The following is a 459,387-nucleotide window of genomic DNA, read 5'->3' on the forward strand; positions in this document are numbered from 1 at the left end:
GGCTTCCAGATGGGAGGCCTGCCGTGTATCGGTTTGAGTCGCGTCGCAATCGATCGCGATGGAAACCGGAGGTCACTCGCACGCGGCCAGCACAAAGCCATGCAGAGTGAACATATTGCCTGGGTGCCAGGGCCTCAACACGAGGTCGACTTGGTCAATCGCATCTTTCGCTTGTACGCCGACACAAACACGACGATCGTTGGCCTGGCTCGCCAACTGCGCGCTGATGGGGTCACAACGGCGATCGGACGAGCGTTTACCCCTTCCACCGTGGATCGACTGCTGCGAACGGAAGCGTTCGCGGGAAATTTTGTGTGGGGGAAAGATCGATTCTTCAAGGAGGCCAAAAACAAAAAGGCACCCCCGTCCCGGGCCACGGGCGTCATCGAGCCCATTGTTTCCGCTGAGCTTTGGGAGCGGGTGCAGAAGAAGCTCTGGGAGCGCAGAAAGATCACGTGGGAAAAGGAGGGGTTGTTGCAGCAGCTGCGAGAGATGCTCGCTGACAACCCAGGGCTCTGCCCCATGGATCTGGAGGCAATGGGGTATCCAAGAGCCGCATTGGCAAAAGCTTTTGGCTCGGTAGCACGAGCGTTTGCGCTCGCCGGGCGCGACCGGGCGCTGGTTCTGGCGCAGCATCATGAGAGACGTAGGGACGCGATGAGGGTTGGCAAGCGCATGACCTGGGATATCTGCTCGCTGCTCGAGAGCCACGGTATTGGCTGCAAGATCTATCCGAAGAGCCGACTCTTGCTGTTGAGTGCCGGCCCGACGATCCGGTTGCAGCTGATGTGGCCGCGTATCAACCGGGGGGCGCTGCGGTGGAAGGTGCACAAAGCACGCGTACCCTTGTCTGACTGGGTGCTCTTGGCGCAAATGGATGAGACGGAATGCGCAATCCGATTCGTGCTGCTCAGCGCTGTCGAATACAGAAACACGAACGCCTGGCTCGCGGCAGAAGCTCCCCGCAATCTCAATTGCATCACTACAAACGAAGGATTGCTACAGGAGACGCAGAGGAGGCTGTCAATTCACTAGAAAGTCTTTGCCACCTTGACCTTACCTCACCCTCGAACTGAAGTCTGCTTGCTTGCGGGAGCGATCGAAAAGATCATCAAGATGACTGTGGCCTGCTTTTCTCGTTCTCGACCATGGCCAAGGCAACTCGAATCGCAATCTCGTGAGCTGCCTGCTTCCACGACCAATTCGCTGGCATGGCGGAAAAGTCCGTTTCGGTCAGTGCGAGCAGCACCCTTTGCTCCAGCGTGTCACGATTGGTGGTGATCTTGCCGACGTCGTACGTGCCATCGTGGGCTATGCGGTGAGCGGTGATGAAGTCGAGAGCGAGCCGCAGGCAAACGCGCAGCTCTGATGTGTCGATTTCATCTTGGTGCATGTCGGACATGCTACGCTGGAAATATCTCAAGCGCGCAATGGCGCCCAGCGCCGTTCAGATTGCCTTTGCCTGCGCCTTGGCCGAGGTCTTGACCAGCTCCAAAGCCAAGCGCTGGTACTCTGGCGTGAGCATCCTGAAGTGCTTGCGCATCTGCGTGGCCTCGCGTCCCATATCGGGTTCGAGCGCTTGCGTGCCGCAATATGGCCGCGACAACGCGGAGGCGATCGCCGTGACGGGCAAGGCAGGGGATGGCGGGGATCCCGGCTGCGATCCGGGAGTTCCGCGGTGCTATGACCAGGAGTTTCAGCACAGGGTGTTCTTCACCACATCGACTTTCACAGTCATGTCCGCAAGCGCCAAGCCCAAGATGCGCCCATGTATACGTCCGCTGCTCATGGCACCCCTGCCCGGCTTGGTCACAGCTTGGGCGTGGCTCCCTGCCCCTGCCGCTTGCGAGCAGCATCAGCCTCGAGCTGCTTGACCCACTGCATGGACTGGCGGTTCTTCGCGACCATGCCACCTTGGTCGACGAGCCAAACGTAGAACTCGGGAATTGGGAACGTCGGGTTGTTCTCCGGGCCGCCCCATACATAGCGCAGCACAACCCCACAGCGCGCCACATCGACAGAGGCCCCCATCGTTTTGCGGAGGTTTGGATGCTGAGCGCGACCCAGGCCTTCCAGTACCTCCACGGCTCTCGGGGGCAACAGGGTATCAGGACTGCTATCCACAACAACGCGTGCATTGGTGCTGACTGCGCACTCGGGCTTGCCTTGTTCACTCCACTGCATGACGTTGCTGCCTGTATTCGCCAGATAGTGACTTTGACCAGGCCCGTACTTGGAGGTGAGTGCCGCCGAAAACTGTTCGCGCGTGGGCGGCGTCTTGTTGCCCGTCGAGTAGCGATGGATGGCATAGGAGCGCGGCTCCGCTGGCGGTGCCGCAAACCAGACGCGGAACTTGGAATCCCCCGCGCGGTACTCCACCTCGTCGAGAAACGCGGGCGTTTGAAACCCATTGACGCCATCGGAGTACGGAAAGTGCGCCATGCGCCTGCTCACCTGCTTGGCGCCCGCATCGAACGCCTTGATGGCGGATGTCACTTCAGCTTCGGTCATGCCGAGCTTGACGCCCACAATGTCCAACTTGTTGGCTGAAATCGTCTGCGCACTTGCGGTAGCGACGCTTCCCATCAGTGCGGCAAAGACCAATACTCCGAATGCTTTCATGGTTTCTCCTTTCCAGTGAACTTGACTTGGCCCGGCCATGCGTGAGCATACAGGGCCGGCAAAATGGCTATTGCCGGTCAGCGGCATCTGGCTTGCGCGCGGGCGCGGCATAGCGACGAAGTCGGGCGTGGGCGGGGCACCGCCGCCTGTCTTACAACTTTGGCCCGTCACCCTTGGAAAGGCGAGCTTTGACGGCGTCCTGCCTCTGCTGTTCCACCCAATCCTTCGCTTTTTGCTGAGTTGCCGCCCAGGCGCCGTAGTCGGTGATACGCACAACTAGTTGTCGAACTGGCTCTCCGACCAGATTGGCAGCGAGGGCCACCCCGCATTGCGAGAAATCAGCAGGAACCCTCCCTTTGGCCTGCTCTTTTCTCAAGTAGTCTGTAATATCACCTTGACCGTCGCCGATAACCGTTGCTTTGGGGTTTGAGCGCCAGCACATGGGTTTGCCTGATTCTCCCCAAGTCATATTGAGATCAGCGTAGTTCTTCCCGGTCACCGTGGGCGCGCCGTACTTTTGTGTCAATTGCGAACTCAGCTGAGCCTGGGTTGGCGGCGCTTTCAAGGTCACGTTCCGGTAAACGCTCACCACCCGCGAAGCACTCGGCAGGGGAGAGAAATACAGCCTGAACTCCTCTCGGCCCTGCGCGTCGTCGTAGATCACCCAAACCTCGTGCAGAAATGACTCCGTATTGATTTGTTGCACGCCGTCTCTGAAGTTGTAGTTCATGCTGCGTTTTTGAACTCGCATGCCCGGCCGGTGCGCGGTGAGGGCCGACATCGCCTCAGCTTCTGTCATGCCGGGGCGCACGCCAACAACATCGAACGCAGATTGGGCAGTAGCTGGAAGAATACTGGCGCCAGCCGCAGCGACGGCTGTCAAACACAAGGTGCGCCAGCTGCCAATGCGTTGAGCGCACGTGCGAATGGCATTTTTCATGTGATAGCTCCTATTCGGACAAGCTGATGATGGGCTGTGGCGGATCGTCCGCCTACCGTCGACCCCTCACCGCGAACACCAGAGCCGCCGCTGCCAGCGGCATGAGTCCTTTGGGCACCAACGCCCCGCTCATGATCCAGAGCCACGGAGACAGCCACCACGCGGCCAGCGCTGCGAAGGCGGCAAAGAGCAGGCTGCGCCAGCCGCTCGCAGAGCCAAGGCCCCTGATGCAGCTCACGGCAAGACCGCCGCTGCCGATGAGTAGAACGAAGCCACTGACGAAGGCAACCAGCAACCCTGTTATCGCCGCCCCTTCGCGGAAATTGTCCGCGAGGTACGTGCCCACGACAAACAGTGCGATACCGACCAAGATGATGATGGCGGAAATACGCACGCCAAAGTCGATGCTGCCGCCGCCCGCCGACGTGCTTGGCGACTGCGCGTCGATATGAGATTGCGCTGCAGATTCCGCCGCGTTCGTCGGCGGCCCCTGCATCCACGATGAACTTCCGGCCGTCATGCGTCGGTTGAAGTCGTCCAGATCGCTCATCGTTTGTTATCTTCCTCCGTACGGCACAGACGGAAGCGGCCAGTCTGGGCGACGCTGGCGAGCGGGCCGTCGAGTGCGACCGGGCGCTCCTTGCCTGGGTTCTCCCGCTCGGCAGTCAACGCGCCGCGCTTTTCGTCCGCGTTGAACGTCAGGATGACAGGCGTGTTGTCGTCGCCCCACCGGTTCTTGCCGCCATGCTTGACCAACGCCCAAATCTGGATGCCGCTGTAGCGTGCACCACCTACGAAGGTGTAGCTGACCATGATCGGCAACGGGCCGCGCTTGCCCGCCGCCGTGTCAAGATGAACTCCGACCTTGTTCACGATGATGCGCGGCTGCTTCGCGCAGTCGCCACCTGGGGCATAGTTGCCGTATACGTCAGGCGGCAGTTCCAAGTCGGCCGCCAGCGCGACCGAGGAAACCACCCATCCGAATATCGCGGCTGCGAGTTGCATAAGCCTGATAGGAGTATCGTGGCCTGAATGAGTGATTCTCATCTTCGCATCTTCAAAATAGAAGTCCTTGGTAATTACGCTATCACCTTACGAATCGCAAATCGTCTCCCAAATAGGATAGAAATCGGTCATGGAGTCCTTGCCTGCCCAAGAAGCAGCTGACCTGCCGACGCTCATCGCGCATCTCTACGACGCGGCGATGGACGCAGCCTTGTGGCCCGGCACCGCATCGCGGATCGCGCAAACGCTGAACTCGACCAGCACCGTGGTCAAGCTGCACGGGGACAGCGGCCAGGTGAGCCTGCTGGAGTGCACCAGCAATCTGCTGGTGTCCACGCGCGATCAGGCTTGGGCCGACGAATGGCACCGCCGTGACCTATGGGTGGAGCGGTCGCTGGCCTATGGCATGTCCCGCATCATTACGGACGAGGACCTGGTGAAACCTGAGGAACAAACGCACAGCGGCTTCTATCAGGAGTGGCTTCCGCATCTGGGCATCCACCACATGATCGGTGCTGTATTCCCCACCACGCGAGACGCGGTCGGTGTGCTGGGCATCCACCGCCCGCGTGACGCCGGGGCCTACACCGACCAGGAGCGCCGTCAGGCCGCGCTGATATTTCCACACCTGCAGCGCGCGCTGCGACTTGGGCAACGCTTTGCAGGACTCTCATGCCAGCACGAGTTGACCCTGCAGGCGCTCGACCGGTTCGATACCGGCGCTCTGATCGTGGATGGTGTTTGTCGCATTCTCCATGCGAGTGCCATGGCAGAGACCATGATGCGTGATTGTCCGGAACTGGCCGTGATTCGTGGGCGCTTGTCACTTCGACGTCCCATGTTGCACGACAAGCTGTTGACTCTGGTGCATGCCGCACTGGAGACGGCGCATGGCAGGACTGGCAAGCCCGGCTCGGCCCTCCTGATTCCTCGACATCAACGGATGCCGTTGACGCTAGAGGTGGCGCCACTGCGACCAACCATTGACGCCTTCGGTGAGGCGCGTCCTTCCGTACTGGTCTTCATCCGCGATCCAGAAGCTCCACTTGCGGTGGTGCGGCTACGGGAGCTGTTTGGGTTCACGCGCACGGAAGCAGCCGTCGCTGCCGCCCTGGGACGGGGGCGGTCGCTGGAAGACATCGGGACGGACATGGGCATCGGCCTGGGGACAGTGCGTACACACCTCAAGCGCATCCTGGCTAAGACCGGAACGCACCGGCAAGCGCAAGTAGTGGCTCTGCTAGCACGAAGCATTGGTACTTCGACTGCCCTCTGAACACCGACCGTGGCGGCAAGAAGCTCGCCAACGTTGATAGACAGCTTCACCTGGAAGCTGGTGGTCGAGATGCAGCTGAAATCGCTGGCTAGCCCCAAACGCTACAAGGCCTATGAAGGCGCTGCTTCCGAGACGGCCCCGGACCGCTTGGAGTTGCAATTTTGAGCTCGAGTGAGCGTACCACCAAGATATCCGGCCTCGCGAGATGCAACGCTGCAATTTCCGAGTGAGGCGCGAGCATCACGCACTGACTCTCCCAACCCATGGCTGATGGCGTTCCGCCAACACGCTCGGCCAAGTAGTAGCGCGTGTAGGTCTGGGTGCGTTTGACATCGATCAGATGCCGCAGCAACCGGACCCGACGTCCGGATTCTTCAATAGCTTCGGTCAGCGCCGCGGCTTGCAAGCTTTTTCCGTCGGTACGGCCTTTGGGAAACGTTACCGCATAGCCTGCGAACTGATTGGTCGGACATACCATCCAGATCCGGCCATCGCTCTCCTGGATCACGACCCCGGCCGCAGCCGTCAGTCCCTTGGGAGCGGCAAAGGCCGGCTCGGCCACGAGGGATCTTTGGGCCAATGCTTCCCAACCGTTCGCATCGGTCGGTGGATCCGACCAGGCCTGAAACGCGATGCCGTTCAATGCGGGAGGCATGCTGCCTCCAGGAACCACTGCAGCGATGCAACTCAGGTCCATCCAGGCAGAAAGCGCAGAGGGCGTGCTCGGCCGACGGATGTTGACGGGTTTGCCGTGCTCATCGGGCTGAGGATGCGTCTGGAGGTGCGGCGCTTGGCCGACCAGCTCGGCATGGCCTGGGATTGACGATGCGCGCGTCATGGCTGCTTCTTCTGGAGTCGGCACAGCACAGACCAGACGTCGTGGTACAGGTCCGAGCGAGACCGCCCCTGGCGCCTGGCCACCTCATCCTTGAAATTCGAATAGTCCAAGTCCTGTACCAGGCGAGCCACGGCCTGCGCCACCGCAGCCTGGGGCGCCACCGCCCTAAACCGGTAGTCGTTCGCGGTGCTCTCCTGAATCTCTCCCAGCTCGGGAAGGTACTGGGTCTTGAGCGCGTCCAGATCCGAGCGCACCCGCGCGCGTACGGTTAGCGTCTGGTTCTTGGTGTCGGTGGGCTTGCGCACCACGCTGAAAAATCCCACGGGCGTGATCAACCACATTGCTTCTTCTTCCTTCTGTCTCGCTTGTCCTCGTCTTCCCCTCTTGCCGCTTCTTCTTCAGCTCTTCCTCCCTGGGGAGACCACGATGTCACAGATCCGCGACCACGTGTTGAGGGATATCCCACTCCTTGAGGCTCGTGCTCTTGGTGTCGTAGAAATGGGCGGTGAGCTGGATGAACTTCAGGAAATCTTTGTTCTCGGTCGCAATCCGGTTGCAGGTGCCCCAATCCACCTCCAGCCGCTCCCGAGCCGGGATCTCGATGGCGCTGTCGTCCGCCGGGTTGTCCGGATCGAGCCGGATCACCCCAATACCGTGCAGCTCATTGAGCAGCCGCAGCTCGGTCATCGCGTCGTCCTTGATGTTCACCGCGACCAGGTATCCGTAGTTCGCCCAGCTGGAGTTGGAGACAGCCTGGAAGTAGTACTCCCGGACCTTGCCGCGGGGAACGTCCACCTTGACCTCAAAAGACCACAGCTTGGCCTGGCGAGCCCCGGACTTGGCACTGAGGCTTTTCATCTCGTAGCTCCAGCCAGCGGCCAGCTCCTCCAGGCCGACCATGTCCGGGTGCAGCCACCGGTTGCCTTCCTTGCCCTGGGTGTTGGACGATTTCTTCTCGTCGATGCGCTTGGGAAAGATCTTGCGGTGCCGGGAGATCAGGAAGGTCGCCAGAAGGGGGTAGAGCGCGTGTTCGCTCTGAACCGAGGGCTCAACAGGCGATAGCACAGCACCGGACTCCTGCAGCGGGGCCTCAGGTGCCCACCAATACCGCCGAGGTGCTTCCTCGGATCGGTGCAGGGAAGGGCACTTCAGCAGCCATTGAGGGCCACCGGCACCGATCTCGGCAGCCAGCTGGGCGGGCTCCTTGCCAGCGAAGCGATCGGGGAAGGCGAGCTTCAGCCCATCGGCCAGCTCGCGAGACTTGAACTCCTGGCCTGGGTGGGACTGAAGAAACTGCAGGGCAGCGTCTCGAAGGGATAGGGGCTTGAGGGTGATCACGCGCGGAAGGAGTAAAAGCGGAAGGAGGCTAAGGTGATGGAAGCGATGTAGATCACCTTATTCTACGAATATCGTAGAGAAAGAAATCAGGCGTTCTACGAATATCGATGGATGCCTCGGTTGTCCGATCCTTCCACGCTCTTTGGGCGGCGCTTGCGAGAAGCGCGCAGCCGGGCGGGGATCCCTCAGGACAAGCTGGGCGTGGCGATCGGTTTGGATGAGAGTTCGAGCAGCGCCCGGATGAGCCGGTACGAGACTGGGGTGCATGAGCCGCCGTTTGCGACGGCGCAAGCCTTGGCCAAGGTGCTCAAGGTGCCTGTGGCGTATTTCTATTGTGATGAAGATCGGCTGGCTGAATTCTTGATCCAGTACGGCGGATTCGACGTGCGTGGGCGAAGGAAGGTGTTGGCCTTCGCTGCCGAGCTGAGCGCAGGCACTGCATAAGCTTAAGGATCGCAGTCGAACAGAATCGCCCCGAGGACTCGAAAGGCAGCTGACTGGGTGCAGTCGGTAAATGTCTCTCTTTCGTGTGACTGCTGGTGCCAGAAGCAGACTTGGACGGCCGTCAGTACAAGACTAATTTGGCACAGCCGCAATCGGAACGAAGGGCCGGGCAACGTCTTCCGCAGAGAGGTCGTCGCGCTCAAGGGGACTACGTCGCCGCGATCTTCAAGACGGGGTACGCACGAGGCGCGCCGCCACCAGCATAAGGAGAGAACAAGACGCGATCACCGACAACAAGCTTAGGAGGAGTGCCGAAGACGCTGTCCATGTGAAAGAAGACGCGGCCAATATCCGACGTGATGAAGCCGTATGACTGGTAGTCAACGCGGGCAACCACCCCCTCAACACGGGGAGCGACGGTATAGCAAAGAGCACCGCAGCGGGCGACTAGATCGTCTGCGCTGGGGCGAGCCTTCGGATCCTTCTGCATACAGGCGTAGGTCATGTCTAGTAGCTCGGCTGCCAGCGGCGAGAACTGCGGGTTGCGCAGCACGAACGCAGGAGCGACGGGCCTCTCTGCCGCCATGATCTTCTGCACAGCGCGGAGACCGGCTCCGAAAGGTTGCTGTCCGGTGAGGAGGTGGAAGATCATCGCACCGAGTGACCAAATGTCCGCCGCCTGCGTAACCTGCTTAGGCGTGTCGATCGCCTCGGGGGCCATGTAGGGCAGCGCGCCGACGGCGGTCTGCGAGGTGGTCAAAGTCTGCTCACCACCTTCGGCGGCTTCGGCGAGCTCCTCCTCCGCCATCTTCGCGATGCCGAAGTCCGTGATCTTCAACTCAGATAGCGAATAGCCGCCGACCACCATCAGGTTGGTAGGCTTCAAGTCCCTGTGGATCACGCCGGCGTGGTGGGCCGCCGCGAGCCCTTTAGCCATGTGATGGGATACCTTGGCCACGAGGTAAGGATCGAGGAACATAGTCTTGCGCAGCAGCGCCTTGCTCAGATCCTGACCGACGATTAATTCCTCGATCAGATAGCGGTTGTCGCTTTCCTTGATGTAGTCGAGGGTCTTCGCCACATTTGGGTGGTTCACCTTTGCTGCGACGATGGCGCTGCGGCGGAACCGCTTGGTTGCCGACTTATTCTTCGGAGTCTTCAACGCAACGAAGCGGTCGGCGAGCCGGTCTTTAGCTGCGTACACGAACTGCATGCCGCCTTCGTCAATGTAACGTTCGATTTCGTAGCGGCCGCCGACGACGTCGCCGGCCTTAAGAGGCCCGCTCACAAAACGATCTCCGGGTGCGAAATGTCGAAGGTGATGAATCGCCGCTCGTTGGCGCGTCGTTGCGCGGCTCCCAGGGCGACAACGCACGCACCGGGCAAGACGGATCCCGCAGCGACGGTCTGATTGTTGATGGCTACTTCGCCGCTGGCACTGTCGACCAGGAATGTCAGTCCGTCATAGCGAATCGACAGTGCGCCGATAGCGCCGAAGGCTAGATTCACGGATCTGTTGGCGGCGCTCAGCACGGAGGCACGTGATTGGTAGACGACCAGCGCCCGGTGCTTGGAGTTGACCCGGTTCGGTGGACGGTTTCCAGTTTGATTCTCAAACCGTCTGGGATGCTTTGTCTGCATGTTGTTGGTCATGCTCGCGGGCATTGAATCGGGACTGCTGGCTCCTTTCAAAGTTCAGGGGTGAGAGGTAGCCTAGGCCGCTGTGGCGGCGCCTGGGGTTGTACCAACCTTCAATCCAGGTGAAGACAGCCATGCGGGCCTGGGCCTTGGACTCGAAGCTGTGGCGCTCGATGAGTTCGACCTCAAGGCTGGCGAAGAAGCTCTCGGCCATCGCGTTGTCGTAGGCATCGCCCACCGTTCCCATGGAGGGGCGAACGCCCATCTGCCTGCATCGCTCGCCGAAGGCCAGGCTGGTGTACTGGCTGCCCTGGTCGCTGTGGTGGATGACGTCTTGCGGCTTGCGCTGGGTCAACGCCATGTTGAGTGCCGAGAGCACCAGGTCGGCCGTCATGCGCTCGCCCATGGACCAACCCACCACACGACGACTCCACACATCGATGACCACCGCCAGGTACAGGAACCCTGTCCAGGTGGGCACGTAGGTCATGTCGGCCACCCAGAGCTGATTGGGGCCGCTGGCCCTGAACTGACGCTTGACCAGGTCGTTGGCTGGCGAGTTGCGTTTGTCACGGCGCGTGGTCACCGTGAAGCCACGGCGGCGGCTGATGCCCCGGATGTGGGCCAAACGCATGAGACGCGCCACGCGCTGGCGGCTGATGCACACACCTTGCTCGATGAGCTCGGCCCTCACGCGCGGCATACCGTAGGACTCGTAGGAGTCCTTGTGAATCTGGCGTATCCGTTCGGTCATCACCGCGTTGGTGATGCTGCGCTGGGAGGGCGCGCGCTCCCGCCAGGCATAGAAGCCGCTGGCGGACACACCCAGGACGCGGCACATGGTGCGCACAGGGAAGTCGGCCTGGTTCGCCATCACGAGTCCGAAGACTTCGTTGAAGTCGCATCGCTGCGACCGGCAAACCAGGCCGTAGCCTTTGCCAGGATGTCGCGCTCCTGCTGAACCTGACGCAGTTGACGACGCAGCCGTACCAACTCCTCGCGCTCGGCGCTGGTCAAGCCCTCCTTGCCGGGCAACGGCTTGCCGCTGTCAATGGCGGCTTGGCCGACCCAGTTGGTGATGGACTGCGCGGTGACATTGAACTCGCGCGAGAGCTCCGTTGGTGAGCGACCCGCTCGAACGAGCTCGACCATTTGCTGACGGAACTCCGCCGGGTACGGCGGTCTGACTTTGGACATTTGCGACTCCTTGAACACAAAGAATGATGTGTCCACGGACTCGGGTCAACTCCACATTGACGCCCTCCAGAGCCACTCCCGAGGCTCGCACATGTGTTGCGCCTCGCCCACCATTGCTTCGAGAAAGGTGCCGAGGGTCAAGGAAGCGCATTCCGCCCCGTTCTTCATGCCGCCTATGCCGTCTGCAAGCGCGGCGACGACAAAGATGCTGCCGGCACCATCACAGCCGCGCACGATTGCCACCCGATCCTGATTCTCATCGCGCACCACGCCGACGTCGCTCGCCACAGCAGCCTTGAGCGGCGCCACGCGGCGCACGCCGCTCGGGGCGGTGCGTCGCATGAACCAAGCGGCGAGCCGCGCGTCCGTCGATGGCGAGCCGTATGTCATCAAGGCAAAGGGTTCTCAATTGAGCGCATGTCGCAATGGTAGCGTCTTGCCGAGGACAACGCGGTCGTTGCAGCCGCGATCCCTTCCAAGGCGGGCTGATGATCGGCTCGAGGGTCAGTATCTCAAAGACAAGGAGTGCCGTAGTCCCTGTGATCGAGTCGTGGCCGGGCCTGCGAGTTGGTCTTGTGCGTCCGAGCGTCTGCAGCCACGCGGGGAAGTTCGTCAGCCTACACGCGTGCGAAGCGGTCCGACTGGTGCGTGTGTACTGAAAGATGGTGAGCCGTTTAGCTGCCTTGTCGGAGGCGTCGCCCATATTCGACCCTTCCTCAACTTCTGGCGTGCAGTCGTGTCGCCAGCTCGCCGCTGGACTCCGACTGACCAGTCGGACTCAATGGCCGAAACTCGCTTCTGCCCACACAAGCTTGTAAATTCCAGTCGGCCTGCGCCGAAGAATGACTTCAATGAGGCCGACATCGTGAGCTCACCAATTGGCACCGAGCTACCGCTCCCGCTGCTTCTCGGCCCTTCGAAAGAGCCTGAGCCGAGTTAGACGCTAGAAGCTTCAGCCGCCCCGTTTGGATTGATGAATTTCTCACGCAACTTCGGGCCCAGTTGGCTCCCAACGCCTGTTCTGCAACGACCCGACCGTAGGCTGATGTTATCTTTGGTTACAAACTTGGCCCGCGCTGGTCGCCGAGTGACGGAATACACAGTAACCCCCGGGGGACGAACGCCTTGCCAACTGATTCGCCGCGACTGCGCTCTGAACTTCGCGACTGTCTTCCGAGCCTCGTTATAGATCGCCCTCTGGCCCCGTCGGGGCAACGCGTGGTGTACCTGGCGCGGTTTGACGATTCCCTGATTCCTGGCGACGTGGAGAAGCCTACTGGCGACGATCCAGACGAAAAGCCTTTCCTCTATGGCTGGGAGGGCTGGGGCAATGTCGTGGTCAAGGTCGTGTCCGGTGCTGACCCCGACACCATCGCTCGGCTGCAAGCCGAGGTAGACATCCTTGCTGCTGTGCGTCCAGCCAACTTCCCAAGGCTGCTTTACGCAAACCTGTTCATTGACAACCCAGTTACCGATGAGCGGCTCGCTGAGCGGCTCTATGTGACTGTGGAGGAGTTCATTGACGGCCCTCCTTTAGCCGACATCTGCGACCAATACCTAGGCCAGGAGAAATACATCGCAAAACTGGGACTGGGAATTGCCAACGCGTTGATGCCATTGTGGGTGCATGCCCAGCGCTATGTTCACCGCGACATTAAACCGGCCAATGTGCTCATCCGCAGCACCGGTGAGGTGGTTGTTATCGACCTTGGGATTGTGCGAGAGACCGGCGCGGCCGGGCTAACACAGACCGGCTACATCGCCCCGCACACCCCTGGCTACGCCGCACCGGAGCAGCTTGGCACGGATAAGGCGTTGATCTGCTTCAAGGCTGACTTCTTCGCCATTGGCGTTGTGATGTATCAGCTGATGTCGGGCATTCGGCCCTTCCATGCGGACCCCGACATGGACGTGTTCGATGTGCACTTGGCTACTCACAAACACCATCCACAATCGTTGGCGCATGCGTCATCGGCTTCGCAGGCGTTCTCTGATTTTGTGGAGAAATCGATGCAGAAGGAACAGTTCAAGCGTCAACGCACGCCCGACATCTTCGTAGCGGAATTGCAGGCTTTGTGCGAAGAAGCGAACGACAAAAATTAGTAGGAGGACGACCATGCCATTAGGACTTCATCATCAAGTTGGACACAACGCCGTCTGGAACATGGAGTCATTTCAGCGGGAGCACTGCGGGGACGGGCTCATTCTTAGTCCGTTGCATCAGGCGCTGCCGACCGTCAAGAACATGGACTTGGCAACTCGAGCCGCTTCACTTTTTGACCCGCAGTTCTACCTGCCCACTTCTAGGAAGCGCAAGCTCCTCTCGTACCCCTTCTTTCCCGAGCAAGTAGAAGGAGGCTTCCAGACGGGGACATTTCCTGTGCATGCCCCGGAGGTCGCGCGCTCTTGCGTCGATTTCCAAATCGAACAAGGCTTCAGGAAAGTCGTGGTTCCAACCCGTTTCTTGAATGAGATGTACCCTGAATACTTCGAGATGCAGGGCGAGTTTTCAGTGAATGCGTTTATCGAAGCTGCAGGGAGCCGGCCGCTCTGCTTGTCGCTCGCCGTCAAGGCATCCATGATGACTACCGCCAGTTGGCGCAGAATGCTCCTTGACTGGATTACTTCGTTTCACCAAGTGGATGAGCTGTACCTCATGTATGAGCACGTTCGTGACACGAAGCAGATTCAAGATTCCGAATTTCTCCGAGAGGCTTTGCGGTTTTTTCGCGAGGTCATGGCTACCGGCTTAAAGCTGACCATCGGCTACACCAACACAGAAGGGTTGCTGTTTTCGACGATTGGAGATCCCAACATCACTATGGGAACTTTCGAGAACACTCGCATTTTCTCAGTGGACAAGTTCGTCGAGTCCGACAGTGAGCGTCGCGGTCCCAGGGCCCGCATCTACCTCGCAGGCTTGATGAACTGGGTTCAGTTTGAAGATGCGAAGCGGATTCGTGATCTCGCACCGGAAGTGTGGAGGCAGGTGTATTTCCCGACGGATTGGGCAGAACAAGCACTTGCTCAACCTATTGACCCCACGTTCAATCAGCCGGCGCTCTACAAGCATTACTTCTTGAACATGCAGGAGCATGTCAACGAGTTGCGCAGCATGACACCTAGTGAGCGACGCCACCTGCTGCAGGAACGTGTGGCTGGTGCGTTGCGAATGTATCGGGCGCTGGAGCCCCGAGTTCAGCTAGAGCGGCATGGCCAGGCTGGTCACTTGGCCGCTTGGCAGCAGGCGTTACAGACTTTCTGAGAGTGGGCGCCTAGCAACGGCCCGTGCAGCAAGCACCGCCTGGGCTTGCCAACGCTTCGTCGTGCTCATGGGACCGACTGAAGCCGCAGGTAGGTGAATGAAAAGCCCGAGATTTCGGTCCATCGATGCAAGCCCAACTCCGGCAGCCTGGAATCGTTCGGACTGTGCGAGAGCTGGACGGACGCACGCGTGGTCAAGGACAACCCAAGACTCGTCGGCGAATTGCAGGTTCCTGTACGCCTGCACCAGGACACGCCGCCACTCGCTGAGTTTGGCTTCGACGGCAATGACCTTCTCGAAGGGAAGTGTGGAGATGGCCGTCAAAGAAATAGCTTTGCGGGTGCCGAGTGCTAGCCCGGCGGCGGCAAGTTGCGCGAGCACTCGCTGGGCTCCGAGTTCGGATGTTCCGAGGGAATTTGCCAAGCTTGCTCGGGAAGTGACTGTAGCTGCAACGTCGTGGCTCAGTAGAGCAGCCAGGCGGGGCGTGATGCTCGCCAGTGCCCGGAGCGCTTTGGTGCTGCGCGGTGCTCTCTTTGCAAGGACCAGGTCGGCAATGCCGACGCCGGCGTCCACTTCCAGTTCGGTCCGGTATTCCCGCCTGCGCGCCCGCTTGGTGCAAGCTGCAATGGCCTCAACCAGTTGTAATTCGGATTCGAAACCAACGCTCTTCAAGATGCCAGTTCTTTCTGCTTCTAGCGAATGGCGGCGAGGCATAGCGTATCGCCGTGGCTCGGTCTTAAAGAGAAAATAGAGAGAAATGGCGGCCTGTAGCCGAGAGAAAGCCGCCAGAGACTCTCCACAGAGAGAAGCCGATCGCCCCGGAGCCCGCATGAAACGGGGCTTTGCGCCAGAAAAAAAGCCTCAGTGAGACTGAGGCTCCAGACATGCTGGCGGAGAGGGTGGGATTCGAACCCACGGTACGTTGAAAACGTACACGGGATTTCGAGTCCCGCGCATTCGACCACTCTGCCACCTCTCCGTGTTCGAAGCCTGCGATTCTAGCAGGAGGCGGGTGGCGCTTTGCTGCCCGTGCATCCAAGTCGGTGAGTGAGACAATGCGTCACCGCTTGTTACCGGCCTTCTCATGCTCGTCGACACCCAGCCTGCTACCTATCAGCATGTGCCCGCTTCGCCCGAAGTGCGAGGCCAATGGATCAGCTCGCAACTTATCGGTGTCTTGATGGACAACATGGGGCCGTCGTTGCTGGCGGGAGCGATTTCACTGCCCGTGTTGGTCTATCTCATGGCGGGGCAGGCGAATACGATCGCATTGACTGTCTGGGCGGTTTTGACGCTCTCCACATTGGTGCTGCGCTATCGGTTGATCGGCATCTACCGACTGCGGCACGACAGCCTGGAAGGCCCTCAGCGCTTGAACTTCATTCAGCGCTACAAGTGGTCCTGGACCATCATGGCGCTGCTTTGGGGTGCGCCGGTGTTCCTGACGTATCAGACGACTTCTCAGGTCACGCAGTTCATCTGCGGGGTCGTGGTATTGGGCCACGGGTTGTTGGCACTGACGACGCTCAGCGCATACCTCCCCGTCTTTCGCCGGTACACCAATGCCTTGGTCCTTGCCATGCTGGCCGGCCTGGTCTGGGGAACGGCGCGCTCTTTGACTGAAAAACCCGATGCCTTGCAAAGTGGCGCCATGCTGCTGGTGCTCCTGCTGGTGTTCTGGGGGTTGCTCATTTTTGCCGGAAAACGTCTGCACGAGGTGTATCGCGCAAGCTTCGAACTGCAGTTTTCCAACCAGGAGCTGATCGACTCATTGACCTTGCAAACCCGCGCGTCCTTGCGCGCCGTCGCGACCAAGAACCGCTTTCTGGCGTCGGCCGCCCACGATTTGCGCCAGCCCGTGCATGCGCTGAGTTTGTACGCGGATTGGTTGGCAACCGAGCCGGAAATGGCGCGCGACATTTCTCCTCGCATCCTGCAGTCCACCCGCGCGATCAACGAGCTGTTCGACTCGCTCTTCGATTTGACGCGCATCGATGCGGGCAATTACAAGGTCCGGTTGCAGCACGTCGATGTGCGCAGGCTGCTGGACGATCTGTCGCTCCAGTTCGAACCGGTGGCCGTGGGCAAATCGCTGCGCCTGCGAACCCACACCCGTCCGACCTTGATCTGGTCCGATCCTGTTGTGCTGCGCCGCATTCTGGGCAATCTGATTTCGAACGCGTTGCGCCATACACACCAGGGCGGTGTCCTGGTGGGGCTCAGGCACCGCGACGACGTGTTGATGTTCGAGGTGTGGGACACCGGCGTTGGCATCGCCCGCGAACACCAGCAGGCCATCTTTCAGGAGTTCTTTCGCGTGTCACAGCACCAGGGCACGGAGGACAGCCTGGGCTTGGGTCTGACCATCGTGTCCAAGCTCACTTCGCTGATGGGATACCAACTGTCCTTGAACTCGGTGGCCCAGCAGGGCAGCGTATTCCGCGTGTTGATGCCCGCGTTCACGCAACGCGAGCCAGCGCCGGAAATTCAACGCGGTGTTGAAGACAACTCGGTTTTTTGAGCGAGAGGTGTGACGCAAAGGCGCGTGGCGCGCCCTGGTTCTTCGCTCAGAGGTCCAGCAGGCCCGCCGTGCGCGCGAGGTGGCTCGCTTGCGAGCGGCTCTTCACATTGAGGCGGCGGAACAGGCGCCAAAGGTGCACCTTGACGGTGTGCTCGCTGATTTGCAATTGCTCGGCAATATCGCGGTTGCTCAAGCCACGGTCCAGCATCACCAGCAACTGTTTTTGGCGCTTGGAGAGCTTTTCGGGGATGGTGGGCGCGTTTTCGTCTTCGGGTTCTTCTGCCAGAAATTCGCGCAAGACTTTGGCGATCTGGGCCGCGCCGGCCGATTTCTCGACATAGGCGTCGGCACCGGCTTCGCGCGCCAAGTCTTCGTAATCGGAAGCGGGCGAGGCGGAGAGCACGATCAACGAGGTGTCGGGCAGCATCTGCCGCACTTCGCGCACACCCGAAACACCATTGGTGTCGGGCAACTTCAGGTCCAGGCAGACCAATTCGGGGTCACCGTGCTCGGTGATCGCTTTGCTCACTGCCGCCAGACGTTCGAGTTCAACCACTTGGGTGGAGGCGCGCAGGCGCCGAAGCAGCATCACGACTGCTTCGCGCATCAGCGGGTGATCGTCGATTACAAAAATGCTCATGTCTGGCGTGCTATTTATTAAGGGTTTCAATGCGACAGCATATCGAGATTGTTCGTCTTTGGCGATAGCCGATCGAACCGGAATGCAATCGTTCTTTTTACTTTTTAATCCAAATGCCCGGGAGTGTTCATACGGATGGTTTTAGGTCGGGCGCCCAAGGAGGTCAAAGGGTATTTGGCTCGTGGGCTATGGATAGGCTTCATTGTGTATCAAAGGGCGCATGGACGTAAATTTCGAGTTCGATCCGGCTTCAGATCTCGTTTTGGCGGAAATACAGAAGCGCCTCCTCCAGGCTATTCGCGTCGGCTGGGGCGGTTGGTTGTACTTTCAGCGTGGCCAGCGCGGCAAGGCCTTCCCGTTGCAAGCGCGCGATGGCTTGCGCGGCGTCCTTGCCCGAAGGGAAGCCGGCGCTTTGCAGCAGGAGTTGGCCTGCAGCGTCGATCAGCTTGAAATAGAACTGCCCGTCTTTTTCACGGTATTGTTTGAAAACAGGTGCGGCCACCTTGCTCACCTTGCCCGGCGTTGAGGCCGTGGTGCGGTCCAGGCGGCGCAGTCCCACGGCTTCGCGCAGCCGTGCGGTGAAAGGCGTGGCGATGGCACGGGCCTTGTCGGCGCCCGCTTTGAGGATGTGCTCGATTTGGGCGGGGTCCTGCATCAGCCGGTCATAGACCTCGCGCAAGGGCGCGATCTCCTGGTCCACGCGTTCGAACAGCATCTGTTTGGCGTCGCCCCAGGCGATGCCCTCGGCATAGGCTTGGGCCAGCGCGGCGGTTTCGTCGAAGGTGGCGAAGGCCTGGTAGAGCTGGAACAGGGCCGAACCTTCGGTGTCCTTGGGCTCGCCGGGTGCGCGCGAGTCGGTCAGGATGCCCATGATGAGCTTGCGCAACTGCTCACGCGGCACGAACAGGGGAATGGTGTTGTCGTAGCTCTTGCTCATCTTGCGGCCGTCCAGACCGGGCAAGGTCGCCACGTGCTCTTCGATGGCGGCTTCGGGCAGCGTGAAATGCTCGCCGTACAGGTGGTTGAAGCTGGAGGCGATGTCGCGCGCCATTTCGATGTGCTGGATCTGGTCGCGACCCACGGGCACTTTGTGCGCGTTGAACATCAGGATGTCGGCCGCCATCAGCACTGGGTACATGAAGAGGCCCGCGGTCACGCCGGCGTCGGGGTCAACGCCTGCGGCGTTGTTCTTGTCGACCGAGGCCTTGTAGGCGTGCGCGCGGTTGAGCACGCCTTTGCCGGTGACGCAGGTGAGCAACCAGGTGAGCTCGGGAATTTCGGGGATGTCGGACTGGCGGTAGAAGGTCACGCGCGCCGGGTCGAGCCCGCAGGCGAGCCAGGTGGCGGCGATCTCCAGGGTGGAGCGCTGCACGCGCGCCGGATCGCCGCTGGTCTTGATGAGAGCGTGGTAGTCGGCCAGGAAGTAGAAGCTCTGCACTTCGGCCAGCCGGCTGGCGCGCACGGTCGGGCGGATGGCGCCGACGTAGTTGCCCAGATGGGGGGTGCCGGAGGTGGTGATGCCCGTGAGGACGCGTTGGGTTTTCATGGGTCAGTCAGAACAGCAGCATGCGAAGAGGGGAGAGCAGCAGCTCGATGGCATTGCCGGAGAGCATCATGAGCGGGCGCAGCCAGAGTGTGCCGACCACGCCGGTGATGACCAGGGCCATGACGATGAAAAAGCCCCAGGGTTCCACGCGAGAGACCAGCTCGGCCTGTTTCCAGGGCAGCAGGCCAACCAGAATGCGGCCACCGTCCAGCGGGGGCAGAGGGAACAGGTTGAAGGCGAACATGACGAGGTTGACCAGCATGCCGGCGCGGCACATGCGCAGGAAGAACTCTTCTTCCACGCCGAGCGCCACCAGCACGTACAGCAACACGGTCCAGGCGATGGCCTGCAGGAAGTTGGAACCCGGGCCGGCCAATGCGACCCAGACCATGTCGCGCTTGGGGTTGCGCAGGCGCCCGAAGTTCACCGGGACGGGTTTGGCGTAGCCGAACAGGAAGGCGCCCGACGTGGCGAAGTAGAGCAGCAGCGGCATCGCGATCGTGCCCAGGGGGTCGATGTGCTTGAGCGGGTTGAGCGTGATGCGCCCCAGCATCTCGGCGGTGTTGTCGCCAAACCGCTTCGCGGCATAGCCGTGCGCCGCCTCGTGCAGCGTGATGGCGAACAGCACCGGAATGGCGTAGATGGCGACGGTTTGAACGATGAGGGCGAAATCCATGTCGGGCGAACGCAGAGGCAAACCGCTATTGTCCCAGACTGGGTCGGGCGCGCAGCCAGGGCTCAGAGGCCCAGGCGTGCAAGGTCGCCGCGCCCGGCGCGCAGCACCTCTGGTTCCCCACCGGTCCCCATGGGGGTAAGGTCGATCACGGTGGTGGGTTCCAGCGCGCAGGCGCCGGCACCGATGACGCCGGCCAGTTCGTGCTCCAGGCGCTCGCGGATGTCGTGCGCGTCGTTCAGTGGATCGGTTTCACCCGGCAGGATCAGCGTGGTGGCCAGCAGCGGCGCGTTGTGGACCTCCAGCAGCGCTTGCAGCGTCTTGTGCTCGGGCACACGCAGGCCGATGGTTTTGCGCGAGGGGTGGCTCAAGCGGCGCGGCACTTCCTTGCTGGCTTCGAGGATGAAGGCGTACGGGCCTGGCGTGGCGAGCTTGAGCAGGCGGTACTGCCGGTTGTCCACCTTGGCGTAGCTGGCGAGTTCGCTCAGGTCGCGGCACAGCAGGGACAGGTGTTGCTTGTCGTCGAGCTGGCGGATGCGGCGCAGTTGGTCGGCAGCGGCCTTGTCGTCGAGATGGCAGACCAGGGCGTAGCTGGAGTCGGTGGGCACGGCCAACACGCCGCCGCGCTCCAGCAACTGCACGGCTTGCTTGAGCAGGCGGGGCTGCGGGTTCTCGGGGTGAACGTCAAAGAACTGGGACATCGTGCGATTGTGATCGTCTCAACACACCTTCTCAGGCCTCGGGCTGTTCCACCGGCAGGCGTTGGTCGCGCGCGGTGATCCAACTGGCGCTGGCACCGCACAACACGATCAGCGCGATGCCGAGCAGTTCGAGCTGCCCGGGCACATGGCCAAACACCAGCCAGCCGCAGAACATGGCGAATCCGATCTGGCCATAGAGATAGGGGGTCAGGGTGGACGCTGGCGTACGCGCGAACGCCAGGATCAGCAGGAAGTGACCTACCGTGCCCATGCACCCGACCAGGCACAGCAGCGCGAAGGTGGTGGCGTCGGGACTGGACTGCCACACCAGCGGCAGCACCAGGCTGGCCGCCAGCGCGCCCACCCAGCCGGTGTAGAAGTGCATGGTCATCGGGTCTTCGGTGCGGGCCATCTTGCTGGTGAGAATCTGAAACCAGGCGTAGGTGAACACCATCACCAGCGGCAGCAGGCTGGCCCAGCCGATCAGGTCGCCACCCGGGCGCACGACCATCAAGGCGCCCGTGAACCCCCCGGCCACCAGCACCCAGCGCAGCGCCGTCACGCGCTCGCGCAGGAAAAGGGCGGCCAGCAAGGTAACGACCAAGGGCGTGATCATCACGATGGCGGTGAATTCGCCCACCGGCATGTACTGCAGCGCCACGAACGACAGCGCGCTGACCGTCAGCAACAGCAGGCCGCGCAACAGCTGGAAGCGGGGGTGCGCCGTGCGCACCAGGCTGCGCCCGCGCAAGGGCAGCATGATGGCGGTGACCACCACGGCGTGGAAGGCGTAGCGGAACCACACGGCCAACAGCACCGGCACGAACGCGCCGACGTATTTCACCGTGGTGTCGAGCACTGCAAAGCAGGCGGTGGCGACCACCAGGAAGCCAATGCCCAGCGCGGCTTGCGCGGGCTTGTAGTGTGCCGGGCCGGCCATCACTGCAGGATGCGCGAGCGCAACAGGTCCCACACGGGTGTGACGGTGCCGGGCAGATCGGGCAACTGGCCCAGATCGGTGTGGCTTTCTTCGGGGCTGTGGAAGTCGCTGCCGCGCGAGGCCACGAGGTCGAATTCCTTGCAATAGCCCGCGTACTTGACGTAGTCGGCCTGACCATGGGCCCCGGTCATCACTTCCACGCCCTGGCCGCCGTGGGCCTTGAACTCGGTGAACAGCGCAAACTCTTCATTGGGTGTGAGCTTGTAGCGGCCGGGGTGGGCGACCACCGCCACGCCGCCGGATTGCGTGATCCAGCTCACCGCATGGCCCAGCGTGGCCCAGCGGTGTGGCACGAAGCCGGGCTTGCCTTCGGTGATGTACTTGCGAAACACCTCGCTGATTTCCTTGCACACACCGATCTCGACCAAGTAGCGCGCGAAGTGCGAGCGCGAGATGAGTTCGGGGTTGCCCACGTACTTCAGCGCGCCTTCGTACACGCCCGGGATGCCCACGCGCGCCAGGTCGTCGCTCATTTCGCGGGCGCGTTGTTCGCGGCCGTTGCGCGTGTTGTGCAGGCCGCTCAACAGCGCCGGGTTTTTGTGGTCCATGCCCAGGCCGACGATGTGCACCGTGATGCCGGCAAAGGTGACGGAGATTTCGGTACCGGTGAGGTAGGGCAGCTCGAGCGCGCGCGCGGCGGCGATCGCCCGGTCCTGGCCACCGAGTTCGTCGTGATCGGTGAGGGCCCAGAGTTCGACGCCGTTGGCCTTGGCGCGTTGGGCAAGCACCTCGGGCGTGAGCGTGCCGTCCGAGATGACGGAATGGCAGTGCAGGTCGGCGTTGGTCAGGCTGTTCACCGGTGCATTTTAGGATCTACCGGATTGCCGTGCTTGCGCGAGGTCCATGCCCCACAGGGCCGGCGCGGGGGTTACCCCGTATTTCTCAGACCAGCGGCGATGCCGTTGATGGAGATGTGGATGCCTCGGCGCACGCGTTCGTCGCGGTCGGCCTTGTTCTCGCCCGCCCGGTAGCGACGGACCAGCTCGACTTGCAGATGATGCAAGGGGTCGATATACGGGAAGCGGTGGCGCATGGAGCGCTGCAGCGCGGCGTTGTTTACCAGCCGCTGTTTTTCGCCGGTGATGAGCGCAAGCGCTGCGGCCGTGCGCTGCCATTCGGCCTCAATGGCCTTGAACACCTGGCCGCGCAAGCGCTTGTCGGGCACCAGCTCGGCATAACGCGAGGCCAGTGCCAGATCGCTCTTGGCCAGCACCATGTCCATGTTGGACAGCAGGGTGCTGAAGAACGGCCACTGCTTGACCATCTTCTGCAGGAGGGCCTTTTGCGCAGCAACACCCTTGGGACCGTCGCGGTGCAGGAAGGTGTGGACCGCCGAGCCAAAGCCGTACCAACCCGGCAGCGTGAGCCGGCACTGGCCCCAGCTGAAGCCCCAGGGAATGGCACGCAGGTCTTCGATTTTTTGCGAAGCTTTGCGCGAGGCCGGGCGCGAGCCGATGTTGAGTTCGGCGATTTCGCGGATGGGCGTGGCGGCGAAGAAGTACTCGGTGAAGCGGGGGGTGTCGTAGACCAGCGCGCGGTAGGCCGCCATGCTCTCGCGTGAGAGCTCGTCCGCCGCCGCGAGGAAGCTCTTCGGCGCGTTGCGCGTGGGTTGCAGCAGCGTGGCCTCGAGCGTGGCGGCGACCAGGGTTTCCAGGTTGCGCCGACCGATCTCGGGGTTGGCGTACTTCGAGCCGATCACCTCGCCCTGTTCGGTCAGGCGGATCTGGCCACGCACGGTGCCCGGGGGTTGCGCCAGGATGGCCTGGTAGCTCGGACCGCCGCCGCGGCCCACCGTGCCGCCGCGGCCGTGGAACATGCGCATCTGGATCGGGCTTTCCATGCCCTGGTTCAGGCTGTCGAACAGCTCCACCAGGGCGGTCTCCGCGCGGTACAGCTCCCAGTTGCTGGTGAAGATGCCGCCGTCCTTGTTGCTGTCGGAGTAGCCGAGCATGATGTCCTGCTCGCAGTAGCCGTCGGCCGCGCCCCGCTGCACCATGGCCCGCAGGCCGGGCAGGGCGTAGTAGTCGCGCATGATGGGCGCGGCATTGCGCAGGTCTTCGATGGTCTCGAACAGCGGCACCACGATCAGGTCGCACACCGCGCCATCGTCCAGTGTGCCGTGCACCAGGCCGGCTTCCTTTTGCAGCAGCAGCACTTCGAGCAGGTCGCTTACCGTTTCGGTGTGGCTGATGATGGCGTGGCGGATGGCCTGGGCGCCAAAGCGTTGGCGCCCCAGGCGAGCGGTCTCGAAGATGGCCAGCTCGCCCTGCGTGTGAGGGGAGTAGGCGACGCCGGGTACGCGCAGGGGCCGCGCGTCGTTCAACTGCCGCAGCAGCACGGCCTGCTTGCCGGCCTCGTCGAGTTGGCTGTACCGCGGCTCGATGCGTGCCTCGGCCAGCAGCTCGGCCACCACCTCTTCGTGCTTGTCCGAGCTTTGCCGCAGATCGACCGTGGCCAGGTGAAAGCCGAACACCTGAACCGCGCGCATCAGCGGCAGCAGGCGCGCGCGCGCCAGGGCTTCGCCATGGTGGGCCTTGAGGGAGGACTCGATGGTGCGCAAGTCGTTGAGCAATTCGCTGGCGCTGAGGTAGGGGTCTTGCGGTGCCACAGCGTGGCGCGCCGCTTCGCCGCCGGTGAGGTGTTTGAGCGTGGCCGCGAGGCGGGCGTACATGCCGGTGAGGGCGCGGCGGTAGGGCTCGTCCTGCCGGTGCGCGTTGGTGTCGGGCGAACGTTCGGCCAGGGCCTGCATCTCGGGGCTGACGCTGTTGAGCATGGCCGAGACCGACAACTCCGCGCCCAGGTGGTGCAATTGCGTGAGGTGGTGGCGCAGCACCATCTCGGCCTGGCTGTGCAGCGCGAGTTCGAGGGTCTGCGCCGTCACGTTGGGGTTGCCGTCGCGGTCACCGCCGATCCATTGGCCCATGCGCAGGAAGGGCGCGATCGCCGCGCCGTCGCCGCTGTGGCCCAGTCCATCCTCGAGTTCGCGGTAGAGGCGCGGAATCTGCGTGAGGAAGGTCGCTTCGTAGTAGCTCAGCGCGTTCTCGATTTCATCGGCCACGGTGAGTTTGGTAAAGCGCAGCAGGCGCGTCTGCCAGAGCTGCGTGACGCGGGCGCGGATCTGGGCCTCGATGTCGGCGCGCTCGCGCGGCAGGCGTTGTGGATCGTCGCGTTCTCCCAGCAGGCGCGCGATCGCGCGCTCGGCATCCAGAATGCTTTTGCGCTGCACTTCGGTGGGGTGCGCGGTGAGCACCGGCGAGATGTGGCTGCGCGCCAGCGTGCGCACCACCTCGGCGGGCGCCACACCGGCCTCGCGCAGGTGCTGCAGCGTGCGCGCCAGGCTACCGTCCTGCAGGTTGCCCGCGCGCTCGTGCACGGCGCGGCGGCGGATGTGGTGGCGGTCTTCGGCCAGATTGGCCAGGTGGCTGAAATAGGTGAAGGCGCGGATCACGCTCACCGCCTGGTCGCCGCTCAGGCCCTTGAGCAGCTTCTTCAAGGCCTTGTCGGCGGACTCGTCGGCATGGCGGCGAAAGGCCACCGAGAGCCGGCGGATCTGTTCGATCAATTCAAACGCGGCCTGGCCCTCTTGCTCACGGATCACGTCGCCCAGAATGCGGCCGAGCAGCCGGATGTCGTCGATGAGGGGCTGGTCTTTGTCGGCCCGCTCGGCGGGTCGGGTTTTGCTCGAAGTGGTGGCGGAGCGGGCGGACGTTCGCGGCATGTGGGATGTGGTGTGAAGAGGGAGTTCGGGGCGCGGGCAAACGGGCCATGCTAGCATCCCGATCCCCTCTCCAGTTACCAGCCGGGTACCAAAAAAAGCGTGTGCTTTCAGGCTTGGCGGACCGCTCCTCACCCCGATCTCGAATGTCCCCTTCTCCCCTCGCCCTGAACATCACCATCGCCACGCGCGAGAGCCGCTTGGCGCTGTGGCAGGCCAACCATGTCAAGGCCTTGCTCGAAGGCCGGGGGCACCGTGTCACGCTGCTGGGCATGACGACGCTGGGCGATCAGATCCTGGACCGCAGTCTCTCCAAGGTGGGTGGCAAGGGGCTGTTCGTCAAAGAGTTGGAACTGGCGCTGGAAGACGGTCGCGCCGACATCGCCGTGCATTCGCTCAAGGACGTGCCGATGGACCTGCCTGCGGGCTTTGCCCTGGCGTGCGTGATGGAGCGCGAAGACCCGCGCGATGCCTGGGTGTCGCCGCACTGCACCGGTCTGGCCGACCTGCCGCCCAACGCCGTCGTGGGCACCTCCAGCCTGCGCCGCCAGGTGCTGCTGCGCGCCGCCCTGCAAGCATTGCACCGCGACGACGTGCGCATCGAACCCTTGCGCGGCAACCTCGACACCCGATTGCGCAAGCTCGACGAAGGCCAGTACCACGCCATCGTGCTGGCCGCCGCGGGCCTCAAGCGCCTGGGCCTGGAGCCGCGCATCCGCCACATCTTCGAAGCGGCGGAATCGCTGCCGGCCGCGGGGCAGGGCGCGTTGGGCATCGAGGTCCGTGCCGACCGCACCGATCTGCTGGAGGCCCTCGCGCCACTGGCGCACCAGCCCACCTGGCTGCGCGTGGCGGCCGAGCGCACGGTGTCGCGCGCCATGGGGGGCAGTTGCTCGATGCCCTTGGCCGCGTTCGCCGATTGGACGCCGGATGGCGACCTCACGCTCGACACCGCCTGGGGCGACACGGATGGGGTGCACGCCCTGGTGCGTGCCAACGGCCGGGCCGCGGTTCGCACATTGGCCGAGGCCGAAGCCCTCGGCCAGCGCGTGAGCGCAGCGCTGCGCGCCGCAGGTGCGGTGCCGCATGCACCACTGGCGGAGGGCTGAGCTGGTGGGGCTTGGCACGCTACAGGCCAGCATGACCCCTCTGACGCAACTCGTGGTCACGCGGCCCGAACCCGAGGCGCAGGCGTGGGTACAGGCCTTGCGCGCCGAGGGATGGCCGGCCTGTGCGCGACCTCTCATCGAGATCGCCGCGCCGCAGTCGGCCGAGGACCTGGCCACGCTGCAGCACTGGCGCCGCCATTGGATGCAAGCCGACGCCATGCTGTTCGTCAGCTCGGCGGCAGTACAGCACTTCTTCGCGCATGGCGTGGCACCCGCATTGGCCTCCACCCGCACACGGTTCTGGGCGCCTGGTCCTGGCACGGCGCGTCGCCTGGCGCAGGCCCTGGCGCTGTTGGACATGCCCGAGAGCCGGATCGACGCGCCCGCCGCCCATGCGGCGCAATACGATTCCGAACACCTGTGGCCCCTGGTGTCGTCCCAGGTGGTGCCGGGCAGCCTGGTGCTGATCGTGCGCGGCACGTCTTCGCACGGCGCACCACCCGACGCCATCACCCATGACCCTGCCCCGGTGGCGGGTCGCGGCCGCCAGTGGCTCATCGAACAATGCGTCGCTGCGGGCGCGACCGTGAGAGGCTGCGTGGCCTATGCACGCGGCGCTCCGCCGTTCTCGGCCGAGGACCAAGCCTGGATACAGGCTGCCACGGGCGAAGGCCATGTGTGGTTGTTCAGCAGTTCGGAAGCCCTGCACGCCTTGGAGGCGCTGCGTCCACCCCTGGAATGGTCGAAGGCGGGTGCGCTCGCCACGCATCCCCGCATCGCCGCTGCGGCACAGCGGGTGGGGTTTGGCCGCGTGGTGCAAACCCGTCCCACCGTGGCCGACGTGGTGCGCGCTCTAGAATCGGGTTGGACCCGACCATGAGCACCGACACCTCCGATCTCACTCCCCCTGCCGTGCCGGCAGCAGCGCCCGCCACACCGCCCGCGCCGCCCGTGCGCCGTGCGGGCATGGGCTTTACCTGGTTGGCGCTGCTCATCGCGGCGATCGCGCTGCTGATCACCGGCCTGCTGTGGCAGCGGCTCAGCTTCACACAGCAGGAGTTGGCGCGCCGCAGCCAGGACACCATGGCACAGACGGTGGAAGCGCGCACGCTGGCGGCGCAGGCCGAAGCCCTCACGCAGGAGTTGCAGGCGCGCCTCGCGGTGGCCGAGCTGCGCCTGTCCGAAGTCAGCCTGCAGCGCAGCCAGCTCGAAGAGCTCATGCTCTCGCTCTCGCGGTCGCGCGACGACAACCTGGTGCAGGACCTGGAATCCGCCTTGCGGCTGGCGCAGCAGCAGGCGCAGCTTACCGGCAGCGCGCAGCCGCTGGTGTCTGCCTTGCAGGCGGCCGACCGGCGCATCGCGCGCGCCGCGCAGCCGCGCCTGAACCCGGTCCAGCGGGCCATCGGGCGCGACATCCAACGCATCCAGGGCCTGGCGTTGACCGACATTCCCGCGCTGGTGCTGCAACTCGATGAATTGGCCCGCCAGGTCGACGATTGGCCCTTGCTCAACCAGGTGGGTCAGCCGGTGCCTGCAGCCTCCGCCAAGGCAGCGGCGGCCAAGGCACGCAAGGGTGTCGTGGCCGCGAAACCTGTGCCCGAAGCGGATTCCGTCGAACCGGCGTCCGAAGGCCCAACGCCCATGGGCGGTTGGGACCAGAGTTGGAACAACGTGGCGAACTGGTGGTCGTCGGCGTGGGAGCGCATCTGGAGCGACCTCACGCGCAGTGGCCGCGAACTGGTGCGCGTGAGCCGCATCGACCGGCCCGAAGCGATCCTGATCGCGCCCGATCAGGCCCTGTTCATGCGCGAGAACCTCAAACTCAAACTGCTCAACGCGCGCCTGGGCCTGCTGGCGCGCCACATGCAGGCCAGCCAGGCCGATCTGCTGGCCGTGGAGACCGCCCTGGCCCGCTACTTCGACACCGGCGCACCGCGGGTCACGGCCGCCCAGGCCGCGGTGGCGCGCCTGCGCAAAGACCTTGTCGACAGCGATCTGCCCAGGCCGGAGGAGACCCTCACGGCACTGGCCGCAGCCGCTGGAGGGCGCTGATGTCCGCCCGATTTGGTGGCGCCATGCGCAGCGTGTTCTGGTTGCTCGCGTTGGCCGCGCTGGCCGTGGCGCTGGCCTTGCTAGTGGGGCACAACGAGTCCACGCTCACTTTGTTCTGGCCACCTTACCGGTTCGACGTTTCCTTCAATTTCGTGGTCTTCTGCCTGATCGTGGGCTTCGTGGTCCTGCACGCCGCGTTGCGCGCGCTGTCGCTCCTGCGCGACCTGCCCGCGCAAGCCCAGCGCTGGCGCAACCTGCAGATCGAACGCTCGGTGGTGGCCATGGTCATGGACGCGTTGTCGCTCCAATTGGCGGGCCGCTTCGTGCGCGCGCAGGCGTCGGCCCAGCAGGCCCTGGACCAGCTCAAGAGCGTGCCCTCGGGCCAATGGCCACGGCGCGACCAGCTCCAGCTGCTGGCCCATCTGCTGCTCGCCGAAAGCGCCCAGTCTCTGCAGAACCGCGAGCGGCGCGACGAGAACCTGCAGGCCGCCTTGAATCCCAGGCTCTCGAAATACGCTCCAGAAGCCCATGAAGGCGCTTTGCTGCGCGCGGTGCGCTGGTCGGTGGAAGACCGGGACGCGGACGCCGCGCGCGCGCGCCTGGCCGATTTGCCGCAGGGCGCGAGCCGGCGCATCCAGGCGCTGCGCTTGAAGTTGCGCATTGCCCGGATGGGGGGCGCCACGACCGAGGCCTTGGAAACCGCGCGTCTGTTGGCCAAGCACCGGGCCTTTTCGCCCGAAGCCTCGCGCAGCATCGTGCGCGGCCTCGCGCTCGATGCCTTGCGCGAAGCGCACGACCTGGCGCAGTTGGTGGGGGTCTGGAACGGCCTGGACGAGGCCGAACGCGCCATGCCCGATCTGTCGCTGGCCGCCGCACGCCGAGCCAACCAGTTGGCCGTGAACGAGTCCGAGCACGCACAAGCACACGCGCATGTGCGAGCCTGGCTGGAACCCCTGTGGGACGGGCTCACCCAGCTGGAGCCGGCGCAGCAGCGTTGGTTGGTGCTGGCGGCGGAGCCGGGTCTGGTCGAGATCGATGCCGCGGGACTCGCACGCCTGGAGCATCTGCAGCGCCAGGCACCGCAGAACGGATTTCTGCAATACCTCACCGGACAGGCCTGCATGCAGCGCCAGCTGTGGGGCAAGGCCTCGCAGATGTTGACCATGGCCAGCCACAGCCTGTCCGATCCCGCGCTGTTGCGCCGCACCTGGCGCGGGCTGGCGCTGCTGGCCGAGGAGCGCGAAGACCCGGCAGCGGCGCAGGCGGCCTGGAAGCGCGCCGCGCTGCTGGACTGAACGCGTTAGCGCAATAGCGCGAACGCACCTCATCGCGGCATCGCATTGCATTGCCGAAAAAAAACCGGTCGGGCTCTCAGGCCCGGCCGGTTTTTTTGAGGGTTGCCGATCGGCGCCGCTGGCGGCGCAACGATCACCGGCCCAGCGGACCGGTGCAGGTGTGCATCAGGCGTTCTCGAACGGCAGCTTGATGTCGCGCAGATCCTTGCGCGTTTCCACCAGCACCAGCGGACCTTCGTCCAGCATCACCGCCGGCTTGGGTTCGCGCGGCACATGGATCGGCTTGGGTTCGGCGGCGATGGCGGCTTGCGCCTGGGCCACCTTCTCGGCATTGGAGTTCACCCACTCGAGACCGCTGGACTGGGCGATCTGGTTCATCTCCTCGATCGACAAGGCATACGCTGGCACTTTGGGCAGGCCACGAACGGGGACTGGGGCCGCGACCGGTGCCGCGACCGGTGCCGCCACTGGGGCCGGCGCGCGCGGCGCGGTCGGTGCGGGTGCGGGTGCGGGAGCCGGGGTTGGCTCGGCCATTGCTGCTGGCGCTGCGGGCTCGCTGGCTACGCTGGCCGGTGCTTCGTTCACCAGGGGTGACGTGGGCACGCTGAAGTAGCTGCGCACAGGGGCCTCGTAGGCGGTCGTGTCGGCAGCGGGCTCGACCACTGCTGCGGCGGGCGCATCGGCCTGCGGCGCGCCAGCGCTTTCTTCGCTCTCGGCCACATCTTCGCGTGGGCCGCGCTCGCGGCGGTCGCGGCCATAGCGATCGCGGCTGCGGCGCTCGCGGTTGCCGCGCGGTGCGCCGTTTTCCGTGGCCTCACCCTCGCGCGGTGCATCGGTGGCGACACCGGCGTTGCCGTCGTTGTCGTTGTCCTGCGCTGCGGCTGGTACAGCGGCGACTTCGCCTTCTTCCGGGCGGCGGCGGTTCTCGCCCCGCTCGCCACGGGGGCGGCGTTCGCGCTCACGGCGCGGCTGGCCTTCCGCGGCCTCGGGCGCGTGCTCGCCCTGAGCCGTTGCGGCCAAGGGCAGGGCGTTGGCGACGTTGTCCGTGGCGGCGGCTTCGCGGCGGCCGCCGTCGCGGCGGTTGTCGTTGCGCTGGCGGCCTTCACCGCGTGGCTCGTTGCGGTTCTCGCTTCGCTCGCCGCGCTCACCGCGTGCTTCGCTGCGGTTGTCACCACGGCCTTCACCGCCCCGGCGGCCTTCACCGCGTTGTTCGTTGCGGCCTTCCACCCGGCCACCGTCGGCGCGGGCCTCGCCACCACGGCCACCGTTGCGGCCGGCGCCTTCACGGCCTTCTCGCGAACCACGGCCGTCGCGGTCACGGCTACCGCGGTTGCGGCTGCCTTCGCGTCGGCCACCTTCGGTGCGTTCCTCGCGCGCAGGCTTGCTCGGTGCGGGTGCTTCTGTCGCGGCGGACTTGACCGGCGCGGGTTCCGCACTGAACAGGCTCTTGAGCCAGCCGAAGAAGCCTTTCTCGGCAGGGGCTGGCGCGGGGGCCACGGGCGCGCGCTGGGCCGCCGGCACGGCTGCGGGTGCGGCCGCAGGCGTTTCCGGTCGCGGCGCGGCCACGGGTGCGGGGCCATCGGGCAGCACGCCCTTGATCACGGGTTCCTGCTTGTTGGTGCGCTCCTGGCTGCGGCGCGTGAAGCTGGCCACATCCTCTTCCTCCTCGGCCAGCTTGTAGCTGGCTTCGAGGTTGTCCAGGCGCGGGTCGTCGTGCTTCAGCCGCTCCAGCTTGTAGTTGGGTGTATCGAGCGACTTGTTGGGCACCAGCATCACATTGACGCGCTGCTTGAGTTCGATCTTGGTGATCTCGGTGCGCTTCTCATTGAGCAGGAAACTGGCCACTTCGACCGGCACCTGCACCAGAACGGCGGCCGTGCTGTCCTTGAGCGACTCTTCCTGGATCACGCGCAGGATCTGCAGCGCCGAGCTTTCGGTGTCGCGGATGTGGCCCGAGCCACCGCAACGCGGGCAAGGAATGGAGGCGCCTTCGTTGAGCGCGGGCTTGAGCCGCTGGCGGCTCATTTCGAGCAGGCCGAACTTGCTGATGGAGCCGAACTGCACACGCGCGCGGTCCTGGCGCAGCGCGTCGCGCAGGCGGTTTTCGACCTCGCGGCGGTTCTTCGACTCTTCCATGTCGATGAAGTCGATCACCACCAGGCCGCCCAGGTCGCGCAGGCGCGCCTGGCGTGCCACTTCGTCGGCAGCTTCGAGGTTGGTGCGGGTCGCGGTTTCCTCGATGTCACCGCCCTTGATGGCGCGCGCCGAGTTCACGTCCACCGCCACCAGCGCTTCGGTCTGGTCGATCACGATGGCGCCGCCGCTGGGCAACTGCACGATGCGGCTGTAGGCGGTCTCGATCTGGTGCTCGATCTGGAAGCGCGAGAACAGCGGCGCGTCGTCGCGGTAGCGCTTCACGCGGTGCCCGTGCTCGGGCATCACGTGGCTCATGAACTGGTGCGCCTGTTCGAAGATGTCGTCGGTGTCGATCAGGATCTCGCCGATGTCGCTGTTGAAATAGTCGCGGATCGCGCGGATGACCAGGCTCGATTCCTGGTAGATCAGGTACGCGCCCTTGCCGCCCTTGGCCGCGCCGTCGATGGCGTTCCACAGCTTGAGCAGGTAGTTCAGGTCCCACTGCAGCTCGGGCGCATCGCGGCCGATGCCGGCGGTGCGGGCGATGATGCTCATGCCATTGGGGTACTCCAGCTGGTCTAGCGCCTGCTTGAGTTCCTGGCGGTCTTCGCCTTCGATACGCCGGCTCACGCCGCCGCCGCGCGGGTTGTTGGGCATCAGCACCACGTAGCGGCCGGCCAGGCTCACGAAGGTGGTGAGGGCCGCACCCTTGTTGCCGCGTTCTTCCTTTTCAACCTGGACCAGCAGTTCCTGGCCTTCCTTGATCACGTCGTTGATGCGCGCCTGGTTCACCGGCACGCCCGCGGCGAAATACTGGCGCGAGATTTCCTTGAAAGGCAGGAAGCCGTGGCGGTCTTCGCCGTAGTCGACGAAGCAAGCCTCCAGGGACGGTTCGACGCGGGTGACGACCGCCTTGTAGATATTGCCTTTGCGCTGTTCGCGCCCTTCGATTTCGATTTCGTAGTCGAGCAGCTTTTGCCCATCGACGATGGCCAGGCGGCGCTCTTCGGCCTGCGTGGCATTGATCAGCATGCGTTTCATGATGCATTTCCTTCGTTCAAACACAAGGGCGTCCGGGCCAAAGGCACAGACGCCGACCTGCCGTGAACCAGCGGAAAGCGCGAACGAGGGGAGGAATTGCCGGAGAGCCGATGACCCGCGGTGCGGGAAAAGCGTTCAACACAGAAGCGGGCACCGAAGTGCCGCGTCGAACCGCCAAGTCAGGGCGTAGGCGCGTGGAGTTGGGTGATCAGGATGGGCCAGACGGCTGTCGTCGACATGGATCTGGGGTGTCTCACTCTGGTGTCACTTTGTCCTCGTCCAGCCGGTCTGGTGGGCTAGACGATTGGGGTATTCCGTATTCGGGTTCGCGGGCTTTTAGCGGATTCGCCTGCAGTGTCAACCGGTCTGTCGCCATGCCCGAATTCAAAATGGAAACCTTCGGGACGTCGGCGCCGGACCCAGGACCTGCGGGTTGGCAACCTACCCGCTGTGGACGCCTTGCCGTGCAAGCTGCGGTCCCTGCCTTGGGTGACTGCCTTAAACTCAAGGCAAATCAATCACTTACGGCACACCACGGGTGTGGCGCATTATAGTCAGCTCCCCGCCACCCGTGGCGGTGCCATTCGCAGCCATGTCCAGCCATCCGAATTCTGGGGAAGTCCGACACATCACGGTTGACGAAGAGTCGGCGGGTCAACGGTTGGACAACTTCCTCATCCGCACCCTCAAGGGAGTGCCCAAATCGCACATCTACCGCATCATTCGATCGGGTGAAGTGCGTCGCAACAAGGGGCGGGTTGGAGCAGATGACCGCGTGGCCATGGGCGACCTGTTGCGCATTCCCCCCATTCGACTGTCCGAACGGATTGAAGAAAAAGCGGCCCAGCCGGCACCGGCGCGTGAATTTCCGGTTGTTTTCGAGGACGACGCCTTTCTGGCGATCGATAAACCCGCCGGCGTGGCCGTCCATGGCGGCAGCGGCGTGAGTTTTGGTGTGATTGAGCAAATGCGACAAGCCCGTCCGCAAGCCAAACTCCTCGAATTGGTGCACCGTCTCGATCGTGAAACCAGCGGCCTGTTGCTGATTGCCAAAAAGAAGAGTGCGCTAAAGGCTTTGCAGGATCAATTCCGGGAGCGCGAAACCGGGAAAACCTATCTCGCGTTGGTCAAAGGCGTGTGGCCTGCGCGCTTGAAAGTGTTGGACCAGCCGCTGCACAAATACCTATTGCCCGATGGCGAGCGGCGGGTGAAGGTGACCCATGCCGACGATCCGGATGGCATGCGTTCGATCACGCTGGTCAAGGTCGCACGGCATCTGCCGGCCACGCACGGGCTGCAATCGAGCGCTCCCGACGGTTTCAGCCTGCTGGAGGTGACGATCAAGACGGGCCGTACGCACCAGATTCGTGTGCATCTGGCCAGTGCCGGGCATCCGATCGCTGGAGACGATAAATATGGGGATTTTGAACTCAATCGCCAATTGGGCAGGGCCGGGTTGAGGCGCATGTTTCTGCATGCCTGGCGCCTGAGATTGACACATCCTGTCACCAAAATGCCACTCGAATTTCAAGCCGAATTGCCAGCGGAGCTTCTGCGGTGGACAACGCTTGAATAGAATGCACGCCTGGGTCCTATTTCCGATGGACCTGTAGGATCCCATACTTAAAAGGACATTTTGATGGCAAGTTATTCCGAGCTGATGGAACAGGCCCAGAAGCTGATGGCGCAGGCCGAGCAGGCGCGCAAAGACGAACTCTCCGCCGTGATTGCCGACATCAAAGCCAAGATGAAGCAATTCGGCATTACTGCCGCCGATCTCGGCAGCAGCACGGGTGGCAAGAAGGTCGGCAAATCGAAATCCAATGCCGCCGCCAAGTACCGCGGCCCCAATGGCGAACTCTGGGCCGGTGGCCCTGGCCGCAAACCCGAATGGGTGCGCTCCGTGCTGGCCTCGGGCAAGAGTCTGGACGACTACCTGATCTGAGCTTCACCACGCGTTGCGCACAAAGCCCGCCGATCGGCGGGCTTTGTTTTTGTTAGGCTCTCACGATGTTTCGCATTCTTCTTGTCTGCATGGGCAATATCTGCCGCTCGCCCATGGCCTGTGCTGTCGTGCAGGAGCACATCGCGCGCCGCCAATGGGCCCACGGGATCGAGGTGGATTCGGCCGGGACGTATGCCGGCCACAAGGGCGAGAAGGCCGATCGCCGTGCCGTGGCGCTGGCCTTGCAGCGCGGATATCCGCACATCGAGCGCCTGCGTGCGCGGCGTGTGCAGGACCAGGACTTCGAGCGCTTCGACCTCGTCCTGGCCATGGACCGCGATAACTTGGCGCAACTTCAGCGCCAATGTCCTCCCGAGCAGCAATACAAACTGCACCTGTTCTTGGGCTATGCCGGCCTGGGAGACGACGCCGAGGTGCCCGATCCGTACTACGGCAATGCCCAGGGCTTCGAGGTGGTGCTGCGCCTGTGCGAGCAAGGCAGCGAAGGCGTGCTGGACCGGGTGGTCGCCACGATAGCTTGAGCGCTCAGACCCGGTGGTAGTCGCGGTACCAGCGCACGAAGCGCTCGATGCCGTCCTTCAGCGGGGTCGAGGGCGCGAAGCCGACCCATTGGTGCAAGGCGTCGGTGCTGGCATAGGTGGCGGGCACGTCACCGTCCTGCATGGGCAGGAATTCCTTGACCGCTTCCTGGCCCAGCGCGTTTTCGATGCAGCCGATGAAGTCCATCAGAGGCACCGGATCGTTGTTGCCGATGTTGAAGATGCGGTAGGGCGCTCCACCGGGCACTTCGGGTGTGGCGGGTTTGTCGAGCACGCGCAGCACGCCTTCGACGATGTCGTCGATGTAGGTGAAGTCGCGCTTCATCTTGCCGTGGTTGAACACCTGGATCGGCCGGCCTTCGAGCACGGCTTTGGTGAAGCTGAAGTAGGCCATGTCGGGCCTGCCCCAGGGACCGTACACCGTGAAGAAGCGCAGGCCGGTGGTGGGCAGGTTGTAGAGGTGGCTGTAGGTGTGGGCCATCAGCTCGTTGGCCTTCTTGGTGGCGGCATACAGGCTCACCGGATGGTCCACCGCATCGGTCTCCTCGAACGGCATCTTGGTGTTGCCGCCGTACACGCTGGAGCTGGAGGCGTAGACCAGGTGCCGGGGCTTGTGTGCGCGGCAACCTTCGAGGATGTGGCCGAAGCCCGCGAGGTTGCTGTCGATGTAGGCCATGGGGTTGGTGATCGAGTAGCGCACACCGGCCTGTGCCGCCAGGTGCACGACCGCGTCGAAGCGGTGGCGCGCGAAGAGCTTTGCCATGGCCTCGCGGTCTGCCACGTCGACCTGCTCAAACGCAAAACCGGGCTGGCTCTGCAGGGGTTTCAGCCGGGCCTGCTTGAGCGCAACGTCGTAGTAGCCGTTGAGGTTGTCGATGCCAAGCACCGTGTCGCCGCGTGCGAGCAGGCGCTGGGCGGTGTGTGCGCCGATGAAGCCGGCCGCGCCGGTGAGGAGGATGTGCATGGCCGCTATGTTAGCGGTCTGATTGAGAGACCCAGGTGTGCCTGAGAAGTCGCCGCAGCGCGTGGTACACGCTCCAGGGCACGCGAGGATCCGGCTTTGCCGGTCCCAGCGTGCGCCCCCTTGAGGGGGACGCGCGAAGCGCGGCGGGGGTGGGTCTCAATCCGTCCAGATGATTTTTCTGCCGGATGCTTCCCAGCTCTCGTAGTGCCTCGCGTACAGGTCTTCGATGCGGTTGCGCTTGACCTTGAAGGTGGGTGTGATGATGTCGTTGTCCACCGTCCAGGCGCTGGTGACGATCACGATGCTCTGCAGTTGTTCGTGCGGGTCGAGCGTGGCGTTGATGGACTTGAGGTGCACGGCCAGCGATGCTTCGAGTTCGCCGCGCGCGCTGGAACCGCTGGAGACGCGCGCCACCGCATCGGCGTTGAGCATGACGATGCCCAGGGGCTGGCCAAGGTTGGCGCCGGTCACCACGCAGGCCTCGACCGCCTCGTGCATCACGAGCTTGTCTTCGATCGGGGCGGGTGAGACGTACTTGCCCTTGCCGGTCTTGAAGAGGTCTTTCACGCGGCCGGTGATGCGCAGCAGGCCGTCCTTGTCGATCGTGCCCTTGTCGCCCGTTTTGAGCCAACCATCTTCGGTGAAGGCTTCGCGGCTTTTCTCCGGCTCCTTGTAGTAACCGAGCATCAGCGCGTGGCTGCGCATCTGCACTTCGCCGGTTTCGGGATCCAGGCGTTGCTGCACGCCGGCGTACACCGGTCCGACGGTGCCTTGCTGGTTCTTGCCGGGCTCGGTGATGTGCGAGAGCGCGAGGTTCTCGGTCATGCCGTAGCCTTCGTTGATGTGCAGCCCGAGCTTGCTGTACCACTCGAGCAGCGCCAGCGGCATGGGCGCGGCGCCGCCGGCGGCGAATTGGCACTGGTCCAGGCCGAGCGCTTTCTTCACCTTCCTGCGCACGATGCCGCCCAGGATGGGGATGCCCAACAAGCGGTTCAGCTTGGCCGGTGGCATCTTGTGGTGGATGCCCTGCTGGAACTTGACCCACAGGCGCGGCACGGAGAAGAAGATGGTGGGGCGAGCACGCTGCAGGTCGGCGGTGAAGGTGTCGAGCGAATCGGCGAAGTACACGTGCATGCCGGTGCGCAGCCAGCCATGCTCGACCAGCATGCGCTCGACCACGTGGGCCAGTGGCAGGTAGGACAGCATGCGGTCGTCGCTCGACATGGGGATGCGCTTGAGGCCCGAGTCCAGCGCCCAGGCGAAGTTGGCAAAGCTGTGCATCACGCCCTTGGGCATGCCGGTGGTGCCCGAGGTGTAGATGAGGGTGGCGAGCTCGTCGCCCGCGCGCAACGGTTCGCCTTGCAGGGGTTCGTGTCGGCTGCAAAGGGTGTCCCACTCTTCGTAGGCGTGCAGCGCGTCCAGCGGCGAGAGCGCGTAGCTGATGCAGGGCAGGCCGACGGGCACGCCGGGCTTCATGCCTTCCCAGCCGTCGAGCTTGCCGATGAAGCAGGCCTTGGCTTCGCTGTGGGTGAGGATCTGCCGCACGGTCTCGGCTGCCAGCGTGGGGTACAGCGGTACGGAGACGTGGCCTGCCATCCAGATTGCCAGGTCGCTCATCATCCACCACGCGCAGTTCTTCGAGAGGATCGCCACCTTGGAGCCAGGCTCCCAACCCTTTGCCTGCAGGTACGTCGCCATGCGCCGCACCTGATCGCCGATCTGGCCCCAGGTGTAGTCCTTCACCGCTCCCGCGCCCATGGGCTGGGTGAGGGCGACGCGGTTGGGCGCGGTCTTCTCCCAGTGGTACAGGCGTTGCAAGGCCAGCAGTTCGGGTGCGACTTGGGTCATGGGCGGTGTCTCCGTGTGGTGCGTCTACGAAGCGCGAATCTACCAAGCCACGTGGGCCCAGGTTAGAGGGTTTCACCTGTTCGGCGCCTGCGGCCCGTCATGCACCGAAGGTCACGGTCAGTGAAGGCAGGGGCGAGGAGAAGCGCGCGGACCAGCGCTCGCCGGGCGACACGGCCCAGGCATCGGTCCAGGTGCCGGTGGTGACCACATCGTCTTCGTGCAGTTCGGGTGCGCCCGGGCAGGCGCGCAGGGTCTGGACGAAGTGGCGCAGGGCGCGCAGCGGGCTGTCGAGCACGTTGCGGCCCTGGCCCTGTTCCACGTCCTGGCCGTGTTTGCAGAGCGTCACGCGCGCATCGGCCAGCAGTGCGTCCAGCGCTGCGCCATCGCGCGCGAGATCGCGCACGGGCACGCGCCGTCCTACCAGCAGGCGGGCGTGCAACGAGCCGTCGGCCACGGTGTCGGGCGGCAGGAACTTCCAGTCGGGCAGGTGCGACTGCACGATCTCGAACCCGGGCGCGATCCATTCAATGGCCTGGAACAGTTCTTCCAGAGTGGGATCGGGCGCCGGCGTGGCCCGCATGCCGAAGACCACCTCGGGCTCCAGCCGTGGTTGGCAGGTGCGCGCCAGCGAGAGCGTGCCCTCGTCGCCCTCGCACCGCGTGAGCGTGGTGTCCCACACACTGCCCCAGATCGGCGCGAACACGCTGTAGCGCGGCCAGATCGTGCGGTTGGTAAAGCCGACCTTGAAGCCGCGTGGTTGCTCACCTCGGGCGATGCGCAGTTGGCGCACGGCCAGGGCTTGCGCGTAGGCGGCGTCCATGTCGAAGCCGGCCTGGGCGCTGAGGGGCGCTGGCCAAAGCTGGCCGCCATCGGTGTGTTCGAGCAGTTGCAGCGGGGTCATGCGCGAGATCATAGTGAAGGCGGTCGGGCACGCGCTATGCTGCCCGTCCATGAACCAACCCTTTCTTGAAGTCCAGGAACTCATCAGCGATGGCAACGCCGCCGCCACGCCCGTCGCCTCCATCATCGTGCTGCATGGCCTCGGTGCCGATGGGAGCGACTTCGTGCCGATCGCGCACGAGCTCGACCTGAGCGCCATCGGTCCGGTGCGCTTCGTGTTCCCGAGCGCACCGGTGCGCCCGGTCACGCTCAACAACGGCTACCCCATGCGCGCCTGGTACGACATCCACCCGCCCAGCACCAACCCCGCCGTGCCCAGGCGGGAAGACGCGGCCGGCCTGCGCGCCTCGCAAGACCTGGTGCAGGGCCTGATCGACCGCGAGATCACCCGTGGCGTGCCGGCGCACCGCATGGTGCTCATGGGCTTTTCGCAGGGCTGCGCCATGACGCTCATGACCGGCCTGCGCGCGCCGCAGCGCCTGGCCGGGCTGGTGGGCCTGTCGGGCTACCTGCCGATGGCCGAGACCACCGCGGCCGAGCGCGGCGAGGCCAACCGCGCCACCCCCATTTTCCTGGCGCATGGCGAACACGATCCCATGGTCACCATCGACCGCGCCACCGCTTCGCGGGATGCCCTTCTGACCATGGGCTATTCCGTGGAATGGCACGCGTACCCGATGGAGCACTCCGTGTGCGGCGAAGAGGTGGACGACCTCAATGCCTGGCTGCTGAGGGTGCTGGGCGCTCGCCCGGCCTGAGGCCGGCGCGACCGTGCGGCTGCGGCGGTCCGCTTGCCGCTCGGCACTCGGCACTCGGAAATGGCCGCCAAACGAAGGGACTTGCCGGGTATCAGTTTCGGGTATTGGCGGATGCGAACATCTGATTTGACGGTGCTGCGAGCGCGTCGATAAGCTGTCGGAACGGTTGGCGATGGCATTGCCGACCGATTCCAGATACACGTCAGCAAGAGGCCGTCCATGCATTTCAGATTCGTCCGTCAACTGGTCCTCGCGGCCATCGGTGCCTTCCAGTTTTCCGCCGCGGTGCACGCCGCCGAATTCCCCGAAAGAGCGATCACCATCATCGTGCCGTATGCCAACGGTGGCCAGGGCGACATCATCGCGCGCGCCATCGCCGACAACCTCCCGGCGCGCATCGGGCAACCGGTGATCGTGGTGAACCGGCCTGGTGCCAACGGTGTGATCGGCACCACGGCGGTTGCACAGGCCAGGCCCGATGGGTACACCCTCGGTGTGGTCGTGGCGTCGCACGCGGTGTCGCCTGCCTTCAACGCCCATCTGCCCTTTGATTCGGTCCAGGATTTCGCACCGATCACGACCGCCGCCCTGACGGAGATGGTCGTGGTGGGCGCGCCGACCATGGCGCCCGAGAACCTGAAGGAGTTCATTGCCCTGGCGAAAAGCAAACCCGGCGAGCTGGTCTACAAGTCGGCCGGCCCGGGCAGCAATTCGCATCTGTTCAGCGAGTGGCTGCAGGATGCAGCCGGCATCCGGCTGATCCACGCGCCCTACAAGGGCAGCGGCGACTCTTCACGCGATCTGGTGGCAGGGGTGATCCACATGGGCTTTGACACCCTGCCGGGCGTCAAGGGCTACATCGCCAACAAGCAGATGAAGCTCCTGGCGGTCGGCGGACCCAAGCGGTCCACCACCTTCCCCAACGTGCCCACCGTGGCCGAGTACGCCGCAATCCCCGACTTCCAGGCGAATACCTGGAGCATGGTGCTGGCACCCAAGGGCACGCCGAGCGATGTGGTGAACGAGCTCAACCGTGAAATCATCGCCGTCTTCCAGATCCCCGCGGTGCGCCAGAGGCTGGAGAACACCGGCGCACAGATCGTTGGCAACACGCCCGCGCAGGCTCGGGATATGCTGGCCCAGCAAGTGAAGTTCTACGGCGAGCTGGTGAAGCGCCTGGACCTCAAGGTCACCAACTGAACGCCTCCTGCGGCCGTTCCGAACTCGGCATGATCAAAACGACGCGCCCGCTCAATGCCAAGCAACTCGAGGCATTCCGTGCCGTCATGCTCACCGGGAGCATGACGGGCGCGGGGCGGTTCCTGTCGGTGTCGCAGCCGGCGATCACGCGGCTGATCCGTGACCTCGAGGAGGATCTGAAGCTCCAGCTCTTCAACCGCGATACGGGGCACATCGCGCCGACGCAGGAAGCGCGCGCACTGTACATGGAAGTCGAGCGCCACTACGCCGGTACCGAGCGGATCCGCGAGGCGGCGTTTGCGATCCGCGAGTTCAAGAGCGCCCGGCTGAAGATCGCGGCCAACCTATCGCTTACGCTGGCGTGTTTGCCCAAGGCCATCGAGCGGTTCGAGAAGCGTTTCCCCACCTCGATGCTGAGCGTGCAAAGCGGCGTTTCCGCGGAAATCATCGACCTGGTGTCCAGCGGCAGCGTGGACATCGGTTTCGCGGCCATCCACCCGGGCCGCCGCGATGTCGGCTCGGCGCCGCTGGCTGCGTCGCAATGGCTGTGCATGCTGCCCAAGGGCCATCCGCTGGAAGCACGCACCGAGATCACACCCGCAGATCTCGATGGTGTGGACTTCATCGCGGTGGGGCCCAGCTCCATGTCCCGCTACGAGCTGACGGGCCTGAAGAGCTCGCCCAACATTTCTCCACGCATCCGCCTGGAGACGCGCTACTCGGTGTCGGCAGCCACCTTCGTCCGGCAAGGGCTTGGGGTGGCGATGGTGGACCCGTTGGCGGCGTCGATGAGCGTGGGCGATGGTGTCTCGCTCAGGCGCTTTGCTCCCACGGTGCCTTACGTGCTGTCGGTGGTGTATCCCGCACTGGCCAAGCCCAACAAGTTGCTGGATGAACTCATCAACGCGGTGCGCACCGTGTACGAGGAAACCATCCAGTCGCTTCCCATTTGAACCAAGAAAGTTTTGAAATTGAGCTATTTGGATCTGCTGGCAGACCTCCAGGCCGAGACTGCTGGAATCGCCCGTCAAGAGCCCGAGGGCTATCGAAAACTCCGAACCGGGACGCTGGAGAATCGGCCGGGGAGTGAAGGCGCCTACTTTGGCGCGCTGGATATCGCGCACGGCATGCTCCGTGACTTCGCGATGTACACCGTCTACCCGACATTGGCCTTGCACCGCGAGCAGCACGACGTCGGGGTGTCGCGCGCTGTGGTGCGTCAGATGTTTCCCACGGTCCTGAACTACCTGGGCTACAGCGGGTTTCCCGAGATGAAACGCCTGGGCCACCAGTTGCTCGAGGTGTCCGGCCATTGCGACTGGGCGCAGTTCGAGCAATTGCTCGTGGCATTCCTGCGCTACGTCAACACCCTCTACGCCTGGTGCTACCACTGGTTTCCGTGGAATCTGGGCGATGCGATGCGCTACCCAGACGGCGACGCACACAAGGCACCACTGGCCGGCGGCGACATCGTCGACACCCTGGTTCCCACCGATACGCTGATCCGTCTGCGCTGGGCGCCCTTGGGCATCGAGGTGCGCGCATTCCTGTGTGTCGATCGCAACCCCGAGCTCTGCCAGGAGCTGCTGGATGCTCTGCCTTTCACCTGTCTTCAGTCGCACCCCATGGTGTCGGGGGAATCCATCTTCGCCTGGACGCCGTTGACGAGCACGGCGCCCACGCCTTTCAAGGAAGAAATCCGCACGGCCCCGATCGGCCGACTGCGGTTCAGCCAGCGCACCGGCCAGAAACTGACCCTTCAGTACGGCGTGACGAGCGAGGACATCCTGTCCCCGGTGCTGGGTTCGGTGCTGCCAGAAGATCGGCATCTGCTGCGCGCCGTGGGGACCGCGGTCTGGGCGTCGACTTACGAAAGCAAGGTCGAAATCTGGCTGACGGTGGAGCGTTGTCCGGCGTGAACGCCGGCTGAATGGCCGGTTCTCCGTGGCGCGGGTATGGGCATACTGACCTGCCCGCAGGGCTATGGCGCCGCGCGTGGCGCAGCACTGCGGGCGCCCAGGTCCGACAACCCACTGGAGAACCCCCGATGTTCCAGCTTCCGCCCTCTCCCCGCGCGATCGCCGCCGCCCTCGCGGCACTGTTGCTGTGTGCCGCCACGCTGGCGCACGCCGACGACCGACCGCGCGAAGCCGTCGCACTCGGCCGCTATCTGGTGCAGACCGCCGGCTGCAACGACTGCCACTCGCCGGGCTACACACAGAACGCGGGCAAGACGCCGGAGAACACCTGGCTCACCGGCGACAGCCTGGGCTGGCAGGGGCCCTGGGGCACCACTTACGCCAGCAACCTGCGCCTGGTCTTCGCCGGCTTGACCGAGAAACAATGGCTGGCGCACGCGCGCAAGATGGAGTCGCGCCCGCCGATGCCGTGGTTCAGCCTGCGCGCCATGACCGATGGCGATCTGAAGGCGATCTACCGCTACATCAAGGCCGCGGGCCCGGCGGGTCAACCCGCACCGGCCTACGTGCCGCCCGGCCAGGCCGTGAGCGGGCCGGTCGTGCGCATGCCTTAACGGGCGGTGGAGCGGGACTGCGGCCGCACTGCGCGCGCCATCGCCAGGGCCTCACGGCCATACAGAATCAGGGCCAGCGCGAGCAGGATCAGCGGCATGGCCACGAACACCCAGCCGGTGAGTGTCTCGCCGCCCAGCCACACGCCCACGCACAGCGCCACCAGGGGGTTCACGAACGAGTAGCTGCCCGCCAGTGCGGCCGAGGTGTTCTTGAGCAGCCAGAGGTAGGTGTTGAGCGTGACCATGGTGCCCAGCACCACCAAGTAGAGCCAGGCCAGCCACGAGGCGGTGGTCACCGCATGCCAGTCCACCGTGCGCGCGCTCGGCTCCCAGCCCCAGGCCACCACCAGTCCCAGAAGGCCACCCAACAGCCACTGCGCGCCCGAGGCCATGGCCGGCGGCGGCAGGGCCAGGCGGCGCGAGGCGTACGAGCCCAGGCTCCAGGCCAGGGGCGCGCCGAAGGCGCACAGCGTGCCCAGCAGCGTGGTGGAGAAATCGCCCTCCAGTGCCAGCACCAGCGCACCGGCAGCGCCCAGCACCAGGCCGATCCAGCTCGTTGCCGGCACGCGTTCGCCGCCCCAGCGCGTCCAGAGCGCGAGCCACATCGGCATGGTGGTCACCACCGTGGCCATGAGCCCGGAGCCGATGCCCGCCTTCTGCGCCAGCACCACCAGCACCATAGCGCCGAAGGCCATGAGCCCGCCGATGAGCGCACTGGCGCGCCACTGCGCGGCGCTCGGCCAGGCCTGTCCTTGCCAGCGCGCGATGCCTAGCATGAGCCCGCCCGCAAACGCGAAACGCGCGCCGTTCATGAGCACTGGCGGCAACGATTGCATGGCCACGTCGAGCGCGAAGTACGTCGTACCCCACACCAGGTACACGATCAGCAACGCACCGGCCAAGCGCAGACGGTGGCGGTCGACCGGCTTCGGGTTGAAAATGGACGGCATAGAACGGCCTTGTATGGAAAATTTCCAGAACTGAGCGCTGAATCAAGATTTTTATCAAAATTGGGGCCCTATGCAAGCAAATATTCAGTTGGATGAGGTGGACGCCGGAATTCTTACGGCCCTCAGCGCAGACAGCCGCCGTTCGTATGCCGATGTCGCCGCCGAGGTGGGGCTTTCCACGGCGGCCGTGCACGAACGCGTGAAGAAGATGGTCGAGCGTGGCGTGATCGAGCGTTTCTCCTTGCGCGTGGAGCCCGACCGCGTGGGCCTGCGCTTCACCGCCTTCGTGGCGATCCGCAACGACGGCGGCGCGCATTGCCGCGACGTCGCGCCGCGCCTGCGCGAACTGCCCGAAATGTTGGAGTTGCACAGCGTGGCCGGCGAATACGACTTTCTGGCCAAGGTGCGCACCACCCATGCGCGCGCGCTGGAAGAGGTTCTTTACAAGATCAAGGCCATTCCCGGCGTGGCGCGCACCACGAGCACGGTGGTGCTGAACACAGAGTTCGAGGACAGGCCCTTGCAACTCCCCAAGGACTGAGCGGGTTTCCACCGCTTCGCAGGACCCAAGCGCCATCGTTTTCCGGCCGCGCTTCCGTTTCCCTGATGAGATATCCCCCGGTGGCCGAGGGGAAAAGGGAAATGCTCGCCATTTTTCCCTTGTCTGGATAAGATTTGTTCTGTATTCATAAACGTGTTTCGAATACGGAACAATTTGGGACCTTGGGTCCTTAGCGGATGTTGGAAAAGGAAGTCGCCATGACCAAGCTCTTTTCGTTGTGCAGACCCCATGTGGGTGTCCGATGGTGCGGGCGCATGCTCGCCGTGCTGGGGATTGTTTTCGGTCTCCAGCCGGTTCTGGCCCAGCCCTCGACCGACTTGTGCAGCAAGGTCGACCTCCAAAAAACGCCGGTGCAACCGGTGACCATCCGCTACGGTCTCACAGGCGGCGGTGAAGAGCCCTTGGCGCTCTTGTGGGCCGACAAGGAGAAGTACCCGCACCAGGGGAAGTTCTATGTGCTCGACCACAAGCTGTTCGCACCCAACGACCGCATGACTGCAGTGCAAGCGGGGCAGCTCGACGCCGGATCGATCAGCCTGACAGCGCTGATCACCGCAGTGCGGGTGGGCATCGACGTGCGCGCGGTGGCCCCAGTGGTCGAAACGAACGCCACCGACAACCAGGGCGCCTTCGTGGTGCTCAAAGACAGCGGGTTGACCGACATCAAGCAGCTCAAAGGCAAGCGCATCGGCTTCTACGGCCCGAACACGGTCAGCGAGTACTGGATCAAGAGCGCGCTGCGGCGCGCCGGTTTGAAACCCAACGATGTGTCCTATGTGTCGATGCCTCCGCCCGCTCAGGAGCAGGCGCTGCGCAACAAGCAGATCGATGTGGCCTGGCTGGCGCGCCAGTTTCTGGCCAAGGCCGGTGCCACGGGCGGGGTAGATGTGCTCATGCGTCCTATGCAGGCCACGGCCCAGGCGCATCCCAGCACGTTGGCGTTCTTCACGCAGAAGTTCGTCAAGGAGCAGCCGCAGGCCTATTGCGCCTGGCGCGCTGACTATCAACGGGCGCTGGCGAACTGGGCGAAGGAGCGCGAGGCCTCCTATCCCAAGCTGATCGCTGCGGGCTATCTCACGCCGGCCGCCGCGAACGCAGGGGCCGACGGAGGGCGTGCCGAGGGCGGAAAGATCGCTCTCAAGGACATCGACGACACCATGGAGGACATGGTGGAGGCCGACTTCCTGCCGCGCGGGCGCAATCCCAAGGCGGTCGACATGGTCCTGAGCGGATACGCGCTGGTCCGCTGAGCCGCTGCCGTCCACCGATTCCGCAACTCCCACCCGCAGAGCACCTCCGGATGATCCACATCGAGTCCGTCACGAAGAAGTTCAAGCGCGGCGACCACGTCGTGCACGCCCTGGGTCCCGTGGACCTCCAGATCGAAAAAGGCGAGTTCATTACCATCCTCGGCCCCAGCGGCTGTGGCAAGACCACGCTGCTGCACATGTTGGGGGGCTTCGAGTCCGCTTCATCCGGTCGCGTTCTGCTCGACGGTCAGCCCATCGGCAAGCCCAGCCGCAAGCTGGGTATGGTTTTCCAGGAGGCCACCCTGTTTCCCTGGAAGACAGTGCTGCAGAACATCGCCTGGCCGATCGAGCAGAGGGGCGTCTCGCGAGCCCAGGCGCTGGACAGGGCTACGGCCTATCTCGACAAGGTCGGCCTGCACAAGTTCGGCAAGGCCTATCCCAATGAACTCTCCGGCGGTATGCGCCAGCGCGCTGCGCTGGCCCGCACCTTGGCCATGGAGCCGGAAGTGCTGTTGATGGACGAGCCGTTCGGCGCGCTGGATGCGCAGACGCGCGAGGAAATGCAGGAAGAACTCACCCGCATGTGGCAGACCTCGGGATTGACGGTGGTATTCATCACGCACGACATCACCGAATCCATCTTCCTGGGCGACCGTGTGGTCGTGCTCGGTGGCAAGCCGGGCCAGGTGATGGAGGTCTGCCGCATCGATCTGCCTCGCCCGAGATCGGCTGCGACCAAGTCCGACCCGCGCGTGCTGGAGTACCGGACCCATCTGTGGGAACTCGTGCGTCGTGGCGCCATGGCCTGAGCGGAGGACGCATGAAACCTTCCATGCAAAAGCCGGTCAACGACCTGCTCCACGTGACCTTGGGATTCCAGTTGGTGGTGCTGCTCGTCTGGGAAGCCGGTGCCCGCAGCGGGCGTTATCCGGACTACCTCGTGGGTCCGCTGGAGATCGTGGTCGAGGCTGGGCGCTACCTCGCCAACGGCGAGGTGTTCGCGCATATGGGACACAGCCTGTTCCGCGTCTATGTGGGCTTTCTTGTGGGCTCTGGCCTGGGCGTGGTGCTGGGGCTGCTGTCGGGCGTGTTGCGGCCGGTGCGCGACCTGCTCGATACGCTGCAGGCTTTCGTGCACGCGGTTCCCAAGATCTCGCTGTTTCCCGCGGTTGCGGTCTGGCTCGGATTTTCGGATGCCTCGCGCATCCTGATCATCGCCCTGAGCTGCTTTTTCCCCGCCTACCTCAATGCCATGAGCGGCGCGCTGGGCATCAATCCCAAGTACCTCTGGCTCAGCCGCAACAACGAGATGGGGCGCGTGCGCACCTTCTTCGAAGTGATCTTGCCGGCAAGCCTGCCCAGGACGCTGGTGGGCCTGCGCATCAGCCTGATGGTGGCCTTCATTCTGATGGTCGCCACCGAGGTGGTGGGCCACTCCGATGGTCTGGGCTCATTGGTGATGCTCGCTTACCAGAACGGGGCGTATCCGCAGATGTACGCCTACATCCTGTTCATCGCGATCGCGGGCTACCTTTCCAATCTGTTGCTGCAGCGCTTGGCGCTGTGGCTGTGCAAAGGGCAGGCGGCGGAAATGGGAGGCAGGGCATGAGCTGGGACCGTTCGTACCTGACCCGGCTTGTCGGTGTGCTGCTGTTCCTCGCCGCATGGCAGGGTGCGGCGACGCTGGGCAACACCCGCATGCTGCCCGGCGTCTCGGACGTGGCGCGCCAGTTGGTCGACATCGTCGCCACGGGCGAGTTGATGGAGCACGCGCTGTCCACCCTCTCCAAGGGCTTCGCCGGCCTGGCACTTGCCATGCTCGGGGGGGCTGCCGTGGGCATCCTCTGTGCGCGCAACCGCTACGCCGACGCGGCCCTGCATCCGCTCATCTCGGTGCTGTATCCGGTACCCAAGCTGGCGCTGTATCCGGTGGTGGTGCTGATCTTCGGCTTCGGCGGTGCGTCCAAGATCGTGCAGGTCGGCCTGGAATGCTTCTTCCCGATCTTCGTGCAGATGTACGCAGGTGCCCGTGCCGTGCCGCGCAATCTCCTGTGGCTGGCCGAAAACAACGAGGTGCGGCCCTTGCGCCTGGTGTACGAGGTGTTGTGGCCTTCGTTGCTGCCCTATCTGCTGACCGGCCTGCGGGTGGCCACGCCCATCATGCTGATCGTCATGTGCGTGACCGAGTTCATTGGCGAGTCCAAGGGGCTGGGCTATCTCGTTTCACGCTACGCCTCCTATTTCGATACCGCATCTGCCTTCGCGGTGATCGTGGTCCTGGGGCTGTTCGGCCTGCTTGCCGATCGGCTCATCGTCTTCCTGCGTGCCCGGCTCGTGTTCTGGGAACGTGGGGTGAGCCTGTAACGGCAATTTTCTTGTCTGGAGCATCTATGAAAACGGAAACACACGATGTGGTCATCGTGGGGGCGGGCCTGGCGGGCCTGTCTACCGCGGTTTTTCTCGCGCTCAATGGCGTGCGCGCGGTCGTCATCGAACGCAACGCCTCCACTTCCACCCTGCCCAAGGCGCGTGGCCAGAACCCGGTGAGCATGGAGATGCTGCGCGTTGCCGGCATCACGGAGGCGATACGGGCCGCCCGACCGCCCGGCAAGCCGGGCATCACCTCCGTGGTGTCCGAAAGCCTCACCGGCAAGGTGATCTACGACCACATCGCCCACCGCCCCGACTTCTCGAAGTTCTCGCCCGAGATCCCAGGCATGGCAAGCCAGGCGCGCGCCGAAGAGGCCCTGCTGCAACGCGCCCGGGCGCTCGGCGTCGAAGTCCGTTTCCAGTGGGCCTGCGACCGCATCCAGGAGCGCGAGGATGACGTCGGGCTCGATCTGCGCGACCTGCGCTCGGGCGAGTCTTCCTCGGCCTCGGCGAAGTATCTGGTCGCCTGCGATGGCATCCGCGGTGCGATCGCCGAGCAGGTCGGCATAGGGCATCACGGTGTGGGACATCTCAAGGCGGTCACCGCGGTGCGCTTCAACGCCGATCTCTCGCGCTGGGCCGGCGGCAATTCGATGACGATTCACTACGTGAAGAATCCAGCGCTGCCGGACGGATCGGGCATTCTCGTGAGCACCGACTATGCGAACCAGTGGGTCGGCAATTTTTCCGCAGACCCGGACCGCACGGCGCAGGAAACACGGCGGCTGATCCAGATTCTGCTGGGGGTTGACGACATTGCATTCGAGGTCACCGGCGAGACCACCTACAACTATTCGCACCGCATTGCCGATCGGCTCAGCACTCGCCGGGTCTACCTGGCAGGGGATGCCGCGCACGTCATGCCACCCACGGGGGGGCAGGGCGGCAACACAGCCATGCAGGATGGCTTCTACCTCGGCTGGAAGCTGGCCTATGTGTTGCGGGGGATCGCGGGACCGGAGTTGCTCGCGTCGTACGACACCGAGCGCCGACCCTACGCCGAGATCGTGTGCACCTGGCAGGCGGCCAACCTCGCCGAGCGGCGGGACATGAAGAACCTGGGTACCTTGTTGGGCGAGCCGATCGACCACGCGAAGATGATGTTCGGCTACCTGTGTGCAGACGGGGCATTCGTCAAGTTGCCGAACCAGACTGCGCCGTCGATCACCGATCCTTTCGAAGACCCTGCGGATCCCACGGGGTTTCCGGGGGCCCGTGTGCCCTACGCCGTGCTGTCCGCAGGATCGGCCTCCATCAACACGCGCCACCAGCTGACGCCTCAGTTTCAGCTGTACACGGCGGACAGCGCCATGGCCCAAGCAGCGCAGACCGTGGCCGATCGCAAGGCGATCCCGCAGCGGGTCACCGTGGTCGATTCGGTGGCGCCGATCCGCCTCGCACCGGATGAGGCCATGCTCGTGCGGCCCGATGGCGTGGTGGCCTGGCGCGGTCGCTCGGCAGACGCATTGGCCCTGGCTTACGACCAGGTGCTCGCGCGGGAGTGAGCGTGGATGCCTGCCTCGTGACCGGCGCCACCGGCGGCATTGGCCGCGGCGTGGCTCTGCGCCTGGCGGGGCAGGTGCCTCGGCTGCGCCTGTTGGTGCGCGGTTCGTCGTCGAGTCCGCCGGTGGACGCAGAAGTCGTTCAGGGGGATTTCGACGACCTGCCAAGCATGGCACGGGCCTTTGCGGGCATGCGGACCGTCTTCCTCTACACGCCCGTTCGCCCCGACGCTCGGCTGCTGCAGACAGCGGCCGAGCAGGGTGTGCGCCACGTGGTGCTGCTGTCGTCTGCATCGGTGGCCAAGGTGGCGCCCGGTGAGCGCAACCCGGTGGCAGAACGACACCGCGCCATGGAGCGGTACGTACGGGATGCCGGTCTTGGCAGTACTTGTTTGCGACCCGACACACTCGCGTCCAACTGCCTGTCCTGGGCCGAGGAGATCCGCACGCACCGGCGCGTCTCGGTGCCTTACCCATCGTCGTTGCGCAATCCAATCCACGAAGACGATGTGGCGCTGATCGCTGCTCTGGCGATGCTCGATGGGGATAGCTTGCGCAGCCGTTCGCTCTTGCTCACCGGACCGGCGCCACTGTCCATCCGCGATCAGGTTGCCGCGATCGGACGGGCTAGCGGGCAGGCTATCGAGTGCCGCGAGATCGCCGCGCAGGACGCGATCGACCGCATGGCCCAGGGGCCGGGTGCGCTTGCTCTCGATGTCGCCCGCCGCCTGGTGGCCTACATGGAGAAAACCACGCGCGAGGTACCCGCTGTCGCGAGCGACTTCTTCGAGGCGGCCGGACAGGCCCCCAAGGCGTTCTCCGAATGGGCGGCCGAGCATGCCGAGGCGTTCCGGCCCCCGAAGGTCCCTACACTTGCAGTTGGACCGGCACCGGCTCCTGGCACCTTCCATAGCGAGATATGACACAAGAATCCACCGGCACCCCCAGCACCACCGAGCCCGCCGACAAGAGTTCCGCCTGGGTCGAGGCGCTTTTCCAGGGTATGGCGGTTTTGCGGGTGTTCGAAGGGGAGACCAACGGACTCACTCTGACCGAGATCGCGCAGAAGCTGGGCTGGAGCCGCACGAAGCCTTACCGTTATGTCTACACGCTCGAGCAGATGGGCTATCTGACCCGGCAGGAGGGCACGAAGCGCTACCGGCCCACGTCGCTGACCATGACCCTCGGCTATTCGTATCTGAGCGGGCTCTCACTGCTGGAACTGGCGCAACCGGTCCTCGATCGTTTGAAGAACGCGCTCGGCGCCTCCGTGCACATGGGCATTCTTGAACAGGGCGAGGTGGTGTACATCGCCAGTGCGCGGGTTTCCGTCGTTCCCGCGGTCAACATCCATGTGGGTTCGCGCGTGCCGCCCTACGTCACCTCTCTGGGACGCGCACTGCTGTCGGAAATGGACGACGAACAGGTTGATGCGCTGATCGGCAAGCTGTCGTTGCCCGCCAGCACACCGCGCAGCATCACCGAGCCGGCGGCGTTCCGGCAGATGCTCAAGAAATCCCGGGAACAGGGCTACGTGTTCACCGACGAGGAATTCCACCCTGGCGTGCGTTCGATCGCCGCACCGGTGCACGATCGCCGGGGCGACGTTGTCGCGGCGATCAACGCTACCTCCATCGTCCAGAAGTTTTCCGACGACTACCTGAACGAACAGGTTATTCCCCTGGTCGTGGCCGCGGCCAAGGAAATTTCCATGAGTATGGGCCATATGCCGCAGAGGGAAGCCTGAACAAGCGCCCGTTGGCCCCGAAGGCTGCCCGCACCGAAGGCCGGGTGCCACGAACTCGCGCGAGCGAACCCACTCAGCGCGGCGTGCTGGCGAGCTGCACGGCCAGGCGGTTGTGCCGCTCCACCAGGGGGCCGAGGTCCACGGTGGCCAGCTGCCCGTCGCGCACAACGACCTGGCCGTTGACCACGGTGTAGGCGGCCTGCGGGCTGGCGCACAGCAGGAGGCTGCCCACCGGGTCGTGCACCGCGCCGCCGGCAAAGCCCAGCGTGCGCAGATCGAACAGCGCGAAGTCGGCGCACATGCCCACCGCAAGATGGCCGATGTCCGTGCGGCCCAGCACCTCGGCGCCGCCGCGCGTGGCCATGTGCAGCGCGTCGCGCGCGGTCATCTCGGCCGGGCCCAGGTCGCAGCCGAAGAAGGTCTTGCCGCCGCGTTGCTCGGGCGGCTGCAGGGCGCGGCCGACGCGCGCCAGCAGCAGCGCCTGGCGCGCTTCGTTGACCATGTGGGCGCCGTCGTTGCTCGCGCTGCCGTCGACCCCGAGGCCGACCGGCACGCCCGCGTCGAGCAGGCGGCGCACCGGCGCGATGCCCGAGGCCAGGCGCATGTTGCTGCACGGGCAATGCGCCACACCGGTGCGGCTCGCAGCGAACAGCGAGATGCCTTCGTCGTCCAGCTTCACGCAGTGCGCGTGCCACACATCGTCGCCGAGCCAGCCCAGGTCCTGCGCGTATTGCGCGGGTGTCTTGTTGAGCTTCTCTCGGCTGTAGGCGATGTCGTGGTCGTTCTCGGCCAAGTGGGTGTGCAGGCGCACGCCCTGGCCCTTGAAGGAGCGCGCCAGGGCCGCGCTTTCCCGCATGAGCGCGGGGCTCACCGAAAACGGCGAGCAGGGCGCCAGCGCGATCTGCAGCATGGCGCCGTGCCGCGCGTCGTGCCAGGTTTCGATGAGCCGCTGGCTGTCCTGGAGGATCGCGTCCTCGCGCTCCACCAGTGCATCGGGTGGCAGGCCACCAGCGCTCGCACCCACGCTCATGCTGCCACGCGTGGCCACGAAGCGCATGCCGATCTGCTGCGAGGCCTCGATGCTGTCTTCCAGCCGCACGCCGTTGGGGTAGAGGTAGAGGTGGTCGCTGGTGGTGGTGCAGCCGCTGAGCAGCAGCTCGGCCATGGCCACTTGCGTGGACACGCGCACCATCTCGGGTGTGAGGCCGGCCCAGATCGGGTACAAGCCCCGCAGCCACGAAAACAGCTCGGCGTTCTGCACGCTCGGCAGCGCGCGCGTGAGCGACTGATACATATGGTGGTGCGTGTTCACCAGCCCCGGCGTGACGAGGTGGCCACTGGCCTCGATCACCTCGCTGGCCTCGTCGTGCAGCGCCGGCGGCAACTCGGCGGCGGGACCGATCCACTCGATCACGTTGCCGCGCACGAACAGGCTGGCATCGGCCAGCTCGGTGCCGCTGGCCAGATCGGCGTCGTTGAAGGTGGCGATGCAACTGGCGTTCTGGACGAGAAGGGTGCGGGTCATGTCGTGTCCTTCAGCCAGTAGCCTGGCTTCGCATAGATTTTTTTGAGATGCTCAATAAAAAACCGCACCTTGGCCGGCAGGTGCCGCTGCTGTGGGTACACGGCCAGGATGTCGTAGGCGGGCAGGGCGAAGTCGTCGAGCACGGTCACGAGTTCGCCACGCTGCAACTGCGCCTGGATCTCCCAGGTGGAGCGCCAGCCCAGGCCCAGGCCTTCGCTGGCCCAGCGCTGCAGCAGCTCGCCGTCGTTGCAGTCGAGGTTGCCTTCCACGCGCACCGTCACGGTCTTGCCGTCCTGCAGGAAGTACCAGCCGCGCTGCTGCCCGCCCTGCAGGTTGAAGGCCAGGCAGTTGTGGTGCTTCAGATCGTCCAGCGTTTTCGGCTTGCCGTGTTTGCGGAAGTAGGCTGGCGTGCCGCAGACCACGCGCTGGTTGGTGGCCAGCTTGATGGCGACGAAGTTCGGGTCGATCGCGCCGCCGATGCGCAAGCCCATGTCGTAGCCCTCGCGCACGATGTCGACGACGCGGTCGGTCAGGTTGAAGGAAATCTTCACCTCCGGGTTGGCCTTGAGGAAGCCGCTCGCATGCGGCGCCACGTGCAGGCGGCCGAACGCCGCGGGCGCCGACACCACCAGGTGGCCGCTGGCGCGGTGCTTCTGCGACGACACCGTCGCCTCGGCCTGCGACCACTGCGCCAGCAGCACGCGGCATTCGTCGAGGAACCCCGTGCCCTGCTCGGTCAGCGCGAGCCGCCGCGTGGAGCGGTGGATCAGTTGCGTGCCCAGGCGGCGTTCCAGCGCGTCGATGCGCCGGCCCATCATCACCGGCGTGATGCCCGCGTGCAGCGCGGCCGCCGCCAGGCTGCCGTGCTCCATGACCATCACGAAGGCCTCGATTTCCTTGAAGCGGTCCATGGGCGCATGTTAACCCTGCCACGTGCGCGACTCCATACCCAGAGTATCGAATCAACGTACCGATATGGGCATTCTCAAGAGTATGGGTTCTCCCTAGCATGGGTGCCAGTCCATCAACCCTGGTAAGGAATCGCATCATGGCCCGTATGACCGCGGCGCAAGCCGCCATCTGTGTGCTCGAGAAGGAAGGCATTTCGCAGGCATTCGGCGTGCCCGGTGCCGCCATCAACCCGTTCTACGCGGCCATGCGCCAACGCGGCAGCATCGCCCACATCCTGGCGCGGCACGTCGAAGCCGCCTCCCACATGGCCGAGGGCTACACCCGCGCGCGCGCCGGCAACATCGGCCTGTGCATCGGCACCAGCGGCCCGGCGGGCACCGACATGATCACCGGCCTGTATTCCGCGCAGGCTGACAGCATCCCCATCCTCTGCGTCACTGGCCAGGCGCCGCGCGCGCGGCTCTACAAGGAAGACTTCCAGGCGGTAGACATCGAGAGCATCGCCAAGCCGGTCACCAAGTGGGCGGTGACGGTGCGCGAACCCGCGCTGGTGCCACGCGTGTTCCAGCAGGCCTTCCACCTCATGCGCTCAGGCCGCCCCGGGCCGGTGCTGATCGACCTGCCGTTCGACGTGCAGATGGCCGAGATCGAGTTCGACCCCGACACCTACGAACCGCTGCCGGTCTACAAGCCCGCCGCGAGCCGCAAGCAGATCGAGAAGGCGCTGGACATGCTCGCCGCGTCCACCAAGCCACTGATCGTGGCCGGTGGCGGCATCCTCAACGCCGACGCGGCCGACCTGCTCGTCGAGTTCGCCGAGCTCACCGGCGTGCCGGTGATTCCCACGCTCATGGGCTGGGGCACGATTCCGGACGACCATCCGCTCATGGCCGGCATGGTGGGTCTGCAGACCAGCCACCGCTACGGCAACGCCACGATGCTCGCGAGCGACTTCGTGCTCGGCATCGGCAACCGCTGGGCCAACCGCCACACCGGCTCGGTCGAAACCTATACAAAGGGCCGCAAGTTCGTGCACGTGGACATCGAGCCGACGCAGATCGGACGCGTGTTCGAACCGGACTTCGGCATCGTCTCCGACGCCCGGGCCGCGCTCGAACTTTTTGTGCAGGTGGCGCGCGAACGCAAGGCCGCAGGCCACTGGCCGAGCTACGCGAACTGGGCCGGCCGCTGCGCCGAGCGCAAGCGCTCGATGTTGCGCCAGACGCACTTCGCGCAGATCCCGATGAAGCCGCACCGCGTGTACGAAGAGATGAACCAGGTGTTCGGCCGCGACACGGTGTACGTGAGCACCATCGGCCTGTCGCAGATCGCAGGCGCCCAGTTCCTGCACGTCTACGGTCCGCGCCAGTGGATCAACTGCGGCCAGGCCGGCCCGCTGGGCTGGACGCTGCCCGCCGCGCTCGGCGTGGTCGCGGCCGACGCGACCCGGCCGGTGGTCGCGCTCTCGGGCGACTACGACTTCCAGTTCCTGATCGAAGAGCTCGCGGTCGGCGCGCAGTTCCGCCTGCCGTATGTGCACGTGCTGGTGAACAACGCCTACCTCGGCCTGATCCGCCAGAGCCAGCGCGGTTTCGACATGGATTACTGTGTGCAGCTCGCGTTCGAGAACCAGAACATGGACGAGGGCGAGGACGGCTTGCGCGGCTACGGCGTGGACCACGTCGCCGTGGTCGAAGGCCTGGGCTGCAAAGCGTTGCGCGTGACCGACCCCGAGAAGTTGCAGGACGCGTTGCGGCAAGCGCAGCAACTCGCTGCCTTGCACCGCGTGCCGGTGGTGGTGGAATGCATACTGGAACGCGTGACCAACATCGCCATGGGGACCGAGATCGACAAGGTCAACGAGTTCGAAGCCATCGACTGCCGTGCGCCACAAGGCCTCGAAACCGTCGGCCTCCTGGACTGACCGCCAAGCACAAGACAAGGACACGACACCATGCTGCAATTCGCCGCCAACCTCTCCATGCTCTGGAACGAGCTGCCCTTCCTCGACCGTTTTGCCGCCGCCGAGCGCGCGGGCTTCCGGGCCGTGGAGTTTCTGTTTCCCTACGACTTCACGGTCGACGAGATCGCACAGCGCCTGCAGCAGCACCAGTTGCAGCTCGTGCTGCACAACCTGCCCGCGGGCGACTGGGCCGGCGGTGAACGCGGCTTCGCCTCGCTGCCCGGGCGCGAGGACGAATTCCGCGCCGGTGTCGCGCTGGCCTTGCAATACGGCAGCGCCCTGGGCACGCCGAATCTGCACTGCATGGCGGGCATTCCGCCCCAGGGCGTGAGCGTTGCCCAGGCACACGCCACGCTGGTGAGCAACCTGCGCTACGCGGCGGCAGAGGCGAAACGCCACGGCATCCGCTTGCTGCTCGAACCCATCAACGCGTTCGACATGCCGGGCTTTTTCGTGAACCGCCCGCGCCAGGCGATCGCGATCCTGGACGAGGTGGGTTCGGACAATCTCTACCTGCAGTACGACATCTACCACGCGCAGCGCACGGAGGGCGAGCTGGCCAACACCATCCAGGACCTGCTGCCGCGCATTGCGCACATGCAACTGGCCGACACGCCCGGCCGCCACGAACCGGGCACCGGTGAAATCCACTACCGCTACCTGTTCGACCACATCGACGCGCTGGGCTACAGCGGCCACATCGGTTGCGAATACAAGCCGCGCGATCCGAGCCCGGGTGGCACGGACCGAGGCCTGGCCTGGTTGGCCGCGCACGGACAGAGCCTGGAGCTGCAAGGAGAGCCGGCATGACGAACAAGGACGGACTCAAGGTCGGCTTCATCGGCCTGGGCATCATGGGCGCGCCCATGGCGCTGAACCTGCTGAAGGCCGGCCACGCGCTGTTCGTGGCCAGCCGGGGCAAGGTGCCCGAGGTGTTCGCGCAAGAGGGTGCGACCATCTGCACCAACGCCACCGAGGTGGCCCGGCGCGCCGACATCGTCGTGATCATGGTGCCCGACACGCCGCACGTCGACGATGTGCTGTTCGGGGAGAACGGTGTGGCCAAGGGCCTCGCACCGGGCAAGCTGGTGATCGACATGAGCTCGATCAGCCCGATGGCCACCAAGTCCTTCGCCCAGAAGATCCACGCGCTCGGCTGCGACTACCTGGACGCGCCGGTGAGCGGCGGTGAGGTGGGCGCGAAGGCCGCGAGCCTGACCATCATGGTGGGGGGGCCGCAGGCGGCGTTCGACCGCGCCCAGCCTTTGTTCACCGCGATGGGCAAGAACATCACGCTCGTGGGTGGCCACGGCGACGGACAGACCACCAAGGTGGCGAACCAGATCATCGTCGCGCTCAACATCGAGGCGGTGGCCGAGGCGCTGCTGTTTGCGAGCAAGGCGGGGGCGGACCCGGCGAAGGTGCGGGAAGCGCTCATGGGCGGCTTTGCGGCCAGCCGCATTCTGGAGGTGCACGGGGAGCGGATGGTCCGGCGCGCCTTTGCGCCTGGGTTTCGCATCGAGTTGCACCAGAAGGATTTGAATTTGGCTTTGCAGGGGGCTCGGGACTTGGGCGTCGCTTTGCCGCACACGGCGAGTGCGGCGCAGTTGATGCAGAGCTGCGCGGCGCAGGGGATGGCGGGGTTGGATCATTCGGCTTTGTGTCGGGCGCTGGAGTTGATGGCGGGGCATGTGATCGCGGCCGATTCGGTGGCCTGAGGTGTCTTCGCTCTCTTTCTTCTCGGACGCGGTCTTTTCTCTTTCGTGGCGAGCCGGGTCTCGGCCCGGCGGCCGACTCACTTTCTTTGGTCGCCAAAGAAAGTAAGCAAAGAAAGGCGAGCCGAAGACCGGGCCCCTTCGGGGTTCCTTGCGCTGCTCGGTGTGCGGGGAGAAGTTCGCAAACTCGCTTCGCTCAAACACGCGAACTTCTTTTTCCCCGCACCCCTGCGCTGCTCAGCCCGGCCTGACGGCGGAAGGCGGGAGCGGGGTCACCCTCACCCCCGCCCTCTCCCGCACAGCGGGAGAGGGAGCTAACTTCCCCTCCGGCGCGCGTGTCTTGCTCCCTCTCCCGCTGTGCGGGAGAGGGCCGGGGTGAGGGCTCCCACCGCACTAAACTCCACCCCCATGCCGAAAAACACCACCACCCCCAGCCTCAGCGACCCCCGCGCTCTGCTGCGCCACCTGTACGACGTGGCGGTGCAGCGCGCGCTGCCCCTGCACAACACGGCCGCCAGCCTGCCGCCGCCGCCCAAGGGCCGCACGCTGGTGCTGGGCGCGGGCAAGGCCGGTGGCGCGATGGCGCAGGCGGTCGAGGCGCTCTGGCCGGCCGATGCGCCGCTCTCGGGGCTGGTGGTCACGCGCTACCACCACACGCCGCCACGCCCAGCCGGCCTGGCGCAACGCATCGAGGTGGTCGAGGCCTCGCATCCGGTGCCCGACGCGGCCGGCCTGGCCGCCGCGCAACGCATCCTCGCGCTCACCCAGGGCCTGACGGCCGACGATCTGGTGCTCTGCCTCATCTCAGGCGGTGGCTCGGCCTTGCTCACGCTGCCCTGCGAAGGCCTCACGCTCGAAGACAAACAACGCATCAACCGCCAGTTGCTGGAGAGCGGCGCGCACATCGGTGAAATGAACACCGTGCGCAAGCACCTCTCGGCCATCAAGGGTGGGCGCCTGGCCGCAGCCTGCGCGCCCGCGCGCGTGGTCACGCTGACCATCAGCGACGTGCCCGGCGACGACGTGAGCGTGATCGCCAGCGGCCCCACCGTGGCCGACGCGTCCACCTGCGCCGAGGCGCTGGACATCCTGCGCCGCTACGGCATCGACGTGCCACCCGCCGTGCGCGCGCAACTGGAGAGCGGCGCGCTCGAAACCCCCAAGGCCGACGACCCGCGCCTGCAGGGGCATGCGGTGGAGCTCATGGCCACGCCCCAGCAAAGCCTGGAGGCCGCGGCCGACGCCGCGCGCGCCCTGGGCCTGCACGTGGTGGTGCTGAGCGACGAGATCGAAGGCGAGTCGCGCGAGGTCGGCAAGGTGCACGGTGCGCTGGCGCGCTCCACCGCGCTGGGCCGCAGCAGCTTTCCCAGACCCTGCGTCATCTTGAGCGGTGGCGAGACCACGGTCACCGTGCGCCCGCGCGCCGAAGGCCAGGCCAAGGGCCGGGGCGGGCGGGCCGGCGAGTTCTGCCTGGGCCTGGCGCAAGCCCTGGGCGGGCAGGCCGGGGTGTGGGCGCTGGCGGCCGATACCGACGGCATCGACGGCGTAGAGGACAATGCGGGGGCGTTGGTGACGCCCGACACCCTGGCCCGGGCCGGGGCGAAAGGCCTCAAAATCACCGACCACCTGGCCCGCAACGACGCCTACGGTTTCTTCGAACCCCTGGGCGACCTGGTGTTCACCGGGCCCACGCACACCAACGTGAACGACTTCCGGGCCGTGCTGGTGGTGTGACCGCGTTCCGCGCGGCGGCTTTTTGGCCTCCTGCGGAACCTCTTTCAATTTGTTTCTCTTTGTCGAGCCCTAGGGCGTCGGGGAAAGTTCCTTGCGCAGCCATTTCAACCGTTCCGCCCTGGTGCGCCAGCTCACCGGCTGGTTGCCCGCGCCCGAGGAGGCGTCGCGCCAGGACCTGGCCGAACGCCTGGGCGACTGGTTGAACGTGGCCGATGCCATCACCCTGGCCTCGGCCCAGCAGAACCTGCCCAAGCTCGCCACCGCCAGCCGCTTGGAGCGGCCGAAGCCGCCGGGCGATCCCAAGGCCGACCTGGAGCGCGCGCGCGCCACGCTCGCCAAGGCCATCGCCACACCGCCCCAACCGCCCACCGACGCCAGCGACACCGAGTTCGCGCTGCACCACCAGCGCTATCTCGACCACCAGCGCCGCATGGAGATGTCGATCGATGCCCTGCGCGACCACGTGCGCCAGGTGCTGGCGGCGCGCTCGCCCAAGCTGGCGCAGCTCGCCGCCATGGACGCCATGCTCGACCAGATGCTGGGCGGGCGCGAACAGCGCCTGCTGCATGGCGTGCCGGCCATCGTCAAGCTGCGCTTTGCCCAATTGCGCCAGTCGCACCCCGACACTTGGCCCGCGCTGTTCGAACACGACCTGCAGCGCACGCTGCTGGCCGAGCTCGACCTGCGCCTGCAGCCGGTGATGGGCATGGTCGACGCCTTCGGCCAGGAAGAGGCTGGCGCCACCGTTTTGAATTCCATTCCATGAGCCGCAACGCCCAACACCGCATCTTTCTGACCGCCGCCTTCGTCCTCGGCCTGCTGGCCATTCTCTGGGTGGGCTGGGGCTTCGTGGGCACCAGTGCCCTGGCCTTGCTCATGACGGCGTTCATCGCCATCGTGTACCTGGTGGGTGCACACGAGATCCGGCGCTACCGGCAGGCCACCGCCGCGCTCGCGCAGGCCTTGACCCAGGTACCCCAGCCCTTGCAGCGTCTGGACGACTGGCTGGTGCAGGTGCCCGCCGCGATGCAGAACGCGGTGCGCCAGCGCATCGAAGGCGAGCGCGGCGCGCTGCCCGGTCTGGCGCTCACGCCTTACCTGATCGGCCTGCTGGTCATGCTCGGCATGCTCGGCACCTTCCTGGGCATGGTCGTCACCTTCAAGGGCGTGTTGTTCACGCTCGAAGGTTCGGCCGACCTGGAGGCCATCCGCGCCGCGCTGGCCTCGCCCATCAAAGGCCTGGGGCTGGCTTTCGGCACCTCCGTGGTGGGGGTGGCCACCTCGGCGATGCTGGGGCTGATGTCGGCCATTGCCCGGCGCGAACGCGCGCACGCCGTGCGCGAACTCGACGCGCGCATCGCCACGGCGTTGCGGCCCTTCTCGCTGGTGCACCAGCGCCAGGAAACCTTCAGCGCCCTGCAGCAGCAGGCCAGCGCCTTGCCGGCGGTGGCCACGCAGTTGCAAGCGCTCATGGAGCAGATCGACCGGCGCAACCAGCAACTGGACGAACAACTGCTCAGCCGCCAGACACAGTTCCACCGCGAAGCGAGCGAGGCGTACACGCAACTGGCGAGTTCGGTGGAGCGCACGCTCAAGGACAGCCTGAGCGCCAGCGCACGCGAAGCGGGCGCCACGCTGCAGCCCGTGATGGAAAACGCGATGAACGCCATTGCACGGGAGTCCACCCGCCTGCACGAGCGCGTGAGCGAAGCCGTGCAAGCCCAGATGGGCGCGCTCAACGAGCGCTTCGCCGCCACCGCCAGCACCGTGGCCGACGGTTGGGCCACGGCGCTGCAGCAGCACGCACAGACCGGCGAGCAACAGGCGCAAGGCCTGGAGCGCGCGCTCAACAGCTTCACCACCCGCTTCGAAGAACGTTGTGCCGCGCTCATCGATGGCGTGCAGGCATCGGTGACCCGCACGCAGGCCGAACAGGTGGGCCTGGACCAGCAGCGTGTGGCCGCCTGGACGCAGGCCCTGCAGGACAACGCGCGCCAGGGCGAGCAACAGGTGCAAGGCCTGGACCGCGCGCTCAACGCGTTCACGAGTGCCTTCGAAGAACGTTGCGCCGCGCTCATCACCGGCGTGCAAGAGAGCGTAAGCCGCACGCACGCCGAACAGTCCGGCATGGAGCAGCAGAAGCACCTGGCCTGGACCGAGGCCTTGCAAACCACGGCCAGCGCGCTGCAAGCCGAGTGGCGGCAGGCCGGCGCGCAGATGCTGGCGCAACAACAGTCGGCCGCGCAAGCCCTGGAGCAGACCGCCCGCCAATGGCGCGACGAACTCGCCACCTTGCGCAGCGAAGAGGCCGCGCGCGGCCAGGCGGCGGTGCAGCGCCTGGGCGAGCTGCAGTCCTCGCTCAACGAGCAGGTGAGCACGCACCTCGTGACCCTGGGCACCGCGCTCGAAGCGCCCATCACCCGCCTGCTCGATAGCGCGGCCGATGCGCCCAAGGCCGCGGCCGAGGTCATCGCGCAACTGCGCCAGGACATGAGCCAGCTCACCGAGCGCGACAACCTCGCACTGCAGGAGCGCACCAGCCTTATGCAGAACATCGATGCGCTGGTGCAGGGCGTGCAGCAGGCCGCGGCCGAGCAGCGCGCGGCGGTCGAGTCGCTCGTGAGTTCCGCTGGCTCGGTGCTGGAGCAGGTGGGCCGGCAGTTCGCCGAATCCGTGGGCACGCAGGCCGTGCGCGCCGAGGAGGTGGCCACGCAGGTGCAAGGCAGCACCATCGAACTGGCCGCGCTCGGTGAAGCGTTTGGCCACGCCGTGGAACTGTTCTGCAGCACCAACGAGAAACTCATTGAAAGCCTGCAGCGCGTGGAAGGAACGGTGTCGCAGTCGGTCGCGCGAAGCGACGAGCAGCTGAACTACTACGTGGCGCAGGCGCGCGAGGTGATCGACCTGAGCATCACCTCGCAGCAAGGCATTCTGGAAGACATGCACCGGCTGCACCGCCAGGCCACCGCAAAGGCCGAAGGCGAAGTAGGGGCCACGCCGTGATGGTCGATCTCGACGAGCGCGTGCTGGAGGACGACGACGGCATCGAGCGCTCCGCGCCGGTGTGGGCCGTGTTCGGCGACCTCATGGCCGGCCTGGTGGGGGCGTTCGTGCTCATCCTCGTGAGCGTGCTCGCGGTGCAGATGGATCTGGTCACCAGCCTGCAGACCGAGGTGAAGAAGCGCGAGCAGGAGGAGCAGCGGCGCATGGCGCTGGAGAAAGCCCTGGCCGTGCCCTTGCAGAACGGCCGCGTGACGCTGGACAACGGCCGCATCGGCATCAGCGGCAACGTGCTGTTCGCGCTCAACTCCGACGAGCTGCGGCCTGAGGGCCTGCAGGTGCTCAAGAGCCTGGTGCCGCCGCTGCAGGTCTACCTGAAGGAGCGCGACGAGATGCTCATGGTCAGCGGTTTCACCGACGACCGCCCGGTGCAGGCCACCAACCTGCGCTTCACCGACAACCTCGAACTCTCGGCCCAGCGCGCGCTCACCGTCACGCGCGCCTTGATCCAGGCCGGCATGCCGCCGCAGCGTGTGTTCAGCGCGGCCTTCGGCGCGGAGCAACCTGTGGCCGCCAATACCGACGAGAAGGGCCGGGCCTTGAACCGCCGCGTGGAAATCGCGCCGGTGCCCAAGTCCACCAATGGCAGCACCAATGGCAGCACCCAGGGCCCTGCCAAGGGCGGTGCCGGTGGCTGACACCGACGCCGTGCGCGCGCGCTACCGCGAAGCGCTGGCGCGCCGCCTGCAGGCCGCGCCGCCGGCGGTGCAGCGTTGGCTGCACGAGAAGCTGCGAACACGCGGTGAAGGTGAGGGCGAGGCCGAACTGGCATGGGCAAGGGAAACGCCCCCGCCGGCCACACCGACCACAGCGCCGCGGCGCAAGGCGGCCAGCGTGCCACGCAAAAACGCCTCGCCCCTGGCGCTGCTGAGCCAGCAGGACGACGAGGGCACGGTGCGCTCCGAGTTGCGCAGCGCGCAGGCGTTTCGCGAGACCTGGTCGCGCATCTGCGCCGAAAACGACGTGAACCAGGCCGCGCAGCGCGCGCCGGAAAACGCGGGGCCACTCAATTCGCACATGCTGGTGCTGCGCACCCTAAGCCTGATGCGCGAGCTCTCGCCCGACTACCTGCGCCGCTTCATGGCGCACACCGACACGCTGCTATGGCTGGACCAGGCCAGCACACGGCTCAAGGCACCGGCGCCGGTAGGCAAGGCCAAGCCGGCGAGGTCAAAACGCTGAACGGCCGGATGAGATCAGCCCTCGCTTTTCAGCTTGCAGGCCAGCGCAAACGACCGGTGGTGTAGATCCTGCACAAGCTGCTGCACGTAGCCGCAGTCGAAGGCGGCAGCGGGCGCCGTCGCTTGCACACCCACGTAGATCTCGTAGTTCGGATCGCGCAGGGCCTTGAGCTTGTCCAGAGGAATCGCGATGCCGGAGAAGCGCACCGGACCTGGTTCCGGGACGCTGCGCTTTTGGGGCGCCGTCAGCGCGGTCATGCCCGGGCCGTATTCGTCGGCGAACTCGGCCACCAGCACGATGGGCTCGTTCGTCCTCTTCCACGCCTCGGTTGCCTGGGCGGTGAGTTCCAGCACCACGGTGAAGTCGGGGTTCTCGACGAAACGGGGCGACACCGGGTCTGGCTGCGCAGGTATCCCAGGCTTTGCGGGCGCAGGCGCTGTTGCTGCGCCATCGCCGCGTTCGCCACAGCCCGCCAGGACCAGCAGCGCGAGCAGCGCCACGCAGCGCTTCAGGTGGGCAGGTGTCGTCATTGCGGTTGCTCCGTGTCGGTGGTGCTGCGCTGGAGGCGCTCAGCGCATGCGGACCTTGGACGAAGGGACAGAAAATGCCCAGCGAAAAGCGGCAAGCGTCTGTTGACCGGTCACTGGTCGGCCTTTCCCCTGGGCGCCAAGCCGGTTGTGTGGCGGATCACCTGGGGCGGTTCCGCCCCGTTTCCAGAGGGGCACGCACCCCCTTTCATCGCCGCATGGCGCGCCGGGGCGAAGTCAGCCCAGGTCGTCCAGGCCCGGGTTGAACACCACTTCCCACAGGTGCCCATCCGGGTCCTGGAAGTAGCCGGCGTAGCCGCCGTAGAAGGTGTCCTGCGCGGGTTTCACGGTGCGTGCGCCCGCAGCGGCGGCCTGTTGCATCACGGCGTCCACGGCCTCGCGCGAGTCCACGTTGTGGCCGAGCGAAAGCTCCAGCGCGCTCGACGCTTGCGGTGTGGCCGAGAGCAGCGGCAGACCGGTGTCGGCCGCCAGGCTGCGGCGTGGCCACAGCGCGAGCTTCAACCCGTTGTGAAGCTGGAAGAAGGCCACCGCGCCGTTCTCGAATTCCGTGCCGATGATGCCTGGGGTACTCAGCCCCAGGCCGTCGCGGTAAAAGGCGACGGCGCGTTCCAGGTCGTCTACGCCGAGGGTGATGACGGTGATGTGTGCTTGCATCGCGTGGTCTCCTTGGTTGCAGCGTGTGAGACAACACCAGCCAGAGGCGCGATGGGTCTGGCTCCGTCAACTCGAACCTCCACTCCCTCTTCGGCGCGCGTGTCTTAGACCAGAGGCAACGAGGGACGGCTGCGCCGGCCCGAGATGCCGTCCCCCCTCGAAGCGCCGAAGGCGCGCCACAGAGGGGGGAAGCCGCGCAGCGGCGCAGGGGGGAGTTCCAATCTACCTTCGGATCTTGTAGCCGGTCTTGAACACCCAGGCGATGAAGCCCAGGCACAGCGCCATGAAGAGCACGGTCATGCCGGTGCTGGCCACGATGTTGACGTCGGACTCGCCGTAGAACGCCCATCGCAAGCCGCTGATGAGGTAGACCACCGGGTTGAACAGCGAAACCGCCTGCCACACCGGTGGCAGCATGTTGATGGAGTAGAACGCGCCGCCCAGGAAGGTGAGCGGCGTGACCACCAGCAGCGGAATCACCTGCAGCTTCTGGAAATTGTCGGCCCACAGGCCGATGATGAAACCGAACAGGCTGAACGTGATGGCCGTGAGCAGCAGGAAGCCGACCATCCAGACCGGGTGTTCGATGTGGTAGGGCACGAACACACGCGCCGTCAGCAGGATGAGCAGCCCCAGCATGACCGACTTGGTGGCCGCCGCGCCCACGTAGCCGCACAGCACCTCCACCCAAGACACCGGCGCGGACAGCAGTTCGTAGATGGTGCCCGACCACTTGGGCATGTAGATGCCGAACGAGGCGTTGGAAATGCTCTCGCTCAGCAGCGAGAGCATGACCAGGCCGGGGATGATGAAGGCGCCGTAGGTGATGCCGTCGATGTCGCCCATGCGCGAGCCGATGGCGGTGCCGAAGACGATGAAGTAGAGCGAGGTGGTGAGCACCGGCGCGACGATGCTCTGCGTGATGGTGCGGAAGGTGCGCGCCATCTCGAAGCGGTAGATGGCCTTGATGCCGTGGAAGTTCAGGTTCATGCAGGCACCCCCGTGCGGCTGTCTTGGGGTTTGCGGACCAGGCTGACGAAGATGTCTTCCAGCGAGCTCTCGCTGGACTGCAGGTCCTTGAAGTCGATACCCTGCGCGTTGAGCGTGCGCAGCAGCTCGGCGATGCCCGTGTCGTCCTGCTGGGTGTCGAAGGTATAGGTGAGCGTGTGGCCGTCATTGGCGAGGGCCAGCGGCCAGCGCGCGAGCGCTTCGGGCAGTTGCGACATGGCGTGCTGCAAGGTGAGGGTGAGCTGCTTCTTGCCCAGTTTGCGCATGAGCACGTGCTTGTCTTCCACCACGATGAGTTCGCCGTTGTTGATCACGCCGATGCGATCGGCCATGTCTTCGGCCTCTTCGATGTAGTGGGTGGTGAGGATGATGGTGGTGCCACGGTCGCGCAGTTCGCGCACCATGCGCCACATGTCGTGCCGCAATTCCACGTCCACGCCCGCGCTGGGCTCGTCGAGAAAGAGGATCTTGGGTTCGTGCGACAGCGCCTTGGCGATCAGCACGCGGCGCTTCATGCCGCCCGAGAGCGTGAGGATCTTGTTGTCCTTCTTGTCCCACAGCGACAGGTCGCGCAGGATCTTCTCGATGTAGGCCGGGTCGGGCGCCTTGCCGAATAGGCCACGGCTGAAACTCACCGTGGCCCACACCGATTCGAAGGCGTCGGTGTGCAGCTCCTGCGGCACCAGGCCTATGGCCTCACGCGCGCGCCGGTAGTCGCGCACGGTATCAAAGCCGTCCGCGAGCACCACGCCTTCGCTCGCATTGGCGATGCCGCAGACGATGCTGATGAGCGTGGTCTTGCCCGCGCCGTTGGGGCCGAGCAAGGCGAAGATCTCGCCGCGCCGAATGTCGAGGTTGACGTTTTTCAACGCCTGGAAACCACCGGCGTAGGTCTTGCTCACGCCGCGCACGGACACGATGGGGTCGGCAGTGTTCACCGCCTGGGAAGAAAGGGTCATGGAGCCTCCTGAAGCGCTGCACTCTAGCACTGTTTTTGTGTACAGTGACCCTTCCATGCCGAACGTCCACATTCCCATTCAGGCCATCAAGGGCCGGGGCATCAGCCACCAACAGCCGCACCGCTTTCTACGGGACGAGCGCGCGGCGTTCGACGATGGCTGGGGTGCGCTGGACGCCGCGGCGCAGTCGCGCGACGAAGCCGCGCCGCCGGCCACCGAGGTGAGCTGGGAGGACTGCAAGAGCGCGATCACGAAAAACGATTCGCCCGACGTGGGCTTTGCGCTGGGCCTCAACCCCTACCGGGGCTGCGAACACGGCTGCGTGTATTGCTATGCGCGGCCCACGCACAGCTACCTCAATCTCTCGCCGGGGCTGGATTTCGAGACGAAGCTCATCGCCAAGCGCAACCTCGCGGCGGTGCTGCGGCGCGAGCTGGCCAGCCCGCGCCACGTGCCCGGCCTGCTGGCGATCGGCACCGTGACCGACGCCTACCAGCCGATCGAACGCGAACTCAAGCTCACCCGCGAGGCGCTGCAGGTGCTGGCGCAGGCGCAACACCCGCTGGCCATCGTCACCAAGGGCAGCGGCGTGGAGCGCGACGTCGACATCCTCGCGCCCATGGCCGCGCAGGGCTTGGCGGCGGTCTACGTCACCATCACCACGCTCGACCCCAAGCTCGCGCGCATTCTGGAGCCGCGTGCCGCCGCGCCGCACCGGCGTCTGCGCATTCTGCGCACGCTGAGCGAGGCGGGCATCCCGGTGGGCGTGAGCGTGGCGCCGCAGATTCCGTTCATCACCGAAGACATGGAGCAGGTGCTCGAAGCCGCGTGGGACGCGGGCGCGCGCCGTGCCTTCTACACCGTGCTGCGCCTGCCGTGGGAGTTGAGCCCCATGTTCCGTCAGTGGCTCGATCAGCACTACCCCGAGCGCGCGATGCGTGTGATGGCGCGCGTACAGGAGATGCGCGGCGGCAAGGACTACGACGCCGACTTCGCGCAGCGCATGCGCGGCAGCGGCATCTGGGCCGAGCTGATCCGCCAGCGTTTTGACAAGACTTGCACGCGCCTGGGTTTCAACCAGGAGCGCACGCCCTTGAAGACCGAGCTGTTCCGGCCGCAGGCCTTGCGCGCGCAGCAGGAATTGTTTTGACTCAGTCCGGGATCAGTTCGGGAGCGGCGGCCAGGTACTCGGTGGCGCGGCGCTTGGCGCGGATGTCGTCGTAGACGCGCTGGGCCTGGGCCGGCGTCATGTTCAGCGCGAATGCCAGCTCTTCGGCCGAGCGCTCGTGCTCCAGCGCCCACAACGCGAGGTCCATCTGCGCATAGGGCAGCGCGAAGTAGAACTCGTCCTGGCCTTGCGGCAGGGTGTAGGTGTCGGTGGTGGGCACGGCGCTGCAGATAGCCTCGGGCAGTTGAAGGTGGCGCGCCATGGCGTAGACCTGCGTCTTGTAGAGGTGCGCGATGGGTTTTAGGTCGGCCGAACCGTCGCCGTTCTTCACGAAGAAACCCTGGTCGTACTCAAGCCGGTTGGGCGTGCCGACCACCGCGTAATTGAGCCGGTCCGCGTGGTAGTAGTCCATGGTCTTGCGCACGCGCTGCTTGAAGTTCGTGGCGGCCACGATCTGCAGGTATTCGCGCAACGGCAGGCGCACGCTCTGCTGTTCGCCATCCGGTGACTGCACCACCAGCTTGAAGAAGTTGATGCCGCCCTCGACGCCACCGGCGATCACGATCTTGTTCTTCCAGCCGTCGCCGTAGGCGGGCACCACGCGGCGAATGGCCTCGTCGCGCTGTTGGTAGCAGCCCAGGGCTTCGAGCGCGGGCGCGATGTCGTGCACCTGGAACTCGATGCCCAGGTGCTCGGCGAGCTGACGGCCGCGCTCGGTGCTGAAGCCGCTGGAGTCGCGCTCGGGCAGCAGCAGGCCAAAAACCTTCTTCGCGCCCAGCGCACGCACCGAGAGGGCCGCGCACACCGAGCTGTCGATGCCGCCGCTGATCGCCACCACCAGGCCGCGCCGGCGCAGCTTCTGGGTGAGTACCTGCGGAATCCATTGCGCGATGCGCTGCACTTCGGCTTCGCAGTCGAGCGCGAGCGATTCGGGCCCCAGCGGCACCGCGCCCATCACAAGGCCCCTTGCTTGCGCTGCACAAAGGCCTCGATGGCGTTGAGAGAGTCGAGGTTCTCGGGGACCATTTCGTCGTCGCCGATCTTCATGCCATAGGCTTCTTCCAAATGCGCCACCAGTTCCAGGAATCCAGTGGAATCCAGCACCTGGTGCTCAAGGAACGAGTCGTCGTCGCTGGGCGGCACGGCGCCTGCGCCCAGCAGAAAGTTGTCTTCGATGTAGCGCCGTACGTCGGCCTTGATGCTGCTCATGGGAATGTGTCGGAGTGGTGGGTTGAAGGAAAGTCAGGTCAGATCGCGGCGCCGCAGCTTGCCCGATTCGGTCTGCGGCAGTGCGTCGACGAAGACCACGGTCTTGGGTGCCATCCAGCTTTCCAGCCGGGCCAGGCAATGGCGGATGACGTCGCGCTCGGTGAGTGTGGCGCCCTCGCGCGCGCGCACAAAGGCTTTCACGGCCAGCCCGAGGCGTTCGTCGGGCATGTGGGTCACGGCGGCCTCGCGCACGGCGGGCAGTTCGCAGATGGCGTTCTCCACTTCGAGCGGGTAGACCTTTTCGCCTCGCGACTTGAACATGTCGTCGGTGCGGCCCACGCAGTAGAGCCAGCCTTCGGCGTCGCTGCGGAAGAGGTCGCCGGTGCGCAGGGTGTGTTCGCCAGCTCCCGGGCCGGGCGTGATGCGGGTGGAGAGGCCGGCCGGAGCGTTCCAGTAGCCCGGGCTTACGTGCGCGCCGCACAGCACCAGTTCGCCGGTGCTGCCCGCAGGCAGGCGCTGGCCCTGCTCGTCTTCCAGCCAGTGCTGCTGGTGCGCCAGGCCTCGCCCGACGCTCTCGGGCCGTGTGTCGACTTCCTCGTGCGGCAGGTAGCTCGCGCGCATGCATTCGGTGAGGCCGTACATAAGCAGCAGGCGCGCCTGCGGCAGGCGCTGGCGCAGCAGCGCCGTGTGCGCGGCGGGCAGACCGGCCGCGGCGTTGGTGATGAGGCGCAGCGCGCTCAGGTCATGCGCGGCCATGTCCAGCGCCAGCAGGCTGGCCCAGAGCGTGGGCACGCCCGGAAACACGGTGACGCGCCGCGCCGCCAGGTTCTGCAGCAGCCGCACGGGGAAGGCCGCCGAGTTGTCCAGCACCAGCGTGGCACCGATGCCCAGCCCCATGACCACGTGGGACAGGCCATAGCTGAAGGCGGGCGGCAGCGCCAGGCCGATCACGTCCTCGGGCTGCAGATGCAGGTAGGCCTGCACGGCGCGCCAGGCCGCCACCATGTTGCCGTGGGTGAGCATCACCCCCTTGGGCAGCCCGGTGGTGCCCGAGGTGTAGAGCAAGGTGGCCAGGTCACCTGGGCTGCCCGGACCGGTGCCGAAGCGGGCCGTGGCGCTGGGGGTGGGCCAGCCAGGGGTGCCGATGTCGCCCTGCACCCAGACCCGGGGGGCGTTCTGCAGACCGGTCAGCGCGGCTTTCCAGGCGGTGGCCAGCGAGACCTGGGTGAGCAGGGCCCGCGCGCCGGTGTCCCCCAGCACGTGAGCGAGCTTGGCGGCCTTGGTCTGCGCGCCCAGCGGCACCACCACCGCCCCCAGGCGCCACACCGCGTGCAGACTGGCGACGTAATCCACCCCGCTGTCGAGCAGCAGCACCACGCGGTCACCGCGCCCGATGCCGGCGGCGTGCAGCGCGTTGGCGATGCCATTCGCGCGTTCGCCGAGTTCGCGGTAGCTGCACGAGCGCTCGCCCACGACGACGGCGTTCCTCTCGGGCACGTCGAGGCAGCGCGCGTCGAACGCGCTGTGCACGAAGGGTCCGGGCAGGAAGGCCAGGCTCACGCGTTCTCCAGCACGGGGGTGGCAGGCTTGACGAATTGCGCGTGCAGCAGCATGGTGGAAAGCACGCCCACGAAGGCCATGTTGTCGGCAAATCCGGTGGCGCGGCCGGTGGCGCACTTGGCACTGAGCCGCGCCACGGCGGGCGCATCGAACAGGCCGGCGTCGCGCACGCGGGTGTCGCTGAGCAGTTCGGCCACCCAGGGCAGCGGCTGGCCGTTGTGGAAGAAGCTGGCGCTGTCGGGCGAGCGGTAGGGCTGCTTGGTGCGGCGGCCGATCTGCGGCGGCAGCTCGTGCGCGAAGGCCTTGCGCAGCAGCAGCTTTTCGCTGAGACCGCGCATTTTCAGGCGCGGGGGCAGGCGGGCGGCGAACGCGATCACGCGGGGGTCGAGGAAGGGGTAGCGCCCCTCGATGGAGGCGGCCATGGCCATGCGGTCGCCTTGCGCGGCCAGCAGGTAGCCGCTCATGAGCGTGTGCGCTTCGACGTACTGGTCGCGCGCCATCGGCAGCCATTGGTCGAAGCGCTCGGGCAACTGCGCGCGCAGTTGCCCTGCCGGGTCGTGCCGCGCGAGCGCCTGCTGGCGCTCGGGGGTGAAGAAGGCCCAGGCGCGCCGCGTGCTGGACAGCCGGGTCTGGTGCGCGAAGACCGCGTCGTGGCCCGGCACGCGGCTGTCGGTGAAGAAGCGTTGCGACAGCGCGTTGGCGCCACCGGGCGATCGCGCCAGCCAGGGGTAGAGCCGCTCGACGATGCGGGCGCGCCTGGGCGAGTCGGGGCGCTGCGCGACGAAGCGGCGGATCTTCGCTTCCTTGAACAGGTCGTAGCCGCCGAAGACTTCGTCGGCCCCTTCGCCGGTGAGCACCACCTTGTAGCCGGCGGCGCGCACGCTGTCGGCCAGGCGCAGCATGGGCGTGGGGGCGGTGCGCACCAGCGGCGTTTCGGCGTGCCATACGGTGCGAGCGAACGCGGTGGCGATGTCGTGGCGGCTGCAGCCGATGGAGGAGTGCTGCGTATCCAGATGCCGCACCATGCGCTGCTGGTGTTCGCTTTCGTCGAATTCCGGGTCGTCGAAGGTGAGCGAGAAGCTGCGCAGCGGCGCGTCGGTGTGGCGGCGGATGATGGTGGTGAGGATGGACGAGTCCAGGCCACCGCTGAGGTAGGCGCCCACTGGTACGTCGGCCCGCAGCTGCAGGCGGACCGCGTCCACCAACAGGGCGTGCAATTCATCGGCCAGGGCGTCTTCGTCCACCGGCGTGAAGGGGTCGGTGAGCGGGAAATCCCAGTCCCACCAGCGCGTGAGGGTCTGGCCCCGGGCATCGATGGCGAAGCAGTGGCCGGGCGGCAGGCAGTGGATGCCTTCGAACGCGGTGTGCGGCGCCAGCGGTGCCCACCAGCCGAAGGTGGCGGCCAGTCCCGCGCTGTCCAGCGCCCGGGGCACCTCGGGCAGCGCGAACAGGGCCTTGGCTTCGGAGGCGAATGCCAGGCGCTGGCCCACACGGGTCCAGAACAGCGGTCGTATGCCCACGCCGTCGCGTGCCAGCAGCAGGCGCTGTCGCCGCGCGTCCCACAGGCCGAGGGCGAACTGGCCGTTGAGGCGCGAGAGGAAGGCATCGCCCCAGGCCTGGTAGGCCTGCAGCAGCACCTCGGTGTCGGAATCGGTGGCGAAGCGGTGGCCGCACTGGCGCAGTTCGGTGCGCAGTTCGATGTAGTTGAAGATCTCGCCGTTGAAGACCAGTTGCACCTGGCCATCGGCGCTGCCCATGGGTTGCGCGCCGCCTTCGGGGTCGATGATGGCCAGGCGCGCGTGGGCCAGGCCGATGGGGCCTTGGATCCAGGTGCCGCGGCCGTCCGGGCCTCGGTGGCTGAGCGTGCCGATCATGGCGTCGAGCTCGGCCCGTTCGGGGACGCGCCTGGGGTCGAAGACGCCTGCGATGCCGCACATCGTCAGCCCCTCCTCATGGCGCGCTGTGTGTCACAGCGCATCGCCATCGTCGCTCGCGTCGGTGAGGCTCCAGCGGGCCTGGGCCAGAAGCCGGGCCAGTGCCGGGTCGCGCGACTGCACGCCGCACAGGCGGCCTTCGTCGCCGTGCGAGGCCAGGAATCCCGCTTGCGCGGCCACGCGCTGCGCGGCGTGGTCCTGCAGGGTCACGCGCACGCAACTGCAGCGTTGAGCGGCGGCTTCGCGCACGGCTTCGTGCAGCAGGGCGTGCAAGGTGGCATCGCTGTCGTGATGCCAGTCGACCACGTGCAGTTCCGGTCGCCCGCGGTCGTCGGCGCCGATCGACCAGGCGATGAGGCCCACCACCGCGCCCTCGCGCCGCGCCAGGCGCAGCGAGAGGCCGCGGCGCGGGTTGCCCATCAGCCGTTGCTGCAGGTAGGCGCTGTCGCGCCGCAGGCGAACGCAGTCTGCGTCCTGGCCGCTGGGCACTGGCATGGCCGGGTCCAGCCGTGTGGCGCTCTCCACCGTGATACCGCGGGGACGGTGGCGACGCAGTGCGAGCCGCCGAAGCGCGAGTCCACCATTGGCCATCCGCATCACCAGCGGCAGGCCGGCCGCAGCGGGCCAGCGGCGACGCACGAAGGGCGCGAGGTCCAGCGGGTGCGTGAAGGTCAGGCGCGGGGGCAGCGGCTCGAACATGCGGCGCACGATGCCCGCGGAGTTGTGGTTGGCGCCCACCGCCAGCGTGAAGTCGTGGCGAGCGAGCATGGCCTGGTTGAGCCAGATGCCCAGGCCGGACTCCTGCGCTTCGGGACGGATCAGCAGGTCCATGACCTGCGCGCCCGACCAGGATTGGGCACCGAGCTCGGCGCGCAGTGCTTCCACGCCGATGATCGCCATGATCTGGCCCTGTGCCCGCAGGTACCACAGATCACCGAAGCCACCGCTGTCGCGCCCGAGCCGGTAGCGCCAGCGCAGGTAGGCGTGGTCGTCCCAGGCGCCGCGCAGATGTTCCTGCCGCAGCGCGACGATGTCGGGCAGATCGGCCAGCTGTGCGGGCTTCAGGGCGGCGGGCAGGGCTGCGGCCTCCCATCCGAGGCTGCGCGCCACCAGCCGCCCGAGTTTTTCGTGCTCGGGCAGGCGGGCCACGGGCGCGACGGAGCGCCGCACATCAACTGCTTTCAAACAGCACCCCATGCACCCGCAGGAAGGCCAGCACGTCGCCGATGCGGGTCATCTCGCGCGACACCTCGGCGGTCAGTTCCAGGCCGAAGCGCTCGTCGAGCTCGGCCATCAGCATGAGCGCTCCCATGGAGTCCCAGTCGTCGATGGCGTCGCGCTCCAGGTCCGCGTGCAGAGCGTCCACCGGCATGTTGAAGCACTCGGCCAGCATGCCCAAGGCGTCGCTCTCGGAGATCGGGGTCTGTGTTTTTTCACTCATCGGTTGCCTCTCATTGCAAGGCCAGGCCTTCGCCGTCGTCGTGCATCAGCACGGTGTGGCCGTCCACCTGGATCAAGGCCGAGGCCCAGGACAGACCCACGCCGTAACCCAGCAACATCCAGTGCTGGCGCTGACCGGTGGCCGGCGGGCTCAGGCGACGCGTCATGGCCACCGCCACCGAAGGGCCACCGCAATTGCCGCTGTCTTCGATCGACAAGGGCACGCGGTCCTCAGGCAGACCGCTCTTTTTCATGAGGTGCTTCATGATGAAGCGGTTCGATTGGTGGAACACGAACGCATCTACGTCGGCCACGGTCTTGCCCGCGAACGCCAAGGTCTCGGCAATCAGCGGGGGCACGCGCTTGATGGTGAAGTTGAAGATCGCCGCGCCGTCCATTTCGAGAAATCGGTGGCGCGGGTTGGCGGGCTCGCGGTCGCGGAAGCCGCCGCCGCGCAGGATCAGGCCCTCGGCACCGCTGCCATCGGTGTGCAGCACGAATTGCCCACCGGCGCCCGGACTGTCGTCGAGCTCCAGCGCTGTGGCAGAGCCCGCGTCGCTGAACAGCAGCACGGTGGCCTGGTCCTCGGGGCTCACGAAGCGGCTGGGCGTCTCGCCGTGCAGCATCAGCACGCGCTGGTGCCCGCCGCCGCGCAGCATGGTGGCCGCGATGTACAGGCCGTAGGGATAACCGGAGCAGCCCAGGCCGACGTCGAAGGCGGCGCAAGTGTCCGGCAGGCCCAGCCGCTGTTGCAGCAGACAGGCTGTGGAGGGCAGGAAGTGGTCTGGCGTTTGGGTGACGAAGATGAGCGCGCTCACGGTTTCGGGAGCCCAGCCCAGCCGCTCCATCAGGCGCGAGGCGGCGCGATGGCACAGGTCGGCCGAGGTGACCGACGGCGCAACGACGCGGCGCTCACGCACCCCCGCCATGGCCACCACCTTGCGCACATCCTCCGGTGGGAAGCCGAGAGTGGGGTCCAGGTTGTCGACGACCGCGGGAGGAAGACAGGTGCTGATCCCCGAAATACGGAATCCGCCGATGTTGGACTGGCTCACCCCAGGGTTCCTCCGCTCATTCTTGGGTTGGAAAGCCCGGCGGCGTCCCGCGCGCCGCGCGGGTTGCCGAGCGTCCAGCAGTATACGAGGCAGGTCTAAAGACTGGGGTATGCAGGCCGGAAGACGGGTGATATGTCACGAAATGCGCTGCAATGCGTCCTCGCGCCAGAACTGGAGCGCCGCGTAGTAGCCCTCCCACACGCAGCCGTTGCAGCCGCGTTCGCAGCAGGTGGTGGGTTCGGGCGGTGGCGCACGCAGCGCGGTGTCGAGATCGATCCCTTGTTGCCGCGCCCGGCTTCGCAGGTGGAACACCAGCGCTTGCGCGGTGGGCAGGTCCACCAGAGGAACGCTCAGAGGATCGTGCTGCACAAAGCGCGGCTGCTCGCGCCCTTCGAAAACCGCCACCTCGGCGAACATCGCCGCCGGCCGCACCCACAGCGCCCAGCCCCCGTACAGCGCGCGGTACAGCGTCATGCCCTGCAGGTCTTCGCTGTGGCGCACCGTGTCGAGCACCTCGTACCAGCGGCCCTTGTAGTGGCGGTACAGGCCGGGTGGGGTGGGATGCAATGGGGGCAGGTCGTCGGGCTCGGGCATGGCGGCGAGTGTAGACGTCAGGCCTTGATAGCAATGACGGGCTTGGGCACATAGAAGGCACCGCCCGCGGCCTTGAACGCGGCCGATTTCTCCGCCATGCCGCGCTCGGCGTACTCGCGCACATCCTGCGTGATCTTCATCGAGCAGAACTTCGGCCCGCACATGCTGCAGAAGTGCGCTTCCTTGCTGCTGTCCTTGGGCAAGGTCTCGTCATGGAAGTCGCGCGCGGTCTCCGGGTCCAGGCCGAGGTTGAACTGGTCGTGCCAGCGAAACTCGAAGCGCGCCTGGCTCATGGCGTCGTCGCGCGCGCGGGCGCCGGGGTGGCCCTTGGCGATGTCGGCGGCATGGGCGGCGATCTTGTAGGCGATCAGGCCTTGCTTCACGTCGTCGCGGTCGGGCAGGCCCAGGTGTTCCTTGGGCGTGACATAACAAAGCATGGCCGTGCCCATCCAGCCGATCATGGCCGCGCCAATGGCGGAGGCGATGTGGTCGTAGCCCGGCGCGATGTCGATGGTGAGCGGGCCCAGGGTGTAGAACGGCGCTTCGTGGCAGTGCTTCAGCTGCTCGTCCATGTTGGCCTGGATCAGGTGCATCGGCACGTGGCCCGGGCCTTCGATCATGGTCTGCACGTCGTGCTGCCACGCGGTCTGCGTGAGTTCGCCCAGGGTCTTGAGTTCGGCGAACTGGGCCTCGTCGTTCGCGTCGGACGCGCTGCCCGGACGCAAGCCGTCGCCGAGCGAGAAGCTCACGTCGTACGCCTTCATGATCTCGCAGATCTCCTCGAAGTGCGTGTACAGGAAGCTCTCCTGGTGGTGCGCGATGCACCACTTGGCCATGATGGAGCCGCCGCGCGATACGATGCCCGTGCGCCGGTTCGCCGTGAGGTGAATGAACGGCAGGCGCACGCCGGCGTGGATGGTGAAGTAGTCCACCCCTTGCTCGGCCTGTTCGATCAGCGTGTCCCGGTAGACCGACCAGCTGAGGTCTTCGGCCACACCGCCCACTTTCTCCAGTGCCTGGTAGATCGGTACCGTGCCGATGGGCACGGGCGAATTGCGCACGATCCAGTCGCGCGTGGTGTGGATGTTGCGGCCGGTGGAGAGGTCCATCACGTTGTCCGCGCCCCAGCGGATCGCCCATACCAGCTTGTCCACCTCTTCCTCGATGCTGGAGGTGACGGCCGAGTTGCCGATGTTGGCGTTGACCTTGACGAGGAAATTGCGCCCGATCGCCATCGGCTCCACCTCGGGGTGGTTGATGTTGGCCGGGATGATGGCGCGGCCGCGCGCCACTTCGTCGCGCACGAATTCGGGCGTGATCAACGCCGGGATGCGCGCGCCCATGGGGTTGCCGCGCAGGCGCTGTTCGCGGCCTGCGTCGGCCAGGTACTGGGCCATCCACTCGCGTTGGCCGTTCTCGCGCACCGCCACGTATTCCATCTCGGGTGTGACGATGCCGCGGCGCGCGTAGTGCATCTGCGTCACGTTCATGCCGCTGCGCGCGCGCTGCGGCGTGCGCTGCAGGCCGGCGGCCTGCGTGCGCAGGGCCTCGATGCGTTCGATGGTGGTGTTGTTCTGCTGCGCTTCGTTCTTGATGCCGTCGTCCAGCGCCTGGCGCGCGCGGCCTTCGTAGGTCTCGGTGTCGCCACGCGCGGCTATCCATGCGCCGCGCACGTCGGGCAGGCCACGTGTCACGTCGATGGGGGCCGATGGGTCCGAGTAGGGGCCCGAGGTGTCGTAGACCACGACGCGTTCGCCGTTGGTGAGCGCGATCTCGCGCATGGGCACGCTCACGCCAGGCTGTTGGCCGGGCACGTGGATCTTGCGGGAAGCGGGGAAAGGTTCGCGGCTGAGGGCGAACGGGATTTTTTCGGGGGCATTCATGGGGCAGGTCTCCGGTGGCGGTGGATGAACATCGGTCAAACAACGCTCCGGAGGACCGCCCCCAGGGTGGCAGGTGCGGGCGCGTGGCCCTCCCCCGTTGGATGGGAGGTTGGGCCAGGCCCGCATGCCGCTGCGGGGACATGCGCTCTTCTTTCGCCGGTACTAACCGGATCAAGTTCACGGGTTCGGCTTTCAAGCCGTCTCAGCGCCAGACCCTTGCAGGCCCGTGCACCCCGGAGCAGGGCGCAGTGTACTTCGGCCTCGCCCTGTTGCATCTGAAAGCTGGTCGCGTTTCGGGTACTCGATGCGTTGCGCTTCACGCCACTACCTCGCGAGGCGCGGACACCCGCGGAGCCGGGCACCCCGGTCGCCGCCGACCGATGCAGCCGGAGAAAGAACTCAGACGGCCACAGTACGGTGCAACACCGGCGTCTCCGGCACCGGATACCCCGCCGCGCCAAAGGTGCTCACCACCGCCTTGTGCGTGTCGAAGTAGACCTGCCAGTAGTGGTCGGTGTGCGTGTAGGGCCGCACGCACAGCAAGGGCCCTTCGGGTGTGAACTGGAGAATCTCCACATCGGGCGGGGGCGATGTGACCACGTTGGGAATGGCCGCCACCGCCGTGCGCAGGCGTGCCATCGCGTCGTTCACGTCCACGCCGTTGGCCACCTTGGCCACGCAGTCGACGCGGCGGTACGGCTCCTGGCTGAAGTTCTGGATGTTGTCGGCGAACACCTTGTTGTTGCCCACGATCGTCGTCACGTTGTCGGGTGTGAGGATGGTGGTGGCGAACAGGCCGAGCTCCTTCACCGTGCCCGTGGTGCCGCCGGCGCAGATGAAGTCGCCCACCTTGTAGGGCCGCAACACCTGCAGGAAGATGCCCGCCGCGAAATTGGCGAGCATGCCGCTCCAGGCCACGCCGATCGCCAGGCCCGCGCCGGCCAGCAAGGCCGCGAACGAGGTGGTGCGCACGCCGAAGATGTCCAGGATCGCGAGGATCAGGACGATGGTCAGCAGCACCGAGAGGATGGACTTGAGGTACTGGATCAGCGTCTGGTCGAGCTTGCGGCCCTTTTCCATGGCCTTGCCGATCAGCCCGACGGCGATGCCGATCAGCCAGCGTCCGACGACCCACGCCGCAATGGCGCCGAGCAGCTTGAGGCCGAAGTCGGCCCCCTGGGTGACAAGAAAACCCCAGATGACTTCCGTGTTCATAATGAGCCCTCCAAAAGACAACCACCAAACGATGCAGCGCTTGTTTCACCGATCCGGGATGGCAGATTCCTTCTTCTTCGTGGTCCCGCTCCCGACGGCCGACGCATTGTGCTCTCGGAGCGCCATTTTTGCAGCCATGGTGGTCGCATGAAGATGGGGGCCAACGCCGCCGCCCGGCAACGCCGCACGGTGCAGACCCTGCCCGAGGTCACCATCTCCGAAGACAGCGAAGTCCGCTTCCTGCATCTGGGCACCGAATGGATCCAGGGCTCCATGCTGCTGGACCAGCCGTTCGAGATCGAGCTCGACTACGTGCGCCGCATGATGGCCTGGTTGCTGTTCGTCGAGCCCGATTCGGTGCCCAAGCGCCGCGCGCTGCAGCTCGGCCTGGGCTCGGCCGCGCTCACCAAGTTCTGCTTCAAGAAGCTGCGCATGGACACGACCGCGATCGAGATCAATCCGCAGGTGCTGGCCGTGTGCCGCCAATGGTTCAAGCTGCCGGCCGATGGACCGCGCCTGCGCGTGCTCCTGGCCGACGCAGGTGAGGAGATCCGCCGCGCGCCCCACATCGGCGCCTACGACGCGCTGCAGGTCGACCTGTACGACCACGAGGCCGCCGCGCCCGTGCTCGACAGCCCCGACTTCTACGCCGATTGTCGCCACGCGCTCACCGACGATGGGTGCATGACGGTCAACCTCTTTGGCCGGGACGCGAGCTACGAACGCTCGTTGCAGAGCATCTGCGCCGCGTTCGGCGCGGATGCGGTGTGGGCCTTCAAGCCGACGCGCGAAGGCAACACCATCGTGCTGGCCCAGCGCACGGCCGAGCGGCCCACGCGCATGGCGCTGCTGGCCCGCGCCGAAGCGGTGAACGCGCGCTGGGGCCTGCCCGCCGAGAAATGGCTGCGCCTGTTCAAACCCGTATCCTGAGGGCCGCATGACGACCTTGCCCAAGCCATCGGCGCAGAAGAACTTCGACGGTCCGCTCGACTGGCGCACCCTGGTGGGCTGGCTGCGCGAGGACGGCGTGATCGGCCCCGAAGAGGCCGAGCGCACGATCGCGCGTTGCGCGTCCGCGCACAGTTCGCAGCACCCGCTGCAGCGCCTGGCGGTGGTGGGCATGGCGCGCGCGTCCGACCGGCATGTGCTCGACGTGGAGGCCCTGGCGCAATGGCTCGCGCAACGCAGTGGCCTGGCCTACATGCGCATCGACCCGCTCAAGGTCGACGTGGGCAAAGTGGCCGACGTGATGAGCGCGGCCTATGCCGAGCGGCACAAGGTGCTGCCGGTGATGGTGAGCCCGACCGAGGTGGTGGTGGCCACGGCCGAGCCCTTCATCCGCGACTGGGTGCCCGAGGTGGAGCGCCAGACCAAGCGCGCGGTGCGCCTCGTGCTGGCCAGCCCGCAGTCGATCAAGAGCTTCACCGGTGAATTCTTCGCGCTGGCCAAGTCGGTGCGCGCGGCGAGCAAGAGCGGCGGGCAGGGCGGCTTCGGCAGCTTCGAGCAACTGGTCGAACTGGGCAAAGCCAACAAGCAACTCGACGCCAACGACCAGGGCGTGGTGCAGGTGGTGGACTGGCTTTGGCAATACGCCTTCGACCAGCGCGCAAGCGACATCCACCTGGAGCCCCGGCGCGAGCAGGGCGTGATCCGCTTTCGCATCGACGGCGTGCTGCACCCGGTGTACCAGATGCCGATGGGTGTGATGAACGCGATGACCGCGCGCATCAAGCTCCTGGGGCGCATGGACGTGGTGGAGCGCCGCCGCCCGCAGGATGGCCGCATCAAGACGCTGCGCCCCGGCGTGGGCGGCGCCCGAGGCGACGAAGTGGAAATGCGCCTGTCCACGCTGCCCACCGCATTCGGCGAAAAGCTGGTCATGCGCATCTTCGACCCCGAGTCGACCGTGAAAGACCTGAGCGCGCTGGGCTTCAACACGCACGACGCGCAACGCTGGGAAAGCCTCACCAAACACCCGCATGGCATCGTCCTCGTGACCGGCCCGACCGGCTCGGGCAAGACCACCACGCTGTACGCCACGCTCAAGCGCTTGGCGACCGAAGAGGTCAATGTGAGCACGGTGGAAGACCCGATCGAAATGATCGAACCGGCCTTCAACCAGACGCAGGTGCAGCCGCATCTGGACCTGGACTTCGCGCAGGGCCTGCGCTCGCTGATGCGGCAGGATCCGGACATCATCATGGTCGGCGAGGTGCGCGATCTGGCGACGGCGGAAATGGCCGTGCAGGCCGCGCTCACCGGCCACCTGGTGTTCACCACGCTGCACACCAACGACGCGCCCTCGGCCATCATGCGCTTGATGGAATTGGGCATACCGCCTTACCTCATCAACGCCACCGTGCTGGGCGTGCTCGCGCAGCGGCTGGTGCGCACGCTGTGCCCGGCCTGCCGCAAGCCGCAGGACCCGGACGAGACGGCCGCCTCGCGCGCGGCCTTGGCCGAGCTGGTCAAACCCTGGCAGGTCAGCGGCGGCTACCGGCCCTACCAGCCGGTGGGTTGCGTGGACTGCCGCATGACCGGGTTTCGGGGCCGCATGGGCCTGTACGAGTTGCTGGTGGTCACCGAAGCCTTCAAGGACAAGGTCAGCCGCGAGCCGCGCCTGGATGCCTTGCGCCTGCAGGCCGTGCAGGACGGCATGCGCCCGCTGCGCCTGGGCGGTGCGGCGCGCGTGGCGGAAGGCCTGACCACCATGGACGAAGTGCTGGCCTGCACGCCGCCCGTGCAGTAGTTCCATGATCAAGAATCTGCAGGATTTTCTGGCGGGCCTGTTGTTCGTGGCCTTGGGCCTGGGCTTCGGCTGGGCCGCTTCGCGCCACGAACTGGGCGCCTCGGCCGACATGGGGCCCGGCTATGTGCCGCTGCTGCTTGGCCTGCTGCTTTGCGTGCTGGGCCTACTCGTGCTGTTCAAGGCCTTGACCTTCGAGGCCCTGGGCAGTGGCCGTGTGCGGCACTGGGGCGTGGGCCCTTTGCTGCGCGTGCTGGGCGGCCTGCTGTGGCTGGCCTTGTGCAGCGGGCCGGCGCAATGGCCCTGGGTCGGGTCCTGGTTCGCGGGCTGGCCCACGCTGGGCGTGGCGCTCGGCGTGAGCGGCCTGGTGTTCGTGGTGGTGTCCGGCGCGCCCGGCGGTTCGAGCGGGCGCGTGTGGTGGTGGGCGTTCGGATTGGCGGCGCTGGTGTGTGCCGTGTGGGTCGGCCCGCTGGCGCTGGACGTGCCGCTGTGGCCCCGGCGCGCGGGCCTGTGAGCGCGGGCCGATGAGCGCTGCACGGCCGTTCCGAAGGCGCTCAGCCCCGCAGTGCGCAGCGCGGAGGGTAGCCGAATGAGCGCTGACTTTTCCTGGTGGAGCTCGCTGGCGCAAGGCCTGGCCGCCGTGTGGGGTTGGCAGGCGCTGGGCCTGACCTTGTTGGGCGTGGTCGTGGGCAGCGTGTTCGGCGTGTTGCCCGGGTTGGGGCCGGTGTGCGCCATTGCCTTGCTGCTGCCCGCCACGCTGGGGTTGCCGGCGCTGCCCGCGATGCTGGTGCTCGCCGGTGTGTACTACGGCGCGCAATACGGCGGCTCCTTGCCGGCCATCGTGCTCGACCGCCCGGGGGAGGCCTCGTCGGTCATGACCGGCCGCGACGGCCATGCGCTGGCGCTGCAGGGGCGCGCGGGCGTGGCCTTGTCGGTGGCCACCGGCAGTTCGTTCCTCGCGGGTTGCGTGGCGGTCGCGGCGGTGGTGGTGCTCGCGCCCTGGGTCGTGTCCCTGGGGCTGCGCTTCGGGGCCGCCGAGCGCTTCATGTTGCTCGCGGTGGGACTGGTGGGGGCGACGGTGCTGGCCTCGGGCTCGTTCATCAAGGCCCTGGCCATGACGGTGCTGGGCTTGCTGCTGGGCCTCATGGGCTGGGACACGCACACGGGCACCGTGCGCTTCGTGCCCGGGGCGCTGGAGCCCTGGCTGGGGCGGCAGGACGGCTTGGCCGAAGGCGTGGGCTTCATCGCCCTGGCCCTGGGTTTCTTCGTCGTGGCGCCCGTGGCCGCCGAGTTGGCCGGCCTGTCCGCCCTGGCACCCTCGGCATCCTCGGCACCTGCCGCGCCCCCTTCGCCGAGCGCGGCCGTGACCGATTGGGACGCGCGGCCGACACGCGAAGAGATCCGGCACACCATGCCCTCCTTGCTGCGCGGCACGGGCCTGGGGGCGGTGCTCGGCCTGGTGCCGGGTGGCGGCGCGCTGCTCGCCTCGCTGGCGGCCTACCGGGTGGAAGCGGTGGTGTCGCGCGACCACCTGCCGCCGCTGGGCCAGGGCAACCTGCGCGGGGTGGCCGCGCCCGAAGCGGCCAACAACGCCGGTGCCCAGACCGCCTACCTGCCCATGCTGGCCCTGGGCTTGCCACCCAACACCGTGATGGCCTTGCTGCTGGGCGCGCTCGGCTTGCACGCGATCGAACCCGGACCGTCGGTGATGGCCACGCAGCCGGTCCTGTTCTGGGGGCTGCTCGTGTCCATGTGGGTGGGCAACCTGCTGTTGCTGCTGTTGAATCTGCCGCTGGCCCGCTGGTGGAAGCCCGGCCTGCTGCGCGTGTTGCAGGTGCCGCGCCGCGCCTTGCTGGTGGCGCTGCTGGTGGCCGCAGGCCTGGGAGCGCTCGCGCTTGGGTCCCATGGCTGGGGGGTCTGGCTGGTCATGGGCCTGGGGTTGCTGGGTTTCGTGCTCCAGCGGCTGGGCGGCGAGGGGGTGGCGCTGCTGCTGGGCTACGTGCTGGCGCCGGCGCTGGAAGAGCAACTGCGCCGCGCCCTGCAACTGTCGCGTGGCGACTGGTTCGTGTTCATCGAACGGCCGGTCTCGGCGCTGTTGCTGATGGCCGCCATCGGCTTGCTGCTGGTCGTGGTGCTGCAGCCGAGGCGGCACGAACCGCGCTGAGCGGACCGGCATGGCGCGGGCGGCGCGCCGCTCCTCGCCCATGGATGCACCAAAAGCGGGTGGCCTCTGTACCAAAAACAGTACGGCGCACGGGATTGGACGTCCCGTTCCCTCAATCTCGCGGGTGGACGTGGGTTTAAACAGGCCTGGATGTTGCTTTGGATGAAGAGATGGACCGGAATCGGTTTTTGAAATTGATTTGTTTCAAAATTGGTTTTGGGGCCATAATTTGTCTGGTTGGCATTCGACCAGCCTTCACCAACCCACTGGGGATACGCACCATGTCGCTCGGAAAACTCACACTCCCGCTTTCTCGGCTCCGCCGAACCACGCTGATGGCGCCGTTGTGCGGCCTGCTGCTCGGCGCTGCCTTTCAGGCCCAGGCCGCCACGACCGACAGCTACCCCGAGCGCCCGGTCACGATCGTTGTCTCCTTCTCGCCAGGCGGCGGGGTCGATGGCGTGGCGCGCATCCTGGGCACGGCGCTGGCGAAGTCCTTCAAGCACGGCGTGGTGATCGAGAACAAGCCCGGTGGTGGTGGCGTGATCGGCGCGCAGGCCGTGGTGCGCGCGCCCGCGGATGGCCACACCTTTCTGTTGGCCGATCCCGCCTTCGCCGTCACGCCAAGCCTGATGGCCAAAGCGCCGTACGACATCGACAAGGACTTCAAGGCCGTCTCCACCATCACCACATCGCCGCTGGTGCTCAGCGTGCCCGTGGCCTCGCCTTTCAAGACGGTGGTGGAGCTGCAGGAGGCCGGGCGCAAGGGCGGCAAGGACTACACCTACTCGTCGGCCGGCATCGGCACCTCGCCGCACATGTCGGGCGAGCTGTTCCGCCTGCGCGGCAAGGGCAACTTCGTGCACGTGCCCTACCGGGGCAGCGGCCCGGCCATGGCCGACCTCGTGGCGGGCAACATCGACTTCTCCTTCTCGACCATGGCGGCGTCCCTGCCTTTCATCCGCGATGGCCGCCTGCGCGCCCTGGCCACGACCGGCTCCGAGCCCGTGGCCGAGCTGAAGGACGCGGTGCCCCTGGCCGCGTCCCTGCCGGGCTTCGACGTGCGTTTCTGGACCACGCTGATGGCGCGCTCCTCGACGCCGCCGGAACTGGTGAAGAAGGTGAACGATGCGGTGCGCGTGGCGCTCGAATCGGACGAGGTGCGCCGCGCCCTGCGCAACATCGGCGAGACCGCGACCTACATGTCTCCCGAGAAAAGCGGGGACTTCGTGCTCGGCGAATACAAGCGCTGGGGCGAGGTGGTGAAGGACGCCAAGATCTCGTTGAACTGATCGCCGTGGTGGCACACCCGGCCCGCTTGGCCGGATGTTCTCTCCAGCCGGTACAGGGCGAGCGCCTCTGCGTGGCGATCGCCCTGTCTTTATGGGGTGGCCGACGGATCGGCCATGATGCCCGCGGGCAACTGGGCGCAGTGCGTATAGATGTCCCCCGGTCGCGCGAACCAGACCTGGTCGCGCAGCGGGTGGTTGACGATGTGCTGCAGCGCGCGGCGCAACGCGCGCAAGCGGTAGGGTTGCCCGACGATCATGCCGTGCAGGGCCAGGCTGAACACCAGCGGCTGTTTCTCGCTTTGCTGCAGCATCTCTTCGAACTGGTCGATGATGGCCTGGCTGAAATCGTCCGGGCTCTGCTGGCGCACGAGCATCTGGGGCGAGTCGTTCAGTTCGAACGGGTAGGGCACCGACATGATGCGTCCGCCCCGCGTCTTCATCCACAGCGGCTGGTCGTCGGCGGGCCAGTCCATCACGAACTTGAAGCCGGCTTCGTCCAGCAGGTCGAGCGTGGTCTTGTTGACCGACATCCAGGGCGGCATCCAGCCCATGGGCGCGCGGCCCCAATGCTTCACGATCTCGTCGCGCACTTCCGCGATGAAGCGCGCTTCGTCGGCTTCCCACATCCCGCTGTGCCGTTCGGCATTGGTGCGTCCATGGGCGATCACCTCGTCGCCACGCAGGCGGATCCGCTCCAGAATCTGGGGCGCGTATTCGAACAGGGTGGTGTTGATGAGGTGCGCGGCGGGCAGGCCGAGCTCGTCGAACAGGTCGAAAAGGCGCCACACGCCGACGCGGTTGCCGTAGTCGGACCACGCGAACGCACGCTGGTCGGGCGAGGGCAGCGGCACCGACAGCGAGTGCGACAGCCCGGCACCAAAGGCAAAGTGCTCGATGTTCAGCCCCATAAAAAAGGCCAGGCGCTTGCCGCCTGGCCAGGTGTAGGTGGGTCGCTCCGTGATGGGGCTGTAGGCGTAGCGGCCGTGATGGGGAAGCAACATGGACATTTTCCTGAAAACGCGAGATTGCCCATGAATTGTACCAAAATTGGATATAATTCCAATATTGATGGTTTGAACGCCTTCCGGAGAGTTTGATGAAGCCCAGCAAATTCACGTACTACGAGCCGACCTCCGTCGAGCAGGCGTTGGTGATGTTGGCCGACGTGATGGACCAGGACGGGCGCGTCATTGCCGGCGGGCAGACGCTGGTGCCCGCCATGGCCTTGCGGTTCGCCCAGCCCGCCTACCTCATCGACATCAATGGCATCGAACCCTTGAAGTCCCTGGCGCTGAAAGACGGCGCCCTGGAGATCGGCGCCTGTGTGCGCCACGCGGCGTTCCATGCACCGGTGTGCGAAGGCGTGCTGGGCGCGCTGTTGAGCGAGGTGGTACGCCACATCGCGCACCTGCCGATCCGCAACCGGGGCACGTTCTGCGGCAGCCTGGCGAATGCCGACCCCGCCTCCGAGTGGTGTCTGGTGGCCACCACCTTGAACGCCCGCCTGCAGGCCCGCAGCGTCAACGCGGCACGCGAGATCGAGGCCGCGCATTTCTTTCTGGGTTACATGACCACCGCGCTGGCGGCCGACGAACTGCTGGTGTCGGCCCGGCTGCCGCTGCTGCCCGCCACGACGCGTTTCGGCTTCGAGGAAGTCAGCCGCCGCGCCGGCGACTTTGCGCAGGCCGTGGCGCTGGCGGTGGTCGAGCGTGATGGCGAGGCCTGGCGCCACGTGCGCCTGGGTGTGGGCGCGGTGGAAAGCACGCCGCGCCGCATCGCCGCCGCCGAGGCCTTGCTGGAGGGGCGTGTGCCCACCCCGGATCTGCTGGAAGAAGCGGCGCGCGCAGCGGCGGCCGACGTCGCGCCGCTGGACACCACCGAAGAAGGCATGCGCTACCGCCGTCACGTCACGCAGACGGTGGTGCGCCGAGCGCTGCTCAAGGCCCTCGCGCAACCCGAACTTTCCCCATCGACTGGACGAGCATGAACAGGATCGAGATCACCTTGCGGGTGAACGACGAGGCTTTCGACATGAGTGTGGAGCCGCGCCGCAACCTGGCCGACGCGTTGCGCGAGGAGTGTGGCCTGACGGGCACGCACGTGGGCTGCGAGCACGGTGTGTGCGGCGCGTGCACGGTGCTGGTCGACGGCGAACCGGTGCGCTCGTGCCTCATGTTCGCGGTGCAGGCCCAGAACAAGCGCATCGAGACGGTGGAAGGCCTGGCCTGCGGTGAGCGGCTGCATCCGCTGCAACAGGCCTTCGTCGACCAGCATGCGCTGCAATGCGGTTTTTGCACGCCGGGTTTTCTGATGCTGGCCAAGGGCGTGCTGGAGCGCAACCCGCAGGCCAGCGACAGCGAGATCGTCGACGCCATTTCGTCGAACCTGTGCCGTTGCACGGGGTACCAGAACATCATCGCGGCCGTGAAGCAGGTGCGCGACAGCATGAGCGGAGCGCAGTGCTCATGAACGCGACGCCCTCGCTTTTCGAAGACCCGGTGGTCGACGCCGTGAGCGCGCCAGCCGATGCCGATGCGGTCATCGGCAAGTCCGTGACCCGCCTCGAAGATCGCGTGCTGGTGCGCGGCGAAGGCCTGTTCGCGGCCGACGTGAACTTTCCGCGCCAACTGCACATGCGGGTGGTGCGCTCCCAGGTGCCGCACGGGCTGCTGCTCGGTGTGGACATGGAGGCTGCGCGGCAGCTGCCGGGTGTGGTGGCGGTGTGGTCGGGCGCGGACGTGGCCGAGATTCCCCCCATTCCGTTTCGCGCCACCAAGGTGCAGGGCCTGGAGCCCTATTGCCAGCCCATCCTGGCGCAGGGCTATGTGCGCTACGTGGGTGAACCCGTGGCTGTCGTGTTCGCGCACGATGCCTATGTGGCCGAAGACGCGGCGGCGCTGGTGCAGCCCGACATCGAGGTGTTGCCGCCCTTGATGGACGCGCGCGAGCCTACGCGCGAATTCGCGCCGGGCCTGAGCACCGAGCCCACGGTGATCCGCAAGGGCTACGGCGATGTGGACGCGGCGTTCGCGACCGCCTGGGCCACCGTGGAGCTGGATCTGGCCGTGGGCCGCCACAGCGGCGTGCCGCTGGAGTGCCGTGGCGCGGTGGCGCGCTACGACGCGTCGCGCGGCGTGCTGGAGATGCACGGCGCGGCCAAGAAGTCGCACTGGAACCGCGACGAGATGGCCAAGATGCTCGGCCTGCCGCCTTCGACCATGCACCTGTACGAAGGGCACGTGGGCGGTGGGTTCGGGGTGCGTGGCGAGCTGTACCCGGAAGACGTGCTGGTGTGCCTGGCGGCGATGCGCTTGCGCCGACCCATCAAGTGGGTGGAGGACCGCCGCGAGAACCTGCTGGCGACCAACCACTCGCGCGAGCAATACCACCGCATCGCGGCCGCCATCGACGCCGACGGCCGCATCCTCGGCATCCGCAACCGTTTCTTCCACAGCCAGGGTGCCTATGTGCGCACGCACGGCCCGCGCGTGGCCGACATGTCGGCCGGGCTGCTGCTGGGGCCGTACCGCGTGCCGGCCTATGACGTGGCCGCGCATTACCGCCTGACCAACAAGACGCCTGCGGCGACCTACCGCGCACCGGGGCGCTACGAAACCACCTTCGTGCGCGAGCGCCTGATGGACGCCATCGCCGTGCGCGCCGGGATCGATCCGCAGGAGGCGCGCCGCCGCAACCTGATCGACAAAAGCGAGATGCCCTACACGCGTCCGCTGGATGCGCTGGGCGTGGACGTGGTGCTGGACTCGGGCGACTACGCCGGCCTGCTCGACAAGACGCTGGCGCGCGCCGACTGGCCCCGCCTGCGCCAGGACATCGCGCGCCGGCGCGAGCAGGGCGAGCGCGTGGGGCTGGGCCTGGCCATGTTCGTGGAAAAGTCCGGCCTGGGGCCCTCGGACACGGTGCGCCTGACGGTGGACCGCAGCGGCGCACTCGAACTGGTCACCGGCGCCGGTTCGGTCGGCCAGGGCATGGAGACCGCGCTGGCCCAGATCTGCGCGCACGAGCTCGGCGTGGACTACCAGAGCGTGCGCGTGATCCGCGGGCGCACCGATCAGATCGAGTTCGGCAATGGCGCGCACGCGTCGCGCGTCACGGTCATGTCCGGCTCGGCCACGCAGATCGCGGCGCGCAAGGTGCGCGACAAGGCGCTCGATGTCGCCTCGAAGATGCTCGGGGTGGCGGCCGAAGCGCTGCACATCCGCGGTGGCGTGGTGCGGCCCAGGGGCGACGCGGTCGCGCCCGGTGTGAGCCTGGCGCAGGTGGCGAGCTACCTGCACCCGAGCCAGAAAACCAGCGACGGCTACGCGCCGGGCCTGTCGGCCGAGGGCTGGTTCTACAGCGAGCACATGAACTACCCCTATGGCATCCACATCGCGCAGGTGCGGCTGGACGAAGGCACGGGCATCGTGCACGTCGAGAAGTACTGGGTGTCTTACGACGTGGGCCGCGCGGTCAACCCCAAGATGATCGAGGGCCAGATCGTGGGGGGCCTGGCACAGGGCCTGGGTGGCGCGCTATTCGAGCAGTTCACCTACGACGCGTCGGGGCAGCCGCTGTCCACCACGTTCGCCGACTACCTCATGATCACCGCGCACGAAATGCCGCCGGTGGACGTGCTCATCACCGAGGACGCGCCGAGTCCGCTCAACCCCCTGGGCCTCAAGGGCGCGGGCGAAGGCGGCACCAACGCGGCGGGCGCGGCCATTGCCGCCGCCGTCGACGACGCACTGGGCCGGCCCGGTGCGATCGACCGCCTGCCCGTGCTCCCCGAAGACGTCATTCGCCACCTCGCGGCGCCGCGCGCCTGAGCCGATCCAAGGAACCCGATGCAATTCACGAACAGTTTTGAGGTCTCGCTGCCGCCCGGTGAGGCCTGGCCTTTGTTGATGGACATTCCCGTCATCCTGCCCTGCATGCCGGGCGCGGAGCTGGTGGAGCAGATCGATGCGCGCACCTTCAAGGGCAAGGTGTCGGTGCGCCTGGGGCCGGTGGGCCTGGTGTTCCTGTGCGACGCGCGCTTCACCGAGATCGACGACGAGAAGCACCGGGCCCAGGTGGAAGCGGACGGCGCCGATGCCAAGGGCCGTGGCACCGCCAAGGCCTCGATCGCCTTCCAATGCCAGCCCTCGGCCGTGGGCTCGAAGATCCTGATCACCACCGACCTGGCGCTGTCCGGCGCGGTCGCGCAGTACGGCCGGGGCGTGGGCCTGATCCAGAACGTGGCGAACCAGATCATCCAGCAGTTCTCGCGCAACCTGGAAACGCGCATTGGCCAGATCAAGGCCCATGCGCTCGCGGGTGGCCAAGATGCCGCTGTGCCAGAGGCGCCCCGTGCATCGCATGGCGGGCCGGCACCGTTGGCAGCCGGTGCGCGCAACATCCCAGGCGATCCCTACACCGATGGCTATAGACAAGGTTTCGGCGCAGGCTATGCGGCCGGCCACGCCGCCGGCATGGCGACCGCCGTGGCCCTGCAGCGCGCGGGCCAGCCCGTGGTGCTGCCAGGCGAACTGCCGCCGCTGCCGCCGAGCCAGCCCATCGGCGGCATCTCCCTCATCTTTTCCTCGCTGTGGGCCACCGTGCGCGGCTGGTTCGGCGGACGCACCCGCTGACGCGGCACATCTCCCAGGAGCATCCCTTGACCATCAAGAAGAACACGTCGCTGACCCTGCTGTCGGTGGAGGACATCGAGCGCTACACCGCCGCGGGCCACTGGCGCGACGAGACCATTTACGCCAGCCTGCGGGTGCATGCGCTGGCGCGGCCGGACAGCCCCGCGATCCGCGACGGCGCCACGCGCATGACGTACGGGCAACTGCTGGTGTGCGCCGATGCGCTGGCCGCGCGCCTGCACGCCGCGGGCGTGCAGGCCGGGCAACGGGTGGGCCTGTGGACCTCCAGCCGCGTGGAGACGGCGATCGTGTGGCTGGCCTGCTCCCGCAATGGCTACACCTGCTGCCCTTCGCTGCACCGCGACCACACCGTGGGGGACGTGGCGAGCCTGATGCAGCGCGTGCGTGCCGCCGCCTTCGTCGGGCAGCGCGGCTGGGGCGCCGACGCGGCGCGCCACAACATCTTCGAACGCCTGAGCGGGCTGGACACCTTGCGCCTGACGATCGAGCTGGGCAGCGAGACGCCCGAGGCCGATCTGCTCGCGCCCTTGCAAGGCGGCGCGGCGGCTGCGCACGACAGCGCCGAGACGCTCAGCACCGATCCCAACCGCGTGGTCTACCTGGCGTTCACCTCCGGCACCACCGGCGAGCCCAAGGGTGTGATGCACAGCGACAACACGCTGTTGTCCAACGCACGTGCCATCGCCCACGACTGGAACTTCGGTCCCGGGTCCGTGCTGTACACCATGAGTCCGCTCAGCCACAACCTCGGCCTGGGCGCGATGATCAGCGCCTTCGCCACCGGCGCCGAAATCGTGGTGCACGATGCGCCGCGTGGCACCAGCCTGGTCGACCGCCTGGTGGACACCAACGCCACCTTCCTCTTCGGCGTGCCCACGCACGCGATCGACGTGCTGAGCGAGCTGCGCACGCGTGGCCTGAAGAAGCTGGGCCGGCTGCAGGGCTTTCGCATCTCGGGCGCGTCGGCACCGCAGGAGGTGGTGGCGGGCCTGATCGAACACGGCGTGATGCCGCAAAGCGGCTACGGCATGACCGAAGCCTGCTCGCACCACTACACGCTCAAGACCGATCCGCCCGAGAAGATCATCCAGACCTCCGGGCGCAGCTGCCCGGGCTACGAGGTGCGCATCTGGTCAACCGAAGACCCGGACGTGGAATTGCCCGCGGGCCAGATCGGCCAGATCGGCGGGCGCGGCGCCAGCCTCATGCTGGGCTATTTCGACAACCAGAAGGCCACCGAGGAGTCGTTCAACGCACACGGCTGGTTCATGACCGGCGACCTGGGCAAGCTCACCGAAGACGGCTACCTGGTGATCACCGGCCGCAAGAAAGACCTGATCATCCGTGGCGGGCACAACATCTACCCCGCCCACATCGAGAACCTGGCCATGCAGCACGCCGCCGTGGCGCGCGCGGCGGTGCTGCCGGTGCCCGACGCGCGGCTGGGCGAGAAGGTGTGCCTGGCCGTGATGTACCGGCCCGGTCAGTCGGCCAGCGCCGATGCCTTGCTGGCCCACCTGGACGGCTCGGGCCTCTCGCGCTACGACATGCCGGAGTACTTCGTCGCGCTCGACGACATTCCGCTGACCGCCAGCGGCAAGATCTTCAAGCGCGCTCTGGTGGACGACATGCAGGCCGGGCGCCTGGACCTGGTGCCGGTGCAGTTCAAGCCAACGGCGGCTGCGGTGGCCACGTGATCGACGCCAGCGAAGCCCTGGCGCGCCTGCGCCACGAATTGAGCCACCCGCCCTTCCATGCGGTGCTGCGGCCCGAGCCGGTGTCGGTAGACCCGGCCAGCGGCACGGTGGTCATCCGCCTGCCGTACCAGCCCGTCTTCGGGCGCGCAGCGGGCAGCCCCGAAGTGCACGGCGGCGTGGTGGCCGCGCTGATCGACCTGGCGGGGCATGCTGCGGTGTCGGTGCAGATCGGACGCATGGCACCCACCATCGACCTGCGCATCGACTACCTGCGCCCCGCGCCCGCGCAGGACCTGTTCGCCACCGCGCGCGTGGTCAAGCTCGGGCGCGCCGTCTCGCGCGTGGACATCGACGTGCACGACGCGGCGGGCAAGGTCGCGGCCATGGGCCGTGGCTCGTTCAGCAGTCTTTCAACCAACGCAGAGGAGCCGTGATGAAAGCCGTGTGGATCCGGGAGTTCGGTCCCGTCGAATCGTTGCAGATCGAAGAGGTGGCCGATCCGGTGCCGGGCCCGGGCGAGGTGCTGATCGACGTGCAGGCCACCGCCGCCAACTTCGTCGATCTGCTGGTGGTCACCGGCAAGTACCAGTTCCTGCCGCCCCGCCCGTTTGCGCCGGGCAAGCTGCCTGCGGGCATCGTGCTTGGGGTGGGCGAGGGCGTGGCCAACGTGAAGCCGGGCGACCGGGTGTTGACCCTGGCCGAGCAAGGCGGCTATGCGCAGAAAGCGCTGGCCCAGGCGTCGGCGTGTTTCCCCATTCCCGACAGCCTGTCGTTCGTGGACGCGGCCAGTATGGCGCTGGCCTACGACACCGCCTGGTTCGCGCTGTGCGACCGCGGCCGCGCCAAGGCGGGCGACACGGTGCTGGTGTTGGGCGCGACCGGGGCCGTGGGGCTGGCGGCGGTGCAATTGGCGAAGGCTTACGGCCTCAAGGTGATCGCCGGGGTGTCCAGCGCGGCCAAGGCCGATCTGGTGACGAGCGCCGGCGCGCACGCCTGGATCGATCTGTCCCGGGGTGATCCGCGCGAGAGCATTCGCGAACAGGTCTACGCCTTGACCGACGGCCAGGGTGCGGACATCGTGCTCGATCCGCTGGGGGGCGACTTCTTCGATGGCGCGGTGCGCGCGGTGGCCTGGTGCGGCCGCCTGGTGGTGATCGGCTTTGCGGCCGGGCGCATTCCCACGCTGAAGATGAACTACGTGCTGCTCAAGAACATCGAGGTCAGCGGTGTGCAGGTGAGCGACTACCGCAAGCGCACGCCCGACAAGATGGCGCACTGCATGGCCGAGATCTTCCGCCTGTACGGCGAGGGACAGCTCAAGCCTTCGCCCACGCAGACCTATGCGCTGGAGTCGGTCGTGGAAGCACTGGGCGCACTGCAGAATCGGCAGGCCACCGCACGCCTGGTGCTGCTGCCCAATGGCGAGCCGCAAGGCCGTTGAAACCATGACCGACACCGAACACAAGAGCCGCCAGGAGCTCGTCACCGCCAACCACATCCTGGCGCGCGAAGGTGTGATGGATGCCTTCGGCCACGTCAGCGTGCGCCACCCGGCGCGCGCGGGGCACTTCCTGCTGTCGCGCTCCAGGGCGCCCGAGCTGGTGCAGCCCGACGACATCCTCGAATACGACGCCGAGGCGAACGCGCTGGACGGTGCGGGCCAGGCGCAATACATCGAGCGCTTCATCCACAGCGAGATCTACCGCGTGCGCCCGGACGTGGTGGCGATCTGCCACCACCACAGCCCCTCCGTCATGCCTTTCAGCGTGGCCGGTGTGGCGCTGGTGCCGGTGTACCAGCACGGCGCGATGATCGGCCGCCACGTGCCGCTGTGGGACAGCCGCGAGGCCTTCGGCGACACCAACATGCTGGTGACCAATGGCGCGCAGGGCGCCTCGCTGGCCACGGCCCTGGGCGCGCACTGGATGGCGCTGATGCGCCACCACGGTGCGACGGTGGTGGGCACCAGCCTGCGCGAACTGGTGTTCCGTTCGGTGGTGGCCTGCAAGAACGCCGACTACCAGTACCGCGCGATGGCACTCGGGCCGGTGGCTGGCCTGACCGAGGGTGAGATCGAGCTGGCGGCGAAGGTGCCGGCGGCGGCGATCGACAGGGCTTGGGATCTTTGGGCGAGGGCTTGATTCAGGCGGCGAACACGCGGGCCATCACCTGGACTTCGACGCGGGAGAGGTCGAGCTGGGTGGCCCGCTCTCGCCAGGTCGAGACCACGGTCGTGATCTGCTCCACGATGGCTTGGGCCGCGTCGGCGGAAAGGCGGTAGTACGGTGCCGTGGCCAGCAAGGTGGGCATGTGCGGCGCGGCGGACCTGCCGTCCCACGTCAGGGCGTGCTCGCTCTTGGCGGGATTGGGGTTGATATCGAAGGCGGGGGCGAGCCGCCAGCCGGAAGGCGTGAGTAGAAAGCCGTGGTTGCGCAGGTGGTCGTCGCGGTTGCCGACCAGCAGGTTGAAGACGGCGCGGCGGAACAGCTGCTCGAGATCCTCGGTGAGGCCCGACCCGCCCAGGTTCTCGATGGCTTCGACGATGTCCAGGTAACTGCCGCCGGTCTGGCCGTCGTGGCGCTCCAGCAAGGTCATGGCCGACGCCACCATGCGCCGTCCTTGTCCGCCGCCCGGCGCCACGGCCAGCCGGTCGAAGCGGCTTACGCGGTAGGTGTGGTAACGGTCGCTCAGGCGCTCGCGGTCGGCCGGGGGCATGTTGATGCCGGCATCAATGGCCAACAAGTAGGTGAGGTACTCCCAACTGCCCCAGTCGTAGGTGTCGTAGTGGCCCGGAAACTTGGCCAGCCACAGCGTGCCATCCGGCATGGTGAAGGATGCCTTGGGGCGCGCACCCCCCAACGATGTGCCAGATGCGATGAGCATGGCCAACCATTGCTCGTACTCGGGCATGGCCTCGGGGCGCGGCCCATCCAGTTGTCTGGCCACTTCCGCCATCGCGCGCAGATCGGTGGCGGGTGGGGCGGGCAGGTGGCTGTTGTCGAGGAACGGCGCGCCAGGGCCGCGCCGAAATCGCAGGGCCCCGGCCCGGGTGAGGTCGTGCACGCCGAGCAGGTAGAACAGCTCGTTCATCCGGGCCATGGGCCGTTTTTCCTGGAGGGCGGCGTTTGCCTCGCGGCGTTCCATCAACACCCTACCCCAACGGTCCGGCGCGCAATCGGAAAAGATGCCGAAGCCCCTGCCGTCTGGCGAATGCTGTTCGCCAGCGACCAGCGCCAGCCGCGGGTCTATCGACGTAGCGCCGGGCCTGTCCAGCCAGGCCTGTGTGTAGGCGAACGAAGGTGCCAGATCGAGGCGCTCGGCCGCGGGGTAAAGCTTGCCGATGTGGGCCGCCGCGCCGAGCTCGGGCGCGTCCAGGTGGACCTCCAGCAGAGGGCGGCTTGTGCGGGCGTTTTTCGTGGCCATGGGATTTTTCGCCGGTCAGGGACCCGTGGCACGTCCGCGTGAGCGCAGGGCTTTGGCGTCCATCAGCTTCTGGCCCAGGGTATCGTCGGCCGCGACACCGTCGATGTCCCGCTCCAGCCCGAGAACCCGCAGCGCCTTCAGGTACGTGCCCAGCGACACGGCCGGGTCGCCCGACTCCAGCCGGGTCAGGGTGTTGCGGGAGATGCCGACGCGCTCGGCAAACAGCGTCGCGGGCAAGTCACGCCGACAGCGGGCCAGCTCGATGCGCTGGCCGAGGCCATGGGCGATCTTCGTCAGCGAAAGCGAAAGAGGGTGCTGGGTGCGTGCCATTGCATGCTCCATATTTGAAACAAAAAGTGAATATTTTGTTCATTATATGGAGCATCTTGTGAGTGATCGAAAAAATATCGGTTCATATCTTGATCAAAATTTCCGCATTTTGCGCAAGATATAGATCGTCCTATCCCAAGCCTTGGCCCGCCGCCTGCAAAGCCGCCCTCACACGACCCGGCGTGAACGGCACTTGCCGCAGCCGCGCGCCGGTGGCGTCGAAGATCGCGTTGGCGATCGCTGCGGCGCTGGGGATGGACCCGGACTCGCCCGCGCCCAGGGGCGGCTGGTCCTGTGCCGGCATCACGAACACGTCGATGTCCGGCACGTCGCCAAAACGCAGGATGGGATAGGCGCCCCATTCCTGCGACACCACGCCCGTCGCATCGAAGTTCACCTGCTCCATGAGCGCGCGGCTGACGGACTGCACCACGTTGCCATGGATCTGGTGGCGCACGCCGGCTGGGTTGATGACCATGCCGCAGTCGTAGCCCACCCAGACCTTGGTCACGCGCACCTGGCCGGTCTCCAGGTCCACGGCCACGTCGCACACCCAGGCACAGTAGGCCGAACCGACGCCGGGAAAGCTGCCGTGCACGTACTGGTGTTGCGCAAAGCCGCGCCCCAGGCGGACGTGCGGATGCGCCGGGTCGGCACGGCCTCGGGGCGCGGCGCCTGCCAGCCAGCCGGCACGCGTGGCCACTGCTTCGCTCAGCGCGCGAGCGCGCGGGTCTTCCATGAAGCGCAGGCGAAACGCCAAGGGGTCTTCGCCGTGGCGGTGCGCCAGCTCGTCGATGAAGGACTCGTGCGCGAACACGTTGGGCAGGGCCGAGACGCCGCGCATCCAGGCAGCGCGCACGATGGGTGCCATGTCCTGCACGGCAATGCGCACCGCCTGGCAACGGTACTGCGGCACGGCGGTGCGGTCGCCCTTGTGTTCGACGATGGGGTCGGGCGGGACCACGCCGGTCTGCATCAGAGCGAGCACCGGCGCGTTGTTCGAGGGGTAGCGGTTGGTGAAGGCGTAGGCCAGCGCGTCGTGGCCCACGACGGCCCCGCGCACGTCCATCACCTGCGTGGTGCCTTTGGGCTCCCACGCGTGCTCTTCTTCGCGCATCAACTGCAGGCGCACCGGTGCGCCAACTTCGCGCGAGAGCAAAGCGGCTTCGGCCGCGGCATCGTCGGCGCAGTTGCGGCCATAGCAGCCCGAGGCTTCCATGCGCACGATGCGCACCGCCGCGTCGTCCAGCCCGAGCAGGGCCATGATGTCGGCGTGCAGGAAGTGCGGGTTCTGCGTGCCGCTCCACACCGTGACCGCGCCGTCACGGTAGTCGGCGACCGCGCACGACGGGCCGATGGAGGCGTGCATCTGGTAGGGCCAGACGTAGGTGGCCTGGTGGGCGTGTGGTGTGCCGTCCAGCAGCGCTTCGGCCGAACCTTGTTCGCGCAGCACGCGCTCCACCGACGGGTTGGCCCGCACCGCGGCCTGCGGTTCGTTCAGATCGGGCAACGGGGGTGGCGTGCGCCACGCCACCTTGAGCTGGCGCGCCGCCCGGATCGCGTGTTCCTCGCGGTGCGCCACCACGCCCACGAAGTCGCCCGCGACCACCACCTTCACCAGGCCCGGGATGTGGCCGACGGAGGGCAGGTCCACATCGATCAGCGATCGGCCGATCATCCCGCCCACGTCGCGTCCCCGGTAGGGCGGACGCACCATGCGGGCGTGCAGCATGCCGGGCAGGCGCAGGTCGTGCACATAGACCGGGCCCGCGCCGGTCACCTTGGCAGGAATGTCCAGGCGCGCCACGCTGCGGCCGACGATGCGGTGTTCCGTGGCGGGTTTGAGGGCCGTTGCCGGGTCGATGTCGACGTCGAAGTCCAGGCCTTGCGCGAGTTCGCCATACCCGGCGCGCTGGCCTTGCGGGCCGCAGACCATGCCGTGCTCGACTGTGAGCACTGCGGCTGCGCAGTGCCATTGTTCGGCCGCGCGCCGCAGCAGCATCTGGCGCACTTGCGCGGCGGCGCGGCGCATCGGCACGGCCGCGCTCTGGATCGACGCGCTCGCGGTGGTCGGGCCCTGGTCGGGCGTGCGGTCGGTGTCGCCCATGAGCATGCACACGCGCGAAAGCGGCACGTCCAACTCCTCGGCCACGATCTGCGCGAATGCGGTGCGCACGCCCGTGCCCAGGTCCACGTGGCCATTGATGGCTTGCACCGTGCCGTCGGGCGCAATCTGGATGTAGGTGCCGACCTTGCCCTTGCCCACGCGGCTGACCGCATGGCGCGGCGGCGGTTCGCCCTGCGCGTTCAGGCGCTCGCGCGAGACCGGCCCGGCGTTGGCGGAGACGGCGGCGTTCATCGCGCCGCTCCCTGGGCGGACACGGGCGGGCTGGCGCGCAGGCGGGCCACCGTGTTCTCGAGGCCGGTCCAGGCCGGCTGCTGCGGCGCGTGCTCGGCGCGCAGGTAACGCGCCAGGTCGGCGACCTGCTGGTCGTTGAGGCTGTTGGCGAATCCGGGCATGTAGCCCAGGTTTTCATTCGCGGGTTCGTCGATGCCATGCAGGATGACCTGGACCAGGTTGTCCGCGCGCGCGGCCAGCACCACGTTGTTGTTCACCGCCAGGTCGGGCCGCACGCCGAAGAGCGGCATGCCCCGGCCAGGGTCGTGGCAGGCGGCGCAGGCGCCTTCGAAGATGCGTTGGCCCGGCATGGCCAGCAGCTCGGCGCGGTTCGGTGTGGGCGCGGGTGCCTGGGTGGCGGCGGGCGCGGGGGCGGCCTGTCCCGGCAGCTCGGTGAGGTAGGTGGCCATGGCCAGGATGTCGCGGTCGGGCAGGGCGGCAAGCCCTTCAATCACCGGTGCCATGGGGCCGGCGGCCACGCCATGCTGCTCGCTGTGGCCGGTGCGCAGGTAGGCCTGGAGCTCGTCGCGCGTCCAGGGTTTGGCACTGCGGAACAGGTTGTTCAGCGCCGGTGCATCCCAGCCCTTGACTTCGCTGCCGCTCAGGAATGCGAGCGGGCCGCTCTTCTCGGCCCCGAGCGCGTTGCGGGGTGTGTGGCAGGCGCTGCAGTGGCCGACACCGTTGACCAGGTAAGCCCCGCGGTTCCACAGCACCGATTGCGAAGGGTTGGGCGCGAAGGGCGTGGCGTCGTGAAAGAGCAGGTTCCAGCCCGCCATCAACGGCCGCACGCCGTAGGGGAACGGCAGCTCGGTGGGCGGCGGCGCGTGCGCCACCGGGGTCTGCGCCATCAGGTAGGCGTAGAGCGACTGCATGTCGTTGTCGTCGATCTTGGCGAAGGCGGTGTATGGAAACGCGGGGTACAGGTGGCGGCCATCGCGGCCGATGCCGTGGCGCATCGCGCGTTCGAACGCGGCGTACGACCACTGGCCGATGCCGTGCTTGGGGTCGGGCGTGAGGTTGGTGGAGTAGACCGTGCCGAACGGCGTTTCCATGGCCAGGCCGCCGGCGTTCGGCGTGCCGCCGGGTGCGGTGTGGCACACCACGCAATCGCCGGCCGAGGCGATCAGGCGGCCACGTTCGATGGCCGTCTCCGAATACAGGCTGCGGTCGGGCACCACCGGCGCGATGGCCGCGCGCCAGGGCATGGCGGTGGCGACCACGCCTGCCACGGTGGTCGCCAGGGCAGCGGCCCAGGCACCTGCACGGCGCCAGGGTGACTGGGCGGATGCGCTGGGCGGCGGTGGCGCGCCCGTGGTCGCCAGTTCGGGCGCACCCTGCGCATCGGCCTGCGCGCGCTGCAGCGCATGGCCATCGAACGGGGGCTCGCGCAGCCGGATGCCGGTGGCGTCGTGGATGGCGTTGGCGAGGGCGGCGGCCATAGGCAGCATGAGCGCCCGGCTCTGCGAGAGGTCGGTCAGCGCCTGGCTCTGCGCGCCGGGCACGATGTCCACCACCTGCACGGCGGGCGTGTTCAAGGTGGAGCCCGCCTGCCAGTCGCCGTGGTGCTGCGGGCCGCTGAGCAGTTGCTGCGTGGCCGACGCAATGCGGGCCTGCAGATCCTCGTCGTGTGTGGGCACCACGTGCATGCCTTCGACGTGGTGCCCCACCGTGAGGCCGGCGAGTTCGATGCGCCCGGCCTGGGCGTCGACCTTCACGTCCACGACCCAGGCCGACCACGCCTGCACCGGCCGCTCGGCGTCGGTGTCCACCGTGTGGGCCAGGGCGAAGCCGCGTCCGACGCCGGCCGCGCGCTGCGCATCGCCTCCAGGCTCGCCGAACCAGCCGGCACGTTGCGCCACGGCTTGCACCAGCGCACGGCCGCTGCCGTCTTGCAGGTGGTGCAGCCGCCATTCGATGGGATCGCGGCCGGCGGCTCGGGCCTCTTCGTCGGCAAACGATTCGAGCGCGAAGGTGGCGACGATGTCGGCGTCGCGCGGCAAGACGGTGGTGACGGGTGTCAGGCTGCGCAGGGCGGGTTGCTGCTCGATGTCCAGCGCGTAGGGCATGGCCACCTGGTGCGTCAGCGCCACGGGCGTGGTGGCCACCGTGCCTGCAGTGCCCATCGCCATGGCCGACCAGCCGGGGCGCGCCGCGAGTGGCCAGGTCGGCGTCATGCGCCAGCGCGCCTCGCCGCTGCGGTGCAGCTGTACCGCCAGCGTGGGCACCCCGGATGCGGGCGTGCTGGTCACGCGCACCGGCTGCCCGATGGCGCGGGCGATCATGGCGGCATCGAGCGCCGCGTCGTGGCCTTCCGCGGTGTGCACGGCATGGGGCGGCGTGGTGATGCGGACTTGGGCGGGCGCGATGTCGAACCACCGCGCCAGCTCGGCGCGCAGGCGGTGCGGGTTCACCGCTTCGGCCTCGATGTCCAGCTCGCCGGCACCGCTCCAGACCGCCACGGCCTGCGTGCCGGCCGCCACCATCGCCGTGGTGGGCCAGGCGTACTGCCGTGTGCCATCGCGGGTGCCGGGATGGGCGGTGGCGCTGGCGGGAAGCGCGACCTCGGCCGGGGCTTGCCAGGGAATGGTGAGCCGCGCCGCCGCCGCATGGGCCAGTTCGGCCGAGGGCGCGGCCACCGCCACGAAGCCGCCCTGGTGCACCACGCGCACGGGGCCCAGCGGCGCGAGGGCGCTGCGGTCGATGGCGGCCGGGGCAGCGCCGCTGTAGCGCGTGCCGTCCCAGCGCGCGTCGGCCGGGCGCAGGACCAGGCCGGTCCAGATCTCATCGGCGTTCAAGGGCCGCAAGGGATGCTCTCTCACGCCACCACCTCGCCCCGCGCGCGCTGTGCCGCCAGGGCCACGGCTTGCACGATCTCGACATGCGTGCCGCAGCGGCACAGGTGGTGGCGCAGCGCATCCACGATGTCCTGGTGGCTGAGATGCGGCGTGCGCGCGATCAGGGCGTGCGCCGCCATCACCATGCCGTTGATACAGTAGCCGCACTGGGCCGCCTGGGCGTCGATGAAGGCCTGTTGCACCAGGCCTGGTGCCTGCGGTGTGCCCAGGCCTTCCAGCGTCGTGACCTCGCGGCCCTGCGCGGCCTTGGCGGGAACCACGCAGGAGCGCGTCGGGCGGCCGTTCAGCAGCACCGTGCAACTGCCGCATTCACCCAGCCCGCAACCGTACTTGGGGCCGTTGAGCGCCAGGTCGTTGCGCAACACATAGAGCAGGGGGGTCTCGGGCTCGGCGTCCACCCGGTGGGTGCTGCCGTTGACACGGATTTCTAGGGACATGGCGGCGGCTTCTGGCGTGGGGTGTCTTGGTATGTCGTGGGGAACAGCGTAGGGGTGTGCCAAAAATGGGTCAAACGATATATTCTGCGGTTCAGCACAATTTTTTTCATCTGAAGATGCACATCGCCCAGTTGCCTCTCACCGCCTTGCGGGCCTTCGAAGTGGCTGCGCGCCACCTCAGCTTCAAGGCGGCCGCAGCGGAACTTCACGTCACGCCCACGGCGGTCAGCCACCAGATCCAGCAGCTGGAAAGCCTGCTCGGTGTGGCGCTCTTCGAGCGCGTGCACCGCGGCTTGGTGCTCACGGCTGCGGCCAGGGGCTGCCTGCAGCCCTTGCGCAGCGGCTTCGATGGCCTGTCGCAGGCGATGGAGGCGCTGGCCGCGTTCAAGGACGTGGGGGTGCTCTCCGTGAGCGCGCCGCCCTCGTTCACCATGCGCCTGCTGATGCCCGTGACGCACCGCTTCCTCGCGCTGCACCCCACGGTCGATCTCAACGTCACCACCCGCATGCGCGACCCCGATCCCGCCTCCGGCGCCGGGCAGGACGAGGCGGCGACGCTGCGCGCGTGGATGGAGGCGTCCGACGTGGTGATCGTCTACGGTGCCCGGCCCGCCATCGAGGCCGAGGTGCGCGAGCTCCTGCCCTTGTCGGTCACCCTGCTGTGCAGCCCGTCGTTCCTGCAGGGGCGCGGCGCGCTGCGCCAGCCCGCCGACGTGTTGCGCCATCCGTGGTTGCACGACGACCGCGGCCTCAAGTACGGCGGCCAATCGTTCTGGGACCTGTGGCTGCAAGCCGCTGGCGTGGCGGCGCCATCGCCGGGGCCGGGTCAGCGCTTCACCCACGCCGCCCTGGCGATCGAGGCGGCCGTGCGGGGCGAAGGCCTGCTGGTGACCACGCCCGCGCTATGCCGTGCCGAGCTGGCGCAAGGCACGCTGGTGGCGCCGTTCGCGCTGTCCCTGGCCCTCGGCAAGTCCTACTACCTGCTCTCCAGGCGCACCGGTTTGCCCCGGGTGAAGGCGTTTGCGGATTGGGTGGAGCAGACCGTGCGCATGGGCTAGGCACCATGAGTTCGCGTATTTTTTTCATCTCAGGCATATCGAATCCCCGTGGGCATCCGTTTGTTTTGATAATTGTTCCAAAAATGGAATAGACTTTGCCGGGCACCGCTGGGGTGTGGAACGGCCGGGCGCTGGCCCGGGCAGCAAGGAGCCGCATGCGAGGGCCTGGAATGGAGTGGACGTCGACCGTGGACACGCTGGCCGCGCAGGCCGCAGCCTCGCCCTGGGGCGCGGTGCGAGAGGCGCTGGCGCGCATCGGCGAGCAGGAGGCTGGCGTGCGGGCATGGACCCACGTGGCCCCGCTGAATGCCATGCGCGAGGCGGGCGAGACGCCCAGCCAAGGGTTGCTGCAAGGGGTGCCCTTCGGCGTGAAGGACGTCATCGACGTGGCCGACATGCCCACCGGCTGCGGCTCGGCCGCGGCATCGCAGGCGCCGTGCACCTTCGATGCCAGCTGCGTGAGCCTGCTGCGCCGCGCCGGCGCGGTGCCCGTGGGCAAGACGGTGACGGCCGAGTACGCGTTCCGCGCCCCTGGGCCGACGCAGAATCCGCGCGCGCCGGGCCACACGCCCGGCGGCTCGTCCAGCGGCTCGGCCGCTGCGGTGGCCGCGGGCATGGTGCCGTTCGCGCTCGGCACCCAGACGGGCGGCTCCATCATCCGCCCGGCCGCCTACTGTGGCGTGGTGGGCTTCAAGCCCTCGTTCGGCGGGGTGTTCCGCGACGGTCTCACGCTGACCTGCGAATCCCTGGACGTCATCGGCTGGCATGCGCGCTCGGTCGCGGATGCGCAAACGGTGGCGCGGGTGTTGCTGCCCTTCGCCCCGACGGCCGCGGCGTTGCCCGAGCTGCCGCGGCGCGTGGCCGTGGTTTCGTCGAGCCCTGAGCAGGCACTCGATGGCGATGGCGCGAAAGCCTTGCAGGACGCGCGGCACATCTTCGAGTCGCATGGCGTGGCGTGCGTGGACGTGCCGTTCGAGGCGGCGGCTGCGATCGCGCAGGCGCACAACACGGTCATGCAATTCGAGTTCGCGCGCAGTCTGGAGCCGGTGGCACGGCGGCGCGGCGACCGCCTGAGCGCGGCCTTGCTGGAGACGGTGCGCCAAGGCTTCGAAATCCCGTTCGAGACCTACCTTCAAGCCCGGCACCAGCAGGCGCAATGGCGCGCGCAGTGGTCCGACCTGTTCGGCGAGGCCGACCTCATCCTCACGCCCAGCGCCTCGGGCGCGGCGCCGCGAGGCATGGCGAGCACGGGTGCTTCCGCGTTCAACCGCATCTGGTCGCTGCTGGGCTGGCCCTGCCTGCACCTGCCCACGGGCCATACGGCGGCAGGGCTTCCGATCGGCGTGCAACTGGTGGGCCGGTTCGAGGCCGACCACGATCTGCTGCGCTGGGGCCGGTCGCTGCATGTGAGGCTGCTGGAGGCGCGTTGAACTGCACCAACGAAGAGGGCAGGCTTCGCGTTCGGACATGCCTGCGCAGACACGAGGGCATGGTGGCCCCCGCATAATCGACCGGATGCCTGCCGCGACGTCCTCTCCCCATCATCCCCATCTCACCGCCGGCCTGCTGCTGGCCAGCATCGGCGCCATCGGCTTCAGTGGCAAGGCCATCATCGTCAAGCTGGCGTATCCGTACGGCGTCGACGCGGTCACGCTGCTCATGTACCGCATGCTGTTCGCGCTGCCCTTGTTCCTGGCCCTGAGCTGGTGGGCGAGCCACCGGGCCGGGCGCGAGAAGGCGGTGCCCTTGACGCGGCGCGACTGGCTGGGCGTGATCGGCCTGGGCTTCATCGGCTACTACTTCTCCAGCTTCCTCGACTTCTGGGGCCTGCAGTACATCAGCGCCAGCCTGGAGCGGCTGATCCTGTACCTCAACCCGACCCTGGTGCTGGTGCTGGGCTGGGTGCTGTACCGCCGAGCCGTCACGCCCCTGCAGGCCTTGGCCATGGTGGTGAGTTACGCGGGCGTGTTGCTGGTGTTCGGCCACGAGCTCGGCGCGCAAGGGCCGAACGCGGTGCTGGGTGCCCTGCTGGTGTTCGGCAGTGCGGCCACTTATGCCATCTACCTGGTGTACAGCGGCGAACTGGTCAAGCGCCTGGGTTCTGCCCGTCTGGTGGGGCTGGCTTCCACGGTCGCTTGCGTGTTGTGCATTCTGCAGTTCCTGTTGCTGCGCCCGCTGAGTGCGGCCCTGGTAGCGCCCGAGGTGGTCTGGCTCTCGGTGCTCAATGCCACGCTGTGTACCGTCGCGCCGGTGTTGATGGTGATGATGGCGGTCGAGCGCATCGGCGCGGGCCTGGCGGCACAAACGGGCATGATCGGCCCGATGTCGACCATCGTCATGGGCGTGCTGATCCTGGACGAGGCGTTCAACGCCTGGATCGTCGCCGGCACCGTGCTGGTGTTGGGCGGCGTGTTCCTCGTGACGCGTTTCGGCGCGCCACCCCGAAAGTAAGCACTGCAATCACTGGACTAGGAGAATCACATGGATCTGGGCCTTCAAGGCAAATGGGCGCTGGTGTGCGGCGCGAGCAAGGGATTGGGGCTGGGCTGCGCGCAGGCGCTGGCGGCCGAAGGCGTCAACGTGGTGATGGTGGCGCGCGGCGCCGCCGATCTGCAGGCGGCGGTGGACGCCCTGCGCCAGGCCGCCCCGCGGTCAAGCGTACTGGGCGTTGCCGCCGACATCACCACCGCCGAGGGCCGCGCTGCGGCGCTGTCGGTGCAGGGCGGGCCGGGCGTGGCGTTCGACATCGTCGTCACCAACGCGGGTGGCCCGCCACCCGGTGACTTCCGCGATTGGGAACGCGAGGCCTGGATCAAGGCCTTGGATGCGAACATGCTCACGCCGATCGAACTCATCAAGGCCACGGTGGACGGCATGGCGCAGCGCGGCTTTGGCCGCATCGTCAACATCACCTCGGGCGCGGTGAAGGCGCCGATCGACATCCTCGGGCTGTCCAATGGCGCGCGCAGCGGCCTCACGGGGTTTGTCGCCGGTGTCGCGCGCAGCGCCGTGACCGGCCAGGGCGTGACCATCAACAACCTGTTGCCGGGCGCGTTCGACACCGACCGCCTGCGCGTCACCATGGCAGGCGCGTCGGCCAAGACCGGCAAGTCCGTCGACGAACTGGCCGATGCGCGACGCAAGACGATTCCCGCCAAGCGCTTCGGCACCGCGCAGGAATTTGGCGCCATCTGCGCCTTCCTCTGCAGCGTGCAGGCGGGCTACATCACCGGCCAGAACGTGCTGGCCGATGGCGGGGCCTATCCAGGCACGTTCTAGACACACCCCCCTGCGCCGCTGCGCGGCTTCCCCCCTCCGTGGCGCGCCTTCGGCGCTTCGAGGGGGGACGGCATCTCGGGCCGGCGTAGCCGTCCCTCGATGCCTCTGGGTTCAGGCACGCTCGCCGGAAAGAGCGCGGGCTGCTTTCAATCGAGCGTGAAGCCGATCTTCAGGCTCACCTGCCAGTGGGCCACCTTGCCATCGACCACGTGGCCACGCGTCTCGGTGACGCTGAACCACTGGATGTTGCGCACCGTCTCGTGCGCTTTGGCGATGGCGGTCTGTACCGCGTCCTCGATGCCGATGGGCGACGAGCCCGTGAGTTCCAAGGTCTTGTAGACGTGGCTGGACATGGCAATCTCCTGGTGGTGGCCGGCCAGGCCGGCGGAGTCCCCATCGTAGGCCACATGCTCCATGGGTGCGCATCGAGGTTGAAAACGGTGCAAATCCGCACCGAAGAAAAGCATTTCTCGCACCGCTTTTGTGCTGTTTTCTCCTTGCAAAAACGGCGCTGCGCATGGGGCTCAACTTGCGGGGGAGGGCGTCGATAGTGGGGCTTCAACCACCTCCACACCACGGCCTTTTCCTCATCATGTTCGCCTTCGTCCGCCACCTGCGCCTTGCGCACAAACTCGCCTTGCTCGGTGCCATTGCCGCACTGCTGGTACTCGTCCCGCTCACGGCCTATGTGCGCGATGCCGTTTCAGCCCTGAGCACCATCGATCTTGAACGCCGGGGCCTGGCACCGTCGCGCTCGCTGTTGGAAGTGGTGCGGCTGGCGCAGATCCACCGGGGCATGAGCGCCACCGTGTTCGGCGGCAAGGCCGATGCGGAACCCCAGCGCCAGGCGCGCGCTGATGAGGTTCAGAAGGCGGTGCAAGCCTTCCAGACCCTGTTGGCCAACGACGCCATGGACGCGCGCATTCAGCGCGACTGGCGCGCGGTTGCCGCGCAATGGCAATCGCTTGCGCAAGCTGTGGCTTCGCGCAGCATCACCGGGCCCGAGAGCTTTGCGCGCCATACGGCATTGATCGCCAGTCTGATGGAACTCACCGATCGTGTGTCCGACCACCATGGGCTCACAGCCGATCCCTACAAGTCCACCTACTTCCTGATCATCGGCAACCTGCAGCAGATGCCACGTCTGACCGAGATGCTCGGGCAAGCCCGCGCCCTGGGCTCCGCGATGCTGGTGCGCCAGAGTGCCACGGCCGAAGAGCGTGCCCACATCGCCAGTCTGGTGGAGCGTGCGCGCGTCGGCGTTCGCGAGTTGGACATCAACCTGGAGAAGGCCTTTGAGGAAGACGCCTCGCTTCAGGTGCTCCTGGGCGACGCACATGCACAGGCGCGCAGCGGTTTCGAGAGTGCGCTCCAGTTGGCGCGCGCGCAGATCGTGCAGGCGGAGGTCCTCCAGTTCGCGTCGGCCGACTACTTCAAGGCCACCACCGCGGCCATCGACGGCATGTATGGCCTGAGCGATCGTGGGGCGCAGGTGCTGGATGACAAGATCGGCGCGCGCTACACCGCGCAACGCAACGAACTGATCGGCGTGCTGGGTGCGATTGCCGCCTTGCTCCTGGCCGCAGCGGTGTTTGCAGCCGTGATCGGCCGCTCCATCACCCGCCCGGCCGAGATGGCGCGCACCGTGGCCGCCCGCGTGGCCGCCGGCGACCTCAGCCAGGACGTGCCCACCGGGGGCCACGATGAAATGGGCCAGTTGCTCAGCGCCATGGCGACCATGCAAACCGAATTGACGCGCGTGGTCGGCAGTGTGCGGGGCAATGCCGAAGGCGTGGCCACGGCCAGTGCACAAATCGCGCAGGGCAACCACGACCTGTCCGCGCGCACCGAACAACAGGCCGCCGCCCTGGAACAGACCGCGGCCTCCATGGAAGAACTCAGCTCCACCGTGAAGCTCAACGCGGACAACGCGAAGCAGGCCAATCAACTGGCGATCAACGCGTCGAGCGTGGCGCAGCAGGGCGGTGAGGTGGTGACGCAAGTGGTGGCCATGATGCGGGGCATCAACGACAGTTCGCGCCAGATCGCCGACATCGTGGGTGTGATCGATGGCATCGCTTTCCAGACCAACATCCTCGCACTCAACGCGGCCGTGGAGGCCGCGCGCGCCGGTGAACAGGGCCGTGGATTTGCGGTGGTGGCCGCCGAAGTGCGCAACCTCGCGCAGCGCAGCGCGGCTGCCGCCAAGGAGATCAAGGACCTGATCGACGTGAGTGTCGACCGCGTGGACCGCGGCACGGCCCTGGTGGACCAGGCGGGCAGCACCATGAACGAGGTGGTGGGCTCGATCCGGCGTGTCACCGACATCGTGGGCGAGATCAGCGCGGCCAGCAGCGAACAGAGCGACGGCGTGTCGCAGGTGGGCGAAGCCGTGACGCAGATGGACCAGGCCACGCAACAGAACGCGGCGCTGGTGGAAGAAAGCGCCGCGGCGGCGCAAAGCCTGAAAACGCAGGCCGACCAGCTGGTGCACGCGGTCGCCGCGTTCCGCTTGCGCTGAGCACCGCTCAGCGCCGTGGCGAAGAAGAAATGAGGATGCCGCACACGATCAGCACGAAGCTCACCGCGTGGAACAGGTGCGGGGGTTCGTTGAGCAGCGTGGCCGACATCAGCGCGGCGAACAAGGGTGTGAGGTTGTTGAACAGGGCGGCGATGGTGGGCCCCGCGCGCCCGATCGCCGCGCCCCAGCAGCGGTAGGCGAGCAAGGACGGCCCGAGCGCCACGTAGAGCAGCCCGGCCGCCAAGGGCCAACCCCACCGAATGTGCGACGCACCGTCGGCCAAAGGCGGCAGCAGCATCCATTCGCCGGCCGCGTACAGGCCCGACCAGCCCACGCCCATGACCACCTGGGCCAACAGAAAGGCGGACCAGTCGCTCTGGATGTGGGTCGGTTCAGGGCGTGCGAGTTGCCAGCTGTAGAAAGACCACAGCATCGAGGCCAGCAGCATCAAGCCATCACCCAACGCGAACCGCACCGCCAGAAGGTTTTCCACCCGCCCATGCGACAACACCACCGCCACGCCCGCGAGCGACAAAGCCGCGCCCAATGCGGCACGGCGTGAAATGGCCACGCCGTAGAAGATCCTCCCGATCATCAGCACCCACACCGGGCCGCTGGAGGCCACCAGCGTGACGTTCATGGGCGACGAGGTCTTCAGGGCCAGGTACTGGAGCGCGTTGTACGTGCCCACGCCCAGCAGGCCCAGCAGCGCGAAGCGGCGCCAATGCGGCCACATGCCGTGGGGGCCGGGGCGCAGCACCCAGCCCGCCATGGGCAACAACAGCAGGAAGGCCAAGGCCCAGCGCACGAAGTTCAGCGTGACCGGGGGGATCACCCCTTGCATCATGCGCCCCACCACCGCATTGCCCGCCCACAGCAACGGCGGGATGATGAGCAGTGCGAGCGTGGCGGGGGACAGGCGTGCGTGGTCGGTCGATGGCATGCGCGCACTGTACCGGCGAGCGCGTGTCCTGTCTGCGAACGGGGGTGCGGCTGCGGGTGGACGGCCGCGTTCGCGTTTCATGGCAGCATTGCCGACTTCCACAACCTGCGGAGTGTCCCGATGAGCGAACAAACCAGCCGTGCCGTGCGCATCCATGCCCCTGGCGGTCCCGAACAACTCGTGGTCGATACGGTGAGCGTTGGCGAGCCCGGACCGGGGCAGGTGCGTATCCACCACCGCGCGATCGGGTTGAACTTCATCGACGTCTACCAGCGCACCGGCCTGTACCCCTTCCCCATGCCCCTGTCGCTCGGCATGGAGGGCGCTGGCGTGGTCGAAGCCGTGGGCGAAGGCGTGACCCACCTCAAGGCCGGTGACCGCGCGGCCTACGCGGCCAACCCGCCGGGTGCCTATTGCGACGTGCGCGTGATGCCGGCCATGAACGTGTGCCGTTTGCCTGACCTGATCGACTTCGAGACCGGCGCGGCCATGATGCTCAAGGGCCTGACGGCGCAGTACCTGCTCAAGCGCTGCAAACCCGTGGAGGGCATGGATGCGGGCGACTTCGTGCTGTTCCATGCCGCCGCCGGTGGCGTGGGCTTGATCGCCTGCCAGTGGGCCAAGGCACTCGGCCTGCAACTGATCGCCACCGCCGGTTCCGATGAAAAGTGCGCGATGGCGCTGGAACACGGCGCGAGCCACGCCATCAACTACCGCACCGAGGACTTCGCCGCGCGCGTCAAGGACATCACCAACGGCCAAGGCGTCAAGGTGGTCTACGACTCCGTGGGCAAGGACACGTTCGACAAATCGCTCGAGTGCCTGCGGCCTTTTGGTCTCATGATCAGCTTCGGCAACGCCTCCGGCCCGGTGGCGCCGTTCGCGCCGGCCGTGCTGGCCAAGAACTCGCTGTACGTGACGCGCCAGACCCTGTTCACCCACATCACCAGCCGCGAACGCACCCAGGCCATGGCCGACGACCTGTTCGCGGTGGTCGAAGGCGGCAAAGTGAAGATCCGCATCGACCAGCGCTTTGCGCTGACGGACGTGCAGGCCGCGCACCAGAGCCTGGAGGCGCGTGCGACCACGGGTTGCACCGTGTTGCTGCCCTGAGATACCGCCCCCTCTCCGGCGAGCGTGCCTGAATCCAGAGGCATCGAGGGACGGCTACGCCGGCCCAAGATGCCGTCCCCCCTCCAAGCGCCGAAGGCGCGCCAGAGAGGGGGGAAGCCGCGTCAGCAGCGCAGGGGGGTGTTTTCCATTCACGCCGGCTGCGCGACCCTCGGTGCCACCCGTGCCAGGGCTTGCTCCAGATGCCGCAGGGTGGCGGGCACGTCGTGCCACTTGTCCAGGCCGAAGAGGCCGATGCGGAAGGTCTTGAAGTCCGCGCCTTCGTCGCACTGCAGCGGCACACCGGCAGCCGTCTGCAGGCCTTGGGCCAGAAATTTCTTGCTCGACTGGATGTCCGGGTCGGTCGTGTGGCTCACCACCACGCCCGGAGCCTGGAAACCCGGCGCGGCCACGCTCGGGAAGCCATGGCGCTCCAGCAGCGCACGCACCTGCGCGCCGAGCTCCACCTGCTCCTGGCGCACGCGCTCGAAGCCGTAGGCCTCGGTTTCCTTCATGGTGTCGCGCAGCCGCGTGAGCGCGTCGGTCGGCAGGGTGGTGTGGTAGGCATGGCCGCCGCCTTCATAGGTTTCCATGATCTGCAGCCACTTCTTGAGGTCCATCGCAAAGGTGGTGCTCTGTGTGGCGTCGATGGCCTTGCGCGCGCGCTCGCTGAGCATGACCATGGCGCAACACGGCGAGCTGCTCCAGCCTTTTTGCGGTGCCGAGATCAGGATGTCCACGCCCGTGGCGTTCATGTCGACCCACATCGCACCGGAAGCGATGCAGTCGAGCACGAACAGGCCGCCCACCGCGTGCACCGCGTCCGCCACGGCCTTGAGGTAGCCGTCGGGCAGGATCATGCCGGCGGCGGTTTCCACGTGCGGTGCGAACACCAGCGCGGGCTTCTCGCGCGCGATGGTGGCCACGACCTCCTCGATCGGCGCGGGCGCCCAGGCGGCCTGCGCGCCGCTGCCGGTGGGGCGGGCCTTCATCACGGTGTGGCTGGCGGGAATGCTGCCCATCTCGAAGATCTGCGTCCAGCGGTAGCTGAACCAGCCATTGCGGATCACCAGCACGTGCTGGCCGTGGGCGAACTGGCGCGCCACCGACTCCATGCCGAAAGTGCCGCTGCCGGGCACCAGCACCGCCGAATGCGCGCCATACACGCGTTTGAGCATGGCCGAGATGTCGGTCATCACACCCTGGAAGCGTTTGGACATGTGGTTGAGCGCGCGGTCGGTGTAGACCACCGAGAACTCGAGCAGGCCGTCGGGGTCGATCTGGGGCAGCAATCCGGGCATGTGTGTCTCCTGTAGCTTGGAAGCAAAACAGCGGGCCAGCGTAGCACAGCACGCCACGCGAAGCGTCGTACCAAGGGGAAAGTCCGCTCATCGATCGAGGGGGAGTTCGTCCAGGGGCACCGAGGGACGGCCGCCGGCCCGAGGCACCAGCTCTCTCCGGCGCGCGTGACTCCATCCAGAGGCATCGAGGGACGGCTGCGCCGGCCCAAGATGCCGTCCCCCCTCGAAGCGCCGAAGGCGCGCAACGGAGGGGGGAAGCCGCGTCAGCGGCGCAGGGGGGGGGTCACTTCAACCCCTCGCGCAGGCGGCTGGGCGCGAGCACGCCAGCGCTGTCGAGGATGGGGTATGCGATCGAGCAGATGTGCGAGTTGATGCGCTTGAGATCGCTGATCAGGTCCAGGTGCAGCGCGCTGGTGTCCATGCTCTGTTGCGTCATGACCGAGAGCCGGTCCAGGTGGGTGGCGGCGTATTCGCGCTCCATGTCGCGAAAGCGCACTTTCTCTTCCAGCAGTTTCTGCGCGTCGCGCACGTTGCCACTGAGAAACACGCTCATGCCCAGGCGCAGGTTGTCGATCAGGTGCGTGTGCAGTTCGGTGATCTCGGCCATGCCCGCCTCGGAGAAGTTGCGGCCCTTGCGGATCTTCTTGTCCTCGATGTCGAGCAGCACGCGCTCGACGGTGTCGCCGATCTGCTCCATGTTGATGGTGAAGCTGATGATGTCGGTCCAGCGCCGGCCTTCTTCTTCACTGAGTTGCTGGCGCGAGATCTTGGTGAGGTAGTACTTGATCGACGAATAGAGGTCGTCGACCGTGTCGTCCAGTTTGCGCAGGTCCTGCGAGAGCTTGGCGTCGTTGTTGCGGATCACGGTGAGCACGCCACGCAGCATGGTTTCCACGATGTCGGCCTGGTGCATGGCCTCGCGCGCCGCGCAGGAGATGGCCAGCGACGGTGTGGCCAGCGCGGACGGGTCGAGGTGGTTGGGCCGCTCCAGCGCGCTCTTGTCCTTGCTCTTCTTCAGCGGCAGCAGGCGGTTCACCATGCGGGCGATGGGTGTGGTGAGGCCGATGAAGAGAAGGCCCACCATCAGGTTGAAACTCAGGTGGAACAGCACGGTGAGTGTGGCCGGATCCTGCACCAGGGGCTCCATGAAGCGCGTCCACAGGGGGATGAGGCCAATCGCAATGGTCACGCCCAGCAGCTTGAAGAGCAGGTTGCCCAAGGGGACCTGGCGGGTGCTGTTGCCGGCCTTGGCGGTGGTGATGACGGCCAGCAGGCCGCTGCCCAGGTTGGCGCCGAGCACGATGCCCAGCGCCACGTCCAGCCCCACCACCTGCACTGCCAGGGAGGAGGCCAGCAACACCACCGCCAGACTCGAATAGGCCGCCACCGCGAGGACGGCGCCCAGCAGGATTTCGAGCATGCGGTCGCTGGTGAGCGACTCCAGCATGAGCTGCACCGCCGGGTTCTGCGTGAGCACCCCGGTGGCGCTGCCGATGAGGCGCAGGGCCAGCAGCAAGAGACCCAGGCCGATCAGCACGCGCCCGAAGTCGCCCACCTGTGTGCCTTGGCGTGAAATGAACAGCGTGACGCCCAGGAAGATGAACAGTGGCGAGAGCCACGACAGATCGAACGAAAACACCACCGCCATGAGCGCGGTGCCCACGTCCGCGCCCAGCATCACCGCCAGGGCGGCGGGCAAGGCAATGAGGCCTCGGCCCACGAAGGACGCGGTGATGAGGGCGGTGGCGGTGCTCGATTGCACCAGGGCCGTGACACCCAGGCCCGAGAGCGCGGCGGTGATGCGGTTGCCCATGCTGGCGGCCAGGAACTGCCGCAGGTTGCTGCCGAAGACGCGCAGCACGCCGGCCCGCACGAGGTGTGTGCCCCACACCAGCAGGGCGATGGCCGCGAGAAGGTCCAACAGATGTTTCATGAACCTCAAAACTATACGCCGCAGGGGGTGCCCCTGCAGGAGGTGCGAGACTCGCGGGCCCGCGCGGGCGTTTAGCTGGGGCGGCGGCTGCGGCGCACGCGCAGTATCTCGTCCAGGATCAGCGCCACGGCACCCACCGAGATCGCGATGTCGGCAAGATTGAACGAGGGGAAATGGCCGCCGGGAAAGAGGCCGGCCAGGAATGGCCAGTGGAAGTCGAGGTAGTCGACTACGTAGCTGTGCCACAGGCGGTCGATCACGTTGCCCAGCGCACCGCCCAGGATGCAAGCCAGCGCGAACGCGAACAGCTTCTGGCCCGGGTGCGAACGCAGCATCCAGACAATGAAGACGGATGCGCCCACGCCCACGGCGGTGAAGAACCAGCGCTGCCAGCCGCTCGCGCCCGCGAGGAACGAGAACGCCGCGCCGCTGTTGTGCACGCGCACGATGTTGAAGAAGCTGGTGACGAAGGTGCTGTCGCCCAACTGGTACACCGCTACGATCCATTGCTTGATGACCTGATCGGCCACCAGGATGGCGGCCGCCAGGCCCAGCCAGGGCCAGATGTGGCTGTTGCGTTGGGCTTGCATCAGGCCACCGTGCGCGGTTCACCCGCGCCGAACAGGTTGCTGGTGCAGCGCCCGCACAGCGTGGGGTGCGCGGCGTCGCTGCCCACGTCGTTGCGGTAGTGCCAGCAGCGCTCGCATTTGACGGCGGTCGATGGCACGACCTGCACCGCGAGCGCATCGCCCTGCAGCAGCTCCACGGCGGAGACGATCAGGGCGAACTTGAGGTCCTGGCCCAACGAGGCCAGCAGCGCGTGGTCGTCGGCCGGGGCGGTGAGGCGCACGTTGGCTTGCAGCGATGAACCCACCTGACCCGCCGCGCGCACGGTCTCGATCTCCTTGTTCACCAGGTTGCGCACTTCACAGATGCGCGTCCACTTCGCCAGCAGCCCTTCGTTGGCTTGAGGCAGGTCGGCGTAGGTCTCGAAGAAGATCGAGCCCTGGCTCTTCGCGCCGGCCAGCACCGGCCACGCTTCCTCGGCGGTGAAGCTCATGAAAGGCGCCATCCAGCGCAGCATGGCGTGCGTGATCTCGTGCAGCGCGGTCTGTGCGCTGCGCCGCGCGAGGCTCTTGGGCGCGGTGGTGTAGAGGCGGTCCTTGAGCACGTCGAGGTAGAACGCGCCCAGGTCTTCCGAGCAGTACACCTGCAGCTTGGCCACCACCGGGTGGAATTCGTAGACGTCGAAGTGCGCCAGGATCTCGGCCTGGAACTGCGCCGCGCGCGCCAGCGCGTAGCGGTCGATCTCCAGCATCTGGTCGTGCGGCACCGCGTCGACCGCGGGGTCGAAGTCGCTCACGTTGGCCAGCAGGAAGCGCAGCGTGTTGCGGATGCGGCGGTAGGCGTCGACCACACGCGCGAGGATCTTGTCGTCGCCGGCGATGTCGCCCGAGTAGTCGCTCGCGGCCACCCACAGGCGGATGATCTCGGCGCCCAGCTTCTTCGTGACGTCCTGCGGGTCGATGCCATTGCCCAGCGACTTGCTCATCTTGCGGCCCTGGCTGTCCACGGTGAAACCGTGGGTGAGCAGGCCGCGGTAGGGCGCGCGGTCGTACAGCGCGCAGCCCAGCAGCAGGGACGAGTGGAACCAGCCGCGGTGCTGGTCATGGCCTTCGAGGTACAGGTCGGCCTCCGGCCCTTCCTGGTGGAAGTCGCCGTTGACATAGGCCTTGGCGTGGCTGCCGCGCAGCACGTGCTGGAAGGTCGAGCCCGAATCGAACCACACCTCCAGGATGTCCTGGCTCTTGGTGTACTTCGGCGCGTCCTCGGCGCCCAGGATCTCTTCGGCCGTCACGCGGCTCCAGGCCTCGATGCCGCCCTTCTCGACGATGTCGGCCGCCTGGTCGAGGATCTCCATGGTGCGCGGGTGCAGCTCGCCCGAGTCCTTGTGCAGGAAGAACGGGATCGGCACGCCCCAGCTGCGCTGGCGCGAGATGCACCAGTCGGGCCGGTTGGCGATCATGTCGTGCAGGCGCGCCTTGCCGTTTTCCGGGAAGAAATGGGTGTGTTCGATCGCCGCCAGTGCGGTCTCGCGAAGGGTGCGTGGCGCCTTGTCCTTGGTGAACACGCCTTCGCCCTCGTCCATGCGGATGAACCATTGCGCAGCGGCGCGGTAGATCACCGGCGTCTTGTGGCGCCAGCAGTGCGGGTAGCTGTGGGTGATGGGCTGCGTGGCCATCAGGCGGCCGGCGTTCTTCAGCGCCTCCAGGATGGCGGGCACGGCCTTCCAGATGTGCTGCCCGCCGAACAGCGGGAAGTCGGGCGCATAGGCGCCGTTGCCCTGCACGGGGTTGAGGATGTCGTCGTACTTCAGGCCATGCGACACGCAGGAATTGAAGTCGTCCAGGCCGTAGGCCGGCGCCGAGTGCACGAGGCCGGTGCCGTCGCTGTCGCTCACGTAGTCGGCCAGGTACAGCGGGGAGAGGCGGCGGTAGCCGGCGTCGACGTCGTACAGGGGATGGCGGAAGACCTGGTCGCGCAGGGCTTCGCCCTTGGCGGTGGCGATCACGCTGCCTTCGAGCTGGTAGCGCTCCAGGCATTTTTCGACCAGCGACTCGGCCAGCAGCAGCACGCCGCGCGGCGTGTCGACCAGCGCGTAGTTCAGCTCGGGGTGGGCGTTGAGCGCCTGGTTGGCGGGGATGGTCCAGGCGGTGGTGGTCCAGATGACGGCAAAGGCGCTCTTGCCCGCGGGCAGGGCGCTCAGGCCGAAGGCCTTGGCCAGCGCCGCGCCATTGTGGGTTTCGAAGGCCACGTCCAGCGTGTCGCTCTTCTTGTCGGCGTATTCGATCTCGAACTCGGCCAGCGAGGAGCCGCAGTCGAAGCACCAGTACACCGGCTTCAGGCCGCGGTAGACGAAGCCGCGTTCGATCACGCGCTTGAACGCGCGCAGCTCGCCGGCTTCGTTGGCGAAGTCCATGGTGCGGTAGGGCCGCTCCCAGTCGCCCAGGATGCCCAGGCGCTTGAAGTCTTCGCGCTGCTGGTCGATCTGCTCGGTGGCATAGGCGCGGCTCTTGGCCTGCATGTCGTCGCGGCTGAGGTTGCGGCCGTGCTTCTTCTCGATTGCGTTCTCGATCGGCAGGCCGTGGCAGTCCCAGCCGGGGATGTACTGCGCGTCGAAGCCGGCCAGCTGGCGGCTCTTGACGATCATGTCCTTGAGCACCTTGTTGACGGCGTGGCCCATGTGGATCTGGCCGTTGGCGTAGGGCGGGCCGTCGTGCAGCACGAACAGTGGCGCGCCAGCGCGGGCGCCACGCAGGCGCTTGTAGAGACCGTCCTGGTTCCAGGCCTTGGCCCAGCCCGGCTCGCGCTTGGGCAGGTCGCCGCGCATGGGGAAGGGCGTGTCGGGCAGGTTCAGGGTGCTGCGGTAGTCGGTGGGGGCGTCGGACATGACAGGGAAATTTCCGTGGTGGCTTCGGCAAGCTCAGCCCGAACGGGGCGGTATTGAGCTCGAATGGGGGTGTATTCCGATCGTCCTGAGCTTGTCGAAGGGCCTGAGCCTGTCGAAGGGCGGCGACCGGGCAGACGGGATCGTCTAAATTCGATCGCGCGTGGTCTGCCGGTGGGTTTGGGTGTGCAGCGAGGCGAAGAACGTGCGTGCGTCGTCGCAGTCTCTCGCGATGCCCTGGGTCAGGGCATTGAGGCTGTCGTATTTCAGCTCGTCGTGCAGTTTGTGCAGCAGTTCCACGCGCACGATTTTACCGTAGGCCTCTCCCTCGGGCAGGCGTGCGGCCATCTCTGCCGGCCATTCGAGGCAATGGGTTTCCAGCAGCACGCGCCCGCCGTTGACGTCATCCGGGTCCAGCGACGGGCGCACGCCGAGGTTGGCCACACCCGGCAAAGGCGGCGAATCGGGGTGGGGGCCCAGGCCGTGCACGTGCACCGCAAAGATGCCGCTGGCCGCCGGTTTCCAGTGCGAGAAGCGCAGGTTGAGCGTGCGAAAGCCGTCCCCCTTGCCCGGGCTGCTCTCGGCCAGTTGCCGGCCCAGCTTGCGGCCATGCACCACGTGGCCGCTGACGCTGTAGGGCCGGCCCAGCAGGGCCGCCACGTCCTCCATGCGGCCCGCGCCCAGGGCTTCACGCACCGCGGAACTGGAAACGCGCAGGCCGTGCACCTCGTAGCTCTGCATGCGGGCCACATCGAAGCCCAGTCGGTTGCCCGCGGCGTCGAGCATGGCGTAGTCGCCCGCACGCTTGGCGCCGAAGCGGAAATCGTCGCCCACCAGCACATACCGTGCGCCGAAGGCGCGCACCAGCGTGTCTTCGATGAACGCCTCGGGTGCCTGGTTGGCCAGCCGGGCGTTGAAAGGCAGCACCACGCACTCGTCGACGCCGCAGCGCTCCAGCTCCTGCAGTTTGTCGCGCAGCGTGGCAATGCGCGCGGGTGCCAGCTCGGGCTTGTGGTGCAGGGCCGCGAAATAGTCGCGCGGATGCGGTTCGAAGGTCATCACGCAGCTGGGCACGCCGCGGTGCTGGGCTTCGTTGTTGAGCAAGGCCAGCATGGCCTGGTGCCCGCGGTGCACGCCGTCGAAGTTGCCGATGGTCAGGGCGCAGCCCGGGGATTCGGGGGAACAAGGGCGCGAACCGCGAAAGATTTTCATGCGGAAAAGGGTGGTCTGGAGCAGCGGTGGAGGGCGTTTGGGGCGCGGATGCTGTGGCTTCCAGGTCCACCGTCACCGCCGCGTTATCAAAGCGCGCTATATTGGCACTCGATGATATGCGCCCGCCGGACCTGCCGGTGGCCGCAGGACGGCGTGGCGAGCGCCGTCCCTCCCCGGTGACATGTTCGTTGGAAGGAGCCCGTCTTGAAGGTCTTGAAACTCTCCGCGCAGGGGTTGCCACAGTCGTGGATCAGCCTGGAGGAAGCCGTGTTGCACTATGCGGCGGATGAAGTGCGCTGGGAGATGGGGGCCGAGATCGCGGTGTTCCACGGCGGGCACAACGCGGTCACGGGCCGCCAGTCCATCATCACCGTCAATTCGATCATCGGCACCCAGGGCGTGCCGCGCATCAACCCCTTCGACCTGCGTCCCACGCTGACCAACAGCAAGCTGTTTGCGCGCGACCGCAATGTGTGCGCGTATTGCGGCGAGAACTGCCAGGAGGAGGCCTGCACGCGTGAGCACATCGTGCCGCTGGGGCAGAACGGGCGTGACACCTGGATGAACGTGGTGACGGCCTGCAAGTCGTGCAACCACCGCAAGGGCAACCGCACGCCCGAGCAGGCGCACATGGGCTTGTTGTATGCGCCCTATGTGCCCAGCCTGTGGGAAGACTTCATTCTGCGCAACCGGCGCATCCTGGCGGACCAGATGGAGTTCCTGATGGCGCACCTGCCCAAGAGTTCGCGCCTGCACGCATAGTACGGTTTCGCCTTCAAACGTATAACGGCGTTGGGTCGCCTTGCCGTGCTACAGCACTGTCTGCGGCAACCCGCCTTGTTCTACGCTTGAATGCAAAACCGTATGGGTGAGCATCAGCTCGTGGTGTCGAGCTGATCTTCGGCCGCCAGCCGTATCGGCCCCTGTCGCTCGGGGTGGCGCCCTTGCCGCCCGGCGTAGAAGGCGCGCACCACATCCATGTCGGCGCGCACATCGCCCGTGGGCATCCACACCGGCCCGATGGCTGCGGTTCTGGTGGTGAAGTCGACGTAACCCATGGCCACCGGCACGCCCGCGGCCAGCGAGACCCGGTAGAAGCCGCTCTTCCAGTGGCGCGCATAGCCCCGCGTGCCCTCCGCGGGCATCACCAGCACCAGGCGTTCGTGCCGGGCAAATGCGTGGCTTAGTTGAGCCACCATGTTCGCGGGCGCGCGCCGGTCGACCGCAATGCCGCGCAACGCCCGCGCCAGCGCGCCGAAAGGCCAACTGAACAAGGTGTGCTTGCCCACCCAGTGCGGCCAGATGCCCAGCGCCATGCCTGCGGCCATCATCACCACGAAATCCCAGTTGCTGGTGTGGGGGGCGGCCAGAAGAACGTACTTGGGCACCGTGGGCACCGTCGGGTCCACGTGCCAACCGGCCAGGCGAAGGCCCGTGCGGCCGATCCAGGCGACGACGCCGCGCGTCAACCGCCGTCCTCGGTGGCGCTGCCCGTCGGTGCGACGCCGATTTCCAGCATTTCGATCACCTGGGTGAACGAGAACGGGTAAGTGGCTTGCCGCGTGCCCCAGCGCGCGAGCGCCTGCGCTGCGCGCACCGGCACACCGGGCATGGCGAGGAAGTTGGCGGCCCAGCCCTCTTCGATGCCGAAGCGGTAGGCGTCTTCGGCATTCTCGAACGTGATGTGCTGGCGCATGGTGTCGCGCCGCAGTACCACCAGGCCGGCGACACGGATCTCCGCTTCGAGCGAGGCGTAGCTTTTGGGCACGTGGGACTGCGCGATCCCGCGTTCGCAGAGCCGGCCCATGGCGCGTTTGAGCGGGTTGCGCGACGTCAGGAAAAAGCGGTCGAGCCCCTCGAAGAACGGACCGCCGCCTTCCTCGGTGGTGGTCACGAGCGAGAGCACGCCGCCCGGCGCCAACAAGTCACGGGCTTGCGCCAGCAGGGTGTGGCGGTCCACATACGCCAGGATGAAATGCGCGAGCACCGCGTCGAACGCTGCCGCTGGCAGCACCTCGCGCGCGCGTTGTGCGGGGGCGTGCACGGCCTTCAGCGGTATCCGTGCCTGGGCCAGCCGCAGCATCGCGGCCGAGACGTCCAGGCCGGTCATCTCCAGGGGCAGGCCCAAGGCCGCCAGCTGGGCCAGCATGGCCCCATCGCCCACGCCCAGATCGGCCACGGCCAGCGGGCCCGGGCGTGGGCGCAAACGTTCGGCCAGATGCTGCGCGACCTCGCGGTTCTTGTCCGCAATGATCCCGCTGCCCGAGTTGTAGCCGGCCGCGACGGCGTCGTGCACACGCCGGTTCATCGCAGCCCTTTCTCAAGGCGCGAACGCGGTGGTCTGGATAGGGGTAAGGGGTATGGGCTTGCAGGTACCATGGCGGGCGCTTGATGGTGTCCGATTGTGACTTCACCGACTTGGGATGCGATGAGCCCTCCAGAAAACGCCTCGACCGACCCCGAGGCCTGGCGCCAGAACCTGTTTCTGGCGCACGTGCCCCGCGAGTTTGTCGACCATCTGCAGGCGGTCGTGGAGCGGCGCGCGTACGCGCCGGGGGAGGCCATCGTGAACGAGGGCGACAAGGCCGATCGCGTGTTCCTGCTCACCGCCGGACGGGTCGGCATCTACAAGGGCACGGACGGCGCGCGGCTGGGCAGTGTGGAGGCCGGCGCGTCGTTTGGCGAGATGGGGGTCTTGTCCGGCGCGCCGCGCTCGGCCACGGTCACCGCGGAGACGGACGTGGTGACCTGGTCGATCGCGCAGCAAGGCTTGCAGGTGTTTCGAGAGCGCACGGGCGTGGACCTCTTTGCCTTGTCGATGCGTGCCCATGCCGACGCGTTGGGGGAGCGGCTCACCCGTGTGAGCGATGTGGCGGCGCAATGGCAGCGCGACCGCATGGAACAGTACCGCATCCGGGTGTCTTTCGGCACCTTGTTCACCCATGTGATCCTGATGGTGTTCGTCTACACCTCGGCACTCGGGGTGTTGCGCGGGTTCTCGAGTTCCGCCAGTTCGAGCACGCTCACGAGCGCAGCCTTGTTGGTGCTGATGGCCGTGGGCTCTGCATGGATCATGAAGGCCAGCGGCTTCGCGCCCCAGACCTTCGGCTTCACCTTGGCGCGCTGGCGTTGGGTGCTGTTGGAGAGCCTCGGGTGGAGCGCGGTGTTCTGCGCCGTGCTCACGCTGGGCAAATGGGCGTTGTTGCAATGGAGCCCGGCCCACGCCGGCATGCCGATGTTCGAGCCATGGGTGTCGCCCGCGGGCGCCATGGCGACCCTGCTCGCCTACGGCCTGTATGTGCTGCTCTCGCCGGTGCAGGAGTTCGTGGCCCGCGGGCTGATGCAGGGGTCGCTCGCTCGCATGCTCACCGGCCGCTGGGTGCCTCTGCAGGCGGTGGTGGTGTCCAACGCCGTTTTCTCGATCAGCCACCAGCACCTAGGCCTGGGCTATGCGCTGGCGGTGTTCGTCCCCGGTCTGTTCTGGGGCTGGCTCTACCACCGCCACGGCTCACTGCTGGGCGTGTCCGTGTCGCACGTGATCATCGGCCTGTGGGGCACAGGTGTGCTCGATCTGGCCCGCCTGGTCGGCTGAGCCATCCGCCGGCATCACGCGAACACGCCTGCCGTGTCCTGCATGCGGGCCGAGACTTCACCCAGGTGGTGCAGGGTGTCGCCGAAGGTTATTTCCAGTTGCGTGAGCTTCTTGAAGCAGTGGCTCACGATGTACTCGTCGGTCACGCCAATGCCGCCGTGCAACTGCACCGCCTGCTGCCCGACGAAGCGCATGGAGGTGCCCAACTGCAGCTTGGCGCGCGCCATCGCCGCGCGGCGTTCGGTGGCCGGCGCGTTCAGCTTGAGGCTGGCGTAGTAGCTCATCGACCGCGCCAGCTCCAGTTGCATCTTCATGTCGGCCACGCGGTGGCGCAGCGCCTGGAAGGTCGCGATGGCCACGCCGAACTGCTTGCGCGTGTTCATGTACTCGACCGTGATCGCCAAGGTCTTGTCCATCACGCCGACGGCCTCGGCGCAGACGGCGGCAATGCCGATGTCCACGCCGTGTTCCAGGGCGCTCAGCCCGTCCTGGGTGATCAACAGCGCAGGCGCGTTGCGCAGCGTCAGGTCACCCGCGCGCGAGCCGTCCTGCATGGCATAGCCGCGCGTGCTTACGCCCGATGCCGTGCGTTCGACGAGGAACAAGGCCAACTGGCCATTGATGACGGCAGGCACGATGAAGGCATCGGCCTGGTCGGCAGCGGGTACGAGGTTCTTGGCGCCGGAGAGTGTCCAGCCCGCACCGGCTTGCGTGGCGGTGGTGGCGCACACGTCCAACTGGTAGCGGGCCTTGCGTTCCTGGTGCGCGAGCACCACCAGCGCCTCGCCCGAAGCCATGCGCGGCAGCCAGGCGGCCTTGAGCTCGGCGGGGGCGTAGCCGCCCAGCACACCGGTGGTGACGAGGGTCTGGGCGAGGGGCTCCAACACCATGCCGCAGCCCAGCTCTTCCATCACGACCATGCCCTCGATGGGGCCCATGCCCAGGCCGCCGTCGTCCTCGCCGACGTACAGGCCGCTCAGCCCAAGTTCGGCCAGCTCACCGTAGGCAGAGCGGTCGAAGCCACCGGCGGACACGATGGCGTTGCGGCGCTCGAAGGTATAGGCCTTGTCGACCCATTTGCGCACCGCATCGCGCAGTTGTTGTTGGTCGTCGCTGAAATCAAAGTCCATGAATGTCTCCTCAGCCCAGCACCGTCTGCGCGACGATGTTGCGTTGCACTTCGTTGCTGCCACCGTAGATGGTGGTCTTGCGCATGTTGAAGTAGGTGGATGCCAGCGGTGCGTTGGCCACAGTGCCGCCGGGGAAGTCGCCCTGCCAGCCGGCCTCCATCGCCTCGGAGATGAAGGGCAGGCTGTACGGGCCCGCCGCCAGCATCATGAGTTCGGCATAGCGTTGCTGGATCTCGCTGCCCTTGATCTTGAGCAGGCCGGCAATGTCGAGCGAGTTCTTGCCCGACTTCTCGGCCGAGAGCACGCGCAGCACCAGCATTTCCAGCGCCACCACGTCCACCTCGAGCAAGGCGATCTGGTCGCGAAAGCGCAGGTCGTCCCACACGCCCTCGGCCTTGGCGATGCGCTTCAGGCGCTCCAGTTCGCGCTTGGCGCGGTTCACGTCGGCGATGTTGGTGCGTTCGTGGCTGAGCAGGTGCTTGGCATACGTCCAGCCCTTGTTCTCTTCGCCGATCAGGTTCTCGACCGGCACCTCGACGTTGTCGAACCAGACTTCGTTGACCTCGCTCTCGCCATCCAGCAGCTTGATCGGCCGCACCGTGACGCCGGGCGATTTCATGTCGATCAGCAGAAAGGAGATACCGGTCTGCGGTTTGCCTTCGTTGCTGGTGCGCACGAGACAGAAGATCCACTCGCCGTATTGGCCCAGGGTGGTCCAGGTTTTCTGCCCATTGACGATGTACTTGTCCCCCTGGCGCTCGGCGCGCGTCTTGACGGAGGCCAGGTCCGAGCCCGAGCCGGGTTCGCTGTAGCCCTGGCTCCACCAGACTTCGCCGCTGGCGATGCCGGGCAGGAACCGCTGCTGCTGCTCCGGGTTGCCGAAGGCCATGATCACGGGCGCCACCATCACCGGGCCGAAAGGCACCACGCGCGGCGCGCCGGCCAGGGCACATTCTTCTTCGAACAGGTGCTTCTGCACCGCAGTCCACCCCGGGCCACCGAATTCCTTGGGCCAGCCCCAGCCGAGCCAGCCCTTCTTGCCCAGGATTTTTGCCCAGCGCTGCATGTCGTCGCGCGTCAGGCGCAGCGCGTTGTGCACCTTGTGGGCGATCTCGGCGGGCAGGTTGGCCCTGACCCAGGCGCGAATCTCCTCGCGAAACGCCTGTTCTTCAGGCGTGAATGCCAAATCCATGGAAGGTCTCCTGGTGGCCGCCACAGCTGCGTGTGCCGGCAATGTGAACAACGCAATGCCGGCCAGTTTCGCACGACCGTTCGTTTTACGGCTGTCCGGGCTGTGACAAACCCAGCTGCTCGTGCAGATTCTCGATCTGCTCCTGCAACGTGGACACGGTGTTTTCCAGGGCGGCGATGCGGCGCGTGAGGGCGATCAGTTCGTCCTCGGTGGCGGCGCTGCTGGTGGCATTCGTGGCGCTGGCCAGGTCGCTGGTATCGACCGGACCGCACAGCAGATGGGCCCAGCGTTGTTCGCGCGCACCGGGTGCGCGTGGCAGCTTCACGACCAACGGGCCGCCCTTGTCGACACTGCGTTCCTGCAGCTCTTCCAGAAAGCCGTCGACCGAGGCGATGTCGAGAAATTTGTGCCAGCGCTCGGTGTTCAGGCGCAATTCACCGGCGGTTTGCGGGCCCCGCAGCATCAGCATGCCCAGCAGTGCCGCGGCCTGGTCGGGCACGCCGACCGCGCGCACGAAGTTGTGTTCGTAGCGTGTGACGCGGCTGCCGCTGCCTTCGAGCACCATGTGCAGGCTGCGCAACTCGTCCAGCGCCTCCAGCACGGCCGCATCGGGCAGGTTCATCACCGGGTCGCGGGTGGACTTCTGGTTGCAGCCCGTCACCAGCGCGTTGAGCGTGAGCGGGTAACTGTCGGGCACGGTGCGCGCCTTCTCCATCAGCGTGCCGAGCACGCGCGCCTCGGTGGGCGAGAGCGGGCGTTGTTGAAAGTCGTGGCCGCGCGGGCGGCCGGTTTGCAGGTCTGAGGTCATTACACTTCCCGGCCATGTCTGGCGTGAATAAAAACATCGTGATTCTGATCTCTGGCAGCGGCTCCAACATGGCCGCCATCGTGGAGACCTCGCGAAAGCAACGCTGGCAAGACCGCTACGGCGCACGCGTGGCGGCGGTGATCAGCAACAAGGCTGCGGCGAAGGGTTTGGTCTGGGCGCAGGACCAAGGCATCGAGACCTCCGCGCTCGACCACACCGCCTACGACAGCCGAGAGGCCTTCGACGCCGCGCTGATGGCGCGGATCGACCGTTACAACCCGGCACTGGTGGTGTTGGCTGGCTTCATGCGCATCCTTACCCCGGGCTTTGTGCAGCACTACGAAGGCCGGCTGGTCAACATCCATCCCAGTCTGCTGCCGGCGTTTGCGGGGTTGAAGACGCACCAGCGCGCGATCGAGATGGGCTGCCGCTTTGCGGGCGCCACGGTGCACCGCGTGACCAGCGAGCTGGACCATGGCGAGATTCTCGACCAGGCGGTGGTACCGGTGCTGTCCGGCGATACACCGGAGATCTTGGCGGCGCGGGTGCTTGCACAGGAGCACCTCATCTACCCACGCGCCATCGAGCGGCTGTTGTCGGTGTGACGTGCCGTTCTCCCTTTCCTGCGGGAGAAGGGCTCGCGCTCACATCCCTTTGGCGAACACCAATCCCGCGTGCTCGCGCATCGCGTGGAACTTGATCTTCGGCCAGTTCGCTTCCACCGCGCGCAACGTCGCCGCATGGTCCACCAGCAAGGTGGGGGCGTCCACGGCATCCAGCGCCACGCGGTGGCTGTTGGCGTCGATGAAGCGCTTGAGTTCGACATCGCCACCATCTTCGGGCGCGCACGTCACCCAGCGCGCCACCTGGTAAGGGCTGTTCATGATGCGCGCCTTCACACCGTACTCGTGCTCCAGCCGGTGTGCCACCACTTCGAACTGCAACTGACCCACCGCGCCGAGCAGCAGCACCGAGCCCGCCACCGGACGGAACACCTGGATCGCGCCTTCCTCCCCCAACTGCGTCAGACCCGCGCGCAATTGTTTGCTGCGCAGCGGGTCGGCCACTTCCACGCTGCGGATGATTTCCGGTGCGAAGAACGGCAGGCCGGTGAACTGCAGGTTTTCGCCTTCGGTGAGCGTGTCGCCCAGCTGCAGCACGCCGTGGTTGGGAATGCCGATGATGTCGCCCGCAAAGGCCTCATCGAGCAGTTCGCGGCGTTGTGAGAGAAAACTCACCACGGTGTTGGGCCGCAGGTCCTTGCCCGATCGCACCACCTTGAGTTTCATGCCGCGCACGAAGTGCCCGCTGGCCAGGCGCACGAAGGCGATGCGGTCGCGGTGCGCCGGGTCCATATTGGCCTGGATCTTGAACACCACGCCGCTGAACTTCGGCTCTTCGGGTTTGACGGTGCGTTGCATCGCGGGCCGTTCGCCCGGCGGCGGCGCCAGGTCCACCAGCGCATCGAGCACCTCGCGCACACCAAAGTTGTTCACCGCCGAGCCGAACAGCATGGGCGTCTGCTTGCCTTCGAGGAACTGCGCTTCGTCGAAGGCGGGTGAGGCGCCCGCCACGAGCTCCAGTTCATCGCGTGCCTGTTCGAACTCTGCGCCGAAGCGGTTGACGCTCTCGGCGTTGTCCAGTCCGGCGAGCACCTCTTCCTCGCCACCGCGGCGGTCCTCACCCGCGGCGAACACGCGCATCTGGTCGGTGCGGCGGTCGAACACACCGCGAAAGGTTTTGCCCATGCCCACCGGCCAGGTAAAGGGCACCACGGTCATGCCGAGTTCGCGTTCGATCTCGTCCATCAGGTCGAGTGGGGCCTGCACCTCCCGGTCCATCTTGTTCACAAAGGTCAGGATGGGCGTGTTGCGCGCGCGACAGACCTGAAGCAGGCGCCGGGTCTGAGGTTCCACGCCATTGCCGGCGTCGATCACCATCAGCGCGGCGTCCACGGCGGTGAGCACGCGGTAGGTATCTTCGGAGAAGTCCTGGTGACCCGGGGTGTCCAGCAAGTTGATCACGCAGTCGCGGTACTCCATCTGCATGACCGACGATGCGACCGAGATGCCGCGCTGCTTTTCGATTTCCATCCAGTCGCTGGTGGCGTGGCGCGCGGCCTTGCGCGCCTTCACGCTGCCCGCGATGTTGATCGCGCCGGAGAACAGCAGCAGCTTTTCGGTGAGGGTGGTTTTGCCCGCGTCGGGGTGGGAGATGATGGCAAAGGTGCGGCGGCGGCGCACCTGTTGGGAAAGATCGGACATAGCCCACGATTATCGTGTCCCGGGCCTGCCCCCCGGACGACAATACGCGCCATGCACCCCAAAGCCCTTCTGGACGAAAGCGCCAGCCTCATCGAACAAGTCTTCAAGTTTGAACACCCGGCCGATGCCGTGGTCGCGCGCCACTTCCGCGAAAACCGCTCGCTCGGGCCCCGCGAGCGAGCAACCCTGTCCGACACGGTCTACGCCATTCTGCGCGAGCGCCTGAAACTGGAATGGCTGGCCCGTTCGGGCAGTGGTTCCAAATGGCGCCGGCTGGCGATCCTGGCTTTTCCGGGCGATCGCGACTTCATCAAGAGCGCGTTGACCGAACCTGAAAAAACCTGGCTCGACCACTGCGATGCGGTGACGGACAAGGACTTGATGGCGCAACACCGCCACAACCTGCCCGACTGGCTCGCCACGGCCCTGCGTGAGCAGGTGGGCGAGGAGTTCGACGCCTTGGTCGCGAGCCTGAGCCAGCCCGCGCCACTGGACCTGCGGGTGAACGTGCTCAAAGGCAAGCGCGAGGCCGTGTTGAGTGCTTTGCAAAAAGCCGGGCTGGCGGGGGCCGCCACACCCTATTCGCCGCTGGGCATCCGTTTGCAAGGTAAGCCCTCGCTTACTAAAGTGCCGGCATTTGTGCAGGGCGAGGTGGAAGTGCAGGACGAAGGGTCGCAGCTGCTGGCCCTGCTGCTGGACGCCAAACGCGGCGAAATGGTGGTCGATTTCTGTGCCGGTGCGGGTGGCAAGACGCTGGCCATCGGCGCGGCCATGCGCAACAGTGGCCGGCTCTATGCCTTTGACACTTCGGGTCATCGGCTCGACGCGCTGAAACCGCGGCTGGCACGCAGTGGCCTGTCCAATGTGCATCCGGTGGCCATCGCCCACGAGCGCGACGACCGCATCAAGCGCCTGGCGGGCAAGATCGATCGCGTGTTGGTCGATGCCCCTTGCTCCGGTCTGGGGACCTTGAGGCGGAGTCCGGATCTGAAGTGGCGCCAGACGCCCCAGACGGTGGCGGCGCAGGCCGACTTGCAGCAATCCATTCTGAACAGCGCCGCCCGATTGCTGAAACCCGGCGGCCGTCTGGTGTACGCCACCTGCAGCCTCCTGAAGGACGAGAACGAAAGGGTGGCGCAGGCGTTTGGCGCGTCACATGCCGATTTCGAACCCCTCGCGGCCTTGTCCCTGTTGGAAGGCCTGCACGTGTCTGCGGCGGCCAGTCTGTGTTCGGTTGATGCAGGTCAATACCTGCGTTTGTGGCCTCATCGGCACGCAACAGATGGCTTTTTTGCTGCCGTTTGGCGGAAAAAGCCTTGAAATGAGGGCAAGTCACCCGATTTGAACGCCTAAGTGTGTGCTTGCGGGTCCGATCGGGTTTGTGATTTGGACCCCTCGCCTTAAAATCTCGGCTTCGCTGCCGGCCCACACCGCCCAGGGTACGGCGCTGCTTCACATCCCGATGACCCAGGGCGGTCTTTTAGGAACTGCATGTTTTCTTCCGATTCCGGTGTTTGGTCCCAGCTGTGGGATGGCCTGATCCAGTTTCTGGCGCAAGGCCTGACCGGTGCTGCCTGGTGGCAGGTCCTGCTGGTGGCCGTGGTGCTCACGCACATCACGATCGCCAGCGTCACCATCTATCTGCACCGCCATTCCGCACACCGCTCTCTGGACCTGCATCCCATTGCGTCGCATTTCTTCCGCTTCTGGCTGTGGATGACGACCGGCATGGTCACCAAGGAGTGGACGGCCATCCACCGCAAGCACCACGCCAAGTGCGAGCACGAAGGCGACCCGCACAGCCCGCACATCTTCGGTATCAAGAAGGTGTTCTATGAAGGTGCCGAGCTCTACCGCGCCGAGGCGAAAAACGCCGAAACCATGGAGCGGTATGGCCACAACACGCCCAACGACTGGATGGAGAAGCACGTTTACACCGGCCGCTCGCGTCTGGGCGTCAGCCTCATGCTCATTCTGAACATCGCCCTGTTCGGCGTGCTGGGCCTGACGGTCTGGGCGATCCAGATGATCTGGATTCCGCTCACGGCCGCCGGCATCATCAATGGCATCGGCCACTGGTGGGGTTACCGCAACTTCGAGGCCGCGGACGGCAGCACCAACGTGTCCCCTTGGGGCATCATCATCGGTGGCGAAGAACTGCACAACAACCACCACACCTATCCGACGTCGGCCAAGCTGTCGGTCAAGCCTTATGAGTTCGATATTGGCTGGATGTACATCTCCATCCTGCAGTCGGTCGGCCTGGCATCCGTGAAGAAGGTGCCGCCCAAGATGGCCTATGGCGCCGTGCGCCCGGTTGCCGACGAAAAGACGCTCGAGGCGATCATCGCCAACCGCTACGAGGTGATGGCCGGCTACGCCCGCGAAATGCGCGCGGCCTGCAAGCACGAACTCGAGGCCTTGAAGCAACGCCGTGGCGATGCCACGGTGCTGCAAGCCGCCCGCCGCTGGCTGCACCGCGACGACGAGAAGGTGCCTGCCAACGTCAAACCGCAGCTGGCCCAGGTGCGCGCCGAGCACCCGGTGCTCGACAAGATGGTGACCATGCGCGAGGAACTGCGCGCCTTGTGGTCCAGCACCAACTCTACCCGTGAGCAACTGGCCGCTGACCTGCAGGCCTGGTGCCGCCGCGCCGAAGAAAGTGGCATTGCCGCGCTGCGCGATTTCTCGATCCGTCTGCGTTCCGCCCACGCCTGATCGAAGAAGCCGGTTTCCGGGCGCTGCTCGCGGCGTCCGGGCAACAAAAAACCCGCTGTTTTCACAGCGGGTTTTTTGTTGGGGAATCGGCTCGATTACTTGAGCTTGATTTCCTTGTAGTCCACGTGCTTGCGAGCCTTCGGATCAAATTTCTTGATCAGCATCTTCTCGGGCGTGGTCTTCTTGTTCTTGGTGGTGGTGTAGAAGTGGCCGGTTCCAGCGGTGGATTCCAGCTTGATCTTCTCGCGTGCGCCTTTGGTTGCCATGTTCGGTTCTCCTTAAGCTTGACCGCGTGCGCGCAGGTCGGCGAGCACGGCATCAATGCCGTTTTTGTCGATCAGGCGCAGAGCAGCGCCAGAGACGCGCAGACGCACCCAGCGGTTTTCGCTCTCGACCCAGAAACGGCGGTATTGCAGGTTCGGCAGGAACCGGCGCTTGGTTTTGTTGTTGGCGTGGGAAACATTGTTCCCGACCATGGGCTTCTTGCCCGTGACGTCGCAGACGCGTGCCATGAGGACACTCCGATCATTTCAAACAGCTGAGGACCGAGAACGGAGGCATCTCCGAGCGGCCCATCAACCTCACCTCGCCAGGAAAGGGTGGCGGTAACCCATGAATCTGCTGCGCGCCCGGGAAGCCGGTAGATGTCAGCAAAGCCCGCAATTATAGCCAAAGGGCTGCAGGCCTGCCAAATCGGGGTGTCAGGCGGCGTTTTGCTCCAGGAAGCGCTGCGCATCCAAGGCGGCCATGCAACCCGTGCCCGCGCTGGTGATGGCCTGACGGTACACGTGGTCTTGAACGTCACCGGCGGCAAAAACACCGGCTACGCTGGTCATGGTGGCCATGCCTTGCAGGCCGGAGCGCGTGGTGATGTAGCCATCCTTCATGTCGAGCTGGTCCTTGAAGATGTCGGTGTTCGGCTGGTGGCCGATGGCGATGAAACAGCCCTTGACGTTCAGATCCTCGGTGGCGCCGGTCTTCATGTTTTTCAGGCGCACGCCAGTCACACCGGTCTGGTCGCCCAACACCTCTTCCAACGTGCTGTGCAGCTTGAGCTCGATCTTGCCGCTCGCGACCTTTTCCATCAGCTTGTCGATCAGGATGGCTTCGGCCTTGAAGGTGTCGCGGCGGTGCACCAGTGTGACTTTGCTGGCGATGTTGGACAGGTACAGCGCTTCTTCCACCGCTGTGTTGCCGCCGCCCACCACGCTGACTTCCTGGCCTCGGTAGAAGAACCCGTCGCAAGTGGCGCAGCCCGACACGCCCTTGCCCATGAAGAGTTCTTCGGACGGCAGGCCCAGGTACTTGGCCGAGGCGCCTGTGGCGATGATGAGCGCATCGCAGCTGTATTCGCCGCTGTCGCCTTTGAGCACGAAGGGGCGCTTGCTGAAGTCCACGGCGTTGATGTGATCGAAGATGATCTCGGTGTTGAAGCGCTCGGCATGGGCCAGAAAACGCTGCATCAGGTCGGGTCCCTGCACGCCTTCGGCATCGGCTGGCCAGTTGTCCACATCGGTCGTGGTCATGAGTTGGCCGCCCTGAGCGATGCCCGTGATCAGCACCGGGTTGAGGTTGGCGCGTGCCGCGTAGACGGCGGCCGTATAGCCAGCGGGGCCTGAGCCCAGGATGAGTACTTTCGCGTGTTTCATGTTGAGCGCCCCATCGGGTTCGGGGCCAAGTGGTTTAGAGTCGGTGGTTATTTGGGGGCGCAACGTGGCGAATCCAGTGCCGTGTTGGGGCCCCGATGTATGCGAATCATTGTATGAAAGAGCGCTGTAAGCGCCGTCCCAACCAAGGAATACACGCATGTCTCTCCTGTCCAATCTTGACCTGATCCGCCGGGTTCCGTTGTTTTCCACGTTGACCCAGGCCCAGGCCGAAGCGGTGGCGGATTCCGTGGTGAAGAGGCGTTTCAAGCGGGGGGAGTGCATCGTGGAGCAAGGCAAGAAGTCCAATTGCCTGGCCATCGTGCTGACCGGTCGGGCCCGTGTGATGACCACGGACACCCGCGGGCGCGAGGTGATCCTTGCGACCATGAATCCGGGGGACTATGTGGGCGAGATGAGCTTGATCGACAACCAGCCGCATTCGGCCACCGTGCGCGCCGAGGTGCAGACCGATGTGCTCATCCTGGGCCGCACCGAGTTCGCGCGTTGCCTGCCGGAGAACACGTCCATGGCCTATGCGGTGATGCGCGGTCTGGTGCAGCGCTTGCGCCACGCCGACCGCAAGATCGAGTCGCTGGCGCTGATGGATGTTTATGGCCGTGTCGCGCGTGCGCTGTTGGAATTCGCGCAACCCGACAAGGACGGTGTGTTGGCCATCAAGGAACGGGTGTCGCGCCAGGACGTGGCGAAGATGATCGGCGCATCGCGTGAAATGGTCAGCCGGGTGATGAAGGATCTGGAAGATCGCGGCTTCATCGAGGTGACGGAGGATGGGCGCACCCTGATCAAGGATCGCCTCAACTCGCTGGGTTGAGCGCGCGGCCGGGGCGCTCTGGCCTGTCTCGGCTGCTGGGATTCATGGGGTAAGCTTGCCGCTGGAATTCAGCGAGGCCTATGACTTACTCACTCAACACCCTCAACGCCGATCGCGACAACGCGGCTCCGGCGGGTGTCTCCCGGTTTGCACAGGAAATCGGTTTGCTGCTCGGCGCCGCGGCATTGGCCTTTTGGCTGCTCGCGCTGCTGAGCCATTCGTTGGCAGATCCCGCCTGGAGCACAACCGGCACTTCGAGCGAGGTCGGCAACTGGGGCGGCCGTCTGGGCGCGATGCTCGCCGACTGGAGCTACTACCTGCTGGGCTTTTCGGTCTGGTGGCTGTTTCTGGCCGGTGTGAGAGCGTGGTTGACCACGCTCGCGCGCTGGATCCGTGGTGCGCAAGCACCCGATGCCAATGCCACAAAGGACGATCCACTCTGGCATCGACGTCCTTGGGCGCGTCGCACGCTGTTCGTGCTGGCATTGGTCGCTCTGGTCGGCGCGAGCTCGGTGCTGGAATGGAGCCGCCTCTATCGCCTCGAAGCGTCCTTGCCCGATCATGCGGGCGGTGTGCTCGGCCATGCCCTCGGACCTGTGGCGATGCGCTGGTTGGGGTTCACCGGTTCCGCGCTCACCATGCTGGCGCTTCTGCTGGTGAGCCTGCCCAGGGTCTTCAACTTCTCCTGGGGGCACTGGGCGGAGGAGGTCGGGCACACGCTCGACGGGTGGTTTGAAGCGCGGCGAGAAAAGCGAGAGGCGGTGGAAGACCAGCGCATTGGCGAAAAGGCTGCGCGCGAGCGCGAAGAGGTTGTCAAGGTCGAGCGTGTGGAGATCGAGGAGCACCATCCCATCCCCGTGGTGATCGAGCCCACCTTGGTGGAAGTGCCCAAAAGCGAGCGCGTGGCCAAGGAGCGCCAGAAACCCTTGTTCACCGAGTTGCCCGACAGCAAGCTGCCGCAGGTGGATCTGCTGGACAGCGCGCCGGCGCATCAGGCCGGGGTCGACAGCCAGACGCTGGAGATGACCAGCCGCCTGATCGAAAAGAAGCTCAAGGACTTCGGCGTGGAGGTACGGGTGGTCGCGGCCGCGCCAGGGCCTGTGATCACGCGCTACGAAATCGAGCCGGCCACGGGCGTGAAGGGCTCGCAGATCGTCAATCTCGGCCGCGATCTGGCGCGCTCGCTGTCCCTGATATCGATTCGTGTGATCGAGACCATCCCGGGCAAGAACCTGATGGCGCTGGAGTTGCCCAACGCCAAGCGCCAGACCATCAAGCTCAGCGAAATCCTGGGTTCACAGGTGTACAACGATGCGAAGTCGATGTTGACCATGGGTCTGGGCAAGGACATCGGTGGTCAACCCGTCGTGGCCGACCTCGCCAAGATGCCGCATTGCCTGGTGGCAGGTACCACCGGCTCGGGCAAGTCGGTCGGTATCAACGCGATGATCCTGTCGCTGTTGTACAAGGCCGATGCACGCGACGTGCGCCTGTTGTTGATCGACCCGAAGATGCTGGAGATGAGCGTCTACGAAGGCATTCCGCATCTGCTTGCGCCGGTGGTCACCGACATGAAGCACGCGGCCAATGGCCTGAACTGGTGTGTGGCCGAGATGGAGAAGCGCTACAAGCTCATGAGCAAGATGGGTGTGCGCAACCTCGCGGGCTTCAACACCAAGATCGATGAGGCCACCGCGCGCGGCGAGATCATCGGCAATCCCTTCAGCCTGACGCCCGAACAGCCCGAGCCACTGGAACGTCTGCCCTACATCGTGGTCGTGATCGACGAGCTGGCCGATCTGATGATGGTGGTGGGCAAGAAAATCGAAGAGCTCATCGCCCGCCTGGCGCAGAAGGCGCGCGCGGCCGGCATCCATTTGATCCTTGCCACGCAGCGTCCGAGCGTGGACGTGATCACCGGCCTGATCAAGGCCAACATCCCCACGCGCCTGTCGTTCCAGGTCAGCAGCAAGATCGACAGCCGCACCATCCTGGACCAGATGGGCGCAGAAAGCCTGCTGGGCATGGGTGACATGCTCTACATGCCGTCGGGCACCGGTTTCCCGATCCGTGTGCACGGTGCCTTCGTGAGCGACGACGAGGTGCATCGCGTGGTGGCGTACTTGAAAGAGCAGGGCGGTGAACCCAACTACATCGACGGCGTGCTCGAAGCCAACCTGGGCGATGGCGAAGGCGGCGAACTGTTCGGCGAAGGTGGCGGAGAGGGCAACGGCGAGAAAGATGCCTTGTACGACCAGGCCGTCGAGATCGTGATCAAGGACCGCAAGGCCAGCATTTCCTACGTGCAGCGCAAGTTGAAAATTGGCTACAACCGCGCGGCACGGCTGCTGGAGGACATGGAAAACGCAGGGCTTGTCAGTGCGCTGACGTCCAGTGGCCAACGCGACATCCTGGTACCTTCGCGCAACGAATGAACGAAGCCGGCTTGCAACCAAGTCGGCGCAACCGGGTCGGACCTTCATGATCAAGCAACTCCTCACTTGTGCTTTTGCGTTGTCGGCCTTCGCCGCTCAGGCCGATGGCCTGCAGGACCTTGAGAAATTCCTGCGCGAGGTCGATAGCGGCAAGACACGGTTCACCCAGGTGGTGACGTCGCCCAAACGTGCCAGCGAGAGTGTGGCGCGCACCAAGACGTCCAGTGGCACATTCGAGTTCCTGCGGCCCAACCGTTTCCGCTTCGTGTACGCCAAGCCGTTCGAGCAGACCATCGTGGCCGATGGCCAGACCTTGTGGCTGCACGATGTGGATCTGAACCAGGTGACCTCGCGCTCACAGAAGGACGCGCTGGGTAGCACGCCAGCGGCATTGATCGCCGCGGGTGCCGATCTCAAGGGTTTGTCTGGTGCGTTCGACCTCAAGTCCGCGCCTGCCAAGGACGGCATGGGATGGGTCGAGGCCCGCCCCAAGGACCGCGACGGCCAGTTGCAAATGGTGCGCGTGGGCTTTCGGCAAGGACAACTCGCGGTGCTCGATATCGAAGACAGTCTGGGGCAGCGCTCGGTGCTCACATTCAACGATTGGCAGACCGCGGCGGCGTTGAAGGCTTCAGACTTCAAGTTCCAGCCACCGGCCGGAGCGGCGATCATCCGGCCCTGAGCAAGCCCGTGACCGATCTCTTCGCCCAGGAGCCTTCCGCGCCGCTTGCCGAAGTCCTTCGTCCCAAGGTGCTGGACGAAGTGGTGGGCCAGTCGCATTTGCTGGGAGAGGGCAAGCCACTGCGGCTGGCATTCCAGTCCGGCAAAGCGCATTCCATGATCTTCTGGGGGCCGCCCGGTGTGGGCAAGACGACCCTCGCGCGGCTCACGGCGCACGCCTTCGGCAGCGAGTTCATCGCGCTCTCGGCCGTGCTCTCAGGCGTCAAGGACATCCGCGCGGCGATGGAGCAGGCCCAGCAATACCTGTCGCAGGGCAAGCACACCATTCTCTTCGTGGACGAGATCCACCGCTTCAACAAGTCGCAGCAGGACGCGCTGTTGCCGCATGTGGAGTCGGGGCTGTTCACATTCATCGGCGCGACCACCGAGAACCCTTCGTTTGAAGTGAACTCGGCCTTGTTGTCGCGTGCCCAGGTCTACGTGCTGAAGTCGCTGACGGACGACGAGATGCGGCAGCTGTTCCGGCGCGCGCAGGCCTCGGCGATCGGGCATCTGCGCTTCGACGAGAAGGCCATCGACACCTTGATCGGCTACGCCGATGGCGATGCGCGGCGCTTCCTCAACCTGCTCGAGCAGTGCAACACCGCCGCCGGTGCCGCAGGTGTTGAGGAGATCGACGCCGAGTTCATCACCAACGCCTTGAGCCTGAACACGCGCCGGTTCGACAAGGGTGGTGACAACTTCTACGACCAGATCTCGGCCTTGCACAAATCGGTGCGAGGCTCCAATCCCGATGGCGCGCTGTACTGGCTGTGCCGCATGCTCGACGGCGGTGCCGATCCGCGCTACCTGTCGCGGCGCATCGTGCGCATGGCGTGGGAAGACATCGGCCTGGCCGATCCACGTGCGATGCAAGTCGCCAACGACGCGGCATTGACGTACGAGCGGCTGGGCAGCCCGGAGGGTGAGCTGGCCTTGGGGCAGGCGGTCATCTACCTGGCCATCGCACCCAAGAGCAACGCGGGCTACAACGCCTACAACCAGGCACGCGCGTTCGTGAAGCAGGACAAGAGCCGCGAGGTGCCGGTGCACTTGCGCAATGCGCCCACGAAGTTGATGAAGGAACTGGGCTACGGACACGAATACCGCTATGCCCACGACGAGCCGCACGCCTATGCGGCTGGCGAGACCTACCTGCCCGAGGGCATTCCCGATCCCGGCTGGTACCAGCCGGTTCCTCGGGGCCTGGAAGTCAAGATCCAGGAAAAACTGAAGTTTCTGCGTGGCCTGGACGAGGCCGCGGGGCGCGAGAAGTAAGCCGCTCGCAAGGCTTTGCCGCTAGGCTGCGCGAAGCGCAACCCGCAAGAATCAAAAGAACTCATGAGGCGCCCATTGCACTAATGTGTTTTGAGGAGTTACACCTAAAACCGGGGTAAACCCGCGCCTGCTAAGGGCTTACACGCATTCTTCTAGAAAAGGCGCTCATTAAAATCCGTCCACCCAACCCGCAGCGGTCCTGATCCCAGGTCATGTCTGGCGGGTTTTTTGCTAGGTTGCGACGGGAGGTGCCACGAGTGCTTCCTGCGCTGAAAACAACACGGAGAATTGCATGGACGTTTTGCTACAGCAGATCATCAACGGTCTGGTGCTGGGCAGCATGTACGCGTTGGTGGCCCTGGGCTACACCATGGTGTACGGCATCATCGGGCTGATCAACTTTGCCCACGGCGACGTGCTCATGGTCGGGGCCCTTACCAGTTGGACTGTCATTGGCTGGATGATGGAGGCGTCTACCGGTTTGCCCACTTGGCTGGTGCTGTTCCTGGCCACCCTCATCGCCATGGTCATCTGCGCAGTGCTGAACTTCTCGATCGAGAAACTGGCCTACCGGCCCCTGCGCAATTCGAACCGGCTGGCGCCCCTCATCACCGCCATCGGTATGTCTCTGCTGCTGCAGACCTTCGCCATGATCATCTGGGCGCCCAATCCCAAGTCGTATCCGTCCATGCTCTCGCGCGAGCCGATCGAGTTTGGCGGCGCGGTCATCTCGGTCACGCAGGTCGTGATCCTGGCGACCACGGTCGTCACGCTGGCCTTTCTGATGTGGCTGGTCAACCGCACCAATCTGGGTCGTGCCATGCGGGCCACCGCGGAGAACCCGCGCGTTGCCGCGTTGATGGGCATCAAGCCCGATGTGGTCATCTCGGCCACCTTCATCATCGGCGCCATGCTCGCGGCGATTGCCGGCGTGATGTGGGCCTCCAACTACGGCACCGTGCAACACGCCATGGGTTTCATGCCGGGCCTCAAGGCCTTCGTGGCTGCCGTCATGGGCGGCATCGGCAACCTCGCCGGTGCGGTGGTCGGTGGCATTGCCCTGGGCCTGATCGAATCCCTGGGGGCCGGGTATCTCGGCAAGCTCACCGGTGGCGTGCTGGGCAGCCAGTACACCGACATCTTCGCTTTCATCGTGCTGGCCATCGTGCTCACGCTGCGCCCCTCGGGCCTGCTGGGTGAACGTGTGGCGGACCGCGCCTGACCACCCGGGAGAACCACATGATGAATACCAAAATGGGCAAGCTGATCGTCTGGGTTGTCGGATTGATCCTTCTACTGGCGCTGCCGATCGTGCTGCAGGCCACGGGCAGCAACTCCTGGGTGCGCATCGTCGACATCGCGCTCATGTACGTGCTGCTGGCGCTGGGACTGAACATCGTGGTCGGCTATGCGGGCCTGCTGGACCTGGGCTACATCGCGTTCTTCGCCGTTGGCGCGTACGTCTTCGCGCTGCTGGGATCGCCCCACCTGGCCGATACCTTCCCGGCCATCAAGGCCATGTTCCCCAACGGCCTGCACTACAACATCTGGCTGGTGATGATCCTTGCGGCGGCGGTGGCTGGCGTGGTGGGCATGATCCTGGGGGCGCCCACGCTCAAGCTGCGCGGCGACTACCTGGCCATCATCACGCTGGGCTTTGGCGAGATCGTGCGCATATTCCTGCTCAACCTGGACCGCCCGGTGAACATCACCAACGGTCCCAAGGGCATCAGCCAGATCGATACCATTTCCGTCTTCGGGCTCGACCTGGGCAAGCGCCTGACGATTGGCGACTACACCTTCCAACCCGTCACGCTGTACTACTACCTGTTCCTGTTCTTCGTGATGCTGGCCATCCTCATCTCGTACCGCCTGCAGGACTCGCGCATCGGCCGCGCCTGGATGGCGATCCGCGAAGACGAGATCGCGGCCAAGGCCATGGGCCTGAATACGCGCAATCTCAAGCTGCTGGCTTTTGGCATGGGGGCTTCGTTTGGTGGCGTGTCGGGCGTTCTTTTTGCCTCGTTCCAGCGTTTCGTGTCGCCCGAGTCCTTCTCCTTGATGGAGTCGGTGATGGTCGTGGCCATGGTGGTGCTGGGTGGTATCGGGCACATCCCGGGCGTGGTGCTGGGTGCCTTGCTGCTGGCGGGCCTGCCCGAGTTGTTGCGCCACGTGGCGCACCCGCTCACGGAGTTGACCGGCGGCCGGCTGGCTCCCGAAATCCTGCGCCAGTTGCTGATCGCGTTGGCCATGGTGGTGATCATGTTGCTTCGACCGCAAGGCTTGTGGCCCACGCCCGAGCACGGCAAATCCTTGTCCAAGTAAGCGGAGCATTCACATGAGCGACACCGTTCTCAAAGTGGGGAATGTCTCCAAGCGTTTCGGTGGCCTGCAGGCCCTGAGCGATGTGGGCATCGAAATCCAGCGTGGCCAGGTCTACGGCTTGATCGGCCCCAACGGCGCTGGCAAGACGACCTTCTTCAACGTGCTCACGGGCCTGTACACGCCCGACAGCGGCTCTTTCGAACTCGCGGGCAAGCCTTACGCGCCCACGGCGGTGCACAAGGTGGCCAAGGCGGGCATCGCGCGCACCTTTCAGAACATCCGCCTGTTCGCGGAGATGACCGCGTTGGAGAACGTCATGGTCGGGCGGCATGTGCGCACGCATTCCGGTCTGGTCGGCGCCGTCTTCCGCACGCCCGGCTTCAAACGCGAAGAGGCCGCCATCCGGGCGCGGGCGCGCGAGTTGCTGGCCTATGTGGGCATCGAGAAGTTTGCCGACTACAAGTCGCGCACGCTGAGCTACGGCGACCAGCGCCGGCTGGAGATCGCCCGCGCGCTGGCCACCGATCCGCAACTGATCGCGCTCGACGAGCCCGCCGCGGGCATGAACGCGACCGAAAAGGTGCAGCTGCGCGAGTTGATCGACCGCATTCGCAAGGACGATCGCACGATCCTGCTGATCGAGCACGACGTGAAACTGGTGATGGGCCTGTGCGACCGCGTGACGGTGCTGGACTACGGCAAGCAGCTCGCCTCGGGCACGCCGGCCGAGGTGCAGAAGAATCCCAAGGTGATCGAGGCCTACCTCGGCACGGGCGGCCATTGAGATGAACACCCCCCTGCGCCGCTGCGCGGCTTCCCCCCTCTGTGGCGCGCCTTCAGCGCTTCGAGGGGGGACGGCAGCTTGGGCCGGCGGAGCCGTCCCTCGATGCCTCTGGGCTCAGGCATGCTCGCCGGACGCCGAAATGAACAAGGAAATGACATGGCGAACACACTCCTAAAAGTCAGCGGCCTGAAGGTCGCGTACGGCGGTATCAAGGCCGTCAAGGGCATCGATCTCGAAGTGCGCGAAGGTGAGCTCATTTCGCTGATCGGCTCCAACGGCGCTGGCAAGACCACCACCATGAAGGCCATCACTGGTTCGCTGGGTTACGAGGCCGGCGAGATCGAATACCTGGGCCAGAGCATCAAGGGCAAGGGCGCCTGGGATCTGGTCAAGCAAGGCCTGGCCATGGTGCCGGAAGGCCGTGGCGTGTTCACCCGCATGACCATCACCGAAAACCTGCAGATGGGCGCGTACATCCGCAAGGACAAGGCTGGCATTGCGCAGGACATCGAGCGCATGTTCGGCATCTTCCCGCGCCTGCGCGAACGCAAGGACCAGTTGGCCGGCACCATGAGCGGTGGCGAACAGCAGATGCTGGCGATGGCGCGCGCGCTCATGAGCCAGCCCAAGGTGCTGCTGCTGGACGAGCCGTCGATGGGCTTGTCGCCGATCATGGTCGACAAGATCTTCGAAGTCGTGCGCGATGTGGCCCAGCAGGGCGTGACCATTCTGCTGGTGGAGCAAAACGCACGCCGTGCGCTGCAGATCGCCGACCGCGGCTACGTGATGGACTCGGGCGAAATCATCATGACGGGACAGGGCCGCGACATGCTCGACGACCCCAAGGTACGGGCTGCCTACCTCGGTGAATGAAGGCGGGCGCCTTCGAAAACTACAATCATGGGTTGCGCACTTCGGTGCCCAACCCATTTTTCATTCATGAACCAAGCCCAAACCCCTGAGGCCATCGCGCCTGCACACGACGAAAACCAGCTCATCGCCGAACGCCGCGAGAAGCTCAAAGCCTTGCGCGAGGCACAGAAACAGGGGCATGGCGTGGCGTTCCCCAACGACTTCAAACCGGCGGACAAGGCCGCCGCGTTGCTGGGCATGCATGGCGATGCCACGGCCGAGACCCTGGCCGCGCAGCCGGTGCAGGCCAGCGTGGCCGGCCGCATGATGCTCAAGCGCGTGATGGGCAAGGCCAGCTTCGCGACCTTGCAAGATGCCACTGGTCGCATCCAGGTGTATGTCAGCCGCGATGCGGTGGGCGACACGGTGTACGCGGCGTTCAAACACTGGGACCTGGGCGACATCCTGGGGGTGGAGGGCACGCTCATGCGCACGCGCACGGGTGAGCTCACCATCCAGGTCTCCCATATCCGCCTGCTGACCAAGAACCTGCGGCCCTTGCCCGACAAGTTCCACGGCATCGCCGACCAGGAGATCAAGTACCGCCAGCGCTACGTCGATCTCATGATGGACGAGACCACGCGGCAGCGCTTCGCCACGCGCAGCAAGTCCTTATCCGCCATTCGCGAGTTCATGGTGGGGCACGGCTTCCTGGAAGTGGAAACGCCCATGTTGCACCCCATCCCCGGGGGCGCCAACGCCAAGCCGTTCAAGACCCACCACAACGCGCTCGACCAGGAGATGTTCCTGCGCATTGCGCCCGAGCTGTACCTCAAGCGCCTGTTGGTGGGCGGTTTCGAGCGCGTGTTCGAAATCAACCGGAACTTCCGCAACGAAGGCATCAGCGTCCGCCACAACCCCGAGTTCACCATGATGGAGTTCTACGCGGCGTACTGGAACTACCAGGACCTGATGGACTTCAACGAGCAACTCATCCGCCACGTGGTGCGCGAGGTGTGTGGCGATGGGCCGCTGACCTACCAGGGCAAGGCGGTGGATGTGATGTCGCCATTCGAGCGCTTGACGATCCGCGACGCCATCGTGAAATACACCGACGCTGGTGCCCAGGTGGACGACATGGCTTGGTTGCTCGGGCAATTGAAGAAGCTGGGCCTGTCCGAAGAGAAGCACCAGCTCTCCAGCCGCAGCCTGCCCAGTCTGCAGGTGCTGTTCTTCGAGGAGAAGGTCGAGGACAAGCTCTGGAACCCGACCTTCATCATGGACCACCCGACCGAGATCTCGCCACTGGCCCGTGCCAACGACGCGAACCCCGAGGTGACCGAGCGCTTCGAGCTTTACATCACGGGCCGTGAGTTCGGCAACGCGTTCTCGGAGTTGAACGACGCGGAAGACCAGGCCGCACGCTTCCAGGCACAGGCCTCTGCCAAGGACGGCGGTGACGAAGAGGCCATGTACTACGACGCGGACTACATTCGCGCGCTGGAGTACGGCATGCCGCCGGCCGGCGGCTGCGGCATTGGCATCGACCGCCTGATGATGCTGCTGACCGACAGCCCCAGCATCCGCGATGTGATTCTCTTTCCAGCGCTGCGCCGCGAAGTCTGAGCCCTGCTCAGAAATTCATCTTCACGATCGCTTTGCGCGGGACCTTGCGCAGGGCATCAAGGGCTTGGCGCATCCAGTCCAGGTGCGCCTGGGCGTCCTGCTGCATGTCCTGCGTGCTGTCGGGCAACAGGGCCACGACGATCTTGAACTTCAGCGTGGCGCCCACCGGCAATTGCAACGAGGGCCGCAGACCGCTGGCCACGATGCTGGTGGCGACGGACAGGGCCTGGGCATCGCGCACCGGTCCTTCCATCAGCAGCGCCAGGGTGCTGTCATCAACGCGGCTGGCAGTGTCCACGTCGCGCGCTACCGTGCGCAGCAAGGAGCCGGTGATCACCAGCGCCCGGTCCGCTTCTTCGCGGCCGTGGTGTTCCGCGAACCAGTCGTGGTTGTCCAGACTGATCAGCAGCAGCGCGGCGTGTTGCTGGTAGCGCTGAGCGCGTACCAGACTCTCGTGCAGGCGCAGCATGAAGTTGTGGCGGTTGGTCAGACCGGTGAGCGGCTCGGTCATGGCCAGGGCGCGGGCGCGGGCTTGGGCTTCGTGTTGCAGGGACGAACGTTGCAGCAGGCCATAGATCAGCAACGGGGCTTCGATCGCGGCCGCGATGACCATGCTGTACTGCGATAGAAAGCCGGAGGAGATCAGGCCGAAGTTGCGCATGACCGGCAGCGCGCCGGCGAGCAGCATGGGCAGCATGCCCAGCGCGATCCAGCGCACCCAGCGGTCGCCGGTGCGCCAGGCGGTCCAGAGCATGGCGTAGACCAGCACCATGGTCAGTGTCGACACCGCCGTCACGGCTTTCAGGCTCGCCGTCGTGGGCGATACCACGTCCCACAAGATCAGTGCCGTCAGCAGCGCCGGTGTGCCCAGGGCGGCCCGGTCGAGCCAGCGGCCGATGCGTCGGGGTTGCACCACGTGGCGCACGAACAGCAGGCCGCAGACGGCGGTCATGGGCATGAGAATGAACTCGGCCAGTCCGTTCCAGCGCGCCGAGCCTGGCCAGAGAAATTGGCCGGCGACACCCAGCGAAGCCGCAAGGGCCAGACCCAGGACGGTGGTGTAGACAGCGTAGGCCGCGAAACTGGTGTCGCGGAACACGAGCGCATTGGCCACCGCCGTGGCCGTGAGCAGCAAAGCCATGCCGAAATAGGCGCCGAGCAGAAACTGTTGATGGATGCGCAACTCGCGCAACGTGCTGTGCTTGTGGACCTGCAACGTGCCCGAAAAGGGCACGCGGGCGTGCTCGATCTGCACCCAATAGGTCACCGCGGCATCGGTGCGAGGATCGAGCGAGAACACCGGGTAGCGATCGGGAAACGCCCAATCCCGCACGGCGATGCGGTCGCCCGCGTGCTGCGCTTTCCAGCGGCCGTCGGCCAATCGGTGGTAAACGCTGATGCGGTCGGTGCCGGAGCGTGCCAACTCCAGCTCCCAAAGGGCGTGGTCGTCGCGCACCTGGACGTCGAAGCGCACCCAGAGGGCGGCGCCGTCGGACAGGGTCAATCGGTGGTCGGCGTCGCGCAGGGCAAAGGGCAGGTCTTGCTGTTGCGCTTCCACCTCCTGCACGGTGCGCTGGCCCGTCGGGTCAACCCAGTAGACGCTGCGCTGGGCCAGCGGCACGCTGTTCTGGGTGTCATCGAGCACCACGGTCGGCACGCCGGCGGCCATGGCGTGAGCGATGGGGAGCAGGGAGAGAAAAAACAGGGCGACCCAGACGGCCAGGCCGCGGGCACGACGGGTTCCGGGCATCGCGCCCTTCCACGAAAAATCGGACATGCTCCGATTGTGTCGTCTGTTACACAAGCTTTCCCCGCCAGGCTTGGCAAGGCGCGCAAAAAAGCCCCGGGGTCGGACAACCGCCGGGGCTTTCGTGACACCAGGGGAGGGGGTCAGGCGTAAGCCGCCAATGCCTTTCGCATCTTTTTCATGGCCGCCACCTCGATCTGGCGCACGCGCTCGGCGCTCACGCCGTACTCGGCCGCCAGTTCGTGCAGCGTCATGCCGCCCGAACCATCGTCATTCACCTTGAGCCAGCGCTCGCTCACGATGCGGCGCGAGCGCTCGTCGAGCTCGCTCATGGCCCGGGCCACGCCTTCCGTGGCCAGGCGGTCGCGCTGGGCCGATTCCAGCAAGGCCGTGGGTTCGTGGTTGGCGTCGGCCAGATAGGCGATCGGGCCGAAGCGGTCTTCGCCATCGTCGCTGGGGCTGGGGTCGAGCACCACGTCGCCGCCCGACAGGCGCGTTTCCATTTCGCGCACTTCCTCCGGCTTCACGCTCAGTTCGCGTGCCATCACACCCACTTCGGTGTCGGACAGCACGTCACGGTGGGTGTCGCCATCGGCCGCGTCGGCACGGAAGCTTTGTTTGCGCGAACGCAGGTTGAAGAACAGCTTGCGTTGCGCCTTGGTGGTGGCCACCTTGACCATGCGCCAATTCTTCAGGATGTATTCGTGGATCTCGGCCTTGATCCAGTGCATGGCGTAGCTCACCAGGCGCACGCCCTGATCGGGGTCGAAGCGCTTGACGGCCTTCATCAGGCCGACGTTGCCTTCCTGGATCAGGTCGCCGTGGGGCAGGCCGTAGCCCAGGTACTGGCGAGCGATCGACACCACCAGACGCAGGTGGGACATCACCAACTGGCCTGCGGCGTCCAGATCGTTGTCGTCGCGCAGGCGCCGTGCGGCTTGCTGCTCCTGCTCCAGGGTCAGCAGGGGCAAGCGGTTGACGGCGGAAATATAGGCGTCGAGGTTGCCCAGGGGGGGCACGAGCGCCCAGGGGTTCGCCACGGCGAGCGAGCCTTGGGTGGCGGTGGCAACAGGGGCGAGTGTTTGAGACATGTAGGAACCCTCCTCAGGTGTTCTGCCAAGAATATTAGCACTCTCTATGAGCGAGTGCTAAGGCGAGAGTTCCTTGCCACGGCGGCGGTGCGGCTTTTGATGGCACCCATTTTTGGACTCTTAAGTTGTCAAACGCCGTTCATTCTTGAACTTTTGCTCATTCATTTCTGAACTAGGCGTGCTTTGATTTCTGCTGGGCTTGAAGTTTCAGCTGATCAACATCGCCGTAACCTGTTGATATATTTCAATTGTTTTAGGATTCTTTGATTTTTAGCCTACTCCGTCTTGGCAAAGTTCAAGCAGATGAGGCCTTTGAAGCGCTCCTCGGCGTAAGTCGGTCACGGCGGAACTGACAGGTATGGAGTGATGAAGCCGAGCGAGGGGCTAGTTTGCATACCCACATCCGTATGGATCTCAACATGGACCTTCCTCCAGGGCATCCCACACTGTTGCGACACCCAGTCACGGAAGGACTTCCCTCCCCGTGGGAATGGTGCTCGGCTTGACTGCGATCGCGTATGCGGTAGATGGGCAAACGCTCAACTAACCAAGCTTTGAATCCTGGAACGGGCGGCAGCCGGAGCCATCGTCTGCTAGACTGAAAACGATCCAAAACGACTTTGAAGCTTCTTCTGGAGCACCAATGCCATGAACTCCGAACCGTGGGTCACCGCGATAGATGTTGCCCGGCATCTTGGCGTGGTGAAGGACACCGTTTACCGCTGGCGGGAACGCAAGGGCCTCCCTGCACACAAGATAGGTCGGTTGTGGAAATTCCAGCTCTCCGAGGTGAATGAATGGGTTCGCGGGGGCGGCGCGGCGGAAGATCAAGACCGCGAACACGAAGATGCCACTTGATATGGACAAACGCCAGCTCAGCGAGCGCGATATCTGCACAAAATTCGTTACCCCTGCGCTTGAGCAGGCGGGATGGGATATCTCCTCCCAGGTGCGTGAAGAGTTTCCGCTCACCAAGGGCCGCATCATCGTCCGTGGCAAGTTGCACACTCGCGCCCAAAACAAGCGTGCTGACTATGTGTTGTTTCATAGGCCCAACATGCCCATCGCGGTCATCGAGGCGAAAGACAACAAACACTCGCTGGGCGACGGCATGCAACAGGGCTTGGGCTACGCCGAAATGTTGCAGGTGCCCTTTGTGTTCAGCAGTAACGGCGACGGGTTCCTGTTCCACAACAAGATTGCCAAGGACGGCGTCATCGAACGGGAGCTGGCACTTCATGAACTGCCCAGTCCTGAGACGTTGTGGCATTGGTGGTCGGAGCACTTGGGCCTGAACACAGCACAGAGCGAACTAGTCTCACAGGACTACTACAGCGACGGCAGTAACAAAACCCCACGCTATTACCAGCTTCTGGCGATCAACAAGAGCGTTGAAGCTATCGCGCGTGGACAGAACCGTCTATTGCTGGTGATGGCCACCGGCACGGGCAAAACCTACACAGCCTTTCAGATCATCTGGCGTCTTTGGAAATCCAAAGCCAAGAAGCGGATTTTGTTTTTAGCCGACCGCAATATCTTGGTCGACCAGACCATGACCAACGACTTCAAGCCCTTCGGCTCGGCGATGACCAAGATCCAGAAGAGGCAGGCCAACAAGTCATATGAGATCTATCTGTCTCTGTATCAGGCAGTCACCGGCACGGAAGAAGAACGCAACATCTACAAACAGTTCAGCCGCGATTTCTTCGACCTGATCGTCATCGACGAATGCCATCGCGGCAGTGCGGCTGCAGACTCAGCCTGGCGCGAGATTCTTGAATACTTCTCGTCGGCCACCCAAATCGGCCTGACGGCCACACCCAAGGAAACCAAAGAAATCTCCAACATCGATTACTTCGGCGAACCGATTTACACCTATACCCTCCGACAGGGCATCGACGATGGCTTTCTTGCCCCCTACAAGGTGGTCCGCATTGACCTTGATAAAGACCTGACCGGCTGGCGTCCCGACAAAGGCATGCTCGACAAGCGTGGCAACGAAATTGAGGATCGCATATACAACCAGCGCGACTTTGACAAAAACCTTGTTCTGGAAAAGCGCACTGAGCTGGTGGCAAAGAAAATCAGCGACTTTTTAAAGCAGACTAATCGTTTCGACAAAACCATTGTGTTCTGCGACAACATCGATCACGCCGAGCGCATGCGTCAGGCATTGGTAAACGAAAACGCCGATTTGGCTGCACTGAACAGTAAATACGTGATGCGCATCACGGGCGATAACGAAGAAGGCAAAGCCGAACTCGATAACTTCATCTTCCCCGAATCTAAATACCCGGTCATCGCCACAACATCTAAATTGATGACCACGGGTGTGGATGCCCAGACCTGCAAAATCATCGTGCTGGATCAACGCATCCAGTCCATGACCGAGTTCAAGCAGATCATAGGCCGCGGAACGCGCATCAACGAAGACTACGACAAGTACTTCTTCACCATCATCGACTTCAAGAAGGCAACTGAACTGTTCGCCGACCCTGATTTTGATGGTGATCCGGTGCAAATATACGAACCGGCACCCGGTGAATCCCCGGTGCCACCCGACGAAATGACTGGCACTCCGGGCGACGAGGGCTTCACCTATCCACCTGCTGATGAATCGCCGTGGACAGGCGTTGCCGAGCCACACCCGGGTGAAGAAGGTAGTGGAGTTCGTCGGTATGTCGTCGCCAATGTTGAAGTCAAAGTGGCTGCCGAACGCGTGCAGTATTTCGACGCCAGCGGAAAATTGATTACCGAATCACTCAAGGACTACACCCGCAAGGCGCTGGCCAAGGAATTCAGCTCACTTGATGATTTTTTACGGCGCTGGAACAGTGCCGACAAGAAGCAGGCCGTTATCGACGAATTGGCCAATGAAGGGGTTTTCTTTGCCGCGCTGGCCGAAGAAATTGGTCGCCAGTCCGGCAAGGAGTTTGACCCCTTCGATCTGGTCTGCCACATCGCCTGGGATCAACCACCGCTTACCCGCAGAGAGCGCGCCGAGCAGGTCAAAAAGCGCGATTATTTCAATTGCTATGGCGAACAAGCGCAGCGTGTGCTGCAAGCCTTGCTGGACAAATACGCCGACGAAGGCGTCGGGCCTATCGAGGAGACACAAATCCTCACCATCGCCCCGTTCACCAGTTTCGGCACACCCATGGAAATCATCCGCGCCTTTGGCGGACTGGATCAATACCAACACGCCCTGCATGAACTCGAACAAGCGCTCTACAGCCCATCGCAGCAGCGCGCATAACAAGCACCTTTTGGAATCCATCCCATGGCTATCGGCACACTGATCAAAACCATTCAAGACATCATGCGCAAGGATGTCGGCGTTGATGGCGACGCCCAGCGCATCAGCCAGATCGTCTGGCTGCTTTTTCTGAAAATCTTTGACGACAAAGAACAGGAATGGCAACTCACCATTCCTGGCTACAAGTCGCCACTGCAAAGCCGTTTCCGCTGGAGCAACTGGGCAAAGGATGCAGAAGGTATCACTGGCGAAGAACTGATCGACTTTGTCAACAACGAACTCTTCCCCTCACTCAAGAAACTGGCCACCGTTGCTGGTGTGGCGCCGAACGGCAGAGTGGTTGGCTCGGTGTTTGAGGATGCCTACAACTACATGAAGTCTGGAACCTTGCTGCGGCAAGTGATCAACACCATCGAGGTGGACGTTGATTTCAACTCCTCGTCAGACCGCCACCTGTTCAACGATATCTACGAAAAAATCCTGGCCGACTTGCAGTCAGCAGGTAACGCCGGTGAGTACTACACACCGCGCGCAGTCACTCAGTTCATGGTCGATATTCTCAACCCCCAACTGGGCGAAAGCGTCCTCGACCCGGCTTGCGGCACCGGCGGTTTTTTGACCTGCACCATCGAACACCTCAAGAATCAGGTCAAAACAGCAGTGGACCGCAACACCCTGCAAGAGAGCATCCACGGCGTCGAGAAAAAGCCGCTGCCGCACATGCTGGCCATGACCAACCTGATGCTGCATGGCATCGATGTGCCCAGCAACATCCGGCACGACAACACCCTGAGCCGCCCGCTCAAGGACTACGGCCCGAAAGACCGCGTCGACATCATCCTCACCAACCCGCCGTTCGGCGGCATGGAAGAAGACGGTATCGAGAACAACTTCCCGCGCAAGTACCAGACCCGCGAAACCGCCGACCTGTTCATGGCGCTGATCATGCATCTTCTTAAGCACGACACCGGTCGCGCCGCCGTCGTGCTGCCCGATGGTTTCCTGTTTGGCGAGGGCGCCAAAACCACGCTGAAACGCGAGTTGCTGGAAGAATTCAACCTGCACACCATCGTTCGCCTGCCCAAGGGCGTATTCGCCCCGTACACCAGCATCGCGACCAACGTGTTGTTTTTCGAGAAAGGCGAACCGACGAAAGATGTCTGGTTCTTTGAGCATCCTTATCCGGATGGCTACAAAAGCTATTCCCGCACTAAACCACTGGACATCAAAGAATTCGATCTGGAAAAGGGCTGGTGGGGTGGCTCAACGCGCAAGGGTCGTAAGACGACAGAAAACGCCTGGAAGGTTTCTGCAGCCGATATCGCAGCACGCAACTACAACCTGGATTGCAAGAATCCCCACGCCGTGGAGGTGAATCACCGCGATCCAGCCGAGTTGATGGCGGAATACCAGGAAATCACTAGTCAGCTGGCCGAGGCACAAAACGCGCTGAAGGCAGAGCTAATGCTCGCCCTCGGAGGGCGGTGATGGAATTGCTGGAGCAACACTTCGACACAGCGTTTTCTGCACCAGAAGGCATTCAAAAGCTGCGAGAACTTATCCTGACACTAGCGATGCAGGGCAAGCTGGTGCCGCAAAACCCAAACGACTTGCCAGCTAGCGAACTGCTTAAAGAGATAGATGCCGAGAAAAAGCGACTGGTGAAGGCCGGTAAGATCAAAACGCCCAAGCATCTGCCCGAAAGTATTTTCGGTGAAGTGCCGTACGTTTTGCCACAGGGCTGGCAGTGGGTTCGTCTCGGCAGTATTGGCAACATCTTCAATGGCAACAGCATCAACGCCTCAGAAAAGGAATCGAAGTACGCCGGTGCTGAAGGTCTACCCTATATCGCGACCAAAGATGTCGGCTACGGTTTTGATCCGTTGGACTACGAAAATGGAATCTGCATTCCTCTCAATGAGGCGAAATTCAGAGTCGCGCACCAAGGTGCAGTTCTGATCTGTGCTGAAGGTGGCAGTGCCGGGAAAAAATGTGGCCTGACTGACCGCGACATCTGTTTCGGCAACAAACTATTTGCGAATGAACTGTATGGTCACATTCCATCCCGGTTCATTCTCTACACTTATCTGTCGCCCGTCTTTCGGGCATCGTTTGCAGCGGCAATGACGGGGATTATTGGCGGTGTCTCCATTGCGAAATTTGTCGAGATACTTCTACCGCTCCCGCCGCTTGAGGAGCAACACCGCATCGTCGCGAGAATTGATCAACTGATGGCGTGTTGCGATGCGCTGGAAAAACTGCGCGCCGATCAGAAAGCAAAGCGCCTGGCTGTCCACGCTGCTGCACTCTCTCAACTACTTGATACCACCGGTGGCGGTAGCGCCAACGATGCTTGGGCCTTCATCACCCAATACTTCGGTGATCTTTACGCAGTCAAAGAAAATATCGCTGAACTGCGCAAGGCAATTCTTCAACTCGCCGTCATGGGCAAACTCGTCCCGCAATACTCAAACGACGCGCCCGCTAGTGAATTGCTCAAAGAAATCGAAACTGAGAAAAAGCGGCTTGTGAAAGAAGGCAAGATAAAAATACTTAAGCCGCTTCCAGAGATCAAACCTGAAGAAATTCCCTATGCGTTGCCACTGGGTTGGGCGTGGGCACGTCTTCAAGATGTGTTGGATGTTAGAGATGGCACGCATGACTCCCCAAGGGATGCGATTGGCCCGAACACCTACCCGCTTATTACAAGTAAAAACTTTGTGAACGGTGGAGTCGACTTTGCTAATGCACGACAAATCTCTGCTGAAGATCATTTTGAGATAATCAAACGTTCGCGAGTTGAGCGACTCGATATCCTTTTCTCCATGATTGGTGGAAATATTGGCAACCAAATCATTGTCGAAGAAGATCGTGAGTTCAGTATAAAAAATGTCGCTCTATTTAAGTATTACAACAAGTCGTTTACTCAGCCCTATTTCATCAAAAGATTCATGGAGCATCTAGCTATCGATTTGCAGCAAAAAGCTGCGGGGGGCGCGCAGCCATTTGTTTCACTGGGATTTCTTCGAAACCTTGTTATTGGTCTTCCACCGCAACTCGAACAACAACGCATCACAAGCAAAATAGACCAGCTTATGGGGTTGTGTGACACGCTAGAGCAGCGGATTGCTGCAGCCACTTGTAAGAAAACCGAATTGCTGAATGCCGTAATGGCGGAAGTGTGAGCGAGCTGCCATGCGCTTGAAATCGGTCTTCATCAGACAATACAAAAACCTCAAAGATTTCTCCATGAGTTTTGACGGGACGAGTTTCATCGATGTGTTTGTCGGCAAGAATGGCAGCGGAAAATCGAATTTATTTGAAGCGTTAATAGAGATATTTCGACACCTTTATGAGTTCGATAACAAGAGTGAAATCGACTTCGATTTCACGGTCAAATATGAAATCGATGGCACGGAAAATGAAATCGTATGGAGGACTGGTAAGCTCAGTGTCAATGGCAATGAGCGCAAGAACATTGGAGATACTCCTCTGCCCGACAATGTGCTGATCTACTACTCCGGCCATAACGATACAGTGTCCGGCTTGATACAACGATACGAGGCGGATTTCCGCAAACGCATCAAAGGTGCCAATCCTGACGAGAGCCGGCGCTTTATTGGCATCGGGCCGGAATATAAGCAATTGTTGCTGGCAGTCTTGCTGTTACAACCTGCCGAGAACACGGCTCGGCAGTTCATTTGCCAGAAGCTGGGTATAAAAAGTGTCGATTCAGACATGCGGTTGACACTTCAGCGCCCTGCGTTCGCTGCTGGTGCGCTGAAGGCGCTGAATATGGACGGCATCGAGAACTTCGATCCGCGTACCCATTATTGGGGTGCCGATGGCATCACTCGTGAATTTTTAAACAGACTCGTCACCTGCGTCAAGGGTGAGTTCAATCATGGTAATGTCTATAACTCTGCCGATGACCATTACCGGATTCTGATCAATATCGAACTATTTCATCGTGAGTTTGCCGCTGAGTCTGTCTCGGATATATTCCGCCAGTTCGACAATTTGAAAACACTTGGGATGCTTGAGGGACTTGTTGTTCCTCTCGCCTTGACCAGTGGTCTTGATGCCAGCATCTCCCATTTTAGCGATGGTCAGTTTCAGTCGGTTTACATCTATTCCATCGTCGAACTGTTCAAAGACCGAAATTGTCTCATCCTGCTTGATGAACCGGATGCATTTCTCCACCCGGAATGGCAGTTTGATTTTCTTCGGCAAGTGTTCGAGATAACCGATGCGGCAGCCAAGACTTGCCATGTATTGATGAGCAGCCACAGTGCATCCACAATTACCTGCGCCAACGATAGCGTTATCAACTTGTTCGAGTTCGACGGCGAAAAGGTGGCACTGACCAAGGTAAACAAGTCCGACATCATCAAATCGTTATCTGCAGGATTGATTACTTTTTCTGAGAGTGAAGCGCGGCTGAACATTCAGCACGTATTGAAAAACACTAGTGGGCCTGTACTCTTCACAGAGGGCATCACGGATGAAATGATCCTTGAAACTGCTTGGCAGAAGCTGTATCCAGCGGTGAAGCGGCCCTTTGAGATACAAAACGCATTTAGCTGCGGCTTTCAGCGTAATCTTGTTAAAGATAACGCGCTGTATCAGAACCATCCGGACAGGACGTTTTTTGCGCTTTTTGATTTTGATGAGGCCTACAATGACTGGAACCAACTGGGTCAGGATGTGCAAACTGATCCAACCTTGTGCCTGACCAAGAAGCGTAATGGGTGCGAAAGTTACGCTCTTTTGCTACCCGTTCCGACCGCTGGCCAGATTCGTGGACAGGTGATCAACCCACGTACTGGTGGTAATTTCGGAAACAAATCGCTGCTAACCATAGAACTTCTGTTTCACGGCGTGCCTGGTCTTGACGCATTTTTCACTATCGATACCGAGAGGACGGACGGATTCATCAAATTCATCAGTGATGGGCAAAAGACGACTTTCGCCCAGGATGTCGTACCAGGGCTTGATGCTGCGCATTTTTCAGTGTTTCGTCATCTTTTTAATTTCATCAAATCCAAGTGTGCTGGAGGTGCCCCTGCATGAGCACCAAACTTCCCATCAACCTCACCGACCTGCTGCGCCAGCGCACGATTGAGGATGAGCGCATCGAGTACAAGGCGTCTGATCATCCGCGCCTTGTGCGCCAATGACTTCGAAAACTTCGGCGGTTGTGATGTGGTGATCTGTTTAGTTGGATGAGAGTCTGCGCTGCCAAGCAATGGCTAAGAGCGACGGTGACTGGTTCCCAGTGGGCAGTTTGAGCTTCTAAAAGTCGGTAATCGCTGCATATCAGCACTTGGTGCGGGCTACAAACGTCCCGGTTCGGATCGGCATCGATCTTCGTTGGTGGATCGCACCTCCCCCTTGGCGTGCCACCGGCACATCTTCAAGCCGCGTCGCGTATTCGGCGTGCGGCTCTCCTGCTTCATGCCCCACACCGCTGGGGAACGACCTTTCCAGCAGATGCGGCGTGTACCGTCCCCTAGCCGTAAGCCCGGTGATCGCATCCATGGGTTGCATGAGCTGTGAGCGATCCCGCAACGAGCGTGGTGGTCCTGACCAGGAGAGAAAAAGCCCACCGAAGTGGGCTGTGAGAATGCTCGTATGGATGCTTTCGGATTTGAATGTGCGAAACAATCAGTCTCCTCAGTCTTCATCACTCGCCTTGAGTCCCTGGATCACAAGGGCGACGACGACAAGCAAAGTTGACAGCGTGAGCAGTACGGCCGCAGCAAGGATGCTTATGCCAAAAACGAACGATCCAATGATCGAAATGGCCGCCATTCCGACGGCTAGCTTGTTGCATACGCGTGCGAGACCGCCTCGCTGGCTTTTGTTGAATTGCATTTGATGCCTTCCTTTCGGTGATGCTGGAACGGGATGTCCCAAACTGAGAGGGAGATGTCCGCAAAGAAAAAAGTCCGGGCCTGGCGCTGCTGCAAAAACCTGTGGAGCCCATCCAAGGCAGTTGCAGGGGGCCGAGATTCGGCAGGCGCTGCTTATAAATCCAATCGATTCTTCCTCCTGGCCGGTGTACACGCATCGCTGCCGCTTTGCTGTGGAGATGGGCACTAGCTGTTACACGAGACCTTTTCCCCGCAAGGCCAAGTCGGCAGGGTCAATGTTCGCCAACGGCTTCATCTCCTTGAGTTGCTTCTGTGTGTTCGCCTCTAGACGCCTGACGTTCGGTAGCTCGCCGCCGGATCCGCTGCAAAAGACGGCCTCTCAAAATTGCGACAGTCAACCAGTTCTCCTGATTGGGCAGGAGTAGCTGTTGATCAAGGCGACACAGCGTGCTCAGTGGCAGTTTCTTCTCTGCTGTATCCCTGAAAAGATATCCCTCTAAGAGCGCCCGCAGCACTGCAAGGCCATTGGCCATCAAGGTCCTCTCCATGACGCTGATGAGAGAAAACGCCTCCCCTGTGCTGAGCGTACTGCCCTTGCAGAGGTCCTCGCCGCACGACATGCAGTGCTTCAGATACGCAATCCCCTTGCCGCCCGGTCCAGCCTGAAGCTGATTGGCGGGCATGGTCACCGTTGAGTTGCAGACATGGCATCGATCCTCAAGCATGCAGTGGTGCACCTTGCAGTAGCGAAACCCTGTGAAGCGCCAATGAACAGGAAAGTGAGGTTCACGTTGGTCTTGAAGACAGTGCGGGCAGAACCGATACCTTGGTCTTGCCCCTTTGGTGGAGGACAGCAAAAATCTCTTTGTTCGTACGCTGCGAAAGAAGAGGCCCGTAGCACTTCTCAAAATTGCCCGCCTTCAGACTGCAACAGAATTCAAGAATCGCTGGCGAGAATCCCGCAAAGTTCAAAAATGAACGAGCGCCGCCTACAATGTTGACAGAGCTGCGGTTCGCTAAGTCATTGATTTAACACCGGGGAGGATTCAAGAATTAGCGCCTTTCGACATAAGTCTCGCCTAATGTTCTGATATGGATTCAAAGAGAGTTCTTTGTGCCTATAGGGCCAGGGCGGCTTCGGGTGGGCCGATGTCCATCCGTCATGAAGGGCGAGGCGCTGAAGATGCACCGACAATCGGTCCATGACCATCGCCATGAATGCAGAAGAAGTGCTCGCCCCGCCCGTGGACGCCGCCACCGTGATGGTGCTGCGCGACAGCCCCTCGGGCCTGGAGGTGTTGCTGGTGCGCCGGCACGGCGATTCGGGCGTGCTGGGCGGCGCTCACGTCTTTCCGGGCGGCAAGCTGGACGCCGATGACCTGCTGCAGGATCCGTCAATGCTGGAGCGGTCCGCGCAGGCGTGCCAGACGGCACTGGGTGAAGACGGTCTGGCGGCGTCCGCGGCGCTGGGCCTGCACGTGGCGGCCTTGCGGGAAACCTTCGAAGAGTGCGGGTTGTTGCTCGGCGTGCCGCCGGGCGCCGCGCAGGCACAGGCACAGGCGGTGCGCGAGCGGACCGCTGCGGGCGAGCCGTTTGGCACCGCGTTGCAGGCGCTGGGCCTGCCCGTGGACACGACCTGTGTGCGGCCCTGGTCGCGCTGGATCACGCCGCGCAAGCCGGCCATGATGAACAAGCGTTTTGACACCCGCTTCTTCGTGACCGCCGCACCAGGGGGCCAGGTCGTCGAGCACTGCGAGCGCGAGGCCACCGAAGCCGTCTGGGACTCGCCACGCCATTGGCTGGAGCGCTATTGGGCGCGAGAGGTGGAAATGGCACCGCCGCAGATCATGAGCCTGTGCCATCTGGCGGGCATGCGCGATGTGGCCGAGGTGCTGAACACGGCGCGCGGCGAAAGACCGCCCCTGATCCAGCCGGAATCGTTCGTGCAGGATGGGGAACGCGTGTTGTGCTATCCCGGTGACCCGGCGCATTCGGTGACCCAGCGGGCCTGGCCGGGCCCCACGCGCGTGTTCATGCGCAACCACCGCTTCGAGCCGGATGGCGGGCTGGCGGCCTTCCTGGGCATGTGAATGGCCCGCAGGACGGGTACTGCACAGGAACTCGTTTTTGCGTGGCATGTCCAACGTGCCCATGCGCTCATTGCCCAAGGAGGCCCCACCATGCGTTTGTTCATAGGGCTTGTGATTGCCGTGTCGGGTCTGACCGCTTGCACCGGCTATGCGCCAGCGGCCAGCCCCACCGGAATGACCGCCGATCAGGTCATTGCGCAGATGGGGGCGCCCGAGACGCGCCGCTCGGTGGAGGGCGGGAGCCGGCTGGAATATCCGCGTGGCCCGTTCGGACTGCACACCTGGTTCGTCTATCTCGATGCGTCGGGACGGGTTGTGCGCACCGAGCAGGCGCTCACCGAGCGCAACTTTCTCAACATCAACCCGGGCATGGGCCAGGACGAGGTGCGCTATGTGCTGGGCCGGCCGGGCGAGGTCTATACCTTGGGCCGTTCGCGTGGGGTGGTGTGGAGCTACCGCTACGAAAACCCGTTCTGCCGCTGGTACCAGGTGGAGATCGGGCAAGACCAGAAGGTGCGTTCGGCGGGCTACGGTGAACCACCGGAATGCAGGCGTCGGGATCGGGTTCCGTTTCCCTGAGACAGCACCGTTCAGCGCACCCCGAAGCGGTAGACCGTGGTAGCCCGGTAGGGCATGCCGGGCCGCACGGTGTTCTGCGGCAGCGCCGGGCAATTCGGCGCATTGGGGAAATGCTGGGGTTCCAGGCACACGGCCGAGCGTGGTCGGTGCTGCACCCCCCATTTGCCCAGATCGGGTTGGGGTGCGACACCCAGTTGGCCGGCGGTGTACACCTGCAGCAGTGGCTCGGTGGTCCACACGTCCAGCGTGCGGCCGCTGGCCTCGCTGTGCAGCTGGGCGCAGCGGCGCAATTCGCTGACAGGGTTGGGCGCCAGCACGTAGCTCAGGTCGATGTCGGGCAGGTCGCCCAGGCGCGAGGCGCTGCGCAGATCCTGGGCATGGCCTTCCAGGGGCACGCGCTGGCCGGTGGCGATGCCGTCAATGCCGGTGGCGAGCACGGTGTCCGACGGCACCTGGAGCGTGTGGCCATCGATGCGCTGGCCCTGGTCCACGCCGTCGAGGTTGAAGTAGATGTGGCTGGTGAAGCTCGCGGGCCCGGGTTTGTCGAGCGCGGTTGCGGTGTGTTCGAGCACGAGCGCGTTGTCGTCGTCCAGGCGGTAAGTCAGTTGCAGGTCCAACGTGCCCGGAAACCGGTCTTCGGCGGTGTGAAAGCGGTGGTGCAAGCGCAGGGTTCGCGCGTCGACCTGCGTGGTGTCGAACACGCGGTGGCGCGAGCCGCGCGGGCCGCCGTGGATGCAGTGGGGTCCCGCATTGGGCGTGAGCAGGTGTTCACGCCCGTCGAGTGTGAAGCGCGCGCCGCCCATGCGCCCGGCGTACCGGCCCACGAACGCGCCCATGGAGGGAGACCCGGTGATCACGTCGGCCAGCCGGTCGTAGCCCAGCACCACATCGGCCAACGCACCGTGGCGGTCCGGCACGGCGATCTGCAGGATCTTCGCACCCAGGTTGGTGACGGCCACCACCATACCCTGGGCATTGCGCAGGAAGAACAGGGCGGTGGCGCGCCCGTCCACGTCGCCGACGAAGCGGGCGGGATCGAGCAGGCGTGGCGAGGAGGAGGTGGTGGTCATAGCCCTATTGTGGGCCGGTGGGCACCCCTCAGAAGCTCGGCTGGTGGCCGGTGAACCCGGGGTCGTACTTGCGCATCTGGGCCAAGTCGTCGCGGTGGCGAATGCCGCAGTGCAGGTAGTTGTGGTGCAGGCGGGCCGGAGACCCATGGTCCATCGTGACACCCAGCCCGGGTGCCGTGGGCACCTTCAGGGCGCCGGTTTGCCCGCCCGCGATCACTTCGTCGTCCTGCTACGGGTAGTGCGTGTCGCAGGCGTATGCGAGGTGGGTCATGGCGATCAGGCTGATCCCCAGGTGCGAGTTGGAATGCATCGACAGTCCCAGATCGAAGGTCTCGCACAGCGTGAACAGGCGCTGGGTGGCGCGCAGGCCGCCCCAGTAGTGGTGGTCGGACAGCACGATCTTCACTGGGCAACCCATCTCTGCGTTGCGGCGGAATTCGTCTAAGTCGGTGACCACCATGTTGGTGGCCAGCGGCACGTCGCAGGCTTGGGTGACGGCCGCCATGCCTTCGAGGCCCGGGGCCGGGTCTTCGCAGTACTCCAGCACGCCGCGCAGCCGGTCGACGATGGCCCGGCTGGTGGCCACGGTCCAGTTGCCGTTGGGTTCGATGCGCAGGGGCGCGCCCGGGAAGGCCCCGGCCAAGGCGAGGATGCCGTCGGCTTCCTGATCGGGTGGCGGCGTGCCGGCCTTGAGCGCTTCGCCCCAGGGATCGGGCGGGTAGGGACGTTCGACGTGTGCGGCGTACTTGAAAAACAGGTAGGCGCTGAACGGCACCGCGGGGCGGGCCGCCCGGCCGCCGATTCGGCGGCGGTGAACACGCCAGAGAGAATGCCCACCAGGATGATGACGACGATCAACAGGCCAGGCAGTGCGCCCAGCCAGGCCGAGAGCACCTCACCCCAGCCCGGAAACTTGCCGCGCGTGGTGTAGCCGCGCTTGACCGCCACGTAATACGCCGCGGCCAGGTTGCACCGCGTGAGCAGCAGCGCGGGCACGATGGCGGCCAGGATCAGATTGAGCACGCTGACCGAGGCGATGCCGGTGGTGGCCAGCGTGACGAAGATGAGGTTGTGCGAGGTCGGCATGAGCACGCCGACCAGCGCGGCATGGGTGGTGACGTTGACTGCGTAGTCGGCGTCGTACCCCTCCTTTTCATCAGGGGGATCATCACCGAGCCTATGGCCGAGACGTCGGCCAGCGCCGAGCCGGCCACGCCGCCGAACAGCGTGCAACCGACCACGTTGCTCATGCCCAGGCCGCCGCGCACATGGCCCACCAGGCTGTTGGCGAAGCGCACGATGCGGTCGGCGATGCCGCCATAGAGCATGAGTTCGCCCGCGAACAGGAACAACCGGGTCGGCATGGTCACGGTGTTCAACTTTCTCATTCCGGTGTTTGGCGCGCTGCTCTCGGCCTGGTTCCTGGGCGAGCAGGTGCTAGCCTGGCGCAACCTGCTGGCACTGCTGCTGGTGTGCGGCGGCATCTGGCTCGTGACCTCCGACCGGACCCCCGCGCCGAGCGCGGCCACACCCGCGGGTTGACCTGTGCGCCACCGGCGCTACAGTGGCCTCCTGCGGTGACGGGCGTGCCGATGCCGTGTAAACACGAGAGCTTGTCATGGCATGGTTGATCGTCGGTCTGCTGCTTTTCCTGGGTGTGCACTCGGTGTCCATCGTCTCGCCGCAAGGGCGCAGCGCGTTGGCGCGGCGCATGGGCGAGGGCGGCTTCAAAGGGGTCTACACGCTGATCTCGTTCGCCGGCCTGGCCCTCATCGTCTGGGGTTACGGTCTGGCGCGACACGCGCCGGTGTTGCTCTACACGCCACCGCCGGCCCTGCGGCATCTGGCCTTGCTGCTCATGCTTCCCGTGTTCGTGCTGCTGATCGCGGCGTACCTGCCCGGACGCATCCAGCGCGCGGCCAGACACCCCATGCTGTTGGCGGTGAAATGCTGGGCCCTGGCGCATCTGCTTGCCAATGGCACGGCGGCCGACGTGCTGCTCTTCGGTGGTTTTCTGCTCTGGGCCGTGGCCGACCGCATTTCCATGAAACGGCGCGCGGCCGCGGGCTTGCTGCGCACGCCACCCGCGCTGCCAGGCGGTGGCGCGAACGATGCGATCGCGCTCCTCGGTGGGCTCGTGGTGTACGGGGTGTTCGTGCTGTGGGCACATGCGTGGTTGTTCGGGGTGAATCCGATGGCGTGACGGCCGGGGAACCTTCGTTGTGTGCGCACTCCAACAGACGGCTGTCCGGCCTTTCGCCATCCTCCTTCACTTCTCTATGAAATCCATCTCTTGCCTGGCGTTCGCCGCTGTTTCGCTGCTCGCTGCCACCGCGTGCGCGCAACCGTCTTCCGTCACCACGGAAGTGGTCGCAGGCGGTCTACAGAACCCTTGGGGCCTGGCCTTCATCGGGGAAGGCCGCATGGTCGTGACCGAGCGCGCGGGACGCATGCGCGTGGTGGGGGCCGACGGTCGCCTGGGTGAGCCACTCAAGAACGTCCCCAACGTGGACGCCGTAGGGCAGGGCGGTTTGCTCGACCTCGTGGCCGACCGCGACTTCGCGCGCAACCGCACGCTGCACTTCTGTTTCAGCGAGCCCGGCCTGGGCGGCAATTCCACAGCACTGGCGTCTGCCCAGCTGTCCGCCGACAGCCGCTCGCTCGAAGGCGTCCGGGTGATCTTCAGCCAGAAGCCCAAGGTGGCCAGCCGCCTGCACTTTGGCTGCCGCATCGCGCAAGCCAGCGACGGCAGCCTGTTCCTCACCCTGGGCGACCGCTTCCAGCGCATGGCCGATGCACAGACCCTGGACACGCACCATGGCAAGGTCGTGCGCGTGCGGCCCGACGGCAGCGCGCATCCCGACAACCCGTTCGTGGGCCGCAGCGGCGCCCTGCCCGAAATCTGGAGCCTGGGCCACCGCAATATGCAGAGCGCCACCATCGGCCCCGATGGTCGGCTCTGGACCGTCGAGCACGGGCCGCAGGGCGGCGACGAACTCAATGTCGCCCAGGCCGGCAAGAACTACGGCTGGCCCAGCATCACCTATGGCGAAAACTACGGCGGCGGCAAGATCGGCGAAGGCCTTACCCGCAAGGAAGGGCTCGAACAACCGCTGAAGTATTGGGTGCCTTCCATTGCGCCTTCGGGCATGGCTTTCGTGACCAGCGAACGCTATGGCAAGGACATGAAGGGCAACCTGCTCATCGGCTCGCTCAAGTTCCAATATGTGGCGCGCCTCGTGATGAACGGGGACAAAGTCGTGCGCGAAGAGAAACTGCTGCCCGACCTGAGGCAACGTGTGCGCGACGTGCGCGAAGGCCCCGACGGCTTCATCTACCTGCTCACCGACGACCGCGACGGCCAGCTGCTGCGGCTCAAGCCCCGAGGCTGACGATATGAACTCCACACCCCACCCGGTCCCAGCGCCTTTGGCGCGATCGCAGAACGACCGGGCGGGGCTGGCCCGCCATTTCAAGGCGGTGCGCGAACGCAGCCGCGCGCTGGCCGCGCCGCTCTCGCCCGAAGACTGCCAGGCGCAATCGATGCCCGACGCCAGCCCGGTGAAGTGGCACTTGGCGCACGTCACCTGGTTCTTCGAGACCTTCGTGCTCGAACGCTTCGAACCCGGCTTCGAGCCGTTCGAGCCCGCGTTTCGCGTGCTGTTCAACAGCTACTACAACGGTGTGGGCGAACAGTTCTCGCGGCCGCAGCGTGGACTGATCACGCGCCCCACTCTGGCCGAGGTGTGGCAATGGCGCGAGCAGGTGGACGAGCGCATCGCCCGGCTGATCGAGCTCACCGACTGTGCCGAAGCCCTGCGCCTGATCGAGCTGGGCCTGCACCACGAGCAGCAGCACCAGGAACTGCTGCTCACCGACGTGAAACATCTGCTCTCGGTCAACCCGTTGCGACCGGCGTACCAGCGGCACTGGCCCTTGGTCTCGGTGGCCAGCGTTGCGCCGCGCTGGATCGAGCAAGCGCATGGGCTGGTCGAGATCGGCCACCCCGATGGCGCGGGCTTTGCCTTCGACAACGAATCGCCCAGGCACCGCGAATGGCTGGAGCCGTATGCCTTGATGAACCGCCTGGTGACGCACGGCGAATGGTGGGACTTCGTGCAGGACGGTGGCTATGCCGAACCGCGCTGGTGGCTCGCGGCGGGGTGGGACTGGGTGCGTGCGCAGGGCGTGCGTGCGCCGCTTTACTGGACCTTGCCGCACGCGCCCAATGCCTTGCCCAGCGTGTTCACGCTGCACGGCGAAGCGCCGCTGGACCCGCACACGCCGGTTACGCACATCAGCCATTTCGAGGCCGACGCGTTTGCCCGCTGGGCCGGCGCCACGCATACCGAATGGCGCGGCGCGCGCCTGCCCAGCGAAGCGGAATGGGAAAACGCCGCCGCCCTGCTGCCGGTGCGGGGCAATCTGCAGGAAGGCGACACCTTCCATCCGCTGCCCGCGCGCAGCGACACCCGCGGCTTGCTGCAGATGTACGGCGACGTGTGGGAATGGACCTGCAGCAGCTACAGCGCCTACCCGGGCTTTCAGCCTGCGCAAGGTGCGGTGGGTGAGTACAACGGCAAGTTCATGGTCAACCAGACCGTGCTGCGCGGCGGCTCCTGCGCCACACCGGCGTCGCACCTGCGCGCCAGCTACCGCAATTTTTTCCCCACCGACGCGCGCTGGCAGTTCAGCGGCCTGCGTCTCGCGAAATAAGAACAAGCGTTCCTCATCCATCGAAATAGCTGTCACACCCACAGGAGAGTTTCATGCGCGCTACCGATCTGGCCCCCCGCTTCGTGCAATTGCACCAACCCAGTCCCGGTCTCTCGCACCCAGCGTTGATCGAGGGCCTGATGCAGACGCCCGCGCATGTATCGCCCAAGTACTTCTATGACGCGCTCGGCTCGCGCCTGTTCGACGCCATCACCGAGCTGCCCGAGTACTACCCCACGCGCACCGAGGCGGCGGTGTTCGCGCAGCACGGCACCGAAATGGCGCGCCACGTGCCGAGCGACGCGGTGTTGATCGACCTGGGCGCGGGCAGCTGCGCCAAGGCTGCGCGCCTGTTTCCGGTGTTGCAGCCTTGCGCCTACGTGCCGGTGGACATCTCGGTGGACTACCTGCGCGACACGTTGGCGGCTCTGCAGCAGCGCCAACCCGAGTTGCCCATGCTCGGGCTGGGCATGGACTTCTCCAGCCGTTTCGACCTCGGCCCGCTGGCATGCGACTGGTTGGCCGATCGTGGTTTCGCGCAGCAGGCGCGGGTGGTGTTCTACCCCGGCTCGAGCATCGGCAACTTCCTGCCGCATGAAGCGCTGGCCCTGCTGTGCCAGGTGCACGCGGTGTGCCAGGCCGGTGGTGCTGGCGGCGGCCTGTTGATAGGCGTGGACCGCATCAAGCCGCGCGCGGCGCTCGAATCGGCGTACGACGATGCGCTGGGCGTGACCGCCGCGTTCAACCGCAACCTGCTGCGCCATGTGAACCACCTCATCGGCGCCAACTTCATGCCAGCGGCCTGGCAGCACGCCGCGTTCTTCAATGAAGACGAGTCGCGCATCGAAATGCACCTGCAGGCCATCGGCGCGCAGACCGTGCGCTGGTGCGGAGGCGAGCGCAGGTTCGACGACGGCGAGCGTGTGCACACCGAGAACTCGTACAAGTGGGCGCCCGAGGCTTTCGCTGCTTTGCTGCGCGAAGCGGGCTTTGGCGACGTGCTGCACTGGAGCGATCCCAAGGGCTGGTTCAGCGTCTTCTGGGCGTCGGCATAGCCGCTGGCTGCGCGCACTGCGCGCACAATGGCGGGTCCGAACGACCTGCCCGATCCATGCCTCCAGAACCCACCACCTCCCGTGCGGAACCCCGTCTCACCAGCCTCTCGCACGGCGGCGGCTGTGGCTGCAAGATCGCGCCCGGCGTGCTCAGCGAAATCCTGCGCGGTACCAGCGCCTTGCCCATCCCACCCGAGTTGCTCGTGGGCATCGAGACCGCCGACGACGCGGCCGTGTACCGCCTCAACGACGAGCAGGCGCTGATCGCGACCACCGATTTCTTCATGCCCATCGTCGACGACCCGTTCGACTTCGGCCGCATCGCCGCCACCAACGCCATCAGCGATGTCTACGCCATGGGCGGCACACCCATCATGGCGCTGGCCCTGGTGGGCATGCCCATCCAGGTGTTGTCCACCGAGACCATCGGCCAGATCCTTGCGGGCGGCCAGAGCGTGTGCCGGGAGGCTGGCATCCCGGTCGCGGGCGGCCACACCATCGACTCGGTCGAACCCATCTACGGTCTGGTGGCGCTCGGTCTGGTGCACCCGCAGCGCGTCAAGCGCAATGCAGATGCGCAGATCGGTGACCGCCTGGTGTTGGGCAAACCGCTGGGGGTGGGTGTGCTGTCCGCCGCGCTGAAGAAGGACGCGCTGCCGCCCGAAGGCTACGCGCGGATGATCGCGACCACCACACAACTCAATACACCCGGGCCGGCGCTGGCCGCGCTCGATGGCGTGCATGCGCTGACCGACGTCACCGGCTTTGGACTGGCCGGACACGCCCTGGAGATGGCGCGGGGCTCCAACACCACGGTGTGCCTGGACATGGCGCGGGTGCCCTGGATCGAAGGCGTGCGCGACCTGGCTGCGCGTGGCCTGGTCACCGGTGCTTCGGGCCGGAACTGGGCGGCCTATGGCCATGAAGTGCGGCTCGGTGCGAACACGCACGCGGTGGAACAGGCCCTGCTCAGCGATCCCCAGACCAGTGGCGGCCTGCTCGTGGCCTGCGCGCCCCATGCGGTGGATGCCGTGCTCGCGGTGTTCCGGGAGCAGGGATTTGCTGCCGCGGCCGACGTGGGTGAAATCGTGGCGGCGCGCGCCGATGGTGTGCGCCTGGACGTGAACTGAAGGAGTGCATGGCATGCGCCGCCAACACATCAGCTCGGGCTCGCCTTTCGAGGCGCAGATCGGTTATTCGCGCGCCGTGGTCGCGGGCGACTGGATCTTCGTCTCGGGCACCACCGGCTTTGACTACGCCACCATGGCCATTTCCGACGACGTGGTGGAGCAGGCCGAGCAATGCTTCCAGAACATCGCGGCGGCGTTGCGCGAAGCCGGTGCGAGCCTGGATGATGTGGTGCGCGTGAACTACGTGTTGCCCGACGCGTCGCTGTTCGAAGCCTGCTGGCCGGTGCTGCGCAGGCACCTGGGGAGGGCACGTCCCGCGGCCATGATGGTCTCGGCCGGTTTGCTCGATCCGCGCATGAAGATCGAAGTGGAAGTGACGGCGCTCAAGCCCGGTTGAGTGCCGTGTGGATCATTCCACGCGCACCGATGCGCTGGCCGGTGCGGTCTTCTGCTTGCTCGGGTCCGTGTTGTCGAGCAACTCCAGTTTCAGGCTGTATGAGCCTGCCGGCGGTGCGAGCCAGACCTCGGTCTGGCCATTGACAAAGTCCATCACGGCCGGCGCGCCACTGCCCGGTGTCACCGTGAGACGGAAATGGCCACTGTCGGCCAGGCGCTGTGCGCGCTGCGCCACGTTGAACCCCGAGGCATGGAATTGCACATGCAATGGTGCCGGCGACTTGACCACGGTCTGCGGCAACTGCAGGCTGATGCCGGGGACCACCAACGTCTTGGGATCGGTGTCGTTCTTCTTCGTCACCGTGATGGTGGCGGGCTTGCTGTAGACGAAATGCGGCAGGTGGTTCTGATCGGCCAGCAGCATGCGCAGGGTGTACGTGCCCGGTGCGAGCGTGAGCACCGTCTCCATCTGGCCTTTGCCGAAGTGGATGTACTGGTCGTTGAAGGGCAGCGCCTCCTTGAAGTTCAGCGGCAGATCGCGGTTGACCAGCAGGTGGTGGTGGCCGCTGCGTTCGCTGCCCTTGTTGGCGATCGGCGCCAGACCCCAGCCGCCGGAGAGACCGAACTTGAGCAGGTAGGGCGTCTCGATGCGGTCGCCATCCTTGAGGTTGGTGAAGTAGGCCTCGGCCGCCACGCGGGGTGGTGGCGCTTGCCAGGGGTGCAGTTTCGAGGACGTGCTGCTCTGGGCGAGGCCGAAAGTCGATACCGTGGCGAGCAGCAGAAAGGCGATGGATTTGAGCGTGTGCATGGAGCGGGTGGACCGTGAAAGAGGAACGGATGTCGAGCCCTTCCCTTAGGCGCGTTCATCCATGTGCCGAACCAGAACGCCGCTCCAAGACTCGTCCATAAGTCTATCGGACTAGTGTTGCAGGTCATTTGGCCTGCTTTAGCCGATCTCGGCCGATCTGTGATTTGCTTTTGTTTTTGCGATTTTTGGAATGTCCAGAAAACACTGCTATAATTCGAGGCTTCGCGGCTGTAGCTCAGCTGGATAGAGTACTTGGCTACGAACCAAGGGGTCGTGGGTTCGATTCCTGCCAGCCGCACCAGAACATGCGTTCTAGAACAACGGGTTAGCTCCAAAAGAGCTAGCCCGTTTTTCTTTGTCCGCTCGGCTGCGCGACTTCTTGCGCGACTTTTTCTTTTCCTTCCTCGAACGCACCGCCTTGCGCCTTCCTTCGCAAGGCCATCCGCCGAATTGGGCGGAGGCCTCGGGCGAAGGCACCGCGCACAGCTGGACCGTGGCGCACCACGCCTTCCATCCCGCCTTTGCCGGCGAACTCCCCTACACCTTGGTCACCGTGGATCTCAAGGAAGGTGTGCGCGCGCTGGGGCGCTGGCGAGAAGGGTGCACACCGAGCGTGGGCATGGCGGTACGAGGCGGTTTCGAACCGCGCGAAGATGGCGTGGATCTGGTCTTCCAGGCCGTTGCCGGATAAACCGGGCGCTCAGCGCGCCGTCACGAAGCTCACATAGCGCGGCACCATGAAGTAAGCCATGTGCGCTGCGCAGTGCGCGATGAGCGCCGCTTAATGCCGCCGCCATGTCGACGGCGGAGTGCGTTTGCAAGATGTGCTCGACTTCATAGGCCGAGATGTTCGCTCAGCGCATCGCGCCCCGTCGTGGCTGGTATCGCGAGAATCGCGAGGCCGCCTTCGGAACGGCGCGCGGCCCGGAAGTAGTCGGTCTGCGCCCCGACCGCGCCGACATAACGCCCGCCCAGAAGTTCCGCGCTCACCTGGCCGCACAGGGCGACCTCGATCGCAGAGTTGATGGCCATCAAAGGCGACCCGGGAATGGGCTCGACGAGCCGGTTTGCCGGCGCGAAGCCGAGAACGCTATCGTGCGACAAAGCGGCGTAGAGCGATGAACAGCCGACCACGAGTGCGGTGAGGCACGCATCCGGGGTGGCGGTGTCGAGGGCGCCGCTGTCCAGCAAGTCCAGGTACCCGTCGCCCACCAGGCCCGAGCGGATCTTCAGGCCCCGGTGTTGTTTCAGCGCGCCCGCCACCGCCCCCGCTAGAGATCAGTTTGATGCAAGCGGTGTGCGAGGTCGTATGCCTGCAGCTTGCAGTCCGACACGACGCCACTCCATCCGTTCAGGATTTCAGCGCACTGTTGTAGGACTGGTGTCAATGAGTGACGCGAAATGCCCTCGATCAGAACCACCGCATCGAAATCGGTGGCACCTGCTCGCATGGACAGCGCGCCGTCGTTCATGGGCCGCCGCTCCACGTTTCCTTTGATGCCGGCGTGCGCAGCGATTACACCAGGCTGGCGCGTTGCATCCTCCACCAGATCCCGGACGCGCAGTCGGAACTGATCCAGCGGCAATGGCGGGTGTGCCTCAACTGCCTCCGTCGCTAGACGCATGCGCAACGTGCCCATCGCTCCGCCAGTGCCCCGTCCGCGCGTAATGGCAAGGTGACAGGGCGCTCGTGTGAACTGCAGGAATCCGGGATGCACGCGTTGCGTCCACGGTGATCGCGCGTTCGCGGTCATGAAGTACCCCTCCGAGGCGAACACTTCAAAGGAACTGGCTTCGTACAGTGTGAAGCAGCGCTGATCGTGGGCCTCGGCGTTCCAATAACGGCTGCCGGTCACGATGCCTGGGGTGAGCACCCGCTCGGGCAGGTGCTCTTCGGTGTGCCAGTGATGGAACTCCTCCTCTAGCGCCGGTTCGATGTCGTGCCAGATGGCCAGAAAAGCGGTGCCTCGCAATGCCATGCGCCACTCACTCCGGTTTGATGCCGCGGGCATCGATCACTCGGGCCCAGCGGACACCTTCTTCGCGCAGCAGCTGCGCGAACCGCTCGGGCGTGCCGCCCAAGGGATCCACACCCATTTCGCGGAAACGCTGAACAACCGCAGGCTCGCGCAACGCCTGGGTGATGGCCGCATTGGCGGTGGCAACGATAGCGGAGGGTGTGTCGCCAGGCATCACCAGGCCGTTCCAGTTGGCACAGGTCCACTGCCGCTGACCTTGCTCCCCCACCGTGGCCACATCGGGCAATAGACGGGCGCGCTGGGCGCTGCTCACGGCAATGGCGCGGACCCGGCCACCCTGGACCAGGCCCACCACGTTGGGCAGCGCCCCCCAGGTCATGTCCACCTCGCCGGACGCCACCGCCAGCGCGGCAGGGCCACCGCCCTTATAGGGGATGTTGGCCATCTCGACGCCTGCGTCGCCCTTCATCTGCTCGGTCAAGAGATGCTGGATCGAACCCCGGTTTGGAATCGCGATGTTGATTTGGCCAGGCGCCTTGCGGGCTGCAGTGATGACTTCTTCGAGGGTCTTCCAGGGTGCACTCGTCCGTACGATGAGAACGAAGGGCGTTTCGTAGGTCAGGCTGACCGGCTTGAGGTCTTTGTTCGGATCGAAGGGCAGTTGCGGAAAGAGCCGTTTGCCGATGACCACCGGACCCGAGGAGGCTACACCGAGCGTGTAGCCATCGCCGGGGGCCTTGGCCACCGCGTTCATGCCGATGATCCCGTCCGCACCCGTGCGGTTCTCCACGATGACGGGCTGTTGCCACATCTTCTCCAACCGTTCGCCAATGATGCGCGGTACCAGGTCACCCGCACCACCAGCGGGAAAGGGCACGATCACGCGCAGGGTGCGGTTGGGCCAAGCGTTGGCGATGGCGGCGCCCCATGGCGCGGATGCGGCGGCGCAGGCGAGCGCCGTGAGCATGCTTCTTCGTTTCATTGTGATGTCTCCGGTTGTGACTGTGGAAGTGGGCGCTCAGGCCGTCTCCAGCGCGGCGTCTGCGGCGCAGGCCGAAAGGTAGGCACGGCCTGCGCGCAGGGTGGCAAAGGCGTCGCCGACGCCCTTGTATTCGATGACCACCCAACCGTCGAAGCCAGCTTCACGCACCTGGCGCAGCGCCAGGCTGTAGTCCACGTCGCCGTCGGACAGGGGGCGTTCGACGAAGGCTGATCGCTGCAGCTCTGGAAAATGCACTCGCTGCAGGTTGTTCACGTGCCAGAGGTTCATGCGCGGGGCCAATGTGCTGAGCGCTTCGCGCCACGTTTCCGGTGGCGTGTCGTAGGCACGGTATCCGTTGCACAGATCGGGGTTGGCGCCCACGTTGGGTGCGCCGGTCGCGTTCAGCAGGCGCAGCAGGCTGGCACTGGTGTCGGCCAGGCTACGGTCGTGCAGTTCGATTGAAAGAGAAAGCCCGCAATCGGCGGCACGTTGGGCAAGGGTGCGCAGGCGTTCGGCCGTCTGATCGAAATCCGCATCGGTGGCGCCCCGGCTGCCGCCCGGCGAATGCGTGGCCCCCATCACCGGCGTCACACCTGGCGTTCTCGGAATGCTCAGTGCGAGGTTGACGATACCGGCACCCAGGCGCTCTGCCACGGCGAACGCGGCCTCGACGGCGCGTGCGTTTCGCTCCGCGAGCTCCGGGTGGCACAGCGTTTTGCCCATGCAGCTGACGGTGGGGATGCGCAGGCCCAGGGACTCGGCGGCGCAGCGTACGGTATGGGCGTTCTCCACCGTGAAATCATCGAACGGCCAACTGTCGGAGACGTCAACGCCATCGAAGCCGGCATCGCGGATGCGCCGGAGGTCGCGCTCCAACTCGATGGAGCTGGGCATGCTGCGCTGCCAATGGTGGCGCAGCGCATGAAGATGGAAGGCGAATTGCATGCGGCGATTCTTCGATGGAGGAATGTTTTCGTCAAACTTATAATTTTCAAGACAATATGAATTCTGTTTATTGATCATGGACATACGCGATCTGCGTTACTTTCAGTTGGTGGCCCGGTCGGGCCACATCGGCAAGGCGGCACAAGGTGCGCACCGCTCGCAACCGGCGATCAGCAAATCCATTCAGCGGATCGAGCACGAACTAGGGGTGACGCTGTTCGACCGTTCGCGCCGCAAGTTGGAGCTGACCACAGTGGGCCGTTTGCTGCAGGACCGCTGTGAGACCTTGCTGCGCGACATGGACGAGTTGCAACGCGAAGTGCGCGCGGCTGCGCTGGGCGAGGTAGGACACGTGCGCGTGGGCGTCTCGGGCATGGCGGCCGACATCCTGCTGTCGCAGCTCACGTCCTCTCTGCTGGCGCAGCACCCCGGGATCACGCTGGAGGTGGAGGTGGGGATGAATGACAGCCTGGCGCAAGCACTGTCGGCGCACGCGCTCGACATCGTGGTCGCCCCGGCTACGCACGCGATTGCCGGCTTGGATTTCGAGGCTGTGCTCCCTGACCAAGTCGTGGTGGTGGCCGACAAGGCCCATCCCCTGGTCGGCAAACGCACCCTCAAGCTGCCGCAGTTGCGGCCTTACAAATGGGTGCTGCCATCTCGCTCAAGCGAGTCCCGCCGGTGGCTGGAAACGCGCTTTGCGGAGCAACGCGAGCCCAAGCCTGTGGCACAGATCCAGTCCAATTCGATCTCGCTTACGCCGCGCATGATCTCCGGCACGCATCTGCTGACTCATGTGTCGCGACGCAATCTGGCCATGGAACCCCTGGCCTCGATCGTGCGGGAGATCGATGTACCGGCGCTGACGATGCCGCGCGACTTCGGGATCCTGGTGCGAGAAGGCGCTAGTCTCTCACCCGCCGCCGAAGCGGTGCGATCGCAGGTGCGAGCCGCCTGCGCGCAGACACTGGGCGCGAAGCCCGTGGCAGGACCCGTACCGACGCCGGTCCGGCGACGGCGCTCATCGTAGCGACGCGAGTAGGTCCTTCACGGCAACAGTCTCGCCAGCGCGCAAAATCTGAGTCGCGCAAGCAGATCTGCGCAATCATGACCATTCCCCACGGGTACTCCAGATAGAGCTTGAGCAGCCGGGCAGGTAGAGCGTTACTACCCCGGTGCCGCATTGGCCGTGACCCCGCGAAGACCAAGCAATCCCAGCTGATCGCGCTGCTGGGTGCGGCATCGGGTGCTTCCATGTCCCAGATGACGTCGCTCACAGGATGGTTACCGCACACGGTGCGCGGCACCATCAGCGCCGCCTTGCGCAAGCGCCTGGGACTCAACGTCCCGTGCCAGTTCCACGGAATCGAGCCCGCTTGCCTGGGGTGCCGCAATATCGGCTGCTTGGCTTGGCTTGGCTTGCGGTTGTGGCGGTGTTTCTCGCCCATTGGTGCATCGTGACCAAGGAAGCCCAGGTACTGCACAACGAGCCGAAAAATATTCATCGGCCCGAACTCACCCTCTCCGAGGATGCTGCGCTCACGTTCGAGATTGAAAATCTGCAGCTTCGAGTTGAGGCGACCAAAAAGAGAAACGCCAATGTCGCCCTCTGGTTGGATCGCTGCAGGTGCGGGGTAATCGCTACCCCCGTTTGGTTTGCGGCAGCGGCCTCCGTGGCCTGTCAATAGGCTGCGGTTGCCTGTAGTCTTTTCGCTCAGGATCTGGCTGAGGGAGGGGGTTTGTCGCAGTAGTCCAGCACACAATGGACTCATTGATGGACAGAACGAAAAATCGGCCTGCAAGTCGCATAAACACTGGGGGTCCTGGCGGAGACTGTGAGATTCGAACTCACGGACCCTTGCGGGTCGGCAGTTTTCAAGACTGCTGGTTTAAACCGCTCACCCAAGTCTCCGGAAGCGATCACAGGGCGCGATTTTAGCCTGCGTGCGGATTCGCCCGGGCGCGGCCCGTACGGTTCTTGGATCGGCGGGTGTCAGGCCACGAACCGGTAGCCCACCCCCGTTTCGGTCACAAGGTGGCGTGGCATCGACGGCTGGGCCTCGATTTTCTTGCGCAGGTTGGCCATGTGCACGCGCACATAGTGCGAATCCTCCAGGTGCCCGGGGCCCCAGACGGCCTTGAGCAATTGCGCGTGGGTCACCACGCGGTCGGGCTGCGAGGCCAGGTGCGTCAGCAACCGGTATTCGATCGGCGTGAGGTGCAGCGCCTCGCCCGCGCGCTCGACCACGCGGCGCACCAGATCGATGCGGATGTCGCCGAAGCTGATCTGCGGCGCGCCGCCGGGCGTTTGCTGCTGGTGGCGGCGCAACTGGGCGCGCACGCGCGCGTTCAGCTCGCCCGCGCCAAAGGGCTTGACGAGGTAGTCGTCCGCGCCGGCGTCGAGCGCGGCAATCTTGCTGGCCTCGCCGCTGCGCGCCGACAACACGATCACGGGGATGGCAGACCACTGGCGCAGTTCGCGGATCAGGTCCACGCCATCGCCATCGGGCAGGCCGAGGTCGAGCACGACCAGATCGGGCCGGCGCGTGCCCGCCTCGATCAAACCGCGCTGGTAGCTGCCGGACTCGTGCACGCTGTGCCCCTCGGCCTCCAGCGCCAGGCGCACGAAGCGGCGGATGTGGTCGTCGTCTTCAACGAGCAAGATCTGGCTGCCAGGGCTTTGCATCACGGGGACGTTTCCTCGGTGTGTGCGCCCAGGTCGGACGGGGGCGCGCCGCGGGGCAGGGTGATCACGATGCGCGCACCTTGCACCGCGCCGTCGACCACGCGGTTGTGGCCCTCGATGGTGCCACCATGGGCTTCGACGATCGCGCGGCAGATGGCCAGGCCCAGGCCCACGCCGGGCGTGGCGCTCTCGCGCTGGCCGCGCTCGAACTTCTCGAACACGCGCGCTTCGTGGCCTTTGGGCAGCCCAGGTCCCTGGTCATCCACCCGGAGGTCCACCGCGTCGCTGAGCGCGCGCGCCGAGAGTTGGATGGAGCTGCCCGGTGGCGTGTACTTGGCCGCGTTCTCCAGCAGGTTCACGAGCACGCGTTCGATCAGCACCGCGTCCAGGTGCAGCAAGGGTAGCCCGTCGGGCAGGTCGACACGGATGTCGCGGCCTGCCAAGGCAGCGCCACAGGCCGCGATCGCACTGCCCACCACTTCCTCCAGCGGCAGCCACGCGCGGTTGAGTTGCACCGCACCCGCCTGCAGGCGGGCCATGTCGAGCAGGTTGTTCACCTGCGCGTTCATGCGCTGGGCCGATTGCCGCACCGCGTTCACCACGTCGCGCTGTGCGTTGCTGAGCGCCGGTGGCGTGAGTTCCAGCGCATCGGCCAGGCCGACCAGCGAGGCCAGCGGCGTGCGCAGGTCGTGCGAGATGGCCGAGAGCAGCGAGTTGCGCAAGCGCTCGGACTCGATCTGCACCGTGCTGTGTTGCGCCACCTCGATGTAGTGGATGCGTTCGAGCGAAATGGCCAGCAACGAGGCGCAGGTCTGCAGCAGGCGGCGCTGCTCGATGCTCCAGGGCCGTTCGCCCGGCGGTTCGACCACCAGCACGCCGCGCACGCGCATGGGGGCGTTCAGGGGCAAGACGAGGCAGGCGCTGGCGGGCAAGGTGTGCGTGCCGCGCCCCGCCTCTTCGCCGCGTTCGAACGCCCATTGCGCCACCGCGGTGTCGACGGGAGCGGTGCCGCCGCCGATGGTGATCAACTGGTCGTGCTCGTCGGCCACCAGCAGCGTGGAGCGCGCGCGGAACTCGCCCACGAGAAAGCGCGACCCGATCTCGGCCACCTGCGTGGCCAGCAGCGCGGCGGAGAGGTCGCGCGACATGTCGTACAGGCTGCGCACGCGGTGTTCGCGTTGCGTGGCCGCCGCCGCCTGCTGCTGGAGGACCGCGGTGAGCTGGCCCACCACCAGCGCCACCACCAGCATGACGCCGAAGGTGACGAGGTACTCCACGTCGCTCACCGCGAAATTGTGGAACGGGGGCACGAACAGAAAGTCGAACAGCGCCACGCCGAGGAACGCCGCAAGCACGGCCGGGCCCCGGCCCAGCACCAGCGCGATGCCGACCACCGCGAGCAGGAACAGCATGACGATGTTGCTGCGCTCCAGCACATCGCGCAGCGGCGTCACCAGCAAAGCGGTGAGCAGGCAGGCGGCAGCGGCCCACGCGTAGCCGCGCCAACGCCCCTCCTGGGGTTTGGCGTGCTGGGTTGCGCGCGGCGGCGCCGAGGCGGGCACGGCCACCTGCACCAGGTCCAGGTCGTCGGCGTGTTGGGCCACGCGGTCGGCCACGGCGTGTTGCCAAGGCCATCGGCGCGCGTGGCGCCGGCCCAGTACCAGCCGGACCAGGTTGTGTTCGCGCGCGTAGCGCACCAGCGCGGCAGCGGGGTCGGTGGACGTGAGCGTGGCAGTGGTTGCGCCCAGGGATTCGGCCAGGCGCAGCGCGCGTTGCGTGGTCTCGTCCACCGGATGTCCCGGCGTTTCCACATGCGCGGCGTGCCAGGGCACGTCGAGCTGCACGGCCATGCGCGCGGCGCTGCGCACCACCTTCTCGGCATGCGCGCCCGGCCCGATGCCGGCCAGCAGCGACCCGCGGGTGGGCCACACCGGTTGCGCTGCCACGCCACGCCGGTAGGCGCGCATCTGGTCGTCCACGCGGTCGGCGGTGCGGCGCAGCGCCAGCTCGCGCAGCGCGAGCAGGTTGCCCTTGCGGAAGAAGTTGGCCGCGGCACGCTCGGCACGTTGGTCGTCGCCGTGCGGCAGGTATACCTTGCCGGCTTTCAGGCGTTCCAGCAGTTCGTCGGGCGGCAGGTCCACCACCACCACTTCGTCTGCGCCGTCGAAGAAGCGGTCGGGCACGGTCTCCCAGACGCGGATGCCGGTGATGCCGCTCACGATGTCGTTCAGGCTCTCCAGGTGCTGCACGTTCATGGTCGTCCACACGTCGATGCCGGCGGCCAGCAGTTCCTCGGCGTCCTGCCATCGCTTGGGGTGGCGCGCGCCGGCCAGGTTGCTGTGGGCCAGTTCGTCGAGCAGCACCAGGGCTTGGCCGGGGTGCTGTTCACCGAAGTCCAGGGCGGCGTCGAGGTCGAGCTCCGACAACGTGCGGCCGCGGTAGGGCACGGCAAGCAGGGGCAGGCGGACCAGCCCGCGCGCGAGGGCCTCGGTGTCGGGCCGGCCGTGGGTTTCCACCACGCCCACGGCCACCGGCGTGCCCTGGGCCATCGCGGCGTGCGCGGCCGCGAGCATGGCGTAGGTCTTGCCGACACCGGCCGATGCGCCGAAGAAGATCTTCAGATTGCCGCGGCGCTCGCGTGTCTCGGCCTGTTGCACCTGGGCCAGCAGGGCGTCGGGGTCGGGGCGGGTGGGGGCGGGCATTCAGGGGGCGTCGCGTCGATGGGGTGCATTGTCACGCTTGTCGCTCATGGCCGCTGCGCATCGAGCGCGAGGTTCAGCGCCAGCACGTTCACGCGCGGCTCGCCGAGAAAGCCGAACGCCACGCCTTCGGTGTGCGCGTCCACCAGAGCCGCTACCGCCTCGGGGGCGAGCCCGCGTGCCCGAGCCACGCGCGCCACCTGGTAGCGCGCGGCGGCCACGCTGATGTGGGGATCCAGGCCGCTGGCGGAGGCGGTCACCAGATCCACCGGCACCGGCGTTTCGTTGCCCGGGTCGGCCGCGCGCAGGGCGTCGATGCGCGCCTTCACCGCCTCGGCCAGTGCCGGGGCACTGGGGCCGAGGTTGGAGCCGGAAGAGGCGGCGGCGTTGTAGGGCTCGGGTGCGGTGGCCGAAGGGCGACCCCAGAAATGACCCGGTTGCGTGAACGCCTGGCCGATCAGCGTGGAGCCCATGGTCTGGCCGTCGCGCTGGATCAGGCTACCCTGTGCCTGGCGCGGCAAGACCGTTTGCGCCACGCCGGTGACGACGAGGGGATACAGCAGACCGGTGACGATGGAGAGGATGGCGAACAGCGCGAGGGCAGGGCGCAGCACGGGTTGGGAAGAGCTTGGGGTGTTCATTTGAAGGTCCTTGGAGGTTCAGGCGAAGCCCATGGCCGAGAGCAGCAGGTCGATGGCCTTGATGCCGATGAAAGGCACGGCGATACCGCCCAGGCCGTAGATGGCGAGGTTGCGGCGTAGCAGCGCGGCGGCGCCCACCGCGCGGTAGCGCACGCCCTTGAGGGCCAGCGGGATCAGGAAGACGATGACCAGCGCGTTGAAGATCACGGCGGACAGGATGGCCGAGTTGGGGCTGGCCAGTTGCATCACATTGAGCGCGCCGAGCTGCGGGTAGGTGCTCACGAAGGCGGCCGGCACGATGGCGAAGTACTTCGCGATGTCGTTGGCGATGCTGAAGGTGGTGAGCGAGCCGCGCGTCATCAGCATCTGCTTGCCAGTCTCCACGATCTCGATCAGCTTGGTCGGGTTGCTGTCCAGGTCGACCATGTTGCCGGCCTCCTTGGCCGCTTGCGTGCCGGTGTTCATGGCCACGGCCACGTCGGCCTGCGCAAGGGCAGGGGCGTCGTTGGTGCCGTCGCCCGTCATCGCCACCAGCTGGCCGCGCGATTGGTGTTGGCGGATCAGCTGCAGCTTGGCCTCGGGCGTGGCTTCGGCCAGGAAGTCGTCCACACCGGCCTCGGCCGCGATGGCGGCAGCGGTGAGGCGGTTGTCGCCCGTCACCATCACGGTCTGGATGCCCATGCGGCGCAACTCGGCAAAGCGTTCCTTGATGCCGCCCTTGACCACGTCCTTGAGTTCGACCACGCCGAGCACACGGGCGCTGTCGCACACCACCAGCGGCGTGCTGCCTCGGCGCGACACCTCGTCCACCGACGCCTGCACGGCGGACGGCAGCTTGCCGCCCAGCGCTTCCACATGCCGACGGATCGCGTCGGCCGCGCCCTTGCGCAGCGTGCGCCCCTTGCCGTCGGCGGCTTGCAGGTCCACGCCGCTCATGCGCGTTTGCGCGGTGAAGTGCACGAAGCTGGCGCCCAGCGCTGCCACGTCGCGCTCGCGCAACTGGAACTTCTGCTTGGCCAGCACCACGATGCTGCGGCCCTCGGGGGTTTCGTCGGCCAACGAGGCGAGTTGCGCGGCATCGGCCAGGTCGGCTTCTTTCACGCCCGGCGCGCTCAGGAAGGCGCTGGCCTGGCGGTTGCCCAGGGTGATGGTGCCGGTCTTGTCGAGCAGCAGCACGTCCACGTCGCCCGCCGCTTCCACGGCGCGCCCGGAGGTGGCGATCACGTTGGCCTGCATCAGGCGGCCCATGCCCGCCACACCAATGGCGCTCAACAAGCCGGCGATGGTGGTCGGGATCAGGCACACCAGCAGGGCCACCAGCACCACCAGGCTCACCGGCTGGCCGGCGCCGTTGGCCTGCACGCTGAAGAGCGAGAACGGCAGCAGCGTGGCGACCACACCGACGAAGACGATGGTCAGCGCCACGAGCAAGATGGTGAGCGCGATCTCGTTCGGCGTCTTCTGCCGGCGTGCGTTTTCCACCATGGCGATCATGCGGTCGACAAAGGTCTCGCCGGGGTTCACCGTGACACGCACCACGACCCAGTCGGATAGCACGCGGGTGCCGCCGGTGACGGCAGAGAAGTCGCCGCCGGATTCGCGGATCACCGGGGCCGATTCGCCGGTGATGGCGCTCTCGTCCACCGAGGCCACGCCGTCGATCACTTCGCCGTCGGCCGGCACCGTGTCTCCGGCCTCGGCCAGCACCACGTCGCCTTTGCGCAGGTTGTCCGCTTCGAGCGGCAACCACGTCAAGGCGGTGCGTGGCGTGTTCCTGTCGTAGGGCAAACGGCCGTCCAGCTTCTTGGCCCAGGTCTGGCGCTTGAGGCCGCGCAGCGAGGCCGCCTGCGCCTTGCTGCGGCCCTCGGCGAGCGCTTCGGCAAAGTTGGCGAACAGCACGGTGAACCAGAGCCACAGCGTCACGGCGGTGTTGAAGGCACTGGGTTGCTGCCAGGCCAAACCCGTGGTGAAGAGGCTGCCGAGGTAGACGACGAACATCACCGGGTTGCGCCACTGTTGGCGCGGGTCGAGCTTGCGCAGGGTGTCGAGCAGGGCGGGGCGCACCAGCGCCGGGTCGAACAGGGTTGGGGTTGTGCGGGTCATGGTGTTTCTTTCAGCGCGTCCACAGCGTCAGGTGTTCGGCCACCGGGCCCAGCGCCAGTGCGGGCACGTAGTTCAACAGCCCCACCAGCAGCACGGTACCGATCAGCAGCGCGACAAACAGCGGGCCGTGGGTGGGCAGGGTGCCGTCGGTGGCGGCGGCACGTTGCTTGGCCGCGAGCGAACCGGCCATGGCCAGCACTGGCACGATCACGCCGAAGCGGCCGAACAGCATCGCCAGGCCGAGCAGCACGTTGTAGAACGGTGTGTTGGCCGACAGGCCTGCAAAGGCGCTGCCGTTGTTGTTGGCGGCCGAGGTGAGGGCGTACAGCACCTCGGCGAAGCCGTGCGCTCCAGGGTCTTGAATGCCGGCGCGGCCCGCGTCGGTCATGACCGCGATGGCCGTGCCCGCCAGCACCAGCAAGGGCGTGACGAGGATGGCGATGGCCACCATCTTCATCTCGTGTGCCTCGATCTTCTTGCCCAGGTAGGCCGGTGTGCGGCCGATCATCAGGCCCGCCACGAACACTGCCATGATGGCGAACACCAGCATGCCGTAGAGGCCCGCGCCCACGCCACCGAACACCACCTCGCCGAGCTGCATCTGCACCAACGGCACCATGCCGCCCAGGGGCGTGAAGCTGTCGTGCATGGCGTTCACCGCACCACAGCTCGCGGCCGTGGTGACCACGGCGAACAGGCTGGACGCGTGGATGCCGAAGCGCACCTCCTTGCCTTCCATGTTGCCGCCGGATTGAAGCGCGCTCGCGGTCTGGTCGGCGCCCAGCGCGGCGAGCACCGGGTTGCCCTGTTGTTCGAACGCGGTGGCCGCGACCACGAAGGCGACGAACAGGACCGTCATGGCGGCCAACACGGCCAGGCCTTGGCGGCGGTCGCCCACCATGCGGCCGAACACGAAGCACAGCGTGGCCGGGATCAGGAAGATCGCGATCATCTGCACGAAGTTGGCCAGCGCCGTGGGGTTCTCGAACGGGTGCGCCGAGTTTGCGTTGAAGAAGCCTCCGCCATTGGTGCCCAGCATCTTGATGGCCAATTGCGAGGCCACTGGGCCCATGGCCAGGGTTTGCGTGCCGCCCTCCAGCGTGGATGCTTGCACGTAGGCCGAGAGGTTCTGGATCACGCCCTGGCCGACAAAAAACACCGCGAACCCCAGCGCGAGTGGCAGCAGTACCCACAGCGTGGCGCGCGTCAGATCGACCCATACGTTGCCGATGCTTTGCGCCGAGTGGCGCGAGAAGCCGCGCACCAGTGCGACCACCACTGCGATGCCGGTGGCGGCCGAGAGAAAGTTCTGCACCGTCAGGCCCAGCATCTGCACCAGGTAGCCCATGGTGGATTCACCGCCATAGCCCTGCCAGTTGGTGTTGGTCATGAAACTGATGGCGGTGTTGAAGGCCGAGTCCGGCGTGACCGCGCCAAAGCCCTGCGGGTTCAGCGGCAGCACGTACTGCAGGCGCTGCAGCGCGTACACCGCGAGCAGGCCCAGGCCGTTGAAGATCAGCAGACCCAGCGTGTAGCGCAGCCAGCCCGATTCCTGTTCGGGCCGTACGCCCGCGATGCGCCAGAGGGGTCGCTCCAGGCGTTGGCCGAACGCGAAGCGGCCCGCCATCACCGCGTCGATTGCGCGCGCCAGTGGCCAGGCCAGCGCGAACAACACGCCCAGAAAGACCGCCAGCTGCAGCCAGGCAGCGCCGCTCATGGCCGCACCCCCTCAGCGGGTTGCAGGCGTTGGCACAGGCAGGCCAGGCCCCAGACGAGCAGGCCGCACGCAGCGGCCAGGCCCAGGTAGAGGAAGTCCATTCGGTTCTCCGTTCATGAGGATGAACCGATGCTAGGAATGCCCGCATCAAGACCAGCACAAGACTTCGGGCCGCGGTCTCAAGAAAGTATCAAGACGCTGCGGCACCGAGCAGGCACGAGCGCTTGCGAGAGAGGCAGGACGTTCAGGTCGCAGCGGCAGCGCTCAACAAACCCTTGCGCTCGATGAAGCGCACCACCTCGTCCACCCCCGCCAGCGTTTTCAGGTTGGTCATCACCCAGGGCCGGCGCTCGGTGTCGGGCCGCATGCGCGCGGTGTCGACCTTCATCACCTCCAGGTCCGCGCCCACGTGCGGTGCCAGGTCGGTCTTGTTGATGACGAAGAGGTCGCTCTTGGTGATGCCCGGGCCGCCCTTGCGCGGGATCTTCTCGCCGGCGGCGACGTCGATCACGTAGACCGTGAGGTCCGAGAGTTCGGGACTGAAGGTGGCGGCCAGGTTGTCGCCGCCGCTCTCGATGAACACCACGTCGGCATTCGGAAACTGCTCGAGCATGCGGTCGATGGCTTCAAGGTTGATCGAGGCGTCTTCGCGGATCGCGGTGTGCGGGCAGCCACCGGTCTCTACACCCATGATGCGTTCGGCGGGCAATGCGCCGCTCACGGTGAGCAGGCGCTGGTCTTCCTTGGTGTAGATGTCGTTGGTGATGGCCACCAGGTCGTACTGCGCGCGCATGGCTTTGCAGAGCATTTCGAGCAAGGTGGTCTTGCCCGAGCCGACGGGGCCGCCGATGCCCACGCGCAGGGGCGGCAGGGTTTTGGTGCGGCGGGGGATGTGGTGAAGAGGCGAGGTCATGAGCGGAAGAGCCGTGAGTACTGGGTTTCGTGGCGGGCAGACAAGATGGCGAGCAACGGCGTGAAAGCCTGTCGGGACGCGTCGTCCAGTGACAGGGCGTGGTCCACCGCCTCGGGAATCTGTTGGGCCAGGCGCGCCAGCATGCGCTGCCCGGCGCTCTGCCCCAGCGGCACCGACTTGATGGCGGCCTGCACCATGTTCTCGGCCCAGCCGAAGGCATAGCCCAGCAGGCTGTCGCGCACGCTGCCATCGGTGCAGGCGGCCGCGCAGGCGCAGGCCACGGGGTAGGTCGGTGGGTCCAGGCGCGCGGCCTGCAACTGCTCGAACACGCCCGCGCCCAGCTCGCCGAGCTGGCGCGCCCATTCGAGCAGGGAGCGGCCCATCTGTTCGGTCTGCAGGCGCAGTTCGGCGGTTTCGCGGGTGTGCAGTACCCAGGCATTCAGTGCGGCAATGCGCGTCATGTCGTGCGCGCGCCATGCGGGAATGGCCTGCGCCGCCACCGCGAGGTCGGCGCGCGACAGGCCCAGGTGCATCTGGTCGATGAGCCAGGTGGTGGCGCTGGATTCGTCGTGCACGAGGCCTGCGTCCACCGCGGCCTCCAGGCCTTCGGAGTACGAGAAGCCGCCCACCGGCAGCGCGGGCGAGGCCAGCCAGAGAATCTTCAGCAGACTCGCGTCCGAGCGCTGCGCCGCAAGCTCAGCCGTGGTCATGTCCGTGGTGGTGAGGGCCGTGTCCGTGTCCACCGTAGGCACCCCCTTCCGGTTCGAACGGCTCGCGCACCTCGTCCACCGTGAGGTGCATGGCGCGCAACATGTCGGCCAGCACGTGGTCCGGTTCGATCTTGAGGTGGTCGGGCCGGAGTTCGATCGGCACGTGCCGGTTGCCCAGGTGGTAGGCCGCGCGCATGAGGTCGAAGGCCTGGTCCTGTACGGGGTGGTCGGGGCAGGCGGTGATGCGCATCACCGCTTGCGGCGCGGCCACCACGCGCAGCAGCGAACCATCCTGCGTGAGCAGCACGTCGCCGCCGCGCACGACGGTGCCGCGCGGCAGGAACACGCCGACGTGGCGCTCGTCGGAGGCCACGGCGTCGAAGCGGCTTTTCTGGCGCAGGTCCCAGTCCAGCACGAGCTGCGCGGCGCGCTGCACCAGCGGCACGGCCAGGCCCTGCCCTTGGGGAATCAGTTTGGAGACTTGCAGCATGGGGATGGGCTCAGAACAGGAAGTAGCGCTGTGCCATCGGCAGCTGGCTCGCGGGTTCGCAGGTGAGCAGCACGCCGTCGGCGCGCACCGCGTAGGTCTGCGCGTCGATCTCCATGCGCGGCAGCAGGCTGTTGTGCACCATGTGCGCCTTGGTGACGCCACGGCAGCCTTGCACGGCCGAGAGCGTCTTGCGCAAGCCATAGCGCTCGCCCACGCCCGCGCTCAGCGCCGCCTGCGACACGAAGGTGAGCGAGCTCTGCGCGGTGGCGCCACCGAAGCTGCCGAACATGGGCCGGTAGTGCACCGGTTGCGGTGTAGGAATGGATGCGTTCGGGTCGCCCATGGCGGCCAGCGCGATGCTGCCGCCCTTGAGCACGGTGGTGGGCTTGACGCCGAAGAAGGCGGGCTTCCACACCACCAGGTCGGCCCACTTGCCGACTTCGATGGAGCCGACGATGTGCGCGATGCCGTGTGCGATGGCGGGGTTGACTGTGTACTTGGCGATGTAGCGCTTGACGCGGAAGTTGTCGTGGCGCGTGTTGTCTTCGGGCAGGGTGCCGCGTTGCGCCTTCATCTTGTCCGCCGTCTGCCACGTGCGGATGATGACTTCGCCCACGCGGCCCATGGCCTGGCTGTCGCTGCTCATCATGCTGATGGCGCCCATGTCGTGCAGGATGTCTTCGGCCGCAATCGTCTCGCGGCGGATGCGGCTCTCGGCGAAGGCCAGGTCTTCGGCGATGCCCGCGTCCAGGTGGTGGCACACCATGAGCATGTCCACATGCTCGTCGAGCGTGTTCACCGTGTAGGGCATGGTGGGGTTGGTGGAGGAGGGCAGGAAGTTGGCTTCGCCCACCACACGCAGGATGTCGGGCGCATGGCCACCGCCCGCGCCTTCGGTGTGGAAGGCGCAGAGCGTGCGGCCTTTGGTGGCGGCGATGGTGTCTTCCACGAAGCCCGATTCGTTGAGCGTGTCGCTGTGAATCGCGACCTGCACGTCGGCCTCTTCGGCCACGCTCAGACAGTTGTCGATCGCCGAAGGCGTCGTGCCCCAGTCTTCGTGCAGCTTCAAGCCGATCACACCGGCGTGGATCTGTTCGTGCACAGCTGCGGGCAGGCTGGCGTTGCCTTTGCCCAGGAAACCGAGGTTCATCGGCAGGCCGTCGGCCGCCTGCAGCATGCGCTCGATGTGCCAGGGGCCGGGCGTGCAGGTGGTGGCGAAGGTGCCGGTGGCCGGGCCGGTGCCGCCACCGAGCATGGTGGTGATGCCCGAGGTGAGCGCTTCGTCCACCTGTTGCGGGCAGATGAAATGGATGTGGCTGTCGATGCCACCGGCCGTGACGATGTGGCCCTCGCAACTGATCACTTCGGTGCCCGGGCCGATGACGATGTCCACGCCGGGCTGCGTGTCGGGGTTGCCGGCCTTGCCGATGGCGACGATGCGCCCGCCCTTCAAACCGATGTCGGCCTTGACGATGCCCCAGTGGTCGACGATCACCGCGTTGGTCATGACGGTGTCGACGGTGCCTTCGGCGCGCGTGCGCTGCGACTGCGCCATGCCATCGCGAATGGTCTTGCCGCCGCCGAACTTCACTTCCTCTCCATAGCCACCGGCGGCGAGGGTGAAGTCTTTTTCGATCTCGATGAACAGGCCGGTGTCGGCCAGGCGCAGGCGGTCGCCCACGGTCGGGCCGAACATGCCGGCGTAGGCGCTGCGGGAGATGGTGGCCATGTCAGAGCTTTCCTTGAACGAGGCCGCGAAAGCCGTGGACGATGCGAGCACCCGCGAAGTCCACCAGCTCGACCGTGCGTTGCTGGCCCGGCTCGAAGCGCACGGCGGTGCCGCTGGCGATGTTCAGGCGCATGCCCCGCGCGGCGGCACGGTCGAAGTCCAGCGCGCCATTGGTTTCAGCGAAGTGGTAGTGCGAGCCCACTTGAATGGGGCGCTCGGCGCCGTTCTTCACCACCAGGGTGAGCGTGCGCCGGCCGGGGTTGAGCGGGTGTTCTCCCGCGTCGGTGAGGAGTTCGCCGGGGATCATGTGTTCAGCCCGCGATGAGCGACAACACCATGTTCACGCCGAAGAGCGCGACCACAGCACCGACAGCCCGTGGCAGCCACACGCTCTGGCGTTTCAACGCGAGACCCAGGCCGACGCCGCACACGTGCAGCAGTGCGGTGCCGACCAACATGCCGATCAGCGCGCCGGTGCCGTTGAGTTCCTGGCCGTGGGCCGCGCCATGGAACAGCGCGAAGGCGCCGACCAGTACCGCACCGGCGGCCGCAGGCAGTTGAATGCGAGCCGCCAGCAAGAGCCCCACCACCAGCATCGAGGCCGCGATCATCGGCTCGATCGCCGGAAATGCGATACCTGTCTGTGCCAGCAGCGCACCGGCCAGCAGCGTGCCGGCGAAGGCCAGTGGCGCGGCCCAGATGCGTGTGGTCGTCATCGCGCTCCACACGCCCACGGCCAGCATGGCGGCCAGGTGGTCCAGCCCGGTGATGGGGTGCAGGAAGCCGGTGAGGAAACCGCCGTGGTCATGGGCGTCGCCCACGTGCGCGAAGGCGGAAATCGACACGGCAGCGAGGGCCAGCGGGAGCAGGTGTTTGAGCTTCATGGTGCTTCAGAAAATGGGTTGGTGCACGGTGACGAGCTTCGTGCCGTCGGGGAAGGTGGCTTCGACCTGGATGTCCGGGATCATCTCGGCGATGCCTTCCATCACGTCGTCGCGCGCCAATACGCTGCGGCCCTCGCTCATGAGCTGGGCCACGGTCTTGCCGTCGCGCGCGCCCTCCATCACGGCCGCGCTGATCAGGGCCACGGCTTCCGGGTAGTTGAGCTTGAGGCCGCGCGCCTTGCGCCGCTCGGCCAGCAGGGCGGCGGTGAAGATCAGCAGCTTGTCTTTCTCTCGCGGTGTGAGTTCCATGGTGGTGCACGTCAGCAAGACCCGTGCCCCACCTGCGCGGGCCGGGCGCGCATGGCATGAAAGCTGCACCTGCGTCGGGGTGAACGCCCCTTTGCCCGACCCGTTACCGGCGCCCGCCGAAGCCCCGCAGCGCATCATCAAGGTGCGCCGCGACTACAACAGCTGGGTTGGCAGCGAGACCATGGAGGACTACGCGCTGCGCTACACGCCGCAGCGCTTTCGCAAGTGGAGCGAATGGCGCGTTGCCAACACGGCCTTCGGGGCGGCCTCCTTCCTCATTCTCGAAGCCGTGGGCGCCACGCTGCTGGTGCAATACGGCTTCGTCAACGCCGCGCTGGCCATTCTGTGCACCGGCCTCATCATCTTTCTCGCGGGTCTGCCCATCAGCGTCTATGCCGCGCGCCATGGTGTGGACATGGACCTGCTCACGCGCGGCGCGGGCTTCGGCTACATCGGCTCCACCATCACTTCGCTGATCTACGCCTCGTTCACCTTCATCTTCTTCGCGCTGGAGGCGGCGGTCATGGCCTACGCGCTGGAGCTCGCGCTGGACATCCCGCCGGCCTGGGGCTACCTCATCTGCGCGGTGGTCGTCATCCCGCTGGTGACGCACGGCGTGTCGGTGATCAGCCGCTTCCAGGTCTGGACCCAACCCCTGTGGATCGTGATGATGGTGGTGCCTTTCGGTGCGGTGGCCTGGATGGCGCCCGAGACGTTCACCAATGTGGTGCGATATGGGGGCGAATCGGGTGCGGGGGCGGTGTTCGACTGGCACTTGTTTGGTGCGGCTCTCACGGTGGGCATTGCGCTCATCACACAGATGGGCGAGCAGGCCGACTACCTGCGCTTCATGCCGGCGAAAGAGCCGGGCAAGGCCTGGCGCTGGTGGGCGGGCGTGCTCGCGGGCGGGCCGGGCTGGGTGGTGCTGGGCGTGGTGAAGATGCTCGGTGGCGCCTTGCTGGCCTACCTCGCCATCAGCCACATGGTGTCGACCGAGCGTGCTGTGGATCCGAACCAGATGTACCTGGCGGCCTACGAATTCGTGTTCCCGGACTACGGTTGGGCGGTGGCGGCCACGGCCCTGTTCGTGGTGGTCTCTCAGCTCAAGATCAATGTGACCAACGCGTACGCCGGCTCGCTGGCCTGGAGCAATTTCTTCTCGCGCATCACGCACAGCCACCCGGGCCGCGTGGTGTGGGTGGTGTTCAACACCTTCATCGCCTTCATGCTGATGGAGATGAACGTGTTCCAGGCGTTGGGCGAGGTGCTGGGGCTGTACTCCAACATCGCCATTGCCTGGATCATGGCCGTGGTGGCAGACCTCGTGATCAACAAGCCGCTGGGCTGGTCGCCCAAGGGCATCGAGTTCAAGCGGGCGTATCTGTACGACATCAACCCGGTGGGCGTGGGGGCGATGGGCCTGGCGTCGGCGCTGTCCATCGTGGCGCACATGGGCTTTCTGGGCACTGGCGCGCAGGCGTTCTCGGCGGTGATCGCGATGGTGACGGCGTTGGTGGCGGCGCCTGCGATCGCCTGGATCACGAAGGGGCGCTATTACATCGCCAGGACGGGTGGCGTGGGTACAGAAACACCGCGGAGCTGGCTTCGCCAGGCCGCTGGTGTTGCCCCCCTTCAGGGGGGTGACGCCGCAGGCGGCGCGGGGGGTGTTCACACTTGTGTCATCTGTGAGCGGGCCTATGAAGCGCCCGACATGGCGCATTGCCCCGCCTACCAGGGTCACATCTGCTCCTTGTGCTGCACGCTGGACGCGCGCTGCGGCGACTTGTGCAAACCGCACGCGCGCCTCTCCGAACAGTGGATGGCCACCTTGCGCCGCGTGATGCCGCGCCGCATGTGGCCCTACCTGGCAGCGGGCCTGGCGCACTACCTCTTGCTCATGATGATCGTGGCCCCAGTGCTGGCGGCGGTGCTCGGCCTGCTCTACCGGCAGGAGGTGGAGGGCTTGCAGGAAGGCCTGGGTGTGGCGGCCAACACCTCGCTGCTCGACGCGGCACTGCGTTCAGGCTTCGTGCGTGTGTATGCCGTGCTATTGTTGATTGCCGCCACCGTGGCCTGGTGGCTGGTGCTGGCGCACAAGAGCCGCGAGGTGGCGCAGGAAGAGTCGAACCGGCAGACGCGCCTGCTGATGCAGGAAATCGCCTCGCACCAGCGCACCGACGAAGCCCTGCAGCAAGCGCGCCGCGCAGCCGAACAGGCCAACCAGGCCAAGACGCGCTACATCTCCACCATCAGCCACGAACTGCGCACGCCGCTCAACAGCATCCTCGGCTATGCCCAGCTGTTGCAGGAAGACACGGGCGTGGCGCCGCACCGCGCGCAGGCGGTGCGGGTGATCAACCGAGGTGGTGAGCACCTGCTGTCGCTGATCGAAGGCACGCTGGACATCGCGCGCATCGAGTCGGGCAAGCTCGCGCTGGACGTGCGCCCCATGGCCTTTGCCGATGCGATGCGGGAGATGGCCGGCATGTTCGAACTGCAGGCCGCAGCCAAGGGGCTGCGCTTCGTCTTCGACACCGGCAGCCCGCTGCCCGACACCGTGCGCGCCGATGAGAAGCGGCTGCGCCAGATCCTCATCAACCTGCTGGGCAACGCGGTGAAGTTCACCCACTGCGGCGAGGTGCGCCTGCGCGTGGCGCACGCGCGCGAGATGGCGCAGTTCGAGGTGCACGACACCGGCCCCGGCATGGGGCCCCAGGAGCTGGAGCGCGTGTTCGAGCCGTTCGCGCGCGGGCAGGGCGAGGCCAGCGCCACCGCGCCCTCCACGGGCACCGGCCTGGGCCTGACCATCGCCAAGATGCTCACCGACCTCATGGGCGGCGAGATGACGGTGCGCAGCACGCCGGGCCAGGGCTGCGTGTTCACCGTGCGCCTGTTCCTGCCCGAGCTGCGCGGCACGGTGCTGCCCCGGCCCGCCTCGTTGCCGCTGCACGCCGGCTACGACGGCGCGCGCCGGCGGGTACTGGTGGTCGACAACGAAGAGGCCGACCGCGAGTTGCTTGCGCGCTGGCTCACGCCGCTGGGTTTCGACGTGCTGCTGGCCAACAGCGGGCTGGAGGCGCTGGCCCTGCTGGAAGCCTTGCAGCCGGGCGACGCCCGTGCACCGCACGCCATCTTCATGGACCTGGCCATGCCCGGCATCGATGGCTGGGAGACCCTGCGCCGCCTGCGCGCCCAGGGGTGGGCGTCGGTGCCTCTGGCCATCGTCTCGGCCAACGCCTTCGACAAGGGCCTGGACAACGATCTGGGTCACCAGCCGCAGGACTTCTTCGTCAAGCCGGTGCGGCGCGACGACCTGCTCGGCTGGCTGGGCCAGCGCCTGCAGCTGTCCTGGATCGCGCAGGAGCCGCCGCAGCGGACCCACCCTCCCGCCCTGGCTGAACAGGCCGCCAGTGCGCGCCACGACGACATCGAACCGCTGCTGGAATTGGTGCGCCTGGGCTATTACAAGGGCATCGTCCAGTGGCTCGACGACTGGGTGCAGCACCGCCCCGAGCAGGCCGCCTTTGCGCAGCGCCTGCGCGACCTTGCGCGCGAATTCCGCTTTGACGCCATCGAACAGCAACTGCTGCAGACCCGCCATGCCGCATCCCCTTGACACACCGCCGCCCAAAGCCCCTGCCGTGGCGCTGCCCGGCGCCTTGCCCTTGTCGGATGCCCTGGTGGTGCTCATCGTCGACGACGTGCCCGACAACGTCGCGCCGCTGCACGACGCGCTGGACGAAGCCGGCTACACCGTGCTGGTCGCGCTCGATGGGGAGAGCGCCGTGCGCCGCGCCACCCAGGCCGTGCCCGACGTGGTGCTGCTTGACGCGGTCATGCCCGGCATCGATGGCTTCGAGGTCGCGCGCCGCCTGAAGGCCCAGCCCGCCACCGCGCACATTCCCATTCTTTTCATGACCGGCTTGACCGACACCGAACACCTGGTGGCCGCGCTCGATGCCGGCGGCGCGGACTACGTGACCAAGCCGATCAAGCCGCGCGAAGTCATGGCCCGCATGGGCGTGCACCTGCGCACCGCACGGCATGTGCGCCAGGGCGCGGTGGAGCGCAGCCAGGCGCGCAACGCGCTCGACGCGTTCGGCTACGCCACCATCACCGTGCGCGAGCGCGACGGCCGCCTGATGTGGCAGACCCCGCTGGCGCGCGACCTGCTGCGCCACCACTGCGGCACCGAAGCGCCCACGACGCCTGCGGCCGTGCTGCAGTGGCTGCGCCGCCACCTGGGCGAGGCGCGCGAGCAACGTGAGCCCCCGCGCCTCACGCTGGAGACCGGCGCGCGCCGCCTCACCTTCCGTCTGCACCAATGCGTGGGCGACGAACCCAACGGCGAAGGCGGCGACTGGCTCATCGTGATGCAGGAGACCTCGGACGCCGACGTGCTCGCCAGCCTGGCCGCTGCGTTCGGCCTGACCGCGCGCGAAGCCGAGGTGCTGTACTGGGTGGTCAAGGGCAAGATCAACCGCGACATCGGCGACATCCTCGGCTCCAGCCCGGCGACGGTGAAGAAGCACCTGGAACGCATCCACGCCAAGCTCGGGGTGGAGACGCGCACCGCGGCGGCCGCGATGGCGCTGGCGCGGGTGCCGCAGTTGGGGCCGCAACACGGGGGCTCCTGAGCGCGTTGGCGCGGGACGAGGCAAAAATCGCACGGTTGAAATGGACCGCTCCAGACGTGCTACGAGGACGAGCAAGAGGAAGTGCTGCCGACGCGGGAACCGGATCGGCTCATCCGTTTCCCTCCATGAACTTGTTTCATGCGTGGGAGTGCCATGACCCGTGTCCACACCTCCGTTGTCCCGTTAAGTGCCTTCCCGCATTCGCCGGGCCGACCCACGGAGACGCCTGAAAGCGCCCAGCACGAGCAGGCCCCGAGCGCAGATGCCCATGCAGGCACCGACTCTGCCGGGCAGGCCACCCACACGGCGGCGGCCGCCGCCACCTCCCCCATCAACCCCCCCACGCTGCCTGTCGCGCTCACGCTGTCGCCCCAGGCGCAAGACGTTTTGCAAACCAGCATCGACAGCGCGCAGCGTTTGGAGACAGAGAAATGGACACCGCTGCACGCGGCCGCCAAGGTGGGCGACATCGAGCACATCGCGCAGTTGCTGGACGCCGCGGAGATCCCCATCGACGGCCCACTCGCGACCGGCGCCACGCCCTTGCACATTGCGATCGAATACAACCAGCTGGAGGCGGCGAAGCGGCTGGTCGCCGCTGGCGCGGACGTTCGCAGGCCGCGCAAGGACGGCGCCACCCCTTTGCACCTGGCTTGCCACCACGGTCGGGGCGACATCGTCCGATGGCTGCAACCGCTGCTGCGCCTGGACGTGCCGCCTTACCACGCGGGGGCGGCGTTGAACGCGCGCACCCGCTCGGGCCTCACCCCATTGAGCTTGGCGGCAGGGGCCGGCCACGGTGACGTGGTGCAATTCCTGCTCGGGCGCGAGGGCATCGACCCCACCCTCACCGATGCCGACGGCGGCACGGCTCTGCACGCGGCAGCGCGCACGCCCAACACCCACGTCGCGGCCTTGTTGCTGCGCACGATCGCCGTGGACGCGCCCGACGCCATGGGCGCCACACCGTTCATGGCCGCGATCCAGCAAGGGCAGTGCGCGGTGGCCGAACTGCTGCGACACCTTGGTGCCGACCTGCACGGGGCGATGCAGGACGGCACCCGGCCTTTGCACCATGCCTGCCGGAACCCGGACACGCGGGTCCTGGAGTGGCTGCTGGCGCAACCAGGCCTGGACCCCAACCTGACCGACTTCGAAGGGTATGCGCCACTGCACGAGGCCATCCTCGAGGGCCGAGACGGTGTGGTCGCTGCCCTGCTGGCACATGCCGACATCGACATCGAGAGCGCCCTTGCGTCGGGCGCCACGCCCTTTCTGCTGGCCCTGGAGCACCAGCAGATGGGCATCGCCAACCAGTTGTGGGTGGCCGGGGCGTGCCCGACCCAGCCGACGAAAGACGGCGTGACCCCGCTGCACCAGGCCTGCACCCACCCGACGGCACAGATGGCGCGGGCGTTGCTGGAGCACCCCGAGATATTGGAGGTTCATGGCCAGGCCTGCGACATGCCCACGGTGCTGAACCAGACCACGAAGAAGGGCGAGACCTTGTTGCACTGGGCCGCGCGCGCGGGCAACGCCGAGCTCGTGGCGCTGTTGTTGGGTCAACCCGGCATCCACCCCAACGGGGCCGACGAAAGAGGTTGGACGCCGCTGCACGTCGCCGCGCGGGCAGGACGCGACGACATCGTGGGCCTGTTGCTGGGGCATGCCGATACCGATGTCTTCGCGAAAGGGGCGCTGGGTTTCACGGTTCTGCACTGTGCGGCGATCGGCCCCGACACGCTGCAGGTCGCGCAGGCTGTGCGGCGGGCCTTGCCCCCTGGCGACTATGCCGCGTTGTGCGCCACCGGCGACGCCTGCGGCACTTGGCCTGCCACGCTGGCGGCCCAGCGCGGCGAGCCGGTCGACGTGATCCAGGCGCTGCGTGCACCCGCGCCGCCCACCCTCTGGACGCCCCACCACACGTCCTACAACCGAGGATGGCTCATCACCGGTTGCGACCTACCGAGCTTGAACGCAAGGCAACTGGTCGATGACGCGAAGCAGGCGGGCATCGACCTGTACACCTACGGCGATGGCAGGATCGAGCTGTCGTGGAAAGAACTGCACCAGCAGCCCATCCAGGATGGCGACTTCGTCATTTGGTATGGCCACAGCTTCTGGGACAACGAACTCCAGCAGGTGATGGTGCAACTCGGTCGGAACGAGCGCGTGCCGCTGGTGGCGGTAGCGCGCTACTTCCTCGAGAAAGGCGTCTCGAAGGTGTGGATGTTCGGCTGTGAAGCTGCCGACGCGGTCACGCCGATGAGGAACTGCTTCCAGAACGGCCCTTACATGCCCGAGCCGCTCGATCCGGCGGCGGGCTATGCGGGGGTGGTCATCACCGTCGTCTCGTCACACCGCGAAACCTTGGTATCGCTGAACAACCACGGCATCCGGTTGGTGTTGCAGGACTGCGCGGCCGAGCGCGTGCAAGCGGGTTCGGGGAATCGCTTGCAGACACGCTCGGTTCTGCCGGCATCCTCCTTGCAGTGGGATGCAAGACAAACCCGCTGGTCGACCACCAAGAACCCGGCGCTGACGGTACACACCATGAAAGACTTTTCGCCGGCGGAGGCAGAAGAAGCCAAGGTCCAACTGATGCTTTTCTACGCGATGGAGGACCAGGTGGAAGAGGTCGAAGCGCTGGTGACACGGCACGGCGTCGATCCGAATGCGGCCGATGAGAGCGGATGGACCGCGCTGAACCTGGCGTGTCATTACGGTCACCACGGGTTGGCCGAGCGGTTGATCCAGGTCGGTGGCCATCTGAACCAGGCCGACCGTGCTGGCAACCTTCCCATGGCGTTGGCCTGCCGCGAGGGGCACCTGGCCTTGGTCGAGCTGCTGCTCAAGCACGGCGCTGCGGTGGACCAGGCAACCCCCAAGCGTCCGCACACGCCACTCATGGTGGCCAGCGAGCGCGGTCATGTGAAGCTCGTGAAATACCTGATGGAGCACGGGGCCGATCGCCATCGGATGGTGCTGACAAAGACCGCCCTGGACTTCGCAAGGGCCGCGGGACATGAAGACGTGGTCCGGCTGCTGAGAGGTTCGAGCCTGCCAGGAACCTGAGACTGGAAGGGATTACCGAATCTCTCGAAATTGATCATCTGCTGAAGACACGAACGGCCGATTCCTGCCCCTGCCACTGACGTACGCCACCCGGCGTACATACGCCGTCCAGGCGCTTCCCTAGCATCCAGTTGTCCGCTGTGCCACGCCCGAAGAGGGCAGCCGGCGGCGCCACACAAACCCCTTCACGGGGCCCCTGGAACACTGGAGAGAAGCGCCATGTCGACGAAACCCCACACCGCCCGCCGGATCACCCTCAAGACCCTTTCCGCCGCCGCGATGGTCGCCACCCTCGGCGGCCTCTCGGCCCTGCCGGCCCATGCACAGTCGACCATCAAGGTCGGCGTGCTGCACAGCCTCTCGGGCACCATGGCCATTTCCGAAACCGTGCTCAAGGACACGGTGCTCATGGCCATCGACGAGATCAACGCCAAGGGCGGCGTGCTGGGCAAGAAGCTGGAGCCGGTGGTGGTCGACCCCGCGTCCAACTGGCCGCTCTTTGCCGAGAAGACCAAACAACTGCTGACCCAGGACAAGGTCGCCGTGATCTTCGGCTGCTGGACGTCGGTGTCGCGCAAGTCGGTGCTGCCGGTGGTGGAAGAGGCCAACGGCCTGCTGTTCTACCCGGTGCAATACGAAGGCGAAGAACTGAGCAAGAACGTGTTCTACACCGGTGCCGCGCCCAACCAGCAGGCCATTCCCGCCGTGGAATACCTCATGAGCAAGGACGGCGGCTCGGCCAAGCGCTGGGTGCTGCTGGGCACCGACTACGTGTACCCGCGCACCACCAACAAGATCCTTCGCGCCTTCCTCAAGAGCAAGGGCGTGGCGGACGCCGACATCATGGAGGAGTACACGCCTTTCGGCCACTCCGACTACCAGACCATCATCGCCAACATCAAGAAGTTCTCCTCGGCCGGCAAGAAGACGGCCGTGGTCTCCACCATCAACGGCGACTCCAACGTGCCGTTCTACAAGGAACTGGGCAACGCCGGTCTCTCGGCCAAGGACGTGCCGGTGGTGGCCTTCTCGGTCGGTGAAGAAGAGCTGCGTGGCGTGGACACCAAACCGCTCGTGGGCCACCTCGCGGCCTGGAACTACTTCATGAGCATCAAGAGCCCGGCCAACACCGAGTTCACCAAGAAGTGGGCCGCTTACGCCAAGGCCAAGAACATCCCGGGCCACAAGGACAAGCCGTTGACCAACGACCCGATGGAAGCCACCTACATCGGCATCAACATGTGGGCACAGGCCGTGGCCAAGGCCAAGTCCACCGACACCGACAAGGTCATCGCCGCCATGGCCGGCCAGACCTTCAAGGCACCGGGTGGCTTCACCAGCACCATGGACAAGGAAAACCACCACCTGCACAAGCCGGTGTTCATCGGTGAAGTGAAGGCCGACGGCCAGTTCAACGTGGTATGGAAGACGCCGGGTCCGGTGGTGGCCGATCCTTGGAGCGACTACATCGCAGAGAACAAGGGCAAGAAGAATACGCCTGCGGCGAAATAACTCCCCCCTGCGCCGCTGACGCGGCTTCCCCCCTCTGTTGCGCGCCTTCGGCGCTTCGAGGGGGGACGGCATCTGGGGCCGGCGGAGCCGTCCCTCGATGCCCCTGGATTGGGTGCGCTTCTCTCCGGAGACCGTGCCTTCGCTCCCTCGCCCCTCTGGGGAGAGGGCTGGGGTGAGGGGCACGCGTTAGGTGGTCTCACTTCAAGCGCCGCACCATCTTGTTGGTCGTTAGGAAATCTCATGAAGACTCATTGGCTCCGACTGTTGGGGCTGGGGTTCGCGCTGTGGTTGTCGCTCGGTGCCGCCCACGCACTCACCGCTGCCGATGCGCTCGCATTGGTCGACGGCGACACCGATGCGCGCATCGACATGCTCAACCGCCTCGCCGCCGAACCCGATGACAAGGCGGCCGCGCTCATCAAGGCCATGTCTGACGAGGCCGTGCGCCTGCAAGGCGAGCGCGTGCTGATCGTCGAGGGCGATGGCGCCCTTGATGCCGTGACCGGCGAGAAGCTCGCCACGCTGCCCGAAGACGCCGGCGACATCATGGTCAACAACCGCCTGCGCGGCGCCATGGAAAACGCGCTGGCCGGCATGGAATTGCTCGGCGCGCCGCCCGAACGCCAGCGCGAAGCGGCGCGCACGCTGCAACGCACCGCCTTCGAAGAACCCGACACCAGCCAGCTCGCGCTGATCGACAAGGCGCTCGCCGGCGAGCTCGATGCGCGCGCGCGGCAGAGCCTGGAACTGGCCCGCGCGGCCGTGCTGCTGGCCAGCGAGGACGCGGCACAGCGCCTGGCCGCGGCCGAGAAACTGGGCGAGGCCAAGGACCCCGTCGTGCGCCCGCTGCTCACGGCACAGATGGACAAGGAAGGAGACGACAAGGTCAAGACCGCCCTCAAGGCATCGCTCTCGGATCTGGACACGCGCCTGGCCATCGGCAGCGCGCTGGGCCAGGCCTTCACCGGCATCAGCCTGGGCAGCATCCTGCTGCTGGCCGCGCTGGGCCTGGCGATCACGTACGGCCTCATGGGTGTGATCAACATGGCGCACGGCGAGCTGATCATGATCGGCGCGTACGCCACCTGGCTGGTGCAGAGCTTCTTTCGCCAGGCGCTGCCCGAAGTTTTCGACTGGTACCTGCTCGTGGCCATGCCGGTGGCATTTCTCGCTTCGGGCCTGGTGGGCGCGGCCATGGAGCGCACGGTCATCCGCCATCTCTATGGCCGCCCGCTCGAAACCCTGCTGGCCACCTGGGGCATCAGCCTGGTGTTGATGCAGGCGGTGCGCAGCCTCTTCGGCGCGCAGAACGTGGGCGTGGAAAACCCGTCGTGGATGAGCGGCGGCATCACCTTGATGGGCAACCTCAACCTGCCCTGGAACCGCATCATCATCATCGGCTTCGCACTCGCGGTGCTGGTGGGCGTGACGCTCATGATCGGCAAGACGCGCCTGGGTCTTTTCGTGCGTGGCGTGACGCAGAACCGGCCCATCGCCTCCTGCATGGGCGTGAACACCGCGCGCATCGACACCTATGCCTTCGCGCTGGGCTCGGGCATCGCCGGCCTGGCGGGCTGCGCGCTGAGCCAGATCGGCAATGTCGGCCCCGACCTCGGGCAGAACTACATCGTCGATTCGTTCATGGTGGTGGTGCTCGGCGGCGTGGGCCAGATCGCCGGCACGGTCTATGCGGCGCTGGGGCTGGGCATGTTGAACAAGTTCATCGAGGGCTGGGCGGGTGCCGTGCTGGCGAAGATTGCCGTCCTCGTTTTCATCATCGTGTTCATTCAGAAAAGACCTCAAGGCATTTTTGCCATGAAGGGACGTGAAGCGTGAGTGCCAAACCCACCACCGTTCGCCCTGAGCCTGTCGAAGGGCTCACCAACAACACCGGGGCGGGGGCTTCGACAGGCTCAGCCCGAACGGGTGGGGTGCTTGCTCTGCCTTCGCACGGCCCGCTGCTCACCCGCGCCGGCTGGAGCGCCTTCGTCGTCGCGCTGCTGGTGGTGTGCGCCGTCGCGCCGCTGCTCAACCTGTTCGTGCCGCCCGACAGCGCGTTCCATTTGAGCGACTACATGGTCGGCCTGCTCGGCAAGATCATGTGCTACGCCATCTGTGCATTGGCCATGGACCTGATCTGGGGTTACACCGGCATCCTGAGCCTGGGCCACGGCCTGTTCTTCGCGCTCGGGGGGTACGTGATGGGCATGTACCTCATGCGCCAGATCGGCACCGATGGCAACTACAAGAGCGAGCTGCCCGACTTCATGGTGTTCCTCGACTGGAAGGAACTGCCCTGGCACTGGGCGCTGTCCGACAGCTTCATCGCCACGCTGCTGCTCATCGTGCTGGTGCCGGGGTTGGTCGCCTTCGTGTTCGGCTACTTCGCGTTCCGCTCGCGCATCAAGGGCGTGTACTTCTCCATCATCACGCAAGCGCTCACCTTCGCGGCGCTGCTGCTGTTCTTCCGCAACGAAACCGGCTTCGGCGGCAACAACGGCTTTACCGACTTCAAGCGCATCCTCGATCTCCCGATCGCCACGCAGGGCATGCGCATGACGCTGTTCGTGCTCACCGGTTTCACGCTGCTGGGCTTCTACCTGTTCGCGCGCTGGCTGGTGAAGAGCAAGTTCGGCCGCGTGCTGCAGGCGGTGCGCGATGCCGAAAGCCGTGTGATGTTCTGCGGTTACAACCCGCTTCCCTACAAGCTCACCATCTGGACCCTCTCGGCGGTGATGTGTGGCGTGGCCGGCGCGTTGTACGTGCCGCAAGTGGGCATCATCAACCCGGGCGAGATGAGCACGGCCAACAGCATCGAGATCGCCATCTGGGCGGCGGTGGGTGGACGCGCCACGCTCATCGGACCGATCGTGGGGGCCTTCATCGTCAACGGTGCGAAGAGCTGGCTCACCGTGACCTTTCCCGAATACTGGCTGTACGTGCTGGGGGCTTTGTTCATCGTCGTCACGCTCTACATGCCGCAGGGTGTGGTGGGACTGGTGAAGAAGCTGCTGCACCCCGCGAAGAAAGGGAGCGAGGCATGACGCCCGACCTGATGGATGAAGGCGCACAGCGCATCGCGCGCGGCGCCGAACGCGTGGCCAGTGGCGCCACCGAGTCCGGTGGCCGCGTGGCCGGTTTCTCGCGGCCGGTGACGCCGGGCGAAGTGGACACCACGCACGGCCGCATCCTGTACCTGGAAGACGTGCACGTGAGCTTCGACGGCTTCAAGGCCATCAATGGCCTGAGCCTGGACATCGCGCCCGGCGAGCTGCGCTGCATCATCGGCCCCAACGGCGCGGGCAAGACCACGATGATGGACATCATCACCGGCAAGACCCGGCCCGACGCCGGGCAGGTGTTCTTCGGCAGCACCATCGACCTGCTGCGTTACCGCGAGGCGGAGATCGCGGCCATGGGCATCGGGCGCAAGTTCCAGAAGCCCACGGTGTTCGAACACCTGAGCGTGTTCGAGAACCTGGAGCTGGCGCTCGCCACCGACAAGCGCGTGCGCCGCTCCATGGTGTTTGCGCTCACCGGGGAAGACAAGGACCGCCTTGCCGAGGTGCTGCAGACCATCCACCTCGCGGACAGCGCGGCGCGCCGGGCCGGTGACCTGAGCCACGGGCAGAAGCAGTGGCTGGAGATCGGCATGCTGCTGATGCAGGACCCCAAGCTGCTCTTGCTCGACGAGCCGGTGGCGGGCATGACGGACGACGAAACGGAACGCACTGCGCAATTGTTTTTGTCGCTCAAAGGCAAACACTCCCTGTTGGTGGTGGAGCACGACATGGGCTTCATCCGCACGATTTCGGAGAAGGTCACGGTGCTGTGCGATGGGTCTGTTTTGGCCGAGGGGACGTTGGACCAGGTGCAGGCGGATGAGCGGGTGATCGAGGTGTATCTTGGTCGCTGAGTTTTCTTTGTCGTGTTGTTGTTTCTTTCGTGGCGAGCCGGGTCTCGGCCCGGCGGCCGACTCACTTTCTTTTGCTTCGCCAAAAGAAAGTAAGCAAAGAAAAGGCGAGCCGAAGACCGGGGCCCTGCGGGCTTCCTTGCGCTGCTCGGTGTGCGGGGAGAAGTTCGCAAACTCGCTTCGCTCAAACACGCGAACTTCTTTTTCCCCGCACCCCTGCGCTGCTCAGCCCGGCCCCACGGCAGAAGACGGGATCGGGCTTCCCCTCTTGCCGGCGCGCGTGTCCCTTACCCAAGCTCTCTCCATCAAAGGAAGGAGAAAGGCACAGTCGTTGGCGCGAGGGGGCGTCCGATCCCGTATCCGTTTTGTGCCGTGGGGCCGGGCTGAGCAGCGCAGGGGTCCGGGGATCAGAAGTTCGCCGCGTTTGAGCTCGCGCAGCGGGCGAGTTTGGCGAACTTCCCCCGGGCACCGAGCAGCGCAAGGAAGCCCGCAGGGCCCCGGTCTTCGGCTCGCCTTTCTTTTGGGTACTTTTCTTTGGCGAAGCAAAGAAAAGTGCCTCGGCCGCCGGGCCGAGACCCGGCTAGCCACGAAAGAAAAAAAAGTTTGAGGAAGAAAACCATGAGCCTGCTCGAAGTCAAGAACGTCAACCAGTACTACGGCGGCAGCCACATCCTGCGCAACGTCAACCTGCAAGCCGAACTCGGCAAGGTGACCGTGGTGCTGGGAAGAAACGGCGTGGGCAAGACCACGTTGCTCAAGTCCCTCATGGGCCTGGTCCCCATCAAGAGCGGCAGCATCGAACTCGAAGGCAAGCCGATCCACAAGGCCACACCTTACGAGCGCGCAAGAATGGGCATTGGCTTCGTGCCTCAGGGAAGAGAAATCTTCGCCCGCCTCACCGTGCAGGAAAACCTGCAGATGGGCCTGGCGACGAAGAAGGGCGGCACGGCCGTGCCCGAGGAGCTGTATGAACTCTTCCCCGTGCTCAAGCAGATGCTCAACCGCCGCGGCGGCGATCTCTCGGGCGGGCAGCAGCAACAGCTCGCCATCGCCCGCGCACTCGCCGCCGGCCCCAAGCTGCTCATCCTCGACGAACCCACCGAGGGCATCCAGCCGAACATCATCAAGGACATCGGAAGGGTTATCCGCATGCTCGCCGACAGGGGTACGATGGCCATCGTGCTGGTGGAGCAGTACTACGATTTCGCCGAAGCGCTGGCCGACCACTATGTGGTCATGGAACGCGGTGAGGTGATCGCCCACGGCCCCGGCAGCGAGATGCAGGTCAACGGCGTGCGCCAGCTCGTCTCGATCTGAGCCACAGACCGGCTTGACGGAAAAAATTGCCGAAAATGCGGTCCATCACGGCCCGTGCCCGTGGTCTCCCGTGGGCAACAGCGGGAATGCGCCTTGCCCTCAAAGCGAATCCACTTCAAGGAGGTTCGCCATGCCACACACCCAGCCAGCACCCGACGACGCGCTTGCTGAGCATCCGCTGGAGTATTCCGATCCCGAGTTGCGTGTCTACACCGACGAGGAAGCCGAAGATATCTTCGACTCCGTTGTCCACTACATGCCACTCATGCTGCCGCTGATGGGCGCGTTGCAGATCTTCATGCTCGCGCTGATCGCGGTGTGGATGGCCTGACGCCCGCAGAACGGAAGGAAGCCTCGGTCCTGCTCAGTCGGCGGTGATCTTGCGGTCGCGGATGATCGCGCCAAAGCGCTGCGAATCGTCCATGCCGCGCTTGCCGAACTCGGCGGGCGAGAGCGGGAGTGCCTCACCCCCCAGCGCGGTGATGCGCTCCTTCACGCTCGCGGTCGCGAGGATCTTGTTGATCTCGGTGTTGAGCCGCGCGATCACCGCGGGTGGCGTGGCGGCGGGCGCGTAGAAGCCGAACACGGAGTCGGCATCGAAGCCCTTCAAGCCCGCTTCGTCCAACGTCGGCACGTCGGGGAACAGCGGCGAGCGCTTGAGGCTGCCGACCGCCAGCAGCTTGGTGCGCCCGGCCTTGGCGTGCGCCAGGCCGATGCCGGGGTCGAAGTAGTAGTCGATCTGGCCGCCCATGAGGTCGGCCAGCGCAGGCGCTGCGCCACGGTAGGGCACGTGCACGGTGAACATGCCGGTCTGCGCCTTGAGCATTTCACCGGCCAGGTGCGGCGAGCTGCCGCTGCCGGCCGAGCCGTAGGTGAGTTTGCCAGGGTGGGCCTTGGCGTAGGCCACCAGTTCCTGCACGTTTTTCGCCTCCAGCGTGGGCCGCGCCATGAGGTACACCAGCACACGCGCGGCCGAGGCCACGGGCGTGAGGTCTTTCACCGGGTCGAAGCTCATGCGCGAGAGGTGCGGGTTCACCGAGACCATGCCACCCGAACTCAGCAGCAGCGTGTAGCCATCGGCCGGCGACTTGGCCACCGCGTCGCCCGCGATGTTGCCGTTGGCACCGGCGCGGTTTTCCACCACCACGGGTTGGCCCAGCGCGGTGGCCAGCGGTGTGGAGACCAGGCGCGCGATCTGGTCGGCCGCGCCACCGGGCGGGAAGCCGACGACGACCTTGAGCGGCTTGTCCGGGTAGGTCTGGGCCAGCGCGGCGCCGGTGCCACCCAGCGCGAGCAGGGCGGCCACGGCGGCGGTGCGCCAGCGGCGCGGTGCGGTGTGGGTGGTCATGGTGTGGTGCATACGGGTCTCCTTTGTTGTGCGTGAACGAAACAGGTCGGGCGTTGGGTGTCAGGATGGCGTGGCCGCCTTGGCCTTGAGCCGGGGGTTGTGCTGCCAGCGGATCGGCTGCGCTTTCACCGGCCGCGCGGGCGCGCCGTGTTGCTGCAAGGTCTGGTCGAGCGCCTTGCCGGCTTCGTCGCTCAGCGCGTTCTTGCGAGCGGCCGCCACGGCTGCGCAACGCTGTGTTGCGCTGCCGGGGTCGGCTAGAGCAGGCAAGGCGAGGTGGTCGATGATGTGCAGCAGGTTGTCCTTGCCACGCTCATTGGTCGTCCCATAGCCCTTGATGAGTCGGCCGCACAGCGCCACCTCATGGCCCAGCGGCCCATGCGCTTCGCTCAGGCGCACCACGGCGTCGACCCAGCGGTCGATCAGCGCCTGCTCGGTGTGAAAGCGGCTGCCCATCGGCCGCAGTCGCTTGCAGGCGGCCAGCGTGCGCAGCGCCAGCATGCCCAGCACCGAGTGCGTGCCGATCTTCAGCGGCAACGCCCACGGGGCCTGGCCTTGCGCCACGCGCCGACGATCCCAGGCCAGCACGCGCTGTGCGAGCGACTCGGGCAGCATGGCGGCGAACTCGGGCGCGCCGGGCTTGAAGTGGTCGAACACGCGCAGCAGGTCATCGCCCCCGGCCTTCACCTCATCGCGCACGCGCGCCTGGCGGCTGGCGCGGCTCTTGAGGTCGGCCACCAGCACGATGTCGTCGAACGCCATCCACAGCGCGACCCAGCGCGCCATCTCGCGCGTGGTGCGGTAGCCGTGCAGGTGCTGCGGATCGCCGGCCTGCTCGGCCGCCAGCACACGGCGCAGCCGCTGCACATAGCGCTCGCCGTAGGCCGCGTTCTGGTAGTCGCGGACACGCGCATGGCCCAACGCCATGAGGTCGTGCACCTCCAGGGGAAACTCGCGCCGCAGCGCTTCGGGCAGCACGGCTTGCTGCGCCGGGGCTTCGCTCTCGTGCGCCAGCACCTGGTCGATGTAGGCGGACTGCGTGCGCTGAGCATTCACCGCGTCGAACGCCAGCGCGAAACCGCGCAGGCTCGCCTTGGCGCTGCCGCCGCTCTCGCCGATCACCGTTTCGTACTCACGCCGGCAGAACGGCAGCAGGCCGCTGCCCGCGATCGCGCCCAGCATCACCGCGCTCACCACCGTGCCCGCCTGTTGCGTGAGCGCGGCCATGTCGAGCACATGGCGCGAGCGGCTGTGCGTGTTCACGAGTTGGAGCAATTCGGCGTTGTCGCGCCGGCCATCGCCCATCACCATCTTCTCGCCAGTGGTCAGCGACCGTGCGGACGAGGTGATCACCAGCGTGTGGTCGTTCGACGCCAGGCCATTGGTGATCTGCCGCCCGGTCTCCAGCAGCTCGGACGACACCAGCGCATCCAGCCGGCCCGGCAACGGGTTCAGGCCGAACACCGGCCGGCGCCCGCCCAGGTCGGACAGGGGCACAGGAAACACTTCGAGGTAGTAGGTGGTGGCGCCGGTGCGCTGGGCCACGCCAGGAATGGACGTGGCTTGCGCCGCGTAGCCGGCGTGGCGTGCGGTTTCCACCAGCCAGTCGGTGAGGATGCCGCCGCCTTCGCCGCCCAGGGCGCAGAGCAGCAGGGAAATGGGTTGGGTGGTGACTTGCATCATGGCTCGCTTCAGGCCGGTTGCAGCAGGCGCACGAAGCTCGAGCGCAGCGCATGGATCAGGCGCTCGTGCCAGCGCGGGTTCTGCACCACCTCGGCGCGGTAGAACGAAGGGCACAGCGTGGCCGCGTGCGCATTCGCGCCGCACAGGCCGCAGCCCACGCAGCCGTCGATGACGGTGGCCACCGGGTCGACCTTGAGCGGGTCCGGGTTGTCCTTGAGCGTGAGCGTGGGGCAGCCCGAGAGGCGGATGCAGGCGTGGTCGCCGTTGCACACGTCTTCGTCCACGCCGTACTTCACGCGCACCACGCGCTCGCCTTGCTTGAGCAGGCTGGCGATCCAGGGCTTGATGCGGCGCTGGCGTTCCAGCTGGCACTCGCCCTCGGCCACGATCACCTTCAGGCCCTGGAACTCGGTGGTGAAGGCTTCGGTGAGCGTGGCGCGCACGGTGTCGACTTCGTAGGTGTGCACGGTGCGCAGCCATTGCACGCCCAAGCCCTTGAGCGTGGTCTCGATGGTCTGGTTGGTGTGCGCCAGGCTCTGCGCCTTGTTCGAGGCCGCGTCTTTCGCCTCGTCGCCGGGGGTGGAGATGATGTCTTGTGTGCCGGTGGCCGAGGTGTAGCCGTTCTTGAAGATCAGCAGCACCGCGTCGTCGCCGTTGAACAGCGCGCTCTGCACACCGGTGAGCAGGCCGTTGTGCCAGAAGCCACCATCGCCCATCACCGAGAGCACGCGCCGCTTCATCACCGGCGACACGCCCGCGCGGCTGGCCAGGCTCATGCCGTAACCCAGGATGGAGTGGCCGAACGAGAACGGCTCGAAGGTGGCCAGCGCGTGGCAGCCGATGTCGCCGGCGATGTGCACCGGCCCCACGTCCTGCTGCGCGAGCTTGAGCGCGGAGAACACCGGGCGCTCCGGGCAGCCCACACACATGCCTGGCGGGCGCGCGGGCAGCGGTGCCTGCAGGTGCTGCGCCGCCTCGGTGCGGCGGGTCTGGTTGCGCTGCAGCCAGGCGCGCGCGGTGTCGGCCACGGCCTTTGTGTCGGCGTCCTGCAGGTAGCGCTCGATGAACTTCGCCAGGCCATTGGCCATGACCTCGGCGGTGTACTCACCGGCGTTGGGCAGCATGTCCTTGCCGTGCAGCGGGGTCTGGATGTCGGCGCGGCGCAGCAGGGTCGCGAGTTCCTGTTCGATGTACTCGGGCTGGCCTTCTTCCAGCAGCAGCACGCCGCGCTTGCCCACGCAGAAGTCGGTGAGCTGTTGCGGCACCAGCGGGCTGGTGACGTTGAGCACCAGCAGGGGAATGGCGGTCTGGCCGAAGGCATCGGCCAGGCCGAACTGCTGCAGCGCGCGGATCAGCGTGTTGTACAGGCCACCCTGCACGATCAGGCCGAGGTCGGCGTGCTTTCCGTCGAAATGTTCGTTCAGCCCGTTCTCCACGATGTAGCGCCGCGCGGCGGGAATGCGCTCGTCGCTCTTGAGTTTTTCATGGCGGAAGGTCACGGGCGGGTGCGCCAGGCGGTTGTAGTCGAAGCTGGCGGGCTCCTCGATCAGGTTGTGGCGCGAGAGCGCCGGCTTCACGTTGTCCTTCGCCGTGAAACTGCCGCGCACGTGGCAGGCGCGGATGCGCAGCTCCATCAGCGCCGGCATGTTCGACGCCTCCGAGAGGCGGAAGCCTTGCTCCACCAGGTGCACCATGCGCTCCAGATCGGGCCGGGGGTCCAGCAGCACCATGCTCGACTTCAGCGCGTACGCGTGCGTGCGCTCCTGGATCACGCTCGCGCCTTCGCCGTAGTCTTCGCCCACCACCACCAGCACGCCGCCGGTCACGCCGGGCGAGGAGAGGTTGGACAAGGCATCGGCCGCCACGTTGGTGCCCACGATGGACTTCCAGGTGACCGCGCCGCGCAGCGGGTAGTGGATGGACGCGCCCAGCATGGCCGCGGCCGAAGCCTCGTTGGAACAGGCTTCCACGTGCACGCCGAGTTCGTCCATGTACGGCTTGGCCTGCACCATCACGTCCAGCAGGTGCGAGACCGGCGCGCCCTGGTAGCCGCCCACGTAGGACACGCCCGATTGCAGCAAGGCCTTGGTGATGGCGAGGATGCCCTCGCCGTGAAACGTCTGCCCGTCGCCGAGCCGCAAAGATTCGATCTCCTTGCCGAATGAAACTTCCAAGGCCTGTCTCCTGCGCGCCGGGTTCGTGGGGGATGGTGGCGGCTGTCGGGAGTATGGGCACTTCGGGCCCGTCCATCAATAAAATAAGATCACTAAGCGATATTAGATTCATGCATATCAAAGACATCGATCTGAACCTGCTGCGCCTCTTCAACGCGGTGTACACGGCTGGCAGCGTGAGCCGCGCGGCCGAGCAACTGGGCCTGACCCAGCCCGCCGTGAGCCACGGGCTCACGCGCCTGCGCCTGCTCATCAAAGACCCGCTTTTCGTGCGCTCGCCCGGCGGTGTGAAGCCCAGCCCCAAGGCCGTGGCGCTGGCCGACGCGGTGCAGCACGCGCTGGACACGATCTCGCAGGCGCTCAACGAATCGCGCGGCTTCGAGCCCGGCAGTTCGCGCCGGCTGTTCCGGTTGCACATGAGCGACATCGGCGAAGGCCGCTTCCTGCCCGAGCTCATGGCCCACCTGCACAAGCTCGCGCCCGGCGTGCGCGTGGCCAGCCGCCCGGTGGCGCACAAGGCCCTGGCCGACGCGCTGGACAGCGGCGTGATCGACTTCGCCTTCGGCTTTCTTCCTCAAGTGAAAGACACGCAGCGCGCCGAACTGCTGAGCGACCGCTACGTGGTGCTGATGCGCGCCGGCCATCCCATGCACGAAAGCCTGCGGCGCCTGCGCGGTGTGGCACTGCTGCGCGCCCTGCACCAGCTCGATTTCGTGGCCGTGCGCAGCCACGCCGACACCTTGCGCATCCTTGCGCAAAGCGGCCTGCAAGACCGCCTGCGCCTGACCACCGAGCACTTCATGGTGCTGCCCTCCATCGTCAGCGCGACCGACTTGTGCGTGGTGATGCCCGGCAACATCGCGCGCGGCTTCGTCGTGGACGGCGGCTGCGTGACCGTGCAGCCGCCGTTCGCCGACCGCGACTTCACCGTGTCCCTGCACTGGAGCCATCGCTTCGAGAGCGACCCGGACAACCGGTGGTTTCGCGAACAGGTGCTGCACCTGTTCCGCGAATGACTCATGCAGCGGCGAGCAGGCCTTCCGTCTTGGCCGGCTTGTACCCGCCCGAGAGCGAGACCCCACCCGGCGGCGTTTGCGCGCCGCTGGTGTGTTCGCCCAGGCGCGTCGCCGCCATGGTGGTGTGGTACAGATCGCGCAGAGCCTCCACGCGTTGATTCAACTCAGGGAAGCTGCTCATACGTTCGCTGTAGCGCTGCAACACCTGGCGCGCCGATTCGATCAGCTTCGCATTGCGCGTCTGCTCGCCCGAGGCCAGCAGCTGCTCCACCGTGGTTTGCGGGTCGCCCTTGAGGCTGTGCGTCATGGCCTCTTGCGTGAGGTGCAGCACCTGGTTGTGCCCCGCACGGATGCGCTCGGCGTGACTGTTGCCGGCCGCGCAGGCCAGCAACTCCGTCATGGCGCGGCTGGTGCAAAAACGCAGCGCCATCGTGTCGATCGCGCCGTTGGCATCCGGCAGCGGCGCGGAGCGCGCGGCCAGCCGGCCCATGAGCGCGAGCAGGTTGCAAGCCGACTCCACGTCGAAATCGGGTGTGAGCACGTTGTCGGCCAGGCGGCGCGCTTCATCGAGCGCGCGCGTGGTGTTCTGCTGCTGCAGCGCGAGCAGGCTCTCGGCCATGGCGAGCAGGCGGTGCGGCCGGGCCGGGTTGTGGCTGCGGTCGCGCAGGCGCGTGAGCTGGTCCACCGTGCGTGCCAGGCCGCGCGAATCGTTGTTGTCCAGCCGCGCGAACGCCAGCAGCACCAGCGCCTGCGCGTCGTACATCTTGGAATCGAGCCCCAGGCGCGTGGCGCGGTCCAGCAACTCCACGCCCTCGCCGCGTTCGCCCGTGTAGTAGGCCAGCATGCCGTGCTTGAGCAGGCGGCTGATGGAAGAGGGCGTGAGCCGCGTGGCCATGGCGTAGGTGTTGAGCGCGTTGTCGAAATTGCCCAGCTCGAACTGCGCGCGCCCCATCACGTCGTACGCGTCGGCATAGGCGTCGTCGTCTCGGATCAGGCTCTCCAGCGTGGTCACGGCCTTGTTGGGATGGCCGCCTTCGAGCTGCGCACGCGCCACGCCCAGGCGCGCCCAGGGCAGGGTCTTGGCGTTGATGACGGCTTCGTACAAGGTCTGCGCCTCGGCATGCCGCTCGCTGCGCAGCAGCAGTTCCGCGCCAATGCGCGCGGCGTACAGCCAATACTGTTTGCGCGACTCGAAACGCGCCTGGCACAGCGCCGCGGCGTGCTCGAACTCCTGCGAGTCGATGGCGGCGAAGATGTCTTGCAGCGCGTGCTTGCGTGCCCGGGCCTGCAAGATGCGCTCGGCCAGGCGCGCGCCGGTGTGGGGTTTGAGCAGGTAGGCGTCCAGCGCCGACTCCGCCGCTTCCGCCACCTTGGCGTAGGTGGCCTCGGCCGTGATCATCACGAACACCGTGTGAAAAGGCAGCAACTGGTTGCGGCGCAGGTCGTCGAGCAAGTCCTGGCCGGAGCCGGACTCGCGCTCGAAGTGCTGCTCGCAGATGACCACGTCGAAACTGCCCATCTCCAGCTTCAAGCGCGCTTCGGACAGGCGCGCGCATTGCACGACCGTGCCCACGCCGAGTTCGCGCAGTTGAGAGACGAGGATGGAGCGGGACTGGAGATTGCCTTCGATCACGAGCGCGTGCGCGTCGTGCAGGGGATGGGGCGCAAGAGGCATGGGAGCAGACGGGGCGGAGCGGAAACGTGGGCGCAGCTAGGGCAATGTCTGGATTGTGCGCAAGAGCAGATGGTGTGATGCGTGGATAAGCAGGGGATTCCGGGATCATTTTCATCCCTCGGCCTGGGTCCATGACGCCGCTTTATGGTTGCATAAAAAATGATCCTTTGCGCCTCGAAAGGTGCGCCCGTACATTGCGCCACGGGTCTGGAAACACCGGACCATCACAGAGACAAACAGGCACAACAACATGCGCAAGCGGCTCAAAGACAGGCTGGACCGGCAACGCCCCGCACTGGGCACGAACGTCTTCTCCAGCGACCCCGCCGTGGTGGAGATACTCGCCCTGTCGGGCTGGGACTTCGCCAAGGTGGACATGGAACACACCACCCTGTCGATAGGCGATGTCGTGAACCACGTTCGCGCGGGCCACGCGATGGGGATTCCCGTGGTGGCGCGCGTGCCATGGAATGACAGGTCAGCGATTTCCCGCCTCATGGACGCAGGTGTTGCGGGTATTCAGCTTCCCCATTTCGCGGAGGATGCCGACGCGAGCATTGAAGCGGCCCTGACGCTGCGCTACCCGCCAGCAGGCGTGCGTCCGACCTGCACCGGAACCCGTGCGGCGCATTACGGAAGGGCAGACTTTGCCGCCTACGCGAACACCGCGGACCGGGACGCTCTGTGCATCGCTCTTGTCGAAGACGTGGAATCGCTGGCCCATCTGGAAGATGCCCTCGACAAGGGCCGGGTGGATGCCGTTCAGGCCGGCCCCGCAGATCTGGCGACTTCCCTGGGCCGACCGGGCGATCTCCAGCACCCGGAAGTGCTCGCCGCGGTCGAGTCGATCATGGCGATCGGGCGCAGGAAGGGCATCGCGACGGGCGTGTATGTGAAGGGCAGTACCGACCTCGCGCGCTGGAGGCGCTTCGAGCCCGAGTTCGTCATTTGCTCGATCGACTATCGGGTTCTGGGCAACGCGTACTCGGCGCTGGCCGCCGAGCTGTTGGATGGCGCCGTTCAAGACGCGCATGGAGAGGCACGATGAAAACCCACCACATTGCGACGACAGACAGTGGCGAGGTTTACGAGTTGGAGACTGTGACGGACCGGCTGGACTTTCCAGAGGGGCCCGTTGCCTGGCGGGATGGTTCCGTCGTGGTTGTGGAGATTGCCGGTCGCAGGCTCACGGAAGTCAGCCCGACAGGTCAGTGCACCACGATCGCCACCTTCACCGGGTCGCCGAACGGCGCTGCGCTGGGCCCCGACGGGGCCATGTACATCTGCAACAACGGGGGATCGCGCTTCCACCGTGAGCCCGGTTCGGTGCGCTCCATGGGCATGTCGGACGACTATTCCGGCGGGCGTATCGAGCGGGTCGACATGGTGACGGGCCAGGTCACCACGCTCTACGACCGCTGCGGGGAACATGCCCTGACCGGCCCGAACGACCTCGTGTTCGACCGGCACGGGGGCTTTTACTTCTCGGACCTGGGCAAGATCGGTCGCCGCACCCGCGGAAGAGGCGGGGTCTACTACGCCAGGGCGGACGGAAGCAGCATCACCGAACTCGTTTTCGGGATGACAAGCCCCAACGGCATGGGCCTGTCCCCGGATGAGAGAACGCTGTACGTCGCAGACACGGAAGGTGGGCGCCTGTGGGCCTGGGACATCGAGAGCCCGGGGCGGCTGATGCAATTGCCCCATCCTTCGCCCAATGGTGGGCGGCTCGTCTACGGAGCGGGCGGATACCAGCGGTTCGACTCGCTGGCACTCGAAGCGAACGGCAAGGTCTGCGTGGCCACTGTGGGCCAGGGATGCGTCACGGTGATCGACCCCCGGGATGGCTTTTCCCAGACCGTCGGCATGCCGGATCGGCACACGACGAATATCTGCTTCGGCGGTCCGGATCTGCAAGATGCCTTCATCACGCAGTCATCGACCGGAATGTTGTTGCGCACGCGCTGGCCGCGGGCGGGTCTGCGGCTGAACTACGCGGTCTAGCACGCCTGCGTTTCCTGTCCGGCGTGGCGAACAGACGCCCCGCTGGGTTCTTTTCCTCGGCCACGTGCTTGTGGCATTGCGAGAATCCATGACCGATCCCATCACCATCATCACCGGGGGCGCATCGGGCGTAGGCCAGGCGACGGCTGTGGCGCTGGCCGGGCGTGGCCATACCGTTGTTGTCGCCGACTTTGACGGCGCGGGGGCGCAAGCGACGGCATCCATGATCCGCAGCCGGGGTGGCAAGGCCACGCATTGCCAGCTCGATGTCTGCAACCCGGACGAGGCCAGCGATCTGGTCGCACGCACAGTACGTGACTTCGGTGCGCTGGACTATGCGGTCAACAGCGCAGGCGTGGAAGGTCCGCGAATGCCGTTGATCGACTGCGATGCCGACGCATGGGCCCGCACCGTCGCGGTGAACCTGACGGGCGTATTCCACTGCATGAAGTACCAGATCGCGGCCATGCTGGATGCGGGCGCGGGCGCGGGCTCGATCGTCAACATTGGTTCAACGTCATCGATGAAGGGCGTTGCGAAGGCGTCTGCGTACGCTGCCACCAAACATGCGCTGGTCGGATTGACCAAGTCCGCGGCTCTGGAAGTCGCGAACCGCAACGTGCGCGTGAATCTCGTTTGCCCCGGCTCCTTTCTCACGCCGATGAGCATGCGCCTGGGTGGGGAGCGTGCCGAGGAGACCATCGCGCAACGCACGCCCATGCACAGGGTCGGGTCCATGGACGAGATCATCAGTCCCATCCTGTGGCTGTGCTCGCCGGATTCGTCCTTCTGTACGGGCAGCGTTGTGACCGTCGACGGCGGCAGGTTGGCGGGGGAGATGCTGAAGATGTAGCAACGCGTTCCCCCGGCTTAAGTTTACGGGCCTCATCTCTCGCGCGGCATCGCAATGGACCTTCCTGCGCCGATCCGCGGTTCCTTCCACTTTCACCCCTACAGACACATGACAACCACACACGCAGAGACACCTATACGTGACACCTCGCGGGACGCGCATCTGGCAGCGACCTACGCCGAGAGGGGCTGGATTCAATTGCCGAACCTGGTCGGTGCGGGCGAGCTCGCGACCATCAGGGCGTTGATCGAGGAGGCGGACCGTGGCGGCCGCTTCTCGGTCCCCAAGACCGGCGTTCAAGCCGATCAAGCCTTGCCGGAGTACCACAAGACCATGCGCGTGCTGCGCCGCCTGTGGACGGACTATCCGGAAGTCGAAGCCCTGTGCCGGCGGATCGGTCGGCTGGTCGGTGATGTCACTGGCTGGTCCAGTACGCGGCTCTGGAGCGACAGGGTGTTCATCAAGCCCGGGAAGAAGGTGGGTAGTCGACCGACCATCTGGCACCAGGATCTCCCCAAGATCCCGATCGACAGGCGGGGCTTCACGACGGTGTGGATCACCCTGAGCGACCTCCCCGCGACCAAGGGGGCCATGACTTTCCTGAACGGCTCGCATCACCTCGGCCCTCTGGGCGCCACCGCACAGCTTGGGGGGGAATCGGACCTGTCGGAGCTGTTGCGGGAACAGGACTGGAACCTGGTTTCGGGTTGCACCACGGCCGCACCGCTGGTCGCCGGGGATGCCACGATGCATGCGGGGCTGACGCTGCACCGCGCGCAGGCGAACGTGGAGGAGGAAGACCGTGTTGTGCTGGCCATTTCGTACGTGGACGGGAATGCGCTGTACACGGGCGGTGCCAATCCCGTCACCGACAACCTGGGCATGGCGCCCTACAAGCGGATGGAGCACGCCACGATGCCCATCGTCGCCTAGGCACGAGCGACCGCCAACGCGCCGTTCACACCACACCGCCTTTCGAGAACCGAACCGCCGTAGCCATGCAGACCCCATGAAAGCAGTGCAACTGAATTCCTTCGAGCGCCGTCCCGGCTGGATCGCTGTGGTCGACATTCCCGATCCCGTCGTGATCGGCCCGGGCGAGGTGGAGGTGGCGATCCTTGCGAGTCCCATCAACCCCTCCGACGTCCTGCGGCTGTCCGGTGGTTACTTTCACCCCATGGCGCTGCCCTTCCAGCCGGGCGCCGAAGGCGTCGGCCGCGTCGTCCGCGTCGGGTTGCAGGTTGCCGGTCTGGCGGCGGGCGACCTTGTGATCATGCTCACCGCCGGCAACTGGGTGCAGCGCAGGGTGCTACCTGCTGCAGCCGTGCACAAGGTTCCCGCGGCTGCGGACCTCACCCAGCTCGCGATGCTTTTGGTCAACCCGGGGACGGCCTGGATGATGCTTCACCATGTCCGGGCCCTCACGCCGGGCGACTGGATCATTCAGAACGCCGCGAATTCCGCCGTCGGCAGACTGGTCATACGGTTCGCGAGGGAACTTGGCTGCAAGACGATCAACGTCGTGCGGGCAAAGGCGGCAGCCGACGCTGTCGAGAGGGCAGGTGGCGACCTCGTCTTGGTGGATGGCCCGGACCTGCTGCGGCGCATGGAGGAGGTCGTTGGCCGATCGAAGGTCCGGCTCGGCCTCGATGCGATTGCCGGGGCCGCCACAGGCCGTATCGCCGCATGCCTGGGTGTGGGTGCGCATCTGGTCACCTACGGCATGCTCAGCGGGGAAGACTGCCAGATACCCGTTGGCGTGCTGATCGGCAGCGAACTGACTTGTGTCGGGCTCAGGCTCCGCGGGGAGGTGATGCGCTCCATCGACATGTCAAAAACCTACGACGCGCTGGCTCAGCGGCTGCTTGCCGGCGAGCGCTTCAACGACGTGGGTGGTACCTGTGCCCTTGAGGACATCGACGATGTCCTCGCCCAGCTGCCGGCGGCGCTGGGTGGAAAGATCCTGCTGCTGCCCAACGGACCCCTGCCGGCGTGCACTCCCGTCACGCCGGCATCTTGATGGATCGAACTTCCATTTTTCATAAAGGAGACAAACGATGACATTCGATCGACGCACCCTGCTGTCCCAGGGCATGGTGGTTCTCTGCGGACACCTTGCACCTGGCCTGGCACGCGCCCAGAGTTTTCCCACCAGGCCCCTGCGCCTCGTGTTTCCCGCAGCGGCGGGGACGGCAGGCGACATCGCAACGCGCGCCATCGGCGAGAAACTCGCAGAACGGCTGGGCCAGCCGGTGGTGGTCGAGAACAAGCCCGGGGGCAACGGCATCATCGGGCTGCAGAGTGCCCTGCAGTCGCCGGCCGATGGCCACACCATGTTCGTGGGGTACAGCGGTGTGGCGGTGGTCAATCGCTACATTTACCGCAACCTGTCGTACGACATGGAACGGGACTTCATGCCGGTCAGCCTGGCGGTCACGGTGCCGCTGGCGCTCGCGGTCAATGCCGACCTGAACATCGGCACGCTCGAGGAACTGGTCGCACGTGCGAAGGCCGAACCCGGAAAGATGACCTATGGATCGGTCTATTCATACTCCACGACACACCTGGCGATGGTGTCCTTCGAGCAGGCTGCGGGTATCAACGTCCGGCAGATTCCCTTCAGCCTGGCCGGCAACATGACGTCCGAACTGCTGGCAGGCCGGCTGGACATGGCTTTCGATACCCTGCCGACGCTGCGTGCGCACCTGAGCAAGGGCCGGTACCGCCTGGTCGGCGTGACCAGCAAGGAACGCTCGGCCCTGCTGCCGGACGTGCCTTCCATTGCCGAGTCGGGGTATCCCGGCTACCAGGCCATCATCTTCTATGGATTCTTCGTGAAGGCGGGCACGCCGCCGGCCGTCGTGCAGACGCTGGCCACAAATATTGCGGAGATCCTGAAGGACCCAGGCATCCGCCAGAGACTTGTCGCTCTCGGCATTCGTCCCGAGGGTTCTACGCCCTCAGGGTTCTCGGATTTCCTGCGGGCAGAGCACGCGTTCTGGAATCCCGTGATCACCAAGGCAAACTTCCCGCCGCAATAGCGCGAACGCCCGGCGGCGGAGGAAGACCTGAAGGAGAAGCGCATGTCGGTGGCATCCACGCTCGCGGAGTTCGTGCACCAGTCGCGCTGGGAGCAGCTTCCTGTGCCCGTGCAGCATGAAGCTTCGCGGGTGCTCATCAATTGGATCGGATGCTGCTACGGAGGAGCACGGCACGCGGCCGTGACCACCGCACTGCCCATGCTGGCAGGACTGGCCGAGAGAGGATCCTGCACGGTATTGGGCCACCCCGTGCGACTGGGCCCGCTCGACGCTGCGCTGGCCTTCGACGACACGCATCTGCCGTCGATCACGCACCCTTCCGCGCCCACGGTGGCGGCCATGCTGGCCTATGCGCAGACGCGCGTCCGCCATGGGCATCGGCGCCTGCCATGCGGGGGGCTTTCGCGCCAGCTATGCATCGATGTGCAGCGCATTCATTCCCGTCAATGCGGCCAAGGGCGGCATCTTCTCGGCGATGCTGGCCTCACAGGGCTTCATCTGCAGTGACGCCTGGGTCGAAGCGAAGAATGGTTTCCTGGATGTGCTCGGCACCGCTTCGCAGTGGGCTGCGGCCTATCTCTCGTGTCCGCCCGTTCCTCGGTTCACCGGGAAACCCGTTGTCTGACGAACAACTCGTGGCGAAGTACCTGGCGCAGACCATTCCTGCCGTGGGTGTGGAACGCGCCCGCCGCATCCTGGAGCGTTGCTGGCGTCTTGCGGACGTCGGTGACGTGGGCGAGGCACTGCACATGCTGTGATGGGACCGCCTTCTGCCTAATCCAGTACCGCGGGTGCCACCAGTTCGACGAACCTTCTGGCATGCGGGCTGAGCAGTACGTCCTTTCGCAGGCCCAAGTACATTTCGACGGGCGGAAACAGGTGGCTGACGTCGATCGCGGCCAGGCCTTCGTCGGCGTCTTCGCTGAAGGCAGGCCGTACCACGATGGCAATACCCAGCCCGCACTTCACGTACGTCTTCATGATGTCGGTGTCCTGCGTCGTCAGCGCAATGCGTGGCTTGAGCATCTGCGCGTCGAAGGTGTTCATGATCTGGTCATGCGCGAAGAAGTGCTTGTCGTAGGTGATCAGAGGCAGAGCGGCAATGTCCGAGATCGATACCGGCGTCTTCTGAAGGATCGGGTGGTCCACCGGGGCCACCAAAACCCGATCCAACGTGCCGAACTTGCGTAGCTCTACGTCCGCAGAAATATCCGCCAGGGGGACCGAGAGGGAGATGTCGGCCTCTCCGCTGGCTATCCATTCCGAGATCTGCGACTGGTTGCCTTGGTGCAACTGCAGTTCGACCAGAGGAAACTCGGCGATGAAGCGCTCGATGACGCTTGGCAAAAGGTAGCGCGCGTGCGTTTGGGATGTCGCGATGCAGAGGCGCCCGCATTCTCCGGACACATAGCGTGCTGCCACCGTGTGCAGATCGCTCACACGTGCCAGCAACTGCTCGATCAGGGGCACCAGCGCCTGCCCTGCGGGGGACAACGCGACAAAGCGGTTCTTGTTGCGCACGAAGATTTCCACACCCAGCGCCTTTTCCACATCGGCGACGTGGCGGCTGAGGCCGGGCTGGGTGGCGAACAGCGTGGCAGCGGCCTTGGTTACGGAAAAATTCGAGGCGACGATCGCGGCAACCGATCGCAACTCCACCAGCTTCAATGTCATTCACCGGCCTCTGAGGGTGAGGGAGTCGTGGGGACGCAGGACCTTAGCATCAAACGCTTGACGAGGCAATGAAGGTCGCCCCAGGTAACCTGTCCCCTTCAGCAGTACTTCAGCCCCGCACTGCCGCTCATCTTCAACTGCTCGACACTGCACCCACGCGTGCCGTGCGACGAGTTCCACGACGCGTTGGCCACCGGGTCGGGGTTGGTGCCGGCGCGGTCGTGGTGGCCCACCATGGCCGAGCCGCCCTCGCTACGGGTCCAGTTGCCGCAGGTGGTGTCTTTGCCGGGCTCGGGCACGGCCAGGGTGCCGTTGGGGCGCGAGCCGGTGAGGATGTCGTGCCGGTTGACCGCATCGCCGAAGCCGGTGACGACCTCACCCTTCTCGGTCAGCGAGGTGCTCTTGCCCAGCTCAGCGACAAGCCAAGACATCACCCGTGTCGTGGTCGTCTCCATGACCCTGAATTCACCCAGGCTCGCGCAACTGCCTACAATCCCGGCTTCCCCTGAAAGAACCGTCATGGCCGAAGCCATGAAAGGCTTTCATCCTTGCAACCAATCGTGGTGAAGATGAACCCGCCTTTCATTTCTCTCTGCCCGGAGATCACACGGGCCAACGCATTGACGCTGATGGACTGGCTGGAAGACGAGAGCGTCACCCGCCACCTGAGCGATTCGCGCAACGTCTCCCGCTTCATCGAGCAAGTCATCGGCCGTGTCCAGCTGCCGATCCTGACCCATCTGTTCAACCAGGGCGGCAGGTTCTTCATGGCCTGCGACCGCCACGATGTTCCCGTGGGTTTCGTGCGCCTGGTCAAGGCGGGGCGCGACTGCGAAATGGTGCTCGTCATCGGCAAGCGCGACAACTGGGGCCGCAAGCTCGGCACCACCGCGATCCGCGAAGCCATGAAGCTCGCTTTCTTCGACGTGCGGGCCGACAAGCTCATTGCCAAGATCCACGCGGAGAACGGGCGCTCGTTGAAGGCCTTCCAGAACTGCGGCTTCCAGCTGGAAAGCCAGACGCCTTCCCTGCAGTCGTTCGCCATGACGTCGGAGCGCTACCTGCGCCTCTTGCGCGAAACCCCTTCGGATTCCCGCGCCGAGATCACCATTACCGAATTCGACAAGGCCCGGCTGCGGGACCTGGTCGAGATCGAGCACCCGTCGGCGATTTTTGAACTGGAGCACGAGATGGAGCGCGCCACCGTCGTCGAACCGCAGCAAGTGGCGCGAGACGTCGTCACGATGAACTCCCGGGCCGTGCTGCAGCTGGACGACGAAGAAAGGGAGGTGGCCCTGGTCTATCCCCAAGACGCGGACGGCAGCGAAGACAAGCTCTCGGTGTTCTCCGACGTCGGCACCGCCATCCTGGGCTTCAAGGAAGGCGACGCCTTTCACTGGCGCATGTCGCAGCGCACGTGCCGCGTGCGCATCCGCAAAGTGCTGTACCAGCCGGAAGCGGCGGGGGATTTCCACCTGTAGCGTCGACACCTCACTGAGGCTGCAAACCCGCCGCCTTCACCAGCTTGGCGTGCATCAGACTCTCTTCCGCGATCGTCTTGGCGAACTGCTCGGGCGTGGTGGCAGCCACGTCCATGCCGGCATCGCGCAACTGGTTGCGCACCTCCTCACTGGCCAGGATGGCGTGGATCTGGCGGTTCAGCTGCTCGACGATGGGGCGCGGTGTGCGTGCCGGCGCCAGGATGCCGATCCAGGTCTGGAATTCGACGTTGGGAATACCGGCTTCGCGCATGGTGGGCACATCGGGAATCAAGGGCGATCGCTGCTCGGACATGATGCCCAGCGCCACCAGCTTGCCGGCTTTCACATGCGGCAATGCCTCGGGCAGCGGCGCAAACAAAACGTCCACACTGCCGCCGAGCAAGTCGTTGATCGCCAGCGCGCCACCCTTGTAAGGCACGTGCGTCATGCGCACCTTGGCGCCCATCTCGAACAGCAACGCCGCCAGGTGCTGGGGGCTGCCATCGCCCGATGAGGCGTAGTTGACGGAAGTGGGCTTCTCCTTCGACGCAGCCACCACCGCACCCGCCGTGGCGAACTTGTTGCGGTCCCGCACCACCAGCACGATGGACTGGTTGGCCAACTTGGTGATCGGTGCGAAGTCGGTCTGCGCGTCGTAGGGCATCTCTTTGAAGATGTGCTGGTTGGTGGTGAGGAACGACGCGGACGTCGTCAACAGCGTGTAGCCGTCCGCCGGCGCCTTGGCCACCACGGGCAGTCCAATGCGACCCGAGGCGCCGCCCCGGTTGTCCACCACGAAGGGCTGCCCGGTCACCGCCGCCAGCTTCTGGCCCACCAGGCGCGTGATCATGTCCACACCGCCACCAGCGGGCAGCGGCACCAGCACCTTCACAGCTTTGTCGGGGTAGGTGCCTTGCGCCATCACGGGCGCAGCGGCGGTGCTCAGCAGGCCTATGGCACAGGCCAGCAGGGAAAGACGGCGAAGGTGGTTCATGGGGCAGCTCCAGTTCAGGTGTGGTGAGGTCAGGTCAAGGCGGTCGGGGTAGCAGAAACTATGCGGGCCTCCAGACGAAGCCGTGTGATGGCCGCGATCTCGTCGAGCGCCGCGGCCAGCTCGGTCGTGCGGTCGTGCTGCAGGCGCTGTTCGAAAGCACGCAGCGCCGACTCGCGCGTGTGGCGCCGGATGCAAAGAATGAAAGGAAAACCAAAGCGCGTGCGGTAAGCCTGGTTCAGCGCGTCCCAGCGCTCGGCTTCGGCATCCGACAGACTGGCCAGTGACAGCGTGCCTTGCTCAGCCACCGAGTCTGCCGTCATGCTGCCGCGCCGGGCATCGGCCCCGGCCAGCTCCGGGTGACCGGCGTAGAAAGCCACACGGGCCGGCTCGTCCAGCGCCGCCACCACGTCCACCATCGCCTGGTGCAGCGCGGCGACGCTGGCAAATGGCCGCTGATCCACGACGCGCGCAGCGACCCAAGGTGCGTGTTCCCAGATGTCGGCCATGGCGGCGGCAAAGGCCTGCGCCGAGCAAGTGTTCAATTCGTCGAGTGTTTGTGGTGGCTGGGTCATGGAAGGCATCGTAGGCAGCTGCTGCGTTGCCGTCCATTTCAGAATTGGCTTGGTTGCGTTCGCAAAATCAGTATGATTTGTCGGCCCTTACTGCCGGCCCCCAACGCTCGTTCCATGCCTCATTCCCTCGTTCCCGCCAGTCTGCGTTACGCCGATCAGGTCGTGCGTTCGGGCTCGATCCAGAAGGCCGCGCGGGAACTGCACGTGGCAGCATCGGCCATCAACCGGCAGATCCTTCAGCTCGAAGACGAACTGGGTACGCCGCTGTTTGAACGCCTGCCGCGCGGCATGCGGCTCACGCCCTCGGGCGAAGCGGTCATCGCCATGGTGCGGCGCTGGCGCCAGGACGAACGCCAGCTCGCGGCCGAGGTGCGGCGCCTGCAGGGTGTGCACCAGGGCGTGGTGGCACTCGCCGCCATGGACAGCATGTCCACCGGCGTGCTCCCGCGCCTGGTCGACGACCTCAGCCGCTCGCACCCCTTGATCAGCCTGTCCGTCGAACTGGCCACGCCCGATGACGCGGAGGTCTCGCTCATGGGCGGCAAAGCCGATCTGGCCGCCATCTTCAACCTGGCGCCACGCCGCGAGCTGCTGGTGCTGTGGAAGGAGGTTCTGCCGCTGGGTTGCGTGGTCGCACCCGGGCATGCGCTGGCGGCGCGTGGCAGCGTGAGCCTTCAGCAAGCCACGGCCTACCCCGTGGCACTGCAAAGCCGCGCGATCACCATACGGCGGCACCTGGAGGCGCAGTACAACTGGCTGTTCAAGGAGCCGCGCCGCTTCGTGGAAAGCAATTCGCTGCAGCTGGTGAAGCAACTGGCCATGGGCGGGCAGCACGTGATGTTCACGTCCGAACTCGACGCCGCCGCCGAGCTGGCCGACGGCCGCCTGGTGTTCCTGCCCATACGCGACCGCGGCGCCGAGCCGCAGGCCATCAGCGTGGCCGTGGACGCGGCCCATCCACCGGGCCCGATCGTGAAGCTGGTCGCCGAACGCCTGGTCGCCGTGTTGCAAGAGAGCCTGGAGGCAGCGCGCGCCGCCCGGCGCTGAGCGGCCTGTCTTCCCGGGCCCCGTGGGCCAGCTTTCCGGCCCACGAAACATCCCAAATTTTCCCTGGCCGTCGCGGCCCGACGACGCCAACATCGTCTCTTTCTCCCAGCAGCGAAGAGACATACTTTGGAATCCCAGCGCTATGCCTGCGTCGATGGTGAACAGCTCGACACGGAGACCGCCTACCGCCTGATCGTCGGCTGCGTCGCACCGCGGCCCATTGCCTGGATCACCTCGGTCGACGACGCCGGCCGTGTCAACGCCGCGCCGTTCAGCTCCTACAACTACGTGGCCACCAGCCCGCCCATGGTCGCCATCAACATCGCGCGCCGCGCGGTGGGTGGGGCCACCAAAGACACGGCGCGCAACATCGAGCGCAGCCGATCGTTCGTGGTCAACGTGGCCACCGAAGCCCACATGGAGCTCATGCACCGCTGCGGCCAGGAATACCCGCCCGATGTGAGCGAGGCCGAAGCTTTGGGCCTGCCGCTGCTGCCCAGCCGCCACGTGGCCGCGCCGCGCATCGCGCTCTCCCCGGTGCAGATGGAATGCCGGCTCGACCAGATCGTCAAGCTCGGGCGCGGCGTGAACACGCTCTACATCGGCGAGGTCGTCGCTTTCCACTTGCGCGACGATGTATTCGACGGTCACCGCGTCGACAGCGTGCGCATGCGCCCCATCGCCCGCCTCGGCGGCCCGTTCTACGCCGCGCTCGGCGACATCTTCGAGCGTCCCATGCTGCAAAAGCCACCTGGCGGTGAAGGCTGGAGTGGCTGAGCGTCGGCCCTGCGCGAGCACCCACGTCGCTGGGCCACTGGATCCCCCAAGTTGACCAAGGAGACCTTCGTTATGGCATTCCCATCCCCGAACCCGTTCCCATCTCTTCACCGCCGCGCGTGCGTTGTCGGCGCGGCAGCGCTGGCCCTCTCGGCCGCCGTGCCGCTCGCGCAGGCGCAGCAGCGCGGCTACCCCAGCCACATCATCACGCTGGTGCACCCCTATGCGGCAGGCGGCAGCGCCGATGCCTTGGCGCGCGGTCTGGCTCAGCAGCTGGAGCAACGCCTGAAAATCTCGGTGATCGTCGAAGCCAAGGCCGGCGGTGCGGCCACCATCGGCACGGGCTTCGTCGCCCGTGCCAAACCCGATGGCTACACACTGGCCCTCAGCACCTCGGCCGGCCACGTGGTGACACCGTTGATGCAGAAGATCCCTTATGACGGGGTGGAAGACTTCGCCTTCATCGCGGTCGTGGCCAACCAGCCCAACGTGCTCGTGGTCAACCCGTCGCTGGGCATCGACAACGTGCAGACCCTGATTGCCCAGGCGAAGAAAGACCCGAGCAAGTTCAACTTTGCCTCGGCGGGCGCGGGCGGTGCCACCCACCTTGGGGCCGAAGCCGTGTGGCAGCGCGCGGGGCTCAAGATGACGCACGTGCCCTATGCCGGCGCCGCGCCCGCCCTGAAAGACCTGGTGGGTGGGCAGGTGCAGGTCGCCATGCTCAACGTGTCAGCCACCTTGCCGCTCATCGAGGCCGGGCGCATCAAGGCGCTGGCCTATGGCGCCGCGCAACGATCGCCACTGTTGCCCAACGTGCCCACGCTGGCCGAGGTGGGCTTTGCGGGCGCCGAGGTGTCCACCTGGTACACGCTGGCCGCGCCCAAAGGCACACCACCCGAGGTCATTGAAACGCTGCGCCGCGCCGTGGCCGAAGCCAACGCCGACCCCGCCTACCAGAAGCTGCTGGCCGGGCAGGGCGCAGAGCGCATGGAACTCTCGCCGGCGGAGACCACGGCTTTCGTGCGGCGCGACAAGGAGAACATGTCCAAGCTGCTGGAAACGTTGAACCTGCTCAGCCGTTGATGCACGGCCGGGGTTGCGTGGCTACCGCGCCTGCATCGCGTTGCAAGCCGCGTTCATTTGCGCTTGCGCGTGCAACACCACCATGGCATCGGCCGCCGCATCCACGCGCCGGCGCAAGTCGGCGTTGAGCGAGTACAGCAGCTCGCCCAACTGATCGCGCGAAGCGGACAAGCTGGCGTGTTCCTCGTCCGCGTACTCGGGCGACACCAGCCGCTCCAGCGCGGTGAACGCCTTGCACAGCCGCGAGAGTTCGGTGACGCGATCGCTGGCCATGCCGGCCAGCCAGATGACTTGCGCATCCGCTGGCGTGGTGGTGGGCCGTGGTTGGCTGGGTACCGGTGAGGGTGGGGCTGTGCGTGTGGATCTTGTTGTGTGCCGCACTGGATTGCTCCGCGCAGCGCGCGGGCTGCCTGAGGTGACGGGCTCGTGATTGCTTGCCATGCTTGTGGCTCCCTGAAGTCATTGCCGTTAGGACAACCGCCGCCCCTCACTTGATGAAGGGCGGCGGCCCGAACGGGTTGGACTACCGGGAACCTGCTGCCAGAACCGGCGAGCCGTTAGGCTCCCCGCCCGAGCCGCCAAAACGGAGACACGAGCGAAGAAGCCGCAGACCCTGCGGAGAAGAAGTGCTGCGGCTTTCGCTACAGCGGGTTCGGCGGGAGTCCAATCCCGATCAAGCAGATCTTTGCTTGACGGGCGGAGTATAGCCAGAGGATGAATAGACAGCCCTTCAAGATGGCTCACCCGGTGCTGTTAGCCTTCCATGGTCGGCAGAGCCTCTGCCCATGCCAACCCCGGCGATCGTGCCCAACTCGAAAGTGAATTCAATATGACAAGCCCACTGTATAGCGCCTCCGTTCCCGTCCTGAAGCAGATGCTGCGCGCCCTGTCCGACGTGCTCAAGAAGGCTGAAGAACACGCGACACAAAAGAACATCGATCCCAACGCGCTACTCCAGGCGCGGTTGTTCCCCGACATGTTTCCGCTGCTGCGTCAGGTTCAGATCGCTGCAGATTTCTCCAAGGGCATTGCGTCGCGCCTGGCGGGTGCCGAGGTGCCGTCCTGGCCCGACACGGAGGTCAACTTCGCAGACCTGCAAACCTTGATTGCCAAGGCCTTGGCCCATATGGACGCCCTCAAGGCCGAGCAGTTTGATGCCAGTGAGAGCCGCGAGATCGTGCTGCGCCCCGGCACACCCAAGGAAAAGAAGCTGACCGCGAGCACCTATCTTCTGAACTATGGCCTGCCGCAGTTTTTCTTCCACGTGACCACCGCGTATGCGATCTTGCGCCACAACGGTGTTGAGATCGGCAAGCGCGACTACATGGGTTCCTACTAAAGCCGTTCGCTCAAGCGCAGTCGCTCGGGCGGCTGCCGCGTGACAGCAATTCGAGTCTCCATCGCGGGAAGTTTCAGCCTACTGTGATGGATGGCGGTGCGGTTCGCAGCCAGGATAACAATGGACTCCAGCGGCAGCCATCCCAGTTGCGCGCCAGGCTCAAACTTGACCGCGTTGCTGGAAACGTTGACCTGCTCAGCCGTCAATGGCGCTGGGCGATGTGGCTATCGCGCCAGCGTCGCGTTGCACGCGGCGTTCATTTGCGCTTGCGCGTGCAACACCACCATGGCATCGGCCGCCGCATCCACGCGCCGGCGCAAGTCGGCGTTGAGCGAGGACAGCAGCTCGCCCAACTGATCGCGCGAAGCGGACAAGCTGGCGTGTTCCTCGTCCGCGTACTCGGGCGACACCAGCCGCTCCAGCGCGGTGAAGGCCTTGCACAGCCGCGAGAGCTCGGCGACGCGATCGCTGGCCATGCCGGCCAACCAGATGACTTGCGCATCCGCTTGCGTGGTGATGGGCCTTGGTTGGCAGGGTACCGGTGAGGGTGGCGATATGCGTGCGCGCCTCATTGGATTGCTCCGCGTAGCGCGGGGCTGCATGAGGTGACGGTTTTGTAGTTGCGTGCCATGCTTGTGGCTCCCTGAAGTCATTGCCGTTTAGGACAACCGCCGCCCCTTTTTTGATGAGGGGCGGCGGCCCGAACAGGTTGGTCTTACCGGGCAGATATCACAAGAACCGGCGAGCCCGAAGGCTCCCCACCCGGGCCGCCAAAAAGGGGCACGAGCGAAGAAGCCGCAGACTCTGCGGGGCATGTCTGCGGCTTTCGCGTGATATCTGCCTACGGGAGACCAATCCCGATCAAGCTGTGTGCTTGACGGGCGGAGTATAGCTAGCGTTGCGATCTGAGGATGGAGAACTGTGGATAGTCTGGAATGCCACCGGACGCGCGAAGTTATCTAGTGCTTGGGCGGGTAGCACGCACCAGTGTGACCGTGTCGATGTCCTCGCATTCAACAAGCGCGCGTCAAGGTGCTGCTTTCTGCGAAGATGCATAGTCGAGCTTTCCCGCGAGATAGGAAACTAAGCTTAGAATGTTTAGGCAATCTAATTCAGATATAAGCTCGGGAATTACCGAATTAATTGGTGCATGATTCACCGGGTTTCGAAAGCCCTGCATTAATCCTCGCGTTAGATGCGCTTGGCCATGCTGCATATTACGAAAAGACTCTGTGGTCAAGTCATTGATAGGTACAACTGGGGGTTGCGTTATCTGGTTGTTTTGCTTGTCGTACTGGTGCCCGAAGAGAGTTGCCAGATCCGTTCCGTCCAGATCCTTTTTTGACAACTGACGCAATTTCTCGGCATACAGTTTTGCCCCTTGGTCAGCAGCGTGCCCATATTGAGCATTTTTATAGTACTGTTCAACTCCTGCCTTAATGGTATCGTGAAGGTGACGCCAATGGAGCAATGGATACTCAGGAACAATCCGGTAGAGCGCCTGAAGAACCGGAGCAAACGTCTCCGACACTTCTTCGCTATCTCCCATCTTTTTTACGATGGTTTCAACAGATTCGCGGATGTCGCCCGGGAGGGTGGTAAACCAATCGGTGGTGTTTATTCCTGTGACTTTTTCGACATCTTTCTCCTTGCTCGTGGTGCGCTGCCTGCGCCAATCATGACCAACAGCGGTCATTATCTTGGAAAGGTAATTCCTCAATAGAGACATCTCCGGATGATCCCAGTTTAGAGATTGTCGATTTGTGGAAATTACATCTTCGTCTAGTAAGTCTATGAAATCGGCTTCTATCCAACCTGTTAAATATTGATAGAAGTGACTAGACGTACTTTCCGAAAAATATTCTGGCGCATTCACCAGCTTGCCTCTAGAAAACAAGGACACGCCTCGCATGCCTGAGCTGGGCGGGATTGGTGTTTTTGCGGTAATGAGAGATAGTTTGAGTCTTCCGTGGTATGGATCATCGGGTTTTATTAGATCAGTTTCGGACCAGTGAAACTGCTGCTCGATGTTCTTGTACCTGCGTTCATTCGTAACCTCTGCGGTTTTACCTGTTGAATCCTTCAAAGAAATCTTGAAAGTGTTGTCAACAGAGAAGATTTTCGACAGACTATCGGCTATTGCCTCTAGGTCAAAGCCAGTACGTCGCTTCAACTCTGATAATTGAATTATCGTCCCATTTGATCTTGTAGTTTTTTGGTCTGTTATTTCAATCTTTGGGTTGTAGGTTTCATCGGAGGCAAGAAGGTCATGCCAATCGAGTTTGAAACGATTCTGCAATCCATTGTGCACGGTGTCTACAGTGATTTCCTTGGCGAGACCGAAAAGAGCTAGCTTTCCCAATCCCTTTTTACCGGTTGGCAATCGCTGGTAGTTCTTAGAAGGAGTGTCGCCGTCGAGATGTCGCCGGTTTCTCCCAATTACCAAAAACTTTTTTTGAATATCCTCGAGTGACATTCCCAGTCCGTCATCGTAGACAGTGATTGCTTTCGGAGTGCCATTTTGCTCAAAGAATTCGAGGGAAACGACGCTTGCATCTGCGTCGTATGAGTTAGAAATAAGTTCGGCAAGAGCAGGAGGTAGCGTTGAATACATCCTCACGCCTAGGTGCTCAATTGTCTTTGGGTCAAACTTAAGTTCCAGCGTCATTCGAAATTTCCTTGAGATGTTGCAGGTACTCTTGGGCGTGTCGTCTAATAAATTCTGGAGGCAGTGCGTTACCGATCATAAGAGCGACATGATCTTTGCCCTTATTAAGGAGGAATTGATAGGTCGAAGGAAATGACTGTAAGAGGGCGGCTTCACGCAGAGTAATCGCTCGATCCTCCACCGGATGGATAAATCTACCTTTTGACGGGTTGTGGCATCCTCCAGTCATCGTTGGGGCGACGTCATCCCAACGCATTCTTCCATAGACATCGCGATAGCTACCTTCTTGACGCTTATGACATTCGAGCCAATAACGCCTGGGGATTTCGTGCCTCGAACCACCGTCTTTAGGTACTAGAGAGATAATTTCCTGGACCTTCTTGCTGCGGCTTTCACCGAGATCATGGAGAAGATCGCCACTTTCTCCTGCAGGCAAAAGGTGTGCGATTGCCGCACGAACTGTGACCTTATCTTGCACTTTTTTAGGGCTCGGGATCGAGCCGTAACGAGATGCTTTAATGAGAAGTCTTTTGCGTCTCTGCGGCACTCCATAATCAGCAGCATCCTTTATCTGAATAAACTCATCGTCAATGATGTACCCAAGTGCATCTAACTCTTTTTTGAGCTTTTCAATTCGCCAGTCGCGGGCTAACGCCGGGACATTCTCCAGCATTATGGTCTTCGGTAGTGCTAACGCGACTACCCTGAGAAATTCGAATATTAGATTGTTCCGATCATCATCTTTTACCGCCGCTCTATTCCTTGTTCCCTGGGTTGAAAACCCTTGGCAAGGAGGGCACCCGGCAAGTAAGTCAAGATCGCCAGGCTTTAATTTGTGCTTCCTCAGAAGATTTTCTACTGAAATATCGCGGATGTCCTGCTCGTAGACGATGGACTTTGGATGGTTTACTCTGTACGTCTCGGCTGCAGTAGGATTGATTTCGATGCCGGCGATAACCTTAAAGCCTGCATTAGATAGGCCTAACGAAAGACCTCCTGCTCCGCAAAATAGATCAATAGCTTTAAATACTCGCTGACGCATGTTCGACCTGAGTTCCAAGAATTTATATCGGCACTGCCGTGAGTCTGAATGTTAGCGTTGCTACCGAGGAAAACATCGGCACTCCGAGAAAATTTCATATTGCCGTCTTATTCAGTGGGCTCCGCAAGATTCGTCTCGTTTGGGCTTGAGCATGCGCAAAATTTTGCAGCGTAAGCCACCCACTACACCCTCCAAATCCGAGGCGCCTCACTCCCCAACCCCCAAGCCTCAGCCCGCAACACCGCCCACACCCGCTGAAACAAGCCCATCAAAGGCTCTACCAGCGGCGCCACCCCACGCACCACCAGCATCTGCGCATTCGGGCAAGTCGCACCGGCCTGCAGGTCATCGTCGCCACACCCATCCACCACCACCCGCACAGCGTCCAGCAACGCCTCACGCCGCTCCCGCGTGACTGCTGTGCCACAAGCGAACCACAGCGTGCCCAACGCCCGCTGTCCGTTCAACCCCAAGGGCGATGACAACAGCCGCGTGTCCGCCGCGTCGATGCGCGAGCGCTCCAGCCACAGGCCCGGCACTTCCAGGTGTTGCAGAAACGAGCCGCGATCAAACGGCTGGCCCGCCGTGGGCAGGCCGAGCGCGCACACGTCCCATCCGATCATTTCCGCGCCTTCGCCGAGCGTGGCTTTCAACACGTTGTGCGCTTCACAGCCCGGGTAGGCAATGGATTCCAGCGGCAGCCATTCCAGCCGCGCGCGGGGCTCCAGCGTGAGAGCCACCTGTTGGGTCGCGGTGGCGCCCTCGGTGCGGTAGAAGCGCGTGGCACCGGGGGTGGATACGAGGCCGTGCGCGCCAGCGTCGGCCCGCACCGTGATGTCCAGCGTGTCACCACCCACCAGCCCGCCGGGCGGGTGCACGATCACGTTGTGGCAGATGCCGCTGCCTTCGGGGTACAGGCTCTTCAGGATGCGCAACGGCCCGGTGTGCGTGTGCCTAAGCACGGTGCGTTGGGCGTTGTCGCGTTGGTAGTGCAGATCGAGTTGGGCGTGCCAGGGCATGCGGCGAGTGTACGGGTCGGGTGTGCGTCCAATGGCCGTGAGGTGCCCATCAAGAGCCTATCCAGAGCCCATCAAGGCTGCCAGAAACCCAGATGCGGTTCGCTCGCTTCGTCCACCAGGACCGGGCCGATGCACTCGATAGGGTGGGGCGAGGCGGCGAACACGTCGCGGCACGAGAGTTCGGCGTCGCGCTGTTCGGCGCGCTCGCCCCGGAAAACACGCAGGCGCACCGCGTCGATGCCGAACACCACGCGCCCGATGTTGCTCCAGAAGATCGCGCCCGCGCACATCACGCAGGGCTCGGCGGACGAATACAGCGTGGCGCGCGACAAAGTCTCGCGGTCCACCGCGGGGCTCACCTGGCGCACGGCGTTGGTCTCGGCGTGGCCGGTGCAGTCGCCGGTTTCGCTGGTGTTGCACCACGCTTCGGCGAGCACGCGGTCGTCGTCGCCGACGACCACCGCGCCAAAGGGGCGGTTGCCCCTCTCGCGCGCCACGCGCGACCAGCCGATGGCCTGGCGCAGGTAGGCGCCGTCGCGTTCGCTCAGCGCGTTCATGCCGCTTTCACCGCGCGCTCGCCAGCGGCGGGCAGCATGGCGCGGTTGAACACGCCTTCCACACCGGGACGGGCCTTGAGGCCGAACACGTCCACCACTTCGTCCACCTGCTGTTCCAGCGTGCGCTTGAACACATCGCCCAGGCCGTGGCTTTGCGTGTCGGCAGCGGCGATGTAGCGCTGCGTGATGCGCCAGCGCTCCAGCTCCACGGCTTCGTTGAGGATGGGCTCGCGCAGCTTGGCCGCCGCAATGGCGGCAACCGGGTCGCGCATGCTTTCCTGGATGGCGCGGTTGGTGGCGCGCAGGAAGCCGGCCACGGCGGCAGGGTTCTGCGTGATCATCTGGTTGCTCGCGAGGATGGCGTTGCCGTACAGGTTCACGCCAGCGCTGGTGTATTCGAGGATGGCGAGTTCGTCGAGCTTCATGCGTGCGAACAAAGACACGGCCGAATCGTGGAAGTAGGTGGCGCCGTCCACGTCGCCGCGCACGACGACGTTGTCGCGCGAGGCGAAGTCGGTGGTGGACCACTGGAAGAAGTTGTCCTTCACGCGCAGCTTGCGCGCCACCAGAGGCCACGCGCGGCGGGTGGACTCGACGGCGGCGGCGGCGATCTTCTTGCCTTCGAGGCTGCGGAAGTCGCTGGTGATGCCACGGTCCTTGCGGCCGATGATCGCAAAGGGTGCGCGGTTGTAGTACTGGTACACGGCCTGCACCACAGGGGTGCCCGCTTGCTGGGCCTGGAACTCGATGAGGGAGCTGATGTCGCCCAGGCCCATCTGGTACACACCGCTGGCAATGCGCGTGATGGACGCGACCGAACCGGAGCCCACGTCGATGCTCACGTCCAGGCCTTCGTCCTTGTAGTAGCCCTTGCTCTGTGCGAGGAAGAAAGGCGCGGTCTGTCCGGTGATGCGGAAGTCGAGCGTGAACTTGATTGGGGTAGGCTTGCCCGCGCCTTGCGCCCAGAGGGCGGGTGCGGCGAGTGCCGACACAGCGGCAGCGGAAGAGGCGAAGAAGTGACGGCGTTGCATGTCGAAGCTCCAATGAAAAGATCTTGCGTGAACCCGCTGCGACGCATGGCCGCAGGGGACTGGCAAGAGCAATTTCCGGGCGGGTGCATGAACGGGCACGCGCTGAACGCTTCTACTCTGCAAGGCGCCGGTATGCACGAGCCGTGCCAATACGCAGGCTTCAAAACGGTGCGACGCAAAACCCGCGCGACGTGGTCTGCGTTTTGCTAGCATGCGCACCCAGAGTAGAAGCGTTCAGCGCCGCGCCACGCGGGGCAGGAAATTGCTCTTGAGATTCCTCAGGCCATTTCTTTCAGGAGCGCTTTGTCATGCTGGTCACCCAACAACCCGTCTTCCGCCGTTACTGGCACGCTGTCATGCCGTTGGCAGCGCTGGCCGACGGGCCCAAGCCATTTACCCTGCTCGGTGAAAACATCGTGCTCTTTCTGGACGAGCACGGCGCGCCGGCCGCTTTGAAGGACCGCTGCTGCCACCGCACCGCGAAGTTGAGCAAGGGTTGGTGCAAGAGCGGCGGCATCCAGTGCGGTTACCACGGCTGGGTCTACAACCGCCAGGGCCGCGTGATCGAGATTCCGCAGTACCCGAAGGAACGCGAGATCCCCAAGGACTACGGCACGGTGGCGTACCACTGCGTGGCGCGTTACGGCTATGCATGGGTGGCGCTGGAAGACCCGGTGGCCGAGGTGCCGGATATGCCCGAGTTCGAGGCCGAGGGCTGGCGCACGATTTTTCAGTTCTACGAGACGTGGCACACGAGCCCGGTACGCGCGCTGGAAAACTCGTTCGACAACTCGCATTTCAGCTTCGTGCACCGCGCCACCTTCGGGGTGGCCGCATCCCCAGCGCCGAGCAAGTACGAGCTGGTGGAAAACGACGCGGGTTTCTATGCCGAGACGGTGATCGATGCGGTGAACCCGGAGCGCTTCCAGCGCATCAGCGGCGTGAAAGACCCGATCACGCAGCGGCACATGCGCAACGCGTATTACCAGCCGTTCTCGCGGCGCCTGGACATCGAGTACCCCAGCGGCATCCGCCACGTGATCATCAACGCGTTCACGCCGATCGACGACGGCCGCATGCAGTTGTGCCAATGGCTGTTCCGCAACGACACCGAGGCCGATTGCCCGGCGCAGATGCTGATCGACTTCGACGACGAGATCACGCGCGAGGACAAGGACATTCTCGAATCGACCGACCCGGACGCGGTGGTGGACTTGCGGCGGCGCGGCGTGGAGTACTCGATGGACTCCGACCGGCCGGGGATCCTGATTCGTCGCCGCTTGATGGCCATGCTGAGCGCGGCGGGGGAGGCCGAGGCGCACCGCTGAGGCGCACCGGGGCGCCGGGCACCGCCGTCAGCGCGCCGCCCAGAAGCCCTGGTGCGGCGCGAGCATCTCGGCTTCGAGTTCGGGCACGGGGCCAATCACCTCGATCTGTTTCTGCCCGCGCGCCAGCACCTCGCGGCACGGCAACGACAAGGTGGGGTTCTCTTCGTGGTCGCCGGTGAGCGCGAGCAAGGCCTCTTCGCTCGCGCCGTACACCACGCGCCCGATGTTGGCCCAGTACAGCGTGCCGGTGCACATGGCACACGGCTCGAAGGTGGTCACGAGCGTGCAGCGCGCCAGGTATTCGCCGGGGTAGTTGTCGGCCGCCGTGCGCGCCAGCGTGGACTCGGCGTGGTTCACGGTGTTGATGTTGCCTTGCTCGGCCAGCACGGTTTCGCCATCGGGCGCGACGAGCAACGCGCCGAACGGGTGGCGGCCCATGCCGGCGGCGTGGCGCGCCACGTCGTTGGCGCGGCGCAGGTGGCGTTGCACTTGTTCGGGGGTCAAGCGCCTTGTGTTCCGCGGTGGGCCCAGCCGGTGGTGTGCTTCTCGACGTAGCTGAACAGCTCGTACATGAGCATGGCCATCACGCCGACCACGAGCAGGCCGCTGAAGGCCAGGCCCATCTGCATGGACGAGCCGGCCGAGATCAGCAGGTAGCCAATGCCTTCGTTGGCCGCCGTCATTTCCGACACCGTGGTGCCCACGAAGGCCAGCGTGATCGCGACTTTGAGCGAGCCGAAGAAGTAGGGCATGGAGCGCGGCAGGCCGACCTTCATCAACACGTCCCAGCGCTTGGCACCGAGCACGCGCAACACGTCTTCCAGCTCGGGCTCCAGCGTGGCCAGGCCGGTGGCGATGTTCACCATGATGGGGAAGAACGAGATGAGGAAGGCCGTGAGGATGGCCGGACCCGCGCCGATGCCGAACCACACCACGAGGATGGGCACGAAGGCCGCCTTGGGCAAGGCGTTGAACGCGGTCATGAGCGGGTACACGGCGGCGTAGGCCAGGCGCGAACTGCCAATGAGAAAGCCCAGCAGCACCCCGACCACGATGGCGATGCCGAAGCCGGCCATGGTGACCCAGTAGGTGCGCCACGCGTGGCCCAGGATGGTGGTCTTGTGTTCGACGGTCTGTTCCCAGATGCGCGAGGGGCTGGGGAAGATGAACTCCGACACGCCGAAACCGCGCGTGATCAATTCCCAGATCAGGACGATGGCCACCAGCAGGATGAAGGGGGACCAGCGTTCGAGTTGTTTTTGTCGTTGCGACATGTGGGTGCTCCCGCTTCCTTATGGGTTGATCACGGTGCCGGCCTTGCGCATCGCGCCGATGTGGCCGCGCAGCTCGTGCACGATGTCCGAGAACTCTTTGGTGTAGGTCACCTCCAGATCGCGCGTGCGCGGAATCGGGATCTCGCGTTGCACCACGAAGCGGCCCGGGCTCTTGCTCATGCAATACACCGTGTCGGCGAGAAACACGGATTCGCGCAGGTCGTGTGTGACCAGGATGACGTTGAAGCGTTGCGCTTCCCACAGGTCGCGCAGCGTGCACCAGAGTTCTTCGCGCGTGAACGCGTCGAGCGCGCCGAAGGGCTCGTCGAGCAGCAGCATCTTGGGTTCGTGGATCAGCGCGCGGCAGATGCTGGCGCGCTGCTGCATGCCGCCCGAGAGTTCCCACGGAAACTTGCTTCCCATGCCGCCCAGGCCCACGCTTTCCAGCAGCTTGAGCGCGCGTTCTTCGTATTCCTTGCGTCGGTCTTTGAACTGGCTGCGGTAGGGCTCCACGATTTCCAGCGGCAGCAGCACGTTGTCCAAGGTGGTGCGCCAGGGCAGCAGCGAGGGCGCCTGGAACGCCATGCCGGAGATCTTCAGCGGGCCGGTCACCGGCTGGCTGTCGATGCGGATGCGGCCGGTGCTGGGCATCTTCAGGCCGGTGGCCAGTTTCATGAAGGTGGACTTGCCACAACCCGAGGGGCCGACGATGGCGATGAATTCGCCGCGCTTGACCTTGAGGTTGATGTCTTCGACCGCGAAGATGTTCTGGCGGTGCAGCTCTTCGTTGTAGGCCAGCCAGACCTGGTCGAAGTCGACGAAGAGCTGTTCGCTGGGGGCTTCTTGCATGGGATCCGTCTTCCTGAAAAAAAGGCCAGCCGCCGGTGGGACGCTGGCCTTGTGGCGGGAGCGCCGAGGGGCTTTACTTCTTCACGGGCGGCAGCACGTTCAGGTCGGCGTCGGAGGGCATCATGGAGCCGTTCCAGATGTCGGCCACGGACACGCGGGTCTTGGTGCCGTAGGCGTCGGACACTTGCGAGGCCATGAGCGAGAGGCGCGCCGGGTCGACCTTGCCGAAGCCTTCCTTGCGCGCGTCGGGGCTGGCCACCACGGAGTCGATCGCCAGGGCCAGGCGGCGGGTTTCCAGTGGCACGTTGATGATGCCGTCGCGCTCTTTCACGGTGCCGATGGTGGCAGCGGGGTTGGCCATCACTTCCTTGGCGCCCTTGGCGAAGGCGGTCAGGAAGGCTTTGACGGCGGCCGGGTTTTCCTTGATGAGCTTGGGCGAAGCAATGATGGCGTTGCCATACAGCTTCACGCCGTAGTCCGCAAAGGGCAGGATGACCACGTCGGCCGTTTTCACGCCGCGCGCTTCCAGGTTGAGCAGCGAGGTGAAGGAGAAGCCGGTGATGGCGTCGATGTCACCGCGCACCAGCATGGTTTCGCGCAGCGGTGGGTCCATGGAGGTCCAGGCCACGTTGCCGATGTTGTTGGCCTTCTGGAACACCGGGAAGCCCTTGCGGCCGGCGTCGAACACGGGCGCGCCCATTTTCTTGCCGGTCAGGTCGCCGGGCTTGGTGATGCCACTCTTCTTGAGCGCGAGCACGGCGGCGGGCGTGTTGTTGTAGCCCATCATCACGGCCACGGGCTTGTTGGGCGCATCGGGGTTGTTGGCGTGGAATTCCATCAGCGCGGCCACGTCGGCAAAGCCCATGTCGTACACGCCCGAGGCCACGCGGGTGACCGTGCCGCCCGAGCCGTTGCCGGCATCGATGGTCACGTCCAGGCCGGCGGCCTTGTAGTAGCCCTTGGCGGCGGATTGCAGGAACAGCGCGGCAGGACCTTCGAAACGCCAGTCGAGTTGGAACTTGATGGGCGTCTGTGCCTGTGCGGTGCTGCCGAAGGCGGCGGCGGCGACCAGGGCGGCGGCGGTCTTGATGAGATGGCGCTTGTTCATGGGTTCTCCTGTGGTGAAGGGGTGGCGGGCGTTCGTTCGCGAAACCCGGGCGTGTGTGGCTGTCAGCAATAACGGTGCCAGCGCGGCCCACACGCCAAAAAAGGCGCCAAGGCGCCTTTTGAGCACAGAATTTGTATACACGTTCTGGTGTTGCCGGGTTTGCACGCCGTCGAGCGTAACCCCGAAAGGGTGCGCCCCATATCGGGGCTTGCACCATGTTGGGGGGCTTAAGACCCTCTCAGGCTTCGGCGTGTTTGGCGGCTTCGATGGAGGCCCGCGCGTCGCCCCGGCTGCCGTTGAAATACAGGTTGAGCGCGACGGCGCTGAGGGAGGCCAGCAGGATGCCGGACTCGATGAGCGGGTGGATGGCGTGCGGCATCCACTGTTTGAAGTTGGGCGCGACCAGGGGAATCATGCCGAAGCCGATGGAGACGGCGACGATGAAGAGGTTGTTGCGGTTGCCCTTGTAGTCCACGCCGGCCAGGATGCGGATGCCGGTGGCCGCGACCATGCCGAACATCACCAGGCCCGCGCCGCCGAGCACGAAGGTGGGCAGCGATTCAACCAGCGCGGCCATCTTGGGCAGCAGGCCGAGCACGATGAGGATGAGGCCGCCGGCCACGCAGACATAGCGGCTCTTCACGCCGGTCACGCCGACCAGCCCCACGTTCTGCGAGAAGCTGGTGTAGGGGAAGGTGTTGAAGATGCCTCCGATGAGCGTGCCCAGGCCGTCGGTGCGCAGGCCGGCGGTGAGGGCTTTCTGGTCGATCTTGCGCTCGGTCATGTCGCCCAGCGCGAGGAACATGCCGGTGGACTCGATCATGACCACGATCATCACCAGGCTCATGGTGAGGATGAGGATGGGGTCGAAGATGGGGGTGGCGATTTCGAAGGGCAGCACGAGGTCGAACCAGTGGGCTTTGCCGACCTTGTCGAAGTTCATGAGGCCGGTGGCGGTGGCGATGACGGCGCCGACGACGATGCCCAGCAGCACCGAGATGTTGGCGATGAAGCCCTTGGCGTATTTGGCGATGAGCAGAATGGCCGCGAGCACGATGGCGGCGATGGCGATGTGCGCGCCCTGGGCGTAGGCAGGGTTGGGCACGCTGCCGACGATGTTCATGCCGGCGGGCATGGGCGGCACGGCGCCGGTGGTGGCGGCCTGTTTGGCGGCGTCGAGCCATTGCAGGTGTTCGGGGCTGGGGATGCTGGGCGCGGTGGGGCCGAAGGGATTGCCGAAGATCCAGTTGATGCCGATGCGCATGAGGCTGATGCCGATGACCGCGATGATGGTGCCGGTGACCACGGGCGGGAAGAAGCGCAGCATGCGGCTGACGACGGGCGCGATGAGGATGGAGACCACGCCCGCGCCGATGATGGAGCCGAAGATGAGCCCGGCCCCTTGCACGCCGGGGTTGCTGTTGGCCATGGCGACCATGGGCGCGACGGAGGCGAAGGTCACGCCCATCATCACCGGCAGTTTGATGCCGAACCATTGGGTGGCGCCGAGCGCCTGGATGAGGGTGACGAGGCCGCAGCAGAACAGGTCGGCCGAGATCAGCATGGCCACTTGCTCGGGGCTGAGCTTGAGTGCGCGGCCGACGATGAGGGGCACGGCGACCGCGCCGGCGTACATCACCAACACATGTTGCAGGCCCAGCGCGGTGAGTTTGCCGGCGGGCAGGACTTCATCGCACGGATGGGTGGTGGAAGTGGCCATGGGTGTCCTTCGTTGATCGGTTTAATGCATGCACAAACTGTATACAAATTATGTTTACGATCGTATGGGGAGGGGCTAGGGGAAACCCGGTCTACTGACCAGCGGTCTTTGTTTCTTCGGCTTGTCGTTTCCTCGGGGTCCGGCCATCGGCGACCACGGGGCGCGGCTCCGCGGGTGTCCCCCGCCCGGGGCTTCGCCCCGTGCTCCTCCTTTACCCCACTGCGCCGCACCCCATGGCCGCCGATGACCTCGTTGGCACTCGATGCATTGAGACTGAGATCGTGGTGTGCTTGTGCTTTCGCTGCGCGTGAGCGATGGGCGTTCTGCGCAGCGGGGTAAAGACACCGTTGTGCCTGTCAAGTGTTTGCATCGCAGAAACGAGTGGCATCGAAAGGTGTTCTGGATTTGAGCACGCCATAAACGATGGCCAACAGCTTGTGCATACATGCCACGACGATCACTTTGCCCGGTTTGTTCTGAGCCTTCAAACGTTGCCAGAACGCGGCCACAGCCGGGTTGTGCCGGCCCGCGACCATGGCCGGGAAGTACAGCGCATGCTTGAGCTGACGGTGGCCCTGCGCGTGCGTGCCGCCCCGCTTGTTCAGCGATGTGCCGGACTGACGGATCGCGGGCGACAGACTCGCGTAGGCAATCAACGCCTTGACGCTCTTGAACCGTTCGGGTCGGCCAATGTAGGCCAGCAACTGAGGGATGGTCCGATCGCCCAGTCCGGGGATGCTGTGCAACAGCTGGGCACGTCCTCGCAGATGCGGATCGTCGTCAATGGTTTGACGGATTTGCGCCTTGACCTGGGCGATCGTCTTGTCCAGGGTCGCCAGCATCTCGTGCAGCGAGGCTTGCACAACGCCATGGGCCACCTCCAGGCGGTTGGCCTCGCTCTGGCGCATTTCCTGCAGGGCATCCAGTCTGGCGACCAAGGCCTGCAGCGCACGCACACCAGGCGCTGGCGCCTCCCACAGCTCGGGCGAGGCCATGCGGCAGAACCGCGCCAGGCTCTTCGAATCCCCCTGGTCGGTCTTGTTGCGCGTGCCCTCGAGTTCGATGAACCGCTTGACCCTCAAGGGGTTGACCACCGAGACCCGCACACCCAGGTCGTGCAGGTGCAGTGCCAGCGGTTCGTGGTACGAGCCTGTGGCTTCCATGCAAACATGCAGCGCAGCGAGCTCCTGGCCTTGCGGCAGGTGGGTCTGCAGCCATTGATGCAAGGCTGCGAAGCCCATGCCTGAATTGGCAAACACCTTGCAGCGGTACTTGCCTTCGTCGTTGAGCAAGGCCACATCGAGCTTGGCCTTGCTGACATCCACGCCCAGCGATGAAGTCATGCCGTTCTCCTGTCAACAACAGCGCCATATCCGACTTGCGCATCCTGATATGCGAGGTCGCCGCTGGCCACAGACCGGCGGCGCCCCAAGACACCGTTCGAGCTACAGCGTCGAATCCGAGAGCGTGCCCCACTCTTTACCGCGGGAGGCAATTCCAAAGGAGGAGATCGGGGTCACACTACGGGCTCTCTTCGGCGCGAGGAGAGCAGTTTGAACAATATCAGGAGGAGCCGCCCTCCCGGCGGCGGGGGACACCCGCGGAGCAGAGCGCCCATCGATCGCGCGCCCGCGAGGTGCAGGCATGTGGTGCAGGCAAGCAGTGAAGCCCAAAGAAAAGAGACGCCGCAGCGTCTCTTTCACGAGCAAGAGAAAAAACGTCAGGCCTTTGAGCCCACCGTGCTCGCCGCCGCCAGCGCCGTCATGTTGAGCACACGGCGCACCGTGGCCGCCGGCGTGAGGATGTGCACTTGTGCCGCCGCGCCCATGAGGATCGGGCCCACCGTGACTCCGCCGCTGGTGGTGGTCTTCATCACGTTGTAGAGGATGTTGGCCGCGTCCAGGTTGGGGCAGATCAACAGGTTGGCCGAGCCGGAAAGGGTGCTTTCGGCCAGGTAGGCCGCACGGATCTCGGGCTGCAGCGCGGCGTCGCCGTGCAACTCCCCGTCGCACTCGATCTCGGGGTGCGCGGCCACGAAGATGTCGCGCGCATCCGCCATCTTGCGCGCCGAGGCGCGCTTGCTCGAACCGTAGCTCGAGTGCGAAAGGAAGGCTACCTTGGGCGGCAGGCCGAAGCGCTGCACTTCCTGCGCGGCCATCCAGGCGATCTCGGCCAGCTGCTCGGCGCTTGGCGTTTCGTTCACGTAGGTGTCGGCGATGAACACCGGGCCCCGGTTGGTCATGAGCGCGTTGACCGAGGCGTACAGGTTCGCACCCTGGCGGCGGCCAAGCACGTTGTCGATGCGCTCCAGGTGCGTCATGTAGCCGCCGACCAGCCCGCAGATCAGCGCATCCGCGTCGCCCAGCGACAGCATGAGCGAACCGATGATGGTGTTGGAGCGGCGCACGGCCGCCTTGGACACCTCGGGCGTCGCGCCATGGCGGCCCATGATCTGGTGGTACTGCTCCCAATACTGGCGAAAGCGCGGATCGTCCTCGGGGTTGACGTTCTGCACGTCCACGCCGAGCTTCATGCGCAGGCCGGCCTTGGCAATGCGCGCTTCGATCACGGCCGGGCGGCCGATCAGGATGGGCGTGGCGAGCTGGTCGTCGATCGCCAACTGCGCGGCGCGCAGCGCGCGCTCGTCTTCACCGTCGGAGTAGGCCACGCGTGCCTTCTTGGGCAGGGCCTTGGCGGCGTTGAAGATCGGCTGCATCAGGATGCCGGTCTGGTACACGAAGCGGCCCAGCTGCTGGCGGTACGCGTCCATGTCGGTGATGGGGCGCGTGGCCACGCCGGAGTCGGCCGCGGCCTGCGCCACGGCCGGCGCAATGCGCAGGATGAGGCGCGAATCGAAGGGCTTGGGGATCAGGTAGTCGGGGCCGAAGCTCAGGTCTTGGCCGGCATACGCGCTGGCCACTTCCTCGCTGGTCTCGCTCTTCACCAGATCGGCGATCTGGCGCACGCAGGCCAGCTTCATTTCTTCGGTGATGCGCGTGGCGCCGCAGTCCAGCGCGCCGCGGAAGATGTACGGGAAGCACAGGACGTTGTTGACCTGGTTCGGGTAGTCGCTGCGGCCGGTGGCGATGATCACGTCGGGCCGCACGGCCTTGGCCAGCTCGGGGCGGATCTCCGGTTCGGGGTTGGCCAGCGCCAGCACGATGGGTTTGGGGCCCATGGTCTTCATCATCTCGGCGGTGAGCACGCCCGGTGCCGAGCAGCCCAGGAACACGTCCGCGCCGTTGACCGCGTCGGCCAGCGTGCGCTTGTCGGTCTTCTGCGCGTAGCGCGCCTTGGACTCGTCGTAGCCACCCGCGCGGCCTTCGTACACCACGCCCTTGGAGTCGCAGACGTAGATGTTGTCGCGCGAGACACCCAGGCCGACCATCACGTCCAGGCAGGCGATGGCGGCAGCACCCGCACCGCTCACGGCCAGCTTGACCTGGCCGATGTCCTTGCCCACCAGCTCCAGGCCGTTGAGCAGGGCGGCGGCCGAGATGATGGCGGTGCCGTGCTGGTCGTCGTGGAACACCGGAATGCCCATGCGCTCGCGCAGCTTCTTTTCGATGTAGAAGCACTCGGGCGCCTTGATGTCTTCGAGGTTGATGCCGCCCAGCGTGGGCTCCAGCGCGGCGATGATCTCGACCAGTTTGTCCGGGTCTTTCTCGTCGAGCTCGATGTCGAACACGTCGATGCCGGCGAATTTCTTGAACAGGCAGCCCTTGCCTTCCATCACCGGCTTGGCGGCCAGCGGGCCGATGTCGCCCAGGCCGAGCACGGCGGTGCCGTTGGTGACCACGCCGACCAGGTTGCCGCGCGAGGTGTATTCGGCGGCCATGGACGGGTCGGCCTCGATGGCCAGGCACGGGTAGGCCACACCGGGCGAGTAGGCCAGCGACAGGTCGCGCTGGTTGGACAGGGGTTTGGTGGCGTTGACCGAAATCTTGCCGCGCGAGGGCGTGCGGTGGTATTCGAACGCGGCGTCGCGCAGGGCTTCTTCAGCGGGGGTCATGCGTTGTCTCCATAGAGCGTGTATGCGGCGCCATTGTGTCACGCGCGCAAAAGCGAAACGCCGCGCGGGGCGCGGCGTTTCACGGGTGAATTCAGGGCGCTTGCAGCAGGTCGAGCAGGGTGCGCGCAATCACCTTGGTGGCGCGCCTGAGGTCGTCGAGCTGCAGGTGCTCGTCGGCGCGCTTGGCGTTGGACTCGCGCACCGTGCGCGGACCGGCACCATAGATCACGCCGGGAATGCCCCGCTCCACGTACAGGCGCACGTCGGTGTAAAGCGGCGTGCCAACGGCGGGAATGGCTTGGCCGAACACAGCCTGGCCGTGTTGCTGGATGGCCTTGACCAGCGGCTGGTTGCCCGGCAGGGGTTTCATGGCGCGCGCGAGCAGGATGCGGCGCACGTCGACCTTCAAGGCCTTGCCACCGCGCGGTGGGTTGAAGCTGGCCGCGGCCTGTTCGATGGTCTTGCGCAGCGCGGCCTCCACCTCGGCCGGGTCTTCCTCGGGGATCATGCGGCGGTCGACCTTGAGCACGACCTTGCCCGGGATCACGTTGGTGTTGGTGCCGCCGCTGATCTGGCCGACGTTGAGGTAGGGGTGGGTGATGCCCTCGACCTTCGAGGTCACCTGCAGGTAGTCGGCGTTGAGCTGGTAGAGCGCGTTGAGGATGTGGGTGGCGCCCTGCAGCGCGTCGGTGCCGCTGTCGGGAATGGCAGCGTGCGCCATGTCGCCGTGCACCGTCACTTCGAGCTGCAGGCAGCCGTTGTGCGCCACCACCACCTGGTAGCTGAAGCCGGCGGCGATCATCAGGTCGGGCTTTGTGAGGCCTTGTCTGAACAGCCAATCGGGTCCGACCTCACCACCGTATTCCTCGTCGTAGGTCACGTGCAGTTCCACGCCGCCAGCGAGCTTGGCGTTCAGGGATTCGAGCGCGCGGATGGCGAAGGTGAAGCTGGCGATGTCGCTCTTGCTCACGGCGGTGGCGCGGCCGTAGATCTTGCCGTCGGCGATCTCGCCGCCGTAGGGGTCGTGCGTCCAGCCTTCGCCGGGCGGCACCACGTCGCCATGCGCGTTGAGGGCGATGGTCTTGCCCGCGCCGCCGTAGGGCCGGCGCACGATCAGGTTGGTGATGGTCTGAAGGCCAGCCGCCTGCACTTCATCGGCGGGCACGGCGTGTTTCTCCGCGTTCAGGCCCATGGCCGCGAGCAGCTCGGCGGTGCGCTCGGCGTGCGGCGCGTTGTTGCCGGGCGGCGTGTCGGTGGGCACGCGCACGAGTTCCTGCAGGAACTTCACTTCTTCGTCGAAGTGGGCGTCGATCCAGGCGTCGAGTTGGGTGTGGAGGGTCATGGGCTTCTTCTTCAGGGTTCTTGGGCGAGTTGGTCGAGCAGGTGCGAGAAGGCGTTGACGCAGAGTTCCATGTCGTCGCTGGTGGTGGACTCCAGCGGGTTGTGGCTGATGCCGCCGTTGAGGCCGCGCACGAACAGCATGGCCTGGGGCATGACCTCGTGCAGCTTCATCGCGTCGTGGCCGGCGCCGCTGGGCATGCGGTGCAGGGGCACGCCCAAGGCATTCACCGCGCGTTCCCAGCGCGCTTGCCATTCGGGTGCGCTGGGAGCGGCGGCGGCGCGCATGGTCTCTTCGATCTTCAGGTCGATGCCGCGCTGCTCGGCGATGGCGCGCAGGCGCGCGAGGATGTCCCGCTCCAGCGCGTCGCGCTGCGCATCGCTGGGCGCGCGCAGGTCGAGCGAGAACAGGCAGCGGCCGGGCACCACGTTGATCGAACCGCCGGGCACCTGCAGCATGCCGATGGTGGCCACCGAATCGCCGTCGGCTGCGGCGCGCTGTTCGGCATAGAGCGCGAGCTCGGCCACGGCGCAGGCGGCGTCGCGCCGCCGGTCCATGGGGGTGGTGCCGGCGTGGCTGGCCATGCCGATGGCTTCGCACAGGTAGCGCACGCTGGCGTTGATGGAGGTGACCACGCCCAGGGGCAAGTCCATTTCGTTGAGCACCGGGCCCTGTTCGATGTGGACCTCGACGAAGCCGAGGTACTTCGACGGATCGCGTTGCAGTGTGGCGATGGCTTCCATCGTCGCGGGCAGGCCGGCGTGCTGCATGGCCTGGCGCATGGAGATGCCGTCTGCGTCCTGCTGGTCGAGCCAGGACGGGTTGAAGTGGCCGGTGAGCGCGCCCGAGCCGAGAAAGGTGGCCTTGTAGCGCTGGCCTTCTTCTTCGGCGAAGCCCACCACCTCGAAGTCGAACGGCAGGCGCCGGCCGGCCGCGTGCAGGCGTTGCACGCAGGCCATGGGCGCGAAGATGCCCAGGCGACCGTCGTATTTGCCACCGTTGCGCACGGTGTCGTAGTGGCTACCCGTGAGCAGTGTCTTGACGCCCTCTCCCGCTTGCCGGAGAGGGTTGGGGTGAGGGTGCGCGAGGTAGCGGCCAACCACATTCCCTACCGCATCCACCCCCACCTCATCAAACCCACATGCCCGCATCCGCGCCACCAGGTCCGCCGCGCAAGCGCGGTGCGCATCCGTCAGGTACGTGACCGTGAGCTGGCCTTGTTCGGCGAACCCGGGGTCGCTGTGGCGCGCGAGGTCCTCGTGCCAGTCCCACACCGCGTTCCCCGTGGCCGGCTCGAAGCCGAACTTGTCGTTGAGCCGGATCTCGGCAATGCGGTGGATGTTGCGCAGGCACTCGGCGCGTTCGAAGTCCACCGGATTGCCCAGGCGGCGTTCGAACGTGGCAATGATCTCGCGCTTGGCCAGGCCCAGGCCGCGTGGGCCGCGCACGGCGAGGATGAACGGGAAGCCGAACTTGGCGTTGTACTGCGCGTTGAGCTGCTGGATGTGCGCGAACTCCTGCGGCGTGCAGTTCGTGAGACCGGCCTTGGTCTGCTCGTTGGTGGACTCGGCGGTGAGCGACTGGGCGACCATCGCCTTGCCCGCGAGTTCGGGGTGGGCGCGGATCAGGGCCAGCTGCGGCTCCACGCCCGCATCGGCCAACACCTTCACCATGGCGTGCTTGAGCGCGGCCAGCGAGGCGAAAGGGCGTTGCGCGAGTGCCTGCTCGGCGATCCAGGGCGAGTGCTCGTAGAGGCCGTCGAGCATCTGCGTGGCCTCGGGCAGCGGGGCATGGTTGAGTTGGTCCAGGGTGATCGGCATGGCGTGGGCCTCAGGCGGTGACAGGGTGCGTGTTCTTCCAGTGGCGCGCGATGTCGATGCGCCGCGCCACCCACACGTGTTCGTGCTGCTGGATGTGGTCCAGAAAGCGCTGCAGCGCGGTGATGCGCCCCGGGCGGCCGAGCAGGCGGCAGTGCATGCCGATGTTCATCATCTTGGGCCGGTCCAGGCCGTTCGGGTCGCCTTCGGCGTAGAGCGCGTCGAACGTGTCCTTCATGTACTGGAAGAACGGGTCGGCGTGGGAGTAGCCCTGGGGCAGGGCGAAGCGCATGTCGTTGCAGTCCAGCGTGTAGGGCACGATGAGCTGGTGCGCGTCGCTGCCATCGGTCTTGCGCACTTTCATCCAGAACGGCAGGTCGTCGCCGTAGTAGTCGCTGTCGTATTCGAAGCCGCCGAAGTCCGCCACGAGGCGACGCGTGTTCGGGCTGTCGCGCCCGGTGTACCAGCCCAGCGGGCGGCTGCCGGTGAGTTGCTCGATGAGTTGCATGGCCTGCGCCATGTGCGCGCGCTCGGTGGCCTCGTCCACGTTCTGGTAGTGGATCCATTTGAGGCCGTGGCAGGCGATGTCGTATCCGAGTTCCTGGAACGCGGCGGTCACGTCCGGGCTGCGTTGCAGCGCGGTGGCCACGCCAAACACCGTGAGCGGCAGGCCACGCTTTTCGAACTCGCGCAGGATGCGCCACACGCCGGCGCGCGAGCCGTATTCGTAGATGCCTTCCATGCTGATGTGGCGCGCCGGGTAGGCCGCCGGGTTGAACATTTCCGAGAGGAACTGTTCGGACGCATCGTCGCCATGCAGCACGCTGTTCTCGCCCCCTTCCTCGTAGTTCAGGACGAACTGCACGGCGATGCGCGCGCCGTTGGGCCAGCGGGCGTGGGGAACGTCGCGGCCGTAGCCGGCCAGGTCGCGTGGATACGCGAGCGTGGAGTCGTAGGTCATGACAAGGCTTGGGAAATGTCGTTGACGGGCAGCTTGCGGTCGAAAGTCAGGTTCTGTTCGACGTTGAGCAGGTGTTCGTCCATCAGGCGCACGGCCAGCTCTTCGTCGCGTGCGGCCAGCGCCTTGACGATCTCCGCGTGCTCTTCGCTGGAGTGTTCGGCGGCCTGGTTGCTCTGGTACATGAGCGTGATCAGCGCGCAGCGCGAGATGAGGTCGCGCAGCAGTTCGGCCAGCACCTGGTTGCCCATGAGCTCGGCCATGCGCACGTGGAAGTCGCCCAGCAGCTCGATGCGGCCGGGCACGTCCTGGTTGTTGACGGCCTGCTTTTCCTGCGCCACGTGCTCACGCAGCGCCTTGATCTTGGCGTTGGTCACGCTGCGCACGAAGGCGCGCGTCATCTCCACTTCCAGCATGCGGCGCACCGCGAAGACCTGCTGGGCTTCCTGCACCGAGGGCGTGGCCACGAAGGCCCCGCGCGCCGGCTCCAGGCGGATCAGGCGGTTTTGCGACAGCTGGAACAAGGCCTGGCGCACCAGGGTGCGCGACACACCGAAGTGGTCGGCCAGCTTTTGCTCGGCCAGCTTGGTGCCCGGGTGCAGGCGGTGCTCCACGATGGCGCGCGTGAGCGACTCGACGATGTGCAAGGTGCTGGAGGTTTCCATGCGCCGCATCATATCCAGAAAAAGCAAAAAGTGTATACACTTTCGGTCGACCATCCATCACGCAAAGGAACCGACCATGGGTTTGAGCACACACGTTCTGGACACGATGCACGGCTGCCCGGCCGCTGGCATGGCGGTGGAGTTGCATACCACCAAAGGCGATCAGGCCACGCTGGTCAAGCGCTTCATCTTGAATGCCGACGGGCGCAACCCCGACGGGCCGCTGTACGACAACGCCAGCCTGAAGGTGGGCACCTACCGGCTGGTGTTCGACGTGAAGGGCTATTTCGCGGCCCGGGGCGTGGCCTTGCCCGAGCCCAATTTCCTCAACCGCGTGTCGCTCGATTTCGGTGTGGCGCACGTCGACCAGCACTATCACGTGCCGCTGCTGGTGAGCCCGTGGAGCTACTCGACGTACCGGGGGAGTTGAGAGCGGTTGCTTGCGCGGCTCAGTTGCTGCGTTGGCCTTCGGTCAGCGTGTCGAGCTGGAACTTGCCGCTCCGGTCCCACAGCCAGACGTCGGTGTAGACCACACCGCCCATGCGCATCGGCGCGGGAAAGGGCGAGGCGGCACGCAGCGTGCGCTCGATCTCCCGGACCACGTCGGGCGCGTGGCTGGGCGCGCGCATCCAGCTGACGTTGCGCACATTGCCACGCGCATCCACGTGCACCTGCACCACGCCCACCGCATGCATCAACGGAGGCAGCTTGCCCTTGTAGATGCGATCGCCGTTCTGGGCGTAGATGTGGCGCGCCCCATCCTTGCGGTAGTCGAGCGGCGACATGGCATGCGAGATGTGTGCCGGCGGTGGCAACTGCGCAGCGGGAGGGGGCGGCGGTGCCGGCACGGGCGCCGGTGGCGGCGCGGGAGGCGGCGGTGGGGGCGGGGGCGAGGCACAGGACGCCAGCAGGGCGGCGGTGCAAACCCCCAGCCAGCCCCAGACAGCGCGCAACGGGCGGACGGGGGAGGGCGTGGCGGGGCTCACGCGGGTGGATTCTCGGGGCGGGACGGGCATCTCGGTGCGGTGGTTAGGGGGCGGGCCATACGCCGTGGCGCATGGAGTCTATCGGCACTTGTGTCAAAGCCTGCGTACAGTAACGGCGGATACTCCAATGCCTATATGCCGATTACGTCTTCATACATCTTCTTTGACGTCGACGCCACAGATGCTTTCAGACCTTGATACCTTGCTGTTGCATCTGGCGACGGGCCATGCCGTGCTGGTGACAGTCGGCACCACGAAGGGTTCGGTGCCGCGCGAGTCGGGGGCCTGGATGGCCGTGCTGGCCGGGCCTGGCGAGCGCGTGATCGGCACCATTGGCGGCGGCCACCTGGAATGGGACGCGATGCGCCAGGCGCGGGAAGCCTTGGCAGACGCGCCGGCCATGGCGCGGCCTGCCTGGGAGCAGTCGGTGGTGCTCGGCCCCAGCCTGGGGCAGTGTTGCGGCGGCGCGCTCGTGCTGTGTTTCGAGCGGGTCGATGCCTCTCACATTCCCGCGCTGCGCGCGCGCCTGAGCGCCGGCCATGCACCGCTGGCCTTGTTTGGCGGCGGGCACGTGGGGCGCGCGATCGTGCAGGCGCTCTCACCGCTGCCTTTCGAGGTCGCCTGGATCGACAGCCGCGACGAGGTGTTTCCGCCGGACCTGCCCGCCCATGTGCGTGCCGAGCATTCCGACCCGGTGCAGTCGGCGGTGCGCGATCTGGTGGCGGGCTCCAGCGTGTTGATCATGAGCTTCTCGCATGCCGAAGACCTCGACATCGTCGCCGCCTGCCTGCAGCGCCTGCGCGAGCGCGCGGACCTTCGCTTCATCGGCCTCATCGGCAGCGCCACCAAATGGGCCACGTTTCGCAGCCGCTTGCGCCACCGGGGCTTTGGCGACGCGGAGCTCGCGCGCATCACCTGCCCGATTGGTCTGCCTGGCATCCGGGGCAAGGAGCCGGCGGTGATCGCCGCCTCGGTCGTGGCGCAGTTGTTGCTAGAACAAGCCTCGGGGGAAACCCCAGCTTTGACGGCTTGAATGTTTTCAAAAACTGTATACACTTTGTGCGATCGGTCGCAGCGGAGCAGGTGTCCCCACAACACCCAATCGCGGCCCTCAGACGACTCAGAGCGCCCGCGGTGGTGAGTCGCAAGTGTTGACCTTGCATTGAGGTGCTCATGGAAACGTATCTGCTCGACTGGGCCAATCTGCTGCTGCGCTGGCTGCACGTCATCGTCGCGATCGCCTGGATTGGCTCCTCGTTCTACTTCGTCTTTCTCGACAGCAGCCTCACACCGCCCGAGGACGAGCAGCTCAAGAAGGACGGGGTGAGCGGTGAACTGTGGGCCGTGCACGGCGGCGGTTTCTACCACCCGGTGAAGTTCGCGGTGTCGCCGCCGAAGCTGCCCGACCACCTGCATTGGTTCTACTGGGAGAGCTACTCCACCTGGCTCTCGGGGTTCGCGTTGTTCCTCGTGTCCTATCTGTGGAGCCCAAGTGTCTATCTGATCGATCCCAAAGTGATGGACTGGAGTCCGGCCGCGGCCATATCGGCGGCGCTGGGCTTCCTGGTGGTGTTCTGGCTGCTGTACGACGTGATCTGCCGCACCCTGGGGCAGAAGGACAACGGCGACGCCAAGGTCGGCGCGCTGGTGCTGGTGCTGGTGTGCGTGGCGGCCTGGCTGGCCACGCAGTTGTTCGCCGGCCGCGCGGCCTTCCTGCTGATGGGCGCGATGATCGCGACGGCCATGAGTGCCAACGTGTTCTTCTGGATCATTCCGGGCCAGCGCACCGTGGTGGCCGATCTCAAGGCCGGGCGCCCGGTCGACCCGATCCACGGCAAGCGCGGCAAGCAGCGCAGCGTGCACAACACTTACTTCACGCTGCCGGTGTTGTTCGCGATGCTGAGCAACCACTACAGCTTCACCTACGCGCACGAGTACAACTGGCTGATCCTGATCGGCATGATGTTCGCGGGCGCGGCGATTCGCCAGTTCTTCGTCATGCGCCACGGCTACAAGCTGGGCCGCAACAAGCACCCCTGGCCTTATGCCGCGGCGGGCGTGGTGGTGCTGATCGCGTTGATCGTCTGGCTCAAGCCCGCGCCGGTGCAGGCGGTGGCCGTGCCGCAGACGGTGAGCTACGCGCAACTCAAGCCGGTGATCGAACAGCGTTGCGTCATGTGCCATGGCGAGGCGCTGCAGTCCAAGAACGTGCGGCTGGACACGCCCGACGCGCTCAAGCTGCACGCGCAGGCGGTGTACCAGCAGGCGGTGGTGGCCCGCACGATGCCCATGAACAACGCAACGGGCGTGACCGAGGAAGAGCGGGCCCTGATCGGCCAGTGGTTCAAGACCGGTGCAAAAGTCGATTGATGGCGCGCTTCGGTGGGGTATGTGATCTGCGGTAACCTCGGGGCCGATTTCACATTCGACTCCCTCCCCCGAAAGTTCACATGGATTTTGAAACCTTGAGCGAACACCGCTGCTTCGGCGGTGTGCAAGGCTTCTACCGGCATGCGTCGACCGAGATCGGTTTGCCGATGAAGTTCGGCGTGTTCGTTCCCCCCCAAGCTGCACAGGGCCCGGTGCCGGTGCTGTTCTATCTGGCGGGTCTCACCTGCACCGAGGAGACCTTTGCCATCAAGGCCGGTGCGCAGCGCGTGGCGGCCGAGTTGGGTTTGATGCTGGTGTCGCCAGACACCAGCCCGCGCGAGACTGGCATCGAAGGCGCGGGCGCGGCCTGGGACTTCGGCCACGGCGCGGGCTTCTATCTTGATGCGACGCAAGCGCCCTGGTCCTCTCACTTCCGCATGGAGAGCTGGATCACCAGGGAGCTGCGCTCGCTGGTGCTCTCTCAGTTCCCCGCACTCGCCGATCGTGTGGGCCTCTTCGGCCACTCCATGGGCGGCCATGGCGCACTCACACTGGCGCTGCGCCATCCGGGCCTGTACCAGAGCGTCTCGGCGTTCGCCCCCATCGCCGCGCCGATGCAGTGTCCGTGGGGCGAGAAGGCGTTCACGGGATACCTGGGGTCGGACCGCGCGCGCTGGGCCGCCCACGATGCCACCGAGCTCGTGAAGTCGGGCCGCAAGGCGGCCCCCTTGCTGATCGACCAGGGCCTGGCCGACAACTTCCTGCCCACGCAGTTGCACCCGCACCTGTTCGAGGCGGCCTGTGCCCAATCGGGTCAGGCGCTGACCTTGCGCCGGCACGAAGGCTACGACCATGGCTACTACTTCATCGCCAGCTTCGTCGAAGACCACTTGCGCCACCACGCGAAAACCCTTCTGGCCTGACCCATGCGCCCGCGCCGATTCGATCTCATCGCCTTCGACTGGGACGGCACCCTGTTCGATTCCACCGCCCTGATCGCCCGCTGCATCCAGGCGGCCGTGATCGATGTGGGTGGCACACCGCCCTCCCGCGAAGCCGCCAGCTACGTGATCGGCATGGGCCTGATGCAGGCGCTGGAACATGCCGCGCCCGATGTGCCACGCGAGAAATACCCGTTGCTGGGCCAGCGCTACCGCCACCACTACATGGCGGCGCAGAACGACCTGAGCCTGTTCGAGGGCGTGCTGCCCATGCTGGGCGAACTGAAGCAGCGCCACCATTGGCTGACCGTGGCCACCGGCAAAAGCCGCCGGGGGCTGGACGAGGTGCTGGACACGGTGGAGCTCAAGGGCATGTTCGACGGCTCGCGCACCGCCGACGAAACCGCCGGCAAGCCCAGTCCTCTCATGTTGCACGAGCTGATGCGCGAGTTCGGCGTGGAGCCGTCACGCATCCTGATGATCGGCGACACCACGCACGATCTGCAGATGGCCCTCAATGCCGGCTGCGCGAGCGTGGGTGTGAGTTACGGCGCACACGAACCGGCCACGTTCGACGCGCTCAGGCCCTTGCGCGTGGTGCATTCGGTGCGCGAGCTGCACGACTGGCTGAATCTGAACGCTTGAGGATGCCATGACCCTCCCACCCGACGATCCAGTCTATGCGCTGTGCAACAGCCACGATCTGGTCGACGGGGGAAGGGCGGTGTCGTTCGACGTGGTGTATGCAGGCCAGACCTGCCGCGCCTTTGCCATTCGCTACCAGGGGCAGCCACACGCCTACCTGAACCGGTGCGCGCACGTGGCCATGGAAATGGACTGGCGGCCCGACCAGTTCTTCGACGACACCGGCCGCTGGCTGCTGTGCGCCACGCACGGCGCGGCCTACGAGCCCGATACGGGCGCCTGCCGTGCCGGTCCGTGCCGAGGGGGGCTGGTGAAAATTGAGTTGGTGGAGCACGGCGGGGTAGTCCACTGGCGGTCACAATACCACCTCAAACCCCTTGAATTCTGAGAACGTCCCGACCATGAACGACGACCCCTTGGGCCAGCTCGGTTCCAACGCCACCGACCGAAACTGGGAGCGCGCCACCCTGGAAAAACTGGTCTTTGCGACCATCCGGGAGCAGCAGGCCACACGCCGCTGGAAGATCTTCAACCGGCTGTTCTGGCTGGCGGTCATCGGTGCCATTGCCTGGCTGGTCTACGCCAGCAACAACACGACGGCCGTGAGCACGCCGCACACCGCGGTGGTGGACGTGAAGGGCGAAATCGCCAGCGGCGCCGAGGCCAGTGCCGAGAACGTGGTGGCCTCGCTGCGCACTGCCTTTGAGGACACCGGCGCACAGGCCGTGGTGTTGCTGATCAACTCGCCCGGCGGCAGCCCGGTGCAGGCCGGCATCATCAACGACGAGATCACCCGCCTGAAGGGCTTGCACGATAAAAAGGTGTACGCCGTGGTCGAGGAAACCTGCGCATCAGCGGCCTACTACATCGCTGCCGCGGCCGACGACATTTATGTGGACAAGGCCAGCCTGGTCGGCAGCATCGGTGTGCTCATGGACGGCTTCGGCTTCACCGGCCTCATGGACAAGCTCGGCATCGAGCGCCGCCTCATGACGGCCGGTGAGAACAAGGGCATGCTCGATCCCTTCAGCCCGCTCGACGACAACCAGCGCGCTTACATGCAGCAAATGCTCGGCGAGATCCATGCCCAGTTCATCGACGTGGTGAAGCGGGGCCGCGGAGGGCGCCTGAAAGAAAACGGCGAAACCTTCAGCGGCCTGGTGTGGAACGGCCAGCAGGCGGTGACGCTGGGCCTGGCCGATGGCCTGGGCAACCTCGACTACGTGGCCCGCGAGATCGTCAAGGCAGAAGAAATCGTGGACTACACGCAGCGCGAGAACGTGGGCCTGCGCCTGGCCAAGCGTTTTGGTGCCAGCGTGGGTGAAGGCGTGTTCCACGCCGCGCGCGCGGCCGGCATCAGCCTGAAGTAACCCCGCCGGGCAGGATTCAGCTTCTGTAGCCTTTCGGGTTGCCGCTCTGCCAGCGCCAGGCGTCGGCGCACATCTCTTGCAGCGTGCGTTGCGCTTCCCAGCCGAGCAGGCGCCTGGCAAGCGTCGGGTCGGCCCAGCACTGCGCCACGTCACCCGCGCGGCGCGGCGCAAGCTGGTACGGCACGGGCCGGCCGCTGGCCTGCTCAAAGGCCCGCACCACCTCCAGCACGCTGTGTCCGCGTCCGGTGCCCAGGTTCACCGTGAAGCTCTCGCCACGCCCCAGCAAGGCCTTCAGCGCGGCCACATGGCCGGCCGCGAGATCTTGCACGTGGATGTAGTCGCGCACCCCGGTGCCGTCGGGCGTGGGGTAGTCGCTGCCGAACACGTTGAGGTGTTCGCGCTGGCCCACGGCCACCTGCGCCACGTAGGGCATGAGGTTGTTCGGAATGCCGGCGGGATCCTCGCCGATCAGGCCGCTCGGATGCGCGCCCACCGGATTGAAGTAGCGCAGCGTTGCGATGCGCCATGCCGGCCGGGCCCTCAGCAACGCACTGAGCATGTCTTCGATGACCAGCTTGCTGTGCCCATACGGATTGGTGTGGCTGCGCGGGAAGTCTTCGGTGATCGGTACCGTGGCCGGGTCGCCATACACCGTGGCACTGCTGGAAAACACCAGCGTGGGCGCGATGCCCGGGTCTTCGGCGTGCAGCGTTTCCATGGCGCGCAGCAGGCTGACGGCGCCGCCAATGTTGTTGTGGAAGTACTTCAGCGGATCGGCCACGCTTTCGCCCACCGCCTTGTCACCCGCGAAATGCACCACGCCAAGCGGGCGGTGGCGGCGCAGCACGTCTTCCAGCCAGGGCAGGTCGAGCACGTCGCCGCGCTCCAGCGCAAGCGGGCGGCCGGTGATCTGCGCCAGCCGCTCCAGCACCACCGGGTGGCTGTTGGCGAAGTTGTCCAGCAGCACCGGCTCGAAGCCGGCTTCGATGAGAGCGATAGCGGTGTGGCTGCCGATGTAGCCGGCACCGCCGGTGAGCAGAACTTTCATGGAGGGTTGCTCACTTTTTGCTGCCGGTGTCGGATTGCCGGCCGTACACGTCCTCCAGCCGCACGATATCGTCTTCGCCGAGGTAGCTGCCCGACTGCACTTCGATCATCTCCAGCGTCATCTTGCCGGGGTTGTGCAGCCGGTGCGTTTCACCGATCGGGATGTACGTGGACTGGTTTTCGGACAGCAGGTACACCTCTTGCCCGCGCGTGATCTCGGCCGTGCCCTTGACGATGATCCAGTGCTCGGCACGGTGGTGGTGCTTCTGCAGGCTGAGCGAGGCACCCGGCTTGACACCGATGCGCTTGACCTGGAAGCGCTCGCCCATGTCGACGCTGTCGTACCAGCCCCAGGGCCGTGCCACGCGGCGGTGCATGGCGGCCTGCGGAATCTTGCGCTGCGAGAGGTGCGCCACCACGTCCTTCACCTGCTCGGCGTGGTCGCGTTGCGCGACCAGCAAGGCGTCGGGCGTGTCGATGATCAGCAGGTCTTGCGTGCCCAGCGCCACCACGGTGCGGCTGGGCGCGTGGATGAAGGTGTTGCGCGCGTTCAGGGCGTGGCCCTGGCCGGTGATGCGGTTGCCCGTTTCGTCGCAGGGGCTGAGGTCGGCCACCGCGTTCCAACTGCCCACGTCGCTCCATTGGCCCTGGAACGGCACCACGGCGACCTGGTCGTGCGGCTCCATCACCGCGTAGTCGATGCTCTGCGAGCGGCAGGCGAGGAATGGCTCGGCCGCCGGGCGCACGAAATGGATCTGCCCGACCGTGTCCTGCTTCGGTGTGGCCATGGCCTTTTCGCAGGACTGCAGGATGTCGGGCGCATGCGTCTTCAATGCGGCGAGCAAGGTGCTGGCGCGGGTGAGGAAGATGCCTGCATTCCACAGCACATGTCCCTGCAGCAGCAGTGCCTGCGCCGCTTCGGGCGCTGGCTTCTCGATGAAACGGGCCACCTTGCGGCTGCCGTCGCCGCGGTCATCGCCTTGCTGAATGTAGCCATAGGCACTGCTGGGAAAGCTGGGCATCACGCCGAAGGTGACGATTGCACCGCCCTCGGCCGCGGGCACGCCCTGCCGCACGGTGGCCGCGAAGGCGGCGGCATCGGGAATGTGGTGGTCCGAGGGGCAAAACAACAGCAGGGGGTCTGCCTTGCCTGCAGCGCTGGCCAGCAGCGCGGCCAAAGCCATGGCCGCTGCGGTGTTGCGCGCCGCGGGTTCGAGCAGCACCTGGCCCGGGACCTGTTCCGCTTCGATCGCGTCGGCGACCAGAAAACGATGGTCTTCGGCGGCCACGCAGATGACGGTGTTGTCGCACCAGGCCAGGCGGTCCAGTGTGAGTTGCAGCAGGCTCTTGTCGCCCACGAGCGGCACGAACTGCTTCGGAAAACTTTGGCGGCTCAGTGGCCACAAACGTGTGCCGGAGCCGCCGCAGAGAATGACGGGGGTGATGCTCATGCGAGGGGTGCAGATGGGTTGGAGACCATGTCACACATGGTTGCGGGAAGAGCGAGCCAGTGTAGCGTTTGCGGGAAAGTGATCGTTATTATGGGTAGCTGTTTCACCTTTGACGTTTCGGCGTTCCCGCTCATATATGAAGACCATTCGCAAAGCCGTGTTCCCCGTGGGAGGTCTCGGCACCCGCTTTCTGCCGGCCACCAAGGCCATTCCCAAGGAGATGCTGCCGGTGGTGGACAAGCCGCTGATGCAATATGCCGTAGAGGAAGCTTACGCAGCCGGCATTCGCGAGATGATTTTTGTGACCGGTCGTCACAAGCGAGCCATTGAAGACCACTTCGACACGGCTTACGAACTGGAGATGGAGTTGGAGGCCGCGGGCAAGAGCGCTTTGCTGGAACTCGTGCACTCGATCAAACCCGACGACATGGACTGCTTCTACGTGCGCCAGCCGCGTGCGCTGGGCCTGGGGCATGCCGTGTTGTGCGCCGAGCGCCTGGTGGGCGATCAGCCCTTTGCGGTCTTGCTGGCGGACGACTTGATGATGGGCAAGGACCAGGCCCAGGGTGGCCCGACCGTGTTGCAGCAGATGGTGCAGGCCTACGAGTCCAGCCCGGGCACGGTGCTCGCCGTGCAGGACGTGCCGCGCGCCGAAACCCGGCGCTATGGCGTGGTGGACGTGCATGGCGCCTCGCAGGCGCTGGCCGAGGTGTTCGCGATGGTGGAGAAGCCCGCGCCCGAGGTGGCACCGTCGACCTTGGCCGTGGCCGGGCGCTACGTGCTCACCCCGGCGGTGTTCGATAGCATCCGCCAACAGCCCCGCGGTGCGGGTGGCGAGATCCAGCTCACCGACGGCATCGCCGCCCTGATCGGCAAGGAAAAGGTGCAGGCGTTCCGCTATGAGGGCAAGCGCTACGACTGCGGCAGCAAGGAAGGTTTCCTGGAGGCCACGATCGATCTGGCACTGGCCAACGCCGAGTTGAGCGGCTCGGTGCGCGCCCACCTCCAGCGGCTGAAGCTTTCCTGAGCGCTTCTCAGCGTCCGAGCAGGAACACGCTCGGCGCGTCCAGGGGCAGGCTGCTCTGCAGGCGCTGGTCGCGCTTCCACTCGCTGATCAACCCGCTGCGGCATGCCTGCTGCGGCAGGCTGAGCGCGCTGCACACCGCCAGGCGCGTGTGCGGGTGCAGCGTTTGCAGCGCCGCCTGGAGCAGTGCGGCATTGCGGTAGGGCGTTTCGATGAACATCTGCGTCTGCCCGGATTTCAGGGCCAGTGCTTCCAGCTCGCGCAGGCGCTTGGCCCGCTCGTTGGCTTCTTGCGGGACGTAGCCGACAAACGCGAAGTTCTGCCCGTTTAGCCCGCTGGCGGCCAAAGCCAGCATGAGCGAAATCGGCCCGGTGAGTGGCACCACCCTAAGACCCATGGCATGCGCTGCGCGCACGATCGAACTGCCCGGGTCGGCGATGGCGGGCATGCCGGCTTCGCTGACCAGGCCCACGTCGTGCCCCTGCAGGGTCGGCGCGAGAAGCGCGCGGGCTTGGGTGTCGTTGTCGGCCTGAGGGGCGTGGTCGCCCTTCTTGTGTGCCGCGCGTGGCAACTCGACGATCTGTTGTGCCTGCAGAGGCGCGGCCAGACCCGCAGCCGCCTCAACCCGCTTGAGAAAAGCACGCGTGCTCTTGGCGTTTTCGGTGATCCAGTGCGTGAGGCGGCTGGCCGTGGAGAGGGTCTCGGCGGGCAGCCATTCGCTGGGCGGCGCGGGGGCGTCCTGCGCCATGCCGAAATCGAGTGGCGTCGGCACGAGGTACAGAGCGCCCCGTTTTTCGGTGTGGCCGTTCACAGGATCTGTACTCCGGCCGCACGGATCAGGCGGCAGGTGCGGATCAGCGGCAGGCCGACCAGCGCGGTGGGATCGTCGTTGTCGATGCGCTCCAGCAAGGCGATGCCCAGGCCTTCGCTCTTGGCGCTGCCCGCGCAGTCGTAGGGCTGCTCCTTTCGCAGGTAGGTCTCGATCTCGTCGTCGCTCAGGTCGCGGAATACCACCCGCACGGCCGCGATGCAGTGCTGCTCGAACTGGCTGGCCTGGCACACCACGGCCAGCGCGGTCTGGAACACCACCGTCTGGCCCCGCATGCGACGCAGTTGGGCAACGGCGCGGTCGTGCGTGCCAGGCTTGCCCAGGGGTTCGCCGTGCAAGTCGGCTACTTGGTCGCTGCCGATCACCACCGCCTGCGGGTGGCGCCGCGCGACGTCGCGCGCTTTCTCGATCGCCAGCCGCAGCGCCAGGGCCGCTGGGGCCTCGCCAGGATGGGGTGTTTCGTCGACCTGGGGCGCGACGGCTTCGAAGGGCAGCCCCAGGCGGGACAGCAACTCGTGGCGGTAGCGCGAAGTCGAGCCGAGAATCAGGGCGCGCGAGGACGGCGGCGAAAACGTGTCAGGGGCTGGTGTCATCCCGGTATTTTCGGGGCAATCTTTTACACTGCCCGGATGAAAACGAACCCCAAGGCAGCCTGGAACCCGGATCGGCTGGATGTGCGCGCCTTCGCGCAGGCGGGAGCCCAACTGGAGGCCGAGGAAGCGCTGGCCGCGTTCAAGCGCTTGCACGCCGAGACCGCGCTGGACGACGGCGCCTCGGGCAACGTGCAATGGCGGGCGCAAGGAGAAATGCGCCCGGGGGCCACGGAGGGTGCCCTGGCGGTGTGGCTTCACCTTGAAGCACAGACCCGGGTGCCACTGACCTGCCAGCGGTGCCTGGGGGTTGTCGAAACCCCGTTGACCGTCGACCGCTGGTTTCGCTTCGTCGCCGACGAGGCCGCGGCCGAGGCCGAGGACGACGACTGCGAAGAAGATCTGCTGGCGCTGGAGCCCCGGCCCAATCTGCGCGATGTGCTGGAAGACGAGCTGTTGATGGAGCTTCCGCTGGTTCCCATGCACGAGGTGTGTCCCGTGTCGGTGCGCATGCAGGCGGCCGACCCGCAGGTGGACACGGGCGACGGCGATGCACCCAAAAACCCATTTGCGGCCCTCGCCCAGCTCAAAAAGTCGAATTGAACGATACCGGGCGGATCGGGCTATAATGCTTGGCTTTGCGCCAGTGCCCATTTGCATCTTCTAGATGCGCTCCGGTCAGGCGCACGAACCGGTTGAGCGGGGTGATCAGATCTCCGTTTTTGCCATTCCGTTTGACCCTTACCGAATTCAGGAGCCCAGCATGGCTGTTCAGCAAAACAAAAAGTCCCCTTCCAAGCGTGGCATGCACCGTTCGCACAATGCGCTGAACGTGCCCGGCATCGCCGTGGAGCCCACCACCGGCGAAACCCACCTGCGCCACCACATCAGCCCCAATGGTTTCTACCGTGGCCGCCAGGTGTTGAAGAACAAGTCCGAAGCATAATGCCGGGGCGCCAGGGACCTCGCCGCGGTGTCGCGAACGGGAGTCCGGTTGGCCAGTGAGGACCAGGCCCGCATGCCGCATGCGGGCTTTTTTATTCTTGGGGTGCGCTAGTGGACCGTAACTAGGCGCCCAATCCGGGGTGTTGTCATGATCACCATCGCTGTGGATTGCATGGGAGGCGATGTCGGACCGGCGGTGACCGTGCCCGCGTGTGCCGCCTTCCTGTCCAGTCATCCTCAGGCCCGTTTGTTGCTGGTGGGCCGGCCTGAGGTATTGGGTGCTTGGCCCAATGTGCTCAATCACGCGCGCTGTAGCGTGGTGCCGGCGACCGAGGTTGTCACCATGGAGGATCCGGTGGAGGTTGCGTTGAGGCGCAAGAAGGACTCCTCCATGCGGGTCGCCATCCATCAGGTCAAGGACGGCGCCGCGCAAGCTGCGGTCTCAGCAGGCAACACGGGGGCGCTGATGGCGATCGCGCGCTATGTGCTCAAGACCCTGGATGGTATTGATCGCCCAGCCATTGCCACCCAGATGCCCAATGCAAAAGGGGGTGCGACCACGGTGCTCGATCTGGGAGCCAACGTGGATTGCTCCGCCGAGCACCTGCTGCAATTTGCGGTCATGGGTTCTGCCCTGGTGGTGGCCGCCTCGGGGCAAAAGAATCCCAGTGTCGGCTTGCTCAATGTGGGCGAGGAGGTCATCAAGGGCAGTGAGGTTATAAAAAAAGCTGGCATCTTGCTGCGAAATGCTTCCAACTCCGGTCATTTGAACTTTTTTGGCAACATTGAAGGTGACGACATCTTCAAGGGCACGGCGGATATTGCGGTGTGCGATGGTTTTGTGGGAAACGTTGCCCTGAAGGCCAGCGAAGGGCTCGCTTCCATGATTGGCGGCTTCCTCCGTGAAGAATTCTCCAAAAATATCTTCCGGAAAATAGGGGCCATTTGCGCTTATCCGGTCTTAACAGCTTTTAAAAAACGCGTAGATCACCGTCGCTACAACGGCGCGGCTTTGTTGGGCTTGCGGGGGCTCGTGTTCAAGAGCCATGGTTCGGCCGATGCCTTTGCATTCGAGCACGCCCTGGCCCGCGCTTATGATGCGGCCCACAACCAATTGCTGGACAACGTGCGAGAGCGGGTTGCCCAAGCCCAGCTTCTGATCGCACCGGACTCGCTGCCGAGCGAGTTGAAAAGCGCTTCAACCCACTGAATTTCCCGATTGCCTTCATGACACGCTACGCCCGCATCACCGGCACCGGCAGTTGCCTGCCGCCCCAGCGTTTGACCAATGCCGACATGGTGGCCTTGCTGGCGCCCCGAGGCGTGGAGACCAGCGACGAATGGATCGTCGAGCGCACGGGGATTCGAGCGCGCCATTTCGTGGCCGACGGTGTGTACGCGAGCGACTTGGCCGTGGAGGCCTGCCGCAAGGCGATGGAGGCCGCGGGTGTCGCGGCTGGCGAGATCGATCTGATCATCGTTGCGACGTCGACGCCCGACATGGTGTTTCCGTCCACGGCGGCCATCCTGCAGCACAAGCTGGGCGTCGCGGGTTGCCCGGTGTTTGACGTGCAGGCGGTCTGCAGCGGCTTCATCTATGCGCTGACCGTGGCCGATTCGCTCATCCATTCCGGAACCGCGAGCAAGGCTCTGGTGGTCGGCGCCGAGATCTTCAGTCGCCTGCTCGATTTCAACGACCGCACGACCTGCGTGCTGTTTGGCGACGGGGCGGGGGCGGTTGTGCTGGAGGCATCCGATACGCCTGGGATCCTGGCCACCGACATCCATGCCGACGGCAAGCACACGGGCATCCTGTGCGTCCCCGGCCATGTATCGGGCGGTCAGATTCTGGGCGATCCGTTGCTCAAGATGGATGGGCAAGCGGTCTTCAAGCTCGCCGTGGGCGTGCTCGAAGAGACGGCGCGCACCGTGCTGGCCAAGGCCGGCAAGACCACCGAAGACATCAATTGGCTGATCCCGCATCAAGCCAATATCCGCATCATGCTGAGCACCGCGCGCAAGCTCAAGCTTGCGCAGGACAAGGTGGTGGTGACGGTCGACCAGCACGGCAACACCTCGGCCGCCTCGATCCCGCTCGCGCTCGATCAAGCGGTGCGCGATGGCAAGGTCCAGCGCGGTGACACGCTGATGCTTGAAGGCGTGGGCGGTGGTTTCACCTGGGGTTCGGTGCTGCTGGATTTCTGATCCCGCGGGCGTTGCTCCTCTCTTCCCCAAAAAGACATATGAAAAATTTTGCTTTCGTGTTCCCTGGTCAGGGCTCCCAGTCCGTGGGCATGCTCGACGCATGGGCCGATCACCCTGCCGTGGTGGAGACATTGAAGGAATCGTCGGACGCCATGGGCGAAGACATCGGCATGTTGATCCGGGAAGGCCCCGCCGACGTGCTGGCCATGACCATCAATACCCAGCCGGTGATGCTGGTGGCTGGCATCGCTGCGTGGCGTGTGTGGCGCGCAGAGGGAGGCGCGTTGCCGGCTGCGGTTGCAGGGCATTCCTTGGGCGAGTATTCCGCGCTGGTGGCAGCGGGTGTGCTCAGCTTGGCGCAGGCCGTGCCATTGGTGCGTTTTCGTGCGCAAGCCATGCAGGATGCTGTACCTGCGGGTACCGGCGCCATGGCGGCCGTGCTCGGTCTCGGCGCCGACGCGGTGGCGGCAGGATGTCGCGAGGCCCAGGCCACGTTCGCACGCGACAGTGCCGAGGTGGTGGAGGCGGTCAACTTCAACGACCCTGTGCAGACGGTGATCGCTGGCAGCAAGGCGGCTGTTGACAAGGCTTGCGAAATGCTGAGGGCCATGGGTGCGAAGCGGACTTTGCCACTGCCGGTGTCTGCGCCATTCCATTCGAGTCTGATGAAGCCTGCCGCGGAGAAGCTCAAGGAGAGGCTCGCGGTCACTACTTTCCTGGCGCCGCAGATACCGATGATCAACAACATCGATGTCCTGGTCGAGTCCGATCCGGACCGCATCCGTGATGCCTTGTACCGGCAAGCTTTCGGGCCCGTGCGATGGGTGGAGTGTGTCCGCGCGATCAAGGCCCGCGGCATCGATACGGTGGTGGAATGTGGTCCTCGCAAGGCGTTGACCGCCATGGTCAAGCGCGTGGACCCTTCGCTCACGGGGGCGGCGTTGTTCGATCCCGCAACGCTGGCAGAGGTTCAGGCCCTGCTGGCCTGACGCTTGGAGAACCCATCATGTCGGAAATCAAATTTGCAGGCCAAGTGGCCTTGGTCTCGGGCGCGTCGCGCGGCATTGGCGCGGCGATCGCTGCCGAATTGGCGGCTCGTGGCCTGATCGTGATCGGTACGGCGACCACCGACGACGGCGCCGCCAAGATCGGTGCCGCCTTGGCCGCTGTGCCGGGTGCGTCGAGTGGGTGCCGCGGTGCCAAGCTGGATGTCAACGACGCGGCTGCGGCAGAGGCCTTGATCGACGAGATCGTCAAGACCCATGGCGGGCTGCAGGTTTTGGTGAACAACGCAGGCATCACGCGCGACATGCTGGCCATGCGCCTGAAGGATGCCGATTGGGATGCGGTGCTGGATACCAATCTCAAGGCCGTGTTTCGCATGAGCCGTGCCGCCATCCGTCCCATGATGAAGCAGCGCTATGGCCGCATCATCAGCATCACCAGTGTGGTCGGTGCGTCGGGCAATGCTGGGCAGGCCAACTATGCGGCGGCCAAGGCCGGCGTGGCCGGCATGACGCGCGCATTGGCGCGCGAGCTCGGCAGCCGCAGCATCACGGTGAACTGCGTGGCACCCGGTTTCATCGAAACCGACATGACGGCCGCGCTGCCTGAAGAGCAGCAGAAGGCCTTGCTGGGGCAGATCCCGTTGGGCCATCTGGGCAAGCCCGCGGACATCGCGCATGCCGTGGCCTATCTGGCGAGCCCGCAGGCCGCGTATGTGACGGGGCAGGAGCTGCACGTCAATGGCGGCATGTTCATGTCCTGAACCTGCGGGCATCTTGCATTTTTGAGCCGCGTCAGCCGCCCGGCGGGCCGTGTGGGGGACGTTCCCCCTGGCACGGCTAAAATGGCGGACTGTATTTCAACAACCCTCAGAGGGACCTATGAGCGATATCGAAGCACGTGTGAAGAAAATCATTGCCGAACAACTCGGTGTGGAAGAGGGGCAGGTCACGAACGAAAAGGCCTTTGTGGCCGACTTGGGCGCCGATTCCCTGGACACGGTTGAGCTGGTGATGGCTCTCGAAGACGAGTTCGGTATCGAGATCCCCGACGAAGAAGCCGAGAAGATCACCACGGTTCAAAAAGCCATCGACTACGCGATGGCCAACCAGAAGGCCTGAAGCACCGATGAGCCGTCGCCGTGTCGTCGTGACCGGCCTGGGTTGCATCAGCCCCGTGGGCAACACGGTGGCAGACTCCTGGGCCAACCTCCTGGCCGGACAGTCCGGCATTGACTTCATCACGAGGTTCGACGCATCGAACTTCGCCTGCAAGTTCGCAGGACAGGTCAAGGGGTTCAATCTGGATGAGTACATCACCGCCAAGGAAGCGCGGACGATGGATACCTTCATCCACTATGGAGTGGCTGCGGCCATGCAGGCGGTGGCGGACTCGGGCCTCCCCGTTGGCGAGCAGTTGGACGACGAGCAGGCAACCCGCATCGGTTGCGTGATCGGCTCGGGCATTGGCGGTTTGCCGCTGATCGAAGAGACGCACACCGAACTGACCAACCGAGGACCACGGCGCATCACGCCGTTCTTCGTGCCGGCCTCCATCATCAACATGATCTCGGGCCATGTGTCGATGAAGTTCGGCTTCAAAGGCCCAAACATTGCCATTGTCACCGCTTGCACCACGGGGCTCCACTGCATCGGGGAAGCGGGTCGCATGATCGAGTACGGTGATGCCGACGTGATGATCGCAGGTGGTTCCGAGGCCACTGTGTCGCCCTTGGGCATTGGCGGCTTTGCCGCCATGCGTGCCCTGTCGACCCGCAACGATGATCCGAAGACCGCTTCGCGTCCCTGGGACAAGGACCGGGACGGTTTTGTCTTGGGCGAAGGTGCTGGCGTCATGGTGCTGGAAGAGTATGAGCACGCCAAGGCACGCGGTGCGAAGATCTATGCCGAGTTGGGCGGCTTTGGCATGAGTGCCGATGCCGGCCACATGACGGCACCCAACATGGACGGCCCTCGCCGGGCCATGTTGAGCGCGATGCGCAATGCCGGCATCAATGCCGATCAGGTGGACTATCTGAATGCGCACGGCACCTCCACGCCGCTGGGTGATATCAACGAAACGAACGCCATCAAGGCTGCGTTGGGGGACCACGCGAAGAAGCTGGTGGTCAGTTCAACGAAGTCGATGACGGGCCATTTGCTGGGTGGCGCGGGTGGCATCGAGTCGGTGTTCACCGTGCTGTCGATCCATCACCAGAAGGTGCCGCCGACCATCAATATCTTCAACCAGGACCCGGAGTGCGATCTGGACTATTGCGCGAACACCGCGCGGGATGTGAAGATCGACGTGGCCGTGAAGAACAATTTCGGTTTCGGCGGGACCAATGGGACGTTGGTGTTCCGGCGCGTCTGAACGCATTGTCGATCTGATCCATTTTTCCGTCCGCATGGTCAGCGCCCCATCGGTGACATATCCGGTGGGGCGCTGCCGCTTCTATGCGGGTCTGCTGGTGGCGCTGGGCTTGTTGGGGGCGTTGGTCCTGGGGCGGTGGTTCCTCGGTGTCGGGTCGCACCGTGGCTGGCAGGGCGGACTGGGTGCCGCGGCCGGTCTGTTGTGGTGGGCCTTTGCCGCATGGGGCTGGTGGCACTCGCCTGTGGGCGCTTTGCGCTGGGATGTGGCAGCTCCATCGCAAGAACTCTCCAGGTCGGGGGCGTGGGTGTGGCGTGGCTCGGCTGCTGCTGACAGCGTCCCCTTGCCGCGGGTGGTGGTGTCGCTGGACATGCAAAACCGCATCCTTCTCTGTCTGCACAGTGCCGGCACTTTCACGCGCTGGGTCTGGGTAGAGCGCAGACGCGACCCCGCACGCTGGCCAGACCTGCGCCGTGCCTTGGTGGCACATACCTGATGGCCACAAACCACTGGGTTATATTTCCGCGCGCATGACACCCGAAGACCACACCGCTCCCCAACCGCCTGATAGCGATGTCATGCTGGTGCAGCGCACGCTCGCGGGAGAGCAGCGGGCGTTCGAGATGTTGGTGGTGAAGTACCAGCGCCGCGTGGAGCGCCTCATCGGGCGCATGGTGCGCGACTCGGATCTGGTGCAGGACATCGCACAGGAAACCTTTATACGGGCCTACCGCGCGCTGGCGCAGTTCCGAGGAGACGCCCAGTTCTATACCTGGCTGTACCGCATCGCGGTCAACACGGCCAAGAAGCAACTGCTGGAGCTCAAGCGCGATCCGCTGGTGTACCAGTCGCAAATGAAATCCGGGGACGACGATGAAACTTCCGCCCCGGAACGCGAACTAAATTCGGGAGCGGCCGATGCCGAGACGCCCGAAGCGGTGCTGGCCAGCAAGGAAATTGCCCAGGCCGTCAATGCGGCCATGGATGCGCTGCCCGAAGAGTTGCGCATGGCGATCACCCTGCGAGAGATCGAGGGCTTGAGTTACGAAGAAATTGCTACCGCACTGGAGTGTCCCATCGGAACCGTGCGCTCCCGGATATTTCGAGCACGCGAGGCCATTTCGGGGCGGATCAAACCCATGCTGGAGCGCCAGACTGGGAAACGCTGGTAGGAGAGGCAGAGTGCGCCCGACAGGGTCGCGACTGGCCCCGTAAATTTGGGATGTTCAGGAAGTCATCATGAATGCCGTAAAAGTCAGTTTGAATCCTCCGTTTCAGGAAGACGCTGGCCATCGTTCGCCAGAGCAGATGTTGTCCGCCCTGGTGGATGGTGAGGTCGACGACGACCAGCTCGCCGCGTTGTTTGCGCCGGACCAGGGCGCTGAAGATGTGCTCGAGAAATGGCACACCTACCAGCTGATTGGACATGTGCTGCGCGGCGACACCGCTGCTTCGGAGATGACGTGCAGGCCGGGCGATTTTCTCGCCGGTGTGCGCGGGCGCCTCCAAACCGAAACGATGCCTGTCGTGCCATCCCAGCCACCAAGCGTGGCCGCGCGTGCGCCCGCGGCGAACGATGCGGTGTTTCGGTGGCAGCTTGTCGCGGGCATGGCTTCGTTGGCGGCGGTGATGGCGGTCAGCTGGTCTGTCCTGAGCAGTGCACCTGGTGGACCCGGTGCGGTCGATCCCCAACTGGCCGTGGCGCCAGCCTCTGCCACTGTGGTCGCGACGCCACCATCGCCGGCCGTGCAACCCTCGACCACCGTCGTCGTGAACACGGGGCAAGGTCCGTTGATCCGAGATGCCCGCCTTGAGGAACTCCTGGCCGAACACCGCCAGAATGGCGGCATGTCTGCGCTTCAGATGCCCACAGGGTTCATCCGAAGCGCGACTTACGATGCCGCAGGACGCTGAGAATCCATGACGTCTATCTTGTCTCTGCCCGTGGCCAATCGCGAGGTTCGTTCGGCATGGCACTTCCTGCCATTCTCGAAACGGCCCCGTGTCCGGCGTTGGAGTTTGGTGGTACTGGTCGCGTTGGCCTCGGGATTCGTCTTGCCGGTACACGGGCAGCAGAGCGCTCCCGCGGCAACCGATGGCACGCGCAGCGTGAGCGAGTGGCTCACGCGCTTGCACGAGGCATCGCAACGTCGCGCCTACATCGGCACCTTGGTGGTGTCCGCAGGGTCGGCCATGTCCGCTTCAAAAATCTGGCATGTGTGCGACGGCTCGCAGCAGATGGAACGCGTGGACACGCTCACGGGGGCGCCCCGAACCACCATTCGCCGCAACAAGGAAGTCATCACCTTTGTGCCCGAATCGAAAACCGCATTTGTCGAGAAGCGGGAATCGTTGGGCATGTTCCCGGAGTTTCTCGGCAGGCCCGGGAATCAGATCGAGCAGTTCTACAGCGTGCGCGAGATCGGGGCGCAGCGCGTCGCAGGCCATTTGGCCGACATGGTGGAACTCCTGCCACGCGATGACTTGCGCTTTGGCTACCGCATCTGGTCGGAGCAACAAACCGGTCTCGTGGTGAAGCTGCAGACCTTGGGGGGACAGGGCGCTGTTCTGGAGCAGGTGGCGTTTTCCGAGCTGCAAATGGATGCGCCCGTCAGCATGGACAAGCTCAAACGGCTCATGAAGGAAACCCGCGGCTACGAGGTGCACAAGCCCGTGCTGAAAAAGACGACGGCCGAGGCAGAAGGGTGGCGCTTGAGCGAGTCCGTTCCAGGTTTCACGCCCATGAGTTGCCACACGCGCGAGGTGCCCGGGTCCACGGCGAAGGGGCCTGGCATGGCCCCCATGCAGTGGGTGTTTTCCGATGGGCTGGCCTCTGTCTCTCTGTTTGTGGAGCCGTTCGACCCGCAGCGCCACCTCGCGGAGTCATCGGCAATCGTCGGTGCCACGCATTCGGTCAACCGGCGTGTGGGAGACCATTGGCTCACGGTGTTGGGCGAGGTGCCTCCCGCGACCCTGCGCCGCTTTGCCCTGTCGCTGGAGCGCACGCGCCCTTGAGGCCCGCGTCTGCGAAACGCTGGCTTTCCTGCATCTGTTTTGGTGTCAAAGGATCTACATGACGCACATCCGTTCTGTTCGGCCTTCGTTGATGGCTTTGCTGATGGCTGCCGGTAGCGGCTTGGTGTTGCAGGCGCCTGCCGCTGCGCAAGTCGTGCCAACCGTTCCGCCTGCCGCCAGTGTGCGCGGCTTGCCGGACTTCACCGATCTGGTGGACATGGTGGGTCCATCGGTGGTCAACATCCGCACACTGGAGCGCGCCAGCCGCGACGGCTCGGCCGGCTCGAGTCCTGACGAGCAGATGCTGGAGTTCTTCAAACGCTTCGGCATTCCTGTCCCTCCGGGAATGACGCCGCGCGGCCCGCGGCAGGAACGCGCGCCTTCCGAAGAGGCGCAGCCGCGGGGTGTGGGATCGGGCTTCATCCTGAGTGCAGACGGCCTCATCATGACCAACGCACACGTGGTGGAGGGTGCGGACGAGCTGATCGTGACCTTGCCGGACAAGCGCGAATTCAAAGCCAGGGTGGTGGGCGCCGACAAGCGCACCGACGTGGCCGTGGTCAAGATCGAGGCGACCGGATTGGCCGCCGTGAAAATCGGCGACATCGGTCGCTTGCGCGTCGGCGAGTGGGTGATGGCGATCGGTTCGCCCTTCGGCCTGGAGAACTCGGTCACCGCCGGCATCGTGAGTGCCAAGCAGCGCGACACAGGCGATTTCCTGCCCTTCATCCAGACCGACGTGGCCATCAACCCTGGCAACTCGGGCGGGCCGCTGATCAACATGCGCGGTGAGGTGGTGGGCATCAACAGCCAGATCTATTCGCGCTCGGGCGGCTTCCAGGGTATTTCCTTCGCGATCCCGATCGACGAAGCCGTGCGTGTGTCGGATCAGCTCCGATCGACGGGCCGCGTGACGCGCGGACGCATTGGCGTGCAGATCGATCAAGTCAGCAAGGACGTGGCCGAATCGATCGGCTTGGGCCAGGCCAAGGGAGCGCTGGTGCGCGGGGTGGAGCCCAATTCGCCTGCCGCCAAGGCCGGCGTGGAGCCCGGGGACATCATCCTGAAGTTCGATGGCAAGGAGATCGAGAAGTCGATCGATCTGCCGCGCTTGGTGAGCAACACAAAGCCCGGCAACAAAAGCAGCATGACGGTATTTCGCCGCGGCAGCCAGCGCGAATTGGCGATCACGGTGGCCGAACTCGAGCCCGAGCGTTCAACCGCTCGCGCCACGACGCCCGAACCCCCCAAGGCGCAGTCGAGCAACTTGCTGCAATCGTTGGGTTTGAGCCTCGCCGAACTGACCGCAGCAGAGAAGAAGGAACTCAATCTCAAGGGGGGTGTGCGTGTGGCGTCGGCCGAGGGGCCCGCCGCACGCGCGGGCCTGCGCGAAGGTGACGTGATCGTTGCCATCGCCAATGCCGAGACGGCGAGCATCAAGGATGTCGAGGCTGCACTGGGCAAGCTCGACAAGTCGCGTCCTGTCAACGTGCTGTTCCGCCGTGGCGAGTGGGCGCAGTACGCCGTGATCCGTGCACCACGTTGAGCCCCCGTTTCGGGTCAATAACCCCCGGTTCCGATTGGGATTGGGGGTTTTTTCTGGGTGGTGGTCTATTCGCCACACTGGGTTTTCCTGAGCGATGGCCGTTGCGCCGGAATTTTTTGTTAGTGAATGCTTACAATCGCGGCGAGTCTCATGACCGAATTCGCTAAAATGCTGCCCATTCTGATCGGATTCCCATGTCGACGGGCTTCTTCAATCCACGATGTGGGAGTGGTGGAAGAAGCCCCCAGGTCATCCACAGTCGCCTCGCAGGTTGTTTGAAAATGCTGTGGATGATCTGTGTATAACTTGGTTGTTGCTGCGCTGCAACGAGGCAAAAGCGGTGGTTCTGTGGTTTGCATTCTGGGCTTTTTGCCTACAATGAAACCCCAACTATCGCAGTTGCCATTGATTGTTGGTTATGGGCGCGTCAGCAGCTGACGCGCCCTTTTTTATGGCCGCCCGTTCCCTGAGAATGTGCGGTTTTTCCTGTGTCCGAGCCGCCCTTTTTGATGAACCACATCCGCAATTTTTCGATCATCGCGCACATCGACCATGGCAAGTCCACACTTGCCGATCGCATCATTTCTCGGTGCGGTGGATTGAGCGACCGCGAGATGAGCGAACAGGTGCTCGACTCGATGGACATCGAGAAAGAGCGCGGCATCACCATCAAGGCGCAGACTGCGGCGCTGAAGTACAAGGCGCGCGATGGCAAGGTCTACAACCTCAATCTGATCGACACGCCCGGGCACGTGGACTTCTCGTACGAGGTATCGCGCTCGCTGTCGGCATGTGAGGGTGCGTTGCTGGTGGTGGACGCGAGCCAGGGGGTGGAAGCGCAGACGGTGGCCAACTGCTACACCGCACTCGACCTGGGGGTGGAAGTCGTGCCGGTGCTCAACAAGATGGATCTGCCCAACGCCGATCCGGACAACGCCAAGAGCGAGATCGAGGACGTGATCGGCATCGATGCCACCGACGCCATTCCGTGTTCCGCCAAGACCGGCATGGGTGTGGAAGACATACTGGAAGCGGTGGTCGCGCGCATCCCATCGCCCAAGGGAAATCCCGATGCGCCCCTGCGCGCCATGATCGTGGACAGTTGGTACGACGCCTATGTGGGCGTTGTGATGCTGGTGCGTGTGGTCGATGGTCGTCTGCTCAAAGGCGAGCGCTTCAAGATGATGGCGACCAACACGGTCTACAACGCCGACAACCTTGGCGTGTTCACGCCGGCCAACGAGGCCCGGGAGTCCTTGGAGGCGGGAGAGGTGGGCTACATCATCGCGGGCATCAAGGAGTTGCAGGCGGCCAAGGTGGGTGACACCATCACATTGGAAAAGAAACTGCCCAACAACGCCGGCCCTGCTGCCGAAGCGTTGCCAGGCTTCAAGGAAGTGCAGCCCCAGGTGTTCGCTGGCCTCTACCCCACCGAGGCCAATCAGTACGACGCGCTGCGCGATGCGCTGGAAAAACTCAAGCTCAACGATGCTTCGCTGCACTACGAGCCCGAGGTGTCCCAAGCCTTGGGCTTCGGCTTCCGATGCGGCTTCCTGGGCCTGTTGCACATGGAGATCGTGCAGGAGCGCCTGGAGCGCGAGTTCGATCAGGATCTGATCACCACCGCGCCGAGCGTGGTCTACCAGGTGGTCAAGCCCGATGGCGAGACCATCATGGTCGAGAACCCGTCCAAGATGCCCGAGCAGGGACGCATTGAAGAGATTCGCGAACCCATCGTCACGGTGCATCTATACATGCCGCAGGAGTATGTGGGGGCGGTGATGACGCTGGCGAACCAGAAGCGCGGCGTGCAGCTCAACATGGCGTACCACGGCAAGCAGGTCATGTTGACTTACGACATGCCGCTGGGCGAGATCGTGCTCGACTTCTTCGACAAACTGAAGTCGGTCAGCCGGGGCTATGCGTCCATGGACTACGAGTTCAAGGAGTACCGCGCCTCCGACGTGGTGAAAGTCGACATCCTGCTCAACGGCGAGAAGGTCGATGCGTTGTCCATCATCGTGCACCGCACGCAAGCGCAGTACCGGGGCCGCGCCGTGGCGGCCAAGATGCGTGAGATCATCAGCCGCCAGATGTTCGACGTGGCGATCCAGGCCGCCATTGGCGGCAATGTGATTGCTCGCGAAACGATCAAGGCGCTGCGCAAGAACGTGCTGGCAAAATGCTACGGCGGTGACATCACCCGCAAACGCAAACTCCTCGAAAAACAGAAAGCAGGCAAGAAGCGCATGAAACAGATCGGCTCGGTCGAAGTGCCCCAAGAGGCGTTCCTCGCGATTTTGCAGGTGCAAGACTGATGCAGGCGGTCATGGGAACGATCACGGCCGTGATCCTGGCGGCGCTCGCCGCCTACGCCGGCGCCTGGTACACCGGACTGCTCGAAGGCAATTTCGCCGTGCTCCTGATGCTGGCGACCCTCGTGACCGGCGTTTATTGGGTGGCCGACAAGCTGGTGTTTCTGCCCAGGCGCCGGCGCGCAGCGAAGCGCGTGGTCGACGAGCACAACACGCGCAAGGACGCTTTGCTCAAACAGGGTTTCACCAACATCGAAGGCGATGTGGATGCGACCCGCCAGAAATTGCTGGCGCAACCCTGGTGGCTGGATTGGACGGCGGGCTTGTTTCCGGTGATCCTGGCGGTGTTCGTGCTGCGTTCGTTCCTCTACGAACCGTTCAAGATTCCATCCGGCTCCATGATTCCCACCTTGCGTGTGGGTGACCTGATCCTGGTGAACAAGTTTCACTATGGCGTGCGTCTGCCGGTGTTCAACACCAAGCTGTTCGACAACCACACCCCTCAGCGTGGCGACGTGATGGTGTTCCGTTACCCACCCCAGCCGAGCCTGGATTACATCAAGCGCGTGGTTGGTGTGCCCGGTGACGAGGTGGCCTATCTGAACAAGCAGCTCACGGTCAACGGCCAGTTGGTGCCGCGGGAAAAACAGCCCGATTTCTTTGACAACGACAGCATGCGTTACGCGCGCCAGTTCCGCGAGACGATGGGTGGGCGCAGCTACAACACGCTCAATGACGACGACCGCGCTTCCTTCATTCAGCGCAGCACCGACTTCCCGTTCCTGGATCAATGCCGCTATTCCGTCGAAGGCGTGACCTGCAAGGTACCCGCGGGCCACTATTTCATGATGGGTGACAATCGCGACAATTCCCTCGATTCACGCTATTGGGGCTTTGTCCCCGAAGCCAACATCGTGGGCAAGGCGTTCTTTGTCTGGATGAATTTCGGCGACCTGGGCCGAATCGGATCGTTCGAGTAACCGTGTAGCCTCTGGAGCGAAGACCATGAATCTGAAGCGGCAGCAAAAAGGAATGACGTTCGTCGGCCTGCTTATCGTCGGTGTCGTCATCGTCTATTCGGGTGTGGTGCTGGCGCAGGTCGCGCCCACCTACATCGAATACATGGCCGTGCAGAAGGCGGTACAAAAGGCGGCGGCGGGCACCACCGTGGCCGATGTGCGCAACCTCTTCGACAAGGCCGCTCAGATCGACGACATCCGCTCCATCGCGGGCAAGGACCTGACCGTGGGCAAGGCGGGGGACCGCGTGGTGGTGTCGTTTGCCTACACGCGCGAAATCCACCTGGCCGGTCCCGCGCACCTGGTGATGAAATACGAAGGCCAGTCGAAATGAAATACGAGACGGACCGGCCGCGTCCTGGCAGGCGCTGCTTCCTTTGAGTCCCGAGCTTCAGGCGCTGCAGAAGCGCCTCCAACATGTTTTTGCCAATCCCCGGTTGCTCGAACGTGCCCTGACGCACCGCAGCTTCTCGGCCGACCACAACGAGCGGCTGGAGTTTCTGGGCGACTCTGTGCTCAGCTTGGCGGTGTCCGGCCTGTTGTTCGAAAAACTGAGCCAGTTGCCCGAGGGCGATTTGTCTCGGGTGCGAGCGAATCTCGTCAAGCAAGACACCTTGTTCCAGATCGCTTCCGGTTTGGGGCTTTCGACGGGACTGCGCCTGGGCGATGGGGAAAAGCGTTCCGGCGGACACAAGCGGCCCTCCATCCTGGCCGACGCACTGGAGGCGCTGATCGGGGCGGTGTACCTCGACGCCGGATTTGAAATCGCAGCAGCCTTGGTGCACCGGCTATACAGCAACATCGAACTCAATGCGCAGATGAGCGCCATGGGCAAGGATGCCAAGACCGAATTGCAGGAGTGGTTGCAGGCGCGCAAAATGAAGTTGCCGGTCTACCGCGTGGTGGCCACGCTCGGCGAGGCGCACAAGCAGACGTTTGACGTCGAGTGCACCGTCACCGAGACCGGGCACAGCGAACGCGGCATCGGTGCGTCGCGTCGGGCTGGTGAGCAGGCTGCCGCTGCCGCCATGTTTCAACACCTCATCGCGGCGCTGCCGCCGTCCAAGGGGGCTTCCAGCGTGTTCCCAGGCTCTTCTTCCACGACCCCAACGCCCGGCCAGCCACGGCGCTGAATGTATGTCTTCCTCCCCTGCTTCCCCGCCTGCCAATCCCGACCTGGACGCCATGCTGGCGCAGGCCCTGGGCAAGGACGCCGCCGGTCCTGCTGCCACGGCCGAGGGTGTTCCTGAAGAGGCGCCCGTCGATCCCGCGCAGCAGCGCTGCGGTTACGTGGCCATCGTCGGCAAGCCCAACGTGGGCAAGTCCACCTTGCTCAACGCACTCGTGGGTCAGAAGGTCAGCATCACCTCGCGCAAGGCCCAGACCACGCGCCACCGCATCACGGGCATCCGCACCTTGGGCTCCACGCAGTTCGTGTTCGTCGACACGCCAGGCTTTCAGACCCGCCACGGTAACGCGCTCAACCGCGCGCTGAACAAGACCGTGCTGGGGGCGGTGAACGACGTCGATTTGATTCTTTTTGTCGTCGAAGCCGGCCACTTCAACCTGGCCGATGCCAAGGCGCTGTCCATGTTGCCGGCCAACGTGCCCGCCATGCTGGTGGCCAACAAGTTCGATCTGGTGCACCGGCGCGGCGACCTTGCGCCGTGGTTGCGGTCGATGCAGGAGCGCCACCCGTTTGCCGAGTTCGTGCCCATGTCGGCCAAGGCCTCGAAGGACATCGAACGGCTGTTCGGCATCTGCGAGAAGTACCTGCCGCAGCAACCCTGGATGCACGATCCGGACGATCTGACCGACCGCAGCGAGCGCTTCATGGCCGCCGAAATGGTGCGCGAAAAGCTGTTTCGCCTGACCGGCGACGAACTGCCCTACACCTCGACCGTGATCATCGACAAGTTCGAGGAAGAGGGCTCGCTCAAACGCATCGCCGCCACCATCGTGGTGGAACGCGAAGGCCACAAGGGCATGGTGATTGGCGAGAAGGGCGAGAAGCTCAAACGCATTGGCACCGAGGCCCGGCAAGAGCTGGAGAAACTCTGGGATTGCAAGGTGTTCCTGGAGCTCTGGGTGAAGGTGCGCTCAGGCTGGGCCGATGACGATGCGCGCGTGCGCTCGTTCGGCTACGAGTAAGCCGCAATGCTTCGACGCGCCCGCCGCCGGACGCCATGGCCCTGAAGCGATATTCCGAAGAACCGGCATTCGTCCTGCACCGCTACGACTGGAGCGAGACCAGCCTCGTGCTGGAGGTCTTCACCCGCCACCACGGCCGTATTGCCCTGGTGGCCAAGGGCGTGAAGCGCCCCACCTCGCAGTTTCGCCCGGTGTTGCTGCCCTTGCAGCCGCTGCAGCTGTCTTGGTCGGGCGATGCGGAGGTGCGCACGCTCAAGGCCGCGCACTGGCTCGGTGGGCACGTCATGCCCACCGGCGAGGCGCTGATTTCGGGCAGCTACCTCAACGAACTGCTCATGCGCTTGCTCGCGCGGGACGATCCGCACGAGCGGCTGTTCGACCACTTCGCCACGGCGGTGCAGCTGCTGGCGGAAAAAAGCGATGCGCAGGAACTGGTGTTGCGCGCTTTCGAGCTGCTCCTGCTGCGCGATATCGGCGTGTTGCCCGACCTTGCGCACGAGGGCAATACGCTGGCCGAGCTCGACCCCGAGCAGCGCTACCTGCTCGGACACGAAAGCGGGCTGAGCCTGGCGCAAGCGGGTGAGCGCCAGGCGCTCACCGGTGAACAATGGATGGATCTGCAGTCGGCCATGGACCAGCCAGCGCCTTTCGTTCCGACGCTGCGGGCCTGCGCCGCATGTTTGCAAGCCCTGCGGCTGCCGCTGCGCAACCTGCTGCACTACCATTGCGGCGTGCGCGTGTTCAAGACACGCCAGCTGATGTTGGACGTGCAAGCCATGACCCGGCATCGCCCAACCGCTGGCCCCGACGTGGACACTGTTTCCGAATCCCCACCGACACCCCTCGCACCATGACCGTGGTTTCCAGCCCTCCGCAGCCTTCGGCCACCGCGCTGTCGGTCAATCTCAACAAAGTCGCCCTGGTGCGCAACACCCGCCACTTGGGCATTCCGTCGGTCACGCGCGCGGCCACCCTGTGCCTGCAGGCCGGCGCGCAGGGCATCACGGTGCATCCCAGGCCGGACGAGCGCCACATCCGTGCGCACGACGTGCACGATCTGGCCGAGTTGCTCAAGGCTTGGCCAGACCGCGAGTTCAATATCGAAGGCAATCCGTTTCACAACCTGATGGGTTTCGTGCGCGACGTGCGACCGCAGCAGGTCACCTTCGTGCCCGACAGCGAGGGGCAATTCACCAGCGATCACGGCTGGAGCTTCCCGGCCGATGTCGAACGCCTGCGCCCCTTGATTGCGGAGGCCCAGGCGCTGGGCGCCCGCGTGAGCCTGTTCATGGACGCCGAGCCCGGCCAGATGGCGGCCGCCAGGGCGGTGGGGGCCGATCGCGTCGAACTCTACACCGAGCCTTATGCCGCCGCCTGGCATTCACCGCAGCGCGATGCCCAGCTCGAACGTTTTCGATCTGCCGCGCAGGCCGCGCTCGACGCGGGCCTGGGGGTCAATGCCGGGCACGACCTGAACCGCGAGAACCTCAGCGCCTTCGTGCGCGCGGTGCCCGGACTGCGCGAGGTGTCGATCGGACATGCCTTGATCTCGGATGCGCTGGAACTGGGTTACGCCCAGACCATCGCCGCCTACAACCGCTGCATCCGCGACGCGAGATGATCGTCGGCATCGGTACCGATATTTGCGACATCCGGCGCATCGAGGCCGTGTTGCAGCGCCAGGGCGAGCGCTTCGTGCGCAAGGTGCTGAGCGATGCGGAGTTCACCGTCTGGCAAAAGCGCAGCGCGCGCTGGCCGCAGCGGGGCGTGCGTTACCTGGCCACGCGTTTTTCGGCCAAGGAAGCGTTCTCGAAGGCCGTGGGCATGGGCATGCGCATGCCGATGACGTGGCGCAGCTGTGAAATCAACAACCTGCCCAGTGGGCAGCCGGTGATCGTGTTGCACGGCGATCTCAAAACCTGGTTCGAGGCGCAGGGCTTGCGCGCCCACGTGACCGTGACCGACGAAACCGACTACGCCGCGAGCTTCGTGGTGGTGGAACGCGACTGACCCTTTTTTTCCTATTCCATGCACGCACACGCTCCTCTCATCATCGACGTGGCGGGCTACAGCCTGACCACCGCCGACCGCCAACGCCTGGCCCACCCCTTGGTGGGCGGGGTCATCCTGTTTGGCCGCAACTGGCAGAGCCGAGAACAGCTCACGGCGCTGTGCCGCCAGATCAAGGCCGTGCGGCACGACCTGCTCATCGCGGTCGATCATGAAGGTGGGCGCGTTCAACGTTTTCGCACCGATGGCTTCACCCACCTGCCACCCATGGCCAGCCTGGGAGCGTTGTGGATGCGCGCCGCGAAAGCGGGCGATGTCGAAGGGGCCGCTGCGCTGGAAGCAAGCAATGCCGCCGTGGCCACGGGCTATGTGCTGGGTGCCGAGCTGCGGGCCTGTGGTGTGGACCTGAGCTTTACGCCAGTGCTCGACCTGGACTACGGCGAGAGCTCGGTGATCGGTGACCGTTCCTTTGCGCGGGATCCTCGCGTCGTCACCCTGCTGGCCCAAAGCCTCATGCATGGCCTGCTGCAAAGCGGCATGGGCAACTGCGGCAAACACTTTCCTGGCCACGGCTTCGTGAAGGCCGACTCGCACCTTGCGATGCCGGTGGACCGCCGCAGCCTCAAGGCCATCCTCGCCGAGGACGCGGCGCCATACGGCTGGTTGTCGGCGAGCCTGCAGGCGGTGATGCCGGCGCACGTGATCTATGCCAAGGTGGATCCGCGGCCGGCGGGCTTTTCATCTCGCTGGCTGCAGGACATCCTGCGCGCCCGCCTGGGCTTCACCGGCGCGATCTTCAGCGACGACCTGAGCATGGCCGCCGCGCGCCAGATCGGCGGGCGCGAGGTGAGTTTCCCCGAAGCCGCGCTGGCCGCGCTCGCGGCGGGCGGCGATCTGGTGTTGCTGTGCAACCAGTCGGTGGTGGAGGGCGGAGCGCCGATCGACGAGGCTATCGATGCCTTGTCGCAGGCCGCGCTCACGGGCGCCTGGCAACCGAATGCGGCGAGCGAAGAGCGGCGCCTGGCGCTGCTGCCGCGCCTGGCGTCGCCCGATTGGGATGCGCTGATGGTCAGCGAGCGCTACATGCAGGCGCTGTCGCTGTTGCCGGGATGACGGCGGCGTGGGTCGCCTGACGGGCGACCTGCGGGGCTTCAGGGGCCGCCGTCCAGGCCGAGCTTGTCCAGCAGGTCCGACACCAGCTCCAGGCGGACCAGCGGATTGTCCAGCGTCATCAGGCGCTGTTTGAGTTCCACCGGCGCGGGCAGCAATTCAGCCCAGCGGTTGGCGATCCAGCCGCAGTCATCCCACTGGTAGGGTGGCTGAATGGGAATTTGCCCCAGCGCGTCCGGGTTGCGTTCGTGCAGGCTTTGCAGCACGCGCTGCAAGGCGCTGCGGGTGTTGGCGAGGTGATCGGGCACGGGCACCACCGACTCGGCCTCGTCCAGTTGCACGTCGGCCATCCAGAGCCCGTGCGGCAGCTGGCGGCGCTGCGACAGGTGGAAACGCTGCAGACCCCGGCAGCGGATCATCATCAGTCCGGGCTGTGGGCGATCAAGATGCTCGATCTGCGCCAGGGTGCCGACCGGGTGGAAAACCTCTTTGGCAAACGCATCACCCGTCGCTGGGGCGTTGGGGTCGATCTTGCGCACCTCGCTGCCTTCACTCAGGCAGACAACCCCGAAGGGCGCGCCGGTCTTGTGGCAGCGGCCAATCATGTCGAGATAGCGCACCTCGAAGATGCGCAGCGGCAGCCAGCCTCCCGGAAAAAGCACGGTCTGCAACGGAAACAAGGGGAGTTGCGACAGTGTCAGGGCCTGCGGGGGCCGCGCGGAGTTCAATCGTTGACCACCGCGTCGGCGCTTTGGCGTTGCAACATCGCCAGGCTGCTGGCGATGGTGGCGCGCAGTTCGCGCCGGTCGCAAATGAAGTCCACCGCACCCTTGGTCTGCAGGAACTCGGCGCGCTGAAAGCCTTCGGGCAGCTTCACGCGCACGGTATTTTCGATCACGCGCGGGCCGGCAAAACCGATCAGGGCCTTGGGCTCTGCGATGACGATGTCGCCCAGGAAGGCAAAGCCCGCGCTCACACCGCCCATGGTGGGGTCGGTCAGCACGCTGATGTAGGGCAGGCCCTTCTTGGCCAGGCGCGTCAGGGAGGCGTTGGTTTTGGCCATCTGCATGAGCGAGAGCAGACCTTCCTGCATGCGCGCGCCACCCGTGGCGGTGAAGCACAAGAAAGGCACTTTCTGCGCGATCGCTTCTTCCACACCGCGCACAAAACGTTCGCCGACCACCGAGCCCATCGAGCCGCCCATGAAGTCGAATTCGAAACACGCCACCACCAGGCTGATGCCGTGCACCGCGCCACCCATGACCACCAGCGCGTCGGTCTCTCCGGTGGTCTCCAGCGCGTCTTTCAGGCGTTCGGGGTACTTGCGGCTGTCCTTGAACTTGAGCGCGTCGACCGGCAGCACTTCCTGTGCGATCTCGTAGCGGCCTTCGGCGTCCAGAAAAGCATTGAGGCGGGCACGCGCACCGATGCGGTGGTGGTGGCTGCAATGGGGGCAGACGTTCTGGTTCTTCTCCAGATCGTTCTTGTACAGCACGGCTTCGCAGCTCGGGCACTTGATCCACAGACCTTCGGGCACGCTGCGGCGCTCGGTGGGGTTGGTGGGGGTGATCTTGGGGGGCAGCAGTTTTTCGAGCCAGGACATGGTGTTTCTCCGTGCGGCGGCGCCGGCGGGCGCCAGCGGGAATTATGCGTCGAGCGCTTTCCGGATGGTGCGAAGGAACTGGATGGCGACCGCCACCACTTTTTCGTGCGGTTCGTTCTCCAGCAACTGGATGATCTTGCTGCCGATCACCACCGCGTCGGCGGTCTGGCCGATGGCGCGCGCGGTGTCGGCATCGCGAATGCCAAAGCCCACACCCACCGGAATGCTCACGTGCGCACGGATGCGCGGCAGCATGGCCTCGACCTGGTCGACATTGAGCGTGCCAGCCCCTGTCACGCCCTTGAGCGACACGTAGTACACGTAGCCACTGGCCACGCGTGCTACCTGTGCCATGCGCTCGTCGGTCGACGTGGGCGCCAGCAGGAAGATCAGGTCCATGCCATGCGCGCGCAGTGCGGCGGCAAAGTCTTCGCACTCCTCGGGTGGGTAGTCCACGACCAGCACGCCATCGACGCCTGCTTCACTGGCATCGCGCACGAAGGCGCCCGCACCGTGTTTCTGGTCGTAGCGCTCGACCGGGTTGGCATACCCCATGAGCACCACCGGCGTGGTGGTGTTGCGTTCGCGAAAGCTGCGCACCATGGCCAGCACCTGCGTCATGCCAATGCCCAGTGCCAGCGCGCGATCACCCGCTTTCTGGATCACCGGGCCATCGGCCGACGGGTCGGAGAAGGGCACGCCCAACTCGATGACGTCCGCACCCGCTTCTGCCATGCCGTGCATCAGATCGGGGGTGATGTCGGCGAACGGAAAGCCGGCGGTCACGTACGGAATCAAGGCCTTGCGGTTCTGGGCTTTGAGTTGAGTGAAAGTGTTTTCGATGCGGCTCATTTCCCGGAGCCTCCTTTGACGGTGTGTCCACGCATGGAAGGACGGTCGTAGAAGTCCACGCCCGAGAGATCGGCCACGGTGCCGATGTCCTTGTCGCCACGGCCCGAAAGGTTGACCAGGATGGACTGGTCGGGCCGCATGGTTTTGGCGAGCTTGAGGGCATGGGCCATGGCATGGCTCGATTCCAGCGCGGGGATGATGCCCTCGGTGCGGCAGAGATGGTGGAAGGCCTCCAGGGCTTCGGCATCGGTGATGCCGACGTACTCGGCACGGCCGATGTCCTTGAGGAACGCGTGCTCCGGGCCCACGCCGGGGTAGTCCAGGCCGGCGCTGATGCTGTGCGTTTCGGTGACTTGGCCGTTGTCGTCCTGCAGCACATAGGTGCGGTTGCCGTGCAGCACGCCGGGGCTGCCCATTTGCAGCGAAGCCGAGTGCTTGCCGCTGCCCATGCCTTCCCCGGCCGCCTCCACGCCAATCAGGCGCGTTTTCTCGTGTCCGATATACGGGTAGAAGATACCCATGGCGTTGCTGCCACCGCCCACACAGGCGATCACGGCATCGGGCTGCTCGCCGGCACATCCTGCGGCTTTGAGCATCTCAGGCATCTGCACGAGGCATTCGTTGCCGATCACGCTCTGGAAATCGCGCACCATCATGGGATAGGGGTGCGGCCCGGCCACGGTGCCGATGATGTAGAAGGTGTTGTCCACGTTGGCGACCCAATCGCGCATGGCTTCGTTGAGTGCGTCCTTCAGCGTCTTGCTGCCGCTCTCCACGGGCACCACGGTGGCACCGAGCAACTTCATGCGGTACACGTTGGGGCTCTGGCGCTTCACGTCCTCGCTGCCCATGTAGACCACGCACTCCAGGCCATAGCGCGCGCAGATCGTGGCGGTGGCCACGCCGTGCTGGCCCGCGCCTGTCTCGGCAATGATGCGCGGTTTGCCCATGCGGCGCGCCAGCATGGCCTGGCCGATGGTGTTGTTCACCTTGTGCGCGCCGGTGTGGTTGAGGTCCTCGCGCTTCAGGAAGATCTGGGCGCCGCCGATCTCGCGGCTTGTGCGCGCCGCATGGTAGACCGGGCTGGGGCGGCCCACATAGTGCACGAGTTCGCTCTTGAACTCGGCAAGGAACTCGGGGTCGTGCTGGTACTTCGCGTAGGCGGCGCGCAGTTCGTTGATGGCGTGCGTGAGCGTCTCGCTCACGAAGCTGCCACCGTAGATGCCGAAGTGGCCTCGAGCGTCGGGTTGTTGGTAGGTCTGCATGGGGTTGGGTCTCTGATCGGCCGCCATCCTGACCCCATGGAGATGGGAGTCAGGCAGGGCGGGGGGGCTGCGCATCGGCCGCCCGCACGGCGGCCACGAAAGCGAGCATCTTGTCGGGGTCCTTGATGCCTTTGGCGGCTTCGACCCCGGAGCTCACGTCAACGGCCCAAGGCCGTACGCGCGAGATGCCATCGGTCACGTTTGCAGGCGTGAGTCCACCAGACAAAACGAGGCGAGAGCTGGCGTTTAGAAGCGGATGTGACCAAGGGAATGCTGTCCAGTCAAAGGATTGACCACCGCCGCCATAGCCCTCGACGTGGGCGTCGAGCAGGATGGCCTGAGCGGCCGCGTGATCCGACGCGTATTTTAGAAGATCGAAGCGGGCTCCGTCCGGGCCCGTGGGAATACGCGCGGCGCGCAGGAACGGGCGTCCTGCGGCCTGGCAGTCGCTGGGCGTCTCGTCGCCATGGAATTGCAGCAGCGCCTGTGGGACGGCTTCAATGCCGCGCTGGATCTGTTCGGTGCTGGCGTTGACAAACAGCAGGACCGGGGTGACGAAGGGCGGCAGGCGGCGGGCCAGCACACCCGCGCGTTCGGCGGTGACATGGCGAGGGCTTTTTTCGTACAGTACGAAGCCGATGGCATCGGCGCCGGCTCTTGCGGCCGCGTCGACATCGGCCTCGCGGGTGAGGCCGCAGATCTTGATGCGGGTGCGGTGCAGGGTCATGGAAGCCAGTCGAAAGCGGGCGTGCGTTGCGGCAGTCCCAGTGCGGCATCGTAGACCGGCCCGAGAAAGTACAGGCCGTCAGGGGAAAACGTGGGAGCGGCGGCGTCGCGGTTGCGCGCTTGCAGCACCTCGGTCATCCAGGAGGCAGGGCGGTTGCCGCTGCCGATGGCGATCAGGCAGCCCATGATGTTGCGGATCATGTGGTGCAGAAACGCGCTGGCTTCGAACTCGAAGCGCCAGTAGTGCCCCCGGCGTGCAATGTCCAGCCGCAGGAGATGCTTGATGGGCGAATGTGCCTGGCATTGCGCGGCGCGAAACGAGGTGAAATCGTGCTCGCCGACCAAGGCCTGGGCGGCTTCTACCATGGGTTCGAGGCTGAGGGGGCGAAACACCCAGCCCACCTGACCGGCGTCGACACTGGGGCGCACGGGCGATTCCAGCAGGATGTAGGCGTACCGCCGCGAACGGGCGCTGGCCCGCGCATGAAAGCTGGCCGCGGCGGTGCGTGCCCACTGCACCGCGATGGTGTCGGGCAAGAAGCTGTTGGTGCCGCGCACCCAGGCGTTTTCGGCCCGCTCCACCGGGGTGTCGAAGTGCACCACCTGCATCAGGCCGTGTACGCCTGCATCGGTGCGTCCCGCGCAAAGCGTCTTGACGGTGTCCTGGGCGCTGAACCGGGCGAGCGCGGATTCGAGGTGGTCCTGTACCGTGCGCCCGCTGGGCTGGCTCTGCCAGCCGTCATAGGCACGGCCGTTGTAGCTCACACCGAGTGCGATGCGCAGGCTTGCAGGATCGGATGCCGGGGACGAGAGAGGCAAAGGCGGAACCGGCGCGGCGCGAGCGATCAGGCCAGGTCGGCCAGGAAGGTGCCAGCCTTGGTCTTGAGCGAGCCCGAGGCTTCGGCCAATACTTCTTCGGCCAGCGAACGTGCGCCCTCGAAGTCGCCGATCGCACGGAACTCTTCGGCCAGCGACAACTTGGTCTCCAGCGGGTTTTCCTCGGTCAGGTTTCCGGCGAAGGTTGCCTCTTCGGGGGCCGGTTGCGGGCTCAGGTCGAGGTTGATGCCGTTGAGATCGAACGACAGCATCTCCGGGGTCTCGACGGGCGGTGTCTGGAACGGCGCTTCGGCCTTTTCGGACGTTGCGGTCGTTTCCAGATCCAGCATCGGATCCTCGTCAAACGTCGGAATCGACAGTGCGTCGGCAATGGGCTCGGCACTGATGGGGTCCGCCGTCGACAGCGGTGCTGGTCCGGATGGGAAGTCGAGGTCGAAGTCCATGGACATCGAAGAAGGCGGGCCCTCATGGGCGACTTCCACCGGTGCTGCCATATCGCCGCCGATGTCCAGATCGGTGGCGTGTGCGGGCGCTGCAGCGGGTTGCGCAGGCTCATCGAGCGAGAAATCGAGGTCCAGATCCAGCGCGTCCGCGTCGGACGGCGCACGCACCTTGGCGGACTCGCTCAAACTGCTCGCGACGAAGGGCATGGTGTGCATCACGCCGGCGGCATCGACGGGTGCGGCCACTTTGACGGCCGGAGCACCGCCAGGCTTGTACAGCGGATTGGACGGATCGAGTTCCCTACCGAGCTCGCAGGCGTGTTCCCATTCCGCCCCTTGGCCTTGCGTGAGTCCATAGGCCTCGGTGGCCACGACCTCGAATGCCCGCGCATCCCGGCGCTTGGCGTAGATCTCCAGAAGCTTGTTGTGGATGGCCACGCGCGTGGGGGTGCTGCGCATGGCTTCCTTGAGGATTTCCTCTGCCTGCAAGTCCCGTCCGTAGGCGAGGTAGACGTCCGCTTCTGCCACCGGGTCCACATCACCCGCTGCATCCAGCTGGCTGGGGGAATAGACCATGGACGAGCCCGAGGCGGTCGACTCCGCCGTGTCGATGCGCTGGCCACCGCTGGATCCAAAGAACGAGTCGGGTTGCAGGCGGCTTTCGAGGAACGAGCTGTCCACGTTGGCGTTGTGCCTGCGCTGGCGCACCCGATAGATGCCCAAGCCGGCCAGCAGGGCCAGCAGGCCTCCTACCAGTGGCAGGGCCAGGGGGTTGTCGCGCAACTGATCGAAGAAAGAAGGCTCGTCGGGCAAAGGCGTGGGCACAGGCAGCGGCGCTTTCACCGGTGCGGGTGTCGTCGACGGTTCGGCGGGCGTTGCCTGCGGCGCGGGTGGCGCTGCGGGCGCTTCCGCCGCCGCGGCTGGAGCAGGCGTGGGCTCCGTGGCGGCAGGTGCCGTGGGCACGGTCACGGCAGGTGCGGGCGTTGCAGGTGCGGGCGTTGCGGGTGCGGCCGGAGCCGCTGCCGTCGGCGCTGAAGGCGGTGTTGCCCCCGAGGGAGCACCTGCACCCAACTTAGACAGCTCCTCGATGTTGCGCGAGAGCTCGGCCACGCGGGAAGACGTTTCCTTGGCCTGACGCTCCGTGGCGATCTTGTCTTCGCTGGCGGTCTGGCCGGGGGCCGTCGGTTTGGCCAAGGTCAGCTTGTCGGTCGCGGGTGCGGCGGGTTTGGCTTCTTTCACCTCCGTCTGCACTTGCCCAGCGGCTTGGCGGTCGGCGGCCGACACGCCGGCATCTGGCGCATTGCCGGCAAGGCGTCGACGGAACTCGTTGAAGTCGCGGCTTTGAGCGACGATGGTCTGGCGCGCCTCGGAGGCAGAGACGGCGCTGGCTTCGGCGGCGCTCGGGAGGTTCATGACCACCCCGGACTTCATGCGGTTGACGTTGCCTCCGATGAAGGCGTTGGGATTCTGCTGCAGCATCGCCACGAGCATCTGGTCCAGCGACACGGTGGCCGGTTTGTGGGCTGCTGCGATGGCGCCTGCGGTATCGCCCGATCGAACGCGCACTTGTCCGCCCTCTTGGCCACTCGGGTTGGGACTGGCGGGCGCGGGGGCTGGCGCTTGAGCCACGGGGGCAGGCGCAGGTACAGGTACGGGGGCTGGCCTGGGTGCCTGTGCCTGCGGTGGCGCGGTGTTGCGTGGGGCCGTTGGGCGTGCAGCGGGTGGCGTGGCTGGAGGCGTTGCGGCTGCGAGTCCAGGTGCCACGGGCGTTGGTGCCGGGCGGGTTTCCGCGCGCTGGGGCGGTGGATCGAACAGAAGGGTGTAGTCGCGGACGATGCGACCGGTAGACCAGTTGGCTTCGACGACCAGATCCACAAAGGGCTCGGTGATCGGCCGAGAGCCCGTCAAGCGCAGATAGGCTCGGCCGTCCGCGCGGCGTTGCAGGGTGATCTGCAGTGAAGCGATGGCCGCATTGACTTCGGCACCGGCCGCACGGAAGGTGTCGCCCGACGCCAGTCCTACGCGAAGACTGGCGGCTTCGGCGGCGTTGATGTCTGGAACATCAATCTCTGCGCGAAGCGGCTCGCCCAACGACGACTGCACGACCACGCGTCCCAGTGCCAGCGCCTGCGCATCGGGATGTTGTGCGAGGCCTGCGCAAAGCAACGCCGCGGCAGCGACCGCATGCAACCTCAAGAACCCGTTGCCTCCAGCACTTTGTTGCACTTTTTGGGGGGGTTGAGATGGGTTGTTGCGGGAGTTGGATGGCACTTTGACCTCGACATAGAAAACCGAGAATTGACCATAACATCAACGCATTACAGTGACAAGCTGAGATTCCGCTTGAGTTTCGCGGCCGACCTTTTGTCGACCGCGTGCTCTGCTTTTGCGTTGCAGAGGCGCAACGCGAGTTCAACAGCTTGTACCTCTGTCTCTATCGCCCGCGGTTCAAGCTTCGAGCAGGATACGAAGCATGCGGCGCAGCGGTTCGGCCGCGCCCCAAAGCAATTGGTCGCCAATGGTGAACGCGCCAAGATACTCCGGACCCATGGCCAGTTTGCGAAGACGTCCCACCGGGATGGTCATCGTGCCTGTGACGGACACGGGGGTCAGATCTTGCACGGTCGCTTCGCGCGTGTTCGGCACCACTTTGACCCAGGCGTTGTCGGCTGCGATCATGGCTTCGATGTCGGCCAGCGGCACGTCCTTCTTGAGCTTGAAGGTCAGGGCCTGGCTGTGGCAGCGCATGGCGCCCACACGGACGCAGAAACCATCGACCGGGATGGCCGGGGCGGTGAAGCCCTCGCCCATGCCGAGGATCTTGTTGGTTTCGGCCATGCCTTTCCATTCTTCCTTGGACATGCCGTTGCCCAGGTCCTTGTCGATCCAGGGGATCAGCGAGCCACCCAGCGGGACGCCGAAGTTGGCTGTCTCGGTACTGCTCAACGAGCGCTGCTTGGCGATGACCTTGCGGTCGATTTCCAGGATGGCGCTCTTGGGGTCATCCAGCAGGCTCTTCACCTCGGCATTGAGGGTGCCGTACTGGGTCAGCAGTTCGCGCATGTGTTGCGCGCCGCCGCCGGAAGCAGCCTGGTAGGTCTGCGTGCTCATCCATTCCACGAGACCCGCCTTGTACAGCGCGCCCACACCCATGAGCATGCAGCTCACGGTGCAATTGCCGCCGATCCAGTCCTTGCCACCGTGGCCGAGGGCATTCTGGATGACGGGGAGATTGACCGGGTCGAGAACGATGACCGCGTTCTTGTCCATGCGCAGCGTGGAGGCCGCATCGATCCAGTGGCCGTTCCAGCCCGCAGCGCGCAGCTTGGGGTAGACCTCGCTGGTGTAGTCACCGCCCTGGGCGGTGATGACAATGTCGCAGCGCTTGAGGGCTGCGATGTCGTGCGCGTCTTGCAGCTGGGTTTCGTTTTTCGCCATGGCAGGGGCTTTGCCGCCTGCGTTGGAGGTGGAGAAAAACAGCGGTTCGATCAAGTCAAAGTCGCTCTCCGCGACCATGCGGTCCATTAGCACGGAACCGACCATGCCGCGCCAGCCTACGAGTCCTACAAGTTTCATGTCAACGCCCTTTGGTAAAAAAACCGTTTTGCCCCGGCTCGTCGTGCCGGGTAGGGGCGTGACGAACCGGAGCTGGATCAGCCCTTAATGGTTTTGGTGATGGCGGCCACGACGGCGTCACCCATGCCACGGGTGCTGACCTTGGTCGTGCCTTCCGACCAGATATCGGTCGTGCGCAGACCAGACGCGAGCACATCGCTGACCGCACGTTCAATGCGGTCGGCGGCTTCGGTCTGGTTGAATGTGAATCTGAGCATCATGGCAGCGGACAGTATTGTAGCCAGAGGATTGGCCAGATTCTTGCCGGCGATGTCCGGCGCGCTGCCGTGGCTGGGCTCGTACAGGCCCTGGTTCTTCGTGTTCAGCGATGCCGAAGGCAGCATGCCGATGGAGCCGGTGAGCATGGAGGCTTCGTCGGACAGGATGTCGCCGAACATGTTGCCCGTGACCACCACGTCGAATTTCTTGGGCGCGCGCACCAGCTGCATGGCGGCGTTGTCGACGTACATGTGCTCGAGTTCCACATCGGGGTACTCGGCGTGCACTTCGGTCACCACGTCCTTCCAGAACTGGAAGGTTTCCAGGACGTTGGCCTTGTCGACGCTGGTCACCTTCTTGTTGCGCTTGCGCGCGGCCTGGAAGGCCACGTGCGCGATGCGCTCGATTTCGGGTTTGCTGTAGCGCATGGTGTCGAAGGCCTCTTGCGCGCCAGGGAAGTGGCCATCGGTGGCGGTGCGCCTGCCTCGGGGCTGGCCGAAGTAGATGTCGCCGGTCAGCTCGCGGATGATGAGGATGTCCAGGCCCGAGATGATTTCCGGCTTGAGGCTGGAAGCGCCGACCAGTTCGGGGTAGCAGATGGCCGGGCGGAAATTGGCGAACAGGCCCATGTGTTTGCGCAGACCGAGGATAGCCTGCTCGGGGCGCAGAGGGCGGTCCAGCTTGTCGTATTTCCAGTCGCCGACGGCACCGAAGAGCACCGCATCGGCATCCATCGCCAGCTTCAGGGTGGATTCGGGCAGTGGGTGGCCATGGGCTTCATAGGCTGCACCTCCCACGAGGGCCGATTCCATTTCGAGTGGCAACTCCAGGGCCTGAAGAACCCGGACGGCCTCGGCCACGATTTCGGTGCCGATGCCGTCACCTGGAAGAACTGCGATTTTCATGTGATGTGAAATTGAAGCCCGGCGCGCGGCCGGGTTAGAGCTCAAAAAAGAAGGAAACGATCCAGCCGGCGCGCGTGCCCCCATCCAGAGACATCAAGGGACGGCTACGCCGGCATTTCACGTCATGACATCGTGTGGGCCAACCAGGGCTTGGTCGCCAGGCGTTCGGCTTCGAAGGCCGCAATCTTGTCCTTGTAGCGCAGGGTGAGGCCGATGTCGTCCAGCCCGTTGAGCAGACAGTACTTGCGGAAGGCCTGCACGTCGAACGGCAGCTCTTCGCCTTGCGGTTTCACGATCACCTGGCGTTCCAGATCGATGGTGAGTTCGTAGCCGGGGAAGGCCGCGACTTCGTCGAACAACTGTGCCACCTGGGCCTCTGGCAACTGGATCGGCAGCAGACCGTTCTTGAAGCAGTTGTTGAAGAAGATGTCGGCGTAGCTGGGGGCGATGATGGCGCGAAAGCCATATTGGTCGATGGCCCAGGGCGCATGCTCGCGGCTGGAGCCGCAACCGAAGTTTTTGCGTGCCAGCAGCACCGAGGCACCTGCGTAGCGCGGCTGGTTGAGCACGAAGTCGGGGTTGGGTTTGCGGCTGGCGGGGTCCTGGCCGGGTTCGCCCTTGTCGAGGTAACGCCATTCGTCGAACAGGTTTTGCCCGAACCCGGTCTTGCGGATCGACTTCAGGAACTGTTTGGGAATGATGGCGTCGGTGTCGACGTTCTCGCGGTCCATCGGGGCCACGAGGCCCTTGTGAAGGGTGAATTTCTGCATGCTGTGGTGGTTCCGTTACTTGGCGATGTCCTGGACCTTCTCGCCGGCTTTTTCAATGCCCTTGCCGGCGGCCTGTCCGGCTTCCTTGGCATCCTGTTTGACGCCCGACCACGTGTTGCACGCCGCCAGCGTCAGCGAGAGGGCGAATGCGATAGCGATGGTTGCAATGCTTTTCATAAGAGCCTCCGGAGGGTGGTTGCGGGTGGTGACAGGGAGTCAGGCGATGGTGCGCACGTCGATGAAGTGACCGTGCACCGCAGCGGCGGCGGCCATGGCGGGCGACACGAGATGGGTGCGGCCACCAGCGCCTTGACGGCCTTCGAAGTTGCGGTTGCTGGTCGACGCGCAGCGCTCGCCTGGTTCCAGGCGGTCGGCGTTCATCGCCAGGCACATCGAGCAACCGGGCTCGCGCCATTCAAAGCCGGCGGCCTTGAAGATCTTGTCCAGGCCTTCGCGTTCGGCTTGCGCCTTCACGAGACCGGAGCCCGGAACGACCAAGGCCTGTTTGACGTTCTTGGCCACTTTCTGGCCCAGCTTCTTGACCACCGCAGCCGCCTCGCGCATGTCTTCGATGCGGCTGTTGGTGCAGGATCCGATGAAGACCTTGTCGACAAAGATGTCGTTGAGCGGCTTGCCGGGGGGCAGATCCATGTAGGTCAGGGCTCGTTCGATGGCACCGCGCTTGCTGGCGTCTTTCTCACGGTCGGGGTCGGGCACCTTGGCGTCGATACCCAGGACCATTTCGGGCGAGGTGCCCCAGGTGACTTGCGGCACGATCCGTGACGCGTCGAGTTCGACGACGGTATCGAACTTCGCATCGGCATCGGAATGCAATGTCTTCCAGTAGGAGACGGCCTGGTCCCACTCCACGCCGGTGGGCGAGAGCGGACGGCCCTTGACGTAGTCGATGGTCTTGTCGTCCACCGCCACGAGGCCCGCGCGCGCGCCGGCTTCGATCGCCATGTTGCAGACCGTCATGCGGCCTTCCATGCTCAATGCGCGAATCGCGTCGCCACCGAACTCGATGGTGTAGCCCGTGCCGCCAGCGGTGCCGATCTTGCCGATGATGGCGAGCACGATGTCTTTGGCGGTGCAGCCTTTGGCGAGCTGGCCGTTCACGCGCACCAGCATGTTCTTCGCCTTCTTGGCGAGCAAGGTCTGCGTGGCCAGCACGTGCTCGACTTCGCTCGTGCCAATGCCGTGCGCGAGCGCGCCGAAGGCACCATGGGTGGAGGTGTGGCTGTCGCCGCAGACCACCGTCATGCCAGGCAGCGTGGCGCCGTTTTCGGGGCCGATCACGTGCACGATGCCTTGACGTTGCGACATGAACGGGAAGAAGGCGGCTGAACCGAATTCGGCGATGTTGCTGTCCAGCGTGGTGATCTGTTCCTTGCTGATCGGGTCGGTAATGCCGTCGTAGCCGAGCTCCCAGCCGGTGGTGGGCGTGTTGTGGTCGGCGGTGGCGACCACCGAGCTCACGCGCCAGACCTTGCGGCCCGCCTTGCGCAGGCCCTCATAGGCTTGCGGGCTGGTCACTTCGTGCACGAGGTGGCGGTCGATGTACAGCACGGAGGTGCCATCTTCTTCGGTGTGGACGACGTGTTCGTCCCAGATCTTGTCGTAGAGCGTGCGTGGCATGGTGGGGCTCGTGGGTTGAAAAAAGATTCTATGCGTCCTGTTGGACTTCGTCGGCTTGCAGGTGTTCCACCAGCAGGCGTGCGGTGGCAGGCAGGCTGGAGAAATCCCGGGCCACCAGCACCAGCTGGCGCTGGGCCCATGGATCGGTCAGGGGCAGGGCGCGCAAGGCCTCGCCCGGCTGCAGCAATTCGAAGGCGCGTTCGGGCATGACGCCCACGCCCAGGCCATTGGCGATCATGCGGCACATCGCATCCAGGCCCGTGACGCGGATGCGCACGCGCACAGTGGTCCCCGATCGGGCGGCTGCCTGGTGCGTGGCCAGGTAGATGGAGCTGTTGGCGTGCAAGCCCACGTGATCGAACGGCAACGACGCGGCGAAGGCGACCGAGGTTTGCGAGGCCAGCGCATGCGCGCTCGGGACGACCAGTACAAGGCGGTCGCGTCGGTAAGGCAAGGTCTGCAGGCTGCCCATGCCCACGGCGACGTTGCACAGGCCCAGGTCGGCAGCGCCTTCCTGCACGGCGCGCATGACTTCCGAGCTCAGGTGCTCTTCCAGGTCGATCTTGATCTGCGGATGCGACTGCGCGAAGGCGCCCAGGTCCTCAGGCAGGAATTGCACGATGGCCGAGATGCTGGCGTGCACGCGCACGTGGCCTCGCACGCCATCGGCGTATTCGGCCAATTCGGTCTGCATCTGCTCCAGTCCGAACAGCACGGCGCGCGCGTGGTGCAGCAAGCCCTCGCCTGCAGGCGTCAGGCGCACACCGCGGGCATGGCGCTGTAACAGCGTTGTACCCAGCGCGGCCTCGAGGTCGGACAGGCGTTTGCTGATGGCCGATGCGGCGATGAATTCGCGCTCGGCCGCCCGGCCGATGCTCCCCAGCTCGCACACCGCCACATAGAGCTGGAGCGAGGTGAGGTCGATCTGGCGGGCGAAGTTGCGTTCCGAGAGCATGGGTTTGGACTTCTCAATAGGAGAAGTCGAATGGCGATTTTCCCCTATGAGTCAGATCTTTGTCATCTCTGAATGAGATGGCTTCCCTGCCCGAATGCGCAAGCTCGGGCGCAAAAAAAGCCCGCACGGCGGCGGGCTTGTCGTGGAGGGCCTTCCATGCGGAAGGCCGGGCCTTGCGGGCTTACTTGATGTCGCGGCGCACCGGACCGGTGAACAGCTGGCGCGGGCGGCCGATCTTGTACTCGGGGTCGCCGATCATTTCGTTCAACTGGGCAATCCAGCCGACGGTGCGGGCCAGGGCGAAGATGCCGGTGAACAGGTTGACCGGGATGCCGATGGCGCGCTGCACGATGCCGGAGTAGAAGTCCACGTTCGGGTAGAGCTTGCGCGAGACGAAGTACTCGTCTTCCAGGGCGATCTTCTCCAGCTCCTTGGCGAGCTTGAACAGAGGATCGTTTTCCAGGCCGAGTTCGGCCAGCACCTCGTTGCAGGTCTCCTGCATGAGCTTGGCGCGCGGGTCGTAGTTCTTGTACACGCGGTGGCCAAAACCCATGAGCTTGACGCCGGAGTTCTTGTCCTTGACCTTCTCCATGAACTCGCCGACCTTGGACACACCGCCCTGGCGCTGGATGTCTTCCAGCATGTTCAGGCAGGCTTCGTTGGCGCCACCGTGGGCGGGGCCCCAGAGACAGGCCACGCCGGCCGCGATGGCTGCGAACGGGTTGGTGCCCGACGAGGCGCACAGGCGCACCGTGGAGGTGGAGGCGTTCTGCTCGTGGTCGGCGTGCAGGATGAAGATGCGGTCCAGCGCGCGTTCCAGCACCGGGTTGACCACGTACTCTTCGCAGGGCGTGCCGAACATCATGCGCAGGAAATTGCCCGCGTACGACAGGTTGTTCTGCGGGTACATGTAGGGCTGGCCCATCTTGTACTTGTACGACATGGCCACCAGCGTGGGCAGCTTGGCGATCAGGCGGATGGCCGCGATCTCGCGATGCTCCGGGTTGTTGATGTCGGTGCTGTCGTGGTAGAAGGCCGACATGCCCCCGACCAGGCCGGTCAGGATCGCCATCGGGTGGGCATCGCGGCGGAAACCACGCAGGAAGAACTGCATCTGCTCGTGAACCATGGTGTGGTTCGTCACGAGCTTGTGGAAGTCCGTGCGCTGCTTGTCGTCCGGCAGTTCACCATTGAGCAGCAGGTAGCAGGTGTCGAGGAAGTCGACCTTGGTGGCCAGTTGCTCGATCGGATAGCCGCGGTACAGCAGTTCGCCCTTGTCGCCGTCGATGTAGGTGATGGCCGACTGGCAAGCCGCCGTGGACAGAAAACCCGGGTCGTAGGTGAACATTCCCGACTGCGCGTAGAGCTTGCGGATGTCGATCACGTCCGGGCCAATGCTGCCGGCGTAGACCGGCATGTCCACGCTCGGGCTGCCGTTGGAAAAGGACAGGGTGGCTTTGTTGTCGACGAGTTTCATGCGGTTTCCTTTTGCGGCTGACGATTGGTAAGCGGGGTTGCGCGTAGCAGACCCAGAAGGTGCGTGACGTCGTCACGCGCCAGGTCGCCCTCGGGCTCCTTGCGGGCCAACAGCAGATCGAGCAGATCGTTGTCGGACAAATCCATCAAGGCACCCAGTGCCTCGGCCTGACGAACCGTCAAGCCAGAAGCATGCCTGGCGAAAAAACGCTCGATGAACAGGTCGTTCTCAAGCAATCCTCGGCGGCACCTCCACCGCAGCTTGCTCAGGGCTCGCTCGTCCAGCAGGGGATCGGTGGTGGTGGTGACGTCCATGGGATGGGTTGGCGGGCTCGGGTCAGACCGAGCGCATCACCATCATTTCCTTGATCTTGCCGATCGCCTTCGTGGGGTTCAGGCCCTTGGGGCACACGTCCACGCAGTTCATGATGGTGTGGCAGCGGAACAGGCGGTACGGATCTTCCAGATTGTCCAGGCGCTCGCTGGTGGCTTCGTCGCGGCTGTCGGCGATGAAGCGGTAGGCCTGCAGCAGGCCCGCGGGGCCGACGAACTTGTCGGGGTTCCACCAGAAGCTCGGGCAGCTCGTGGAGCAGCTGGCGCACAGGATGCACTCGTACAGGCCGTTGAGCTCTTCGCGCTCTTCCGGGCTCTGCAGGCGCTCTTTCTGGGGCGCCACGGTTTCGTTGATGAGGTAGGGCTTGATGCTGTTGTACTGCTTGAAGAACAGCGTCATGTCGACGATCAGATCGCGCACCACCGGCAGGCCGGGCAGCGGCTTCAACACGATGTCGCCCTTGAGCGTGTTCATGTTGGTCAGGCAGGCCAGGCCATTCTTGCCATTGATGTTCATGGCGTCCGAACCGCAGACGCCTTCGCGGCAGGAGCGGCGGAAGGAAATGGAGGGGTCCACCGCCTTGAGCTTCATCAGGGCGTCGAGCAGCATGCGCTCATGGCCGTCGAGTTCGACCTGAATGGTCTGCATATACGGCTTGGCGTCCTTTTCGGGGTCGTAGCGGTAGATCTTGAAAGTGCGAAGTGCCATGGTGTTTTCCTGCGATCTCGTGGGAATCTTGTTCAGAAGCGCTGTGGCGCTGGGTGGCCCAGGCCACGGGCGCCACCCGTGGGGGCGCTCAGGCGCTGTGAGGTTAGAACGTTCTGACTTTCGGGGGCACCGACTCCACGGTCAGCGGCTTGAGGTTGACGGGCTTGTAGGTCAGACTGTTGTCGGCGCTGTGCCAAAGCGTGTGCTTCATCCACTCGGCGTCGTTGCGGCCCAGCGGGAACTGGGCGTCGTCGGCGGGGCGCTCGTAGTCGTTCACGGTGTGGGCACCACGGCATTCACGGCGGGCGGCGGCCGAGGTCATGGTGGCCTGGGCGCATTCCATCAGGTTGTCCACTTCCAGCGCTTCGATGCGCGCGGTGTTGAACACCTTGGACTTGTCCTTGAGGGCGATGTTGCCCACACGCGAGCGCAAGGCGTTGATCTTGACCACGCCTTCTTCCATGCTGGCTTGCGTGCGGAACACGCCCGCGTGCTGCTGCATGATGTTGCGCATGTCGTTGGCGACGTCCTGTGCATACTCGCCGCTGGTGGAGTTGTCCAGGCGGGTCAGGCGGGCGAGCGTCTTGTCGGCGGCATCGGCCGGCATGGGCTTGTGGGCCTTGAGCTTGTCGTTGTACTGCACGATGTGGTCGCCGGCGGCCTTGCCGAACACCAGCAAGTCCAGCAGCGAGTTGGTGCCCAGGCGGTTGGCGCCGTGCACGCTCACGCAGGAGCATTCGCCCACCGCATACAGGCCGTTGACCACCTTCTGGTTGCCCTGCCCATCGGGGCTGACGACCTGGCCATGGATGTTGGTCGGGATGCCGCCCATCTGGTAGTGGATGGTCGGCACCACCGGGATCGGTTCCTTGGTGATGTCGACGTTGGCGAAGTTGTGCCCGATCTCGTACACCGAGGGCAGGCGCTTCATGATGTCGGCGACGCCCAGGTGGGTCATGTCGAGGTGGATGTAGTCCTTGTTCGGACCGCAACCACGGCCTTCCTTGATTTCCTGGTCCATGCAGCGCGAGACGAAGTCGCGCGGCGCCAGATCCTTCAGCGTGGGCGCATAGCGCTCCATGAAACGCTCGCCATTGCTGTTGCGCAGGATCGCGCCTTCGCCACGGCAACCTTCGGTCAGCAGCACGCCGGCACCGGCCACGCCGGTGGGGTGGAACTGCCAGAACTCCATGTCCTGCAGCGGAATGCCGGCGCGCGCCGCCATACCCAGGCCGTCACCGGTGTTGATGAAGGCGTTGGTGGAGGCCGCGAAGATGCGGCCGGCGCCACCGGTGGCCAGCAGCGTGGTCTTGGCCTCCAAGATATAGGTTTCGCCGGTTTCCATTTCCAGCGCGGTCACGCCGACCACGTCGCCAGCGGCGTCGCGGATCAGGTCCAGCGCCATCCATTCGACGAAGAAGGTGGTGCGGGCCTGCACGTTCTGCTGGTACAGCGTGTGCAGCATGGCGTGGCCGGTGCGGTCGGCCGCGGCGCAGGCGCGTTGCACGGCCTTCTCGCCATAGTTCGCGGTGTGGCCGCCGAAGGGGCGTTGATAGATGGTGCCGTCGGGGTTGCGGTCGAACGGCATGCCGAAGTGTTCGAGCTCGTACACGACCTTCGGTGCTTCGCGGCACATGAACTCGATGGCGTCCTGGTCGCCCAGCCAGTCGGAGCCCTTGATGGTGTCGTAGAAGTGGTAGTGCCAGTTGTCTTCGTTCATGTTGCCGAGCGAGGCGCCGATGCCGCCTTGCGCGGCCACCGTGTGCGAACGGGTCGGGAACACCTTGGATAGCACGGCCACTTTCAGGCCGGCGCGCGCGAGTTGCAGCGAAGCGCGCATGCCGGAGCCCCCGGCGCCGACGATGACCACGTCAAACTGACGCTTGGGAAGGGATGCAGATGCGGACATGGCTTCAGAGCCTCCAGAGAACTTGAACAGCCCAGCCCAGGCAGGACAGGAGCCAGACGATGGTGAAGACGTGCAGCACGAGGCGGATGCCGGCCGGTTTGACGTAGTCCATCCAGATGTCGCGCATGCCGATCCACACGTGGTAGGCCAGGGCGAGGAAGACGGCGAAGGTCAGGGCCTTCATCCATTGGGCAGCGAAGATGCCTGCCCAGCTTTCGTAGCCGATGGGGCCGCTGGTGAAGAGCACCTTGAGCAGCACGACCAGGGTGAAGAGGGCCATGAGGGCCGCGGTGACGCGCTGGGCGAGCCAGTCGCGCAGGCCATAGTGGGCGCCGGTGACGACGCGCTTGGAACCGTAGTTGACAGACATGTTGTGTGTTTTCCTGATCAGTTGGGGTCAGAGCTGAAGATCTGACCCGCAATCAATAGAGACCAAACAGCTTCGCGCCCAGCACCAGCGTGAAGCCGATGCTCAGCACCAGCGTGACGATGGCCGAGGACTTGCCGAATTCCTTGCTCACGGCGTGGCAGGCATCCATGTACAGGTGGCGTACGCCGGCGATGAGGTGGTGCAGGTAGGCCCAGATGATGGCCAGCACCACGAGCTTGAACAGCCAGCCTGGCACGAACCCGATGCCGACGGCGAAGGCCGCGCTGAAACGTTCGAAAGAGATTTCGGATGACACCGAGGTGTCGAACAGCCAGACGATCAGGGGCAACAGGATGAACATCAGGCCGCCGCTGGCGCGGTGCAGGATCGACACCCAGCCCGCCGGTGGCAGGCGGTAGGTGGTGAGATCCTTGAAGGCGTTGATGTTGCGGAACTCGGGCCGCTTCTTGGTCAACTCGGTCATGGGTGGGGCTTTCTTCCGGGGGAGGAGGGGAGGTTTTGGCTTGGTAACTCGTTGGTAACTTTTGCCAAGGCGCGTCAAATTCTATTGCAACGCACCATGTCGCACTCCGGCACTCGGATGCTTTGGGCAAAAACGGGCGCAACTGCCAGGGGTATCAGCTCAATTCGTTGCGGTAGTGGTGGTCGTCGGTGCGGTACAGGCCTCGCCGCAACTCCATCGGTTCGTCGTTGTAGGTAAAGGCCAGACGCTCCACGCTGAGCAGCGGGTAGCCAGGCGCCACGCCGAGCAGGGTGGCCGCATCGGCATCGGCGCTCACGGCCTTGATTTTTTCCTGCGCCCGCACCATGCGCACACCGAACTGCGTTTCGAACAGCGCGTACATCGGGCCTTGGTCGTCCGACAGGGTTTCCAGCGTCAAGCCTTTGAAAGGGCCGCCGGGCAGCCAGAGTTCTTCGACGATGGCGGGCTTGCCGCCAAAGGCCAGCACGCGTTTGACCTGCAGGACGGCGTCGCCGGTGCGCAGCGCCAGCTGGCGCGCGATTTCGGCCGGTGCCCGCAAGCGGCGGCATTCGATGATGTGGCGTTCGGAGGGGCCTTGTTCCTCCAGCGTGCCCACGTCGGGCAGCACGTGCAGGAAGCGGTATTGGGTGTGGACCTCGGCGTGGGTGGCCACGAAGGTGCCCTTGCCCTGGCGGCGCACCAACAGGTTGTCGGTTGCCAGGGCATCGATGGCCTTGCGCACGGTGCCCTGGCTCACGCGGAAACGCGCGGCCAGGTCGAACTCGCTCGGAATCATGTCGCCCGGCTTCCATTCGCCCGCCTGCAGGCTGCGCAGGATCAAGGTCTTGATCTGCTGGTACAGCGGGCTGAAGGCCGGAGCGGTGTTCTCGGGCGAGCCCGTGACACCGGTGTCTGCCGACGTCGCATCGGAGGGGTTCTGGGGTGGAGTGGGCATGCTTTTTACAGCGAAGTTGGGACGCCGCTACGGGGTCGAATCATATCTTATATAAGACATAAGACAAATTGACGCCTCAGGGTTTGCGAGGGTACACTCGCGGACTGATCCGGTCGCCGTTTTTCGGGCGGCCTGATTCCTTTCTCTCCCATGGCTTGAGGGTGTTTCCCTCGTCATTTCTCTCTTTTCCCAACGTCCTTTTCCGGAGTTTTCACCATGAACAAGAAGCCCGTTCGCGTCGCCGTCACCGGCGCCGCTGGCCAGATCGGTTACGCCCTCCTGTTTCGCATTGCCTCTGGCGAAATGCTCGGCAAGGACCAGCCGGTGATCCTGCAGCTGTTGGAGATCCCGGACGAGAAGGCCCAGAAGGCGCTCAAGGGCGTGATGATGGAACTGGACGACTGCGCCTTCCCGCTGCTGGTGGGCATGGAAGCCCACAGCGACCCGATGACCGCGTTCAAGGACACCGATTACGCCCTGCTGGTGGGTTCGCGTCCACGCGGCCCCGGCATGGAGCGCGCCGAGCTGCTGGCGGTCAACGGCGCCATCTTCACGGCCCAGGGCAAGGCGCTGAACGCCGTGGCCAGCCGCAACGTCAAGGTGCTGGTGGTCGGCAACCCCGCCAACACCAACGCCTACATCGCCATGAAGAGCGCGCCCGACCTGCCGCGCAAGAACTTCACCGCCATGCTGCGCCTGGACCACAACCGCGCCGCCAGCCAGATCGCCGCCAAGACCGGCAAGGCCGTGGCCGACATCGAGAAACTCACCGTCTGGGGCAACCACTCGCCCACGATGTACGCCGACTACCGCTTCGCCACCATCAACGGCGAGAGCGTCGCCAAGATGATCAACGACCAGGAATGGAACGCCAACACCTTCCTGCCCACCGTGGGCAAGCGTGGCGCGGCCATCATCGAAGCGCGTGGCCTGTCGTCGGCAGCATCGGCTGCCAACGCCGCCATCGACCACATGCGCGACTGGGCCCTGGGCACCAACGGCAAGTGGGTCACCATGGGCATCCCCTCGGACGGCCAGTACGGCATTCCGAAGGACGTGATGTTCGGCTTCCCGGTCACCTGTGAAAACGGCGAATACAAGCTGGTCGAAGGCCTGGAGATCGACGCCTTCTCGCAAGAGCGCATCAACACGACCCTGGCTGAGCTGCAAGGCGAGCAGGACGGCGTGAAACACCTGCTGTGAGCACCCATCCGCGCTCCATCCTTCTCGGCGCCCAGGCCGGCGCGTTCGCGCTGCCGGTCTGCGACCACTACAGCGGGGTGGAAGCGCGCATGCGCAAGAGCCTGGCGTTGCAGGCGGAGATGGCCGCCGAATTCGGCACCTGCGTGTTCGACGTGACGCTGGATTGCGAAGACGGCGCGCCCGTGGGCGGTGAGGCCGAGCACGCTGCGCTGGTGACGGAACTGGCGCTGGCCGCAGCGCCCGAGGCGCGCGTGGCGGTTCGTGTGCACGCGGTGGACCATGAAGCGTTCGAGTCGGACGTGGCTTTCATCGCCGCCCGCGCGGGCCATCGGCTGGCCCACATCATGGTGCCCAAGGTCGAATCGGTGGCCGACGTGCAGCGCGCCGCCGCCGCGCTCGACGCCGCTGGTGCCCCGGGCCTGCCGCTGCATGTGCTGGTCGAGTCGCCCGCCGCGGTGCACCGCGCCTTCGACATCGCCGCCCATCCGCGCGTGCAGAGCATCAGCTTCGGCCTGATGGATTTCGTGTCCGCGCACGGCGGCGCGATTCCTTCGGCCGGCATGAGCGTGCAAGGGCAGTTTTCACACCCGCTGGTGCTGCGCGCCAAGCTCGACATCGCCTCGGCCTGCCATGCGCACGGCAAGGTGCCTTCGCATTGCGTGGTCACCGAGTTCAAGGACATGGATGCCCTTCGCGTCGCCGCACAACAGGCCGCGCACCAACTCGGCTACACCCGCATGTGGAGCATCCACCCCGACCAGATCCGCACCGTCGTGGCCGCGTTCGCGCCCTTGGCGTCCGAGGTCGACACGGCCGCCGGCCTGATCGAGAGCGCGATGGCCGCCGACTGGGCGCCCGTGCAGTTCGAAGGCCGCCTGCACGACCGGGCGAGCTACCGCTATTTCTGGCAGGTGCTGGAGCGCGCGCACCAGACCGGCCTGCCACTGCCCGAAGCGGTGCGTCCGCTCTTCACCGAGCCGGCGGGGCAGCGGCATTGAGTTTGCTTGGCCACTATCCATTTGTTTTTTGATTCCCACGCATTTCCTTCCGGAGAACAACATGTCCAACACCTTTCTTGCCGACTACCGCGCCCATGCCGCCGAACGCGCTGCGCTTGGCATTCCGCCGCTGCCGCTGGAGGCCCAACAGGTCGCCGACCTGATCGAGCTGATCAAAGCACCACCGGCCGGTGAAGACGCGTTCCTGTTGGACCTGCTCACGCACCGCGTGCCACCCGGTGTGGACGACGCCGCCAAGGTCAAGGCCAGCTTCCTGGCCGCTGTGGCACACGGCGATGTGAGCGTGGGTCTGATCTCCAAGGTCAAGGCCACCGAACTGCTCGGCACCATGGTGGGCGGGTACAACGTGCACCCGCTGATCGAGTTGCTGGACGACGAAGAGACGGCCAGCACCGCTGCCGAAGGTCTCAAGAAGACGCTGCTGATGTTCGACTTCTTCAACGATGTGGCCGACAAGGCCAAGGCGGGCAATGCCAAGGCGCGCGAGGTCATGCAGAGCTGGGCCGATGCCGAGTGGTTCACCAGCCGTCCCGAAGTGGAGAAGAAGATCACTGTGACCGTGTTCAAGGTGCCGGGTGAAACCAACACCGACGACCTTTCGCCCGCGCCCGACGCCTGGAGCCGCCCGGACATTCCGCTGCACTACCTGGCCATGCTGAAGAACACGCGCGAAGGCGCGGCGTTCAAGCCCGAGGAAGACGGCAAGCGTGGCCCGATGCAGTTCATCGACGACCTCAAGAAGAAGGGCCACCTCGTGGCCTATGTGGGCGATGTGGTCGGCACCGGTTCTTCGCGCAAGTCCGCCACCAACTCTGTGATCTGGGCCACGGGCCAGGACATCCCCTTTGTGCCGAACAAGCGTTTCGGCGGCGTCACGCTCGGCGGCAAGATCGCCCCCATCTTCTTCAACACGCAGGAAGACTCGGGCGCTCTGCCGATCGAAGTCGACGTCAGCAAGCTCGAGATGGGTGACGTGATCGACATCCTTCCCTACGAAGGCAAGATCACCAAGGGTGGCGCCACCGTGGTGGAGTTCCAGTTGCGCAGCGACGTGCTGTTCGACGAAGTGCGCGCCGGCGGCCGCATCAACCTGATCATCGGACGCTCGCTCACGGCCAAGGCGCGCGAGTTCCTGGGCCTGGCGGCCAGCACCGCTTTCCGCCTGCCGCAAGCACCTACTGAGACCAAGGCCGGCTTCACGCTGGCGCAAAAAATGGTGGGCCGCGCGGTCGGCCTGCCCGAAGGTTTTGGCGTGCGCCCGGGTACGTACTGCGAGCCCAAGATGACCACCGTCGGTTCGCAGGACACGACCGGCCCTATGACGCGCGATGAACTGAAAGACCTGGCCTGCCTGGGCTTCAGCGCCGACATGGTGATGCAGTCGTTCTGCCACACCGCGGCCTACCCGAAGCCGGTGGACGTGAAGACCCACCGCGAACTGCCCGCCTTCATCAGCAACCGTGGTGGTGTGGCCCTGCGCCCGGGCGACGGTGTGATCCACAGCTGGCTCAACCGCCTGCTGCTGCCCGACACCGTGGGCACCGGCGGTGACTCGCACACCCGCTTCCCGATCGGCATCTCGTTCCCCGCGGGCTCCGGCCTGGTGGCTTTCGGCGCCGCTACCGGCGTGATGCCGCTGGACATGCCCGAATCGGTGCTGGTGCGCTTCAAGGGTCAGATGCAGCCTGGCGTGACCCTGCGCGACCTGGTGCACGCGATTCCGCTGTACGCCATCAAGGCCGGTCTGCTCACGGTCGCCAAGGCCGGCAAGATCAACGTGTTCTCGGGCCGCGTGCTAGAAATCGAAGGCTTGCCCGACCTGAAGGTGGAACAGGCGTTCGAGCTGAGCGATGCGTCTGCCGAGCGCTCGGCCGCGGGCTGCACCATCAAACTCAACCCCGAGCCGATCAAGGAATATCTCACCAGCAACGTCGTGCTGATGAAGAACATGATCGCCAATGGTTACGAGGACAAGCGCAGCCTGGAGCGCCGCATCCAGAAGGTCGAAGCCTGGCTGGCCGCGCCCACGTTGCTCGAAGCCGACGCCAACGCCGAGTACGCCGCCGTGATCGAGATCGATCTGGCCGACATCAAGGAGCCCATCCTGTGCTGCCCGAACGACCCGGACGATGCCAAGACCCTGTCCGACGTGGCCGGCACCAAGATCGATGAAGCCTTCATCGGTTCGTGCATGACCAACATCGGCCACTTCCGCGCCGCCGCCAAGCTGCTGGGCGGCCAACGCGACATCCCGGTCAAGCTGTGGGTCGCGCCGCCGACCAAGATGGACGAGAGCGAGCTGATCAAGGAAGGCCACTACTCGGCGTTCGGCACCGCGGGTGCCCGCACCGAAATGCCCGGCTGCTCGCTGTGCATGGGCAACCAGGCACAGGTGCGCGAAGGCGCGACGGTGGTCTCCACCTCCACCCGCAACTTCCCGAACCGCCTGGGCAAGAACACCAACGTGTACCTGGCCTCGGCCGAGCTGGCGGCCATCGCCTCCAAGCTCGGCCACATCCCCACCGTGGCCGAGTACCACGAGGCGATGGGCGTGGTGAACAAGGATGGCGCGGCGATCTACAAGTACATGAACTTCGACCAGATCGAGGAGTACGCGGAAACGGCAAAGGGCGTGACGGCCTGAGTGATTCCCCCCGCGCCGCCTTCGGCGTCACCCCCCAGGGGGCGGCGCTGGAGGGCCGGCGAAGCCGGACCCTCGGCGCCCTGGAATGAAAAGCCGCTGCTGTTTGCAGCGGCTTTTTCGCTTCTGCCTCTCGTTGCGCTGGGGTTCGATTCAGGCCGCGAGCGTGCGCAGCAGTTCGGCGCTGGCTTCGTCCGCCGGAAAGAACGTCTCCAACGCCAGTTCCTGCAGCGTGATGTCCACCGGTGAGCCGAACACGGTGGTGGTGCTGATGAGGCGCAGCACGCCCTGCGGTGTGCGGAATTCGAACGGCATGAGCACGCCGTGGTGCTCGCCCGGCAGCGCTCCCGCATCAGCGCCGAACGATTCCGGGTATGCCTTGAGCTCGGCCAGCAGAGCCGCCAGCGTCTCGTCCCCCGTGGCGTGGATCTGCTGGCGCAGGCGTTCGAAGAGGTGTTCGCGCCACTGCCGCAGGTTGGCGATGCGCGGCGCCAGGCCCTGGGGGTGCAGGCTCAGGCGCAACACGTTCACCGGGCCTTGCAGCAGCTCGGGCGCCGCACCGGCCAGCAGCATCGGCACCATGCGGTTGTGCATCACGAGGTTCCAGTGCCGGTCCATGGCCAGCGCGGGCCAGGGTTCGTGGCAATCCAGGATGCGCTTGACCGCGGCGCGTGCCGACGCCATGTCGGGCGCTTCCAGCGGGCGCTCGCGGTACATGGGCGCATAGCCCGCGGCCTCCAGCAGCGCGTTGCGCTCGCGCAGCGGCACTTCGAGCCGGTCGACCAGGCGCAAGACCATGTCGCGGCTGGGGCTGGCGCGGCCGGTCTCCACGTAGCTCAGGTGGCGGGTGGACACGTCGGCCACGTGCGCGAGGTCAAGCTGGCTCAAGCGGCGGCGTTGGCGCCAGTGGCGCAGGCGCTCGCCAAAAGGCGAGGGGGTGGCGGCGGCGTGCAGGGCGTTCATGGGCGGCATCGTAGGGCACGGGCGGTGGCGCGGCCATGACCTGCCACGTCATGGACGCCACGCACCGTCGACGGGACCATCTGCACCGGATCCCTCGATCCCGACTCTTTCCACCTCGTCATCCTGGAGTGCCTCATGTCCCTCATCCAGTCCCTCACGTCTCCCCTCGGCCTGCGTCGTGTGCTCTGGGCCGATGCCCTGTCGGGTTCCGGCACCGCCGGGCTGCACCTGGCGCTGGCCGGTTCGCTGTCCCCCTGGCTGGGCCTGCCCACGGGTTTGCTGAGCGCCTCGGGCATCGTGTTGCTGCTCTATGTGGCGTTGGCCGGCGCCCTGGCCTTGCAACCAACGCCGCCGCGCGCATGGCTGACCACCCTCATCGTCGGCAACTTCGCCTGGGTGGCCGCGTGCCTGGTGCTGCTGTTCGGCGGTGTGGTCTCGCCCACGCCTCTGGGTCAAGCCTATCTGGTGGTGCAGGCGGTGGCCGTCTTCGTGCTGGCCGAGCTGCAATGGACGGCGCTGCGCCGCACAAGGCTGGCCACGGCCTGATCGGGTGTGCGTTAGCGAACAGATGCGCGCACGTCGAACGCCTACGCTGGGGGCGTGCCAGGCATGGACGGTCCGGTCCATCTCTGGCCAAGCGGTCCATCCAAAAACGAAGGAGAACCCCCATGACCCTCGGAACCATTCTTCTCATCATCCTGGTGCTGATACTGCTGGGCGTCTTCCCCGCATGGCCACACAGCCGGGGCTGGGGCTACGGGCCCAGTGGTTTGCTGGGCGTTGTGCTGGTGATCGTGATCGTGCTGTTGATCACCGGGAGGATTTGAGTCTCCCGTTCCGCGCGGAAGGTTCTTTTCAAGTCTGTCAGCAAGGAATGGCGCGCTCCTGACAGAATGGGCCGGTGTTCTACCGAACCCGTCAGGAGCCCCACATGTCCAACACAAACCATTTCTCCCATCCGTTCGCGTCCACCGTCAAGACCTTCAAGACGGCTTCTGGCAAAAGCGGCCGGTTCTATTCGCTGCCGGCGCTGGCCAAGCAGTTCCCTTCGGTCAAACGGTTGCCGGTGTCGCTGCGCATCGTGCTGGAGAGCGTGCTGCGCCATTGCGATGGCGAACGCGTCACGCCCGAGCACGTGGCCCAGCTCGCGCAGTGGCAGCCCAACACCGCGCGCACCGATGAAATCCCGTTCACCGTGGCGCGCGTGGTGCTGCAGGACTTCACCGGTGTGCCGCTGCTGGCCGACCTGGCCGCCATGCGCAGCACGGCCCAGCGCCTGGGTCAGGACCCGAAGAAGATCGAACCCCTGGTGCCAGTGGACCTGGTGGTCGACCACTCGGTCATGGTGGACTATTACGGCACCAAGCAGGCGCTGGACCTGAACATGAAGCTGGAGTTCCAGCGCAACAACGAGCGCTACCAGTTCATGAAGTGGGGCATGCAGGCGTTCGACACGTTTGGCGTGGTGCCTCCGGGCTTTGGCATCGTGCACCAGGTGAACCTGGAATACCTGGCGCGCGGCGTGCACCTGAAGGGCGGGCTCTACTACCCCGACACGCTGGTGGGCACCGACAGCCACACCACCATGATCAACGGCATCGGCGTGGTGGCCTGGGGCGTGGGCGGCATCGAGGCCGAGGCCGCCATGCTGGGCCAGCCGGTCTACTTCCTCACGCCCGACGTGGTGGGCTTCGAGCTCACCGGCCGCCTGCGCGAGGGCGTGACCGCCACCGACCTGGTGCTCACCGTCACCGAAATCCTGCGCCAGCAGAAAGTGGTGGGCAAGTTCGTCGAGTTCTTCGGCGAAGGCACGGCCTCGCTGTCCTTGCCCGACCGCGCCACCATCGGCAACATGGCGCCCGAATACGGCGCCACCATGGGCTTCTTCCCGGTGGACGAGAAGACGCTCGACTACTTCCGTGGCACCGGTCGCAGCAAGGCCGAGATCGAAGCCTTCGAGGCCTACTTCCGCGCCCAGGAACTGTTCGGCGTGCCGCGCAGCGGGGACATCGACTACTCCCAGGTCGTGAAGCTGGACCTGGGCCTGGTCACGCCGAGCCTGGCCGGCCCCAAGCGCCCGCAGGACCGCATCGAACTGGGCCAGGTCGCCCGGCAGTTTGCCGAGCTGTACAGCAAGCCGAACGACCAGAACGGCTTCAACCGGCCCGCCGAGCTGCTGCACACGCGCTTTCACGCGGTGGACAATCAGATCGCACCGGTGCCGGTGCCGGCGGCCAAGCCCACGCCCGAAGGCGCTCCGCGCTTCGAGGCCGAGATGGTGGCCAACCGGCCGGTGCGCGCCCTGGCGCCGGCCAAGGAATTGCAACGCACCGACCTCACCGTGGGCAATGGCGACGTGCTGATCGCCGCCATCACCAGCTGCACCAACACCAGCAACCCCGGCGTGCTGCTGGCCGCGGGCCTGCTGGCGAAGAAGGCGGTGGAAGCGGGCCTGAAGGTCAAGCCGCACATCAAGACCTCGCTCGCCCCCGGCTCGCGCATCGTCACCGAGTACCTCACGCAGACCGGCCTGCTGCCCTACCTGGAGAAGCTCGGCTTCGCGCTCGCCGGCTACGGCTGCACCACCTGCATCGGCAACGCCGGCGACCTCACGCCCGAACTCAACGCCGTCATCACCCAGAACGACCTGATCTGCGCCGCCGTGCTCTCGGGCAACCGCAACTTCGAGGCGCGCATCCACCCCAACCTCAAGGCCAACTTCCTCGCCAGCCCGCCGCTGGTGGTGGCCTATGCCATCGCGGGCAACGTCATGAAAGACCTCATGACCGAGCCGCTGGGCAAGGGCAAGGGCGGCAAGCCGGTGTACCTGGGCGACGTCTGGCCCACCAGCGACGAGATCTACAAGCTCATGAAGTTCGCCATGAACGGCAAGGCTTACCGCGAGAACTACGAACGCGTGTCCACCGACCCGGGCAAGCTGTGGGAGCACATCAAGGGCGTCTCGGGCACCACCTACAACTGGCCCAAGAGCACCTACATCGCCGAGCCGCCGTTCTTCGACACCTTCAAGCTCGCGCAAACCACCGCCACCGAACCACCGGCCGTGCACGGCGCGCGCATCATGGCGCTGTTTGGCGACTCCATCACCACCGACCACATCTCCCCAGCCGGTAACATCGCCGAAAAATCGCCCGCCGGCCAGTGGCTGCTCGACCACGGCGTGCTCAAGGCCGATTTCAACAGCTATGGCGCGCGCCGCGGCAACCACGACGTGATGATGCGCGGCACCTTCGCCAACGTGCGCATCAAGAACCTCATGCTCGCACCGCTGCCCGGGGGCTCTCGCGAGGAGGGCGGCTGGACCATCTACCAGCTCGAAGGCGTGGGGCAGGGCCAGAAGATGAGCATCTTCGACGCCGCCATGCGCTACCAGGCCGCCGGCGTGTCCACCGTGGTGTTCGCGGGCGAGGAATACGGCACCGGCTCCAGCCGCGACTGGGCCGCCAAGGGCACGCAGCTGCTGGGCATCAAGGCCGTGGTGGCGCGCAGCTTCGAGCGCATCCACCGCTCCAACCTGGTGGGCATGGGGGTGCTGCCGCTGCAGTTCAAGAACGGCGATTCCTGGGAATCGCTGGGAGTGGTGGGCGACGAAACCGTGGACGTCATCCCCCACCCGGATTTGCTGCCGCAGAGCGAGGCCCGGCTGGTCATCACCAGCCCCAACGGCAAGCGCCGCGAGGTGGCCGTCATTCTGCGCATCGACACGCCGGTGGAAGTGAACTACTACCGCGACGGCGGAATCCTCCCCTACGTCCTCCGGCAATTGTTGAGCGCTTGAGCCGGATACCGCAACGCGGCATGATGTGTTTCATCCGCCACCAGGAGTCGCCATGCGAAAGCCTGCCTTGTACAGCCCGACCACCCGCGCCGTGGTCCGCAAGGCGGTTGCGCCGGCCGTCGAGGACGCACCCGCTGCGGTGGTGAAGCCGCCCGCGCGCTGGCGCACCGCCTTGGGGCGCATGGCCGGCAGCCCACGCACGGTGTGGTCGGCCCTGGTGTTGCTGACGGCCCTGCTCGTGGCCAGCGTCTGGCACGGCCAGAGCCAGCTGCCCAAGGCGCTCACGCAGAAGGACATCGACGCCGCCGTGCTGCGCACCCTGACCACCCAGAACCTGCCCTCGCAAGCCGCGCGTGCGGCCGAGAAGATCCGCCCCGCAGTGGTGCGCGTCGTGTCCTCCGTCAAGGACAAGAAGGGGGTGGAACAGGAATTGGGCGAGGGCACGGGCGTGGTCATCGTCGACAAGGGCGTGATCCTGACCAACCTGCACGTGGTGCAGGGTGCGCAGAGCATCAAGGTGGTGTTTGCCGACGGCACCGAGTCGGTGGCCAGCGTCACCGGCGTGCAGGCGCACAACGACCTGGCCGTGCTGCAGGCCCACACCATTCCCGACGACCTCATCGCCGCCACCATGCGCTCCACCGGCGACCTCGTGCCCGGCGACGGCGTGGTGGCGGTCGGCTTTCCCTTCGGCATCGGCCCGTCCACCTCCTCGGGCGTCATCTCCGGCTTCAACCGCGCCTTCAAGTCGCCCGAGGGCGAGCAGGAAATCGGCAACCTGATCCAGTTCGATGCGGCCGCCAACCCCGGCAACTCCGGGGGACCGCTGGTCACCATGGACGGCGAGGTGGTCGGCATCGTCACCGGCATCCTCAACCCGACCAGCCACCGCACCTTCGTGGGCATCGGATTTGCCGTCCCGATCGAAAGCGCGGCCAGCGCCGCAGGACTTCCCCCGTTCTGAACACCCCTCTTTCTTCACAGGAGCGCTCCATGGACCAAAGCAACGCCCCCGACACCGCCCAGCTCATGGAGCAGATCCTGTACGAGGTCAAGCGCGTGGTGGTCGGGCAGGACCGGTTCCTCGAACGCGTCATGGTCGCGATGCTGGCCCAGGGCCACCTGCTGGTCGAGGGCGTGCCCGGCCTGGCCAAGACGCTGACCGTGAAGACGCTGGCCAGCGTGGTGCAGGGCCAGTTCAAGCGCATCCAGTTCACGCCCGACCTCGTGCCCGCCGACCTCGTGGGCACGCGCATCTACAACCAGAAAACCGGCGACTTCAGCACCTCGCTCGGCCCCGTGTTCGCCAACCTGCTGCTGGCCGACGAAATCAACCGCGCGCCCGCCAAGGTGCAGAGCGCGCTGCTGGAGGTGATGCAGGAGCGCCAGGTCACGATCGCCGGTGACACGCACAAGGTGCCCAACCCGTTCCTGGTGATGGCCACACAGAACCCGATCGAGACCGAAGGCACCTACCCGTTGCCCGAAGCACAGGTCGACCGCTTCATGATGAAGGTGATGGTCGACTACCCCAGCGACGAAGAGGAATACGTGATCGTCGAGCGCGTCACCGGCCCGTCGGTGAACGTCAACGCCGTCGCCACCACCGACCAGCTCGCCGCCTTGCAGGCGCAATGCCGCCAGGTGTACGTGGACCCCTCGCTGGTGCAGTACGCGGTCAAGCTCGTGTCGGCCACGCGCAACCCGGAGAAGCACGGCATCAAGGACATGGCGCACCTCATCACCTTCGGCGCCAGCCCGCGCGCCACCATCGGGCTGGTGGAAGGCGCGCGCGCCCTGGCGATGCTGCGCGGGCGCAACTACGCGCTGCCCGAAGACATGATCGACCTCGTGCCCGACGTGCTGCGCCACCGCGTGGTGCTCTCCTACGAAGGCCTCTCCGAAGGCTTGAGCAGCGACGCGCTGATCGGCCGCATCATGAAACACATTCCAGCGCCGGCCCGGCCGCTGGAGCACGAGAAGAAAGTGGCGTGAACATGTTCGCGCGGCTCTTCGGCAAGGAAGGCGAGGTCCAGGCCAGCGGGGCGGCCGCGGCCACGCCGGTCGCGCGCCGCGCCGAAGCCCTGCTGCGCCGGCTGGAGTGGACCGTGCTGCGCCGGCTCGACGGCCTGCTGCAAGGCGACTACCGCACCCTCATGCGCGGCTCGGGCCTGGACCTGGCCGACCTGCGCGAATACCAGCACCACGACGACGTGCGCCACATCGACTGGAACGTCACCGCGCGCCTTCAGGTGCCCCACGTGCGCGTGTTCACCGAAGACCGCGAGATGGCCGCGTGGTTCCTGCTCGACCTCAGCCCCTCGGTCGACTTCGGCTCGGGCGAGCAGCGCAAGAGCCAGGTGCTGCTGGACTTCACCGCGGTGCTCGCGCGCCTGATCGGGCGCCGCGGCAACCGGGTGGGTGCGGTGCTCTACGGCTCGCGCGGCGAGCCGGTGGTCGACGCCGTGCTGCCCGCGCGCGGTGGCCGCACGCAGGTGCTGCGCATCATGCAGATGGTGTTGCAGCCGCCGAAGAAGACCGACGCCGAGCGCAAGAACGGCGTGACCCAGCTCGCCGACCTGCTGCGTGCCGCGCTGCACACCGTGCGCCAGCGCGGCACGCTGTTCGTGGTGTCCGACTTCATCAGCGAGCCCGGCTGGGAAAAGCCCCTGGGCGAACTCGCGCGGCGGCACGACGTGGTGGCCGTGCGCCTGCTCGACCCGCTGGAACTGGACCTGCCCGACCTGGGCCTCATCCCGATCCGCGATGCCGAAACCGGCGAACAGTTGCTGGTGGACACGCACGACGCCGGCTTTCGCCAGCGCTTCGCGCGCATTGCCGCGCAACGCGAAGCGCAACTGCGCGAGAGCCTGGGCCGTGCCGGCGTGGACACGTTGGAGCTGGCTACCGACGACGACCTCGCCGAGGCCGTGATGCGTTTCATCGAACTGCGCAAAGGGCGCCAACGCCACGCGCGCAACGGCCCGTCTGTGCCGCACATGCCCACCCAATTGCCCACGCGCGATCGCCACAGCCTTGCGCGTCCACGTGAACGTGAAGGAGCACGATCATGATGAACTGGTTGAACCACCTGCCCGTGAGTTTCCTGTGGCCGCAATTGCTGTGGCTGCTGCTGGCCTTGCCATTGCTCGTGCTGCTCTACGTGTGGCTGATGCGCCGGCGCAAGCAGACCGCGCTGCGCTACGCGAGCCTGTCGATCGTGCGCGAAGCCATGGGCAAAGGCCCGGGCTGGCGCCGCCACGTGCCGCCCGTGCTGCTGCTCATGGCCATTGCCATCATGTTGCTGGCCTCGGCACGGCCCATGGCCAGCATCGTGCTGCCGTCGAACCAGCAGACCATCATCCTGGCCATGGACGTCTCGGGCAGCATGCGCGCCGAAGACGTGCAACCCAACCGCCTCGTGGCCTCGCAGAACGCCGCCAAGGCCTTCCTGGCCGAACTGCCCCGGCATGTGAAGGTCGGCATCGTCGCCTTCGCCGGTTCGGCGCAGGTGGTGCAGCCCATCACGCTCAGCCGCGAAGACTTGGTGGCTGCGATCGACAAGTTCCAGCTGCAGCGCGCCACTGCCATCGGCAGCGCCATCGTGGTCTCGCTCTCCGAGCTGTTCCCCGAGCAGCGCATCAACCTCGGCGACATGACCTACAGCCGCAACACCGACCCCTTTGCGCCCAAGGGCCGCGCGCTCGACCAGCCCAAGCCCGACGACAAACCCTTCACCCCCGTGGCACCGGGCTCGTACACCTCGGCCGCCATCATCCTGCTCACCGACGGCCAGCGCACCACCGGCGTGGACACCGCCGAAGCCGCCAAGATGGCGGCCGATCGCGGTGTGCGCGTCTATACCGTGGGCGTGGGCACGGTCGACGGTGAAATCATCGGCTTCGAGGGCTGGTCCATGCGCGTGCGGCTGGACGAACAAAGCCTCAAGGACGTGGCCCGCACGACGCAGGCCGAGTACTACTACGCTGGCACGGCGGAGAACCTGAAGAAGGTCTACGAAACCCTGAGCTCGCGCCTCACGGTGGAGAAGAAGGAAACCGAGATCTCTGGCCTGCTTGCGCTCGCGGCCTCGTTGCTCGCGCTGCTGTCGGCGGGCCTGTCGGTGCTGTGGTTCAACCGGATTCTTTGAGGCGCGCGCGCTGCTTGCAAAGCGTGAGGGTTGGGGTCCCCTGAGGGCTGCGGAACCCTTGCAACCCTCGGGGCACTCAGGGCCGATGGCAGATGCCATCCCGCCATGGAGCCCCCAGCATGAGCCGCACCACCCTTCCTCATCCGTCCGGCGCATTTCCCGTACCTCCGAATCTCCCTCCGCAAGTCACCGGGCTGCCAATGCATCTGAGCGGCGTGGGTCCTGTGTTGCCCGGTGTGGCGACGCAGCTGCCACGCCATGTGCAGCAGCATCAGGGCGAGGTTCAAGCCCAGATGCCGCCCCCGCTGCAATTCGCGCCCCCATCTCCCTGGTCATCTCCGTCGACCCCGCTGCCCTACACGCTGCTGTTCCAGATACCTGCCTACGTGGGCGCACCGTCGACGCCGATATCGCAAGCCGCGCAAGAATGGGTGGATGGGCTGCTCGAACCGGAACCCAGCGCCACGCTGGTGCAGGTGGTGCATCCCGTGGTGCCCCATTACCCGGTGCCGGTGCCGGTGCCGGTGCCGGTGCTGGTGACGCCACCCATGCAGTGGACTTCAGCCGCCTTGCTGTCGACGACGCCTTTGTGCACCCCTGCAGCGACTACCTTGGCGCAGTCGCATCGGGCGACTCAGCTGCAGGCTCAGCAGCTCCCGATGCCGATGGGGCGACCTGGGTCGGTCGTGCGGGGGACTCTCACATCCGCCGATTTGCTGGGCTTGAGCGCACCGACCTCTTCGACCAGCGCTGCCCCTTTAGGTCCACCTGCCTACAGCCTCGAGGCGTTGGCCAACGCCACTCCCGCCGGTGCTGTGCTCATGGTCGGTAAGGAGTTTGCTCGGCTGCTGGGCGAGGACCAACTGGAAGCTGCGGGGCAGATGTTCGAGCCCTTGGCAAAAAAAATTGATGCCTGGTTGCGCACAGACCCGAGCAAGGAAAGGACGAGGGGGGTGGATCTGAGCAACAAGATGCATCCGTTCCGCGCCCCGATAACTGCTCACCTCAGAGGGGGGTGTCACTTTCGTTCCAGCCTCGCATGGTCTTCCCCTTGGTGCCTAGAGCTGCGTTTCTTGGTGAATAGAGAACGGCTTGACTGGCATAAGGGGATCCTCGACAACTGGGCGCCGGACTTTCGCGTTTCTGAGAGGCGCCGAGATGCGTTGAAATCCCTGATCGCGCAGCTCAGTTGGACCGCTCAACCTTTGGTCAATGCATGGGCTCGCTTCCGAAATGATGTGGGGCTCATGGTCGCGACCTTGAAGAAGGCGCTCGACATCTTGGTAGATGCGTATGCTGCGCTGAAATCTAGCGCAGAACAGCAGGCCTTCCTCGACGATATTCTGGCGGCCATTGCGCGGGCCTATTGTTCGTTGCAACTGGCCGATGGCCTGCTCGCCCTTCAAGGGATGCCTCAATGGTTGGCTGCCCCTCTTCGACAGAAGGCGCAGGAACTCATCGACGATCCCGGTCCCCGGCTGTTCCCCTTCGACAAGTCGAGGCCAGCTGCACCGTCACAGCTTCTGCCGGCGTACACGTCAGCCGAGCTGGTGGTCCAGCCCCCCTCTGACCCATCCGTCGTCAACTCCATGGCCTTGGTCGACACCACACCGTTGTCGGTCCTGGCAATGTCCACTTCCACCCCTTTCGGTTTGCTGGACTTGACCTCGCGAATGGATCTTGCCACTGGGGGCATGGGCGCACCGACCTTGTCTATCAGCGTCCCTCCATTGAGCCCACCCGCCTACAGCCTTTTGGCGTTGGCCAACGCCACCCCCACCGATGCCGTGCTCATGGTCGGGGGGGAGTTCGCTCGGCTGCTGGGCGAGAACCAACTGGAAGCTGCGGGGCAGGTGCTTGAGCCTCTTGTGAAAAAAATCGACGTCTGGCTGCTCGCAGACCTGGGCGAGGAAAAGGAGAGGGGGTTGGATCTGTGCAACAGGATGGACCATTTCCTTTCCCCTATACCTGCTCACCTCAGAGGGGCAAGTGACTTTTACTCGCGTCTGACGCCGTCCTCATCTTGGCGCCTAGCGTTGCGTTTTTTGGAGAAATTGGAACGGCTAGTCTGGCATAAGGGGGTCGTTGACCACTGGGCGCCGGGCTTGCGCAATGCTGTGATGCGCCGAGACGCGTTGAAATCCCTGATCGCGCAGCTTAGTTGGATCGCTCAACCTTCGCCCAAGACGCGGCCTCGTCAAGCAAAAAAGGAACTCGACCTGATGGATGTGACCGTGAAGAAAGCGCTCGACATCTGCGTGAATGCGTACGCTGCGCTGAGATCCCTTGCGGAGCAGCGGGCGTTCCGAGACGATATTCTGGCCGCTATTGCCCCGGCCTATTGTTCGTTGCGACTGGCCGACAGCCTGCTCGCCCTTGAAGTGCTGCCTCTCTGGTTGGATGCCCCGCTTCGAAAGAAGGCGCAGGAGGTCGTGGACGATCCCCGTCCCAGGCTGTTCCCCTTCGACCAACGCAGGCAAACTGCAGCATCGCATGCCCTGTCGGCGTACACGCCCGCCGCGCTGCTGGGTCTGCCAGCCAGTGAGGATGTCGTTTCTTCAGGTAGCTTGCACGCGCAGACCCTGCCCCTCGGGGGTGCCCCCTCCGTCCAATCCGTCGCCGAAACTGACTTGGAGCCCGACTCCGACTCCATGGCCATGACCACAGCTGTGTCGGTCACGGCAAGTTCCAGCTACATCTCTGCCTTGTTCACACGAAGCAATGTGGTAACTGGAAGCATGGGCGCACCGGCCTCGTCCACCAGCGCCACTCCTTTGGTTCTCTCCGAACAGCGCGAAATTTCCTCCGTGCCGAGCACAGCCCAGAAGCGGCAGCGCGAAACGGAAGTCGCGGCGCCCCAGGCCAAACAAGCCAGAGACGGCGAAATTCGAAACCCTTCCAGCACCGTGTTCATGCCGCCCTCCAAGCCACAGGCCACGCCGAGAAACCATCTGTCCCAGACGCAGGGGAATATGTCCTGCGCGCCCGCTCGAGACGGTTCTCTGCGGGCTCCCAACCAGGCCCCCACTTTCTTCGAAGCGCTGGGGGCCTTGCAAGCCGATAGCCGTCGCCTGAACAACAGCATCGTGAAACAACTGGCCCGCCAGGCCATGGTGGAGGCCGACTTGAGCACACGCGCGGGGCTGCGGATGTATCTCGGGCAGATGGCATCGCTGGCCCAACTGCCCAAGACACGCCAATTCGCGCACACGCCCTCTGAGCGGTTGGCCGGGGTGTTCGTCAATCTGACGGGCATGGCCGAACAGTGCGCAAGAGGTGCGTCGCAGGAATGGCGCAGCGAAAGCGAGTTCTGGAGCGACGTCGCGAATGAAATGGGTTCGCCCCAGAGGGCGGTGCTGCGGCGGGCCATGGTGGCGTTGGCGCAAACCGAGCTGAGGGGGCATCCGGATGCGGCTGCCCTCATTGAGCGGTTCAATTCGGCTCGCGTTGGCGTTGGAGCGGGAGGCGGTGCCCGGGCATCCCTGTCCGCGCGCAACGACACGAATGACGCGAACGCATGGTTGGATTCCGTTCTGACGGAGCCACCCGAGACGCCACAGGCGTTGGAGCAACGGGCGCAGAACGACAGGTATGCACAGTCCCGCGGTTCCATGCTGGGACTGCCACCCACGCCTGGCACGTCGGCGCCCCAGAAACCCGTGCCGGAAAGCCCCAGCGCCTGGTTGAACGGGTTCCTGGACGATTGACAGGCAAGGGTGCAGGGAACCTGCGCTGGGTGCGCGTCACGCATCCTGTCCTGGGCGTTGCTGCCCACACGCTTCCACAACCCAGCGCGGCTCAACCGCAAGGATGAACACCATGAGCATGACATCCCATCTCCTCGACCAGTTGTTGCCCCGCGCGGGTGGGTGGGTGCCAGACGAGCGTGGCACCTTTGTGCTGAGCGTGCTGCCCGATGTGGTGGTCAATATCGTCGAAGACCCCTCCGCCATGCAGATCCATTTCTTGAGCGCGGTGGGCGAAGCGGGCAGCCACAGCGTGACTGTCGACGGTGGCACAGAAGAGCCGCAGCCGGTGCGGGGCCGCAAGCGTGTGTTGGTGGCCGAAGAGACGGGCTTGGTGACGGCGCTTCGCACGGTGGACGCGGTCGGGTTGGACGAGGCCGCATTCACCGCGGAATTGGGCGCGCACGTGACGTTCGCACGCCAGTTGGCAGTTGCGCTGTCTGAGGCCAACCCACCTTCCGACGATGGAGTGCTCGAACCCTCGGGCGTTGTTTCCACCTGGTTCGAGTGCGTCGCCAACACTGCAGCGGGTTGACCTCACTGTGTGCGTTTTCCGCGCGAGGTGTCTGGAGTGCGTCCTGGAAACCGCGGCTTGAACTCAACCCATTTCCCCAAGAGCGGCGGGCCACCACAGCGGATGCCGAACCCTGCGCAAACAGCGCCAGACACGGGGTGGCCGACGCCGCTGGCCAACGTCGGCCATGTACGGCCTGACGTCGCAGACCAACTGCCGCCTTGGGTGCAATACCGCCAGGCCGCATTTCGAACACAGACGCCCTTCCAGGTGGTTTTGAGCGTTCCGATCGTGAGTTCGAGCCCGACGACGACCACGACCGCACAGAAGCGGACGCGCGAGCCAGAAGGTGCTGAAGAAAATGTCAAACGCTACAAGGCGGGTGAAGTCCAAGTGCCGCAGGGACTGCCGTCCCGAACAGACACGACGCCCAGCGGTTTCGGCGCTCAGATCTTGCCTTCCGTTGGGCAAGTCGCCTTTGTCACGGATATGTTGGAGGAAGCCCAACGCGCCGCCGTATTCATTGCCCTGACCAACACCACGCCGACCGAGGCGGTGTCGAGCGCTGGCAAAGCATTGGAAAAGTTGTTTTCCGCAAACCAACTGGAGGCTGCTGGAACGGTGCTCAAGGCCCTGGGCTTCAAGTTGCGCGTGCTGGAAATGGACACTGGCCATGGCTCCCAAAAAAAACGATCCGCCGTGATGCGGGCCATGTGGGATTTTGGCGCTCCTATCAGCTCCAGCATGATGGGCGCATGTCACGCATACCGCTCGAAAGACTCGTTCGTTACGCCGTGGTACGCCAGTTTGCGATTCCAGATCGGGCGGACTGGCCTGAGTTATGAGGGCATCGTCACCCACTACGCTTCGAGTGTGGTCATTCCAGAGCAACGCATGGGTGCACTCTGCGCCACGGTGGGGCACCTCAGCTGGATTGCTCCACCTTGGAACGGGAGCGGAGTCGAAGCACAAAGGAGCCATGAGGCAATGCGCAGGGCGTTGGTCAAGTTGTTCGACATCTGGGAAAAGGTGTACGACAGTTCGGACAAGCACGTGTTCCTGCAGCAGATCCTTTCTGCGATCGTGCCAGCGTACTGTTCTCCGCGAATGGCCGATGCCCTCGGCGATTTCGAGGGCGTTCCTGCCTGGTTAAAGCTACCGTTGCGCGCAAGGGCGCAGGCAGTCCTCGACGACAAGGGACCCAGATTGTTCGAAATGGGGTGGCTCGACAAACGTGTACGACACGTCGTGGAGCAGACGCCGATCCAGGCGCCCGAGATTTCGGGCGCGCCGCTCCCCAACTTCGTTGCGCCGATGTCCGCCGGGCATCCGATCTTGTCGCCGGCAAGTCTCCCGCCGACTTTGGGATCCGTCGCACCACATCACCTGCCTCCGCACTTGCCCCATCAACAGCCGTCGTTCCAGCGCACGTTGCCGGGCTGGCCAAGCGATTCCGGGCAGCTCAACAACACGGCTGTGAGAAGCGCGGCAACCCAAGCCATGGCGGCGTGCGACACGGGCACAGCCGCAGGCTTGAGAGACTTTATGAGTCGCATGGCATGGCTGGTCGGGTTGCCGAGCACGCGTGATCTCACGTTGGAACCTTCGCAGCGCGTGGAAGGCTTGTTCATCAAACTGCAGGAAACCGCCATCGTGTGTGCAAGCGGCGCTTCTCATGAATGGGGTAGCGAGCAAGCGTTCTGGAACACTGTCATCGACGAACTCCGCTCACCCGCGATGGATGCGCTGGGCCAAGTCATGGCGCAGCGGGCGGGGGAAGAGTTGGACGGCAGGCGTCTGAGCACGGGTGCCACCATCGCGATGTTCCATCAGCTTCTCGTGGCACCGTCATCCGGGTCAAGGGACCCCGACGATTGGGTGGAATCGGTTTGGGGTGAGTTTGGCTCCAATCCTTATCAAGGGGAGGATCTGGAACCGCTGGCCAGTTCGCAGTGGCTGCACGATGACATGTTCGCGAGCGGTAGCGGTTTGTCAGAGCCAGCACCGAACAACGCGACGGTGCAGCGCCTCGAGTTTCAGATCCCCGCGCGCGGCACCGCACAAGTTCAGCAGAGCGCGGCATTGCCCCAAACGCCTGACTGGGGTGCGCTGTGGTTGCCACAGACACCTGTTCAGAGCGCGACACCGCAGGCATTGCAAGGGGAAGAGCCTGACGCATGGTGAGCGCGTTTTCGAAGTAGCAACCCGGGCGGAACCCGGCACAATCGCGCTCCATGAACCACAAAGTGATCGTTGCGGGCGGGGGCATTGGCGGGTTGGCTTGTGCGTTGGCGTTGGCGCGCGCGGGCGTGCGCGCCGTGGTGCTGGAACAAGCCGATGAATTCAACGAGGTGGGCGCGGGCCTGCAGCTCGGCCCCAACGCCGTGCGCGTGCTGGCCGAATGGGGGCTGATGGACGCGCTGCATGCCTGCGCGGCGTACCCCGAGGCCTTGCGCGTGCGCGACGCCCACAGCGCGAAGTCGCTCGGCCACCTGCGCCTGGGCGCGATGTGCCTGGCGCGCCACCAGCAACACTACGCCACGCTGCACCGCGCCGACCTGCACAGCCTGCTCCTGAGCGCCGTGCGGCGGCGGCCGGAACTGGTGCAGGTGCGCATGGGCGCGCCGCTCGCGTCCTGCGAGGCCCATGCGTCGGGCGTGCGGGTCACGCTGGCGAGTGGCGAAGCCGTCGCCGGTGACGCCCTGATGGGCTGCGATGGTTTGTGGAGCCGCGTGCGCGCGCACATGCTGGGCGCGCAGCCCGCGCCAGCCGCCACCGGGCACTTGGCGTACCGCGGCATGTTGCGCACGGACCAACTGCCCGGGCCGCTGCGCGGCAACCACGTGACGGCCTGGCTGGGGCCACGGCTGCACGTGGTGCACTACCCGGTGAAACAGGGCGATTGGATCAATGTGGTGGCGGTGGTCGAAGGCAGCCTCAGGGCGAGCGACACCGATGCCACGACCTGGACGCACGAAGCCCGCGCGGCCGATCTGCGGCAAGCCATGGGCCCGGCGTGCGACGACCTCCTGACGCTGCTGGAGACCGTGCCCGACTGGACCTTGTGGCCCTTGCACGACCGCGCGCCGATGCAAAGCGCCAGCGAACAGGCCCAGGGCCGCGTGGCTTTGCTGGGCGATGCGGCCCATCCGATGCGGCCGTATCTCGCGCAGGGAGCGGCCATGGCGATCGAAGACGCGTGGACGATCGGGCGCTTGCTGGCGGATGGGCATGCGAAGGCCGGCGAACGCGGCGTGGATTGGTCCACGCTGTTCGCGCATTACGCGGCAACCCGTTGGCAACGCAACGCGCGCGTGCAACGGATCTCGCGGCGCAACGGCACCGTCTTTCACGCCCAGGGTGCGCTGCGCTGGGCACGCGATCGGGCCATGGAATTGCTCGGCGAACGTTTGCTGGACAATACCTGGCTCTACGACGGGCCACCCGAGCCCGAAGCCGCTCCTTGAGCGGCGCCTGTTTTTTCCCCAGAACCGAGGCAGACAACACCATGACCGCACCCAACTCCCCCGTTCTCTCGACCCGCCGCCACGCCCTGGCCACGGCAGCCGCCCTCGTGGCCGCCACCGCGCTGCCCGGCGTCGCGCTGGCCCAGGCTGGCGCGGCCGCCTGGCCCAACCGGCCCATCAAGATGGTGGTGGGATTCCCCGGTGGCTCTTCGCCCGACCTCACCGCGCGCCTGTTGGCCGAACCGCTGTCGCAGGCGCTGGGCCAGCCGGTGATCGTCGAGAACCGCCCCGGCGCGGGCGGCAACATCGCCGCTGCGCTGGTGGCGCGTGCCGACGACGACCACACCATCGGCTTGATGATCAACGGCAACATGACCATCGCCAAGATCCTCAACCCCGCCACGACCTACGACCCCATCAAGGACCTGACGCCGGTCTCGCTCATCGCCGTGGCGCCGCTGGTGCTGGCCGTGCCTGCCACGGTGGGCGAGAGCGGTGCCGCCTACATCGCGGCTGCGCGCGCCGCGGGTGACAAATGGAACTACGGCACCCCCGGTGTGGGTACCGTGGCCCACCTCGGCATGGAACTGCTCAAGTCGCGCGCAGGCATTGCACCAGTGCACGTGCCGTACCCAGGCAACCCGCAAGTGATCGCCGCGATGATGGGCGGGCAGGTGCAAATGTCGCTGCTGCCGCCGGGCCTGGTGATGCCGCAGGTGCGTGCCAACAAGCTCAAGGCCATTGGCGTCACGTCCGCCGGCCGCAGCAGCCTGGTGCCCGACGTGCCCAGCCTCACCGAGGCCGGCGTGCGCGACTTCCAGCTGGAAATCTGGAACGCCGTGGCCGCGCCCAACAGCCTGCCCAAGGTCCATGTGAACCGTCTGGCCACGCTGCTCACCGAGATCGTGCGGCGCGAAGACATCCGGCAGAAACTGTTTGGCCAGGGCTGGCAAGTCACCGGCACCGGCCCCGAAGGCCTGGCGCGCCGCATCAAGAGCGACACGGCCGCCATGTCCGAAGTCATCAAGCGCAACAACATCCAGCCGGGCTGACCCGGCCCGGCCGGCGCGCCGCGTCAATACGGCCCGACGGCGATCACCGGGGGCTGCAGGCTGCCTCTGTGAGGGTCTTGCAGCGGCGTGTGCGAGAAAGCGCCGGAATCGGGAGACGGACAGAACGCCTGCATGGCGCGCACCATGCGCTCGACCTCCATCTGCATCTCCGTCTGGGGGCCAGAGGAGGCGGCGGACACCAGCGGCGCGGCCTGGAGCTGTTGGGCGGCTTCGCGCTCGCGTTGCGCCCTCATGCGTTGCGCCTGGACCGAACTCATGCCTACTGTTTCCGCGATCTCGTGCCACAGCGCCGACCCTGGCCTGAAGGGCTCCGTGATGGGGTATCCGGCCATGGCCTTTTCCAGGGCGGTGGCTGTGGCCGGCAGTGGCTCGGTCAGTGGCAATGCCGCGGCCCGGGCCTCTGGCACGCTGGCGGCTGCTGTCATGCGGGCGACAGGGGCTGGCGGCGCTGGTGCCGCGCTCACCTGCAGCGTCACGTACTGCCCCACCGCATAGCCAAAGGCATCCGCACCCCACAGCACGAATTGCAGGGAGCCTACGTCGGCCGCTGCGGGCGTCGCGCTCAGTGTGCGGGTGGTCGCGTCGAACTTTAACCAGGCCGGCACGGCGCTGCCGTTGGGCATCTTCACGGCGTAATTGACCATGTCCCAAGGGTTGGGGTCCACCACCGTGTTGACGGGTACCGTGTAGCTGAAGCTACGGTCCGCCGTCGCTTTCAGGAGCGGTATGCCGATCTTGACGTCGGGGCGCTGGTTGGTCTCGATGCGGTTCACCCGGCTCTCGATCGTCGCCAGATCCCAGGCCGCGCCCGAGGCGAATTCGATGCGGTCGAGCTTGCGGTCCATCGGCTGTCCGCCGGATGAAACCGATCCGTCCTGAAAGTGGTTCTTGATCCACACCGTGCCCGGCTCGCCGCGCACGACCACCTGCAGGTGCTTGTCAACCCGGGCCAGTGCCACATCGGTTTCCAGGATGCCCTTGTCCAGGCGAAGTGTGTCCACCGAAGTGGTCACGTCCTGGACGTCCAGCCAATCGGCGCCATCGCCTCGCGCGTAGAGGAAGACGTCATCGCCTTCGCCGCCGGTGAGCGTGTCGTTGCCCCAGCTGCCCACCAGCAGGTCGTTGCCAGCGCCGCCGTTGAGGTTGTCGTTGCCACCCAGGCCGTACAGGTCCGAGTGCCGGCTGTCCCCGGCGTGGGTGTCGTCGCCTTCGGTGCCGTACCAGGACCGCTCGCGCACCGGCAGGGGCGTGCCATCGCCCAGCAGGAGCGAGGGCGTGGATAGACCGTCGGCGAATCGAATACGCAAGGTGTCCGCGCTGTGGGTGGTGGTGATGTGCCAGGTGTTGATGCCCTTGCCGGTGTCCCCCTCGTGTGTCCAGCTGATCTGGACCTGCGCGGCGTCCGTCACATCGGCCAGCCGAATGGTGCCGCTCACGGTGTCGATCACGTCGTTGCCATGGCCCTGGTGGTAGACGTACGTGTCTCCACGGTCCAGGACGATCCGGTCGTTGCCGGTGCCCGAGGTGATGAGGTCCGATCCCCTCGTGCCCAGAACCACGTCGTCGCCCTGGGTGTCGGGCGTGATGTGCTCAGGTGCAATCAGCGTGTGGAGCTGAACTTGCGTGCCGTCGGCGAAGCGCACGCGGGCGGTGGACAGCGCACCCTTTTGCTGGAGGGACACTGCGTCGATCAAGGTGATGCGATCACCTTGGTCGCCATAGTGCAGCACGAGGTTGTACGTGCTGTCGGGCGAGTCGGTCGCGCGCGTCCATTGCGCCCACACGCTTTCGGGCGCCACGCCGTCGGCGAATGCAAACACGGTGCGGTCCAGCGAATCGGCCTGGGATGGGGAAGACCAGGTGTCCTGGCCGTCGCCCAGGGCCAGGCGGATGGTGGTGTCGGGCGTGCCTTCGTGCGTGTTCGCGTGTTGCACCAGATGGTCGTTGCCACGACCGCCTTCCAGGGTGTCGCCCTGCGCACCGTACAGCGTGTCGTGACCGTCACCGCCCTGGAGCCAGTACGCGTCCTCGTCGAACCACGGGCCGCCCGCTTGTTGGAACGGCATGGGGTCTGCCAGCCGCCAGCGGCGGCTGTCCAGCGTGTCGTGACCGCCCTGGCCGTCGAGCACGCGGTGGCTGCCGTCGGCAGACCGCACCGAGAAATCGTTCTGGCGCGCCCAGAATGGGTACTGGCGCAGCACATCGCCGCCATCGAAGCGCAGGCTTGCACCCTCCAGTACATCGAGTACCTTGTCCGAGAACACCCACTGGTAGGCCCCGCTTGCGGGCATGACCACCGTGCTGCCGTCCTTGACGGATTCGATGCGGATCATCTCCTGGGATAGGGTGCCGATGAAGCGCGCGAACACCACGTCCGTGCTGGCCAGTGCGCCGGAGAAGTCCAGCGTGGTAGTGCCTTGGCCCGGGTCCAGCACATCGTGCCCCCAGCCATGGGCGAAGCGGTAGGTGGCCGTGCCGATGAGCTCGTCGTTGCCCGCGCGGCCTTCGAACACGTTCTCCGTGCTGCGCGCGCGGAACACGTCGTCCCCGGCCCCGCCGTGCAACGTCATGGCGAACTCGGGGCCGTAGATCTCATCGTTCTGTTCGCTGTTGCCCTGCGCCTGCAACAGGTCCAGCAAGCTGCGCTCTTGTCCATCGTCGAACGCGAACAGCGTGTTGGCCCAACGCCCGCGCGAGCCCGGCCAGTCCCGGAACTCGATCTGATCGACCTGGTCGCCGTACGTCACAAAGGCCGAGCGGTTGTTCGCGTCGCCAAACGTGTCGCCAAACGTCAGGCCCAGCGCGCCGTGGGAGGACACCCCTTGCAGCCGGATGCGCACCACGGCGCTGTCTTCCAGTTCCGCGTCGCGCCAGCCGGCGGTCACAACGTCTTTGCCATCGCCCAGCGAAAACACCAGTTCGTCCCGGGCGCCGGCGAGCTCGAACCAGTCCGAGCCCCGGCCACCTTCCAGCGTGTTCATGCCGGCTCCACCGGTGAGGTCGTCGTCGCCATCGCCGCCAGCGATCGTGTCGTCGTCGGCATATCCTTGCAGCCAGTCATGGTCTGGCGTGCCTTGCAGCAGCTGGGCCTTGACCTGCGCCAGGCTCCAGGCCGTGCCGTCGTCGAAGCGGATGGCGTCGAGCGCGTAGGGGTGCGCCAGGGCGCTATCCTGCTCAAAAAAGCGCTTCACGGTGACCGTGTCGGCGCCGCCGTCGAGCCGGACCCACAGCTCATCGCCACGGCGGTAGAGCTTCACGTCGCTGGGCGCGATGCCGGGCTTGAACTGCAGCACGTCCTGCTTGCCCTCGGCGGTGTCGACATGCCCCCAGTCGTCGGCCGCGTTGTCGATCGTGTCCTGCCCGTCGCCGCGCCCGAACAGGTAGGTCTGGCTGCCCTGGCCGCCTCGCAGGAAGTCGTTGCCCTTGCCACCATCGAGGCTGTCCGCCATCCCGGGATGTGCCGACTCGGGGATCTGCCCCGCATACAGCCGGTCGTCACCTTCGCCACCCAGGAGCACGTCCAGGTCACCGCCGTACAGCACGTCGTTGCCCGCGCCGCCGTCGAGCCGGTTGTGGCCGAGGCCGCCGTACAGGGTGTCGTTGCCCGCGCCGCCGCAGAGCTGGTCGTCTCCCTCGTTGCCCTCGATCTTGTCGTCCCCGCCCAGGCCATCGATCACATCGGGCGTCTCGTAGCCATAGATCCCGTCGTCGCCCTCGCTGCCCTGCAGCAGCATGTGCTGGATGTGTGCCGGGTCCCAGCCCGTGCCGTCGCTGAAGCGGATGGCATCGAGCGCGTAGCCTTGTCGCGAAGTGGGGCCTTGGTGGAGGTAGTCCTGCACCGTGACCTGGTCCGTGCTGTTGTGCAGGCGCAGGACCAGGTCGTCCCCCCTCCTGCTGACCGCGACATCGCTCGGCGCGATGCCGTCCTTGAAGCGCAGGACATCCTGTTCTTGGAGGGCTGCGGGGTCCTTCCAGTTTCCGATCGTGTCCTGTCCGTCGCCGCGGCCGAACCAATAGGTCTGGCTGCCGTAGTCGCCCCACAGGTCGTCGTTGCCCGCACCGCCATCGAGCACGTCCGATGCGCCCGCATGCGCCTTCAAGGGATGGGTGCCGGCATACAGGCTGTCGTCGCCATCCCCGCCCCGAAGCACGTCGCTGCCGCTGCCGCCGCGCAAGACGTCACGGCCTGCGCCGCCGTCGAGCCAGTCGTCGCCGTCGCCGCCCGAAAAACGGTTGTTGTTGGCGAGGCCCAGATAGATGCCGGCGTCCGCGCCACCCTCTGCTTCCCCTGTCGTGATCACGCCGAGTTGCCTCAGGTGCGCATGGAGCGGGGAGTCGACGGGCCAGGCGCCGGACCAACTGCTCAACATCTCGATGGCATTGAAGTCCACGGCGCGCAGGGTGTCGCCGGCAAAGCGCATCAGCTCCACAAGGTCTTCCACACCGGACCCAGGCGATGCGGCGTAGTGCTGCTGCAGCAACTGCGCCATGGCGCTGGTGTCGAAGGACACGCCGCTGTCGTCGATGCGCAGTTCGACGGCCTCCAGATACGGCTTCAATCGTGTCTGCGCGACCAGGGCCGAGTACACGCTGTCCTTGAGCGCGGCGTAGGCCTCCTGCAGCAGCGCGGTCTGTGCGGCGGGTGGGGCGATGGTGTATTGGGTTTCGCCGTTGGCGGTCTTCGCAGACTGTCCTGCGGGCATGGCCTGGCCCTGCGCGCCGAAGAAGCGGCTGCCGTTGAAGGCTTCGAGCACGGCCACGATCCTGCGGTACTCGGCCTTGCTCATGCCTGCTGGCGGGGTCAGGGTGACGCTGCCGCCCAGGTAGTCCTCCAGCTCGCGCCAGTAGCTGGAGGTCTGAGCCCATTCGGTGATCAGGCCACCGAGCGCGGCGAGCTGGGCGTCTCGCGTGGGGGCTGCGGCATAGGCGGCGAGTGCCGCTTCGAGTTCATCGGCCGCTGCGCCGCTCTGGCTCATGGCCGCGCGCAGGTTGCGCACCATGCCCGAGCCGTTCATCTGCGGCAATGCCATAGCGGCTTCGGTGAGCGTGACGGGTTGGCCGGTGTCGTCGACTTGCTCGGTTGGGATATGGGAGAAGAAGGGGTTGGCGTCCAGGTCGATCGCACCGACGGTGCGGCTGGTGCCGGCTTGCGTGTAGGTGGTGCTGAGGGCAACGCGGTTGTTGTTGAGCGTCTGCCCGGCTTGCGGACCTGTGGTGCTGCCGTTTACGCCGATTCCGGTGATGTTCAACGCGTCGAGCCAATGGAGTTCGTTGCTCTGGCTGAAGCCGTCCTGGTTGAGGTCGCGCCAGACTTGCAATTGGCTCCACGCGGCATCGGCGCTGGTGATCTGGCCGTCGGCGTTGGTGTCCAGGTCGGCGAGCGCGTCAAAGCCGTTGCGGGCGCGTTGACCGTCGCGCTTGAGGGTGCTGTCGCCAAAGAGTTCGTGACCGGAATCGATGAGGCCGTTGCCGTTGAGATCGCGCACGAGAAAACCGTCGTCTGCGGCCGCCCAGCCGGTGCCCGTCTTGATGCCGTCGGCGTCGTGGTCGAACAGGAGGTTGCTGCTGGCGGCAGTGAGTTCGAGGCCATCGCCGTCGAGGTCCAGGACCAAGGGGTCTCGGGGGAGGGTGAAGTTGCGGGCGGAGTTGAAAAATGAGTTCGAAACAGCGTCTATACCTGGGGGTTTCGGCAGATCGATTCTGTATTCGGGAGGAAGCATCTCGCGCATTTCCTCCATTCTTTTGTCCCATTGTTCGGCAAGGTCCCGCTGCAATTCTGGAGGAACGGGAGTGCCGTCTGAAATTTTCCTCCATTGGCCGGATTGATCTTTCAGATCCCGAAATGCCGTCCGATCTTCGTTTAGAACAATTTGTGGAACTAGATCACTTCCTTCGCCAACGCTGGAGGTGTGCGTCATAAGTATCGCAAGATTTATTTTGGTTGGAATCAAAAATGGTAGATCACCAAATTTCGCTATTGTGTTGGCAATTACTCGTATGGAAGTCCAGAATATGCGATTGCTCATTTATATACATCCCGAATAAAAAGAATGATCAAACACAAGAAAATACCGATAACCAATGCTTTTGCAAAAAAATCTTCGAATTCGGTAATTGAAATTTTCCGAAATTTAGGAAAAAGAAAATATAAAATGACGTACAAAAAGGCTATGCTAATAGTTATCGCGGCGTAGTGTTTGGGTTCCATGGTGTATTGCAACCTCCGGTTCTTTGAAATGACGTCGGCATCAGTATCAGAAGAGTTAAAGCGCCTCCATTGGCCTTGACAATACAAGTTTGATCCCATATTCATGCCTCCTTTATAAGAGAACGCATTAAAGGCAACTCCAGTTCGAATTTTCTTTCGGCGTCTCACACATACATCCTCCGTATTGCAATATAACCAGCAAACACAATGAAGAACAAAGTGTATAAAGTCAGGGTATTGGCGGGGACTCTAAATTTCGTTGGTGCAAGTACAAGAATTAGAGCAATCGCAACAAAAGTTACCAGCAATACCGGCTCATAAAATAGAACCACCGTAGGTTTTTCAAACGACACTACCCACTCCCTTCAAAATAACGACTCGAGAACCCGCCGCACCTGCAGCCGATAAAAAATGCAGCAAACACAATCATCTCGACGAGGCCGGTAGGCCGGCTTTTCTTCATGGCGCGGTGAAGGCCTGGCAGCCATGAAAACCATCAAGGACAACCGCCACAATAACCGCGAAGCGCATCGCTCGATACTTCCAAGGAGTATAAAAATCTACTAAATTTTGATGGAAATCCGGCTTTTTGTGGGTTTAGTACAACAAAAGCATCCGACATTCAGGTGCAGACCGTATCTGTCCGAGTTTTCTCTGCGTTTCGAACGCGTGAACGTGAAGCGCTTCAAAGCCGACGGTGTGGCCTTCAAATATCAGCCGATGTGCCGGGCCGTCCGAGATTGGCCAGGGCATCGAAACCTTGGGCGGCGCGCAGGCCGTTGCGCTTGAAAGTGTTTTCGCCTAAGAGTTCGCCCCCGGAGTCGATGAGGCTATTTGCCGTCGAGATCGCGAACCAGGAAGCCATTGTTGGTGCCCGCCCGGCCGGTGCCGGTTTTGATGCCGTCGGCGCCGTGGTCGAAGGGGAGCGCATGTCTCCAATTCAAAGGCACACCGGTCGCTGAACTTTGAAAATTGTCCAGAGCCCAAAGCAGAAATTCTCTTGTCAGCTTATTCATAAATTCTCCTGATTCCAATATAAATTACAAGCAAGACAAAAAACAATACATAAATACTAAATGGGTGCAGCTCTACAGCTAGTTTCCTTTGAATCAATATGAGTGTTACAGTACCAAACAAAAAGATTGCCGGAAAAATTGGATCGTGAAAAAGGATAAAAGTGGGTTTGTCAAACGACATCGAGTATTGATCTCCTGCTTGTCATGTGTGGTGTTGGTTTTTTGTGTGAAAAATACGGGGAGATTGAAAATGTGTACCCTCTCTTAAGAGCACACTCTTGATCATTTGGATACATCCCAGATAAATAGTATGACTAGGCACGAAAGAATGATGACTCCTAGCATTTTGGTGATTAATTTTTCAAATTCTACGATTGAGATTTTTCGAAATTTAGGAATTAAAAGATAGAGGATGACGTATGTAAATACTGTTCCAAGCGATATTGCAATGTGGCAATTTGGCTCCATCGGAGGTTATGGCTTTCGGGTTTCTAAATAAGAAGATGACGAAGCCGAGTACAACGGTTCCCCCATGCCCAATCTGGTTAGGCGGCATCCGCGCAACCGTTAGAAGCCACAAAAATCCCTTGCCAATGAAGAAAAAGCACGCATCGACAAGGGATAGCAGCAAGGTGTCCCTATTGATCTCGTCGTGTCATGGTTTTGAACCACCCATCTTGCTCAATTTTTCATCCAGAAACTCAATCTCCGCGCTGTGCTTCAAGAAATTCAGTGGCACTCCACCCGGCAATGCCGTAATGGCCTCTTTCAAATCCGATAGCAACTCCTCGGTCAAAGGCGCATGGCCCAACGTGAACAAACCTTTCACCAGAAATTTGAACCAGCAAGAGCGGCTGAGGGAATCGATGCGCGACGACGTGGAGCACATGTCGAAGAAACACCACGTGCCTTTCCAATGGAAGGCATAGCCGGAGAAACCGGTCGTCTGCCGGCCCCAGATTTCAATCAGAAAGGCATGGCGACCGTGGTCGATGGTCCAGTCCTCGATATCGGGCAAACCCCCGATGGGCGGAAGATGGTGCGCGGTGCGCAGACTCTCGAGGTCGTACCTCTTCAGTTTTTCGCCCGTGATGTATTCGTTGGCGACTGACATGCCATTGCTCCCTGAACATGCGTGAATGAACCAGCTGGCGCCACCGTCTGCGCGGTTTTTTGATGCCACGCGTTTCTAGTACAAAGGTTCCGCATCTGTCGATAGGCCATGTGAACTTTTTGGGGTTCGATGCTTCTGCGCGACAGGCTGTGTCCAGGTGTAAGTCGGAGCAAAAGAACGTATCTCTTCGGGCGCTCTGCCGATGGGCACAGGTATAAACCGCCACATAAATCACACAACAGTTGTCCAAAAGAGACGGCACTTGTGGTGAAAAAGGCTTCAAGCTGCATAGGCGACAACTTTCTGGGAGGAAAGCATGTACAGCACACGGGGCGTTCTGCCCAACCTTCGCAATGGCCAGTGAGGTAACCCCATGGCCAACGTCTTTGCGATCCATTCCGTCTGCGGTTCGATCGCGACGTTTCTCCAAAACACGTACCCCGTCACCCACCACGGCATGCCCATGCCGTCGTGCACGTTCGAGGTGCTGTCGTCCAACCAGTTGGCGGGCACGCTGGACGACACGAACCGCGTCAGCCTGTTTCTTTACCGCGCCACGGTCAACGAACACAGCCGCCAGCAGCGGCCCGCACGCGCGCCGAACGCACGGCCTGCGCCGCTGAGCCTGGACTTGCACCTGCTGGTATCGGCCTGGAGCAGCAGCGCCCTCGACGAGCAGGTGATGCTGGCCTGGACCATGCGCCAGCTGCACCTGTACCCCCTGCTGGACGCGTCCTCGCTCACCCCCGAGCCCGGCTGGGACGCGGACGAGGTGATCCAGATCGTGCCCTCCGAGCTCTCCACCGAGGACGTCATGCGCATCTGGGATGCGCTCGAACCGTCGTACCGCATCTCGGCCTCGTACATCGCGCGCACGGTGCGGCTCGACCCAGACGACTTGCCCGAAGACCGCCCGGTGGTGGCCACGCGCTTCGCGTTCAGAAGTCCGGAGGCGCTCTCATGAGCTTCGTGTTCGAACACTCGCGCGAGCTGGAGCGCGTCGAACGGCGCGTGCTCGGTGCCATGTGCTGCATCGACGCCACCACCGGCGCGCCGCTGGGCGAGCCGCTTCGCATCGGCGCCCCGGCGGGCGCCCGCGTCCAGCGCAACCGCAGTGGCCTGTTCGTGGTGCACGAATGGGCGCCGTTGGTGTCGCACACGTCGGCCTTCCAGAGGGCACCCGGCGCACCGGCGCTGGGCAGCGCGCCGCTCACGCTCACGGTGTCGGATCCCTCGGGCCAGTACCTCTCGCGCCTGGTGCGGCTCGATCTGCCGCGCGACGCGGCTTCGGCCAACGGGGAGGTGCCGGAATCGCTGTTCCGTCCGGTGATGGTGCCGATGTACCCGAGCGCCGCCAGCCGGCTCGGCCCCAACTGGGCGGCCCTGCGGCTGGACGTGCGCGACGCGGTCGGCGGCGATGCCCTGGGCGGTGCGCTGGTGCGCGTGCTCAGCGGTTCTCAGGTGCTGGCGCGCGGCCTGTCCGACTGGCGCGGCGAAGCGCTGGTGCCGGTGGCCGGCATTCCGGTCACGACCTGGTCGGCCGAGCCGGGCGACGTGATCGTGAGCGAGATCGAGGTCACGGTGGAGGCGATGGCCGACCCCGCGAGCATGGCGCGCACGTCCCAGGCCGATGTGGCCGGCGGTCGCGCACCTCTTCTGTTGCCGCTGGTGGATCCGGCGGCCATCGAAACAGCGCGTGCGGGCCTGCCCCAGGCCAGCACGGTTGTCAGCCTGGCGGCCGGTCGACCGCTGCACGTGTCCCTCGAAATCCCCTTGCCCTGAGGAGCCCGAAGGTGAAAGGGCGGTCGCGATCGATGTTCTCTTCAACCGTTGTTCACAAGGAGATGCACCATGCCTGAATACCTCGCGCCAGGCGTCTACGTCGAGGAAACGAGTTTCCGCGCCAAGTCCATTGAAGGCGTGGGCACCAGCACCACGGCGTTCGTGGGGCCGACGCGCAAAGGCCCGTACCGCGTGGACGACGAAACCCCCGAGTCGCCCGAACTGCTCACCAGCTATGGCGATTTCGAGCGCATCTACGGCGGGTTTGCCGACCTGGCGCTGGGCACGGGCGTGCCGACCACGAACTACCTGGCCCATGCGGTGCGCGCGTTTTTCAACGAAGGCGGTTCGCGCCTGTACGTCTCGCGCGTGGTGGGGGCCGACGCGGCGCCCGCCACGGCGCAGGTGCTCGCGGGCACCGACGAAGGCGTGGGCTTCGTGGCGCGCTTTCCCGGCCTGGCGGGCAACGGCCAGGTGGTCCTGCGCGAGGTTACGGCGCCCGCCTCGGAGGCCACGCTGAACAACGCCCCGCAGGGCAGCATGGTGCGCGCCACCATTTCCGGCAACCCGGCGCTGGTGGTGCGCGTGGGCGACACCTGGCGGCCCGCGGCCAACCTGGGCGGCACGGCGGTCACGCAGGCCGATGTGCTCGCGGGCACGCCTCAGATCGTCACCGTGTCGGCACTGGCCGTGGACGGCGATGGCAACAGCGTGAGCCACGAAGACATGGGGTTGGCGCCTTCGCATCCGCGCGGCATCGGGCACGTGATGGCGCCACGGCCTTCGCGCCGCAGCGACCACCTGCAGAACCTGTTCGCGCTCAATATCGGTGCGGGCGTGTCGCCGTCGGAGTTGCACGCAGGTCTCTTTGCCAGTGTCACCACCAACGCAGCCGGCCAGCTCGAACGGGTGTGGGCACTCACCGGTGGTCTCGACGGTGGGCAACCCACGCCCACCGACTACGCGCTCGCGTTGTCCGAAATCGCGTCCATCGAAGACGTGTCCATCGTCGCCGCGCCGGGCAGCTCGGCCTATGGCGCGGGCGACGGCAACGAGGACAACCCGCAGGCCATCGCCAGCGCGCTGATTGCGCACGCCGAAGGCCGGCGCGCCTACCGCATCGCGGTGCTCGACACGCCGCCCGAATTGCTGCCGACCACGGCGCGCACCTACCGCGGCCTGTTCGATTCGAAGTACGCTGCCATGTACTTCCCGTGGGTGGTGGTATCCAACCCGCTGGCGCGACCCGGGCGCGAAGACATTCCGAAGGAAATCGCGTTGCCGCCATCGGGTTTCGTGAGCGGCATCTATGCGCGCAACGACGTGCAGCGCGGCGTGCACAAGGCGCCGGCCAACGAGGTGGTGCGCGGCGCGCTGCGCTTCGAGATCGACGTGAACTTCGCGCAGCAGGAACTGCTGAACCCGGCCGGCGTGAACTGCCTGCGCTTCTTCAGCGGGCGCGGCAACCGCGTGTGGGGCGCGCGCCTGACGTCGAGCGACCCCGAGTGGAAGTACGTGAGCGACCGGCGCTACTTCAACTACCTGGAAGCGTCGATCGACCGCAGCACGCAATGGGCGGTGTTCGAACCCAATGGCGAACGCCTGTGGGCCAACATCCGCCAGACCATCGCCGACTACCTCTACAACGAGTGGCGCAGCGGCGCGCTGCTCGGCAGTTCGCCCGAAGAAGCCTTCTTCGTGCGTTGCGACCGCAGCACCATGACGCAGAACGACCTGGACAACGGGCGCCTGATCTGCCTGGTGGGCGTGGCCATCATCAAGCCGGCCGAGTTCGTGATCTTCCGCATTGGCCAGAAGACGGCCGATGCCCGCGAGTGAGCACCTCAATTTCTCCAGGAGCTGAACCACCATGGCCAACCGCACCACGCCCTACGGCGCCTTCAACTACCTCGTGAACTTCGATGGCGGCGAAGTCTTCGGCGGCTTCTCCGATGTCAGTGGCATCGGCACCGAAGTCACGATCGCCGAGTACCGCAACGGCAACGAGAAAGAGAACCACGTGCGCAAACTCGCCGGCATCCACAAGGTGTCCGACGTGACCTTGAAGCGCGGCATTCTCAACTCGAAGTCCTTGTTCGACTGGATCCAGCAGACCCGCACGCAAGGCCCGGCCGCGCAGCGCAACGTCACCATCACCTTGCTCGACGAAGCGCACGCGCCGGTGCAAACCTGGGTGCTGCGCGGCGTGGTCCCGATGAAATACACCGGGCCGACGCTGGCCGGCAAGGGCGGGGGCGACGTGGCGATGGAGGAAATCGCCTTGTCCGCAGAAGCCATGGAAATCAACGCCTGACCCGACCCGGCGGCGCGCCATGGCCCTGATTTTCGAGACCGCAACGCCAGGGTTGCGCACGGCTCCCGAGCGCGCCGACGTGGCCTGCTTCGTCGGCTTCATCGCGCGCCGGCGCGAGCAGCCGCTGCCCGATGCGGTGCGCCAGCAACTGCGCGAGGCGGGCTGGGTCGACGGGCCTTGGCGCCAGGGCACCGATGCGCTCGAAGCCCTGGAGAACGTGCCGGTGGTGATCGACAGCTGGGCCTTGTTCGACCGCCTCTATGCCTGGGACCAGCGCCCGGTGGGCCGCGCGCCCGATCCGGTGAGCGGCAAGCCGATGCACTGCGCCACCTACCTGGGCGCGGCCGTGCGCAGCTTCTTCGCGCGCGGCGGCCGGCGCGCGGTGGTGGTGCGCGTGGGCGACCCGTGGGCGTTTCTGGAATCCGCCTCCGCACGCGCGGCCAAGCGCCGCGCGCGCCTGGGCCGCCTGCTGCCCGGTTTCGACCACGGCGCGGGCGTGGCGCGCGTGTTCGATCCGTTGGACCCGAGCACCTGGCAGGGCATCGAACACCTGGCGGGCCTGGACGAGGCGAGCCTGTTGTGCATGCCCGATCTGCCCGACGCCTGCTCCACCGAGCCGCGCCTGCCGCCCGTGGGCGTGGCGCTGGCGCCGCCGCCCGAGGGTTTTGTGGAATGCAGCGAAGAAGAATCTCCCTTGCCGGTCGACACCGGCTTGCGCGCACTGCTCGCCCCGCGACTCGACAGCCAGGGTTATGGACCCTGGCGGGTCGCGGTGGCGGCAGTGCGCGGCTTTCTCGCGCGGCACCAGCGCGAAGTACTTTTCATCGGCGCCTTGCCGCTGCCGCGCGAAGACGCCCGCCGCCCCTTGAGCGATGGCGGCGTGCACGCGCACAGCGACATGCTCGCGTTCCTGCGCCGCAGCGGGGTCTTCGAAGCCGACGGCCAACACGGGGCGAGTGAACTCTCCGTGGCCAGCGCCTTCGTGCAACTCGGCTACCCCTGGTTGAACACCACGCAGGCGCGCGACCTGCCCGAGAACCTGGAGCCACCCGATGGCGTGCTCGCCGGCCTGCTCGCGGGCAGTGCACTGGCGCGCGGCACGCACGCCAGCGCGGCGGGCGATATTTCCGTGCCGCGTCTGCGCGACGTGCAGAGCGCCGAACCGGTGCCGGGTTGGGGTGCGGGTCCGTCGTCGCCGGCCGCGCGGCTGGCCGAGCGCGTGTGCCTGTTCGCGCCGCAAGCCGGCGGCTGGGCGCTGCAGTCCGACGTGACCACCAGCGCCGACGAAGCCTGGCGCAGTGGCGGGGTGAGCCGGCTCATGGCCACGCTGTTGCGCGCCGCGCGCCTGCGCGGCCAAGGGGTGTTGTTCGACGGCAATGGCCCGGCCACCTGGAGCCGTCTGCAGCGCAGCTTCGAAGACCTGCTCAAGGGTTTCTGGCGCGCGGGCGCGCTCTCGGGTGCGACGCCGCAGGAAGCCTTCAGCGTGCGCTGCGACCGCAGCACGATGACGCAGAACGACATCGACAACGGCCGCCTCGTCACCGAGATCACGGTGTGGCCCGCGCACAGCATCGAGCGCATCACGGTGGTGCTCGCGCTGGCCTCGGCCGGTGTGGGCCGGTCCGACGCGAGGGAGGTGGCCTGATGCCGTTCGACGCGCAGTTCTCCGCCGGCGCATCCGCCAACGCCTCGCTGGGGACTGGCGTGGGCGTGGGTGCCTCGGCCAGCGCGAGTGCCTCCTTGGGCCTGGGCGCACGCGGCAGCCACACCACGGGTGGGCAGGCGCAGGGCCGCGACGTGGCGGAAAACCTGTTGCCACCGCTCATTCCGTTCCGCTTCCACGTGCGATTTCGCCAGGCGAGCGACGGTGCGCAGCAAGGCAACGAGGTCGACATCTGCAGCGGTGCGTTTGCCGAGTGCACTGGCCTGGAAGCCACCATGGAGCCCAAGCAGATCCGCGCCGGCGGCATGAACTATGGATCGGCGCAGCGCGTGGGGCCGGTGAGCTTCGCCACCGTGATCCTCAAGCGCGGCATGACCAGCACGCGCCACCTCTGGAAGTGGTTCCAGATGGTGTCGGCCGACGGCGCGTACGCCACGCGCATGAACGTGGAGATCGACGTGCAGAACGCGGCCGGCGAGACTGTGCTCACCTGGGCCTTGTCGCAATGCCTGCCGGTGAAGTTCAAGGCCGCCGACCTCAACGCCAAAGGCACCGAGGTGGCGGTGGAAGAACTGCAGTTGGTGCACGAAGGCCTGTCCCTCATCGCGCCCGGGAGTTGACGCATGCCCGAGTCCACCACCGCCATCGCCGAATTCAAGACGCTGCCGCCCGCGCCGGCGCTCACCGTCAAGGCGCACTTCAACCCGGCGTCCCTGCAGTACACCGTGTCGAACACGCTGGGGCCGGCCGCGCAGGGCGCGGGCAGCCGGCAATACGTGAGCGCCACCACCGCCAAGCTGGTGATGGACCTGGTGTTCGACACCACGGCGAAGAACCCGGGCGGCGAAGTGCAGGGCGGCGAAGACGTGCGCACCTACACCGACAAGATGGCGCAGTTGCTCAAGCCCTTTGGCGGTGACGACAGCAAGACGCCGCCGCGCGTGGAGTTCGGCTGGGGCGCGTACAAGTTCGTCGGCACGGTCGAGCAATACAAGGAAACGCTGGACCTGTTCTCGGCCGACGGCGTGCCGCTGCGCGCAAGCGTGAACCTCACGCTCTCCAGCGATGCGCCCAACTTCGAGAGCGAGAAGAACGGCCCGGCTTCGGTCGATTCGAACGAGGGATTTGCGCCGGTGGAAGTGCCCGGTGGCGCGGGGCCTTCGGGCGTGGCCAACGCGGCGGGCAACCCGCGCGCGGCGCGCGGCGTGGCAACCGCCAACGCGTCGGCCAGCCTGCGTTTTGGCGGCAGCGCGTCGCTGCTGGTGGAGGCCAAGGCATCGCTGGGTGCGCCCGCGGCATTTGCGTCGGGCTCGGCGTCCCTGGGCGCGGGGGCGGGCATGGGCGTCGGGGCCAGTGCGGGCTTTGGTGTGGGCGCCAGTGTCGGTGCGGGGGCCGGGATCACGGCCACCGCTGGCGCGGCCTTCGCCGGCTTGCGCAGCGGCGCCACCGCCACCGCCGGGGCCAGCGCGGGCCTGTCCAACCCGCAAGCCCTGTTGCCCGCGGCGTCCGCGCATGTTGGCGTGGCGGGCTTCGCGCCCGGCGGCATGGCACGCGGTGGTGGTGGCGGCAGCCTTGGCACCGACGTGGGGGCCGCCGCCGATCTGCAAGCCCGCATCGCATTCGACTGACCGCATTTTTCACAGGGAGCCCAGCACATGCCCATCACCTTCGAAGAAGTCACCGCCGAAGTGCCCGCCGAGCGGCCCGCGCCACCCGAGGCTTCGGAAACACGCCCGCCCACCGAGGCGGGCAGCGCCGTCGCCACCGAGCAGATGCTGCGCGCGCTGGTGCTGCACGCCGAACGCGAATGGCGCACCCGCGCCGATTGAACCGGAACCCCACATGAGCGAAACCGCGCTCAGCCGCAACCCGCTCTACAGCGCACGTCCCACGCTGCGCATCGCCGGCGAGGCGGACTTGCGCCTGTCCAACCTGCTGATCGGCATGCGCATGGAAGAGGGCGAGGGCGGCATGAGCCGGCTCGAATTGCGGCTGTCCAACCTGGTGGCCACCACGGGGGGCGGCACCGAAGCCGCGTTCGGCGCGGCCTCCGATCTCAAGCTCGGCGCGGCGATCGAGGTGTACGCGGGCGACGTGCAGGCGCCGGTGGAGATCTTTCGCGGCAAGGTGAGCGCCATCGAACACGTCGCCACCCTGGGCGGCGCGCCCGAATTCGTCGCGCTGGCCGAAGACGCCTTGCAAGCCGGGCGGCTGGCGCGGCGCAGCCAGATCTACACCGACATGTCGCCAGCCGACGTGGTGCGGCAGGTCGCGGGCGCGCTCAACCTGCGGCCCACCATCACCGGGCTTACCAGCCCCACCGACACCTGGGCCCAGGTCAACGAAAGCGACCTGGCGTTTCTGCGCCGCCTGCTCGCGCGCTTCGACGCCGATCTGCAGATCGTGGGTGAAGACCTGCAGGTCTCGCCGCGCGGCGACGTGGCGCGCGGCGAGGTCGAACTCGCGCTGTTCGGCCAGCTCATGAGCGCGCGCGCCATCGCCGATCTCTCGCAGCAGGCGACGGCGACCAGCGCGAGTGGCTGGAACCCGGTGGATGGCAGCGCGGTGCAGCACGAGGCCACGCAGATCACCCACAGCGGCCCGGGCAGCGGGCGCAGCGGCGTGTCGTGGCTCGACGAAGCCTTTGGCGCGCGCCGCGAACACGTGGGCCACCTCGCGGTGAGCAGCCAGGCCGAAGCCGAGGCCGTCGCCCAGGCCGCGTTCGACCAGCGCGCGCGCGCCTTCGTGCGCCTGCAAGGCATGAGCGTGGGCAACCCGGCGATCCGGGTCGGTACCACCGTGGCCGTGAGCGGCCTCTCGCCGCAGTTCGACAACCGCTACTACGTGAGCGCGGCCACGCACCTGTACGACCAGACCATGGGCTACCGCACCGAGTTCATCGGCGAGTGCGCGTTTCTGGGAGAAGGTGCATGAAGCCGGGTGATCTGTTCGAACGCCCCATGGGCTGGATGCAGGCCGCCGCCATCGCGCAGGTGGTCTCGCTCGACGACCCCGAGCAGCGCAACCGCGTGCAGGTGCGCCTGCTCGCGCACGACGGCGTTGCCGGCCAGGACGCGCCGATGTGGGCGCGCGTGGTCGCGCCCTTCGCCGGCAACGACCGCGGCATGTTCTTTCTGCCCGACGTGGACGACGAGGTGCTCGTGGTCTTCATGAACGGCGATGCGCGCCACCCGCTCATCCTCGGGGGCCTGTGGAACGGCAGCTCGCCATCGCCCGCCGATCTGGCCAACGGCGAACACCGCACCAAGCGCATCAAGTCGAAGAACGGCGTGGCCATCACCATCCTCGACCAGGACGGCCAGGAAACCCTCACGCTGGAAACGCCGGGCGGCCAGACCGTGACGCTGCAGGACGGCCCGGCCACCATCACCGTGGAAGACGCCAATGGCAACAGCGTCACGCTGGACAGCGCCGGCATCGCGGTGCAGGCGGCGGCCAAGGTCAAGGTCACGGCGGCGCAGGTGGAGGTGAGCGCGGGCATGGTGAAGGTGGACGCCGCCATGTCCAACTTCTCGGGCATCGTGAAGTGCGACGTGCTGCAGACCAACTCGGTGATCTCCACCAGCTACACCCCGGGCGCGGGCAACATCTGGTAGCACGGCATGGCCCCGCGTTTCATCACCCAACCGCCGCACGAAGTCGCCCTGGGCGCGCCGCGTGGCATCGCCTCCAGCGCGGCACCCTTGGTCCTGCAGCGCTCGGACGACAACTTCGTCGAAGCCGTGCTCGACGAGTTCACCACCGAAGCCGGCCGAGGCAAGCTGCGCGCCTCGCGCGCCGCCGCGCGCGACACGCGACAAGTGCTCAAGCTGTTCCAACCCATTCAACGCCAGCACCACTTGGCGGTGTTCGAGGCCTGGTGCGACGTGCCGGGCACGCCGCGCATCGACCCGGCGCGCGTCGAATCCGCCGGCCTCGTCGTGCGCCGCGTGCGGCGCGCGGGCACGGCCGTGCTGGAAGGCTGGATGCAATCGCGCGGCCAGTTGCGGGGCTGGTTGCCGGTGGACCGCATCGGCGGCCCCGCGCGCGACCCGGCCGGCCCGCTGCGCCTGCGCCATGGCCGCACCGGTGTGGACGATATCGACCGCGAGCTGGTCCGCATCGATCTGCAACAGCCCGATGCCCTGCTCAACGAACACGTGGTGCCGATGTTCGCCGCGCCGCCCGAGGTTTGCCGCGCGGCCGGCAAAACCGTGTACTACGGCATCGTGCCCACGGTGAGCAGCGAACTCGCGGAAACCGCCGCCGCGTTCGACGAAACCGGCAGCTTCGGCCCCGAGAGCGCTGACTTCCGCAGCCATCTGGTGCAGGCGCTGCGCGGCGAGCAGATGGACTTTCCGCTCGACGGTGAAACGCTGGATGCCGACTGGGCCGAGGCCGCCGAGATCGCCACCACCGACAAACCGGCCGGCGTCTCCAGCGCCCATTGGGACCAGCTCAAACCCGGTGGCAGCGCGCGCACCAGCCTGCAGCGCGTGCTGCGCTTGCTGCGCCAGCTCGATGGCGAGTTCAACGCCTTCAACGGCACCACCGCGCATGCGCTCGCGCTGCGCCAGCAACTCGCGGCGATCCGCCTGCCGCTCAAGTTGCGCGAGCACGAAACCGTGGCGCGCACCACCGATGCCGAGACCTTTCTGCGCCAGGCCACGCGCGTGCTGGTCGAACGCGATGCCAGCGCCCCTCGCCCAGAGATGCCCACCCACTGGCCCGCGCTGCCCAGCCACCAGGCGCAGGCGCTGCGCCTGGCGCTCTCGCGCTCGGTGGCCGAGCGTTTTGCGCAACTCAACCCCGCGCCCGGCCGCTACGACGACCCGGCTGCGCAATACGTGGTGCGCGCCTTCGTGCGCTTGAAGCCCGAGTGCGGTTGCCCGGCGCGCATCGTCTGGAGCGCGAGCACCGAGCCCTTCGTGATCGCGCCGTGGTACGAAGGCTCGGGCGCGCCGCCGGTGCGCATCAGCCTGCCCGACGTGAGCGACCGCAACCTGTTGCGCTCGCTCAAGCCCAACGTCTCCTTCGCCGTGCCCGCCGCCTTGCAGAACCTGCTCAGCGGCAACCCCAAAGATTTGCTGGAGGGCAAGAAGCCGCCCGATGCCGGCATCACCATCGGCTGGATCTGCAGCTTCAGCATTCCCATCATCACCATCTGCGCCTTCATCATGCTGAGCATCATCCTCGGCCTGCTCGACCTGATCTTTCGCTGGATGGCGTTCATCAAGATCTGCATTCCCTTTCCCAAGAAAGGCGACTCATGAACCGCAGCGCCGCACCCATCGGCTTTCCCTGCCTCGGTGTGCCCGACGAGCACGGCCAGCTCGGTTGGCCCACGCTGGAAGCCAGCGTGCGCGAAGGCATCCGCATCGTGCTCAGCACGCGCCCGGGCGAGCAGCTCATGCGCGCCGACTTCGGGGGTGGGCTCGACCGCCTGCTGCACGAGCCCAACACCGTCGCCACGCGCCGGCGCATCCGCGACCTGGTGCAGGAATCGCTGCAGCGCTGGGAGCGCCGCATCCTGCTCGACGCGGTCGAGGTCTGGGAGGTGCCCGAGGCCCCCAGCCACCTGCGGGTGGAAATTTTGTACCGGCTGGCGCGCACCGGCGCGCCGGGCCGCATGAACGTCAATGTGCAACTGGAGGCTTAGATGCCCATTGTTCCACCCAGCCTCGACGACCGACGCTTCGACGATCTCGTCGAAGACCTGATCGCGCGCATCCCGGCCCACACCCCTGAGTGGACCAACCCGCGCCTGGGCGATCCCGGCCGCACGCTGATCGAACTCTTCGCGTGGCTGGGCGACGCGCTGCTCTACCGCGCCAACCTCATTCCCGAGCGCCAGCGCCTGGTGTTCCTCAAGCTGCTGGGCCAGCGCCTGCGCGCCGCGCAACCGGCGCGCGGCATCGTCGGCCTGTCGTACGCGCAGCCCACCGAGCTGCGCGCCTGCACGTTGCAGCCCGGCGCGCGCATCAAGGCCGCGGTGCCCTTCGAAACCCTCAACGAAACCACAGTGCTGCCGGTCACCGGCGAGGCCTACATCAAGCGCCGCCTGAACGACACCGAAGCCGCGCGCATGGCCGACGTCATCAGCGGCCTCTCGCGCGTGCACCGCATCAGCGGCGCGGTACAAGGCTACGAAACCCTGCCGGTCTTCGCCGAAGGGCGCGCCGAGCCGCAAGGCTTTGACGTGTTCGCGCGCTCCACCGACCGCGCGCTGTGGATCGCCTTGCTCGCGCCGCCCGCGCCCAGCGCCGCCGAACAGCCCACCGTCAACGAAGCGGCGCTGGCCGCGCTCGGCGGCGGCGACACCGGCGCGCCGTCGCTGTTGTCGCTGGGCATCGTGCCCGCGCTGCAGATGCCCACGCTGTTCGAGGAAGTGGGCCGCGCGGCCGAGGTGCCGGTGTTGTGGGAAATGGTGGTCCGCGGGCGCGGTGCGCAAGCGGTGGACTACCTCACGCTCGATCCGCTGCCCGGTAGCGACAGCTCGCAGGGCTTCACGCGCGCGGGCACGCTGCGCCTGCCGCTGCCCGACGAGTCGCTGATCTGGGCGCCGTCCAACCAGGTCGGCGTGAACCCGCTGGCCGGGGTGGGCGACGCCCCGCCCCGCCTGGACGACGCCGAGCGCGCCGCGCGGCTCGTGGGCTGGTTGCGCCTGCGCCCGCGCCCGGGCCAGAACGTGGAGCGCCTGCCGCTGGCGTGGCTCGGCATCAATGCGGTCGAGGTCGACCAGCGCGTGACCCTGAAAGGCCAGGTGATCGGCACCAGCAACGGCGCGGCCGATCAAGCCTTTGCACTGCCCGCCACCTCGGTCGATCCGCACGCGCTGGTGATCGAGGTGGAAGAGGCCGGTGGCCGTGGCTACCAGGCGTGGCACCGGGTCGACGACCTCGCCGCCATCAGCGCCGACGCGCGCGTGGCCCGCGAGGCCGGCGCGTTCGAGCTCGACGCCGAAGCCGGCAGCCTGCGCTTTGGCGATGGTGTGCGCGGCCGCGTGCCCGATCGCCTCATGCGCGTGCGCCTGGCGCAAGGCCGCTTCGGCGGGGGCCGCGCCGGCAACCTGCCCGCCGGCAGCCTGAGCGAGATCAGCGCCACCCTCATCGACGGCCAGCGCGCGCCCGCGCTGCAGGTGAACCAGCCCCTGCCCATGGACGGTGGTGAAGACGCCGAGACCCTGCCGCAGGCAGAGCGCCGCATCCCCGCGACCTTGCGCCACCAGCAGCGCGCGGTGACGGCCGAGGACTACCGCAGCCTCGCCTTGGAAACACCGGCGGTGGACGTCGGCCGCGTCGAAGTGCTGCCGCGCTTCAAGCCGCGCGACCGGCGCTTCGACATCCCGGGCGTGGTCAGCGTGCTCGCGCTGCCCGCTGCGCCACTGGCGCCCGCACCCAACCCGCGGCCCGACCGCCCCTTCATCGAACGCGTGCACGCGCACCTGGCGGCGCGCGTGCCCCTGGCCACCGAGCTGTATGTGATCGGTTGCGAATACGTGCCGCTGGGCCTGTCGGTGGCGCTGCGTGTGCGCGAAGGTTTTGCGCGCGACAAGCTGCTCTTCGAGGTGCGCGAATCGCTGCGCCGGCTGTTGTGGCCACTCGCGCCCGGCGGGCTCGATGGTGAGGGTTGGGCGCTGGGCCGTTCGGTGCGCGAGCGCGAGCTGGAAGTGGAGGTCTCGCGCGTGGCCGGCGTGGCCGAGGTCACCGGCCTGAACCTCTTCGCACGACAAGGCACGGGTGCCCAGGCCGACTGGGCCCTGCTGCCGCGCAACCAGGCCGGCGCGCAGCAGACGCTGAACCTGCAAGCCTGGCAACTGCCCGAGCTGCTGTCCATCGTGGTGGTGGAGGGCATTGAGGCGCCGACGAACCTGCGCGCCTTGCCCAATCCGTTTGCGAGCGCCAACGCCGTCGCGGTCCCCGTGGTACCGGAGTTGTGCTGATGGACGCCAACGGATCCCTTTTCTGGTCGCTGCAGGCCCCCGCACATTGGCCCACGCTGGTCGACGCGGGCACGCACCTGCGCTGGCATGCGGGTTGCAGCGCGTTGCGCCTGGCCTCCGAGCGCGAACTCGAAGCGCCGGCCGACCTGGTGGCGAACGAAGCGGCCGCGCGCGCCGCGCTCGAGGTGGTGCCGCGCGCGCTCGATACCCACGGCACCGTCGCCACCTGGCACGCGCCGAGCAACGCGGTCGTGGTGCGCAGCCATTTGCCCGAAGCTGCCATCGCACTGCCGCTGCCCGAAGCGCCGAGCGACCTGTGCGTCGGCACCGACGGTGTGCTGTACGTCGCGCTGCCCGGCCGTGTGCGGATGCACGACCTGCGCCAGCGCTGGGCCGATGCCGAGGTGCGCGAACCTGGCTTTGAACCCTGGCGCCTGGCCGTGCACCCGGACGGTGGCGTGTGGGTGCTTGAACGCGCGAGCGGGCGCCTCGCGCGCCTGAGCGGCCTGCCGCTGCCCGCCACCACGCCCCAGGCCGACGACTATGCCCCCGGTGTGTTCCGCCCCGATCCCGAGAACTGCCGCGCGCCCGCGTTGCAGACCGTCTCGCCCGGCTGGACCGGTGCGGCCCTGCCCCTGGCCCTGGCCAGCCACGCGCAAGGCGGCTTGCTGCTCCTGGGCTGGAACGCCAACGGCCAGACCTGGGTGCGGCGCTGGCACGAGGCCACGCGCAGCGCCGGCCCCATGCGCCCCTTGCGCGGCGCGCTGCACGCCTATGCCATCACCTGGCTCGATGGCGAGCGCTTCGCCGTGCGCCTGCCCGCGCGCGTGGACGCACCCGCCTTCGCCTGGGATGGCGGTGGTGGCGGCGGCGGCGACATCACCGCGTTGGGCGAGGTGTTCCCGCTCGCCGCCGACCAGCGCGAGGCCGCGTTCGTGCACCGTGCCGAGGGCGCCGCGCATTACCCGGTGCGGGGCGACGCTGCCGAGCCCTTGCACGCCCTGGCCCTGACGAACCTCGCGCGCACCGGCGGTGCCGCCAACTACCGCATCGAAGGCGACCAGCTGCAGGCCCAGCTCATCGACAGCGGCACGCCCGCCACCGTGTGGCACCGCGTGTTCCTGGAGGCGCACATTCCGCCGGCCTGCGGTGTGCTGGTGTGGCTCGCGGCCACCAACGACCCCGAGCCGCCGGCCTCCGACCGGCTCGACGCCTGGCACCCGCACGCCTTCGGGCGCGACGTGCGCTCGCTCAGCCGCGATGCGCGTGCGCCGCACGTGCCGCAGGCGAACTGGGAACACGCGCGCTCCGAACTGCCCGCGCACCCGGGGCTGGCCGCGTGGACGCCCGAGCCCGGCCTGCGCGGGCTCTTCGGCGTGCTGGTGCAGAACGCGCGCAGCCGCGTGCGCCAGGTCACCGGGCGCTATCTCTGGGTGCGCGTGGACCTGCACGGCGATGGCCGCGCGAGCCCCGAGGTGGTGGCGCTGCGCGCCTGGGGCAACCGCTTCAACTACGCCGAGCAATACCTGCCGCGTATCTACCGCGAAACGCTGTTCGGCGACGAAGCGCAGGTGCCGGGCGAGCGCGTGGACAGCATCGACGAAGGCTATGCCGGCGGGCTCGACCTCGGCGGCCTGGCAGAGCCGGACCTGGTCGAACGCCTGGCCATCGGCGGCCTGGCGGTGGGCGAGGGCGCGCGCGTGGACGTGGAGCGCGCCGGTCGCAGCTGGTTGCTGCGCGATGGCACGAGCGCGCGCAGCTGGCGCCTGGTGCTCAAGGGCCACGCCATTCACGTGTACCGCCCGCAGGCCACACCGGCCGATTTCCTCGCGCGCACGCTGGCCAACTTCGAAGGCGTGCTCACACCGCTCGAAGACCGCGTGGCCAGCGCCCACCTGCTCACCGACCCGGCCAGCGCACCCGCCGAGCACCTCGACTGGCTCGCCGCCTGGGTCGGGCTCGCGTTCGATCCGGCGCTGCCCGAAGCGCGCCGCCGCGCCTGGTTGCAGAGCGCGCCCGAGCTCGCGAAATGGCACGGCACGCGCCGGGGCCTGGCGCTCGCGCTCGACGTGGCCACGGGCGGCGCGGTGAGCGGCGGCGAGGTCGTGGTGCTCGAAGACTTCCGCCTGCGCCGCTTGCTCGCCACCCTGCTCGGCGTGGACCTGTCCGACGAGGAAGACCCGCTGTTGCCCGGCCTGCAGGTCAGCGGCAACTCGGTGGTGGGCGACACCCTGGTGCTGGGCGACCAGGAGCGCAGCGAACTCATGGCCTTGTACCGCGAGGAGGCCACGAGCGCTGCGCAGGACCGCGGCATCGCCCAGTTCTACGGCCGCCTCGCGCACCGAGCCACGGTGCTGGTGCACCGCGAAGTCGACGCGGTGGACCTGGGGCTCATCCGCCGCATCGTCGCGCTCGAATCGCCCGCGCACGTGGACGTGCGCGTGGTCACCGCGAGCTGGCCTTTCATGGTCGGCGTCGCCAGCCTGGTGGGTGTGGACAGTTACCTCGCGCGCGCCGTGCCGCCGCAAGCCGCGCGCGTGCAGCGCTCGGTGCTCGGCCTGGGCGACTTCGTGCTCGGCCCCACCACGCTGGACCCGCGCCTGCGCGGCGAAGCCGCTGCGCCGGTGGTGGTGTCCGACGACCCGATCCCGCCGCCGCAGGCCCAGCCGCGCGCGCGCACCAGCCCCCGCCAGCCCAGCAGCAAGCGCCCGCGCCGGCGCAAGGAGGAGTGATTCCCATGAGCACCGCCACCCAGTCCACCACCGCCGACCCGCTCGTCCAGCAGCCCCTGGCCGAGCGCCCGGTGTACGCCACCGGCATGCTGCTGGACGCGCAGGATTTCCTGGACGAACAGACCTACCACCGCGGCCGCCTGGCGCGCGCGCTGGCTTTCGTGGCCGGTGGTGGCACGCTCGCGGGCTTGCGCGTGGGGCACGTGCCCGCCGTCGATGCGGAGGATGCCGACGACGACAACCCCGCGCGGCCCGAAGAAGTGCGCGTCGAAGCCGGCCTGGCGGTGGACCGCCTGGGCCGTCTCATCGAACTGCCGCGCGCGGCCTGCCTGCGCGTGACGCGCTGGTTCGATGCCGAGCGCGCGCGCAACGGCGGCGACGGCCTGGTACAGGCGGCCTACACCACGCCCGAGCGCTTCCTGTCGGCGCGCGCCATCGCCGAAGCCGCCATGCCCGCTGCCGTGCCGGTGCCCGCGCGCGCCGTGGTGGCCGACGTGTTCCTGCGCTTTGTGGCCTGTCCCCGAGGCCTCACACCGGCCTTCGCCGCCGGGCCGTTCGATGCGCTCAACGCGGTGAGCGTCTCGCGCCTGCGCGATGCCTACGAACTGCAGCTCGTGGCACGCCCAGGGCTCGACGACGACTTCAACGGACTGCCCGCGCCGGCGGGTGCCACCGCGCTGCCCGGCGAAACCGAAGCCGAGGGCGAGGCGCGCGAAGCCGCCATGGGCAATCCCGCCGCCGACCTCGACGAACGCCGCGCTGCCTTGCAAGACGCCGTGCTGCACGGCTACACCCGGCGCGAAGACGGCTCGCTCACCCCGGGCCCCGAGCACCCCAACAGCATGGACGCGAGCGCGGTGTTCGTCGCGCGCGTGCTGATCCCGGTGGACGCGGGCGACGCCACCGTGCGCAGCGGCAGCGCCGTGCTGGTCGACAACTTCGGCCGGCGCTTCCTGCCCGGCGCGGGTGTGCTGGCGCGCTGGGTCGGCATTTGACGCCTGAAATTGGAATCTGACCCCCATTTGAAACACGGAGCCTCACCATGAACCTGACCCAAGGCACGGCGCGCCAACCTATTCAGCAAGACCAGGTGGCGCGGTTGCGCGCCAGTGGCGTGCTGATCGAAGACAGCCGGCGTGAGCGGCCGTTCTATTTCGATGGCCGCTTTCTCGCCGCGCGCGATCTCATCCGCGACCAGCAGTACTTCCTCACGCGCGAAGCCGACCTGGGCCAGGCCTCGGGCAGCGGCGTGGCCACGGGGCTGTTCGTGAACGAAGGCGGCGCACCGCAAACGTTGCGCGTGCAGGCGGGCCACGGTGTCACGCCCTCGGGCGAACTGGTGCTGTTGCCCCGCGCGATCGACGTGCAACTGGCCAACATCCCGGTGGCCGAACAGCTCTCGGCCAAGTTCGGCTTGTCGCGCCTGCCGGTGCCGCCGCTGCGCAGCCGCACCGGGCTCTTCGTGCTGGCCCTGCGGCCGGTGGAGTTCACCGCCAACCCGATTGGCGCGTACCCCACCTCCATCACCGGCCAGCGCACGGTGGAAGACGGCGACGTGATCGAGGCCACCGCCGTGGTGCTCGTGCCCTGGCAGGACGACGGCGCGGCCGACGCGCTCGACGCGCGCCGGGGCCGCGCGGCGCGCGCCATCTTCACGCAGGACACGGCGGCCGGCGTGTCGGCCAATGTGCTGCCCCTGGCCATGATCGCGCTGCAGAACAACACCGTGGTGTGGATCGACGAGGCCATGGCGCGGCGCGAACTCGGCGCCGACAGGGGCGATCTGCCGGGCCTGGGTTTCGCGCCGCGCGGCCTGCGCCTGGCGCACCTGATGCAGCACCAGGCGCACCTGGCCGACGTGGTCTCGCGCAGCGGAGGGCGGGGCTTTCCGGCGAGCACGCATTTCCCGGCCCTGCCACCAGCCGGGCCGCTGCCACCCGGTGTGATCCACGCGCAGGACTTCACGCAGAACTACTTCCCCGCCGAGGTCGATGTCGACTTCAGCATCATCCCGGAAGACGAGTTGCCCGCGCTGATCGAAGAGGCGCTGGCGCTGCAGCCGATCGACCTCACCGCCTCGGCCGAGGCGCTCGATTCCACCGCCGTGATGGTGCTCGCGCCGGTGCCGCGCCACGAATGGCGCGCGGTGGTCGCGCGCCTGAGCCTGGGCACGGCCACGCTGGCCACGCGTCTGGTCAAGCCGGCGGCGCCCAACCTCATTGCGCAGCGCCGCCCGTTCGAGGTGCTGCAGAAGCTGCGCCTGCCGCGCGTGACCGACGTGGCGCCCGTGGTCAGCGGTGCCGAGGCCGAGTGGCAGCGCCTGGCGCGGCTGGGCACGTTGTGGTTCGTGCGCCGCCGCCATCTCGCCTACCGCGACGACCTCGTGGGCAGCTACCGCGAAATCAGCGGCAGCGACGAACGCGAACTCGAAGTGAGCCTGAACAAGCGCATCACCGAACTCGGCCTCACCGAACGGCTGGACTTCGTGGTGCAACGCGCCACACCGGCGGCGGCCAGCGTGGTCATCGGCCTGCTGGCGGGCAAGCGCCTGCAGGAATCGCCCGTGCTCACCGCCGCCGCGCTCGGCATGCTCACCGATGCGATCACCACCGCCGAAACGCAGGGCGGCAAACCCGTGCTCGACAAGACCCAGGCCCTGGGCGTGTCCGCCGTGCTGAGCGCGCCGGAGAAGAACGACGCGCTGCTCATGCTGCTCAAGCGCGAGGCCGAAGGCCCGATCCCGTCCGACGAACTGCTGCGCATCGCCAGCAACACCGAGTGGAACGAAGAGCCGGTGGACGATGGTCTTTTGGAGAAGCGTTTGTTCCGGCGTCTGGAAGGCCTGGGCCTGTCCGAGGAATGGGCCACCGTCTACAAGAATGCCGAGCCCAAGGTCACGCAGGCCGTGATCCGTTTCCTGTCGGACGCGAGCTTCGAAAAATCGCCCCTCCTCACTGCCGCTGCGCTGGGCCTGTTGGCCGAGCCGGTGGTGCAAGGCGGGTTTCTGAAAGACACGTCCATCATCAAGAGCGTGCAGACCGATCTCGCCAACCCGGGCGGCATCGAGGGTCTGGCGGATTGGATCAAGCTGGAGACGCGCCGCCCCTTGCCCGCCGACGAGTTGCGCAAGGTCGTTGCGACCACGGCCGAGTGGCGGCCCAAACGTGTGCTCTTCCCCACGCGCTCGGTCGCCGCCAAGGCCGCGGCCAAGGTGCCTGCGAAGAAGGCGGTGGCCAAGACCGCCGCGAAGAAGGCGCCCGCCAAGACCGCGAGCAAGCCCGCCGCCAAGGCGAGCCAGGCGACCAAGGCAGCCAAAGCAGCCAAGACGGGCCGTCGCAGGGCCTGACGCCCGGGCCATCCGCCGAGTTCATTCATCGCTTCCCAGGGAGAACACCCGTGAGCATCGAACGGATCGACCATCCTTTGCAAGGCGAGCGCGTGTTGGCGCTCGCGCCCGAAGACGCCTCGCAGGCCGCCACCGACTGGCTGCGCCGGCCCAACCTGTTCCCCGGCCGCGCGCTCACCGCCCCCACACTGCAAGGCCGCCAGCGCTGGCAGGCCGGGCGCATTGCGCAGCGCGGCCAGGCGCTCACCGCCGGGGTGGTGCGCGGTCTCGAAGTATTTGCCGTGCGCGAGGTAGCCGAGCAACCGGGCAACCTCGGTGAAGCCCGCCTGCTGATCGAGCCCGGCCAGGGCCTGGCGCTCAGCGGGGAAGACGTGATGCTCGCGCGCCGCGCCGAGTGCCGCCTGCTCGACCTGCCGGTGGTCGCGCCGCCAGCGTGGCTGGTGCCGCAGGAAGGCGAGGAGGGCGAGCAGGCCACCGACCTGGGCATCGTGCACCCGCGCGCCGTGCCCGAGCAGCTCACGCTGGCCGACCTGCGCGAGAGCGCGGGCGAGCGCCTGCCGCGCGTGGGCGTGCTGGTGCTGCAGCCGATCACCGTGGCGCGTTCCGAAGCCAACCCGAACGACCCCTGCGACCGTTGCCCTTGTGGCGAAGGCGAGGGTGGCGAAGCCAGTGTCGACAGCTTCGAAGACTGGCGCACGGCCGACGGCGCGCGTCTGCTCTGGTACCCCTGGCCGGTGGAGTGGCGCGCCTTGCCCGCCACCAGCTTGCGCCTGCGCAACGCGCTGGCCCACGTGGTGTTCGACGCCGAGGCCGCGCTGCCCCACGGCCAGGCCCTGCCGTGGGAGGACTGGGGCGTGCCGATCGCCCTCGTGGGGCTGGACGCCGACTTCCTCCCGCGCTGGGTCGACCGCGCCTCGGTCGTGCGCCAGGGTGGCCGCGCGCGCGAAGAACGTCTGCAACTGCTGCCCGGCGGTGGTGTGGGCCTCGCCGCCAACAGCCGCCTGCCCGCGCTGTGGCAGGCGCGCATCGAGCAGTTCGCGCAACAGATCGCCGACATGGGCGAGCCTTTGCCCGCACCCGAGGTGCTGGCCGATCCCTTTCTGCGCCTGCCGCCCTGCGGCCTCATGCCCACCAGCGCGCTCGACCTCTCCAAGGTGCTCGACCAGCCCACGCTCAGCAGCCCGTTCTTTCCGCCCGGCTTCGAACTCGACGCCGTGCCCGTGCCCATGGAACAGCTCGACCTCGCCATGCGCGAAGCCGCGCCGCTGGCCGCGTTCGACATGTCCGCGCCCGAGCGCCTGCGCCTGTTGGTGCCGGTCACGCAGTCCTCGTGGGAGCCGCGCCTCTTGCAGCGCGAAAACGTGGCCGCCGAATTCCAGCAGACGGTGGACGCCTTCGTGCTGCGCCGCGCGCGCGAACTCGGGGGCCGCCAGGGCCTGCGGCGCGAACAGGCGCTGTTGCACCGGGCGCTCACCGGGCGCGTGCTGGCCGTGCCCGATCCGGCCGACGACCCGCTCGCCCTCGAACCCGAGAGCCTCGTGCCCTGGGGACCACCGCCCGTGGGCGGTGGCCATGTGAGCGCCTTGCGCGCGGGTGCGCACCGCCATTTCTTCGACGGCGCCACACAAACCTTCACGCCCAGTGCGAGCGAGTTGCTCATCGCATGGGTCTGTCTCGATGCCGACCACCCGCCGCGTTGCTTGATGCTCGAATGGCGCGACGCCGCAGGCTGGGAACACCGCGCCTACTGGGGCGACGACCTGCTGCCCGCCGGGCGCCCCAACACCGGCGCACACCCGTTCAAGGTAGCGGCGCACTACCACGTGGGCCCGCTGCCCGAGGCCGGCCGCTGGCAGCGCCTGGAGCTGGCCGCCAGCCTGGTCGGTCTGGCGGGCCGCGCACTCAACGGCATAGCCTTCAACCTGTTCGACGGCCGCGCGGCCTTCGGTGTGTGCGGGGCGCGCAGCGGCGCGGTGGAACGCGCCTGGTTCGGCCACGCCTTGCCGGGCGGCGCGCGCACCGATGGCGACGAACCGTGGGAACTGCTCAGCCACAACGACCTGTGGGCACCATTCGAGCTCAACGACGGCATCGTGCCCACCGTCACCACCAGCGTGCCAGCGGGTGGCGGCCACGTGGAGCCGGCCACGGCCGGCGTGCACCAGCACTACCTGGAGGGCGCGAGCGCCACGCTGGGCGCCATCACCGCGAGCGACAACCTCTTCGTGTGGGTGTACCTCGACGCGAACGACCCGCCGCGCGAACTCATGATCCAGTGGAAGCTGGGCGCCGATTGGAACGCACAGGGCCGGCGCGCCTATTGGGGCGAGAACCTGATCGGCTGGGGGGTGGACGGCACCCCCTCGCGCCTGCGCCAGGGCGGCCTGCCCGCGCTGGGCCGCTGGCAGCGGCTGGAAGTGCCCGCCAGCGCCATCAACGCCGTGGGCCAGACCGTCAACGGCATCGCCTTCTCCCTGTTCGACGGCTGCGCCGCCTTCGGCGCCTGCGGCAAGATCCCGCAGCCCGTGCCGGGCCAGGTGGGCGAGCGCGCGGAAACCGTGTGGTTCGCCGGTGCGCCACCGGCCGGCGCGGTGCAGGCCCCGCCGTTCCAGTGGATCGGCGCGCTCGACATGATCGAGCCCACGCCCGCAGCGCGCGTGGGCCAGTCCAGCGCCGTGGCCAGCCTGTTCGACGATCCGGCGCTCGCGCCGCTGTCCGAACGCGAGCGCGCGCAATTGCCGCTGCGCGGCCTCGAAGGCTTCATGGCCTACCTGCGCGCGCGCGCCGACCGCGCCGACGACATCACCGACTTCGGCTTCACCCACATGCAGGTGGACATGCACCGCGTGCGCCAGATGATGATGAGCACGGCCGACGCGAGCCGCCTGGCGATCTCGCCGGCGCTGGCCGCCATTGCCAAGTCCGACAGCGCGATCACCGTGCAGGCGCAGATCAAGGAGTACATCGGCTCCGTGAAAGCGGTGCGCGCGCTGGCCGCCCCCGCACCGCCACCCCCCGCGCCCGCACCCGCGCCGCGTGCGCTGGCGATGAACTTCGGCACCGTGGCCATGGTGAGCAACCTGCAGCAGGTCCAGAAGACCAGCCAGATGGTGCTGCTGCAACCGCCGCGCGCGCCCATCAACATCGTCTACGCCAACCCGGTGGTGGGCCTGGCCGAGGTGCGCACCGCGGCCATCGCCGACCGGCTCAAGCAGCCACCCTCGACCGAGGCGCGCGACTACGCCTTGTCCAACCGGCATCGCACGGTCATGTCGCTGCTCGAACTGCTGCAGGCCTTCACCGACGAAGACAACGGCGAAGCGCCTGCGATGCTGAAGAACTTCCCCATCAGCGGTTTGAAGGGCGATCCCTTCGTGCCCGGCGCCACCGATCTCGTGCGCCCGCTGGACTGGTTCCTGGGCAACGGCGAGCGCCAGGCCATGCTGCTCAAGCCGCCGCCCACGGCCGACGCGGACGAAGCCGTGCTGTTCACGCAGACCGTGGCGCTGTCGGACAACACCATCGCCATCCTGCGCCAGCTCGAAGGCCGACTCACGCTCTACCGCACCGCGCTCACGCGCTGTGAGCAGGCGCTGGATCTGATGCAGGGCCAATTGCAGGTCACGGCGCAGCGCCTGCGCGCGGCCGACGAGCGCCTGGCCGAAGCCCGGCACGACGTGGGCGTGGCGCGCGCCTTGCTCGACGAGGAGACCGCGCGCGTGCTGGCCGTCAACCAGCGCCGCGCGCGCGTGCTGGTCGAAGAGGTGCAATACCTGGCCTTCGTGCGCCCGCGCGAAACCGCCAACGGCACGGGCGCGCCGCAGCGCGTGCTCGACCCCGGCCTGATGGAAGCGCCGGTGCCCGCGTGCCTGCGCGAGCACAACGACGTGCCCGACGAGCTCGACGAAATGCTCAAGGTGCTGCGCGAAGCGCCCGCGTCCACCTTCGTCGGCGCGCCGGCCATCCTGCAGAAGATCGACCGGCCCGAACTGCTGTTGCGCACGCTCAAGAGCGCGCAACTGCGCAGCACCGTGATCACCCAGCGCGCGCTGCCGGTGGCCAGCGCGGGCACCGGCAAACTCGGCGTTCACATTGGGCAAATGCTGGTGCGCCAGACACAGGCCGTGAGCGTGCGTGCCGAAGCGGTGCAGCGCATCGACCTGCAGCGCCTGTCCAGCGCCACCTGGCAGGGCGTGCAGCGCGAGACGCAGGAGGTGATCTCGCTGGGCGACATCATCGATGGCGACCACGGCAAGGGCGAGGTCGCGCGCCGCGCGAGCGAACTGTTCGAGCGCATCGCGGGCGTGTGCGCCTGCCTGCACGCCGAGTTCTCCGGCGTGCTGCCCTCGATCCGGCTCGACTGGGCCGAAGAGCTGTCGCAGTTCGACGACGCGCCCAACCTGCGCAACCTCGGCACCTTGCCGCGCTGGAGCGAGATCGGCTACGTGGACCGCAAGCAGATGCAGGCCTACACCGACTTCCTGTTCGCGCAGGTGCCGGCCGACAACAGCAACGCGGTCGCGCTCATCAATGACGTCGTGCGCATGGCCCTGTTGCTGGCCAGCCATGCGCCTGTGGGCCGCATCGTCGCCGGCCGCCTGCCGCGCCCGGTGACGGCCGTGCGCGTGGGCAGCCGCATTCCGCTCACCGCGCTGGACAACAGCCGCCTGCGCGTGGGCATGCAGGCCATGATCTACAAGGCCGACAAGCTCATGGCGCGCGCCACGGTGGAAGACGTGGGGCAGGGCGAAGTCTCGGCCCGCCTGGTGCACACCAGCAGCGTGCAGATCGACCTGGACACCGACGTGCGCGTGCACTTCGACCAGGCCCAGGTGCTCAGTGCCTCGCCGCTGCGCGGGCTGAAGTTGTTTAAATGATCGCTGCCCGGCCGCTCCGAAAGCGCTCGGCCCCGCAGCGCATCGCGCGAAGGGAATTCGAATGACCATCACCGACCGCACCGTGCACCACCTGCGCCTGCGCGCACCGAACGCGCACGCCGCGCGCCAGGCCGTGCACCGCCTGGAAGACGCGCTGCGCTGCGCCAGCCTGCCCGATGCGAGGGAACGTCTGCTGCTGGTGCGCCATTTGCAGCTCGGGCCCTTGCCTGCGGGACTGTCGCCGCAAAGCCTGAGCCTGTTGATCGAACAGCGCGTGGCTGCCGTGGGCGCCGAGTGGGTGCATGGCGACGACGAGCGCGCCGCGCGCAGCAACACGGTGTTCTTCGACAGCCGGCTGCAGGCCGCGCAGCGCGCGCTGCTGCGGCGCGCGCAAGGCCTGTCGTTGAACGCCTGGCACTGGCCGCTGGCCTTGCCCGGCGTGGCACCCGATGCCGCGCCGGCCGCGTGGATTCAGCAAACCATGGGCATGCTGGCCGCTGAGCCGGCCGCTCCCTTGCTGTTGCGCGAGTGGGTCGCCGACGCCACCCGCCAAGGTGCCGCGCCCTGGCTGCTGCGCCACATGGACCGTGCCAGCGCGCAGCAATTGCTGGTGTGGGTGGAAGCCCCGCGCACCGCACCGATGCCCATGGCACGCGGCGCGCAGCCCCTGGTGCCGCACGCGCCGCACGTGCTGCGCGATCCTCTGGGGCAGGTGCATGCCGTGCCGCGCGCCGCGCCACCCGCTATCGACTGGTTGCCCGCCGTGTTGCGCAGCGCCCGTTGGAGCGTTGCCGCGCCTGCCGACCGGCCCCGGCCCGCACCGGTGGCTGCCCCCCCGGCACGCGAGGCGGGCGGTGCTGTGCCGCGTGCGCGGACCCGCCCGGGCGAGGTGCCACCGTGGTTGCCCGGCGAGGTGGTGCTGCCCTTGCGCGCCGCGCCGCGCGAAGGCACTTCGCCGGTGGACGGCGCCACCACGCCCACTACCGCGCCCGTGCGCGCCCGGCCCAGCGTGCCGGACACGTCGCACGCGGCATGGGACGAAGGCGCGGTGACCCGCGCAGGGGGGCTGCTGTTCCTGTTGCCCGTGCTGGAGCGGCTGGGCTTTGCCCCCTGGCAGAAGGCGCAACCCGAACGGCCCATGGGCGCGGCCATCCTCGGCGAGGCCTTGCGGCGCTTGCGCGCGCCCCAGGCAGATCCGGCCTGGGCCTTGGTGGCCAGCCTGCCGCACGCGCCGGGCCGCAGCGTTGCCGAATGGGCACTGCTGCCCGAACGCTGCCTGGCGTATGTCGGCGCTGCCCACGCGTTCGCGGGCGAACACATGGTTCAACACATGGCCGCGCACTGGCTGCTCGCGGCGCGGCGTTACCTGCACCGTGAGTGCCGCATCGGCCTGGCGCATCTGTGCCTGCGGCCCGCCCGCCTGCGCTGGAGCGCCACCCATCTCGACGTGTGCTTCGCCCTCGGCGACGCCGACGCGGGCGTGCGCCGCTGGGGCCTGGACATCGACCCCGGCTGGCTGCCCTGGCTGGAACGCGTGGTCGCTTTCGAATACCGCCAGGGCCTGCCCCGTGCCACAGGAGAAGGCCGTTGAACGCCGCCGTCCCGCCGCTGCTCTCGCCGCCCCTGTCCACAGGCCTGTTCGGCTGGCTCGCGCCCGACGCGCTGGCGTCCGACGCGCCCGCCGAAGCGCAGTGGCTGGCCGCCCAGGCCCACGAGCGGCCGCTGGCCTGCACCGAACTGACCGACACCCTGGCCTTGTGGCACCGCGCCCCACCGGCGCAGGACCAGCCGCTGCACCAGCTGTGCCAGGCCCTGGCACTGAACGACAGCGAATGCATGGCACTGGCCTTGTGCCTGGCGGCCGACGCCGACGTGGTCGCCAGCCGCGCGCTGGCCTGGCTGCAGGCGCCACTGCGCGACGCCTTTCCCACGCCGGGCCTGATCGCCTGCCTCGACGCCCTGCGCGGCCTGTCGGCAGCGCTTTCCCTGAGCGCCTTGCTCGACGGCCCCGCCCTGGCCTGTGGGCTGTTGCAGTGGGAAGGCGGCACCCGCGCCTTGCCCGATGCGCGCTTGCGCCTGCCCACGCCGCTGGTGCTCGCGCTCACCGGCGGCCAGGGCCGCTTTCCCGGTGTGCAGTTGGACGCCGGGGATGGCGCGCCCCTCGCCCCCTCGGTGCTCGCGCAGGCAGCGCACCAGGCGCAGCAGCTGGCCCCGGGCGAGGCCCTGGTGGTGCGCTGCGGCCACCCGCGCGAGGCACGCGCCGCGTGCGCGGCGATTGCGCGCGCGCGCGGCTTGCGCGCCGCGTTCATCGACGGCGAAGCGCCGCCCGGTCTGCTGCCGTGGCTGTTGTTGCAACGCGCGCTACCGGTGTGGGTGGCGGAACTCTCGCCCGGCGAACGGCGGCGCGTGCCCGTGTTGCACGGCGCGCAGGTGTCGCAGCAGTTGCCGCAGCTCGTGGCCAGCGGGCCGGAAGGCAGCTGGACCTGGGACGGGCAGACCGTGCCGGTGTGGACCGTGCCCGTGCCGCCGGCCGACGAACGCGCGGCCCTGTGGCGCGATGCCGGTCTGTCGCCCGAGGCCGCTGGCCGCCTGGCGCGGCACCACCGCCACGCCAGCGCGCGCATCGCCGAACTCGCGCACGCGGCGCACCACCTGTGCCGGGGCGAGCCCACCGAGCAAGTCGGTGCGCCCCATGTGGCCCGCGCGGCGCGCTCGGCCGGGCAGGATGCGTTGGGCTCGCTGGCGCGCCTGATGCCCGACGATGTGCCCGACAACGCCCTGGTCTTGCCGCCGGCCTTGCGCCACGATCTCGGCGCGCTGGTCGAACGCTGCCGCCACCGCGACGGCCTGGTCGACGGCCTCGGCCCGGCGGCGCGCGCGCGTTACCAGCCGGGCGTGCGCGCCTTGCTGGTGGGCGCATCGGGCACCGGCAAGACCCTGGCCTGCGGCTGGCTCGCCACGCAACTGGGCCTGCCGCTGTACCGGGTGGACATCGCCAGCGTGAGCAGCAAATACATCGGCGAGACCGAGAAGAACCTGGGCGAGTTGTTCGCGCGCGCCGAGCACGCCGAAGTCGTGCTGCTGTTCGACGAGGCCGACGCGCTGTTCGCGCGGCGCACCGACGTGAAGGACGCCAACGACCGCTTCGCCAACCAGCAGACCAACTACCTGCTGCAACGCATCGAAGCCTTCGAAGGCGTGGCGCTGCTCACCAGCAACAGCCGCGCGCGTTTCGACAGCGCCTTCACGCGCCGCCTCGACGCGATCATCGACTTCCCGTTGCCCGGTCCCGACGAACGCCGCGCGCTCTGGACCGCCCACCTGGGCGATGCGCACGCACTGAGCGCGGCCGAGCTCAACCGCCTGGCCGTGGGCTGCGAGTTCGCGGGCGGCCATGTGCGCAACGTGGTGCTGGCCGCGCGCGCCTTGTCCACCGCCGCACCGATCGCCTGGGCGTCGCTCGAACCCGCGCTCGACGCCGAGTACCGCAAGCTCGGCAAGCGCCTGCCTGCCGCGCTGCTCGGCCAGCGCTGAGCAATGGGCCGAGCCGCCGCCGCCACGCTGACCACCGGGGTGGAGCGGCCCCGTGGCGCCCGCCCCGCGCGGCGCAGTGGCCGTATGGACCCGCTCGCGGGTGGCGTGCTCGACGCGACGCTGGACGAACGCCTCGACGAGGCCGAGGCCCGCCGGGACGAACGGCTGGACCTGCGGCGTGAGGCCGCGCCTGAACGCGGCGCGCACGACGGCCTGCCGCGCTACCTGGGTGCCAGCGTGCCCGCTCGCGTGGCGGGCGCATCGGCCACGCCGGCCTTGCCCGAGGTGGCCGCGCCCACCGCCGACGCCGTGCCCCACGAGCCCGAGGCGCTGGAGATGCGGGAAGACGGCGCGGAGCATGCGGAAGTGGCGGATGGTGGTGAGGGAGAAGGCGAGGGCGAAGGCGAAGGTGGTGGGATGGCCGTTGGCCGAGGCGATGCCCGCGCCGCGCCCCGGGCGCTGGCCGCGGGTGTGGAGGGCGAAGTGCTCGAAGCCGTGCCGCAGGCGTTGCAGGCCGTGGTCGAAGAACCGCTGCTGGCGCCGCCGCTCGTGCGCGAACCGCTGGGTTCCCCCTGGGCCGTCGAGGCGCCCGAGCTGTCCGCCTTGCGGCCACCGGCACCACAAGAACAAGCCGAAGACCCGGCGCAGGACAAGTCAAAGGACAAGGCACAAGGCACACCCCAGGACGATCCGGCCCAGCGCGTGATGGACGCGCGCGAACGCCGCGAGCGCGACGAACAGGCCACCAGCGCCGCGCAGCAGGCCTGGCACGCGCTCTCGCGCGAGGTGCAGGGCGAGCAGGACGGTTTCGTGCGCCACGCCGATGGCTTGTCTCAGACCCTGGCGCAGCAATGGGAGAGCGACTCGGCCGGCATCCTGCAGGCGCATACGCAGGACCGCGACGCGATCGACCAGGCCAGCACCCTGGCTGTGGCCACGCTGGAGGCCAACGGTGCGACGGCGGTGCACGCATTCGACCAGGCCTCGCGCCGCACGCGCGCCGCCATCCGCGCGGCAGGGCGCAGCGCCTATGGGCTCATCAACGCCGGCAGCGCCAACTCGGCCTCGCAGATCGTCTCGGTCGTCTCCAGCCTGGTGGCTGGCCACGTGCAGGCGTTCAACGACACCATCCACGACGCGCAGGCCGAACTCGACACGGCGATGACCGGCCTCAACGAATGGCGCGACCAGCGGGCCACGCACCATTCGACCGAAACCGGACCCTTCCTGGAGCGGGCCAAGAACGAGAAGCGCCAGTTGCGCATTCCGCGCTGGGTCGAGCCCGCAGCGCGCCAATTGCAGCAGCGCTTCGACGACAAGAAGCAGGCCTGGGAGCAGTCGCGCGACAACACCTCGTGCAGCCTGACCTGCAGCTACACCGGCGCGCTCGAAGCCGAGAACACGCGCATGGCGGCGCAAAGCCGCTGCCAGGTGGGCAAGGCCCTGGCCAGCGCGCTCGACACCTTGCAGGAACAGACCCGGGCCGGGCGCAAAGCGCTGCGCGAGATCACGCGCCAGCAGGTGCTGCAGGTGCAGCACCAGGCAGAGGCCACGCGCAGCCGCCTGCACAGCCAGGCGCGTGGCGCCCTGGCCATGCAACACCGCGAGACCCAGGGCGCGGCCAGCGGCGTGGCGGCGGCGGCCCGCTCGGCCTTGCCCACCTACGCGCGCCAGGCCATGGGCTTTGGCCAGTCGCTGCGCGACAGCGCGCAACGCGGCGAGCCCACGCTGCGGCGCACCGCCGAGCGCGGCGCCACACCCTTGCGCGAAACGGCGTTGCGCCACAGCAGCCAGCTGCAGGAACGCCTGCAGGCCAACCAGCAACGCCACGGTGAGAGCAGCACCGGCTTGCGCACCGAGCGCGAGGCGCTGCGCCAGGACACGCTGTCCCAATGGCAGGGCTTTCTGGACCAACAGCAGGTCGCCGCGAGCGAACAGCTCGCGCAGGGCGCGGCCAGCTTCACCGACGCCTTCGCGCAGCTCGCCGGCACCGTGCGCTCGGCCGCCACCGAATGGGCGCAACCGCTGCCGGTGCGCATGGCGCAGTTCATCGCCGGCAAGCGCGGCGAAGCCGCGACCGCGTTGGACCAGTTGCGCACCGGTGCCGAAGCCCCCACGCCCACCGGCACCGCGCCGCCCCCCGCGCCTGCGGGCGATTGCCCGCAAGCCGAGGCCGAGGCTGGCGCGCCGGCCGCCGACTGCGGCGGCTGCGCGACCACGGGTGGTGGTGGCGGCGGGGGAGCGGCCACCGGCACGGGTGCCACGGCCGAGTCCGCCGGCGGCCTGGACCAGCAGCGCGACGACGAGATCGCGCACTACCAGAGCCACCTGCCGGGCAATGATTTCTTCAGCGAGCAGCTCACGCAAGCCGGCGTGGACGTGGAGCAGGCGCTCGAAGGCCGGGCCAACCGCGTGGTGGGCGGCTTCAGCGGGGCCTTCATGGGCAGCGTGGACGAAACCGCCGTGGTCGCCGCGCTGCGCGGCATGACGCGCAACCAGGGCCGCGCGCTCGACATGACGGTTTACCCCGGCCGTCACAACGGCCGCTGGCTCGACGACGACCTGCGCGAGCAGCTCGATGCCGACAGCGACGACTACCGCGCCGCCAGCGCCTACCTCAACGGCGACAACGCGGCCGGCGCGGCGATCGAGCTGGCCGATTCCACTGGCATCTTCAACGACGACGAGGCGCGCATCGAAGCCGTGATGCGTGCGCTCTCGCCCGAGGAGCTCAGCGCGCTCGGCCGCGACCACGCCGGCACCCTGGGCGACGTGCGCGACGCGCTGGACAGCACCGACCTGCGCGTGTTCGACGCCCTGGCCGCCGGTGACCACGCGCTGGCCGACGCCGAGCGCCTGCGCACCGCGGTCACCGAAGCGCGGCGCGACGGCGACGCGGACGCCACGCACCGCGCCATCGAGCAATACACCGGCGCACCGGCGCCGGGCGACTGGCGCGCCGAACAGGAGATGAGCGCCGACGACCGCCGCACCGCCACGGTTGACGCGCTCGGCGGCCTGCTCGAAGCCGAGGACGTGGCGCGCGGCGTCACGTCCGATGCCGAGATCAGCCGCACCGACCGCGCGGTGGCCTTCGTCACGCGCGACGTCGAGGTCTACGTGGGCGGCGGGCCGGACGGCGGTGGGCAGACCGTCACCCTGAGCATCACCGGTGCCAACCGCGACCTGGCCGAAGCCTTGCTGCGCCATGCCGAGGACAGCGTGGAAGTGCGTGCCGCGCGGCTGGGCGTGGAGATCCAGCGCCGGGGCGATCCGCCCGATGCCGTCAACATCGACCGCGCCACGTTCGACCCGCGCTTCGTCGGCGACCTGGCCAACGCCACCCCCGAGCAGCGCGCGGCCCACCGCACCGCCGCGGCCGAGCGCGCGCGCGTGCTCATGCTGGCCGCCGAGCGTTATGCCGAAGGCGAAGCCACGCCCGAAGACCACGTGCCCGCCAGCGACGCCGCCAACCCCGACGCCGCGCTGGAAGAAGACCGCGTGGTGCGCGCGCGGGAGCGCCTGATCGGCTCGCTCGAAGCGCGCTTCGGCGCCAACACCACCGGCGCCGATCTCGCCGCCGGCCTGCTCACCGACACGCGCCCCACGCCCGAGACCGCCGCGCTCGCCATGGAGCACGCCATGGAAGGCGCGGGCACCAACGAAGCGCTGATGTTCCGCTTCACCGAGCGCATGGACCGCGACGAAATCGCCGCCATGCGCGACGCGTACCGGGCCAACACCGGCCGCTCGCTCGACGCCGACATGGGCGTCTATGGCGACGGCGAGTTCTTCTCCGAACTCTCGGGCGACGACCGCCTGCGCATGGAACGCGCGCTGCTCGGCCAGCCGCGCAACGACCGCGAGCGCCTCGAAGTGGCGGCCTTCGCGCTCGAACAGCAGCGGCGCGAAGCGAGCGACTTCGGCGCGTGGCTGGCCGATGGCACGCTGGCCGATGAAGCCATGAGCGCCACCGAGAACGAGTTGCAACTGCTCGCGGGCGGTCCGTTCACCGTGGGTGCGCGCGGTGAGATCGAAGACGAGCTCGGCAACTTCGACGGGGAGGGCCGCTACACCGGCCCCGACGTCGAACATTTCCGCGCCACCGCCGGCGTGGCGGTGGACATTGCGCAGACCTACGCTTCGCGCATCGACGCCTTTGCCGACATTGCCACCACCGGCATCGCCATCCTGGGGGCGATCGCGGCGGCGGCCATCAGCGTGGTCACCATGGGCGCTGCCGCGCCGCTGATTGCGGCGGCCATCGTCACCGGGCTGGCGTCCATGTCGGCCAGCTACGCCATCAAGGGCGGGCGCTATGGCTGGGAGCAGGCGGCGGTGGATTTGGGCATGACGGCGGTACAGGCCATCACCGCCGGTGTGGGCGCGCAGCTGGGTGCCGCCGCGCAAGTGGCGAGCAAGGGCGCAGCTGCTGCGGGTGCCGCCAGCCGCACCATCACCAGCCTGGCGCGCATGTTCACCGGCAATCCGGTGGTCGACCAGATCATCGTCGGCATGGTTTCGGGCTCCATCAGCGGCCTGGGCACCGCCGCGCTGGACGAACGCACCTGGGAACACGGCGGGGACGACGCGGTCGGCTGGCTGTTCGCGGGCCTGGCGCGCGGCGCGTTGGTGGGCGGCGCGACGGCGGCGGCCACCCAATCCATCGAAGCGCTCGCGCGCAACGGCGCATCCATCGCGCGCCAGGCCGAAGCCATTGCCGAACGCGGCGGCCTGCTGAACCGCGCGGCCGGCGGGGCCCTGGGCATGGTCGGCCGCACCGCCGACAGCGCCAACCGCGCGCTCAACGTGGCCACCGGTGGCGGCGCCATGGGCAGCCTGGGCGCGATGGGGCGGCGCGGCCTCACGCGCGGTCTGGTGCAGGCCGCAGGCGGCGTGGCCGGGCGCGGCACCGAGCTCGCGTTCGACAGCGCTACCGGCCGCTTCAAGGGCGACATGGGCGACGCCTTGTTGCAGATGGGGCAGGCCGGTCTGCAAAGCTTTGCACAGGGCATCGGCGAAGGCGGCGCGGAAGCATTTGGCCAGAGCGTGCACAACGGCCGCCTGCTCGCCGCGGCCGAGCGCATCAACGAGGCGCGCCGCGAGATGGGCATGGCGGACCCGATTCCCGGCGACGCGCTCACACCCGGTTCGCCCTTGCGCGACGCGGCCGAAGACCTGCTGTTCATGCAGATGCACGGCCGCTTCGGAAGCGACGGCCTGGGCCGCGCGCTCAGCCTGGAGCACATCGCGCAGCACGGCGGCATGGCCGCCACCGTGGTCACGCGCTTCCCCGATGCCATCGTCGAAGACGGCATGCGCGCGGCCTTGCTGCGCCACGTGGACCCGGCGCTGCACGGCGACTTCGCCGACGTGCCCATCCGCGTGCTGCCCGAAGCCGAGTTCCGCGCCGCCACGCGCAGCGCGTTGGGCGATGCGGTCACGCTGATCGAGAACGGCCAGCCGGTGGTGCTGGTGCGCGAAGGCACGAGCGTGGCGCGCCTGTCCGACGAAGGCCCGCACCTGGTGCAGTCGCGCGACGCCGCCACGCGCGAACGCGTGGCAAGGCTGGACGAAGCCACGCTCGCGCGCTGGGACGAACTCGATCTGGACACGCAGATCGATCTCTACCGCGACAAGGTGGATTTGGAAATCGACGCGCACGAGCGCATCCGCGATTCGCTGGTGCGCGAGATGGCCGACGCCGTGCGGCGCGGCGATGCCGAGCGCGTGGCCCGCCTGGCCGAGGAGATGGCGTTCAACGACGGCACGCTGGGCAACCTGCGCCAACGCGCCGACGACGTGCAAGGCCTGGGCGCAGGGCGGCGCGAGGCCCTGCGCAGCGGCCGCGAAGCCCGGCCCGACTACCTGGACCAGCCCGCGCGCCTGTTCAGCAAGCGCCGCCGCGCGGCCGATGCCAACGAGGTGCGCGAGGACACCGTGGCCGAGATCGAGCGCCAGCTGCCGCCGCGCACCGAGGCCGAGGTCGGCAGCGACGACGCCCCATACACCTTGCCCGACAGCCCGCCCGAGCCCGAAGCCGGCACGCGGCGCGTCTTCGACCGCACCGACGAAGAAGCCAACGCCGGCATGCAGCGCATGCAGCGCGGCAACGACTTCAACAACGAACGCGAGCACGCCTACCCGCACAGCGAAGTGCGCCTGGAACGCCCGCCCGGCTGGAGCGGCCACCCGCGCGCCGACGCCATCGTGGTGGGCCGCGAGATCGTCGAACGCAAATTCAGCCAGCTCTCGGAATTGAGCGCGGACGCAGCCATCGACTACATCAACCAGCTGGTCGAGATCTACCACCCCGGCGCGCGCATTGCGAACGTCGACAGCACCGCCGCCGTGCGCGCCGAAGACAGCGCCAGCGGCGGCACGGGGACCCTGCGCGGCCAGATGGTGCTGGAAGTGCCCGAGCAACACGCGCCCGTGCCGCGCCGCGTGCTCGAACACGCCGAACGCGTGGGCGTGTTCATCCGCGACCCGGAAGGGCGCGTGTACAGCACCACCCATCCCGATGGCGATGACGGCGTGTTGCGCGCGTCCTCGCGCGACCCCGACGCCCACGCCGCCGAGATGCAGGCCGAGCTGATGCGCCACGTGCCACCCGCGCAGCGCGGCGACTTTGCGGACGTGCCCATCGTGGTTATGCGCGACGCGGAGTTCCGCCGCTTCACCGACAGCGAGCGCGGCGAGGTGGTGCTGATCCACCGCGACGGCCAACCCGTGGTGGTGGTGCGCGAAGGGGTGCCCATCAGCCGCCTGTCCGACGAAGGCCCGCACCTGCTGCAACTGCGCGACCCCGCCACCGCCGCGCGCGCCGCCCGGCTCGACGAAGCCACGCTCTCGCGCTGGCACGAACTGGACCTGGACACGCAGATCGAGCTGTTCCGCACCAAAGTCGAACTGGAGATCGACGCGCACGAGCGCATCGACGCTTCGCTGCGCGCGCGCACGCCGCCCGATGCCGCCGAACTCGCGCGCAACGCGCAGACCCTGCACAACCTGCGCCAGTTGCAGGACCAGGTGACAGGTCTTGGTCCGGCCCAGCGCGATGCGATCCGTGCCGACGGCCGCCTGCGCCCGCCGTACCTCGACCAACCCGCGCGGCTGTTCTCCAAGTCCGCCGCACGCCCCGTGCGCACCGTGTTCGAGCCCTTCGTGGGGCCGGGCTTGAAGAGCCCGGCCGAACTCGCCGAGCGCTACCCCGGCGCCGAAGTGATCGCGGGCGAGGCCAGCCACCGGCCCGATGCCGCCGCCGTCAGCGAATTCGAGGCCCAGGGCGGGCGCTTCGTGCCCGACCGTTTTGGCGAATCCCTGCCGGACAACTCGGTGGACCGCTTGCACGTTCGCTTTCCGTTGCCGCACGAAAAGGCGCTGGAGATGCGCATCAACACCGAAGGGCGGCCGTTCGCGGACGTGATGGCCGAGATCCGGCAGCGCCAGGCCGACATCGAAAGCGTGACCAACCTTGCGCCGCACGCGCTGCGTGTCTTGCGCGAAGGCGGTGAGATCGAGGTCGTGTTCGACGAAAACTCCATCCACGCCGAACTGGCCGCCGCGCAACAGCTCACCTGGACCGACGAACGCGGCCTGCGTTGGCGGCTGGAACCCACGGGCCCGGCTGGCGAGGTGGTGCGCGCCGACAGCGCGCCGCATTCCGGTTTCGGCGTGCCCGTGCGCGACATGGCCAACGCCATGACCTTGCGCAAGGTGCGCGTGCCGCTCACGCCCGAGGAACAGGCGCGCATGGCCGAGACCCGCGCGCAGCGCAAGCGCGACGAACGCGCCGCGCGCGACGCCGCCTACCACGCGCGCGAAACCCGCCGCGCCGAAGAAGAGCGCGTGGCCACGCAGCGCGCCCAGGCGTTGCGCGAGCGCGAAGCCACCATCGACCAGGAAACCGCCCGCCGCCTGAGCGACCTGCGCGAGGGCAGCACCACGGTCGACGAAGACCTGCGCCAGCGCCTGCTGCCCGTGGCGGCATCGACCCGTCTGGGCGTCGACCAACTGATCGAAGTCATCCAGCGCATCGATGCCACCCTGGGCATCAGCGGGCGGCGCATCGACGCGCAGGAAATCATCGACAGCCTGCGCAACCGCGTGCGCGAAGGACGGGCGCCGCGTTATGGCGAACTCGATGGCCTGGTAGACGAGCTGGCCGTGTCGCTCAACGCGCAGGCCATCGCGCACATGCGCGAGCACCTGCGCGCCCAGCGGCCCGATGCGGTGCTCGCGGTCGAACGCGGTGGCGCGCTGCTGGCCGACGTGCTCGCGCGCGACGCGCCCGACTTTCCGGAGACCGTCACCGTGGCCAAGGCCGGCCCGCCCGGACGCGAGCGGCGCACGCCGCTGCTGGAAGCCGAGATCCGCCGGCGCATCGAGCAGCAGGGCCAGTCGCACTTCGCCATCGTCGACTTCTACATGGGCGGCGTGTTCGCGGGCGAACTGCGCGCCATGGTCGCGGCGATTGCGCGCGACCACCCGCAGGTGGTCGTGGAAGTGGTGTGGATGCGCGAGACCCACGGCTTCGAGCGCATCGTGTTGCGGCCCACGGTGCAGGAGCTGCAAGAGGGCGTCATGCTCACCGGCCGCCTGGTCTGGCGCAACGGCCGCCTGGTGATCGAAGACCCGTCGCCCATGGTCACGCTGCCGCCCCTGCAGGGCACCGACCCGGCGCTGCCGCAACTGCGCGCCACCGACGTGCCGGTGGACATCGTGCTCGGCGACGACATGCCCGGCGTGCTCGACCGCGCCTCCACCGCACCCATCCGCGTGTTCGACCGCGAAGGCCGGGTGGTGCGCGTGATCCCCGTGGGCACACCCGACCCCGTGACCGGCGAACCCCTGCGCTTCACCCGTGACATCATGGTGCGCCTCATGCAGGGACACTTCCAGGGACACGACCAAGGACACGAACCATGACCCCTTCCGCCGAACCGGTGCGCGTGCTGCCCCCGGCGCACGGCTTCGACGCCTTGTGCGACACCTTGACCCGCGCCGGTTGGCGCCTGGTGTCGCAAAGCAGCGCCCCCATCCTGCCCGGCGAGCCCGAGCAGGCCAGCTTCGAGCGCCAGGGCCGCGCGCTGTTCTACACCTTCAACCCGGTGTGCCGGCTGCGCCTGCTCGACACCGCGCGCGCCGGCGCCTGGGACGCCGACGCTACGCCCCGTGTGGACCTTGCCACCGTGGGCCGATGGCTGGCCGATGCCGACGAACGCACGGCCTTGCGAGGCATCCTCGCCGCCCAGGCCTTGCACGCCGTGGCCCTGGCGCCGCAGGTCCAGGCGCTGCAATCGCACCCGCGCGCGGCCCTGGCCCAGGCCGCGCAGCGCGCGCTGGTGGTTCTGCGCGGTGGCCACGAGCCCGATCCGCGTGAAACCGCCCTGGCCGCGGCCGACGTGCTGCGCCGCCAGCTGGAACCGCTGCTGCTGTCGCTCGCGCACGACGGTACCGGTGCCATCGCCGCGTCGCTGCAACCGCGCGAGGGCGACTTCGCGCTGGCCTTCAAGCCCGAATGGGTGGACGCCGCGCGCGAGGCCTACGCCGCCGCATGGCCACAGCCCGCGCGCGCGCAGCGCGCCAGCTCGCGGGCGCAGGTGCGCGTGCACGTCGCGCCGGCCGGCATGCTCGCGCACGCCAATGAGCTTTCGCGCCATTTCCCCTCGGGCTACCGCGGCATCTGCGCCGCACTGCAGGCGCAGCGTGTCTGGGCCGCGTGGAAGACCGTCGAGCCCGGCGCGGACGCGGGCATGGCCTACGACGGCATGGTCTGGCTCGACGACCACTGGGCCTGGTTTCCCAAGCCGTACCGGGTGCTCGGTGCGCTGATGAAGACCAGGAGCGTCTGAAGGGCTGCGATCGGACCCCGGTGCGCGTCGGTGCGAGAATGTCCCGCTCAACCGCACAGCCCATGTCATCCAAGAAAATCACCAGCGTCCAGCTGGCGCTCACCGCCGATCTGCAGCAATGGCGCGATTTCCTGGCCATCGCCGAATGCGGCAGCCTCACGCGCGCCGCGCTCTTCCTCGACGTCAACCAGTCGCTCCTGAGCCGCCACCTGAACGCCCTGGAACGCGCCTGCGGCGCGCGCCTGTTCAACCGCACCGGCCGCGGCGTCGAGCCCTCCGACATGGGCCAGCGCCTGTTGCCGCACGTGCGCGCCCTGCTGGCCAGTGCCGAACAGCTGGAACAGGAAATCAGTGGCGAGTCGCCCGTGCCCACCGGGCGTGTGGTGCTCGGCTCCCTGCCTTCGATCACCAACTCGTTCGCTGGCCGGCTCTACAAGCAGATCCGTTCGCGCTACCCCGGCATCCACCTCAAGATCCTCGAAGGCTCCAGCGGCCAGGTGGAGGAGTGGCTGGCCGATGGCCGCGTGGACGTCGCCATCCTCTACCGCTACGGCCGTTCGCTGGCCGAGCACGAGCAGGCCCTGTGCACCGTGCAGAGCTACCTCGTGGGCCGCCGGGGTGACCGCTTCACCAAGGACCCCGAGATATCCTTCACCTCGCTCGATGGCTTGCCCTTCATCCTGCCCAGTGCGCCCAATGGCCTGCGCACCGCGCTCGATGCCTTGGCACGCCAGCACCGCATCACGCTCGAACCGGTGATCGAGGCCGACTCCCTGCCGCTCATGCGTTCGGTGGTGGCCGAAGAGGGCCTGTACACCGTGCTGCCGCTGCACGCCGTGTGGAGCGAGGTGCAAGAGGGCAAGCTGCAGGCCTCGCGCATCGTCTCGCCGGGCTTGCAGCGCATTGTCTCGATGTCGCTGGCGCGCACCAAAGGACCGTCCAAAGCCATTTCGGCCGTCACGGCGCTGATTGAACAGGCCGTGGCCGATGAAGCCCAGCGAGGCCTTTGGCAGGTCGGCGGACCGGACTGAGAAAACACGACCAAATGCAAAGCTGCCATGCCGCTGGCGTGGTGGCCCTGGGTGGGGTGGGGCCGTAAGCTTGGGGGCAGCTTCCCTGCCCGAACACGAGACAAACCCCATGCCCCGACTTTCCTTTCCGACCCCCGACACCATGTCGCCCGAACAACTGGCCGTTCACAACAAGGTGGTGTCTGGCCCACGCGGCGAAATCAAGGGCCCTTTGCGCGCTGCCCTGCACAACGCCGAGCTGGCCGACCGCTGGCAGGCCCTGGGCGCGCTGCTGCGCTACCAGACCACGCTCACGCCGCGCCAGTCCGAACTTGCCATCCTGATCACCGGCCGGCACTGCCGCTCGCCCTTCGAGTGGTTCGCGCATGTGCCGGAGGCCGAGAAGGCCGGCCTGCCCACACCGGTGATCGAAGCCCTGCTGGCGCAGCGCCGCCCCGAAGGGCTGGACGTCACCGAAGCCGCCATCTACCAATTCGCGCTCGAACTCAACCAGACCCATTCGGTGAGCAACGCCACGCACGCGGCGGCGGTGGCCGCGCTGGGCGAACGCGGCGCCGTCGAGCTCACCGCGCTGGTGGGCTACTACACCCTGGTCGCCATGACGCTCAACGCGCACGAAATCCCGCTGCCCCCCGGCGTCGAGCCCGCCTTCCCGCGTCCGCAGGACGAGCCGGCGTGAGCGCCGCCATTCTCACCAGCGACATGGCGTATTGGGACTGCCACGCCCACCTCTTCGGCCCCTACGCCCACTACCCGCTCGCCGCAGAGCGCACCTACACCCCTGCGGAGGCACTGGAACAGCAGTACGCCGATCTGCTGGAGCGCCTGGGGCTCGCGCACGGTGTGCTGGTGCATCCCAGCGCGTACGGCGTGGATTACCGGCTGGTGCTGGCCGCCTTGTCGGCGCGCCCGCAGTGGCGCGGCGTGCTGGTGGCGCAGACCCACACGCCGCTGAACCTCAAGGCCTTGCGTGCACAGGGTGTGCGTGCGCTGCGCTACAGCCACCGCGGTGGTGCCGCGGCCAACTTCGCCGGCAGTGCGTCGCTGGACGATCTCATCGCCATGGCGCCCGCCCTGGCCGACGCCGGCCTGCACGCCGAACTCTGGACCGACCGGCAGGTGCTGCCCGCCATCGCCGACACGCTGCGCGGCTTGCCGGTACCGGTGGTGCTCGACCATATGGCGGGCTTCGACGTCCATGCCAGCACCGAGGAGCCGGGCTTCGTCGGGTTGGAACGCTTGCTCGGCGAAGGGCATGTGTGGGTCAAGCTGTGCGCCTACCGCAACCTGCTCGCGCTGCCACCACCGCAGTGGCCCGAGACGGGCCAGCCGTTCCACCGGGCCTTGCTCCGCGCCAACCCCGAGCAGCTCGTGTGGGGCAGCGACTGGCCGCACCTCAACGTCAAGCCCGCGCCCGACGCGGCCGACCTGCTGGCCTTGTTCAAGGGCTGGGCGGGAGAGAAGGCGGTGGTGGACAAGATCCTCGGCGAGAACCCGGCGAAGCTGTACGGCTGAAAGGACACCGCGGGAACGCAATCCGCATGCGAGCCACTTACGGCATACCTGCCAGAAGAAGGATCGCCAGTGCGCAACGTTCTCAACACCCTGTTCCATCGCCAGGCGCGCACGGCGGTATTCGTCCATCTGGATCGGCATACCGGGCAGCCTGAAGCCACTTCGCCCCGAGCAGCGCTCAGACGCATCGGACGCACGGTGGTGCAACAGATCAGGTCGCGCATCGCCCAGATAGTGACGGCGGGTGGCAGCCGCACCCACAAGTCGGAGCGGGCGGTGCAGCGGCAGGAAAAGGCTGTCTGGCATGCGGTCGATCAGCACCTGGACGCGATCCTCCAGGACGTTCGGTCGAAGCGCCCAGCAACGGCGCAAAGAGCGTGCGAGGAGGTTATCCGTGCGTTGCACACCATTCCTTCGAAGACGTCGGTACAACCCGATCCACTCGCCCTGCGGTGCGGTGAATGCCTGCTCCAAAAATTGCGAGATGCCACGCACGCCGAGCTTGTCGCCATGCGCGACGTGCTGGCCGAGCATGTCAAGGGCGATTCGCATCCCGTCATGAAGCTGCTCAAGCTGGCGGTGTCGTCCGAGTTGCTGCGCCACAAGCTGGCGTCGTTGAACTTGGCAGAGGAGGGGCCGTGGGCGCTTCCTCCCATGGACATCGACCTCATGAGCCACCAGCAGCGTCTCGATGTCAAGGCGCTGCGAGATCTCGCCTCTGCGCTCATCTTGAGGGCACCCAACCTCGACAACCGCTTCGAGCAAACCGCGCTCCCGGGAATCGGCTACACGCAGGCCGCGCTGAAAGACGTAGCGGCATTCGGTGAAAAAGCCGTCGCGAAAAGCATGTGACAGAGCGCCTGCATCGCGTTCTGCGGAACCCGATGTTCGAACGTGCCACTGATGCCTTACATGGGCGTCCGGCACGTCTGTCACCAAGGGGGTGACCACGCAGCCGCCCTTCAACAGCGCGTCGCCGCGAAAGGATCATTTCCTATGCCTATCACCAACGAACCCGTGCCGTCCCTTGTTAGCAAGTTTTTCAAAACCGATAAGAAGAGCAAGGCGACAGGGAAGAACGAGAAGACGGGCGTGTCGAATTCCTCCAAGCCGAATCCTCCTCGGACGGAAAAGGAGAAGAAAGAAAAGCCAACGCAGAAGTTGGAGACGCACAGGATCAAAGTGAGTGAGCCCGGCAAACAGAAGCGGGCCGAAGCGCTGGCCGATGCGCAACTCCGGGAAGTTCTACGGGCACTGCTTCAAGGCAAACCCGGTGACGCGCGGTCGACCATGGAAGGCATATCGAAGTCTCTGCAAAAGACCGCGAAAAATTCGCCCGACCCCGATGCGGTTGTCCGCGACTTCTGCCGCAAATCCTTGACGCCCGACCTCGCCGTTCTGCCGAATGACGCGATCACGGACATGGCACACCACGCGGCCAAGCTCTTGGCAAAAAACCCGAACGATCCGGTGTTCGCCCAGGTGAATTTCTCGATCAAGTCGGAGCTGCTCGCGCGTGCGGTGCGCGCTCTGGTCGGGCAGGGCATCGACCCTGCACGCGGCGACACGGATGGCTTGAGCAGCTTGCATGAGACCCAACTCCAGACCTTGCGGGATATGGCCCGCGAAGTCGCTGGAATGGCAAAAGGCGTGGCGTCCTGGAGAGACGAGCTGGCGGCCAAGCAGCTCCCATGGGACGGTCTGCAGCACCTGCGCAAGTGGGCGGACCAGGCCTGCACGAACCTCCAGGCGCAAAGGCAGAAGGCGCTGGTCCTTGTGGCGACGGGCACCTTGACGACCATCTCCAATCTATCCCCCGCGGCGTTGACGCAGTGGGTGCATGCGATCGACGTTCTGGCCTGCTCCAACCCTCATAACCCCGGCGATCGCGCAGAAAAATACCTTCTATCGAACGGCTTCAAGGTCTTGAAACAGGAAATTGCCGACGCGGAACAGGCCATCGTCGACGGGTTGAATCTCGGTGATCTGAAGACGTTCGATGCCGAAGCTCTGCCTGACCAACGCCTGGCCGATTTGCACGGTGCCATGGCCAGATTGGCGCATGTGCCCAGGTCGATCCAGCAAGCGTGCAACGAAACCCATATCGCCATGGCTCGCAGAAGCTTGCAGCGCCTCGACGTCAAGACATCGAGTGTGGCGGATGTGGAGGCTCTGATCGCTTTCGTGGTCGCCTTGCTCCCGGGCGCGAAGTCGCAAAAGGACATTTCCGACCTGAAGACGATCAGCCACGGCCTGATGAAGCTGGCGGTCGCAAAGTCCGCATTGGCAATCGATGCCTATGCCGCGGCCGAAGCCGAGGTGGGCAAGTCGGCAGCCAGCGTGGCCATGGCAGTCAACCGAGCGGCTGCGGCCGATACCGCAGTAGGTGATACCAAACGGAAGACGAAAGCGCGAACCAAGGCCGACGACGATACCGCAGAAGCGGCGAGCGCCCTGCAAGCCGCCAAGGCGGAAGCGCAACGCGTCGCCAAACGGGAGTCTGCCGCCAAGCAGGCGGCGGCCCATGCCAAGAAGGTGGCCACGCAAGCCGTACAGGTGGCGGACCGTGTGACCGCGGCATGGGCCAAAGCCCATCCCCAAGTCCAGACCACGCAAACCCTCTGAACAAAAACACCGTGCCAAAGGAATCACCATGAGCAGCGTGCGCGACGTCCAAACCCGGTTGTCCAAGCCTTCCCAGCCGGTGGGCGATGACCACGACAACAAGCGTGAGTCTTCACGAAAAACCGAAAAACATCCCAGCGGCCAGGGCGATGTGGTGAAGCGGCTTGTGGCGCGTGCTGTCCAGATGGCGAAGTCTGAGCCCACTCGCAACAAGAAGACCGGGCTCGACAAAGACCGTGAAGCACACCAGAAAACCAATGGGCATCTGGAAGAGGCCATCAAGGCAATGCCCAAAAGCCCCAAAGACGTCTATCGGGAAATGCGTGAGATTGCGACGACGCTGAAAGCGGTCGCAAAAAGGCATCCGAGCAAAACAAACAATGCCGAAGCGCAGTTGTTGAAGGCGTTCAAGGACGTCCATCTGGCAGAAGCCCTGCCGAAATTGGGTAAGGCCGAGCTCACGGCCTTGAAGCAAGGGTTGAGCGATCTGACGGCTCCCGGGTCTAAGGTAGTGGACCTTTTGCTCAGCGAGTTCGCGACATCGGTGGATGCCGCCCTCTCGGCTCTTGAGACGGCGACGTTGGCGAACCCGAGCACGGTCGTCGCGAAGGCGCCTCAAAAGGCCGAGGCGCCTGAGGTCCCGGCAACCCAGCTGCTCTTGGACGTACGGGATCAAGACGATCGATCCAAGGCCATGCAGCCGAGTACGGCGAAGGGCATCGCAGATGTACCAATGGCCGATGTGGAGAAGCAGCCGAATGTGATGAACAAGAGCCTTCTGGCGGCGCGGAAAGTCCCTCAAAAATTGCTTCGAGTGCCCCAACCGCCTCAGGTCAAGCAGGCCAGTACGCTCCCCGAATCGCTGGAAAAAGTGGGGCAACAAGGGGCCAAAGGGGCGAGCACGGGGCGTGGCATCGGAGATATTTCTCAGGCCGATGTGGTGAAACAACCACCGAAGCAGATGCGACCGCAGCCAGTTCCTCAGAGCACCCGAAGGTTGGCGCAGGTTGGCGATACGCGGGCGTCCACGTTGAAAGCCTTGATGCAAACGGAGCGCGCCAGTGTTTCATCGCTGGACCTCAAGGATCCCAAGGCGTCGGACGACGGTGTGATCTGAACCGCATCGAAAGGAACCGTCGTGAATCCCCTGAACCGCCTGCGCGAGCGCTACGCCAAAAAGAACGCCGGGTCGAACGCATCCACGCCCAAACCCGCCTCCCAACGCGTTCGAGGCAAGGACCCCAAGAGCCATATGGGTGAGTTTCTGAGGACGCGCCTCATCGAAGTGACCACGTCCAAGAGCGCTCGCGTCGCCAAGGAGAATGCCGCAGCGTTCTCGGTCATGGAGGAAGAGCTGGACAGCGCCCTGCAGCACATATCTCAGGGGAAACAGTGGGATGGCATTAGCGCACTTTCGACGACCCTTGCCGCCCTGATGCCTGTTGTGAGGGAGTCTCTCGGTGGCAAAGGCGTGGGACGGCCTCTCAAACAAGAACAGCTAGCGCTGAAACTGTGCGCTGCACATCTTCGCGCTGCAATACCCAATCTCCCCCAAGCCACACTCTTGGGTCTGGATCAACATCTCGGCACGATGGGGGCGCGGTCTGGCCTGGTGGGCCATGTGATTGGCCTGATCAAGGTCTCGGTGAAGGCCGAGTTATTGCATCGCGCAACGCACGAGCAACCGCAACCAGCATTGCAAGCCAAGCCCGAAAATGGCGCTGCACCGCGACCGCAACTCGGGCCTCTGGAATTGAAGGGGCTGAAAGCAACGCCGCGCCAGTGGGATCGGTTGTCTGAAGCAGAACTCGACAAGATTCAAGCGCTTTCATCCGAGCTGATGGCTCTGGCCAAGGCCCTTGGCACCCCGCAGGTCAATGGCCTCTTTTCGGGAACTCCGTTCACGCAAAGTGACGTCACGGACATTGCTTCGCGCGCGCTGGCCGCAAAGCTTGTACTGGCCAAGGCTTTGATTGAAAAGACCACGCCGGCCAAGATCGCCGTGATGTCCCCGACCGAGCTAGCGCAGTCGGACAAAGCCATCCAACTGCTAGAGGCGCGAAGGACAACGGCATCGAACCTGGGCGTGGTCAAGCCTTTGGTTGAGCTTCGGATCGTGTTTCAAGCCTCGCTGCAAGCGGCGATGGCCGAAACCGACCCCAACAAGAAGCTCGGACAACTTCTTGTGTGCGCGGAGCAGGCAGCCCTTGCCCAGCATCAGTTTCCCCAGATGCCTCTGAACCACGGCGTTCTGAACCGTGGCATCGACTCCTTTTGTAAAGGTGAGTTGGTCAACGCAAAATTGGCCACGTTGGTGGACGCCGAAGGAACGCTGGCACTTCTGGCCCTTTCGTATCCGTCCGATCCCAACGTCCTTCAGTTGACGATCTCGGTCAAGGCGGAGCTTGTTGTCCGATCCATCAGGACGATGAGCAACAAGCAGTTGAAGCTCGAGCACCTCACCGAAGGCAACGTGCTCGACCTGAAGAAGTCGACCCTGAGCCAACTCCACAAGCGCGCGAAACAATTGCTGGATGCCCTGAAGGCGGATCCGCGCGCAAGGGCGATGCTGGCATTGACCGTGTTTACCTTGGACGAGCTCGATTTCGTTCGCCAGCATGCCGCCAACGCCATCAAGCTCCACGACAAGGCCCGGCGGGATGCAGCCGAAGAACCGGCCGATCTCGACGAAGTCGCGGACCTCAGGAAGCGGCTAGGCAGCTTCAGGGGCATCCAGTCAGAAGCCGAGGCCGCGCCGGATCACATTGGCATGCAGGTCGCGCAGGACGAAAAATCGTTCATCGACATTGAGAAAAGCGCTTTGGAAGCGCAGGCGTTTTTCGCAAAACTCAAGCCGATCCGTATCGCGGAAGCGGGTGTTGACCTGGTGAGAGAGCTGCTCGTTGAAATGGAGCTCGCGCTGACGGTCGCGGCGACGCCCGAAGCTCTCGGCGTATTGGTGAAGTCGAGTGAAAGCTTGAGGACAGTGCTTGTCGAGCACGAAGCGGCGGGTTTGTCCACCTTGGCAGTGGCCCAAGAGAACGTGGCCGGCCTGCGAGAAACCGTTGCCGCTGGCGAAAGGGTCGTCGCGGATCGGAAAGCGGTTGCCGATGACGCGGGCCTGGTCGTTGCCAAAGACGCTTTGGCCCTGGCCGAAGAGGACTTGGCAGAGGCAGAAGAGGACTTGACCGAGATCCAACAGGCCATGGCCCAAGCCGAAGCCGTGTTCAAACGAGTTTCCGATGCGCAGCTGTTGGCCTCCACCAGCGCCCGAAACGCCCGCGATGCCGGCAAGAGGCCAGGAAGCGAAACAACGGAAACGCCGGGCCCAAAACCCTTTTAAAAGGAACACACGTGAACTTCCTGACCCGTCTGCATTCGCACTTCGCCAAACCGCACGCCGAGCCGGGTGCCCCTAAAACGGCTACCAAGGGCGCTCGTCACAAGGGCTCGAATGCCGCTGACGTGAAACCCTTGCAGAAGCACACCATCGCAACCGCCTCGGCCGACGGCGCTCGCGTCGTGCAAAAGAACGCCCCTCCATTCGAGGAAATGCAACGGGCGTTGGATTGCGCCTTGCTTCACCTGTCGCAGGGGGAGCAGGAAGATGGCAAGCGCGAGCTGCAGGCCGCTGTCGTCGCCCTGACGCCTGTGACGGAACGCGTTAGTAGGCAAGCACACCTGGCGCAAAAGCTCCTCGGTGCCCATCTGCGAGAAGCGCTTCCCAAACTGCCCGAGGCAAAGCTCCTTGGATTGGAGAAAAATCTTCGCGAATCCGAACTCCCTATAGGCGACCTGCAATCGGTGATCCAGTTTGCCGTGAAAGCAGAGCGCTTGCGACTGGCACTGGCCGTGCCCGTGAAGCCACGGCCCGACGAGCTGGAGAAACAAGGTATGGCGCCTGTTCCGAGCGACTGGAGCTTGTTGTCCCAAGAGAAGCTCGTGGAAGTTGAAAAACTGGCCGTGGAACTCCGGGAGGCGGCGCGCCGCCATCCTTGGTCATTGGGCGAACTCTCCGGCACGCAGTTCACCCAGCGGGAACTCCAGGACTTGGCAACGCGGGCCCGGCATGCGGTGTTCGACAGCGACGTCGCGGCGGTGTCGAAGGAGGCCGACCCCAACAAGAAACTGGCGGTGCTGCTCAAGACGGTCCGGCTTTTTGCCGAAGCCGACATCGCGCTTCTGGACGCTCGCAAGATGGACCAGTGCATTGTCGAGATGTGTACAAAGGATCTGAGCAAGACCAAGATGTCCGCGCTGCAGGAAGCCGAAAAATTCCTGACCCAATGCATGTCGTCGTCGACGGAACCCAAATTCCTTCTGCTGCTCTTGGCGGTCAAGGCGCAGCTTCTGCACCGCAACATCGCTGCGATGAAGGAAAAGAGGGGCGTGGCTCTGGAAGGGATCACTGAGGCGGGTGTGCTCAAACTCAAGAGATCGACCTTGCCCAAGCTCCAGAAGCGCGCCGCCGAACTCGTTGGCTTCGCCCAGGGGAATCGGTCTCTGAAGGCCTGGCTCAGCAACATGGGGTACAAGCTGACAGACCTCGAAAAGATCGAGCGCCTGGCGTCTGCGGCGACCAAGGTCCGTGTGAAAGCCTCGCGCGACGCGGTGGAGCAGGAGGGCCAGGGGAAGTCCGTCAAAGGGCCTGCGGATGACGAAGTGAACATGGACGAGCTGCTGGACATTCAGGCACGGATTTCCGATATGCCTCAGTTGCCCTCTGTTCCCGGCGATATGCAAACGGTATTTGAGACACTGCAGAACGAAGTGGCGAACCGCAGCTCCGTCGGTGGTGGTGGCGAACCTACCGGCGAGCGGCTCGCGTTGCAGGATGTCGAAGATCTCTTGTCCCAGTCGCAGCGTTCGAGGGTCGCGCAGGCGCAGGCGCAGGCCATGCTGCAAGACGCCTCTCCAGAGCAGATGGCCGATGCCGACCTGGATGCGTTGGAAGATGCCGTGATCTTGCTGGGTCTCAGTGACGTGCCTGCCCCGAACCTGGGCGTGGCCGGTCGTTTGGTCAAGGCCCGGATCGAACTGAGGGATGCGCTTGAGGCCGCAAAGGCCGAGACCGACAACAACAAGAAGCTTGAGCAACTGCTCATGGTATTGGAGGCGGCAAGGGTGGTCGTCGATGTTGCGGGCAAGGAGTCGCGGGAAGTTGAAGAACTGCGGCATGCCATCGACGAATTTTCTGCTGCCGGTTTGCACACGGCGGAAGCGACAGTGCTCGTGGCTGCCGAGAAGAGGCTGACCCTCATGGCGTCTGCCTATCCGAACGTTCTCTCCATAGGTTTCTTGACCGTGGCTGTGAAGACGCAACTGATCGGCCGAGCCGTCCGCAGCATGCCCAGGCGGTATGGCGTGCAACTGCATGAGATCACGAAGGACAACGTGCCCACTCTGCAGAAATCCATGCTGGTCCAACTCAAGAGGCGTACGGTGGAGCTCATGCAGGTGATCGAAATTTATGGGAGTCCGACGGATCAGGCAATTCAGGGTGTCATCGCAACGCTGCAGACCATCAAGAAGCAGGCCGAGGATGCCATCAAGCTGTTTCAAGAGGCGTCGGCCGAAGTGGCCGAAGTGGCTGTTCCCCGACAAGCGATCGATGACACCGGAGAACTGGCGGGGCTCTTCGGGCAAGAGCCTGTTTTCTACGACCAGCTCCTCCGCAACTTGGACAAGTTCAACCCAAAGTCATCCTGAGCGCGCCGGCGGCAGCGACATGCGTACCACCTGCGTAGCGCTGTCGCCGAGTCTCCTTTGCTAGCGCTTGTGTGTTGTCTCGAAAGGATCCACTATGAAATACGACACCGTCCGCTCCAAACAAAGTGTGCAAGATGCCCCCTCTTCGGCCGACAAGAAAGAAAAAACGGCGCAACCGCGTGCCGGTGCGGTGAGCACCACAGGCAAGGTGACGCGGTTCTTGAAACTGCGTGCCATCGAATTGACGATGTCCAAGGAGGCGCGGGCGAACCAGAAGCTCGACGTGCAGTCGCTCAAGCTGGTCAAGAAAGAGTTGGAAGACGCCATGCGTTCGATGGTCGATCCGGACGCCTCAGAGGGCGCTGGGGTCGCCGCACTTCGGACCGCTTGCGCGTCGCTGAAATATGTCGTGACACGGCATCCCGAGGTCACACAGGACGCTGTGAACGAAGAAGAGTCCAAGGCGCGATTGACCCAGCGGCTGTGCGGCGCGCTTCTGCGCGAGGTGATGCCGACCTTGACCCCCGACGAACGTCTTGCCCTCCGCGATCTTTCCTCGACTGAGGTTGACGAAAATGAAATGAACGAAGTGATTGATGAAATCCGGTTCTCCGCCAAGGGTGAGTTGCTGCGCCGTGCGACGCAGGTGGCACCGGGAACGTCGATGGCGCGGGACAAGGATGGCCATGGATTGGACTGGAGCACGTCGTCCGCAGAGCAATGCGATCAGATTCACGCACTTGCGAGCGACCTGATCCAGTCGGCCAAAGCCTTTCCCAGAACGAAAGGCGTCATCGCAGGAACGCAGTTCACGCTGCGAGATTTGGAGGAGATCAGATCCCGCTCCTTGAAACTGGTCGTCCGTGCGGCCTGGTCGACAGTGGACAAAACAAGCGCAAGCCAGATCGCCGCCATGTCCAAGCCCGAGCTGAAGAAGCTGGAAAAAGCGGCTCGAACAATGGTTGAGAACACCAACGCAGGGGAGATCGCGAAGATGTCCAAGACCGAGCTGGTCACGCTGGGAAAGGCGGTGCAATTTCTTGATGCACGCCGCGCCAGTGCCTTCAATCTGGATGCGATCAAACCAGTGGTCGAGGTTCGAATCCGATTGGAGGATTCCATCTCAGCGGCAAAGAACGAGACCGACGTCAACAAGAAGTTGGATCATTTGCTCCATTGCGCGGATCTGGCGGCATACGCCAAGGCGCAATTCGGGGAAGGGACACTGGATCTGTCTGAAGTCATCCACAGTGTGTCGGCGTTTTTTCACCAACGGCTGCGCGACGTCAAGCTGTCTGCTCTGACGGATGCCAAGAGCTCGATGGACTCTCTTCTAGAGGAGAACTACCCGGACGACCTCTGGATTCGTCAACTGAGTGCAGTGATTCAAGAGGAGCGTTCGAACCGTCTCCAAACGCTTGGGACGCAGGCAAGCGCCGCCATCCAGGCGTTTCAGAGACCGCCGGCCAACGCCTTCAAACAGACGAAAAACGAGGTGGTCAAGAGTCTCATCGACGAAGTTGACTCATCGAGCTCCACGGACAGCTGAAGAAATACCCCACCTCGAGAGGAATATTCATGAAAGCAGCAATCAAGCAAAAGTTTCTAAACCTTCTCCCAACGCGAAAAGGGCACGGGTCGGCGGATGCCGCGCCCAAAAAACCCCCGCGGGTCCGTCGCGGCAAGTCCAATAGCAGTGAGGTACGAGACCTTGGCAGTTGGGATGTGGCCCGGACTAAGCCCGAGACCAGTCGTGCTGATCGACAAAACGCTGATATGAATGAGGCGGCGCGCGCGAAGACAGCGAGGCAACTTGGCGACGCGCTATATGCCTTGAAAAACAGAATGATCGCAGAGGCCTATTTGGACATGGCGCTGATCAATGAGACATTGACCGAGGTCGTGCAAAGGACCTCCGATTTAACGGGCAAGAGTTGCTCGGAGGAGGCCGTACGCAACAATGTGCAACTGCTGTTCCAAAAAGGGCACTTGCAAGAGCACTTGCGCAAAGAACTCAAATCCCTCGAGCCCGAGGTGTTTGATACCGTGCGAAAAACAATCGAGGAACTCGCCGAGGGAAGGGACGACGATGCGCATCGCTTGATGGTGCTACTCAAGGGCGAAGTGGATCGGGAGTCTCTTATTCGTGCGAAGGTGCATGCGATTGAATGCGTGGAAAAATGTGAAGCATCGAATTCGAAGCTGTCGCCACCCGAGAGGGTGTATGTCCTGGGGCAGGTGAAATTTTTGTTGGCGAACCCGTCAAAGAACGGAAAAGGACGAGGGCCAACGCCGGAACAGCTGGTGGAGCTGCAGAAAAAACTTCAACAAGCGGAACGCAAAGATGAGAAGACTTCGATCGAGTCCGCGTCCGCGTCCGCGTCGGCGTCGAAGTCGAACCGAGAGAGCGCCGATCTGACCCGCCCGAGCGCCTCATCGCGAAGCGAAAATCAGTCGGAAGAAGAGGGGGCGATGTCCGAGTCGGAGGAGTCGGAGGAGCAGACGAAGAAGGAGACGGCGAACGAGATGCGTCGCAAGCAGGCCGAGCTTTCCAAGCACGTGACCTCCACGATAGTCGGTACAACGCGGGAAGAGGACGACGTTGGGACCGAATCCGGTTCCGAAGACTCCGGCACTCTCCCGCCACCGGCCGATTCGACCAGGCCAGCGGACCGCTCGGCCAAGTCGAATCGGTTGACCGCCATGCTGTATCCGGCTGGGAATAAGCAGATAACTGGGAGTGGGGTCGTCGGCGGCGTCGCAAGCCCTGCAATCGCGCGTCGCGATGTTTACTATCGGGAGCTTCAAACGTTGACGGGCGAGCTGATGGCGATGGCAAAAAGCGATTGGGGAGGCGCACAACCTGCGGCCGACGCCGTGATCCCGGGTACGACGTTCACGTGGAAGCAGCTTGCCGACACAAATGCCAGAGCCTCGGAGATCCTTGCACCACTCAGCAAGGCTGAGCAGGATGCCATTGCGATTGTGCGGAATGAGCGTCCCGCTGTGCGGCTGATGAAGCCGGTCGATCTGACGGCCTTGAAAAACGCGGTCGATTTTCTCAAGGCCAATCACAAGGCCAGCTATCCCGACTTGGCTTTCTTGAACCTCTTGAGCAAGCAGATCGCAAAAGCCAAACGGTGAACCGCCCCGGTTGTAGCCATGGTGAAAAGCCCCGATCGGCCGGACTGCATCCAACCGATCGGGGCTGTGCCCGGAGCGATTTTTTAAGAGCCGTGGCGCGTTTTAGGCCTTGCCCTTGAGGGTGTCCTTGGCGCGCTCGTGCACCGCCTTGGCATCGGCCTTGCACACCTTCTGCGCATCACCGGCCTGGTCTTCGCACTTCTCCTTGGCGAGGTCGTACGCGGTGTCCGCCTTCACTTCCTCGACCTTGCGCTCGTTGCCCGGCGTGGCCTTGTATTTGGCTTCGAGCTGGGCCTTTTCCACCTTTTCCGTGCCCTTGGCGTCGACCTCGCACACGTCCTTCGCGTTGTCCTTCATCGCGTCGCACGCCTTCTTGGCGTTCTTGTACTTCAACTCAATGCGGTCCTTGGCCGCGTCGTATTCGGCCTTGTTCATGGTGGCGGTCTGGGCCGCCGCGAATGCCGATGCGGCACACAGGGCAACGGCCGTCAGGGTGTGAAGGGTCTTGGTCATGCTGGCCTCCTTGGAGCTGTTTGAAGAGCCTTCATCTTGGCCCTGCAGCCCCACGGCTTCAGTAGGACTCGCCCGTCGCGGCTTGTAGGAATCGTCTCGCACTGGGCGATTCGGTGGAGGCGCGCTGGCCTTTCGGATTTGTCAAAGCTCTGTTAATTCGCTTGCGCAGGGGCGGACGCCTTCCTATCTTCGCAAGGCTAGGGCCTGTTCACACTATTTTTCCAAGTGCGAAGGGGTTGAAAACAGCGCCAATCGAGGCGCAGGACGACGGCCAGACTGGGCGTCTGGCCTAGGAGTGCAACGAAGAGTGGCGCTGTTTTCAACCCCTTCCCTTCGGGTTGCGGCCAAAAAGGCCATGCGCCGCGTTGCGAAGCCTCGCCGGGCCACCGGCCCGTCTGCGTTTCGCGCCTTGCGCATGGCCTTTTTGATCCGCAACGCATCTTGGAAAAATAGTGTGAACAGGCCCTAGTGGATGGTGCGCTTCTGCGCGCGCCCAGCCCACTCTATTCCTTTGACATTCCCTGGCGCACGCCAACGTGCGAACCGCATGAACTACAGCAATTCTCAAAAATGGACCGCCGAATTCCTTGGCACGTTCTGGCTCACCTTTGGGGGCTGCGGCAGCGCGGTGCTGGCCGCTGCTTTCCCCGAACTGGGCATCGGATTCACCGGTGTCGCGCTCGCTTTCGGCTTGACCGTTCTGACCGGCGCCTACGCCTTGGGCCCCATCTCGGGCGGCCATTTCAACCCGGCGGTGTCCTTGGGCCTGGCCCTGGGGGGCCGCTTTCGGGCGGCCGAACTGCCGGGCTATGTGATCGCCCAGGTGCTGGGCGCGGTGTCAGCGGCCGGCTCGCTGTACCTCATTGCCACGGGCAAGCCCGGTGTGGACTTGGGCGGCTTTGCAACCAATGGCTACGGTGCGCATTCGCCCGGCGGCTACGGCCTGGCCGCCGCGCTGTGCATCGAGGTGGTGCTGACCGCGGTGTTCCTGATCGTCATCCTCGGCGCCACCGCGAAACGCGCGGCCGCCGGCTTCGCGGGCATGGCCATTGGCCTGTGCCTCACGCTGATCCACCTCATTTCCATTCCGGTGACGAACACCTCGGTGAACCCGGCGCGCAGCACCGGCCCCGCGCTGTTCGGCCCCGCCATCGCGCTGGACCAACTCTGGCTGTTCTGGCTGGCACCGCTGGCCGGCGCGGCGATCGGCGCGCTGGTCTGGCGTGTGCTGCTGGCCGGCCACGACGAACCCTGAAACCCCGGGGACGCGAGTCCGTGGCGGGATCGCCCAAGAGGGGGAGGAGGGCTCAAGAGTTTTAATGGCCGGACGATAAGCAGAGGTTCCGCCTTTGCTCGCTCGATGCTTGTGCAGGCCCTCTCCCGATTCCCGACTGCCTGCCATGCCCGCGTTCCTGCCGTTCAGCTACGACCTCCGGGTCGTTCTCGCCTCGTTCCTCATCGCTCTGCTCGCCTCCTACGTCACGCTGGATCTCGCCCGCCGTGTGGGCGCGTCGCGGCGGCGTGTCGGGCTGGCCTGGTGGGTGGCCGGCTCGATGGTCATGGGCACCGGTATCTGGTCCATGCACTTCCTGGGCATGCAGGCGTTCGAACTGCCGATGGCCATTGGATTCACGGGCGGGCTCACGCTGGTGTCATGGTTGGCCGCGGTGGCGGCATCGGGCGTGGCGCTGGCACTGGCCAGCCGCGAGACCTTCGGCCGCCTGCACATTGCCATGGGCGCGCTGGCCATGGGGGCGGGCATCAGTGGCATGCACTACACCGGCATGGCGGCCATGGACATGGCCCCGGGCATCGTCTGGGACTATCCCGTCGTCGCGTTGTCGGTGCTGATCGCGGTTCTCGCGTCCGCCGCAGCCTTGCTCATCTTCCAGTTGCTGCGCCGCGTCAAGCCCGGCCACCGCCGCCGGTACCAGATGGCTGCCTCGGTCGTCATGGCCACCGCCATCTGTGGCATGCACTACACCGGCATGGCCGCGGCCAACTTTCCCCTCGGCACCATCTGCCGCAGCGCAGGGGAGCTGGGTGGCACCGGCCTCACGGCAATGGTGCTGATGGCCGCCGGCATGCTGCTGGTGAGCACCTTGTTCACTTCCATTCTGGATGCGCGTCTGCAAAGCACCGCGCACCGCCTCACCGAATCCTTGAAGGAAAGCAATGCGCGCCTGCAGGCCGCCAACGAAGCGTTGCAGTTGCGCGCGTTTGCCGACGCGCTGACCGGCCTGCCCAACCGCCTGCTGTTCGAAGACCGCCTCAACCAAGCCCTGATGCGACTGGACCGCACGAACCACGCGCGTGCGCAGGACCGCTTGGCCGTGCTGTTCGTGGACCTGGACGGCTTCAAGCCCATCAACGATTCCTTTGGACACGCGGCTGGCGACGTGATCCTGCGGGGCGCGGCCGAGCGTCTGCTGGAGGTGGCGCGCATGTCCGACACCGTGGCCCGTGTGGGTGGGGACGAGTTCCTGATCCTGCTGGAAGAAGTGAGCGATGTCGTCTCCTGCGTCACCGTGGCCAACCGGGTGTTGGCCGCGCTCTCGCGGCCGTTCGAGGTGTCGGGCAAGCAGGTGCAGATCTCCGGCTCCATCGGCATCGTGGTGCACCCCGACCATGGCGAGCGCCACAAGCTCGTGGCCCATGCCGACGTTGCCATGTATGCGGCCAAGCGCGCCGGCGGGGGCTGCTATGCGCTGTTCGAGCCGCACATGGGTTCGGACGCGTCCAGCCAGCTGGAACTGCTGAACGACTTGCGGCACGCGATCGACCACGGCGACCTGGCGCTGCACTACCAACCCAAGATCGATGGTTTGCGCGATCGCATCAGCGGCGTGGAAGCCCTCCTGAGATGGAACCACCCCAAGCATGGGGCGGTCAGCCCGGTGACTTTCATCGCGCTGGCCGAACGCTTCGGCCTGATCGGGCGCCTGGGCAACTGGGTCATCAACGAGGCCTGCCGACAGGTGGCCGAATGGTCGCGCAGTGGCCTGCGCATGCGCGTGGCGATCAACCTGTCGGCGCACCAGTTGCGCGAGAACGGTCTGACCGAGCGCATTCAGGCTGCGCTGCAGCGCCACAGGCTCGATGCCTCGCAGTTGCTGTGCGAGATCACCGAGTCGGTGGCCATGGAAGACATCAAAGCCACGCAGCGCACGTTCGACGGTCTGGCGCGCATCGGCGTGTTCCTGTCCATCGACGACTTCGGAACGGGTTACTCCAGCCTGAACTACCTGCGGCAGCTCCCCGCACAGCAGCTCAAGATCGACCGCAGCTTCGTGAAGGACCTGGAAACGAGCCAGGACGCGCGCGCCGTGGTGGGGGCAGTGGTGAGCCTGGCGCATGCGCTCGGTTTGCGCGTGGTGGCCGAGGGTGTGGAAACCGCCGGCCAGCGCGACATCCTGCTGGGCATGCGTTGCGACGAACTGCAGGGCTATTTCTATGCCCGGCCGATGCACGCGAGCGCGCTGCTGGAATGGGCCAACGGCGTCAAGCCGGCGGATGGCGCGGAGTTCGCGCCATCGATCTTCGAGCCGTCCTTCAATCAGGCATAAACCAGCTGGCGCTGGGTCAGAGACCCGGGTCGATGTACGGCTTGGTGCCGTAGTAGTCGTGGATGCCCTTTTCCCAGGTGGTGTCGGCCATGTCGGGCCAGTTGTCCTTGTCGAAGCCGGGCGCATCCTTCAGGCGGTCCTTGCTCGCATCGAGCACGAAGCGCTTGTTGACCGTGTCCAGCTTCAGTGCCGCCCAGGGCACGGCGAACAGCTTTTCGCCCATGCCGAGGAAGCCGCCGAAGGACAGCACGGCGTAGGCAACGCGACCCGAGCGCATGTCGAGCATGATTTCCTTGATGTCGCCCAGGTTCTCGTCCTGGGTGTTGGCCACATCGTTGCCCACCAAGGTGTTCGCGCCCATCAAATGCGGGCCGGGGCCTTGGTGGACTTTGCCCTCCAGCACTTTGCCGCGCACATAGATGCCCAGGGTGTCTCGCTCTTCGTAGTTCATGTGAATACTCCCTTGAGGAATGGAGTTGAAGGGAATGCAGGTGCCAGCTGCAGCCAGCGCGTGGCCGGTTCGGGACCTCGCGTGCCTGCAGTCTGAGGGGCGGATGCGCCACGGTCTGTTCGGCAGCACACGTGGCATACGAGGGTGGGCTGCTGCCTCGGCTACGATGCCGGCTCCCCTCTCCAGGCCTCGCCTTCCCCTCTCCATGTCCCAACCCTCCACCTCCACGCGCTCCACGCGCCGCCAGATCATCACCGTGCTGCTGCTGTTGGCCGCGGTCGCCGGCGGCATCGTCCGCTGGTGGGCGCCAGACCCTTCGCTGGCGCGCACGCTGGGCACCTTGATGATGGTGCTGTGGTTGCCGATCATCGGCAACATCATCGGTTGGTTGATGCGGCGCGCGCAAACGCCCAAGCATTTGCCACAGGGCTTTGCGTCGGGCGCCCCGTTCGAGCCGCACGCGCTTATCGAGCTCACGCTGCTGGAGGCCGACACGCCCTCGCTCAGCCGGCCGATCCGTGTGGGCTTTTTCGATGCGGCCCTGGTGGTGGATTCCGAAGGTTTCAGCGCGCGTCTGGCCGTGCCGTCCGACAGGGAGCCGGTGCCCGAGGTGCCTTGCGAGCTGGAAGTGCAGTTCCTGCGGCCCGAACTGGCGCGCAGGCGGCTCACGCCGGGCACGGGGTTCGTCCTGCTTGCGGGCCGCACCGCGTTGGGCAAGGGCGTTGTGGTGTCGGTGGTGGACTGAGTGGTTTAGGTCATGGCGCCCAGCAGCCAGCTGCGGAATGCCTGCACCCCAACGCGGTCGGCCGAAGTGGGCGTGGTCGCCAAGTGGTAGCTGGGGCCCCAGGGTACGCATAACCCGAATGGCGCGACCAGCTGTCCAGAGTCGATCTTGGATTTGGCCAATTCAACCGTGGTGGCCACAATGCCGCGGCTCGCCGCCGCGGCGTCGAGCGCAAAGGTGAAATGGCTCACGCGTTGCCCGGCCGATGTGTCCACGCCGGACACGCCGGCGGTGCGCAGCCACATGTCCCAGAATGCTTCACCTTCGTAAATCGATCCGCGTTCGTCGTGCAGCAGCGGCGCACCGCGCAGGCTGGTGGGGTCGCCTGCGCGCAGATGGCGCTGCAGAAAGTCCGGGCTGCACAAAGGTGTGATCGACAGGGGCAGCACCCGGTCCACGTTCATGCCCGGGTAGTCGCCCAGACCAAGGCAGATCACCACGTCGCACTCTTCGGCCCAGCCCATCACGCTCAGGATTTCGCCTCGATGGGTCCAGCCCATGCCGGCGGGTTGACCGATGCGGGTCGTCACACGCACGTCCACATTCGGATGGTCTTCGATGAATTCATGCAGGCGGGGCATCAGGCACTGATACGCAAATGCCGGAGTGGTGATGATGGCCAGCGACTCCGACTGGTGGCTGCCGCGGACCTCGTTCACGGCGCGCTGCATGCCCTCGAACCCCTCGCTGAGTTTTCGGGCCAACAGGGCGCCGGGCGGCGTCAGCGTGACCTTCTTGTGCCCACGCAAAAACAGCTGCACGCCCAGGGTGCTTTCCAACTGTATGACCTGGTGGCTGATGGCGGCAGGCGTGACGTGCAGTTCCTCCCCGGCACGCTTCAAGCTGAGGTGGCGCGCGGCGGCTTCGAAGGCGCGCAAGGCCGTGAGCGGTGGCAGCGCTGGTTTCATGGCGAAAGTGTAGTGCCAGGCCCCGCAGTGGCATGCCTTCCCGCCGAAGGGCAAATCTCAGGCAAATTTAATTCAACCGAGGGCCCAACATTGATCGTGTGACAAGCCTTTCGGGCATCACTAACCTTCGTGCCTGTCCCTGTCGATGACCATTCCGAAAGCGCCCCATGCCCGAGTTTTTGAATCCTCCCGCCCTTGGCCCCAGCTTTTCGCCTTACTCGCACATCGCGCGCACCGGTCGCGGTGAACTGCTCTTCATCGCCGGCCAGGTGGCCACCGACGACCAGGGTGAATGCGTGGGCGCGGACGACTTTGACGCGCAGTGCCACCAGGTATTCGCCAACATCCACACCGCATTGCAGGCAGCGGGCGCGCACTGGCGCCATGTGGCGCAGTTCACCAGCTATCTGGTGGACCGTGAAGACATCGCACGCTTCCACGCCTGGCGTGTGCGCGAGTTTCCGCGCCTGTTCCCGGACGGCGCGTACCCCACGAACACCTTGTTGATCATCGGCGGGTTGGTGCGGCCGCAGTTCCGTCTGGAAGTGCAAGCCAATGCGGTGATTTGAAGGCCCGGACCATGGACCACCGCTTCGAGTTCCAGGGTATTGCCGTGCACGCCGCAGCGCTGGGCCCCGAGCGCGGAACGCCACTGCTGCTGTTGCACGGCTCTGGTGCCGGAGCTTCCAGCATCGGCAACTGGCGCAAGGTGCTGGAGCCCTTGGCGGAGGCGGGCTTTCGGGTGCACGCCATGGATCTGGTGGGCTTCGGCCGCTCTGGACGAAAGCCCACACCGCCCTTTTTTGACTACGACCTCTGGCTCGCTCAGTGCGGCGCGATGCTGGAGCGCATCCCTGGCGAACGTGTGGGTGTGATCGGCCACTCTCTGTCAGGCTCGCTGGCGCTGCGCCTGGCGGCGCAGCAGCCGCGCGTGGACCGCGTGATGACCACGGCTACGATGGGCGCGGCGTTCACCGCCAACGCCTGCACCCTGGCCACCTGGACATGCCCGACGGATCGCGATCAGCTCATGGCCGTGGCACGCCGGCTGATCCACGACGAACGACTGATCGACAGCGCTTACCTCGACAACCGCGCGCAGGTGCTGTTCAACGACGGCTACGCGGACTATTACGCCGCCATGTTCTCGGGCGACCGGCAGCGCTTCATCGATCGCACGGTGTTGTCGCCGGCGGAGTTGGCCGCCATCACCGGCAAAGTCCTGATGCTGCACGGCAAGAACGACAGAGGCTATCCGGCGGAGGCGCTCACGCTTGCGCTGGCCCGGGGCATTGCGCAGGCGGACGCCGTGTTGCTGGCGAACTGCTCGCACTCCGTGGCATTCGAGCAGCCGCAGAAATTCGTCTGGCACGCCACACGGTTCTTTGATCGGGAGACTTCGCATGCCTGAAAACACCGTGCCGCGAGGCTATCGCCTGCAAGGTAGGGTTCTGGACGGCACCGTGTCAGCCGCACGGGAGCGCGCCACCGTGGTCACCGAGGGCGACACCATCGCCTGGGTTGGTGACACGTTCGCACTACCGGCCGAATTCCAGTCGCATGCGTACACGCTGGTCGATCTGCCGGGCCGCACGATCATGCCGGGTCTGGTGGATGGGCACACGCACATCTCGTTCGGCGAAGCGCGCTCCGAAGAGGAACTGGCGCTGTACACGCCCGTCGAGTTTCGTGCGCTCAAGGCGGTGTGGAACGCGAAGAAGGTGCTGCAGGCCGGCGTGACCAGCGCTTTCGACGCCGCCACCACCTATAACGTGGCACAGAGCGTGCGCGACGCAATCGACAGCGGCATGTTCGAAGGACCCCGTTTTGCGGTCTCGGGCCGCCAACTGACTTCACACCAGGGCTTGGAAGACTCGTTTCCGAGCGAGATGCAGTTTCCCCCTGGCCAAGCGGGTGTGCTGGTGAAGAGCCGGGACGAGATCGTCGAGCAGATCCGCTTGCAGGTGAAGGACGGCGTGGACGCGATCAAGGTGTCGGGTTCCAACGATTCGCTGGTGTCGTCCGATGCCATCGATGGTTCGGCTTTCACATTCGATGAGTACCGGCTTATCGCCGACGAGTCGCACCGCCTGGGGCGCCTGTGCACCGTGCACGCCCGCACCCGGGACGCGGTGCGCGATGCCGCCAAGGCCGGTTTCGACGTGATCTTCCATGCGTCTTTCATCGACGACGAAGGTATTGCCTGGTGTCTGCGCAACGGTTGCGTGATCGTGCCCACACTGCCGCTGCTGGTGAACGTGATAGAGGCCACCGGCGGACCAGGCGCCACGCCGATGAACGCCGTCTTTCAGACCGAGGTGGATGCCGCGATGCGCAACCTGCCGCGCGCCTACCGCGCAGGGGTTCCGTTGGTGCAGGGTTCGGAGTCCGGCTGGTCGCCCATTCCCTACGGCCATTGGCACGCGCGGGAAATGGAGATCTTCGTGCGCCACTTCGGCCTGTCGCCGCTGGAAGCGATCCACGCCGGCACGCTGGGCGCCGCGCGCCTGTTCAAGCGCTTTGGCGATCGCATCGGCAAGGTGGAGGCGGGGCGCTTTGCCGACTTGCTGGTGGTCAACGGTGCCCCCGATCGCGATGTGACGCTGCTGCAGAAGCCGCAACACTTCGACTTCATCTTCAAAGGCGGTCGACCAGTGGACCGCACGCCGCCGGCACCGCGCCGCCAGATGGGTTTCGAGCGGCACAAGATGTTTCTCAACGGCGTGTACCGCTACGACGCGGACCGCGGCGTGGGCCAACTCGTGCGTTGAGAACCCCTTCTTTTTCACAATCAGGAGATTCACTTCCATGAGCAAATATTCGAGTGCCGAACTGGCACAGATGGTGCAAGAGGACCGCGTGCACCGCGCTTACTACACCGACCCCGATGTGTTCGAGGCCGAGATGACGAAGGTGTTCGGCAAGGTGTGGGTGTACGTGGGCCACGATAGCCTCGTGCCCCGCAAAGGTGACTACTACAGCACCACGCTGGCCGGCCAGCCCGTGGTGCTGACGCGGGGTGAGGAGGGCGCGCTGCACGTGATCCACAACCGCTGCGGCCACCGCGGTGCCAAGGTGGTCAACCAGGAACGCGGCAACGCCCGGATCCTTACCTGCATGTACCACGGCTGGGGGTTTCGAGTGAACGGTGAACTGGCGGGCGTGCCAATGCGCGCCGAGTTTCCGCAGGAGGCGTTGCAAGGGCCGCAAGCAGGCATGGTGCCCGTGCCGCGCGTGGACACCTACCGCGGTTTTGTGTTTGCTTCGCTAGATCCCGACGTAATGCCATTGATGGACTTTCTGGGCAGCGCGAAGGAAGGCATCGACGAGCTGGTAGACCGCTCTCCCATGGGAGCCATCGAGTTCTCCGCCGGTTGCCACCGTTACCGTTTTCGCGGCAACTGGAAGCTGCAGATGGACAACATGGCCGACACCTACCACCCGGCCGCCTGCCACATTTCCACGGTGGGTCCGGATGGCAGGCAGTTTCAGAGGCGCGCCGGCAAGGAAGGCGGCTCGGCCATGTTCTTCACGTCCAACGGCGAATCGGTGGTGTCGCAACTCGGGGTTCGAGGTTTTGCGCAAGGCCACAGTTCGGAACAGTCACTTTTCGACAAGGTGCAGTCGGGCGGTGTGTTCGACGAGTACCGCACCCTGCTGGTGCAAGCCCATGGCGAAGAGCGGACCACAGAGATTTTGAAGAACGTGCGGCACAGCCTCACGCTGTTTCCCACGCTAGACATCCTCATTGCGCAGACCTCGGTGCGCGTGGTCAAGCCGATCTCGGTGGATCTGACGGAAGTGGAGGTGTGGCCCGTGCGCCTGGCGGGCGCGCCCGCTGCCATCTCCGACGACCTGGTGCGCTACGTGAACATCACGCACTCCGCGTCGTCGTTCATCCAATCCGACGATCTGGAGGCCTTCGAACGCTGCCAGGAGGGCATGCGCTCGCAGGGGACCGACTGGATTCTCGTGGCGCGTGGTCTCGGCACGGACGTGCAGGAAGCCGACGGCGTGCTGTTTGGCCCGCGCTCGAGCGAGGTGGGGCAGCGCGCCAAACACTACGCATGGCGAGCCTTGATGGCGGCCTGATCCACCCACCCGATACGAAGAGGAACATTCCCATGAACGCAGCCACCATCGCCAAGCTGGCACCGACCGATGTGCCGGTTTCGCAATTGCGCGATTTCATTGAACACGAGGCGGTTCTGCTCGACGAACGCCGCTGGGAAGAGTGGTACCAGCTGTTCGCCGACGATGGCGCCTATTGGGCACCGGCGCGACACGGCCAGGAACATTGGCTCACCCATGTGTCGCTCTTCTATGACGACAAGCACACGCTGAAGACGCGCGTCACGCGTCTGCAGCATCCTCAGCTGCATTGCCAGGAGCCCATTTCGCATTGCGTGCGCGTCTTGTCGTCGACACGTCTGGAGGCGGTGGAGCAAGACGAACATCTTGTGAGTTCGCGCTTCGTGATGCTGGAGGACCGTGTGGGTGCGCCGCAGCGGGTATTTGGCGGGCGTGTTCTTCACCGCCTGCGGCACGAGGGGCAGGGCCGTTTGAGCATCGTGCAAAAGCGCGTGGAGCTCACCAACTGCGACCAGACCTTTCCCATGCTCACGCAGCCTTTCTGAACGGCGGCGCTGCCTGGTGGTTTTCCCCATCTGTTGAAGTTTCATGGAGCAAACGATGAATATCCAAACCCTTTGTGTGCGGCTTTTCGCGACCCTTGTGCTGCTGACCGGCAGCACTTTCGTGCAGGCGCAGCCCTATCCGTCCAAGCCCGTGCGCATGGTGGTGCCGTACGCGCCCGGTGGTGCTCCGGACGTGCTGGCCCGCGCGCTCGGCATCGGCCTGGCCGAATCCTTCGGCCAGCAGTTCGTGGTGGAGAACAAACCCGGCGCAGGGGGTATCGGCGCCGCCGAGCTCGTGGCGCGCGCCCCGGGTGATGGGCACCTGCTGTTCTTCTCCGACATTCAGCAGTTGGCGATCAATCCCTATCTGTTCAAGAAGTTGCCCTACGACGCTGGTCGCGACTTCGTGCCGATCAGTCTGGCAGCGACGATTCCGCTCTACATCGCCGCGCAGTCGTCGCTGAACATTCACAACCTGGCCGATCTGGTGGCGTATGCGAAGGCGAATCCGGGCAAACTGAACTACGGGTCGTCGGGCATCGGCAGCATCCACCACATCGCCATGGAAGCCTTGCTGGCCTCGCTGAAGATCCAGGCCACGCACGTGCCGTACCGGGGCGCAGGGCAATCGGTGCCGGCATTCATGGGCGGTGAGACCGCGCTCGTGATCGCCGCGTACCCACAGCTCAGCGGGCATGTGGACACGGGCAAGGCGCGGTTCGTCGCGGTGACCACAGCCAAGCGCGCCGCGCAGGCGCCGAACGTGCCTGCCGTGGCCGAAACGGTGCCGGGCTACGACTTCAGCTCCGAGATGGGAATCGTCGCGCCGGCGGGAACGCCGGCCGTGGTGGTGGACCGGCTGGCCGCCGCCATTGGCAAGGCTTTGAAAGATCCCGCCACGGTGCAGCGCCTCAACGGCATGGGAGCGGCGGTGGTCGCAAGTTCACCCGCAGGCTACCGCGAGAACATCCAGTCCAACTTGATCAAGTTCAAAAGCGCAATCGAACTCACCGGCTTGAAGCCCGAATAGACACACCATGAAGTTGCTACGACACGGCCCGCCGGGCCAGGAGAAAGCCGGGGCGCTGGACGCCCAAGGGCGCACGCGCGACCTTTCGCTGCTGGTGCCCGACCTGACGCCCGAGTGGCTCTCGCCAGAGAAGCTGCAGGCACTCACCGCCATCGACCTTGCTCGCATGCCGCTGGTGCCCATCGGCACGCGCCTCGGCGTTCCGGTCGCCGGCACGCGGCAGTTCATTGCCATCGGACTGAACTACCGCAAGCATGCCGAGGAGGCAAACCTGCCGATCCCGGCGGAACCCATCGTGTTCAACAAATCGGTGCACTGCCTGGCCGGACCCGATGACGACGTGACCTTGCCGCCCGGTGCTTTGGCGTGCGACTGGGAAGTGGAGCTCGGCTTCGTGATCGGCACAGCGGCGCGCCGGGTGAGCGAGCAGGATGCGCTGTCGCATGTGGCGGGCTATTGCCTGGCGAACGACCTGTCGGAGCGAGACTGGCAGATGAACCGCGGTGGCCAGTGGGTCAAGGGCAAGAGTTTCGACGGCTTCGGGCCGGTCGGCCCCTGGCTCGTCACCGCGGACGAAGTTCGAGACCCGCAGAACATTCCCCTCGAGCTAACGGTCAACGGCGTGGTGCGCCAGCAGAGTTCGACGCAGGACATGATCTTTTCCGTGGCTCACATCGTGGCGCACCTCAGCCAGTTCATGACGTTGATGCCGGGCGACATCGTGGTCACCGGCACGCCGCAGGGCGTGGGCATGGGCGTGAAGCCCAAGCCTGTCTATCTGGCCAGCGGCGATGTCATCGAATTGCGGGCGGGCGTGCTGGGCCAGCAGCGTCAACGCGTGCTTTGAACGTTCAACCACAAGGAGACACACCATGAAATCGATTGTCGCAAGCCTGTTCGTGTTGCTGTCCTTGGCGGCCGGCCCCGCGCTCGCGCAGGCCGACACCTACCCGTCCCGGACCGTGAAGATCGTTGTGCCGTTCACGCCCGGCGGAAGTCCCGACGCCGTGGCCCGAGCCGTATCCCCCGGGCTCGGTCAGGCGTGGAAACAGCCGGTGGTGGTGGAGAACAAGGCCGGTGCGGGCGGCAACATCGGCGGCGAGACCGTGGCCCGGGCGCCCAGCGATGGTTACACCCTGCTGCTCTCGGGCAGCGGGCTGGCCTGCATCAACCCCAAGCTCTATACCAAGACTTCTTTCGACCTTGTCAACGACCTGAAGTTGGTCACTCCGTTGGGCTTCGTGCCCATCGTATTGGTGGTGCACCCGGCGATTCCAGCGAGAACGCTGTCGGAACTGGTGGCGCACGCACGCTCGCTCCCGGGGGGGTTGACCTACGGCTCTGGCGGCGTGGGCACGCCGCAGCATCTCTCGGGCGAAATGTTCACCCTCTACACGGGTCTGAAGATGACGCACGTGCCCTACAAGGGCAATGGTCCTGCGTTGGCCGATCTGATGGCCGGTCAGACCGACATCATGTTCAGCCCGATCAACTCGGTCGCGCCCCTTATCAAGGCGGGCAAGGTGCGGGCGATCGCCGCCGCAGGTTCGCAACGCATGCCCGCCATGCCCGACTTGCCGACCATCGCAGAGGCCGGCGTGGCCGGTTACGACAGTTCACTCTGGTTGGCGATGGCAGTGCCATCCGCCACGCCCAAGGACGTGGTCGACAAGCTGGACCGTGATGTGCGCAGCGTGCTCGGACGTGGGGACGTCAAGGCGAGTCTGGCGCAGCAAGGCATCGAACAACTGGCGGGCTCGCCGGTCGATTTTCAGGACATGGTGCGCAAGGACTGCGCGCGGTGGGCCAAGGTGATCGCCGACGCCAGGATCAGCGCGGATTGACAAGGCAGCACATGAACGCACCTGAACACAAGACTCTCCATGGCGCGGCGCAGCAGGCGCGCATCGATGTTCCCATACCCTCGCAAGGGGACGAACGCCTCTGGGGCAGCGATGTGATGGCGGCTGCCGTGCGCAACACCGGCATCGAGTATGTAGCGCTCAATCCCGGCGCCAGTTTTCGCGGTCTGCACGATAGCCTCGTCAACCACAACGGAAACCGCGATCCGCAGATGCTGCTCTGCCTGCACGAGGGCACAGCGGTGTCGATCGCGCATGGCTATGCCAAGGTGGCGAATCGCCCCATGGGGGTGGTCCTGCACAGCAACGTCGGGCTGATGCAGGGCACGATGGGCATTTTCAATGCGTGGTGCGACCGGGTACCGATGCTGGTCATGGGCGCCACCGGTCCCATCGATGCCGACAAGCGCCGACCCTGGATCGACTGGATCCACACCACGACGGACCAGGGCGCGCTGGTGCGCCAATACACCAAATGGGACGACCAGCCGGCCTCGGTGCCGGCGGCGGTGGAGGCGCTTTCCCGCGCCCGCCAAATCACGGACACCGCGCCGAAAGGCCCGGTCTACGTCAGCCTGGACGCCGGGCTTCAGGAGGCGCGCGTGGCGCAGATGCCGGCCATGCCCGAGTTGCAGCGGTACATGCCTTCCGCCCCACCGGCGCCGAACGCCGAGGCCCTGTCGCGCGCGGTTGCCCTGTTGTCGAGCGCACGCAAGATCGTGATGCTCGTGGGCCGTGTGTCTCGCGACACGGCGGATTGGGCGCGGCGTGTCGATCTCGCGCACGCACTGGATGCCCGGGTGGTGACGGACTTCAAACTCGGCGCAGGCTTTCCGACCGACCATCCACGGCACGTGGCGCCACCGGCGGCTTTTTCCCCCTCGGCGGTGTCGGCCGCGCTGTGCGATGCCGAGGTCATCCTCAGTCTGGACTGGCTCGACCTGGCGGGCACGTTCAAACAAGCCTTCGGCGGCCATGCGCCGCGCGCGCGCGTGATCCATGCGTCGCTGGACCAGCAACTGCATGGCGGCTGGAACATGGAGTACTTCGGCCTGGCGCCGGTAGACGTGCACATGGCGTGCGACGCCGACACCCTTGTTGCGGCATTGGCATCGGCGCTCGGCGCCCGTCAGGCACCGCCCTGCGAGCCGGCTGGCTTGCCTGAATTGGCGACCGATCAGGTCAGCATCAGGGCCATCGCTGGCGCATTGAACGAGCACACGCAAGGCCAGGACATCTGCGTGGTCCGCCTGCCCCTGGGATGGAACGGCAGCTACCGCCATTTCAAACACCCGCTGGACTACCTCGGTGGCGACGGCGGTGCGGGCATCGGCTCCGGCCCGGGCATGTGCGTGGGCGCCGCGCTGGCGTTGCGCGGGAGTGGCCGTTTGCCGATCGGCATCGTGGGCGACGGCGACTTCATGATGGGCGTGACCGCGGTGTGGACCGCGTGCCACTACCGCATTCCGGTGCTATTGATCGTCTCGAACAACCGCTCGTTCTTCAACGACGAAATGCACCAGGAGCGCGTGGCCCGCGAGCGCGGCCGGCCGGTGGAGAACCGCTGGATCGGACAGGCCATTTCGCAACCGGACATCGACATCGCGGCCATCGCACGCGCACAAGGCGCACATGCCTTGGGCCCGATCATCGATGTGCGGGATCTGAACCAGGCGATGGCCGAAGGGTTGGCGGTGGTGCGTGCCGGCCAGGTCTGCGTGATCGACGTTCGCGTGTTGCCGGGTTATGACACCAACTTGAGCGGTGAGGTGACGCGCTCGGCGTCCGCGCCCGCCGAAGCTGCCTGATAGGAAGAAAGCGTTCATGACCAAAAATCCCATGGCTTTGCCGCCGCTGCTGCAGAAAGCGCTGCCCCGTCACCGCGATCTTTTCTACGGTGGCCGCTGGCATGCCCCGGCGGGCGGCTACCGGCCCACGGTCAATCCGGCCAACCAGAGGGTGTTGGCGCAAGTGGCGCATGCGAACGCCTCCGATGTGCATGACGCGGTGTCCGCCGCGCAGCAAGGCTTTGAGCTTTGGCGCCGCGTGCCTCCCAGTGAGCGGGGCACGATGCTGCGTGAAATCGCGCGCCGCTTGCGTGAACATGCCGACGAGCTGGCGCTGATCGACGCCGCCAACTGTGGCAACCCTGTGCGGGAAATGGGGCGTGACGCGATTGCCGCTGCCGCGCAGATCGACTACTACGCCGGCCTGGTGCACGAGCTCAAAGGCGAGACCATGCCGATGGCCGACGGCGGCCTGAACTACTCGGTGCGCGAACCGCTGGGCGTGGTGGCGCGGATCGTGGCGTACAACCATCCTCTGATGTTCATCGCGGGCAAGATCGGACCGGTGCTGGCGGCGGGCAACAGCGTGGTGATGAAGGCGCCTGAACAGGCGCCGCTCTCTGCCCTGCGCTTTGCCGAGATCGTCGAGGGCGTGCTGCCCCCGGGTGTTCTCAACATCGTGACGGGTGGGCGCGAGTGCGGTGAAGCCCTGGTCCAACACCCGATGATCCGCAAGGTGGCGCTGATCGGTGCGACCGCCACGGGCGCGGCGGTGCTGCGCGCCGCTGCCGACAAGATCATGCCCGTGGCGCTGGAGCTGGGCGGCAAGAACCCGTTGGTGGTCTGCGAGAGCGCCGACGTGGAGAAGGCCGCACTGGGGGCGATCCAGGGGATGAACTTCATCTGGGCCGGCCAGTCCTGCGGGTCCACCTCGCGCTGCTTCGTGCATGCCACGCTCTACGATCGGGTGGTCGAACGCATCGTCGCGCTGCTGCCCGAACTGCACCAATGCGGAGACCCGCTGGATCCCGCGACCACCATGGGCTGCCTGATTTCGCAAGCGCAGTTCACGAAGACGCAGCAATACATCGAACTCGCACGGGCAGAAGGAGCGCGTCTGGTGGCCGGTGGAAAGCGGCCGGACGATCCCGCCTTGTCAGATGGATGGTTTGTGCAAGCCACGGTGTTCGCGGATGTGCTGCCGCAGATGCGCATCTTTCGCGAAGAGGTGTTCGGCCCTGTTCTTTCGGTGATCCCATGGACGGACGAGGACCAGCTCGTTGCCGACGTCAACAGCGTCGATTACGGCCTGACCGCCTCCATCTACACGCAGGAACTCGCGCAAGCACACCGCCTGGCAGCCCGCGTGGAAGCGGGCTACGTCTGGATCAACACGATCAGCTCGCACTACATTGGCGCGAGCTTCGGTGGATACAAGAAGTCCGGCATGGGCCGGGAGGAAGGGCTGGAGGAACTGCTGGCGTACACGCAGCTGAAAAACGTGCACGTGGTGTTGTGACATGCGGGGTGGCGTTGGTTGTCGACAGGGCGAATGCCGTTTGCGTTGCCTTTGACGCCGTAGCGGTCAACGCATGGAGCGTGCAACAGCGGCTGCCTCAGCGGACAATGCCCCGATGACCTACCTCTACCTCGCGATCGCGATCGCCGCAGAAATCACGGCGACCACGTTTCTCAAACTGTCCGACTCATTCTCGAAACCATGGCCCACGACCGCGACGGTCGTCGGGTATGCCGTCTCGTTCTACTTCCTGTCGCTGACGCTGCGCGTGCTGCCCACGGGGATCGCCTATGCGATCTGGTCGGGCGTGGGTGTGATCGTGATTTCACTCATCGGATGGCTCTACATGGGGCAGGCCTTGAACGCTCCCACGGTGATCGGCCTGGCGCTGATCGTGGTGGGGGTCGTGGTGGTGAACCTGTACTCACCTGCAGCGCATTGATTACCCGTCCACCGGCTCCGTTGCCTTCATCGAAGTCCGTTGCGCCATGGTCTCGAACCACACCGCCAACCGAGGCGCGCGTCCGCGCCAGCAGTGGCTGGCAAACCGGTAATCGATATAGCCCAGCGCACACACCAGCGTGAGATGCCCGATGGTGAAGGGCGCTTGCGCGAGCGCGTCGACCTCCGATTCCAGCAGCGCCAGGGCAGCGTTGATCTTGAGCTCGAACGCGGCGATCAGATTCACCAGCGGCACCTCGCGTTCGCGCTCGTTGCGCCAGAGAATGAGCGCGTCCAGCATGCCGTCACCCAACGCGTGCCAGCGCAGCGCCTGCCAGCGCGCCGGGCCTTCGCTGGGGAACAGCGGCCCGTGGGCACGGGCGTTCAGGTATTCGCAGATCACCACCGAATCCCACAGCGTGCTGCCGTCGTCCAGCACCAGCGCGGGGATCTTGGAGAGCGGGTTCACGGCCATGAGGGCCGGGTTGGGCTTGAGCATGGCGGCAACGGAACGCACGAGCGCAAGTTGATCGACCACGCCGAGTTCGTGCGCCGCGATCATCACCTTGCGCACATAGGGCGACTTGGGGGACCAGTGGAGTTGCATCAATCGCTTCCTTCTTCTGTCGTTCGTCAAACCACGCCCGCCGCGCGCAGCGCGGCGATGCCTTGTGCGTCGTAGCCGAGTTCGCCCAACACCGCATCGGTGTGCTGGCCCAGGGTCGGGGGCGCGGGCATGTCGACCAGCGGCGTTTGCTCGAACCGCATGGGCGTGGACACCTGCGGCACCATCACGCCGCTGGGGTGTGGCACGTGCTTGAGCATGCCACGGGCTTTGACCTGCGGTTCCTCGAACACCTCGGGCACGGTGTTGATGGCGCCACAGGGCACACCGACCTGGTCCAGTGCGGCGATGAGTTCGGCGCGGGTGCGCTTGGCAAATTCCGCGCGCAACCGCGCGGAGAGCTCGGCGATGTGGCGCACGCGCTCGGCGTTGGCCGCGTAGCGCGGGTCTTCGGCCCATTCGGGGTGGCCGAGCACCTGGCATAGCTTGGCGAACTGCCCGTCGTTGCCGACGACGAGGATCACGTCGCCGTCGCTGCAGCCGTACACGTCCTGCGGCTGGATGTTGGGGTGCGCGTTGCCGTTGCGTTGTGGTGCCTTGCCCGACACGAGAAAGTTCATGGCCTGGTTGGCCAGCGTGGCCACCTGCACATCGAGCATGGCGATGTCGATGTTGTCGCCCACGCCGGTCTCGTTGCGCCGCGCCAAGGCCGCGAGCACGGAGACGGCGGTGTACATGCCGGTCATCAGATCAACGATGGGCACGCCCACTTTCTGCGGGCCGCCCCCGGGCTGGCCGTCGCGTTCGCCGGTCACGCTCATGAGGCCGCCCATGGCCTGGATGAGGAAGTCGTACGCGGGCTGGTCGCGGCGCGGGCCGGTCTGGCCAAAGCCGGTGACGGAGCAGTAGATCAGGCGCGGGTTGATCTTGCGCAGGCTGGCGGCGTCCAGGCCGTAGCGCTCCAGCGTGCCGGCCTTGTAGTTCTCCAGCACGATGTCGGCCTTCAGCGCGAGTTCGCGCACGATCTTCTGGCCCTCGGGCGTGTCCAGCCGCAGGGTGATGGAGCGCTTGCCCCGGTTCACCGCGAGGTAGTAGCCCGCTTCTTTCGTGTCGTTTCCGTCGGCGTCTTTCAGGAAGGGTGGGCCCCAGGAACGGGTGTCGTCGCCCGCGCCGGGGCGCTCGACCTTGGTGACCTCGGCGCCCAGGTCGGCCAGGATCTGCCCGGCCCAGGGGGCGGCCAGGATGCGGCTGAGGTCCAGGACCTTCACGTGGGACAAAGGTCCACGGGATGTTTGCATAGAAGTGGCTCTGAAGAATGGAGACTTCAATGTACGCAAGCCGTCTGTGTGGCGCTACGCGTTGCCGAGCAACGCTGCCATGCCGCTGCGCGCATGACGCACGGTGCTTGGCGGGGCAGGGCGGAAAACCAGGGTTAACCCTGTTCCTTCGGCACGCACTTGCATACCAGCCTTGCCGCGGCCGGCCGGGTCCGGGGTGAGGCCACTGCATAGACTCGCGGCATGTCCAAGATTGCCTCTGCCACGCTCCACCCCTGCACGCAGGCCTTGGGCGACCCCCAATGGAAGTTCGCCCGCGCGCAGGTGCCGCAACTCGAAGGCTGGGTGCTGCGCCTGACCGACGACGACGGCCACCAGGGCCTGGGCTATTGCCACGCCATTCCGGCGATTTCCACGCACGGCGCGGGTGCGCAGGCCGGGCTGGAGTTTCTGGCGCCGCGCCTGGTGGGGCGCGCTGTCGACGATCTGGCGGGCACGCTGGAGGAGATCGACGCCACGCTGGCGTACCAGCCCACGGTGAAGGCCGCCATCGACATGGCGCTGCACGACCTGCTGGCGCGCCGCCTGGGCGTGCCGGTGCACGTGCTGCTGGGCGGCAAGCTGCGCGACACGGTGGCGCTCTCGCGCATCCTGCCGATCAAGTCGCCCGAGGACATGGCCGCCAAGGCCGGGCAGCTGGCGGCCGAAGGTTATGGCCAGCTCAAGCTCAAGCTCTCCGGCGACACCGCGCTGGACGTGCAGCGTGTGGCGGCGGTGCGCAAGGCGGTGGGCGATGCCGTGGTGCTCACGCTGGACCCGAACCAGTCGTACAACGCCAAGCAGATGATCGCCGCGTTCTCGAAGATGGAGCGCTACGACATCGCGCTCATTGAACAACCGGTGCCGGCCGCGGACGTGGCGGGCCTGGCGCTGATCACGCGCACGCTGCCGGTGGCCATTGAAGCGGACGAGAGCGCGCAGACCGTGCGCGACGTGTTCCGCCTGGTGTCCGAGCGCATGGTGGACGTGATCAACCTCAAGATCACCAACCTGGGCGGCATGCGCCGCTTTCTGCAAGCGGTGAAGATTTGCGAAGCCGGCCAGGTGTGTGTGCGCATGGGTGCAGCTTTCGGCCCGGCGTTGATGCAGGCCATGAGCTTGCAGGCCGCCTGCGTGGTGACGCGCCTGCCGTATGCCTGCGAACTGGCCGAACACCAGCATCTGCACGACGACCCCTTCACCGCGCTGCCCGTGGTCCAAGGCACGCTGACCCTGCCCGGTGGCCCGGGCTGCGGCGTGACCTGGCGCGGGCCGCCCGCGTGAAGCGGTGCTTTCCAGAAGTTCCTGTCCACATCCCGGAGACATCACCATGAAATCGACCTCCTTCAACCGCCGCGGCGCACTGACCCGCACCGCCCAACTCCTGGCCGTGGCCGCATTCGGTCTGCCCATACTCAGCGCGCACGCCGCCTACCCGGACAAGCCGATCCGCCTGATCGTGCCGTTCCCGGCCGGCGGCGCGGGCGACACCATGGCGCGCACGCTGGGCGAGCGCCTGACCACCGAGGTGGGCCAGCAAATCATCATCGACAACCGGGGCGGCGCGGGCGGCGCCACCGCGGCCGAAGCGGCGGTGCGCTCCGCGCCCGACGGCTACACGCTGTTCTTCGGCACCATGGGCACCAACGCCATCAACGTCGCGCTGTACCCCAAACTGCGCTACGACCCGATCAAGGATTTCGCGCCCGTGGCGCTCACGCACATCAACCCGCGCGTGCTGGTGGTGGGGCCTTCGGTGAAGGCGAAAAATGTGGCGGAGTTGATTGCGCTGGCCAAGAGCAAACCGGATGGGCTGACCTATGGCTCGGCCGGCAGTGGCAGTTCAGGGCACCTCTCGGGCGCGCTGTTCGAATCCATCGCGGGGGTGAAGATGCTGCACGTGCCGTACAAGGGCAGCGCGCCGCTGATGGCCGACGTGCTCGCGGGCCGTGTGGACCTGACCTTCGACTCCTACACCGTGTACCAGGAGCACATCAAGACCGGAAAGGTCACGGCGCTGGCGGTGACCTCGCGCACCCGCATGGGCGTGGCGCCCGACCTGCCCACCCTGGAGCAGGCGGGTCTGAAGGAATACGACGTGTCCAACTGGTTGGGCGTGTTCGCGCCCGCCGGCACGCCAGCGGACATCGTGAAGTCGCTCAACACCGCCATCGGCCGTGCGATGGCCACGCCCGAACTCAAGAAGCAACTGGTGTCGCTGGGCATCGAGCCGGCGTTCAGCACGCCCGAGGCCCTGGGCACGCTGGTGAAGAACGACATTCCGAAGTGGGCCGAGATCGTCAAGCGTTCGGGTGCCACGGTGGATTGATGACGGCCACGCCGGCCGCGTTGCGGCCGGCGCAGGGGGTGTGTTTCTGTTTATCGGCCGGTGAAGACCGGTGCGCGCTTCTCGGCGAAGGCGCGCTGCGCTTCCTTGGCGTCGTCGGTCTTGCCGATCTGCGCCGTCATGTCCTGCTCGTAGCGGTAGCCGTCGCGCAGCGACATGTCTTCGATCACGTTGAGCGTGTGCTTGCCCATGCGGGTGGACACGGGGCTCTTGGACGCGATGGTCTGCGCGATCTCCATCGCCTTGGGTAGCAGATCTTCGGGCGTGGTGCACACTTCTGCGATGCCCAGGCGGTAGAGTTCTTCGCCGCCCACGCGCATGCCGGTGAGCGCCATGCGGCGCAGGCGCGAATGGCTGAACAGGCGCATGGCGTGGCGGCATCCACCGAGCAGGCCCACATCCACCTCGGGCAGGCCCAGCGAGGCCTTGTCCGAGACCACGATGATGTCGCTCGAGGCCACCATGGCCAGCCCCGAGCCGAGCGCGGCACCTTGCACGGCCACCACCACCGGCTTCGCGCACTCGCGAATGGCATGGAAGCATTCGCGTGTGCGGCGCGAGTGGGCCGAGAAATCACCCGCCACCTTGATGTTCTCCGCGCGGCCCTTCAGGTCGGCACCGGCGCAGAACACCTTGCCCGCGCTGGTGAGCAGCACGGCGCGCACCTCGTCCATTTCGGAAATGCGGTCGAGCGCGAGCGTGAGTTCGTCGTTGAGCGTGCGGGTGAGCGCGTTCACCGGCGGGGCGTTCATGGTGAGCGTGGCCACGTGGCCATCGAGTTGGTAAGTCAGCTGGGTCAGGTCGTTCATGGTGTTTTCAGTGGAGCAAGTCTTCGGATCGAACCATTGTGCCGATCCGATCGTCGGCACGTTGCACCGCAATGCGCATAGCTGCCTTGTCTGGCGCGGACTCGGGACAAGCCGGTGGGGTGCGGTGTCCGAGCGCGGTTTTCATGGGCGTGACGATGTTCGGGCCTGCCTTTTCGCACCCGTACCTCACGCGCAGTCCAAGGCACTAGAAGGCCGCCCTGTCGCAACTTGCATAGCAGGTTTGCGTCCCATTCCGTTCCTTGTCCGCAACCTGAGCGGGATAGTGCGACGCGCTGACAAACAGCAAACGTGTGCTTTCCGGCCGCGCAAGCGGTCATGTGTTCGTTCCTACAACATTGGAGACATGCCATGAAACGAAGCAAGTTGACCTGGAGTGCCTTGGCGGTGCTCGCCATCTCGGGGTGTGGTGGCGGTGGTTCGGGCGATCCCGTGGTCTCGCAACCCACCGAGCCTATTCAGCTGGCGCCGCTGGCGCCCAACTGCGAAGCCATTGGAGACCTCGTCTTTGACAAGACGGTGTTCTCCAGCGCCTCGCGCATCGCCGATGGTGCGGTGAGTTCGGGCGGTGTGCCCATGCCGGAACATTGCCTGATCGTGGGCGAAATCAATCCCCGCATCGGGGTGAACGACGTGGCCTACGGCATCAAGTTCCAACTGCGTTTGCCGCTGAACTGGAACGGGCGTTTCCAGTTCCAGGGTGGTGGTGGCGTGGATGGCTCGGTGCCCAACGCCTATGGCACCCTGCGCAGCAGCGTGATGCCCGCGTTGGCGCAAGGCTCGGCCGTGATCAGTTCGGATATGGGGCATGTCGGAGCCGGTCGCGACGCTTCCTTCGGCCTCGACCCGCAGGCGCGCATCGACTGGGGCTACAACGCCGTCGACAAGGCCACGCAACTGGGCAAGGCCATCGTGGACCGGTTCTACGGCAATCCCGCGAAGTACACCTACTACGTGGGTTGCTCGGGTGGCGGTCGGCAGGCCATGATCGCTTCGCAGCGTCTGCCCCATCTCTTCGATGGCGTGGTGGCGGGCGCGCCGATCCTGGAGCAACACGCGGCGCAGATCGGCTCGATGTGGGGCATCCAGGCCTTCGCCGCGATCGCGCCGCTGGCCGCCGACAACAAGCCCATCCTCAGCCAGGCGTTCTCCACCGCCGACCAGGCCCTCATCGCCGATGGCCTGCTGGGCGCGTGCGACGGGTTGGACGGCGCGGTCGATGGTTTGATCGAGAACTACCAGGCCTGCCGTTTCAATCCCGCTGTGCTGCAGTGCGCGGGTGCGAAGGACGCCACCTGCCTGAGCGCGGATCAGGTGAACGCCTTGACCAAGACCATGGCCGGGCCCCGGAACAGCGCGGGCGAGCAGCTCTACCCCGGCATTCCCTGGGAAACCAGCATCCGGGGCACCACGTGGCGCGGCAACTGGCTGGGCACCTCGGCCACCAGCACGCCCAATGCGGCGCGATCCACCAACCAGTCGATCAAGTACGTGTTCATGACGCCGCCGCAGCCCGACTTCGATTACTTCCAGTTCAACTTCGACACGGACGTGGCGTTGTTGACGGAATCGGCAGCGATCACCGCGTCCACCAGCACCGACTACACGGTCTTCAAGAAGAAAGGTGGCAAGGCCATCATCTTCACGGGCAATGGAGACTCGCTGGTCAATCCTGCCGGGGTGAACCGCTGGTACCGCAATCTCGTGGACGACAACGGCGGCCTGAAGGCAACGAAGGAATTCGCGGTGTTCTACAACGTGCCAGGCATGGAGCATTGCTCGGGTGGCTCCGCGCTCGACGTGTTCGACCCTGTGACGCCGCTCTACGACTGGGTGGAGAAGGGCGTGAAGCCGCCACCCATGATGGCCACCGGCAGCAGCTTCCCGGGCCGTACACGCGAGATTTGCGCCTATCCCTTGATCGCGCGCTACAAGGGATTCGGCGACGTGAACGATCCGACCAGCTTCCGTTGCGAGGAAGGGTGGCCTTGAAGGCCGAAGGACGAGGTGGCTGCTGAGACGGCGGGGAGGGCATCGCCGAGTGGGATGGTGATGCCTGTCCAAAAAACTACGGGCGAACGGCGGATGCCGTTCGCCCGCAGGGGAGGGGGATTGCTGGGTCAGGTTGGGGGCAGATTCGCCAACTTTTCATTCGCCAACGCAGAGAGCTCTCGCAGCACGCTGGCGTCGACGCTCCCCTGTCGCTTCAATGCGCGGAACACCTCTGACAGCGCCAGAAGATCCTCGGGGTCCTGCGTCTCACGGATGACCACGGTGATGGCCATCAGCAGCGACTGCAGTTCCGGGACGTGCCGTTTGTCGACACCGAGTTGCCGCGCCAACTTGACTTGAACCCTTGCCTCGGCAAGGCTCCACGTCACGCTTGTGGGAGGCTTGCGGATCTTGGCCACGTCTTGCATTTCTCGCGGTGCTTCCGTCGCGTCTTTCTGCTTGTTCGCAGCGGTTCTGGGCAGCTTGCGGGGCGTTCCCTTGGGTCCATCGCCGGTGGTGGCTACCCGTTCCGGCACTTTGTTCTTGTTTTTGTCGGCTCTGGTCTGCGTTGCGACGCCCTTGGGTTTTCGCTTTTTCGGCGCAAGCCCAGTGGCAGCAGTCGACGTCGCCTGGAAACAGCTGCTCAGAAGATCCAGGAAAGGGGAAGAAGTCCCCTCTTTTTGCAGCTGATCTTGGAGGGTTCCTACAAGGTTCTGAAGGCGCTGCAACGGACCCAAAGCCTGCGGTCCATTCAAGATATGGCGGGTCAGTGTGCTGCTGATCCATTGGGTGAACTCGTTGCGGCTCAGGTGTTCATTCAATTGTTCGAACAGTGCCGAAGCCTCAGCCCACTTGTTCGCCGCCGCGACGAGCAGACCGTGCAGTGCGTCTTCGCTTGGGTTGCCGTTAAGCGCTGCGCTCAGTGCATGGCCAAACTCGTTTCGGACCTGGAGTTTGCGGCGAGCGATGTCGGTTTGAATCGCGTCTTCAAGGTACGCTCTGGTGGGATGCTTGTCGGGCAACTCGCGGATTTTTTCCTTGAGATCAACCAGTTTTCCGTTGGTCCATTGGCGAGCATCGAATCGGGCGACAGGCCCCTTGAGCAGGGTCTCGATGCGTTTCTCGTACCCGACCACGCGGGCATCGAGTTCCGACTTCATTCGCTTGAGCTCTTCTCCGGGCCCGACGCCGTCGATGTTGACCATGTGATCCACGGCCTTCTTCAACACCATGACCTCGTCGATCGGCCGCTCGCTGATCGGCCGTTTGCTTTCGGTTGCGGCGAGCGCCTCGACCGTTGACTTGGCCTCGTCCCGCAACTGACGGGCAGCGACTAAAGCGGCCAAGGCGGTTTGCAGTTCGGTTCGCGTGAACAAGGTCCCGGGGATCTCGGGCTCGTCGCCTTTGTAGGACTTGGCTGCAGGGGCGTTCTGCAAGAGTTCCTTCGCCATCGCCTGCAGTTCGTCGAGCGCGCGCCCGGCTAATACAGTGAATGGGCGCGTGTTGGCTTGCGGTGCGAGGATACCCCAGTGAAAACCCTCGAATTGGCGCCGAAGAAGTTCTGCCTTGATCGAGTAGCCCAGTTGCTTGAGGGCATCGTTCTGATGCACCAAGCTGAATTTGTTCAGGTTCTTTTCCAGCTGATGAAGCTCTTTCACTCCAAGGTGTTTCAATGCACATTTCCTATGGGCCAGGCGCTCACCGAAGAGTTCATGCCATGAACCGACTTTGTTGTGGTATTCATTCTTCATGGGCGCGAGCACGCCATGGATCTTGAACACTTCCTGCATGGCTTTCTTTTCGCCGTCCTTGCCGCCCGAAGCCACGGCATGCAGAAACTGGGCGACGTGCATGTCCACTTTTTTGATGGCGGCACGGGACACATTCTCGATGCGCTTTTTCGTCGAGGGGTTTACGACATCGATGAAACGTTGGCGGAGAGGCTTCCTGGGTTGCTCTGCGGCATCGGCGTTCGCCCGTCGCCGGTGGGCAGTGTTTTTCGCCGTGTCGGTGCCGGCCTCTTGATGGAGAGGTGTTTTGCCAGGGGCAGCGAGAGAATGGGTTGGTGAGGCGGTGGATGTGCTCATGGCTGAAGGTCCTTTTCGGCATCTGGATGGAGGCGGCGCGGTCCTTGTGCCCCGTGGGCGTGACGGCGGCTTGCCTGAGCACTCAGTCACCCGGGCTGTCATTGGGTTCCGACGGCCCCCGCACGCGGCAACCCCCTGCTGCCGCGCGGGCGCAGCCGGCGCCCGTCTGAACGGCCTTAGCGCGGGCCGCCCTGGATGCCCAGTTCCTTGCGCCAGTCGTCGTCGCGCGGCAGAGAAGGGTTGGACGGGCGTTCCTGGTAGTACGGAATCAGCGGCACATACAGGCCGTAGATGCGCCGCAGTTCGGCGATGGGTTCGTCGTGTTCGTCCACGCGCAAGTCGACCCACGCGTAGCTGCGTTCGTGGTGGACTTGCAGCGCGGTCGAGTACTGCCCCGCCACCTGACCACCCGCGTCTCGGCCCGCTTCCAGCGAAGCCAGCAGCTTGTGCGCGAGTTCGCCATCGGCGTTCTCGAACCCATCGGCCATCGCCTGCGCCACCTTGTCGTTGGACAAGCGGTTGCCGATGACCACCAGATTGCGGCGCACGACGTGGCCAGCCCACGCCTCATTGGTCGCACCGGTGTGCGCGGCCGTGCGGCCATCCTTGTCGACCACCGAAATCTGGCGCCACGGAATGTTGTCGGCACCGTCACTGTCCAGCAGTTCCTTGAGCACTTTCTCTGCCGAGTAACCCATCTCCAGCAGCTTGAGCCCGAGCGCGCCCAGGCGCGGATCGCCATTGGCCTGGACCACGAGCCCGCCGATTTTGGGACGCACGAAGGGGCACTTGGCGCCAATGGCGATGGGGCGTGTGGCGATGGCCATGCCGAACATGCCGGTGCGTTCGCAGCGAGCAAGAACTGAAAAAGTCATTGAATGGATCTCCTGTTGTGTGGTGCGGGCTTCAATTGGGTTTGACATCGGCCCGGCGAACGATGTCGGACCACTTGGTCACTTCTTCCTGCAGGTAGCGCGCGAACGCCTCGGGGCCGCTGCCGACCACTTCCAGACCCGCCGCGTCGAACTTGCCGCGCACCTCCGGTTCGGCCAGTGCCTGGGTGAACTCGCGGTGCAGTCGGTCCACGATGGGGCGCGGTGTCTGCGCCGGCGCGAACACGCCAAACCAGACTTCAGCCTGGTAGCCGGGCACGCCCGACTCGGCGATGGTGGGGGCGTCCGGCAGCGCTTTGCTGCGTTTGGCCGAGGTCACGGCAATCAGGCGCAAGGTGCCGGCCTTGACATGCGGCAGCACGTCGACCATGTTGTGAAAACCGAGGCTCACGTGGCCGGCCACGATGTCTGTGATGGCAGGGGCCGCACCCTTGTAGGGCACGTGGAGCATCTGGACCCCTGCCATTGCGTTGAACAGCTCGGCAGAGAGGTGCTGAGACGACCCGTTGCCGGCCGACGCGTAGCTGAGCTTGCCGGGTTGTGAACGGGCCAGGGTGATGAGTTCGCTCACGCTGCGCACGGGCAAAGAGGGATGCACCACCAACACGTTGGCGGATGAGCCCACCAGGGTGACCGGCGCGAAGTCCCGGATGGGGTTGTAGCTCAGCTGCGGGTAGATGCTGGGCGCCGTGGCGTGCGTGGGCGAACTGCCCATGACCAGTGTGTACCCATCGGCCGGCGCGCGTGCCACCTGGCTCACGCCCAGCGTGCCGGTGGCGCCTGGCCGGTTGTCGACCACGACGGGTTGACCGAGCGAAGTGGTCAGACGCGTGGCCAGCAGGCGGGAGAAGGTGTCGTTGCTGCCGCCGGCCGGCCAGGGGCTGACCAGCTTGATGGGAAGGGCGGGCCATGCCAGCGCCTGTGCATGCGCGATCGGCGCGATGCCACAGGCCAGCGTGGCCAGCAGCGAGAGGGTCCAGCCACGGCGGGTGGCAAAGAATGGGCGCAAGGACATTGATGAACTCCTGAAAGGACGGACGACGATCAAAGTGAAAACGGCCATCCGGGGTCCGGGTCTCCCAGCCCGCCAGAAGCCTTGGCGACAGCCGGCGCGGATCTTGCGTCGGTTGCGCGGCGGGTTGTGGAAGAAGATCCTAATGGTCTGACCATAAGTTTGCGTGTGGCAAACCTTAATGTCAAACCATTGGAAATTTCCGACTCGGCGAGTCGGTTATCTGGAATTCGCGGGCTCCTGGGCCCGCGAGCGCTCAGCCGGCTTTGCGGCGTGTGGCTGTGGCCGATGCCGGCCTGGCTGCGGGCTTGGCCGCGACGGGCTTGCGGGCCGATGCCGCCGGCGTCTTCCCGCCTGCCTTTGACACGGTGCTGGCTTTCTTCAAACGCGGGAGGACCGCCGCCGCCGCCGGCTGTTCTTCGGCTGGGGCAATGGTCGCTTGGTCGATCAGCGCCTGTCTGCGTTGTTTGGCAAGGTTCTTGTAGAGTGCCTCGGACGTGCTAAGGATCTGGGACAGTGCCAGCGTCGCGGCTTCCGAATCCCGGTTTCTCAAGGCCGCGATCAGATCGCGCCGGTAGGCGATGCCGCCCGAGACCTGGTCAGACCCGACCTCTGCCATGAGCGCCTGCCAGGCATGGGTGAGGCCGCGCACCACGATGGCCGCCACGCTGTTGGCCGAGCCGTCGGCCAGCATGTTGTGGAACTCCACGTTGATGCGGATGCGGTCTTCATAGCGGCCTTCGGCGTGAGCCACCTCGGCTTCGTCGACGTTTTGTTCCAGTGCGTCGATCTGCGCGTCGGTCAGTCGCTCGCATGCTGCTTTGACGACTGCACCCTGGATCCACCGACGCGCTTCGAACAGCTCGGCAATCGATACGCTGCCCAGCCGCAGAAGGTCCGACATGGCGCCCGAGACCACGCTGGCTTTGCCGGCGGTGATGAAGGTGCCGCCGTACTTTCCTGGACGCATCTCCAGTAGACCACCGGCCTCCAGCGAGCGAAGCGCTTCGCGCAACGCGGGTCTGCTGATGCCGAGCAGGGTACACAGTTCGCGCTCGGCGGGCAGCCTGTCGCCTGGACGCAGTGCGCCATTGAACAGCAAGTCCCTGACCTTCTCGGCCGCTTCGTCGAATGTGCGCAAACCCATGCTCCTCGCGGACGTCGGGTCCGCCAGGGTGAAGTTTAGTTTGCGCCGCTGGCATCGGGCCGCGATGTCACAAGTCCGTGCGCAAACGCCAGATCTCCGGGAACAGCACCACGTCCAGCATCTTGCGCAGGTAGCTCACACCCCCTGTGCCTCCGGTGCCGCGCTTGAAGCCGATCACGCGTTCCACCGTGGTCACATGCCGGAAACGCCAGAGGCGGAAGGCGTCTTCGAGGTCGGTGAGTTCTTCGCCCAACTGGTACAGGTCCCAATGGTCCTTGGGATGGCGGTAGACCTCCAGCCAGCCCTGCTCCACCGCGTCGCTGGCTTCGTAGGGTTGGGTCCAGTCGCGTTGCGTGTGGCTCTCGGGCACGGGCAGGCCGCGCCGCGCGAGCAGGCGCAGGGTTTCGTCGTAGAGCGATGGCGCCTCGTAGGCGGCCTGCACGATCGCCAGCAGATCGGGCCGGTGCGCATGCGGTTTGAGCATGGCCGCGTTCTTGTTGCCCATTGCGAATTCGATGCAGCGGTACTGGTGGCTCTGGAAACCGCTGGACTGCGCGAGGTAGGGGCGCAGCGCGCTGTACTCGGGCGGCGTCATGGTGGCGAGCACGTCCCAGGCATGCACCAGTTGTTCCAGGATCTTGCTGACGCGCGCCAGCATCTTGAACGCGGGCTGCAGCTCGTCGTGCGCGATGTTCGCGATGGCCGCGCGCAGTTCGTGCAGCATGAGCTTCATCCAGAGTTCGCTGGTCTGGTGTTGCACGATGAAGAGCATCTCGTCATGCGCCGGCGAGAGCGGCTTCTGCGCGTTGAGGATGGCGTCAAGCTGCAGGTAGTCGCCGTAACTCATGTCGCGGCTGAAGTCGAGTTGTGCGCCTTCTTCGCGCACGATGTCTTCGGGCTTGCCGGATTCGGTGGGGTGGTGGGGGCACATGATCAGGTCACCGCATGTTTGGTGTTGAACTCGGGGCGTTGCCATTCGCCGCTCTGCAGCACCTGGCGCAGGTGCTCCACGGCGTGCCACACGTCTTCGAAGCCGATGTAAAGCGGCGTGAAACCGAAGCGCAGGATGTCTTTGTGTCGTTGGTCATCGCCCGCGCGGAAGTCGCCGATCACGCCGCGCGCGATGAGCGCTTGCACGATCGCGTAGGCGCCTTCGTCTTTCGTGAGACAGACCTGCGAGCCGCGTTGCGCGTGGTCCAGTGGCGTGGCCAGGCCCAGGCCGTGTCCATCGCAGCGCTCGTGCACGAGTGCGATGAAGAGATCGGTCAGCGCGAGCGACTTGCGCCGCAGTGCGGCCATGCCGCCGAGTGCGTCGGCCGCGAGCACGGTGTCCACACCGCATTCGAGCGCGGCCAGGCTGATCATGGGTTGGGTGCCGCACTGGTAGCGGGTGATGCCGGCGGCAGGGCGGTAGTCGGGCGTGAACTCGAACGGCGTGGCGTGGCCCCACCAGCCGGCCAGCGGTTGCCAGAAACGGTCGGCGTGGCGCGGGTGGACCCACACAAAGGCGGGCGCTCCAGGGCCGCCGTTGAGGTACTTGTAGCCGCAGCCCACGGCGTAGTCGGCATCTGCGGCGGTGAGGTCCACGGGCACGGCGCCTGCGCTGTGCGCGAGGTCCCACAGCATGAGCGCGCCGGCCTGGTGTGCGGTGGCGGTGACGGCGGGCATGTCGTGCATGGCGCCGGTGCGGTAGTTCACGTGGGTGAGCATGAGCACGGCCACATCGGGCGTGAGCGCGGTGGCGATCTCTTCGGGTTCGACCAGCTGCAGTTCGAAGCCGCGCTCCTTGCACAAGGCTTCGGCGATGTAGAGGTCGGTCGGGAAGTTGCTGCGCTCGCTCACGATGCGCTTGCGTCCGGGCTTGTCGGCGCTGGCCAGGTGGAACGCGGCCGAGAGAACTTTGAACAGGTTGACCGAGGTGCTGTCGGTGGCCACCACGGTGCCGGGCGCGGCGCCGATCAAGCGCGCGATCTTGTCGCCGACCTTGCCGGGCATCTGGAACCAGCCGTTCGTGTTCCAGCTCTGGATGAGGTCGGCGCCCCATTCGCGCGTCACCACATCGGCCACCCGCGCGGGCGCGCTGCGCGGCATGGCGCCCAGCGAGTTGCCGTCCAGGTAGACCGTGTTGTTCGGGATGTGGAAGAGCTCGCGCAGCGCGCGCAGGGGGTCTTGGGCGTCGCGCGCGCGGCAGTCTTGAAGGGTGGTGTTCATGTCAGGGATCTCAGGACGGCGCGCACAGGGCTCGCGTCCGCGGTGGTGAGATTCAAGGGCAGGGCGATCAGTTCGTAGTCGCCTTCGGGCACGTCGTCGAGCAGCAGGTTTTCCAGCACGCGCAGGCCGCGCCGGCGGATGACCTGGTGGCTCTCTAGCGTCTTGCTCTCGGCGGGGTCGATGCTGGCGCTGTCGATGCCGATCAGCACCACACCGAGGTCGGCCAGCTGTTCGATGGTTTCGGGCGCGAAGGCGGGCAGTGCGTTGTCGAACGCGTCTTGCGGCTGGTGCGCGTACACGCGCACCAGCACGCGGGGCGGCAAGTCTTTCAACGCGTGGGCGATGTGCTCGGGCCGCACCAGCGGGCCTTTGCCGATCGCGTGGACCACGCGGCAGGGTCCGAGGAAAGCGTCGAGCGGCACCTGGCCGATCGATGCGCCGTTGGCGTCGTAGTGCAGCGGCGCATCGGCATGCGCGCCCACGTGCGGCGACAGCGTGATGGCGCTGACGTTGACCGGACAGCCCGGCCCGATGGTGGCCGACCATTGCTGCGCATACCGCGTGTCACCCGGAAAGACGGGTGCGTCCGCATGGACCGGCGGCGAGATGTCCCAGAGCTTTTTCATGGTGCCGTGAAGGTAGCACCCTGAAAAAAGCCGTGGTGTCGGTTAATCCCAACAGGTGGGGAAATTAGTGCAGCGGCAGCGCAGGCAGGCCATGGCGCTGCCGTGCGCGGAGGCAGGCGTCACTGCCTTCTTCGAACTCGCGGCAGGGCGATGGTCGCCATTCGTAGATGCCGCAGAGGGCCTTCACGCCGACCTTGCCCGAGAGCGCGGCGCAACGGGGCGGCGAGTGGTCGGTGCCGCGCATGCGCAAAAGGCTGTGATTCACCTCGGCCGACAGGCCGGCGGGCACCGTGCCGCCCAGCTCTTCCCCTTCGTGGACCGAGAAGTCGACGCGGAAGCAGGCGCAGCACGCGCCACAGGTCGTGCAGGCGCTCAATGGTGACCTTCGGCTTCGCCTGCGGTGCGAGCTTGCTTGGGGCGGCCCGGCGCGGCGCTCATGCAGCAAGCGCGGGTGCGCGGTACAGCAGCACCTTGAGCGCGCGCTCGGGTGCGACGTCGGCAAACGTGGCCGGGTTGGGCAGTCGCTCTTCGAATATCAGCTCGGGCGCGGCTTCGCGCATCTGCTCCTGAAGGAAGTCCGTGCTGAGTTCGGGCGCGTTCAGGCACAGCAGCACGCGGCCCTCAGGGCGCAGCAGGTCGGGCAGGCGGCGCATGAGGCGCAGGTAGTCTTTGGTGGCGACAAAGCTGCCCTTCTGGTAGCTCGGCGGATCGACGATCACCAGGCCGTACGGGCCGCTGCGGTTGATCTTGCCCCAGGTCTTGAAGATGTCGTGCGCCAGAAAACCCGCGCCCGACGACAGCCCGTTGAGCGCGTGGTTCTGCTGACCGATGGCCATCGCGCCGGCCGCCATGTCCACATTCACCACCTGCTTCGCACCGCCTTGCAAGGCGGTGATGGAAAAGGCACAGGTGTAGGCGAACAGGTTGAGCACCTTGTGACCGCGCGCATGCTCACGCACCCATTGGCGGCCTTCGGCCATGTCGAGGAACAGGCCGTGGTTCTGCCCGCGCAGCACGTGCACGCGGTAGCGCGCGCCGCGTTCGCTCACCACGTGCGGGTCGGGCACCGCGCCGGCCATCAGGCGCGTTTCGCTCTGGCTGTCGTGCCGGCACTGGTAGACCCAGTTCAGCGGCTCGTTCGGCGCGATCTTCGCCCAGCGTTGCGACAGCGCACGGTGCACGGCCGCGAGCATGTGATCGTCCAGCGGCTTGAAACTGGTGAGCACCCAGACCGGCGCAAAGCTGTCTAGCGAGAGGTGCTCGCAACCCGGGTACAGACCGCCGCGCCCATGAAAGACGCGGCGCGCATCGGGTGAAGGTTCGATCTGCGCGATCGCGTCGAGCAGGGCTTGCATCAGGCCAGGCGGCCGAGCAGCAGGAATTCCATCAAGGCCTTCTGCACGTGCATGCGGTTCTCGGCCTCGTCCCACACCACCGACTGCGGGCCGTCGATGACTTCGGCGCTCACCTCTTCACCGCGGTGCGCGGGCAGGCAGTGCATGAACAGCGCGTCGGCTTGCGCGGTGCGCATCATGTCTTCGTCGACGCACCAGCGCTTGAAGGCGGCGCGGCGCACTTCGTTCTCGGCCTCGTATCCCATGCTGGTCCACACGTCCGTGGTGACGAGGTGGGCGCCCGCGCAGGCATCGCGCGGATCCTTGAAGGCCTTGTAGCAGTTGGTGTTCTTGATGCCGGCCAACACCGGGTCTACTTCATAGCCGCTCGGCGTGCTCACGTGCACCGTGAAGCCGAGCAACTCGGCCGCCTGCAGCCAGGTGTTGGCCATGTTGTTGCCGTCACCGACCCAGGCCACCACCTTGCCCTGGATCGAGCCGCGGTGCTCGATGAAAGTGAAGATGTCGGCCAGGATCTGGCAGGGGTGGAATTCGTTGGTGAGGCCGTTGATGACCGGCACGCGCGAGTGCGAGGCGAAGGCTTCGATCTTGCTCTGCTCGAAGGTGCGGATCATCACCAGGTCGACCATGCGGCTGATCACGCGCGCGCTGTCTTCAATGGGCTCCGCACGGCCCAGTTGGCTGTCGCCGGTGGTCAGGTGCACCACGGAGCCACCCATCTGGTACATGCCGGCCTCGAAGCTCACGCGGGTGCGCGTGCTGGCCTTCTCGAAAATCATGGCCAGCGTGCGGTCGGGGTCGGCAAACGGCTGGTACTTTTCGACTGCCTTGAACTTGCGCTTGATGAAGGCCGCGCGCTCGAACAGGTAGGCGTAGCTGTCGGCGCTCAGGTCCTTGAACTGCAGGTAGTGCGAGATCGTCATGGCCGCCCCGTCATTCGGCCAGGAAGGCGTCGATGAGTGGCAGCAGCTTGCCCACCACTTCGTCGGCCTCGGCCGTGGTCATGATGAGCGGCGGCACCATGCGGATCACGTTGTCGGCGGTCACCGAGAGCAGCAGTCCGGCGGCACAGGCGCGTTCGGTGATCACGCCGCAGGGCTTGGCGAGTTCGATGCCGATCATCAAACCCTGGCCACGGATTTCCTTCACGCCCGCTTTGCCGGCCAGGCCCTTGGCGAGCGCGTCGTGCAGATGCGCACCGACGCGCGCGGCGTTCTCCAGCAGGCCTTCTTCTTCCATGATGCGAATGGTTTCAACCCCCGCGCGCATGGCCAGCGGGTTGCCACCGAAGGTGGTGCCGTGGTTGCCGGGCGCGAAGATGTTGGCCGCCTTGGGGCCGGCCACCACCGCGCCGATCGGCACGCCCGATCCCAGGCCCTTGGCCAGGGGCATCACGTCGGGCACGATGCCGGCCCACTGGTGGGCAAACCACTTGCCGGTGCGGCCCATGCCGCACTGCACCTCGTCGATCATCATCAGCCAGTCGTTGGCGTCGCACAGGGCGCGCACGTCTTTCAGGTATTGCGAGCGCATCGGGTTGATGCCGCCTTCGCCCTGGATGGTTTCGAAGAACACCGCGACCACGTTGGGGTTGCCTTGCGTGGCCTTCTTCAGCGCCTCGATGTCGTTGAGCGGCACGCGGATGAAGCCTTCGACCAGCGGGCCGAAGCCGGCCTGCACCTTGGGGTTGCCGGTGGCCGAGAGCGTGGCGATGGAGCGGCCGTGGAAGGCTTTCTCGTAGACCACGATCTCGGGGCGCTCGATGCCCTTGTCGTGACCGTACTTGCGCGCCAGCTTCAGCGCGGCTTCGTTGGCTTCGAGGCCACTGCTGCAGAAAAACACATTGGTCAGGCCCGAGCGTTCCACCAGCATCTGCGCCAGCACTTCCTGGTTGGGCACGTGGTAGTAGTTGCTCGAGTGGATCAGCTTGGCGATCTGGTCTTGCAGGGCCGGCACCAGTTTGGGGTGGCCGTGGCCCAGGGTGTTGACCGCGATGCCGCCCAGGGCGTCGATGTATTCCTTGCCGTCGGTGTCCCACACGCGCACGCCTCGGCCATGCGACAACGCAATCGGCAGGCGGCCGTAGGTGTTCATCACGTGGGGCGAGGCGACGGGCTTGAGGGCGGCGTTCATGCGGGGACTCCGGAAAGAAGGGGCCAAAAAAAGAAGCGGCTCAACGAAGGTTGAGCCGTTGAAGCGCGATTTTAGGCGCAGCGGATGGCATCATCGTTGCTTGTTCGGCATCGCTGAAATGCGCCTCGACGTCCGAGGTTGGTTGCGGGTTTTTACCTAGCCTTGAGTCTTATATAAGATAGAATACCTGCCGCCCATCCCAGGGGAGCGATCCTCTTTCTGGCGGTGGTTCTTTCCAGCCGAGCCCTCCATCCGAAGGCCTCCCCCGAATGGTTTCATCGACAGCCAAGCAAGTCTTCATCCAGGGCATCACGAAGGACGGCCGCACGTTCCGCCCCAGTGACTGGGCCGAACGTCTGGCCGGGGTCATGAGCTCGTTCCGTCCGGGCGGCGCCCAGCCCGGCAGCCACTTGAGCTACTCGCCCTGGTGCGTGCCCAACAACATCAATGGCATCAAGTGCGTGGTCGTGTCTGCCGAACTGCGCGAGCACGAGCCCATGGCCTGGGATTTCTGCATGAACTTCGCGCGCGACAACGGTCTTCAGGTGGCAGAGGCCTGCTTGCTCCCGGAGAAGTAGAGCACCCCCGCCGCGCTGCGCGCGACCCCCTCAAGGGGGGGGCACCCTGGGACCGGCAGAGCCGGATCCCCGGGTGCCCTGGATGGGGCAGCACGCGCCGGTTGCGTCGCTACACATGTGGGCAGCGCCAAAAACAAAAAAGCCGTCTTGCGACGGCTTGTTTGCTTTTTTTGCTGGCAGCGCACCGTTTTCAAACGGCAGGCCCTGGGGGCCTGGGCTGGTGGTCTGGCGGGGCCAGACCGGGTGGGTTTCAGGCAGCGGCGGCTGCGAGGCCCTTGACTTTGGCGGACAGGCGGCTCTTGTCGCGAGCGGCCTTGTTCTTGTGGAAGATGCCCTTGTCGGCGACGATGTCGACCACTTGTTGCATCTTGGCGAACAGCTCGGTCGCCTTGGCTTTGTCACCGGTCAGAACGGCTTTTTCAACGTTCTTGACGGCAGTGCGGTATTTGGAGCGCAGCGAGGTGTTGGCTGCATTGAGTTTGACGTCCTGGCGGGCGCGCTTGCGGCCAGACGCCAGACGGGGGTTCTTTTTCTTCGGCTTGGTTGCCATGGTGAGTTCCTTGAGTGTTTGGGGATGATGCCAGCAAAGCCCGCGATTTTAGCACGGGCTCCCGGTGCGGCAACCCGGGCCTACCCTGTCGTTACACTCCCCGCGTGACCCTCTTCAAGTCCGCTTCCCTCGTCTCCCTGCTGACCCTGGCCTCCCGCATCACCGGCCTGGTGCGCGAGCTGCTCATGGCGGCCACCTTCGGCGCCAGCGCCCTCACCGACGCCTTCAACGTCGCCTTTCGCATTCCCAACCTGTTGCGCCGCCTGTTCGCGGAGGGCGCGTTCAGCCAGGCGTTCGTGCCGGTGCTGGCGGGTGTGCGGGAAAAAGAGGGCGACGATGCCACCCGGGTGCTGGTGAACCAGATCGCCACCGTCCTGGCCTGGGCGCTCACCGCCACTTGCGTGCTGGGCGTGTTGGGCGCGCCGGTGCTGGTCTGGGCGATGGCCAGCGGGCTGGACGAACGGGGGTTCGACGCCGCCGTGTTCATGACGCGCTGGATGTTCCCCTATATCGCCTTCATGTCCTTCGTGGCCTTGTCGGCGGGCATCCTGAACACCTGGAAGCGTTTTGCCGTGCCCGCCGCCACCCCGGTGTTGCTCAACGTGGCCATGATCGCCGCCGCCGGCTGGGGGGCGCCGTGGTTCGCCTCGATGGGCATCGAGCCCATCTACGCCATGGGCGGCGGTGTGGTGCTGGGCGGCATGCTGCAACTGGGCGCGCAGCTCCCGGCGCTGCGCCGCCTGGGCCTATTGCCGCGTGTGAGCCTGCGCTGGTCGAACCTCAAAGCCGCCTGGAACCACCCCGGCACCCGGCGCGTGACCACGCTCATGCTGCCAGCGCTGCTGGGCGTGAGCGTGGCGCAGCTCTCGCTGTTGATCAACACGCAGATCGCCTCGCATCTGGCCGCCGGCAGCGTGAGCTGGCTGACCTATGCCGACCGGTTGATGGAATTCCCCACCGCCATGCTCGGCGTGGCGCTGGGGGTGGTGCTGCTGCCGCAGCTGGCGGCGGCCAAGGCGGCCGACGACACCGCGCGCTACAGCGGCCTGCTCGACTGGGGGCTGCGCCTGGTGGTGCTGCTGGCGGTGCCCTGCGCGGTGGCGCTGCTCACCTTCGCGCAGCCGCTCGTGGCCGTGCTGTACCACTATGGCGCTTTCACGACAGCCGACGTGCAGCGCACCGCGACCGCGCTCATGGGCTACGGCGCAGGCCTGATCGGCTTGATCGCCATCAAGGTGCTGGCCCCGGGGTTCTATGCCCGCCAGGACATCCGAACGCCCGTGAAGATCGCCATTGGGGTGCTGGTGCTCACGCAGGTCTGCAACTTCCTGCTCGTGCCGCGGCTCGGCCATGCCGGGCTTGCCTTGTCGATCGGCATCGGCGCGATGGTCAATGCGCTGTTCCTGCTGGTGGGCCTGGTGCGGCGCGGCGCGTATATGCCGTCGCCGGGCTGGGCGGTGTTTGGCATGCAGGTGGTGGCCGCGAGCGCCTTGCTGGCGGTGTTTCTGATGTGGGTGGCGTCGTCGGTCAACTGGCTGCAGGGCTTCGAGGGCCGGGCGCTGGCGCGTGTGGGGCTGATGGTGGTCTCGGTGTTGGGGGGGATGTTGGTGTATTTCCTCACCTTGACTCTGGCGGGCGTGAAGCTCAGGCAGCTCGTTCGAAAATGACGTAATCTGCGCGCAGCAGGACCCAATACCATGCCCTCAGCCTACGAATACCCCGCTCCCACTCCCTTGGGCTACTTTGCGGCCCTGGTGGGTGATGACGACGCGCTACCGCTGTTCGAAGCCGCCGCTTCCGTCGCGCAGGACGAATACCCCGACCTCGACGTGCAGCAGGTGCTGGGCGACGTGGACCAAATGCTGGCGCGCGTGCGCCGGCGCTGCGCCGCCGACGCCGGCCCGCTGCAACGCCTGCGCACCCTCAACCAGTTTTTCTTCCGGGACATGGGTTTTGGCGGCAACGTCAACAACTACTACGACCCCGACAACAGCTACCTCAGCCTGGTGCTGCGCACGCGCCGGGGCATCCCGATCACGCTGGCCCTGCTGTGGCTGGAGCTGGCCCAGGGCATGGGGCTGAAGGCGCGCGGCGTCAACTTTCCCGGGCATTTCATGGTCAAGGTCAACCTGCCCAACGGCCAGGTGGTGATCGACCCGTTCACCGGGCAATCGCTCAGCCGCGAAGACCTGTCCGAACGCCTGGAGCCCTACAAGCGGCGCAACGGCCTGGTGGACGATTTCGATGTGCCCGTGGGCTTGTACCTTCAGGCCGCGACGCCGCGCGACATCCTTGCGCGGCTGCTGCGCAACCTGAAGGAAATCCACCAGTCCCAGGAAGACTGGCTGCGCCTCATCGCGGTGCTCGACCGCCTGCTCATCCTGCTGCCCGACGCCTGGACCGAATACCGCGACCGGGGACTGGCCTGGGCCGAGATGGGCGATGCCCGCCAGGCGGTGAGCGATCTTGAGATCTACATCGAGCACACCGACGACGCGCTGGACCGTGCAGCCATCGTGCAGCGGCTGCAGGAACTGCGGCGCGCGCGCAACTGAAGATGAAACAACTCCTGCTGGTGGGCGCCACCGGACTCGTGGGCAGCCACGTGTTGCGAAAAGCCTTGGACGACGCCAGCGTGGCCCGCGTGGTCGCGCCGACACGCAAACCCCTGCCACCGCACCCCAAGCTGTTCAACCCCGTGACCGACTTCCACCGCTTGCCCGAAGGCGCCGAGTGGTGGGCGGTGGACGCCGTGATCTGCACGCTGGGCACAACCATCCGCGTGGCGGGCTCACAAGCCGCGTTCTACAAGGTCGACCACGACCTCCCGCTGGAAGTCGCCTACCTCGCGCGGCGCCACGGTGCGCGGGCATACGCGTTCAATTCCGCCTTGGGGGCCGACACCGGTTCGAGCGTGTTCTATTCGCGCACCAAGGGCGAGACCGAACGCGATCTGCAGGCCGTGGGCTATCCCTCGCTCACCCTGGTGCGCCCCGGGCTCATCGGTGGACCGCGGCAGGAGAGCCGGCCGATGGAGAAGCTCGCAGTGGGTGTCTCCCAATTGGTGAAGCCGTTGCTGCCCAAGCGCTACCGCGTGGTGCCGGCGGAGCGCATCGCGCACCACTTGCTGCAAGCTGCCCTGGCCGCCGCGCCGGGTGTGCACGTGTTGCCGTCGGATGCATTGATCTGACGGGCCAGGTGTAAACCGTGATCGACGTGGAACTGCCACGCCCGCGCGTGGGCACGGACGCGGCGTGCAACCAGATCAAGCAGCGGGTGTTGGCGCAGTTGAAGCGGTAAGCGTCAACTGTTCGCAAGGTGAATCGCCCCGGGGCGATTCAACCTGCCTCGCGAACTGCCGCTTCAATCGCCGCGATATCGATCTTCCTCTGTTTCATCATGGCCGCCATGGCCTTCGCGGACACTTTCTTGTCCGCACTCGTCGTCAATTCCATGAGCCGCTTCGGGAACACCTGCCAGGACACCCCGTAGCGATCTTTCAGCCAGCCGCACACACTTTCTTCGCCGCCATCGCCGGTGAGCGCCGCCCACAGCCGGTCCGTCTCGGTCTGGTCGTCCGTCGCTACCGAAATCGACACCGCCTCGGTCAAGGTGAACGTCGGCCCGGCGTCGAGGATCTGGTAAGGCACGCCGCCCAGGGTGAAGTCGATCACCGAGAAGGCGCCGTGTCCCGCGTCGCCCTGGAAGGTGGTCTCTACGCGGCTGCCGGGAATCAGAGAGCAGTAGAACGCTGCGGCCTCACGGCCCCGCCCGTCGCGGAACCACAGGCAGGTACGAATGGAATGGGTCATCTTGTTGCTCCTTGTTGGTTGAACAAAAAATGGGTTGGCTTCAGCCTCGCCACGGAGTCGGTTTGGCCGACCCTCTCTGTCACGACGATCGGCACCGGTCAGAATCGACAGGCGCCAGTGCATCGGCGTACTCCATCTCCAGAACCACCCACTCGCGGCGCGATGCGCCGTAGCGCTCCCCGATCTGGCACAGCGTGGCGTCGAGTTGCTGCAAGGGCTTCATGTGGGCTGCAAGGGGCAGTCGGGGCCGCTCAGGGCTTGGGGCCTGCGCGGCGAGCTTTATCCCGCTGCGCAGCACGACGGAGCCCGGCGACGCCGATTCGGCGTACACGCTCACCCGACCGGTGCGCGACCAGGCGTCTGCGGTCAGCGCCAGGGCGATGTCGTCCATGCCATCGCGCACATCCACGCCCCAGGGCTCGTGCGACCAGAACCGCGCGGCCTTGTTGAGCAGGTAGCTCGCACCGCGGCGCAGGGTGAGCGCAAAGGGTGCGCTGTCGTGCTCCGGGCTCCAGGATGTCGCGCCCAGCTCGGCCGCCACGGAGGCCGCCTTGTCATGCCCGCCGATGGCCTCCACCAGCGCCAAGGCCACCGGGATCGAGGCGCTGATGCCGGTGGTGGTGGCCACGCCGCGGTCGACCAGGTAGCGCTGGTGGGGCACGTGGGAAGACCCGGGGTGGCGTTCCAGCACCGTGCTGCGCTCGGACCAGTGGCCGGCAAAGCGGCGGCCGTCGAGCAGGCCGGCGTTGCCCACGACCAGGGTGCCGTTGCACACGCCGACGATGCGGGCGCCACGTTCGGCCTGGCGCCGCAGCCAGGCGGTGACGGTCGGGTCGGCATCGTTGCTCATGGCGGGCACGATCACGTAGTCGGCTCCCGAGGGGTGGGCACGGTCGAAACCGTCGAAGTCTTCGGCCACGTCCACCTGAAGCGCGGGGTACAGATCCACCCGTCCACGGCGCGGCGCCACTGCCTTCACGTCGGCCACGTCAGCGCGCTGCAGCACCGCGTGCGTGAGCAGAAAGTCGGTGGTTTCGGTGCCTTCGTTGAGCGCCACGATGGCGACCACGGGCCGGGCGTGGCGCGGCTTCATGGCTTGCACGAACGCCTGCGTCTGCTGTTCCCGCAGGGCCGGGTCTGCGGGTGCCGCCGGCATCCCGGTGCCCGCACCGCACCCGGCCAGCCCAAACGCTGCAATACTGGAAACGATCACCACCGACAAGAACCGCCTGAACATAGCCACTCCAGATTTCCGAACCGTGCCGTGACCTTACGAAACCCGACGCCCGCCGGCAATGACGAAAAGTCCGCGCTTCCTGCCATCGACGTGGTGCTGGTCGCTTTCGATGGTGCCGAAGCGATCGACGTCGCCGGGCCGGCCAGCGTGTTCACCAAGGCGGAGCAGCTCCGGCCCGGCACGTACCGCCTGCACACTGCGTCGCCCATGGGCGGCACGGTGTTGACGAACGCGGGGCTCAGCCTGGCCGGCTTCTGCCGCCTGGATGCGCTGCCGAGCCGGATCGACACGGTCATCGTGGCGGGGGGCGAAGAAGAGGGCGTGCGGGCCGCCATCGTCGAACACGGGGTGAGCGTCTGGTTGTCGAAAGTGGCCCCGGGCGTGCGGCGCGTGGCCAGCGTGTGCAGCGGCGCCTTTGCGCTCGCGGCGTCAGGCTTGCTTGACGGCCGCCGGGCGACCACGCACTGGCGTGCCTGCGACCAGTTGCAGGCCATGCGCCCTCGGGTGCAGGTGGAGCGCGGTCTGGTCTATGTGCGCGATGGCCCGGTGTGGACGTCGGCGGGCGTCACGACCGGCATCGAGTTGGCGCTGGCCCTGGTGGAAGACGACATCGGGCGCGACGTGGCGATGGACATCGCGCGCACGCTGGCCTTGCCGCTGCTGCGTGCCGGCGATCAGGCGCAGCTCAGCGACACCTTGCAGGCGCAGTCGGTGGCGCGGCATCGGCTGCGCGATCTGATGGCGTGGATCGGCCTCCATCCGGGGGAGTCTCTCTCGGTGGGCGCGCTGGCCGAGCGGGCGCACATGAGCGAACGGCAGTTCGCACGTGCGTTCGCGGCCGAGGCGGGCACTACGCCCGCACGCTTCGTCGAGCAGGCGCGCGTGGCCACCGCGGCGCGTCTTTTGCGGGAAACGCAGTGGACCCAGGAAAAGATCGCGAGCCACAGCGGCTTTCGCTCGCTCGATGCGTTTGCGCGCGCGTTCCGGCGTGAGCATGGCGTCACGCCGCGCATCTATCGCGAACGCGCTTGACGTGCCTCCCGGCGCGCGTTCGGTACCCTTTGGTGGCAAAATTCCGGGCTGTCTGCATCCCGCTGTGACCAGCTTCATCAGAGGACAAGCATGAGTGCCATCACACCGTGGGCTCCCCAGTTCCCCAATGACCAGAGCAGCAACTTCGACGCCGCTCTGGGCAGCGTTGGCGCTTACGGATCGAATCCCGCCGTTGCCGTAACGCCACCACCACAAGCGACGATCGATCTGGTGATTGCCATCAACACGCTGGAGGTCGGCCAGCAAGCCACGATCGAGCTCGACAAGCAGTTGGACGATCTGGCCCGCGAACTGCACACGTTGGAATCGTTGTTGATTTCACAAGGCCCCCAAATGACGGCCTCGGACTTTGACGTTGTCAAAGCCAAGTTGGCCGAAGTTGAAAGGCAAGTTGTGCAGGGCGATGCGCGGCGCGAGGCGATCTTCAGGCACATGCAGCTGAGCTTCAAAGGCATGTTCCAGATCCACAGCCTCGATCGCGTTGGGTTGTGAGATCGGCCGAACTCCCTTGCTCGCGGGTCTCGGAAGCCCGCAAGACGGCTCGCTGAGCCGCCTATCGAGAGCCGATCCTCAGGCCACGACCACGGCCGCGCCTTCTCCACGCGGCGCGATTTTCCCGATCTCGTACACCGTCTCGCCCAGCCCGCGCAGGGTGGCGGCACAGGCAGCGGCTTCTTCGGCGGCGATCACCACTACCATGCCGATGCCGTTGTTGAAGGTGCGGTTCATCTCGATGTCGTCGATGCCGGCGGTTTTCTGCAGCCAGGCGAACAGCTCGGTCTGCGGCCAGCTGCCCTTGACCAGGTGGGCGGCGGTGCCTTCGGGCAGCACGCGGGGGATGTTCTCCAGCAGGCCGCCGCCGGTGATGTGGGCCAGCGCCTTGATGCCGCCGGGCGAGGCGGCATCTGCCGAATGCGGGTGCTGGGCCAGCGCGGCCAGCACGTTTTTCACGTACAGGCGCGTGGGCTTCATGATGGCCTGGCGGAACGGCTGGCCGTCCAGCGTGGCGGGGAGCTGGTCGCCGGCGCGCTCCAGGCACTTGCGCACCAGCGAGAACCCGTTGGAATGCACGCCGTGCGAGGCCAGGCCCAGCACCACGTCGCCGGGTTTCACGTTCTGGCCCGTGAGGATCTTGGACTTTTCGACCGCGCCGACGCAAAAGCCCGCCAAGTCGTACTCGCCCGCCGGGTACATGCCCGGCATTTCAGCGGTTTCGCCGCCGATCAGCGCACAACCGCTGAGTTCGCAGCCCTGGGCAATGCCGCCCACCACGGCAGCGGCCGTGTCCACGTCGAGCTTGCCGCAGGCGAAATAGTCCAGGAAGAACAGCGGCTCGGCGCCTTGCACCAGCACGTCGTTCACGCTCATGCCCACCAGGTCGATGCCCACGGTGTCGTGCATGTTCCATTCGAAGGCCAGCTTGAGCTTGGTGCCCACGCCGTCGGTGCCCGAAACCAGAACCGGCTCCCGGTAGCGCTTGGGCACCTCGAACAGGGCGCCGAAGCCGCCGATGCCGGCCATGACACCCTCGCGCAGGGTTTTCTTGGCCAGCGGCTTGATGCGCTCGACCAGGGCGTCACCCGCGTCGATGTCAACGCCGGCGTCTTTGTACGAAAGGGGAGTGGAGGGGGTGGTCATGTGAGGGCGGCCCCGTCGCAAGGCGGGGCGGTCGATAGGCGAGATGCTGGGAGGGTGATGCTTTCGGGTACGGGGGAGGCGGCCCGATAGAATTTGGCCCAGATTTTAAGGGTTCGCCCTTGCGGACCCCGTTCACCTGCCCAGCCCTGCCCACATGCCCCAGACATTCCACCAGATCCGCCCTGCGCCACGGGCCGCGGTCACGGCATCGCGATGAGCACCGGCTCGCCTCCCATGAAACAACTGGCGCTGGACATCGGTTTCGCGCCGGTGCCCACCCTGTCCAATTTCATCGCCGCTGGCAACGAGGCGGCGATCGAGCACGTGAGCCTGTGGGCCCACAACCCGTTGCGCTCGCCCGTGCCCACCTTCATCTGGGGCGGCAGCGGCAGCGGCAAGACCCATCTGCTGCGCGCCGTGCGCGAGGCCCTGCGCGAGCACGGCGGCCGCGTGGGTTGGCTCGACGCGACCACCATGGACCCGCCGGAGTTCGACGAGCAGTGGGACATCGTGTTGCTCGACGATTGCCAGCTCTACACCGCGACCCAGCAAGCTGCGGCCTTCAACTGGTTCGTCAACGCGCAAAACCCGGCCCACGGCCCCGCCCGCTGGGTGCTGGCGGCGGCCGACTGCCCGCCGTCGGACCTGCGCCTGCGCGAGGACCTGCGCACCCGCCTGGGCTGGGGCCATGTGTTCCAGCTCCAGGCCTTGAGCGAGACCGAGCGCCGCGCCGTGCTGCGCCGCGCCGCCGACGAGCGCGGCGTGTTCCTGAGCGACGAGGTCATGGACTTCATGTTGCGCCGCTTCTCGCGCGACCTCTCCAGCCTCATGCTGCTGCTCGACCAGCTCGACGCCTACGCCCTGCGCACGCAGCGCGCCATCACCATCCCGCTGATCAAATCGATGCTGGAAAACGAATGACGGACACCGCATGAAACTGGCCCTGTTCGACCTGGACCACACCTTGATCCCGCTCGATTCCGACCACGCCTGGGGCGAATTCACCGTAAAGCTGGGCTGGCGCGACGCCCAGGTGTTCGCCCAGGCCAACGACGGTTTTTATGCCGACTACAAGGCCGGCACGCTCGACATCCACCGCTATGTGCGCTTTGCCATCGAGGCGGTGCGCGAGCACGGGGTGCTGGCGGCCAACAAGGCGCATGAACGCTTCATGGAGGAAGTCATCACGCCCGCCATCGGCGAGCCTGCCCGCGCGCTGCTGCGCCGCCACCAGAGCGCCGGGGACACGGTGGTGATCGTCACCGCCACCAACGAATTCGTCACCCGGCCCATCGCACGTGCCTTCGGTGTGGACCACCTGATCGCGATCGAGCTCGAGCGCGATGCGCGCGGCGAGCCGACCGGCGCCATCCACGGCACGCCGTCGTTCCGCGAGGGCAAGATCGCCCGTGTGGAACAATGGCTGGCTGCACGCGGGCTGGACTGGTCGCGCGTGACGCACAGCACCTTCTACAGCGACTCCATCAACGACCTGTCCCTGCTGGAACGCGTGCACGAGCCCGTGGCCACCAACCCGGATGCCCGGCTCAGCGCCATTGCCCTTGAACGGGGTTGGCGCACATTGAACCTATTCGAATGATCAAAAAATTCATCGATCGGCTGCTGGGCAAACCCAGCGCCACCTCCAGCCGCCGCGCCAACCCATTCGGCAAGCGCGAAGACGTGCCGGTGAGCGTGCACGGCATCGACCGCAGCCTGGTCGACCAGCGCGCGCTGGACGTGGTGCACACGCTCAAACAGGCCGGCTTCGAAGCCTACCTGGTGGGCGGCGCGGTGCGCGACCTGCTGCTGGGCCTGCGCCCCAAGGACTTCGACGTGGCCACCAGCGCCACGCCCGAACAGGTCAAGGGCCTGTTCCGCCGGGCTTTCATCATCGGCCGGCGCTTTCGCATCGTGCACGTGGTCTATGGCCGTGGGCGCGAGCACGAGGTGATCGAGGTCTCCACCTTCCGCGCCTACCTCGACAACGCCGCTGCCGAGCAGGTGGGGGGCAACGAGCGCACCAGCAAGGGGGCGTTGGCGAACATGACGCACGCCGTGGACGCCAGCGGGCGCGTGCTGCGCGACAACGTATGGGGTCCGATCGAACAGGACGCCGCGCGGCGCGACTTCAGCATCAACGCGATGTACTACGACCCGGAAACGCAAACCGTGGTCGACTTCCACCACGGCATCCGCGACGCCAAGAAGCGCACGCTGCGCATGATCGGCGACCCCGCCACGCGCTACCGCGAAGACCCGGTGCGCATCATCCGCGCCGTGCGCTTCGCCGCCAAGCTCAGCGGGCTGGGCTTCAGCTTCGATGCCAAGACGCTGGCGCCGTTGGCCTCTTCAAAGTCGCTGCTCAACGACGTGCCGCAAAGCCGCCTGTTCGACGAAATGCTCAAGCTGCTGCAGACCGGCCATGCGCTGGCCAGCATCGAACAGCTCAAGGCCATGGGTCTGAATACGGGCATCTACCCGCTGCTCGACGTGGTGGTGCAGCGCGCCGACGACGAGTTCGTGAAGCTCGCGCTGCAGGACACCGACCGCCGCGTGGGCGAAAGCAAGCCCGTGGCACCCAGCTTTCTGCTGGCCTGCGTGCTCTGGGCCGACGTGCGCAAGGGCTGGCAGCAGCGCCTCACGCCGCGCCCCGGCCAGCGCCCGCCCGCGCCGTTTCCCGCGCTGCAAGAAGCCGTGGACGATGCGTTCGACGCGCGCATCGGCGACGTGTCGGGCCGTGGCAAGCTGGGCTCGGACATGCGCGAGATCTGGCTGATGCAGCCGCGCTTTGACAAGCGCGTGGGTACCTCGCCCTTCAGCCTGGCTGACCAGGCGCGTTTTCGTGCCGGGTTCGATTTCCTGCGCCTGCGCGCCCAGGTGGGCGAGGTGGACGAGGAACTGGCGCACTGGTGGGAAACCTTCAGCACCGCCAGCGACGCCATGCGCGAAGACATGGTGGACGCACAGCGCCGCGAGAACCTTGCCAAGCCGGGTGCGAGCAAGGCGCGGCGCGTGAAGCGCACGGATGCGGATCACCCGGCGAGCGCCGAGGCCGCTGCCGCGAGCGCGCCGGTCGGGGAAGAGGTGGACCCGCGTTTCCGCGCGGTCGACGGGGAGGGCGGCGGCGAACCCGCTGCAGGTGAAGAGGGCTCGGACGCTCCCGCCAAGAAGCGCCGCCGTCGCCGCCGCAAGCCCAACGATGGCAGCCGCGCCGAGTCGGGTAGTGGCGAGGCGGGCGGCGAATAACCGCCAGGCACAGAGCGGCCGTGATGTCCGCACCGCGTGCCGACGTCGCCGCCTTTGTGGCGCTGGGCGCCAACCTCGGCGATGCCGCCCAGACGCTGCGCGATGCGCTCAAGGCATTGGATGCCGTGGCGGGCGTGCGCGTGGTGCGGGCCTCCAGCCTGTACTGCACCGCACCGATCGACTCCAGCGGCCCCGACTACCTCAACGCCGTCGCCGAAATCGCCACGGCGCTCACCGCGCCCGCCTTGCTCGACGCGCTGCAGGCCATTGAGCACGCGGCAGGGCGCGAGCGGCCATATCGGAACGCGCCGCGCACGCTGGATCTCGATCTGCTGTGTTATGGCGAGGCACGCATCGACTCCGCCCGTTTGACGGTGCCCCATCCGCGCATGCACCAAAGAGCCTTCGTCCTCGTGCCATTGGCGGAGATCGCTCCCTCTCGCGTGAGCGCGGACGCGCTGGCCAGCGTCGCAGACCAAGCCATCGAGAAGCTGGGCACTTTTTTGCGTTGAGCACGGCAGCGCGCTCAACGCCCCTCAGGGCGCCAGCCGTTCGCGCCGCCACGCACCATCGGCCTGCGCGGTGTAGCGCAGCCGGTCGTGCAGACGGCTCTTGCGGCCTTGCCAGAACTGCCAGTTGTCCGGCTTCAATCGATAGCCGCCCCAATGCGGCGGGCGCGGGGGCTTGAGCAGGAATTGCGCGCCGTATTTCGCGGCGTTGGCGACCAGCACCGCACGGCTCTCGATCACCTCGCTCTGCGGGCTGGCCCACGCGCCGATGCGGCTGTCCAGCGGCCGGCTCTGGAAGTAGGCGTCGCTCTCCTCGTCGCTCACCTTTTCCACCGTGCCTTCGATGCGCACCACGCGTTCGAGCTCGACCCAGTGGAACTGCAGAGCGGCGAACGGGTTGCCCGCCAGTTCGCGGCCCTTGCGGCTGCCATAGTTGGTGTACCAGACGATGCCGCGCGCGTCGTAGCCCTTGATCAGCACGATGCGCGTGCTCGGGCGCAGGTCGGAGCCCACGGTGGCCAGCGTCATGGCATTGGGCTCGGGCACCTCGCCCCGGATGGCTTCGTTGAGCCATTGGTCGAATTGCTTCAACGGGTCGGCGTGCGAGGCCGATTCGCTCAGCTCGGCTTTTTCGTAGCTCTTGCGCAGGTCAGCGATGTTCATGGGAATACGTGGGTAGGGTGGGTTCGTCGGCGAGGGTGAGCAGCTGCTGCAGCGCATGGTCGTGGATGCCGTGGTGCAACAAGCCTTCGAAGGTCTGGCGTGCGTAGTCCAGCGTGGTGCCGTAGCGGCCGCAGGAGCGCGCGAAGATCTCGCGGTAGCGCTCCTCGCTCAGCGTGCCGGTGTAGCTCGGGCTGTGGCGCGAGAGCGTAAACGCCAGCGCGCGCACCGGTCCTTGCGGCGTCTCGCAATGCACCCACTTCGGATCGTAGACCGGGTTGGGCATCTCGCGCGCCCACAGCACGGGCATGAGGGCCTCCACCTGCTCGTGCGGGACCCGTAGCGCGAGACCGGCGCAACTGCCGCCGGGCATCAGCGCAAACACCAGGCCCGGGCATTCGTAGGTGCCCCGGTTGACGCGGCTCCACATCTTCAAGCAACGGTTGTAGCCGCGCACGCGCGCCGGCCGCTGCTCCACGGCGTCGAATTCGGGTCGCCAGACCAGCGAGGCGTAGGCGAACACCCAGAGGTCGGGCCGCGGTCCTTGTGCGCGCCACTGCGCCACGGTGTCGGCCAGCATTTGCGCGCCATTGCGCAGGGCAGGGTCGTGGCGCGCTCGCACGCTCGAAGTGTCACGGTGGGCCATTTACAATCGTTGTCCAGTTCTCTTCCCATTATTCTTCACGGAGTGTTTCCCATGTCATCTCAGGACGATCAACCCGAATACCGCGTCGTGGCCCTGGTGCTGATCAGTTTGATCGTGCTGGTGGTGGGCGCCGTCCTGGGGTTCGGCATCCACAAGTCGCGCGGCGCCGCGCCCAGTGCCGCCGGCACGGCGGTCGTGGTGCCCGCTGCAACGCCTGCTGTTGCAGCGGCTGCAGCCCCGGTGGGCGATGATGCCAGCGTCGTGGTGGAAAACGGCGTGGTCAAGTTCTACTTTGCATCGGGCAAGGCCGACCTGGCTTCGGGCGCGCTGGACGCGCTGAGCGACGTGATCGCCGCCGGCAAGGCCGGCAAGAAGTTGGCCATTTCCGGCTTCCACGATGCCACCGGCAGCGCGGCCGCCAACGCCGAATTGGCCAAGCAGCGCGCCATCGCCGTGCGCGATGCGCTGGTGGGCGCGGGCGTGGCCGAAAGCGTGGTGGAGCTGAAGAAGCCCGAGCAAACGCTGGCCAGCGGCAACAACGCCGAAGCGCGCCGTGTGGAAGTGGCCATCGCGCCCTGAGCGTTTTTTGCTTCGCCCATCAAAAATGCCTGGCTTGCCAGGCATTTTTTTCGTCCGCGTTCGGCGCTGGAGGCTCAGCGCAGGCCTTGCCCAGCCTGGTGTTCCGCGCGCTGGATCAACTCAATCTTGTAGCCGTCCGGATCCGTCACGAACGCGATGACGGTCGAGCCACCCTTGACGGGGCCGGCCTCGCGCGTCACGTTGCCGCCTGCGGCCTTGATCTTCTCGCAGGCCGCATAGGCATCGGGCACGCCCAGTGCGATGTGGCCGTAAGCGGTGCCGAGCTCGTAGCTTTCGGTACCCCAGTTGTAGGTGAGTTCGATCTCGGCCTGCGCCGGGTTGCCCTCGTAGCCCACGAAGGCCAGCGAGTACTTGTACTCGGGGTTCTCGGACGTGCGCAGCAATTGCATGCCCAGCACCTGGGTGTAGAAGTCAATGGAGCGCTGAAGGTTGCCCACGCGCAGCATGGTGTGTAGAAGTCTCATGCGCACGATTGTCACCCTTGCACAAAGACCCAGCAGGCCAACTAGGGTTATCCCGCACCCTCATCAAGCGCAAGGCTGAAATGCCGTGAGCCGTGCTGCGCCGCCGCACCCGGCTCTCTACAGTTCCTTTCCAGAAAGGCGAAAGGACTGCTCCCCATGGCCCAACCCCGTTGGAACCGAATTCTCATCACAGGCGCCTGTGGCCGCCTGGGCTCGCACTTGCGCACCGGCCTGGCCGGCGCCGCGCAGGTGCTGCGCCTGACCGACATCCGCGACCCGGGGCCTGCCGCGCCGGGTGAAGAGGTGGTGGTCGCCGACCTGTCCGACCTCGACGCCGTGCACCGCCTGATGGAGGGCGTGGACCTGGTGCTGCACTTCGGCGCCGTCATGGTGCGCCAGCCCTGGGACGTGGTGCTGCCCGCGAACATCATCGGCAGCTACAACGTGTTCGAAGCCGCGCGCCGCGCCGGCGTGAAGCGCATCGTGTATGCCAGCTCCAGCCACGCCATCGGCATGTACCGCTGCGACGAGGTGCTCGACGCCGATTCGCCGCCACGGCCCGACACGCCCTACGGCCTTAGCAAGGCTTTCGGCGAAAGCCTGGCGCGCATGTACTTCGACAAGTACGGCATCGAGGCTGCGTGCCTGCGCATCGGTTCGTGCTTCGAGAAGCCGACCGACGAACGCATGCTGGCCACCTGGCTCAGCCATGCCGATCTGGTGCGCCTGTGCCGCGCCTGCATCGACGCCCCGGTGCTGGGCTACGCCATCGTCTATGGCCAGTCGGACAACCCGCGCAGCTTCTGGGACAACGGCCGCGTGCGCTTTCTGGGCTACCACCCGCAGGACAGCGCGGCCCAGTTCGTCGATTCGATCCAGGCACCCGCCAGCGACGCCGAACGCCATCCCGCCGACGCCCTTCAAGGTGGGCGTTTTGTGCTCTATCCGGAGGACGCCGCATGACGGTCTATTTGCGCAACGCCTGGTACGCCGCGTTCTGGGACGCCGACATTCCGGCCGACAAGCCTGTCGCCCGCACCATCCTCAACGAACCGCTGGTGTTCTTCCGCAAGGCCGATGGCAGCGTGGCCGCCATGACCGACCGCTGCCCGCACCGCTTCGCGATGCTGAGCATGGGCCAGGTGAAAGAGGGCGACCGCATCGCCTGCCCGTACCACGGCCTGGAGTTCGGCGCAGACGGCCGCTGCGTGCACAACCCGCACGGCAAGGGCGCTATTCCCGAGGCCGCGCGCGTGCGCGCCTACCCGGTGGTGCAGAAGCATTCGGTGCTGTGGATCTGGATGGGGGACCGCGAGCCCGATCCCGCCCGCATTCCCGACTACAGCTGCTTCGACCGTGCACAGCCAGTGCAGGTGAGCAAGCGCGACTACCTGCGCATGAACGCCAGCTGCGACCTGGTGATGAACAACCTGCTCGACACCAGCCACACCTCGTACCTGCACAACGGCATTCTGGGTGGCACCGACACGGTGGTGGCCGAGACCCGCATTGAGGAGAAGGACGGCAATGTGCTGATCGGCCGCGTATCGCAGGACTCGGCCATCCCCTCGATGTACCGCGACCTGACACCGCCCGAGGTGCAGCGCACGACCAAGTGGAACCTGATCCGCTGGAGCGTGCCGAGCGCCATCCTGATCCAGGGCGGGGTGGGCGGCCCTGGCGGTGATCCGTCGCAAGGCTGGGGCTACGACGGCGTGCACCTGCTCACGCCCGAGACCGACAAGACCATGCACTACCACTTTGCCGCCGTGCGCTGGAACCTGATCACCGACGACGTGGCCGAGAACGAGCGCATCCGCGATCACATCTCGAAGATGCGCCGCTTTGCCTTCGCGGAGCAGGACGCGCCGGTCATCGAGGCGCAGCAGCGCGCCATGGAGGCCGCAGGCCGACCGCTGCAGCCCGTGATGCTGACCGTGGACGCGGGCATGGTGCGCTGCCGCCGACTGCTCGAGCGCTTGATCCAGGAAGAACAAGCCGCCACCGATACCTTGAACACCCAAGCCCCTACCCAGACCCTCAAACCGGAGACAACCTCATGCTGAAGAAGATCGCTTTCGTGGCCGCCGCTCTCGCGGCCACCACCTCGGCCCTGGCGCAGAGCTGGCCGAGCAAGCCCGTGCGCCTGGTCGTGCCGTACGCGGCGGGCGGCCCTACCGACGTGATCGCGCGCAAGATCGGCGCGGTGATCACGGCCAAACACGGCCAGCCCGTCATCATCGACAACAAGGGCGGTGCGGGCGGCACCATCGGTGTGGACTCGGTCCTCAAGGCGCCTGCCGATGGCTATACGCTGGCCTTGGTCGCGCCCGGCCCGGTGGCGGGCATGTTCGCGATTTCCAAGGTGAACTACCAGCAGTCGCAGATCGGCTTCATCAGCCTGGTGGCGCGCAACCCCGCGGTGATCGCCGTCAACAGCAAGTCGGGCATCAAGACCCTGGGCGAGCTGGTGAAGACCGCCAAGGCCGAACCCGGCAAGCTCAATTTCAGCTCCGCCGGCCTGGGCACGACGCCGCACATCGGCTCGGAACTCTTCAAGCAGGAGGCGCAGCTGGACGTGGTGCACGTGGCCTACAAGGGCACGGCACCGGCCGTGACCGCGCTGATCTCCGGCGAGGTGCAGTTCATCTCGACCGACCTCATGGCGGTGCTGCCTTTCGCGCAGCAAGGGCAGCTCAAGATCCTGGCCATCTCCAGCACCAAGCGCGCCGCGCAGGTGCCTGACGTGCCGACCACCGGCGAACTCGGCTATCCCAACGTGGTGATGGAGACCAACTACGGCGTGCTCGGCCCCAAGGATCTGCCGGCCGGTCTGCAAAAGCGCATCCGCGACGTGTTGAGCGAAGCGGTCAACAGCGCGGAGGTGAAGGAGCTGCTGGCGCAGATGGGCGCGGTGCCGGTGATCTCGTCGTCCGAGGAATACCGCAGCCTGATGCAGTCCGAGTTCGAGACCTGGAAAAAAGTGGCGGCCAAGGGCAACATCCGCCTGGATTAGGCACACCCCCCTGCGCCGCTGACGCGGCTTCCCCCCTCCGTGGCGCGCCTTCGGCGCTTCGAGGGGGGCGGCGCCTTGGGCCGGCAGAGCCGATCCCTTGACGCCTCTGTACCGACTCCCCTTCAACCTGCTGCAGGTTTTCCCTCTCTCGCAGGCGGCACCTCGAACACCAGGCAGGTCGTGGTGGCGTGTGCGTACAGCTTGCCGTCGGCGCCGACGATGCGGCCCTCGGCCGTGGCCAACTGCCGGCCGGCGTGCACCACCGTGCCGATGGCGCGCAGCGGGCCGCTCTTGTAAGACGCGGCCCGCACGATGTTCACGCTGAGTTCGGCCGTGGTGTACGCGCGCCCCGTGGGCATGAGGGTGTGCACCGCGCAGCCCACGGCCGAGTCCAGCAGGGTGGCGTACCAGCCACCGTGCACCGACCCCAGCGGGTTGTAGTGCTTGAGCTGCGGCTGGCCCTGAAAGACCGCGCGCCCTTCGGCGATTTCCACCAGCGAGAAATCCATCGTGTCGGCGATGTGCGGGTAGGGCAGTCTCCCCTCCAGCATGGCCTGCATCTGCTGCAGGCCGGTCATGCCGGCAATGGCCGCCGGATCGGCCAGACCCGCGCCCGCGCCCTGTTTCATGCGTGCCAGAACGGCTTCGTACTGCGCGTTCCACTGCGCCTGGATCTCGTCGACGGTCATGCAAACTCCTTTTTGTTTGTAGATGCAATGATTGTAGATACAATCATCTAATGCCTGCTGACACTTCCGCGTCATCCGCCGCCCCTGTGGGGTGCACGAACTTCAAACTGCGCCAGCTCACGCGCCGGGTGACGCAGCACTACGACCAGCATCTCGCGGGCACCGGCCTGAAGATTACCCAGTACTCGCTGCTGACGCACGTGGACCGGCTCGGGCCGCTCGCGCCCGGCGAATTGGCCCGGCGCATGGACATGAGCGCCTCCACCCTCACACGCAACCTGCAACCCATGATCGCGGCCGGCTGGCTGCTGGTGGGAGAAGGCGTGGACGCGCGCAGCCGCACCGTCTCCATCACCGAAGCCGGGCTGGAGATGCGCCGCCAGGCGCAGCGCCGCTGGAAGGCCGCGCAAGTGGCGTTGAACGAGAAGCTGGGCGTGGCCACCGTGGCCGCGCTGCACGGGTTGCTGGACCAGGGTCTGGCCGCCTTTCACGAGGAGGACGCGTATGTCGAGTGAATCTTCCAGACGGGTTGCCACCGTGTGGTGGCTGGTGTTGCTGGCGGCTGCCGGTACCTATGCGCTGAGCATGGGCACGCGCCAGACCATGGGCTTCTTTCTCTCGCCGCTGAACACCGCGACCGGCCTGGGCGTGGGCAGCATCAGCCTGGCGTTTGCGTTCGGCCAGCTGTGGTGGGGCCTCACGCAACCGTTTGCCGGCGCCATCGCCGACCGCATCGGCGCGGGGCGCGTGTTGCTCGCGGGCCTGATGCTGGTGGCGCTGGGTACCTACATCACACCGCTCATGACGACGACATGGGGCCTGATCATCGCCATCGGCGTGCTGTCGGCCGGTGGCGCGGGCATGGCCGGGCCTTCGGTGCTGATGGCCGCCACCGCGCGCCTGATGCCGGCCGCGCGGCGAGGCATGGCCACGGGCGTGGTGAACGCGGGCGGTTCGTTCGGCCAGTTCGTCATGGCGCCGGTGGCGGCCGGTTTGACCTTGGGGCTGGGCTGGGTGGGCGCGATGCAGGCGCTGGGCCTGATCGTGCTGCTGGCCTTGCCGGCGGCCTGGGTGTTGCGTGGCCCAGGGCCCGCTGCCACCGCTGCCTCATCGCCTGTGGCCACCGCCTTGCCGGCCGGTGAGGCGATCCGCCAGGCTTTGGCCAACCCGAGCTACCGGCTGCTGTGCGCGGGCTTCTTCGTCTGCGGCTTCCACGTGGCCTTTCTGGCCACGCACCTGCCCGGCGTGGTCGCGGCCTGTGGGTTGCCGGCGCCGGTGGGTGCGTGGGCGCTGGGCATCATCGGCCTGTTCAACATCATCGGCAGCCTGGGCATGGGCTGGGCCGTGGGCCGCTGGCGCATGAAGTCGTTGCTCTCGCTGGTGTACGCCGCGCGGGCGCTTGCCGTTCTCGTGTTCCTGCTCTCGCCCAAGACCGAAGCGGTGCTGCTGGTGTTCGCCGCGGTGATGGGCCTGACCTTTCTCTCCACCGTGCCACCCACGGTGGGCCTGGTGGCCAAGTTCTTCGGCACCGGCAACATGGCGATGCTGTTCGGCATCGTGATGCTGGTGCACCAGATCGGCGGTTTTCTCGGTGCGTGGCTGGGCGGTCAGGTGTTCGAGGCCACGGGCAGCTACGACTGGGTGTGGTACCTCGACATCGTGCTGGCCGTGGGGGCCGCATTGATCCACCTGCCGATCCAGGAAGCGCAGGTGGTCAGGCGCTCGGCGCAGCCCGCCTGAGCGCCCACACCTTCTCAGCGGTTGGTGTCGGGCGCGGGCTCGCTGGAGCCACCGAAGAGGGGCTTCATCTGGATCTGGGGCAGCTTGCCTTCGAGCGGGTCCTTGTTCAATCCGATGGCATTGGCGCCGCGCTGCAGGCCATTGCCCCAGGCGTTGAAGAAGCGGTGCGCGTGCGTGTCGCCCGCTGGTGCGGTGGCGTCCTGCGGCGGGCTGGGCTTGTGCTGGCTCACCGGCGCAGGCGTCTTGCCGCTGGTCTTGGCGCGTTCGTTCGCGTTGGCGGTGAACGCGGCCAGGCCCATCACGGTCGCTACCACGATGACACCCATCTGCTGTTTCATGAAAGGCCTCCTTGCTTCATACAGGGCCCCTCGAGAGCGGGGCTCCAGCAACAGTCTGCCGAATAACGGTCAAAGGTCGGTAAGAAGGTGTAAGCCACACACGCCGCGCCCTTCATCAAACAGGCACGGTGTAGTTCAAGGTCATGCGCCCTCCGTCGACCGTGACGATCTCGCCGGTGACGTAGCTGGCCGCGTCGCTCGCGAGCCAGGCCACCACATCGGCGATCTCGTCCGGCTCGCCCAGGCGCTTCATGGGCGTGCGGCTGAGGATCCTGTCGCGGGCCTCCTCGCTCGTGAGTACGGCCCGTGCCGCGAGTTCGGTGGCCACCGTGCCGGGCGCCACCGCGTTCACGCGGATGCCTTTGTCGGCCAGCGCCAGGGCCATCACGCGCGTGAGCTGGTTGATGCCGCCCTTGCTCACGTTGTAGCTGGCGATGTCGGGAATGGCGAGCACGCCGTTGACCGAACTCATGTTGACGATGCTGCCGTTGCCGGCGGGGGCCATCGCGCGCGCGACGGCCTGGCCCATGAGAAAGGCGCCTTTGAGGTTGACGCGCAGCACGGCGTCGAAGTCGTCTTCGGTGATGTCGAGGAAGTCGGCGGCCTTGAAGATGCCGGCGTTGTTCACCAGCACGTCGATGCGGCCGTGCGCGCCGACGGTTCGCTCGACCACCTCGTCGACGTCGAGTTTGTCGCCGACGTCGCAGTGCACGTACGACGCGCCGATGTCGCGCGCCAGGGCACGGCCCGCGATGTCGGCCACGTCGGCAATCACGACCTTGGCGTCTTCCTGCGCGAAGCGGCGCGCGCAGGCTTCGCCGATACCTTGCGCGCCACCGGTGACGATGACGACACGGCCCTGGTGTCCGAAGTGAACGCGGGAGGGTGGGGCGGGGGTGTTCATGGGGACATCCTAACGATGGCCGTCAGCGCGGCGCAGGGTTCTCCAGCAGCGGCAGCACGTGGCCCTGGCCCGCCCGTTGCGCGATGTCGGCGGCGCGCAGGCCGTTGGCGTCGGTGCGCTGCGGGTCTGCGCCAGCGTCGAGCAGCAGGCGCACCAAGCCGGCGTCGCCACGCTGCGCGGCGAGCATGAGGGCGGTGCGGCGCTGGGCGTCGGTGGCGTTCACGTCGGCGCCTTGCGCGAGCGCGGTGCGCACTTCGGCCTGCGCGCCGCTCGCGGCGGCGGCGAGCAAGGCGGCGTTGGGGGACGCGGTGGCACGGCGGGGCGAGGACAAGGCGGCGGGTGCTTCCTCGCGCGCCAAGCCGCGTGCGCGTGGCGTGGCCGCGTCGGACCCCGACTCGGCTGGACGGGCCGCCTGTTCCTGGGGGGGCGGTGCCGGATGCGCCGGGGTCTCCATTGGCGAGGTGGGGGCCGGTGGCGGAGGGCTCGGGTCGGGTGTGGTCGAAGGTGGCGATGGCGGCAGGACGGGAGCGGCGCGGTGTTCTCGCTGGGCGTTGGCGGGCGCGGGCGCGGGCGCTTCATGCCGCCCGGCGCGCGCACTGGACTCCGGTTTCGGCGTTGGTGTGGGTGCAGGTGCAGGTGCGGGTGTGAGGACGGGTGCGGTTTCGCGCGGCACTTCCATGGGCTTGGAGCCGAGCGCGGTCTCGCGTTCCTCGACCGTGCCCCGCTCGAACTGCAAGACCACCAGCGAGGCCAGGCCGAGCACGGCAAGGCCGCCGAGCGCGCGCCAGCGCCAGGCGCGCTCGTTCGCGGCGCTCGGCCGTCCCGCGCCGGGCGAGCGCCGGGCTTGGGCGGCGGCACGCGCGTGTTCCAGGACCTGCTCGCGCAGGGCCGGGTCGGGCCGCGCCTCGTCCAGCGCATTGGCTTCTCGGTACCGCTGCAACAGGGGATCGTCGGGCTTCATGCGAAGGCCTCCAGGGTGTGGCGCAGGCGCTCGCGCGCATAGCGCAGGCGGCTCTTGGCGGTCTCGGCGCTCACGCCGGTGGTCTGCGCGATCTCGGCCAGGCTCAGGCCCGCTTCGGCCTGCAGCAGGAAGGCTTCGCGCTGCGGCAAGGGCAGGGCCGCGAGTGCATCGAGCAGCGCCTGTGCCTGTTCGCGCGATTGCAATTGCCGCACCGGGCCGAATCCGGAATCGGCGAAGAGCGTGCCGGCCAGTGCCGCGCCTTCTTCGGTATCGGCATCCAGGCTGGTGTGCGGTTTGTGCGTGCGCCAATGGTCCACCAGGCGGTGGTGGGCGAGGGTGAAGAGCCAGGTGCGAAAGCGCGCGCGGGGTTGGTAGTTCGGGGCTTGTCGCACGAGCGAAAACCACACGTCCTGCACCAGGTCGTCGGCCAGTGCGCGGTCGGGCACGCTGCGCCGCACGAAGCGCCACACCGACAGGGCATGGCGGTCGTACAGCGTTTCGAAGGCGCGCGCGTCGCCGGCGGCATAGGCCTGCATCAGCGCTGCGTCGGTCGGCATGGCCTCATCGGTCATGCCGGGGATTATGTTGGTTGCGTCTACGATGGGTCGGGCGCGTAGCCTGGCTGCCCGCCACCAGGAAACGGATTCGGCCGTGGCGGCACGGCTTGCGTCGGGATGATGCCCATGGCCACCAGGTTTTCGCGGCTGTCGTAGCGGATGCGCACGAGCTCGTCGGGCCGTTCGCTGCGCCGTTCGAACGTGGTGTGGGTGATGGGCGCGTTTTCGCGTGCGCCGTGCCCGGTGCCCAGGCGTGGCGCCGGCATGGGGGCGGCCGGCGCCATGCGGCGCGCGGCCAGCGACTGCGCACGCTCGCGCGGTGCTTCGCTGTTGCCCGCCTGCGCCTGGGCGCCTGCGTCGGCCGCGCTGGAAGGGGAGGTCGATCGGCTTTCCTCGCGCAACGAAGGCCAGGGCGCTACGGCAGGAGGTGGCGGTGGCAGGGCCTTCTCGCGGAACATCGCCACGCCGATCACGCCCACGTGCGCGGGGCGTCCGGTGCGCTCCGCGTACGACGCGCTCGATGCGGTGAAGTGAAAGGCGGCGACCTCGGCATCGCTCTTGCGCCAGCCGGTGATGGCGTGTTGCTGCCACGCCGAGAGCACGTAGCCGGTCTGTTGCCAGGCTGCGGTCTCGCCCGAGATCACGTTCACGCCGTCGACGGAAACCACGCCCAGCACGCGCCCGGCCGTGGCATTGCGCACCGACACCGCGTAGCGCGCGCCCGGGCGGCCGGCGACCCAGTATTCGCCTTGGTGACGGTAGACGCTGAGCGTCTCGCCGCTGTCGCGGTCGATCACCTGGATGTCGGCGAGGCGGCCCACGGCATGGGCGGGCAGCGCGGCCAGGGCGGCGAGCGCGGTGGCGGTGGACAGTGCGAAGCGAAAGAAGCGAACGGGTTTCATGCAGGCTCCGGAAAGTGGATGGAGCCTGTTGAAACGAATGAAGGGCCCGAGCGGGGTGAAGGCCGGGCCGGATTTTGTGTAACCGGTTGCATCAGCAGGCCTTGCAGGCTCCTAGCGCACCCTCGACACGCAGGCGCGTTTGCGCAATGAGGTACTCCAGAAACACCTCGGTTCGCCTGGGCATGAACTTGCGGCTGGGCAGCGCGGCGTACAGCGTGAGCCGGTCGGTGATCCAGTCGTTGAGCACGCGCACCAGTTCGCCGCTCTGGAGCATGGGCGCGGCCAGTTCGATGGCGGTGGCCGTGATGCCGGCGCCGTCCTGCGCGGCCTGGATCAAGGTGTCCGTGTGGTTGGCCCAGAGCACCGGTTGCACGTCGACGTCCACGAACCGCTCGCGCTCGTGCTCGTGCAGCAGCCGCCAGGACGTGCTGCGCCCGGCCAGGGGCTTGAGCCGCAGGCAGTCGTGCTGCGCCAGGTCTTGCGGGCGCGTGGGCGTGCCTTTGCGGCGCAGGTATTCGGGCGAGGCCAGCAGCACGGTGACGCTGGAGTTGACCTTGCGCGCGATCACGTTGCCATCGAAGGAGTCCTGCGCGCCTATGAGGGTGATGTCGTAGTCCTCGATCGGCGGCTCGCGGTGCGAGTCGACGTCGATGTCGAGCAGGATCTTGGGGTACTTCTGCCGGAAGCCGCTGACCAGCGGGGCGAGCACGTGCGTGGCCAGCACGGGCGGCACCAGCACGCGCAGCACACCGGCCAGTTCGGTGGTCTTGGAACTCACCAGTTCGTTGGCTTCGTCCAGTTCTTGCAAGATCACGCGCACCCGGTCGAGGTAACCCTCGCCCGCGTCGGTGAGCGAGACGCGGCGCGTGGTGCGGTGCAGCAGGCGCGTGCCCAGGTGGTCTTCCAGATCGGCCACCAGCCGCGTGACCACGGCGGGCGACATGTCCAGCGCGCGCGCTGCGGCCGCGAACCCGCCTTCGTCCATCACTTTCTGAAAAGCGCGCATCGAAGCTAAACGGTCCACGGGGGGGCTCCTATAAAGGGTTTTTACCTATGAGTTTGGGGTGATTGTTTCTTAATTGGCAATAGACTAGTCATTCTTATGGTGTTTTTCTTCTCGATCAGAAACTTTACAGTTCATCCCATCGATGCACGCAAACCCTTCCGCAGAGGCATCGAAGCCGGCCAGACCGCACAACGGACTTGACCGGCATGTTCAACCCTCCAAAAAGGAAACTGTCATGAAATCCCGTCTTTCTGTTGTTGCACTCGCCCTCTCTACTTTGGTTGCTGGCCACGCTTTGGCTGCCGACGCTTCGGTGGGCAAGACCCGCGACGAAGTGCGCGCTGAACTCGCCCAAGCCATCCGCAGCGGTGACCTGATCGCCGACGGCGCGACCGGCCAGCGCTACAACGAACTCTCGCCCGAGTTCTACGCCCCGAAGGCCGTGGCTGTGTCCAAGACCCGCGCCGAAGTGGTCGCTGAACGCGACGCCGCCATCCGCAACGGCGACCTGATCGCCGACGGTGCGACCGGCCAGCGCTACAACCAGCTGGCTCCCGCCCAGTATGCGGCTGTGCGTGCCGAAGCGCCCGTGGCCTCGCAAGCTGCCGCTCCCGTGGTGGGCAAGACCCGCGCGCAAGTGAAGGCCGAACTGGCCGAAGCCATCCGCACTGGCGACATGGTGGCCGACGGTGCCACGGGCGCCAAGTACAACGAGCTGTTTCCGCAGCAATACCCGCAATCGGTGACGGCCCAAGGCCAGGCGCGCGACGTGCGTGCCGGTGTCGTCGACTCGCGCAGCGCCAACGGCGGCTGATCGAGCACTAGGTGTGCGCGTTGAATCCAACGCGCACGCTCAGGCCTCCCGAGGGGCTGCTGGCCAAGGTCAGCAGCCCCTCGTTTCTTTGGGCGATGCGCGTGACGATGGCCAGGCCCAGGCCACTGCCGCTGGCGTCGTCGTGCGGGTTCAGGCGCACGAAGCGCTCGAGCACGCGTGGGCGGTCGGCCGGGGAGATGCCGGGGCCGTTGTCGTTGACGACCAGATCCACCCGCGCCGCGCTCGCTTCGACGCGCACATCGACCCGGCTGCCGGCAGGCGTGTGGCGCAGCGCGTTGTCCACCAGGTTGTCCAGCAGAACCCTCATGTCCAGCGGGTCGGCCCACACGGAGGCCGCGTCGCAGGTGTCCAGGCCCAGGTCGATGTCCCGCGCTTCCGCCTGTGCCGAGAATGCCGCGACGACCTCCGCCGCCAGCCGGTCCAGACGCATGGCAGCCGGCTCGTGCCGGCGCGCCTGGGCATCCAGCCGCGCCATCTGCAGCAGTTGCGCCACCAGGTGGGTGCTGCGCGCGATGCCCCGGTCGAGCTCATCGAGAGCCGCCTCGCGTTGGTCGCTGGGCGCGCGGCGCGCCAGTTGCGCTTGCAGCTTGACGGCGGCCAACGGTGTGTTGAGCTCGTGCGCCGCATCGGCCAGCATCTGGCGTTGCTGGGTCAGCAGCCCGTCCACCCGTGCGAGCAACCGGTTGAGCGAGTTCCCCAGGGGCACGAGCTCGTCGGGCATGCCTTCGATGGTGATGGGCTGAAGTTCCTTGGCGTCGCGCTGGCGGATGTCGCGGCCCAGCGCGTTCAAGGGCGCCAGCGCACGGGTGACCGCCGCATGGATCAACATGCCCAGCACCAACACAACCAGGGCGGCCAGCGCGAACAGCCACAGCGCCATCTGGGAGAAGGTGCTCGCGCGGTCCCTGGCGTTCTTGGCCACCTGCACCAGCTCTTCGTCGTCCCGAAGGGTGAACACGCGCCAGTGGTCACCCGCCCATTCGATGTCGTGGAACCCGGGTGTCTGCAAAGGCGGTCCTCCACTGTCCACCGAGGCATACAGGCGTTCGCCCGACAAGGTCCAGATCTGGCTGATGAACACGCCGAGGTCGTCGGTGGCCCACGCAGGTGGGTTCTCGCTCGGGGTGGGACGGGCTGTGGCCAGGGGCGCGGCGTGCGCGGGTGTGTCCGACGCCCAGCTGTGGGGCCGCACGCCATGGCGTACCACCGAGTGCGCGATCTGTTCCATGCCGAAGTCGCGCACGCGGTTGAAGGCAGTCCAGGCCATGTGGTACGTCAGCGCACAGACCACCGCGCAGGTGATGACCAGCGCCAGGATCTGCCACAGCAGCAGGTCGCGCCGGATGGACTTCTTCATCCGGTCGCGACCAGCTTGTAGCCCACGCCGCGCACGTTCTTGATCCAGTCGGTGCCCAGCTTGCGCCGCAGGTGGTGCACATGCACCTCGACCGCGTTGCTGGCCACTTCCGATTGCCAGCCATAGAGGCGGCTTTCCAGTTGTTCGCGGGAGAGCACGGTGCCGGGGTTCTCCATCAGGGCGAGCAAGAGGTCGTATTCGCGCGCGGCCAGCACCACGGCCTGGTTGTCGAGCAGGGCCTCGCGCCGCAGGGGACGCAGGACCAGGCGTCCGAGCTTCAACTCCGGCGCGGCGCGACCGCTTTGGCGCCGGGCCAGGGCGTGCACGCGGGCGACCAGCTCGTCGAGGTCGAAAGGCTTGGTGAGGTAGTCGTCCGCACCCAGGTTCAGGCCGGCGATGCGGTCTCCCACCGCGTCGCGCGCCGACACCACCAGCACCGCAACGGAATGTTCGTCCGCCCGAAGCCACTGCAGCAGTTGCAGGCCGTCCAGTCCGGGCAGGCCGATGTCGAGCAGCAGCACCTCGTAGGCGTGCAGGCGCAGCGCGGCCTGGGTCTGCGGGCCATCGTGCGTCCAGTCCACGGTGAAGCCCGCCAGTTGCAGGCCGCTCACCATGCTCTTGCCCAGCATGGCGTCGTCTTCGGCAAGTAGAACTTTCATGGAGGCGTAGTGTCGGCGAAAAGCGTGGCACGGCGGCGCGCGCGCTCTGGTACAAACAACGGCCCTTTCTGGAGAAGCTCTTGATACGGTTTCGCCTTCAAACGTATAACTGCGTTGGATCGCCTTGCCGTGCTACAGCACTGTCTGCGGCAACCCGCCTTGTTCTACGCTTGAATGCGAAACCGTATGAGTACCTGCACGTTTCAACAAGTGATCTTGTACACCGATGCCGATGGCCGGGCACGCTTTCGCGAAACCGCATTGGCGTTGACGCAAGGCACGCCCGCTGCGCGCCTTTCGCCCCCCTTGCCCGCGAAGGAGTGTCAGTTGCGCGAAAGCCCGGTGGGCTTTCGCAGCGAGTTCCATTGCACGGGAGAGCCGCAGTGGCTGTTCGTGCTGCAAGGTTGCATGGAGATTGGCTTGCAGGACGGCAGCTGGCGTGCCTTCGGGCCGGGCCAGCATTTCTATTCGGCCGACACCTTGCCCGAGGGCGCGACCTTCGACCCCGCCGTGCACGGCCACCGCAGCCGGCAGGTGGGCGACGAGCCGCTGGTGACGGTGTTTGTGCGCTAGGGCGTCACCGGGGGCGTCTCGGTGACGAAGCTGTCGCGCACGGTGAACCAGATCGAGGTGTGGAACATGGCCGCCAGCGCCAGGACCAGGGGATAGATCAGCAGATTGAGCAGGGCCGCGCCGCCCAGCAGCGCGGCCAGCAGGTTCAACACCAGGCCCGAGAGCATGATCACGGCCATCCAGCCCAGGCTGTAGAGCAGCATCGCGCCCTTGTTGGCCCAACAGGCCATGAAGCTGAAGAACAGGCTCTTGGCCGGCGTGACGCCGTGCCAGAAAACCAGCGCGGGTGCGTGCCAGAACGCCATGACCACGGGCACGTACAGCACCAGCGCGACCCACAGCCCCGGGTTGTTCAGCAGGTCGCGCACGCGCTCGGGCGAGACCTCGCCGCCCGGCAATTCCACAGGCGCGATGTTGGGGGCGAACAGGGCCGAGATGCCCAGGACCAGCATCAGGGCGGTGGCGTACATCGCGCCCAGGATCAGCATGGAACGCGTCTTGGGCGTGCCGCCGCGAAACGCGGTGATCAGGGTGGAGGGCATGGGAAAGCGCCCTTGTTCGGCTTCGCGGGTGGCGGCCATGAGGCCCAGCGTGGCCGCCGGCACCAGCGCCATGGCGATCAGGGTGCCGATGAAGGGCACGATGGACAGCACCGAGACCGTGGCCATGAACATGAAAAACAGGCCCGCCATGCCCAGGGGCTGGCGGAAGAAGGTGCGGGCGCCCAGCTTGACCCACTGGAAGCCGGTGCGGGCGGGGACGAGGTTGAGTTTCATGCGGGCAGGGAGGATTCCACGCGGACGGGCTGTTGCGCGTCGCCGCGCAGCAGGTTGGAGAGGGCCTGGGTGTCGCGAATCCGGGCGCGCAGCACGCGCTCGAAGTGGGCGGGATCGTGTGCCTGGAGCAGGGCGGCCTCGCGCGGCAGGTGGAGATCCCACAGGCGCGAGATCCAGAACCGCAGGGCGCCCGCGCGCAACAGGGCCGGCAGCAGGCTGCGTTCTGCCGCGCTCAAGGGGCGCACCGCCTCGTAGGCCGAGAGCAAGGCGAGCGAGCGCGGGGTGTCGAGCGAACCGTCGTGGTCTTCGTCGTGCAGCACGCACCAGTCGTTGAGGCAGACCGCGATGTCGAACAGGAAACTGTCGACGCCGGCGAAATAGAAGTCGAACAAGCCGCTGAGTTCGCCGTCCTCGAACAGGGCGTTGTCGCGGAAGAGGTCGGCGTGGATCGCGCCGCGCGGCAAGGCCTTGCAGGCCGGGCTTTGCGCGACATGGTTCTGGTAGGCCAGCTCGCTGCGCAGCAACTGGGCCTGCGCGTCGGTGAGAAAGGGCAGGATCTCCGGCACGGTCTCGTTCCACCAGGGCAGGCCGCGCAGGTTGGGCTGGCTCAGGGGGAAGTCGCGCCCGGCCAGGTGCATGCGCGCCAGCGTGCGGCCCACGGCCTCGCACTGCGGCACCCCAGGCGCCAGATCGCTTTTGCCGCGCAGCTTGGCGACCACGGCGGCGGGTTTGCCCTGTACCGTGAACAGGATCTCGCCTTGGGCGTTGGCGGCGGGCGCGGGCACGGGAATGCCGCGCTCGGCCAGGAACTTCATGAGCTGGAGATAAAACGGCAACTGCTCGAAGCTCAGGCGTTCGAACACCGTGAGCACGTGCTCCAGCGTGGCGCCGTCGCGCTCGCTGGTCACGAAATAGTTGGTGTTTTCGATGCCGCCCTGGATGCCCTTGAGTTCGGTGAGGTCGCCCAGGTTCAGGGTGTGGAGCAGGGCTGCGGCGTCGGCGAACGCGACTTCGGTGTAAACGGCCATGAAAGAAAAGAAGGAACGGGTCAGAAGTTCAGGATGCGCCAGCTGCTGCGCCCGGCGTTGCCGGTGCGCTTGTCGCTTGTGCTGCCCGTGCCGTTGTCGGGCTGGATCTGGTAGGCCGGTGCGCCGTTCTTGGGCTGCACGTCGATGCTCTGCGTCTGGCCGCCCTTGCGCACTTCATCGATGCGGGTGAGCTTGTCTTCGTGGGTGATGCGCTCGACGCGGTCGCGTGGGGAAACCGGCTCGCGCGCGGCGTTGTCCGCTGGCGCCACCTGGGCCAGGGCCGGCAGGGCGGTGCACAGGCCGAAGGCCAGCACGGCCAGGGAGGAGCGCATGGAAAGATTCATCCGGGCATTGTAGGCAAGGCCGGGCACTCCCGGTGTGGCGACAGGTGAAACGCCTGCTCCCGAGACGCGCACGGCGCCCGGCAGGCCGGGGGGCGTTCTCCGCCACAATCGCTCCATGCCAGACGCCCCCACCCCCGCCATTTCCGCCGACACCAAGACCTTGCTGCTGGTCGACGGCTCCAGTTACCTGTACCGCGCCTTCTTCGCCGGTGGCGAAGCCATGAGCACCACCTTGCCCGATGGCACGGTGCTGAAAACCGGTGCCATCCGCATCATGATCAACATGATGCAGAAGCTGCGCAAGGATGTGCGCGCCGATTACGCCGCCTGCGTGTTCGACGCCAAGGGCCCGACCTTCCGCGACGCGCTGTACCCGGAGTACAAGGCCACCCGCACCCCCATGCCCGACGACCTGCGCGCGCAGATCGCGCCGATCCACGAAGTGGTGAAGTTGCTGGGCTGGAAGGTGCTGGACGTGCCCGGCGTCGAGGCCGACGACGTGATCGGCACGCTGGCCCACGTGGCGTCGCAGCAGGGCATCGACTGCATCATCTCCAGCGGCGACAAGGACCTGAGCCAGCTCGTGAACGAGCACATCACCGTGATCGACACGATGAACGACCGCAAGCGCGACATTGCCGGTGTGACGGCCGAGTTTGGCGTGCCGCCCAGCCTGATGCTGGACTACCAGAACCTCGTGGGCGACCAGGTGGACAACGTGCCCGGCGTGCCCAAGGTGGGGCCGAAGACGGCGGTGAAGTGGCTGCTGGAATACGGTTCGCTGGCCGCGCTGGTGGAGCGCGCGCACGAGATCAAGGGGGTGGCCGGCGAGAACCTGCGCAACGCGCTGGACTGGCTGCCCAAAGGGCGCGAACTGCTCACCATCAAGACCGACTGCGATCTGACGGAGCACATCGACGGCCTGCCTTCGCTGGAATCCATCACCATCCGAGGCCAGGAGACCGAGGCGCTCAAGGCCTTCGGCGAGACCTACGGTTTCAAGGGACTGGTCAAGTCGCTGTCCCTGCACGATGTGCCGCCGGAACGGATCGCATCGGCCAAGACCGCCGAGGCTGGCATGCCCGGCTTGTTCGACGAGCCGGACCTGAGCGGCAGCGCCCAGCGCGTGAGCAACCTGCGGTACGACACCATCCTGACCTGGCCGATGTTCGACGATTGGCTGCAGCGCGTGCAGGCGGCCGAACTGGTGGCGCTGGACACCGAAACCACCTCGCTCGACGAAATGCGCGCCGAGATCGTGGGCATCAGTTTCAGCGTGAAGCCGGGCGAAGCGGCCTACATTCCGCTGCGCCACAGCGGCCCCGACGCGCCCGAGCAACTGCCGTTCGACGAGGTGCTGGCCAGGCTCAAGCCCTGGCTGGAAGACTCGGGCAAGGCCAAGCTCGGCCAGCACATCAAGTACGACCGCCATGTGTTCGCCAACCACGGCATCGAGGTGCAGGGCTACGCCCACGACACCATGCTGCAGAGCTATGTGCTCGAAGTGCACAAGCCGCACGGCCTGGCCAGCCTGGCCGAGCGCCACCTCGGGCGCCAGGGCATCAATTACGAAGACCTGTGCGGCAAGGGCGCGCACCAGATTCCGTTCGCGCAGGTGGACGTGGCCAAGGCCGCCGAGTACTCGTGCGAAGACAGTGACCAGACGCTGGACGTGCACCAGGCGCTGTGGCCCCAGTTGCAGGCCGACGACAAGCTGCGCTTCATCTACGAACTCGAGATCGCCAGCAGCGAGGCGCTCTACCGCATCGAGCGCAACGGCGTGCTGATCGACGCGCCCACGCTCAGCCGCCAGAGCAACGAGCTGGGCCAGCGCATTGTGGCCCTGGAGCAGGAAGCGTTCGAGATCGCCGGCCAGCCGTTCAACCTGGGCAGCCCCAAGCAGCTGGGCGAGATCTTTTTCGACAAGCTGGGCCTGCCGGTGATCAAGAAAACCGCGACCGGCGCGCGCAGCACCGACGAAGAGGTGCTGGAGAAACTGGCCGAGGACTACCCGCTGCCCGCCAAGATCCTGGAGCACCGCAGCCTCTCCAAGCTCAAGGGCACCTACACCGACAAACTCGCGCAGATGGCGCTGCCGCGCACCGGGCGCGTGCACACGCACTACGCGCAGGCCGTGGCGGTGACCGGGCGCCTGTCGAGCAACGACCCCAACCTGCAGAACATCCCCATTCGCACACCCGAGGGGCGCCGTGTGCGCGAGGCCTTCGTGGCACCGGTCGGCCACCTGATCGCCAGCGCCGACTACTCGCAGATCGAGCTGCGCATCATGGCCCACATCAGCGGTGACGAAGCCCTGCTGCGCGCCTTTCACGAGGGCTTGGACGTGCACCGCGCGACCGCCGCCGAGGTGTTTGGCCTGGAGACCGCGCAGGTCAGCAGCGAGCAGCGCCGTTATGCCAAGGTGATCAACTTTGGCCTGATCTACGGCATGGGCACCTTTGGGCTGGCCAAGGCGCTGGGCATCGACAACACCGCGGCCAAGAACTACATCGCGCGCTACTTCGAGCGTTTCGAAGGCGTGCGCCGCTACATGGACGAGACGCGCCAACGCGCCAAGGAGATGGGTTACGTCGAGACCGTGTTCGGGAGGCGGCTGGTGCTGCCCGACATCCAGAACGCCAAGGGTGCCAAGCTGGCCGCGCTGGAGCGGCAGGCCATCAACGCCCCGATGCAGGGCACGGCGGCCGATCTCATCAAGCTGAGCATGGTGGCGGTGCAGAAGGCTCTGGACGACCAACGCCGTGGCACGAAGATGATCATGCAGGTGCACGACGAACTGGTGTTCGAGGTGCCCGAGGGCGAGGTGGAGTGGCTGCGCACGGAAATCCCACGCCAGATGGCGGGCGTGGCCGCGCTCAAGGTGCCGCTGCTGGCCGAGGTCGGGATGGGCCCGAACTGGGACAAGGCGCACTGAGCTCCACAGCGCGTGAAGGCGCACGCCGCGCCATCTTCCCCGCGGATCAAGTCCGTCCATCGCGCCCATCCATAAGAGCAACTCCGTCGTTGTGATAGGGCAGCTTTCGCGAACCGCGAATGCTGGTCGATTCCAAAACTAAACCTCGCACGCTCTGTCCTTTCTACATTTGCATTCACCGCGTCAACGGCGTCGCACGCCAGCGCGGATAGCCCAATGCAGAGATAGGACACGACATGCCCGAAGCGCAACGAGAGATAGATCCCATCACACTTGAGATTTGGTGGAGCCGCCTGGTGGCCATTGCCGACGAAGCAGCGACCGCGCTTTTGCGGACCGCGTTTTCTACGGTGGTGCGGGAGTCCAACGACTTTGCCACTGTGCTGATGAATCGGCATGGTCAATCGATGGCGGAGTGCACCGGTGGCATTCCCGCTTTCGCCGGCATCATCCCCCGTACCACCAGGGCCTTTCTGCAGAGCTTTCCCGCCGAAACCTGGCGCGAGGGCGACTGCGTGATCACCAATGACCCTTGGCTCGCGACCGGGCATCTGCCCGACATCGCAATGGTCACGCCGATTTTCCATCGAGGCCAGTTGGTGGGTTTCGCGGGCTGCGCCGCTCACTCCCCGGATGTGGGGGGAACCCACGGCGCGGGCAACCAACAAGTGTTCGAGGAAGGCATCTGCATTCCTCCGATGCATCTCTACCGCGGGGGCCAACGCAACGAGGCGATGCTTGAGCTCTTCCTCAACAACGTGCGCCTGCCCGAGCAAGTATTGGGCGATCTGGAGGCCCAGGTCACTGCCAACGAGGTTTGTCGCAAGCGCGCAGTGGATTTTCTCTCCGACACCGGACTTTCGTCTTTCGACCTTCTCTCGAAGACGGTGCACGAACGCACCGAAGCGGCGATGCGCTCCGCTATCGCAGCGATACCGGATGGATGCTACGTGGCAGCGATTGACGCCGATGGCTTTGCTCACCATCCGACACACATTCGCTGCACGGTGACCATCGTCGGCGACTCCATGACGGTGGACTACGCCGGCAGTTCGTCGCAAGTCAATCGAGGCACCAACTGCACGATGAACTACACCCAGGCCTACTCGGTGTACCCCATCAAATGCGTGTTGGATCCGCAGACCCGCCGCAACGAAGGCTCTTACCGCGCCATCGAGGTCAAGGCGCCCGCAGGCAGCATCATGAACGCCCGCTATCCCGCTGCAGTGGGCGCGCGCCACCTCACCGGGCACTTGCTGTGCTGCGCGATCTACCAGGCTCTGGCGCAGGTGGTGCCAGAGCAGGTCATCGCAGACAGCGGCGGCACGCCCGCCATGCGGGTGCGCTTCAGCGGCAACCACATGGAACAGGCTCGCTTCTCGCAAACGCTGTTCGCCAGCGGCGGCATGGGCGCGTCGGCGCAAGCCGACGGATTGTCCACAACCGCGTTTCCGACCAACTCCGGTGCCGGCAGCATCGAGGCGCTCGAGGCGGTGACGCCGCTGCTCGTGCGCCGCAAGGAGTTTCGTGTCGATTCCGGTGGAGCCGGCTGGCATCGCGGCGGACTGGGTCAGCTGTGTGAAGTGCGCAACGTGACCGACGGTGATATCCAGGTAGCCATTTCCGCAGACCGCCAGCAGCACCCCGCGCGGGGCATCATGGGCGGAGCGCCGGGTGCACCGACCGCCGTGACACTGGGCAATGGCAAGGCGCTCGACCTCAAGTCCCGCATCGAACTTGCACCTGGCGACAGCGTCACGTTGGCTTTTGCTGGCGGAGGAGGTTATGGGGACGCCATGGACCGTCCCTTGGCCGACATTCAGCGCGATATCGAATACGGCTATGTGTCGCGCGACGTTGCTCTTGGCCAGTATCCCCAGCTGAAGGGCGCAGCGGTGGCCGCGGGAGTCGCGCAATGAAGAAGACCACACGAATCGGCGTTGACATTGGCGGCACTTTCACCGATTTTGTGCTGCACGACGAGGCCCGCAGCATCATCCAGACCGGGAAGCGACTGACCACGCCTGAAGCGCCCAGCCGTGCCATTGTGGAAGGCGTTGAACGCCTGTTGGCAGAAACAAACACGCAAGCGGGACAGATCGCCAGCATCGTGCACGGCACCACGTTGATCACCAACACCGTGCTAGAGCGAACCGGCGCGCGCGTTGGCCTGCTGGCCACTGACGGGTTCCGCGACGTTCTGGAAATGGGGCGCGAGAGTCGCTACGACACCAACGACTTGTTCCTGCAACAGGTGCCGGTGATGGTGCCACGCCCGCTGCGCCATGGAATCGGTGGGCGTATCAAGGCAGATGGGACCGAGCACGCGCCTCTTGACGAAGCCGCCGTGGTACGCGCCGTCACCCGGCTCGTTGAAACCGACCAGATCGAAGCCCTGGCCATCGCCTTCTTTCATGCCTACCGAAACCCGGCGCATGAGTTGCGTGCCCGCGAGATCGTGCACGGTCTTTACCCCCATCTGCTGGTCAGCCTATCGGCCGAAGTGGCACCGGAAATTCGCGAATACGAGCGCACGACCACGACCTGCGTCAACGCCTATGTGCAGCCCCGGGTGCACGGGTACCTGGATCGACTGAAGAACGATCTAGCCGCGCTGGGCTTCCAAGGCGACCTGTTCATCATGCTGTCGAGTGGCGGCATCACCACCATCGAGGATGCCAAGCGTTTCCCTGTGCGGCTGATCGAGTCAGGGCCCGCTGCTGGCGCGATGGCAGCCGCCTTTACCGCCCGCCAGACGGGTGAGGATCGATTGATTTCCTTCGACGTCGGCGGAACCACGGCCAAGATGTGCCTGATTGAAAAAGGCCGGCCACACATCAAGCACGATTTCGAGGCAGGGCGCCTGCAGAAATTCAAGCAGGGCTCGGGCCTTCCGCTGAAAGTCACCGTCGTCGACATGATCGAGATCGGCTCCGGAGGTGGCTCCATCGCCAGCATCGACGGCATGGGCCTCATGAAGGTGGGCCCGCGCAGCGCGAGTTCGGTACCTGGACCCGTTTGCTACAACCGCGGCGGCACCGAGCCCACCGTGACCGATGCGGATTTGTTGCTGGGTCACCTGGATCCGGCGTTTTTTCTGGGTGGTGAGATGGCGTTATCCCTGGATCGGGTGCGCAACGCGGTGGACCATCGGCTGGCCGGTCCCCTCGGGCTGGATCAGGCGACCGCAGCGCGCGGCATCCAGGAAATCGTCAACGACAGCATGGCGGCGGCGACCCGCATGCATCTGGCCGAGAAGGGAAAGGATCCACGCGATTACAGCCTCTATGCATTCGGCGGCGCGGGGCCGGTGCACGCCTACGGCTTGGCGAAGCTGCTCAAGGTAAAGCGACTGATCGTTCCCATGGGCGCGGGCGTGATGTCCGCCTTCGGCTTCCTGGTGGCGGCCCCCGTCGCGGACGAGGTGCGCGGCTACGTCACCGAGTTGCAGCATGCCGACTGGGGCCGCGTCAACGCTATGTACGCCGACATGGCGTCATCCGCCAAGGCCATCCTGCAGGGCACCGGCGGCAAGGCTGCCGACGTTGCCCTCGAATGGTCTGTAGACATGCGCTATGTGGGCCAGGGCTTTGAGGTCACCGTGGGGATCCCCCAGGGCCCGCTCGGCCCGCAACACCTGAGCGCCATACGCCAGGCCTTCAAGCAGACCTATGCGGAGCGCTTTGATCGCATCGTGGCGGACGTGGGAATCGAAGCCATCAACTGGCGGCTGACCGCCCGCCTGCCAGAGCCGAGCATCAGCCTCGCTCGCATGCCAGTCGACACGCCCGCCAAGCGTGGTGAGAGAAAGGTGTACTTCGCCGGCTTCGGTGACGTCACGGCTTCTGTCTACAACCGCTATGCGCTCAAGCCCGGTCAACGGTTGCACGGACCGGCCGTGGTCGAGGAAAGGGAGTCCAGCTGCAGTTTTGGTCCTGACTGCAGTTTCACGGTGGACGAGCACTTCAATCTTGTCGTGGACATCGACTACCCCGAGAGCGTGGGTGTCCCGTCGACGGCCTCAACGTTGGTCGCGGCATGAGCATCCATCCGCATAGGCGCAGGGTGGTGGTCACCCAGCGCTTCTTTGACCAGGCCACGTGCGATTTCTTGACGGCGCACCATTGCGAACCTGTCGTCGCTGAACCGCCGCCCGGCAAAGGCGACGGTGACCTGTCTGAGGCGGTGTTGCGAGAACTGCTGGCAGATGCCGAGGGTTGGATCGTGGGCCACGCACATGTCACGGATTCTCTGTTGCTCGCTTTGCCTCGCCTGAAGGTGGTTGCTCGGCGAGGTGTGGGCTATGAGCGCGTGGATGTGGAGGCCGTGCATCGGCGTGGCAAGGTGGCGACCATCGCGATTGGCGGCAATGATGCTTGCGTGGCCGACCATGCGCTTGCGTTGATGCTGGCCGTGTCGCACCGCCTGCGTGAAGGGCAGATCCGTCTCGACGCCGGCGACTGGTCGATACCAATGGGCACGGACTTGTATCGAAAGACCGTGGGCATTGTGGGATTGGGGCGCATAGGGCGCGGCGTGGTGCAGCGGCTGCGCGGCTTTGAGGCAGACGTTCTGGTCTGCACGCCCACACCGGACGAAGCGTATTGCCGCGCCAACGGCGTTCGCCAGGTCGACATCGACACGCTACTGCGCGAATCGGACGTCGTCAGCCTGCATGCCCCCTTGACGCCCGAGACCCGCTTCATGGTGGATGCATCAGCGATCGAGAAAATGAAGCCCTCTGCGATCGTCATCAATACCGCCCGGGGCGGGCTGGTGAACGATCGCGACTTGCTCGCTGCCCTGGAAGCCGGTCGCTTGCAGGGAGCTGGCCTGGACGTCTTCGTGAGTGAATCCGATCCTGCTTATCACGGGGTGTCCCGGGCGTTGATTGCACTGCCCCAGGTCGTTGCAACGCCGCACGCTGGCGCTTCCACCCGAGAGGGGCTGGACCGCACCAATCTCATTGCCGCCCGGTCGGTTGTCGACGTGCTGGACGGTGCGACGCCCCCTGCGGCGTGCGTGATTGCCGACGGCCGAACCGTTTCCCACTCGTCAAAAAAAGGAGAGACATGAGCCATCCTGTCAAAGTATTGGTGCCATCCGGCTCCATCGGCACCGGCGCGCGGCCGCAGCAGCCTTTCGATCTCGGTGTGAGCCTCAAGCCCGACGTGATCGCAGTGGACGGCGGCTCCACCGATTCAGGCCCCCACTACCTGGGGTCGGGCACCGCCAAATGTTCCCACGGGAGCCTGCGGGCCGAGCTCAAGCTGCTGATGGAGGCGCGCCACAACTTGGGTGTGCCGCTGATCGTGGGCAGTTGCGGGACCTGCGGTTCCGACCAAGGCGTGGACCTGATGCGCGACATCTGCCGAGGGCTTGCTGAGGAACTGGGCCACGCCGTGCGCGTGACCTGCATCTACAGCGAACAGTCGGCTGCGACGGTAAAGACAGCGCTGGCCGAGGGCCGAATCGGACATCTTGCGCCGCGGATGGAGATCGACGACAGCTTGATCGACCGCTGCTCGCACATCGTCGCTGCCATGGGAGTCGAACCGATCATCCACGCGCTGCGCGAAGGTGCGGACATCGTGCTGGCTGGGCGCGCCACCGATACCGCGCTGATGGCGGCCGTGCCCATCATGCGAGGCGCCCATGCTGGCGCCGCCTGGCACGCCGGAAAAATCCTGGAGTGTGGTGCCTTCTGCACGACCAAGCCCGCCAGTGGTGCGGTGATGGCGACGATCGACGACACCGGCTTTACCATCCACGCCCTGGCCGATGGTGCAGAGGCCACGCCGCGTACGGTGCTGGCCCACATGCTCTACGAAAACGCCAATCCCTACGAGCTTACCGAGCCCGGTGGCGCATTGAACGTCGAAGCCGCACGGTATGCCGCGCTCGACGAGCGCAACGTACGGGTCGAGGGCTCAACGTGGACGCCCAACGGTGTTTACACCGTCAAGCTTGAGGGTGCGGCGCCGGCGGGATTCCAGGGAGTGAGCCTGTGCATCATCCGATCGCCCGACTACATCGCGCGTTTCGACGAGTGGCTCACGCTGCTGGAGTTGAAGGTGCGCGGCAACATCCAGGCCCAGCTCAAGCTGGCGCCCGAAGCCTACGACTTGCAGTTCCGTGCGATCGGCCGCGATGCCGTGCTGGGCGGGTTGGAGAGCCGCAGGGGGGATCCGGTGGAGATCGGCGTCATGGCGGTGGTGACCACGCCCGAGGCGGCCCGCACCAAAGAGATCATCAAACTGCTCAGTCCGCCGATGTTGCACTTTCCGTTGCCGGACGATCCCGTCACGGCGACACACGCCTTCCCTTTGTCACCCTCCTCGATGGACCGAGGCGTCGTCTACGAGTTCGTGCTGAACCACGTGATGGTCGTGAGCGATCCGCTCGCACCGTTTCGCTTCGTCTCGTCGAATTTCGGACGCATGCAATGAGCCCCTCGAATACCACCCCGTCGCCCACCTATGCGGTGAGGACCAAGAACGCGGGCCCCTTCTGGCTCACCATCGACATTTTCTGTGACGACAAACCGACGTTTTGGCGCCTGCGCGAAGACCCTCGGCTTTGCGCACAGGCAATCGGCGACCTCCTGAGAACCGACGCCAACAGCGTGAAGATCTTCCACATCGACGCACTCGACGTCATCAAGATCAGTCTTCCCCGGCCCGTGGTGCAAGGTGCCGTCGCAGACCGCGACATGCATGGCGCGCAGTGGGCGTATTTGCTGCAGGAACAATTGGAGAAACCACAATGAAGACATATGCCATGAATCCACGTCGACGCATGTTGCTGGCCGGAGCGGCCGCAGCTCTGGCGGTTCCCGTCGTCCGAGCCCAAGCCTATCCGAGCCGCCCGATCAAGCTGATCCTTCCCAACTCGCCCGGCTCGTCGGTCGACAAGGTCTCGCGTGCTCTGGCGATACCGCTTGCGCCGATCCTGGGCCAGCCCATCGTGGTCGAAAACATGGCCGGTTCTGGCGGCGTCATCGGGCTGCAGCAAATCCTGCGCGCGCCCAGGGATGGCTACACCGTCGGCATCGTGTCCAGCAATTACACGGTGCTTCCCAGCCTGTACAACCTGTCCTTCGACGCGCGCACCGACCTCGTTCCTGTGGCCGTAACGGTCACAGGCCCCTTCGTGCTGGTGGTCAATCCCAGCGTGCCCGTGAAGAATCTGACGGAGTTCGTGGCACTGGCGAAGTCCCGTTCCGCTGACAAGAGCTTGACCTTCGGTACGCCCGGCGTGGGAAGCTCCTTTCACCTTAGTGGTGAATTGCTCCGGGTGACGGCGGACTTGCCCCTGCTGCACGTGCCCTACAGGGGCAACAACAACTTCACCACCGACCTGCTGGGCGGCCAGCTCGACTGCGGCTTCCTCACCCCCAATGTCGCATTGCCCTTTCTCAAGGCGGGCAAATTGCGAGCGCTCGCCATCACCGCCACGGTGCGCTCTGATCTGCTGCCCCAGGTGCCGACCATCGCCGAATCGGGATACCCCGGCTACAGCATGGACGGCTGGCAGGCCGCCGTGGTGGCAAACGGCACACCGGTCGAGGTGATGCAGCGCCTCAACGCCGCCATCAACACCGTGCTGAAGATGCCCGACATTGCGCGTGCGATCGCAGACGACGGCCATCGCATCATCGGGGGGACGGTCGCTCAGGCCGGCGACTGGTTCGAGAAGGACTTCGAGCGCATCGGAAAGCTGGTGAAAACCATCGGACTGAAGCCCGCGGGCTGATCCGCAGCCGCTTGGGCGATGATGCCGCCATGAAGCAATTTGAGTTTCTCACCTTGAAATTGTTCGTGGCAGTGGCCGAAACGGGCAGCGTGTCCGCCGCAGCGGAGCGAAGCAGCATCGCCGCCGCCGCGATCAGCAAGCGCATCACCGACATGGAGCATGCGGCGGGGGGACAGTTTTTCTACCGCCACGCGCGGGGCATGGCCCTCACGCCCGCCGGCCGCGAGTTGCTGCAGCACGCGCGCGAGATCATCTTCAGCGTTGACCGGATGCACAACGATCTGAGCGGCTATGCCAATGGCATCAAGGGCCACGTGCGTGTCGCGGCGACCGGGTCGGCTGTCTCTGAATTCCTGCCGCATGAACTCAAGCGCTTCGGCGAGCTGCATCCCAATATCGTCATCGACCTCACCGAATGGACCAGCCAGCGCATCGTGGACGCGGTCATGGAGGGGCGGGCGGAAATGGGCATCTTCATCGACCCGCATACCCGTCCCGACCTGGTGACCTTCCCTTACCGCGAGGACGAACTGTGCATCGTCGTTCCGACCGGTCACCCACTCGCCGGCCGGCCATCGGCGCGGTTCGCGGACATCACGGCTTTCGATTTCATTGGACTGGAGCCGCAGAGCTCGATTGGTCAGATGGTGGCGACAGAAGGGGGCGCGCAACTGAGGCTGCGCATCAACGTCCGCAGCACGGACGGCCTCTGTCGCATGGTGGCGGCTGGGCTGGGCATCGGCATCGCTCCCCGGCTGGTCGTCGAGACCCACGTGAAGTCGATGTCCATCGAAATCGTGCCGCTGGCGGAGCCATGGGCGCAGCGATCGCTGCTGATCGGCGTGCGCTCGGAAGAAGGGCTTTCAACGCCTGCGCGCATCTTTCTTCAGCACTGCCGGGCGGGCTGACGCGCACGACCCGCGCCCGGTTTTGCGCTCATCGGAACCCGCGCATGGGACGGTCCTCGAACTTTTTCGGTATGGTTCGGGTCACTCAAGCCTCATCAACCCAAACGGAGACCCCATGCTCAACGAATCGCAGACCCAAGACCTCGACGCCTTGCTGCCCGGCCAGTCCACCGAACAAGGCGCGACCCGGCGCACCGCGCTCAAGGCCGCCATCGGTGTGGGCTACGCCGCGTCCGTCCTGCCCGTGATGGCACAGACAGCGATCAAGACGCCGGCCGATGGCCTGACGGTGGGCGAGGTGACGATCGACGTCAATGGTCACACGATGCACGCCTACCGCGCCGCACCCGCAGGCAAGACGGGCCTGCCCGTGGTGCTGGTGTTGTCCGAGATCTTTGGCGTGCACGAATACATCGCCGACACGGCGCGCCGCTTCGCCAAGGCGGGATACCTGGCGATCGCCCCCGAGCTGTTCGAGCGCCAGGGCGATGCGCAGAGCTATGGCGAGATGGCCAAGCTCATGTCCGAGGTGATCTCCAAGGTGCCCGATCAACAGGTGCTGGGCGATCTGGACGCCGCGGTGAAGTGGGCGGGTGCCAATGGAGGCGACACCCGCAAGCTCGGCGTTACCGGTTTCTGCTGGGGCGGGCGCCAGGTCTGGCTGTACTCGGCGCACAACCCCGCGGTGAAGGCCGGCGTGGCCTGGTACGGCCGCCTGGTCGGCGACGCCACAGCACTGACCCCGCGCCAGCCGGTGGACGTGGCGGCCAAGCTCAACGGCCCGGTGCTCGGCCTGTATGGCGCGGCCGACACCGGCATCCCCCTTGACACGGTTGATAAGATGAAGACCGCTCTGGCCGGCGGCAATGCGGCGGCCAAGGCATCGACCTTCGTGGTGTACCCGGACGCACCGCACGCCTTCCACGCAGACTACCGGCCGAGCTTTCGCAAGGAGCCGGCCGAAGATGGCTGGAAGCGGGCGCTGGCCTGGTTCAAGCAGCACGGCGTGGCCTGATCGGGCCCGCCCCGTTCAACGAAGGCCGCCCTTGGGGCGGCCTTTTTTCGTGGTGACAAGCAAATGACTTTGTTGGCGATCCTGATCGGCACCATCGCCGCCGGCGTGGGCAGCGTCTGGCTGGCGGCCCTGCTGGGCATGGCCATGCTGGCGCGGTACACGCAGCACATGCTCAGCCTGGCGGCCGGCGCGCTCATGGCCACGGCCTTCATGCACCTGTTGCCCGAGGCGTTCGAGAGCGAGGCCGGCGCGCACGAATTGTTTGCCCTGCTCCTGGCCGGGCTGGTGTTTTTTTTCCTGCTCGACAAGGCCGAACTGTGGCACCACGGGCACGAGCACAGTGTGGAGGAAGAAGCGCTGCTCGACCACGAGCCTCAGGACCACCACGCGCACGCACACCACCACCAGGGCCATCACCACCACGGTCCCCGCTCGGGCGGCTGGACGGTGCTGGCCGGTGACAGCGTGCACGCGTTTGGCGACGGCATCCTGATCGCATCGGCCTTCATGGCCGACATGCGCCTGGGTGTGGTGGCCGCGCTGGCGGTGCTGGCCCACGAGGTGCCGCACCACATGGGCGATCTGGTGGTGCTGCGCCACACCTCTCGCAATTCGCGTGCGGCGCTGGTCAAGGTGTCGCTGGCGGGGACCGTGACCGCGCTGGGCGGCCTGCTGGGTTACTTCCTCCTCACGCAACTGCAGGACTATCTGCCGTATTTCCTGGTCGCCGCGTCGAGCAGCTTCGTCTATGTGGCATTGGCCGACCTGATCCCGCAACTGCAGAAACGCCTGAGCCTGCGGGAAACCGCCGCGCAAGTGGCGTGGCTCGCCCTGGGCATTGCGCTGGTGACCGTGGTCAGCGGCCTGGCGCATTGAAGCGCTAGGCCAACGAGAAGCAGAAGCGCGCGCCGTCGCCCAGCCGGCTTTCGGCCGAGATCTGTCCGCCGTGCCGCTCGATGATGCGCCGCACCGTGGCCAGGCCGATGCCGGTGCCCTCGAATTCGCTGGGCATGTGCAGCCGCTGGAAGGGTTTGAAGAGCTTGTCGGCATAGGCCATGTTGAAGCCCACGCCGTTGTCGCGCACATAGAACATCGCAGGCTCCGAACCCACGGCGGGCAACTGGCCCCACTCGATCACCGTCCTGTCGCGCGTGCGGCTGTACTTGAGCGCGTTGTTCAGCAGGTTCTCCAGCACGATGCGGGCCAGACGGGGGTCGCAGTCGGCCCGCAGTTCGGGTGTGATGCGAAGCTCGATCTCGCGTTCGGGTTGTTTCTGGCGCTCCGTCGCCAGGATCTCGCCGACCATGCTGCTGAGGTCCACCGGCTGGCGCTCGAGCACACCCTGGCTCACGCGCGCCAGCGCCAGCAGATCGTCGGTGAGCGAGCCCATGCGCTGCGTGGCCTGCAGCACGCGGGCCAGCAACTGC

The 459,387-nt window shown here is 65.8% G+C and carries 407 protein-coding genes, 3 tRNA genes, 6 pseudogenes and 1 riboswitch (2 of these 417 cut by a window edge); of the genes and pseudogenes, 232 read left to right on the top strand and 184 right to left on the bottom strand.

The genetic code is table 11. The features are described 5' to 3' along the window. Positions 1-1,035: the 3' portion of a recombinase family protein gene (locus F9K07_RS08290; RefSeq protein WP_159591326.1), read on the top strand. Its footprint begins 459 nt before the window's first position; the window shows 1,035 of its 1,494 coding nt (coding positions 460-1,494); the start codon falls outside the window, past its left edge; the stop codon is at positions 1,033-1,035. 76 nt (positions 1,036-1,111) lie between these two features. On the opposite strand, the gene F9K07_RS08295 is transcribed toward F9K07_RS08290, so the two are convergent. From F9K07_RS08295 to F9K07_RS08320, 6 genes are all read right to left on the bottom strand, one after another. Further along, complete coding sequence (locus F9K07_RS08295; protein ID WP_159591329.1) at positions 1,112-1,393, bottom strand: hypothetical protein; 282 nt, start codon at positions 1,391-1,393, stop codon at positions 1,112-1,114. Positions 1,394-1,447: 54 nt separating this feature from the next. Next, positions 1,448-1,633, bottom strand: a complete 186-nt coding sequence (locus F9K07_RS08300; RefSeq protein ID WP_159591332.1) for a hypothetical protein — start codon at positions 1,631-1,633, stop codon at positions 1,448-1,450. 176 nt (positions 1,634-1,809) lie between these two features. Beyond that, complete coding sequence (locus F9K07_RS08305) at positions 1,810-2,622, bottom strand: hypothetical protein (RefSeq protein WP_159591335.1); 813 nt, start codon at positions 2,620-2,622, stop codon at positions 1,810-1,812. A 151-nt stretch (positions 2,623-2,773) separates the two neighbouring features. Beyond that, entirely contained in the window at positions 2,774-3,562 is a 789-nt protein-coding gene (locus F9K07_RS08310) for a hypothetical protein (protein ID WP_159591338.1), read from the bottom strand. A 52-nt stretch (positions 3,563-3,614) separates the two neighbouring features. Further along, entirely contained in the window at positions 3,615-4,112 is a 498-nt protein-coding gene (locus F9K07_RS08315; RefSeq protein WP_159591341.1) for a hypothetical protein, read from the bottom strand. Beyond that, positions 4,109-4,567: a hypothetical protein gene (locus F9K07_RS08320; RefSeq protein ID WP_159591344.1), complete on the bottom strand. Its 459-nt coding sequence runs from the start codon at positions 4,565-4,567 to the stop codon at positions 4,109-4,111. The genes F9K07_RS08315 and F9K07_RS08320 overlap by 4 nt, the downstream gene beginning before the upstream one ends. Before the next feature lie 130 nt (positions 4,568-4,697). Here F9K07_RS08320 and F9K07_RS08325 point away from each other — a divergent pair, with 130 nt between their 5' ends. Then, complete coding sequence (locus tag F9K07_RS08325) at positions 4,698-5,843, top strand: helix-turn-helix transcriptional regulator (protein WP_159591347.1); 1,146 nt, start codon at positions 4,698-4,700, stop codon at positions 5,841-5,843. 88 nt (positions 5,844-5,931) lie between these two features. Here F9K07_RS08325 and F9K07_RS08330 read toward each other — a convergent pair whose 3' ends face one another. From F9K07_RS08330 to F9K07_RS08340, 3 genes are all read right to left on the bottom strand, one after another. Then, positions 5,932-6,681 carry an NUDIX hydrolase gene (locus F9K07_RS08330; RefSeq protein ID WP_159591350.1) on the bottom strand — a complete coding sequence of 250 codons (750 nt, stop codon included), beginning with the start codon at positions 6,679-6,681 and terminating at the stop codon, positions 5,932-5,934. Further along, on the bottom strand, positions 6,678-7,022 hold the full coding sequence (locus tag F9K07_RS08335) for a hypothetical protein (protein ID WP_159591353.1): 345 nt from the start codon (positions 7,020-7,022) through the stop codon (positions 6,678-6,680). Before F9K07_RS08335 ends, F9K07_RS08330 begins: the two co-directional genes overlap by 4 nt. Positions 7,023-7,110: 88 nt before the next feature. Beyond that, on the bottom strand, positions 7,111-8,019 hold the full coding sequence (locus tag F9K07_RS08340) for an HrgA protein (RefSeq protein ID WP_159591356.1): 909 nt from the start codon (positions 8,017-8,019) through the stop codon (positions 7,111-7,113). 111 nt (positions 8,020-8,130) lie between these two features. Between F9K07_RS08340 and F9K07_RS08345 the strand changes: the two genes are divergently transcribed. Next, positions 8,131-8,463 carry a helix-turn-helix domain-containing protein gene (locus F9K07_RS08345; RefSeq protein ID WP_159591359.1) on the top strand — a complete coding sequence of 111 codons (333 nt, stop codon included), beginning with the start codon at positions 8,131-8,133 and terminating at the stop codon, positions 8,461-8,463. Between the two features lie 208 nt (positions 8,464-8,671). Here the strand turns inward: F9K07_RS08345 and F9K07_RS08350 are convergent, their stop codons facing one another. The 4 genes from F9K07_RS08350 to F9K07_RS08365 all read right to left on the bottom strand — a co-directional run bounded on the left by F9K07_RS08350 (position 8,672) and on the right by F9K07_RS08365 (position 11,640). After that, positions 8,672-9,751 carry a serine/threonine-protein kinase gene (locus tag F9K07_RS08350; RefSeq protein ID WP_159591362.1) on the bottom strand — a complete coding sequence of 360 codons (1,080 nt, stop codon included), beginning with the start codon at positions 9,749-9,751 and terminating at the stop codon, positions 8,672-8,674. Beyond that, the gene (locus F9K07_RS08355) at positions 9,748-10,116 is read right to left on the bottom strand and encodes a hypothetical protein (RefSeq protein WP_159591365.1); all 369 of its coding nucleotides are present in this window, start codon (positions 10,114-10,116) and stop codon (positions 9,748-9,750) included. Before F9K07_RS08355 ends, F9K07_RS08350 begins: the two co-directional genes overlap by 4 nt. After that, a protein-coding gene (locus F9K07_RS08360) for an IS3 family transposase (protein ID WP_159591368.1) occupies positions 10,076-11,298 on the bottom strand; the annotation gives its coding sequence in 2 pieces (ribosomal slippage) (positions 10,076-11,031 and positions 11,031-11,298; 1,224 coding nt in all). Before F9K07_RS08360 ends, F9K07_RS08355 begins: the two co-directional genes overlap by 41 nt. A 45-nt stretch (positions 11,299-11,343) precedes the next feature. Beyond that, positions 11,344-11,640 (bottom strand): hypothetical protein, encoded by a 297-nt coding sequence (locus F9K07_RS08365; RefSeq protein ID WP_159591371.1) that lies wholly within the window; start codon positions 11,638-11,640, stop codon positions 11,344-11,346. Between the two features lie 876 nt (positions 11,641-12,516). Here F9K07_RS08365 and F9K07_RS08370 point away from each other — a divergent pair. After that, positions 12,517-13,401: a serine/threonine protein kinase gene (locus tag F9K07_RS08370; RefSeq protein ID WP_159591374.1), complete on the top strand. Its 885-nt coding sequence runs from the start codon at positions 12,517-12,519 to the stop codon at positions 13,399-13,401. A 13-nt stretch (positions 13,402-13,414) separates the two neighbouring features. Beyond that, on the top strand, positions 13,415-14,563 hold the full coding sequence (locus tag F9K07_RS08375) for a hypothetical protein (RefSeq protein ID WP_159591377.1): 1,149 nt from the start codon (positions 13,415-13,417) through the stop codon (positions 14,561-14,563). On the opposite strand, the gene F9K07_RS08380 is transcribed toward F9K07_RS08375, so the two are convergent. Beyond that, the gene (locus tag F9K07_RS08380; RefSeq protein ID WP_159591380.1) at positions 14,549-15,235 is read right to left on the bottom strand and encodes a hypothetical protein; all 687 of its coding nucleotides are present in this window, start codon (positions 15,233-15,235) and stop codon (positions 14,549-14,551) included. The two genes, F9K07_RS08375 and F9K07_RS08380, sit on opposite strands and share 15 nt — an antisense overlap. A gap of 216 nt (positions 15,236-15,451) precedes the next feature. Further along, positions 15,452-15,542, bottom strand: a tRNA-Ser gene (locus F9K07_RS08385). A gap of 105 nt (positions 15,543-15,647) precedes the next feature. On the opposite strand from F9K07_RS08385, the gene F9K07_RS08390 reads away from it, so the two are divergent. Further along, entirely contained in the window at positions 15,648-17,084 is a 1,437-nt protein-coding gene (locus tag F9K07_RS08390; RefSeq protein ID WP_159591383.1) for a sensor histidine kinase, read from the top strand. Between the two features lie 46 nt (positions 17,085-17,130). On the opposite strand, the gene F9K07_RS08395 is transcribed toward F9K07_RS08390, so the two are convergent. The 7 genes from F9K07_RS08395 to ppc all read right to left on the bottom strand — a co-directional run bounded on the left by F9K07_RS08395 (position 17,131) and on the right by ppc (position 25,362). After that, positions 17,131-17,724 carry a LuxR C-terminal-related transcriptional regulator gene (locus F9K07_RS08395; RefSeq protein WP_159591385.1) on the bottom strand — a complete coding sequence of 198 codons (594 nt, stop codon included), beginning with the start codon at positions 17,722-17,724 and terminating at the stop codon, positions 17,131-17,133. Positions 17,725-17,974: 250 nt separating this feature from the next. Continuing rightward, entirely contained in the window at positions 17,975-19,270 is a 1,296-nt protein-coding gene (locus F9K07_RS08400) for a tryptophan--tRNA ligase (protein ID WP_159591388.1), read from the bottom strand. Positions 19,271-19,277: 7 nt separating this feature from the next. Further along, positions 19,278-19,946, bottom strand: coding sequence for a site-2 protease family protein (locus tag F9K07_RS08405; RefSeq protein ID WP_159596863.1), 669 nt, complete (start codon positions 19,944-19,946; stop codon positions 19,278-19,280). Positions 19,947-20,008: 62 nt separating this feature from the next. Beyond that, positions 20,009-20,644, bottom strand: a complete 636-nt coding sequence (locus tag F9K07_RS08410; RefSeq protein WP_159591391.1) for an L-threonylcarbamoyladenylate synthase — start codon at positions 20,642-20,644, stop codon at positions 20,009-20,011. A 31-nt stretch (positions 20,645-20,675) separates the two neighbouring features. Then, positions 20,676-21,584: a DMT family transporter gene (locus F9K07_RS08415; RefSeq protein WP_159591394.1), complete on the bottom strand. Its 909-nt coding sequence runs from the start codon at positions 21,582-21,584 to the stop codon at positions 20,676-20,678. After that, on the bottom strand, positions 21,584-22,441 hold the full coding sequence (locus tag F9K07_RS08420) for a 3',5'-nucleoside bisphosphate phosphatase (RefSeq protein WP_159591397.1): 858 nt from the start codon (positions 22,439-22,441) through the stop codon (positions 21,584-21,586). Before F9K07_RS08420 ends, F9K07_RS08415 begins: the two co-directional genes overlap by 1 nt. 71 nt (positions 22,442-22,512) lie before the next feature. Beyond that, complete coding sequence (gene ppc, locus F9K07_RS08425) at positions 22,513-25,362, bottom strand: phosphoenolpyruvate carboxylase (RefSeq protein ID WP_159591400.1); 2,850 nt, start codon at positions 25,360-25,362, stop codon at positions 22,513-22,515. 143 nt (positions 25,363-25,505) lie between these two features. Between ppc and hemC the strand changes: the two genes are divergently transcribed. The 4 genes from hemC to F9K07_RS08445 are packed head-to-tail and all read left to right on the top strand — an operon-like array spanning position 25,506 to position 29,815. Then, a complete protein-coding gene (gene hemC, locus F9K07_RS08430) occupies positions 25,506-26,468 on the top strand; it encodes a hydroxymethylbilane synthase (protein WP_159591403.1) in 963 nt (320 codons plus the stop codon). Positions 26,469-26,499: 31 nt separating this feature from the next. Then, positions 26,500-27,348 carry a uroporphyrinogen-III synthase gene (locus tag F9K07_RS08435; RefSeq protein WP_159591406.1) on the top strand — a complete coding sequence of 283 codons (849 nt, stop codon included), beginning with the start codon at positions 26,500-26,502 and terminating at the stop codon, positions 27,346-27,348. Next, a complete protein-coding gene (locus tag F9K07_RS08440; protein ID WP_159591408.1) occupies positions 27,345-28,520 on the top strand; it encodes a uroporphyrinogen-III C-methyltransferase in 1,176 nt (391 codons plus the stop codon). Before F9K07_RS08435 ends, F9K07_RS08440 begins: the two co-directional genes overlap by 4 nt. Next, positions 28,520-29,815, top strand: coding sequence for a heme biosynthesis HemY N-terminal domain-containing protein (locus F9K07_RS08445; protein ID WP_328794031.1), 1,296 nt, complete (start codon positions 28,520-28,522; stop codon positions 29,813-29,815). The genes F9K07_RS08440 and F9K07_RS08445 overlap by 1 nt, the downstream gene beginning before the upstream one ends. A 165-nt stretch (positions 29,816-29,980) precedes the next feature. Here F9K07_RS08445 and F9K07_RS08450 read toward each other — a convergent pair whose 3' ends face one another. Then, a complete protein-coding gene (locus F9K07_RS08450; RefSeq protein WP_159591411.1) occupies positions 29,981-32,992 on the bottom strand; it encodes an Rne/Rng family ribonuclease in 3,012 nt (1,003 codons plus the stop codon). Between the two features lie 592 nt (positions 32,993-33,584). Here F9K07_RS08450 and F9K07_RS08455 point away from each other — a divergent pair. The 3 genes from F9K07_RS08455 (at position 33,585) to F9K07_RS08465 (ending at position 35,479) form a co-directional block, all read left to right on the top strand. Beyond that, entirely contained in the window at positions 33,585-34,568 is a 984-nt protein-coding gene (locus tag F9K07_RS08455; RefSeq protein WP_159591414.1) for an RluA family pseudouridine synthase, read from the top strand. A 63-nt stretch (positions 34,569-34,631) separates the two neighbouring features. Continuing rightward, positions 34,632-34,937, top strand: coding sequence for an H-NS histone family protein (locus tag F9K07_RS08460; protein WP_159591417.1), 306 nt, complete (start codon positions 34,632-34,634; stop codon positions 34,935-34,937). 65 nt (positions 34,938-35,002) lie between these two features. Next, positions 35,003-35,479 (top strand): low molecular weight protein-tyrosine-phosphatase, encoded by a 477-nt coding sequence (locus tag F9K07_RS08465; RefSeq protein ID WP_159591420.1) that lies wholly within the window; start codon positions 35,003-35,005, stop codon positions 35,477-35,479. A 4-nt stretch (positions 35,480-35,483) separates the two neighbouring features. Here F9K07_RS08465 and F9K07_RS08470 read toward each other — a convergent pair whose 3' ends face one another. The 3 genes from F9K07_RS08470 to F9K07_RS08480 all read right to left on the bottom strand — a co-directional run bounded on the left by F9K07_RS08470 (position 35,484) and on the right by F9K07_RS08480 (position 39,210). Further along, positions 35,484-36,461, bottom strand: a complete 978-nt coding sequence (locus F9K07_RS08470) for an NAD-dependent epimerase (RefSeq protein ID WP_159591423.1) — start codon at positions 36,459-36,461, stop codon at positions 35,484-35,486. Between the two features lie 156 nt (positions 36,462-36,617). Next, the gene (locus F9K07_RS08475; protein WP_159591426.1) at positions 36,618-38,309 is read right to left on the bottom strand and encodes an AMP-binding protein; all 1,692 of its coding nucleotides are present in this window, start codon (positions 38,307-38,309) and stop codon (positions 36,618-36,620) included. Positions 38,310-38,406: 97 nt separating this feature from the next. Then, entirely contained in the window at positions 38,407-39,210 is an 804-nt protein-coding gene (locus F9K07_RS08480; RefSeq protein WP_159591429.1) for a 2-keto-4-pentenoate hydratase, read from the bottom strand. A gap of 49 nt (positions 39,211-39,259) precedes the next feature. Here F9K07_RS08480 and F9K07_RS08485 point away from each other — a divergent pair, with 49 nt between their 5' ends. The 5 genes from F9K07_RS08485 (at position 39,260) to F9K07_RS08505 (ending at position 43,700) form a co-directional block, all read left to right on the top strand. Then, positions 39,260-39,967 (top strand): alpha/beta hydrolase, encoded by a 708-nt coding sequence (locus F9K07_RS08485; protein WP_159591432.1) that lies wholly within the window; start codon positions 39,260-39,262, stop codon positions 39,965-39,967. Positions 39,968-40,186: 219 nt separating this feature from the next. After that, positions 40,187-41,167, top strand: coding sequence for a Bug family tripartite tricarboxylate transporter substrate binding protein (locus tag F9K07_RS08490; RefSeq protein WP_159591434.1), 981 nt, complete (start codon positions 40,187-40,189; stop codon positions 41,165-41,167). A 29-nt stretch (positions 41,168-41,196) separates the two neighbouring features. Then, positions 41,197-42,120, top strand: a complete 924-nt coding sequence (locus F9K07_RS08495; protein ID WP_159591436.1) for a LysR substrate-binding domain-containing protein — start codon at positions 41,197-41,199, stop codon at positions 42,118-42,120. An 18-nt stretch (positions 42,121-42,138) separates the two neighbouring features. Then, positions 42,139-43,086, top strand: coding sequence for a hypothetical protein (locus F9K07_RS08500; protein ID WP_159591438.1), 948 nt, complete (start codon positions 42,139-42,141; stop codon positions 43,084-43,086). A 128-nt stretch (positions 43,087-43,214) separates the two neighbouring features. Beyond that, positions 43,215-43,700, top strand: coding sequence for a c-type cytochrome (locus F9K07_RS08505; RefSeq protein WP_159591440.1), 486 nt, complete (start codon positions 43,215-43,217; stop codon positions 43,698-43,700). Here the strand turns inward: F9K07_RS08505 and F9K07_RS08510 are convergent. Continuing rightward, entirely contained in the window at positions 43,697-44,650 is a 954-nt protein-coding gene (locus F9K07_RS08510) for an EamA family transporter (protein ID WP_159591442.1), read from the bottom strand. The genes F9K07_RS08505 and F9K07_RS08510 overlap by 4 nt on opposite strands. Positions 44,651-44,720: 70 nt before the next feature. On the opposite strand from F9K07_RS08510, the gene F9K07_RS08515 reads away from it, so the two are divergent. The 8 genes from F9K07_RS08515 to F9K07_RS08550 all read left to right on the top strand — a co-directional run bounded on the left by F9K07_RS08515 (position 44,721) and on the right by F9K07_RS08550 (position 52,141). Next, positions 44,721-45,191: an Lrp/AsnC family transcriptional regulator gene (locus F9K07_RS08515; RefSeq protein ID WP_201451536.1), complete on the top strand. Its 471-nt coding sequence runs from the start codon at positions 44,721-44,723 to the stop codon at positions 45,189-45,191. 218 nt (positions 45,192-45,409) lie between these two features. Further along, a complete protein-coding gene (locus tag F9K07_RS08520) occupies positions 45,410-46,462 on the top strand; it encodes an ABC transporter substrate-binding protein (protein WP_159591444.1) in 1,053 nt (350 codons plus the stop codon). 50 nt (positions 46,463-46,512) lie between these two features. Beyond that, a complete protein-coding gene (locus F9K07_RS08525) occupies positions 46,513-47,271 on the top strand; it encodes an ABC transporter ATP-binding protein (RefSeq protein WP_159591447.1) in 759 nt (252 codons plus the stop codon). An 11-nt stretch (positions 47,272-47,282) separates the two neighbouring features. After that, positions 47,283-48,071, top strand: a complete 789-nt coding sequence (locus tag F9K07_RS08530) for an ABC transporter permease (protein ID WP_159591450.1) — start codon at positions 47,283-47,285, stop codon at positions 48,069-48,071. Beyond that, entirely contained in the window at positions 48,068-48,826 is a 759-nt protein-coding gene (locus tag F9K07_RS08535; RefSeq protein ID WP_159591453.1) for an ABC transporter permease, read from the top strand. The genes F9K07_RS08530 and F9K07_RS08535 overlap by 4 nt, the downstream gene beginning before the upstream one ends. Before the next feature lie 26 nt (positions 48,827-48,852). Beyond that, the gene (locus tag F9K07_RS08540) at positions 48,853-50,397 is read left to right on the top strand and encodes an FAD-dependent oxidoreductase (protein WP_159591456.1); all 1,545 of its coding nucleotides are present in this window, start codon (positions 48,853-48,855) and stop codon (positions 50,395-50,397) included. Positions 50,398-50,399: 2 nt separating this feature from the next. Further along, a complete protein-coding gene (locus tag F9K07_RS08545; RefSeq protein WP_159591459.1) occupies positions 50,400-51,317 on the top strand; it encodes an NAD(P)H-binding protein in 918 nt (305 codons plus the stop codon). Further along, a complete protein-coding gene (locus F9K07_RS08550) occupies positions 51,314-52,141 on the top strand; it encodes an IclR family transcriptional regulator (protein ID WP_159591462.1) in 828 nt (275 codons plus the stop codon). The genes F9K07_RS08545 and F9K07_RS08550 overlap by 4 nt, the downstream gene beginning before the upstream one ends. A gap of 73 nt (positions 52,142-52,214) precedes the next feature. Here F9K07_RS08550 and F9K07_RS08555 read toward each other — a convergent pair whose 3' ends face one another. Both F9K07_RS08555 and F9K07_RS08560 read right to left on the bottom strand, forming a co-directional pair. Continuing rightward, positions 52,215-53,666, bottom strand: a complete 1,452-nt coding sequence (locus F9K07_RS08555; protein WP_159591465.1) for an 8-oxoguanine deaminase — start codon at positions 53,664-53,666, stop codon at positions 52,215-52,217. Next, positions 53,663-54,577, bottom strand: a complete 915-nt coding sequence (locus F9K07_RS08560; RefSeq protein ID WP_159591468.1) for a LysR family transcriptional regulator — start codon at positions 54,575-54,577, stop codon at positions 53,663-53,665. Before F9K07_RS08560 ends, F9K07_RS08555 begins: the two co-directional genes overlap by 4 nt. Positions 54,578-54,714: 137 nt before the next feature. Between F9K07_RS08560 and gcl the strand changes: the two genes are divergently transcribed. From gcl to F9K07_RS08600, 8 genes are all read left to right on the top strand, one after another. Further along, a complete protein-coding gene (gcl, locus tag F9K07_RS08565; RefSeq protein WP_159591471.1) occupies positions 54,715-56,502 on the top strand; it encodes a glyoxylate carboligase in 1,788 nt (595 codons plus the stop codon). A 30-nt stretch (positions 56,503-56,532) separates the two neighbouring features. After that, positions 56,533-57,351 (top strand): hydroxypyruvate isomerase, encoded by an 819-nt coding sequence (gene hyi, locus F9K07_RS08570; protein WP_159591474.1) that lies wholly within the window; start codon positions 56,533-56,535, stop codon positions 57,349-57,351. Then, on the top strand, positions 57,348-58,259 hold the full coding sequence (locus F9K07_RS08575; protein WP_159591477.1) for a 2-hydroxy-3-oxopropionate reductase: 912 nt from the start codon (positions 57,348-57,350) through the stop codon (positions 58,257-58,259). Before hyi ends, F9K07_RS08575 begins: the two co-directional genes overlap by 4 nt. A 405-nt stretch (positions 58,260-58,664) precedes the next feature. Further along, positions 58,665-59,990: a glycerate kinase type-2 family protein gene (locus F9K07_RS08580; RefSeq protein WP_159591480.1), complete on the top strand. Its 1,326-nt coding sequence runs from the start codon at positions 58,665-58,667 to the stop codon at positions 59,988-59,990. 91 nt (positions 59,991-60,081) lie between these two features. Beyond that, on the top strand, positions 60,082-60,756 hold the full coding sequence (locus F9K07_RS08585) for a DUF3348 family protein (protein ID WP_159591483.1): 675 nt from the start codon (positions 60,082-60,084) through the stop codon (positions 60,754-60,756). Next, positions 60,753-62,993 (top strand): DUF802 domain-containing protein, encoded by a 2,241-nt coding sequence (locus tag F9K07_RS08590; protein ID WP_159591486.1) that lies wholly within the window; start codon positions 60,753-60,755, stop codon positions 62,991-62,993. The genes F9K07_RS08585 and F9K07_RS08590 overlap by 4 nt, the downstream gene beginning before the upstream one ends. Next, the gene (locus F9K07_RS08595; protein ID WP_159596866.1) at positions 62,993-63,688 is read left to right on the top strand and encodes an OmpA family protein; all 696 of its coding nucleotides are present in this window, start codon (positions 62,993-62,995) and stop codon (positions 63,686-63,688) included. Before F9K07_RS08590 ends, F9K07_RS08595 begins: the two co-directional genes overlap by 1 nt. Then, positions 63,681-64,232, top strand: coding sequence for a DUF2894 domain-containing protein (locus tag F9K07_RS08600; RefSeq protein ID WP_236581842.1), 552 nt, complete (start codon positions 63,681-63,683; stop codon positions 64,230-64,232). Before F9K07_RS08595 ends, F9K07_RS08600 begins: the two co-directional genes overlap by 8 nt. Positions 64,233-64,246: 14 nt before the next feature. On the opposite strand, the gene F9K07_RS08605 is transcribed toward F9K07_RS08600, so the two are convergent. The 4 genes from F9K07_RS08605 to F9K07_RS08620 form a co-directional block, all read right to left on the bottom strand. Beyond that, positions 64,247-64,762: a hypothetical protein gene (locus F9K07_RS08605; RefSeq protein WP_159591492.1), complete on the bottom strand. Its 516-nt coding sequence runs from the start codon at positions 64,760-64,762 to the stop codon at positions 64,247-64,249. Between the two features lie 234 nt (positions 64,763-64,996). Next, the gene (locus F9K07_RS08610) at positions 64,997-65,434 is read right to left on the bottom strand and encodes a VOC family protein (protein WP_159591495.1); all 438 of its coding nucleotides are present in this window, start codon (positions 65,432-65,434) and stop codon (positions 64,997-64,999) included. A 222-nt stretch (positions 65,435-65,656) separates the two neighbouring features. Then, the gene (locus tag F9K07_RS08615; RefSeq protein WP_159596867.1) at positions 65,657-66,418 is read right to left on the bottom strand and encodes an ABC transporter permease; all 762 of its coding nucleotides are present in this window, start codon (positions 66,416-66,418) and stop codon (positions 65,657-65,659) included. Between the two features lie 2 nt (positions 66,419-66,420). Beyond that, entirely contained in the window at positions 66,421-67,401 is a 981-nt protein-coding gene (locus F9K07_RS08620) for an ABC transporter ATP-binding protein (protein WP_159591498.1), read from the bottom strand. 55 nt (positions 67,402-67,456) lie between these two features. On the opposite strand from F9K07_RS08620, the gene F9K07_RS08625 reads away from it, so the two are divergent. Then, a complete protein-coding gene (locus F9K07_RS08625) occupies positions 67,457-68,551 on the top strand; it encodes a PA0069 family radical SAM protein (RefSeq protein WP_159591501.1) in 1,095 nt (364 codons plus the stop codon). A gap of 1 nt (position 68,552) precedes the next feature. On the opposite strand, the gene nadE is transcribed toward F9K07_RS08625, so the two are convergent. The 11 genes and pseudogenes from nadE to F9K07_RS08675 form a co-directional block, all read right to left on the bottom strand. After that, on the bottom strand, positions 68,553-69,524 hold the full coding sequence (gene nadE / locus F9K07_RS08630) for an NAD(+) synthase (protein ID WP_159591504.1): 972 nt from the start codon (positions 69,522-69,524) through the stop codon (positions 68,553-68,555). Then, positions 69,524-69,778 (bottom strand): acyl carrier protein, encoded by a 255-nt coding sequence (locus F9K07_RS08635; RefSeq protein ID WP_159591507.1) that lies wholly within the window; start codon positions 69,776-69,778, stop codon positions 69,524-69,526. Before F9K07_RS08635 ends, nadE begins: the two co-directional genes overlap by 1 nt. Positions 69,779-69,811: 33 nt before the next feature. Continuing rightward, positions 69,812-71,338, bottom strand: a complete 1,527-nt coding sequence (locus F9K07_RS08640) for a class I adenylate-forming enzyme family protein (protein WP_236581843.1) — start codon at positions 71,336-71,338, stop codon at positions 69,812-69,814. Continuing rightward, positions 71,335-73,275, bottom strand: a complete 1,941-nt coding sequence (asnB, locus tag F9K07_RS08645; protein ID WP_159591510.1) for an asparagine synthase (glutamine-hydrolyzing) — start codon at positions 73,273-73,275, stop codon at positions 71,335-71,337. Before asnB ends, F9K07_RS08640 begins: the two co-directional genes overlap by 4 nt. A gap of 30 nt (positions 73,276-73,305) precedes the next feature. Beyond that, on the bottom strand, positions 73,306-74,457 hold the full coding sequence (locus F9K07_RS08650; protein ID WP_159591513.1) for a hypothetical protein: 1,152 nt from the start codon (positions 74,455-74,457) through the stop codon (positions 73,306-73,308). Then, the gene (locus F9K07_RS08655) at positions 74,444-74,713 is read right to left on the bottom strand and encodes an acyl carrier protein (RefSeq protein ID WP_159591516.1); all 270 of its coding nucleotides are present in this window, start codon (positions 74,711-74,713) and stop codon (positions 74,444-74,446) included. Before F9K07_RS08655 ends, F9K07_RS08650 begins: the two co-directional genes overlap by 14 nt. A 10-nt stretch (positions 74,714-74,723) precedes the next feature. Then, positions 74,724-75,767, bottom strand: a complete 1,044-nt coding sequence (locus F9K07_RS08660) for a 3-oxoacyl-ACP synthase III family protein (protein ID WP_159591519.1) — start codon at positions 75,765-75,767, stop codon at positions 74,724-74,726. 135 nt (positions 75,768-75,902) lie between these two features. Continuing rightward, a complete protein-coding gene (locus F9K07_RS31790) occupies positions 75,903-76,136 on the bottom strand; it encodes an oxidoreductase-like domain-containing protein (RefSeq protein ID WP_328794062.1) in 234 nt (77 codons plus the stop codon). Further along, positions 76,131-76,361 (bottom strand): annotated as a pseudogene (locus F9K07_RS31795) (DUF1653 domain-containing protein); the annotation flags it as partial. The gene F9K07_RS31790 and the pseudogene F9K07_RS31795, both read right to left, overlap by 6 nt. A 17-nt stretch (positions 76,362-76,378) precedes the next feature. Beyond that, complete coding sequence (gene thiC, locus F9K07_RS08670) at positions 76,379-78,244, bottom strand: phosphomethylpyrimidine synthase ThiC (RefSeq protein WP_159591525.1); 1,866 nt, start codon at positions 78,242-78,244, stop codon at positions 76,379-76,381. Between the two features lie 131 nt (positions 78,245-78,375). Further along, positions 78,376-78,490: riboswitch (TPP riboswitch) on the bottom strand. A gap of 153 nt (positions 78,491-78,643) precedes the next feature. Beyond that, positions 78,644-79,459 carry a mechanosensitive ion channel family protein gene (locus tag F9K07_RS08675; RefSeq protein WP_159591528.1) on the bottom strand — a complete coding sequence of 272 codons (816 nt, stop codon included), beginning with the start codon at positions 79,457-79,459 and terminating at the stop codon, positions 78,644-78,646. Positions 79,460-79,606: 147 nt separating this feature from the next. On the opposite strand from F9K07_RS08675, the gene F9K07_RS08680 reads away from it, so the two are divergent. The 5 genes from F9K07_RS08680 to F9K07_RS08700 all read left to right on the top strand — a co-directional run bounded on the left by F9K07_RS08680 (position 79,607) and on the right by F9K07_RS08700 (position 85,661). Further along, a complete protein-coding gene (locus F9K07_RS08680) occupies positions 79,607-80,389 on the top strand; it encodes a spermidine synthase (protein ID WP_236581849.1) in 783 nt (260 codons plus the stop codon). Between the two features lie 7 nt (positions 80,390-80,396). After that, a complete protein-coding gene (locus F9K07_RS08685) occupies positions 80,397-82,208 on the top strand; it encodes a GspE/PulE family protein (protein ID WP_159591531.1) in 1,812 nt (603 codons plus the stop codon). A gap of 4 nt (positions 82,209-82,212) precedes the next feature. Next, positions 82,213-82,719 (top strand): tripartite tricarboxylate transporter TctB family protein, encoded by a 507-nt coding sequence (locus tag F9K07_RS08690; protein WP_159591534.1) that lies wholly within the window; start codon positions 82,213-82,215, stop codon positions 82,717-82,719. A 75-nt stretch (positions 82,720-82,794) separates the two neighbouring features. Next, complete coding sequence (locus F9K07_RS08695) at positions 82,795-84,369, top strand: tripartite tricarboxylate transporter permease (protein WP_159591537.1); 1,575 nt, start codon at positions 82,795-82,797, stop codon at positions 84,367-84,369. A gap of 335 nt (positions 84,370-84,704) precedes the next feature. Continuing rightward, entirely contained in the window at positions 84,705-85,661 is a 957-nt protein-coding gene (locus tag F9K07_RS08700) for a tripartite tricarboxylate transporter substrate binding protein (RefSeq protein WP_159591540.1), read from the top strand. An 89-nt stretch (positions 85,662-85,750) separates the two neighbouring features. Here F9K07_RS08700 and F9K07_RS08705 read toward each other — a convergent pair whose 3' ends face one another. Beyond that, entirely contained in the window at positions 85,751-86,662 is a 912-nt protein-coding gene (locus F9K07_RS08705; RefSeq protein ID WP_159591543.1) for a polysaccharide deacetylase family protein, read from the bottom strand. A gap of 95 nt (positions 86,663-86,757) precedes the next feature. On the opposite strand from F9K07_RS08705, the gene F9K07_RS08710 reads away from it, so the two are divergent. The 8 genes from F9K07_RS08710 to F9K07_RS08745 are packed head-to-tail and all read left to right on the top strand — an operon-like array spanning position 86,758 to position 95,153. After that, positions 86,758-87,648: an FAD binding domain-containing protein gene (locus tag F9K07_RS08710; protein WP_159591546.1), complete on the top strand. Its 891-nt coding sequence runs from the start codon at positions 86,758-86,760 to the stop codon at positions 87,646-87,648. Further along, positions 87,645-88,130, top strand: a complete 486-nt coding sequence (locus F9K07_RS08715; protein WP_159591549.1) for a (2Fe-2S)-binding protein — start codon at positions 87,645-87,647, stop codon at positions 88,128-88,130. Before F9K07_RS08710 ends, F9K07_RS08715 begins: the two co-directional genes overlap by 4 nt. Next, positions 88,127-90,490: a xanthine dehydrogenase family protein molybdopterin-binding subunit gene (locus F9K07_RS08720; RefSeq protein WP_159591552.1), complete on the top strand. Its 2,364-nt coding sequence runs from the start codon at positions 88,127-88,129 to the stop codon at positions 90,488-90,490. Before F9K07_RS08715 ends, F9K07_RS08720 begins: the two co-directional genes overlap by 4 nt. 18 nt (positions 90,491-90,508) lie before the next feature. Next, positions 90,509-91,294 carry an SRPBCC family protein gene (locus tag F9K07_RS08725; protein WP_159591555.1) on the top strand — a complete coding sequence of 262 codons (786 nt, stop codon included), beginning with the start codon at positions 90,509-90,511 and terminating at the stop codon, positions 91,292-91,294. A gap of 26 nt (positions 91,295-91,320) precedes the next feature. Then, positions 91,321-93,012, top strand: coding sequence for a class I adenylate-forming enzyme family protein (locus F9K07_RS08730; protein ID WP_236581853.1), 1,692 nt, complete (start codon positions 91,321-91,323; stop codon positions 93,010-93,012). After that, positions 93,009-93,446, top strand: a complete 438-nt coding sequence (locus F9K07_RS08735) for a PaaI family thioesterase (protein ID WP_159591558.1) — start codon at positions 93,009-93,011, stop codon at positions 93,444-93,446. The genes F9K07_RS08730 and F9K07_RS08735 overlap by 4 nt, the downstream gene beginning before the upstream one ends. Next, positions 93,446-94,453, top strand: coding sequence for an NADPH:quinone oxidoreductase family protein (locus tag F9K07_RS08740; RefSeq protein WP_159591561.1), 1,008 nt, complete (start codon positions 93,446-93,448; stop codon positions 94,451-94,453). The genes F9K07_RS08735 and F9K07_RS08740 overlap by 1 nt, the downstream gene beginning before the upstream one ends. A gap of 4 nt (positions 94,454-94,457) precedes the next feature. After that, entirely contained in the window at positions 94,458-95,153 is a 696-nt protein-coding gene (locus F9K07_RS08745; RefSeq protein ID WP_159591564.1) for a class II aldolase/adducin family protein, read from the top strand. Position 95,154: 1 nt separating this feature from the next. Here F9K07_RS08745 and F9K07_RS08750 read toward each other — a convergent pair whose 3' ends face one another. The 5 genes from F9K07_RS08750 to F9K07_RS08770 form a co-directional block, all read right to left on the bottom strand. After that, positions 95,155-96,435: a type II toxin-antitoxin system HipA family toxin gene (locus tag F9K07_RS08750; RefSeq protein ID WP_159591567.1), complete on the bottom strand. Its 1,281-nt coding sequence runs from the start codon at positions 96,433-96,435 to the stop codon at positions 95,155-95,157. Between the two features lie 15 nt (positions 96,436-96,450). After that, complete coding sequence (locus tag F9K07_RS08755) at positions 96,451-96,765, bottom strand: helix-turn-helix transcriptional regulator (RefSeq protein ID WP_159591570.1); 315 nt, start codon at positions 96,763-96,765, stop codon at positions 96,451-96,453. Positions 96,766-96,895: 130 nt separating this feature from the next. Further along, positions 96,896-99,124: a xanthine dehydrogenase family protein molybdopterin-binding subunit gene (locus F9K07_RS08760; RefSeq protein ID WP_159591573.1), complete on the bottom strand. Its 2,229-nt coding sequence runs from the start codon at positions 99,122-99,124 to the stop codon at positions 96,896-96,898. Then, positions 99,121-101,982: a c-type cytochrome gene (locus F9K07_RS08765; protein ID WP_159591576.1), complete on the bottom strand. Its 2,862-nt coding sequence runs from the start codon at positions 101,980-101,982 to the stop codon at positions 99,121-99,123. Before F9K07_RS08765 ends, F9K07_RS08760 begins: the two co-directional genes overlap by 4 nt. Next, the gene (locus F9K07_RS08770; protein ID WP_159591579.1) at positions 101,979-102,455 is read right to left on the bottom strand and encodes a (2Fe-2S)-binding protein; all 477 of its coding nucleotides are present in this window, start codon (positions 102,453-102,455) and stop codon (positions 101,979-101,981) included. Before F9K07_RS08770 ends, F9K07_RS08765 begins: the two co-directional genes overlap by 4 nt. 116 nt (positions 102,456-102,571) lie before the next feature. Between F9K07_RS08770 and F9K07_RS08775 the strand changes: the two genes are divergently transcribed. From F9K07_RS08775 to F9K07_RS08790, 4 genes are all read left to right on the top strand, one after another. Then, positions 102,572-103,513 (top strand): LysR family transcriptional regulator, encoded by a 942-nt coding sequence (locus F9K07_RS08775; RefSeq protein WP_159591582.1) that lies wholly within the window; start codon positions 102,572-102,574, stop codon positions 103,511-103,513. A gap of 155 nt (positions 103,514-103,668) precedes the next feature. Next, positions 103,669-104,943, top strand: coding sequence for an amidase (locus F9K07_RS08780; protein WP_159591585.1), 1,275 nt, complete (start codon positions 103,669-103,671; stop codon positions 104,941-104,943). 85 nt (positions 104,944-105,028) lie between these two features. Further along, positions 105,029-105,964 carry a DMT family transporter gene (locus F9K07_RS08785; RefSeq protein ID WP_201451538.1) on the top strand — a complete coding sequence of 312 codons (936 nt, stop codon included), beginning with the start codon at positions 105,029-105,031 and terminating at the stop codon, positions 105,962-105,964. A 30-nt stretch (positions 105,965-105,994) separates the two neighbouring features. Next, positions 105,995-106,792: an SDR family oxidoreductase gene (locus tag F9K07_RS08790; protein WP_159591591.1), complete on the top strand. Its 798-nt coding sequence runs from the start codon at positions 105,995-105,997 to the stop codon at positions 106,790-106,792. 146 nt (positions 106,793-106,938) lie between these two features. On the opposite strand, the gene F9K07_RS08795 is transcribed toward F9K07_RS08790, so the two are convergent. Then, a complete protein-coding gene (locus tag F9K07_RS08795) occupies positions 106,939-107,145 on the bottom strand; it encodes a dodecin (protein ID WP_159591594.1) in 207 nt (68 codons plus the stop codon). Positions 107,146-107,384: 239 nt separating this feature from the next. Between F9K07_RS08795 and F9K07_RS32185 the strand changes: the two genes are divergently transcribed. Beyond that, a complete protein-coding gene (locus tag F9K07_RS32185) occupies positions 107,385-109,313 on the top strand; it encodes a methyl-accepting chemotaxis protein (protein WP_159591597.1) in 1,929 nt (642 codons plus the stop codon). Between the two features lie 7 nt (positions 109,314-109,320). Here the strand turns inward: F9K07_RS32185 and F9K07_RS08805 are convergent, their stop codons facing one another. Then, positions 109,321-110,256 carry a DMT family transporter gene (locus F9K07_RS08805; protein WP_159591600.1) on the bottom strand — a complete coding sequence of 312 codons (936 nt, stop codon included), beginning with the start codon at positions 110,254-110,256 and terminating at the stop codon, positions 109,321-109,323. Between the two features lie 120 nt (positions 110,257-110,376). Here F9K07_RS08805 and F9K07_RS08810 point away from each other — a divergent pair, with 120 nt between their 5' ends. Next, positions 110,377-111,369 (top strand): quinone oxidoreductase family protein, encoded by a 993-nt coding sequence (locus F9K07_RS08810; RefSeq protein WP_159591603.1) that lies wholly within the window; start codon positions 110,377-110,379, stop codon positions 111,367-111,369. 149 nt (positions 111,370-111,518) lie between these two features. Here F9K07_RS08810 and F9K07_RS08815 read toward each other — a convergent pair whose 3' ends face one another. From F9K07_RS08815 to F9K07_RS08835, 5 genes are all read right to left on the bottom strand, one after another. Beyond that, positions 111,519-112,667, bottom strand: a complete 1,149-nt coding sequence (locus tag F9K07_RS08815; protein ID WP_159591606.1) for an aminotransferase class V-fold PLP-dependent enzyme — start codon at positions 112,665-112,667, stop codon at positions 111,519-111,521. Between the two features lie 283 nt (positions 112,668-112,950). Beyond that, positions 112,951-114,600, bottom strand: coding sequence for a Na/Pi cotransporter family protein (locus tag F9K07_RS08820; protein ID WP_159591609.1), 1,650 nt, complete (start codon positions 114,598-114,600; stop codon positions 112,951-112,953). A gap of 71 nt (positions 114,601-114,671) precedes the next feature. Further along, the gene (gene lspA, locus F9K07_RS08825) at positions 114,672-115,190 is read right to left on the bottom strand and encodes a signal peptidase II (RefSeq protein WP_159591612.1); all 519 of its coding nucleotides are present in this window, start codon (positions 115,188-115,190) and stop codon (positions 114,672-114,674) included. Then, positions 115,190-118,051, bottom strand: a complete 2,862-nt coding sequence (gene ileS, locus F9K07_RS08830) for an isoleucine--tRNA ligase (protein WP_159591614.1) — start codon at positions 118,049-118,051, stop codon at positions 115,190-115,192. Before ileS ends, lspA begins: the two co-directional genes overlap by 1 nt. Before the next feature lie 144 nt (positions 118,052-118,195). Beyond that, the gene (locus F9K07_RS08835; protein WP_159591617.1) at positions 118,196-119,260 is read right to left on the bottom strand and encodes a bifunctional riboflavin kinase/FAD synthetase; all 1,065 of its coding nucleotides are present in this window, start codon (positions 119,258-119,260) and stop codon (positions 118,196-118,198) included. 204 nt (positions 119,261-119,464) lie between these two features. Between F9K07_RS08835 and F9K07_RS08840 the strand changes: the two genes are divergently transcribed. Next, positions 119,465-120,022, top strand: coding sequence for an HNH endonuclease (locus F9K07_RS08840; protein ID WP_159591620.1), 558 nt, complete (start codon positions 119,465-119,467; stop codon positions 120,020-120,022). A 113-nt stretch (positions 120,023-120,135) separates the two neighbouring features. Here the strand turns inward: F9K07_RS08840 and F9K07_RS08845 are convergent, their stop codons facing one another. Continuing rightward, positions 120,136-120,729 carry a lysophospholipid acyltransferase family protein gene (locus tag F9K07_RS08845; RefSeq protein ID WP_159591623.1) on the bottom strand — a complete coding sequence of 198 codons (594 nt, stop codon included), beginning with the start codon at positions 120,727-120,729 and terminating at the stop codon, positions 120,136-120,138. Next, complete coding sequence (locus tag F9K07_RS08850) at positions 120,726-121,568, bottom strand: class I SAM-dependent methyltransferase (RefSeq protein WP_159591626.1); 843 nt, start codon at positions 121,566-121,568, stop codon at positions 120,726-120,728. Before F9K07_RS08850 ends, F9K07_RS08845 begins: the two co-directional genes overlap by 4 nt. Before the next feature lie 120 nt (positions 121,569-121,688). Between F9K07_RS08850 and F9K07_RS08855 the strand changes: the two genes are divergently transcribed. Next, on the top strand, positions 121,689-122,852 hold the full coding sequence (locus F9K07_RS08855) for a cyclic nucleotide-binding domain-containing protein (RefSeq protein WP_159591629.1): 1,164 nt from the start codon (positions 121,689-121,691) through the stop codon (positions 122,850-122,852). Positions 122,853-122,866: 14 nt separating this feature from the next. On the opposite strand, the gene F9K07_RS08860 is transcribed toward F9K07_RS08855, so the two are convergent. The 3 genes from F9K07_RS08860 to F9K07_RS08870 form a co-directional block, all read right to left on the bottom strand. Then, complete coding sequence (locus F9K07_RS08860) at positions 122,867-123,982, bottom strand: acyl-CoA dehydrogenase family protein (RefSeq protein ID WP_159591632.1); 1,116 nt, start codon at positions 123,980-123,982, stop codon at positions 122,867-122,869. Positions 123,983-123,992: 10 nt separating this feature from the next. After that, positions 123,993-125,174, bottom strand: a complete 1,182-nt coding sequence (locus F9K07_RS08865) for an acyl-CoA dehydrogenase family protein (RefSeq protein ID WP_159591635.1) — start codon at positions 125,172-125,174, stop codon at positions 123,993-123,995. 85 nt (positions 125,175-125,259) lie between these two features. Then, positions 125,260-125,982 carry a YceH family protein gene (locus tag F9K07_RS08870; RefSeq protein ID WP_159591638.1) on the bottom strand — a complete coding sequence of 241 codons (723 nt, stop codon included), beginning with the start codon at positions 125,980-125,982 and terminating at the stop codon, positions 125,260-125,262. Between the two features lie 14 nt (positions 125,983-125,996). On the opposite strand from F9K07_RS08870, the gene purN reads away from it, so the two are divergent. After that, the gene (purN, locus tag F9K07_RS08875) at positions 125,997-126,587 is read left to right on the top strand and encodes a phosphoribosylglycinamide formyltransferase (RefSeq protein ID WP_159591641.1); all 591 of its coding nucleotides are present in this window, start codon (positions 125,997-125,999) and stop codon (positions 126,585-126,587) included. A 39-nt stretch (positions 126,588-126,626) separates the two neighbouring features. Here purN and F9K07_RS08880 read toward each other — a convergent pair whose 3' ends face one another. Further along, a complete protein-coding gene (locus F9K07_RS08880; RefSeq protein ID WP_159591644.1) occupies positions 126,627-128,246 on the bottom strand; it encodes a peptide chain release factor 3 in 1,620 nt (539 codons plus the stop codon). A 51-nt stretch (positions 128,247-128,297) separates the two neighbouring features. Between F9K07_RS08880 and F9K07_RS08885 the strand changes: the two genes are divergently transcribed. Together F9K07_RS08885 and F9K07_RS08890 are read left to right on the top strand one after the other, a co-directional pair. Then, the gene (locus F9K07_RS08885; protein WP_159591647.1) at positions 128,298-129,566 is read left to right on the top strand and encodes an RsmB/NOP family class I SAM-dependent RNA methyltransferase; all 1,269 of its coding nucleotides are present in this window, start codon (positions 128,298-128,300) and stop codon (positions 129,564-129,566) included. 171 nt (positions 129,567-129,737) lie between these two features. Continuing rightward, positions 129,738-130,964, top strand: a complete 1,227-nt coding sequence (locus F9K07_RS08890) for a DesA family fatty acid desaturase (protein WP_159591650.1) — start codon at positions 129,738-129,740, stop codon at positions 130,962-130,964. Positions 130,965-131,059: 95 nt separating this feature from the next. Here the strand turns inward: F9K07_RS08890 and rpmG are convergent, their stop codons facing one another. From rpmG to trxB, 3 genes are all read right to left on the bottom strand, one after another. Further along, complete coding sequence (gene rpmG / locus F9K07_RS08895; protein ID WP_056269543.1) at positions 131,060-131,230, bottom strand: 50S ribosomal protein L33; 171 nt, start codon at positions 131,228-131,230, stop codon at positions 131,060-131,062. 12 nt (positions 131,231-131,242) lie between these two features. Further along, positions 131,243-131,476: a 50S ribosomal protein L28 gene (rpmB, locus tag F9K07_RS08900; RefSeq protein ID WP_056269541.1), complete on the bottom strand. Its 234-nt coding sequence runs from the start codon at positions 131,474-131,476 to the stop codon at positions 131,243-131,245. A gap of 189 nt (positions 131,477-131,665) precedes the next feature. After that, complete coding sequence (gene trxB / locus F9K07_RS08905; RefSeq protein WP_159591653.1) at positions 131,666-132,613, bottom strand: thioredoxin-disulfide reductase; 948 nt, start codon at positions 132,611-132,613, stop codon at positions 131,666-131,668. Positions 132,614-132,770: 157 nt separating this feature from the next. Here trxB and F9K07_RS08910 point away from each other — a divergent pair, with 157 nt between their 5' ends. From F9K07_RS08910 to lysS, 9 genes are all read left to right on the top strand, one after another. Then, positions 132,771-133,445: a Crp/Fnr family transcriptional regulator gene (locus F9K07_RS08910; protein ID WP_159591656.1), complete on the top strand. Its 675-nt coding sequence runs from the start codon at positions 132,771-132,773 to the stop codon at positions 133,443-133,445. An 80-nt stretch (positions 133,446-133,525) separates the two neighbouring features. Then, the gene (locus F9K07_RS08915) at positions 133,526-135,880 is read left to right on the top strand and encodes a DNA translocase FtsK (RefSeq protein WP_159591659.1); all 2,355 of its coding nucleotides are present in this window, start codon (positions 133,526-133,528) and stop codon (positions 135,878-135,880) included. A gap of 46 nt (positions 135,881-135,926) precedes the next feature. Then, positions 135,927-136,562 carry an outer membrane lipoprotein chaperone LolA gene (gene lolA / locus F9K07_RS08920; protein ID WP_201451539.1) on the top strand — a complete coding sequence of 212 codons (636 nt, stop codon included), beginning with the start codon at positions 135,927-135,929 and terminating at the stop codon, positions 136,560-136,562. 8 nt (positions 136,563-136,570) lie between these two features. Then, positions 136,571-137,878 (top strand): replication-associated recombination protein A, encoded by a 1,308-nt coding sequence (locus F9K07_RS08925; protein WP_159591662.1) that lies wholly within the window; start codon positions 136,571-136,573, stop codon positions 137,876-137,878. Positions 137,879-138,170: 292 nt separating this feature from the next. Continuing rightward, on the top strand, positions 138,171-139,100 hold the full coding sequence (locus F9K07_RS08930; RefSeq protein ID WP_159591665.1) for a branched-chain amino acid ABC transporter permease: 930 nt from the start codon (positions 138,171-138,173) through the stop codon (positions 139,098-139,100). A 17-nt stretch (positions 139,101-139,117) separates the two neighbouring features. Further along, the gene (locus tag F9K07_RS08935) at positions 139,118-140,203 is read left to right on the top strand and encodes an ABC transporter permease subunit (protein WP_442907409.1); all 1,086 of its coding nucleotides are present in this window, start codon (positions 139,118-139,120) and stop codon (positions 140,201-140,203) included. 13 nt (positions 140,204-140,216) lie between these two features. After that, positions 140,217-140,987: an ABC transporter ATP-binding protein gene (locus F9K07_RS08940; RefSeq protein WP_159591668.1), complete on the top strand. Its 771-nt coding sequence runs from the start codon at positions 140,217-140,219 to the stop codon at positions 140,985-140,987. A gap of 156 nt (positions 140,988-141,143) precedes the next feature. Beyond that, on the top strand, positions 141,144-141,860 hold the full coding sequence (locus F9K07_RS08945) for an ABC transporter ATP-binding protein (RefSeq protein WP_159591671.1): 717 nt from the start codon (positions 141,144-141,146) through the stop codon (positions 141,858-141,860). A gap of 66 nt (positions 141,861-141,926) precedes the next feature. Continuing rightward, on the top strand, positions 141,927-143,465 hold the full coding sequence (lysS, locus tag F9K07_RS08950; protein WP_159591674.1) for a lysine--tRNA ligase: 1,539 nt from the start codon (positions 141,927-141,929) through the stop codon (positions 143,463-143,465). 7 nt (positions 143,466-143,472) lie between these two features. Here lysS and F9K07_RS08955 read toward each other — a convergent pair whose 3' ends face one another. Then, positions 143,473-145,242, bottom strand: a complete 1,770-nt coding sequence (locus F9K07_RS08955) for a sensor domain-containing diguanylate cyclase (RefSeq protein ID WP_159591677.1) — start codon at positions 145,240-145,242, stop codon at positions 143,473-143,475. A gap of 113 nt (positions 145,243-145,355) precedes the next feature. Further along, positions 145,356-146,303: an RNA polymerase sigma factor RpoH gene (gene rpoH / locus F9K07_RS08960; RefSeq protein WP_159591680.1), complete on the bottom strand. Its 948-nt coding sequence runs from the start codon at positions 146,301-146,303 to the stop codon at positions 145,356-145,358. A 648-nt stretch (positions 146,304-146,951) separates the two neighbouring features. On the opposite strand from rpoH, the gene F9K07_RS08965 reads away from it, so the two are divergent. From F9K07_RS08965 to F9K07_RS08985, 5 genes are read left to right on the top strand one after another with little or no spacing between them, the layout of a single operon-like run. Next, the gene (locus F9K07_RS08965; RefSeq protein WP_159591683.1) at positions 146,952-147,161 is read left to right on the top strand and encodes a helix-turn-helix domain-containing protein; all 210 of its coding nucleotides are present in this window, start codon (positions 146,952-146,954) and stop codon (positions 147,159-147,161) included. 1 nt (position 147,162) lies between these two features. After that, positions 147,163-149,559, top strand: a complete 2,397-nt coding sequence (gene hsdR / locus F9K07_RS08970; RefSeq protein WP_159591686.1) for an EcoAI/FtnUII family type I restriction enzme subunit R — start codon at positions 147,163-147,165, stop codon at positions 149,557-149,559. 24 nt (positions 149,560-149,583) lie between these two features. After that, positions 149,584-151,047 (top strand): type I restriction-modification system subunit M, encoded by a 1,464-nt coding sequence (locus F9K07_RS08975; RefSeq protein ID WP_159591689.1) that lies wholly within the window; start codon positions 149,584-149,586, stop codon positions 151,045-151,047. Continuing rightward, entirely contained in the window at positions 151,047-152,744 is a 1,698-nt protein-coding gene (locus F9K07_RS08980) for a restriction endonuclease subunit S (protein WP_159591692.1), read from the top strand. The genes F9K07_RS08975 and F9K07_RS08980 overlap by 1 nt, the downstream gene beginning before the upstream one ends. Before the next feature lie 10 nt (positions 152,745-152,754). Next, the gene (locus F9K07_RS08985; protein ID WP_159591695.1) at positions 152,755-154,632 is read left to right on the top strand and encodes an ATP-dependent nuclease; all 1,878 of its coding nucleotides are present in this window, start codon (positions 152,755-152,757) and stop codon (positions 154,630-154,632) included. A gap of 603 nt (positions 154,633-155,235) precedes the next feature. Here F9K07_RS08985 and F9K07_RS08990 read toward each other — a convergent pair. The 3 genes and pseudogenes from F9K07_RS08990 to F9K07_RS32260 all read right to left on the bottom strand — a co-directional run. Beyond that, the gene (locus F9K07_RS08990; RefSeq protein WP_159591698.1) at positions 155,236-155,436 is read right to left on the bottom strand and encodes a hypothetical protein; all 201 of its coding nucleotides are present in this window, start codon (positions 155,434-155,436) and stop codon (positions 155,236-155,238) included. A 271-nt stretch (positions 155,437-155,707) separates the two neighbouring features. After that, a complete protein-coding gene (locus tag F9K07_RS08995) occupies positions 155,708-156,160 on the bottom strand; it encodes a hypothetical protein (protein WP_236581858.1) in 453 nt (150 codons plus the stop codon). 6 nt (positions 156,161-156,166) lie between these two features. Further along, positions 156,167-156,343: pseudogene (locus tag F9K07_RS32260) on the bottom strand (TniQ family protein); the annotation flags it as partial. A 294-nt stretch (positions 156,344-156,637) separates the two neighbouring features. Between F9K07_RS32260 and F9K07_RS09000 the strand changes: the two are divergent. Then, positions 156,638-157,525, top strand: coding sequence for an NUDIX hydrolase (locus F9K07_RS09000; RefSeq protein WP_201451540.1), 888 nt, complete (start codon positions 156,638-156,640; stop codon positions 157,523-157,525). A gap of 90 nt (positions 157,526-157,615) precedes the next feature. Further along, positions 157,616-158,104 carry a hypothetical protein gene (locus tag F9K07_RS09005; protein ID WP_159591704.1) on the top strand — a complete coding sequence of 163 codons (489 nt, stop codon included), beginning with the start codon at positions 157,616-157,618 and terminating at the stop codon, positions 158,102-158,104. Between the two features lie 11 nt (positions 158,105-158,115). Here F9K07_RS09005 and F9K07_RS09010 read toward each other — a convergent pair whose 3' ends face one another. From F9K07_RS09010 to F9K07_RS09020, 3 genes and pseudogenes are all read right to left on the bottom strand, one after another. After that, entirely contained in the window at positions 158,116-159,174 is a 1,059-nt protein-coding gene (locus F9K07_RS09010; protein WP_159591707.1) for an aldose epimerase family protein, read from the bottom strand. A gap of 28 nt (positions 159,175-159,202) precedes the next feature. Further along, positions 159,203-159,970 (bottom strand): annotated as a pseudogene (locus F9K07_RS09015) (enolase C-terminal domain-like protein); the annotation flags it as partial. 56 nt (positions 159,971-160,026) lie between these two features. Beyond that, positions 160,027-160,562, bottom strand: a pseudogene (locus F9K07_RS09020) (TRAP transporter large permease subunit); the annotation flags it as partial. On the opposite strand from F9K07_RS09020, the pseudogene F9K07_RS31810 reads away from it, so the two are divergent. The 7 genes and pseudogenes from F9K07_RS31810 to F9K07_RS09050 all read left to right on the top strand — a co-directional run. After that, positions 160,525-160,716, top strand: a pseudogene (locus F9K07_RS31810) (EamA/RhaT family transporter); the annotation flags it as partial. The pseudogenes F9K07_RS09020 and F9K07_RS31810 overlap by 38 nt on opposite strands. A gap of 76 nt (positions 160,717-160,792) precedes the next feature. Then, positions 160,793-161,377 (top strand): NnrU family protein, encoded by a 585-nt coding sequence (locus tag F9K07_RS09025; protein WP_159591710.1) that lies wholly within the window; start codon positions 160,793-160,795, stop codon positions 161,375-161,377. A 76-nt stretch (positions 161,378-161,453) separates the two neighbouring features. After that, positions 161,454-162,566, top strand: coding sequence for a PQQ-dependent sugar dehydrogenase (locus F9K07_RS09030; protein ID WP_159591713.1), 1,113 nt, complete (start codon positions 161,454-161,456; stop codon positions 162,564-162,566). Positions 162,567-162,570: 4 nt separating this feature from the next. Continuing rightward, positions 162,571-163,890 carry an ergothioneine biosynthesis protein EgtB gene (egtB, locus tag F9K07_RS09035; RefSeq protein ID WP_159591716.1) on the top strand — a complete coding sequence of 440 codons (1,320 nt, stop codon included), beginning with the start codon at positions 162,571-162,573 and terminating at the stop codon, positions 163,888-163,890. A gap of 53 nt (positions 163,891-163,943) precedes the next feature. Continuing rightward, positions 163,944-164,945: an L-histidine N(alpha)-methyltransferase gene (gene egtD / locus F9K07_RS09040; RefSeq protein ID WP_159591719.1), complete on the top strand. Its 1,002-nt coding sequence runs from the start codon at positions 163,944-163,946 to the stop codon at positions 164,943-164,945. A 56-nt stretch (positions 164,946-165,001) separates the two neighbouring features. Continuing rightward, positions 165,002-166,075 (top strand): selenide, water dikinase SelD, encoded by a 1,074-nt coding sequence (gene selD / locus F9K07_RS09045; protein ID WP_159591722.1) that lies wholly within the window; start codon positions 165,002-165,004, stop codon positions 166,073-166,075. 13 nt (positions 166,076-166,088) lie between these two features. Beyond that, positions 166,089-166,472, top strand: coding sequence for a RidA family protein (locus F9K07_RS09050; protein ID WP_159591725.1), 384 nt, complete (start codon positions 166,089-166,091; stop codon positions 166,470-166,472). A gap of 12 nt (positions 166,473-166,484) precedes the next feature. Here the strand turns inward: F9K07_RS09050 and F9K07_RS09055 are convergent, their stop codons facing one another. Beyond that, positions 166,485-167,279, bottom strand: a complete 795-nt coding sequence (locus F9K07_RS09055) for a DUF4399 domain-containing protein (RefSeq protein WP_159591728.1) — start codon at positions 167,277-167,279, stop codon at positions 166,485-166,487. Positions 167,280-167,503: 224 nt separating this feature from the next. Here F9K07_RS09055 and F9K07_RS09060 point away from each other — a divergent pair. Continuing rightward, positions 167,504-167,580 (top strand) — tRNA-Arg (locus F9K07_RS09060). 54 nt (positions 167,581-167,634) lie between these two features. Further along, positions 167,635-167,970, top strand: coding sequence for a Zn-ribbon domain-containing OB-fold protein (locus F9K07_RS09065; protein WP_159591731.1), 336 nt, complete (start codon positions 167,635-167,637; stop codon positions 167,968-167,970). A 143-nt stretch (positions 167,971-168,113) separates the two neighbouring features. Here the strand turns inward: F9K07_RS09065 and F9K07_RS09070 are convergent, their stop codons facing one another. From F9K07_RS09070 to F9K07_RS09085, 4 genes are read right to left on the bottom strand one after another with little or no spacing between them, the layout of a single operon-like run. Next, positions 168,114-168,542 carry an acetyl-CoA hydrolase/transferase C-terminal domain-containing protein gene (locus F9K07_RS09070; RefSeq protein ID WP_159591734.1) on the bottom strand — a complete coding sequence of 143 codons (429 nt, stop codon included), beginning with the start codon at positions 168,540-168,542 and terminating at the stop codon, positions 168,114-168,116. 8 nt (positions 168,543-168,550) lie between these two features. After that, positions 168,551-169,258: a hypothetical protein gene (locus tag F9K07_RS09075; RefSeq protein ID WP_159591737.1), complete on the bottom strand. Its 708-nt coding sequence runs from the start codon at positions 169,256-169,258 to the stop codon at positions 168,551-168,553. 7 nt (positions 169,259-169,265) lie between these two features. Further along, positions 169,266-170,240 (bottom strand): Bug family tripartite tricarboxylate transporter substrate binding protein, encoded by a 975-nt coding sequence (locus F9K07_RS09080; protein WP_159591740.1) that lies wholly within the window; start codon positions 170,238-170,240, stop codon positions 169,266-169,268. A gap of 36 nt (positions 170,241-170,276) precedes the next feature. Beyond that, a complete protein-coding gene (locus tag F9K07_RS09085) occupies positions 170,277-171,185 on the bottom strand; it encodes a sugar phosphate isomerase/epimerase family protein (RefSeq protein WP_159591743.1) in 909 nt (302 codons plus the stop codon). Between the two features lie 76 nt (positions 171,186-171,261). On the opposite strand from F9K07_RS09085, the gene F9K07_RS09090 reads away from it, so the two are divergent. The 3 genes from F9K07_RS09090 to F9K07_RS09100 all read left to right on the top strand — a co-directional run bounded on the left by F9K07_RS09090 (position 171,262) and on the right by F9K07_RS09100 (position 172,873). Next, positions 171,262-172,215 (top strand): LysR family transcriptional regulator, encoded by a 954-nt coding sequence (locus tag F9K07_RS09090; RefSeq protein ID WP_159591746.1) that lies wholly within the window; start codon positions 171,262-171,264, stop codon positions 172,213-172,215. 110 nt (positions 172,216-172,325) lie between these two features. Then, positions 172,326-172,646, top strand: a complete 321-nt coding sequence (locus F9K07_RS32070; protein WP_268894749.1) for a DUF3489 domain-containing protein — start codon at positions 172,326-172,328, stop codon at positions 172,644-172,646. After that, complete coding sequence (locus F9K07_RS09100) at positions 172,643-172,873, top strand: hypothetical protein (protein WP_159591749.1); 231 nt, start codon at positions 172,643-172,645, stop codon at positions 172,871-172,873. The genes F9K07_RS32070 and F9K07_RS09100 overlap by 4 nt, the downstream gene beginning before the upstream one ends. 136 nt (positions 172,874-173,009) lie before the next feature. Here the strand turns inward: F9K07_RS09100 and F9K07_RS09105 are convergent. The 13 genes from F9K07_RS09105 to F9K07_RS09165 form a co-directional block, all read right to left on the bottom strand. Next, positions 173,010-173,097: transfer RNA gene (locus F9K07_RS09105), tRNA-Ser, on the bottom strand. 81 nt (positions 173,098-173,178) lie between these two features. Next, a complete protein-coding gene (gene kdpE / locus F9K07_RS09110) occupies positions 173,179-173,871 on the bottom strand; it encodes a two-component system response regulator KdpE (protein WP_159596875.1) in 693 nt (230 codons plus the stop codon). Beyond that, a complete protein-coding gene (locus F9K07_RS09115) occupies positions 173,871-176,573 on the bottom strand; it encodes a DUF4118 domain-containing protein (protein ID WP_159591752.1) in 2,703 nt (900 codons plus the stop codon). Before F9K07_RS09115 ends, kdpE begins: the two co-directional genes overlap by 1 nt. A gap of 44 nt (positions 176,574-176,617) precedes the next feature. Continuing rightward, entirely contained in the window at positions 176,618-177,211 is a 594-nt protein-coding gene (gene kdpC / locus F9K07_RS09120) for a potassium-transporting ATPase subunit KdpC (protein ID WP_159591755.1), read from the bottom strand. A gap of 18 nt (positions 177,212-177,229) precedes the next feature. Then, positions 177,230-179,314, bottom strand: a complete 2,085-nt coding sequence (kdpB, locus tag F9K07_RS09125) for a potassium-transporting ATPase subunit KdpB (protein ID WP_159591758.1) — start codon at positions 179,312-179,314, stop codon at positions 177,230-177,232. Positions 179,315-179,324: 10 nt separating this feature from the next. Then, complete coding sequence (gene kdpA, locus F9K07_RS09130) at positions 179,325-181,031, bottom strand: potassium-transporting ATPase subunit KdpA (RefSeq protein ID WP_159591761.1); 1,707 nt, start codon at positions 181,029-181,031, stop codon at positions 179,325-179,327. Positions 181,032-181,275: 244 nt separating this feature from the next. After that, positions 181,276-181,944: an urease accessory protein UreG gene (gene ureG / locus F9K07_RS09135; RefSeq protein WP_159591764.1), complete on the bottom strand. Its 669-nt coding sequence runs from the start codon at positions 181,942-181,944 to the stop codon at positions 181,276-181,278. Further along, positions 181,941-182,654 carry an urease accessory protein UreF gene (locus tag F9K07_RS09140; protein WP_159591767.1) on the bottom strand — a complete coding sequence of 238 codons (714 nt, stop codon included), beginning with the start codon at positions 182,652-182,654 and terminating at the stop codon, positions 181,941-181,943. Before F9K07_RS09140 ends, ureG begins: the two co-directional genes overlap by 4 nt. Then, the gene (gene ureE / locus F9K07_RS09145; RefSeq protein WP_159591770.1) at positions 182,641-183,144 is read right to left on the bottom strand and encodes an urease accessory protein UreE; all 504 of its coding nucleotides are present in this window, start codon (positions 183,142-183,144) and stop codon (positions 182,641-182,643) included. The genes F9K07_RS09140 and ureE overlap by 14 nt, the downstream gene beginning before the upstream one ends. 10 nt (positions 183,145-183,154) lie before the next feature. Next, positions 183,155-184,873 (bottom strand): urease subunit alpha, encoded by a 1,719-nt coding sequence (gene ureC / locus F9K07_RS09150; protein WP_159591773.1) that lies wholly within the window; start codon positions 184,871-184,873, stop codon positions 183,155-183,157. 1 nt (position 184,874) lies between these two features. After that, positions 184,875-185,180 carry an urease subunit beta gene (locus F9K07_RS09155; RefSeq protein ID WP_159591776.1) on the bottom strand — a complete coding sequence of 102 codons (306 nt, stop codon included), beginning with the start codon at positions 185,178-185,180 and terminating at the stop codon, positions 184,875-184,877. Between the two features lie 4 nt (positions 185,181-185,184). Then, positions 185,185-185,757, bottom strand: a complete 573-nt coding sequence (locus F9K07_RS09160) for a HupE/UreJ family protein (RefSeq protein WP_159591779.1) — start codon at positions 185,755-185,757, stop codon at positions 185,185-185,187. 6 nt (positions 185,758-185,763) lie between these two features. Further along, on the bottom strand, positions 185,764-186,066 hold the full coding sequence (locus tag F9K07_RS09165; protein ID WP_159591782.1) for an urease subunit gamma: 303 nt from the start codon (positions 186,064-186,066) through the stop codon (positions 185,764-185,766). On the opposite strand from F9K07_RS09165, the gene F9K07_RS09170 reads away from it, so the two are divergent. From F9K07_RS09170 to F9K07_RS09210, 9 genes are all read left to right on the top strand, one after another. Next, positions 186,065-189,682, top strand: a complete 3,618-nt coding sequence (locus tag F9K07_RS09170) for a hybrid sensor histidine kinase/response regulator (protein WP_159591785.1) — start codon at positions 186,065-186,067, stop codon at positions 189,680-189,682. The two genes, F9K07_RS09165 and F9K07_RS09170, sit on opposite strands and share 2 nt — an antisense overlap. Further along, positions 189,666-190,703, top strand: a complete 1,038-nt coding sequence (locus tag F9K07_RS09175) for a response regulator transcription factor (RefSeq protein WP_159591788.1) — start codon at positions 189,666-189,668, stop codon at positions 190,701-190,703. The genes F9K07_RS09170 and F9K07_RS09175 overlap by 17 nt, the downstream gene beginning before the upstream one ends. A 153-nt stretch (positions 190,704-190,856) precedes the next feature. After that, a complete protein-coding gene (locus tag F9K07_RS09180) occupies positions 190,857-193,778 on the top strand; it encodes an ankyrin repeat domain-containing protein (RefSeq protein WP_159591791.1) in 2,922 nt (973 codons plus the stop codon). A gap of 219 nt (positions 193,779-193,997) precedes the next feature. Further along, positions 193,998-195,290: an urea ABC transporter substrate-binding protein gene (gene urtA / locus F9K07_RS09185; RefSeq protein ID WP_159591794.1), complete on the top strand. Its 1,293-nt coding sequence runs from the start codon at positions 193,998-194,000 to the stop codon at positions 195,288-195,290. Between the two features lie 240 nt (positions 195,291-195,530). Beyond that, entirely contained in the window at positions 195,531-197,126 is a 1,596-nt protein-coding gene (gene urtB / locus F9K07_RS09190; RefSeq protein WP_159591797.1) for an urea ABC transporter permease subunit UrtB, read from the top strand. A gap of 95 nt (positions 197,127-197,221) precedes the next feature. Further along, positions 197,222-198,334 carry an urea ABC transporter permease subunit UrtC gene (urtC, locus tag F9K07_RS09195; protein ID WP_159591800.1) on the top strand — a complete coding sequence of 371 codons (1,113 nt, stop codon included), beginning with the start codon at positions 197,222-197,224 and terminating at the stop codon, positions 198,332-198,334. Beyond that, complete coding sequence (urtD, locus tag F9K07_RS09200; protein WP_159591803.1) at positions 198,331-199,206, top strand: urea ABC transporter ATP-binding protein UrtD; 876 nt, start codon at positions 198,331-198,333, stop codon at positions 199,204-199,206. The genes urtC and urtD overlap by 4 nt, the downstream gene beginning before the upstream one ends. Before the next feature lie 621 nt (positions 199,207-199,827). Beyond that, the gene (gene urtE, locus F9K07_RS09205; RefSeq protein ID WP_159596876.1) at positions 199,828-200,520 is read left to right on the top strand and encodes an urea ABC transporter ATP-binding subunit UrtE; all 693 of its coding nucleotides are present in this window, start codon (positions 199,828-199,830) and stop codon (positions 200,518-200,520) included. Positions 200,521-200,650: 130 nt separating this feature from the next. Then, the gene (locus F9K07_RS09210) at positions 200,651-200,851 is read left to right on the top strand and encodes a hypothetical protein (protein ID WP_159591806.1); all 201 of its coding nucleotides are present in this window, start codon (positions 200,651-200,653) and stop codon (positions 200,849-200,851) included. Positions 200,852-200,884: 33 nt separating this feature from the next. Here F9K07_RS09210 and F9K07_RS09215 read toward each other — a convergent pair whose 3' ends face one another. The 3 genes from F9K07_RS09215 to F9K07_RS09225 are packed head-to-tail and all read right to left on the bottom strand — an operon-like array spanning position 200,885 to position 205,722. Next, the gene (locus F9K07_RS09215) at positions 200,885-201,880 is read right to left on the bottom strand and encodes a Bug family tripartite tricarboxylate transporter substrate binding protein (RefSeq protein ID WP_159591809.1); all 996 of its coding nucleotides are present in this window, start codon (positions 201,878-201,880) and stop codon (positions 200,885-200,887) included. Between the two features lie 48 nt (positions 201,881-201,928). Continuing rightward, positions 201,929-203,548, bottom strand: a complete 1,620-nt coding sequence (locus F9K07_RS09220; protein ID WP_236581861.1) for an indolepyruvate oxidoreductase subunit beta family protein — start codon at positions 203,546-203,548, stop codon at positions 201,929-201,931. A gap of 8 nt (positions 203,549-203,556) precedes the next feature. Next, positions 203,557-205,722 carry a thiamine pyrophosphate-dependent enzyme gene (locus F9K07_RS09225; protein ID WP_159591812.1) on the bottom strand — a complete coding sequence of 722 codons (2,166 nt, stop codon included), beginning with the start codon at positions 205,720-205,722 and terminating at the stop codon, positions 203,557-203,559. A gap of 110 nt (positions 205,723-205,832) precedes the next feature. Between F9K07_RS09225 and F9K07_RS09230 the strand changes: the two genes are divergently transcribed. Further along, complete coding sequence (locus tag F9K07_RS09230; RefSeq protein WP_201451541.1) at positions 205,833-206,738, top strand: LysR family transcriptional regulator; 906 nt, start codon at positions 205,833-205,835, stop codon at positions 206,736-206,738. A 1-nt stretch (position 206,739) separates the two neighbouring features. Here F9K07_RS09230 and F9K07_RS09235 read toward each other — a convergent pair whose 3' ends face one another. After that, positions 206,740-208,413, bottom strand: a complete 1,674-nt coding sequence (locus F9K07_RS09235) for a response regulator (protein ID WP_159591816.1) — start codon at positions 208,411-208,413, stop codon at positions 206,740-206,742. 250 nt (positions 208,414-208,663) lie between these two features. Here F9K07_RS09235 and F9K07_RS09240 point away from each other — a divergent pair, with 250 nt between their 5' ends. The 8 genes from F9K07_RS09240 to F9K07_RS09275 all read left to right on the top strand — a co-directional run bounded on the left by F9K07_RS09240 (position 208,664) and on the right by F9K07_RS09275 (position 215,069). Next, on the top strand, positions 208,664-209,461 hold the full coding sequence (locus F9K07_RS09240) for an HpcH/HpaI aldolase family protein (RefSeq protein WP_159591819.1): 798 nt from the start codon (positions 208,664-208,666) through the stop codon (positions 209,459-209,461). Next, on the top strand, positions 209,458-210,417 hold the full coding sequence (locus F9K07_RS09245; RefSeq protein WP_159591822.1) for an SMP-30/gluconolactonase/LRE family protein: 960 nt from the start codon (positions 209,458-209,460) through the stop codon (positions 210,415-210,417). The genes F9K07_RS09240 and F9K07_RS09245 overlap by 4 nt, the downstream gene beginning before the upstream one ends. An 88-nt stretch (positions 210,418-210,505) precedes the next feature. Then, a complete protein-coding gene (locus F9K07_RS09250; protein ID WP_159591825.1) occupies positions 210,506-211,270 on the top strand; it encodes an SDR family NAD(P)-dependent oxidoreductase in 765 nt (254 codons plus the stop codon). A 108-nt stretch (positions 211,271-211,378) separates the two neighbouring features. Beyond that, positions 211,379-212,203, top strand: coding sequence for a phytanoyl-CoA dioxygenase family protein (locus tag F9K07_RS09255; RefSeq protein ID WP_159591828.1), 825 nt, complete (start codon positions 211,379-211,381; stop codon positions 212,201-212,203). A 76-nt stretch (positions 212,204-212,279) separates the two neighbouring features. Beyond that, positions 212,280-213,290: a zinc-dependent alcohol dehydrogenase family protein gene (locus F9K07_RS09260; RefSeq protein ID WP_159591831.1), complete on the top strand. Its 1,011-nt coding sequence runs from the start codon at positions 212,280-212,282 to the stop codon at positions 213,288-213,290. Between the two features lie 37 nt (positions 213,291-213,327). Then, entirely contained in the window at positions 213,328-214,311 is a 984-nt protein-coding gene (locus F9K07_RS09265) for a Bug family tripartite tricarboxylate transporter substrate binding protein (RefSeq protein ID WP_159591834.1), read from the top strand. 42 nt (positions 214,312-214,353) lie between these two features. Continuing rightward, on the top strand, positions 214,354-214,818 hold the full coding sequence (locus F9K07_RS09270) for an MmgE/PrpD family protein (protein WP_159591837.1): 465 nt from the start codon (positions 214,354-214,356) through the stop codon (positions 214,816-214,818). A 110-nt stretch (positions 214,819-214,928) separates the two neighbouring features. Then, positions 214,929-215,069 (top strand): hypothetical protein, encoded by a 141-nt coding sequence (locus F9K07_RS09275; protein ID WP_159591840.1) that lies wholly within the window; start codon positions 214,929-214,931, stop codon positions 215,067-215,069. A gap of 16 nt (positions 215,070-215,085) precedes the next feature. Here F9K07_RS09275 and F9K07_RS09280 read toward each other — a convergent pair whose 3' ends face one another. Both F9K07_RS09280 and F9K07_RS09285 read right to left on the bottom strand, forming a co-directional pair. Beyond that, complete coding sequence (locus F9K07_RS09280; RefSeq protein ID WP_236581985.1) at positions 215,086-215,970, bottom strand: LysR substrate-binding domain-containing protein; 885 nt, start codon at positions 215,968-215,970, stop codon at positions 215,086-215,088. A 113-nt stretch (positions 215,971-216,083) separates the two neighbouring features. Then, positions 216,084-216,401: pseudogene (locus tag F9K07_RS09285) on the bottom strand (hypothetical protein); the annotation flags it as partial. A 153-nt stretch (positions 216,402-216,554) separates the two neighbouring features. Between F9K07_RS09285 and F9K07_RS09290 the strand changes: the two are divergent. After that, positions 216,555-217,466, top strand: a complete 912-nt coding sequence (locus F9K07_RS09290) for a bifunctional GNAT family N-acetyltransferase/nucleoside diphosphate kinase regulator (RefSeq protein ID WP_159591846.1) — start codon at positions 216,555-216,557, stop codon at positions 217,464-217,466. A 10-nt stretch (positions 217,467-217,476) separates the two neighbouring features. On the opposite strand, the gene F9K07_RS09295 is transcribed toward F9K07_RS09290, so the two are convergent. Continuing rightward, positions 217,477-218,460, bottom strand: coding sequence for a Bug family tripartite tricarboxylate transporter substrate binding protein (locus F9K07_RS09295; protein WP_159591849.1), 984 nt, complete (start codon positions 218,458-218,460; stop codon positions 217,477-217,479). 29 nt (positions 218,461-218,489) lie between these two features. Then, positions 218,490-219,032, bottom strand: coding sequence for a 2-oxo-4-hydroxy-4-carboxy-5-ureidoimidazoline decarboxylase (uraD, locus tag F9K07_RS09300; protein ID WP_159591852.1), 543 nt, complete (start codon positions 219,030-219,032; stop codon positions 218,490-218,492). 114 nt (positions 219,033-219,146) lie between these two features. Between uraD (F9K07_RS09300) and F9K07_RS09305 the strand changes: the two genes are divergently transcribed. From F9K07_RS09305 to F9K07_RS09315, 3 genes are all read left to right on the top strand, one after another. Beyond that, the gene (locus F9K07_RS09305; protein ID WP_159591855.1) at positions 219,147-220,079 is read left to right on the top strand and encodes a LysR family transcriptional regulator; all 933 of its coding nucleotides are present in this window, start codon (positions 219,147-219,149) and stop codon (positions 220,077-220,079) included. Positions 220,080-220,205: 126 nt separating this feature from the next. After that, a complete protein-coding gene (locus tag F9K07_RS09310) occupies positions 220,206-220,856 on the top strand; it encodes a flavin reductase family protein (RefSeq protein ID WP_159591858.1) in 651 nt (216 codons plus the stop codon). Positions 220,857-220,928: 72 nt separating this feature from the next. Further along, on the top strand, positions 220,929-221,939 hold the full coding sequence (locus F9K07_RS09315) for a Bug family tripartite tricarboxylate transporter substrate binding protein (RefSeq protein ID WP_159591861.1): 1,011 nt from the start codon (positions 220,929-220,931) through the stop codon (positions 221,937-221,939). Positions 221,940-221,960: 21 nt separating this feature from the next. Here the strand turns inward: F9K07_RS09315 and F9K07_RS09320 are convergent, their stop codons facing one another. After that, the gene (locus tag F9K07_RS09320; RefSeq protein WP_159591864.1) at positions 221,961-222,212 is read right to left on the bottom strand and encodes a hypothetical protein; all 252 of its coding nucleotides are present in this window, start codon (positions 222,210-222,212) and stop codon (positions 221,961-221,963) included. Positions 222,213-222,768: 556 nt separating this feature from the next. Here F9K07_RS09320 and F9K07_RS09325 point away from each other — a divergent pair. Continuing rightward, the gene (locus F9K07_RS09325; protein WP_159596879.1) at positions 222,769-223,278 is read left to right on the top strand and encodes a DUF1993 domain-containing protein; all 510 of its coding nucleotides are present in this window, start codon (positions 222,769-222,771) and stop codon (positions 223,276-223,278) included. 224 nt (positions 223,279-223,502) lie between these two features. Here the strand turns inward: F9K07_RS09325 and F9K07_RS09330 are convergent, their stop codons facing one another. From F9K07_RS09330 to F9K07_RS09355, 6 genes are all read right to left on the bottom strand, one after another. Then, positions 223,503-223,754: a hypothetical protein gene (locus F9K07_RS09330; protein ID WP_159591867.1), complete on the bottom strand. Its 252-nt coding sequence runs from the start codon at positions 223,752-223,754 to the stop codon at positions 223,503-223,505. Positions 223,755-224,305: 551 nt separating this feature from the next. Then, entirely contained in the window at positions 224,306-225,946 is a 1,641-nt protein-coding gene (locus F9K07_RS09335) for a TIGR02391 family protein (protein WP_159591871.1), read from the bottom strand. Further along, the gene (locus tag F9K07_RS09340; protein ID WP_159591874.1) at positions 225,930-226,988 is read right to left on the bottom strand and encodes a DNA cytosine methyltransferase; all 1,059 of its coding nucleotides are present in this window, start codon (positions 226,986-226,988) and stop codon (positions 225,930-225,932) included. Before F9K07_RS09340 ends, F9K07_RS09335 begins: the two co-directional genes overlap by 17 nt. 182 nt (positions 226,989-227,170) lie before the next feature. Then, positions 227,171-228,007, bottom strand: a complete 837-nt coding sequence (locus F9K07_RS09345) for an urease accessory protein UreD (RefSeq protein WP_159591877.1) — start codon at positions 228,005-228,007, stop codon at positions 227,171-227,173. Between the two features lie 71 nt (positions 228,008-228,078). Continuing rightward, positions 228,079-228,564 carry a nucleoside deaminase gene (locus F9K07_RS09350; RefSeq protein ID WP_159591880.1) on the bottom strand — a complete coding sequence of 162 codons (486 nt, stop codon included), beginning with the start codon at positions 228,562-228,564 and terminating at the stop codon, positions 228,079-228,081. Continuing rightward, positions 228,561-229,595: an ABC transporter substrate-binding protein gene (locus tag F9K07_RS09355; RefSeq protein ID WP_159591883.1), complete on the bottom strand. Its 1,035-nt coding sequence runs from the start codon at positions 229,593-229,595 to the stop codon at positions 228,561-228,563. Before F9K07_RS09355 ends, F9K07_RS09350 begins: the two co-directional genes overlap by 4 nt. 308 nt (positions 229,596-229,903) lie before the next feature. Between F9K07_RS09355 and F9K07_RS09360 the strand changes: the two genes are divergently transcribed. Further along, positions 229,904-230,923 carry an aromatic ring-hydroxylating dioxygenase subunit alpha gene (locus F9K07_RS09360; protein WP_159591886.1) on the top strand — a complete coding sequence of 340 codons (1,020 nt, stop codon included), beginning with the start codon at positions 229,904-229,906 and terminating at the stop codon, positions 230,921-230,923. Between the two features lie 27 nt (positions 230,924-230,950). On the opposite strand, the gene F9K07_RS09365 is transcribed toward F9K07_RS09360, so the two are convergent. From F9K07_RS09365 to F9K07_RS09415, 11 genes are all read right to left on the bottom strand, one after another. Continuing rightward, the gene (locus tag F9K07_RS09365; RefSeq protein ID WP_159591889.1) at positions 230,951-231,427 is read right to left on the bottom strand and encodes a nucleoside deaminase; all 477 of its coding nucleotides are present in this window, start codon (positions 231,425-231,427) and stop codon (positions 230,951-230,953) included. Continuing rightward, positions 231,424-232,197: an ABC transporter permease gene (locus tag F9K07_RS09370; protein ID WP_159591892.1), complete on the bottom strand. Its 774-nt coding sequence runs from the start codon at positions 232,195-232,197 to the stop codon at positions 231,424-231,426. Before F9K07_RS09370 ends, F9K07_RS09365 begins: the two co-directional genes overlap by 4 nt. 18 nt (positions 232,198-232,215) lie before the next feature. Continuing rightward, entirely contained in the window at positions 232,216-233,046 is an 831-nt protein-coding gene (locus tag F9K07_RS09375) for an ABC transporter ATP-binding protein (protein WP_159591895.1), read from the bottom strand. 73 nt (positions 233,047-233,119) lie between these two features. After that, the gene (locus F9K07_RS09380) at positions 233,120-234,154 is read right to left on the bottom strand and encodes an ABC transporter substrate-binding protein (protein WP_159591898.1); all 1,035 of its coding nucleotides are present in this window, start codon (positions 234,152-234,154) and stop codon (positions 233,120-233,122) included. 238 nt (positions 234,155-234,392) lie between these two features. Next, complete coding sequence (locus F9K07_RS09385) at positions 234,393-235,874, bottom strand: nucleobase:cation symporter-2 family protein (protein WP_159591901.1); 1,482 nt, start codon at positions 235,872-235,874, stop codon at positions 234,393-234,395. 356 nt (positions 235,875-236,230) lie between these two features. Next, entirely contained in the window at positions 236,231-237,217 is a 987-nt protein-coding gene (locus F9K07_RS09390; RefSeq protein WP_159591904.1) for an IS110 family transposase, read from the bottom strand. A gap of 377 nt (positions 237,218-237,594) precedes the next feature. After that, entirely contained in the window at positions 237,595-239,886 is a 2,292-nt protein-coding gene (locus tag F9K07_RS09395) for an NADP-dependent malic enzyme (RefSeq protein WP_159591907.1), read from the bottom strand. A gap of 91 nt (positions 239,887-239,977) precedes the next feature. Next, positions 239,978-241,228, bottom strand: a complete 1,251-nt coding sequence (locus F9K07_RS09400) for a M20 family metallopeptidase (protein WP_159591910.1) — start codon at positions 241,226-241,228, stop codon at positions 239,978-239,980. Positions 241,229-241,239: 11 nt separating this feature from the next. Next, positions 241,240-243,045: a 2-oxo-4-hydroxy-4-carboxy-5-ureidoimidazoline decarboxylase gene (gene uraD / locus F9K07_RS09405; protein ID WP_159591913.1), complete on the bottom strand. Its 1,806-nt coding sequence runs from the start codon at positions 243,043-243,045 to the stop codon at positions 241,240-241,242. A 10-nt stretch (positions 243,046-243,055) separates the two neighbouring features. Continuing rightward, entirely contained in the window at positions 243,056-244,003 is a 948-nt protein-coding gene (gene puuE / locus F9K07_RS09410; protein ID WP_159591916.1) for an allantoinase PuuE, read from the bottom strand. Continuing rightward, positions 244,000-244,674, bottom strand: a complete 675-nt coding sequence (locus tag F9K07_RS09415; protein ID WP_159596880.1) for a GntR family transcriptional regulator — start codon at positions 244,672-244,674, stop codon at positions 244,000-244,002. Before F9K07_RS09415 ends, puuE begins: the two co-directional genes overlap by 4 nt. A 67-nt stretch (positions 244,675-244,741) precedes the next feature. Between F9K07_RS09415 and uraH the strand changes: the two genes are divergently transcribed. After that, positions 244,742-245,095 carry a hydroxyisourate hydrolase gene (gene uraH, locus F9K07_RS09420; protein WP_159591920.1) on the top strand — a complete coding sequence of 118 codons (354 nt, stop codon included), beginning with the start codon at positions 244,742-244,744 and terminating at the stop codon, positions 245,093-245,095. A 19-nt stretch (positions 245,096-245,114) separates the two neighbouring features. Here the strand turns inward: uraH and F9K07_RS09425 are convergent, their stop codons facing one another. Beyond that, positions 245,115-245,681, bottom strand: a complete 567-nt coding sequence (locus F9K07_RS09425; protein WP_442907410.1) for an energy transducer TonB — start codon at positions 245,679-245,681, stop codon at positions 245,115-245,117. A gap of 151 nt (positions 245,682-245,832) precedes the next feature. Here F9K07_RS09425 and xdhC point away from each other — a divergent pair, with 151 nt between their 5' ends. From xdhC to F9K07_RS09455, 6 genes are all read left to right on the top strand, one after another. Further along, entirely contained in the window at positions 245,833-246,684 is an 852-nt protein-coding gene (xdhC, locus tag F9K07_RS09430; protein WP_159591927.1) for a xanthine dehydrogenase accessory protein XdhC, read from the top strand. Positions 246,685-246,824: 140 nt separating this feature from the next. Then, positions 246,825-248,021 (top strand): urate hydroxylase PuuD, encoded by a 1,197-nt coding sequence (locus tag F9K07_RS09435; RefSeq protein WP_159591930.1) that lies wholly within the window; start codon positions 246,825-246,827, stop codon positions 248,019-248,021. 80 nt (positions 248,022-248,101) lie between these two features. Then, entirely contained in the window at positions 248,102-248,944 is an 843-nt protein-coding gene (gene fghA / locus F9K07_RS09440) for an S-formylglutathione hydrolase (protein ID WP_159591933.1), read from the top strand. Positions 248,945-248,947: 3 nt separating this feature from the next. Beyond that, on the top strand, positions 248,948-249,607 hold the full coding sequence (locus F9K07_RS09445) for an HAD family hydrolase (protein ID WP_159591936.1): 660 nt from the start codon (positions 248,948-248,950) through the stop codon (positions 249,605-249,607). Positions 249,608-249,614: 7 nt separating this feature from the next. Further along, positions 249,615-249,995: a Rieske (2Fe-2S) protein gene (locus tag F9K07_RS09450; protein WP_159591939.1), complete on the top strand. Its 381-nt coding sequence runs from the start codon at positions 249,615-249,617 to the stop codon at positions 249,993-249,995. Positions 249,996-250,008: 13 nt separating this feature from the next. Further along, complete coding sequence (locus tag F9K07_RS09455) at positions 250,009-250,977, top strand: S49 family peptidase (protein ID WP_159591942.1); 969 nt, start codon at positions 250,009-250,011, stop codon at positions 250,975-250,977. A 16-nt stretch (positions 250,978-250,993) separates the two neighbouring features. On the opposite strand, the gene galE is transcribed toward F9K07_RS09455, so the two are convergent. Together galE and F9K07_RS09465 are read right to left on the bottom strand one after the other, a co-directional pair. Next, a complete protein-coding gene (galE, locus tag F9K07_RS09460) occupies positions 250,994-252,025 on the bottom strand; it encodes a UDP-glucose 4-epimerase GalE (protein WP_159591945.1) in 1,032 nt (343 codons plus the stop codon). A 10-nt stretch (positions 252,026-252,035) separates the two neighbouring features. Beyond that, a complete protein-coding gene (locus F9K07_RS09465; protein WP_159591948.1) occupies positions 252,036-253,475 on the bottom strand; it encodes a mannose-1-phosphate guanylyltransferase/mannose-6-phosphate isomerase in 1,440 nt (479 codons plus the stop codon). Between the two features lie 136 nt (positions 253,476-253,611). Here F9K07_RS09465 and galU point away from each other — a divergent pair, with 136 nt between their 5' ends. Next, entirely contained in the window at positions 253,612-254,502 is an 891-nt protein-coding gene (gene galU, locus F9K07_RS09470; protein WP_159591951.1) for a UTP--glucose-1-phosphate uridylyltransferase GalU, read from the top strand. Positions 254,503-254,509: 7 nt separating this feature from the next. Here the strand turns inward: galU and F9K07_RS09475 are convergent, their stop codons facing one another. Next, entirely contained in the window at positions 254,510-255,247 is a 738-nt protein-coding gene (locus tag F9K07_RS09475; RefSeq protein ID WP_236581986.1) for an SAM-dependent methyltransferase, read from the bottom strand. 59 nt (positions 255,248-255,306) lie between these two features. Continuing rightward, the gene (locus F9K07_RS09480; protein ID WP_159591957.1) at positions 255,307-255,921 is read right to left on the bottom strand and encodes a Maf family protein; all 615 of its coding nucleotides are present in this window, start codon (positions 255,919-255,921) and stop codon (positions 255,307-255,309) included. Positions 255,922-255,957: 36 nt separating this feature from the next. Between F9K07_RS09480 and F9K07_RS09485 the strand changes: the two genes are divergently transcribed. From F9K07_RS09485 to nagZ, 22 genes are all read left to right on the top strand, one after another. Beyond that, complete coding sequence (locus tag F9K07_RS09485) at positions 255,958-256,521, top strand: YceD family protein (protein WP_159591960.1); 564 nt, start codon at positions 255,958-255,960, stop codon at positions 256,519-256,521. A 160-nt stretch (positions 256,522-256,681) separates the two neighbouring features. Further along, positions 256,682-256,864, top strand: a complete 183-nt coding sequence (gene rpmF / locus F9K07_RS09490; RefSeq protein WP_005794249.1) for a 50S ribosomal protein L32 — start codon at positions 256,682-256,684, stop codon at positions 256,862-256,864. Between the two features lie 147 nt (positions 256,865-257,011). Beyond that, positions 257,012-258,073 carry a phosphate acyltransferase PlsX gene (plsX, locus tag F9K07_RS09495; RefSeq protein WP_159591963.1) on the top strand — a complete coding sequence of 354 codons (1,062 nt, stop codon included), beginning with the start codon at positions 257,012-257,014 and terminating at the stop codon, positions 258,071-258,073. A gap of 17 nt (positions 258,074-258,090) precedes the next feature. Continuing rightward, on the top strand, positions 258,091-259,068 hold the full coding sequence (locus F9K07_RS09500; RefSeq protein WP_159591966.1) for a beta-ketoacyl-ACP synthase III: 978 nt from the start codon (positions 258,091-258,093) through the stop codon (positions 259,066-259,068). Between the two features lie 38 nt (positions 259,069-259,106). Next, positions 259,107-260,057, top strand: a complete 951-nt coding sequence (gene fabD, locus F9K07_RS09505) for an ACP S-malonyltransferase (protein WP_159591968.1) — start codon at positions 259,107-259,109, stop codon at positions 260,055-260,057. A gap of 17 nt (positions 260,058-260,074) precedes the next feature. Then, complete coding sequence (gene fabG, locus F9K07_RS09510) at positions 260,075-260,836, top strand: 3-oxoacyl-ACP reductase FabG (RefSeq protein WP_159591971.1); 762 nt, start codon at positions 260,075-260,077, stop codon at positions 260,834-260,836. 118 nt (positions 260,837-260,954) lie between these two features. Then, entirely contained in the window at positions 260,955-261,194 is a 240-nt protein-coding gene (gene acpP / locus F9K07_RS09515) for an acyl carrier protein (protein WP_137920249.1), read from the top strand. A 7-nt stretch (positions 261,195-261,201) separates the two neighbouring features. Next, a complete protein-coding gene (gene fabF, locus F9K07_RS09520; RefSeq protein ID WP_159591974.1) occupies positions 261,202-262,446 on the top strand; it encodes a beta-ketoacyl-ACP synthase II in 1,245 nt (414 codons plus the stop codon). Positions 262,447-262,480: 34 nt separating this feature from the next. Beyond that, the gene (locus F9K07_RS09525; protein ID WP_159591977.1) at positions 262,481-262,939 is read left to right on the top strand and encodes a hypothetical protein; all 459 of its coding nucleotides are present in this window, start codon (positions 262,481-262,483) and stop codon (positions 262,937-262,939) included. Between the two features lie 34 nt (positions 262,940-262,973). Next, complete coding sequence (gene rpoE, locus F9K07_RS09530; RefSeq protein WP_159591980.1) at positions 262,974-263,615, top strand: RNA polymerase sigma factor RpoE; 642 nt, start codon at positions 262,974-262,976, stop codon at positions 263,613-263,615. 67 nt (positions 263,616-263,682) lie between these two features. After that, on the top strand, positions 263,683-264,357 hold the full coding sequence (locus tag F9K07_RS09535; RefSeq protein ID WP_159591983.1) for a sigma-E factor negative regulatory protein: 675 nt from the start codon (positions 263,683-263,685) through the stop codon (positions 264,355-264,357). A gap of 6 nt (positions 264,358-264,363) precedes the next feature. After that, positions 264,364-265,458: a MucB/RseB C-terminal domain-containing protein gene (locus F9K07_RS09540; RefSeq protein ID WP_159591986.1), complete on the top strand. Its 1,095-nt coding sequence runs from the start codon at positions 264,364-264,366 to the stop codon at positions 265,456-265,458. A gap of 58 nt (positions 265,459-265,516) precedes the next feature. After that, the gene (locus tag F9K07_RS09545; RefSeq protein WP_159591989.1) at positions 265,517-267,004 is read left to right on the top strand and encodes a DegQ family serine endoprotease; all 1,488 of its coding nucleotides are present in this window, start codon (positions 265,517-265,519) and stop codon (positions 267,002-267,004) included. 509 nt (positions 267,005-267,513) lie between these two features. Continuing rightward, complete coding sequence (lepA, locus tag F9K07_RS09550) at positions 267,514-269,322, top strand: translation elongation factor 4 (protein ID WP_159591992.1); 1,809 nt, start codon at positions 267,514-267,516, stop codon at positions 269,320-269,322. Continuing rightward, entirely contained in the window at positions 269,322-270,299 is a 978-nt protein-coding gene (lepB, locus tag F9K07_RS09555) for a signal peptidase I (RefSeq protein ID WP_159591995.1), read from the top strand. Before lepA ends, lepB begins: the two co-directional genes overlap by 1 nt. 25 nt (positions 270,300-270,324) lie before the next feature. Further along, the gene (locus F9K07_RS09560) at positions 270,325-270,672 is read left to right on the top strand and encodes a DUF4845 domain-containing protein (protein WP_159591998.1); all 348 of its coding nucleotides are present in this window, start codon (positions 270,325-270,327) and stop codon (positions 270,670-270,672) included. Positions 270,673-270,715: 43 nt separating this feature from the next. Continuing rightward, complete coding sequence (gene rnc, locus F9K07_RS09565; protein WP_159592001.1) at positions 270,716-271,471, top strand: ribonuclease III; 756 nt, start codon at positions 270,716-270,718, stop codon at positions 271,469-271,471. Between the two features lie 4 nt (positions 271,472-271,475). Further along, positions 271,476-272,489, top strand: coding sequence for a GTPase Era (gene era / locus F9K07_RS09570; RefSeq protein ID WP_159592004.1), 1,014 nt, complete (start codon positions 271,476-271,478; stop codon positions 272,487-272,489). A gap of 35 nt (positions 272,490-272,524) precedes the next feature. Then, a complete protein-coding gene (gene recO / locus F9K07_RS09575) occupies positions 272,525-273,343 on the top strand; it encodes a DNA repair protein RecO (protein WP_159592007.1) in 819 nt (272 codons plus the stop codon). Then, on the top strand, positions 273,340-274,110 hold the full coding sequence (locus F9K07_RS09580) for a pyridoxine 5'-phosphate synthase (protein ID WP_159592010.1): 771 nt from the start codon (positions 273,340-273,342) through the stop codon (positions 274,108-274,110). Before recO ends, F9K07_RS09580 begins: the two co-directional genes overlap by 4 nt. Further along, positions 274,107-274,499, top strand: coding sequence for a holo-ACP synthase (gene acpS / locus F9K07_RS09585; RefSeq protein ID WP_159592012.1), 393 nt, complete (start codon positions 274,107-274,109; stop codon positions 274,497-274,499). The genes F9K07_RS09580 and acpS overlap by 4 nt, the downstream gene beginning before the upstream one ends. Positions 274,500-274,517: 18 nt before the next feature. Continuing rightward, on the top strand, positions 274,518-275,612 hold the full coding sequence (gene nagZ, locus F9K07_RS09590) for a beta-N-acetylhexosaminidase (protein WP_159592015.1): 1,095 nt from the start codon (positions 274,518-274,520) through the stop codon (positions 275,610-275,612). 38 nt (positions 275,613-275,650) lie between these two features. Here the strand turns inward: nagZ and F9K07_RS09595 are convergent, their stop codons facing one another. From F9K07_RS09595 to F9K07_RS09690, 20 genes are all read right to left on the bottom strand, one after another. Then, positions 275,651-276,337: an LON peptidase substrate-binding domain-containing protein gene (locus F9K07_RS09595; protein WP_159592018.1), complete on the bottom strand. Its 687-nt coding sequence runs from the start codon at positions 276,335-276,337 to the stop codon at positions 275,651-275,653. Further along, complete coding sequence (gene accD / locus F9K07_RS09600; RefSeq protein ID WP_159592021.1) at positions 276,334-277,212, bottom strand: acetyl-CoA carboxylase, carboxyltransferase subunit beta; 879 nt, start codon at positions 277,210-277,212, stop codon at positions 276,334-276,336. The genes F9K07_RS09595 and accD overlap by 4 nt, the downstream gene beginning before the upstream one ends. A gap of 42 nt (positions 277,213-277,254) precedes the next feature. After that, positions 277,255-278,064 carry a tryptophan synthase subunit alpha gene (trpA, locus tag F9K07_RS09605; RefSeq protein WP_159592024.1) on the bottom strand — a complete coding sequence of 270 codons (810 nt, stop codon included), beginning with the start codon at positions 278,062-278,064 and terminating at the stop codon, positions 277,255-277,257. Beyond that, positions 278,061-279,329 (bottom strand): tryptophan synthase subunit beta, encoded by a 1,269-nt coding sequence (gene trpB / locus F9K07_RS09610; protein ID WP_159592027.1) that lies wholly within the window; start codon positions 279,327-279,329, stop codon positions 278,061-278,063. The genes trpA and trpB overlap by 4 nt, the downstream gene beginning before the upstream one ends. A 49-nt stretch (positions 279,330-279,378) precedes the next feature. Continuing rightward, a complete protein-coding gene (locus F9K07_RS09615) occupies positions 279,379-280,056 on the bottom strand; it encodes a phosphoribosylanthranilate isomerase (protein ID WP_159592030.1) in 678 nt (225 codons plus the stop codon). Next, positions 280,053-280,838 (bottom strand): tRNA pseudouridine(38-40) synthase TruA, encoded by a 786-nt coding sequence (truA, locus tag F9K07_RS09620; RefSeq protein ID WP_159596881.1) that lies wholly within the window; start codon positions 280,836-280,838, stop codon positions 280,053-280,055. Before truA ends, F9K07_RS09615 begins: the two co-directional genes overlap by 4 nt. Before the next feature lie 62 nt (positions 280,839-280,900). Next, positions 280,901-283,531: a FimV/HubP family polar landmark protein gene (locus tag F9K07_RS09625; protein ID WP_159592033.1), complete on the bottom strand. Its 2,631-nt coding sequence runs from the start codon at positions 283,529-283,531 to the stop codon at positions 280,901-280,903. 252 nt (positions 283,532-283,783) lie between these two features. After that, positions 283,784-284,911, bottom strand: coding sequence for an aspartate-semialdehyde dehydrogenase (gene asd, locus F9K07_RS09630; RefSeq protein ID WP_159592036.1), 1,128 nt, complete (start codon positions 284,909-284,911; stop codon positions 283,784-283,786). A 77-nt stretch (positions 284,912-284,988) separates the two neighbouring features. Continuing rightward, positions 284,989-286,074 carry a 3-isopropylmalate dehydrogenase gene (gene leuB, locus F9K07_RS09635; RefSeq protein ID WP_159592039.1) on the bottom strand — a complete coding sequence of 362 codons (1,086 nt, stop codon included), beginning with the start codon at positions 286,072-286,074 and terminating at the stop codon, positions 284,989-284,991. Between the two features lie 122 nt (positions 286,075-286,196). Next, positions 286,197-286,844, bottom strand: coding sequence for a 3-isopropylmalate dehydratase small subunit (leuD, locus tag F9K07_RS09640; RefSeq protein WP_159592042.1), 648 nt, complete (start codon positions 286,842-286,844; stop codon positions 286,197-286,199). Between the two features lie 15 nt (positions 286,845-286,859). Next, complete coding sequence (locus F9K07_RS09645; RefSeq protein WP_159592045.1) at positions 286,860-287,021, bottom strand: entericidin EcnAB; 162 nt, start codon at positions 287,019-287,021, stop codon at positions 286,860-286,862. Between the two features lie 39 nt (positions 287,022-287,060). Further along, positions 287,061-288,482 carry a 3-isopropylmalate dehydratase large subunit gene (gene leuC / locus F9K07_RS09650; RefSeq protein ID WP_159592048.1) on the bottom strand — a complete coding sequence of 474 codons (1,422 nt, stop codon included), beginning with the start codon at positions 288,480-288,482 and terminating at the stop codon, positions 287,061-287,063. A gap of 28 nt (positions 288,483-288,510) precedes the next feature. Beyond that, on the bottom strand, positions 288,511-289,437 hold the full coding sequence (locus tag F9K07_RS09655) for a LysR family transcriptional regulator (RefSeq protein ID WP_159592051.1): 927 nt from the start codon (positions 289,435-289,437) through the stop codon (positions 288,511-288,513). A 181-nt stretch (positions 289,438-289,618) separates the two neighbouring features. Next, positions 289,619-290,914, bottom strand: a complete 1,296-nt coding sequence (gene gltA, locus F9K07_RS09660) for a citrate synthase (protein WP_159592054.1) — start codon at positions 290,912-290,914, stop codon at positions 289,619-289,621. After that, positions 290,911-291,228 (bottom strand): FAD assembly factor SdhE, encoded by a 318-nt coding sequence (locus F9K07_RS09665; protein ID WP_159592057.1) that lies wholly within the window; start codon positions 291,226-291,228, stop codon positions 290,911-290,913. Before F9K07_RS09665 ends, gltA begins: the two co-directional genes overlap by 4 nt. Positions 291,229-291,250: 22 nt before the next feature. Then, positions 291,251-291,955 (bottom strand): succinate dehydrogenase iron-sulfur subunit, encoded by a 705-nt coding sequence (locus tag F9K07_RS09670; RefSeq protein ID WP_159592060.1) that lies wholly within the window; start codon positions 291,953-291,955, stop codon positions 291,251-291,253. Positions 291,956-292,058: 103 nt separating this feature from the next. Beyond that, positions 292,059-293,864: a succinate dehydrogenase flavoprotein subunit gene (gene sdhA / locus F9K07_RS09675; protein ID WP_159592063.1), complete on the bottom strand. Its 1,806-nt coding sequence runs from the start codon at positions 293,862-293,864 to the stop codon at positions 292,059-292,061. Between the two features lie 4 nt (positions 293,865-293,868). Then, positions 293,869-294,234, bottom strand: a complete 366-nt coding sequence (gene sdhD / locus F9K07_RS09680; RefSeq protein WP_159592066.1) for a succinate dehydrogenase, hydrophobic membrane anchor protein — start codon at positions 294,232-294,234, stop codon at positions 293,869-293,871. 52 nt (positions 294,235-294,286) lie between these two features. Next, complete coding sequence (gene sdhC, locus F9K07_RS09685; RefSeq protein ID WP_159592069.1) at positions 294,287-294,718, bottom strand: succinate dehydrogenase, cytochrome b556 subunit; 432 nt, start codon at positions 294,716-294,718, stop codon at positions 294,287-294,289. A gap of 154 nt (positions 294,719-294,872) precedes the next feature. Then, the gene (locus F9K07_RS09690; protein ID WP_159592072.1) at positions 294,873-295,673 is read right to left on the bottom strand and encodes a GntR family transcriptional regulator; all 801 of its coding nucleotides are present in this window, start codon (positions 295,671-295,673) and stop codon (positions 294,873-294,875) included. A gap of 216 nt (positions 295,674-295,889) precedes the next feature. On the opposite strand from F9K07_RS09690, the gene F9K07_RS09695 reads away from it, so the two are divergent. The 3 genes from F9K07_RS09695 (at position 295,890) to acnB (ending at position 300,539) form a co-directional block, all read left to right on the top strand. After that, positions 295,890-296,876 (top strand): malate dehydrogenase, encoded by a 987-nt coding sequence (locus F9K07_RS09695; RefSeq protein WP_159592075.1) that lies wholly within the window; start codon positions 295,890-295,892, stop codon positions 296,874-296,876. Continuing rightward, positions 296,873-297,874 (top strand): HpcH/HpaI aldolase/citrate lyase family protein, encoded by a 1,002-nt coding sequence (locus tag F9K07_RS09700; RefSeq protein WP_236581865.1) that lies wholly within the window; start codon positions 296,873-296,875, stop codon positions 297,872-297,874. The genes F9K07_RS09695 and F9K07_RS09700 overlap by 4 nt, the downstream gene beginning before the upstream one ends. 61 nt (positions 297,875-297,935) lie before the next feature. Further along, positions 297,936-300,539 (top strand): bifunctional aconitate hydratase 2/2-methylisocitrate dehydratase, encoded by a 2,604-nt coding sequence (acnB, locus tag F9K07_RS09705; RefSeq protein ID WP_159592078.1) that lies wholly within the window; start codon positions 297,936-297,938, stop codon positions 300,537-300,539. A 150-nt stretch (positions 300,540-300,689) separates the two neighbouring features. Here acnB and F9K07_RS09710 read toward each other — a convergent pair whose 3' ends face one another. Then, positions 300,690-301,499: an MmyB family transcriptional regulator gene (locus F9K07_RS09710; RefSeq protein ID WP_159592081.1), complete on the bottom strand. Its 810-nt coding sequence runs from the start codon at positions 301,497-301,499 to the stop codon at positions 300,690-300,692. 135 nt (positions 301,500-301,634) lie between these two features. Here F9K07_RS09710 and F9K07_RS09715 point away from each other — a divergent pair, with 135 nt between their 5' ends. The 12 genes from F9K07_RS09715 to F9K07_RS09770 all read left to right on the top strand — a co-directional run bounded on the left by F9K07_RS09715 (position 301,635) and on the right by F9K07_RS09770 (position 318,227). After that, complete coding sequence (locus F9K07_RS09715; RefSeq protein ID WP_159592084.1) at positions 301,635-302,045, top strand: hypothetical protein; 411 nt, start codon at positions 301,635-301,637, stop codon at positions 302,043-302,045. Positions 302,046-302,167: 122 nt separating this feature from the next. Further along, positions 302,168-302,326, top strand: a complete 159-nt coding sequence (locus F9K07_RS09720; RefSeq protein ID WP_159592087.1) for a DUF3309 family protein — start codon at positions 302,168-302,170, stop codon at positions 302,324-302,326. Positions 302,327-302,430: 104 nt separating this feature from the next. After that, positions 302,431-305,298, top strand: coding sequence for an aconitate hydratase (locus tag F9K07_RS09725; protein WP_159592090.1), 2,868 nt, complete (start codon positions 302,431-302,433; stop codon positions 305,296-305,298). 52 nt (positions 305,299-305,350) lie between these two features. After that, entirely contained in the window at positions 305,351-306,262 is a 912-nt protein-coding gene (locus F9K07_RS09730; RefSeq protein ID WP_159592093.1) for a S1C family serine protease, read from the top strand. 29 nt (positions 306,263-306,291) lie between these two features. Next, a complete protein-coding gene (locus F9K07_RS09735; RefSeq protein ID WP_159592096.1) occupies positions 306,292-307,293 on the top strand; it encodes an AAA family ATPase in 1,002 nt (333 codons plus the stop codon). A 2-nt stretch (positions 307,294-307,295) separates the two neighbouring features. Next, positions 307,296-308,372 carry a DUF58 domain-containing protein gene (locus F9K07_RS09740; RefSeq protein WP_159596883.1) on the top strand — a complete coding sequence of 359 codons (1,077 nt, stop codon included), beginning with the start codon at positions 307,296-307,298 and terminating at the stop codon, positions 308,370-308,372. A gap of 23 nt (positions 308,373-308,395) precedes the next feature. Continuing rightward, positions 308,396-309,448, top strand: coding sequence for a VWA domain-containing protein (locus tag F9K07_RS09745; protein WP_159596884.1), 1,053 nt, complete (start codon positions 308,396-308,398; stop codon positions 309,446-309,448). A gap of 119 nt (positions 309,449-309,567) precedes the next feature. Further along, positions 309,568-313,155 carry a hypothetical protein gene (locus tag F9K07_RS09750; protein ID WP_159592099.1) on the top strand — a complete coding sequence of 1,196 codons (3,588 nt, stop codon included), beginning with the start codon at positions 309,568-309,570 and terminating at the stop codon, positions 313,153-313,155. Positions 313,156-313,273: 118 nt separating this feature from the next. Next, entirely contained in the window at positions 313,274-313,729 is a 456-nt protein-coding gene (locus F9K07_RS09755; protein WP_159592102.1) for a hypothetical protein, read from the top strand. 57 nt (positions 313,730-313,786) lie between these two features. Next, positions 313,787-315,892 (top strand): hypothetical protein, encoded by a 2,106-nt coding sequence (locus tag F9K07_RS09760; protein ID WP_159592105.1) that lies wholly within the window; start codon positions 313,787-313,789, stop codon positions 315,890-315,892. Between the two features lie 50 nt (positions 315,893-315,942). Next, the gene (locus tag F9K07_RS09765) at positions 315,943-317,175 is read left to right on the top strand and encodes an FAD-dependent monooxygenase (protein ID WP_159592108.1); all 1,233 of its coding nucleotides are present in this window, start codon (positions 315,943-315,945) and stop codon (positions 317,173-317,175) included. Positions 317,176-317,216: 41 nt separating this feature from the next. After that, positions 317,217-318,227 carry a Bug family tripartite tricarboxylate transporter substrate binding protein gene (locus F9K07_RS09770; protein ID WP_159592111.1) on the top strand — a complete coding sequence of 337 codons (1,011 nt, stop codon included), beginning with the start codon at positions 317,217-317,219 and terminating at the stop codon, positions 318,225-318,227. 23 nt (positions 318,228-318,250) lie between these two features. Here the strand turns inward: F9K07_RS09770 and F9K07_RS09775 are convergent, their stop codons facing one another. From F9K07_RS09775 to F9K07_RS09785, 3 genes are all read right to left on the bottom strand, one after another. Next, entirely contained in the window at positions 318,251-323,860 is a 5,610-nt protein-coding gene (locus F9K07_RS09775; protein ID WP_159592114.1) for a calcium-binding protein, read from the bottom strand. Between the two features lie 1,426 nt (positions 323,861-325,286). Further along, complete coding sequence (locus F9K07_RS09780; RefSeq protein WP_159592117.1) at positions 325,287-325,472, bottom strand: hypothetical protein; 186 nt, start codon at positions 325,470-325,472, stop codon at positions 325,287-325,289. 655 nt (positions 325,473-326,127) lie between these two features. Next, complete coding sequence (locus F9K07_RS09785) at positions 326,128-326,586, bottom strand: hypothetical protein (RefSeq protein WP_159592120.1); 459 nt, start codon at positions 326,584-326,586, stop codon at positions 326,128-326,130. Between the two features lie 373 nt (positions 326,587-326,959). On the opposite strand from F9K07_RS09785, the gene F9K07_RS09790 reads away from it, so the two are divergent. The 31 genes from F9K07_RS09790 (at position 326,960) to F9K07_RS09940 (ending at position 378,657) form a co-directional block, all read left to right on the top strand. Next, positions 326,960-327,550: a DUF4255 domain-containing protein gene (locus F9K07_RS09790; protein ID WP_159592123.1), complete on the top strand. Its 591-nt coding sequence runs from the start codon at positions 326,960-326,962 to the stop codon at positions 327,548-327,550. Beyond that, complete coding sequence (locus tag F9K07_RS09795; protein ID WP_159592126.1) at positions 327,547-328,368, top strand: hypothetical protein; 822 nt, start codon at positions 327,547-327,549, stop codon at positions 328,366-328,368. Before F9K07_RS09790 ends, F9K07_RS09795 begins: the two co-directional genes overlap by 4 nt. Positions 328,369-328,437: 69 nt before the next feature. Then, positions 328,438-330,207 carry a phage tail sheath subtilisin-like domain-containing protein gene (locus F9K07_RS09800; RefSeq protein ID WP_159592129.1) on the top strand — a complete coding sequence of 590 codons (1,770 nt, stop codon included), beginning with the start codon at positions 328,438-328,440 and terminating at the stop codon, positions 330,205-330,207. Positions 330,208-330,238: 31 nt separating this feature from the next. Beyond that, on the top strand, positions 330,239-330,682 hold the full coding sequence (locus tag F9K07_RS09805; RefSeq protein WP_159592132.1) for a phage tail protein: 444 nt from the start codon (positions 330,239-330,241) through the stop codon (positions 330,680-330,682). Positions 330,683-330,701: 19 nt separating this feature from the next. After that, positions 330,702-332,327, top strand: coding sequence for a phage tail sheath C-terminal domain-containing protein (locus F9K07_RS09810; RefSeq protein WP_159592135.1), 1,626 nt, complete (start codon positions 330,702-330,704; stop codon positions 332,325-332,327). Further along, positions 332,327-332,965, top strand: a complete 639-nt coding sequence (locus tag F9K07_RS09815; protein WP_159592138.1) for a phage tail protein — start codon at positions 332,327-332,329, stop codon at positions 332,963-332,965. Before F9K07_RS09810 ends, F9K07_RS09815 begins: the two co-directional genes overlap by 1 nt. A 3-nt stretch (positions 332,966-332,968) precedes the next feature. Beyond that, on the top strand, positions 332,969-333,973 hold the full coding sequence (locus F9K07_RS09820) for a CIS tube protein (protein ID WP_159592141.1): 1,005 nt from the start codon (positions 332,969-332,971) through the stop codon (positions 333,971-333,973). Positions 333,974-334,000: 27 nt separating this feature from the next. Beyond that, positions 334,001-334,174, top strand: coding sequence for a hypothetical protein (locus F9K07_RS09825; RefSeq protein ID WP_159592144.1), 174 nt, complete (start codon positions 334,001-334,003; stop codon positions 334,172-334,174). Between the two features lie 13 nt (positions 334,175-334,187). After that, the gene (locus F9K07_RS09830; RefSeq protein WP_159592147.1) at positions 334,188-335,279 is read left to right on the top strand and encodes a phage late control D family protein; all 1,092 of its coding nucleotides are present in this window, start codon (positions 334,188-334,190) and stop codon (positions 335,277-335,279) included. Next, on the top strand, positions 335,276-335,962 hold the full coding sequence (locus F9K07_RS09835) for a phage baseplate assembly protein V (RefSeq protein ID WP_159592150.1): 687 nt from the start codon (positions 335,276-335,278) through the stop codon (positions 335,960-335,962). Before F9K07_RS09830 ends, F9K07_RS09835 begins: the two co-directional genes overlap by 4 nt. A 6-nt stretch (positions 335,963-335,968) precedes the next feature. Further along, positions 335,969-337,618, top strand: coding sequence for a hypothetical protein (locus F9K07_RS09840; RefSeq protein ID WP_159592153.1), 1,650 nt, complete (start codon positions 335,969-335,971; stop codon positions 337,616-337,618). After that, the gene (locus F9K07_RS09845; protein ID WP_159592156.1) at positions 337,615-338,004 is read left to right on the top strand and encodes a GPW/gp25 family protein; all 390 of its coding nucleotides are present in this window, start codon (positions 337,615-337,617) and stop codon (positions 338,002-338,004) included. The genes F9K07_RS09840 and F9K07_RS09845 overlap by 4 nt, the downstream gene beginning before the upstream one ends. Beyond that, positions 338,005-340,287, top strand: a complete 2,283-nt coding sequence (locus F9K07_RS09850) for a putative baseplate assembly protein (protein ID WP_159592159.1) — start codon at positions 338,005-338,007, stop codon at positions 340,285-340,287. Continuing rightward, positions 340,287-343,019 carry a phage tail protein gene (locus F9K07_RS09855; protein ID WP_159592162.1) on the top strand — a complete coding sequence of 911 codons (2,733 nt, stop codon included), beginning with the start codon at positions 340,287-340,289 and terminating at the stop codon, positions 343,017-343,019. Before F9K07_RS09850 ends, F9K07_RS09855 begins: the two co-directional genes overlap by 1 nt. 5 nt (positions 343,020-343,024) lie before the next feature. Continuing rightward, positions 343,025-344,014 (top strand): hypothetical protein, encoded by a 990-nt coding sequence (locus F9K07_RS09860; protein ID WP_159592165.1) that lies wholly within the window; start codon positions 343,025-343,027, stop codon positions 344,012-344,014. A 47-nt stretch (positions 344,015-344,061) separates the two neighbouring features. After that, positions 344,062-346,365: a hypothetical protein gene (locus F9K07_RS09865; RefSeq protein ID WP_159592168.1), complete on the top strand. Its 2,304-nt coding sequence runs from the start codon at positions 344,062-344,064 to the stop codon at positions 346,363-346,365. Positions 346,366-346,415: 50 nt separating this feature from the next. Further along, positions 346,416-351,242: a hypothetical protein gene (locus F9K07_RS09870; RefSeq protein WP_159592171.1), complete on the top strand. Its 4,827-nt coding sequence runs from the start codon at positions 346,416-346,418 to the stop codon at positions 351,240-351,242. 61 nt (positions 351,243-351,303) lie between these two features. Continuing rightward, positions 351,304-352,833: a hypothetical protein gene (locus tag F9K07_RS09875; protein WP_159592174.1), complete on the top strand. Its 1,530-nt coding sequence runs from the start codon at positions 351,304-351,306 to the stop codon at positions 352,831-352,833. After that, a complete protein-coding gene (locus tag F9K07_RS09880; RefSeq protein WP_159592177.1) occupies positions 352,830-354,776 on the top strand; it encodes an ATP-binding protein in 1,947 nt (648 codons plus the stop codon). Before F9K07_RS09875 ends, F9K07_RS09880 begins: the two co-directional genes overlap by 4 nt. Before the next feature lie 3 nt (positions 354,777-354,779). After that, on the top strand, positions 354,780-363,707 hold the full coding sequence (locus F9K07_RS09885; RefSeq protein WP_159592180.1) for a hypothetical protein: 8,928 nt from the start codon (positions 354,780-354,782) through the stop codon (positions 363,705-363,707). After that, complete coding sequence (locus tag F9K07_RS09890) at positions 363,704-364,633, top strand: hypothetical protein (protein WP_159592183.1); 930 nt, start codon at positions 363,704-363,706, stop codon at positions 364,631-364,633. The genes F9K07_RS09885 and F9K07_RS09890 overlap by 4 nt, the downstream gene beginning before the upstream one ends. Positions 364,634-364,695: 62 nt before the next feature. Next, the gene (locus F9K07_RS09895; protein ID WP_159592186.1) at positions 364,696-365,664 is read left to right on the top strand and encodes a LysR family transcriptional regulator; all 969 of its coding nucleotides are present in this window, start codon (positions 364,696-364,698) and stop codon (positions 365,662-365,664) included. A gap of 109 nt (positions 365,665-365,773) precedes the next feature. Then, on the top strand, positions 365,774-366,343 hold the full coding sequence (locus tag F9K07_RS09900; RefSeq protein WP_159592189.1) for a carboxymuconolactone decarboxylase family protein: 570 nt from the start codon (positions 365,774-365,776) through the stop codon (positions 366,341-366,343). Next, on the top strand, positions 366,340-367,179 hold the full coding sequence (locus F9K07_RS09905; protein WP_236581866.1) for an amidohydrolase family protein: 840 nt from the start codon (positions 366,340-366,342) through the stop codon (positions 367,177-367,179). Before F9K07_RS09900 ends, F9K07_RS09905 begins: the two co-directional genes overlap by 4 nt. 69 nt (positions 367,180-367,248) lie before the next feature. Then, positions 367,249-368,031, top strand: coding sequence for a hypothetical protein (locus F9K07_RS09910; RefSeq protein ID WP_159592192.1), 783 nt, complete (start codon positions 367,249-367,251; stop codon positions 368,029-368,031). A 144-nt stretch (positions 368,032-368,175) separates the two neighbouring features. After that, positions 368,176-369,804 (top strand): hypothetical protein, encoded by a 1,629-nt coding sequence (locus tag F9K07_RS09915; protein ID WP_159592194.1) that lies wholly within the window; start codon positions 368,176-368,178, stop codon positions 369,802-369,804. A gap of 28 nt (positions 369,805-369,832) precedes the next feature. Then, positions 369,833-370,921, top strand: a complete 1,089-nt coding sequence (locus F9K07_RS09920) for a hypothetical protein (protein ID WP_159592197.1) — start codon at positions 369,833-369,835, stop codon at positions 370,919-370,921. A gap of 21 nt (positions 370,922-370,942) precedes the next feature. After that, complete coding sequence (locus F9K07_RS09925) at positions 370,943-373,147, top strand: hypothetical protein (protein ID WP_159592201.1); 2,205 nt, start codon at positions 370,943-370,945, stop codon at positions 373,145-373,147. Positions 373,148-373,158: 11 nt separating this feature from the next. Further along, positions 373,159-375,513, top strand: a complete 2,355-nt coding sequence (locus F9K07_RS09930; protein WP_159592204.1) for a hypothetical protein — start codon at positions 373,159-373,161, stop codon at positions 375,511-375,513. Between the two features lie 94 nt (positions 375,514-375,607). Then, positions 375,608-377,062: a hypothetical protein gene (locus F9K07_RS09935; RefSeq protein ID WP_159592207.1), complete on the top strand. Its 1,455-nt coding sequence runs from the start codon at positions 375,608-375,610 to the stop codon at positions 377,060-377,062. A gap of 29 nt (positions 377,063-377,091) precedes the next feature. Continuing rightward, complete coding sequence (locus tag F9K07_RS09940; RefSeq protein ID WP_159592210.1) at positions 377,092-378,657, top strand: hypothetical protein; 1,566 nt, start codon at positions 377,092-377,094, stop codon at positions 378,655-378,657. A gap of 102 nt (positions 378,658-378,759) precedes the next feature. On the opposite strand, the gene F9K07_RS09945 is transcribed toward F9K07_RS09940, so the two are convergent. Continuing rightward, positions 378,760-379,170 (bottom strand): hypothetical protein, encoded by a 411-nt coding sequence (locus F9K07_RS09945; protein ID WP_159592213.1) that lies wholly within the window; start codon positions 379,168-379,170, stop codon positions 378,760-378,762. A 547-nt stretch (positions 379,171-379,717) separates the two neighbouring features. On the opposite strand from F9K07_RS09945, the gene aqpZ reads away from it, so the two are divergent. Next, positions 379,718-380,425, top strand: a complete 708-nt coding sequence (gene aqpZ, locus F9K07_RS09950) for an aquaporin Z (protein ID WP_159592216.1) — start codon at positions 379,718-379,720, stop codon at positions 380,423-380,425. Between the two features lie 145 nt (positions 380,426-380,570). Continuing rightward, positions 380,571-382,736, top strand: a complete 2,166-nt coding sequence (locus tag F9K07_RS09955) for a putative bifunctional diguanylate cyclase/phosphodiesterase (RefSeq protein WP_159592219.1) — start codon at positions 380,571-380,573, stop codon at positions 382,734-382,736. A gap of 16 nt (positions 382,737-382,752) precedes the next feature. On the opposite strand, the gene F9K07_RS09960 is transcribed toward F9K07_RS09955, so the two are convergent. Continuing rightward, entirely contained in the window at positions 382,753-383,187 is a 435-nt protein-coding gene (locus tag F9K07_RS09960; protein ID WP_159592222.1) for a PRC-barrel domain-containing protein, read from the bottom strand. A 205-nt stretch (positions 383,188-383,392) separates the two neighbouring features. On the opposite strand from F9K07_RS09960, the gene F9K07_RS09965 reads away from it, so the two are divergent. Further along, on the top strand, positions 383,393-383,932 hold the full coding sequence (locus tag F9K07_RS09965; RefSeq protein ID WP_159592225.1) for a hypothetical protein: 540 nt from the start codon (positions 383,393-383,395) through the stop codon (positions 383,930-383,932). A gap of 5 nt (positions 383,933-383,937) precedes the next feature. Here F9K07_RS09965 and F9K07_RS09970 read toward each other — a convergent pair whose 3' ends face one another. Next, a complete protein-coding gene (locus F9K07_RS09970) occupies positions 383,938-384,879 on the bottom strand; it encodes a LysR substrate-binding domain-containing protein (protein ID WP_159592228.1) in 942 nt (313 codons plus the stop codon). A 167-nt stretch (positions 384,880-385,046) separates the two neighbouring features. Here F9K07_RS09970 and F9K07_RS09975 point away from each other — a divergent pair, with 167 nt between their 5' ends. From F9K07_RS09975 to F9K07_RS10025, 11 genes are all read left to right on the top strand, one after another. After that, positions 385,047-385,448 (top strand): RidA family protein, encoded by a 402-nt coding sequence (locus F9K07_RS09975; protein ID WP_159592231.1) that lies wholly within the window; start codon positions 385,047-385,049, stop codon positions 385,446-385,448. Positions 385,449-385,459: 11 nt separating this feature from the next. Beyond that, positions 385,460-386,290: an alpha/beta fold hydrolase gene (locus tag F9K07_RS09980; RefSeq protein WP_159592234.1), complete on the top strand. Its 831-nt coding sequence runs from the start codon at positions 385,460-385,462 to the stop codon at positions 386,288-386,290. Further along, positions 386,283-387,650 (top strand): metal-dependent hydrolase family protein, encoded by a 1,368-nt coding sequence (locus F9K07_RS09985; RefSeq protein ID WP_236581867.1) that lies wholly within the window; start codon positions 386,283-386,285, stop codon positions 387,648-387,650. The genes F9K07_RS09980 and F9K07_RS09985 overlap by 8 nt, the downstream gene beginning before the upstream one ends. A 37-nt stretch (positions 387,651-387,687) precedes the next feature. Beyond that, a complete protein-coding gene (locus F9K07_RS09990; protein ID WP_159592237.1) occupies positions 387,688-388,971 on the top strand; it encodes an aromatic ring-hydroxylating oxygenase subunit alpha in 1,284 nt (427 codons plus the stop codon). Positions 388,972-389,003: 32 nt separating this feature from the next. Beyond that, a complete protein-coding gene (locus tag F9K07_RS09995; RefSeq protein WP_159592240.1) occupies positions 389,004-389,516 on the top strand; it encodes an aromatic-ring-hydroxylating dioxygenase subunit beta in 513 nt (170 codons plus the stop codon). Positions 389,517-389,571: 55 nt separating this feature from the next. Beyond that, positions 389,572-390,546, top strand: a complete 975-nt coding sequence (locus F9K07_RS10000; RefSeq protein ID WP_236581874.1) for a Bug family tripartite tricarboxylate transporter substrate binding protein — start codon at positions 389,572-389,574, stop codon at positions 390,544-390,546. 7 nt (positions 390,547-390,553) lie between these two features. Continuing rightward, positions 390,554-391,393, top strand: a complete 840-nt coding sequence (locus tag F9K07_RS10005) for a fumarylacetoacetate hydrolase family protein (protein WP_159592246.1) — start codon at positions 390,554-390,556, stop codon at positions 391,391-391,393. Positions 391,394-391,418: 25 nt separating this feature from the next. Beyond that, the gene (locus F9K07_RS10010; RefSeq protein WP_159592249.1) at positions 391,419-392,390 is read left to right on the top strand and encodes a Bug family tripartite tricarboxylate transporter substrate binding protein; all 972 of its coding nucleotides are present in this window, start codon (positions 391,419-391,421) and stop codon (positions 392,388-392,390) included. 11 nt (positions 392,391-392,401) lie between these two features. After that, on the top strand, positions 392,402-394,216 hold the full coding sequence (locus F9K07_RS10015) for a thiamine pyrophosphate-binding protein (RefSeq protein WP_159592252.1): 1,815 nt from the start codon (positions 392,402-392,404) through the stop codon (positions 394,214-394,216). A 16-nt stretch (positions 394,217-394,232) separates the two neighbouring features. Then, positions 394,233-395,714, top strand: a complete 1,482-nt coding sequence (locus tag F9K07_RS10020; RefSeq protein ID WP_159592254.1) for an aldehyde dehydrogenase family protein — start codon at positions 394,233-394,235, stop codon at positions 395,712-395,714. A gap of 115 nt (positions 395,715-395,829) precedes the next feature. Beyond that, a complete protein-coding gene (locus tag F9K07_RS10025) occupies positions 395,830-396,156 on the top strand; it encodes an SMR family transporter (RefSeq protein WP_159592257.1) in 327 nt (108 codons plus the stop codon). On the opposite strand, the gene F9K07_RS10030 is transcribed toward F9K07_RS10025, so the two are convergent. Both F9K07_RS10030 and F9K07_RS10035 read right to left on the bottom strand, forming a co-directional pair. Next, positions 396,157-396,762 (bottom strand): glutathione S-transferase family protein, encoded by a 606-nt coding sequence (locus tag F9K07_RS10030; RefSeq protein ID WP_159592260.1) that lies wholly within the window; start codon positions 396,760-396,762, stop codon positions 396,157-396,159. It abuts the gene before it with no gap. A 26-nt stretch (positions 396,763-396,788) separates the two neighbouring features. Continuing rightward, entirely contained in the window at positions 396,789-398,018 is a 1,230-nt protein-coding gene (locus tag F9K07_RS10035) for a CaiB/BaiF CoA transferase family protein (RefSeq protein WP_159592263.1), read from the bottom strand. Positions 398,019-398,240: 222 nt separating this feature from the next. Here F9K07_RS10035 and F9K07_RS10040 point away from each other — a divergent pair, with 222 nt between their 5' ends. After that, positions 398,241-399,320 (top strand): mandelate racemase/muconate lactonizing enzyme family protein, encoded by a 1,080-nt coding sequence (locus F9K07_RS10040; RefSeq protein WP_159592266.1) that lies wholly within the window; start codon positions 398,241-398,243, stop codon positions 399,318-399,320. A gap of 46 nt (positions 399,321-399,366) precedes the next feature. Continuing rightward, complete coding sequence (locus F9K07_RS10045) at positions 399,367-400,365, top strand: Bug family tripartite tricarboxylate transporter substrate binding protein (protein ID WP_159592269.1); 999 nt, start codon at positions 399,367-399,369, stop codon at positions 400,363-400,365. Between the two features lie 50 nt (positions 400,366-400,415). On the opposite strand, the gene F9K07_RS10050 is transcribed toward F9K07_RS10045, so the two are convergent. Then, entirely contained in the window at positions 400,416-401,192 is a 777-nt protein-coding gene (locus F9K07_RS10050; protein WP_159592272.1) for an enoyl-CoA hydratase/isomerase family protein, read from the bottom strand. A gap of 369 nt (positions 401,193-401,561) precedes the next feature. Between F9K07_RS10050 and F9K07_RS10055 the strand changes: the two genes are divergently transcribed. Then, positions 401,562-403,202 carry a tannase/feruloyl esterase family alpha/beta hydrolase gene (locus F9K07_RS10055; protein WP_159592275.1) on the top strand — a complete coding sequence of 547 codons (1,641 nt, stop codon included), beginning with the start codon at positions 401,562-401,564 and terminating at the stop codon, positions 403,200-403,202. Positions 403,203-403,330: 128 nt separating this feature from the next. On the opposite strand, the gene F9K07_RS10060 is transcribed toward F9K07_RS10055, so the two are convergent. The 11 genes from F9K07_RS10060 to F9K07_RS10110 form a co-directional block, all read right to left on the bottom strand. Then, a complete protein-coding gene (locus tag F9K07_RS10060; protein WP_159592278.1) occupies positions 403,331-405,289 on the bottom strand; it encodes a hypothetical protein in 1,959 nt (652 codons plus the stop codon). A 176-nt stretch (positions 405,290-405,465) separates the two neighbouring features. Further along, positions 405,466-406,164: a DUF1028 domain-containing protein gene (locus F9K07_RS10065; protein ID WP_159592281.1), complete on the bottom strand. Its 699-nt coding sequence runs from the start codon at positions 406,162-406,164 to the stop codon at positions 405,466-405,468. Positions 406,165-406,195: 31 nt separating this feature from the next. Continuing rightward, positions 406,196-407,197, bottom strand: a complete 1,002-nt coding sequence (locus F9K07_RS10070; RefSeq protein ID WP_159592284.1) for a Bug family tripartite tricarboxylate transporter substrate binding protein — start codon at positions 407,195-407,197, stop codon at positions 406,196-406,198. 253 nt (positions 407,198-407,450) lie between these two features. Next, entirely contained in the window at positions 407,451-408,341 is an 891-nt protein-coding gene (locus F9K07_RS10075; protein WP_159592287.1) for a FadR/GntR family transcriptional regulator, read from the bottom strand. Between the two features lie 67 nt (positions 408,342-408,408). Further along, a complete protein-coding gene (gene kynA / locus F9K07_RS10080; RefSeq protein WP_159592290.1) occupies positions 408,409-409,272 on the bottom strand; it encodes a tryptophan 2,3-dioxygenase in 864 nt (287 codons plus the stop codon). Positions 409,273-409,274: 2 nt separating this feature from the next. After that, entirely contained in the window at positions 409,275-410,552 is a 1,278-nt protein-coding gene (gene kynU, locus F9K07_RS10085; protein WP_159592293.1) for a kynureninase, read from the bottom strand. Continuing rightward, on the bottom strand, positions 410,549-411,178 hold the full coding sequence (kynB, locus tag F9K07_RS10090) for an arylformamidase (RefSeq protein ID WP_159592296.1): 630 nt from the start codon (positions 411,176-411,178) through the stop codon (positions 410,549-410,551). The genes kynU and kynB overlap by 4 nt, the downstream gene beginning before the upstream one ends. 64 nt (positions 411,179-411,242) lie before the next feature. Continuing rightward, positions 411,243-411,554: a YkgJ family cysteine cluster protein gene (locus F9K07_RS10095; protein ID WP_159592299.1), complete on the bottom strand. Its 312-nt coding sequence runs from the start codon at positions 411,552-411,554 to the stop codon at positions 411,243-411,245. A gap of 58 nt (positions 411,555-411,612) precedes the next feature. After that, complete coding sequence (locus F9K07_RS10100) at positions 411,613-412,533, bottom strand: class I SAM-dependent methyltransferase (RefSeq protein ID WP_159592302.1); 921 nt, start codon at positions 412,531-412,533, stop codon at positions 411,613-411,615. Further along, positions 412,533-413,456 (bottom strand): ornithine carbamoyltransferase, encoded by a 924-nt coding sequence (argF, locus tag F9K07_RS10105; protein ID WP_159592305.1) that lies wholly within the window; start codon positions 413,454-413,456, stop codon positions 412,533-412,535. Before argF ends, F9K07_RS10100 begins: the two co-directional genes overlap by 1 nt. A 10-nt stretch (positions 413,457-413,466) precedes the next feature. Continuing rightward, positions 413,467-414,666 carry an aspartate aminotransferase family protein gene (locus F9K07_RS10110; protein WP_159592308.1) on the bottom strand — a complete coding sequence of 400 codons (1,200 nt, stop codon included), beginning with the start codon at positions 414,664-414,666 and terminating at the stop codon, positions 413,467-413,469. Positions 414,667-414,935: 269 nt separating this feature from the next. On the opposite strand from F9K07_RS10110, the gene F9K07_RS10115 reads away from it, so the two are divergent. After that, positions 414,936-415,244 carry a DUF3579 domain-containing protein gene (locus tag F9K07_RS10115; RefSeq protein ID WP_159592311.1) on the top strand — a complete coding sequence of 103 codons (309 nt, stop codon included), beginning with the start codon at positions 414,936-414,938 and terminating at the stop codon, positions 415,242-415,244. A gap of 250 nt (positions 415,245-415,494) precedes the next feature. Here F9K07_RS10115 and rpsT read toward each other — a convergent pair whose 3' ends face one another. Further along, the gene (gene rpsT, locus F9K07_RS10120) at positions 415,495-415,794 is read right to left on the bottom strand and encodes a 30S ribosomal protein S20 (RefSeq protein ID WP_159592314.1); all 300 of its coding nucleotides are present in this window, start codon (positions 415,792-415,794) and stop codon (positions 415,495-415,497) included. A gap of 104 nt (positions 415,795-415,898) precedes the next feature. On the opposite strand from rpsT, the gene murJ reads away from it, so the two are divergent. Genes murJ through F9K07_RS10135 form a run of 3 tightly spaced genes read left to right on the top strand, consistent with a single transcriptional unit; the run spans position 415,899 to position 418,984 of the window. Continuing rightward, entirely contained in the window at positions 415,899-417,461 is a 1,563-nt protein-coding gene (murJ, locus tag F9K07_RS10125) for a murein biosynthesis integral membrane protein MurJ (RefSeq protein WP_159592317.1), read from the top strand. Between the two features lie 30 nt (positions 417,462-417,491). Further along, the gene (locus F9K07_RS10130) at positions 417,492-418,349 is read left to right on the top strand and encodes a SirB1 family protein (RefSeq protein WP_159592320.1); all 858 of its coding nucleotides are present in this window, start codon (positions 417,492-417,494) and stop codon (positions 418,347-418,349) included. A 2-nt stretch (positions 418,350-418,351) separates the two neighbouring features. After that, complete coding sequence (locus F9K07_RS10135) at positions 418,352-418,984, top strand: NAD-dependent epimerase/dehydratase family protein (RefSeq protein WP_159592323.1); 633 nt, start codon at positions 418,352-418,354, stop codon at positions 418,982-418,984. A 148-nt stretch (positions 418,985-419,132) separates the two neighbouring features. Here F9K07_RS10135 and F9K07_RS10140 read toward each other — a convergent pair whose 3' ends face one another. Together F9K07_RS10140 and F9K07_RS10145 are read right to left on the bottom strand one after the other, a co-directional pair. After that, complete coding sequence (locus F9K07_RS10140) at positions 419,133-419,606, bottom strand: VOC family protein (RefSeq protein WP_159592326.1); 474 nt, start codon at positions 419,604-419,606, stop codon at positions 419,133-419,135. 79 nt (positions 419,607-419,685) lie between these two features. Continuing rightward, positions 419,686-420,843, bottom strand: a complete 1,158-nt coding sequence (locus tag F9K07_RS10145) for a DJ-1/PfpI family protein (RefSeq protein ID WP_159592329.1) — start codon at positions 420,841-420,843, stop codon at positions 419,686-419,688. Positions 420,844-420,870: 27 nt separating this feature from the next. Here F9K07_RS10145 and F9K07_RS10150 point away from each other — a divergent pair, with 27 nt between their 5' ends. Beyond that, a complete protein-coding gene (locus F9K07_RS10150; protein WP_159592332.1) occupies positions 420,871-421,875 on the top strand; it encodes a GlxA family transcriptional regulator in 1,005 nt (334 codons plus the stop codon). Between the two features lie 90 nt (positions 421,876-421,965). After that, complete coding sequence (locus F9K07_RS10155; RefSeq protein WP_159592335.1) at positions 421,966-422,388, top strand: hypothetical protein; 423 nt, start codon at positions 421,966-421,968, stop codon at positions 422,386-422,388. Positions 422,389-422,466: 78 nt separating this feature from the next. Here the strand turns inward: F9K07_RS10155 and purM are convergent, their stop codons facing one another. Further along, entirely contained in the window at positions 422,467-423,534 is a 1,068-nt protein-coding gene (gene purM, locus F9K07_RS10160; protein ID WP_159592338.1) for a phosphoribosylformylglycinamidine cyclo-ligase, read from the bottom strand. A 234-nt stretch (positions 423,535-423,768) separates the two neighbouring features. Here purM and hda point away from each other — a divergent pair, with 234 nt between their 5' ends. Genes hda through folK form a run of 4 tightly spaced genes read left to right on the top strand, consistent with a single transcriptional unit; the run spans position 423,769 to position 427,295 of the window. Beyond that, positions 423,769-424,455 carry a DnaA regulatory inactivator Hda gene (gene hda / locus F9K07_RS10165; RefSeq protein WP_159592341.1) on the top strand — a complete coding sequence of 229 codons (687 nt, stop codon included), beginning with the start codon at positions 423,769-423,771 and terminating at the stop codon, positions 424,453-424,455. A 10-nt stretch (positions 424,456-424,465) separates the two neighbouring features. Then, positions 424,466-425,134, top strand: coding sequence for an HAD family hydrolase (locus F9K07_RS10170; protein WP_159592344.1), 669 nt, complete (start codon positions 424,466-424,468; stop codon positions 425,132-425,134). Then, complete coding sequence (gene pcnB / locus F9K07_RS10175) at positions 425,131-426,783, top strand: polynucleotide adenylyltransferase PcnB (RefSeq protein ID WP_159592348.1); 1,653 nt, start codon at positions 425,131-425,133, stop codon at positions 426,781-426,783. The genes F9K07_RS10170 and pcnB overlap by 4 nt, the downstream gene beginning before the upstream one ends. 23 nt (positions 426,784-426,806) lie before the next feature. Continuing rightward, positions 426,807-427,295, top strand: coding sequence for a 2-amino-4-hydroxy-6-hydroxymethyldihydropteridine diphosphokinase (folK, locus tag F9K07_RS10180; RefSeq protein ID WP_159592351.1), 489 nt, complete (start codon positions 426,807-426,809; stop codon positions 427,293-427,295). 24 nt (positions 427,296-427,319) lie between these two features. Here folK and pdxH read toward each other — a convergent pair whose 3' ends face one another. Together pdxH and F9K07_RS10190 are read right to left on the bottom strand one after the other, a co-directional pair. Beyond that, positions 427,320-427,955, bottom strand: coding sequence for a pyridoxamine 5'-phosphate oxidase (pdxH, locus tag F9K07_RS10185; RefSeq protein WP_442907411.1), 636 nt, complete (start codon positions 427,953-427,955; stop codon positions 427,320-427,322). Then, positions 427,942-428,598, bottom strand: coding sequence for a gamma-glutamylcyclotransferase (locus F9K07_RS10190; protein WP_159592357.1), 657 nt, complete (start codon positions 428,596-428,598; stop codon positions 427,942-427,944). Before F9K07_RS10190 ends, pdxH begins: the two co-directional genes overlap by 14 nt. A 51-nt stretch (positions 428,599-428,649) precedes the next feature. On the opposite strand from F9K07_RS10190, the gene F9K07_RS10195 reads away from it, so the two are divergent. After that, a complete protein-coding gene (locus F9K07_RS10195; protein WP_159592360.1) occupies positions 428,650-429,177 on the top strand; it encodes an OmpA family protein in 528 nt (175 codons plus the stop codon). A gap of 74 nt (positions 429,178-429,251) precedes the next feature. Here the strand turns inward: F9K07_RS10195 and gloA are convergent, their stop codons facing one another. Then, complete coding sequence (gene gloA / locus F9K07_RS10200; protein ID WP_159592363.1) at positions 429,252-429,662, bottom strand: lactoylglutathione lyase; 411 nt, start codon at positions 429,660-429,662, stop codon at positions 429,252-429,254. A 156-nt stretch (positions 429,663-429,818) separates the two neighbouring features. Between gloA and F9K07_RS10205 the strand changes: the two genes are divergently transcribed. From F9K07_RS10205 to F9K07_RS10215, 3 genes are read left to right on the top strand one after another with little or no spacing between them, the layout of a single operon-like run. Continuing rightward, entirely contained in the window at positions 429,819-430,625 is an 807-nt protein-coding gene (locus F9K07_RS10205) for an NAD-dependent epimerase/dehydratase family protein (RefSeq protein WP_159592366.1), read from the top strand. After that, entirely contained in the window at positions 430,622-431,728 is a 1,107-nt protein-coding gene (locus F9K07_RS10210; RefSeq protein WP_159592369.1) for an aromatic ring-hydroxylating dioxygenase subunit alpha, read from the top strand. The genes F9K07_RS10205 and F9K07_RS10210 overlap by 4 nt, the downstream gene beginning before the upstream one ends. Continuing rightward, a complete protein-coding gene (locus tag F9K07_RS10215) occupies positions 431,722-432,678 on the top strand; it encodes a Bug family tripartite tricarboxylate transporter substrate binding protein (RefSeq protein WP_159592372.1) in 957 nt (318 codons plus the stop codon). The genes F9K07_RS10210 and F9K07_RS10215 overlap by 7 nt, the downstream gene beginning before the upstream one ends. Before the next feature lie 122 nt (positions 432,679-432,800). Here the strand turns inward: F9K07_RS10215 and F9K07_RS10220 are convergent, their stop codons facing one another. Next, positions 432,801-433,367 carry a PaaI family thioesterase gene (locus tag F9K07_RS10220; protein WP_159592375.1) on the bottom strand — a complete coding sequence of 189 codons (567 nt, stop codon included), beginning with the start codon at positions 433,365-433,367 and terminating at the stop codon, positions 432,801-432,803. Positions 433,368-433,417: 50 nt separating this feature from the next. On the opposite strand from F9K07_RS10220, the gene F9K07_RS10225 reads away from it, so the two are divergent. Together F9K07_RS10225 and F9K07_RS10230 are read left to right on the top strand one after the other, a co-directional pair. Next, entirely contained in the window at positions 433,418-433,882 is a 465-nt protein-coding gene (locus F9K07_RS10225; protein ID WP_159592379.1) for a MarR family winged helix-turn-helix transcriptional regulator, read from the top strand. Further along, entirely contained in the window at positions 433,872-435,107 is a 1,236-nt protein-coding gene (locus F9K07_RS10230) for an MFS transporter (protein ID WP_159592383.1), read from the top strand. Before F9K07_RS10225 ends, F9K07_RS10230 begins: the two co-directional genes overlap by 11 nt. Positions 435,108-435,121: 14 nt before the next feature. On the opposite strand, the gene F9K07_RS10235 is transcribed toward F9K07_RS10230, so the two are convergent. The 6 genes from F9K07_RS10235 to F9K07_RS10260 form a co-directional block, all read right to left on the bottom strand. After that, positions 435,122-435,445, bottom strand: a complete 324-nt coding sequence (locus tag F9K07_RS10235; RefSeq protein WP_159592386.1) for a hypothetical protein — start codon at positions 435,443-435,445, stop codon at positions 435,122-435,124. Positions 435,446-435,560: 115 nt separating this feature from the next. Next, the gene (locus F9K07_RS10240) at positions 435,561-436,349 is read right to left on the bottom strand and encodes an SDR family NAD(P)-dependent oxidoreductase (RefSeq protein WP_159592389.1); all 789 of its coding nucleotides are present in this window, start codon (positions 436,347-436,349) and stop codon (positions 435,561-435,563) included. A gap of 22 nt (positions 436,350-436,371) precedes the next feature. Continuing rightward, the gene (locus F9K07_RS32075; RefSeq protein WP_159592392.1) at positions 436,372-437,310 is read right to left on the bottom strand and encodes an ankyrin repeat domain-containing protein; all 939 of its coding nucleotides are present in this window, start codon (positions 437,308-437,310) and stop codon (positions 436,372-436,374) included. Further along, the gene (locus F9K07_RS10250; RefSeq protein ID WP_236581879.1) at positions 437,307-437,882 is read right to left on the bottom strand and encodes an RNA polymerase sigma factor; all 576 of its coding nucleotides are present in this window, start codon (positions 437,880-437,882) and stop codon (positions 437,307-437,309) included. Before F9K07_RS10250 ends, F9K07_RS32075 begins: the two co-directional genes overlap by 4 nt. 23 nt (positions 437,883-437,905) lie before the next feature. Further along, complete coding sequence (locus F9K07_RS10255) at positions 437,906-438,769, bottom strand: hypothetical protein (RefSeq protein ID WP_159592395.1); 864 nt, start codon at positions 438,767-438,769, stop codon at positions 437,906-437,908. Between the two features lie 91 nt (positions 438,770-438,860). Further along, positions 438,861-439,793 (bottom strand): LysR family transcriptional regulator, encoded by a 933-nt coding sequence (locus F9K07_RS10260; protein ID WP_159592398.1) that lies wholly within the window; start codon positions 439,791-439,793, stop codon positions 438,861-438,863. A gap of 217 nt (positions 439,794-440,010) precedes the next feature. Between F9K07_RS10260 and F9K07_RS10265 the strand changes: the two genes are divergently transcribed. Then, positions 440,011-440,589 (top strand): DUF4148 domain-containing protein, encoded by a 579-nt coding sequence (locus tag F9K07_RS10265; RefSeq protein ID WP_159592401.1) that lies wholly within the window; start codon positions 440,011-440,013, stop codon positions 440,587-440,589. Between the two features lie 7 nt (positions 440,590-440,596). On the opposite strand, the gene F9K07_RS10270 is transcribed toward F9K07_RS10265, so the two are convergent. Continuing rightward, complete coding sequence (locus tag F9K07_RS10270) at positions 440,597-441,967, bottom strand: ATP-binding protein (RefSeq protein ID WP_159592404.1); 1,371 nt, start codon at positions 441,965-441,967, stop codon at positions 440,597-440,599. After that, positions 441,964-442,626 (bottom strand): response regulator transcription factor, encoded by a 663-nt coding sequence (locus tag F9K07_RS10275; RefSeq protein WP_159592407.1) that lies wholly within the window; start codon positions 442,624-442,626, stop codon positions 441,964-441,966. Before F9K07_RS10275 ends, F9K07_RS10270 begins: the two co-directional genes overlap by 4 nt. Positions 442,627-442,812: 186 nt before the next feature. On the opposite strand from F9K07_RS10275, the gene F9K07_RS10280 reads away from it, so the two are divergent. Next, on the top strand, positions 442,813-443,199 hold the full coding sequence (locus F9K07_RS10280; RefSeq protein ID WP_159592410.1) for a hypothetical protein: 387 nt from the start codon (positions 442,813-442,815) through the stop codon (positions 443,197-443,199). Here F9K07_RS10280 and F9K07_RS10285 read toward each other — a convergent pair. From F9K07_RS10285 to F9K07_RS10295, 3 genes are read right to left on the bottom strand one after another with little or no spacing between them, the layout of a single operon-like run. Next, positions 443,196-443,975, bottom strand: coding sequence for a BPSS1780 family membrane protein (locus tag F9K07_RS10285; protein WP_159592413.1), 780 nt, complete (start codon positions 443,973-443,975; stop codon positions 443,196-443,198). The genes F9K07_RS10280 and F9K07_RS10285 overlap by 4 nt on opposite strands. Next, entirely contained in the window at positions 443,972-445,003 is a 1,032-nt protein-coding gene (locus tag F9K07_RS10290) for a homoserine kinase (protein WP_159592416.1), read from the bottom strand. The genes F9K07_RS10285 and F9K07_RS10290 overlap by 4 nt, the downstream gene beginning before the upstream one ends. A gap of 20 nt (positions 445,004-445,023) precedes the next feature. Further along, a complete protein-coding gene (locus F9K07_RS10295) occupies positions 445,024-445,347 on the bottom strand; it encodes a hypothetical protein (protein ID WP_159592419.1) in 324 nt (107 codons plus the stop codon). 115 nt (positions 445,348-445,462) lie between these two features. Here F9K07_RS10295 and polA point away from each other — a divergent pair, with 115 nt between their 5' ends. The 10 genes from polA to F9K07_RS10345 all read left to right on the top strand — a co-directional run bounded on the left by polA (position 445,463) and on the right by F9K07_RS10345 (position 458,836). After that, positions 445,463-448,282, top strand: a complete 2,820-nt coding sequence (gene polA, locus F9K07_RS10300; RefSeq protein WP_159592422.1) for a DNA polymerase I — start codon at positions 445,463-445,465, stop codon at positions 448,280-448,282. A gap of 236 nt (positions 448,283-448,518) precedes the next feature. After that, positions 448,519-450,201 (top strand): hydantoinase B/oxoprolinase family protein, encoded by a 1,683-nt coding sequence (locus tag F9K07_RS10305; RefSeq protein ID WP_159592425.1) that lies wholly within the window; start codon positions 448,519-448,521, stop codon positions 450,199-450,201. Continuing rightward, positions 450,198-452,324 (top strand): hydantoinase/oxoprolinase family protein, encoded by a 2,127-nt coding sequence (locus tag F9K07_RS10310; protein ID WP_159592428.1) that lies wholly within the window; start codon positions 450,198-450,200, stop codon positions 452,322-452,324. Before F9K07_RS10305 ends, F9K07_RS10310 begins: the two co-directional genes overlap by 4 nt. Further along, the gene (locus F9K07_RS10315) at positions 452,321-453,358 is read left to right on the top strand and encodes a phosphoglycerate dehydrogenase (RefSeq protein WP_159592431.1); all 1,038 of its coding nucleotides are present in this window, start codon (positions 452,321-452,323) and stop codon (positions 453,356-453,358) included. The genes F9K07_RS10310 and F9K07_RS10315 overlap by 4 nt, the downstream gene beginning before the upstream one ends. Continuing rightward, entirely contained in the window at positions 453,355-454,731 is a 1,377-nt protein-coding gene (locus F9K07_RS10320) for an acyclic terpene utilization AtuA family protein (RefSeq protein ID WP_159592434.1), read from the top strand. Before F9K07_RS10315 ends, F9K07_RS10320 begins: the two co-directional genes overlap by 4 nt. Beyond that, positions 454,728-455,051 (top strand): DUF4387 family protein, encoded by a 324-nt coding sequence (locus tag F9K07_RS10325; RefSeq protein WP_159592437.1) that lies wholly within the window; start codon positions 454,728-454,730, stop codon positions 455,049-455,051. The genes F9K07_RS10320 and F9K07_RS10325 overlap by 4 nt, the downstream gene beginning before the upstream one ends. 11 nt (positions 455,052-455,062) lie before the next feature. Then, positions 455,063-456,037 (top strand): Bug family tripartite tricarboxylate transporter substrate binding protein, encoded by a 975-nt coding sequence (locus F9K07_RS10330; RefSeq protein ID WP_159592440.1) that lies wholly within the window; start codon positions 455,063-455,065, stop codon positions 456,035-456,037. 29 nt (positions 456,038-456,066) lie between these two features. Continuing rightward, positions 456,067-456,945 carry a LysR family transcriptional regulator gene (locus F9K07_RS10335; RefSeq protein ID WP_159592443.1) on the top strand — a complete coding sequence of 293 codons (879 nt, stop codon included), beginning with the start codon at positions 456,067-456,069 and terminating at the stop codon, positions 456,943-456,945. 115 nt (positions 456,946-457,060) lie between these two features. Continuing rightward, positions 457,061-457,960 (top strand): dienelactone hydrolase family protein, encoded by a 900-nt coding sequence (locus tag F9K07_RS10340; RefSeq protein WP_159592446.1) that lies wholly within the window; start codon positions 457,061-457,063, stop codon positions 457,958-457,960. A 63-nt stretch (positions 457,961-458,023) separates the two neighbouring features. Next, complete coding sequence (locus tag F9K07_RS10345; RefSeq protein WP_159592449.1) at positions 458,024-458,836, top strand: ZIP family metal transporter; 813 nt, start codon at positions 458,024-458,026, stop codon at positions 458,834-458,836. Between the two features lie 4 nt (positions 458,837-458,840). Here F9K07_RS10345 and F9K07_RS10350 read toward each other — a convergent pair whose 3' ends face one another. Then, a protein-coding gene (locus F9K07_RS10350) for a PAS domain S-box protein (RefSeq protein WP_159592452.1) crosses the window boundary here: on the bottom strand, positions 458,841-459,387 show its final stretch. It continues 2,012 nt past the right edge of the window; the window shows 547 of its 2,559 coding nt (coding positions 2,013-2,559); the start codon falls outside the window, past its right edge; it ends in the stop codon at positions 458,841-458,843.

Source organism: Hydrogenophaga sp. BPS33 (assembly GCF_009859475.1).
In the GTDB taxonomy this organism is placed as follows: domain Bacteria; phylum Pseudomonadota; class Gammaproteobacteria; order Burkholderiales; family Burkholderiaceae_C; genus Hydrogenophaga.

Coding starts and splice junctions, on each gene's coding strand:
- F9K07_RS08295 (WP_159591329.1), bottom strand. CDS start 1,393: ATGCACCAAGATGAAATCGACACATCAGAGCTGCGCGTTTGCCTGCGG.
- F9K07_RS08305 (WP_159591335.1), bottom strand. CDS start 2,622: ATGAAAGCATTCGGAGTATTGGTCTTTGCCGCACTGATGGGAAGCGTC.
- F9K07_RS08310 (WP_159591338.1), bottom strand. CDS start 3,562: ATGAAAAATGCCATTCGCACGTGCGCTCAACGCATTGGCAGCTGGCGC.
- F9K07_RS08315 (WP_159591341.1), bottom strand. CDS start 4,112: ATGAGCGATCTGGACGACTTCAACCGACGCATGACGGCCGGAAGTTCA.
- F9K07_RS08320 (WP_159591344.1), bottom strand. CDS start 4,567: ATGCAACTCGCAGCCGCGATATTCGGATGGGTGGTTTCCTCGGTCGCG.
- F9K07_RS08325 (WP_159591347.1), top strand. CDS start 4,698: ATGGAGTCCTTGCCTGCCCAAGAAGCAGCTGACCTGCCGACGCTCATC.
- F9K07_RS08330 (WP_159591350.1), bottom strand. CDS start 6,681: ATGACGCGCGCATCGTCAATCCCAGGCCATGCCGAGCTGGTCGGCCAA.
- F9K07_RS08335 (WP_159591353.1), bottom strand. CDS start 7,022: ATGTGGTTGATCACGCCCGTGGGATTTTTCAGCGTGGTGCGCAAGCCC.
- F9K07_RS08345 (WP_159591359.1), top strand. CDS start 8,131: ATGCCTCGGTTGTCCGATCCTTCCACGCTCTTTGGGCGGCGCTTGCGA.
- F9K07_RS08355 (WP_159591365.1), bottom strand. CDS start 10,116: ATGACCAACAACATGCAGACAAAGCATCCCAGACGGTTTGAGAATCAA.
- F9K07_RS08365 (WP_159591371.1), bottom strand. CDS start 11,640: ATGCGACGCACCGCCCCGAGCGGCGTGCGCCGCGTGGCGCCGCTCAAG.
- F9K07_RS08375 (WP_159591377.1), top strand. CDS start 13,415: ATGCCATTAGGACTTCATCATCAAGTTGGACACAACGCCGTCTGGAAC.
- F9K07_RS08390 (WP_159591383.1), top strand. CDS start 15,648: ATGCTCGTCGACACCCAGCCTGCTACCTATCAGCATGTGCCCGCTTCG.
- F9K07_RS08395 (WP_159591385.1), bottom strand. CDS start 17,724: ATGAGCATTTTTGTAATCGACGATCACCCGCTGATGCGCGAAGCAGTC.
- F9K07_RS08400 (WP_159591388.1), bottom strand. CDS start 19,270: ATGAAAACCCAACGCGTCCTCACGGGCATCACCACCTCCGGCACCCCC.
- F9K07_RS08405 (WP_159596863.1), bottom strand. CDS start 19,946: ATGGATTTCGCCCTCATCGTTCAAACCGTCGCCATCTACGCCATTCCG.
- F9K07_RS08410 (WP_159591391.1), bottom strand. CDS start 20,644: ATGTCCCAGTTCTTTGACGTTCACCCCGAGAACCCGCAGCCCCGCCTG.
- F9K07_RS08415 (WP_159591394.1), bottom strand. CDS start 21,584: ATGGCCGGCCCGGCACACTACAAGCCCGCGCAAGCCGCGCTGGGCATT.
- ppc (WP_159591400.1), bottom strand. CDS start 25,362: ATGCCGCGAACGTCCGCCCGCTCCGCCACCACTTCGAGCAAAACCCGA.
- hemC (WP_159591403.1), top strand. CDS start 25,506: ATGTCCCCTTCTCCCCTCGCCCTGAACATCACCATCGCCACGCGCGAG.
- F9K07_RS08435 (WP_159591406.1), top strand. CDS start 26,500: ATGACCCCTCTGACGCAACTCGTGGTCACGCGGCCCGAACCCGAGGCG.
- F9K07_RS08440 (WP_159591408.1), top strand. CDS start 27,345: ATGAGCACCGACACCTCCGATCTCACTCCCCCTGCCGTGCCGGCAGCA.
- F9K07_RS08445 (WP_328794031.1), top strand. CDS start 28,520: ATGTCCGCCCGATTTGGTGGCGCCATGCGCAGCGTGTTCTGGTTGCTC.
- F9K07_RS08450 (WP_159591411.1), bottom strand. CDS start 32,992: ATGAAACGCATGCTGATCAATGCCACGCAGGCCGAAGAGCGCCGCCTG.
- F9K07_RS08455 (WP_159591414.1), top strand. CDS start 33,585: ATGTCCAGCCATCCGAATTCTGGGGAAGTCCGACACATCACGGTTGAC.
- F9K07_RS08460 (WP_159591417.1), top strand. CDS start 34,632: ATGGCAAGTTATTCCGAGCTGATGGAACAGGCCCAGAAGCTGATGGCG.
- F9K07_RS08465 (WP_159591420.1), top strand. CDS start 35,003: ATGTTTCGCATTCTTCTTGTCTGCATGGGCAATATCTGCCGCTCGCCC.
- F9K07_RS08470 (WP_159591423.1), bottom strand. CDS start 36,461: ATGCACATCCTCCTCACCGGCGCGGCCGGCTTCATCGGCGCACACACC.
- F9K07_RS08475 (WP_159591426.1), bottom strand. CDS start 38,309: ATGACCCAAGTCGCACCCGAACTGCTGGCCTTGCAACGCCTGTACCAC.
- F9K07_RS08480 (WP_159591429.1), bottom strand. CDS start 39,210: ATGACCCCGCTGCAACTGCTCGAACACACCGATGGCGGCCAGCTTTGG.
- F9K07_RS08485 (WP_159591432.1), top strand. CDS start 39,260: ATGAACCAACCCTTTCTTGAAGTCCAGGAACTCATCAGCGATGGCAAC.
- F9K07_RS08490 (WP_159591434.1), top strand. CDS start 40,187: ATGCATTTCAGATTCGTCCGTCAACTGGTCCTCGCGGCCATCGGTGCC.
- F9K07_RS08495 (WP_159591436.1), top strand. CDS start 41,197: ATGATCAAAACGACGCGCCCGCTCAATGCCAAGCAACTCGAGGCATTC.
- F9K07_RS08505 (WP_159591440.1), top strand. CDS start 43,215: ATGTTCCAGCTTCCGCCCTCTCCCCGCGCGATCGCCGCCGCCCTCGCG.
- F9K07_RS08510 (WP_159591442.1), bottom strand. CDS start 44,650: ATGCCGTCCATTTTCAACCCGAAGCCGGTCGACCGCCACCGTCTGCGC.
- F9K07_RS08515 (WP_201451536.1), top strand. CDS start 44,721: ATGCAAGCAAATATTCAGTTGGATGAGGTGGACGCCGGAATTCTTACG.
- F9K07_RS08520 (WP_159591444.1), top strand. CDS start 45,410: ATGACCAAGCTCTTTTCGTTGTGCAGACCCCATGTGGGTGTCCGATGG.
- F9K07_RS08525 (WP_159591447.1), top strand. CDS start 46,513: ATGATCCACATCGAGTCCGTCACGAAGAAGTTCAAGCGCGGCGACCAC.
- F9K07_RS08530 (WP_159591450.1), top strand. CDS start 47,283: ATGAAACCTTCCATGCAAAAGCCGGTCAACGACCTGCTCCACGTGACC.
- F9K07_RS08535 (WP_159591453.1), top strand. CDS start 48,068: ATGAGCTGGGACCGTTCGTACCTGACCCGGCTTGTCGGTGTGCTGCTG.
- F9K07_RS08540 (WP_159591456.1), top strand. CDS start 48,853: ATGAAAACGGAAACACACGATGTGGTCATCGTGGGGGCGGGCCTGGCG.
- F9K07_RS08550 (WP_159591462.1), top strand. CDS start 51,314: ATGACACAAGAATCCACCGGCACCCCCAGCACCACCGAGCCCGCCGAC.
- F9K07_RS08555 (WP_159591465.1), bottom strand. CDS start 53,666: ATGACCCGCACCCTTCTCGTCCAGAACGCCAGTTGCATCGCCACCTTC.
- F9K07_RS08560 (WP_159591468.1), bottom strand. CDS start 54,577: ATGGACCGCTTCAAGGAAATCGAGGCCTTCGTGATGGTCATGGAGCAC.
- gcl (WP_159591471.1), top strand. CDS start 54,715: ATGGCCCGTATGACCGCGGCGCAAGCCGCCATCTGTGTGCTCGAGAAG.
- hyi (WP_159591474.1), top strand. CDS start 56,533: ATGCTGCAATTCGCCGCCAACCTCTCCATGCTCTGGAACGAGCTGCCC.
- F9K07_RS08575 (WP_159591477.1), top strand. CDS start 57,348: ATGACGAACAAGGACGGACTCAAGGTCGGCTTCATCGGCCTGGGCATC.
- F9K07_RS08580 (WP_159591480.1), top strand. CDS start 58,665: ATGCCGAAAAACACCACCACCCCCAGCCTCAGCGACCCCCGCGCTCTG.
- F9K07_RS08590 (WP_159591486.1), top strand. CDS start 60,753: ATGAGCCGCAACGCCCAACACCGCATCTTTCTGACCGCCGCCTTCGTC.
- F9K07_RS08595 (WP_159596866.1), top strand. CDS start 62,993: ATGGTCGATCTCGACGAGCGCGTGCTGGAGGACGACGACGGCATCGAG.
- F9K07_RS08605 (WP_159591492.1), bottom strand. CDS start 64,762: ATGACGACACCTGCCCACCTGAAGCGCTGCGTGGCGCTGCTCGCGCTG.
- F9K07_RS08610 (WP_159591495.1), bottom strand. CDS start 65,434: ATGCAAGCACACATCACCGTCATCACCCTCGGCGTAGACGACCTGGAA.
- F9K07_RS08620 (WP_159591498.1), bottom strand. CDS start 67,401: ATGACCCTTTCTTCCCAGGCGGTGAACACTGCCGACCCCATCGTGTCC.
- F9K07_RS08625 (WP_159591501.1), top strand. CDS start 67,457: ATGCCGAACGTCCACATTCCCATTCAGGCCATCAAGGGCCGGGGCATC.
- nadE (WP_159591504.1), bottom strand. CDS start 69,524: ATGGGCGCGGTGCCGCTGGGGCCCGAATCGCTCGCGCTCGACTGCGAA.
- F9K07_RS08635 (WP_159591507.1), bottom strand. CDS start 69,778: ATGAGCAGCATCAAGGCCGACGTACGGCGCTACATCGAAGACAACTTT.
- asnB (WP_159591510.1), bottom strand. CDS start 73,275: ATGTGCGGCATCGCAGGCGTCTTCGACCCCAGGCGCGTCCCCGAACGG.
- F9K07_RS08655 (WP_159591516.1), bottom strand. CDS start 74,713: ATGAGTGAAAAAACACAGACCCCGATCTCCGAGAGCGACGCCTTGGGC.
- thiC (WP_159591525.1), bottom strand. CDS start 78,244: ATGAATGCCCCCGAAAAAATCCCGTTCGCCCTCAGCCGCGAACCTTTC.
- F9K07_RS08675 (WP_159591528.1), bottom strand. CDS start 79,459: ATGAACACGGAAGTCATCTGGGGTTTTCTTGTCACCCAGGGGGCCGAC.
- F9K07_RS08680 (WP_236581849.1), top strand. CDS start 79,607: ATGAAGATGGGGGCCAACGCCGCCGCCCGGCAACGCCGCACGGTGCAG.
- F9K07_RS08685 (WP_159591531.1), top strand. CDS start 80,397: ATGACGACCTTGCCCAAGCCATCGGCGCAGAAGAACTTCGACGGTCCG.
- F9K07_RS08690 (WP_159591534.1), top strand. CDS start 82,213: ATGATCAAGAATCTGCAGGATTTTCTGGCGGGCCTGTTGTTCGTGGCC.
- F9K07_RS08695 (WP_159591537.1), top strand. CDS start 82,795: ATGAGCGCTGACTTTTCCTGGTGGAGCTCGCTGGCGCAAGGCCTGGCC.
- F9K07_RS08700 (WP_159591540.1), top strand. CDS start 84,705: ATGGCGCCGTTGTGCGGCCTGCTGCTCGGCGCTGCCTTTCAGGCCCAG.
- F9K07_RS08705 (WP_159591543.1), bottom strand. CDS start 86,662: ATGTTGCTTCCCCATCACGGCCGCTACGCCTACAGCCCCATCACGGAG.
- F9K07_RS08710 (WP_159591546.1), top strand. CDS start 86,758: ATGAAGCCCAGCAAATTCACGTACTACGAGCCGACCTCCGTCGAGCAG.
- F9K07_RS08715 (WP_159591549.1), top strand. CDS start 87,645: ATGAACAGGATCGAGATCACCTTGCGGGTGAACGACGAGGCTTTCGAC.
- F9K07_RS08720 (WP_159591552.1), top strand. CDS start 88,127: ATGAACGCGACGCCCTCGCTTTTCGAAGACCCGGTGGTCGACGCCGTG.
- F9K07_RS08725 (WP_159591555.1), top strand. CDS start 90,509: ATGCAATTCACGAACAGTTTTGAGGTCTCGCTGCCGCCCGGTGAGGCC.
- F9K07_RS08740 (WP_159591561.1), top strand. CDS start 93,446: ATGAAAGCCGTGTGGATCCGGGAGTTCGGTCCCGTCGAATCGTTGCAG.
- F9K07_RS08745 (WP_159591564.1), top strand. CDS start 94,458: ATGACCGACACCGAACACAAGAGCCGCCAGGAGCTCGTCACCGCCAAC.
- F9K07_RS08750 (WP_159591567.1), bottom strand. CDS start 96,435: ATGGCCACGAAAAACGCCCGCACAAGCCGCCCTCTGCTGGAGGTCCAC.
- F9K07_RS08755 (WP_159591570.1), bottom strand. CDS start 96,765: ATGGCACGCACCCAGCACCCTCTTTCGCTTTCGCTGACGAAGATCGCC.
- F9K07_RS08760 (WP_159591573.1), bottom strand. CDS start 99,124: ATGAACGCCGCCGTCTCCGCCAACGCCGGGCCGGTCTCGCGCGAGCGC.
- F9K07_RS08770 (WP_159591579.1), bottom strand. CDS start 102,455: ATGTCCCTAGAAATCCGTGTCAACGGCAGCACCCACCGGGTGGACGCC.
- F9K07_RS08775 (WP_159591582.1), top strand. CDS start 102,572: ATGCACATCGCCCAGTTGCCTCTCACCGCCTTGCGGGCCTTCGAAGTG.
- F9K07_RS08780 (WP_159591585.1), top strand. CDS start 103,669: ATGCGAGGGCCTGGAATGGAGTGGACGTCGACCGTGGACACGCTGGCC.
- F9K07_RS08785 (WP_201451538.1), top strand. CDS start 105,029: ATGCCTGCCGCGACGTCCTCTCCCCATCATCCCCATCTCACCGCCGGC.
- F9K07_RS08790 (WP_159591591.1), top strand. CDS start 105,995: ATGGATCTGGGCCTTCAAGGCAAATGGGCGCTGGTGTGCGGCGCGAGC.
- F9K07_RS08795 (WP_159591594.1), bottom strand. CDS start 107,145: ATGTCCAGCCACGTCTACAAGACCTTGGAACTCACGGGCTCGTCGCCC.
- F9K07_RS32185 (WP_159591597.1), top strand. CDS start 107,385: ATGTTCGCCTTCGTCCGCCACCTGCGCCTTGCGCACAAACTCGCCTTG.
- F9K07_RS08805 (WP_159591600.1), bottom strand. CDS start 110,256: ATGCCATCGACCGACCACGCACGCCTGTCCCCCGCCACGCTCGCACTG.
- F9K07_RS08810 (WP_159591603.1), top strand. CDS start 110,377: ATGAGCGAACAAACCAGCCGTGCCGTGCGCATCCATGCCCCTGGCGGT.
- F9K07_RS08815 (WP_159591606.1), bottom strand. CDS start 112,667: ATGCCCGGATTGCTGCCCCAGATCGACCCCGACGGCCTGCTCGAGTTC.
- F9K07_RS08820 (WP_159591609.1), bottom strand. CDS start 114,600: ATGAAACATCTGTTGGACCTTCTCGCGGCCATCGCCCTGCTGGTGTGG.
- lspA (WP_159591612.1), bottom strand. CDS start 115,190: ATGCAAGCCCAACGCAACAGCCACATCTGGCCCTGGCTGGGCCTGGCG.
- ileS (WP_159591614.1), bottom strand. CDS start 118,051: ATGTCCGACGCCCCCACCGACTACCGCAGCACCCTGAACCTGCCCGAC.
- F9K07_RS08835 (WP_159591617.1), bottom strand. CDS start 119,260: ATGAAAATCTTTCGCGGTTCGCGCCCTTGTTCCCCCGAATCCCCGGGC.
- F9K07_RS08850 (WP_159591626.1), bottom strand. CDS start 121,568: ATGAACCGGCGTGTGCACGACGCCGTCGCGGCCGGCTACAACTCGGGC.
- F9K07_RS08855 (WP_159591629.1), top strand. CDS start 121,689: ATGAGCCCTCCAGAAAACGCCTCGACCGACCCCGAGGCCTGGCGCCAG.
- F9K07_RS08860 (WP_159591632.1), bottom strand. CDS start 123,982: ATGGACTTTGATTTCAGCGACGACCAACAACAACTGCGCGATGCGGTG.
- F9K07_RS08865 (WP_159591635.1), bottom strand. CDS start 125,174: ATGGATTTGGCATTCACGCCTGAAGAACAGGCGTTTCGCGAGGAGATT.
- F9K07_RS08870 (WP_159591638.1), bottom strand. CDS start 125,982: ATGACCTCAGACCTGCAAACCGGCCGCCCGCGCGGCCACGACTTTCAA.
- purN (WP_159591641.1), top strand. CDS start 125,997: ATGTCTGGCGTGAATAAAAACATCGTGATTCTGATCTCTGGCAGCGGC.
- F9K07_RS08880 (WP_159591644.1), bottom strand. CDS start 128,246: ATGTCCGATCTTTCCCAACAGGTGCGCCGCCGCCGCACCTTTGCCATC.
- F9K07_RS08885 (WP_159591647.1), top strand. CDS start 128,298: ATGCACCCCAAAGCCCTTCTGGACGAAAGCGCCAGCCTCATCGAACAA.
- F9K07_RS08890 (WP_159591650.1), top strand. CDS start 129,738: ATGTTTTCTTCCGATTCCGGTGTTTGGTCCCAGCTGTGGGATGGCCTG.
- rpmG (WP_056269543.1), bottom strand. CDS start 131,230: ATGGCAACCAAAGGCGCACGCGAGAAGATCAAGCTGGAATCCACCGCT.
- rpmB (WP_056269541.1), bottom strand. CDS start 131,476: ATGGCACGCGTCTGCGACGTCACGGGCAAGAAGCCCATGGTCGGGAAC.
- trxB (WP_159591653.1), bottom strand. CDS start 132,613: ATGAAACACGCGAAAGTACTCATCCTGGGCTCAGGCCCCGCTGGCTAT.
- F9K07_RS08910 (WP_159591656.1), top strand. CDS start 132,771: ATGTCTCTCCTGTCCAATCTTGACCTGATCCGCCGGGTTCCGTTGTTT.
- F9K07_RS08915 (WP_159591659.1), top strand. CDS start 133,526: ATGACTTACTCACTCAACACCCTCAACGCCGATCGCGACAACGCGGCT.
- lolA (WP_201451539.1), top strand. CDS start 135,927: ATGATCAAGCAACTCCTCACTTGTGCTTTTGCGTTGTCGGCCTTCGCC.
- F9K07_RS08930 (WP_159591665.1), top strand. CDS start 138,171: ATGGACGTTTTGCTACAGCAGATCATCAACGGTCTGGTGCTGGGCAGC.
- F9K07_RS08935 (WP_442907409.1), top strand. CDS start 139,118: ATGATGAATACCAAAATGGGCAAGCTGATCGTCTGGGTTGTCGGATTG.
- F9K07_RS08940 (WP_159591668.1), top strand. CDS start 140,217: ATGAGCGACACCGTTCTCAAAGTGGGGAATGTCTCCAAGCGTTTCGGT.
- F9K07_RS08945 (WP_159591671.1), top strand. CDS start 141,144: ATGGCGAACACACTCCTAAAAGTCAGCGGCCTGAAGGTCGCGTACGGC.
- lysS (WP_159591674.1), top strand. CDS start 141,927: ATGAACCAAGCCCAAACCCCTGAGGCCATCGCGCCTGCACACGACGAA.
- F9K07_RS08955 (WP_159591677.1), bottom strand. CDS start 145,242: ATGTCCGATTTTTCGTGGAAGGGCGCGATGCCCGGAACCCGTCGTGCC.
- rpoH (WP_159591680.1), bottom strand. CDS start 146,303: ATGTCTCAAACACTCGCCCCTGTTGCCACCGCCACCCAAGGCTCGCTC.
- F9K07_RS08965 (WP_159591683.1), top strand. CDS start 146,952: ATGAACTCCGAACCGTGGGTCACCGCGATAGATGTTGCCCGGCATCTT.
- hsdR (WP_159591686.1), top strand. CDS start 147,163: ATGGACAAACGCCAGCTCAGCGAGCGCGATATCTGCACAAAATTCGTT.
- F9K07_RS08975 (WP_159591689.1), top strand. CDS start 149,584: ATGGCTATCGGCACACTGATCAAAACCATTCAAGACATCATGCGCAAG.
- F9K07_RS08980 (WP_159591692.1), top strand. CDS start 151,047: ATGGAATTGCTGGAGCAACACTTCGACACAGCGTTTTCTGCACCAGAA.
- F9K07_RS08985 (WP_159591695.1), top strand. CDS start 152,755: ATGCGCTTGAAATCGGTCTTCATCAGACAATACAAAAACCTCAAAGAT.
- F9K07_RS08990 (WP_159591698.1), bottom strand. CDS start 155,436: ATGCAATTCAACAAAAGCCAGCGAGGCGGTCTCGCACGCGTATGCAAC.
- F9K07_RS08995 (WP_236581858.1), bottom strand. CDS start 156,160: ATGCTTGAGGATCGATGCCATGTCTGCAACTCAACGGTGACCATGCCC.
- F9K07_RS09000 (WP_201451540.1), top strand. CDS start 156,638: ATGACCATCGCCATGAATGCAGAAGAAGTGCTCGCCCCGCCCGTGGAC.
- F9K07_RS09005 (WP_159591704.1), top strand. CDS start 157,616: ATGCGTTTGTTCATAGGGCTTGTGATTGCCGTGTCGGGTCTGACCGCT.
- F9K07_RS09010 (WP_159591707.1), bottom strand. CDS start 159,174: ATGACCACCACCTCCTCCTCGCCACGCCTGCTCGATCCCGCCCGCTTC.
- F9K07_RS09025 (WP_159591710.1), top strand. CDS start 160,793: ATGGCATGGTTGATCGTCGGTCTGCTGCTTTTCCTGGGTGTGCACTCG.
- F9K07_RS09030 (WP_159591713.1), top strand. CDS start 161,454: ATGAAATCCATCTCTTGCCTGGCGTTCGCCGCTGTTTCGCTGCTCGCT.
- egtB (WP_159591716.1), top strand. CDS start 162,571: ATGAACTCCACACCCCACCCGGTCCCAGCGCCTTTGGCGCGATCGCAG.
- egtD (WP_159591719.1), top strand. CDS start 163,944: ATGCGCGCTACCGATCTGGCCCCCCGCTTCGTGCAATTGCACCAACCC.
- selD (WP_159591722.1), top strand. CDS start 165,002: ATGCCTCCAGAACCCACCACCTCCCGTGCGGAACCCCGTCTCACCAGC.
- F9K07_RS09050 (WP_159591725.1), top strand. CDS start 166,089: ATGCGCCGCCAACACATCAGCTCGGGCTCGCCTTTCGAGGCGCAGATC.
- F9K07_RS09055 (WP_159591728.1), bottom strand. CDS start 167,279: ATGCACACGCTCAAATCCATCGCCTTTCTGCTGCTCGCCACGGTATCG.
- F9K07_RS09075 (WP_159591737.1), bottom strand. CDS start 169,258: ATGGCATTGCGAGGCACCGCTTTTCTGGCCATCTGGCACGACATCGAA.
- F9K07_RS09080 (WP_159591740.1), bottom strand. CDS start 170,240: ATGAAACGAAGAAGCATGCTCACGGCGCTCGCCTGCGCCGCCGCATCC.
- F9K07_RS09085 (WP_159591743.1), bottom strand. CDS start 171,185: ATGCAATTCGCCTTCCATCTTCATGCGCTGCGCCACCATTGGCAGCGC.
- F9K07_RS09090 (WP_159591746.1), top strand. CDS start 171,262: ATGGACATACGCGATCTGCGTTACTTTCAGTTGGTGGCCCGGTCGGGC.
- kdpE (WP_159596875.1), bottom strand. CDS start 173,871: ATGCAAAGCCCTGGCAGCCAGATCTTGCTCGTTGAAGACGACGACCAC.
- F9K07_RS09115 (WP_159591752.1), bottom strand. CDS start 176,573: ATGCCCGCCCCCACCCGCCCCGACCCCGACGCCCTGCTGGCCCAGGTG.
- kdpC (WP_159591755.1), bottom strand. CDS start 177,211: ATGAACACCCCAAGCTCTTCCCAACCCGTGCTGCGCCCTGCCCTCGCG.
- kdpB (WP_159591758.1), bottom strand. CDS start 179,314: ATGACCCGCACAACCCCAACCCTGTTCGACCCGGCGCTGGTGCGCCCC.
- kdpA (WP_159591761.1), bottom strand. CDS start 181,031: ATGAGCGGCGCTGCCTGGCTGCAGCTGGCGGTCTTTCTGGGCGTGTTG.
- ureG (WP_159591764.1), bottom strand. CDS start 181,944: ATGACCTCGCCTCTTCACCACATCCCCCGCCGCACCAAAACCCTGCCG.
- F9K07_RS09140 (WP_159591767.1), bottom strand. CDS start 182,654: ATGACCACGGCTGAGCTTGCGGCGCAGCGCTCGGACGCGAGTCTGCTG.
- ureE (WP_159591770.1), bottom strand. CDS start 183,144: ATGCTGCAAGTCTCCAAACTGATTCCCCAAGGGCAGGGCCTGGCCGTG.
- ureC (WP_159591773.1), bottom strand. CDS start 184,873: ATGGCCACCATCTCCCGCAGCGCCTACGCCGGCATGTTCGGCCCGACC.
- F9K07_RS09155 (WP_159591776.1), bottom strand. CDS start 185,180: ATGATCCCCGGCGAACTCCTCACCGACGCGGGAGAACACCCGCTCAAC.
- F9K07_RS09160 (WP_159591779.1), bottom strand. CDS start 185,757: ATGAAGCTCAAACACCTGCTCCCGCTGGCCCTCGCTGCCGTGTCGATT.
- F9K07_RS09170 (WP_159591785.1), top strand. CDS start 186,065: ATGGTGGTGCACGTCAGCAAGACCCGTGCCCCACCTGCGCGGGCCGGG.
- F9K07_RS09165 (WP_159591782.1), bottom strand. CDS start 186,066: ATGGAACTCACACCGCGAGAGAAAGACAAGCTGCTGATCTTCACCGCC.
- F9K07_RS09175 (WP_159591788.1), top strand. CDS start 189,666: ATGCCGCATCCCCTTGACACACCGCCGCCCAAAGCCCCTGCCGTGGCG.
- F9K07_RS09180 (WP_159591791.1), top strand. CDS start 190,857: ATGACCCGTGTCCACACCTCCGTTGTCCCGTTAAGTGCCTTCCCGCAT.
- urtA (WP_159591794.1), top strand. CDS start 193,998: ATGTCGACGAAACCCCACACCGCCCGCCGGATCACCCTCAAGACCCTT.
- urtB (WP_159591797.1), top strand. CDS start 195,531: ATGAAGACTCATTGGCTCCGACTGTTGGGGCTGGGGTTCGCGCTGTGG.
- urtD (WP_159591803.1), top strand. CDS start 198,331: ATGACGCCCGACCTGATGGATGAAGGCGCACAGCGCATCGCGCGCGGC.
- F9K07_RS09210 (WP_159591806.1), top strand. CDS start 200,651: ATGCCACACACCCAGCCAGCACCCGACGACGCGCTTGCTGAGCATCCG.
- F9K07_RS09215 (WP_159591809.1), bottom strand. CDS start 201,880: ATGCACCACACCATGACCACCCACACCGCACCGCGCCGCTGGCGCACC.
- F9K07_RS09220 (WP_236581861.1), bottom strand. CDS start 203,548: ATGATGCAAGTCACCACCCAACCCATTTCCCTGCTGCTCTGCGCCCTG.
- F9K07_RS09230 (WP_201451541.1), top strand. CDS start 205,833: ATGCATATCAAAGACATCGATCTGAACCTGCTGCGCCTCTTCAACGCG.
- F9K07_RS09235 (WP_159591816.1), bottom strand. CDS start 208,413: ATGCCTCTTGCGCCCCATCCCCTGCACGACGCGCACGCGCTCGTGATC.
- F9K07_RS09240 (WP_159591819.1), top strand. CDS start 208,664: ATGCGCAAGCGGCTCAAAGACAGGCTGGACCGGCAACGCCCCGCACTG.
- F9K07_RS09245 (WP_159591822.1), top strand. CDS start 209,458: ATGAAAACCCACCACATTGCGACGACAGACAGTGGCGAGGTTTACGAG.
- F9K07_RS09250 (WP_159591825.1), top strand. CDS start 210,506: ATGACCGATCCCATCACCATCATCACCGGGGGCGCATCGGGCGTAGGC.
- F9K07_RS09255 (WP_159591828.1), top strand. CDS start 211,379: ATGACAACCACACACGCAGAGACACCTATACGTGACACCTCGCGGGAC.
- F9K07_RS09260 (WP_159591831.1), top strand. CDS start 212,280: ATGAAAGCAGTGCAACTGAATTCCTTCGAGCGCCGTCCCGGCTGGATC.
- F9K07_RS09265 (WP_159591834.1), top strand. CDS start 213,328: ATGACATTCGATCGACGCACCCTGCTGTCCCAGGGCATGGTGGTTCTC.
- F9K07_RS09270 (WP_159591837.1), top strand. CDS start 214,354: ATGTCGGTGGCATCCACGCTCGCGGAGTTCGTGCACCAGTCGCGCTGG.
- F9K07_RS09290 (WP_159591846.1), top strand. CDS start 216,555: ATGAACCCGCCTTTCATTTCTCTCTGCCCGGAGATCACACGGGCCAAC.
- F9K07_RS09295 (WP_159591849.1), bottom strand. CDS start 218,460: ATGAACCACCTTCGCCGTCTTTCCCTGCTGGCCTGTGCCATAGGCCTG.
- uraD (WP_159591852.1), bottom strand. CDS start 219,032: ATGACCCAGCCACCACAAACACTCGACGAATTGAACACTTGCTCGGCG.
- F9K07_RS09305 (WP_159591855.1), top strand. CDS start 219,147: ATGCCTCATTCCCTCGTTCCCGCCAGTCTGCGTTACGCCGATCAGGTC.
- F9K07_RS09315 (WP_159591861.1), top strand. CDS start 220,929: ATGGCATTCCCATCCCCGAACCCGTTCCCATCTCTTCACCGCCGCGCG.
- F9K07_RS09320 (WP_159591864.1), bottom strand. CDS start 222,212: ATGGCCAGCGATCGCGTCACCGAACTCTCGCGGCTGTGCAAGGCGTTC.
- F9K07_RS09325 (WP_159596879.1), top strand. CDS start 222,769: ATGACAAGCCCACTGTATAGCGCCTCCGTTCCCGTCCTGAAGCAGATG.
- F9K07_RS09330 (WP_159591867.1), bottom strand. CDS start 223,754: ATGGCCAGCGATCGCGTCGCCGAGCTCTCGCGGCTGTGCAAGGCCTTC.
- F9K07_RS09335 (WP_159591871.1), bottom strand. CDS start 225,946: ATGACGCTGGAACTTAAGTTTGACCCAAAGACAATTGAGCACCTAGGC.
- F9K07_RS09340 (WP_159591874.1), bottom strand. CDS start 226,988: ATGCGTCAGCGAGTATTTAAAGCTATTGATCTATTTTGCGGAGCAGGA.
- F9K07_RS09345 (WP_159591877.1), bottom strand. CDS start 228,007: ATGCCCTGGCACGCCCAACTCGATCTGCACTACCAACGCGACAACGCC.
- F9K07_RS09350 (WP_159591880.1), bottom strand. CDS start 228,564: ATGAACGCGCTGAGCGAACGCGACGGCGCCTACCTGCGCCAGGCCATC.
- F9K07_RS09355 (WP_159591883.1), bottom strand. CDS start 229,595: ATGCAACGCCGTCACTTCTTCGCCTCTTCCGCTGCCGCTGTGTCGGCA.
- F9K07_RS09360 (WP_159591886.1), top strand. CDS start 229,904: ATGCTGGTCACCCAACAACCCGTCTTCCGCCGTTACTGGCACGCTGTC.
- F9K07_RS09370 (WP_159591892.1), bottom strand. CDS start 232,197: ATGTCGCAACGACAAAAACAACTCGAACGCTGGTCCCCCTTCATCCTG.
- F9K07_RS09375 (WP_159591895.1), bottom strand. CDS start 233,046: ATGCAAGAAGCCCCCAGCGAACAGCTCTTCGTCGACTTCGACCAGGTC.
- F9K07_RS09380 (WP_159591898.1), bottom strand. CDS start 234,154: ATGAACAAGCGCCATCTCATCAAGACCGCCGCCGCCCTGGTCGCCGCC.
- F9K07_RS09385 (WP_159591901.1), bottom strand. CDS start 235,874: ATGGCCACTTCCACCACCCATCCGTGCGATGAAGTCCTGCCCGCCGGC.
- F9K07_RS09390 (WP_159591904.1), bottom strand. CDS start 237,217: ATGACTTCATCGCTGGGCGTGGATGTCAGCAAGGCCAAGCTCGATGTG.
- F9K07_RS09395 (WP_159591907.1), bottom strand. CDS start 239,886: ATGACCCCCGCTGAAGAAGCCCTGCGCGACGCCGCGTTCGAATACCAC.
- F9K07_RS09400 (WP_159591910.1), bottom strand. CDS start 241,228: ATGACCCTCCACACCCAACTCGACGCCTGGATCGACGCCCACTTCGAC.
- uraD (WP_159591913.1), bottom strand. CDS start 243,045: ATGCCGATCACCCTGGACCAACTCAACCATGCCCCGCTGCCCGAGGCC.
- puuE (WP_159591916.1), bottom strand. CDS start 244,003: ATGACCTACGACTCCACGCTCGCGTATCCACGCGACCTGGCCGGCTAC.
- F9K07_RS09415 (WP_159596880.1), bottom strand. CDS start 244,674: ATGCGGCGCATGGAAACCTCCAGCACCTTGCACATCGTCGAGTCGCTC.
- uraH (WP_159591920.1), top strand. CDS start 244,742: ATGGGTTTGAGCACACACGTTCTGGACACGATGCACGGCTGCCCGGCC.
- F9K07_RS09425 (WP_442907410.1), bottom strand. CDS start 245,681: ATGCCCGTCCCGCCCCGAGAATCCACCCGCGTGAGCCCCGCCACGCCC.
- xdhC (WP_159591927.1), top strand. CDS start 245,833: ATGCTTTCAGACCTTGATACCTTGCTGTTGCATCTGGCGACGGGCCAT.
- F9K07_RS09435 (WP_159591930.1), top strand. CDS start 246,825: ATGGAAACGTATCTGCTCGACTGGGCCAATCTGCTGCTGCGCTGGCTG.
- fghA (WP_159591933.1), top strand. CDS start 248,102: ATGGATTTTGAAACCTTGAGCGAACACCGCTGCTTCGGCGGTGTGCAA.
- F9K07_RS09445 (WP_159591936.1), top strand. CDS start 248,948: ATGCGCCCGCGCCGATTCGATCTCATCGCCTTCGACTGGGACGGCACC.
- F9K07_RS09450 (WP_159591939.1), top strand. CDS start 249,615: ATGACCCTCCCACCCGACGATCCAGTCTATGCGCTGTGCAACAGCCAC.
- F9K07_RS09455 (WP_159591942.1), top strand. CDS start 250,009: ATGAACGACGACCCCTTGGGCCAGCTCGGTTCCAACGCCACCGACCGA.
- galE (WP_159591945.1), bottom strand. CDS start 252,025: ATGAAAGTTCTGCTCACCGGCGGTGCCGGCTACATCGGCAGCCACACC.
- F9K07_RS09465 (WP_159591948.1), bottom strand. CDS start 253,475: ATGAGCATCACCCCCGTCATTCTCTGCGGCGGCTCCGGCACACGTTTG.
- galU (WP_159591951.1), top strand. CDS start 253,612: ATGAAGACCATTCGCAAAGCCGTGTTCCCCGTGGGAGGTCTCGGCACC.
- F9K07_RS09475 (WP_236581986.1), bottom strand. CDS start 255,247: ATGGCGCAGGACGCCCCCGCGCCGCCCAGCGAATGGCTGCCCGCCGAG.
- F9K07_RS09480 (WP_159591957.1), bottom strand. CDS start 255,921: ATGACACCAGCCCCTGACACGTTTTCGCCGCCGTCCTCGCGCGCCCTG.
- F9K07_RS09485 (WP_159591960.1), top strand. CDS start 255,958: ATGAAAACGAACCCCAAGGCAGCCTGGAACCCGGATCGGCTGGATGTG.
- rpmF (WP_005794249.1), top strand. CDS start 256,682: ATGGCTGTTCAGCAAAACAAAAAGTCCCCTTCCAAGCGTGGCATGCAC.
- plsX (WP_159591963.1), top strand. CDS start 257,012: ATGATCACCATCGCTGTGGATTGCATGGGAGGCGATGTCGGACCGGCG.
- F9K07_RS09500 (WP_159591966.1), top strand. CDS start 258,091: ATGACACGCTACGCCCGCATCACCGGCACCGGCAGTTGCCTGCCGCCC.
- fabD (WP_159591968.1), top strand. CDS start 259,107: ATGAAAAATTTTGCTTTCGTGTTCCCTGGTCAGGGCTCCCAGTCCGTG.
- fabG (WP_159591971.1), top strand. CDS start 260,075: ATGTCGGAAATCAAATTTGCAGGCCAAGTGGCCTTGGTCTCGGGCGCG.
- acpP (WP_137920249.1), top strand. CDS start 260,955: ATGAGCGATATCGAAGCACGTGTGAAGAAAATCATTGCCGAACAACTC.
- fabF (WP_159591974.1), top strand. CDS start 261,202: ATGAGCCGTCGCCGTGTCGTCGTGACCGGCCTGGGTTGCATCAGCCCC.
- F9K07_RS09525 (WP_159591977.1), top strand. CDS start 262,481: ATGGTCAGCGCCCCATCGGTGACATATCCGGTGGGGCGCTGCCGCTTC.
- rpoE (WP_159591980.1), top strand. CDS start 262,974: ATGACACCCGAAGACCACACCGCTCCCCAACCGCCTGATAGCGATGTC.
- F9K07_RS09535 (WP_159591983.1), top strand. CDS start 263,683: ATGAATGCCGTAAAAGTCAGTTTGAATCCTCCGTTTCAGGAAGACGCT.
- F9K07_RS09540 (WP_159591986.1), top strand. CDS start 264,364: ATGACGTCTATCTTGTCTCTGCCCGTGGCCAATCGCGAGGTTCGTTCG.
- F9K07_RS09545 (WP_159591989.1), top strand. CDS start 265,517: ATGACGCACATCCGTTCTGTTCGGCCTTCGTTGATGGCTTTGCTGATG.
- lepA (WP_159591992.1), top strand. CDS start 267,514: ATGAACCACATCCGCAATTTTTCGATCATCGCGCACATCGACCATGGC.
- lepB (WP_159591995.1), top strand. CDS start 269,322: ATGCAGGCGGTCATGGGAACGATCACGGCCGTGATCCTGGCGGCGCTC.
- F9K07_RS09560 (WP_159591998.1), top strand. CDS start 270,325: ATGAATCTGAAGCGGCAGCAAAAAGGAATGACGTTCGTCGGCCTGCTT.
- era (WP_159592004.1), top strand. CDS start 271,476: ATGTCTTCCTCCCCTGCTTCCCCGCCTGCCAATCCCGACCTGGACGCC.
- recO (WP_159592007.1), top strand. CDS start 272,525: ATGGCCCTGAAGCGATATTCCGAAGAACCGGCATTCGTCCTGCACCGC.
- F9K07_RS09580 (WP_159592010.1), top strand. CDS start 273,340: ATGACCGTGGTTTCCAGCCCTCCGCAGCCTTCGGCCACCGCGCTGTCG.
- acpS (WP_159592012.1), top strand. CDS start 274,107: ATGATCGTCGGCATCGGTACCGATATTTGCGACATCCGGCGCATCGAG.
- nagZ (WP_159592015.1), top strand. CDS start 274,518: ATGCACGCACACGCTCCTCTCATCATCGACGTGGCGGGCTACAGCCTG.
- accD (WP_159592021.1), bottom strand. CDS start 277,212: ATGTCCTGGCTCGAAAAACTGCTGCCCCCCAAGATCACCCCCACCAAC.
- trpA (WP_159592024.1), bottom strand. CDS start 278,064: ATGAGCCGCATCGAAAACACTTTCACTCAACTCAAAGCCCAGAACCGC.
- trpB (WP_159592027.1), bottom strand. CDS start 279,329: ATGCAGACCTACCAACAACCCGACGCTCGAGGCCACTTCGGCATCTAC.
- F9K07_RS09615 (WP_159592030.1), bottom strand. CDS start 280,056: ATGACCCTGCACCGCACCCGCATCAAGATCTGCGGCCTCACCCGCGAG.
- asd (WP_159592036.1), bottom strand. CDS start 284,911: ATGAAACTTGTAGGACTCGTAGGCTGGCGCGGCATGGTCGGTTCCGTG.
- leuB (WP_159592039.1), bottom strand. CDS start 286,074: ATGAAAATCGCAGTTCTTCCAGGTGACGGCATCGGCACCGAAATCGTG.
- leuD (WP_159592042.1), bottom strand. CDS start 286,844: ATGCAGAAATTCACCCTTCACAAGGGCCTCGTGGCCCCGATGGACCGC.
- F9K07_RS09645 (WP_159592045.1), bottom strand. CDS start 287,021: ATGAAAAGCATTGCAACCATCGCTATCGCATTCGCCCTCTCGCTGACG.
- leuC (WP_159592048.1), bottom strand. CDS start 288,482: ATGCCACGCACGCTCTACGACAAGATCTGGGACGAACACGTCGTCCAC.
- F9K07_RS09655 (WP_159592051.1), bottom strand. CDS start 289,437: ATGCTCTCGGAACGCAACTTCGCCCGCCAGATCGACCTCACCTCGCTC.
- gltA (WP_159592054.1), bottom strand. CDS start 290,914: ATGAAACTCGTCGACAACAAAGCCACCCTGTCCTTTTCCAACGGCAGC.
- F9K07_RS09665 (WP_159592057.1), bottom strand. CDS start 291,228: ATGGACGTCACCACCACCACCGATCCCCTGCTGGACGAGCGAGCCCTG.
- F9K07_RS09670 (WP_159592060.1), bottom strand. CDS start 291,955: ATGGCACTTCGCACTTTCAAGATCTACCGCTACGACCCCGAAAAGGAC.
- sdhA (WP_159592063.1), bottom strand. CDS start 293,864: ATGTCCGCATCTGCATCCCTTCCCAAGCGTCAGTTTGACGTGGTCATC.
- sdhD (WP_159592066.1), bottom strand. CDS start 294,234: ATGTCTGTCAACTACGGTTCCAAGCGCGTCGTCACCGGCGCCCACTAT.
- sdhC (WP_159592069.1), bottom strand. CDS start 294,718: ATGACCGAGTTGACCAAGAAGCGGCCCGAGTTCCGCAACATCAACGCC.
- F9K07_RS09690 (WP_159592072.1), bottom strand. CDS start 295,673: ATGCCCACTCCACCCCAGAACCCCTCCGATGCGACGTCGGCAGACACC.
- F9K07_RS09695 (WP_159592075.1), top strand. CDS start 295,890: ATGAACAAGAAGCCCGTTCGCGTCGCCGTCACCGGCGCCGCTGGCCAG.
- acnB (WP_159592078.1), top strand. CDS start 297,936: ATGTCCAACACCTTTCTTGCCGACTACCGCGCCCATGCCGCCGAACGC.
- F9K07_RS09710 (WP_159592081.1), bottom strand. CDS start 301,499: ATGAACGCCCTGCACGCCGCCGCCACCCCCTCGCCTTTTGGCGAGCGC.
- F9K07_RS09715 (WP_159592084.1), top strand. CDS start 301,635: ATGTCCCTCATCCAGTCCCTCACGTCTCCCCTCGGCCTGCGTCGTGTG.
- F9K07_RS09720 (WP_159592087.1), top strand. CDS start 302,168: ATGACCCTCGGAACCATTCTTCTCATCATCCTGGTGCTGATACTGCTG.
- F9K07_RS09725 (WP_159592090.1), top strand. CDS start 302,431: ATGTCCAACACAAACCATTTCTCCCATCCGTTCGCGTCCACCGTCAAG.
- F9K07_RS09730 (WP_159592093.1), top strand. CDS start 305,351: ATGCGAAAGCCTGCCTTGTACAGCCCGACCACCCGCGCCGTGGTCCGC.
- F9K07_RS09735 (WP_159592096.1), top strand. CDS start 306,292: ATGGACCAAAGCAACGCCCCCGACACCGCCCAGCTCATGGAGCAGATC.
- F9K07_RS09740 (WP_159596883.1), top strand. CDS start 307,296: ATGTTCGCGCGGCTCTTCGGCAAGGAAGGCGAGGTCCAGGCCAGCGGG.
- F9K07_RS09750 (WP_159592099.1), top strand. CDS start 309,568: ATGAGCCGCACCACCCTTCCTCATCCGTCCGGCGCATTTCCCGTACCT.
- F9K07_RS09755 (WP_159592102.1), top strand. CDS start 313,274: ATGACATCCCATCTCCTCGACCAGTTGTTGCCCCGCGCGGGTGGGTGG.
- F9K07_RS09765 (WP_159592108.1), top strand. CDS start 315,943: ATGAACCACAAAGTGATCGTTGCGGGCGGGGGCATTGGCGGGTTGGCT.
- F9K07_RS09770 (WP_159592111.1), top strand. CDS start 317,217: ATGACCGCACCCAACTCCCCCGTTCTCTCGACCCGCCGCCACGCCCTG.
- F9K07_RS09780 (WP_159592117.1), bottom strand. CDS start 325,472: ATGAATAAGCTGACAAGAGAATTTCTGCTTTGGGCTCTGGACAATTTT.
- F9K07_RS09785 (WP_159592120.1), bottom strand. CDS start 326,586: ATGTCAGTCGCCAACGAATACATCACGGGCGAAAAACTGAAGAGGTAC.
- F9K07_RS09790 (WP_159592123.1), top strand. CDS start 326,960: ATGGCCAACGTCTTTGCGATCCATTCCGTCTGCGGTTCGATCGCGACG.
- F9K07_RS09795 (WP_159592126.1), top strand. CDS start 327,547: ATGAGCTTCGTGTTCGAACACTCGCGCGAGCTGGAGCGCGTCGAACGG.
- F9K07_RS09800 (WP_159592129.1), top strand. CDS start 328,438: ATGCCTGAATACCTCGCGCCAGGCGTCTACGTCGAGGAAACGAGTTTC.
- F9K07_RS09805 (WP_159592132.1), top strand. CDS start 330,239: ATGGCCAACCGCACCACGCCCTACGGCGCCTTCAACTACCTCGTGAAC.
- F9K07_RS09810 (WP_159592135.1), top strand. CDS start 330,702: ATGGCCCTGATTTTCGAGACCGCAACGCCAGGGTTGCGCACGGCTCCC.
- F9K07_RS09815 (WP_159592138.1), top strand. CDS start 332,327: ATGCCGTTCGACGCGCAGTTCTCCGCCGGCGCATCCGCCAACGCCTCG.
- F9K07_RS09820 (WP_159592141.1), top strand. CDS start 332,969: ATGCCCGAGTCCACCACCGCCATCGCCGAATTCAAGACGCTGCCGCCC.
- F9K07_RS09825 (WP_159592144.1), top strand. CDS start 334,001: ATGCCCATCACCTTCGAAGAAGTCACCGCCGAAGTGCCCGCCGAGCGG.
- F9K07_RS09830 (WP_159592147.1), top strand. CDS start 334,188: ATGAGCGAAACCGCGCTCAGCCGCAACCCGCTCTACAGCGCACGTCCC.
- F9K07_RS09835 (WP_159592150.1), top strand. CDS start 335,276: ATGAAGCCGGGTGATCTGTTCGAACGCCCCATGGGCTGGATGCAGGCC.
- F9K07_RS09840 (WP_159592153.1), top strand. CDS start 335,969: ATGGCCCCGCGTTTCATCACCCAACCGCCGCACGAAGTCGCCCTGGGC.
- F9K07_RS09845 (WP_159592156.1), top strand. CDS start 337,615: ATGAACCGCAGCGCCGCACCCATCGGCTTTCCCTGCCTCGGTGTGCCC.
- F9K07_RS09850 (WP_159592159.1), top strand. CDS start 338,005: ATGCCCATTGTTCCACCCAGCCTCGACGACCGACGCTTCGACGATCTC.
- F9K07_RS09855 (WP_159592162.1), top strand. CDS start 340,287: ATGGACGCCAACGGATCCCTTTTCTGGTCGCTGCAGGCCCCCGCACAT.
- F9K07_RS09860 (WP_159592165.1), top strand. CDS start 343,025: ATGAGCACCGCCACCCAGTCCACCACCGCCGACCCGCTCGTCCAGCAG.
- F9K07_RS09865 (WP_159592168.1), top strand. CDS start 344,062: ATGAACCTGACCCAAGGCACGGCGCGCCAACCTATTCAGCAAGACCAG.
- F9K07_RS09875 (WP_159592174.1), top strand. CDS start 351,304: ATGACCATCACCGACCGCACCGTGCACCACCTGCGCCTGCGCGCACCG.
- F9K07_RS09885 (WP_159592180.1), top strand. CDS start 354,780: ATGGGCCGAGCCGCCGCCGCCACGCTGACCACCGGGGTGGAGCGGCCC.
- F9K07_RS09890 (WP_159592183.1), top strand. CDS start 363,704: ATGACCCCTTCCGCCGAACCGGTGCGCGTGCTGCCCCCGGCGCACGGC.
- F9K07_RS09895 (WP_159592186.1), top strand. CDS start 364,696: ATGTCATCCAAGAAAATCACCAGCGTCCAGCTGGCGCTCACCGCCGAT.
- F9K07_RS09900 (WP_159592189.1), top strand. CDS start 365,774: ATGCCCCGACTTTCCTTTCCGACCCCCGACACCATGTCGCCCGAACAA.
- F9K07_RS09915 (WP_159592194.1), top strand. CDS start 368,176: ATGCCTATCACCAACGAACCCGTGCCGTCCCTTGTTAGCAAGTTTTTC.
- F9K07_RS09920 (WP_159592197.1), top strand. CDS start 369,833: ATGAGCAGCGTGCGCGACGTCCAAACCCGGTTGTCCAAGCCTTCCCAG.
- F9K07_RS09935 (WP_159592207.1), top strand. CDS start 375,608: ATGAAATACGACACCGTCCGCTCCAAACAAAGTGTGCAAGATGCCCCC.
- F9K07_RS09940 (WP_159592210.1), top strand. CDS start 377,092: ATGAAAGCAGCAATCAAGCAAAAGTTTCTAAACCTTCTCCCAACGCGA.
- F9K07_RS09945 (WP_159592213.1), bottom strand. CDS start 379,170: ATGACCAAGACCCTTCACACCCTGACGGCCGTTGCCCTGTGTGCCGCA.
- aqpZ (WP_159592216.1), top strand. CDS start 379,718: ATGAACTACAGCAATTCTCAAAAATGGACCGCCGAATTCCTTGGCACG.
- F9K07_RS09955 (WP_159592219.1), top strand. CDS start 380,571: ATGCCCGCGTTCCTGCCGTTCAGCTACGACCTCCGGGTCGTTCTCGCC.
- F9K07_RS09960 (WP_159592222.1), bottom strand. CDS start 383,187: ATGAACTACGAAGAGCGAGACACCCTGGGCATCTATGTGCGCGGCAAA.
- F9K07_RS09965 (WP_159592225.1), top strand. CDS start 383,393: ATGTCCCAACCCTCCACCTCCACGCGCTCCACGCGCCGCCAGATCATC.
- F9K07_RS09970 (WP_159592228.1), bottom strand. CDS start 384,879: ATGAAACCAGCGCTGCCACCGCTCACGGCCTTGCGCGCCTTCGAAGCC.
- F9K07_RS09975 (WP_159592231.1), top strand. CDS start 385,047: ATGCCCGAGTTTTTGAATCCTCCCGCCCTTGGCCCCAGCTTTTCGCCT.
- F9K07_RS09980 (WP_159592234.1), top strand. CDS start 385,460: ATGGACCACCGCTTCGAGTTCCAGGGTATTGCCGTGCACGCCGCAGCG.
- F9K07_RS09985 (WP_236581867.1), top strand. CDS start 386,283: ATGCCTGAAAACACCGTGCCGCGAGGCTATCGCCTGCAAGGTAGGGTT.
- F9K07_RS09990 (WP_159592237.1), top strand. CDS start 387,688: ATGAGCAAATATTCGAGTGCCGAACTGGCACAGATGGTGCAAGAGGAC.
- F9K07_RS09995 (WP_159592240.1), top strand. CDS start 389,004: ATGAACGCAGCCACCATCGCCAAGCTGGCACCGACCGATGTGCCGGTT.
- F9K07_RS10000 (WP_236581874.1), top strand. CDS start 389,572: ATGAATATCCAAACCCTTTGTGTGCGGCTTTTCGCGACCCTTGTGCTG.
- F9K07_RS10005 (WP_159592246.1), top strand. CDS start 390,554: ATGAAGTTGCTACGACACGGCCCGCCGGGCCAGGAGAAAGCCGGGGCG.
- F9K07_RS10010 (WP_159592249.1), top strand. CDS start 391,419: ATGAAATCGATTGTCGCAAGCCTGTTCGTGTTGCTGTCCTTGGCGGCC.
- F9K07_RS10015 (WP_159592252.1), top strand. CDS start 392,402: ATGAACGCACCTGAACACAAGACTCTCCATGGCGCGGCGCAGCAGGCG.
- F9K07_RS10020 (WP_159592254.1), top strand. CDS start 394,233: ATGACCAAAAATCCCATGGCTTTGCCGCCGCTGCTGCAGAAAGCGCTG.
- F9K07_RS10025 (WP_159592257.1), top strand. CDS start 395,830: ATGACCTACCTCTACCTCGCGATCGCGATCGCCGCAGAAATCACGGCG.
- F9K07_RS10030 (WP_159592260.1), bottom strand. CDS start 396,762: ATGCAACTCCACTGGTCCCCCAAGTCGCCCTATGTGCGCAAGGTGATG.
- F9K07_RS10035 (WP_159592263.1), bottom strand. CDS start 398,018: ATGCAAACATCCCGTGGACCTTTGTCCCACGTGAAGGTCCTGGACCTC.
- F9K07_RS10040 (WP_159592266.1), top strand. CDS start 398,241: ATGTCCAAGATTGCCTCTGCCACGCTCCACCCCTGCACGCAGGCCTTG.
- F9K07_RS10045 (WP_159592269.1), top strand. CDS start 399,367: ATGAAATCGACCTCCTTCAACCGCCGCGGCGCACTGACCCGCACCGCC.
- F9K07_RS10050 (WP_159592272.1), bottom strand. CDS start 401,192: ATGAACGACCTGACCCAGCTGACTTACCAACTCGATGGCCACGTGGCC.
- F9K07_RS10055 (WP_159592275.1), top strand. CDS start 401,562: ATGAAACGAAGCAAGTTGACCTGGAGTGCCTTGGCGGTGCTCGCCATC.
- F9K07_RS10060 (WP_159592278.1), bottom strand. CDS start 405,289: ATGAGCACATCCACCGCCTCACCAACCCATTCTCTCGCTGCCCCTGGC.
- F9K07_RS10065 (WP_159592281.1), bottom strand. CDS start 406,164: ATGACTTTTTCAGTTCTTGCTCGCTGCGAACGCACCGGCATGTTCGGC.
- F9K07_RS10070 (WP_159592284.1), bottom strand. CDS start 407,197: ATGTCCTTGCGCCCATTCTTTGCCACCCGCCGTGGCTGGACCCTCTCG.
- F9K07_RS10075 (WP_159592287.1), bottom strand. CDS start 408,341: ATGGGTTTGCGCACATTCGACGAAGCGGCCGAGAAGGTCAGGGACTTG.
- kynA (WP_159592290.1), bottom strand. CDS start 409,272: ATGTGCCCCCACCACCCCACCGAATCCGGCAAGCCCGAAGACATCGTG.
- kynU (WP_159592293.1), bottom strand. CDS start 410,552: ATGAACACCACCCTTCAAGACTGCCGCGCGCGCGACGCCCAAGACCCC.
- kynB (WP_159592296.1), bottom strand. CDS start 411,178: ATGAAAAAGCTCTGGGACATCTCGCCGCCGGTCCATGCGGACGCACCC.
- F9K07_RS10100 (WP_159592302.1), bottom strand. CDS start 412,533: ATGCAAGCCCTGCTCGACGCGATCGCGCAGATCGAACCTTCACCCGAT.
- argF (WP_159592305.1), bottom strand. CDS start 413,456: ATGACGATCTCGCACTACCTGCAGTTCAAGGACCTGAGCGCCGACAGC.
- F9K07_RS10110 (WP_159592308.1), bottom strand. CDS start 414,666: ATGAACGCCGCCCTCAAGCCCGTCGCCTCGCCCCACGTGATGAACACC.
- F9K07_RS10115 (WP_159592311.1), top strand. CDS start 414,936: ATGGTTTCATCGACAGCCAAGCAAGTCTTCATCCAGGGCATCACGAAG.
- rpsT (WP_159592314.1), bottom strand. CDS start 415,794: ATGGCAACCAAGCCGAAGAAAAAGAACCCCCGTCTGGCGTCTGGCCGC.
- F9K07_RS10130 (WP_159592320.1), top strand. CDS start 417,492: ATGCCCTCAGCCTACGAATACCCCGCTCCCACTCCCTTGGGCTACTTT.
- F9K07_RS10135 (WP_159592323.1), top strand. CDS start 418,352: ATGAAACAACTCCTGCTGGTGGGCGCCACCGGACTCGTGGGCAGCCAC.
- F9K07_RS10140 (WP_159592326.1), bottom strand. CDS start 419,606: ATGACCCATTCCATTCGTACCTGCCTGTGGTTCCGCGACGGGCGGGGC.
- F9K07_RS10145 (WP_159592329.1), bottom strand. CDS start 420,843: ATGTTCAGGCGGTTCTTGTCGGTGGTGATCGTTTCCAGTATTGCAGCG.
- F9K07_RS10155 (WP_159592335.1), top strand. CDS start 421,966: ATGAGTGCCATCACACCGTGGGCTCCCCAGTTCCCCAATGACCAGAGC.
- purM (WP_159592338.1), bottom strand. CDS start 423,534: ATGACCACCCCCTCCACTCCCCTTTCGTACAAAGACGCCGGCGTTGAC.
- hda (WP_159592341.1), top strand. CDS start 423,769: ATGAAACAACTGGCGCTGGACATCGGTTTCGCGCCGGTGCCCACCCTG.
- F9K07_RS10170 (WP_159592344.1), top strand. CDS start 424,466: ATGAAACTGGCCCTGTTCGACCTGGACCACACCTTGATCCCGCTCGAT.
- pcnB (WP_159592348.1), top strand. CDS start 425,131: ATGATCAAAAAATTCATCGATCGGCTGCTGGGCAAACCCAGCGCCACC.
- folK (WP_159592351.1), top strand. CDS start 426,807: ATGTCCGCACCGCGTGCCGACGTCGCCGCCTTTGTGGCGCTGGGCGCC.
- pdxH (WP_442907411.1), bottom strand. CDS start 427,955: ATGAACATCGCTGACCTGCGCAAGAGCTACGAAAAAGCCGAGCTGAGC.
- F9K07_RS10190 (WP_159592357.1), bottom strand. CDS start 428,598: ATGGCCCACCGTGACACTTCGAGCGTGCGAGCGCGCCACGACCCTGCC.
- F9K07_RS10195 (WP_159592360.1), top strand. CDS start 428,650: ATGTCATCTCAGGACGATCAACCCGAATACCGCGTCGTGGCCCTGGTG.
- gloA (WP_159592363.1), bottom strand. CDS start 429,662: ATGAGACTTCTACACACCATGCTGCGCGTGGGCAACCTTCAGCGCTCC.
- F9K07_RS10205 (WP_159592366.1), top strand. CDS start 429,819: ATGGCCCAACCCCGTTGGAACCGAATTCTCATCACAGGCGCCTGTGGC.
- F9K07_RS10210 (WP_159592369.1), top strand. CDS start 430,622: ATGACGGTCTATTTGCGCAACGCCTGGTACGCCGCGTTCTGGGACGCC.
- F9K07_RS10215 (WP_159592372.1), top strand. CDS start 431,722: ATGCTGAAGAAGATCGCTTTCGTGGCCGCCGCTCTCGCGGCCACCACC.
- F9K07_RS10220 (WP_159592375.1), bottom strand. CDS start 433,367: ATGACCGTCGACGAGATCCAGGCGCAGTGGAACGCGCAGTACGAAGCC.
- F9K07_RS10225 (WP_159592379.1), top strand. CDS start 433,418: ATGCCTGCTGACACTTCCGCGTCATCCGCCGCCCCTGTGGGGTGCACG.
- F9K07_RS10230 (WP_159592383.1), top strand. CDS start 433,872: ATGTCGAGTGAATCTTCCAGACGGGTTGCCACCGTGTGGTGGCTGGTG.
- F9K07_RS10235 (WP_159592386.1), bottom strand. CDS start 435,445: ATGAAACAGCAGATGGGTGTCATCGTGGTAGCGACCGTGATGGGCCTG.
- F9K07_RS10240 (WP_159592389.1), bottom strand. CDS start 436,349: ATGAACACCCCCGCCCCACCCTCCCGCGTTCACTTCGGACACCAGGGC.
- F9K07_RS32075 (WP_159592392.1), bottom strand. CDS start 437,310: ATGAAGCCCGACGATCCCCTGTTGCAGCGGTACCGAGAAGCCAATGCG.
- F9K07_RS10250 (WP_236581879.1), bottom strand. CDS start 437,882: ATGACCGATGAGGCCATGCCGACCGACGCAGCGCTGATGCAGGCCTAT.
- F9K07_RS10255 (WP_159592395.1), bottom strand. CDS start 438,769: ATGAAACCCGTTCGCTTCTTTCGCTTCGCACTGTCCACCGCCACCGCG.
- F9K07_RS10265 (WP_159592401.1), top strand. CDS start 440,011: ATGAAATCCCGTCTTTCTGTTGTTGCACTCGCCCTCTCTACTTTGGTT.
- F9K07_RS10270 (WP_159592404.1), bottom strand. CDS start 441,967: ATGAAGAAGTCCATCCGGCGCGACCTGCTGCTGTGGCAGATCCTGGCG.
- F9K07_RS10275 (WP_159592407.1), bottom strand. CDS start 442,626: ATGAAAGTTCTACTTGCCGAAGACGACGCCATGCTGGGCAAGAGCATG.
- F9K07_RS10280 (WP_159592410.1), top strand. CDS start 442,813: ATGAGTACCTGCACGTTTCAACAAGTGATCTTGTACACCGATGCCGAT.
- F9K07_RS10285 (WP_159592413.1), bottom strand. CDS start 443,975: ATGAAACTCAACCTCGTCCCCGCCCGCACCGGCTTCCAGTGGGTCAAG.
- F9K07_RS10290 (WP_159592416.1), bottom strand. CDS start 445,003: ATGGCCGTTTACACCGAAGTCGCGTTCGCCGACGCCGCAGCCCTGCTC.
- F9K07_RS10295 (WP_159592419.1), bottom strand. CDS start 445,347: ATGAATCTTTCCATGCGCTCCTCCCTGGCCGTGCTGGCCTTCGGCCTG.
- polA (WP_159592422.1), top strand. CDS start 445,463: ATGCCAGACGCCCCCACCCCCGCCATTTCCGCCGACACCAAGACCTTG.
- F9K07_RS10305 (WP_159592425.1), top strand. CDS start 448,519: ATGCCCGAAGCGCAACGAGAGATAGATCCCATCACACTTGAGATTTGG.
- F9K07_RS10310 (WP_159592428.1), top strand. CDS start 450,198: ATGAAGAAGACCACACGAATCGGCGTTGACATTGGCGGCACTTTCACC.
- F9K07_RS10315 (WP_159592431.1), top strand. CDS start 452,321: ATGAGCATCCATCCGCATAGGCGCAGGGTGGTGGTCACCCAGCGCTTC.
- F9K07_RS10320 (WP_159592434.1), top strand. CDS start 453,355: ATGAGCCATCCTGTCAAAGTATTGGTGCCATCCGGCTCCATCGGCACC.
- F9K07_RS10325 (WP_159592437.1), top strand. CDS start 454,728: ATGAGCCCCTCGAATACCACCCCGTCGCCCACCTATGCGGTGAGGACC.
- F9K07_RS10330 (WP_159592440.1), top strand. CDS start 455,063: ATGAATCCACGTCGACGCATGTTGCTGGCCGGAGCGGCCGCAGCTCTG.
- F9K07_RS10335 (WP_159592443.1), top strand. CDS start 456,067: ATGAAGCAATTTGAGTTTCTCACCTTGAAATTGTTCGTGGCAGTGGCC.
- F9K07_RS10340 (WP_159592446.1), top strand. CDS start 457,061: ATGCTCAACGAATCGCAGACCCAAGACCTCGACGCCTTGCTGCCCGGC.
- F9K07_RS10345 (WP_159592449.1), top strand. CDS start 458,024: ATGACTTTGTTGGCGATCCTGATCGGCACCATCGCCGCCGGCGTGGGC.